Genomic DNA, 346760 nt, shown 5'->3' on the forward strand with positions numbered 1-346760 from the left:
AAGAGGTTCAGCAGGACTCTGCCGCCCACGTTTCTCTTTCTTCATTATTCAATTTTCAAAGAACAGACGCCGCATACGCAGTGTCGTGGCCCGCTTCGCTTTTGGCTCCGGGGCCGTCCGAGTGTCGCTTACGCGGCTCTCTTGAATTTCGCAGAGGGCAGACCTAGAAGCAAACTTCTTCGTCGCCAGCGGCGCACCGCCCTCGTTCGTGAGGCGTATATAGTCGCCACCTCGGCGAACTGTCAACACACCATTCGAAAGTTTTTGAACTTTTTGCGACAGAAATTTCGGGCTCGCTTTGTCGATAGCCGGCTGCCCCAGGGGAACAAAGGACAACACGGGGCCGGCCACGAAGGAGCCCTATTGCCGCCGCATTGCCGTTCGACACCAAGGCCAACAAAGCGGCCATGGCACAGCCGTGCAATGCCCTCTTTTAAGAGCCTCATAAGAGAGAGCGCGATGAGCCTTATAGAGAAGGCACGCCGCCCACTTTGCAGAGCGCTCTATAAGAGAAGTGCGCGGGGGGAATTCGACCGGGGCCTGAGGCTTCGTTGACTTAACCTGCCGTGACAGGCAAATGTCATGGCCACAACAAAAGCGACAAGCCGTTCCGCCCGGGGAAGAAGCAGCCTTTCTGGATGCCAGACACGGAAGATGTCATAGCCGAACTCGGCAATGAGCCGCCGCTTATCGCGGACGGCCGCAGCGGCCCGCCCGATCGGCGTGAGGTTTCTGCGCGCTGGCTGTCGGGCACATTCCTGACCGGCGTGACCTCGAGCGTGCTGATGGGCGTGGCGCTGTTCGCCGCCCTGGACGGGCGCCAGCAACTGGCGACCCCGCCCGAGATCGCCGAACTGATCGGCCTTGCCAGCAATGGCGATTCCGGCGAGGTGGCCAAGACGACCAGGCTGGTGGCGCCGCGACAGATCGCCAAGGCCAAGGACCGCCGCCGCATGGAAGTGTCGATGGTCACCAAGGTCGGCGACCGCGATGTCATCCACACCATGCCTTTCGTGCAGATCAAGATGGCGCTGGCGGCCGGTCATACCACCAGCCGGCCCTACCCGCCTTTCGACCCGATGCAGGTGTTCGGCGATGACGGCGACGACACGCCGGCGCAGCCAGCGACAGCATCGGCCGCGTCCGGTCAGATCTATGGCGCCAAGGTCGAAAGCGAGATGAGCCTGAAGACCGTCGATTTCCCCATCGAGACGGCCTCCTTCGACGAAAAGAACGACCTGTCCGCCGACGAGGTGGAAAAGGTGGTGCGGGAGGCCGGCACCGACCTCAGCGACGGCGCCGTGCAGGTCGCTTCGCTCCATTATGTCGACCCGCAGCGATTCGGCGAAGCCTTTGCCGAGAGCATGGCCGGCTCCTACGACGTCAAGATCGTGCCGGAAAACGTCTCTGTGTCGCCGCGTGCTGTCACTGACGACAAGGCGCCGGCTTTCGCCGAGGAAATCATTCCCTTCACCAAGGACACCGACCTCACCGAGGCCTTTGCCGATTCGGGCTATACGGGCGACGACGCCACCGGCATGGCCGAAGCGATTGCCAAGCTGTTGAACGCGCCGACGCTGAAAGCCGGGACGGTGCTGCGCGTCGGCCTCGAGGTTCACGGCGATGCCGCCAAGGTCGTGCGCACAAGCGTCTATGACAAGACCACGCATATCGTCACCATCGCGCTCGACGATCGCGGCCAATACGTGCCGGCGCAGGAGCCGGATCCGAATCCCGAACTTTTGACCGCATTCGATGACTCGTCGGCACCCGTGGTGGTGCGCGGCAATCTGCCCAATGTCTATGACGGCATCTACCGCACCGCCTATTCCTACGGCATGTCGAAGAAGATGACCCAGCGGCTGATCAAGCTTCTGGCGTCTGGCGTCGACTTCCAGTCGCGACTCAATCCTTCGGATCGCCTCGAAGTGCTGTTCTCGCAGCCCGACGGCGACGACCAGACGTCGGACAGTTCCGAGCTTCTTTATGTCTCGGCGACCTTTGGCGGCCAGACGCGCAACTTCTATCGCTTCCAGATGCAGGATGGCAGCGCCGACTATTTCGACGAGGATGGATCGAGCGCCGAGCAGTTCCTGTTGCGCAACCCACTGCCAAACGGGAGATTCACCTCCGGGTTTGGTGCGCGCAAGCATCCTATCCTCGGCTATGTCCGCATGCACACAGGCACCGATTGGGCCGCCCCGATCGGATCGCCGATCATCGCCGCCGGCAATGGCGTCGTCGAGAAGGCCGGCTGGGCCGGCGGCTATGGCAAGCAGATCATCCTGCGCCATGCCAATGGCTACGAGACATCATACAATCACCAAAGTGCCTTTGCCAAAGGCATCGCGCCGGGCGTTCGGGTTCGTCAGGGCCAGGTCATTGGCTATCTCGGCCAGACCGGCCTCTCCACCGGTCCGCATCTCCACTACGAGCTGATCGTCAACGGCACCAAGGTCGATTCGATGCGTGTTCGGCTACCGGTCGGCAAGGTGCTGAAGGGCGATGACCTCGTCGCCTTCAAGCGTGAGCGCGAGCGCATCGACGACCTGCTGAAGCAGGAAGATGGCAATTCACTGAAGGTCGCAAGCGCCAAGATCGACGGCTGACCCGTCGGCTTTTCAGTCCTGCCTGGATTCGGCGCGCCGCGACCAAGGCAGTGGCGAGCCCGAAATTGTCGTCCACGCGATGACGGCGGAAAGCAGGCAAAGCAGCGCCGTCACCGAAGAGACCGCCGAAAAGGCGGCGTCGCTGGCGGCGAGCCTTGCCGCATCGAGCGCCGGCGCAAGGTCGGTCGGCGCCGGTTCACCGAAGCCTGGCACGCCTGATATCGCACTCCCGTCCAAGGCATTGGCGTAGACCCAGGCGGCAAGCGATCCCATCGCCGCCACCGCGATCAGGCCGCCAATGCGCGAGACGGCATTGTTGATGCCCGATGCTGCCCCCGTATCCTTGTCGTCCACCGCTGTCATGATCGCGGTCGATAGCGGTGACACGACCAGCGCCATGCCGAGCCCCATCAGAGCCATCAACGGAAATGTTCCCGTCCAGAAATTGTGGATGCCGGCATAGGCGAGCAAGGCAAGTCCGGCGAAGGCGAACGCCACGATCAGGCTGCCGCATGCGATCGGGAAACGCGGCCCGATCCGGTCCGACAATTGGCCGACTGGTCCCGAGAGAAGCGCGATCGATGCCGACAGCGGCAGGAAGATGAAGCCGACTTCGGCCGTGCTCAGCCCCCAGCCGGCGATCAGCAGCATCGGCAGATAGAACAGATTGGCCGACAGGGCGAAATAGAGGAAGAAGGTCGCGAGATTGGCGCCAGCGAAAGCACCGATGCGAAACAGGCTAAGGTTGATCATCGGCTCGCGCTGCCGCTTTTCGAACAGGATAAAGACGACAAGCAGCACGACGCCGGCGCCGATGCTCGGCCCGGCCATACGGCCCTCGCCGCTGGAGCTCATCGAGGTCAACCCATAGGCGAGCGCGCCGAAGGCCAGTGTCGCCAGCGCCCCACCGCCGAGATCAAGGCTGCGTTTTTCGGTCGGCGCATCGGCCGGTATTTTGGCAAGCAAGAGATAGATCGAGATCAGGCCGAGCGGCAGGTTGACGGCAAAGATCGCCCGCCAGATGCCGCCGCCGAAAGCCGACAGCACCAGGCCGCCGAGCACCGGGCCGAGTGCCGTCGTCAGTGCCGAGGCCGCCGCCCAGATGCCGATCGCGCGGCCGCGCTCTTTCTTCGGGTAGGCCTTGGCGATGATGGCGAGACTGCCCGGCACCATGATCGCCGCACCAATGCCCTGGACGGCGCGAAACGCGATCAGCACGACAGCATTCGGCGCCAGCGCGCAGGCGAGCGACGCGGCGACGAACAGCACAATGCCGGCGACGAAGGCGCGGCGCAGTCCGAACCGGTCGCCGGCGGCGCCGCCGGCAAGGATCAGCGCCGACAGCGTCAACGCATAGCCATTGGAAATCCACTGCGCCTCGGCAAGACTGGCGCCGAGGTTGACGCGGATCGCCGGCATGGCAATGGCCAGGATCGAACCGTCGATGAAGCCGAGCGCCGAGGCCAGGATCGCCGCGATCAGCACGAATCGCCGTTGCGATTGCGGACAGAACGTCCCGTTGGCAACCGGACTGGTCAGCGGGACGGCGGCGGCTTCGCTTGGTGAATGCATGGCACCCTGCTTAGACCCCAAGCGCGGCGGCAACAACCGGCCAGCAGCTTGCAGTCATTGAAACCAGCCAGTTGGCCAGGATGCGCACACCCCGGATGCAAACGGCGGCAGTCATGCTAAGTTTTCCGGAAAGCGGCAGGCGGGAAGAAATCGATGAAGCGTCCACTTGAAGCATCGGCGGAGGGACGCGGCCGCATTGTCGGCATCACCGACGGCGTGTTTGCAATCGCGCTCACGCTCATCGTGCTCGAGATCAGGGTGCCGGCGCATGAGGCAATCCATTCGGAACACGATCTGCTTGCCGCGATTGCGGGATTGGCGCCGCGTTTCCTGACCTATGCCTTGAGTTTCCTGACCCTGACCATCTTCTGGTTCGGCCAACAGGCGCAACATGGACTCATCGCCAAATCCGACAGGCGGCTTGCGACGCTGAATCTTTGCTTTCTCGCCTTTATCGCCCTGCTGCCGTTCTCGACCGACCTTCTGGCCGACTTCCTCGAATTCAGAACCGCGGTGCTTGTCTACTGGCTCAACCTGCTGATGCTCGGCGTCACTCTATTTGCCAGCTGGCGCTATGCGGAAAAGAACGGCTTTGTCGCGGAGGATGTCGACGCCGAAACCAAGCGCACGGTCTATCTGCGCATCGTCAAAGCGCAGATCCTGTGGGCGATCGGCGCGCTCCTCTGCCTGATCAACCCGTTGCTCAGCGTCGGCTTCATTCTGGTCGTGCAGTTGATCTATGCCGCTGCGCTGCGCGGCTCATTGCTGCGCAACGTCATCGGCTGAAGGTCCGCCAACGAACTCCACGGTGACGCCTGGCGACACCAGCTTGGCTAGCTCGCGAGCGTCCCAATTGGTCAGGCGCACGCAGCCATGACTTTCGGTCTTGCCGATCTTCGACGGTTCCGGCGTGCCATGGATGCCGTAGGTCGGCTTGTCCAAGGCGATCCAGACCGACCCGACAGGTCCGTTGGGGCCTGGCGGAACGGTCAGAATCTTGTCGTTCTGGCCCTGCTTGAAATTGATGTTCGGGTTGTAGGTGTAGTTCGGGTCGAGCGCGATGCGCGACACGGCGTGGATGCCGGTGGGCGACGGCGTGTCGGCCGAGCCGATGGTCGCGGGATAGGCTGCGACCAGCTTGCCGCCCGCATCGTAGGCGTACACTTCTTTCTTGGTCTTGTCGGCGACGATGCGCGCGACCGGCGTCGACACCAGCTTGCCGAAATTGGCGACCTTGATGATCGTGCCGGGGCGGTTGAAGTCGAGGCCCTTGTTGATCGACTTCAGATAGTTCTCATCCATATGGAAGCGCTCCGCCAGCGCCTCGGTGACAGAGGTGTAGCACATGCAGTTGAGCTGCGCCTTCTGGCTGTAGTCTTCCGGGATCGAGGCGACATAGGGGCCGGCCGCGTCTTCAGCCGTGATGGTGTAGTTGGCGAAGGCATCGCCACCGGACTGTGCCAGTGCTGCCTGGATGCCGACCGCATCTGTCGACTTCAGATTGCTGCCGGTGATCTCATTATAGGCAGCAAGCGCCTTGTCGACATTGGAACCGAAGCGACCGTCGATGACACCAGGCGAAGCGCCACCGCGGTCGAGCAGCACTTGCAATGCCGCGACATCCTGGCGGGCTCCGAGCGACAGCGACGGATCGACGGCGGCCTTGCCACTGGTGTCCGGCGGCAGGGCCGCCTGCGTTTCCGGATTGGCCTGCTGCACGTCCGGCTGCGCCGGGTCGATCGCGGCCTCGTTGAGCGGCTGGCGCTTGATGGTGCCCGGCTTTGCCGACTGCGGCGCATCGGGATAATTGTTGTCGTAACTGCCGTCGTCCTGCGGCGCCGGCGGATAGGCCTCGACGGAATTATCACTATTGGGATCGTATTCATCGGCCGGCGGCGGGATGACCCGGCCTTCCTCTTCCAACTGCTTGCGGCGGAACCGCGCCATGTCTTCCGGATCGTCGAGATAGTAACGATCATCGTCGGCGGGAGCCCTGCCCAACTCGCGCAGCCTGGTTTCGCGGCGCAACGCGCGACGGTCAAGCCGTGTCTGGGGCGGCTGGATGGCGATGACCTTGCCGGTATCGGCATCGACGATGACCCGGTTGCCGCGGGCGTCGTAGTAGATGTCTAGATTTCCGTCCTGGGCAACGAGAATGCCGCCATCACTGGCGGCGCGGGCAACCCTCGATGCGTTGTCTTGCGTCGGCGCGGCTAACGCGCCGGAGGACACAAGCCCGGCGGCGAGCGCCGAAAGGGCAAAGATCGTGCGGAACATCGTGGCCAAACTCTCCGGTCCGTAAATTGCCGCCGCCCGGCAATGGTGTCCCTGTAAGGCGAACCCCTTCGCCAACAAACCAGTTACCCACCATATGGTTCCAACATGAACCGGGCATGAAGATGGCGGTTTTCCGGTGTATCGACGAATATTAGCTAGCTTGCGGCGAGCCCCAATTCCTTGCGCACCTGCCTGGTCAGCTTCAGGGCGACAAGGCGATGGCTCTCGCGCAGATAGTCCTTCAACGCACCATCATCCATGCTCTGGCTTGTCCGACGCTGGATCCATGTCATGCCGCGCGAGGCAAGATAGGGCGCGGGCAGCAGTCCCGGCTGCTCCTTCAACACATCATAGGCGATGTCGGAACATTTGAAGGTGACGAAGAGCTGCTGGCCCTGGCCCCAGCCGCCGATCGCAAACATCTTGGCCCCGACCTTCCAGACATGGGCGCCGCCCCACTGGACGACATGGTTTGTCGCGGGCAGCGAGGCGCAGAAGCCGTTGTAGTCGTCCAGCGTCATACGCGCCCCACCATCACTATGAAAACGCCGCGCGTCCAGCCTGGACGCGCGGCGTTGAATCAGGCCGCCGCTTCGGTCACGACGACTGTCGGCTTCGAGCGGAAGTTCAGCCGGTCGGAACCGGACGTGACCTTGACAGTCGAGCCGTCGAGTATCTCGCCGAGCAGGATCTTCTCCGCCAGCGGATCCTGCAGTTCCTTCTGCATCACCCGCTTCAGCGGCCGCGCGCCATAGGCCGGGTCATAGCCCTTGGCCGCCAGCCACTCGATCGATTCGTGATCCAGCGACAGCGTAATCTTGCGATCGACAAGCAGGCTTTCCAGCCGCTTGAGCTGGATCTCGACAATGCGGTCCATGTCCTTGCGGCGCAGCCGGTGGAACAGGATCACTTCATCGACGCGGTTGAGGAACTCCGGCCGGAACGACGCCTTGACCACATTCATCACCTCGTCGCGCACGGCGTCGACATCCTGGTCTTCGCCGAGATTGACCAGATATTCGGCACCGAGATTCGAGGTCATGATGATCAGTGTGTTGCGGAAATCGACCGTGCGGCCCTGCCCGTCGGTGAGCCGGCCGTCATCGAGCACCTGCAGCAGCACGTTGAAGACATCGGGATGTGCCTTCTCGATCTCGTCGAACAACACCACCTGATAGGGCCGGCGCCGCACCGCTTCGGTCAGCGCACCGCCTTCCTCATAGCCGACATAGCCGGGAGGTGCACCAATCAACCGGGAAACCGAGTGCTTCTCCATGAACTCCGACATGTCGATGCGCACCATGGCGCTGTCGTCGTCGAACAGGAAGCTTGCCAGCGCCTTGGTCAGTTCGGTCTTGCCGACGCCCGTCGGTCCGAGGAAGATGAACGAGCCGATCGGCCGGTTCGGATCCTGCAGGCCGGCGCGAGCCCGGCGTACAGCCTTGGAAACGGCCTGCACCGCCTCGCCCTGGCCGACAACACGCTTGCCGATCTCGTCTTCCATGCGCAGCAGCTTGTCGCGCTCGCCCTGCAGCATCTTGTCGACCGGAATGCCGGTCCAGCGCGAGACGATATGGGCAACGTGGTCGGGCGTGACCACTTCCTCGACCATGCCGACCTTGCCGTCCTGGGCCTCGGCCTCCTTCAGCTTCTTTTCCAGTTCCGGGATCTTGCCATAGGCAAGCTCGCCGGCGCGTTGGAATTCACCCTTGCGCTGGGCAATGGCGAGGTCGTTGCGTGCCTCGTCGAGCTGCTTCTTCAAGTCGGCGGCGAGCCCGAGCTTCTGCTTCTCGGCCTGCCACTTGGTAGTGATCTCGGTCGATTCCTCCTCGAGGCCGACAAGTTCCTTTTCCAGGCGGGCGAGCCGGTCCTTCGAGGCCTCGTCCGTCTCGACCTTCAGCGCCTCGCGTTCGATCTTGAGCTGCATGATGCGGCGGTCGATCTCGTCCAGCGCCTCGGGCTTGGAATCGACCTGCATCCTGAGCCGCGAGGCGGCTTCGTCGACCAAGTCGATCGCCTTGTCCGGCAGGAAGCGGTCGGCGATATAGCGGTTGGACAGCGTCGCCGCCGCCACCAGCGCCGAGTCGGAGATACGCACCTTGTGGTGCTGCTCGTACTTCTCCTTCAGGCCGCGCAGGATCGAAACGGTGTCCTCCACCGTCGGCTCGTCGACAAAGACCGGCTGGAAACGGCGGGCAAGTGCCGGATCCTTCTCGACATGTTTTCTGTACTCATCGAGCGTGGTCGCACCGACGCAGTGCAGTTCGCCGCGCGCCAGAGCCGGCTTCAACAGGTTCGACGCATCCATCGCGCCATCCGCCTTGCCGGCGCCGACCAGCGTGTGCATCTCGTCGATGAACAGGATGATCCCGCCGGCGGCGGAGGTCACCTCCGAAAGCACGGCCTTCAGCCGCTCCTCGAATTCGCCGCGATATTTGGCGCCGGCGATCAGCGCGCCCATGTCGAGGGCCATAAGCTGCTTGTCCTTCAGCGATTCCGGCACGTCGCCATTGACGATGCGCAGCGCCAGGCCTTCTGCGATCGCCGTCTTGCCGACGCCCGGTTCACCGATCAGCACCGGATTGTTCTTGGTGCGGCGTGACAGCACCTGGATGGTGCGGCGGATCTCGTCGTCGCGGCCAATCACGGGGTCCAGCTTGCCCGCGCGGGCATCGGCCGTGAGATCGCGCGCGTACTTCTTCAGCGCGTCGTAGCCCTGCTCGGCACTCGCCGAATCGGCGGTGCGGCCCTTGCGGACATCGTTGATGACCTGGTTCAGCGCCTGCGCGGTGACGCCGGCCTTGGCCAGGATGTCGGCGGTTTTTGCCGACTTCTCCATGGTGAGCGCCTGCAGCAGCCGCTCGACGGTGACGAAGCTGTCGCCGGCCTTCTTGGCCAGTTCTTCCGCCGTCGAGAACACCTTGGCCAATGGCTGCGCCAGATAGAGCTGGCCGTTGCCGCCTTCGACTTTCGGCATAGCCTCGAGCGCCGTCTCGACGCCAAGCTTGACGTCGCGGACATTGCCGCCGGCGCGCTCGATCAGCGACGCGGCCAGGCCCTCGTCATCGTCGACGAGGACTTTCAGAATGTGTTCGGGGGTGAATTGCTGGTGATTGCGGGAGAGCGCCATGGTCTGCGCGGACTGGATAAAGCCGCGCACGCGCTCGGAGTACTTCTCGAGGTTCATATCTGTCTCCTTCCATCACCGGCCCGCTTTGCGGCACCGGATCAGATTGCGGTGACGGACCCGCCCATTCGAGCCGGATCCTGTTCAGCCGAGATATGGTGCATGGGCCATGCCGTCTCAAGACGCCTTGATATCGGTCAATGCATAATATTCCACGTCAGCCCAAACGAAAACGGCGGAGATTTCTCCCCGCCGTTCGCCGTCTTGAAGTGCTGTTCGATCAGTTGTCGATATCGACAATCACCGGCTCGGCATTGCCGCTGTCGACGGGGCTGGCTGCCACCTCGCCCGCATCGGCGTTGTCGCTACCGCCATCGGCCTGATCGGCGTTTGTGCGCGGGCGGCGCGGACGGCGCGGGCGACGGGCAGCACCGCTCTCGGCGGCCGCCTCGTTGAGCTCGGCCTGGGCGGCAAGAGCCGCCGGCGAGAAACTCTCGAACAGCGGAGCCGGCTCGGCTGCCGCAACGGTCTCGACCGCTGAAGTGGGCTCTACCTGTGCGTCTGCCTGGACCGGGGCCTCGTTGCGCTGCTGGCCACCTTGATCGGAGGACGAAGCAAAGTCGCGCTGGCCGTTCTGGCCGTAGCCGCCATTGGGGCGACGATCACGATGGCGCCCGCCATTGTTGTCGCGGCCGTTGTTGCGCCCATTGTTGTCGCGCCCACCATTGTCACGATTGTCGCGGCCGCTTTCCCGGTTCAGCGCGACCTCGGCCGGCATGCCTTCGATGACCGGCTGCGGTCCGGCGCCATGATTGGCCACCGGGATCTGGGCATCGGAAACATTGTTGTTGTTGCCGGAATTGTCGAAGTCGTCACGATCCTCGTCGCCGTCATCGTCGAAATCATCGCGATTCTGTTGCGCATTCTGGATCGGCATCTGCGCCTGCGCGGCGGCAATGATGCGATTGTAGTGTTCGGCGTGCTGGAGGTAGTTCTCCGCCATGACCCGATCGCCCGAGCTGTGCGCGTCACGGGCCAGGGTGGCATATTTTTCGGCGATCTGCTGAGCCGATCCGCGGATCTTCACGTCCGGGCCGTTGCTCTCGTAGTTGCGCGTCAGGGGATTCGGTCCCTTGCGGTTGTTATTGTTATTATTGTTGTTGCCACCGCCGCCGCCATTGTTGTTGCGACCGCGCATGCGCCTGTTCTGCTGTTGTGGCCTCATTCGACTCTCTTCATTTTGAAATTTTTGAAAACTCGTCACGAACGGTGGCGCTCATGCAGCCAGCCGTTTGGTTTCTTCACCGGCGTTCGCCCGCATCAATTGCGTTGGCGCCACGTGCCATCCTGTTCCGGTTACATCACTTGCCGGACGATTCCCGCACGAAGCTTGGGCGTCGTTTGCGCAAGAAGGCAGCTATTTCCAAGGAGGACCGAATCGCTAAGAGCACTGCCTGCTTCGTCTCATCCGGTTGCGGCGACCCTAGCCGCATTCCCTGGTATTGCCAAGCGGTTTTTTCGCAGTGCGTCAAGGCTTATCCCCATTGAAAGACAAGAACCCTGTCGTTTCCGCCGAGATCGCGGAAAGCAGCGGCTGATGCATAACCTGCCGCCTTGAATATATCCGTAACCTCGTTGCGTTGCGTGTGGCCGATCTCGACCGCAATCCTGCTTTCGGCTTCAAGAAACCGTGCCGCCTCAGCGGCAATGATCCTGTAGGGGTTCAGCCCATCCACACCGCCATCCAAGGCCAGGCGTGGGTCGAAATCGCGGACCTCGTCCTGCAGATTTCCAATGTCTTGTGAGGGTATATAGGGAGGGTTTGCGGCAATTACATGGTATCGGCCGGAAACTTTTTCGAACCAGTCCGACTGAACTGTCGTGAACCGGCCACCGAACCCTAATTTCCCGGCATTGCGGGCCGCCGTTGCCAGCGCGCCGGCGGAAATGTCGACACCGGTGGCGGTCGCGGCCGGCACCGCGCTCAGCAGCGCCAGCGCGATCGCCCCCGTCCCGGTGCCGAGATCAAGGATGCGGCAGGCACCCTCCCGCGCCGCCATTGCCTTGACGAAAGGCAGCACCGCCTCGACCACCGTCTCGGTATCCGGCCGCGGCTCCAGTGTTTCCGGCGACAGCGACAGCCGCAAACCGTAGAATTCGCGGTAGCCGAGGATGCGATGTACCGGTTCGCCACTGGCTCGGCGCCTCAGGGCGGCGTCGATCGCGGCGATGGCCTTCCTGTCGATCGAGCGTTCGGGTTCGGCAATGGCCTGCGTGCGCGTCGTGCCGGAAAAATGTTCGACGATGAGCCGCGCGTCGAGCGCCGGATCGTCGACCGCGGTCGCCGCAAGCATGGCCCGCGCTTCCCGCAGCAGCAGCCCTAGCGCCTCGGGCAAAGGGTCAGCCATCAAGGCCGATATCGGCCAGCAGCTTCGACTGGTGATCGGCGATCAGCGCGTCGATGACTTCGTCAAGCTCGCCCATCATCACCCGGTCGAGCTTGTAGAGCGTCAGGTTGATGCGATGGTCGGTGACGCGGCCTTGCGGGAAATTGTAGGTGCGGATGCGCTCCGAGCGGTCGCCGGAGCCGACCTGGGATTTGCGCGATTCGGAACGCTCCTCGTCCGCCTTGCTGCGCTCGAGATCATAAAGCCGGGCGCGCAGGATCTGCATGGCCTTCGCCCGGTTCTGGTGTTGCGACTTTTCCGCCTGCACCACCATGATGCCGGTCGGCAAATGGGTGATGCGCACTGCAGAATCGGTGGTGTTGACGTGCTGGCCGCCGGAGCCCGAGGCGCGCATCGTATCGATGCGGATGTCTTCGGCGCGGATCTCGATGTCGACCTCTTCCGCTTCCGGCAGCACGGCGACGGTCGCGGCCGAAGTGTGGATGCGCCCGCTGGCCTCGGTCGCCGGCACGCGCTGCACGCGGTGCACGCCGGATTCGAATTTCAGATGGGCAAAGACCCCTCTGCCGGAAATGGTGGCGATGATTTCCTTGAAACCGCCGGCGTCGCCGTCGCTGGCCGATACGGTCTCGAACCGCCAGCCGCGCTCGGCGGCATAGCGCTCATACATGCGAAACAGGTCGCCGGCGAAAAGAGCGGCTTCATCGCCGCCAGTGCCGGCACGGATTTCGAGGATGGCGTTCTTGTCGTCGGCGGCATCCCTGGGCAACAGAAGGACCTGAATGTCCTTCTGCAGCGCCTCGATGCGCTCCTCCACCCCGGGCAGATCCGCCTCGGCGAGCGCCCGCATCTCGGCGTCGGTGCCCTTGTCGGCGAGCATCGCTTCGAGGTCGGCCTGCTCATGCTCGGCCGAGCGCAATTCCCTGACCTTGGCCACCATGTCCTGCAACTCGGCATATTCCGATGCCATTTTCACATAGGCATCCGGCGCCGGGCCGGCCGACATCTGCGCTTCGAGCATCTCGAAACGCTTGACGACTTGATCCATACGATCGCGGGGCAAATTGACCATGATGAGGGCCCTACAACGGGATCGAACGATCGTCGGCGAAGGCCTGCAGCAGCGCCCGCATCGGCAACCCTTGCGCCGGTGCCATCAGATTGTCGTCGAAGAACGCCGTCAGCTCGTCCAGCGGCAGCTCCGTCAGCATCGCCTTGACCGGACCGATCGAGGCCGGCGACATCGAGATCGAACGGAAGCCGAGACCGATCAGTGCCATGGCGGAAATGGGTTTTCCGGCAAGTTCGCCGCACAGTGTCACCGGCGTGTGGTTGCGAATGCCGGCATCGGCGATCTGCTTGAGCACACGCAGGAATGGCGCCGACAGCGTGTCGAAGCGGTTGGCCAGTTGCGTGTTGCCGCGGTCGACCGCCATGACGAATTGGAACAGATCGTTCGAACCGACCGAGACGAAATCGACCGCTTTCATCAATTCGTCGAGCTGGAACAGCAGCGATGGCACTTCCAGCATCGCGCCCAGCTTGAGGCTGGTCGGCAGATGATGGGCAAAGCGCGACAAATGCCGCACCTCGCGATCGATGATCTCGCGCGCCTGGGCGATCTCGCCAAGCTCGGTCACCATCGGCAGCATCAGCTTGAGCTCGCGCCCCCCGCTGGCCTTCAGCAAGGCGCGGATCTGGGTGCGCAGCAGCCCTGGCCGGTCAAGCGTGAGCCGGATCGCCCGCCAGCCAAGCGCCGGATTTTCTTCCTGGATGGCGCCCTTGAAGTAGGGCAGCACCTTGTCGCCGCCGATATCGATGGTGCGGAAGGTGACCGGCTTGCCGCGCGCCGCCTCGAGCACGTCGCGGTAGAGTTTTTCCTGGGCCTCTGCACGCGGAAAGGTCGAGGCGACCATGAACTGCAATTCGGTGCGGAACAGGCCGATACCGGCCGCCCCCGCCTCGGCCAGTTGCGGCAGGTCGACGGCAAGTCCGGCATTCATCAAGAGATCGACCTGGACGCCGTCCCTGGTCGTCGACGGCTTCTTGCGCAGCTCGCGATAGACCTCTTGCCGGCGCGCGCGGAACCGCACCTTTTCGGCATAGGCGGCTTCGAGATCGGACTGCGGCCGCAGATGGATTACGCCCTCCTCGCCGTCGACGATGATGGCATCGCCGTTTTCCGCCATGGAAACGGCGCCCTTCATCTGGCCGGCGACGGGAATGCCCATGGCCCGCGCGACGATGACGACGTGGCTGGTGGCAGCACCGTCCTCGAGCACCAGCCCGCGCAATTTGTCGCGGGGATAGTCGAGCAGTTCGGCGGCTCCCATCGAACGGGCAACGATGATGGCGTCCTTCGGCAGCGAGTTGGCAACATCCTCCGGCCCGCGGCCCATCAGCTGGCGCAGCAGCCGGTTGGCGAGATCGTCGAAATCGCTCATCCGCTCGCGCAGATAGGGATCTGTCATGTGCAGCATGCGCGCGCGCATGTCGCTCTGCACTTTTTCCACCGCCGCTTCCGCCGTCAGGCCGTTGCGGATCGCCTCTTCCAGGCGCCGCACCCAGCCGCGGTCATTGGCGAACATGCGATAGGCTTCCAGCACCTGACGATGTTCGCCCTCGAAGGCGACGTCGCGGCGCTCCAGCATGTCATCGATGGAGAGCCGCAACGAGCCGAGTGAGGTCTCGAGCCGCCGGACCTCTTCCTCGCTGTCCTCGTTGAACAGATTGGTGACGACGATGCGCGGTTCGTGCAGCACGACATGGCCAAGCCCGACGCCGTCATTGAAGGACAGGCCGGTGAAGCTGACAGGCCGGCGCAGGTCGAGTTCGAGGCCGGGCCGGGTCAGCCGCGCCAGGTCGCCGGTGGCGATCATCTCGGCGATGACCATGGCGGTGGTTTCCAGCGCCTCGACCTCGTCATCGCGGTAATGGCGCATGGTCTTGTTCTGCACGACCAGCACGCCCAGCGTGCGCCCTGCCCGCAGCACCGGCACGCCGAGGAAGGAATTGTAGATCTCTTCCCCGGTCTCCGGCAGATAGGCGAAGGCAGGGTGTTCCTGCGCGTTGGAGAGGTTGAGCGGCCGCGCGCTTGCCGCAATCGTGCCGACCAGGCCTTGCCCGAGCCGCAACTGCGCCAGGTGGACGGCGTTCGGGTTCAGACCCTCGGTGGCGTAGAGTTCGAGCACCGAATCGGCGCGCAGCACGTAGAGTGAGCAGACTTCGGCGACCATGTTGGAGGCGATATCGCGCACGATCCGGTCGAGCCGCTCCTGCGGCTCCAGCGGCTCCTGCATGAGCTCGCGGAGCCGTTTCAGCAAAACGCGCGGGCCACTGGCCTGGTCACGCATCGCGGCTTCTTCTCCAATGGGCATATTGCCCGCCGCAGTTTCCACTGCGACCGGCGCACACGCAACAACTCAAATCGTTCTCGCTACTGCTTATCCAGACCGTAGACGGAATGCAAAGTGCGAACCGCGAGTTCTGTGTACGGACCGTCGATCAGTATCGAAATCTTGATCTCGGAGGTGGTGATGGCGCGAATATTGATCGCCTTGTCGGCCAGCGCCTTGAACGCGGTGGCTGCGACACCGGCATGGCTCCTCATGCCGATGCCGATGACCGAAACCTTCGACATGCCGGCTTCCGACTGCACGACATCGTAGCCGATCTCGGCTTTCAAGCGCTCCAGCACGACAAGTGCCTTGTCGACATCTCCGGAAGGCACCGTGAAGGTCATGTCGGTGAACTTGCCGTCCTCGGAGATGTTCTGGACGATCATGTCGACATTGATGTTGGCCTCGGCCAGCGGCCCGAAGATGCCGGCGGCGACGCCTGGGCGGTCGCCGACGCGGCGCAGCGAAATCTGGGCCTCGTCCTTGGCGTAGGCAATTCCGGTGACGACCTGCTGTTCCACGATCTCTTCCTCGTCGCAAATGAGCGTTCCCGGAGGATTGAGCAAATCCCCCATTCCGGGCGCGTCGGGATCGTCGAAGGACGACCGCACGAAGGTACGCACCCTGTGCACCATGGCAAGCTCGACCGAACGCACCTGCAGAACCTTGGCGCCGAGCGAGGCCATTTCAAGCATTTCCTCGAACGAAATCTTGGCCAGCCGCCGCGCCTTGGGCTCGATTCGCGGATCGGTGGTGTAGACCCCGTCGACGTCGGTGTAGATGTCGCAGCGGTCGGCCTTGACCGCCGCGGCGATGGCGACCGCGCTGGTGTCTGAACCGCCACGGCCAAGCGTGGCGATGCGATTGTCCGGTCCGATGCCCTGGAAGCCGGCGATGACGGCCACCTGGCCCTCGCCGAAGCGCTTGATCAGGAAGGCGCCGTCGATATCGAGGATGCGCGCCGCGCCATGCGCGTTGTCGGTCTTGATCGGGATCTGCCAGCCCTGCCAGGAGCGCGCATGCACGCCCATATTCTGCAAGGTGATGGCGAGCAGACCCGCCGTGACCTGTTCGCCGGAGGCGACGACCGCGTCATATTCGCGTGCGTCGTGCATCGGCGAGGCCTCGCGCGTCCAGCCGACCAGTTCGTTGGTCTTGCCGGCCATCGCCGAGACCACCACGGCCACCTCATGGCCGGCGTCGACCTCGCGTTTGACGTGACGCGCCACATTGCGGATGCGGGCGATGTCGGCGACGGAGGTTCCGCCGAATTTCATCACGATACGCGCCATGGAAGCGAAATGCCTTTGACTGAAGCCGGCCTGGAGCCGAAAACGGAGGAAAGCGCCCGGCTCTCGCCCGCCGCTGAATGCGCGGCCTCCTTAGCCAAATGCTTTCGGTTTCGCAAGGCTGGCGGCGGAATGCCGGCTCAACAAGACGGCATATTGCCTTCCGGGGCCGTGCCGCTTACCAAATGCTGCCCGCGGGGAATTCCTTTTGGTTCGGCATAACAGATGATTGCTCGTCTTCGACGCGCCATGCGACTGCAATCGCTGCCGCTTACCGCCGGCTTCGCCGTGCTGGCGCTGATCGTCGGCACCCGCGCCCTGCTGGTCGAGGGCCAGCGGGCCAATCGTGCTGCTGCACGCGAGACAATCGAATACCAGGAACAGCTTTCCGGACTGCTTTCATTGGCGCAGGACGCCGAGAGCGGCCAGCGCGGCTACCTGCTGACCGGCGAGAAATCCTACCTCGAGCCCTACCAGAAGGCTGTCGATGCGATCCCGGGGCAACTTGCCCACATTGATGCCATGACCGCCTCGAACGATCAGCTTGCCCCGCAGATCAGCCACATCAAGGACGCGCTGGCGCAAAAGCAGGCTGAACTGGCGGAAACGATCGCTCTCTACGACAAGGGCGACGCGACCGGGGCCTTGCAACTGGTCCGCAGTGGCCAGGGCAAGGCCGCCATGGACGAAATCCGCGCCAGCATGGATACGATCAGGCGCATCGGCGCCGCCGACATCGCCGCGCGCGATGAGCACACCGACCAGGTCGAGGCCTGGCTGCGCATCGGTTCGCTGGCGGCCCTCATCGCGATCTTCCTGCTCGGCGCTTACACGATCCGCCAATCCCGCCGCCGCTTCCGCGAGGTCGTCACCGCCCAGGAAGAGCTGATGCGCAAGAACATCGAGCTCGGCAGCGAGATCCAGACACGTGAAAAGGCCGAATCCCAGATACGCCAGATGCAGAAGATGGAAGCCGTCGGCCAACTGACCGGCGGCATCGCCCACGATTTCAACAACATGCTGGCGGTGATAATCAGCGCCATGAACCTTGCCCAGCGCAAGCTGAAGCGCGGCGAGAATGATATCGAGAAATTCATTGAGGCCGCGACGGACGCCGCGACACGCGCGGCCAATCTGACCGGCCGGCTGCTTGCCTTCTCCCGTCAGCAACCGCTGGCGCCGCAGATCGTCGACACCAACCGTCTGGTGACCGGCATGTCCGACCTTCTGCACCGTGCGCTCGGCGAAGGCATCCGCATCGAAACGGTGCTGGCGGGCGGCCTGTGGAAAACCCACGCCGACCCCAGCCAGATCGAGAATGCGATCCTCAACCTGGCGGTCAACGCGCGTGACGCGATGGGCGAAGAGGGCAAGCTGACCATCGAGACCGCCAACAGCCATCTCGACGACAGCTACGCTGCCACCCATGCCGAGGTGATCGCCGGCCAGTATGTGATGATCGCGGTCAGCGATACCGGTGAGGGCATGTCGGCAGATGTGATGGCCAAGGCTTTCGAGCCTTTTTTCACCACCAAACCGGTCAACAAGGGCACGGGACTTGGGCTGAGCCAGGTGTTCGGCTTCGTCAAGCAGTCGGGCGGCCACGTCAAGATCTACTCCGAGCCGGGCGAAGGCACGACGATCAGGATCTATCTGCCCCGGTTTTTCGGAGCTGAGGAGCCGGCAGCGCCCGCCGGGCTTGGCAAGAACCCTGCCAAGGTCACCGAAACCATCCTCGTCGTCGAGGACGATGTCCGCGTGCGGGCCGCCACGACAGACGCCATGCGCGAACTCGGCTACACGGTGATCCACGTTGGCAGTGGCCAGGAGGCCCTTCAGAAGCTGGCGGAGACACCTGGCATCGCCCTGCTTTTCACGGACATCGTCATGCCGGTGATGAACGGCCGCAAGCTTGCCGAGGAAGCGCTCGCACGCCAACCCGGCCTGAAAGTCGTCTTCACCACCGGTTTCACCAGGAATGCGGTCGTCCACAACGGCGTGCTCGACCATGACGTGCACTTCCTGGCCAAGCCGTTCACCATCGAGCAGCTCCAGGCCAAGCTGCGCGACGTGCTGGACGCAAAAGGTTAGCTGGCGCTTCTGACGAGCGCTCCCATGCGCGCCATCGATCCCGCCAGCGTCGACATGCGAGATGCCGAGCTCGTTGTGTCGAGTTAACCCACGCTTTGGTTGGCAGTAGGAAGGTCCCATTGGGGATCGGCCCTGCCCAATCCGGCAACGACACGGTCGCGGCCGTCCGCTTTTGCCTGGTAGAGCGAACGATCCGCGGCGTTGACGATTTCGGCCCATGACGCGCCGAGTTCCGGGAAAGCGGACACGCCGAACGAGGCGGTGATGGTTCCAAGCGTGCGGCCGCGATGCGCCAGATGCAGTTGCTTGATCGCTTTTCGCAGCGCCTCGGCGCGCTCGGCGGCATCGGCGAGCGACGTCCCAGGCATCATCAGGGCGAATTCCTCGCCACCATAGCGCGACACCACGTCACTTTCCCTGGCATGGTCGAGCAGCGTGGCCGCGACCTGCTTGAGGACGAGATCGCCGGCTTCATGGCCGAACGTGTCGTTGAACTGCTTGAAATGATCGACATCGAGCATGATCATCGCCAGGGGCTGTTCGGCACGCTCCATACGCCTCAGTTCGCGACTGCTTGTTTCCTCGAGATAGCGGCGGTTGTAGAGCCCGGTGTTCGGGTCTCGGATCGATTGTTGGCGCAGGGTTTCGCGCAGGCGCAGATTGGCCAGTGCCAGGGCCAGAGTGTCGACGACGCCGCGCAGGATCTGCTGCCGCTCGGTCAGCCAGTCCGGCTTGCCGGCAGCGTCTGGTTCGCACAGATGCACGATGCCAAGCGTCTCCCCCTGCGCCGCCAGAGGCATGCAGACATAACCGCGGCCGCCATTCTCGGTGATGTGGTTGCAGCGCGGCGTCAGCATGCCGGGGCCGGCAACATGTTCCTGGCCGCGTCGCAGCGCCCAGCAATCTTCCGGCGCAAACTGGCCAACGCTCGAACGCACAGTGCCCCAATGCGCCATTTCCTCGACCAGGTTGCGCGAGGCACTGGTCAGATGCACGGTTCCGCTCAATCCGCCGAAGAAATCGGGCATGGCCGAGCCGACGACGGAAAAAGCCTCCTGGAAGGTGACGCAGGCCTGAAGCAGCTCGCCGAGCTTGACCAGGCGGGTCGTTGCCTGGGACGTCTCTTTCAGTTCGCGGTTCAGCGTCGCCAGTTCCTCGGCGCGATCGCTGACCGCGCGCTCGGCGCTGCGCAATTCGCTGATGTCGTTCAACGTCAGCACGATCCCGCCATCGGAGCGATTGAGCGGATTGCAGCTCGCAACCACCGGCAGGTACGATCCGTCCGGCTTTGCCAGCCGCACCTCAGCCTGATGCCCGCGGCCCGTGGTCAGCGCCAGCTCGATCGGCGATGTTGCCTGCGCCAGCCGGTCTCCCGACAGTCCCCTTATGTCGAAGACCGACGACCAATCCTGCCCCTCGATCTTGTCGTTGCGCCGCCCGACGATCTCGGCGGCTGCCGGATTGGCCGAGACGATCTGGCCACCTCCATCGATGACGACAATGCCCTCGGCGACGGTGCGGACAATATCCTCGGTATAGGCCTTTTGCTCGACGAGTTGCCCACGCGAGGATTCGAGTTCGGCTGCCATGCTGTCGAAGCCTCGCGCCAACTGGCCGAATTCGTCATTGGAGGTCAAGCCGATGCGCGCGCCGGCGTCGCCGCGCGCCAGCGATTCGATGCCGCGGTTGAGGCCGGAAAGACCGGCGCCAAAGCCGCGCAGCAACAGGAAAGCCGAGAGCGCGGAAATGAGCACGGCGGCCGCGGTGCACAGACCGACAAGCCGGAGCATGCTGTTGGTGCGCTGTTGGGCGGCGTGGAGCAGCGGCGTGTACTCGAATAGGACCGCGCCAACGGTCTGGCCGGCAACATCATCCTTGATCGGCACCGCAACCAGATTGATCGCTTCTAACAGGTCGGCGCTGCTTTCGACGAAGTCGCGCGGAACGCCGTCCTCGATCGCCCGGCCAACTTCATTGTCCGGATCGTGACCGTAAGATGTGCCGATATTTTTTTCTTCGCCAGGGACATCGGCAAGGATGACCTTGTCGTGATCGACGACAACGAGATCGCGTTTCGAGTCGCTGTGCTGCGATTTCACGAATTCGCGCAGCGCGTCTGCCCTTTCGAATAAGGAATGCGGCGCATCGGAAGCCTTGAAGACAATCGTGTCGGCCAATTGCCGCCCAACGCTTGTCGCCTCGGCCACTGCGGCGGATCTGGTCAGCGACATCTGGGTGATTATGGCAATGCCACCCACCAGGCCGATCAGGGCCGCAGCGCTCAACAAGGTGGCAACAATCTGGGTCTTGATCCGCACCAGGCCATCTCAATCAATGGGAGGGCAATGTATATGCCGAATCCCGGTCGTGCCTCAGGAAACCGCCAACCTCGTAAATTTGATGTTAAAAGGGCTCACCGTCATAGCCCTGGGATATGACGCGCGTTGGCTTCATGAGCACCGCCCCGTGTCAGCAAGCGAAAAAAGCTGCCTTGACATTCCCGCCCCCACGCCCGACTTCCTAGCGCTCTGAGGCAAGTCCAGGAAAAGTGTGAAACGGTTTTCCCGGGAAAAACGCGTAGCGCCTTCCCTAGGGAATTGCGACAAATCAAAGAGCTCTAGGAGACCAACCAATGCCTGAGCCCCGACGATCGACGATCGATGCCGGAGAAGTGGAACGCTTTTCCGCCCTTGCCGCCGAATGGTGGAATCCGAACGGCAAGTTTCGTCCGTTGCATAAATTCAATCCGGTCCGGCTTTCCTATATCCGCGACCAGATAGCGGCGCGCTTCGGCCGGGATCCGCGCGCAGCGCGGCCGTTCGAGGGCCTGCGCATCCTCGATATCGGCTGCGGCGGCGGCCTGTTGTGCGAGCCGATGGCGCGGCTTGGCGCCGAGGTGGTCGGAGCGGATGCCTCCGAAACAAACATCGAAGTGGCGAAACTGCATGCGGCCGAAGGCAATGTCAGCGTCGACTACCGCGCCACGACGGCCGAGGACCTTGCCGACGCCGGTGAGACATTCGACGTCATCCTCAACATGGAAGTGGTCGAGCATGTCGCCGACATCGACCTGTTCGTCGCCAAATGCGGGCAGATGGTCCGGCCCGGCGGCATCATGTTCGTAGCCACCATCAACCGCACGCTGAAGGCGCTGGGTCTGGCCATCATCGGCGCTGAATACGTGCTGCGCTGGCTGCCGCGCGGCACCCACCAGTTCGGCAAGCTGGTGCGCCCGGAAGAACTGGAAAAGGCGCTGGGCGGCGCCGGCCTGACGATCATCGACCGCACCGGCGTCACCTACAATCCGCTTGCCGACCGCTGGGCGCGGTCGAAGGACATGGACGTCAACTACATGGTGCTGGCGGAAAAAGGCTCGGTCTGACCGCGTTCGCCGAATTCGCCCAAGAATGTCTGAGATTCAGGTCAAGCCGAATCGAGCGGCCGGTAGCCGCCGCGCCAGTAGACCAGCGCCTAGCCGGCATCGTGGGTGCGCACCGCCTCGACCGAACCGATGACGATGGAATGCGTGCCGCGATCGATCATTTCGTCGAGGCTGCAGTCGAAGGCGGCCACCGCGTCCGACAGCAGCGCGGCTCCGGTCTTCAGAGTCACCCATTCGGCGCCCTCATAGCGGTCCTTGCCCTTGATGCCGCCAAAGCCGGAGAACCGCTCCGCCACGTGCTGGTGCTGGGGCCCAAGCGAATTGACGCCGAAATGCCGGTAGCGTTCGATGACCGGCCATGTCGATGACGATCGGTTGACGCAAGCGATCACTTTGGGCGGCTCGGCCGACAGCGAGACCACCGAAATGACGACGAGGCCGGAACGGTCGTCGCCGACACCGGCGGTGATGACGCTGACATTGCCGACAATGAGCCGCATGGCGGCGCGGAAGTCGGCGACGCTGACCGGACCTGTCATGGACTGCCTCTTCTTTGCTAAGCCGCCGACTGCATCGCGGCCGGCGCGATGCGGATGCCTCTCTGTTCGAGAATGGGTAGCACGGTGTCGCGGAAATAGGGGAATTCCTCGACATAATCGACAAAGGACAGGGTCGAGCCACGAAAGCCTGCCGCATGCAGGGCGGTGATCCCGTCGGCGACCTGCTCGGGCGTGCCGGTAAGCGGGAAGCCGCCATGGCCCGCCGCCATGCGGTCGCGAATGAGCGCCAGGAGATCATGCGGGAACGACTGCGCATGGGCGAACTGCAACCGCACCAGATTGTCGACCGCTGCCCAGTCGGCGTTGGTGCGGCCGAAATGCTCAAGATAGTCCGTGGCTTCCTTTTCGGCCGGTCGGCAGACGACATGGGCAAAGGTCAGCACGTCGACATTGCTGCCGGCGGCCCTCGCCTGCTCCTTCAGCGCAATGATCTCATCCTTGGAGCGCGCCAGGTCGATTGCCGGCGTGAACAGGAAATCGGCGTTGCGGACCGCGAATTTGCGGCCCTCTTCCGACCCGGCGGCGTTGAGGATCGGCAGTCGCGCGGACGGGCGCGGGTCGCCAAGTACATTCTTGAGCTTGAACCATGTGCCGTCCCAGTCAAAGGCTTCCGTGCGGCCCCACAACGCCTGGACGATATCGAACCATTCCTGGGCGTAGCCATAGCGTGTGACATGGTCATCGGGCAGCGTAAGCCCAAGCGCCTCATATTCCGGCTTGTTCCAGCCGGCGACGATGTTGAGGCCGATGCGGCCACGGCTGATCTGGTCGATGGTGGCCAGTTGCTTGGCGACGACCACGGGATGGTTGGCCGCGGTATGGGTGGTGGCGAAGACCGTGATGTTGCGGGTGAGCGCCAGAAGGCCGGCCGCCCAGGTGATCGTCTCCAGCACATTGCCATGAAAATTCGTCTCGCCACCATAGCCGATCCAGCGCGCGATCGGCAGCATGAAGTCGATGCCGGCCTCGTCGAGCAGATGCGCCAGCCGCACATTGTTGTCCCAGGAGCTGACCCAGCGCTCGGGCACCTTGGTGACGGTCATGCCGCCGGAGCAATTCGACGCGAAGGTGCCGAGAAAGAAAGGCTGCGCATGAGGCGCGGTCTTGTCGAGCATGCTCATGGATGACGTTCTCCTCATTTTTGCTTATAATTTATGATAGAAAGTCTATCATAAATCCATGTAGACGCAATCATCGCGATCAGCGCATGCTGATGGCGGGGGACAGACAGATGAACGATCGGCGCAAATCATTGGAAACACAGGCCGAGTTGCTGGATCGCGGCTGGCATCTGGCGCGCACGCCGCTGGAGATCGACGTCACCGAAGTCGAATACGCGCTGATGCGCTCCTACGAAGCATTCGGCCATTGGCAGGCCGAGTGCCTCGCCACGGTGATCGAGTTTTCCGCCAGCGGGCCAGAGAACGCGCTGCTCCACATCATCCGGATGAACGATCGCCCGAAAAGCGTGCGCGACCTTGCCCAGATGACCAACCGCGACGACATTCCCAACATCCAGTACAGCCTGCGCAAACTGCTCAAGGGCGGTTTGATCACCCGCACCGGCAGCGGCAGGTCCGGTGTCACCTATGAAGTGACGCCGCTCGGGCATCGCGTGACCGAGCGCTATGCCGACATCCGCTCCGTCCTGCTGATCGATGCCGTGACGCGCATTCCCGAAATGGCTGACAAGCTCGAAGATGTCGCGCGCACGCTCGAGCTGATGACCGGCATCTACGAACAGGCAGCGCGCGCCGCCGCCACGCACCGCCGCCGCCATCCGAGGCCGGAGCCCGGTGGCGACGCTGACGACGGCGGTGGAAAACGTTGAAGACGTTTACGCAGGCTGCAGCTTTGCGACAGCCTGGTTTTGCGCGCTGGTGGTGATGAAGACGCCGGCGGTGATGATGACGGCGCCGACCCAGGTCAGCAGCTGATAGTGCTCGCCAAGGAAGATCGTGCCGGCAAACAGCCCGACGGCGGCCGCCACATAGCCGATCTGGCTGAGATAGACCGGGCCGCCGACCGCTTGCAGCCGGAAGAAGAAGGCGAACATCGCCGACGCCGATGCGACCTGCGCGACGACGACCAGCGGCACGCCGGCGAGCGGAACGAAGGCCTTGATGCCAAACAGGGCGAGAATGCCGGCGAGCAGCAGCGTCGCCGACGCCAGATGGCTGCCGACGGCAAGCTCGATCGGGCCGGTGCCTTCCGGCCAGTCGACGGTGCGGTAGATGTTGCCGGCGGCAAGGCTGACCGGGATCAGCAGTCCCATCACCACCCAGAACAGATCGGCCGGCTGGCCGGCCTCGCCGCGCGTCACCGCCACCATGACGGCGCCGACGAAGCCGACGGCGATGCCGATGATGCCCAGCATGTTGGGACGCCGCACACGCAGCAGAATCGAGAATACCAGCGTGATGACAGGCGACAGCGTGAACATGATGCCGGTATAGCCGGCGCCAAGGTGCGGAATGGCCGAGAACATCAAGAGATTGGGGGCGGCATAGGACACGGCGGCCGTGACGAAGAAATAGCGTAGTTTGTGGGGGGTGAGCCGGATACGCTCGCCGCGCACCAGGAGCACGCACAAAAGCACGCCGCCGGCGCCGAGCGAGATGACGAAGGCCCAGATCATGGCCGGCACACCGGCCGCCGTGGCAAGCTTGCCGAAGGGCAGCGTCAGGCCAAGCAGCCCGCCGGTGACGACCAGCAGGCCGAGCGCCGAATCCCAGAGAAGTTTCATGATCGAGCCCTGTGGTGCGCGGCCCCTTGGCCGGCGTTGCATCTTGCGGTAAGATAATGGAAAGATTCTTAGCGCCAAGATATTTAATGGTGAGACAGTGGACAGGGCAGCGCGTGCGATCGAGCAATGGAAGCGTGAGCGGCCGGACCTTGATGTCTCGCCGATGGGCGTGCTCGGGCGGTTGAACGAGGCCTCGTCGCTGATCGCTCGCGACCGCCTCGCTCCGCTGTTTGCCCGTTTCGGACTGCAGGCCGGTGAATTCGACGTGCTGGCGACGTTGCGGCGCTCCGGGTCCCCTTACGCGCTGACGCCGACCGCCCTCTACGAGGCGACCATGGTGACGTCGGGCGCCATGACCAACCGGCTCGACCGGCTAGAAAAGGCCGGACTGATCCTGCGTGGCCCACACCCCAACGACCGGCGTGGCATTGTCGTGCAGCTTACCGAGAAAGGTCTGGCCTTGATCGATGAGGCCCTGACCGCCCACGTGGCCAACGAGCACGAGATTCTCGCGGGCCTGACACCGGCGGAGCGGGAAACGCTCTCTCGTCTGCTTGAGAAATTGATCGGCAGCCTGAGCTGACCGCTCAGTTGCGGTCGTCCGGGAACACCGGGATCGGCATGAAGTCTACGCCGTCGTCGGCCAGGCCCTTGGCCTCTTCCAGCGTCGCCTCGCCATAGATGCCGCGCGCATCGGTTTCGCCGAAATGGATTTTTCGGGCTTCCTCGGCAAACTTGTCGCCGACATAGTCGGCATTCTCGCGCACCTTCTCGGCCATGGCCTTCAGTTGCGCCAGGGCCTGTTTCTGCGCCTCGCCCATGGCAAGGGCTATGGTCTCCTGCTTGCGTGCCGTGGAGACGGCGGGCGCCATCAGCGCCTTCTGCACCTTGTGCGAGCCGCAGCTCGGACAATCGACGAAGCCACGCTTCTTCTGGGTGTCGAAATCGTCATTGCTGCGAAACCAGCCCTCGAACTCGTGCTCGTGCTCGCAAATGAGGGCAAAGCGGATCAAGAGGCAGCACCCCTGAGACGCGGCGCCTCCGCCGAACCGGCATTGACGGCAAAATCCCGCGCATTCTTCAAATTGGGGATCTTCTTGCGCGCCGCAAGCGACTGCGCCGGGTCGATCTCGGCGACGATCACGGCAGGCTCGTCATGCGCGGCTTCCGCCAGAATGCGGCCCCAGGGATCGACGATCAGCGAATGCCCATAGGTCTCGCGGCCGTCCTCATGCAGGCCGCCTTGCGCGGCCGCAATGACATAGGCGCCGTTCTCGATGGCGCGGGCCCGCAGCAGCACATGCCAGTGCGCCTCGCCTGTCTGGCGGGTGAAGGCGGCGGGCACGGTCAAAACATCGGCTCCGGCCAGCGCCTCGGCACGGAACAGTTGCGGGAAACGCAGATCGTAGCAGACCGCGAACCCCAGCCTGGCGCCCGCAACCCCGGTCACGACGGCCTCCGTGCCTGGCTCATAGGCGGCGGATTCGCGCCAGCTCTCGCCATTGTCGAGATCGACGTCGAACATGTGGATCTTGTCATAGGTGGCGAGCACAGCACCGTCCGGACCAAACAGCAGCGCCCTGTTAGCGAGCTTGCCGTCGGCGCGCAGGATGGCGGTCGAGCCAATGTGTAGGAAGACGCCGAGTTCGCGCGCCAATCTGCGCGCGGTCGCGACGACGATGTCCTTGTCTTCGGAGGTGAAGGAGGCTGCCCGCGCTTCCTTGTCGCGGATCAGCGCCCCGGTCATTTCCGGCGTCTGGATATAGGTCGCGCCCTGGGCCGCGGCTTCACGCACCAGCCGTTCGAGATCGACCGCATTGCGCTCGGGGCTTTCGCCTGAACGCATCTGGACCGCCGCAGCCTTGAAAACACCCATCATCATACCCTCAAATCGTCGCGCCGTTGGCGAGCAGTCTGTCCAGCCGGCCTTCGGCCTCCAGCTCGTGGAGATCGTCGCAACCGCCGACATGCGTGTCGCCGATGAAAATCTGCGGAAAGGTCGTGCGCCCGTGCGCCTTGGAAATCATCTCTTGGCGCAGTTCGGGCGAAAACGAAGCGTCGTGCTCGGTATAGGCTACGCCCTTGCGCTCAAGCAGCCGCTTGGCTGCCGTGCAGTAGCCGCACATCATGCGCGTATAGATCGTGACATCGACCATGACGAATTTCCGCTTTCGTTGCCGACTTATATAGTCGCGGACTCGTCCGCCCGGAAGTCCCCCGGCAACACACGCGCAAAGGTCAGTACGTCGACGGCGGCCGCACCTCCCCTTTTCAGCGCCTTGGTGGCCGCGCGCACGGTGGCGCCCGTGGTGTAGACATCGTCGATCAGAAGCACCCTGCGGCCGGCGATCTCGATTTCCGCCTCGGCCGGCACGCGAAAGGCGGCCCGCACATTCTCCTCGCGCTCCTGCCGCTCCAGCCCGACCTGCTGGCGGGTGAGTTTCACACGCCGCATGGCGGAAGGCGCGAAAGACAGGCCGCTGAGCTCGCAAACCGCGCGCGCCAACTCCGCCGACTGGTTGAATCGCCGCCGGAAGAAGCGCCGCCAGTGCAGCGGCACCGGAACCACCACATCGGCCTCGGCGATGAGATCGGCGCCGGCGCGCACCATCCAGCGCGCCATCCAAGGTGCCAGATCGGTGCGATCCTGGTATTTCAGCCCTTGCACCATCTGGCGGGCGACGCCGGAATAGGCGACGGCAGCCCGCGCCCGCTCGAAGGGCGGCGGATCGGCGATTGCCTCCGCCGACAGAAAGCCCTCGCCCATATGGTGGGTGAACGGCGTGCCCATCACTGGGCACCAAGGCCGTTCCAAGAGCCGCAGCTTCGGCCAGCAGGCGCCGCACAGCACGCCGGGCTGCGAGACATGCCGCCGGCAACCGGCGCAGACCGGCGGAAACAGGATGCGCGCCGGCCAGCCGAGAGCCGAGCGGGTGAGGTTCCGGATCCCGATGGACTTGATCTCTGACATCGGATCGGCCACGTGGTTGGTTCTCCGCGCCACCATACCAATTATATCGGGGGCGTCGACAAACAAGGATCCGCCCGTTGCAGCCAATAATGGATACCGATCTCTGGCTGGCGCACAAGCGGCGCGCGCTCACCCATCCGGTCGACGGTGCCGATTTCCTCATGAACCGCGCCGCCGAGGACCTTGCCGACCGGCTGGGCGCCGTCGAGCGCCGCTTCGCCAAGGCCGCGGTGCTGTTTTGCCAGACGCCGGCCGCCGCCGATGTGCTCACCGCGAGCGGCAAGGTGACGGAGATCGTCCGCGTCGAGACGGACGCGGTTTTCCTGAAGGGGGCCGCCGGCCTGGTCGTACCGCTGGAAACCGTGCCCTTCGAGCCGCAAAGCCTCGATCTGGCGGTGTCGCTTCTGTCGCTGCAGGCGATGAACGACATCCCCGGCATGCTGATCCAGATCCGCCGCGCGCTGCGGCCGGACGGACTTTTCCTCGGCGCCTTTGCCGGCGCCGGCACGCTCAGCGAGTTGCGCGAGTGCTTGCTTGCGGCCGAGACCGAGCTTTACGGCGGCGCCAGCCCGCGTGTCATCCCCTTCACCGACGTGCGCGATGCCGGCGCGCTGCTGCAGCGCGCCGGTCTCGCTTTGCCGGTCGCCGATGTCGAGACGGTGACGGTGCGCTATGCCAATCTGTTTGCCCTGATGGCCGATCTGCGCGCCATGGGCGAAACCAGCGCGCTTGCCGATCGCATCCGCCGGCCGGGCACGCGCCGACTGTTTGCCCGTGCCGCGGAACTCTATGCCGAGCGATTTTCCGACCCTGACGGTCGGATCCGGGCAAGTTTCTCGATGGTCTGGATGTCTGGCTGGGCCCCCGATGCGTCGCAGCAGAAACCGCTGAAGCCAGGTTCAGCCAAGGTCTCGCTGAAGACTATACTGGAGGGGTCCGACGAACACTGATGCATGTCGCCCAAAAGTGACCTCGGTTTTGGGAAGACGACATGCATAAAAATAAAGCCAAAGCGCGTCGCATGAATCCGTTTCGACGCGACGCGCTTTGGCGCCCGTAGCTATGGCGGTCAAGGCGAAGCGAAGGCGTTCGAAAGCCTGCTGGTGTTGTCGCTGAACAGCCAGGTGATCGAGTTGAAGACCTGGCCGATGCCGCCGATGATCGTCAACGACAGCACGGCGACGATGAGGGCGTACTCGACGACGGTGGCGCCGGTCTCGTCCGTCAGAAAACGCAGCAGCAATGTTTTCATCACCTCGATCCCCCTTTCCAGGACCTTACCGCCGATCTGTTAAGAAAGGTTAATGGCAAAGCCTTAACAGGCGGTGAAACCGCCCCCTTCTCGAGAATATCTTAACCATGTCAACAGTCGCCGCTGGTCCTGCCGTCGGAGCCGATGATGCAGACTGAATCGGGCTGCGGCTGCAGCACGCTGCGGCGCACGGTGTAGGTGCTGCGGTGGCTGATCGAACCGGTTGCCGTCATGTCGAGACCGCCGGGAAAATCATCGCGCGCCGATTGCGAGCGCGTCTTGCTGTCGAGGAAAGGGGTCGCGATCAGCGCCAGCGCCACCGCAGCCGACCCGAACAGCAGCGTGATGCGCAGGATGCCCATGCCCGCATCGGCGGCACGAAAGCTGCGGTCGGGCCGGATCGAATCCCAATCCCTGTCCAGGCTCATACGATCGCTCCCCAGCGAATTGGCGACGCGGCCGCAAGGACGCGGCCATGCATCAATTTTTCATGATGAGATAAATCTTCCATTAACGCTGGCTGATATGGACCGAGGTCCCGATCCGTCGCCGCCCCTCAGAGCAGGTCGATGAGGAACGGGATCAGCGGCGCGTCGGCCGGCGGCATCGGATACTCGCGCATCTGCTTTGGCCGCACCCATTTCAGCGCCTGCCCTTCCCGGGGTTGGGCGATGCCGCGGAAGCGCCGACAGACAAACAGCGGCATCAACAGGTGGAAGTCATCGTAGGAATGGCTGGCGAAGGTAAGTGGCGCCAGGCACGGTATATCGGTCTCGATGCCGATCTCCTCATGCAATTCGCGGATGATGCATTGTTCCGGCGTCTCGCCCGGCTCGACCTTGCCGCCGGGAAATTCCCACAGGCCTGCGAGTTGCTTGCCCTCGGGCCGCTGCGCCAGGAGCACGCGGCCGTCGGCGTCGACCAGCGCGCAGGCGGCGACCAGGAGCAGGCGCTTGCCGGTATTGGCCGGATCATTCATGCCCAACTTCACTCATGACCAGGCGGTCGGCGATAGTGGTAGCGATAGACTTCCTCGAAGCCGAGTGAGCGATAGAGCGCCAGCGCCGGCACGTTGCCGGCCTCGACCTGCAGCCAGGCTTCCCGCGCGCCGCGCAGCCGCGCCCATTTCAACGCCGACAGGATCAGGTTGCGGCCATGGCCCTTGTTGCGCGCCGCCTTGTCGGTGGCGACCTCGAACAGGCCGGCGAGATCGCCGTCATGCACGCAGATCAGCGTCGCCAGGGCCTCGGTGCCGTCCTCGAGTGCGAACAGCCCGGCCTCCGGCTGGATGGCGCCGATGATCTCCGACAGGCCGGGCCGCAGCGAAACATCCGAGCCGCTGACCTTAAGCGACGCGCCGATGAAGCGGCTGATGTCCTTGAGCGGGATCTGGTCCATGGCGGCATCGAGCTGCGCGTCGGCCAGCGGCAGCCGCATGACCAGCGATTCGTCGAACCGGCTCCAGCCCTCCTTATCGAGATGACTGGCCAGATCGGGACCCGACAGCGGCGACATGCGGAACGTCAGCGGCCGACCATAGGCATCGAAACGGCGGCTAGCCCGGCCGATGCGGTCGGCGATGTGCTGAATGTCGCCGGGATCGAGCGGATTGACCGAATTCAGCCGCTTTGCCGGATGGCCGGCGGTCAGCCGCACCACCCAGGTGCCGTCATAATGGACGGCGGCCGCCGGCCAGGCGCGAAAGCCCGCCGCCTCGTAGCGGCGCACGATTGCGAGCATGCTTGCCGGATGCCTGGAAGCCAAAACCGTCAGCTCCGATAATCGCCATTGATGGCGACATATTCCTTGGTCAGGTCGCAGGTCCACACCGTCGCCTTGCCGCGGCCAATGCCGATATCGGCGCGGATGCGGATATCCTCGCGCTTCATGTAAGCGGATGTCTTTTCTTCCGAATAGGCCGGGTCGCGCTCGCCCTCATGCGCCAGCCGGTTGTCGCCGAACCAGATCGACAGCCGGTCGCGATCGGCCGGCTCGCCGGCCTTGCCGACAGCCATGACGACGCGGCCCCAATTGGCGTCCTCGCCGGCGACCGCCGTCTTGACCAGCGGCGAATTGGCGATCGACAGCGCGATGCGCTTGGCCGAGCGGGCCGATTTGGCGCCGGTGACGGTCACTTCGACCTGCTTGCGGGCACCCTCGCCGTCGCGCACCACCTGCAGCGCCAGCGACTTCAGCACCTTGCCGAGCGCGCGGCGGAACTGGCCAAGGCGGGCATCTTTGGGATCGGTAATTTCGGGAGCACCACGCTTGGCGGCCTTGCCGGTGGCAAAGATCAACAACGTGTCACTGGTCGAGGTGTCGCTGTCGACGGTCACCGCGTTGAAGGTCTTGGCCGTGCCGCGCGACAACAGGTCCTGCAGCACCGAGGCCGCGATCGGCGCGTCGGTGGCGATGAAGGACAGCATCGTCGCCATATCAGGAGCGATCATGCCGGCGCCCTTGGAGATGCCGTTGATGGTGACATCGGCATCGCCGAGCTTGACGGTCGCCGTCGCCACTTTCGGATAGGTGTCCGTGGTCATGATGGCCTTTGCCGCCTCGGTCCACAGGTCCGGCTTGCCATCGCTGACCAGCCCGGCAAGCAGATGGCTGAACTTGGTTGTGTCGAGCGGCTCGCCGATGACGCCGGTCGAGGCCAGGAAAACCTCACTTGGCGTGCAGCCAGCCGCCTTGGCCGCCGCCTCACCGGTCAGCGCGGTGGATTCGCGACCCTTCTTGCCGGTGAAGGCGTTGGCGTTGCCGGAATTGACGACCAGCACCCGCGCCTTGCCGGCGCCAAGGTTCTGCCGACAGAAATCGACAGGCGCCGAGGGGCATTTCGACTTGGTGAACACGCCGGCGACCGTGGTGCCGGCGTCGAAGACCATGGCCAGAAGATCGGTGCGATTCTTGTACTTTATCCCCGCTTCGGCGGTGGCAATGCGCACCCCTTCAATGACAGGCATTTTGGGGTATTTCTTCGGCGCGAGCGGCGAAATCGTCGTGGACATGGGGGCCTCGGGCGGGAAAATCGCAAGGGAAGGCCGGTTTGCCCGATACGGCGCGCGGGCGCAAGGGCGTTTTCGCCGCGCCCGCCGGGGCGGCGAACCACGCCGGATTAAGCCTGCATTTCAAATCTGTTGGCGTCGCCGGGGCCTGTGGCGCTATGATCGCACCCCATGGGCAGGCTTGCGATCCTCGCATGGGCATTTCTGGGACTGTTGCTGCTGAGCGCCGACGCTGAGCCGGCGCGGCGCGTGGCGCTTGTCATCGGCAACGGCAGCTATGCCGAGGCCGGTACGCTGGCCAATCCGGTCAACGACGCCCTCGACATCGCCGACAAGCTGCGCTCCATCGGTTTCGAGGTCATCGAAGGCAACGACCTCGGCAAGCGCGAGCTCGAACGCAGCATCGGCGAATTCTCCGATGCGCTCGAAGGCGCCGGCGTCGGGCTTTTCTACTATGCCGGCCACGGCCTGCAGGTCGACGGGCGCAACTACATTGTGCCGGTCGACGCCAGGCTCGACATGCCGGTGAAACTGCAGCTCGAAGCGGTGCCGATCGACGAAGTCCTCGACATCATGGAACAGCAAACCAAGGTCAGCCTGGTGTTTCTCGACGCCTGCCGTAACAACCCGTTTGCCCGCAGTCTGAGCCGCACCGCCACCACACGCTCGGCCACGGCGTTGGCGGGGCTGGCGCAGTTCGATTCGACGCGCGGCTCGTTCATCGCCTTCTCGACGGCGCCGGGCGCGGTCGCCATGGACGGCACCTGACGCAACTCGCCCTTTGCATCAGCCCTTTTGCGGCACATCGCCGAGCCCGGCCAGAGCATCAACGACATGATGATCGCGGTGCGCCGTGACGTGGTTTCGCAAACCCGTGAGGGCCAGCGCCCCTGGGAACAAGGCTCATTGCTCGAACGCTTCGAATTCGTCCCCGGTGAAGGGCCTGCCCCGGAGCCCAAACCGGCGGCCGAGCCCGCGCCGGCCTCGCAGGTCGCGGCGCTGGAGCGCTCCGTCGGCGACGACAAGGCTTCGATCGAGAAATTCCTGCGCCGGGACTATCTGGCGCCGGACGCCAGGACGATGAGCGAGACGGTCAAGCGGATCTACGGCTCGTCGGCCACTATTTTCGGCACACGCTACGACGCCGACGCCATCGTCAAGGTGAAGACCGACTGGTTCGCGCAATGGGCCTCGTGGTCGCTTGGGCTCGAGCCCGGCAGCCTGGAGATCACGCCGCATGGCGAGGACCGCACTGAGGCCGCCTTTGCCATGCGCTACGACTATGTGCCGAAGGACAAGTCGGCGGCACGCCTAACCGGCAAGGCGCGCGTCACCCTCGGGCTGGTCAAGGTCGTGGAGGGATGGCGCATCGAGTCCGAAACATCGCAAGCGATGCAATGAGCATCGCCTGATCATGCCGCAAGATCATGCGCGATCGCGCGACATGAACTCGGTCGCGAAACAGAGCAGTGCCGCAGCCGGCAGCGCCAGGCCGATCCAGGACACCAGCGGCCAGCCGCCTTGCGCATACGCCCAGCCGCCGACGCCCGAGCCGATCGCGCCGGCGATGAAGAACGTCGCCATGTAAAGCCCGTTCAGGCGGCTGCGGTGCGCGGCGCCAAGTGCGAACAGGTCCCGATAGCCGAGGACAAGATTGGTCTGCACACCGAAGTCGAGCACGACGGCGGCGGCGACCAGCAGTGCCAACGAAAGCGTCGAGCCGCTGCGGGCGATGTGGGTTACGAGAAACGCGACAGCGACGCACAGCATGGCAAAGGCGGTCGCCGGCCGGCTCCAGCCGCGGTCGGCAACTCTTCCGGCGAGCGGCGCGGCGATTGCGCCGGCGACGCCGGCCAACGCGAACAGGCCGATGCCGCGCTGCGTCAAGCCGAAATCGGGCCCGGCCAGCAGCAGCGGCGTTGTCGTCCAGAACAGGCTGAAAGCCGCGAACAGGAACGCCTGGTAGAGAGCCCGCCGCCGCAGCACCGGCGTCGTGCGCGCAATATGCACCATGGACGCCAAAAGCGCGCCGTAGCTCAGACGTGCCGTCGGCACGCGCCTGGGCAGCGCAAACCGCAGCACCACGACCAGCAGGATCATGACAATGCAAGAGGTGAAGTAGACGACATGCCAGGAGGACAGCGCAGTGATGAAGCTGGAAAACGGGCGTGACAGCATTATACCCAGCAACAATCCCACCGAGACATTGCCGACCACGCGGCCACGTTTGGCTTCCGGCGCCAGGTGCGCGGCATAGGGGATAAGGGTCTGCACCGCGACCGAGCCAAGCCCAACAAACAGCATCGCGGCCAGAAAAGCCGCTGGCTGCGTTGAAATCGCCGCACCCAGCAAGGCAAGCGTTGCAACGGCGAGTATGCCGAGCACGAGCCTGCGGTTCTCCATGAGGTCACCAAGCGGCACGATAAACAGTAGGCCCACCCCGTAGCCGATCTGGGCCATCGTGACGATCAAGCCCGCCGCATGTGGCGGCAAGCCAAGTTCAGCGCCGATCGGGCCGATCAGTGGTTGTGCATAATAGATATTGGCAACAATCAGCCCGCAGGCGGCAGCCAGCAAAAAGGTCATCCAACTCGAAATTGTCGTCTCGGCGGGTGCGGAGCCGGATGCGACAATGGTCGTCATGAGGATGTCCATCGGAACGAAACGTTTCGTTGAATAGAACGAACCGTTCCGTTTCGTCAAGCGATGATGTATTGATATCTTGATGTATGAGCATCTCGATGTGTGAGCATCCCTTGGCATCAGCGCATTTTGCGGCCAATGGCTTCATTTGGCTTCCGCACAAACGCCGCGGGGAAAACGAGCGCTTTGCTCGCGGATGGTTTGCATCCGGCCGGTAAAAATGCGGGGCGACGCTAACAGTTGTCAGCAGGTTGTCGTTTCAGCCGAGACGAGAAACCGCTTTGGGAGGAACGGCTCATGGGCGAAATCGTCGATCCGGCACGCAAATCGATTGGCGCCAGGCGCAATCCCGACAGCGCCGAAGCGATTTTGGAGGCTGCCGAAGCGGTGCTGGTCGAGGCTGGCTATGCCGGTTTCTCGATCGAGGCGGTGGCTCGGCGCGCGCGCGCCGGCAAGCCGACCATCTATCGCTGGTGGCCGAGCAAGGCGGCACTGTTGCTTGAAGTCTATCAGCGCCAGAAGCGTGTTGACCTTCCCGATACCGGAAGCCTGGAAGAGGACCTCGTCGGCTTCCTGATCAATCTGTTCACGCACTGGCGCGAGACATCGTCGGGCAGTGTCTTCAAGTCGCTGATCGCCGAGGCGCAGTCGGATGAAACCGCGGCCGCGGCCCTTGCCGGTTATGCCGGAGGGCGCCGCACCCACACCGGCCAGATCATCGAGCGCGCCAAGGCAAGGGGCGAAATCCCCAGGGATATCGACCCGGGTGTTGTCGCCGACCTCGTCGCTTCCTATGCCTGGCGGCATCTCCTGATCAACCGGCTCGACGAACCTGAAGCGACGATACGCAAGATGGTCCGCTATCTCCTGCACGGCGTAGCGGCATCAGGCAGATAACGTCGGCCAACAAAAAAGGGCGCGGCAACCCTTGGCTGCCGCGCCCTTTGAAACCGTCGCTCAGGCTTACTTGCCGGCTTCCATCGTGTCGACGGCCTGCTTCAGCTTGGCGTCGGGAATCTCGACCTTGGCGCCGGCGCGCAGCGACTTGACCAGCGCGAAATACTTGTCGCGGATGACCGCCTGCTTGGCCTGGTCCTTGACGTCGTCGAAGGCCGGCGGCTGCTTGGCGCGCTTGTCCTCGAGCTTGATGACGTGCCAGCCGAACTGCGACTGCACCGGCTGCTCGGTGTATTTGCCGACCTCGAGCGCGAAGGCGGCCTTGTCGAACTCCGGCACCATCTGGCCAGGTCCGAACCAGCCGAGGTCGCCGCCATTGGACTTGCCCGAGGGATCGCTGGTGTGCTCGTTGGCGAGCTTCTGGAAATCGGCGCCGCCGTCGAGCTGCTTAATGATCGCCTCGGCCTCTTCCTTCGTCTTCACGAGGATGTGACGGGCGTGCACCTCGTTGACCGGCGGGGTGTTGGCGATTTCCTGGTCGTAGCGGGCGCGGATCTCCGCGTCGGTGACCTTGTCGACGACACCCTTCTCGACCATCTCGCCATGCAGCGCGCGCTGCTGCAGGAAGGCCATGCGCCGCTGGAAGTCGGGATTCTTGTCGAGGCCGTCGGTAACGGCCTTGGCGGCCATGACGCGGATTTCGATGGCCGCCGAAAGGGCCGCGGCGCGGCGCTGCTCGGGCGGCAGCTGCGCGAATTGCTGCGACAGCTCGCCTTCGGCAAGCACCAGATCGGCTTCAGTCAAGGGCTGGCCGTTGACCGTGGCGACCACGGCGTTCGGGTCGACCGGCGCTGCCGCGGGCGCAGCAGCAGCATCGGCCGGAGCAGCAGGAGCGGTCTCCTGCGCCATGACAGGTGACAGGCAAAGAGCCGACAGGCCGAAGGCCAGACCAAGGCTGGCGAGCGACGCACGGCGAAACAACAAGGACATGAAAATGACTCCGGGGAAGGATTGTAAGGAGGGGTGGCTTCCAGATCAGCCAGATTGTGGCGGAATTTGGCGCGACCGGCAGGGCCAGCGCGGCGTTGACATCAGTTGAGCCCCCTCTTATCTGTCCAACGACTTTGCGTCCAGAACCGTTTTCCGGGCGCTTTTTGTGTTTGCCCGTATTCAGGCGGTGCGTTCACGCGGATTTGATGGGGCCGGCCGGCGCTCATCTTAAAGATTGAGAATTCTATCGAAAGGACCATTGAATGGTCAGTCTCGGCGGTCTCGCCCGTAAGGTTTTCGGTTCCTCCAACGACCGTCGGGTCAAATCGACCCGGCCTCGTGTCGAGGCGATCAACGCCATGGAAAACGAGATGCGGGCGCTTTCAGACGCCGAACTCGCGGGGCGTACGGAAAAATTCCGCCAGGATATCGCCAACGGCGCCAGCCTTGACGACCTGTTGATCCCGGCCTTCGCCACCGCCCGTGAGGCGGCGCGCCGCGTGCTCGGCATGCGCCCCTTCGACGTCCAGCTGATCGGCGGCATGGTGCTGCACAATGGCGGCATCGCCGAGATGCGCACCGGCGAGGGCAAGACGCTGGTCGCGACGCTGCCGGTCTACCTCAACGCGCTGGCCGGCAAGGGCGTCCACGTCGTCACCGTCAACGACTATCTCGCCACGCGCGACTCCGAATGGATGGGCCGCGTCTACAAATTCCTCGGCCTCTCGGTCGGCGTCATCGTCCACGGCCTGTCCGACGAGGAACGCAGCACCGCCTACGCTGCCGACGTCACCTACGCCACCAACAACGAACTCGGCTTCGACTATCTGCGCGACAACATGAAGTATGAGCGCGCCCAGATGGTGCAGCGCGGCCACAATTACGCGATCGTCGACGAAGTCGATTCCATCCTGGTCGACGAGGCGCGCACGCCGCTGATCATCTCCGGTCCGCTCGAGGACCGTTCGGAAATGTACAACACCATCGACACCTTCATCATCCAGCTGCAGCCGCAGGATTATGAGATCGACGAGAAGCAGAAGACCTCGATCTTCACCGAGGAAGGCACCGAGAAGCTGGAGAACCTGCTGCGCGACGCCGACCTGCTGAAGGGCGAGTCGCTCTACGACGTCGAGAACGTCGCCATCGTCCACCACGTCAACAATGCCCTGAAAGCGCACCGGCTGTTCCAGAAGGACAAGGACTATATCGTGCGCAACGGCGAGATCGTCATCATCGACGAGTTCACCGGCCGCATGATGCCCGGCCGCCGCTATTCGGAAGGCCTGCACCAGGCGTTGGAAGCCAAGGAACATGTGGCGATCCAGCCGGAGAACCAGACGCTGGCCTCCGTCACCTTCCAGAATTACTTCCGCCTCTACAAGAAGCTGTCCGGCATGACCGGCACGGCGCTGACCGAGGCCGAGGAGTTCGGCAACATCTACGGCCTCGAAGTCACCGAGATCCCGACCAATTTGCCGGTCATCCGCAAGGACGAGGACGACGAGGTCTACCGGACGGTCGAGGAGAAATACAAGGCGATCGTCAAGGAGATCCGCGAGGCCAGCGCCAAGGGCCAGCCGACGCTGGTCGGCACGACCTCGATCGAGAAGTCCGAGCAGCTGGCGGAGCGCCTGCGCAAGGAAGGTTTCAAGGATTTCGAGGTGCTGAACGCCCGCCATCACGAGCGCGAGGCGGCGATCGTTGCCCAGGCCGGCAAGCCCGGGGCCATCACCATCGCCACCAACATGGCCGGCCGCGGCACCGACATCAAGCTCGGCGGCAATGCCGAGATGCGCATCGAGGACGAACTGGGCGACATGCCTGCCGGTCCCGAGCGTGAGGCGCGTGAGAAGGAAATCCACGCCGACGTCGAGCGCCTGAAGGAAAAGGCGCTAGCCGCCGGCGGTCTCTACGTGCTGGCCACCGAGCGCCATGAATCGCGCCGCATCGACAACCAGCTGCGCGGCCGCTCCGGCCGCCAGGGCGACCCCGGCCGCTCGAAATTCTTCCTTTCGCTGCAGGACGATCTGATGCGCATCTTCGGCTCCGAGCGCATGGACGGCATGCTGCAGAAGCTCGGCCTCAAGGAAGACGAGGCGATCATCCATCCCTGGATCAACAAGGCGCTGGAAAAGGCGCAGAAGAAGGTCGAGGCGCGCAACTTCGACATCCGCAAGAACCTGCTGAAGTATGACGACGTCTCCAACGACCAGCGCAAGGTGGTGTTCGAGCAGCGCATCGAACTGATGGATGGCGAAGGCCTGTCGGAAACCATTGCCGAGATGCGCGAGGGCGTCATCGACGAGATCGTCGCCAAGGCGATTCCCGAGAACGCCTATGCCGAACAGTGGGATGTCGCCGGCCTCAAGGCCGAAGTCGCCGAATTCCTCAATCTCGACCTGCCGATCGAAGACTGGGCCAAGGAAGAGGGCATTGCCGAGGACGACATCCGCGAGCGCATCACCCAGGCCGCCGACGCCGCCGCCAAGGAGCGCTCCGAACGCTTCGGCCCCGAGGTGATGACCTATGTCGAGCGCTCGGTGGTGCTGCAGTCACTCGACCATCTGTGGCGCGAGCACATCGTCAATCTCGATCACCTGCGTTCGGTCGTCGGCTTCCGCGGCTACGCCCAGCGCGATCCGCTGCAGGAATACAAGGGCGAGGCGTTCGAGCTGTTCCAGGCGATGCTGGGCAATCTGCGCCAAGCCGTCACCGCGCAGCTGATGCGCGTCGAACTGGTCCGCCAGGCCGCCGAAGCCCCGCCTCCCGAAGCGCCCGACATGTTTGGCACGCATATTGACGGCTCCACCGGCGAGAATGATTTCGAAGGCGGCGAGACAGCCCTCCTGGTGCGCCAGGAACAAAACGCCATCGTCGCCCCCGAAGACCGCGACCCGAACAACCAGGCAACCTGGGGCAAGGTCGGCCGCAACGAAGCCTGCCCCTGCGGCTCCGGCAAGAAGTACAAGCACTGCCACGGGGCGTTTGCGTAACGACGCGCTCTTCCTTCTCCCCGTTCAACGGGGAGAAGGTGCCCGAAGGGCGGATGAGGGGCGGCGCTGAGTTCCAAGATTCGGCCTATTTCCCTCTAATCTAATCGTATCGCCGTTGGTGTCCGCAACACGGCGGACCTCGAAAAGCGGATTCTTGGCCTCACCCACTTAGGCGGCCTGCCGGCCCTCCGCTATGGCTCCCTGCCCTTCGGGCGTTCAGCCCCTTCAAAAGGTCCCCAGGACCTTTTGATCCGCCTGAAGGCGGACCGGGTCTTCACCGTTCGTCGCTCGAAAAGCCAAGCAGTTGGCTTTTCGTCCGCTGCGCGGACCGCTCCTCACCCAACCGTTTCTTAATGTGTATCCGCTACACCAAAGCCTGAAAAAGAGGCGGAAAACGGAGAGAGATCGGGGTGCGCTTTTCCGCGGCCACGACTGCCGGGCGGTTCTTGCCGCAGCGTTTGGCGCTGCGCGTGGGGCCGTTGCTTGCCCGCATCGACGCCGTGCTGTTCACCGCCGATGAGCGCGGCGAGGCCGGCCGCATGTCGGTCATAGCCTTCTCCATCCGCATCGTCAGCGCCGTCATCGCCTTCATCAGCCAGGTGCTGATGGCGCGTTGGATGGGCTCGTTCGAATACGGCATCTTCGTCCTCGTCTGGGTGACGATGGTCATCGTCGGCAACCTCGCCTGCCTCGGCTTCCACACCTCGGTCATTCGCTTCATCCCCGAATACCGTGAGCGCGGGATGATGGACGAATTGCGCGGCATCGTCGTGGCCAGCCGCCTGTTCGTGCTGATCGCCTCCACCATCATCGCCGGGCTCGGCGCGCTCGGCGTCTGGCTGGCGGCGCCCTGGATCGAGAACTACTACGTGATCCCGTTCATCCTCGGCGTCATCTGCCTGCCGATGATCGCGGTGTCGGATCTGCTGCAAGGCCAGGCCAGGGCGAACAGCTGGGCGCTTTTCGCCCTGTCGCCAACCTACCTGATACGACCGGTGCTGATCCTGCTGTTCATGGCGCTGATGCTCTATGCCGGCTACGCCGCCGATGCCAGGACGGCGATCTTCGCCTCGATCGCCGCCACCTATGTCACCACGCTGGCGCAGCTGATCGGCGTCACGCACCGCATGGAAAGGCAGATCCCGGCCGGGCCGATGAAGGTGCATTTCGCGCAATGGTTCATCGTCTCGCTGCCGATCTTCCTGGTCGAAAGCTTCTTCTTCCTGCTCACCAATGCCGACGTGCTGATGGTCGGCGCCTATATGAACCCCAACGACGTCGCCGTCTATTTCGCCACGGTCAAGACGCTGGCGCTGGTGCATTTCGTCTACTTCGCCGTCAAGGCCGGCGTTGCCCAGCGCTATGCGCAGTTCACCCATGGCGAGCCGGCTAAGCTTGCCGCCTTCGCCCGCGAAACGGTGTCGTGGACCTTCTGGCCGTCGCTGCTGATGGCGCTGCTGGTGCTGGCGCTCGGCGAACCCATGCTGGTGCTGTTCGGCCCCGAATTCACCTCGGGCTATCCGCTTCTGTTCCTGCTCGTCTTCGGCGTCGTGGCGCGCGCTGCCGTCGGCCCTTGCGAAAGCCTGCTCACCATGAGCGGCAACCAGAACATCTGCGCCGCCGTCTATGCCATGACCCTGGCCTTCAACATCGGCCTCAACGTGGTGCTGATCCCGCATTTCGGCCTGTGGGGGGCGGCCATGGCCACCGCCTTTGCCATGATCTTCGAGGCCAGCGCATTGTCCTTCACGGTGTGGCGCAAGCTCGGCATCGTCATGGCGATCTTCGTGCCTGCCAAAGGAGCCGCCTGATGGCCGCCATCCCGTTGCTCGAGGAAACCAGCGGCGGCACCGCCGGCGCCATGGTGTCGGGCCTTGCCGGCCTGGCGCGCGACGCCGACCCGGCCCATATCGAAATCCTCGCCAACAACCGGCCCGAGCGCAAGCTTGCCATCTACCCGGCATCGGCCGGCTTCGACCTGGTCGAGGAGTTGGATTATCTCTGCGCCCGCACGATCGAGCCGAACGTCTTCTTCAATCCGCGTTTCCTGGCGCCGGCCATGCCCCGGCTGGAGGATCGCGAAGTCCGGCTGGCGGTGATCCGCGACGGCGACGAATACCGCAACCGGCTGCGCCTTCTGGTGCCGCTCTCGGTGGAACGGCCCGTGGTGCCGCTCGGCGTTCCGGTGATGCGCACCTGGTCGAGCCCCTTCGGTCCGCTCGGCACGCCGCTGATCGACCGCGACGATCCGATCGGCGTCGTCGAGGACTTCTTCTCGATGCTGTCGCGCCCGCACCTCAAGATGCCGAAAGTCCTCGTGCTGCCCGACATGAGGCTCGACGGCCCGGTGGCGAGCGTACTTGGTACCGTGGCCGAGACGCGCGGGCTGACGCTGGTCACCACCGGCCAGACGGCGCGCCCCGTGCTGGAGAGCGAACTCGACGGCGACGACTATCTGAAGGCTTCGCTGCGTTCGCACCACTACCGCGAGTTCCGTCGCCTGAAGCGGCGCCTTGCCGACCTCGGCAGTCTGGAGCATGTGGTGGCGCGCGGCCCCGAAGAGATCCGCCACGCCATCGAAAGCTTCCTGACGCTGGAGGCGTCGGGCTGGAAGGGCCGCGAGCGCACCGCCATGGCGATCGACCGCTTCCGCGCCGCCTTTGCCCGCGAGGCCGTGCACAGGCTCGCCGAACAGGACATGTGCCGCATCCATTCGCTGACGCTCGACGGCCGCACCATCGCCTGCCTGATCGTCTTCGTCGAGGCCGGCGTCGCCTATACCTGGAAGACGGCCTATGACGAGACACTATCGGCCTATTCGCCCGGTACGCTGCTGATGATCGAGGTCACCAGGCAGCATCTCGACGATCCCAACATCATGATGACCGATTCCTGCGCGGTGCCGGACCATCCGGTGATGAGCAGGCTGTGGACCGAGCGCAAGCCGATCGGCACGCTGGTGATCGGGCTGACGCCGGATGCCGACCGCCTGGCGCGCCAGGCCGCCTCGCAGCTTCACCTCTACCGCGAGACCCGCAACATGGCCCGGCTGCTGCGCAACCGCATGAAGAGCCTGCTGAGACGGCGCTAGACCCATGATCTCTGACTTCCGCGGCTGGAGGCGCCTTGCCGAGCCCCCTGCCCCTTACACAAAGGCTGGAACGATCGCGAGGTTCGCGGGCATCGTCGTCGGCCTTTGGTTTCTGTCAGGCCTTGCTTCAGTGGCGCACACTGCCAGCGCGTCGGTTTTCCTCGAGGACCAGACCTGGACCGAACTGCGCGATCGGATCGCCGCCGGGACGACGACGATCATTGTCCCGATAGGCGGCACTGAACAAAGCGGCCCCGCCATGGCGCTGGGCAAGCACAATGTGCGGGTAAAATTCCTGGCTGAAAAAATAGCCGGACAGCTGGGCAACGCGTTGGTCGCGCCCGTGATCTCCTATGTTCCGGAAGGAACCATCGATCCGCCGACCGCCCATATGAGGTTTCCCGGGACGATCACCATCGGCGACAAGATTTTCGAGCAGCTGCTCGAATCCGCAGCCCGCAGCTTCAAGCTGCACGGCTTCAAGACCATCGTGCTGATCGGCGACCATGGCGGCTATCAGGCCGACGAGCGCCATGTCGCCGATCGCCTGAATGCCGAATGGCGCAAGACCCCGGTCCGGGTCTTTGCGGCGCTCGAATACTATCAGATCACCCAAGGCGCCTATGTCGACAAGCTCCTGTCGGCCGGCGCGACGCGGCCGGAGATCGGAACCCACGCGGGATTGGCCGACACATCGCTCATGCTCGCCATCGACCCGTCCATGGTGCGCAAGGATCGCCTTGCGGCCGCCCCGAAGCTCGATGCCGGCGACGGCGTCTATGGTGGCGATCCGACACGATCGTCAGCCGCGTTTGGCCAACTCGGCGTCGACCTGATCGTCAATGGGACGACCGACGCGATCCGCGAATTCGAAAAACAGCAGCCCAAATGATCAAACCATATCTGCAGTTCACGAGCTTTCCCGCGCTGCTCGTCTTGTTGCTTGCCCTGTCCTCGGCATCGGCTTCGGCCGGCTCGTGTCCGGAGGATTGCAGCGAGCCGGCGCCTTCGCGCTCCCCGATCAATATCTACGACCAGACAAGCTCTGATCATTTGAGCCCGGCGACGGCAGGCGCGCTACCCCGTGTCTATGTTCCGAACCGCTCGTCCAACAGCGTATCGGTCATCGACCCCCTGACCCTCAAGGAAGTCGACAGGTTCCCTGTCGGGCGCAAGCCGCAGCACGTCGTTCCGTCCTGGGATCTGAAGACGCTCTGGGTCGCCAACAACGCCAGCGGCACCAGCAAGGGCAGCGTGACGCCCATCGACCCCAGGACCGCAAAGCCGGGTCACGAAATTCCGGTCGATGACCCCTACAATATGTATTTCATGCCTGACGGAAGCTCGGCCGTCATCGTCGATGAGGCCTACCAGCGGCTCGACTTTCGCGATCCGCAGACCATGGCGCTGAAGTCGACGCTTCCGACGCCGTCTTGCCCCGGCATCAACCACGCCGATTTTTCCGTCGACAGTGCCTACGCCATCTTCACCTGCGAATATGGCGACGGCGGCCTCCTGAAGGTGGACCTGAAAAACCAGAAGGTGCTCGGCCACCTTGCTCTGTCGAAAATGGGCATGCCGCAGGACGTCAGGCTCTCCCGCGACGGCAAGGTCTTCTACGTTGCCGACATGATGAACGGCGGCGTGTTCCTGATCGACGGCGACAGCTTTTCCGAGATCGGTTTCATCGCCACCGGCATTGGCACGCACGGATTTGTCGTCAGCCGTGACGGCACAAAGCTCTACGTTTCCAACCGCGGCTCGCACAAGATGGAGCAAGGCCGTGCAAAGGGGCCGGGCAGCGTGACGGTCATCGATTTCGCCACCCGCTCCGTCGTCGCGCAATGGCCGATACCCGGTGGCGGCAGCCCCGACATGGGCAATGTCAGCGCCGACGGCAAGCAATTGTGGCTGTCCGGCCGCTTCGACAGCGAGGTCTACATGATCGACACGACCTCGGGCGCCGTGACGAAAATCCAGGTCGGCGTCGAGCCCCACGGCCTGACCGTCTGGCCGCAGCCCGGCCGATACTCGCAGGGCCACACCGGCAACATGCGATAGGCATCTCGACCGCGAAGACGCGTGACGCAGCCGCCTGGTGTGCCTGCTTCGTCCAAGGCCAGAAAACTGTTCTCTTCGACGGGCTTTCTGGAGCAATTCCAGGAAAAGTGTGAGCGGTTTTTCGTCAGGAATTGCGTCAAAACAAAGAGTTAGAGCAGTTCGCCGTTTCCATGAAACGGTGAAACGCTGTAACGGCCACGCCTCGCTTGTGTGGCCAAACTGCACCGCCGATTTCCTGCCGGGAACCGTTCGGACGAAGCGGCCCACACGAATGGCACATCGTCACATAACTGTAATGGCGCGCGCCTAGCTAAATCCCGCCACATCCCAACGCGCCGCACCATCCCGACGCGACGCCACATCTCGAGGAAAGACCATGCTTTTGCGCACCATCATCGCCCCATTGGGCGTCTGCTTTTCCATGGCCACATCGGCCTTCGCAGCCGACCTGGTCGAAGCCCCGCCACCGGCAGCGCCGAGCTGGACGATTGCGATCGAAGGAGATCCGGAATTCTACGCCATCGACAATGGCAGCAACACCGCCCGGTCGCTTGCCGACACCTACTTCAAATTCAGCGTCTCGCACAATTTCGACAACAATTTCGTCGGCGGCATCTTTATCCAGCCGACCTTCAAGACCGGCGGCAAGTCGCAGTACTACGCCGAAGCGAGCCTCGGCTACAAAATCAAGATCACGGATGCCTTCACCCTGACCCCCAGCCTCGGGCTCGGCTACACTTGGCACGACACGGGCATCATCAAGGACGACGATGCCAACGCCAATGTTCCCTACTACGCCCTGTACATCGCGGGCGATTGGAAAGTCTCCAAGCAGTGGACCTGGAACGTCTTCAACTTCCGCTACCGCAACGCCTTCAGCACCACGTGGGAAACGCCGAAGCTGGCCACCGGCGTGACCTACAACATCGACTCCACCAACGCGGTCTATGCCAGCGTCGGCTATTCCTGGAAGAAGACCGACACGACGTCAGCTCCCTACAACGATCTCGCCGGCGACAAATGGAACATCGGGATCGGGTACAAGCATTCGCTTTGAGCGGATCGGCCGGGGGCGCAGGCTGGCACTAGGCGTCGGCCTGCGCCCTGAATGCTCTCGGCTGCCTGCTAACGAACTCCGAATGGCTTTGCCACTCGAAGCTCGAAGAGCGAAGGGTGGTGCCCCTAGCCGGGATCGAACCAGCACTCCTTGCGGAACTCGATTTTGAGAGACCGGATATGCCCTATCCTAACTTTATCCGGCGGTATCCAATTGTACGATAACCGATTGTAGACACTAGATTTTTCGGCTCGTCCAATCATCCATACCTAACCGGATATACGCCACGGTTTGATTTCTGGCTGCACCTATTCTGCAGCTGAAATCGACTTTAATGGAGGTTAGGAATGCCCAAAATCAAGCTCACCAAGACGATCGTCGATGCTGCAACGGCCGATCAGGAACCCTACGAACTTCGCGACACCATCACACCGGGGTTCTTGCTGAAGGTCACCCCGACCGGACGCAAGATATTCATGGTGGCCTACGTCGCTGCCAACGGCCAGCGGCGAAAGCCCGCCATCGGCCGCTTTGGCGAAATCACCGTGGAGCAGGCTCGAACGATTGCCCAGAACTGGCTCGCCGACGTCCGCAAGGGCAAGGACCCGAGCGCCGAACGCTCCGCCACGCGAAAAGCACCGACAGTCAAGGAACTCTTCGACCGGTTTATCGACGACTACTCGGAAAGCCGAAACAAGCCCTCGACCGTCAAATCCAACCGGGGGTACGGCAAGCTCTACATCATCCCACACCTCGGCCAGATAAAGGTGCCCGACGTTACGCGGGCCGACATCGCGAACCTCATGAAGAAAATGTCGAGAGCCCCGACGAACGCCAACCGCGTCCTCGCGGCCGTCCGAAAGATGTTCAACATGGCCGAGGTCTGGGGAATGCGGCCCGACGGGTCGAACCCATGCCGACATGTTCCCAAGTTCCCGGAACGGGGAAGGACAAGACTGATCACCGATACGGAACTGAAGCGGCTCTACGCCTACCTCGACAAGGCCGAAGCCGAGGGCCTGGAGCATCCCTTCATCCTCCTCGCAGTCCGGCTCCAATTCGAGTTCGCCGCGCGCATGTCGGAGATCCGGCAGCTCGAATGGGCTTGGGTCGATCTCGACAACCGGCGCATCGAATGGCCCGACAGCAAGACCGGCGTTATGTCCAAGCCGATGAGCGCGGAGGCGGCCCGGCTGTTCGGGACGGCCCCGCGCTTCGAGGCCTCGCCCTTCGTCTGCCCATCAATCTTCGATCCAAACCTCCCGATGTCGAAGCACACCTACTATCACGGCTGGAAGCGCATCCTTGAGCGGGCCGGCCTGCCGCACATCGGCACACACGGAATCCGACACCGCTCGGCGACCGACATCGCCAACTCCGGCGTACCGGTGAAGGTCGGCATGGCGCTCACCGCGCATAAGACCGTCACCATGTTCATGCGCTACGTCCACACCGAGGATGACCCAATAAGGGCGGCCGCCGAGGCCGTGGCGCAGAGGCGTCTGACCCTGATCGGTGGCGCGCCAGCAGTCCCAGCCCCAACGCTCATTCCCGAGCCAATCGTCGCGCCCCCCACCATCGCCCCCGAGCCCGCTGAAGCGCTGACCCAGGCGGCAGATCAGAAGCTGCTTGGTCTTGTCGATGGCAAATACTCCTCACGTACCAAGCTCGGAAATTACAGGCCGTTCCGCCACCGTAGCGGCCAGAACCGGGCAGTGCCTCCCGGAACCAGGCGCGCTGACGGTGAGCAGGAGTCTTCCGATGTCCAATAAGCCGACAAGCTCAAGGAAGGCGACATGTACAAGTGCGCCAAAGGCAAGACCGACGAGGCGACTAACACAAGCGAGGTGGCCGGCGTGCATCGTATTGCCGTGTTGATACCTGCATAGAAGAACTCGGCCGAACTATCGGTCGTCGTGAGTCTGGCCGCGGGAATGCAATCAGGCTGGGCATGTAGCGAAGCTCAATTGGCGAGGGGCCTTTGTGACCGCTTGACCATCGCGATCTGGAAGGCGCTGGACCTATGGAGCGAGCGTCTTGAGGCGGCGCACGTCATCGGCGGCCTCTGCCAACAGCCAGTCGCGGAACGTCGTGATTTTGGGCAGCGTCGACGTCGCCTTGGGGCAGACGATCCAGTAGGTCTTGGACAATCGCAGAGCCATGGCGAATGGTCTTACGAGGCGCCCGTTGATGAGGTCCCAAGCCGCAAGCGTGGTGCGGGCGAGTGCGACACCCTGGCCGTCGATAGCCGCGTCTATGACCATGCTGGCGCGGTTTAAGACCGGTCCGTGGGAGAGTTCGGCACCGACCACGCCAGCGGCCTCGAGCCATTCCGACCAGTCCTTTCGGTCATCAAGATGCAGCAACGGAAATTTCAGCACATCGGACGGCTCGCGCATCCGCTGGTGAAGTTTCGGACTGCAGACCGCGAACAGTTGCTCGGAGCACAGGCGAACAACATCATGCCCCGCCCAGTTGCCATCGCCGTGCCGCACTGCAAGATCGACGTCCTCTCTGGCGAAGTCGACGTGATGCATGGTTGCGGAAATCCTCAGATCAATATCGGGGTGCATCTCGGCAAACCGGCCAAGGCGGTTGACCAACCACTTGGCGGCAAAGTCGGGCGAGGTGCTGACCGTCAGAGCCCCTGCCCGAGATAGATGCTGTATACGTTCCGTGCCGAGAGCGATCCGGTCGAAGGCATCGCGCGCCACCTCCAGATAGGAGAGGCCGGCCCGTGTGATGCTCAGCTTTTGCCATTCGCGATCGAACAGCCTGATGCCCAGTTCGCGTTCAAGAGCCTTCACCTGATGGCTCACCGCACCCTGCGTCACGGACAGTTCTTCCGCCGCCCTGGTGAAGCTCTCATGACGTGCCGCCGCCTCGAAGGCTTTGAGGGCGTTGAGTGATGGCAGTCGGCGGGCCAATCTCGCACCATGTCATGAGAAAAATTGGGGGAAGCACGAGAAGCCATGCTTTGCACCCGCCAGCAGATTCGAGCATTTCAAGGCCACACGTCAACACGGATGCCGCGAAAGGATGAGAAATGTTGAACTACCGGCTGACTGAAGGGCGGAGGCCTTCGTCGTCACTGCCGACACATGTCCGTCACATCATCAACAATGTGACAGGACCGATTGTGATGGTATCGCGCTGGATACAACGCCACTGCCAACGCGAACAATTGGCCGAGCTCGAATCCCATCAGCTTGCAGACCTGGGGCTGAGCCGTACCCAGGTTCGGAACGAATGCGAAAAATGGCCTTGGCAGGCCTAATGCTCGACCGCCCCCGCGACGCGGTCGGATCAGCGAAGCAGGATTTCATGGACTGCCGGTATACGGCGCGCCGGGCTGCGGGTCGCGCGGCCCCGCGCCGACAAACCCCTCGCCGCGCAGCGCAGCAATCTACAGTGAAAAGCGGATCGTTGCGGACTGTGCGTCCTTCCAGGGCTAACCGTAAACGACCCCCGGCTTACTCTGACCCACTTCGATGATGTAGCCGTCTAGATCGCGAATGTAGCACCGAGTCTCGCCGTACTTTTCCATCGGCTCCGTGATGAATTCAGCGCCCCGGGCTTGCCAGCGTTCATAGCAGCCGTGGATGTCGGCAACGCGGATGTTCATGAAGCTGCTGAGTGAATCGGGATTGGGGGGAACACCGAGCGTCACCGACGGTTTGTCAGGTGTGGGGCCGCCCCCTACGTTGACGATGAGCCACGTGTTGGCGATCTGGATGTACCCCGGCGCGCCACTGCTATCGCCCAGGCTCAGGATGCGGCCTCCGAAGACCATCTCGTAGAATCGTGCCGAGCGTTCGATGTCGGCGACTGTCAGAAAATGCGCGACGGTAAAGCCGTTGTGCGGGGGCATTGCATAGATTTCATCCTCAACTCGTACTTGGGTCATCCGCGACTCCTATTGAGACAGTTTTCCAAGTCTTCGCAGGTCGCCATGGCACGAGCTCCCTGTTCCAAGTGACGATCGAGAAAGTCGCGGACCAATGTCGCAATGTCTTCGAGTTTTTCATCGAGCGCAAAATGTCCGGCGTCGAGAATGTGGATCTCGGCGTCCGGCACATCTCGGGCATAGGCATGCGCGCCAGCGACGGTGAAGGACGGATCGTAGCGTCCCCACGCTACCAGCATCGGCGGCCGGTGTGTACGCAGCCAGGCCTGCCAGACCGGATAGGCGGCGACATTGCTTTGATAGTCGTAGAACAGGTCCGACTGGATGCGTCCCTGTCCCGGGCGCGAGAGCATCGCGGCTTCGTCGGTCCAGCTGTCAGGGTTGTATCGTTCCGGCTTGGGGCTGCGACCGACATGGCGCTGCCGCGCGGCTTCAATCGAGGTGAAAGTGGACATCACTTTTTCCTCGTGCGCGGCCCGGTCCAACCAGAAGGCCTTGCGCGCATCCCACAATGGTCCGAGGCCTTCTTCATGCGACACAGCATTCTGGATGATGATCGCTCGCACGCGTTCGGGATGGCGCATCGCCAGCCGCATCCCGATAGGGCCACCGTAGTCCTGCTGGAGAAGGACGTAGCGCTCAAGGCCAAGCGCCTCGACGAATCCCTCGATCACCTCGGCCAGATGGTTGAAGGTGTAAGCGAAACTGTCCGGTGAGGGCGCGTCGCTATGGCCGAAACCAGGATAGTCGGGCGCAATGAGGTGATAGCGGTCAGCGAGCAGCGGCAGCAGCGTATCGTACATGCGCGATGACGACGGGAAGCCATGGAGCAGCAGGATGGTCGGGCCATCGCGCAGGCCCGCTTCGCGGTAGAATAATCCCAACCCATCCACCTCGACGGTGCGATACATCAGGGTCGCCGACGTCGAAGACGAAACCATGTCAGCTGCAACTCCAGTATGCTTTTGGGGGAGACGCGATGGGGCTCAAACGCCCTTTGCAGCCAGCAGCTTGCGGTATTCGCCGACGGGCATGCCGCCCCAACCCCAATTCTCCATCTCCACTTCCTCAAACACCACCCAGGTCCAATCCAGCGGCTTGCCGAGGACGTCGAGCAGCACTTCGCTCACACCCTTGTAGATGGCTGCTTTCTGCTCCGCTGTAACGTGGCCCACACCGGGCTCGGTGCCCTCGCGCGTGAGCTGGACGGTAACAATAGGCATGAAGGGTCTCCCTTGACTGGTGGGTCAGTGGCCAGCGCTCTGGCCGCCGTCGACATGAAGCGTTTCCCCTGTCACGAAAGAGGCATCCTCCAGGTAGAGGACCGCGCCGACGATGTCGGAAATCTCACCAAGGCGGCCCAGCGGATGCAGGCCCGCCAGCGCCTCGTACGTCTCGGGCGCATGCATCGGCGTCCTGATGACGCCCGGCGACACGGCGTTCACCCGAATTCCGCTGCGGGCATATTCGATCGCCAGACTCCGGGTCGCGGCGTCGAGCCCGCCCTTTGTCAGCGAGGCGAGCACCGATGGCACCTTCGAACTGGCCTGCTTAACCAGGCTCGTGGTGATGTTGACAACATGCCCGCCCCGCTGACGTTCCATTGCGGCGATCACTGCCTGGGTGGCGAAGAAGAAACCGGTCAGGTTGGTCGCGACCGCGCGGGCGTAATCCTCTGCCGAGTAATGCGTGAAACTGCTAGCAAGGAAGATGCCGGCGTTGTTTATCAGCGTGTCGACCCGTCCGAAACGCTGGAGTGTTTCGTCGACCACCCTCGGCCCCGTAGCGGGGTTACCGATATCGCCCGCAATCGTGAGCAAGTCCGATCGATCGGAAGGTTTGATGGAGCGAGAGGTGGCAACGACGCGGTAGTTCCGGCCGAGATAGGCCTCAACCAGCGCTGCGCCAATGCCTTGCGACCCGCCGGTGATGACAACCACTTTTTGTTCAGTTTCCATGACAGACCTCGATGATGTTGGGGACCACCGACCCAGCTGCGCCGCGTCTCTTCCCGGACTGAATATGTGGACAATCAAGGCCTGCAACCATTGTCCAATGGTGTCGCGGATACTTTGGTATTGGCGGTTATAACGTGACCTGTCGCCACATTATTGGTAATCGAGCCGCGCCTCCACAGTGCCGACTAATATTTGACGGAGATTGTTGATCGTTCGTCCGCACGGGCTTTGCCCGCAGATACTCAGAGCGCCAATCCACGCGGCGTACCTCCGTCTTAAGTATTGCCGACACCTTGGCGCAATGGAACGTTTCGGCGGGGTCTGCTGTGGTCTTTTCCAGAACATCGCGAACGGCGCTCTCGTGGCGGGGCGGCGTTACCGGAGGGTCTAGCCATGCTAACTGGATGTGCGAATCCATCACCCGCGTCGTGCCAGCCGCTGGCATCGCATCTGTTCGAAGAGATCAGCCACCGGGTGATCAACGAATATAGTGAAGCGATAGCGATCCTGTCGCTGGCCGCTTCGCGGGGAGAAGTGACGGCCGCGCCAGCGTTGAGGCGCGCAGCGGACCGTCTGCATGCGATGGCGGAGGCGCATCGATCCCTTCTCGTACCGATCGCCGAGGAAGACATCGACCTCGGTCATCATGTCGGGAAGTTGTGCTCCAGCCTGTCGCGCGCATACCTCAGCGAGCGGGGCATTCAGTTGACCGTTGCAACGGACGAAATCCCGCTCGACGCCGCGCGGTGCTGGCGCGTCGGTCTGATCGTCTCCGAACTGGTCCGCAACGCGGCACGCCGTGGCCTGAAGGATCGCCAGGGTTCCATCCGTGTCACACTGAACAGGAGTGGCAGCAGCGTCTGGTGCGTTGTCTGTGACGACGGATTCGCGGCCTCTGATCCGCCTGAGGGACATGAGTGGCGGTTGATACGCGCGCTGACGGCGGAACTTGGCGGCTCTGTGCAGTGGAAATTCACCCCGTGTGGATCGGTTGCGGGTGTGCGCTTCCCTCTGATCACGCCTTAGCTTCTGCACCCAAACTGCCAGCAACGCGGTCTCCGCTCCTATCAGAACGTGCGCGGTGTCAATGAGGTTGAGCCAACTTCGGGCAGGAGAGTCGATGCGGATCAATGCCACCCGACCAGCGGTCACCCTACTGCCCTCCGGTGCGACCGGCTTGCACCCTAACCCGAGGGCGTCGCATCACTACCGAATGCGCGATCCTTGCCGGCGGTTCTTCCGGATCCGCCGCCTTGCCGCTTTTTCGCTCAGGCGCGGCAAATCTCGTAGAGAAACCAGCTGCGCCGTTCGCTTTCGTCGATCCATCCTTCGATCAGACTCGTGGTGGCAATGTCCGAATAGCTATCGCACAGCTCATGGACGCGACGCAGTTCGGCCACCAACTGCTTGTTGTCGCCGTGAAGCTCGGCGAGCATGTCCTGCGGATCAACATAGTCGGCATTGTTGTCGAGGATACGCTGGCGTCCCGCGATATCGGAGATCGAACGGATCGTGGTGCCGCCGATCTTGCGCGCGCGCTCGGCGATCACGTCCGTCATCGCGAAGATTTGGTCGCCATGCTCGTCGAGCAAGAGGTGATAGTCCCGGAAATTCGGACCACTCATGTGCCAGTGAAAATTCTTGGTCTTGAGATACAAGGTGAAGACGTCAGCTAGCAGACCGGCGAGGCCGGCAGCGATGTCGCGGGTCGCGTCGGAACCAAGATCTGTCGGAGTGCGCAGGAAGCGATCCGAACCGGCTGTCGTGCTCAACTGTTGCGTCATGATCCCAGGTCCCTCTACGGGCCGCGCACCGGCGTCTATTGGATACGTTGGAATACGAAATGACGTGTTCTGATCCAATCAGACGAAGGTATAGGCGCGCTCGCTGGGACGCGATTGCATCTTAGCCGGGCCTTCACGAGCGCTTGACGCAAGCCGGATTTGACCGCAATCACCGTCAAACCCATGCGCTGTTGATTTACCGCATTGGGATGGCGGCGCTCAACCTGGCACCGACACCAAGGTGCTATGGACCGTGTCGGGCAGTAAGGGCATCGTCTATCCATCGCTGAACCGGCGCCCAAGTGACCGAAGTCTTCGCCGACAGCGTTCGGCCGCCGGGTCGAGGCCGAAGGCGGGCCACCTCCGTGATCAAGCTGGAAAGTTGCCCCACCCGAAATTTACCCGACGTGTCTGTCGTTCTGGGCTAGCGGACTGATTGGGAGCGGCGGCCGTCGGCTCTGTCTATCTGGTTCAGCATCACACATGAACGCAAGGATCTCGGTAAGACTGACCAAATGGACAATCAGGCCACCGTTCAGCCGATCACCGTGGTGGTCGAAGTCAGTAGCGTGCGTGATCAGGTTGCGACGATCAGGCAAGCGCTGACGGGATCACCGGTTCGCAAATGGCTGCTGTGGACGTCGGTCGCCATCATGGCTGTCATCATCGCGACGTCGATCGGCCAGGTCCTGCTCAACAGCTGGAACCAGCCCTTCTACGATGCGCTGGCGCGTCGCGATATGGCGGCCTTCCTGCACCAGCTCCTCGTCTTTGCGATGATCGCCGGCGGGCTGCTGGTGCTCAATATCGGCCAGACCTGGCTCAACCAGATGATCCGGCTGAAGCTGCGCGAGGCGCTGACGCTGGATCTGATCGATCAGTGGATGCGGCCGGCACGCGCCTTCCGGCTGGCCAATGCCGGCGCCATCGGCGTCAATCCCGACCAGCGCATGCAGCAGGATGCCGCGCATCTGTCCGACCTGTCGACCGACCTCGGCGTCGGTCTCCTGCAGTCGCTCATCCTGCTCGTGTCCTTCGTCGGCGTGCTGTGGGAACTGTCCTCGGGCTTCGTGTTCCACATTGGCGGCTGGTCGCTGGCGATATCGGGCTACATGGTGTGGGCTGCGTTCCTCTATGCCGGCATCGCCTCCTGGCTGAGTTGGCTGGTCGGGCGGCCACTCATCAGCCTCAACAGCGACCGCTACACGCGAGAGGCGGAGCTGCGCTCCTCGATGGTGCGCGTCAACGAGAATGTCGATGCCATTGCGCTTTACCATGGCGAGGATGATGCCAAACGGCGGCTCGAACTCGACCTCGGCACCGTGCTGGGCGCGATGCGGCGCATCTACACGGCCCAGATCAATCTATCCTGGGTGACCGATACCTATGACTGGATCACGGTCGTGGCTCCCATTCTGGTCGCGTCGCCGGTTTATTTCTCGGGCGATATCAGCTTTGGCGGGCTGATGATGGCGGTCGGCGCCTTCAACCAGGTCCACTCCTCGTTGCGCTGGTTCATCAACAATATCGGCAGCATCGCCGATTGGCGGGCCACGCTGATGCGCGTCGCCGACTTCCGCATCGCGCTCGATGAAACCGATGTGCTGCACGACACCGAAAGGCGCATCACCTTCGATCAAAACGCCAATGGCAGTCTGACGTTCGAGAGGCTCCAGGTGGCCTCGCCGGAGGACTGCGCAAAACTCTCCGAGCAGCATGTCGAGATTCGCCCCGGCGAGCGGGTGATGATCACCGGCGAGCCTGGCGCCGGCAAGACGCTGTTCTTCCGCGCCATTGCCGGGCTTTGGCCGTGGGGCAGCGGAAAGATCGGCCTGCCGGCTGGAGAAACCCTCATCTTCGTTCCACGCGTGCCTTATTTGCCGGCCGGCACGTTGCGCGAGGTGCTCAACCACGGCAACGGGCATGCGCCCGCTAGCGACGCCGACATTGCGGCGGTGCTGGCCGAGGTTGGCCTTGAACGGCTGTCGTCCTCGCTCGACCGCGTCGGGCGCTGGGACTATGAATTGGGCGATGACGAACAGCGTTTGCTGGGCGTGGCCAGGCTCGCCTTGCGGCAGCCGAAATGGGTGATCATTGACGAAGCGATGGATGCGTTCGATGACTCGTCGCTCAAGCGCGTACTGTCGATGCTAGAGAAACGTTTGCCCGGCGCCGCGATCCTCAACATCGGACGCGGCCTAAACAACAATCAGTTTTTTCCGCGCGCGTTGACGATCGTGAAGGATTCCGGCGCACCGACGCTGAAACCAGCCCGCGTCAGGGCCGGCGCCATCGAGCCGCCGCCGGCTGCCGTCCGCCGCAAGCAATAGACCGATATTCAGTATCGCGCCGGCTGCGTCATAGTCTGCTCGGTTGGTCACCGCCCCTTACGTCCTATGTTGCGCGTTGACCACGCAGTTCGCCCGAGGCAGCGCCTATCCCGGGGGAGGGTCTGTTCGACCAGAAGTTTGCAGCGCGATTGGGGGCGGCACGACCACTGTTTAAACGGGTCGGTAGCCCGTTTGATCACCGAGCGGTCGGCCCTGCCCTGCCAGACCGACACCATGGTCTTGGCGATACGTTCGTCCAATCGCGGGCCAGAAGCCAATGCCTCATCTTCGAGACATCGAGCATGTAAACATCGAAGGAGCTTCCAGTGGACGCCAAGACAACTACCTCGCAGATTCGCCTGACACGCCGGACGCCCACCTATTGGCGAGTCACGTTCGACAATCCCCCGCTCAATGTCATGGGTCCACAGATGGTCCAAGAATTCACACATCTGATCGACGCCATCGAAGCTGACGACGACGTTCGGGTCGTTGTGTTCGACAGCAGCGTCGACGGCTACTTCCTCAACCACTCAGACTTCAAGGCGCGGATCGAGGATATGCTCGCGCTGCCGCCCGGGCGGACGGGCCTGCCGCCCTGGCCGGATTTTCTTGTACGGCTGACGCGCGCGCCGGTCGCCTCGATCGCCCTTATCCGGGGTCGCGCTACGGGCAACGGGAGCGAGATCACCCTGTCCTGCGACATGGCTTTCGCTAGCAAGGAAAAGGCCATCATTTCCCAGTGGGAAGTTGGCGTGGGTATGGTCGCCGGCGGTGGACCGATGGCCCGCCTGCCCCACCTCATCGGCCGCAATCGAGCCATGGAGGTTTTGTTGAGCTCTGAGGACATCCGTGGCGAACAGGCCGAGGCGTATGGCTACGTGAACAAGGCCCTGCCCGACGCAGAGCTCGACGCGTATGTCGACGCGCTCGCGACACGGATCTCCAGGTTCGACAAATGGGCGATCGCGCAGACCAAGCGCTTGGTCAACACCAGCCTTACGCCGGACGTCGAGCTAGGCGCCGGTTGGGAAGCCTGCATAGCTTCGCTGAGCCGGCCCGCCGCCCAGGAGGGGATCAAAGCGCTGACCGCCAAGGGCTTCCAGGCGCCGGGAGATGTCGAGAATCGGCTGGCTTTCCACCTGGGCGAGTTGCCACCGCGATAAACCGCTGTCAATGGCGACGGCGCGCCCCCTCAAAAATAAGGATAACCCCATGGATCTGCTCACCAAAGCGAAGTCGGTTGCCGAACGTGTGGAGGCAGAGGCGACAAAGGCCGACGTGCCTGTCGCAGTATGCATCATCGACGTTCACGGCAATCTGGTGCTCCAACACCGGATGAACGGCGCGCCTGTCTTCGCGCTCGAGATTTCCGAGCGCAAGGCGTATACCTCGGCCCTCGTGCGCCTGCGTACGGCTGACATCCTGCCACTCGTACAGCCGGGGCAATCGCTGTATGCGTTGCCCACGGTCGGCGGCGGGCGTTTTTGCCCCATGGGTGGAGGTATTCCTCTGGTCGATGAAGACGGCAAGGTGTATGCGGGTGTCGGCGTCAGCGGCGGCACCGCAGAAGAGGATGTTGCCATCGTCGAGGCAGCTGTCCGCTAACCACGCTTCGGGCAAATTCGCCAGAGCCTCGGCCAACGGCGACCGGATCATCTTCGAGCCCGACGGAATATCGGTTTTGCGAAAGACAGCAGCCCGAAGCTTTCCACGACGGCGGTATCGCGCTGCTGGTGTGTATGAAGGCGCCCTGTCATCCAACGAAATCCGCGTCGGTGCCGTCTGATGGCCAACGTCACGATCGACGAGGTCCGCAAGGCACATGGTCCGGGTGCTTCATGGCGTCTCGGTCGACATTCAGCGCGGCGAGTTCGTGGTGCTCGTCAGCTCGTCCGGCTGCGGAAAATCGACGCTGCTGCGGATGATCGCTGGGTTTGAAAACATCACCGGCGGGACGATCGGCATCGGTGGGCGGGTCGTCAACGACCTGCCGCCCAAGCAGGCCGACATCTCCATGGTTTTCCAGAACTATGCGCTCTATCAGCATATGACGGTGGCCGAGAACATGACGTTCTCACTGACGCTGGTCGGTGCCCCGAAAGACGAGAAGCAGAAGCGGGTTGCCGAAGCCGCTGAGATACTTGGGCTGGCGCCGCTTCTCTATCGCTATCCGCGCCAGCCTTCAGGCGGCCAGCGCCAGCGCGTGGCCATGGGTCGATCGATCGTGCGCAAACTGCAGGTCTTCCTGTTCGACGAACCGCTCTCCAATCTCGACGCAAAGCTGCGCGTGGCCATGCGCGCCGAAATCAAGACCCTGCACCGCAGGCTGGCCACGGCCATTGTCTACGTGACCCGCGACCAGGTCGAAGCCGTGACCATGGCCGATCGGATTGTGGTTATGAACGGCGGCCGTATCGAACAGAGGTCGGCCGCTCGACCTCAATGACGACCCACAGAGCATGTTCGTTGCCGAATTCATCGGCTCGCCGTCGATGAACCTGCTGAAAGGCCGCTTCGACGGCGCGACCGGCCGGTCTGTCTTCAAGACCAATGACGGCATCGTGCTGCCGCTGCCCGGCAGCGTTTCCAGGTCTTCCGGCACGGAAGCGTTCTACGGGATCAGGCCGGAATATTTCACCATCTCTCCGGCAAGTTCCGGTATCCCGGCCCGGATCGTGGTCGTCGAGCCGCTCGGTCCCGAAACGCAGGTAACCGTGGCCGTAGGCACACGGACTGTAGTGACGATGTTTCACGACCGGATCAGCCTACAGCCTGACTAGACCATGTGGCTGCAGCCACAGGCCGACCGCGTCTGCCTGTTCGACACCGCCGGACGACATTTAGCGTAGAGCCCGTCGATACCGTCAAGAAATTTGGGCCCTGTCCAGCGAACCTCTGTATGCATCCAAGAGGGTGGCTCCACCGCATCGATGTTCGTTACATGCATGCAGCCGGCTACTGCCTCTCTTTCCCGTCTAGGGGAGCCGGCAATAACGAGCCGGTCGTGGCCAGAATGATGGTTCTCGCGGCTAGCCACATGATGAGCAGGTTTGCGGCCGCAAAAATTGGGAGAGCCAAGACGCCAGCCAAGCCCGTGTCGCCTCGGACGGCCAGTTTTTCAATCGTTGTCGCCAATGCCGTGGCGCCGAAGCTAACGCTCCATAGACCGGCGGAAAAACGGCGAACGATCCGTGGAAGCACGCCGCCAAGGACAACTGCCTGCAGGATTGCGTAACCGATGAGACAGTGAACAAAAACGTCTCCGGAGGTGCCCGACGAGTTAACATAGGCTAGCGAGCAAACCGCCGGAGGAGCGAGCTGAACCCCAAGGGTCGGCCGGATCTGGTCTCTGAGCGGCTCACCAAAATAGAGCCGATAGAACAAGACGGAATCGATTGTAAGCCACGAGAAGAGCCCGGCACCCAAAGCCAGTTGGGCCCACTCAGAATGCCCGAATGTCGACAGCCCAATGCTAAGGACGAACGACGCCGCGGCGACAGGCAGGTACAAGGCCGGCGTCGCGTCCGATAGAGCGATTGTCGCTTTCCAGATCATTTGCGAGTGCCAAAGCCCAAATCCAACCGCGAGCACCCCACCGATGCATAGGAGGATGGCGGCCGCTGTCGCGCTGAACGGCAGCACGCTCACCGCGGTTAGCATAATCCCGAGACCCGCGAGACCAGGAAAGCAATTCTGAACGGGATCCGCGAGTTCGGCCCGCACGGCCAATGGTGCTAACCACAACTTCAAAGCGTAAAGGGTCAAAAGAGCTGCCCATATGCACATGGCCAATATCACGACCGCTACAGCAATTTCTTTCGGAGCTGCCCACAGTTGATGCGCGACCTGCCACATGACGGCAAAAGAACTTGTCCCGAGGCCGATGGCAAAGAACGAGGCCGGAAACCGGGCTATTTGAGATCGCTCTGTCGTTAGATGGATCACGGGCTGATGCTCTAATGCCACCATTCCGTCGGGGCGCAGTCCACTCACTTGCGCGACGCCGTCAGACTCGGACCACTCTTTCATAATTGCGCCTCGCGAATCTGCCTCGAAATCGTAGAACCTTCCAGCCAACGTCTAACGGATGTGGCGACTGATCGCACGACCCATGCCCCTCGAGCCCCTAGCGCACCACAGGCAATCGCAACGTCACCGTCGTGCCCGATCCAATTACGCTCTCAACATCGACACACCCTCCCGAGTCTTCGACGAAGCGTTTGACCATTGGCAATCCAACGCCACCCAACCCCTCGCCCTTAGTCGTAAAGAAGAGATCAAATGCACGGACCATGGTCTCGCTGGTCATCCCAATTCCATGGTCCTCAACACGAACGTCCACCTGGTCGGAATTTTCCGATACCAACGCGTGCACTGAAATCAAACCGCCGTCAGGCATTGCATCGCGCGCATTGAACAGAAGGTTGAGGACTGCATTTTGCAACCCAACCCGATCGCACCTTACCAAAGGAAGGTCGGAACCGACGCAAACCTCGAGATGGATGTTCTCATCCCAGGCGCTTCGAATAAGAGACTCGACGTCGGCCAAGCAAATGCCGACGTTCGCATGCGCAACTACACCTTCGATCTCTCTCGCTGTCCCAATGGTCTGCCTGACAAGACAACCGGCTCTTTCCAGAGCGGTTTTGGCGCCAGCTATTACGATTCCCGCTCTCGGTGCCATTGCGATATTCGGGTCTCGGCCCAGGTGATTCAACGCGGACGAGGCGACCTGAATGAGATTCCCGAGATCATGGACGATGCCGGCAGTCGACATCTGCAGGGCTAGACGACCTGGCCTAATGTTCCCCCGGTCGCCAAATGTATTTTCATCTATTTCTGGACCTGACATTCCATTCCTCCGTTTGCTCGGCCGACAGTTCTTGCGTTCCGAAGCGCACGCACCATCGCTATCCTGTCCTGTTCGAGGACAAGCTAATTGGATGCCAGGAGCAATCTCCTCGGTATTTGTTTCAAAGAACTCCGGCGCACAATCCGACGCCGACAGCCGCGCAGATCGCACCAGCAATGCGATTGGCCGGATCTGGCGCGGCGCGTTGCAAAGTGAGTCCCAAACCGATGCCGATTGCATGCAACATGGCAGTTGCGAGCGAAAACCCGGCGACGTATTCCAGCCCATTCACGGTATGGGCGACCTCGGCTCCATGAGCATGTCCATGCAGCAGCGCAAAAAGGCCGATGATCGCCGCGCCGACCCATACGGGCGGATCGACCGCCAACGCCACCACGAGCCCCAGCACGACGACCGAGGCCAGAATGCCGGGCTCGACAAAGGGCAAGGCGATCTGTGTCAGGCCGAGTACGCCGCCGATCAGCATGACTGCAACAAAGGTCAGCGGCCACGCCCAGAACGCGCGGTTACCCTTCACGGCGGCCCACACGCCAACTGCCACCATGGCGGCAATGTGATCGAGGCCGCTTAGCGGGTGAGTGACGCCGGCCGCGAAAGAGACGGCCGAACTGATACCCGGATGCGCCGAGGCCGGCATCACAAAGGCTGCGGTTAGAGCTATGCAGGTCGGGATCAATCGCATCGTAGTCTCCTTTGAAAACAGATAGCGGGCGTTACGTGTCTGCTCGCAGAAAGGAGCAGGTCTGCGTCGATGAGAGGTGGGATGCCATCAGTCGTGGGCGCAATGCGGCGACCCTAGATAGGGGAACTCAGCAAGCAGATCGCTATGCGGCCCCACCCCGTCCCCCGCCAACTTGCCGTTCGTAAGGATGGCCATAAAAGCATCCGCGGCATCGTCCGTCAGTGTCCTGCCATTTTCCGGAAACGACGCAGGCCGTCTCGGGTCATAGGGCATGATATCTGGCAGCAATGTCCTTGCCACCCGCTCGGCTTCATCCGGCAGATATCCACCCGTGTGTTCAAGCGCGTGCGCGAACGTTGCGACAAACCGGGCGTCATCTGCGGGTTGCCCGGCGAGATAAGCCTCTTGCTGCTCACCGGGCAGGAATACGGCCTGCTGAGGACGCGCACCCCGTTCGACCTGCACCCAGCCCTCACTCTGCTTGTGCAGTGTGCGTGCCCACAGGCCAACCGGTTTGGTCCCCAACGCGGAGTTGGGCACTTCCAGAACGATGCTGCAGACGTCTTTGTCAGAAAAGAAATCAGTACCGGTGAAATGCAGATCATTCACGGCACCCAAGGTGTCAAAGAAAAATGCTTCGCTTCGCCAGCCCGCGAAAAAGCGGTAGTCGCCGGCCTCGGTCACCTGCGCACCCCGGCCTGTCGACACTGGAGCCTCCAGAAAGACAACCTCTCCACCGTCGTCTGTCCCAGCGGCCAGTGCACCCTCAACCCGGCGTACCGTGGCGATCTGCATCGCTCCTGGTAACGACGAAACGCGAACACGATACGCAATGTCGGCGACCGCATCACCATTTGTGTCGATCTTGATCTCGTAGAGGCCGTCAGGCGAGAACGGTTCGTTAGTGGTGGGCTCCGGATCGATTACCGTAGAGGACGGATGCACATTCATGATCAGGATCGACTTCTCCACGTCCCCCGGCTTCGGAAAGGCATAAAGATCGGTGAGATCCAGACGCGCATCTGCCCGCGGGAACCCGAAGTTGGGACCTGAATAATGATGCGACATAGTCATATGCTCCTCAGCGGGAAATTGATTGACCCGGTCCAAACCCGGCGTGATGGGCGCTTGCATCGTCCAAAATCAGACGCACCGATGCCGATCAACAGCGTCCAACTAATTAAGTACTGACAGCGGTCAGAGCCGGAATATATTAAACGATGGTATTCCCGATACTTTGGTGTCGATCGCATCGATGCCTCGACGTGCTAGTTTCCACCGGTAAGCGCTGACGCTGAGCAGCCCTCAGTGACGGCTCGCTGAGTGGAACTGGCTGGCAGTGGCTGGCCGAAAGGACGCAGTGATGGCTCGCTTGCTGTCGGTCAATGTGGGCTTGCCGCGTGGCATTCCATGGCAAGGGAAGACCGTCGACACCGCAGTTTGGAAAGCGCCAGTTCAAGGCCCACGTCAGGTTCGCCGGCTCAACGTCGATGGCGACAGGCAGGGAGATGTGGCGGGGCACGGCGGCGAGCAACGGGCGGTTTTGGTCTATCAGATGGATTCCTATCGCTTTTGGCGAAGCGAGCTAGACCGCAACGACTTTACCTACGGACAGTTTGGGGAAAATTTCACGGTCGATGGGCTGCCGGATCATGAGGTCTGTATCGGCGATCGTTACCGGATCGGGAGCGCCCTGTTCGAAGTGACGCAACCGCGCGTCACTTGCTACCGAGTCGGTATTCGCATGAACGAGCCGCAAATGGCGGCGCTGCTGGTTGCGCGTGGGAGGCCCGGCTTCTATCTGCGCGTCCTGGAAGAAGGCCAGGTCGAGGCTGGAGATGAGATAGTCCAGGTTGGGATGGGCCCCGAGCACATGACAGTGTCAGAGGTCAATGCACTGCTATACTTGCCCGGTCACCCTCGCAGCCAGCTTGAGCGGGCGCTGCGAATCCCGGCTCTGAGCCCTGGCTGGCGGGGATCGTTCCAAGCGCTACTCTCGCAGAACGAAAGTGGCGGTGCGACAACCGGAAATGCCGGGCTTGATCCCGCGTCCCGACCGCCTGCTGCGTGGGCGGGATTTCGCCCGCTGCGCGTGGTGCACAAGATCCGCGAGAGCATCAGTGTGATGTCGCTGGTGCTGGAGCCCGTTGATGGATCTCGCCTGACAGCAGCGCTTCCTGGGCAGTTTGTCGTGCTGCGCCTGCGAGTGACGGCCGATGCGCCGGCATTGATGCGCAGTTATTCTTTGTCGAGTGAACCTGGTGAGCGCTACTACCGAATAAGCGTAAAGCGGGAACCGCATGGTGTGGCGAGTGCCTACATTGACGACCGGGTCGAAATGGGCGACGTGCTGGATGTCAGCGCACCACGCGGCAGCTTCACTCTTCGGCCCGACAATGGTCCAATCGTGCTTCTAAGTGCCGGGGTGGGCGCGACTCCCGTGATTGCGATGCTCCACGCATTGGCGGTGAAGGGTTCGACAAGGGAAGTCTGGTGGCTCCACGGAGCTCGGTGTGGCCATGAGCATGCTTTTGCCCAAGAGGTTCGAGACTTGCTCAAAGCCCTGCCCCACAGCCACAGCCATATAAGCTACAGCGCGCCCGATCACGAGGATAGGCAAGGGGTCGATTTCGATGCCGCCGGACACTTGGACATCGAGGTGCTTCGAAAACTGGACGTTCCGCGCAATGCCAATTTCTATCTCTGCGGGCCATCTGCCTTTATGGGCAACCTGAGCGCAGCGCTTGCGGCCTGGGGTGTCGCGGCCGACCAAGTCAATACGGAGCTGTTCGGCCCAGGTCCCTCGAGTACACCGGGCATTGCCACCACTCCAAGCCGGCCGCCGCATCTACCTGCCGAACCCAATGGTAAGGGACCTCTGGTTTCGTTCGCACGGAGTGGCTTGAGCGTCCATTGGGGCTCAGCGTTCCAGAGCCTGCTTGAACTTGCTGAAGCGTGCGACGTCCCGACGCGATGGTCGTGCCGCACTGGTGTCTGTCACACTTGCGAAACCGGGCTTGTGGCTGGAACTGTCGCCTACCAGCCCGATCCCATCGATCCACCCATGACGGGCACCACATTGATCTGCTGCTCCCAGCCGACGGGTGACGTCGTTCTTGATCTCTAAGGTGGTCGGATAGGACTTGTTTGCGGCGCATGTAGCGCTCGATCTCACCGCGCGGCAATTACGTGACCGCACCGACGTCCACCACTGCTTTGGCGAAAGCCTCCGGGGCTTCCTGAGGTAGATTGTGACCTATCCCGCCGGTGATCAAACGATGGGAGTATCTCCCTGAGAACATCTTCGCATAGGCGCTCGCTTCCAAATGAGGAGCACCATTGGCATCACCTTCCAGGGTGATCGTGGGAACGGTGACGACCGGTGCCTGGGCGAGCCGCCTCTCCAAGTCATCATACTGAGGCTCGCCTTCGACCAGGCCGAGACGCCAGCGGTAATTATGGATCACGATCGCCACATGATCAGGATTGTCAAAGGCGGCTGCGCTACGCTCGAAAGTAGCATCGTCGAAATTCCAGCGCGGCGAAGCGAGACGCCAAATCAACTTCGCGAAGTCACGCGTGTATTTCTCATAACCGGCGCGACCACGATCGGTCGCAAAATAGTACTGGTACCACCATTGTAATTCCGCGCTCGGCGGCAGCGGCACTCTGCCTGCCTCCTGATTGCCGATTAGATAGCCGCTCACGGAGACCATCGCCTTGCAGCGCTCCGGCCAAAGCGCAGCGACTATGTTGGCCGTTCGGGCACCCCAGTCGCAGCCAGCGATCGTAGCCTGTTCGATGCTCAGCGCATCCATCAGCGCGACAACGTCCGCAGCGACTACCGACTGTTGGCCGTTTCGCATCGTCTTGTCGGAACGAAACCGAGTTGTACCGTAGCCGCGCAGGTAGGGTACGACGACGCGATACCCCTTCGACGCCAGCAAGGGCGCGACGTCGGCGTATGTGTGGATATCGTAGGGCCAGCCGTGGAGCAGGATGACCGCCGCGCCGCTGGCAGGGCCGGCCTCGGCGTATCCAACACTAAGCGATCCGGCGTCAATCTGCTTCAACGAATGGAACGACCTTTGAGCCGCTTTCGTGACCGGACTCCCACCTGGATTACTCACAGAGGGTCCAGCCAGCGCCGGCTTGCCTGTTCCCAGTTCAAAGGCGGTGATGGCCACCAAGGCGGTGCCGAGTAGGCGGCGGCGATCGTGATCAATCTGTTTTGGCGCGTCCATGTTTAGGCCTCCTCGATCGGGGAAATGATCCCGTTGTTCTTTGCTCCATTCATAGGTAGCGGACCGAAAATCAAATGCGCGGCCGGGTGGGGGGGCGACCCGGCCGCGCTACTGGGCGGAAGCGATGGGGCATCGCCTCTCTCGCCTCAGATGGATTGGCGTAGCGACCTGAACGCTTCTCTGAACTCTGCAGAAAAGATTTGAGGCTGCTCCGACGCTGCGAAATGGCCACCCTCGTCGACCTCATTCCAGTGCATGAGCTTGCCAAAACTCTTCTCGCCCCAACTCCGCGGCGCGCGGCAGATTTCGCCTGGGTATACTGTGACCGCTAGGGGAAGTTTCGGGATGTCGAACGCGTCGAAGGGGCCGCCGCCGGCTTGCGCACCCTTTGGCGACAGCGATATCGCTGGCATCACTTCCTCCTCAATCAACCCGGTTCATTCGCATACGAATTCTAAGATCTACATACGCACCGCATAAATCTATTACACGATGGTGTCGGCAATACCTTCTGGTCAGCGAAAACAAGCTACCGATACTCATGATCCATATCGGTCGCGGATCGCTAGGGCTTCGCGCGGTATTGCAGGCAGACACAGCTGTCCTGCATCCTCGAACGGCTCTGCCGACAGCCGTGATGTTGATGTGGATAGGAGTCGACGCTTTGTACTTTTGAACATCCTTTGCCGCGATCGCTCTGCAAAACCCTGATACCCCCGGGGAGGAGCAACTACACTCTTCTAGAGCGCCCATCGACGTTCGACGGTTGACCCAGCGCATCCTTGGTTCGACGCCAACCGTGGCATCGTCTCTCGCCCCGCCAGGAGCGACCAGGCCGCTGCTCACGTCGGCAGCGGCTTGCCGGTCTGTTCCGCTACCATGTACTCGGCGTACCAATCGGGCCAGTTCTCATCCCGTTGTCCGCCCGTCCGCTTCTCATGCTCGCCATGGGCGTCCGCCGCTCGCCGCAGCGCCGTCGCAAGCTCGCTCGACGAAGCGAACGTTGTGGCGGCCTCTACTCGTCCAGGCAATCGCGCGGTGATTTCCTGTAACAGCCACGCATTGCCATCGGGATCCTTAAACGAGGTGAAAGAGTTGTAGGTTCGCCGCTCTGGATCCCTGCCTTTGATCGCCGGCTGTCCGGGCCCTGTACGGTATGACACTTCGCTCGCGTCGACCCCGTGAGCCACGAGTTTGGCATGCGCTGCTTCGATATCGGAGACGACGAGATAGAGCCCCTGTACCGAACCGGGTATGGCGGACGTGAGGCCGATCCCGAAGTGGATCGAGCTTGGCGAACCCGGAGGCGTGAACTGGACGACCCGAAATGTGTCACCGACGGCAAAGTCGGCGTCGAGCCTCCAACCCAGGTCGCCGTAGAACCGCTTGGCCCGATCGACATCCGAAACAGGAATGACAACGACCTCGAGCTTCATGTCGACTGCCGGCGATTCCTGCCGTTTTTTCGCGGCTTCAGTGCGCACTACATCATCGCTCATATTAAGCTCCCTCGTTTCGGCGGCAACACCTGCCCAAACGCGCATACGAGAGCAGAGCCACGCGGCCCCATCAATTGCCCGATGGTATTGGTGAACGCCGTTCCACTGTCCGCTGTGGCTGGATTGAGCTGCCGCCTCACCATAGCGGACGCCAGCTCCCGTAGAACCGTCTTGGGTCCATATCTTGAGCGTCCCGGGAGGGGCGCCGACGATCCCTACAGCCGCCATCGCCACAAAGAACTCGCGCTCTGCAGGCGATAATGATCTTCTTGGCATAACCTTCATCCTCATTCGCTACCGATGGACAAAAGCTAAGATCTATTTTTGGACAAGGTCGAGCCGCGTACTTGATACAATCTCCTCGGGTACACCCGAACCGTGGGTCGCGTGAAGTACGAAGTCCATGACGCTTTGGTATCGGTCCTCAGGTGGCGTGGGCATTGGTATCGCGCCAAAGACTTCCGTGCACACGGCGGGAAGTAATTGGAGACCTGAGCAAGAACGGTCGATCACACCGAATCTCTTCCGCAGCGTCTGGCAAGCGCACCTCAGATCAGCATTTCTCAATCGACCAATGCCAAAGTATCGACAATACCATCGCACAATAGATCCGCGACGATCCACGGATAGATTGCAACTCGTCCGGTTAAGCTCTGGTCGCCGGAAGTCATCAGTAGATCATCATCGCGGTCGTCGGTTCGGCGATCGGCCCATTGAGGAGAAGGAATTCGTCATGAACATCAGGGCTAAATGTCTCGCTGCAGCATTTGCACTCTCGGCACTCGCGGGAACCGCATCTGGCGGCGCACTCGACGTCATCGACCCGATCAATCAGCAGTCGTCTTTTTATACCAGTTCAATCAAGGGTCCGACCCACACGGATCCGATTATGAGAAGCAGATTTAGGGCAGCCCTTGAAACCCTGCCGATGGGGAAGCGGAAGGCGATGATAAGAGAATGCCAGGACGCGGGGATGACCAAACCTTACGCGGAATTCTGCGCTGATCTGAATGCTCTTGGCCACGGGCACTGAAAGCCGCCCCCAGCCGAACAGTGGTGGGCCTAGCGGTCCGTCACTGTTGTTTGAGGTACTAGCTGAATCGGCTTATCGCCGTCGGGCTGGGCTGACTGCCGGGGCACGAGGTGTACTTTCTCGGGATTCAAATGACGAGGTTGCGGGGTAATTTTGACACCAAAGTATTCGCTATGCCTAAGAATAATAACCAACCTTCGAATTTGTCGAGAAATCATCCCTGCTAAACGTTATTCAAAAATAGGAGATTTGTTATGCTTCTCTTCCGTTCCGGTCTTTCGAGGGCAGCGGCGAACGCCGGTTCCCTTCTGCTCACAGTTGGATTCGGTTTGGCGCCAATCGGGGGCGCCTGCGCCGAGACGTTACCGGGACAGCCTGGCGCCCCTTACCAGGGTATGCCGTCGTTGGCGCCGATAGGTGCGCGCGTCGACCACTACCTTCCGATTCCCAGGGAAGACGTAACCGCGACTATCGACCCGAAGAAGGGATACCGGAATCAAAAGCTGGGCCGTGGCCTCTACATGGTCACCGACAACGGTTACCAGTCGATGTTCCTCGTGTACGAAACAGGTGTCGTTGTGATCGACGCTCCTCCGGGATACTCGGCTCACATACGCCAGGCTATCGCCGAGGTGACGGATCAGCCTATCACACACGTCGTCTACAGCCATGCGCACGTAGATCATATTGGCGGCGCAAACGACCTCGGCGGCCATCCAATTATCATCGCCCAGGAAGAGACCCTGCGGCTGCTCGAACGGGCGAAAGATGCGAGACGCCCTCTCCCGACCGTCACGTTCAAGGACCGCTACACCTTGAAGGTCGGTAGTCAGGTTCTTGAGCTCAGCTATCCCGGCAGCAGCCCCCATGAGCCGGGAAACATCTTCATCTATGCTCCAGAACAGAAGGTCCTGATGGTGGTCGACGTGATCTTTCCCGGTTGGATGCCTTGGCGTCGCTTCGCACTTGCCAAGGACATCCCCGGCTACTTCGACCAGGTGGCGTACATCGACACCTTGCCGTTCGAAACGCTCGTCGGGGGCCATGTCAACCGCGTCGGTACTCATTCCGATGTCCGTACCCAGCTCGAATTCATGAATGACCTGAAGGCAGCTGCCGCTGCTGCCCTGAAGTCAACGCCCCCCGGCGAAGAAATGGAAGCCGAGGACAAGCCCAATCTCTGGGCCGTCTACGACAACTACATCGACCGCGTCGTTGTGAAATGCGTCAATGCCGTCACGCCCAAGTGGCAGTCTCGGCTGGCCGGCTATGACGTGTTCATCTGGGACCAGTGCTACGCGATGGAGCAGAGCCTTCGCATCGACTGAAGACCTGGTAACCCGGGAGATCAGACGGGGTCGTCGTTGTGCGATGGCCCGCCGAGAGGCAGTGCGAGGTGTGGTCCAAGGGATTTGCCAGAGTAGCAGACCAACAGCGCAACTGGTCGGAAATCCCCGGACATGACGAAACCAATTCGCAAGATTGACTAGCCGCGCATGTTGGAGATTGGATCGTTGAGATGCTCCGAGTTGAAGGCTTTGAAGGACCCACGCAACCGGCGTTGAGGAGTGGTGACGAATCGCAACCGGCGGCGTCTCCCGCATTCGGCCATGTGGCCTCGCCTGGATCAACGCGAGCTCCGATAAGCCGGGCCCGGAAGGTCGCTATTCTAGTGGTGGTGACTGTGACGATGTCGCTGTCGGCAGCCTGGGCCTGGCAATGGTATTTTCACGGCCGTTCCGAGGAAACCACCGACAACGCTTATGTTCGCGGTGACATAACGAGCATCGCGCCTAAGCTCTCCGGCTATGTGGTGGAAGTGGCGGTTGGAGACAACGCCGACGTTCGCAAAGGGAGTTTGCTGTTTCGCATCGACGACGGTGACTACCGGGCGAAACTCGACGAAGCCATTGCCACTCTGTCCACGCGACAGGCCGATATCGCAAACATTGAAGCAACACAGAAACTGCAAGATGCCTTGATCGAACAAGCGGTGGCACAGGAGCGCTCGGTCTCAGCGGATTTGCTGTTGGCGAGAGCCAATCTTGACCGCTACACCGCTCTCCGAGAGAGCGGGACGGCCAGCGAACAAAAACTCCAGGATGCGCAGACCGCGTTCGCAAAAGCCGAGGCGGGGGACAACGCCGCGGCGGCCAATACTCTGGCGCAGAGGCTAAAGCTTGGGGTGTTCGACGCCCAACTCGCCGGCGCCCAAGCAACGATGGCTCAGGCGAAAGCGTCTGTCAGCCTGGCCAGGATGGATCTCGCCAACACTCTCATCCGGTCGCCAATCGACGGTGTCATCGGCAACCGGCAAGTTCGCGTCGGGCGGTACGTCACTGCCGGCACTCCGGCGATGGACATCGTTCCGGTACGGGATGTGTGGGTCGTCGCCAATTTCAAGGAGACCCAGCTTGATCGAATGGAGATCGGGCAGCCCGTTCAGGTGATCATCGACGAGTACCCTGATGTTCAGATTGATGGTGTCGTCGACAGCTTCGCCCCGGGTAGCGGGGCTGCCTTCAGCGTGCTGCCACCGGACAATGCGACCGGTAACTTCATCCGCGTCGTCCAGCGCGTTCCGGTCAAGATAAGACTTACAAACAATCCGTTGCCTGGTCGGTTGGTTCCTGGACTTTCAGCCCGCATTGCCGTCCGGGTGGGCAAGGAAACCGATCCCGCGACCACCACTTCGAACCAGGCCGGCGACCTTGCGGAAAATCGGCCCGGTACGGCACAATGAGCCATCAGATCGAACCGCGACCGTTGCTGACGAAGCTCGAGATGCTCGGCGCCGCGTTGGTTTTGACCGGAGTTGTGCTGACCGCCGTCATGGATTCGATCGCCAGCACAGCACTTTCTATTGGGCGTCTGGATATGCTGGGCGACATACATGCCACGACCGACGAATTCGCGACTTTCGACATCGCATTTCTCGCGGCCAAGCTGACCGGCTTTTTGGTCGCGCCGCTGTTTGTTGCAGCGCTAAAGCCTACGGCCTGTTTGCGCGCCGGCACGGTCGCGCTTCTCTTGGCGTCTGCCGCAATGATCTCTTCCGCCGATATTGCCTGGATTGACTTCTGCCGCATCGTTCAGGGTTTTGCCGGCGCGACCGTGCTCGTGGCGGGCCAGACGCTGCTGTTCTTGCGCTTCCCGAGCCGCCAGCAACCGATTGTGCAAGCCCTTTTGGCCCTTGGCTCCGTCATGGCCCCGACGACAGTGACGCCAGCGCTGCAAGGTTGGCTTGTCGACCACCTGTCGTGGGACTGGATATTCCTGAGCAACGTGCCGGTGGGCATTGTCGCCCTGGTCATGCTGGCGGCGGACCGCCGACAAACGTTCCGCGACAAAATCCGCATCCCCTACATCCAGATCGCGCTGGCTGGAATCGCCGCTGCGTCTTTGACCTACGCGTCGCAGCAAGGCAGCAGGTTCAATTGGTTTGACGACGGGCACATCACCCTTCTCACCGCGACCGGCCTGCTGGCGGTCTTCCTCATGCTGCTGTGGGAGTTTCGATTTGCATCGGATCGTCTGATCCTTGCCACGTCGCCTTTGGGTGATCCCGACTTTCGCTTCGCCCTTGTCGTCAGTCTGGTAGCCGGATTCGCCTTGTCCGGCAGCGCCTTTCTCATCCCGGCCTTTGCCTTAAACGTTCTCGCCTTCACGGCTACGGATGCTGGAACACTTCTTCTGCCGAGTGGAGTCATCTTGGGTTGCACACTGCTGGTTGCGGGAGTCGGCGTACAAAAAAGCGGAATCAATCCGCTTGCCCTGGCTCCTGTCGGTGTTGTGTCTTTCGCCTCGGCAATGTGGCTCCTGTCTGGTTCGACAAGCGACAGCGGAGCTTTGGATCTGGAGTTTCCGCTGCTGCTGCGCGGCTTTGGACTGGGTCTCCTGTTCATCAGCCTGACGCTGTTTGCCTTCATGCGGCTTCCTGCCAAGGCCCTGCCATTCGGCATCGGTCTTTTCGATCTTGGCAAGCAGGTTGGTGGTCTGGCCGGCACCGCTCTGCTGCAAACTTATCTCGATCGACAACTTGCCTATGACAGGACAATCCTGGCGTCGCACCTGGGTGTTGGGGATGTTGTCCTCGAACAGCGCCTCGAGGCAGTGGCGGGCCAACTTCGGGCTAGGGGGCTCGACAGTGCTGTTTCTGGTAAAGCCGCGCTATCGGTTCTGCGGCAGGCTGTCGATAGGCAAGCCATCACCCTTTCCTTCAACGAGGCCTTCTTGGCGCTTGTGCTTTTCTTCCTGGTTGCGGCGCCATGCTTGATCCTCGCAAAAAAGGTGCTTGGCCGTCGATTCGCCGTCGCTGCAGGTACTTCGAGGGTCTAGTCAGCCAATGCTGGCTAACGTCTGCAGACAGCCAGCGTATCAACGAGATCGCACCTTTAAGCGGCCTGACTGAATTTTCCCGTTTGTGCTTTCGCGACCTTACCGGGCTGCGCACAATGAGGTGGGAACAAGAGGTCCTAACGGTCCTCTTGCCCAGCTAAGCTCCGGCTCGAGACCTCTCCGCGGACCAACATCACCCAGTCCGCAAAGGAACTCATCACCTTAGCTAAGAAGTCACGGGCCTCGGGAGACTTTAGCCGGTCTTGGTCGTCGAACATAGCCGCAACCTCGGGCAAATACGCCTCTGGCTGCTGCATCACCGGCATATTCAGAAAAACGAGGCTCTGCCGTATGTGGTGGTTCGCGCCGAACCCGCCAACCTTGGAGGGCGAAGCACTGACGACGGCGGCCGGCAAGCCATTCCATACGCTCTTAAATGACGGGCGCGAGCCCACGTCGATTGCGTTCTTCAATCCACCAGGGACCGACCGATTGTATTCGGGCGTAACAATGAGCACCGCATCCGCATGCCGGATCTCGTTGCGAAATCGTGTCCATGCTTCCGGCGGAAAGCCGTCCAGATCCTCGGTGTAGAGGGGCAGGTCGGCGAACTCCACGATGTTGCAGTTGAGGCCCACCGGCGCCAGGTCGATCAGGGCGCGCGCAATCTTCCGAGTATAGGACCCTGTGCGAAGACTTCCGACAAGCACAGCAACGGTGAATCCAGCAGTCCTTTGGTTAAGCTGCTCTTTGGCACCGCCGCTCTTCGCGGGAGCGGCGGGGACCGGCGTCCGCGCAAATCGTTCTAACCAGAGCCCAACGGGCGGAGCATACAGGCCCGCAAAGGCGAACGGCCGGGGTGATCTTTTCGGCCCAGCAACGCTGTCGCTCGCAACACGCGGATTGCGATCCGTCTCCAAGTCGGGCATCTTAATGACCTCCGATTCGCATTCCTAGTGGATTAATTCCGCGCCTACGCAACACAGCGCCGGGTGTCATCGCTGATAACTCGGCTTCAATCCACTCGGGCGGCAGTGTGCCGATTAATCCCGATACTTGGCTGTATATTGCTCCAGGTTCTTCTCGACGGCACCGGGCTGCTGCAGCCCTTCACCTACAAGAACCTTCACACGCGCCTGTGCCGCAGGTCGTTGTACGGAAGTGATAAACGCGTCCCAACCCGGCTGCATTTCCGAGTCTGGCGGCAAACTAGCCTGGTTGATCAGGTTCTTGGTATCGGCAATCGCCTGCCCATCGAACGAAGCAATGCGTGTCGCCAAGGCGTCGACAAAACCGTCCAACTCTGAATCGGGCAGCGCCCGATTGACGTAACCGTAGCGCTCTGCCAATTCGCCATCAAAACCCTCGGCACCGATCAACATCTCCATAGCGCGCCCGCGGCCGACCAGCCGCGGCAGTCGCGCCATAGGCCCTCCTCCCGGGACGAAGCCGGCGCCAACTTCAAACTGCGACACAACCGCCTTCTCCCGACTTGCAAAACGCATGTCCGCCGCGAGCGCGAGCTCGCTGCCTATACCACTCGCCCGCCCACGGATTGAAACGATCGTCGCAGCCTTCAAGCGACTGATGCGCACCATAATGTCAGGCACGGGATGCATGCCCGTCGGCCCCGGCTTCATAGCGGTGGAATCCTCGAGGGGACTCAACAGGTCGTAGTGAGCGATGAAATAGTCTGGCACCGCGCTGTCAAACACTACAACCTTGACCTTCGGATCCGCTTCGATCTGGCCAACAATTTTTGCAAGCTCGCGCACTTCCGACGGGCCAACGATATTGAGCGGCGGATTGTTGAAAGTGACTTCCCAGTAGGCCTCACTCTTGCGTGTCAAGCGGATCTTCGCCGCCTTCGCGCTCGGTGTCTTTGCAACCGGCGTGCTAGCATCACTGGACTGCTTTGAATTCTGTCCGAAGACACTGGTTGAACCGTGAAGCACGGCAATAGTAGAAAGTAGTATCACCGATGTTCTGATTTTAGAAGTTTCCATAGCTGCTTCACCTCACCGATCGCGAGTAGCTACACCGTTTCAAGAGATAAACCTTCAATACCGATACGTAGTTAACAGTACAAAACGTCACCTCGCTCTGAAATTCAGACCGCCACCGCACACTCTTGCCAGGCCTCCTGCCAAGAATTCCACGTTCACTTCAAAACTATGGATATAAGTGCAGCAACATCGTCGCTAAGGCGATAGGACGATGGTGTCGCCAATACCTTGGGATTGATGAGGCTTCTCACCGCGCGCGACGGCGATTGAACGATAGTTCGGGCGCGCAGAGAAGCCTCTAGAGCAATTTCAGGAAAAGTGTGAACGGTTTTCCGTCCGGAATTGCGTCAAAACAAAGAGTTAGAGCAGTTCGCCGTTTCCGTGAAACGGTGAAATGCTCTAGTCAGCGATGCCGAGTCGGGCCGCCATGTTCACAAGCTCGGCGAGCGAGCGGGCCTGCATCTTGCGCATAGCCTGGCCACGATGTGCCTTGACTGTGATTTCGCTGATGCCAAGCTCAAAGCCGACCTGCTTATTCAAGAGACCACGCACGACCAGTGTCATAACCTCTTGCTCGCGTCGGCTGAGCGATGAATAGCGATCCCGAAGGGCGTGCAACTCAGCATCCAGAGCAAGTGCGGTCTTACTTCTTTCGAGTGCCAGCTTGATCGCACCCAAAAGTTCCTCGTCGTTGAATGGTTTGGTTAGAAACTCGACAGCCCCAGCCTTCATCGCTTTAACCGTCATCGGTACGTCGCCGTAGCCGGTTATGAAGATGATCGGCATGTCGGTACGGTCGACAGATATGAGCTTCTGCAGGTCAAGCCCACTCAGATCAGGAAGATTCACGTCGAGGATCAGACAGTTCGCAACCAGCGAAGGTGACCGATCGAGGAATGCCTTTGCTGAGGCGAATGTCTCTGGTCGCCAGCCCACAGAGCAGATGAGTAGTTCCAACGATTCGCGTACCGAAACGTCGTCGTCTACGATGAATACGACAGGTGTTTCGTCGGACATGGATGACGATCTCGCCGCACCGTCTCGTTGAACCGCTAGATAAGAGTACATCGCAAATTATCCTCCTGAGATGGCATTAACAATCCACCAGGTTCAAGGATCACGGAGCGCCGAACTAAGCGCTTCCTGAAGGACCTGATCGCTGAACGGCTTGAACAAACACTCCACTGCACCTTGTTCGATGAGACGCTGCCGGATCGTGCTATCCCTTTGCGCGGTGATATAGATGATCGGAATCCTCTTTCCGCGGCGTGCTAGCTCCACTTGCAACTCGGGTCCTGTCATGACCGGCATGGCAACATCGAGAATGAGGCACTTAGTCTTATCGACGTCGTCAGACGCGAGAAACTCCTTCGCTGAAGAGAATGTGTTCGCGCTAAACCCGAACTCCTGCAGCAAATCTGGTAGGGACTCGCGTACCGATTTATCGTCATCGACCACCGACACGAGTGCATGCGTAAGCTTCATCTAACGCCCACTGATCTTAGAGAATCGCCGACCTGAACACCGGGCTTAGAGTCACATCCTCTGCCGACGACCGGTACTTGGAATACTCGGGTACGGAAAACGTAAACGTAGCCCCCGGGCCGTCATTCGCTGCCGCCCACAGGCGCCCGCAATGGTTATCGATAATGGAGCGGCTGACGGACAATCCTATCCCCATGCCTTCATTCTTGGTTGTGTAGAAAGCCTCGAAGACCCGCTCCGGACCATCGGCGCCGAACCCGGCACCTGCATCTTCTACCGAGAGACGCACAGAATCGTCTCCGTCGGGTTCAGTTCTGATCACCAACCGCTTGGGCCGATCTTCGACGCCGCTCATAGCATCCGCAGCATTTCGCAGCAGATTCAGAATCACTTGCTGAAGTTGGACTCGGTCGCCGGCGACGAGCGGAAGCCCCTCAGGGAATTGGGGGGTTAGAACCACGCGACTTCTCTGAAGGTCACCCGCCGACAATGCTATTACCTCGCGTGCAGCCTCGTTCAAATCTACCGGCTCGATCATAGGGGCTTGCTTGCTGAAGAGCGCACGCAATCGCGCGATCACATCGGCGGCAAGGTTGCCGTCGCGTATCGTGCGATGTGCGGTCTCGCGTGCCCCATCAACATTTGGCGGATCGGCCGCCAACATCCGAAGGCAGGTACTGGCGTTGGTAATAATGCCCGACAGCGGCTGATTGACTTCATGTGCTATCGAGGCGGTCAACGCTGCGAGACTCGTAACCCTGCTGACATGTGCGAGTTCAGACCGAGCCTTGCCAAGGGCTTCCTCCGCTTGCCGGCGCTCTGTGACGTCCTGAACTGCCGTAAGACATTCCATCCGGCCATCCTGATGACGGATGACCCTGCCGAAAGTGCGTAGATACTTGACCCTGTTGTCCGACATCCGTAGCCGGATCTCATAGCCCAGATAGCTCTGACCGCCGCGAACCCGAGCCATTTGCGCAGTTAGTGATGGAATGTCGTCCGCGTGGATTCGCTGACGGATCTGCTCAAGCGTCACAGGGGCATTCGGGTCAAATTCAAAGATACGATAAAGTTCCTCGGAAAATGCGATCTCGTCTGTGTCCACGCGCCACGAGAAGGCACCAGTTGAACTCAGACGTTGAGCTTCCGAGAGCAAAGTTTCGGTCCGCTTAAGCGCTGCTTCGATCAGGGAACGCTCGATAGCGATGCTGGCGATCTGCGTGGCGTGCGCAATGAGATTCTGGTGGTGCGGCGATGGGGTCGCTGGCTTTCGTTGAACGATGCAGAAAGTGGCTAACACCCGCCCTTCCCTGGAACAAACCGGCGTGCTCCAGACCGATCTGTATCCGTGCTGCAGAACATGGGACCGAACAGGCGAGGTATACCAGCGCGGATCGGATTCGATGTCCACCGCTACCACCTGTATCTTTTGAAAAGCCGCTATGCCACATGGCAAAAGCTCGCCACTGACGGGCATCCCCGCAATCGGGTCGCTGTAGGCAGAAGGTAGAGAAGGAGCCACAGCATATTCAAATGTCGAGCTGCTCCAATTGATCAGGTGAACATCACATAAGCAATCAGGCGCGGCCCCTTCAATAAATTCGCACAACGCGCTTAGAACATCGCGAAGCAAACTGCCCGACGCGATCATCTCCAGCAGTTGCTTTTCGCCCGCGAGGAAAGCTTCCGCCTGCTTCCGACCCTCAATATCATGGCTCATGCCGTACCAGCGGATCACTCTACCGGCTTCGTCGTGGAGCGGCACGCGACGGGCGATGTGCCAGCGATACGTACCATCGACCGCTCGCACTCGGTACTCATGTTCGAACGGTTCTCCTGTCGTGACACATGCGCGCCATATGCTCTCTTCAAGTTCGATGTCATCTGGGTGGATTGCGCCCCTCCAACCACCATTCGTCACATCCTCAGCAGCGAGGCCCGTGAACTCGCGCCCCCGCTTGTTGATAGAAATTCGCGAGCCATCCGCGCCATAGGTCGCAACCAGCGCCGGTATGCCGTCGACAGTCCGTTGTAGCTCGCCCTCAGCTTCGACGGCCTTGTCCTCAGCCCGCTTCCGCTCATCGATGTCAGTGTTCGCCCCATACCATTTGACGATGTTGCCCGATTCATCCCGCAACGGGTTAGCGCGGATAAGAAACCACCGATAACTTCCATCAAATCGGCGCAATCTCGCATCGGTCTCCCCGGCTTTACCCGAGGCTATGATTGTCTGCCAAATGGTGATCAGCCCATCCAGGTCGTCAGCATGGACCGCAGCCGTCCAGCCCCAGCCCCTCGCCTGCTCAATGGAGAGCCCGGTGTACTCTAGGTAGGGCTGGCTTAGAAACTCAATAGGCCCGTCTGGCCGAGCTGACCACGCCATCGCAGGAATGGTATCGATGATGAGTTTGAAATTGTGCTGGCTTGTCACGAGGGTTTCTTCGCTTTTGCACAGTGCTTCTTCTGATCTGCGGCGCTCACGCCAAATGTCTCACCGTCGCCGTTGAAGAAAACACAGGCATGACCCACTTAGCCGAGTTAACATCCAGCGAAGGAAGCGAATGCGCCGGTTTTCTTCATGGCCGTTGTCGCCTAACAGAACGGGTCCACGTCCTGGGAGACCATGCCCCCGGACAACACGAACGTCTATTATGCCTTGGTGTTGATTTTGGTGACGGAGATCGAAATGCGCGATGGGAAAAAGCCAACTCAAACGCTTCAAGGCAATGACAGGCAATGTCTGCGACCCGCGATAGCATTCACCATCAAGGGAGCAAACCCTGAACAAGCCGGCGGCCGACGCCGAATGCCTTTGCCTTGGCAAGCGGCGGATTCTGCTAGGGCTCAGCAACCTCGGCCTTAGCCTAGCGACTGATATTCGATGCTGGAGTAACCATTATTCCATGGTATCGGCGACACCATCGCATAATGGATTTTGATACCTCTCCCGGCTTTTTATGGTCCGTCCGGCCAAAATGGTTCTCAACCTCCGGGACACTCAGTGAGGCTTTCAGATGCGCTCCGACATCATTCCAGGATCGATTTTTCCGGATTATGAGCTACCGGATCATGGCGCCGTGCGGCGAAGGCTTTCCGAATTGCAGGGAGAAGACCCCATGGTCCTGGTTCTGGGCAGAGGTGGGTATTGTCCTAGGGACCGACGGCAGGCTGAAGGGCTTGTTCAGCTCTATCACGAAATGGCAGTGGGTTATTGCCGGCTCGTCACCATCACCACGGATAATCTCCTAGAGACAAACGAGTATCGATTGAGCGCTGGCGCTCATTGGCCTTTTCTTTCCGACCCGCGGCGCGTGATCCAGAAGGACCTCGACATCGCCGAGTACACGGATCCCGCGCACAACCCCATGATCCCTCACGTTATCGTCATGGAACCCGGCCTTATCGTTTCCAAGGTCTACAATGGGTATTGGTTTTTCGGGCGACCCACCGTGGAGGAACTGCGGCAGGATATGCGAGCGGTGACCATGAAATGCCGACCGGATTGGGACATCACCAGGCCGGAACTCAAGGCTGCGTGGCAGACGGGTCGTAAGGAGCTTTTCTATCCTTATGGAAAGACGCGCGCTCAAACACTTCGCGAAAAGGAATGAATTCAAGATTGTCGGTGCGCGAGAGAGGGCTGGCAAGGTGACGAGCTTTAGTCGCTGTGCGAGGTTTGGGCCTTAGGGGGTTAAGAGGATTTGATATGGAAGACCGGGAGATACGAGCGGCTCTGGATCGCCACTGGGCCGCCTCCGATGCGAACGATCTCGAGGCGGAACATCAGATTTATCGGGAGGACGCGGTGCTCGACTATCCGCAATCGGGCGAGCGCATTCGCGGACGGCGAAGCATTCAGTCGTCCCGCGCCGCGCAGCCGAACAAGAAACGCTTCACGGTGCGGCGCATCATCGGCACGGGCGACCTCTGGATCACGGAATTTGTCCTGACCTATGACGGGCGGCCGTCCTACACCGTGAGCATCATGGAGTTCCTCGATGGCAAGGTGACCCGCGAGACCCAGTATTTCGGCGATCCGTTCGAGCCGGGGCCTTCGCGTGCGGAATGGGTCAAGCGGATTCCTTGAACCCTGGCCGCCATAAGGATGGTCATCCGCCGCCCACTCGCCCGCCCGGAGCTGCCGAACGATACGGCCGCCCTCGCCGGCTATCTCATTGGCAAGTTGGTGGTTCGCGAGTTGCCGGAAGGCGTCGCCAGCGGTCGCATCGTCGAGACCGAGGCCTATGTCGTCGGCGACGCCGCCGGGCACGGCTATCGCGGGATGACGCCGCGCAACCGCTCGCTGTTCCTCGAGCGTGGGCACGCCTATGTCTATCTAGCCTACGGCATCTCCTACATGCTCAACGTCTCCAGCGAGACGACGGGCACCGGCACCGGCGTCCTGATCAGGGCGCTCGAGCCGCTCGAAAGCATCGAGATCATGCAGGCAAATCGAGGCATCGAGCGCTTGCGCGACCTGGCGCGAGGACCGGGAAGGCTCGCCCAAGCGCTGCGGATTGATCGTTCGCTCGACGGGCTCGATCTTTGCCGGAAAGGCCCTGTGGCTCGGACATGGTGAGGACGACGAGCCCGGCGAAATCGGGCAGAGCACCAGGATCGGCATTTCGCGGGATGCGGACCGACTCCTACGGTTCTATGTCAGGCAGAGTCCATTCGTCAGCGGTCCAGGATCGCAACCGTCAGCGGAGAACAGCGTTGAGCGCATCAAGCAACGCGCTATCCGTGAACGGTTTTAGGAGACATTCGATTGTCCCACTCCGACGCAGACGCCCACAGACCTGTTCATCTCCATGGGCTGTAATGAAAACGATCGGAATCTGCCGACCCTGTTGCGTCAGCTCGCGTTGAAGCTCGATCCCGGACATACCAGGCATTGCGATGTCAAGGACCAGGCATTTGGCTTGATCGATCAGTTTCGAAGCCAGGAATTCTTCTGCCGAGGAGAATGCCTCGGCTTCATGGCCGAACATGCTGATTAGGTCCGGAAGCGACTCGCGAATGGACTCATCATCGTCGATTACAGCGATGTATGCTCGTCGTATCATTATGCATTTCCAGTACTATCCGCGAAACTTTGGCGGGGCATGATCAAAATTGTTGGCCGATACCCCATAATCAGGGAGGAGCGGAGAAAGCAGGCCTTATGGCCTGGGCCGTCGTTACGCTCGGCCCAAACGCGGCCCTGGTGATTCTCGATTATGGTCTTGCTCACAGAAAGACCGATGCCCCAAAATCGGCTGAGGTAGCGCTGAAGGCACTTGTTCTCAGAAAGGAGAACCTCGAGCTTCATGGTCAGCTTACAGTTCGCGGCGAGAGCGCTTTGCGGAGCGCGCTCAAGCAGCATAGGCTGCGCTAGCGTAGCCACCTAACTCCCCTCCAAGCCCGCAGGATTTGATGCCGCACCAATGGACGCTGCCCGCTCCCAATCCGAAAATCCATAGCACCTTGGTATCGGTCTAAGGTTTTTTCCGTGAACTTCGGTCGTTGGGCGGAGACAAGGCCCGGATTTCTGCCGGAGATTTCAAAAATAAAGTGTCCGCGCGTGACAATCATCGACGATCACATCATGAAGGAGAAGAGCCAGCCCGCCTACGGGGGGCGGGCCGGCGCGCAGACCCGCCCTGAGCTGGGGGCGCGGGCAGGTCTGCGCTGGCAGGGGTCAGGCGCTATGCAACGACCTGAACGCGGCCCTGAGCTCGTTGGTGAAAACCTGCGGCTGTTCCCAGGCCGCGAAATGACCGCCTTTCGGGAGCCGGTTGTAGTGGATCAGCTTGGGATAGGCCTTCTCGGTCCAGCTCCGCGGCGCTGTGTAGATCTCGTCCGGGAATGCACTCACGGCGGTGGGGAGCGGCACGCCTTTCGGCGCGAAGAAAGCTAGCTTGCTTTCCCAGTAGAGGCGCGCCGACGAGACCGCAGTGTTGGTGAGCCAGTAGAGCGCAATGTTGTCGACGACGTCTTCCTTGGACAGACCCTCGGATTTTCCGTCGAAGACGCGGGCGATCAGGTCGTAGCTGCGCGCATCGTGGTCGAGCATCCAGGCTGCGAGGCCGATCGGTGAATCCGCCAGCGCGTACAGCGTCTGCGGCCGGTTCGCCATCTCCTGGGCGTAGGCCAGCCCATGCTTCCAAAAGAAGTCGAGCTGATCCCAGGCATAGCGTTCGTCGGCCGACAGACCGGAGGGCGCAGGGCCGCCCGCCGCGAGCGCACTCGAGACCTCATCCGGCAAGGTGGCCGGCATGTTCGTGTGGATGCCGATCAGGCCCGGCGGCGTCTGCAGCGCCATCTGCTCGGTGACGGCATTCCCCCAATCGCCGCCCTGCGCAACATATCGCGTGTAGCCTAGGCGCGTCATCAGGTCGCCCCAGGCTCGCGCGATCCGGATTGGATCCCAGCCGGCCACCGTCGGCTTCCCTGAGAAGCCGTGACCCGGCAGCGAGGGGATGATCACGTCGAAGGCGTCGGTGGCGCTACCCCCGTGGGCCGTCGGATCGGTCAGGGGGCCGATGATCTTCAACTGCTCGATGATCGAGCCGGGCCACCCATGGGTAACGATGATCGGCAGCGCGTTCGCATGCTTCGAACGAATGTGGATGAAGTGGATATCAAGCCCGTCGATCTCGGTAACGAACTGCGGCAAGCCGTTCAAATAGGCTTCGCATTTACGCCAATCGTATTCGGTCTCCCAGTAATGCGCGAGCGCCTGCATCGTCGCGAGCCGAACGCCTTGGGTGGTGTCGTTCACCGTCTCGCGCTCGGGCCAACGCGTGGCTTTGAGACGCTGCTTGAGGTCGACGAGATCCGCGTCCGCAACGTGGATACGGAACGGGCGGATTGCGGCAGATCCGCGACTCGTCGAAATCGCCCCGGCGACGCCCGCCGAGGTAATCATTGCAATAGCCCCTGCGGCGGATGCCGCGAGAACTTCCCGGCGGGTGGACATTGAAGATAATGGTGACATCTGTACCTCCTCATAATTTGCTCAAAGCTGCTCGCGTCGAGACAGCATCAACCCATGAGGCCAGTAAGTGCCGGTCGGCTCTATTGGACGTTGGTATCGCCGATACCTTGGTATGCTCCCGCGTCAAGCGCATCTCACCGCAACGCCGAGGCTCCGCCACGTGACCTCTGGGCTGATGCCTGAGGCGCTTGCGGCAGGACAGCGCCAAGGGCGGGCGCACCCACGCCGTCCTCGTCGGTACAAACGTATCGGCGATACCTGGGTCCAATGGATTTTGCGGGGCAGTGCGGGTCTGATTACGGTGAATCCATACTTCGGCGGTGACGTCGATCTTCCGAAAGGGAATCGCCATGGGCAAACAAATCAGAGCAGCGGCGCGGACTGGGGCCATGAGCGTGGCCACCTTGACGTGGGCGCAGACCTGTAACATCAGGCCGACCGTCGTGCTGGTCCACGGCGCCTTTGCCGAGTCCGCCGGTTGCAACGGGGTCCTGACCCGCGACGACTATCCAGTGGCCGCCAACCCTCCACGCAGCGTAGGCAGCTACGCTGCCTATCGGGCGACCGTCGTCCACTGCGCGGAAGTCTGCGAAGCTGATCAAGGGCGCCAGGGCAACTACCCGGGGTCGCCTCGCGGCATCACAGCCACGCACCAGGATCAGATCAACGCCGACCTGCTCGCCTTCATCTCAAATCACGATCGCGCGTCGTCAGCAATTCCGTGGAGGTGCCAATGACCATCTTTGGAAACCTTTCGCGGACCTTGAATCGCGTGTCAGGCGGCGCGCGAGGCCAAACGTTGTGCGCTCGCATAGCCGAGCGGTCGCCTGAATGCTGGTTCTGTCAGCTCATGTCACGGATTGTAGAGCCGAACCATTGCGCCATCGAGCGGGCGCGCTGGCATAGGCGCGGAACACGCGCCGCAGCGCGGCTACCGTATGGATAGCCACGGCCGCCAACGACAACATATGGAGCTTATGCCGATAATTGGCAGGCTGGGTTTACGGATCAGTCGTGATCGACCCCCGGACGCCCCTGCCTCCGCGGTGACTGAGGCTGTGCGGGTCGCATCTTGCGCAACGCAGAGGGCCGCTGGCTATGGACCGCCCCCCGAATGGCCGCGCTAAAATCCGCAGTGTGTTGGCCGGGGCGAACTGAAGCAGGCGACTCTGACTTTGAGCTTCGCCCGTCTCGCCAAAACGGTTGGAGGCGGGTGATGTCGGGTTTTTTGGCTGGCAACGAAAGGTGTGGCAGGACGTTTGGACACAAAATGAAGCCGAGACACTGAAGGCGCGCTAGCCATGCATGCAGAAGATATTCCCAGACTGGCGCACTGGAAGAGTTCTCCGTCAGTCCAGGCGATTTCAATATTGCATCGCCAAGGGAGAAAAAGATGGCTGAAGATCATACCAAACCGAACGGACCGGATCTGGTCCATGGCATCGCGCTATCCGACCTTCCCGATGGCGGAAAGCTCGTCGGCCATTCTGGCGATGAACAGGTGTTGTTGGTGCGCCGCGGGATCGAGGTCTTCGCCATCGGATCGACATGCACACATTACGGCGGGCCGCTCGTTGACGGTCTTGTGTTTGAGGACACCGTTCGATGCCCGTGGCATCACGCGTGCTTCCATTTGCGTACAGGCGAAGCCTTGCGTGCCCCTGCCTTCAATCCACTCGATTGCTGGTCGGTGGAGCTGCGCGATGATCGGATATTTGTAAGAGAGAAACAAAAACGGACGGCACCGAAGCAGCGCGTTGGAGGCTCCGGCCAGGCTCCCGGGAAGATCGTCATTGTCGGCGGCGGCGCGGCCGGTTTCGCAGCAGCCGAAAAACTGCGGCGCGAACACTATCAAGGCAGCATCGTCATGCTCAGTAACGACGCCGCGCCGCCGGTTGATCGGCCCAATCTTTCCAAGGACTATCTGGCTGGCAAAGCGCCGGAGGATTGGATTCCGCTCCGCGGAGAGGGCTTTTACGCAAAGAACGATATCGACTTGCGTCTCAATGCGAACGTTGCCCTCATCGATGCACGTTCTGGCGAGGTTGTGCTGGAGGACGGGACCCGGACTCCTTACGACAGGCTACTCCTTGCAACCGGAGCCGAGCCGGTTCGCCTGACCATACCCGGCGCCAACCAGCCATACGTTCACACGTTGCGCTCGTTCGCAGATTCCAAGGCGATCATCGAGCGAGCCACGACTGCGCGACGCGCCATCGTACTTGGCGCCAGTTTCATTGGCCTGGAAGTTGCTGCGGCCCTGCGCTCGCGCGATATCGAAGTTCATGTCGTGGCGCCGGATAAACGGCCAATGGAGCGGGTCCTGGGTCCGCAGATGGGCGACTTCATCCGCGCCCTCCATGAGGAGAACGGTGTCGTATTCCATCTCGAGGACACCGCGAGCGGCATCGATGGGAAGAAGCTGAAACTCAGAAGCGGCAATACTCTGGAGGCGGATTTCGTCGTCGCCGGCATCGGCGTGCGACCGCGGATTGGGCTCGCCGAAAAGGCTGGGCTCAACATCGATCGCGGGGTCGCAGTAAATGCCTTTCTGGAGACGAGCACACCTGGGATCTTCGCGGCAGGCGACATTGCGCGGTGGCCAGATCCGCACAGTGGCGAGAACATTCGAGTCGAGCATTGGGTGGTCGCCGAAAGGCAGGGGCGAACCGCCGCACTCAACATGCTCGGTCGTCGCGAGAAATTCGCCGCAGTGCCGTTTTTTTGGAGTCAGCACTACGACATCCCGATCAACTACGTCGGTCATGCCGAGCGATGGGACGAGATCGCGGTTGATGGAGACATTGGCGCAAAAGACTGCCTGCTGCGCTTCAAGCGCGCAGGGCTTACGCTGGCTGTTGCTTCGATCTTCCGCGACATCGAGAGCCTGGAAGCTGAGGTGGAAATGGAGCGGTAAATGACTGCCGGGAAATCGTAGGGGCTTATGCACGACCCACAGCACTTCCCACGTGTTCCAATTTTGAGATGACCACGCACGGCAAAGAGCTGGCGGCTCAAGTTCGGGTTGTGAATCGCGCCGTTCGAGCTGAATCCGCTTAGACACCAAGGTATCGACGACACCTTCGTTCAATAGATTTGGCGTCACTGCGCGGCTCTGATGATCGGGCATTTATTAGAAAGGTTGGGCCATGCGCAGCTTCGTCAATATCGGCGTTATCGTTGGGGCATTTAGTCTGGCCGGCGCCACTGCCGCCCTCGCCAGCGACCCGAAGCCCACCATCGTCTTGGTCCACGGCGCCTTTGCGGAGTCCGCCAGCTGGAGCGGCGTGATCGCGGATCTGACCCGGGACGGGTTCGCAGTGATCGCGGCGGCCAATCCTTTGCGAAGCGTCGGTGGTGACGCGGCCCATGTCGCAAGCGTCGTTGGTTCAGTAAAGGGGCCGGTCGTTCTCGTCGGCCACTCTTACGCTGGGGCGGTGATCTCCGCCATGGCGGACCAGGTATCTAATGTGAAGGCGCTCGTCTATGTTGCTGCCTTCGAGCCCGACCTTGGTGAGAGCAGTCTCGAACTGACTGGCAAATTTCCGGGAAGTACGCTCGGGCCTGCCCTCGCGCCCCCAGTCAATCTGCCAAACGGCGAGCAGGACCTATACATCCAGCAGGACAAATTTCCGGCCCAGTTCGCCGCTGATGTCCCTGAGGCCGACGCGCGGCTGATGGCTGCGGCCCAGCGCCCGGTGAATCAGGCCGCCCTGGCTGACCGAGCGGTTCGGGCGGCCTGGAAAACCATTCCGTCCTGGTCGATTTACGGCGCAGCGGACCGCAACATTCCGCCCGCTGCGATGGCCTTCATGGCTGACCGCGCCCATGCGCGGAAGACCGTGGTCGTTCCAGGGGCTTCCCATTTGGTGATGGTTTCCCATCCCCATGAGGTGGCCGCGCTGATCGAGGATGCGGCGAACGCAAAATGATGACGCGCCGCAAGCGCCCGAACCAGCGAGATCGAAGATTGAGCAACCTACGCTGCAGCATTTCCAACACTGAATAGCGTCGCGTCCGCCTTCTGGTGACAAACCTATTCTGGCGCTCCCGGACCGACGTCGGACCATGCCGCATTGATTGGGGCTGCGCGGTTATTGGAAGCGGCTGGAATGCAAAAGCTGAACGTCGCGCCCGCTCCGTCGTTGACCGTCGCCCATAGACGGCCTCCGTAGTTTTCGATGATCGAACGGCAAATCGACAGGCCAATGCCCATTCCGTTTGCCTTGGTCGTGTAGAAGGGTGCGAACAGTTTTTCGACGGCGTCCGGATCTACGCCTGTGCCTGAGTCCCGAATCGCCAGGTTGACGCTGCCGTCGTGGTCGAGGTCCGTCTTGACCACGAGCATTCTTGGCCGATCCTCGATCTCGGCCATGGCATCGGCTGCGTTCAGCAAGAGGTTCAGGATGACTTGCTGCAGCTGGATACGATCGGCGCTGACGAGAGGGAGGCTGTCCGCGAAATCCGTCTGCAAAAGTACACGGCTGCTTTGCAACTCGCCCGCCGACAGGGCGAGCACTTCCCGCGCGGCGTCATTGACATCGACCAGCTCGGTGGACTGGGGGCTCTTGGAGAACATCGTGCGCAAGCGCTTGATCACCTCAGAGGCGCGATTGGCGTCTCGGATCATCCGCCGCGCCGTTTCGGTGGCGCCGGCCAGATTGGGGGGATCGGCGGTCAGCATCCGCACGCAGGTGCTGGCGTTGGTCAGGATACCAGACAAAGGTTGGCTCACCTCGTGCCCGATAGAGGCGGTCATCGCGTTGAGGGTCGCCACACGTGCCACATGGGCGAGATCGCCCTGCGCGCGGCGCAACGTCTCTTCGGCCCGCACGCGTTCTGTAACGTCACGAACGGCGCCCACAAAGTCGAGGTTGCCGGCATCGACTGCTCGGCCAGAGGTGTGCACATGCTTCACTCTGCCGTCCGGCATCAACAATCGATGTTCACTATCGAAATCCTTCTTTTCCCTGATCGCATTGTCAAGAAGCCGCCGAACACGATCCCCGTCGCCTGGATGAATTCGTTGTAGTGCGAGATCCATGGAGGCTTGGACACCTCGATCGTATTCAAGGATGTTGTAGAGTTCCGCGGACCAGTAAAACTCCCCGCCTGCAACGCTCCAACCGAAGTTGCCGGTGTGACTTATTCCTTGCCCCAGAGCTAGGACAGCTTCGCTGCGTTGCAGATCGGTGTAGAGCGCCGCATTTTCCAGTGAAATCGCGGCTTGTGAAGCCAGGAGCTCCAGAACGGTAACCCGGTCCGTCGTGAAGGCGCCCGGAGTGAGGTTGTTCTCCAAATATAGTGCGCCGACAAGCTTCGCTTGCTTGACGATTGGCAGGCACAAGACCGATCTTGAGTGCTTGAGCCGCACATATTCGTCCTGCGAATACACGTCATCGGACGAGGCATCTTCCAAGAGCACGCGCTCCTGGGTCCGGATCGCGTAACGCAGCACGGCTTGAGGCAGATCGGACGGCGTGATGGCTGCGTGCCGAGGTGCAACCGCGATCTCGTTCACGGTGGTCGTAGCCTCCGCTTCGATCCGCAGCTCAGTATCCCGGCTCAGGATCAACAACCCCCGCTCGGCCCCGGCATGCTCCACCGCGATTCGCATGAGCCGCTCGATCAACTTGGGAAGGGCCATCTCACCAGAAAGCGCCTGAGATGCTTTGACCACGGTCTCGACGTCCAGCTGTGCCGACGTCGTCGCCTCTCTCGTCCCGAGATGTGGAGCGGCGGTAGCCAATGTGGGATAGTACGCCTCCAGCTGCCTCACCTTGCCCAATGCGCCCCAGTGCAAATAGCCGTCGCGGGCTCTTGCAAGATACATTTCGGAGAAGTCCTCAAAGCCGCGGGCGGCGTAGAAGCGCGCGGCTGTTTCATACGCGAGCGCTTCATTGTGGACAAAGCCGTTGGCACGGGCGGAGAGAATAGCCTGTTGGTACAAGCGCTCTGCCTCGAGATCGCGGCCTTCCAGCCGGGCAAGCTCGGCACCGACCAGCGCCGCCCGGTTTTCGAAATTCTCCGGACAATTCTCCGCCCATACCTCGAGCTGTCTCTGATGCGCCGCCAAGGTCTCCAAACTCTCTTTGTCTAGGGCAGCTGCTTTTGCTGAGGCCCCGGTGGACAATGCGGAAGACTGGGACGAGGGATCGGCAGATTTTGCAAGGACGGGATCGCGGAAGGCCGCAAGGGAAAGCGCAGCATAGAAATGATATTCTGCTGTTTCAAACATAGCGGCGGATGTCCAAAGTAATTCACGCGCCCTTGCTGCAGCGATTGATGCTGAGGAATATTCTCCGGCAAAAAAGCGCGCCTGAAGTTTTCGAATCCAGTACCAACATTCGGGTTGCTTCGTTGCCGGATTGGCCGCGAAGCGCTGTTCTAACTCAATCTCGTTCACCTGCTCGTCATCGAAACAGCCAAACTTGTACGTCAGTCCCCGCAAACTTCGGATAACACCGAGCTGCGTCTTCATGATATCGATTATGTGGTCGTATCGCGCGCGCTTGGCGAGCTCTAGGCCTTGCTCAGCTTGGCGCTGGGTCTCTTCAAGTGGATCGCCTGCCGCTAAGAAATTCGTGTTGAGGTTGTCGAAGCTATACACAGTAAAGGCCAGATCGCCGACTTTTGTCGCCGTTTCGAATGCTCGCCAAATAAGAGCTCTACTGACGCGCACATGTTTGGTCCACGTTAATGAAAATTGCGCAAACCAAAGATAGGTCCGAGCGCGAAATCGCTCAAGGCCACGTTTGTCTACCAATTCATAACCGAGGTGACCGAATCGAAATCCTGCTTTGTAGTCGTTGAACTGCGGCCCCGCTATTTTGGCGAAAAAGACGTAAGCGACACATGAGCCGTCGCCGTGGCCGCGCTCCAGACTCAGATTAATCGCGCGGCAGATAACTAGCGAAAGAAGATTCGCATCAGTGAAAAGCGCCGACGGAAAGATCCTCGTGAGCACGTCCAGCGTGGCGAGAGACACGGCGTCGCTCATCAAGGGCAGATCGACGAGTTCCTCTATCGTCCGATCGCCGATTTTCCTCCAGATCTTGTCGTACTCGCGCTTCACCTGGGCTCGTGTCGGATGCGGAGACCAGTTCACTCCCAAGTGACGCAGGTATCCGATACAGATGCTAACGGCATCGTCGCATTGATCGAGGATCGTGTACAAATCAATGCGCAGGCACGCGACAGTCGCCCGCTCCAGAGTATTTGCTGCTCGGGAAGAGAGCATATTCAAGCGGTCGTCGGCAGCTCCTCTCTCACCGATAAGGAAATCGCACTGAGCCCGATAGAACTCAAGGGCAAAGGCGAGTTCATGGCGACTTACCCAAGCGTCGGTTGCCAAAAGTGATGCGCCAGCCGTGAAATACGTGAGTGCTGGAAGAAAGGCCGTCGACGTCATCGCCCGCTTGCCTGCGATCAGATTGAACTCGGCCAGTTGTTCCCGCTCTTCTTCTGAGAAGATCAGTGCTCTGCCGCGGTTGAGGTGATTGACGATGTCGAAGATCATCTCCTCTCGCAGCTTAGACGGCGTGTGCAAGACTAGCAGTCGACCGATCCGAAGGTGCGTCTCAGCCCGTCGTTCCTGCGGAATCAGCGAATAGGCAGCTTCCTGCACCCGGTCGTGAATAAATCTATATGAGTCGTCGCTCCTCTCGATGAAGTCGCGTCTCGCAGCCTCCCAGAGGGCCGTGTGGACGCGGTTCTCCGAGATTGCGAGCACCGTCGAAAGCATCGCGGTGGTAGCGCTAGTCCCAAGACAAGCGAGTTGCTGCAGTGCAGCTTGCGTATCTGTTGACAACTGCCCCAGCTTGCCGACCATCAGTTCGACCACGTTTTCAGTGTATTCCTTGCTGCGAATGCGGTCGGGATCCCAGGACCACCTGCCTACGGTTGGATCGAATGCGACCAAGCCTTCGTCGGCAAGGGCGGATAGGAACTGCATTACGAAGAAGGGATTACCAGCGGTCTTTTCATGAAGGATCCGAGCTAGAGGGACGGCGCGCGTCCGTACGCAACGCAACGCATCCGCGACAAACACTTCAAGATGTTTTCGGCTGAGGGAAGTCAGCCTGATCTCTTCGACTTTTAAGCCCGCGTCTCGAATGGTCTCCAACTTGCGCACGAGCGGATGGGTCGAGTCGATTTCGTTGTCTCGATACGCGCCGATAACCAGCAGGTGGCGCAGCTCGGAGCGGGTCAACAGATCTTCGAGGAGGTCGAGCGACGCCGCATCGACCCATTGCAGGTCATCGAGGAAGAGTATCAGTGGATGTTCTGCCATGGCGAATACGCCGACGAAGCGTCGAAGGGCGATCTGGAATGCCTGCTGGGCCTGCCGCAGAGGAATATCTGGAGCGGGGAGTTGCTCGCCAACAATCAGCTTCAGTTCTGGCATGAGCTCGACTAGAAGCTGGCCCTGTGCCCCTATGGCCTCGCGCAACGCCCTGCGCCAGCCTTCCAGTTCGGCGTCGCTCTTGCTTAGGAGGCTGCGGATCAATCGTTGGAAGGCCTGTGCGACAGTTGCGTACGGAATATCGCGCTTTTCCTGTTCGAATTTGCCCGAGGCAAAAAGGCCGCGAGACGGCACGAGGGCCTTATGCATCTCGTTCACGACCGAGGATTTTCCGATCCCGGAATAACCGCAGATCATCATCAACTCGGGCGTGCCAGCCGTCGCGACACGACTATAGGCGCTCAGCAAGGACGCGATTTCGCGCTCTCTGCCGTAAAGCTTCTCTGGCACCAATAGTCGATCAGGCGTGTCGAGGTTGCCTGGGGAAAACGGGGCGATCCGTCCCTCCGCTTGCCACTGCATCAGGCAGCGTCGGAGATCATGCTCAACGCCAGTCGCGGTCTGGTAGCGCTCGTCGGCTGTCTTGGCGAGCAGCTTTATGACTATGTCGGAGATCGGGCCCGGGATATTCGCTACTCGTTCGCTTGGCGGCGCCGGGGTCCGCGCAATGTGGCAATGAATTAATTCCATGGGGTCGGATGTGGTGAATGGCAACACGCCCGTCAGCATTTGGTAGAAGACCACTCCGAGCGCATAAAGATCACTACGCGAGTCGATCGAACGGTTCATTCGACCGGTCTGCTCGGGCGCCATATACGCGAGCGTCCCCGCGATGACCTCTGGTGGACCTAGTGCTTGACGCTCGCGCGGCAGTCGGGAAGCGTGGCCAAATCCAGTCAGACGCACTCGTCCGCTTGTCCCATCCACCAGAATGTGGGTCGGCTTCAGATCCTTGTGGACGACCCCCCGGTGATGGGCTTGGCTCAGAGCCGCGGCAGTGCTTATAGCCAACTGAAGGAATTGAGGTATGGACATCGGTTCGCCGATTTGCCGGTCGAGCGTTTCGCCACCGGGGTCCTCTAAAATCAGCATTGTTCGATCGCGGTCGCGAACGAGTTCTAGCGGCCGGGCCGCCCACGCACTCTCGAGATGGTCTCTGAGTTCGAATTCATGCGCGAGCTGAGCGACGCTCGCTGGCCGTGGGAGCGCCCCGGTCAAACGTAGCGCAAGCACATTGCGTGGCGGCTCATTGTTGTAAGTCAGTAGTCCTCGATAGAGCGCGCGCTCTCCCTCCTCCCATAGAACTTGGCGAACGCCTTCGCGCGCGCCAAGCGAGATCTGCGGACCCATCCATCACGCTCCACGGTTTTTGCAAATTGGATCTTGCAGGGCCGTTTCACAAAGGAACTGTACTGACTGGCGCCGCTCCGTGCGGTGCCGGTATTCGCGCACGGCCAACCGGAGTTCAGATGAAAAAACGTAGCCCTGTCCAAACGACGGGTCAATTCTGAAACGAGAAACGCGGACCGACATTAACTTCACAATCAGATGACTAACCTCGCGCGTATATTCCCGCATTAAATGGCACGAGGAGGTGTTTCTCGTCCGGGCGGCATACAATCTAAAGTTGCCTTTTAGATCTGGACGCGAGCTGCGATTTCCATCGGAGGCATTCGGTTTGGATGTTGGTTTTGGAACCGATCGCAAAGACACGTCGGCTCTCGCTGGTTCAGGGCAACGTAAGCACCAGCCGCTGTCACGGTGGGTGCATGGCGAGGGAGCTTGAGCGACTTCTGGCGACCAATGTGGCGAAGCCGGCGCGCGAGCGGCTCGCGCTGATCCGGATTTTTGAGCATCGTGATCTTGGATAAGGGTCCCCATTCTGAGATCGTTGACAGCAGCCGAACCATGCCCGTCTCAGTTGCTAAAAAATGGGGTTTGGTCCAACTATTACTGTAGGCGGAAAATGCCCGGGTCCGCAGCGAGGAGCGGAGTTGGTGCTCAAAAACAGGGCAACGGATCCAGCAGAGGGAAAGATGATGATCAAGAAACTCGCGTTTGTAACCATCTTACTCGCGCTCGTTTTCGGCTTCGAAGGTGCCGCCTTCGCCAAGCCGACTTTCATAATGGTCACCCATTCGCCTGCGTCAGATACATATTGGGCGAGCGTTATCAAAGGTCTAGAGCAAGCAGGCACCGACCTGGGCGTGAAGGTGCAATATCGCGGCATCGAAAATAATCTGAACGATCCCAACCAGGAGCGCCGAAATCTCGAAGCCGCGATCGCCGCCAAACCAGACGGTGTTATCGTGTCCGATCCAACGCCCGCAGCGCTAAACGCGACGATCAAGAAGGCGTCGGACGCCGAAATTCCTGTGATTATCGTCAATCAAGGCGGTGATCAGGTTGCCAATGTCGGCGCCCTCGCGTTCGTTGGCGATGACCCTGGCAAGCAGGGCGCGGTAGGCGCTGCCCAATTCAATGCTCTCGGCTCGAAACACGCGCTGATCATCACCGCCCCTATCGGCGCATTGCCCTTCCTTGATGCGCGTACAAACGGGTTCAAGGAGGCATTTACGGGAACGTCAGCGTTGGCGGAGATTCCCCTGACTGATTTCAACAATTCAAACCGGATCAAGACGATTACGGAGTCGCAACTGCAAAAGGACTCCTCGATAGACGCGGTATTCTCCATCGGTGGCTGTTGCATCGCGGCAATGACCCAGGTCCGCGCCGACTTGGGTGACCGCGGCAAAGGGATGCACTGGGGCACGATCGATCTGACAGCAGGCGCCATGCTCTCCCTCAAAGCGCACGAACTTGATTTCGCCCTTGATGCCCAACAATATGCTCAAGGCTACTATCCGGTGGTAATGCTCGCATTGTACATTCGCCAAGCCATCCGACCAGCCGAGCCGGTGCTCGTTACCGGGCCTGTCGTCATCACCCCGAACAACGTCAACAGACTTGAGGTCTCCACTCGCTAGGGCAGTATCCAGAATCGGGGTTGGAGACGCTGCATGTCATTGCATCTCAAAGCGGCCCAAAGGGTAACATGAGTGCCAGGCACATCATTTCCGTGTTTGCGCGCCCGGAATTGACCGCCGTCGCCGGGACGATCATCGTCTTTGTCTTCTTCGCTATTTTCACAGGCGAGGCAGGGTTCCTCACCCTGCCGATGACACGCAATTATCTGGAAGTGGGGGCGGAGATCGGCATTATCGCCGCGCCAGTCACGCTACTAATGGTTGCGGGTGAGTTCGACCTTTCTGTTGGGTCGATGGTGGCGGCGAGCGAGTCGATTCTAGGCTATCTTTTGGTTCACAGCGGTTGGCCACTTCCGGCAGCCCTAGCTGTCGCCCTCGTCGCCGCAATAGTCGTTGGAACGACAAACGGCTTCCTCGTCGTGAAGACCAAATTGCCCTCTTTTATCATAACCCTCGCAATGCTGTTCATTCTGCGCGGCGCTGCGCAAGGCGGGCTACGGATGTTAATCGGCACCAGCACCGTGGATGGCGTACGAGATGTCACGGTCGGGGATCCGTTGGCGGTTTTGTTTGCATCCTCAATCGGCCCCTTCTCGATTTCCCTAGTCTGGTGGATCCTTATAACGATGCTAGCGGCATGGGTTCTGGAAAAGACCGCCTTCGGCAATTGGATCTACGCGACGGGCGGAGACCAGCGGGCCGCTGTGCGGTTGGGGATTCCCGTCAAAAAGGTAAAAATCTTACTTTATATGTCAGTTGCGGTTTCGACGACGTTGGTCGCAGCGCTCGACATCTTTGCCATAAACCAGAGCGATGCCAACGCAGCGGTGGGACGCGAATTCGAGGTGGTCACGGCGGCCGTCATTGGTGGTGCGCTCCTGACCGGCGGCTATGGGTCGCCGATCGGATCCCTCTTCGGGGCGCTTCTCTTCGGCATGGTCGACCAAGGCTTCTTCTTCACTCCGCTGCCCGACGTCTGGTTCATGACATTTCTTGGTCTCATGCTTCTGACAGCGGTGCTTATCAATAACTACACGCGATTGAAGGCGATGAAACCGTAGGGGGCGGCTCATAAACAATGAACCTTACCTAGAGGCCGTCTGCGTCTCCAAATTCTACCAGAATGTATCGGCGTTGGAGGACGTGAGTCTCTCCGTCCGACCTGGCGAGGTGGTCTGCCTGCTCGGTGACAACGGAGCCGGCAAATCCACGCTGATCCAAATCCTGAGTGGCGTGGAGAAGCCCGACAAGGGGATCTTGCGCGTGTCCGGGATCGAGGTGCGTCTAGGTTCGCCCAAGGATGCCCTAGACAGAGGCATCGCAACGGTCTTCCAGGACCTCGCCGTGGTGCCGATCATGCCCGTGTATCGCAATTTCTTTCTCGGGCGAGAGCCAAGGATTGGCTGGGGACCGTTCCGACGATTTGATTCCCGCAGCGCGATCACGACAACCGAGGCCGCGCTGCGTGATCTAGGCGTTAGCTCCGCCGCAGTGCGTAGGCCGATCAACACGCTCTCCGGCGGCCAACGTCAATGCGTCGCGATCGCGCGAGCCGTGCATTTCGGCGCTCGTATTCTCATTCTCGATGAACCTACTTCGGCCCTTGGCGTGAAGCAGGCCGAAATCGTGCTTGGCCATGTAAAGCGGGCGAAAGAGACAGGAATCGGCGTGATCCTGGTCACGCACAACGTCCAGCATGCCTACTCGATCGGAGATACGTTCGTAGTGCTGTTTCTCGGGCGGCAACTCGGAACATTCAAGAGGTCGAGCCTGACCGAAACCCAACTGATGAGGCTGATGGCGGGCGAGATTGATGAAGCGAATGGCGCTATGGAGCGAGGCGCAGGATGACCGCCCCCGGTCTAGTCGCAATTGTCAGGCAAATTGTGTCGAAACCCTTGAGTGCGTTACTGGCCGGCAACGCCCTCCACTTTGAAATCGTTAGAATCGGTCCGTTGGGTATGATCTCCCTCGCCAACGCGGCGATCGCCGGTCGAGCCCCCCTTGGGCCGATGAGAACAGGTAACATGTCGCGTCACTTTACGCCATTGAAGCTCTCCAGCGGGGGTCATCAGCCGGTGAGCGATCGTGAACTCCGCCCCTTCGCGAAGCGGCTCCAATGCGTACTCGGAATCCTCTGACATCAAGATTCTTGTTGTTAGGAGAATGAGCCGTTGTCACAGAGAGAAATTGGCGTGCGAAAATTCGCAAATCAAGCGCGTCGCCGCTGTCAATATAGCGGAGGCAATGTGCGCCGCTTCTTCAAGGGCGCCACGCCGTGTGTTAGGAGCGCCGAGAGGATCAAGACCGTAGAAGCCGATCCCTGGATCGCGGGCCTGCATCTCGCCAAGGTGCAGCGTATCGATTTGCCGGCCAGCAGTTTGCGTGGCCACCCGGAGGCGGCGCGCCATCAATCATGTGGCGCCCGTAACCGACTTTCACGAGCAGCCCCTCCTCGCACATCCGAGAAGGATAGCACCGCAGGATGCCGATGCCGTTGAGATCGCGAGTCCGCACCTCGCCGCCCTTTTGCGCCAAAGCAACGGCGCGGAGGGCTGGCAGCCGCCCACCTGCAAAGCGTAGTGCTGCGCGGTCACGATGACGTTTTCGCATTTGATGCGGCTGTGGCGCGTCTCGGCGTAGTTGCTAGCGAATTCGTAATTTGCCGCTTCGCCGACCCCGGGGAGCCACTTCGAATTGAAACCGCGAACGCCGCAGGGCGCCGGTTTCCTCCCGACGCCCAAGAGCCTGTTGGAGCCTAGTTGTTGATCTGTATTGAACTGGCCGGGGCCGAACATTGGATACGCTAGCGTAAATCATCGTGCGGCAAGCGCATATCGCATGCAATGAGGCACGTGGAGCGCCAGCTCGGCTACGCCGTCGCAAGAACGAAAATAGAAGGGAAGCAGAACTTTCGTGTGCAGATTTTGCACACGGACTTCTATAACTATTTGATTTTATTAAATAGTTTTCCCCATCCATCACGGACATTGCGGAGTATCCTGTGGGGCTGCAGACACGATCCGAACTCTGGTGCGACAGTGAAATGATCGCCATTCTCAAAGTTCGTCCGCCGATAGTTGGTGCGGGTGGTCGGGCTCGAACCGACACTCCTTTCGGAACTGGATTTTGAATCCAGCGCGTCTACCAGTTTCACCACACCCGCAAAGCACTAACTCGTTGACCTCTCAACACTCTCATGCTGCACCTAAGCAGAAGGGGCCAGTTTGAGAATTAAGCGGCCCTCAGCTCCTAACCTATTGAACTCTAATCTTATTGCCCTGCGTGCTGAAGGTAGACGCATCCTGATTTTGAGTCGAGCGCGTCTACCAATTCCGCCATAGGGGCTCAGGCCGGGCGGCCTGGATGGGCGCGGACTATACGGTCGGAGGCCTGTTCGTCAACTGGCCAATTCGCGCGATCAACCGGATGCGACCAATCTTCGCCTTTCGATTTCGTGGCGGTGCTGCCATTGTGCAGCGCGGAAAATCTTTCTAGACAGGCGGCGCATGAAGCGTGGCGCGTCTGAAGGGACCGACGCGCAAGCTTGGGCCCTTGTTTTCATCCCTGCCTTTGCCCTCGGGCATCTGCGCACTTTGGGCGACACGCATTAGGAGAGCCGATGCTTCGCGGACTGTACGACTGGACCCTGTCGCTGGCGGCGCGCAAATCCGCCGAATGGTGGCTGGCCTTCATCGCTTTTGTCGAGAGCTCGGTGTTCTTCATTCCGGCGGACGTACTGTTCCTGCCAATGGCGTTGGCGCGGCCCGAACGCGCCTATCGCTACGCGCTGACCGCCACTGTTGCGTCCGTGCTGGGCGGCATTGCCGGCTGGCTGATCGGCTACTATGCCTACGACACGATAGCCCGGCCGATCCTGGAGCATTTCGGTGGCCTTGCCGCGTTCGAGCAATGGCAGTCGTCCGGCACCGGGCTCATGCTGGTGCTGCTCGTCACGTCCGGCGTTGCGCACCTGCCGCCGATCAAGGTGGTCACTATCCTGGCCGGGGCGCTTCACATCAATCTTGTTGTCTTCATCGTCTCGGCCATCTTGGCGCGAGGCGCGCGTTTCCTGCTGCTGGCCTGGCTGCTGCGCCGCTATGGTGAGTCGATCAAGGAGTTTATCGAGAAGCGCCTGGGATTGATTGTCGGCGCCGGCGCGGCTGCCCTGATTTTGCTCTATATCCTGATCAAATACGCGTTCTGATCCTTGTCGCCCAAAAGTGCCCTGCGGTTTTGGGACAACGACATGGACAAGAAGCCAAGCGGGCGGCGAACACAACGGACGAAAGACCTCATGACAGCGACCATGAATGCTGATACCGGACGCCAGCGGACGCGGACCGCCCTGTTTCTCGCCGTCGCCATGGCCGCGACCGTCGGCTCGGCGCTCTGCTTCCAGTACATTGGCGGCTATATCCCCTGCCACCTCTGCCTGGAGCAGCGCACCCCCTACTATATCGGCGCGCCGCTGATGGTGCTGGCGGTGATTGCATCGATGCTGCGCGCGCCCGCTTGGCTGACGCGCGGCCTGCTGGCTGTCGGCGGCCTGCTGATGCTCTACGGCCTCTATCTCGGCGTCTACCACTCCGGTGTCGAGTGGCAGTGGTGGGCCGGCCCGACCGATTGCACGGCGGGCGCCGGACCGGTCGACACTGGCGGCAAGGGCGTGCTCGACGCGCTCGACAAATTCGTGCCGCCCTCCTGCGACAAGGCCGCGCTGCGCATCCTGGGACTGTCGCTGGCCGGCTGGAACGCCATCGCCAGCCTTGTCCTGGCCGCTGTCGCCTTCCGGGGTGCATTGGCCCGCGACTGAGCTAACCGGTTTCGGCTGCCTTAGACCTGCTCGACGCTAAGGATGTGCATTGCCCCGTGCTCTCCGAGATACGCGGCGAGACAGTCCCAGAATTCGTCGAGCAGCGCTTTTCCGTCGGCGTCAAAGTCATTTCTTGCGACAAGCAGAAGTTTCCCATCGGCATAGGTGCAGCTAGGCTGTCCTTGCCAAATCCGATGGACGCGAAACTCGTCCTCTATGTCGATGGCGGCTTGCGGACCTAGCGCTGGCGCAACGTCAAGGCACTCGATCGTAATCTTATACATGCGTCGGCCAATCGGCTCCAACGTGCGATGCCGACCCTATGGCTCCAGCTCGACATCCCAGTAGAGATAATCCATCCAGCTTTCATGCAGATGGTTCGGCGGGAACAGACGGCCGTTGTTGTGCAGATCATGCACCGTCGGCTGGTACGGCTTCTGCAGCGGAAACATCTTGGCATGTGCCGGCATCATGCCGCCCTTCCTGAGATTGCAGGGCGAACAGGCGGCGACGACATTTTCCCATGTCGTGGCGCCGCCACGATGGCGGGGGATGACGTGGTCGAAGGTCAGGTCGTCAGGCGTGCCGCAATACTGGCACTGGAAGCGGTCGCGCAGGAAGACGTTGAAGCGGGTGAAGGCCGGATGCCTGGACGGCTTCACATAGGCCTTCAGGCTGACCACGCTCGGCAGCTTCATCGAGAAGGTCGGCGAGGACACCGCATGCTCGTATTCGGCGACGATGTTCACCCGGTCGAGGAACACCGCCTTGATGGCGTCCTGCCAGGACCAGAGCGACAAGGGGTAATAGCTGAGCGGACGGTAATCCGCATTCAGCACCAGTGCTGGAAGCCCATCCGGAGATACGGCAACCGTCACGTGTTTACCTCCTTGGTTCTAGACCCGAACGGCGCGGATACTGTAAGCCCGACATGACAGGGATGTGAAGCGGATTGTCGTTCGCCCGAAGTGCCAAAAAAGCATGATTTTTATGCTTTTTTGCGGATTCAGGCCGGGGGTGCTGCGTCCCTGCCCCTGGTTTCGCGATAATAGGACCAGAAAAGCCGCGATGCGACACCTCGCCACGGGCTCCATGATTCGGCCAATGCGATCAGTGTTTTCTCCGGCGGACGCGGGTCGATGCCGAGCGCATGGCCGACCGCGCTCTGCAACGCAACGTCACGCGCGGGAAAAATGTCGGGATGCCCGGCGGCAAACAGAAGGTACACTTCCGCCGTCCACGGACCGATGCCGGACACGGCCGTCATCCTCGTGATCGCCTCCTTAGCCTCAAGCGAACAAAGGTGATTAAGGTCGAGGCCATCGGCCACGGCCCGGGCAATTGCGATCAGGCCGCGCTGCTTGGGCCGCGACAGGCCGGCCTCGCGAAACATGTCTTCGCCGGCGGCCAGGATCGCCTGCGGCGTCAGCGGATCGACGAGCCTGGTCAGCCGACCGAAGATCGCGTCGGCGCTCGCCCGCGAGACCTGCTGCGAGACAATGATCGAGGCCAGGCTCCTGAAGCCGGGCTCGGAGAGCCTGAGCGGCACCTCGCCGGCCATGCCGCGCACCTTTTCCAGGCGTGGGTCGATGATGCAAAGCGCATCCAGCCCGCGCGCGATGTCGTCCAGTGTCGCGATGCGTTGCATTGTATCCTTGTCCACGTATGTGCCGCAAAGTAGCAACCACCAAAACCACAGCACAACCCGATTGCCGATCGAGACATGACGCTCCTGACATTCCGCTTCGCGCCCAGCCCCAACGGCGAATTGCATCTCGGCCATGCCTATTCGGCGCTGCTCAATCAGAAGCTGGCAAGCGCCTCGGGCGGCCGCCTGTTGCTGCGCATCGAGGATATCGACACGACCCGCTGTACACCGCAATTCGAGGCGGGCGTGCTAGCCGATCTGAAATGGCTGGGGCTTGGCTGGGAAGAGCCGGTGCGCCGCCAGTCTGAGCATTTCGCCGAGTATCATGCGGTGCTTGACCGGCTGATTCGCGAGGAGCTGGTCTATCCCGCCTTCATGAGCCGTGGCGACATCAGGGCTTTCATCGCCGACAGCGAAAAGCGCGGACGCGACTGGCCGCGCGATCCCGACGGCGTGCCGCTCTATCCCCCGGCCGACAAGGCGCTGCCGGTGAAAGAACGCAAACGGCGCATCGCCGAAAATGCGCCCTTCGCCTGGCGGCTGGATGTCGATGCCGCTGTTGCGCGCGTCGGCAAGGACCTCGCATGGGCTGAATTCACGGATGAAACGCTATTCACGACGCGCTCGGTCGAAGCTCGACCGCAGGACTGGGGCGACGTGATCGTGGCACGCCGCGACATCCCGACCAGCTACCACCTCGCCGTCGTCATGGACGATGCGCTGCAAGCTATCAGCCATGTCGTGCGCGGACAGGATCTGTTTTCCGCAACCGGCGTGCAGCGCCTGCTGCAGCAACTGCTCGGGCTGCCGCAGCCGGCCTATTTCCACCATCGGCTCATCCTCGGGCCGGACGGGCGAAAACTGTCGAAGAGCCTTGGCGACACCGGCCTTGCCAAGCTGCGCGGCGCTGGTGCGTCACCTGACAACATCAGGCGGATGGTCGGGCTCTGACCCGGGGGAACTCTGGGAACGCGTGACGAATTCGCCACCAATTGAATTCCGGTGATGCATGGATCAACGGTTTCGTTTTGCACGACGGGTTGAACCGGACTAGAGCATCGCCACGATCATTTCTCACCAACGCGGCGATCTCCGGAAAATGCACAGCATCAAGCGGTTCATCCCCGCCACTTTCGTCGTCCTGTGGGCGACCGGCTTCATCGGCGCGCGCTACGCCATGCCATGGGCGGAGCCGTTCACCTTCCTCGCCGCGCGTTTCGTCATCGCCGCCATCCTGCTGGCTGTCCTGATGCCGATTCTGGGGTCGAAACGAGCCACCCGCAAGGAAGCGCTTCACGCTACCGGCGCCGGCATCCTGATGCACGGCGTCTATCTCGGCGCCGTCTTCTGGGCCATCCACCGGGGCATGCCGGCCGGGTTTTCGGCCCTGATCGTCGGCCTGCAGCCGCTGATCACGGCGGTGCTTGCCGGCAAGTTTCTCGGCGAGGCCATCCTGCCGCGCCACTGGCTTGGCCTTGGCATCGGCCTGATCGGCATCGTCATCGTGCTGTGGCCGAAGCTCGGCGCGCTCGGCGGCGGCGTGACCACGGCGACGCTGACCGCCTCGCTGGTCTCGGTGCTCGGCATGAGTGCCGGCACCATCTGGCAGAAGCGCTTTGCGTCCGGCGGCGACCTCGTGGCGGCCACCATGTGGCAATATGTCGGCGGCGCCTCGCTGATGATCCTCGCCGCGCTTGCCTTCGAGACGCACACGGTCGTCATCAACGGCGAACTGATCTTCGCCATGGCCTGGCTGGTGCTGGTGCTGTCGCTCGGCGCCATCTTCCTGCTGATGGTGATGATCCGCGACGGCGAGATGTCGAAAGTCGCCTCGCTGTTCTACCTCGTGCCGGCGGTGACGGCGATCATCGCCTGGGCCCTCTTCAACGAGCAGCTCAATGCGCTGCAGATTGTCGGCATGGCCATCACGACGTTCGGCGTCGGCCTGGCAACGGCGCGGCAGGCCACTCATCCCACCCGGGCACGCGCCTCCAGATAGCGGCTGATCGCGGCGTTGAGCTCGCCGCCAAGGATGAAGATCGCCGACACGATGTAGAGGAACACCACCGCGATCATGATCGAGGCCAGACCGGCATAGGTCGTCACATAGGACGAGAAATGGTCGAGATAGGTGGCAAACATCGTCGAGCCGATAAGCCATGCGGCCAGTGTGAAGACGATGCCCGGCACCAGCGAGACGAAGCGGCGCTTGCCGGCCGGCAGCCAGTAGTGCACCGAAAACAGCCCACCGATGATGACGGCTGAGGCGATGACGTAGCGCCACAGCGTGATCGTGCCGGTATAGGGCTTTATCCACTCGAAATGCGCTTCCGCCAGTCGCGCCAGCAAGGGCGCGAACACCAGCAGCACGCTGATCGCCAGGAAACCGGCCGTCGCGATCAGCACGAAGAACAGGCTCTGCACGCGGCGATAGATGATGCCGCGCGTCTCGGTGACGCGATAGGCGCGGTTGAGCGACGTGCGCAGCGCCTCGATGCCGTTCGAGGCAAAGTAGGCGGCAAGCAGCACGCCATAGGTCAACAGATCGGTGCGCCGGACGGTCAGCACGTTCAGCACCTCATGCGCAATCGGCTTGGCGATCTGCTCCGGCCAGGTGTCGAAGACCAGATGCACGGCCGTGTCGGCAAAGGCCTGGGCGCCGAGGAAGCTGCCCAGTGTCGTGGCGAAGATCAGGAACGGAAACAGCGCCATCAGCGAGGTGATTGCCAGATGGCTGGCCATCGCCCAGCCGTCATCGGTGTTGAAATGACCAAGCGCGTCGTAGAGCACGCGGCGCAGGGCGACAATATTCCGCAGCAAGGACGCGCGCTCCCTTCGATTGTCTCGACGCCGCGAATATGGGAAGTGAATGCGGCAAATGGCAACCCTGAGTCAAACCACGAATTCTCCAGCGACCGAGTCGCGCACCATCATCATCACCGGTGCGTCCTCAGGCATAGGCGCCTATTGTGCGCGAGCGCTGAAGGCCGAGGGCTGGCGAGTATTCGCCACAGCGCGCAAGCCGGAAGACATCGCCGCCCTCGAAACGGACGGCATCGAGGCTTTTTATCTCGACTACAGTGACCCGGACTCGATCGCCGCTCTGGCGGCTTCAGTGCTCGACCGCACCGGCGGCCGGCTCGACGCGCTCTTCAACAACGGCGCCTACGCCCAGGCCGGCGCAGTCGAGGATCTGTCGGTGGCAGCGCTGAAAGCGCAGTTCGAGGTCAATTTCTTCGGTTGGCATGATTTGACCAGCCGTCTCGTGCCGGTGATGCGCCGCCAGGGCCATGGCCGCCTCGTCCATTGCTCATCGATCCTTGGTCTAGTGCCGGTACGCTTTCGCGGCGCCTATTCGGCGTCCAAACATGCACTCGAGGCGCTGATGCTCTGTCAGCGCCAGGAACTGGAAGGCAGCGGCGTCCATGTTTCGCTGATCGAACCGGGGCCGGTGAAATCGAAGATCGCCAGCAACGGCCTGCCCTGGTTCCTGAAAAACATCGACATCGAGAATTCCGTGCACAGCGCCGACTATGCCGCGCAACTGGAGCGGCTGCGCGCCGGCGGCAGCCAGTCGGCGCTGAAACCTGGACCCGAAGTGGTCCATAAGGTTCTGCGTCATGCACTTCTGTCGCGGCGCCCGAGCCCGCACTATGTGGTAACGGTGCCGGCTAAGATCGGCGCTGCCCTCAAACGCATTCTGCCGGCATCGATACTCTACCGCCTGATGGCCAAACGCGCCTGAACGCGAAAACACTGGAAACGCAACAATGGCAACCGTCTTCAACATCCTCGCCATTCTGGTCATGGCCGCCGTGGTGATCGTGCTGATCCGCGGCCTCATCAACATGATGCGTGGCGGTTCCGGCGTCACGTCGAACAAGCTGATGCAGGCACGCGTCATGCTGCAGGCCGTGGCGCTGGTGCTGATTCTGCTCGCGGTGTATTTCACCCGCAAGTGAGGATAGCGACCGTACGGGAGGCGACGTGGTCAAGCTCAACAAGATCTACACCCGCACCGGCGACGATGGCACCACGGGTCTCGGCACCGGTGAGCGGCGGCTGAAATCCGACCTGCGCGTGGACGCCTACGGCACGGTCGACGAGGCTAATGCCTGTATCGGCATCGCCCGCGTCCATACGGTAGCTAGCCATCCGGCGATCGATGCCATGCTTTCCCGTATCCAGAACGATCTCTTCGACCTCGGCGCCGATCTTGCGGTGCCCGACGACGGCAAGCCGCTTGGCTATGAGCCGCTGCGCATCGTTGCCAGGCAGACCGATCGTGTCGAAAAGGACATCGATCTTCTCAACAAGGATCTCCAGCCGCTCAAATCCTTCGTGCTCAACGGCGGCACACCGGCTGCGGCGGCGCTTCATCTCGCCCGCACCGTGGCGCGGCGGGCCGAACGGCTGATGGTGGCGCTGGCTCAAGACCCAAGCGAACACGTCAACCGCGACGGGCTGAAATACATCAACCGCGTCTCGGATTTCCTGTTTGTCGCCGCCCGGGCGGTCAATGACAACGGAAATGCCGACGTGCTATGGGTTCCCGGCAAGAACCGCTGAACGGACCGAAAGCGGGAGGGGGCCAGGGACGATGTTCATCCCGCTTTACGACACCAACAGGCTGCGCCACATCAGGCTGCAATATGTGACGATCGGGCTGATCGTGGTCAACGCGCTCGTCTATTGCGCCACGGCACTCGGCGGTGAGAATTTCACCAATGCTGCCGTACTCGGTCTCGGCTTCATCCCATCCGTCGTTCACAACACGGCCGAGCTCGACCCGCGCTTTATCATCATTCCGGAAAGCCTGAGCTACCTCACCTATTCCTTCCTGCATGCCGATATCTTCCATCTCGGTGGCAACATGCTGTTCCTGTGGGTGTTCGGCGACAATGTCGAGGACGCGCTCGGCCACATCCGTTACCTGATCTTCTATCTGCTCTGCGCCATCGCCGGCGCCGCCTTCCAGGGGCTCGTCGCCTGGGATTCGCAGGTGCCGCTGATCGGCGCCTCCGGTGCCATCGCCGGCGTGGTCGTCGCCTATCTGATCCTCTATCCCAGGGTGAAGGTCTGGGTGCTGGCCTTTGCCCGCATCCCCTTGCGCATTCCGGCCTTCATCCCGCTTATCCTGTGGGTACTGTTCCAGATCGTCATGTTCGCCGCTGGTGGCGAGGACCAGATCTCCTGGGCCTGCCACATCGGCGGCATCATTGCCGGCGCCGTGCTGGTACTTGTCCTGCGCAGCCGTGGCGTGCCGCTTTTTGCCGGCGCGGACGAGGATACCGTGGTTCCCACATCAGACCAGCCGCCGGTTGCGGCTGAACCAGCGGCGCCTGAACCGCCGGCCACCACGACGCGCTGGGGTCGAGGACACCCCTCTGGCTCAAACTGAACCGATTTGAGCCGCTTTCAGCGTATTGACGTCAAGGGTTGCCGCAACTACGGAAACGTCTCCGTCCAAGCCCAAGGCGGGCAAAGACCAGAATTTCCATCCGGCCGGAATTCCGTCTGGCCGGAATTCAGTCAGGAATGTCGGCTTTCGACAACTCAGAAGGGGCGCAGGCTGCTATAGCGCGCCCAACTAGCGTGAAGAGGTGACAGGCAAATGAAGATCCTTGTGCCCGTGAAGCGGGTTGTGGATGCGAACGTCAAGGTTCGCGTGAAGGCTGATGGTTCGGCGGTTGAACTCGCCAACGTCAAGATGGCGATGAACCCGTTCGACGAGATCGCGGTCGAAGAGGCGATCCGGCTCAAGGAAGCCGGCAAGGCCGAAGAGATCATCGTCGTGTCGATCGGCCCGCAGCAGGCGCAGGAGACCTTGCGCACCGCACTCGCCATGGGCGCCGACCGCGCCATCCTGGTCAAGACCGACGAACAGACCGAGCCGCTCGGCGTAGCCAAGGTGCTGAAGGGCGTCGTCGACGCCGAGCAGCCCGGCCTCGTCATCCTCGGCAAGCAGGCGATCGACGACGATTCCAACCAGACCGGCCAGATGCTGGCGGCCCTGCTCGGCTGGGCGCAAGGCACCTTCGCTTCCAAGGTCGTGCTCGACGGCGACAAGGCCAAGGTGACGCGCGAAGTCGACGGCGGCCTGCAGACGGTGGAACTGAAGATGCCGGCGATCATCACCGCCGACCTTCGCCTCAACCAGCCGCGCTATGCCTCTTTGCCCAACATCATGAAGGCCAAGAAGAAGCAGCTCGACGAAAAGACCCCGGCCGACTACGGCGCCGACGTCAAGCCGCGCCTCAAGGTCATCAAGACCGAGGAGCCGAGCGGCCGCAAGGCAGGCGTCAAGGTCAAGAGCGTCGCCGAACTGGTCGACAAGCTCAAGAACGAAGCCGGCGTGCTCTGAGATCGGAAGGAACAGATAAAATGACCATTCTCCTCATCGCAGAACACGACAACGCAACGCTTTCCGACCAGACCGCCAAGGCGCTTTCGGCGGCCCTGCAGATCGGCTCGGACGTGCATGTGCTGGTGGCCGGCAAAGGCGCCAAGGGCGCGGCCGACGCCGCCGCCAAGCTGAAGGGCGTGACCAAGGTGCTGCTCGCCGAAGCCGACGAACTCGCCGAGCGCCTTGCCGAGCCTACGGCCGCACTCGTCGTGTCGCTCGCCGGCGCCTACGACACCATCATCGCGCCGGCGACGTCGTCGGGCAAGAACGTCGCGCCGCGTGTCGCGGCCCTGCTCGATGTCGCGCAGGTGTCCGAGATTATCGAAGTGGTCTCGCCAGATACGTTCAAGCGGCCGATCTATGCCGGCAACGCCATCCAGACCGTGCAGTCGACCGACGCCAAGAAGGTCATCACGGTGCGCACCGCCTCCTTCCAGGCAGCCCCCGAGGGCGGCTCGGCCGCGGTCGAGACCGTCAAGGCGGCGGCCAATCCCGGCCTCTCCACCTTCGTCGAGAACAAGCTGTCGGACACTGACCGTCCGGAACTGACCTCGGCCAAGATCATCATTTCGGGCGGCCGTGCTCTCGGCTCCTCGGAAAAGTTCCAGGAGGTCATCCTGCCGGTCGCCGACAAGCTCGGCGCGGCGGTCGGCGCTTCGCGCGCCGCGGTCGATGCCGGCTATGCGCCGAACGACTGGCAGGTCGGCCAGACCGGCAAGGTCGTCGCTCCCGATCTCTACATCGCGGTCGGCATCTCCGGCGCCATCCAGCACCTCGCCGGCATGAAGGATTCGAAGGTCATCGTCGCCATCAACAAGGACGAGGAGGCCCCGATCTTCCAGGTTGCCGACTATGGCCTCGTCGGTGATCTCTTCGTCATTCTGCCGGAGTTGCAGAAGGCGCTTTGACGCTTTCTGACAAAGCGTATTAAATACCTGGGGTGGGGTAGACGAAGTCTCCCCGCCCTTTTAGTTTGCACTGCACAAAAACCAGGCCACAAAGGCCAAAAGCAATTCCAGCAAAAGTACGCAGCGGTTTTGCGTCCGGAATTGCGGAAAACAAAAGGTGGAGCGCTTTCGCAATTCATGCGGAAGGGCTCAGGACGGGATCGGTGTAATGAGCAAGATCGAGACGATCGGCATCATCGGCGCGGGCCAGATGGGTGGGGGTATCGCCCATGTCTCCGCCCTATCAGGCTACAAGGTGCTGATCTACGACATCTCACCCGACCGCATCGAGAAAGGCATCGCCACCATCAGTGGCAACATGGCCCGTCAGGTGGGCTCCGGCAAGCTCGACGAGAAGCTGCGCAACGACGCGATGGCGCGCATTTCGTCCGCACCGGCGATGGCGGATCTCGCCGGCGCCGATCTGGTGATCGAGGCCGCGACCGAGGACGAGACGGTCAAGCGCAAGATCTACGCGCAGCTTTGTCCGCAGCTCAATCCCGAAGCCATCCTGGCGACCAACACCTCGTCGATCTCGATCACCCGGCTTGCCGCGCAGACCGACCGGCCGGAGCGCTTCATCGGCATACATTTCATGAATCCGGTGCCGCTGATGAAGCTGGTCGAGTTGGTGCGCGGCATCGCCACCGAGGACCAGACCTTCGAGGCGGCCAAGACCTATGTGAAGCGGCTCGACAAGACGATCACGGTCTCGGAGGATTTCCCGGCCTTCATCGTCAACCGCATCCTGCTGCCGATGATCAACGAGGCGATCTACACGCTTTATGAGGGTGTCGGCTCTGTCGATGCCATCGACACCGCCATGCGGCTTGGCGCCAACCATCCGATGGGACCGCTGCAGCTGGCCGACTTCATCGGCCTCGATACTTGCCTGTCGATCATGCAGGTGCTGCATGACGGCCTGTCGGATTCGAAATACCGACCCTGCCCGCTGCTGGTGAAATATGTCGAGGCCGGCTGGCTCGGCCGCAAGACCGGGCGCGGCTTCTACGACTATCGCGGCGAGCACCCTGTCCCGACGCGCTGACGCAATTCCGGGGAGAGTGTGAAGCGGTTTCCCCGGGAAAAGCGCAGAGCGGTTTCCCTTGGGTATTGCGTTAATACAGCTGCTTATGATGCCGCGGCAAGCGGCGCGGGCGGTTCTGACCTGTCGTCGGTGATCCTGTCATCCGGCGCCACGAAAACGCATCCACGGCCGGCGGCCTTGGCCGCATAGCAGGCGGCGTCAGCCCTTGCGATGATCTCATCGACTTCACCGCAATTGGCGCAGATCGCTGCCAGCCCGATGCTGGCACCGATCGCGTGCGGCCGACCGTCCCAGGTGAAGTTGAGGCCGGCTATCGCATCGATGATGGAGCGCGCCGCGATCCTGGCGCCGGCGGTCGAACCCGATTTCAGGATGACCGCGAATTCGTCGCCACCCAGGCGCGCGACAATGTCCTCGGGCCCAAGCACGTCGCGCACGGCCTCGGCGACCCGCTTCAGCAAGGCGTCTCCGGCGGCATGACCGCCGGTGTCGTTGACCAGTTTGAAATGATCGAGGTCGATGAACATGAACTGATGACCGCTCCCGGCCGTCGTGCCGTCCTTGCGCGCCTGATCGACCAGTCCTTCCATGGTGCGGATGAAGCTCGAGCGATTGGCAAGGCCGGTCAGCGCATCATGCGCGGCGGCGTGAGCGAGCTGGCGCTGCAGGGCGCGCGCATCGGTGAAGTCCTGGAAGACGATGACCAATCCGCAGAATTCGCTGCGCTCGTTCATGATCGGCGACACGACCTGACGGATGCTGCAGCGTGTGTCGTCGCGGCGGATCAACACGGCGCGGCTGTTCTGGTCGGACGGCGCCTCCGCGCCAATCGCCGGTCGTGTCACGCCGATCCTGTGACCAGTCTCCTCATCGACCGCCCAATACACATGGCCGAGCGTCTTGCCGAGAGCCGCCTCGCCGGAAATGCCGGTCAGCTTCTCGGCAACCGGGTTCATGAAGGTGACGCGGTTCGCCGCATCGGTACAGATAACGGCATCGCCGATCGACTGCAGCGTCACCCGGAGCCGCTCCTTCTCGTCGGCCAGCATTGCCGCCGACACGGTCAGGCGCTCTTCGACTTCCTTGCGCCGGGTGATGTCGGTCAGGCTGCCGATGGCCCTGATCAGACGCCCGTCCCCGTCGCGCTCGATGGCCTTGCCGCGGTCGAGGATCCAGACCCAATGGCCGTGCTTGTGACGCATCCTGAACTCGGCCTCGAAAAACTCCGTCTGGCCGTCAAGATGGGCGCGGTCCGCTTCGGCGACGGTCTCGCGGTCGTCGGGGTGGATCATGGTCAGCCAGCGGTCCGGATCGCCGTCGAGTTCTCCATCCGCGTAACCCAGCATCTTGACCCAGGTCGAGGAGTAGGTCGTGCCGCCTTTGCGGATGTCGAAATCCCAGACGCCCTGGCCCGCGCCGGCCAGGGCGAAATTCCAGCGTGTTTCGGCCTCAGTGAGGCGCGCTTCGGCCTGCTTGCGCGCGTCGATGTCTTCGATCTGCGAGACAAGATAGAGCGGGCGCCCGTCTTTCTCGTCACGAATGACGGAGCCGGCGAGATGACCCCAGACAGGTGTGCCGTCCTTCTTGAGGTAACGCTTCTCGAGTTGGAAGGCGTTGACCGTACCCGCTTTGATGCCGTCCATGGTTTCCCGCCCGACATGGAGGTCGTCAGGGTGCGTAATCTGGAAAAAGGTCAGCGCCTCGATCTCCTCGCGGCTGTAGCCAAGCATCGAGGCGAAGGCCGGATTGGTTTCGAGAATGCGCCCGTCCAGCCCGACAATGGCGATGCCGATCGCCGAATCCTGCATGGCCCGGCGGAAGCGCTGCTCGCCCTGTGCGATCTGCCGCCGGTCGTTGGAGATACGAACGACAAACAGACCGGTGAGGAAAAGCGCTCCGGCCGCAACGGCAACCGCTGTCTGAAGACAAAGTCTGAGTGCATCGACGCCAAGGTCCAGCCTCGACAGCAGAATCGAGGCCGCGGCTACGGCAAGGCCGGTCACGAGCAACGCCGGCGCAGCCCGTCTGTGGAGCCCGATGAGTCCTGGTAATCTCACGATCCGTGCCACCCCCGTGGGCAATCGCTTTTTCCCGTTAAAACCCTGAAGGATCGATTTTAAGGAAAGGTTGCGTGGGGGGTACTGGCGACAGCGGTAACCGGCAAACAATTGCCGGCATGATTAAGGATCGGTGTGCACGGGGTGTGGTCGCAGGTATCCTGCTACCAGCGCACGAAAAACCGCCCGCCGAGCGCGCCAAGCAAGGCAAGCACCGCAATCGCGATCGTGTACCAGGTGGCGACGAAAAGCGGCGAATCGTCGAAACAATGCGCGGCGTAGAAGGTCGCCGCCAGCCCACCGGCGAGCAACCCCGCGACCGCGCCGGCCAGCACCGGCCGTGTCGGCGCGCCGTAGCGCAGCATCCACAGGAAGATGGCCAGCGGGCCGATGCCGATCAGCGGGATGAAACCCATGCAGATCATCATGTTGGAGCCGACCATGCGCGTGCCCCACAACGCTTCCGGCACCATGAAGAGTTCCAGAATCACGGCCACGGCCACCAGCAACGGCGCGGCAGCCATCCCCGCCATCGCCAGACCTGTCGGGGCGCCTGGCGTCGACAAGGCGCGGATAAGGGCGAAGGCGCTGATGGCCAGCACGATGGTGAAGACGAATTTCGACAGGAAGCGCATCGTATGCGCGGCCACCATGAAGTCGGGGCGCGGGCCGATCGTCAGCAGGAAAACGACCGCCGCGATGACAATGGCCGCACCGGCAGCCAGCCACCAGGCCGAGCGCAATGGCATCGCCTTGCTGCCTGCATCGGCGTCGAGCGCCTTGATGAGATCCTCGGTCCTCATGTCATTCCCGCCCGAATCGCCCCTGCCCAAATCGCTTGGCTATGGCGGCAAGTCCGCGATGCAGCGACACACGCACCGCCGTCTCGCTGATGCCGAACTTCGCTGCCGTCTCGCCGATCGAGCGGCCTTCCACGGATACCGCCGAAACCACGGAACGCTGTGCCGGTGGCAGCCCGTCCAGGGCTCGATTGATGTCGCGCTCACTGACGGTTTCGGTCTCCGGCTCGGCGAAGGTCTCGGCGATATCGTCGACATCGATCTCGATGCGCCGACCGCGCCGCCGGAACGCGTCGATCAGCTTGAAGCGGGCGATCGCATAGATCCACGGCAGCACCGGCGCGTCCTGGCGCCAGGTATGCCGTTTCACATGAATGGCCAGCAAGGTTTCCTGCACGACATCCTCGGGATCGACCCCGCCCTGCACGATCTTGCGCCGGACAAAGCCGCGCACCAGCGCGGCAATCCGGTGAAGAAAGTCGGCATAGGCCTTTTCATCTCCCGCGATCGCGGCCCGCAACAGCCGGGAAAGCTCGGCCTCGTCCTTGCCGCTCACAAGAGTTCACTCCCCCGATTTTCGTGCCTCGGCACTGATTTGTTACGTGGCCGGCGAAATAATGTCCAAGCCAAACTACGGGCAAATCACGAAAGTTTGCGGGTCCTGAAGGCGCAGCCGCATGCCGGGCACCTTAGGCCTTGCGACTGCGTCTGGCGAGAAACCGCCGACCCAGGCCGCCATCACATGGAATTGTCCGCTTTGCGTCGACCTTTGCGCTTCAGCGACCGATTGAAGCAGCCTTCAATGTTGACTATGCCTGTCAGGTATCGATAGGTGCAGCATGCAAAGACCAACGATATCGAGGATGACGCCATGAAATTCACCCTTTCCGCCCTTGCTGGTGCCGCCGCACTTGCAATCAGCCTGGCTGCCGGTCCGGCGAAAGCCGATGATGCCGGCATCATCGTCTACAACGCCCAGCACGAAAGCCTGGCCAAGGAATGGGCCGAAGGGTTCACCAAGGAAACCGGCATCAAGGTCACGCTGCGCAATGGCGGCGACAGCGACTTCTCCAACCAGATCGTCGCCGAAGGGGCCGCCTCGCCCGCCGACGTGTTCTTGACCGAAAACTCGCCGGCCATGGTGCTGGTCGAGAGCGCCGGCCTGTTCGCGCCGGTCGATGCAGACACGCTGGCTCAGGTGCCCCGGGACTATCAGGCAGCCAGCGGCAAATGGGTGGGTGTGGCCGCGCGCAGCACCGTCTTTGCCTACAACACGACCAAACTCAAGGCCGACCAGTTGCCCAAGTCGCTGCTTGATCTTGCCGACCCGAGCTGGAAGGGCCGCTGGGCCGCTTCGCCCTCGGGCGCCGATTTTCAGGCCATCGTCAGCGCGCTGCTGCAGCTCAAGGGTGAGGCCGCCACGGCGGACTGGCTGAAGGCGATGAAGGAGAACTTCACCGCCTACAAGGGCAACAGCACGGTGATGAAGGCGGTCAATGCCGGCGAGATCGAAGGCGGGGTGATCTATCACTATTACTACTTCGGCGATCAGGCCAAGACCGGCGAGAACAGCAAGAATGTCGCGCTGCACTATTTCAAGAACCAGGATCCGGGCGCTTTCGTCTCGGTCTCCGGTGGCGGTGTGCTCGCTTCGAGCAAGCATCCGAAGGAGGCCCAGGCCTTCCTGAAATGGGTGACCGGCAAGGGCGGCCAGGATGTGCTGAAGAACGGAACCTCTTTCGAATACGCGGTCGGCAAGGATGCCGGGTCCAATCCGAAGCTGGTGCCGCTGGTTGATCTGCAGGCGCCGAAGGTCGACGCCACGACGCTGAACTCCAAGAAGGTCACCGACCTGATGACGGCAGCCGGCTTGCTTTAATGGCCGTTCGTCCTGATAAGGACGTCAGACCGTGCTCCCGCGGGACCTTGCCTTCCGCGGGAGCGTTTTATTTTCGAGATGGCCTTCGTCGATGACGACACGCTGCGTTCCTGACCGCCGACCGTGGTCCCTTGATTGCCGGCACTCCGCCGCAACCGTGGGGCGTCCGAGTTGATGCAGCCCACGCTCGATCTCGCGCGCTCGGACCTGCCGATGAAGATGCGTCGAAGGCAGCAGCGGCGGGCCGCACCCTGGCTTGTCACCGCCGCTGTTCTCGTCTCGCTGCTCGCCCTTGTGCCGCTGGCCTTCATCATCTGGATCGCGGTGCAGACAGGCTGGGCGACCGTTTCGGCGCTGGTCTTCCGGCCGCGCGTCGGCGAACTGCTGGTCAACACCACGCTGCTGGTGCTGCTGACCGTGCCGATCGCCATCGTGCTGTCTGTCGCGCTGGCCTGGCTGACCGAGCGCAGCGACCTGCCCGGCGCCAGACTGTGGGCCTGGCTGTGCGTGGCGCCTCTCGCCATTCCCGCTTTCGTCCACTCCTATGCCTGGATCACCATGGTGCCCGGGCTGCACGGCCTGTGGGCCGGCGTGCTGGTGTCGGTGATCGCCTATTTCCCCTTCCTCTATCTGCCCATATCGGCGGCGCTGCGCCGTCTCGATCCGGCGCTGGAGGACGCAGCCGCCGCCCTTGGCCTTGGGCCCTGGCGCGTCTTCTGGCGTGTCGTGGTGCCGCAGCTCAGGCTCGCCATTTGCGGCGGCTCACTGCTGGTCGGACTGCACCTGCTGGCCGAATACGGCCTCTATGTCTTCATCCGCTTCGACACCTTCACCACGGCGATCGTCGACCAGTTCCAGTCGACCTTCAACGGACCGGCCGCCAACATGCTGGCCGGCGTCCTGGTGACCTGCTGCTTCGTGCTTCTGGGCCTCGAAGTGCTGGTGCGCGGCGAGGAGCGTTATGCCCGTGTCGGCTCCGGCGCGGCGCGCTACCAGCAACGAACCAGCCTCGGACGCGCCACCATCCCGAGCCTGCTCTTGCTTGTCGTCACCACACTGCTGGCGCTTGGCGTACCGTTCATCACCATCGGCCGTTGGCTCGTCGCCGGCGGCGCCGATGTCTGGCGTCTCGACGAGATCGGTCTGGCGCTCGGCCAAACGCTGTTCCTGGCGCTTGCCGGCGCCTTGCTCGCCACTGTCGCCGCCATGCCGATGGCCTGGATCTCGATCCGCGCGCCCGGGCCGTTGCAGCGCCTGCTGGAGGGTTGCAACTACATCGTCGGCTCGTTACCGGGGGTCGTCATCGCGCTGGCGCTGGTCACCATCACTGTGCGCATCGCCCTGCCGCTCTATCAGACGCTGTTCACCATCCTGGTCGCCTATGCACTCATGTTCCTGCCGCGTGCCCTGGTCAGCCTGCGCGCCTCGATCGCCCAGGCGCCGGTCGAGCTCGAGCGCGCCGCGTCCAGCCTTGGCCGGCGTCCGCTCAACGCGCTGTGGTCGACGACCATCCGCCTGTCGGCGCCCGGTGCCGCAGCCGGCATGGCGCTGGTGGCGCTCGGCATCATGAACGAACTGACCGCGACCCAGATGCTGGCGCCGAACGGCACCCGCACGCTGGCGATGGCATTCTGGTCTTACAGCGGCGAGATTGATTATGCCTCGGCCGCCCCCTACGCCTTCATCATGGTGGCGATGTCGCTGCCCCTCACCTGGCTGCTCTATGTCCAGTCGAAACGGATGGCCGGACGATGAGTTTTCTCGAAATCAGCGGCCTGCACAAGCACTACGGCCCGGTCGCAGCCCTTGCCGGCGTCGACCTCAGTGTCGCCAGCGGCAGCCGGACCGCAATCGTCGGACCCTCCGGCTGCGGCAAGACGACCTTGCTGAGGCTGATCGCCGGCTTCGAGGCGCCGGACCAGGGCCGCATCGTGCTCGACGGCGAGGTGCTGGCCAATGGCGGCGTCGCTGTCCCGGCACATCGCCGCGGCATCGGCGTGGTGGCGCAGGACGGCGCCCTATTCCCGCATCTGACCATATCGGACAATATCGGCTTCGGCATGGGCCGGGGCGAGGACAAGCGCGCCGAGCGCATCATCGAACTCGCCTATATCGTCGGGCTGGACAAGGCGATCCTCAAGCGCCGCCCGCACGAACTCTCCGGTGGCCAGCAGCAGCGCGTGGCGCTCGCCCGCGCCATGGCGATGAAGCCGCGGCTGATGCTGCTCGACGAGCCGTTCTCGGCCTTGGACACTGGTCTGCGCGCCTCGATGCGCAAGGCGGTGGCCGAACTGCTGGAGGCGGCCGGCATCACCACCATCCTGGTGACGCACGACCAGGCCGAGGCGCTGTCCTTCGCTGCCCAGGTGGCGGTGATGCGCGAAGGCAAGTTCTCGCAGGTCGGCACGCCGCGCGATCTCTACCTCAGGCCGAAGGACAGGATGATCGCCGAATTCCTCGGCGACGCCATCATCCTGCCGGCGAAGATAGCGGGTGGTTTCGCCAACTCGCCGCTCGGCCGCATCGCCGTCGACACCAATGACAGCCGCGATATCGCCCGCATCATGCTGCGGCCGGAGCAGATTGCCCTCAAGAGAACATCGCGCGAAGGCATGTCGGGCACCTCTGACATGTTGTTCGGCGAGGTGACGGAATCGGAATTCGCCGGCTCGACATGCACCATCGCGGTGCGGCTGCTGAACAATGCCGATCCGCCGGACGCCGCCGCGATCGGCAACACGCCGCTGATCCTGCGCAAATCCGGCATGGACGCGCCGGCGGTCGGCGAGATCGTGCGGCTCACCGTGTCGGGGAAGGCGCATGTATTCGCCTGAGCGGCCGACAGCTCGGCGCGCGGTGGCTTGAAAATCAGAGCGCCGGCTCGGGGACGGACGCCTTGAAGACATCGAGGCGGGTTCCCGTCTCCGACGAGAAGAAATGCATGTCCTCCGGCGAGATCTTAAGGCCGACCGTACTGCCGGGCTCTGGGTGGATGGCCTCCGACGTCATCACCGAAAACGGCGCGCCGTCGAGATCGACATAGACGACCCGCCCCGCACCCAGTTCCTCGACCAGGTCGACGGTGGCGTCGAGCGCGCCGGCCGTGCCGGCCGCCACCAGCCGCACGGCTTCCGGCCGGATGCCCATCGCGACCTTCGTGCCGACTGGCAGGCCGGCGCGTGTCATCGCCAGCCGCCGGCTGCCGCCGAGCAGCGACAGCCCGTCGAGCTCGACCGTGCCTTCGAGAATATTCATCGCCGGTGCGCCGACGAAGGTGGCGACGAAGCGGCTGGCCGGGCGGGTGTAGATTTCACCTGGTGTGCCGACCTGCTCGACCTTTCCGCCGTTCATGATCACCAGCCGGTCGGCCAGCGTCATCGCCTCGACCTGGTCGTGGGTGACGAAGACGGAGGTGGCGTTCAGCCGGCGATGCAGCTTGCGGATTTCCGAGCGCATCTGCACGCGCAGCTTGGCGTCGAGATTGGACAGCGGCTCGTCGAACAGGAACACTTTCGGCTCGCGGATCATGGCGCGGCCCATGGCGACGCGCTGCCTCTGGCCGCCCGAAAGCGCCATCGGCTTGCGGTCGAGCAGATGTTCGAGCTCCAGCGTGCGGGCGACCGCCTGGATGCGCTGTGTGCGTTCAGCCGAAGGAACGCCGGCGACCTTGAGCGAATAGCCGATGTTTTGCGCCACGCTCATATGCGGATAGAGCGCGTAGTTCTGGAACACCATGGCGCAGCCGCGCTCGCGTGGTTCCAGCTTGTTGACGATGATGCCGTCGATCGCGATCGTGCCGCCGGAAATGTCTTCCAGCCCGGCGATCATGCGCAGCAGCGTGGACTTGCCGCAGCCGGAAGGCCCGAGAATGACGACGAATTCGCCCGAGGCGAAGTCGAGGTCGACACCGTGCACGACCTGCGTCTTGGCGTAATTCTTCTTGACGCCGCGAATGGTGATGGAGGCCATTTTTTGTCTCCTGTTATTTCTCGGTGGCGATCAGGCCACGCACGATCCAGCGTTGCATGAGCACCACGACAAGCAGCGGCGGCAGCATGACGATCAGCGTGCCGGCCATGGCAATGTGCCATTCCGGAGTGCCGCCGACATTAGGGATCAGCTGTTTGAGCTCGGTCACCGCCATCGCGTGCGACTGGTCGGTGGTGATGAGCAGCGGCCACAGATACTGGTTCCAGGCCCACAGGAACATGATGGTGCCGAGCGCGGCCATGTTGTTGCGCGACAGCGGCAAAAGCACATCGATGAAGAAACGCAGTGGCCCTGCACCGTCCATGCGTGCGGCCTCCGTCAGTTCGTCCGGCACGGTCAGGAAGAACTGACGGTATAGGAACGTCCCGGTCGCGGTAGCGACCAGCGGCAGTATCAGGCCGGGGTAGGAATTGAGCAGCCCGAGGTTGAGCGAGACCTGCACGCCCGACACCTTCTCGATCAGCCAGCTCAAGCCTGTCACGTCGAGGATGGTCTGATAGGGCGACAGCACATTGGCGACGACCGCGTAGGTCGGCACGATGCGCACTTCCAGCGGTAGCATCAAGGTGACGAAGATCAGCCAGAAGATGAACATCCGGCCGGGAAAGCGGAAATAGACGATCGAGAAGGCGGTGAGCGCCGAAATGATCACTTTGCCCGCCACGCCGCCGGCGACGATGAAGCTGTTGAGCAGCTTGGGGCCGAGATCGGCCGTCACCCAAGCCGTCTTGATGTTGACCCAGAAGTCGCTGCCCGGCAGCAGCGACATCGGCACATCGTTGACATCCTTGAGGTTGTGCGACGCCGCGATGGCGACGACCACGAACGGCGCGATGCAGAAGACGAAGCCGACGAACAGGATCAGATGCGTGAAGAAATTGAGGAATGGGGTCCGCTCTACCATGTCATCCTCACCCGTAGTGCACGCGCCGCTCGATGAAGCGGAACTGGAAGATGGTGAGCACGATGATAAGCAGCATCAGGATGATGCTCTGCGCGGCAGCGCCCGAATAATCCAAACCTTTGAAGCCATCGGAATAGATCTTGTAGACCATCAGATTGGTCGCGTTCGCCGGGCCGCCTGATGTCATGATGTCGACGATGCCGAAGGAATCCTGGAAGCTTTCGGTGATGTTGATGACCAAAAGGAAGAAGATCGTCGGCGTGATCAGCGGGAACTGGATGTCCCAGAAACGCCTGATGACGCCCGAACCGTCCATTGCGGCGGCCTCGATCAGTGAGCGGGGTATGGCCTGGAACGCGGCCATGAAGAAGATGAAGTTGTAGCCGACATATTTCCACGAGAAGGCGACGATGATCGACGCCATGGCATCCGCGCCATCGAGACCCGGATCCCAGATCCCCGGCCACATCCGGTTGATGACGGAAAGGAACCCCGCCTCCGGCGCCAGAATGAAGCGGAACGCCAGCGCCAGCGCCGGTGCGGCGATGCCGTAGGGCCAGATCAGCACCACGCGATACAGGCGCGAGCCGGCGAGCTGCCGATCGGTCAAGGCGGCGAGCACGAGCGCGATGAACATCGCAAGCCCGGTGCTGATGCCGGCAAAGACGAGGCTGGCAGTAATCGAGTTCCAGTAGTCGGCGTTGGCCAGGATCGAGCGGAAATTGTCGAGCCCGACCCAGATGTTGCCGCCGCCCCAGGGCTGCTGCAACGTCAGCGACCAATACACCGCCTGGCCGGCCGGCCAGTAGAAGAACGTGAAGATCAGGAGCAGCTGCGGCACCGCGAAAAGGGTGCCGATCGTCCAACTGCTGAAAGTGACGCGTTTTTCCATCGGTCCGCCGATGCCGCTGAGCGGCCAGTCACGTTTGTATTAAATACGCGAAACAACCGCCCGTCGACTCGAAGCACAGGGCTCGACGGGCGGTCTGAAAATCTCCAGCGATCAGGGCAGGGTCTTGCCCGGATAGGTCTGCTGGAAGCGGTCGAGGATGGCGTCGCCATTCTTGACCAGCGTGTCGAGGCCTTCCTGGACGCTGACCTTGTTGGCGAAGATCGCCTGCATCTGCGTGCCGAACTCGGCGCGGATCTGGGTGAAGTTGCCCAGCCGGATGCCGCGGGTGATTTCGGTCGGCTCGGACGCGGTCAGGCTGGCGATGGCGACTTCGCGACCCTTGTAGGGGGCCTTGTCGTAGAAGCCCTGACCTTTCAGGTAATCGAAGCCCGACTTCGTCACCGGAATGTAGCCGGTGTTGGTCGACCAGAACAAGGCGGTCTTGGGATCGTGGATGAAGTTCAAGAAGGCGGCCGCGCCCTTGTATTCGGCATCCGACTTGCCGGAAAGCACCCATAGCGAAGCGCCGCCGACGAGCGAATTCTTGCGCTCGGTGCCGGCATAGACCGGCAGTTCGGCGACATCCCAGTTCATGCCTTCCTTCTGCGTCCTGCCCACCGTGCCGTGGTCGCCGACCGAGGTCAAAATGACCTGGCAGGTGCCCGAGGCGAAGGCCTGGACCATGTCCTGGCCGAGATCCTTGGACTTGATCTTGATCAGACCCGCGTCATACCACTTCTTGAGGTCGGTGACGTACTGGACGAACTTGGTCTTGTTGACTTCGAGGCGCGCATCGAGGCCGTCATAGCCATTGTTCTTGGTCGCGATCGGCTGGTTGTGGAGCGCCGAGAACTGCTCCATCAGCTGCCAGCTTTCGTTGGCCGAGATGTTGATGGCCATCGGGCATTCATAGCCGGCGTCCTTCATCGCCTTGAGGTCGGCGCCGACATCTTCCCAGGTCTTCGGCGCCTCGGTCTTGCCGATCTTGGCGAAGGCGTCCTTGTTCCAGTACATCAGCGGGGTCGAGGAATTGAACGGGAAGGACAGCATCTCGCCCTTCGACGTCGCGTAATAGCGCGCGATGCCGGGGAAATAGTCGGCATAGTCGATCTTGTAGCCGTTTTCTTCCATCAGCTTGTCGGCGGGCTTGTAGGCGCCCGACAGCATCATCGTGGCGGTGCCGACATCATAGACCTGGACGACGGCCGGTTGCTTGCCGGCACGGAAGGCCGCGATGGTGTTCTGCAGCGTGGCGTCGTAATTGCCCTGGCTGGTGCAGACGACTTCATAGTCGGTCTGCGAGGCGTTGAAATTCTTGCACAGCGTGTCGACGACGCGGGCGAGATCGCCCGAAAGGCCGAACCAGAAATCGAATTTTACCGGCTCTGCAAAGGCAGGCATCGCCAGCGCGGTGCTGAGCGCGCCAGCGGCAAGGGCAGCAAAGCCCCGCTTGATCATGGTCATGGTTTTCCCTCTTGAGTGGCTGGTGACAAGGGTCTTGCGCAAGTCCTTGCCGGCTCTCTTAGAGAAGGTATGTGACAGTTCTGTTGTGGGCCTCCGGCCTTTGCACAGCTGCTCGCTCCTCTCCCTCGGCGGCTTGGCCGGCATCAAAACGGCACACCGGCGTCTGAGGTAGCTAGGGCGACTGTCGAGGACGTAAAGACCATGATTATCCGGCTAAAGGGACGATGAAATGTCGTGCGGCAACTTACGGGGGTGCGCCGGGGAAGCACGCTCTGGTTGCAGGGGGCCTTATCGATCCTTCAACAGCCAAGCCTTAATCAGTTGTATTTCGTTTTTATTTCCAATGGGCTTGGGGAAATAAGATGTTGACGGTCTACAATTGTATCGTGAACCAGCACGATCTGAGACTGGTCGTACTCGCCGCGCTGATCTGCGGAATTTCCTGTTTCTCTGCTGTCAGCCTGCTTCATCACATCAGCCGCGCGACCGACCGGAACCGGCTTGCCTGGCTGATGATTGCGGCCACCTCGACCGGCTTCGGCATCTGGGCAACGCATTTCATCGCCATGCTTGCGTTCACGCCGGGCATACCCAGTGCCTACGATCCGTGGCTCTCCGTGCTCTCGCTCGCCGCCTCGGTCACGCTGACGGCGGCCGGCATGTGGATCGCCACCTTGCGCGACGAGTTCGAGTATCATCTCGTCGGCGGCGCCATTCTGGGCGGCGGCATCGCGGCCATGCACTACATCGGCATGGCGGCATTCGAGGTCCAGGGCCGGATCGAATGGAACCTGTTGATGGTTGCCGTTTCCCTGCTGGCCGGCGTGACACTCGGGGCGCTGGCGCTGCGTGTCGTGCTGCGCCGCCCCTCCCTATCAGCCACATCCGTCGGCGCGGTGCTGCTGACGCTGGCGATCTGCACATTGCATTTCATCGGCATGGGTGCCGTCTCGATCTTTCCCGATTCCTCGATCGTCATATCCGAACACACGATCGAGCCGACCTCGCAGGCTTTTGCGGTCGCGGCCGCCACGCTGGTGATCCTGGTGCTGTCGGCATCGGCGCTGTGGATCGATTTGCGCTTCCGTCGCCAGAAGCTCGAGGTCGATCGCATGCACGGCCTGGCCAATGCCGCCGTGGAGGGCCTGATCGTCTGCGACGGCAACCGCATCGTCAGCGCCAATGACAGCATGGGCAAGTTGACCGGCACGCTGGCAGTAGCGCTGAACGGCATGGAACTGGGCGAGCTCTTCGACGAACACACCGTAACCGACGCGGCCAGCCTAGAGGGCGAGCCGTGGGAGGCGGAGTTGAGGAACCGCGATGGGACGCGAATTCCCGTCGAACTGATCGCCCGAAGCATCGACTATTGCGGCAAGCCCCACAACGTCATCGCCGTCCGCGACATCCGTGAACGCAAGAAGGCGGAGCAGGAAATTCTCCGCCTCGCCCATTTCGACCCGCTCACAGGACTTGCCAACCGCCGCTCCTTTTCCAGCCGTCTCGACATGGAAATCGCATCCATGAAACGAACCGCCAATGCCGACAAGGGCGTCAAAGGCCGGCATCTTGCGCTTCTGCTGTTCGACCTCGACCGCTTCAAGGAGGTGAACGACCTCTACGGGCACGGCGCCGGCGATGCGATGCTGCAAAAGGTGGCAAGCTGTGCTGCCGGCGTTCTGCGCCACGGACAGGTGCTTGCGCGCCTCGGCGGCGACGAATTCGCCATCATCGCCCCCAACCTGCCCGACCCGCAGGCGGCGGGCCGCATCGCCGGCTCACTGCTCGCCGCCATGCGCGAGGAAAACCGGGCCGCGGTTGGCGGTGGCCTGGTCTCCGCCAGCATCGGCATCGCGATCTATCCGCTCGATGCCGAAGACCAGACCAGTCTGATCAGCCATGCCGATACGGCACTCTATCGAGCCAAGACCGAAGGCAGGGACACTTTTCGCTATTTCGAGGCGTCGATGGGCGCCGAGGCCCGCGACAAGCGCGTGATGGAACACGAATTGCGCCAGGCCGTCGTGCGTGGCGAATTCTACCTCGTCTACCAGCCGCAGAAGGAGATCAGCAGCGGCAAAATGCTTGGCTTCGAAGCCCTGATCCGCTGGCGTCACCCCGAACGCGGCGACGTTTCCCCTGCAATATTCATCCCTGTGGCCGAAGACAGCGGCGCCATTGGGCAGATCGGCGACTGGGTGCTCGACGCGGCCTGCGCGGAGGCCGCCCGCTGGGAAAATCCGCTGACGATCGCCGTCAACGTCTCCGCGGTCCAGCTTCACAATCCCAATTTCAGCCGCAAGGTGCACGAGACCCTGTTGAGGACAGGTCTTGCCCCGACAAGGCTGGAACTCGAGATCACCGAAACCGCGCTGGTGAAGGACATGCCGCGCGCGCTGGCAAGCCTGCGGCAGGTCAAGGCGCTTGGCGTGCGCGTCGCCATGGACGATTTCGGAACTGGCTATTCCTCGCTTTCCAACCTGCGCGCCTTCCCTTTCGACAAGATCAAGATCGACTCCTCCTTCATCAAGGCGGTCGACACCAACGGCCAGGTCGCCGCGATCGTGCGCGCCGTGCTGGGGCTGGGGCGCGGCCTCGGCCTGCCGGTCCTTGCCGAAGGCGTCGAGACGCTTGGCGAACTGAAGTTCCTGGACGCCGAAGCCTGTGAGATCGGCCAGGGCTATTATCTCGGCAAGCCGGCGCCGATCGAGACGTTTGACGACCTGACCGGCCTCGGCAAGCCCACGCGGGTACGGACCGCCAAACACCAGGACAGCGGCAGCCTCGTATTGCTCAAGCCAAGCGTGCGCTCGGCCTGATCGCTCACGATCCGAGTGCCGTCTCGACCAGCCGCCTGGCGTCGGGGCTCGACCATTCGGCCGGGCCGTTCATGTGGGCGATCAAGCAGCCTTCGCCGTCGATCAGCATGGTGACGGGGAGGCCGAGCGCCAGACCGCGCGCCTTGAGGTCGTTGAACAGCGCCACCGTCGAATCCCGGTAGTAGACGAGCGTCTTGACACCGGTATCCCTGAGGAACTTCTTTGGCTTCACATCGTCACCGGTATCGACATTGACGGCGACAACCTGAAAGGCGGCGCTGCCTTTCTCCTTTTGCAGCGCATCGAGCGCCGGCATTTCGGCGCGGCACGGCGCGCACCATGTCGCCCAGAGGTTGAGCAGCACCGTCTTGCCGGCGTGATCGGCGATCGTCATCGGCTTGCCGTCCGGGCCGTTGAAGGCAAGGCTCCTCATCGATTGCGGCGGGTCGGCGGGCAACAGAGCAGCGACCTCGCCGGTCGCAGCGGCAGCGACCTTCTTGGCGCGGTCGTTCTTGGCGGCGCAGGCGACATCATCCTTGCTGTCGCCGACGGCCACTTGCGCCGGTGCATTGTTGCCAGACCGGCTCTCGCTGACATATACCGCGACCGCGCCGGCCAGCGCTCCCGCCACCAGGGCGGCGAGGATCAGGCGCGGGGCCGGGAAAAATCTGTTTCCGTCTGCCATGTTCTCAAAACTGCTCCGAAGCACGGGTTTTATAGCGATGAGCGACAAGAAGACCAGCAACCAGATGTGGGGCGGACGATTTGCCTCGGGTCCGGCCGCGATCATGGAAGCGATCAACGCGTCGATCTCGTTCGACCGCAAACTCTACGCGCAGGACATCCGCGGCTCGATCGCCCACAGCGAGATGCTGGCGCAAACGGGCATTATTTCGGCGGCCGATCAAGAAAAAATCGCTCACGGCCTGAACACGATCCTGAAAGAGATCGAGGCCGGCAGCTTCGAGTTTTCGACCAAGCTTGAAGACATCCACATGAATGTCGAATCCCGCCTCGCCGAGCTGATCGGCCCGGCTGCCGGCCGCCTGCACACCGCGCGCTCGCGCAACGACCAGGTGGCGGTGGACCTGAGACTCTGGGTCAAGGATGAGAGCTTCCGCGTCGCCGAGGCGTTGAAAGGCCTGATCACGGCGCTGCTGGAGCGGGCCGAGGAGCACGCAGCGACCGTGATGCCGGGCTTTACCCATATGCAGGCGGCGCAGCCGGTGACCTTCGGTCATCACTGTATGGCCTATGTCGAGATGTTTTCGCGCGATCTGTCGCGCGTGCGCGACGCGATCGAAAGGATGGACGAGAGCCCGCTGGGTGCGGCCGCCCTCGCCGGCACCAGCTTCCCGATCGACCGCCACCAGACGGCAAAAGCGCTCGGCTTCCGCGAGCCGATGCGCAATTCGCTCGACGGCGTCTCCGATCGCGATTTCGCGCTGGAATTCCTCGCCATGGCCGCGATCTGCGCCACGCATCTGTCGCGGCTGGCCGAGGAAATCATCATCTGGTCGACGCCGCAATTCGGCTTCATCAGGCTGTCGGACTCGTTTTCCACCGGCTCCTCGATCATGCCGCAGAAGAAGAACCCCGACGCCGCAGAACTGGTGCGTGGCAAGACCGGCCGCGTCAACGGCCATCTGGTCGGCCTGTTGACGGTGATGAAGGGCATGCCTTTGACCTATGGCAAGGACATGCAGGAAGACAAGGAATCGGTCTTCGATGCCGCCGAGACACTCGACCTGATGCTGGCGGCGATGACCGGCATGGTCTCGGACATGACGGTCAACGCCGCTGCGATGAAGAAGGCCGCCGGCTCCGGCCACGCGACGGCGACCGACCTTGCTGACTGGCTGGTGCGCACGCTCGGCCTGCCGTTCCGCGAGGCGCATCATGTCACCGGCCGCGCCGTGGCGCTGGCCGAAGAGAAGAAGGTGAGCCTGGAGAAGCTTTCGCTGGAGGATCTGCAGTCGATCAATCCCGGTATCACATCGGATATTTTCTCGGTGCTGGCGGTACAGAACTCGGTCAAGAGCCGCACCAGTTTCGGCGGCACCGCGCCGTCGGAAGTAAGGAAGCAGATTCGCTATTGGAAAAAGCGACTGGCGAAAGGCTGATGCCCCGATATTGCGACAGCAATATCCCGGATATTGCAGCGGGCAATATCCCGGGGTGCAATACACCGAGAACTCGGCTAAAAGCGGCGGCTGGCAAACATTTCGGACGGATGGATCGATGACCGGAAGCAGGATTTTGGTGACGCTGACGCTGCTGGTGGCGATGGCCGCCGTGACCGCCTGCGGCCGCAAGGCCGGTCTCGACACGCCCTATGAAGCCGCCGAACAGGCGCGCAAGGATGCCGAGAAGGCCAAGCAGCCGCTGCCGCCGGAGCCGGAAAAACCGGTCAAGGACAAGAAGTTCTTCCTCGACCCGCTGATCTAGAGCGTATGAGACCAGGGCTTTCCAGCCCGATCTCTTCGCTCTCCAACTTTCCGGAACAACTCTCGTGAACCATTTCGACTACCGCGACGGCGTGCTCCATGCCGAAGACGTGGCAATCCCCGATATCGCCGCACAGGTCGGCACGCCGTTCTACTGCTACTCCACCGCCACCTTGACCCGGCACTACCGGGTGTTCGCCCAGGCCTTTGCCGGGCTGGACGCGCTGGTCTGCTACGCCATGAAGGCCAATTCCAACCAGGCGGTGCTGCGGACCCTGGCCAAGCTCGGCGCCGGCGCCGACGTGGTCTCGGAAGGCGAATTGCGCCGGGCGCTGGTCGCCGGCGTCCCGCCCGACAAGATTCTGTTCTCGGGCGTCGGCAAGACCGCGCGCGAAATGGACTTTGCGCTCGAAGCCGGCATCCTTTGCTTCAACGTCGAGTCGGAGCCGGAACTCGAGCTGCTGTCGGCCCGTGCCACGGCCCTCGGCAAGGTGGCGCCGATCTCGCTGCGCATCAATCCCGATGTCGACGCCAAGACCCACAAGAAGATCTCCACCGGCAAGGCCGAGAACAAGTTCGGCATTGCCTGGCAGCGGGCGCGGCAGGTCTATGCCAGGGCGGCAACGCTTCCGGGCATCAAGGTCACCGGCATCGACACCCATATCGGCAGCCAGATCACCGAACTGCAGCCCTTCGACGACGCCTTCGCCCTGCTGGTCGATCTGGTCGGCGCACTGCGCGCCGATGGCCATGCCATCGATCATGTCGATCTCGGCGGTGGCCTCGGCATTCCCTATCGCGTCGACAACAACCCGCCGCCTTTGCCCGACGCCTATGCCCAGGTCGTCAGGAAGCATGTCACCAAGCTCGGGCTGAAGGTGATGTTCGAGCCGGGCCGGTTGATCGTAGGCAATGCCGGCATCCTCGTCTCGGAAGTGATTTTCGTGAAAGAAGGCGACGCCAAGAATTTTCTGGTCGTCGACGCTGCCATGAACGATCTGATCCGGCCGACGCTCTACGATGCCTTCCACGACATCAAGCCGGTCGTGCAGCCGCCGGCCGACACGCCGCGCATGATGGTCGACGTGGTCGGCCAGGTCTGCGAGACCGGCGACTATCTCGGCCTCGACCGCGATCTGCCCCGGCTAAAGGCCGGCGATCTCGTCGCTGTTTCCACGGCCGGTGCCTACGGCGCCGTGCAGGCCGGCACCTACAACACCCGCCTGCTGGTGCCTGAGGTGCTGGTCGACGGCGACCGTTTCCACGTCGTGCGCCCGCGCCTGACCTATGACGATCTGATCGGGCTGGATTCGGTGCCCGACTGGCTGGCATAGAAGCCGCTTACAACAGAACTACAGCCGATTCTGGAGGAGCGCCCTTGTGTCGGCGATCCTATCTTCGTCGCGGCGGTAGAACGTCCATTGCTTGATGCGCTTGGGCCGCAGCAAGCCGGCCTGGGTGAGCACGCGCATATGCTCGGAGAGCGTCGCCTGCGTGATGCCGAGTTTCTCGGCGATCAGCAGCGCGCAAACGCCGTCCTCGACCAGATCGCCATCTGCCTGAGCCGGGAAATGCGCGCGCGGATCCTTCAGCCAGTCGAGGATCTGCAGCCTGCGTTCGTTGGCGATCGCCTTGAAGACATCAACCTCTTGCATTTAGCCATTTTGCCAAGTTACTAATTGCTGTCAATCCCAAGGAGATCGCCATGTCGCAGGGCAACACCGTCACACGCGAACGCATTGCCGCGATGGAACCGCGCATCCGCCCCTATATCAGACACACGCCGGTGCTGCGCGTCGACATGGCCGACTTCGACCGGCCGCCGCTGGCGGTCGACCTGAAACTTGAATGCCTGCAGCACTCCGGATCGTTCAAGGCGCGCGGCGCCTTCACCAATCTGCTGGAGCGGCCGGTCCCCAAGGCCGGCGTCGTCGCCGCCTCGGGCGGCAACCATGGCGCCGCTGTCGCCTATGCCGCCATGCGGCTCGGCCACAAGGCGACCATCTTCGTTCCCGAAGTGAGCCCGCAGGCCAAGCTGGACCGTATTCGCTTCTATGGCGCCGACCTCGTCGTCGGCGGTGCCCGCTATGCCGAAGCGCTGGCCGCCAGCGAACGTTTCGCCGAGGAAACCGGCGCCTTGCAGATTCACGCCTTCAACCAGGAGGAGACGCTGGTCGGCCAGGGCACACTGGGGCTCGAGATCGAGAACGATCTGCCTGAGATCGACACACTGCTGGTCGCCGTCGGCGGTGGCGGCCTGATCGGCGGCATTGCCGCCTGGTATGCCGGCCGCATCCGCATCATCGCCATCGAGCCCGAGGGCGCGCCGACGCTTCATCGCGCCTTCGAGGCCGGCCATCCGGTCGACGCGCCGGCGGAAGGCATCGCCGCCGATTCGCTGGCGCCAAAGCGCGTCGGCGAAATGATGTTCCCGATCGCCGAGGCCTTCGTCGAACGCTCCATCCTGGTCAGCGACGACGACATCATCGCCGCCCAGAAGGCGCTGTGGAACCGGGTGCGCATCATTTCCGAGCCGGGCGGTGCCGCCGCCTTCGCCGCGATCCTGTCCGGCCGCTACACGCCGACAGCGGGTGAACGCGTCGCCGTGCTGGTCTGTGGGGCGAATGCCAACCCCGCGACCTTCTGACTGTGACCATGGAACTATGAGCACGGGCTTCACGTTTTTTGAAAGCGCCTCGCCTTTGCCGTGTTTGCTGGTATTCTTCGAGTCGTGAGGATCGGGCTATCCCGCCTGATTCCAGGAAGGGCCGATGACGCAACGACCCACCTCTAGCGATCGCGGTTTCGCCGGGCGCCTTGCGCTCAGCCGGCTGGCGACGCGGGTCTCGATGGTGGTTGAGCGCGGCTGGCCTCTGCTGCTGCCGCTGATCATTGTCGCCAGCCTGTTCCTGAGCATCTCCTGGTTCGGCATTTTCTCCCGGCTTCCGGATGTTGCGCGCATCGGCCTTGTCGCCGCGTTCGGCCTGGCGGGGCTGGCGGCGCTCTATCCGTTGCGTTTCTTCCGCCTGCCTGCTGCCGCCGAGGTCGATCGCCGCATCGAGGCCGCCAACGAACTGCTGCACAGCCCCGTGCTGGTGCAGGCCGACCGGCCGAGCGGTCGGGACAGCAGCTTCTCGCAGGCGCTGTGGCGCGAACACCAGAAGCGCATGGCCGCAAAGCTCGACAGCCTCGGCGCCGACCTGCCGCGCACCCGCGTGCCGGAGCGCGATCCCTGGGGGCTGCGCGCGGTGGCCGCGCTCCTGCTTGTCACCGCCTTTGCCTTCTCCTTCGGGCCGACCGGTGGCAGGATAGCGGACGGTTTTAGCGCCCACGGCGCGCATGATGCCGTGCCGCCACGCATCGATGCGTGGGTGACGCCGCCGGCCTATACCGGCAAGCCGCCGATCTTCCTGACCGCCGACGCCAACCAGGCGACGCCAACGTTCCATGTGCCTGAGGGCAGTGACGTCTCCTTGCGCGTCACCGGAGGCTCGGGCGAGGAAACGCTTGCCTATGCCGACAAGGACGGCAACGCGCATGTCATCGACCCGGCCGGATCTCAGGCCGCCACGACAGCCAAGCCGGCAGCTAGCCCAGCAACGCCCTCGAAGGTGCGCCAGTTCACCGGCAAACTGACCGGCGACGGCACGCTGACGCTGAAATCGGGCGAGGACCAGCTTGGTCGCTGGGCCTTCGCCGTGATCCCGGACAAGCCGCCGCAGATCCGCTTCGTCGGCGAGCCCAAGCGCGCCGCCAACGGCGCCTTCGAGCTCAACTACCAGATCGACGACGATTATGGCGCCGCCACCGCCAAGGCGGTCTTCGCGCTGGCCGACCCGCAGGCGCCGGGCGCGCATCCGCTCTACGGCGCGCCCGAAATGCCGCTGGCGCTACCGCGCCGCGGCGGCAAGTCGAATGCCGCCAAGACCACCAAGGACCTGACCGAGCATGTCTGGGCCGGCAGCAGCATCAAGCTGACCCTGGTTGCCACCGACGACGCCGGCCACTCTGCCTCCAGCGAGACCAAGACGCTCGTCATGCCCGAGCGGCCGTTCGCCAACCCGTTGGCGCGGGCGGTGATCGAACAGCGCCGGCTGCTGGCGCTCGACGCCAATGCCAAGCCGCGCGTCTTCGACCTGATCGACGCCATCACGCTGCGGCCGGAAGACACGTTCGACAACATGTCCCACTACCTCGCCATCATGAGCGCGCGCAGCCGGCTGAAACTGGCCGGGAACGACGATCAGCTGCGCAGCGAGGTCGCCTATCTCTGGGAAATCGCGCTCGGCATCGAGGAGGGCAATCTCTCGGCCGCCGAGAAGCGGCTGCGCCAGGCGCAGCAGGCGCTGCAGGACGCCATCAAGAACGGCGCCAGCGACCAGGAAATCGAAAAGGCGATGAAGGAACTGCGCGAGGCGATGAACCAGTTCCTGCAGGAATTCGCCGAACGCGCCAAGCAGAACCCGAACGCGCCGCAGATGCAGCAGAACGGCCAGGAACTGCGCCAGAGCGACATCGACCGCATGATGGACCAGATCGAGAACCTGGCGAAGTCGGGCGATCGCGACAAGGCCCAGCAATTGCTGTCGCAGCTGCAGGACATGATGAACAACCTCCAGGCCGGCCGTCAGCAGCAGGGCGGTGAGCAGGACAGCCAGATGCGCCAGCAGATGGACAAGCTCGGTGAGATCCTGCGGCGGCAGCAGGAGATGATGAACGACACCTTCCGCATGGACCAGATGCAGCGCGGCAAGAACCCCAACGATCAGTCTGGCGGCGGCCAGGACCAGGACTTGCCGGGCGTTGGCCAGGACCGCGATCCGCTCGCCAGGCCGAAACAGCAGATGACGCCGCAGGAGTTCGCCGACGCGCTGAAGCAGCTGCAGGAAGGCCAGGGCCAGCTGAAGAGCGACTTGGAGCAGCTGAAGAAAGGTCTCGAAGGCATGGGCATGGAGCCCAATGAAGGATTTGGCGAGGCCGGCAAGTCCATGGGCAATGCCGAACAGGCGCTTGGCGAGGGCCAGGGCGACGAGGCGGTCGGCCACCAGGGCCGGGCGCTGGAGGCGCTGCGCAAGGGCGCCAAGGACATGATGAAGCAGATGCAGGCCATGCAGGGCGACCAGGGCGGCAGCCAGGAAGGCGGTCGCCAGCAGAATGCCGACCGTGACCCGCTCGGCCGGCCGCGCGCCAGCCAGGGACCCGATTTCGGCGATTCGGTGAAAGTGCCCGACGAAATCGACGTCCAGCGCGCCCGCCAGATCCTGGAAGCGATCCGCAAGCGGCTCGGCAACGCGCTCAGCCCCGATATCGAGCGCAGCTATCTGGAACGGCTGCTTGAGCTGAAATAGGGATCGCCACCCCCCTCGCTCCGCCCGAACCCCCTCTCGAACGGTTGCAACACCATGCCGAAGCTCGGTACTGTCACGCCCATCCTGCGCAGCTTCGATGTTGCCAAGGCGCATGAATTCTACCTCGGCTTTCTCGGCTTCGAAGTGCAGTTCGAACACCGCTTCGAAGACACAGCGCCGCTTTACACAGGCGTCTCCCGCGACGGCTGCGTCTTGCATCTGAGCGAACATTATGGCGACGGCACACCGGGCTCTCACATCCGGATCGAGACGACCGACATTGCGGGGCTGCACCATGAGTTGACCGCCAGGAAGTACCGCTTTGCCGGGCCGGGGTTGGAGGAGACACCTTGGAAGACGATGGAGGTCACGGTCGACGATCCGTTCGGCAACCGCCTGACCTTCTATGAGGGTGTGAGAGACTGACCCTGCCTGTTGACGAACGCTTCGCGGATCGCCTCCTGCATGCCGTCGATCGCCTCGCCTGACGCATTCGGGTTGCGATGCATCACCACATTGGAGGAATCGATGTCGCCGAACCCATCGGCGGATGTCAGTTCGCGGCAGCCGTCCGGAATGTTGCTGCGCGAGATCGGCGCGATCGCCAGTCCCGAGGTGACGGCAAGCTTCAGGCCGCCGGTGGTGTCGCTGGTATAGGCGACACGATAGGCAAGACCGCGCTGCTCCAGCGATTTGATGGCGAAGTCCTTGCACCAGCTGACCCGGTTGTAGAGCGCGATCGGCACCGGCCGCTCCTCATGCATGTGATGCAGGCTCGATGTCACCCAGACGGTCGGATCGTGCATCAGCACTTCGCCGCCGGCCAGATCCTGCCATTCGAACACCACGCAGAGATCAAGCTCGCCGGCGGCGAGCGCCGCCAGCTGTGCGCCCGAATGCGCGTAGCGCACGGTGACCTCGACCTTGGTGTGACGCTTCGAGAATGCGCCCAGCGCGCGCGACAGGATGGCGTGGCCATATTCCTCCGGAATGCCGATCCGCACTGGTCCGCCAAGCGGCGCTGCCGCCATCGATGCCGCCGTTTCGTCGAGCAGCGAGACGATGCGGCGGGCGTTGACGATCAGTTCGCCGCCGCGCCGGGTCAGTGCCACGCCGCGCGACCCGCGCTCGAACAGGCTGTCGCCGACCAGCTCTTCGAGCTTCTTCATCTGCATTGACACCGCCGACTGGGTGCGGCCGGCCTGCTCGGCCGCCCTTGTGAAATTGCCGGCCTCGGCAATGGCCACGAAGGTGCGCAGCAGATCGCTGTCGAGGGTTGGACGCATGATATCCATCATAAGCAAATTTGATTGCTGGTATCACTCCAATTCGTTTGCAACATGTCAAACGTCGGATGATAGTTGCCTCACCCATTGGATATGCAGCTGCGCAATCAGCCGCGGACCAATAAAGAGTCCTCACTCGTGCCCGCTGCCCGAAACGGTGGCGGGTTCTTTTTACCCCGCAGGCGACAGCTTCGGATCATATGCGCAGGAGCCGGAACGCAGATGCAGAATAGGATGGTGCGCGGCATCCTGAGCTTGTGCCTGGGCGTGCTGGTCTTCTCGCTGCAGGACCCGCTGGTCAAAGCCGTGTCGAGCGGCTACCCGGTGACCGAGGTGATGGCGATCCGCTCGATCGTCGCCTTGCCGATCCTGATCGCTCTCGTCCATGCCGATGTCGGCTTGCGGGCAATCCTGTCTAAGCGGTTCGGCCTGCTGACCATACGCGCCTTCATCCAGTTCACCTCCTACACGGTCTACTATCTGGCGATCGCCGCGCTGCCGCTGGCCGACGCCGTGGCGCTCTATTTCATGGCGCCGCTGTTTATCATGGCGCTGGCCGGTCCGTATCTTGGCGAACGCGTCTCCTGGCGGACGCTGGCGACGGTGCTGATCGGGCTGCTTGGCGTCATCGTGATGGTGCGTCCCGGCGCCGGACTGTTCGACTGGGCGGCGCTGCTGTCGCTGGGGTCTGCGGCGCTCTACGGTTTCTCGCAATTGATGGCCCGCAAGATCGGCGATACCGAATCGTCCACCGTGATGGCCTTCTATCAGAACGGCGCCTATCTCATCGGCGCCGCCGTGGTTGCCAGCACATTCCACCTGGCCGGCATAACCCACGCCATCCACCCCAGCGTCGAATTCCTGGTGCGCCCCTGGATATGGCCGACTCTGCCGGATTTCCTCAAGATGGCTGCCTGCGGTTTCGTCGCCTCCGCCGGCATGATCCTTCTGTCGCAGGGCTACAGGCTGGCGCCGGCCAACCGAGTCGCCACCTTCGAATACACCGGCATTCTGTGGTCGCCGCTCTGGGGTTTCCTGTTCTTCGCCGAGGTGCCGCGGTCAACGACCGTGATCGGCGCGGCACTTATCATCGGCGCCGGTCTGCTGGCGCTCAACACCGAGCGCCGCAAGAACGCGACGCCGGTGCTTGCCGCTGCCGATCCGGTCTGATCAGGCGAAGCAGATCAGCGCCCGTTCGACGCGTGAGCGGATTTCGGCCAGCGTGAAGGGCTTCTGCACGACATCGAGGATGATGCCGTTCAACTCCTCGGCGCGCTCGCGCTGGTCGGCGTAGCCGGTCATCAGCATGATCTTCATCGCCGGGAAAAGCGCCGACGCCGCGATCGCCATCTCGATGCCGTCCATCTCCGGCATGCGGATGTCGGAGACGACGAGATCGTAGCCGCCATGCGCGGCGCGTATCAGCGCCAGGCCTTGGGCGCCGTCGGCGGCGATATCGATTGCGTGGCCGGCGCGTTCAAGCGCGCGGACTGCGAGGGTGCGGACGGACTCATCGTCCTCGACGATCAAAAGCTTTGCCATGGCCGGCAATTTGGCGGGGAAAAGTTGAATTTTTCTGAAAGCCCCCAGCGTGCGACCAGGCTATTTTTCCGGCACTGTTAAGGGCTTTTTCAGAACTTGCGGGTGCGAGGCTCTCGCCTCACGCATCGCCCTTCACAACACCCACGAACGGTAATTCGCGAAAGGCGTGCGCCACGTCCATGCCGTAGCCGACGACGAAATAATCGGGGCAGTCGAAGCCGACATAGTCGGCGACGAGCGCGGTCTGGCGGCGCATGCGCTTGTCGAGCAGCACGGCGATGGAACAGCTTTTCGCACCGCGCGACAGCATCAGGTCGCGGGTGAAGGTCAGCGTCTTGCCGGATTCGAGAATGTCGTCGATCAGAAGCACGTCGCGGCCGGCAACCTCGTTGTCGATGTCGCGCAGCACCCTCACCTCGCCGCTGGTGGTGCCGGCGCCATAGCTGGAAATGAAGATGAACTCGACCTCGGGCGACAGGCGGACATCATGCATGGCGCGGATCAGGTCGGCGGCGAAGATGAACGAGCCCTTCAGCACCGAAATCACCAGCAGATCGTGATAGTCGTGCTCGGCGATCTCCTTTGCCAGCTCGAGATTGCGGCGCGCGATCGCCGACGCCGAAAACAGGACTTCGATGTCCTTGTCGCGTACGATTGGCATTGCTGGTCTTCCCCGATGATCGCCTACTCAGCGAAAGTAACCAAAACAGTCCTCACGCCGTTCTTAGGCACGTCGAGCCGGCTGGCAAAGCCGAATCTTTCGCCCGAAGCCAGCGAATGGCCGGATGTCCCCAACGTATAGCGGGTTGTGCGTCCGTCATTGCCCGTCACCCGGATTTCGAGCGGCGGCAGGGTCGCTGGCCCTGTCCCGTCATTGGCGGCCTCGCCATCGACGAACAGCACCGGATTGGCTCCTGAGGCGTCGACGCGTGAGGTGACGCCTGAAATCGTCAGCGCTGACGCTTGCGCGCTGGACAGGAACGGTGCCTGGCGCACCAGCGCATGCCCGCCGGAAACCCAGAAGGCTGCAAGGGCGGCGCCGATGCCGGCGATCCAGAAGATCGGCCCGCCGCGCGAAGCCGGCGGCCGTTCGGTCGGCGCTTCCGGCTTGCGCAGCATGTCCATGCCCTCGATGGACGGCGTGACGATCGGGCGCGGCAGCGGCGAATCGCTTTCGACTGAAGGGGCCAGCGGCGGCAACACGACATAGTCCGCATCGATGATATCGGCGGCCGGGCCGCGCACGATCCGGTCCGCCACGGCAATTGCCGGTGGATCGGTCATGATTTCGCCGGAAACCGGGCGCGCGGTTCGTTCGTCAGCCATATGGCCCCGTTATTGCGCGTGTTCGCTTTTCGTTTCTTTTGCGTAAACATAAATGGTTAACGCTTCCCCACCGGAGCCGTCGTGACGCGCCGAAACAACGCAGAAATTAACCGCCGGTTAACCATGCCGGCCGATGGTCATTTCGCAGAACAGGCCGGCTCGCCGCCGCCAGGAATTTCAGGTCGTCGAAATTGATTCGCTTCGAAAATGTCGGCCTCCGCTATGGCATGGGTCCGGAAATCCTCCGCGACATCTCCTTGCACATACCGGAGCGCTCGTTCCAGTTCCTGAGCGGGCCTTCGGGCGCCGGCAAGACGACGTTGCTGCGCCTTCTGTTCATGTCGCTGAAACCGACGCGCGGGCTCATCACCATTTTCGGCAAGGACCGCTCGCGCATCTCGCGCACCGAACTGCCGCATCTGCGCCGCCGCATCGGCGTGGTGTTCCAGGATTTTCGCCTGCTCGACCACATGACCACCTATGAGAATGTCGCGCTGCCGCTGCGCGTGCGTGGGCGCGAGGAAGCGAGCTACCGCACCGACGTCACCGAGCTGTTGAAATGGGTGGGGCTGGGCGAGCGCATGCATGTGCTGCCCCCGGTCCTGTCGGGCGGCGAAAAGCAGCGCGCCGCCATCGCCCGTGCATTGATCGAGCAGCCGGAAATCCTGCTGGCCGACGAGCCGACCGGCAATGTCGATCCGCCGCTGGCGCGGCGCCTGCTCAGGCTGTTCATCGAGCTCAATCGTCTCGGTACTGCCGTGGTGATCGCCACCCATGACCTTGGCCTGATGGAACAGGTCGACGCGCGCCGCATGATCCTGGCCGGCGGAAGGCTGGACATCTATGACTGACCTGTCCGCCGAACATCTCGAAGAGCATGAGCAGGAAGCCGAGGTGGCCGAAGCAAAGCCGCGCGCCCAGCGCCGGATGGCGCCGATCGTGCCGGCGCAGAACATCGCCGGCCGCGCCCTGGTGCTGGTCATCGCCATCATGACCTTCCTGTCCTGCCTGACCTTCGGCGCGGTGACGCTGGTGCGCGACACAGCTTCAGTCTGGGAGAACCAGATCTCGCGCGAGGCGACGATCCAGGTGAAGCCGGCCGACGGCCTCGACATGGAGGCAGCCCTTGCCCAGGCCTCGCAGATCGCCGGCGAATTTCCCGGCGTGAAATCGACAAGGATCATCGACCGCGAGGCGACCGCCAGGCTGCTGGAGCCATGGCTCGGCTCCGGTCTCAACATTGACGAACTGCCGGTGCCGCGTCTGATCATCGTCACCATCGACGAGAACAGCCCGCCCGACTTCGCCGCCATGCGCGCTGCCATCACGCCGAAACTGCCAAGCGCGTCGCTCGACGACCACCGCACCTGGGTCGACCGGCTGGTGGCCATGGCCCGCACCACGGTGACCATCGGCATTGCCGTACTGGCGCTGATGCTGTCGGCGACCGTGCTGACCGTGGTGTTCGCGACCCGCGGCGCCATGGCCGGCAACGGCCACATCATCGAGGTGCTGCATTTCGTCGGCGCCGAGGCGGCCTTCATCGCACGCGAATTCCGCCGGCATTTCTTGGTCACCGGCATGAAGGGCGCGGCCGCCGGCGGCGCAGCAGCGGTGCTGGTCTTCATCGTCTTTTCCTGGTGGTCGTCGCGCAACATGGCGACGCCGCAGGCCGATCAGGCAACCGCTTTGTTCGGCAATTTTGCCATCGGTTCGGCGGGCTATCTCGGCGTCGTCCTCATGGTGCTGGTGATCGGCGCGCTGACGGCGGCAACCTCGCATGCCACCGTCGTCGCCTATCTCAGCGACATCGACGTTCGCCAACCAGACGCATGAAAGGGAGCATGCTCTGACGGGGATGGAAGAAGGATGATCACGGATGGAGAATTGCCGTAACGCAAAGTGCGTCTTTTCCCTACCAAAGGCCGCATTTCAGGATTAACCATATGGCCATGGACGTGCGGGACTCGACCGGGACGGCTGGACAGATGCCAGTGGTGGTTGCTCGTTTGCGCGACCACGGCGGGATTAGCCGTTTAAAGACCGCACTGCGGATATCCGGGCTCTCCCTCCTCGTCCTCGCAACCTTGTTTGCCGGCGGCTTCGGCTGGTTCGCCAGCAAGGTCGCCCATCTGACCACGCCCGCCAATCCGGCCAAGGCCGATGCCATCATCGTGCTGACCGGCGGCCAGTCGCGCCTCGACGCCGCCATGGATCTGCTGGCGTCCGGCAAGGGCGAGCGGCTGTTGATCAGCGGTGTGCATCCTTCCGCCAGCCGCCGCCAACTCCAAGTCGCGACCGGCGGCGACAAGAAGCTGTTTTCCTGCTGCGTCGACATCGACCGCGCTGCGCTCGACACGATCGGCAATGCCGAGGAAAGCGCCAAATGGATCGAAAGCCATGCCTATGGCACGGTGATCCTCGTCACCAACAACTACCACATGCCACGCAGCCTGCTGGAAATGGGCCGGCTGCTGCATGGCGCCAAGCTGGAGCCCTATCCAGTGGTCAATTCCAATCTGGACAATGGCGGCTGGCTGACCAAGCCGCGAGCGTTGCGTGTGCTGTTCACCGAATACACCAAATATCTGCTGGCGCTGGCGCGCGGCATCGTGCCGGTGAAACCAACCCCGGACGGCATTGCGCTGGCCGAGACCGCGGCCGGCGGCTGATCCAGAGCAATTCCAGGAAAAGTGTGAGCGGTTTTCCGTCAGGAATTGTGTCAAAACAAAGAGTTAGAGCGGTTCGCCGTTTCCATGAAACGGTGAAACGCTCTAGGTATCAGTCCTTCGCGGCAGCGCCGGAAACTCCCTTGAGACGCGCGACCTCCTGCTCGAGGTGCTGAATGCGTTTGTCCCGTTCACCAAGTGCTGCCGCGACATCAGCCGCCTCGAAGCGCTGCGGAATGTGTTGCGGGCAGTTGGAATCCCACGCCGAAACCGTGAACAGGATGACCTGTTCGGGCCGCGCCTTGTAATCCCCAGGCATCAGCCTCGCCATCAGTTCGGCATCGTTTTCGACGACGCGCGCCGTGCCCCAGATCTTGATGCGCTGGCGCAGCATGTAGTCGATCAAGAACAGGAAAGCGCGCGGATTGTCGGCCAGATTGCCTTGCGTGATGAACTGCCTGTTGCCGGAGAAATCCGCAAAGCCGATCGTCTTTTCGTCGAGCACCTTGAGAAAGCCAGCCGGGCCGCCGCGATGCTGGATGTAGGGCTGGCCGTCGCCATTGGCCGTCGATAGAAAGACGCTGGTCTGCATCTCGATGAAGGCGGCAAGGTCCGGCGTGATCACCGATTGCCAACCGCCGCGTTCCTCGACGCGGGCGTAAGACTGGCGCGAGCCCTTGCGTGCCTGGATCGCCTTGACCGTCGGCGTGAAGGCGACGTCGCTGGTGAATGCATGCGCGTTCATCGAAACCTCCTAGACCAGAGCGGGTTTTAGAGCCCGAGCCCGGACAATGTTGGGTGGTCATCCGGCCGGCGCCCGAGCGGCCAGTGATATTTTCGGTCGACCTCGCCGATCGGCATGTCGTTGATGCTGGCGATGCGCAGGCGCATCAGCCCGTGCTCGTCGAACTCCCAGTTCTCATTGCCGTAGCTGCGGAACCAGGAGCCCGAGTCGTCGTGCCATTCATAGGCGAAGCGCACGGCGATGCGATTGCCGTGAAAGGCCCAGACTTCCTTGATCAGCCGGTAGTCGAGCTCACGGCTCCATTTGCGCGTCAGGAAAGCCTGGATGGCATCGCGGCCTTGCAGGAATTCGGCGCGGTTGCGCCAGCGGCTGTCCGTCGTATAGGCGAGCGCGACCCGTGCCGGATCACGCGAGTTCCAGGCATCCTCGGCCATACGCGCCTTCTGCGCTGCTGTCTCGGCGGTGAAGGGCGGAAGCGGTGGGCGGCTTTCAGACATGGGAACTCCTTTGCTTGGCCATGCTGCAGACAAGGCCACGCCCAGCATATAGAGCCTTCCATTCCTGAAATGCAGATGACATATTTGCAATCAGTCCTTCCATTTTCCGGAAGAAGTGATGGATCGCCTCGAAGCCATGTCGCTCTTTATCGCCGCAGTGGAGGCCGGCAGCCTTTCCGCCGCGGCCCGCCGTTTCGGCATTCCGCTGGCGACCGTCAGCCGCAAGGTTTCCGACCTGGAACGTCATCTCAACACAAGGCTGCTGAACCGTTCGACGCGCCGGCTGACGCCGACCGATGCCGGCGAGGCTTATCTTGCGGCCTGCCGCCGCATCCTCGATGAGGTTGGCGAGGCCGAACGCGCGGCGGCGGGCGAATACAGCGCCCCGACCGGTGAACTGGCCATCACCGCGCCGGTGGTGTTCGGCCGCCTTCATGTGCTGCCGGTTGTGACCGGCTTTCTCTCGGCCTATCCCGACGTGGACATCCGCCTGACCCTGGCGGACCGCATCACCCAGCTGGTCGAAGACCATTTCGACCTCGCGCTGCGCATCGGCCAGTTGCCCGATTCGCGCCTTGTCGCCATGGGCGTCGGTTCGATCCGCCGTGTGGTCTGCGCCAGCCCGGCCTATCTGGCCGAACACGGCATACCCACGACCCCGGAAGACCTGAGCACCCACAATTGCATCACCTTCGAGGGACTGTCCTCCGCCGCCCCATGGGGCTTCACCAAGGGCAAGACGGAAGTCACGGTTCAGGTCCGCTCGCGGCTTCAGGTCAACACCGCCGAGGCGGCGATCGATGCCGCGATTGCCGGCGTCGGGCTAACGAAAGTGCTTTCCTATCAGGTCGATGCCGCGGTGCGGTCGGGCGTGCTGCGCATCCTGCTGCAAGAATTCGAGCCGGAACCGTGGCCGGTAAGCCTGGTGCATGCGGGCCACGGCCTGCTACCGGTCAAGCTGCGTGCCTTCCTCGATTTCGCCGCGCCGCGTCTGAAGGAGCGGCTGGCGCGATTGGGGTAGCGCGCCCGGGCTCCGCACCTCGCGCGAACCGTGCTTCGGCATCGGTCGGAACACGCTTGCGCCATTTCCTTTTTCCCCGCGCTTGGTGTAACCAACGCACACTTCCTCACCGGACCTCCCCCATGCTCTATGTCAGATCGCTGGCGTTCAATTTCGTCTTCTACGTCAATCTGATTGTCCAGATGATCCTCTGGACCCCCTATTATTTCCTGTCCCCTCGTCACCGCGCCTGGTTCGTGCCGAAATTCTGGTCGCGCAGCTGCATGTGGCTCTATGACAAGATCGCCGGCACCAAGAGCGACATCACCGGGCAGGAAAACCTGCCCGAGGGCTCCTTCATCCTGGCGCCCAAGCACCAGTCGTTCTGGGATGCGATCGCTTTCTTCCCGTTCCTTCAGGATCCGCTCTACATCCTCAAGCGCGAGCTGACCTGGATCCCGTTCTTCGGCTGGTACATCATGAAGATGCGCATGATCCCGGTCGATCGCGGCAGCCGCTCCAAGGCCTTGAAGGCGGTGGTCGCGGCGACCAAGGAAGAGATGGCGCGCAACCCACGCCAGTTGATCATCTATCCCGAGGGTACACGCCGGGCGCCGGGCGACGAGCCGGCCTACAAATACGGCATCGTCGAAATCTACGCACAGCTTGGCGTTCCGGTGGTGCCGGTCGCCCATGTCGCCGGCCTCTATTGGCCGCGCCGCAAATTCCTGCGCTATCCCGGCACCATCAAGGCGCGCTTCCTGCCGCCGATTCCACCGGGCCTCGGCAAGGACGAGTTCATGGCGCGGCTGATCGGCGAGACGGAAGCGGCCTGCGACCAGATGCTCGTCGAGGCGTCCCGCGCACCCAACCCGCCGGCCTTGCCGCCGAGCGCGGTGAAGCGGTTGCGGGAGCTCGGCGCGAAGGCCTGAAGTCCCTACGGCCAAGCAGTCAGCCATAGACGGCCAGCACCGTGGTCAGCACCAGCGTTGCGGCGAAGATCAGATTGATGATCCGCGAGGCGACAGGCTTGCGCAGGAAGCGCGCGAACGCCGCACCGGCAAGCAGCCACACGGCGTGGATGACAACGATCATCGCCGCCAGGACCGTCAGCTTCAGCCATAGGCCAGGTTCAGTACTGCCCTGGTTCGACGAGGCGCCGGCAAAGACTGCGGCGATCGCCACATAGGCTTTGGGGTTGGCGACAGCCAGGAGAAAACCGGCCAGCCAGGTCGGGTGCGTAGCCTCGGACGCGCGTGCCGCCAGCGGCGGCGCCGTGGCGATCTTGAAGGCAAGATAGAGGATGTAGGCGGCGGACGCGACAACCAGCAACGGCGCCAGCCTGGGCATCGACCCAAGCACGGCCATGATCCCGGTCGCCACCACCAGCAGCACCGCGATCGTGCCGAGAACGATCCCCAAGGTATAGCGCAGCGAGTGGCTCAGGCCGAAGGCGGCACCAACGGCGGTGACGCTTATCGTTGCCGGGCCTGGACTGCCCATGACCACCGTGGCGGCAAGCACAAATGCGAGCAGCGGTCGCCAAAGCTCCGGCTGCGAAAGAAGCGGCTCAGTCATTCCACCCTCTGTCTTGCCTTGAGCGCAGGACGTTATGGCAAGACAGGAGGGTGGTCTTGGACGTTCGTGCGTAGCACGGTGGCGGGAGGCCTCAGCCGCTCGCCTTGTCGAGTTCGGCCATGTCGTCGGCGGTCAATTTCAGTGACGCCGCCTTGATCAGACTGTCCATCTGGTCCGGCTTGGTGGCGCTGGCGATCGGCGCGGTGACGCCTGGCCGCGCGATAACCCAGGCAAGCGCGACTTCCGCTTGCTTCGCCGAATGCCTCGCCGACACCGCATCGAGTGCGGCCAGGATGCGCATGCCGCGCGCGTTGAGATAGTCCTTGACCCCGCCGCCACGCGGGCTTTGGCCAAGATCGGCCTCGCCGCGGTATTTGCCGCTTAGGAAACCCTTGGCCAGGCTGAAATAGGTGATAACGCCGATATCCTCGGCCACACACAGATCGTGCAGCGGCCCATCGAACGAGGAGCGGTCGTAGAGATTGTATTCAGGCTGCAGCACCTCGTAGCGCGGCAGGCTGCGCAGGCTCGCCACGTCGAGCGCCGCCCGCAGTTGGCCGGCGTCGAGGTTCGAGCAGCCGATATGGCGGACCTTGCCCTTGGCGAGCAGCTTCTCATAGGCGCCAAGCGTTTCCTCATAGGGCGTGGCCGGGTCCGGCCAGTGCGACAGATAGAGGTCGATAACATCGGTCCGCAGCCGCTTCAGCGAGGCCTCGACTGCCTTTTCGATATAGGCGGCGGACAGGTCCTTATGGCCCTGCCCCATATCAGAGCCGACCTTGGTGATCACCACGACCTTGTCGCGGTTGCCACGGTCCTTCATCCAGTTGCCGATGATGGTTTCGGATTCGCCGCCCTTGTGGCCGGGGACCCAGCGCGAATAGGCGTCCGCCGTGTCGACGGCGTTGAGACCAGCCCCGACGAAGCGGTCGAGCAGGTCGAAAGATGTCTTCTCATCGGCAGTCCAGCCGAAGACGTTGCCGCCCAGGACCAGCGGCGCGATGGAAAGCTCGGTGCGACCAAGACGGCGTTTCTGCAAGACGGATCTCCATGAGGATTGGGGCCGGGCGGATGCCGCCCGCTGGCTGGGGTTCGGAGCCTAACCTAGGTCTCGCCGCACCAAGGTCAAAGGCCTGGCAACCTTTTCCGCAGTGCCAGCCTTCACAAAGGCGCTATCCCCCGGACCACTTCCTCCAGCCAATGGTCGCGGATACCAAGCGCTTCCAGATGCTTCAGCGTGCTGAGCACATAATCCTCATTGTTGCCGGATTGGCCGACCGCACCGCGCACCACGACCGCAGCATGCGCGGCGTCCAGCCCGCCGGCATATTGCTCATGCTTGCGGTCGACGATGTAGGCTACGGCTTCGACCATGCCGCCGCCATCGAGGCGAACCTTGAGCATGCGCTCGAGATAGACTGATGTGACGAGCTCGCGCTCACGCAGATAGGCGATGACCTCGTCGCGCAATTCGCCTGGCACACGGAAAGCCAGGCCGACGCAGGAACCGCCATGGTCGAGGCCAAGCACCAGTCCAGGCCGCTGGCGCGTGCCGCGATGCACGAAGGAATAGACACAAAGCGAGCGGCGGTAGCCATGCAGCCGGGCGCGTCGTGTTTCGACATGCGCAAAACCCGGCCGCCAGATCAGCGAACCGTAGCCAAACACCCAAAAATCGCCCATATCGCCGCGCCTGATTGTAAAAGATTGCCGACACCGCATCTGAATCGGTGTTTTTTCCGTCCGTGTCTGTCTACCTATTGTTGTCGGAATCGAAGCTCCGTCCACCAACACCCATGCGTTAATGAGAGCCAAAGCATGACGTCAAGTGACGAACGCCAACCAAAGTCCCGCCGCGGCCTGTTCTGGCTCGTGGCGTTCATCGTTGTGCTGTTTGGCATCTACAGCGGTGGTTGGTTCTACCTGGCCAACAGGGTCAGGGCTGAGGCCGACAAGGCGGTTGCCACGCTCAACAAGAGCGGCATCGAGGCTGGCTGCGCCAACCTCCAGGTCAGCGGCTATCCCTTGAGCTTTACCGTCTCCTGCGACAACCTCGCCTACGAGGACGATGCCAAGAACATCGCCGCGTCGGCCGGCTCCTTCAATGCCGTCGCCCAGATCATCCAACCCCTGTCCCCGGTTGCCAATCTGCGCGGACCGCTCAGGACTTCGGTCCCGGGCATGATGCCGCTATGGATCGACTGGGACAATCTGCAGGCCAACGTCAAATTGTGGTACCCGCTGCCGCAGCGTATAGCGTTGCAGGCCGAGGGTCTGTCCGGCCAGACCGATCCGGCCGATGACACCGATCCGGTTGAACTGTTCAGCGCCGGCAGGGCAGCCGGCCAGTTGCAGCCGAATGGCGGCGATCTCGACTATGTCGGCAGCTTTGGCGATCTCGAGATCGATCCGGATGCGATCGGCGGGCGCGTGCTGCCGGCGCTCGATGCCAGCGGCGATGCTACGCTGAAGAATGGTGTCACGCTGATCGGCACGCAGGTGAAGAGCCTGCGCGGCCAAAGGATAGAGATTCGCAACCTCGATTTGTCATCAGGCACGGCCCGGGTTACCGTTTCCGGGCCGCTGTCGGTCGATGCCGAAGGCCTGGTCGACGCCGATCTGATGATCCGGATCAAAGATCCGAAGGCCGTGGCATCTATCCTTGCCGGTGCCATACCCGAGCAGAAAAATGCGATCGAGCAGGGCTTTGCCGCCCTCGCCTTGCTCGGCAGCGAACCGTCGATGCCGCTGAAAGTGGTCAAGGGCAAGGCCTCGCTCGGCTTCATTCCGCTCGGCAAGATCAAGCCGGTGCAATAGCGCGGCCATGGCAAAACCGGTGAGGCTCCTGAGTGTCGGCGCGCTGACGCTGGACACCATCCTGCGTGTCGAGACGCTGCCGACGCATCAGGGAAAATTCATTGCCTCCGACGGTGTCCAGATCGCCTCGGGCATGGCCACCAGTGCTGCCTGCGCCGCGCATCGCCTGGGTGCCGACGTATCGCTGTGGGCGAGCGCCGGCGACGATCCCATCGGCGATCAGCTGATTGCCGGGGTCGAGGCCGAAGGCGTCGATTGCACCTATGTCCGCCGCGTCAGCGGCGCGCGTTCGGCACTGGCCTCGATCCTGGTCGACGCCCATGGCGAGCGCATCATCGTGCCTTTCTATGACAGCCTGGCCCAGACCAATCCCGAGGCTCTGCCTTTCGCAGACATCGCTGCGTTCGATGCCGTGCTGGTGGACGTGCGCTGGCCGGGTGCCGCGGCCCTTGCTCTCAAGGCGGCGCACGCCGCCGGCCGGCCGGCGATCCTCGATGCCGACACCGCGCCGCTGGCGGTGCTGGAGCAGCTGTTGCCGCTGGCCTCGCACATCATCGCTTCCGAGCCGGCGGTCCGCATCATATGCGGCCAGGCGCTGGATCTAGAGACCGCTTGCACCGACATGGCCTCCCGCACCGACGCCTTCGTCGCGGTCACCGGCGGCGCGACAGGCACCTGGTGGTTCGATCGCGCGGCGCAATCATCCCGACATGTCGCCGCGCCAAAAATCAAAGCGGTCGACACGCTGGCGGCGGGTGATGTCTTCCACGGCGCCTTTGCCGTCGGGCTGGCCGAAGCCATGCCGGTCGAGCAGGCCTTGCGCTTCGCCAGTGCCGCCGCCGCGCTCAAATGCCTGCGCTTCGGCGGCAGGCTGGGCGCACCGAACCGGGCCGAGACGCTGGCGATGGTCTCGGCGACCTGGCCGACACCCTAACAACGCTAAGGGAGTTGAGATTGAGGTCAGGCCGAGTCGAAAATGGCTGATGCCGAGAACCGGAGCGGAGCGTACTTTTTGTACGTGAGCACCGGAAGCGCAGGCGTCAGCCATTTGCAGGCCGGCCTCACCTGAATATCAGCTCCCTTTGGGATGCTCGACCGCCTGACGGCCAAAGTCGGGCGTATCGATATCCTGGCCGGCCTCGATGATCGAGCGGCGAACCGCGCGGGTGCGGGTGAACAGGTCGAACAGCTTGTCGCCGTCGCCCCAGCGGATCGCGCGCTGCAGGAACGCCAGATCTTCCGAGAACCGCGCCAGCATTTCGAGGATGGCGTCCTTGTTGTGCAGGCACACATCCCGCCACATCGTCGGATCCGAGGCGGCCAGACGCGTGAAGTCGCGAAAACCGGAGGCGGAATATTTGATCACTTCCGTCTTGGTCACCGATTCCAGGTCGTCGGCGGTGCCGACGATGTTGTAGGCAATGATGTGCGGCAGATGCGAGACGATGGCCAGCGTCATGTCATGATGCTGCGGGTCCATCGTGTCGATGTTGGCGCCGCAGCGGCGCCAGAATTCCGACAGCTTCTCTAGTGCATCCGGATCGGTGCCCGGCACCGGCGTGAAGATGCACCAGCGATTGTCGAACAGGTCGGCGAAACCGGCATCAGGGCCGGATTTTTCCGTGCCCGCCAGCGGATGGCCGGGAATGAAATGCACGCCGTCAGGCACATGCGGCTGCATCTGCGCGATGACGGAGGCCTTGGTCGAGCCGACATCGGTGAGGATCGCGCCCTTCTTCAACGCCGGCGCGATCTCCTGCGCCACCGCGCCAGACGAGCCGACCGGCACCGAGACGATGACCAGATCGGCATCACGCACCGCTTCCTTCGCATCTGTCGTGTAGCTGTCGCCCAGCCCAAGTTCCTCCGCCCGCGCCAGCGTCGCGGCGCTGCGGGTCGAGATGGCGACATGGTCGGCGAGGCCCTCGCGGCGGATGACGCGGGCCAGCGACGAGCCGATCAGGCCGATGCCGACCAGTGCGATCTTTTCAAACATCGGTGAGGTCATGGCGCTCTAGCTTTTCAGGAATGTCGTGAGCGCGGCGACAACGCCGCGATTGGCCTCTTCGGTACCGACGGTCATGCGCAACGCGTTGGGGAAGCCGTAGCCGGAAACGCGCCGCAATATATAGCCGCGCGCGGTCAGGTAATCGTCAGCCGCCGCCGCCGAATGCTTCTGGTCGTCGGGAAAATGAATGAGCAGAAAATTGCCGACGCTGGGCGTCACCCGCAGCCCGAGCCCGGTCATCTCCTGGCTCAGCCAGGTGAGCCAGGTCTCGTTATGCGCCACGCTGCGCTCGACATGGGCGCGGTCGCGGATCGCCGCGATGCCAGCCTCGATCGCCGTCGCATTGACATTGAAGGGACCGCGCACGCGGTTGATGGCGTCGACGATATGCATCGGGCCATACATCCAGCCGATCCGCGCGCCACCCAGGCCGATCTTGGAGAAGGTTCGGGTCATGACCACGTTCTCGGCGCCGCCGACCAGTTCGATGCCAGCTTCATAATCATTGCGGCGGACATATTCGGCATAGGCCGCGTCGAGCACCAAAAGCACATTGCGGGGCAGGCCGGCATGCAGGCGGCGCACCTCCTGGAACGGCACATAGGTGCCGGTCGGATTGTTGGGATTGGCCAGGAACACGATTTTCGTACGCGGCGTGACGGCGGCCAGCATCACATCGATGTCGGCGCGCTCGTCGGTCTCCTTGACCGCGATCGGCGCAGCACCTGCGGACTGGACGTAGATCTTGTAGACCATGAAGGCATGTTCGGTGAAAATCGCTTCGTCACCGGGCGCGAGATAGGTTTGTGCCAAAAGGCCGAGAATCTCGTCGGAACCGTTGGAACATATGATGTTCTGCGCGTTGAGGCCGTGCACCTCGGCGATCGCCTCGCGCAGCCGTTTGGCGGTGCCGTCGGGATAGATGTCGAGTCTGGCGGCAACCTCGCGCGCGGCTTCGATCGCCTTCGGTGACGGCCCGAGCGGGTTCTCGTTCGACGACAGCTTGTAGACCTTGGCGACACCGGCCGGTGCGGCGCTCTTGCCGGGCACATAGGCGTCGATGTCCATGATGCCCGCGCGCGGGGTTGGACGTGCCTGATCCAATGTCTTGTTCATTTTTTGCAAAATCCGTCGAAAATGCCTCCATCCGGAGGCCGCAGCGGAAATACAAGTCATGGCCCGCAATGTCGAGAGGCGGCAGTGGTGCCAGCAGTTGGCCTGGCAACCGGCCCAGACAGCCGCCATTGACGACAGGGCGGGCGAGTTCTAGAAGGGCAGCGACAGTTCCGTGGTGATTTGGCCGGTCGGCTTGCAGCCACGTTAAACAATTCGCTAAAGGGCCGTTTGCGTGACGTAACCGGCTTTGCGAATGGCAATGCCGGTTTTTTATTGTCCGCGGCCGGCCGGACGGACGCATCGGCGGCGATTTTTCGCCTGATATGATGCAGCAAGTGAGACGAGAATGGCCGCTCTGCGCGCAGGAAAGACCAACAACGAGGCCGACCAGCCGTCGAGCCCGGTGTTGCGCTTCGGGTCCGACAAGCCGCTCAAGCTCGACGCCGGCACGCTTTTGTCGCCGTTCCAGATCGCCTACCAGACCTATGGCACGCTGAACGATGCCCGCTCCAATGCCATCCTCGTCTGCCATGCGCTGACCGGCGATCAGCATGTCGCCAACACCAATCCGGTGACCGGCAAGCCGGGCTGGTGGGAAGTGCTGATCGGCCCCGGCAAGATCATCGACACCAACCGTTTTTTCGTCATCTGCTCCAACGTCATCGGCGGCTGCCTTGGCTCCACCGGCCCGGCCTCGACCAATCCGGCCACCGGCAAACCCTACGGGCTCGACCTGCCGGTCATCACCATTCGCGATATGGTGCGCGCGCAGCAGATGCTGATCGACCATTTCGGCATCGAGAAACTGTTCTGCGTGCTCGGCGGCTCGATGGGCGGCATGCAAGTGCTGGAATGGGCGTCGTGCTATCCCGAGCGCGTCTTCTCGGCACTGCCGATCGCCACCGGCGCCCGCCATTCCTCCCAGAACATCGCCTTCCACGAGGTCGGCCGGCAAGCCGTCATGGCCGACCCGGACTGGCATGGCGGGAAATATTTCGAGCACGGCCAGCGCCCGGAAAAGGGCCTGGCGGTGGCGCGCATGGCCGCCCACATCACCTACCTTTCGGAAGCCGCCCTGCACCGCAAATTCGGCCGCAATTTGCAGGATCGCGACCACCTGACTTTCGGCTTCGATGCCGACTTCCAGATCGAAAGCTATCTGCGCCACCAAGGCATGACCTTCGTCGACCGTTTCGACGCCAACTCCTACCTCTACATGACGCGGTCGATGGACTATTTCGACCTTGCCGCCGACCATGGCGGCCGGCTGGCGGACGCCTTTGCCGGCACCAAGACCCGCTTCTGCCTGGTATCGTTCACATCGGATTGGCTGTTTCCAACCGAGGAGAGCCGTTCCATCGTGCACGCGCTTAACGCCGCCGGCGCATCCGTATCCTTCGTCGAGATCGAGACCGATCGCGGCCACGACGCCTTCCTGCTCGACGAGCCGGAACTGTTTGCCGCCATCAACGGCTTCATCGGCTCGGCGGCCCGGGCGAGAGGGCTCACATCATGAGCGTCAACGGCAGCCAGCGCGTCGACCTCGAGGTCGTTGCCAACCTCATCCCGCCGCAGTCCCGCGTGCTCGACGTCGGTTCGGGCGACGGCTCATTGCTTGAATTGCTGCAGGATACCAAGCAGGTCGACGGCCGCGGGCTTGAGCTGTCGCAGCGCGGCGTCAATGAATGCGTGGCGCGCGGCCTCTCGGTCATCCAGGGCGACGCCGACAAGGATCTCGAATTCTATCCCGACAAGGGTTTTGACTTCGTCGTCCTGTCGCAGACCTTGCAGGCGACCCGCAACCCGAAGCTGGTGCTCGACGAACTGCTCAGGATCGGCGACCGGGCGATCGTGTCCTTCCCCAATTTCGGCCATTGGCGGGTGCGTCTGTCGCTGTTCGTCAAAGGCCGTATGCCGGTGACCCAGGACCTGCCCTATTCCTGGTACGACACGCCCAACATCCATTTCTGCACCATCCGCGACTTCGTCAATCTGTGCGAGGAGCTCGGTGCGACGGTGGAAAAAGCGACCGCGCTCGACGCAGCCGGCCAGAAGATCGGCTTGTCGATGCCCTGGTGGTTCTGGAATTTCTTCGGCCAGCAGGCGGTGTTCTTGCTGAAGCGATAGGGCACGGCACGTCTAGCCAAGCACATCCGTAGCCTTGTGCGGATGCTCGACGCCGTCAACGATGATGACGTCGGAGTCCGAATTATCGGTGCGCAGTGGAAGGATCGCCCGGTAGGCTGGCGAATTGTACCAGCTGTGCACCTGATGCCGGTCGGAAAATTCGATGATGATGAGGTTGCCCGGCCAATCGTTCTCGATCACCTCCACGTCGCCGCCATGGACCAGGAAACGGCCGCCGAAAGGTTCCAGCGTGGCATCGATCTTGTGCAGATACTCGACGATCTGCGGGCCTATTGTGACTTGGCGCATATGGGCAACGGCGTAAGCGGTCATGACGGTACTCCCTTGTCGATCGAGGCCGATTTGCCGGCCTCATGACTGCAGATTGCCAAAGGAAGTGACGGACTTCGATTACGCCTGAGGTAATAGGAGCGATATCGACGCTGCGACCGAATCAGTCCTCGATCGCGCGGAACTGCATCCCTTCCGACCTGCTAACGTGTTGCTATTGGGGCGCGAAATCTCAAATTCGACGTTTCAGGCCGGTCGCATTTCGCATCGTGGGATGACATACGAAGATGTTCTTTGTAGCGTCGCGCCGAACGTAAAGCTTTGGGCGGGGCATGGAACGCAAATCCCAGACCTATTCAATCGTAGTCGAAATGGAAAATGCCAAATCCATCAACGAAGATGAGATTGGCGTTTCATTTCGCGCTTTGGCGCGAGAAATAGAAGGCGCAACGACGCACGGTCCGCGACGAGCCGGAACACGTGCCTGCGTATGTCGGTCATAGCTGAATGGCCAAGGCCCAGGATACGGCACCCCTCATCACGGTCATCACGCCGACGCACAACCGGCGCGAAACGGTGTTGCGCGCCGTTGAAAGCGTGCTTTCCCAGAGCATGCCAAGGCTTGAGCACATCGTCGTCGACGATGGCTCCACCGATGGCACGGAGGCGGCGCTGGCCCGCATCAGCGACCCGCGGCTGATCTATGTCGGTGCGAAATGGCGCGGCGCCAACGCCGCCCGGAATGCCGGAATCGAGCGTGCGCGGGCACCGGTGGTGACATTTCTCGATTCCGACGATGTCTACATGCCGCACCGGCTCGAACGGACCTTGACGTGGTTCGATGACAATCCCGCGCTTCAGGTGCTGCTCAGTTCGTTCGTCTCCTTGAAGAGCGGTCGCACCACCAACTGCATCAACCCCGAGGCATTCGTCAGCCCGGCAATGCTGGAGCGGACGCTTGTGGCGCAAACGATCTTCATCGCCGGCTCGGCGATATCTGCCCGCCGCGAGGCCTTGCTGGCCGTTGGCGGCTATGACAGCGACATCACCCGGATGCAGGATCGGGAATTGCTGCTGCGCCTCGCCCGGCGCTTCGGCGCGCAACTGTCCGGAGATCTCGACTGGACGAAACACAATTCGGAGAATTCGATTTCAGGCCGCCGCGACGGCTATGTCGAAGCCTATGCAAATCTGATGGGCAAGCATCCGCATATTGCTCACGCCTATCCGCACATTCCCCCCTACATGATCTCGCGCCAGCTCATTGCCGATATTCTCAGGGGCCGTTTGCCCGAGGCATTTGCCGGATACATGGCCAACCGGTCTTCCAAGGAGCTTGGTTACTCGCTGCCGCAACTGGTCAACGGTTATGTATGTGGCCGACGTTGGCGTCGCGATCTCTACAATGAGTTTCGCAACAAGTTCGGCGCCCGGCCTGCCTGAACCCTTCGCAAGTTCACCGGTCGAGTTCCGGAAAATAGGGATCCGACAGGAAGCGCCTGTCCCGTTCGCCTTGCAGGCAGTCGATCGGCGCGTCCGCGTCGACGGGGATGACCCTCGCCTTGTCCTGAATGCCGCTCACTTCAAGGATCAGCTTGCGCCGGATGGCGGTGGAAAATTCTGCGGCCGCATAAATCGGCAGCACGAAGGAGCCGGGGCCACCGGTCACGCACTGTGCATAATACTGGTCGAGATGGCTGAAGGTAGTCGATGGGTTGATCAGGATCGGCAGGCCGTTGATGATGATGCCTTTGGCGGTTGCAGCATCACGCGTCGCGGTGACCGGCGGCCCGATATTGTTGGGGCCATCGCCCGATATGTCGATGACGCTGCGCTCGCTGCCAAAATTCGTCCTGTCGAACAGCCCGGCGCCGAAGGCAAGTGCCGTGGAAATCGAGGTGCCGCGGAAACTCCGGAACGGCCGCGCCGCCACCTTGTCGGCAAAGCGGTTGGCACTCTCGGTGCTGTCGATGATCTGCCAGCTGATGACCGCGTCATCGCGCACCGTGCCTGCCCATTCGAAATAGGCGAGCGCGATGCGGCCCGTATTGCCGGACCGGACGGCCTGGATGAAATCGGGATGCCGCAATGCCTCGACATAGCCGGCGCGTTGCAGCGCGAATTCGTTTTCGTCCATCGACAGGGAGATATCGACCGCCAGCACAAGCTTGACGTCGACGGCCGGCACATCCGGCGATGAAGCGACGGGAACTGCCTGGGCGCAGGCAAGGCAGGCAAGCAGGCGCAGCACATCGAGCATGGCCAATGCCGGGGTTGTTTCTCCGGTAAATCTTCCATTGCGATCACGGCGAAATAAGGTTTTGCCCACGCAACCAGAGAAAACAGCCTATTTCTTGCGGCGCGCGACAGCCGGCGGCGGATCGATGGCGCCAGCCCTGACGCGGGCGGGTTTCAGCGCCGGCGCACCGGAATCCTTCACGATCGTCAAACCGCGCGGAAAGAACTGAGTGTTGTGCTGACCGCGCCCGATATTGATGATCGCGGCTCCCTTCAGATGCTTTTCCAGCATCGCCAGTACGCGGCGCAGCGCGGGTCCGTCGAAAGCGTCCATCGCTTCGTCGATGATCACCCATTTCGGCTGCCGCAAGGCGAGCCTTGCCACGCCCAGCAAGCGCTGTTCGTCATCGCCCAACTCATGGTCCCAGCGCCCGATGCGATCGAGCGAGGACGACAGCCGTTCAAGACCAACCTCGGCCAGCACCGCCGCAATGTCGGCATCACTCGCCGGCGCATGCCCGTTCGCGTGATTGAGCACCTCGCGCAACGTGCCGGCCGGCAAATACGGCACACGTGGCACGAAGATGAGGGTTTCGCCCGCCGGCAGGCCGATCTTTCCGCTGCCCCAGGGCCAAAGCCCGGCAATGGAGCGGAAGAACAGCGTCTTGCCGGCGCCCGGCTCGCCGGTGATCATGACGCGTTCGCCGGGGTGGATTTCGACATGCTGGTCGGAGAGTTTCGTGCAACCCTCCGGCGAGGCCACCTGAAGCTTCTCGAACGTCAGGCTGCCATTGCCGTTTTGATCGAAGGTGATGCGCCTTTCCTTGTCGTGCAGCACGTCGGTTTCATCGAGCGCGATGCGGAAATCGGCGACGCGCATCAGCGTGGCGCGCCAGTCGGCGATGCTACCGATGTTGTTGATGAACCAGCGCAACGAAGAGTGCACCTGGTTGAAGGCGCCGACCGCCATCATCAGTCCGCCGAAGCTGATGTCGCCGGAAAAATAAACCGGCGACGCGACCAGAATAGGAGCCACGACCGTGATCCAGCCATAGGTATCGGTCACCCAGGATAGATTGATCTGGGCAGTGAAGATACGCCGCATCGCGCCCAGCACCGTGCCGAGGTCGAGTTCGAGCCGCCGTTTGGCGTCGTCTTCGCCATGGTAGAGCGCTATGGCATCGACATTCTCATTGACCCGCACCATCGAGGAGCGCAGCTCGGCTTCGCGCGTGTAGCGATCGCTGTTGAGCCTGATCAGCGGCCGACCGACCAGCCAGCTCAGCCAGGAGGCGATGCCCGCATAGAGGAACGCGGCCCACACCATGTAGCCCGGTATCGCCAGCGACCAGCCGCCAATATGGAAGACGAAGCCCGAAGACAGTTCCCACAGCACGCCGACGAAGGATAGGAGCAGGATGAGGGACTGTAGGAGCCCGACGCCGAGATCCGTCGACAGGTCGGACAGATGCGCGGCATCCTGCTGCATGCGCTGGTCGGGATTGACGCCGATGGCGCCGGCATTGGCCAGCCGGAAGGCGCGCGCCGGCCGCATCCACTGGTCGATCAGGTCCAGCGTCAGCGCCTGGCGCAGCTTCAGCCGGATCATCTGGTTGAGCCAGGTCTGGCCGATATTGAGCACCAGCAGCCCGCCGGCGATCATCGCAAAGACCAGAAGCTGGTGCCCGAATGCCGCCATGTCGCGGCGCGCAAGCGCATCGTAGAAGGGCTGGTTCCAGCGGTTGAGCAGGACCTGGCCGATCGACGTCGCGATGATGACGGCCATGATGCCGACCGACGTCCACAGCAACCACTTGCGAACCGGCGATCCCACCAGCGCCCGTCTGATCGTCGCCACCTGATCGCGCAGGCTGCTGGCCACTGCGACCGGCTGAACGGTGGCCTGATTGTCCAGTTGATCAGCCATGTCAGAGGTCCTTGCGTTCAGATGCGATGCTGAAACCGGATGAAGAGAGCCGACCGCCGCCGCCCGTCAACCAGTCCGCGAGACAGATAGGTCGAGAAAATGCAGCGCGAGGAAAGTTTCCGCCTTGATCACGAAGGTTTCACCTGGTGGGACGGCGCTGCCGCTTCGGCCCGGCGGCCGAGCCGCGTCGCACCATGCGGCGACAGCACCGGCACGAAGACGCGACGAGACGCGCGCTGGGCGACCGGTACACCCTGATAGAGCCGTTTCTGCGCCTCGACGACGATGACGCCGGAAAAGATCGGCCACAACCGCCGACCGGCGCGCTCCAGCACATTGTGGAAGCGCATCATGAAGCGCCGCCGCGATGGCGGGAAGAACAGCGCATCCGACCAGGAAGCGGGCGTGAAATTCGCCTCGCGCAGCAACTCGGTAAGCTGGCCGCGTGAAAAAGGCCGGCCATTGCCGAACGGCGTATGTTCGAAGCGCGCCCAGACACCGCGCCGGTTCGGCACGACGATGACGACGCGTCCCGCCGGCGACAGCACCCGCCAGATCTCGTTCAGCGTCTCGCGCGGATTTTCGACATGTTCGAGCGAATGGACGAGCAGCATGCGGTCGATGCAGGAATCGACCAGCGGCAGTTCCTCGTCGAAAACCAGAGCCGTTGCCGTCGGCCCCGTCGCCGGCCAGACCACGGCGCCCTGCGTCGCCGGCATGAAAGCAAACACCCGCTCGGCATCGGTGCCGAACCGCTCAAGCCAGGGCAGCGTATAGCCGAGCCCGACCAGCCGTTCATTGGGGACAGTGGCCCATATCGATGACAGCGCCATGGTGATCGAGCGCTCGGCGAACCGGCCGAGCGTTGTCGAATAAAAGGAGCGAAGGTCGACGATGTCGGAATGCATGTCAGGGATGTAGCCGTGATATCGGCGGGTTTCAATAAAAGGCCTTGATCGACCCAATATCGCGGGATGACATCGGCCCATAGGCGCCCTATGTCTGCCGCGACAATGGAGAGATGCGATGGCGGTCGAAATCGAACAGTTCATGTGCCGCAGCGATAATTTCGGCGTGCTGGTGCATGACCCCAAAAGCGGGCAGACCGCGATCATCGACGCGCCCGAGGAAGCGCCGATCCTGGCCGCGATCAAGCGCACCGGCTGGACGCCGACGATGATCCTGACCACGCATCACCATACCGACCATGTCGAAGCCAATCTAGCGCTGAAGGAGCGCTTCAAGCTGCGCATCGTCGGCCCGGAAGCCGAAAAGGCCAAAATCCCCGGCATCGACGAAACCGTCGAAGAGGGCTCCGTGCTGCATCTCGGCGATGAGCGCATCGAGGTGATCGCCACCCCCGGCCATACCGCCGGCCACGTTTCCTACCATCTGCCGGCATCGAAAGTGGCCTTCACCGCCGACACGCTGTTTGCGCTGGGCTGCGGGCGGCTGTTCGAATGCAAGCCGACGGTGATGTATGAATCGCTGAAGAAACTTGCCGCCCTTCCCGCCGCGACGTCTATCTATTGCGGCCACGAATACACACTCGCCAACGCCCGTTTCGCGCTGACCGTCGACCCGACCAATTCGGCTTTGAAGGAGCGCGCTGCCAGGATCGAGGCGCTGCGGGTCGACAACAAGCCGACGCTGCCGACGACCATCGGCGAGGAATTGTCGACCAATCCCTTCCTGCGCTGGCATGACCCGGCGATCCGCAAGCATCTCGGCATGGAAAAGGCTGGCGATGCCGAGGTGTTCGCCGAAATCCGCAAGCGCAAGGACAATTTTTGAGGCCGATGGTATCGTCGAACCCATGACGAGTTCCGCAGAAATCATCGCAACGCTCAGCTTGAAGCCGCATCCGGAAGGCGGCTGGTACGCCGAGACTTTTCGCGACGGCGCCGGTGGCAAGCGCGGCCATTCGACCGCCATCTATTTCCTGCTGGAAAAGCATCAGGTTTCGGCCTGGCATCGGGTCAAGGATGCCGCCGAGGTCTGGCACTTTTATGCCGGCGCGCCGCTGGCACTGTCGATGTGGGAAGAAGAAAGTGCCGTGATCGAGCAGGTGCTGGGCATCGGGCTCGCGGCGGGCGAGCGGCCGCAGATCGTCGTACCGGCGGGCTGGTGGCAATCGGCGCGCAGCCTCGGCGAATGGACGCTGGTCGGCTGCACCGTTGCGCCGGGTTTTGATTTCGCCGCCTTCGAACTGGCCGAGCCGGGCTGGAGCCCTACCCCAGCAGGAAACCCAATGTAATCGCGAGCTGGGCGGCGTAATACAGCCCCCAAACGGCCAAACGCATCCAGGCGCGATGCGGCGAGATGGCCGCCACCAGAAATTTCTCGGTGGCCAGCAACCCGTCCGAGGCCATGAACAGCACCGCGCCGCCGATGACCCAGACACTGTTGGTGGTCAGCGCCGCCATGCCCATCGCCAGGATCGCCACGACATAACAGGCGATCGGGATACGCAGGCTGGGGCCGACGCGACGCCAGAGTGCTGCCAGCATGACGACCACGAACACCGCCAGTGCCAGCGCGATCGCCCCGCGCCAGTATTCGGCGCCAAGCAATGCCATGCCGCCGCCGCTGCGCAGAAACAGCGCGATGTAGACGATGTGGGCGACAAGGAAGCTGGCCAACCCGCCGAGAAACGCCTTTTCGCCGTCGCGCGACAGGAAGGCGTCGCCTACCGCGCTGAGCGCGAGCGGAACGACCAGCAGCAGCGGGCCGCCTTGCAGCGCCGCAAGCACGGCAAGCATCGCCACCGCAAGCGTCTTTGCCGCGGAGCGGGCAAGGCTCTGCGGCATACCCAACGTGAAAGCATAGATCACCGCCGCAACCAGCGAGAAGATCAGCGTCGCATTGGCATTGGCGTCGATGCCACCGGCAAACGGCATCGTCATGCCCCGGCTCCGCTTTCGACGGCTTCGGCTCCGCTCTCAACCGCGGCCGGCTTGCGCAGGAACAGCGATTTTGCCGGCAGGGCCGCACCGCCGGTGATGAGCACGCAGGCGGCAAGGATGCGCAGCGACGGCTCGGCGACGCCGGCCGCGATCAGCACCAGCGTCGACAAAAGCGGCGCCGCGTAGCTTGCCGCACCCAGCACCTGGATGTTGCCGCGCTTGACGCCGATGTCCCAGGCATAGAAGGCCGCGCCCACCGGCATCAGGCCAAGGCCGAGCACGGCCAGCCACTGGCCGGCGCCGTCCGGCAGCACCGTTTGTTCCAGCGCCAGATGGCAGACGAGCGACAGCACGGCGGTCGCCGCACAGAACCAGGTGACGATGCTGGTCGGCACCGACGGGAAGCGCCGCGACAAAAGCGAATAGGACGACCACAGCACGGCGCAGACGGCGGCCATGGCGTAGCCGAAGGCGTAGCGCGCATCGAAGGCCAGTCCACCGCCCTTGGTGACGATCAGCACCGTGCCGGCAAGGCCGAGCAGCGCGCCGACGACATGGTTCCACGCCAGTTTTTCGCCCGGCATCAGCGCCGAGCCGAGCACGATCAGCAACGGCCACAGATAGGCGATCAGGCTCGCCTCAACCGCCGGCGCGTTGCGCAAAGCGGTGAAATAGAAAAAGTGGTAGCCGAACAGGCCGGCAATGCCGATCAGCCAGACCTGCGGCGGTATTTTCTGGCTCTTGTCGGCAGCCGGCATGAACAGCCGCGAGACAAGCCCGACCCCGGTGCCGATCGAGAAGGTGATCGCCGACAACAGGAACGGCGGCACCTTGCCGGACGCATCGGTGAGCAGCGCCAAAAGCGCCCACATGGCGACCACCGAAAACCCGATCAGTGTTGCCCGCGCCATGTCCTCTCCAGTGGCGCGCCCTCTTCTGTCTCCGGTGGCGAGCCTATTGTACCGCTTCGAAACGCCCGGCGCTGATGGTCAAAGTGCCGATCTGCGTTCCCACCGTGGCGTGGATCGGCGCATATACTCCGGTTTGGCCAAGCGGCGCAAACGTCACCATCATGCGGCTTTTGTTCTTGAGATAGTTGAGCGCCTTGCGGCCCTTGCGGTAGCCCGCAACCGGCTCGAAACCCATCCGGCAGGTGACGGTATCACCCTTGTAGCCCGGCACCGAGATCGTGCCTTTCGAATTGTAGGTCAGCGTCAGGTCGGCGCGCATCTCGCCGTCATAGAACTTCACCGTGCGGCCGCAGACCTGGTCGAGGCTGTCGGCATGGATGACGGTGGCGGCCATCGGATCGAGCACCGCAGCCAGGTCGCCGGCGCCGATCGGCACCCAGGCCTTGGGGTCGCGCTTGCCCGGAGCCGGGATGACCTGCGTCGAAGTCACGGCACCATTGTTGAAGCGGACATCGACCACCGAAGCCTTCTTGCCGGAGGTGTAGTCGGCACGAAATGCCTGCGGCACCAGCTTCTTGCCGGAAATCGTGCCCTTGGACGAGATCGTGCCGCGCGTGTCGTCGAACAGCTTGGCAAGGCCGGCAGCGGTCACGCTGCCTTCGATCGCGTAGGCACCGTTCTCATAGTGACTTGAGAACGTCGATCTCGCGATGGAGAGACCGAAAAAAGAGACCGTGTATTCGCCTTTGAAGGACTGCGGCGAGGCAGCGGAAGCGGCGGACGGCAAGGCAATCACCAGTGCGGCGAAAAAGGCGTGAGACGAACGAGGCATGGCGGGGATCGGATCCTTGATTTTCGACCGGAGGCGGGCAACTCCGGTCTGGCATGTCCCTATGAGACCGCTTATAGGATGAAATCCGGCCTTAATATGAAATGCCGGGCGCTTCCGTGGCGAAGCCGGAGCTTGACGCCCCGGCGAAATGCAACTATGGAACGCCAACTTTTTCCATAAGGCCGCCTGACCAGAACCGCGCGCCACCCGGCGTGGGCACAAAGGTTTGGCAGGTCCCGAGAGAATTGAAGGTTAGAATTATGTCCCGCACCTGCGAACTCACTGCCAAGGCAGTCCAGACCGGCAACAATGTGAGCCACGCCAACAACAAGACCAAGCGTCGCTTCCTGCCGAACCTCGTCAATGTGACGCTGATTTCGGAAGCGCTGAACCAGAATGTGCGCCTGCGCATCTCGGCCAACGCGCTGCGTTCAGTCGAACATCGCGGCGGTCTCGACGCTTTCCTGGCCAAGGCCGACGCCAAGGAACTGTCACAGCGCGCGCGCCTGCTGAAGAAGCAGATCGCCAAGAAGCTGGCCGAACAGGTCGCTGCGTAACATCAGATAAAGGCGGGGGACGACCGCCCTGGCCAACCCCTTGTTGGCCTCTGGCCAACTTCTAGTTGGCCTTGGGGCATCGGATAGATCCGCAAGCTTCGACATCTGGTGCTCACCTACAAAGCGAGCACCGCCCGATCGGAATGATGCTCCGCTGGTTCCATTACCCAGGATAAAAAAATGACTTCCTTCTCGCGATATTTGCCCTTCGTGGCCGCCATGGCGCTTGTCGTCGTGGCGTCGAACATTCTCGTGCAGTTTCCGATGCAGGGCCAGATCGGCAGCTTGTCGCTGGCCGACCTGCTGACCTGGGGCGCTTTCACCTATCCCTTCTCGTTCCTGGTCACCGACCTCGCCAACCGCCGCTACGGGCCTGCCGTGGCGCGCCGGATCGTCTTTGTCGGCTTCATGACGGCAGTGGTCTGCTCGATCCTCGTTCCGCCCTTCCTGTTCCGCCATGGCCTGATCGAATTCGAGACCGCCGCCGACCGGCTGGTGCGCATTGCCGCGGCTTCGGGCGCAGCGTTCCTGTCCGCGCAGTTGCTCGACGTCACCGTGTTCAACCGGCTGCGCCGGCAGAGCTGGTGGCGGGCGCCCATCGTCGGCACGCTGGTCGGATCGGTGTTCGACACCATGGTGTTCTTCACCGTCGCTTTCTCGGCCGCTTTCGCTTTTGCCGGCCCGAATGACAGTTTCGCGCTCGAGACCGCGCCGCTGATGGGTGTCTTCCACGTCGACGCCATGCGTTGGGTTTCCTGGGCGTTCGGTGACCTAAGCGTCAAGCTCATCATCGCCGTGGTCGCACTGATCCCCTACCGGCTGCTCGCCGCCCGCTGGAGCCAGCCAGCCGTGGCCGTCTAAACCATGATCCCCTGGGTCCAGCTCGATTCGGCAAAGACCGGGGATGGTGCCCAAGAACTTCGCCTCAAGCGGCGCGGCAGCGAATTCTCGATCATGCTCGGCACCAACGAGCTGATGAACAGCCGCCTCAGCGGCTCCGAGCAAGCGCTGGCGAAACTGTCCTGCCAAAGGATCACTGGCCATCGTCAGCCGAGGATTCTGATCGGCGGTCTTGGCATGGGGTTCACGCTGCGCGCCGCGCTCGCCGAGTTGGGCAAGGATGCCAGCATCGTTGTCGCTGAGCTGGTGCCGGCGGTCGTCGCCTGGGCACGCGGCCCGATGGCCGAAGTGTTTGGCGGTTGCCTCGACGATCCCCGCGTCACCATAGAGGAGACCGATGTCGGGCAACTGATACGGTCTGAACCGGCAGCCTGGGACGCCATCCTGCTCGACGTCGATAATGGCCCCGAAGGCATCGTCCACAAGGGCAATGACGCCCTCTACAGCCTGGCAGGCCTGGTCGCCACCCGCACCGCCCTCAAGCCCGGCGGCGTGCTGGCGGTGTGGTCGCAGGGGCCGGACAGCGGCTTTGTCAGGCGGCTGAAGCAGGCGGGCTTCGCGGTCGAGGAGGTCAACACGCGCGCCAACGGCAAGCGTGGCGCGCGTCATGTCATCTGGATCGCCATTAACAGCTCGCGGTCCTGACTGAAGCCGCCGGTGGTTTCGTTTTAGTTTGACTTCTGGAGCTCCACGCCAAGAGCCTCGAGCAGCCCGCGCGTCCCCTCCTCCCGCCCCTTGGCGGAATCGACGCCATCGAAGAACGCGCCCTGCTCGGTATAAGTCAGCCGCGTGCCATCACCCGATTGTGTCAGCTCAACCGTGGTCAGCGACGCCGACATGGGCTGCGGCCCGATGGCCATCCGGTAGGAAAACACGATGCGCTGGTCCGGAACGATGTCCTGAAACTGGGCGTCGAGCCTGACCTCCGGACCGCCGCCATAGCTGAAGCGCGACACCTCGCCGCCACCGACGCGAAAATCGAAGCTGAATTCGGCGATGGTGAAACCGTCGCCGTCGACCCGCCAGCGCCGCACCGTGGCCTTGTCGGCAAAGGCGTGGAAGACTTTGGCCGGCGATTGCGGATAGGTCCGCTCGATGGTGAATGTGGAATGGATGACGGAGTGCTCGTCCTTCACGGAGGCGATCTGGTTCATTGCTGTTCGTCCTTTTCCTGATTCTTCTTGGGGGATTGGCCTTTTGGGGATGGCCCTCTGGGGGATGGGTCTGACTCGGCCAGGATCTGGCCGAGCCGGTCGAGGTGGCGTTCCGCTGGTATGCGGCGTTCGGCAATCCAGTCCGCGAGCGGGGCGAGCCCGCCCGGTTCGATCCGGCAGGTGCGCACCCGCCCGATCTTTTCGCTGCGGATCAGCCCGCAGGCCTCCAGCGCCTGCAGATGCTGGAGCACGGCGGCAAAGGTCATGCCGAACGGCTCCGCCAGCTGGCTGACGGTGGCCGGTCCGCGGCTCAACCGTTCCAGGATCTGGCGGCGGGTCGGCTCGACAAGAGCGCGAAGGATGCTGTCGATCTCTGAATAGTTAAGCATGGACTTGAGTATTGCTCTGATCGCATGAATAGTCAAGTCTACACTAAAGTGTTTTGATCGGCGTAGATCGAGCAGCCGACCCCCACTCCGGCGCTGCGAAGCAGCGACGGAGTGGGGAAGGCGTTCGTCAAACGCGCCGTCGCCGCAAATTGGGCACGACGCAGCGAGCGCCTAATCTGCGGCAAACGAGCAATGAGGCGGATCTGATGAAAGATTGCCTCCCACTTCTTCGAGCTATGCTTGTCCAGCCGATAGATGGGGTAACACTTTGAACCGGATACATGGGTAACACCTCTCCCTATGTATCCGCCGCAGCGCCAAGCGGATTGGTTGGCACTGCGCAGCAGCGACCGAGTGGAAGGTATCAGACCAAATCGAACCCGCCGTTGGGTTCGCGCTGAAGCGCCGCTCAATCCTGATGCAGGATAAATTCCAGATAGAGGTTGCGCTGCAGGATCGAGTGGTTGTCGTCGGAGACCAGCGACACCATCAGCGCACCGTCGTCACGGGTCCAGACGTCGAGCCCTTCCATATTGTCGATCTGGTAGCCCATGTCGGCGTCCAGCAGCACCGGCCCGTCGGCGACGGCGCCCTTCTCGACACTCTCGCCATAGATGCGCCGCAGCCGCATCTTGAGGCCGCCGGCCATCGAGAAGCTGCGTTCCAGCAGCAAAAGGTCGCCATCCGGCAGGAAGGCGCCATCGGTGATGTCGAACTCGCCATTGCGCTTGACGGTGAAGATGCCCTTGTGCGGCCCTTCGATGATGGCGGCATAGATGTTGCCTGCCTTGTCGAGGCTCTTTTCCGAGACCACGACCAGACCGCCCTCGTGTTGACCACTGGCATTGGCGTGGGTGACGGTCTCGAAGCCGCGGTTCTGGCGCAGCTCCCGCGCCGGCACCAGGAAATCCAGTTGCCGGTATGGCGCCTTCATATCAGTCGGGTCGATCCTGAACTGGGCGACGCGATGGTTGCGCTCGAAACCGACGGTGGCGATGCCATCCTTGACCGCGAGGCCTTCGGCATCGACTTCCCATTTCTCGTCGATCGGCTGGCCGCTCTGGTCGACCATCTGCTGCATGCGGAAGTTCTGGATGCCCACAGGCCGCCTGTCGGCGTCGCGGGCCAGCGTGCCGAAGAACCAGTAGCCGGTGTCGGCCACGCCGATGAAATCGCTGCCCGCCTTCAGAAATCGAAAGGCCGACAGCGCGCCGAAATCGCGTGATGGCGAGGTCATTTCCAACCCGCCGACGAATTCGAGCGGGCCGAACTGCTTGTCAGTGCGGCCAATATGGAATTCGGTGATTGGGCGGGCCGAGACTTCGATGGGTTCGACCGCGGCCGACCCGGCTGCCGCCGAGGCCACGCCGGCGAACAGGGCAATGGCGGCGAAAAGCGTCTGCCGAAACCCGCCCCGCCAAAAAATCATCCGGCGCGCCGCATGCCGCCGCGCCGCGTGTCGCGCGCGCTTTCCTCGGCAAACAGCGAAGCCAGTTGCTCGGTCATGGCGCCGGCCAGTTCCTCGGCATCGACGATGGTGACGGCGCGGCGATAATAGCGCGTGACGTCGTGGCCGATGCCGATGGCCAGCAGTTCCACCGGCGAGCGCGTCTCGATCAGTTCAATGACGGCGCGCAAATGGCGTTCGAGATAATTGCCCGGATTGACCGAAAGCGTCGAATCGTCGACCGGCGCGCCGTCCGAGATCATCATCAGGATCTTGCGCTGTTCCGGCCGGGCGATCAGGCGATTGTGCGCCCACAGCAGCGCCTCGCCGTCGATGTTTTCCTTGAGCAGGCCTTCGCGCATCATCAGGCCGAGATTGCGCCGTGCGCGGCGCCACGGATGGTCGGCGGATTTGTAGATGATGTGGCGCAGATCGTTGAGCCGGCCGGGGTTCGGCGGCTTGCCGTCCTTCAGCCACTTCTCGCGCGCCTGGCCGCCCTTCCACGCCCGCGTGGTGAAGCCGAGGATCTCGACCGAGACGCCACAGCGTTCCAGCGTGCGCGCCAATATGTCGGCGCAGGTGGCGGCAACCGTGATCGGCCGGCCGCGCATCGAGCCCGAATTGTCGAGCACCAGCGTCACCACCGTGTCGCGGAATTTGGTGTCGCGTTCCTGCTTGAAGGACAGCGGCTGCATCGGGTCGATGACGACGCGCACCAGCCGCGCCGGGTCGAGATAGCCCTCTTCCAGGTCAAAATCCCAGGAGCGGTTCTGCTGCGCCATCAGCCGGCGCTGCAGCCGGTTGGCGAGCCGCCCGACGACGCCGGACAGATTGGCCAGCTGCTTGTCGAGGAAGGCGCGCAGCCGGTCGAGCTCTTCTTCTTCGCAAAGCTCTTCGGCGCCAACCGTCTCGTCGAAAGCGGTGGTGTAGATCTTGTAGTCGATTTCCTTCGGCAGATTGGTGAAGGGATTGTCGTTGCGGCGGGCCTCCCCGGGCGTCTCGGCATCGGCATCGTCGTCATCGGACAGATCGTCGGCGGTGGCGTCGGAGGCCTCCGTCTCGGACGACTGCTCATCATCGGCCGAAGCCTCGGCATCCTCGGACTGCGACTGCTCGGAGCCGGAATCCTCTTCGCCGCCCTCCTCGCTCTGCTCCTCGCCTTGCGGCTGGTTGTCGTCATTGTCCTCGGAATCTTCCGTCTCCTGGTCGTCACCGAGTTCCTCGGCCATTTCCATGGAGGCGAGCATCTCGCGCACGACGCGGGCGAAGGCCTGCTGGTCGTCGAGCTTGGCCGAAAGCCCGTCGAGGTCGGCCTTGGCCTTTTCCTCGACCCAGGGCCGCCAGAGTTCGACCAGCCGCTCGCCGCTCCTGGGGACAGGCCGGCCGGTCAGCTTCTCGCGCACCATCAGCGCCAGCGCTTCCTCTATCGGCGCGTCGGCCTTGTCCTTGACGTCGACCAGATTGGCCTTGGCGTATTTGTCCTCCAGCATCGAGCCGATATTGTCGGCGACGCCCTGCATGGCGCGGCTGCCGATCGCCTCGACGCGGGCCTGCTCGACCGCGTCATAGATGGCGCGGGCCGCCTTGCCTTCCGGTGCCAGCTTGGTGTGGATGCGCGCATCGTGGCAGGCGCGCTTCAGCGCCATGGAATCGCCGAGGCCACGGGTGATCGCGATGTCTGTCTTCGACGCCTTCTTCGGCAGTTCGGGCAAGCGCGCGCGGCTGCCGGCGAGCGCCGGCCGGTCCTTCGCGAAGCCGACTTCGAGCTCCTTGTCGCCGGCAATGGCGCGCATGCAGACGGTGACGGCACGCTTGAAGCTGTCGGCTTCAGACCCCGTCTTTGACTTGTTGCGCGTGTTGTCGCCCGGACCCGCCATCGAGGCTCTGCTTAGCCCAGCACCACGTTGGCGGCGCTTTCCGGCAGATCCTCGCCGAAGGCGCGCTGGTAGAACTCGGCCACCACCGAGCGTTCGAGCTCGTCGCACTTGTTGAGGAAGGTCAGCCGGAAGGCCATGCCGATATTGCCGAAGATCTCGGCGTTCTCGGCCCAGGTGATGACGGTACGCGGGCTCATCACGGTCGACAGGTCGCCATTGATGAAGGCCGAGCGCGTCATGTCGGCGACGCGCACCATCTTGTTGACGATGTCCTTGCCCTTGTTGTCGCGATAGTGCTTGGCCTTGGCCAGCACGATGTTCACTTCATTGTCGTGCGGCAGGTAGTTCAGCGTGGTGACGATCGACCAACGGTCCATCTGCGCCTGGTTGATCTGCTGGGTGCCGTGATAGAGGCCGGTCGTGTCGCCGAGGCCGACCGTGTTGGCGGTCGAGAACAGCCGGAACGCCGGATGCGGGCGGATAACCCGGCTCTGGTCGAGCAGCGTCAGCCGGCCCGACGATTCCAGCACGCGCTGGATGACGAACATCACGTCCGGACGGCCGGCGTCATATTCGTCGAAGCAGAGCGCAACATTGTGCTGATAGGCCCAGGGCAGGATGCCGTCGCGGAATTCGGTGATCTGCAAGCCGTCCTTGACGACGATCGCGTCCTTGCCGACGAGATCGATACGGCTGACATGGCTGTCGAGGTTGACGCGCACGCAGGGCCAGTTGAGGCGGGCGGCGACCTGTTCGATATGGGTCGACTTGCCGGTGCCGTGATAGCCCGACACCATGACGCGGCGGTTGTAGGCAAAGCCGGCGAGGATCGCCAAGGTCGTCGCCTTGTCGAACAGATAGTCCGGATCAATGTCAGGCACATGTTCTGATGTTACCGAATAGGCCGGCACCACCATCTTGGACTCGAAGCCGAATTTCTCCTTCACCGACACCGTCGTGTCGGGCAGGTTGGCGATGTCGCGATCGACCTTGTTCATATCTCTCAACGTCTCCACGGGCGAAACGTCCCATTTCGCCGGCAATCGATTTTGTTCGGGGGCGGTCTTAAAGCCTTTTCCACCCTTATGAAAGTTGGAAAACGACACAAACCATAGGGTCGCTCAGCACAGGCCCGCCTGTTTGAGCACGCGATAGGCCTGCAGCACATCGCGGAACCGGTCTTCCGAACCTCTATCGCCACCATTCGCATCCGGATGGTGACGCTTCACCAGTTCCTTATAGCGCGCCTTGATATCCTTGCCAGTCGCCTTTGTATCAAGGCCAAGCGTTTCCAGCGCCTTGGCCTCAAGCGGCTTGGCCTTGCGCTCGCGCGCTTCGCGCGGATCCTTCGGCCCCTTGAACAGGTCGAACGGGTCGCGCATGCGGTTGTAATAGCCGGCGCGGCCGGAGCGCATCTGCGCCATATCAGGCGATGAACGCGTCGAGGCGCCGTTGACGCCCATCTTCCAGGTCGGCCGATGGCCGGTCATGGCTTCCTTCTGGAAGCGCGCGACCTCGGTGTCCGGAACGCCGGAGAAATAGTTGAAGCCCTTGTTGTACTCGCGCACATGGTCGAAGCAGAAGCGGAAATACTCGCCCTCCTTCATCCGCCCAACCGGCGCGCGATGAGTGCCCGCCTCTTTGCAGCCGTCCCACTGGCAAATCGGCGAATGCGACTTCAGCTCCGCGTCCTTGTCGGGGCGGACGCGAATCTTCTCGAAATATTTGGGATACGGCTTCATCTCACCCATTTATGGGGCGTTCGCAGATGCGAAACAAGAATTGACATTTTCGCGATCATCGCCCTAACCGCTGAATCGCGGCTTAAAGCAGGCGAATGGCGAATTTAGTTGCGAAACAGAGGCCCCCTTGTGAAACCGGTTTCCGGTTTTCACGCTGGTACGCCAGCCATATGTGGTGAACGGAGACGGCGATGTCCATACAGACGACCATGGAAGACAAGCTCAACAAGGCATTTTCGCCGGAGCGACTGGTCATCATCAACGAAAGCCATCTCCACGCCGGCCATCACCATCACGGCTCAGACCATCACGGCGCCTATGACGGCACCGGCGAAACGCATTTTCGCATCCGCGTCGTCTCATCCGCCTTTGCCGGCATGAGCCGCATCGACCGCCACCGCGCCGTCAACGAATTGCTGGCCGACGAACTGAAAGCCGGCGTGCATGCACTGGCGATCGAGCCGGCCGCTCCCGGCGAAAAGACCCGCTGGTAGGCTAGACCCGCTCTCGCGTCTGCGGGGCGTTCAGATCACAGCTTCGATCAGGAACGGCCCGCGCCGCGACAGAGCGCTGTCCAGCAGTGCGTCGAAGCGCTCGCATGTGTCGGCGCGCGCCGCCTCCACGCCCATGCCTTTGGCCAGCGACACCCAGTCCAGCGCAGGATGGTCGAGGCCGAGCATGCGCCTGGCATTCTCGCCGATCGCATTGACGCCGACATTCTTCATTTCGCCATGCAGGATCGCATAGGTCCGGTTGGCAAAGACGATCGTCACCACGTCGAGATTTTCCCGCGCCTGCGTCCACAGACCCTGCACGGTGTACATGCCGCTGCCGTCGGCCTCGAGATTGATCACCTTGCGGTCGGGGCAAGCGATCGCCGCGCCGGTTGCCATCGGAATGCCGCCGCCGATCGATCCGCCGGTGCCCATCATGTAATCGTGCGGCGCGGCAAAGGCCGACAAGGCAAAGAAGCGCCTGGCCGAGGTGACCGCTTCGTCGCAGACAATCGCATTGTCCGGCAGCTTGCGCGCCACTGACAGCGCAATGGCGTCGTCCGTCAGTTTGCCGCTCGGCGCAGCCTCGTCCGGGAAAGCGGTCGCGAACACCGTCTGTTGCGACGGCTTGACGCCGAGCTCATCGCGAAGCGCTTCCAGCGCCGCATGCAGGTTCTGACCATGGGCGGCGAGCGTCAGCACCTGGCAGTCGTCGCGGACCAGCCGGCCCGGTTTTCCCGGATAGGCGAAGAAGGCGACCGGCTCCTTGCCGCCAACCAGCACCAGAACGTCGATATCCCTCAGCAATGCCGTCGCCGCATCGATTGGATAGGGAATGCGGGTCGGCGCGACGCGCCCACGCCCGCGTTGCATCCGCGCGATCAAAACCTCACTGAACAGGCGGACATTGCAGGCCGTCGATATCTGGCCGGCGATCTCGAGCGCATCGGCCCGCGCCGCCCGCCCACGAACGATCATGCCGACACGGTCCGGGGCCGCACGGATCGCCGCGGCGGTCTCGCGCACAGCATCGCTGTCGACGGCCGGCGGCGGCGAAAGGACGACCTTGCCCGGTGTGACCGGGTTGGCGCAGCCCCAGGCCGCATCAGCCGGCAGGATCAGCGTCGTGACTCCGGGCGGCGTCAGCGAGGCGCGAAAAGCCGCCTCCGTGGCCGGCTGGACATCGGCTGGCCCCGCGATGCGCCGAACCCAGTTGGACATCGGTGCCGCCAGGCCCTCGATATCACTGGTGAGCGGCGCATCGAGCGGCAGATGGTAGGAGGCATGGTCGCCGACGATGTTGATCATCGGGCTGAACGCACGTCGGGCATTGTGCATATTGGCCAGGCCGTTGGCCAAGCCTGGGCCTGTGTGCAGCAGCGTCGCGGCCGGGCGGTCGGCCATACGCGCATAGCCGTCGGCGGCACCGGTCACCACGCCCTCGAACAGGCCAAGCACGCAACGCATCTGCGGTTTGCGGTCAAGGGCGGCAACGAAATGCATTTCGGACGTGCCGGGATTGGCGAAGCAGACCGTCACATCATTGGCCAGCAACACGTCACACAGGACATCGGCGCCATTCATGCAATTTTCTCCCATTTACGAAGAGCAATTGCACTTATGGACATGCCCACGGCAATATCCCGCCGCTGCTTTTGGCATGATCCAGTGACAGGGATGGACGAGCGGAAGTCGGCAGCGATCAGCCGACCGTCGATTTCAGGAATGTCAGCGCAGCCGCTGTCAGCGCGTCACCGTCTTCGCCGAAATCGCGGTTGATCGACATGTGCGTATAGGCGCTGCCGTCGAACAGGGTGACTTTGGTACCGGTGGCGCGCAGGCGCTCGGCGAAGGCTTTCGAATCCTCGCCACGGCCGGACGCCTTGGAATAAGCGATGAAAGTCGGCGGATGCTTACGACCATCGACATAGCTTGCCGGCGACAGTGCCGTCCATTGCGCGGGATCGGAAAACACCCGGGCATAAGCCCTCACCATGCCGCCATTTTTCTCAAGCCCCGCGAGATCATAGGCCCTGGTATCGTCGAGCAGCAGCCCGGCGACGCCGGGCAATCCGCCGCGCATGCCGGTCAGCGCAATCAGGTGGCAGCCGGCCGAATGGCCCATGCCGACAATGCGCTTGGGGTTGCCGTCAAGCCCGGCGATGTTGGCCCTGACATAGGCATAGGCCTTCTCGACGTCACTGGCCTGAGTGGCGACATCAGCCTCCGGCAGCATGCGGTAATCAATCGAAACGAAGCAGAAGCCATTGGCGAGCAGGAAGGCCGGCTTGGCGCCCACCTGGCTGCGTTTGCCAAACTCCCAGGCCCCGCCATGGACGAAAAACACCACGGGCAGGTTTTTCGCGCCATCGGGCGCATAGATGTCGAGCTTGGCCGGTCCGTAGTCGTAAGTCTTTGGCGCGGCCTCGCGCAGGCGCCGAGCCGACGATGCTCCCAATGGCAGCATCGTCGCCACGGAGGCCAGAATGAGGCTTCGTCGATCGATCATCGTCGTCTCCCGGCCGTGTGGCCCAGAGAGTGCCCGCAGGCGCCACGACCGTCCAGTTAAGGATTGGTAATACCCGGAGGTCCAGCTTGGCGATCGACCATCGATCCGAATGTCACGCGAGCTTTGGAGGCTCATCCGCTGTAGAAAGGCCGGATCGACCGGCCTTCGTCGAACTCGCATCGGGACCGTAACTCTCGCCGCATCAGGCCGCTCCAAATGCACGGCCCCTTTTTCGTTCAGTTCACGAAATCAACACCTGCCCCTTGACGATCTCATCCGGCCATCACCACCTAAGTATTGGGTAAGCATTCCAGCCACATGGGTGGTGTCCAGGTTTCAATGCCTAATGCATGCGCTCTCCTTCATGTGAAGGGAACCACAATGCGTTCTGGCAGTTGAATATATGATGAGCCAGCTGGCAGCCAGAACGGCTCTGAGGGCAAAGCATCATGCGTGAGAATCAGTCCGACGTCTTCGATCTGTTTTCGGAGATTTATGCGAACGCGGCCCAGGAAGAAATCAGCCTCCAGCAATATCTGCTCGCCTGCCGAGAGGACAAATCAATGTATGCCTCGGCCCCTGAACGGATGGTCGAGGCAATCGGCGAACCGAACCTGATCGACACGAGCAAGGACGAACGGCTTGGCCGCATTTTCTCGAACCGCACGGTCAAGGTCTATCCCTCCTTTCCCGACTTCTACGGAATGGAGGAAACGATCGAGCGCATTGCCGGGTATTTCCGCTATGCCTCCCAGGGGCTGGAGGAGCGCAAGCAGATCCTCTACCTCCTCGGCCCTGTCGGCGGTGGCAAATCCTCTCTGGCCGAACGGCTGAAGAAATTGATGGAACAGCGCCCGATCTACACGCTGAAGGTCGGCAATCAGATCAGCCCGGTTTTCGAATCGCCACTTGGCCTTTTCCATCCCGATCGCATGGGCGACCTGTTAGAGGAGAAATACGGCATAGCCCGACGCCGGCTGAACGGGCTCATCTCCCCATGGGCGGCCAAGCGACTCGACGAACTTTCCGGCGACATTTCCAAATTCAGCGTGGTCAAGTTGATGCCTTCGCGGCTGCGCCAGATCGGCATCGCCAAAACAGAACCTGGCGACGAGAACAATCAGGATGTCTCGGCCCTGGTTGGCAAGGTCGACATCAGACAATTGGAAAATTTCAGCCAATCCGATCCGGACGCCTATTCCTACAGCGGCGGACTGAACCGGACCACGCAAGGCCTGCTCGAATTCGTCGAAATGTTCAAGGCACCTATCAAGGTCCTGCATCCGTTGCTGACGGCGACCCAGGAAGGCAGCTACAACGGTACCGAGAATTTCGGCGCCTTTCCCTATCAGGGCATCATCGTGGCCCATTCCAACGAATCGGAATGGCAACAGTTCAAGAACAACAAGAACAACGAGGCCTTTCTCGACCGCATCCTCGTGGTCAAGGTACCGTATTGCCTGCGGACCACCGAAGAAAAGCATATCTATGAGAAACTGTTACGCGAGAGCGAACTGGCCGGCAGCCCCTGCGCACCTGAAGTGCTGGACATTCTCAGCCGATTCACGGTTTCGACCCGCCTTGCCGAGCACGACAATTCGCCACTCTACACCAAGATGCGCGCCTATGACGGCGAAAACCTCAAAGAAGTCGACCCCAAGGCGAAGTCGGTTCAGGAATATCGCGACGCCGCCGGCGTCGCCGAAGGCATGACCGGCGTAAGCACACGCTTCGCCTTCAAGATCCTGTCGCAGACATTCAACTACGACACGAAGGAGGTGGGTGCCGATCCCGTGCATCTGATGTACATCCTGGAAGAGGCGATCAAGCGCGAGCAGTTTCCAAAGGAGACGGAAGCTGCCTATCTCGAGTTCATCAAATCGGAACTGGCAACGCGCTATGCCGAGTTCATCGGCCACGAAATCCAGAAGTCCTATCTGGAGTCATACAGCGAGTATGGCCAGAACCTCTTCGACCGTTACATCGCCTATGCCGATGCCTGGATCGAGGATCAGGACTACAAGGACCCCGATACCGGCCAGATCTTGAACCGAGAGGTTTTGGAAAACGAATTGTCGCAAGTCGAAAAACCGGCCGGCATCGCCAACCCCAAGGACTTCCGCAATGAGGTGGTGAAGTTCACGCTGCGCGCCCGCGCAAGGCATAACGGCCGCAACCCGTCGTGGACGAGTTACGAAAAACTGCGCGAAGTCATCGAGAAGCGCATGTTCGGACAGGTCGAGGATCTCTTACCGGTGATCAGCTTCGGCTCCAAACAGGACAGCGTCACGGAAAAGCGCCACCATGAATTCGTGCAGCGGATGGTCGAGCGTGGCTACACCGAGCGGCAGGTGCGTCGCCTTGTGGACTGGTACATGCGGGTGAACAGGGCGGGTTGAGAGAGCCCGTATGGTTCCATGCCGATCTTCATCGACCGTCGCCTGAACCCGAAGGACAAGAGCCTCGGCAATCGCCAGCGCTTCCTCAGACGTGCGCGCGAGGAGCTGAAGCGGAGCATACGTGATCAGATCCGCACCGGCAGGATCGCCGATGTGGATGCCGAGCACGCTGTGCCGATGCCCGAAAGAGGAACGGACGAGCCGAGCTTCAACAGCGCCAGGAACAGCGGCAGGCGCCAGCACATCCTGCCGGGCAACAGGCATTTCTCTCCTGGAGACTTGATCCCCAGGCCTGATCAGAGCGGCGCGGGGGCGTCGTCCCCGGGGAAAACGGTGTCCGAAGACGACTTTCGCTTCGTGCTGTCGCGCGAGGAGGTGCTCGACCTTTTTTTCGAGGATCTCGAGCTGCCTGACATGGTCAAGCTCAACCTCAAGGAAATCCTTGCCTTCAAGCCGCGCCGGGCTGGCTTCGCCGCTAGCGGTCCACCGACCAACATCAATGTTGGGCGCACGATGCGTAACAGCCATGGCAGGCGTATTGCACTGAAGCGCCCCAAGCAGGAGGAGCTGGACGCGATCGAACAGGAAATCGCCACGCTTGAGTTGGTGCCATCCAGCGTAGCGGCGCGCCAGCGCATTGCAGCATTGGGCGAGGAGCTTGATCGGCTGGAGCGGCGGCGCAGGCGAATTGCCTATGTCGATCCGGTGGACATCCGCTTCAACCGCTTCGATCCCCAGCCCGTGCCGAACGCCAATGCCGTCATGTTCTGCCTGATGGATGTGTCCGGCTCGATGGGCGAGCGCGAAAAGGATCTGGCCAAGCGCTTCTTCGTACTGCTGCACCTGTTCTTGAAACGGCGTTACGACCGCATCGAAATTGTCTTCATCCGCCATACGCACCTGGCTCAGGAGGTCGATGAGGACACATTTTTCTACAATACGCAAAGCGGCGGCACCGTCGTTTCCACCGCATTGGAGGAAATGCACCGCATTATTGACGAACGTTACCCGGCCCGCGAATGGAATATCTACGCCGCCCAGGCCTCGGACGGCGACAATTTCGCGGGCGATTCCGAGCGATGCATAGCGTTGCTCGACGGCAAGCTCATGCGGCTATGCCAGTATTTTGCTTATGTCGAGATCATCGACGAGCGTGAGGCCCATATCTTCCGCGCGACCGAAAACGGGACATCGCTATGGCGGGCCTATAGCGCAATCGACCTGAGATGGCCGAACTTCCAGATGAGCCGCATCGCTACGCCCGCCGATATCTACCCGGTCTTTCGCCAGCTCTTCGGCAGGCAGCCGACTCTCCTGAGGAGAGCGTGAGGGGGTGCCGATGGCCAGACAAGCCAGCAAATCCAACCTGCTTTTTTCCGGGTCCGACTGGGATTTCAAGACATTGTCGCGGGCCTATGACGCGATAGCGGCAATCGCGCTCGAAGAGCTTCATCTCGATACCTATCCCGTGCAGATGGAGATCATCTCCTCTCAGCAGATGCTCGACGCCTACTCGTCGGTCGGCATGCCGCTGATGTACCGTCACTGGTCTTTCGGCAAACATTTCCTGTATCAGGATTTGCTCTACCGCAAAGGCCGGCGAGGGCTTGCCTATGAGTTGGTCATCAATTCCAATCCCTGCATCGTCTATCTGATGGAGGAAAACACCATGGCCTTGCAGGCCTTGGTGACGGCCCATGCTGCGCTCGGGCACAATCATTTCTTCAAGAACAATCAGCTGTTCAAGCAGTGGACGGACGCTGGGGCGATCCTCAGCTACCTGGACTTCGCCAAGGGCTACATTGTCCGTTGCGAAGAGCGGCATGGCCTCGCCGCCGTCGAGGCTGTTCTTGATTCTGCCCACGCGCTGATGGCGCAAGGCGTGTTCCGCTATCACCGGCCGCCGAAGCTGTCGTCGGAGCGGCAGCGCGAAGGGCTTCGCGAGCGTCTCGAATATGAAGAGCGTTCTTACAACGATTTGTGGCGCACGCTGCCGCCTTCGCGGCAAAGGGTCAACGACAAGGGTCAAGATCCGGAGCGGAAGAAATCGCTCAACCTGCCCGAGGAAAACCTGCTTTATTTCCTGGAAAAGAACAGCCCGGTCCTGGAGCCTTGGCAGCGTGAGATCATCAGAATCGTTCGTGTCATAGCACAATATTTTTATCCGCAGCGGCAAACACAGGTGATGAACGAGGGCTGCGCCACTTTCGTGCACTATACGCTGATGAACACGCTGTTCGACCGCGGCCAGATCAGCGAAGGCGCCATGCTCGAAATCCTGCGCAATCATTCCAACGTGGTCTTCCAGCCCGCGTTCGACGATCCGCGTTTTTCCGGCATCAACCCCTACGCTCTCGGCTTCGACATGATGCAGGACATTCAGCGCATCTCGACCAAGCCGACGGCCGAGGACCGGGACTGGTTTCCCGACATCGCCGGCCACGGCAACTGGCGCGAGATCCTGCTCGAAGCCTGGGCGGACCATCGCGACGAGTCCTTTATCCGCCAGTACCTCAGTCCGGCCTTGATCAGGAAATGGCGTTTTTTTGTGCTCGGCGACACTGCCGACCAACCACATTGTCAGGTCGTCTCGATTCACAACGAGCGCGGCTATGACAAGATACGCGCCGCGCTCGCTCACAGCTACGACGTCGGCGCGAACCGACCTGACATCCAGGTGGTGGATGTCGATCTGCTCGGCGACCGGCATTTGCGACTGCAACACAAGGTCAATGATGGCATCCTTCTCGAGGACGCCAGCCGCGACGCCACGCTTCGTCACATCCGCAGGCTTTGGGGTTATGAGGTCAGCTTGGCGGCCGTCGACGTCGAGACGGGCGCGACAATCCACGAACGTTCGACGAGCCAGATCGCGGAATGAGGCTCCGAGGTTGCGAAGGCTTTCATGACGCCTAACGTGCGCTGCGGTTTTGGGCGTCAATGCATAAAAACAACGGCTTGAAGCGGGCCGCCTGAATCCGTTTCAACGCGACGCGTTCAGGCGTCGCCGGCTGGCCTGATCCTCAACCGGGCGATCCGGTTCTTGTCGCGCTTCATGACGATGAAGCGCTTGCCGTGGAAGGTGAAGGCCTGCTTCTCATCGGGGATCGACTGCGCCTCGTGGATGACGAGGCCGGCAATGGTGGTCGCCTCCTCGTCCGGCAGGTTCCAGTCGAGCGCCCGGTTCAGGTCGCGGATCGGCACATTGCCGTCGACGACGACGGAGCCGTCGGCCTCCTGCTTGACGCCCTGTATATCGACATCATGCTCGTCGGCGATCTCGCCGACGATCTCCTCGATGATGTCCTCCAGCGTCACAAGCCCCTCGACCTCGCCATACTCGTCGACGACGACGGCGAAATGCGCCTTGCGGCGCAGGAAGGCGTTGAGCTGTTCCTGCAAGGTCGTGGTGTCAGGCACGAACCAGGGTTTCGAGGCGATCTTCATCACGTCGATCCTGGAAAAGTCGTTGCCGACTTCGTTCAGCGCACGCAGCAGATCCTTGGCGTGCAGCACGCCGACAATGTTGTCGAGCGAGCCCTTCCACAGCGGCATGCGGGTGTGCGGGCTTTGCAGGATCTCGCGCACCACCGCTTCCGGTGCATTATCGGCATTGACCGAGCGCATGTTGGTGCGGTGGACCATGATATCGGAGACTTCGAGTTCTTCGAGGTCGAACAGGCCGCCAATGCGGTCGCGGTCCTCGCGCACCACCTGGCCGTCGCGGCGGAAATCGTCGACGGCGCCGCGCAACTCGTCCTGGCTCGAGCGCTGCGGCTCGATGCGCGACAGCTCGTAGCCGAACATGGCGAAGAGGCGCGTGCGCACGGCAACGACCAGCAGGATGAGGATGGCAAGAACGGCAACGACGGTCCAGCCATTGCCCATCTCAGCCGGCTTTCCCGTTGGCTGGGTGGTTTTCCCTGAGGAACCACAGCACTTCCGAGGCCGGCACGTCCTTGGCGATGAAGGCCTGGCCGATGCCGCGCGTCAGGATGAAGGTCAGCGCGCCGCGCGACACCTTCTTGTCCTGAGTGATGAAGGCAAGCAGCGCCTCGGCATCAGGCAAATCGCCCGGAATATCGGCCATCCGCCAGGGCAGGCCGACGGCACGCAGATGCGTCTCGACACGCGCGGCGTCGTCGGGGCTGGCGAGGTTGAGCCGCGAGGAGAAACGATGCGCCAGCGCCATGCCGATGGCCACCCCCTCGCCATGGACGAGACGGGTTCCATCATACTGCGTGGCGGCTTCGAGCGCGTGGCCGAATGTGTGGCCAAGGTTGAGCAGCGCGCGGTCGCCGGTCTCGAACTCGTCGCGGGCGACGACATCGGCCTTGGCGCGGCAGGCTTCGGCAATGGCCTCTCCCCTCTCCGACCCGCCGGCGAAGACTTTTTCCCAGTTCGCTTCCAGCCAGGCGAAGAATTCCGGCCGGTCGATCAGCCCGTATTTGGCGAGTTCGGCATAGCCGGCGCGGAATTCGCGGATCGGCAGCGTGTCGAGCACTTGCGTGTCGGCCAGCACCAGCTTGGGCTGCAGGAAGACGCCGACGAGGTTCTTGCCGCGCGGGCTGTTGATGCCGGTCTTGCCGCCGACCGAGGAATCGACCTGCGCCAGCAGCGAGGTCGGAACCTGCACGAAATTCATGCCGCGCCGCACGATGCCGGCGGCAAAACCGGTGAGATCGCCGATGACGCCACCGCCCAGCGCGATGACGACATCGCCGCGCTCCAGCCTGGCGGCCAGAACGCCATCGACCACTGCCTCGAGATGGGCAAAGCTCTTGGTCTTCTCGCCCGGCGGCATCGTAATGACGGTGGGCTGGATGCCACCCTTCTCGAGCCCGGCCTTCAGCGTATCGAGATGCGCGGCGGCAACATTCTCATCGGTGACGACAGCGGCGCGCGTACCCGGCAGGCGGCGCGAAATCTCCTCACCGGCGCGCGACAAAACGCCGGAGCCGATCAATATGTCGTAGGCCCGGTCGCCAAGCCCGACTTCGACGGTAACGGGCTGATCCGCGCTCACGATTCGACCTCGCCTGTCGCTGCAATTTCATCGATGCCGAAATGCCGGCACAGTGCGTCCAGCACCTCGGCGGCGATAACCTCCTTGCGGTCGTCGCGGGTCGGCACGGTGACATCTGATGTCGCGTAGACCGGATAGCGCTCGCCCATCAGCCGCTCCAGCACGGCACGGGGATCGGCACTCTTCAACAGCGGCCGGTTCTGCTTCTTGGAAACGCGGTCCATCAGCAGGTCGAGTTCGGCCTTCAGCCACACCGAGACGCCATGCGCGGCAATAGCCTCGCGCGTCTGCGCGTTCATGAAGGCGCCACCGCCGGTCGACAGAACCTGCGGGCCGTTCTCCAGGACGCGCAGGATGACACGCTGCTCCAGGGCTCTGAACTCGGTCTCGCCATAGCGCTCGAACAGTTCCGGCACGGTCATGCGCGAGACGCTCTCGATCTCCTGGTCGCTGTCGATGAAGGGCAGCGAAAGCATGGTCGCCACTTTGCGGCCGATCGCCGTCTTGCCGGCGCCCATCAGGCCGACAAAGACGATGGATCGGCTGCCCAGCCGGCCAAGCAGCGCGGCGTGGGTCTCGCCTGGAGGATTTGCCTGGTGCGCGTTCATCAGCTGTTTCTTGGGCCCTCTTTGCCGGCGTATCGACATGAAAAGCCGGTTTGCGTCAAGCGTGCCGAGCACAGGCAAGCCTATATCGGCCGGGGGATGCCTGCATCAGAAGTTGCTAACAGGCCTCCGCTTCTTCCTTGAATTGGCCGGATTGGCGTCCCATAAGGGCACAGGGTTTGGAAACGCAGAACAAGAAGACGGGCGAAAATTGATGCCGACACTGTTTCGCTTTGTCGTGACCCTCGCGATTCTGGCCGGCATTGCCTATGGTACGATGTTCGCACTGGTGATGTTCGTCGAGCCGAAAAAAGCGGAGATGAGCGTGCGCATCCCGCCGGAAAAGCTGAACCCCAAGAAAAACTGAATCTCGAAGAAAAACTGATCAACAGGAAATGAACAGCGCCGCCCGCATCGAGGCCTTCCTGGAAATGATGAGCGCCGAGCGGGGTGCTGCCGAGAACACGCTGTCCTCGTACCGCCGCGACCTCGAAGACGCTTCGAGCGAGATCGGTGGCGGGCTCGCCGGTGCGGCCGCCGCCGACATCCGCGCCTATCTCGACGACATCGCAGCGCGCGGCTTCGCGCCGACCTCGCAGGCGCGCAAACTGTCGGCGATCCGCCAGTTCTTCAAGTTCCTTTACGCAGAGGGCCTGCGCGCGGACGACCCGACCGGCACGCTGGACAGCCCGAAAAAGGGCCGCCCGCTGCCCAAGACGATGAGCGAGGCCGACACCGGCCGGCTGATCGACCGCGCCGCAGTCGAGGCCGGCGACACCGGGCTCGGCTACAGCGACAGGCTGGCGGCACTGCGCCTGCATGCTCTGGTCGAAGTGCTCTACGCCACCGGCCTGCGCGTTTCCGAGCTGGTCGGCCTGCCGGTGACTGTGGCGCAGCGCGACGACCGTTTCTTCATGGTGCGCGGCAAGGGCGACAAGGAGCGCATGGTGCCGCTGTCGACTAAGGCGCGCACGGCAATGCGCGCATGGCTTGCCGCTCGGGCCGGGGTGCCCACCTTCGCCGACAGCCCATTCCTGTTTCCGGCAGCCTCCGACAGCGGCTATCTCTCGCGCCAGGTCTTTGCCCGCGACCTGAAAGGGCTGGCGGCGCGCGCCGGCATCGCCTCGGCGAAGATATCGCCGCACGTGCTGCGCCATGCTTTCGCCAGCCATCTCCTGCAGAACGGCGCCGATCTCAGGGCCGTGCAGCAGCTGCTTGGCCATGCCGACATATCGACGACACAGATTTATACCCATGTGCTGGAAGAGCGGCTGGTGCGGCTGGTCAACGATCATCATCCGCTTGCCGACTAGGCCTCATATCGCTATGTGAGGACGACATTTCGCCGCCCGGAGCCTTGGTTTCAACGGTTCCGCAGTCCTTGCCTTCCGAAATATCGGTCCGCCCAAGCATGTACAATTACCTCGATTTCGAAAAGCCGGTGCAGGATCTTGAGCTCAAGATCCTCGAGCTCAAGAAGCTTGCCGAGAACGGCGAGGCGGTGGATGTCGCCGATGAGATCACCAGGCTCGAGAAGCGTTCCCACGACGCGCTGCGCGAACTCTACAAGGCGCTGACGCCGTGGCAGAAGGTACAGGTGGCGCGCCATTCCGACAGGCCGCACTGCGTCGACTACATCAAGGGCCTGTTCAGCGATTTCACGCCGCTCGCCGGCGACCGCAATTTCGGCGAGGACCAGGCGATCGTCGGCGGCTTTGCCCGCTTTCGTGGCGAGCCGATTGCGATCATTGGCCAGGAAAAGGGTTCGGACACGACGAGCCGCCTAAAGCACAATTTCGGTTCCGTGCGCCCCGAAGGCTACCGCAAGGCGGTGCGTTTGATGGAGCTTGCCGACCGTTTCAAGATCCCGCTTCTGACCTTGGTCGACACCGCTGGCGCCTATCCCGGCGTCAGTGCGGAGGAACGTGGCCAGGCCGAAGCCATCGCGCGCTCGACCTCAGCCTGCCTTGGCCTGAAAGTGCCGTCGATCTCGGTGGTCATCGGCGAAGGCGGTTCGGGCGGCGCGATCGCCATCGCCACCGCCAACCGCGTCTACATGCTCGAACATGCCATCTATTCGGTGATTTCGCCTGAGGGGGCGGCCTCGATCCTGTGGCGAGACACCACCCGCTTGAAGGATGCGGCGACCAATATGAAGATCACCGCGCAGGACCTTCTGCAATTGAAGATCATCGACGCCATCATTCCCGAGCCGATGGGCGGCGCCCAGCGAGGCCCCGAAACGGTTATTGCCGCGACCGGCGACCTCATTGCCAAGACGATGAAGGAATTTGCCGGCGCCAACACCGACTTCCGCGAGCAGCGCCGCGAGAAATATCTGGCGATGGGCCGCAGCCTCTGACGACCGCTGACAGCGGAACAAGGCCGTCGGAATGTGGCGGCAATAAGCAATTTCGCCACAAAAATGCCGCCGCATTCGGGTCAATGAAAATGCCGCGAGCGATTGGCCGAGGCTTGTGGTAAGGAATTCTCAAGGTTAACGGGCTTACGGTCCGTCAGTGTTCAGCATGCGGGCTCGGCCGTTTCGAAGCCATTGGCCCGAGGGAAAAGACATAGTCGCATCCATGTTTGCCAAGCTCGCCCGCACCGGAGTCCTCGCCGCCTCGATAGCCGTCGCCGGCTGCAATGATTCGTCGATGAAGGACTTTGCCCCGGAAGCCAACAAGCCGCTGCCGGACAAAATCCTGGCCGACATGAAGGCCAAGGGCATGATCCGCACCTCGTCGGTGATGGCGCGCATCTTCAAAGAAGAGGGCAAGCTCGAGATCTGGAAGGCCAAGACCAACGGTCGCTACGACATGGTGGCGAGCTACGACATCTGCAAATGGTCGGGCAAGCTCGGACCGAAATACACCGAAGGCGACCGCCAGGCGCCCGAAGGGTTCTACACGGTGCGCCCGGCGCAGATGAACCCACGCTCGAACTACCATCTGTCCTTCAACATCGGCTTTCCCAACGCCTATGATAAGGCCAACGGCCGCACCGGCCAGAACCTGATGGTGCACGGCGCCTGTTCGTCGTCAGGCTGCTATTCGATGACCGACGCACAGATCGAGCAGATCTATGCCTTCGGCCGCGACGCCTTCCAGGGCGGGCAGACCGAGTTTCAGGTCGAGGCCTTTCCGTTCCGCATGACCGCCGCCAACATGGCGCGCTATCGCAACGACCCGAATTATGAATTCTGGAAGATGCTGAAGGTCGGCTACGACAATTTCGAGATCACCAAGGTGCCGCCAAAGGTGGACGTCTGCGAGAAGCGCTACGTCTTCAACCAGGTCGCCGCCGACGGCCAGACATTCGATCCGACCGGAGCGTGCCCGGCGACCACGCAGCCGGATTCGCTCAAGAGCGCCTACAACGCCTATCAGAGCACCTACGACGCGGCGTACAACGGCGCGCTCAAGGCCAGCGTGCCGCCGCCCAAGCCGACCATTGCCGGCGTCAAGGAAGCCAGCATCGTCTCCGACTGGTCGAAGCGCCGGGCGCGTGGCGAGCGCGTGCCGATCGATCCGCCGTCGCTCAACAACGACGGCACAGTGACCGAGACGGCGCGCATGGGCCGCATCGATTCGCCAGCGGGCCGCAAGATGGCTGCACTCGACGCCGAGAAAGCCGCCAAGCAGAAGGCCGAGGAGCAGAGGCTGGCCGCCATAGAGGCCGCCAAGCAGGCCAAGGAAGCCGCCAAGGCTCAGGCGCTGGCCGAGAAGGAAGCGGCCAAGGCGCAAGCCGTGGCTGCAAAGGAAGCGGCCAAGGCCGCCAAGGAAGCCCCGGTCGCCACCGCCACCATCGCCGCCCCCGCCGAGGCCGCGCCGGAAGCCGAAACGCAAGCTGCAAGCGCCGATGAGAGCCGGGTGACCAAGCTGAAGAACAAGCTGCTCGGCATGTTCGGCGGCTGAGCCCGGTCTTGGCCGCGGATACCGCTATCTATGACCTCAAGGGCCTGAACTGCCCGCTTCCCGTGCTCAAGGCGAAAAAACGCCTGTCGGGGATGCAGCCGGGCAGCCGGCTGTGGCTCGAAACCACCGACCCGCTGGCGGTCATCGATATTCCCGCCTTCTGTTCGGACGCCGGCCACCAGCTGATTGAAACGGCGGCGATGTTAGGTGGTCATCGCTTTCTGGTTGAACGCGGCGAGACTGTCTGAATTTCGATCTGAACAGCTATCTTCCGGCAATCGCCAGCGGATTGTTTTCCAGCGCCGCGCGGTCGGGCGTGTCGATCGACGGCCGGTTGGTGAAGGCGGCGAACAGCCGGCGCACATAGTCTTCCGGCATGTCGAGTGTGATCAGCACCAGCCGTGTGCCGCGTTGGCCGTCAGGCCAGGCCGGCAGCCTTGCCGGCGGATGCAGGATCTTCTGCACGCCGTGGATAACCAGCGGGCGTGACCGATCTTCCTGCAATTCAATAACGCCCTTCATGCGCAGCAGCTTCTCGCCGTGCGTCGAACGCAACAGGTCGAGGAACATTTCTATGGCTGAAAACGGCACCGGACCATCATGGACCAGCGAATAGGAGCGCACGCGCTGATCGTGTCGGTGGCCATGATCGTGATCGTGGTCATGCCCGTGATCATGACCGTCATGGTGATGGTCGTGATCGTGCGCCGCTTCCTCGCCGAGCCAGCGGCGCACGTCGGCGGATTTGGTGGCGGGATTGTAGAGGCCGCAATCGAACAGCGCCGCCACGCCTGTTTTTGAATTGCCAGCATCAAGCAGTTCGGCACCCGGATTGATCTCCCGCAAGCGGCTCCGCAGTGTTTCGAGGTCACCGGCATCGATCACCAGGTCGGCCTTGCTCAGCACGATGCGGTCGGCGACGGCGACCTGCTTGACCGCCTCGACATGCGCATCGAGCGTGGCATTGCCATTGACCGCGTCGACAAGCGTGATGACGCCGTCAAGCCGGAAGGCCTGGACAAGTGCCGGATGCGCCATGATCGACTGCAGCACCGGCGCCGGGTCGGCAAGACCCGTGGTCTCGACGATGACGCGGGCAAGGCGGGCGATGCGGCCGGTCTGCAGCCGGTCGACCAGGTCGGCCAGCGTATCGACCAGTTCGCCACGCACGGTGCAGCACAGGCAGCCGTCCGAAAGCTGGATGATGCCGTCGGAAGACTGCTCGACCAGCAGATGGTCGATCGCCACCTCGCCATACTCATTGATGATCACAGCCGTGTCGACCAGCGCCGGATCCTTCAAGAGTCGGTTGAGCAATGTCGTCTTGCCGGCACCGAGGAAGCCAGTCAGCACCGAGACAGGGATCGGAAAGCCGCTCATCAGCTTAGTTCGCGGCCTTGACCGGCTGATCACCCTGGGCTGCTGAACCCACCACAGCCGGGTCGGCGCCGGTCGGCAGTGGCTTGTCAGGCCGCCAGCTCGGGATCGGCACGTCGGCATATTCCTGGCCGCCCTGGTCGAGCATCGCCTTCGGCGCCGGACCGGTAGCACCGCCGAGGCCGACGGCAACCAGCGTCGGCACATGGTCGAGCTTTTCCTGATAGGGCGACTTCGGCACATCCTTGGGAGCCTCGGCCGGCGGTGCTTCCGACTGCTCCTCCTTCGTCTTCTTCTTGCAGATCTCGTCATGCATGTCGTTGGGCGAGACCGTGTCGCCGTAAGGCGCCAGCGTTGCGATGGTGGCGGTGCCGGCGGCCGGCGTGTCGAAGCCCTGGTCGAGCAATTTTGCCGCAGCCTCGGCGCGGCTGACCGCCGACTTCTCGCCAAGCACGACCGCGACCAGCGTGCGCCCGTTGCGCGTCGCCGAGCCGATCATGTTGAAGCCGGAAGGGCAGACAAAGCCCGTCTTCATGCCATCGGCGCCGGGATAGCGGCCGATCAGGAGATTGTAATTCGGAATGGCCTTCTTGCCGACGGCAAGGCCCTCGATCGAGAACCACGGCGCATATTGCGGAAACTCGCGGCGGATCGCCATCACCAGCACCGAAAGGTCGCGCGCCGTCGTGTACTGGTCGGGCGAGTAGAGGCCGTTCGGGTTGACGAAATGGGTGCCGTTCATGCCGAGCCGGGTCGCCTCGGCATTCATCCTTTCGGCGAAGGCGGCCTGCGAGCCGCCGACATTCTCGCCGACCGCCATGGCGATGTCATTGGCCGATTTGACCAGCATCATCTTCAGCGCATTGTCGAGCCGCATCACCGAGCCGGGTTTGAAACCCATCTTGCTCGGCGGCTCGCCGGCCGAGTGTTTCGTCACCTTGATCGGTGAATCGAGCTGGACTTCGCCGGCAGCGATCGCCCGGAAGGTCACATAGGCGGTCATCAGCTTGCTCAGCGACGCCGGATACCAGCGCTTGAAGGCATCCTGATGCTGCAGGATCTGGCCGTTCTTCAGGTCGAAGACAACCACCGGATTGGCCAGCGCCGACCCGGCCAGGACCGACAGCATGATTGCGCCAGCCGAGAATAGTTTGAGGAAATGCCTGTGCCGCATGATCGAATCCGAAATCGCCTCTTGCCCTGATTGCCCCTGGCTCCGTAAGATTTCGTTACGTGACCGCCAGCATAATGAGTCCGACCCTCAAAAACGGACCGCATTGGTGCGGTGCTATTTACCCTATGTGACGCCAACATGGCAAAGTGCCTGACAATCACAATTCCAAAACCCCGGGCACAATTGTAAAACCCGGGCACAATTACAAAATACCAGGCTGAAGCCGGCTGCTCCAACGACGAAATGGAACCATCATGCCAATCCTGAACCGCGCCGCCGAAATGCAGGACGAAGTCGCCGGCTGGCGCCGGCATCTGCACCAGACACCGGAACTGAACTTCGACGTCTTCAAGACGGCGGCTTTCGTCACCGAAAAGCTGAAAGAGTTCGGTTGCGACGATGTGGTCACCGGCCTCGGCAAGACCGGCGTCGTCGGCATCATCCGCGGCCGCCAGGGCGAAGGCGCCACCATCGGCCTGCGCGCCGACATGGATGCGCTGCCGCTCAACGAAATCACCGGCAAGTCCTACGCCTCGACCGTTCCCGGCAAGATGCACGCCTGCGGCCATGACGGCCACACGGCGATGCTGCTGGGTGCTGCGAAATACCTCGCCGAGACGCGCAATTTCGCCGGTTCCGTGGCGGTGATCTTCCAGCCGGCGGAGGAAGGCGGCGGCGGCGGCAACGAAATGGTCAAGGACGGCATGATGGAGCGCTTCGACATCGCAAAAGTGTTCGGCATGCACAACATGCCGGGCCTGCCTGTCGGCCAGTTCGCCATCCGCCCGGGCCCGATCATGGCAGCGACGGCCGAATTCACCATCACCGTGAAGGGCCGGGGCGGCCATGCCGCGATGCCGCATGGCACGATCGATCCGATCGTCATCACCAGCCAGCTGGTCGGTGCGCTGCAGACGATCGCCTCGCGCAGCACCGATCCGGTCGAGGCCGTGGTGGTGTCGGTGACCAAATTCCATGCCGGCGACGCCTACAACATCATTCCCGAATCGGCCGAGATCGCCGGCACCGTGCGCACCTTGCGCAAGGAGATCGCCAAGAAATCCGAAGAGCGCATCCGCACCATCTGCGACGGCCTGGCGACCGCGTTCGGCGCCAAGATCGAGGTCGACTACCAGGCAAATTACCCCGTCACCTTCAACCATGCCGAAGAGACGGTCTTTGCCAGCGACGTCGCGGCCAATGTCGCCGGCGACGCCCAAGTCCACCGCGGCATCCAGCCGGTGATGGGCGGCGAGGATTTCTCCTACATGCTGGAAGCTCGCCCCGGCGCCTTCATCTTCATCGGCAATGGCGACACTGCCGGCCTTCACAACCCGAACTATGACTTCAACGACGAGGCCATCCCGCACGGCATGAGCTACTGGGTGAAATTGGCGGAAACCGCGCTCGCCGCCTGAGGCCTGCTGCCAAAGAGCCGGCCGATTTGCGTTCGGCCGGCCTCTTGGCGAAACGATCCGAAGCGGCTATGTGTCGGGCTGCGTGGTCCCGTAGCTCAGTAGGATAGAGCGGCAGATTCCTAATCTGTAGGTCACAGGTTCGATTCCTGTCGGGATCGCCATGCATTTTCAATGGCTTAGCGAAGAAGCACCGTACCTTTTTTGCGAAATCAAGTCCGTTGGGGAGGACGAAGACATCACGCCCTCATGCACACCCTTGATAGACGTCGAGCCGTCGAGGTGAGAGAGGTCCCTCGCCCGCATTGGCATTTCGGCATTCGTCTGCTGCATTGGCTGACCGTGATCGCGCTCGCGGCGCAGATCGCCATTGCCTTCGGACCGATGAGAGGGCCGGGGATGACGATGATGAACCGGCTGCCGATTCACATGTCGATCGGCGTGACCATCCTGGCCATCATCGTCCTCAGGCTTTGCTGGCGTAGCTTCACCCGGGCCCCTGTCAGGCCAACCTCACGATTCCTGCGGTTTGCGACGGCTTTCTTCCACATGTTTCTCTACATCACGATCCTCGCCGTCCTGATAACGGGGTGGCTGGGCTACCGGCCAATGCCCTTCATGCCTCCCGCACGCCTTTTCGGAAGCCTGCCTGTACCGTTGGCACCATCCGTCGGCACGCTGTCAGCAAGGGGCTTCGCGTTCGTCCATGCCAAGCTGGTCTGGATACTGCTTGGGCTTGCCGGTGTTCACGCCCTGGCTGCCCTGGCGCATTTCGTGCTGTTGCGCGATGGTGTCATGCAAAGCATGGTCTTCGGCCGTTCGAACACGGCCTCTCGTGAATAGATGATGACCGGCTGATCACGCCGTCGCCCACAACCCTCCCGCAATGATCAGCGCATAGCGTGCGGCCTTGCCTATCGCGACAAGAGCAACGAACACGCCGAGGTTCACGCGTGCGGCACCCGCCGCAAGCGTGAGAGCATCTCCGACAACCGGCAGCCACGCAAACAACAGTGTCCATTTGCCAAAGCGCTGGAACGTTCTGCATGCCTGCTCATAGCGATCGGGAGTGACAGGGAACCAGCGCCTGTTCCGCAGCGTGTCGATGCCATGCCCCAGAATCCAGTTCACCACGGAGCCGAGCGTATTGCCGATCGTGGCAACGGCAAGGAGCAGCGCGGGATCACCACGGCCGGAGACGACAAGGCCGGCAAGCACCGCCTCCGACGAGACCGGCAGGACGGTTGCGGCGAGGAACGCGCTGATGAACAACGCGCCATAGAGCGCCACCACGCCGGACTATGCCTGCACGTCGACAATACCCATCATGCCGAGCTGCTCATGCTCGAGGATGTGGCAGTGATACATCCTCGGCCCCGGCCGGTCCTGCCGCAACAGCAGCCGCACCGTCTCTCCGCGCGCGACATTGACGGTGTCTTTCCAGGCGCGATAGGCCGGCTTTGATATGCTGCCGCCACGTTCGTGCTCGATCACCTGGAACTGCGTCCCATGCACATGGAATGGATGATCCATGTCCGCCTCGTTGACGATCTCCCAGAGTTCGACCTCGCCTGCCTTGGCGATGACGTCGATGCGGTTCATGTCGAATGCCGCGCCATTGATCAGGAACCCCATCTCCATGCCGCTGGCGTTCATGGTCATGGTTTCGGTGAAGACGAAGCGCCGGCTGACGACAGGAGTGCCGAGCTGCGCGATCGGTCGCAGCCTGTCGGGCAGTGGCGGAACCGGGGCCGCCTCAGTCTGCGAGACATTGACCGTCAGCAGCGTCAGCCCGGCATCGGCAGGCCGCCCTGGACCCATCCAGCCGCGGTCATAGTCTAGCGTGGTAAGCGTCGCCACGCCGGGTTTCTCGAAAGAGACGACCAGTTCAAGCCGTTCCGCCGGGCTGAGCAGGATGTCCCCGGCTGCGACTGGGGCCTCCAGCAGACCGCCGTCCGTTCCGATGATCGTCATCGCCGCAGCGCCAAACGAGAGCCGCAAAAAGCGCGCGTTGGTCGCATTGTAGAACCGGAAGCGCCGCTTCGTGCCAAGGGGGACCATCAGTGTCGGATTCTTCTGTCCGTTGACCAGCACATGGTCGCCGACGCGCCCGTTCATCAGGTCCGTCATCGTATTGTCGGGCAAGGTGCCATCGGCGGCAAGGCGCAGGTCGGTGAAGACGAGCACGGTGTCGCCATAGGCGGCCGGGATCGGATCGGCCTTCGGCTTGACGACGAACGCGCCGGCAAGGCCGCGATAGACCTGCTCGGCCGTCTTGCCGTGCGGATGCGGGTGATACCAGTAAGAGCCGGCGCTGCCTTCCGGCAGGTCGAAACTGTAGATGCGATCGGTGCCGGTCGGGACCGGGTCCATCGGATTGCCGTCCTGGTCGGCCGGCACCGGCATGCCGTGCCAGTGGATGGTGCTTGGCTCGTCCGCAATCCGGTTGGCAAAGCTGATCTCGACGCGGTCACCCTCGACCGCCTCGATCAGCGGCCCGGGGCTGGTGCCGTTGTAACCGAGGATCGGCGTGTCCAGTCCTTCCGCAAAACGCACCGTGGCGGATCCGGCTGTCAGCGTTGCCTTGAACAGGCCGGGCGCACTGGCTTCGTTCGCCAGCAGGGGCAATTCACGCAACGCCTCGCCTTCAGGCAAAACGGCCGCGCCTTGCCGCGCCGCGCCCATGTCGTGGCCTGCTTGATCGCCCATATCCATGCCGGGCATGGCGTCCATCTTCATCTGGGCAACGGCACGCTCGCTCACAAGAACCGTCGCAAGACCTGCCGCCAGAAAACCACGCCGATGCATCTGTCGTCTCCTCGATCAGCCGTTGAACTAGAGCAATGGCAGGAAAGGTGTGAACCGGTCTCCGTCCGGAATTGCGTCAAAACAAAGTAATAGAGCCTCGCCGTTGCCGTGAAACGGCGAACAACTCTAGAGGCGATCCTGAGAAGACTGCCGATTCCCGGCTGGGTCAATGCGGCGTTTGGGCCGCATGGCCGGCCCAGCGTCATGGCTGCCGGAAAGCTCGTCGACGATCGAGCAGCGCGGGCGACCATCACACCTCGAAGTGGCTATGTGTTGGGCCGCGTGGTCCCGTAGCTCAGTAGGATAGAGCGGCAGATTCCTAATCTGTAGGTCACAGGTTCGATTCCTGTCGGAATCACCACGCATTTTCAAACGCTTAGCGAATTCGCACTTTACCTTTTGCCTTGAAAGCTGGCCGTCGCAGGTTTCGAGGTGGCAATTCCTTTGCCAAGATGCTCGGCGTGATGATCGGAAGCAATGCCGCCCTCTCGTGGTCTTCCGGAAGGCTCTCGCTGTGAAGAGCCAGCGGTATGGCTATCCAGCTGGGATCAATCAGATGATCTCAGCGCCGGTTTGCGAGGTACCAAGACCCCGTTTGCGAATGAGACTGGAAGCATCGATGCGGCCCGACCCGCCACGGCAGCGAACATGGGGCTGTTTCTCAAATGCCCGGCAATCTGGTTCTGGAGAGCTGCTTTCCTTGACGGGAACGACAAAGGCACCAATGTACGAGAGCGATATTGCATGCAGGGAATTTTGCCTATGACAGCCTCGATCTACGACATTCCATTCAGCCGCGCCGATGGCTCAAACACGAGCCTTGCCGAACATGCCGGCAAGGTCGTGCTGATCGTCAATGTCGCCTCCAAATGCGGCTTCACCAGGCAATATGACGGGCTGGAAGCGCTCTACCGGTCGCATCGCGACCAGGGCCTGGTGGTGCTTGGCTTTCCGGCCAATGATTTCGCCGGCCAGGAACCAGGCACGGACGCGGAGATCCAGGACTTCTGCAGGCTGACCTACGGTGTAGAATTCCCGGTGCTCGCCAAGATCGCGGTGAAAGGTCCCCAGAAACACCCGCTCTATCAGGCCTTGATCGAGGCACAGCCAAAGGCTGTCTTCAAACCGGGTAGCACGCTGCCCAGCCGACAGGGCGGAAGCAGCGCTTCGCGCACGTCAGACGAAGTCAGTTGGAACTTCGAGAAGTTTCTGGTCGATCGGAAGGGGACCGTCGCCGGCCGCTACGGCTCCGACATCGAGCCGCAGGATCAGGTGATCGTCGACGCTATTCGCAAGTTTCTGGCGATCTGACGCCCGAAACCAATACCGGGCATCCGTCGATCCAAGACTGCGCAATAAACACCACCGCGTGCCCCTATCGTCCGAGGAAAACAAGCCATGGATCTGCACCTGAACGGCAAACGCGCACTGGTCACGGGCGGCAGCAAGGGAATCGGCCGCGCAATCGCCCGGCAACTGGCGCTTGAAGGCGTGGATGTCGTCATCGCGGCCCGCAAGGCGGCCGATCTGGACGTCGCTGTACGCGAACTGGCGGCCGAGACTGGGCGCAAGATCGTCGGACTGACCGTCGACACGCAGGACGACGGCTCCGTGCGGGCGCTGGTGGCGGGAACGGTCGCAGCGCTCGGCGGCCTCGACATCCTGGTCAATGCCGCGGCAAAGCCGGGCGGCCAGGCACCGCCGCCAAAGCTGGCCGAGATCACCGACGATCTGTTCTGGGATGACGTGGACGTCAAGGTGATGGGCTATCTTCGCACAGCACGCGAGGCGGCTCCCCATATGGCCGCCGCCGGTTGGGGGCGAATCATCAACATAAGCGGTCTCGCCGCGCGCCAGACAGGCTCGATCATCGGCTCGATCCGCAATGTCGCGGTCGCGGCCCTGACCAAGAACCTGGCCGACGAATTGGGGCCGAAGGGGATCAATGTAACAGTGGTCCATCCCGGTCTCACTCGCACCGAAAAGACCGCTCCCCTTGTCGCAGCCCGCGCCGCGTCGGGCGGTGTGGCGCCTGAGGAAATCGAACGGCGTCTGGCCGCCAATGTCACGATCGGCCGCATCGTCGATATGTCCGAGGTCGCCGACGTTGTTGCTTTCCTGGCCTCACCTCGGAGCGTTGCCATCAACGGCGACGCGATCGCCTGTGGCGGCGGGGCAATGGGTTCTATCCACTATTGACGTTGGTGGCGGCCGAGCAGCGGCGGCGGTCCATCCGGCGCTGCTCGGCCCGTCACACAGGAGACGCCCTACTCGCTCGGCGCCCATTTGAAGTGATCGCCGTCCTTCTCGATGTGGCCGACACCCGGGAACGGGAAGTGCGGTGCGAAGATCATTTCGTGGTCTTTGGCCAGTTTCGCCAGCGTCTTGGCCCTGTTCTGCTCCGCTTCCGGCTTGTCGCCGTCGAAGGCCACGGCCCAGTCCGGCTTGGCGAGCGAAAGGATCGAGCTGTGCACGGTATCGCCGATATCGAACAGCCGGGCCTTCCCGGATTTGATCTGGTAGCCGACATGGCCCGGAGTGTGGCCCTTGAGTGATACGGAGGTGATGCCGGGCGCCACCTGGGTGCCGGCCTTGGAGGGTTTCACATGGTCGGCGATGACCTTGACGATGTCGGCCACGTCCTTGTTGGACTTGGCGAAATTCCACTCTACGTCCGACATGCGTATCGTGGCATTGGGGAAGGCCAATTTGCCGTCCTTGACCAGCCCGCCTATATGGTCGGGGTGAGAATGGGTGATCAGGATCTCATTGACTTCGCCGGCTTTGAGCCCCGCTTTTGCCAGACTGTCCTGCAGCGCGCCGCCGACACCGGTGTCGATCAGGATGACGCTGTTCTTCGATTTCACCAGCAAGGCGTCGACGCTCAGCGTGATGGTATCGGTCGGCGCCCCCGCTGCCTTGAGCACATCGCCGACTTCAGCAGGGCTGTGGTCGATGCCGAAGGTCTTGCCATCGTTGGGTTTGACGAACTGGGCGTCGTGCAGGGCGACAATGTCGAGCTTGCCGAGTTTGAACGACTTGGCATCCGGCTGCTGTGCCGGCATCTGCGCCATTGCCAGCCCTTGATGGAGGACCATCAAGGCCGTCATGGCCAACAGCTTGGTCGTGGAGTCGAACCTTCTCATACAAACTATCCTCTAGCTGCGGAGGCGCGACCGTATCGGAACACCGCTGGTGCGGCAGACAATTCCGGAGCCGGGCTGATCACAAATTCGCTAGGGGATATAGGTCCTGAAGATGTTCCGGCAACGGCAGTCCATTGCCGATATCTGCTTGCTCGGAAGACTCTATCTGCTGGCACAGCGCGTACGCCTTCTCCAGCGCCGCTTCGGCATCCTTGTGCGTTTGCTTCTTCATGATTGCCTCGGCCTTGCCGATGACGCAGTCGAAGTAAGCATCATCGTCATCAGCACGGGTCATGTCTGTCATCACTGCGGTGGCAAGTATGGCTACGGCAATGAGCGTAAGCAGGCGCACTGGCAGCCGGACCTCGGACTGATTTGCATCATGGCCTGCCGTCGTCCCCTCAGAAGTTGCGGGCCGATAGACCAGCCTGACAACCAGCACAAAATAGCCGATCTGCAACAAAATTGCGCTGGCGGCGGCCCATGCAAGGGCGGCCCATAGCGAACCCGTTTTGAGATAGGCCGAGATCGCGGCGGATACCGACGTCGTGGTCATTCCAATGAGGAACTGTGGAAAATACATCTTTGCCAACCACCGAAAGGGCCCGACTTCGCGGTAAGGCGACGGGGCCGTGGATCAAGGCGGCTTCCCAGCCGCGTTGCCACAGGAGCAAATGCCATGCCAGACCTCCTGACCCATTACGGTGCATTGGTCATCCGAAGGCCGATTGCCAGGCAAAAGCAGCCGGAGCCAATGCGGCAAAGAAAAACCCGCCATGGCAAACCATGGCGGGTTTCTTGTTGCTTCGATTGCGATCGAGCTTGGCAGGCTCAGCCAACCCTGACCACAAAATGCTTGGTCACCGGCTCGATGATCTTCCAGGTTCCCTTGAAATCGGCTTCCACCACGAAGGCGTCGCCGGGGCCGACTTCGACCGGCGTGCCGCCGTCAGGAGTGATGATGATGCGGCCGGCGATCATGTGCACGAACTCATAGTCGGTGTAGGTCGCGTGATAGGTGCCGGGCGACGCCCGCCACGTGCCCGAGATGACCTTGCCGTCCGCGGTCGTGTGCTGGACGGCGGTCTGCATGGTCGGGTGGCCCTCGACCACGATCCAGCCAGGCAGGTCGCCGGCTTCGGCGTGTTCGACGGGGCCGAATTTGAGGATCGTCTTGTTCGTCATGCCTGGCTCCTTCTGCTTCATGTATCGCAGAGGGTCGGATAGCCCATGCACATGACGGGAGCAATGCATGCCGCGTGAGAACGAGCGGCGTTCACGCAGCTTGGGAAGTCCTGCTGCCCGGGGGCCGCCCTACGGCTTGTGCTGGGCCGAGACCAGTTCCGCCTTGCGCCGCGCCGTCTCCAGCCCGAGGCCGATGAAGGCGCGGGCGTGCTTGGCGAGCGCCATATTGTCGGTCCACAGATTGCGCCAGATCGCGGTCTTCTTCGACAGGTTCTCGTCGACGATCTCCGACGAGAAGGATTCGAAGCTGAGATCATCGGCATAGCCGATCGCTGTCAGCGCATCGAATATCGCTGCGAAGTCGATATTGCCGGTGCCGAGAAAGCCGCGATGGCTCTCGCCGATATGGACATAGCCGATCTTGCCCGCGGCGTGGCGGATGGCCAGCCCGACATCGGCCTCCTCGATGTTCATGTGGAACGTGTCGAGATGCAGGAAGATGTTGTCCGAACCGGTGTCCTCGATGAAGGCGAGCCCTTGCGCTACGGTGTTGAGCAGATTGCTCTCGAAGCGGTTGACGATTTCGAGATTGAGCGTGACGCCGGCTGCCTTTGCCGTCTCGGCGACCTTGGCCAGCGCTGCGGCGCTGCGATTCCATTGATCGCGCGTCGGCGCCTCGACCTGCAAGCCGTGGCCGGTCGACAGAATGCCGGCGACCTTGCGGCCGCCAAGGTCGCGCGTCAGCGCAATGGTCTGGTTGAGGATTTCGACACCGCGCGCGGCAACCGCCTTGTCGGCGCTCGATATGTCGCCATCAGCGGGCAATCCGATGCTGATCGCCATGCCGAGACCGAGATCGGCGATGCGCTTGGCAAGCCCGCCAATGTCGACATTAGCCGGGTCGAGATAGGAGAATTCGATCAGCTCGAAGCCGGCCTCCCTGGTGTTGGCCAGCGTGCGTTCGAGCTCGCTTTGCGCCGAGCTTGCCGACCAGACGAAAGAATGGATTCCGATGCGCGACATGATCGTCTCCGGTTAACGGCTATGAGGATGAGCGCGGCCGGATGAGCCCGGCCGCGCTTGTTGGAGTGATCAGCGGGCCGCGGTCCAGCCCTTGTAGTCCTTCAGGTTCTCGGCGGTGATCAGCTTGGGATCGAGCAGCACGATCGGCTCCGCCGGCTTCTTGCCGGCGAGCAATTCAGCCGCCATCGTCAGCGACTGGCCAGCCATCACATAGGGGTCCTGCGAGGCCGAGGCCTTGATCATCGACTTGCCGGAAGAGAGCTCCTTTTCGATATCGGGCGCGCCGTCGACCGCGGTGAAGATGAACTCCGAGCGGTTGAGCTGCTTGGCGGCGAGCTGGGCGCCGATCGCTGTCGGATCGTTGATGGCGAACACCGCGTCGATCTTGTCGAAGCGGGTCAGCAGCGACTGGAACACTTTCAGGCCGCCATCACGCGAGCCTTCGGCGTTCTGGTCGTCGGACAGGATCTTGATGTCGGCATGCTGCGCAAGCACGTTCTTGCATCCCTTGACCCGCTCCAGGATCGACGACGATGCCGGGCCGTTGAGGATGACGTAGTCGCCCTTGCCGCCGGTGTGGTCGACCAGATACTGGCAGGCCTCCTCGCCGGCCTTGACGTTGTTGGTCATCACGGTGACGTCGGCGCCTGGCGCCGAGACGTCGAAGGCGGCAACGATGATGCCGGCAGCTTGTGCCTTCTTCACCGCCGGCGCGATCGCCTTGGCGTCGACCGCATTGAGCATGATCACGTCGACGCCTGCGGCGATGAAGGAATCGACCTGCGAAACCTGCTTGTTGAGGTCATAGTCGGCGGACACCGACGTCACCTCGACCTTCGGATTGATCTTCTTGGCCGCGTCCTCGATGCCCTTGATGGTGGCGACGAAGAAGGGGTTGCCGAGCAGGCCGACCGAGATGCCGACCTTGTTGAGGTCCTTGGCCGATGCCGGCGCGATGGCGACGGCCGCGAAAGCGGCGCCGCAGAGCAGTTTGGTGATGGTCTTCATTACGCTTACTTCCTCCGATGCACCGCGCCTCTCACGGTGCGTTACACATGCCGGTCGTTGATGCCGGCGACCAGGTCACTCACGTTCTCGCCCCTGCCTGGAGTCGGTAGCGGTCGAGGGCGACCGCCACGATGATGACCAATCCCTTGATGATGTACTGCCAGATGTCCGAAACACCGGCCAAGATGAGCCCGTTGGACAGCACCGCGATGATCAGGCCGCCGATCAGCGTGCCCCAGATCGAGCCGACGCCGCCGACGAAACTGGTGCCGCCGAGGATGACGGCGGCGATGGCGTCGAGTTCGTAGGACTGGCCGAGCTGCAGGCCGTTGGCGGCGTAGAGCCTCGCCGCCGACATGGCGCCGCCGAGGCCGGCGAGCAGGCCGGACACGCCATAGACGAAGAGCAGCACCAACGGCACCTTGATGCCGGTCAGCCGCGCCGCCTCGGCATTGCCGCCGACGGCATAGATCCAGGTGCCGAGCACGGTGCGCTTGAGCACCAGCCAGGACAGCACCACCACGGTGAGCGCGATGACGACCAGCCAGGGGATGCCGAACAGCGAACCATTGCCGATGAAGTCGAACGGCAGGTCCGAATTGAACACGGTCGTGTCCTGCCCGAGCAGGCGGGCAACGCCGCGCACGGCGGTCAGTGAACCCAGCGTGACGATGAAGGGCGGCAGCCTGATATAGGCGACGAGCAGCCCGTTGATGAGGCCGAAGCCGAGACCGGCCAGAATGGCCGCCGGCACGCCGAGCATGCCCCAGTCCGGCACCAGCGACACCATCACCGCCACCATCGCCGCGGCGGCGAGGATGGAACCGACGGACAGGTCGATGCCGCCGGTCAGGATGACGAAGGTCATGCCGGCGGCAAGCACGATGTTGATCGACGATTGCTGCGTGACGATCAGCAGGTTGGTCTCGGTCAGGAAACGCGGATTGATGAACTGGAAGCCCGCTGCCAGCAGCACCAGCACCGGCAGCATGCCGAGCGCGGCAAAGGCCGTGCGCAGCCGCCGGCTCCTGACCGTCGCCTGATCCACGCTTGTCGTCATTCTGTCGGTCATCCCTTGGCCGCTCCCGTCGCAAGTTCCATGATCGCCTCCTGGCGCAGCGGCTCGCCTTCGGATGCCGTCACCTCGCCTGCGATAGCGCCGTCGCGCATCACCAGCACACGGTCGGCGACGCCGATCACCTCGGGCAATTCGCTGGAAATCATCAGGATGGCGATGCCGCTGTTGGCGAGATTGTCGATCAGCCGGTAGATTTCCGACTTGGCGCCGACATCGACGCCGCGGGTCGGCTCATCGAGGATGACGACCTTCGGCTCGGTCTCCAGCAGCCGGGCGAGCAGCACCTTCTGCTGGTTGCCGCCCGACAGCGAGCCGGCACTGGCCTGCGCCGAGCGGGTGCGGATCGACAGGTACGCGATGGCCTTCGCCGCGCGCCTGTCGGCGGCGCTGAAGTCGCGAAATCCGCCAGCCCGCGCATCCCTGGCCAGCACGCCCATGCTGATGTTGTCGGAAATAGACATGTCGAGGAACAGGCCGAGTTCCTTGCGGTCCTCGGTGAGGTAGGCGATGCCGGCATCGAGCGCCTCGCGCGGCGAACCGATGGTGACAGGCTTGCCGTCGAGTTCCAGCGTGCCTGATGTCCGCCTGTCGGCGCCGAAGATTAGCCGGGCGAGTTCGGTGCGGCCGGAGCCGACGAGACCCGCCAGCGCCAGCACCTCGCCCTTATGCAGGTCGAACGAGCAGTTCTTCAGCAGACGGCCGTCGGACATGCCGCGCACCGAGAGCGCGACGGCGCGCTTTTCGTCCGGCGGGCGATGGTCCTTCTTGTAGAAGGCAGAGAGATCGCGGCCGACCATCATCGACACCAGCCGCGAGGCGTTGAGGTCGGCGCGCTCCAGCGTGCCGACATAGCCGCTGTCGCGCAGCACGCTGACGCGGTCGGCGAGCTGGTAGACCTCTTCCATGCGATGGCTGATGTAGATGATGGCGATGCCTTGCGCCTTCAGCGTCGCGATCACCTCGAACAGCCGGTCGGTCTCGCGCGAGGTCAGCGACGTGGTCGGCTCGTCCATGACGATGATGCGGGCATTGGTCGACAGCGCCCGGGCGATCTCGACCAGCTGGCGCTCGCCGAGCGACAGGCTGGAAACCAGCGCACGCGCCGAGAAGGAGACGCCGAGCCGCGCGATGATGTCGTTCGCGCGCCGGCTGCACTGGTCGCGGTCGACGATGCCGAAGCGCCGCGGCTCGTTGCCGAGGAAGATGTTCTGCGCCACCGTCAGATTGGGCGCCAGCGACAGTTCCTGATAGATCACCGCGATGCCGCTGGCGCGCGCCTTGACCGGATCGCCGGTCGCGGCGAGCACGCCATCGATCAGGATCTCGCCGCCTGTATCCGGACGATAGGCACCCGACAGCACCTTCATCAATGTCGACTTGCCGGCGCCGTTTTCACCCATCAGCGCATGGACTTCACCGGCGTGAACGGACAGCGACACATCCTGCAAGGCACGGACTGCGCCGAACGTCTTGGAGATGTGGCGCATCTCCAGCACCGGCCGGCGCGCCGTCTCGGTCTTGGCCGTCGCGATCATCGCGCGCCTCCCGCCGTCTTGGCGACGCTACCGTGCCCGGCAACGAGATCGCGCCAGCCATCGCGGTAGCCGGCGAGGCCACCGAAGCGCGTCGCATGCACCGGCTCCGGCGCCTCGGCGGCAAAGTCGCGGCCGACGCTTTCGAAAGCGAGTGCTGCCGCCCCCGTGGCGCTTCCTTCAAGCGAAGCGCCCTGCAGAAAGCTCTGGCCGGGGCGCAGTTGCGCCAGCAGCCCGGCCAGCAGGCCGCCCGTATTCAGCCCGCCATCGACGATGACGGTGTTTTGCGAATGGATCAGGTCGAGGCAGAGATCGACCATCAGCGCCACATAAAGCAGCGCCACGGCCGCGCGTTCTCCGGCATCGGGCGTGCGCCCGACCAGCCGGCCGGGACGGTCCGGCATCGGCCCGCCCGGCGCGAAACCCGGCATCGCCATGATGCCGGCATCGATCACTTGTTGGATCGAGCCATGCGGGATCGCGCCTTGCCAGCCGCCGCTAATGGTGGCGAATTCGCGACCGCCCATGAAGCGGATGGTCGGCACCGGGCCGCCATCGACATCGACATTGACCAGCATGTCGCGGTCACGGTCGAGCACGTCCAGCGGGCAGTCGGGATTGAGCACGATGACCCAGGTGCCGGTCGAGACGACGGTCAGCGGGCCAAGCTCCTGCCGGCGATAGGCATAGAGTGCCGCATTCGAATCGTGGACCCCATTGTGGATGGCGATTGGCCGCGCCGCGTCGCCAAGACGCCGCTCGCCGATGACCGCGCCGGCGCGCGCGAAGGCCGGCATTTGGCCGCGCCATCCCTCGGCATCGACCAGCGAGGAAAAGTCACGCTGGCGCGGCGCCCACAAATGCGAATGGCAGCCAAGATAGGACACTTCGCTGACCGGCCGGCCACCGAGGCGCCAGCTCCAGTACTGGGGATAGCCGAGGATCGATGTCGCCGTCGCGAACGCGCCGGGATCGACCGCCTGCAGCCACAGCATGTGACGGCCATAGTTGAAGCCGAGCGGCAGGCGCGGCGAGAAGGTCTCGGCGAAATCTGGAATGCGGCGATCAATTTGGGCAGCGATTTCGGCCGGCGGCTCCTGCTCGTAGTCGAGTATCGGATGCGTCAGCGCCGTGTCGTCCACCAGGGCAAAGGTGCAGCCATGGCCCGACACCATCACCCCGTCCAAGCCATGGTTTTCGACCACGTCGGCGAGGGCACCGAGCGCCCAATCATGGAGTTCGGCCTCGTCGAGCACGCTGAAACCGTTTTGGCGCGTCCATTTCGGCTGGGTGCGGCGCTCGTCGAGGATGAGTCCGTCCTGGCCGAAGACAAACAGCTTCGAATTGGTCTTGCCGAAATCGAGCACCGCCACTTTCACGGGACGGCTCCCGAGGTAGAGGCAATCCGCACCATGACGCCGGCGTCCTCTAGCATGCGCGCGTCGGCATCGGAGAGGCCGTCGTCAGTCACCAGCGTGCCGATGCGCGACAGCGGCAGGGCGACATTGCGGGCGTGGATCGACAGTTTGCGGCTGTCGGCCAGCACCACGATCTGGTCGGCGCAGAGGCTGAGGTCGACAATGGAGCGCACCAGCAGCGGATGCGATTCCAGCAGCCCCTCCTGGTTGAGGCCTTGCGCGCCGAGAAAGAATTTCGAGGCATAGAAGGGCGTCGCCTGGGTCAGGGAATGGATGATGCCGGGCTCGCGATGCAGGTCGCCGCCGGCAACCGTCAGGCTGCAATGGCCATGGTCGCTGAGATAGGCTGCGAGCGGCATCGAATTGGTGTAGAGGCGGATGTTGCGGTCGGCGAGCTTGACGCCGAGATGGAAACACGTCGAGCCGCCATGGACGATGACCGCGTCACCGTCCCGCACCATGGTCGCTGCAAGAGCGGCGATCTGCCGCTTGGCCTCGACCGCAAGGTCGCGATTTTCGTCATAGGGCCGGGCATAGGCAACGCCCGCCTGTGAAGCGCCATCGAGCGCCGAGATGCCGCCATAGACCTTCCGCGCCTCGCCGGCCTCGTCGATCCTGTCGATATCGCGCCGCACCGTCGCCGCCGAAACGCCAAGCCGCTCCTGCAGCTCGCGCACCGAGGCGAACGGGCGGTCCCGCAGCAATTCGACGATCTGACGCTGGCGGCCGAGGTCGCTCAACTTTTTCCTCCCAATGCCATTTTTTCATGGCAATTGGCGCAACTTACTCAACATTAGTCAGATTGCAAGCCAGTTTTGACGATAGTAGATCACTGTTGACGTAGATCACTCATATCTGCGATATCAGCGCCAACAGCGGCCCGGGCGACGGGATTTCGCGCAAGCGTTGAGGGAAAGGCGCCATGGCAACCCAAGCTGATGCGCAGGAACTGGCAGCCTTGCGGGCGCTTTCGGCCAGCATCGGGCTCAACCCGCATATGACGCAGGCTGCGGGCGGCAACACTTCGCTCAAGGCCGGCGACACGCTGTGGATCAAGGCCTCCGGCACCTGGCTGAAGGATGCGCTCAGCGACGACATCATGGTGCCGGTGGCGATGGCGCCGCTGCTCAAGGCCGTCGACGATCGCGATCCGGCCGCCGACACGCCGCAGGCCTTTGCCATCGATGAACTCAATCCGCGCGGCCTGCGTCCGTCGATCGAAACCACGGTGCACGCCTTGATGCCGCAACGCGTGGTGCTGCATGTGCACTGCGTCGACACGATTTCGCTTGCCGTGCAGGCCGATGGCGAGGCCGAGGTTGCCAGGCGGCTCGCCGGCATCGAATGGGCTTACGTACCCTACTTCCGGCCAGGCCTGCCGCTTGCCCGCGGCATTGCCGAGAAGCTGCGGCCTGGTGTCGACGTGCTGATCCTTGGCAATCACGGGCTGGTCGTCGCCGCCGAAACCGTCGCCGAGGCGGACCGCCTGCTCCGCCGCGTCCGCTCGCTGCTGGCGCGCCCGGCGCGCGCGACCGCCGCACCCGATATCGCGGCTCTGACGGCGCTTGCCGCCGACAGCATCTACCGATTGCCGGCGGATGCCGAAGCCCATGCGGTCGCACTCGATCCGGAAAGCCGCCGCATGGCTGAAGCCGGCAGCCTCTATCCGGACCATGTCATCTTCCTCGGCCAGGGCTCGGTGGTGGCGAGACCGGGCGAGGATGCGGCCGGTATCACCACGCGGCTCGGCGGCGCACCCTTGGCTATCCTGTTTGCCGGCAACGGGGTGCTGATGCGCGGCGACGCCAGCGCCGGGGCCGACGCCATGCAGCGCTGCCTCGCCGACGTGACGGCACGCGTCGATGTCGCGGCACGATTGAACTATCTCACCGCCGCCGAGAATGATGAACTGGTCAATTGGGACGCCGAGCAGTATCGCCAGAAGCTGAATGCCATAGGCGGCTAGCAAAGGACTGAAGACATGATGCCCCTTGTCATCGGCATCGACATCGGCACGTCGGGCGCGCGCGCCGTCGCCATGCGCCCGGATTTTTCGATTGCCGGGCAGTCCGCAGTCCGCCTCGACAGATTCGGCCAAAATCCCCGCGACCCGTCGGGATGGTGGCAAGCGGTCCAGGCGGCCCTGGCGGAACTGCTTTCGAGCATCGACCGCGCCGCGGTCCGCGCCATCGCCGTCGACGGCACATCGGGCACGCTGCTGCCGGTCGACGCCACCGGGCGACCCTTGGCCGAGCCGCTGATGTACAACGACAAGGTTGCCGACGCCGACATCCTGGCCGCCATCGCCCGTAAGGCGCCGGAGGCGAGCGCCGCGCACGGCGCCACTTCCGGGCTCGCCAAGGCGCTGCGGTTCCAGCATCTGCCCGACGTCGCGGCGGTGTTGCACCAGGCCGACTGGATCGCCGGAAACCTGTCTGGCCACTTCGCCGTCAGTGACGAGAACAATGCGCTGAAAACAGGCTACGACGTCGAGGCACGCCGCTGGCCGGATTGGATCGCGGCCACCGGCATGCGCATGGACTTGCTGCCTGATGTCGTCGAGCCAGGCGATGTCACCGGCACGCTCACCGCGGCCGCCGCGGAGTTGTTCGGCCTGCCGCGCGATGTGGTCGTGGGCGCCGGCACCACCGATGGCTGCGCCTCGTTCCTGGCGACCGGCGCCACATCAGCCGGCGACGGTGTCACCGCGCTGGGATCATCGCTGACCATCAAGATCCTGTCCGACCGGCCGATCTCGGCGCCGCGCTTCGGCATCTACAGCCATCGCCTCGGCGACGCATGGCTGGCCGGCGGCGCGTCGAACTCCGGCGGCAAGGTGCTGGCTCAGCATTTTCCGCTCGCACGCATCATCGAACTCAGTGCCAAGATCGACCCGACGACCGAGACCGGCCTCGACTATTATCCCCTTAGTACGGCCGGCGAGCGATTCCCCATCGCCGACCCCGCCCTGCCGCCGCGCCTTGCGCCACGGCTGGCGGACGACGCCGACTATCTCAAGGCGATGTTCGAGGGCATGGCCGCGATCGAGGCACTCGGCTACCGCAGGCTCGTCGAACTCGGCGCGCCGGCGCTGACCTCGGTCAGGAGCGTCGGCGGTGGTGCTGCAAATGCTGCCTGGACGGCGATCCGGCGGCGCAAGCTCGGCGTTGATTTCCTGCCCACACTTTCCGACGAGGCAGCCGCCGGCACGGCGCGGCTGGCGCTAAAGGGCGCAAGCAAAGCGGGACTGCTATGAGCGCGAAACCCATCGAACGCCTCGACGGCATCGGACCGCTGGCTGAGCGCTATCAGGTCTTCCTGCTCGACCAGTTCGGCGTTCTGCATGACGGCCAGGCTCCTTATCCCGGCGCGGTGGAGGCGCTGTCGGCGCTGAAGCACGCCGGCAAGACGGTGGTGCTGATCTCCAATTCCGGCAAGCGCGCCAGGCCTAACGAGGATCGCCTGCTGAAGCTCGGCTTCGCCGCCGGCAGCTGGGACCATTTTGTCTCCTCCGGCGAGGTGGCGTGGCGGTCCTTTAGTGACATGGCGGCATCGGGAAAGCTGCGCTCGGGCACAAAATGCCTGCTGATCAGCCGCGACAACGACCGCACCGCGATCGAAGGCCTGCCCTTCGTGCTGACGCAGGCCGGTGAAGACGCCGAACTGGTGCTGATCTCGGCCAGCGAGGGCGATCGCTACGACCGCGACCATTACCGCCAATTGCTGGCCCCGGCGGCGAGGCGGCGGGTGCCGTGTTTCTGCACCAATCCCGACAGGATCATGCTGACGGCGGTCGGACCCCGCTTCGGCGCCGGCGAGATCGCCGATCTCTACGAAAGCCTGGGTGGCAGCGTCACCCGCATCGGCAAACCCTATCCGGCGATCTTCGACGCAGCCCTGGCGTTGGCCGGCGAACCCGAGCGCGGCAGCGTGGTCTGCATCGGCGACAGCGTCGAACATGACATAGCGGGCGGAAACGGCGCCGGCGTCGCCACGGCGCTGGTGCTCGGCGGAATATTGGCGGACACACCGGATCTCGACGCCGTTTTCGACGAGCAGCAGGCCTGGCCCGATTACATCACAGGATCCTTCAGCTCGCGCTGACCGCCTCGAGCATGCGCTTGGCGCTTTCCTCATCGGTTATGAGGATGGTCGGCGCGATCAGGTTCATAGCGCCGAGCAGCGCCTCGGTCTTCTCCGCACCGCCGGAGGTGAGGAGGCGGATCGGCGCCGCGCGCAGACGGTCGACCTCCACCGACATCACATGGCTGTTGACGGGATGGTCGACAAGATCGCCATTGCGGTCGAAGAAATGGAACAGAAGGTCGCCGACCGCGCCACGCGCAAGCAGCGCCTCGCGGTCCGCTTCCCTGAGAAAGCCGCCGCGAGAGAAGGTGGTGGCCGAAGCGATGCCGCCGACGCTCAGCAGAACGGCATCGAGCACGTTGGCCATTTCAAAGACCTCCTGCAGGCCGCAGCGCTCGACCAGCGCGATCTTGGTCTCGACGCTGTCGACGACGGCCGGCGTCGGGATCAGATAGCCGTCGCCCTGGAAGATTTGAGCGAAGCGCCAGGCGAACTCGGCCGGGTTGTAGCGCCGCACGACGCCAACACCGCCCAGCAGCGAAATGACCTTGAAGTCGGTGAGCGATTTGGCGCTGATGAAGGGCAGGCTGGAGAACAGCGTCTGGCCCCAGCCGACACCGACGCGCATACCGGATTTCATTGTGTCGGACAGAAAACTGCCGGTCTTGGCGCTGATTGCCGGTATCGGATCGGCATTGGGGGCAGAAAGCGGCGCCACCAGCGCCTGCTGCAGGCCGAACGTCCGCTCCAGCGCGCGCTCCAACCGCACGATCTCCGACAATTCGCTCTCGATGGTGATCTTCACCTCGTTGCGCGCCCTGGCTTCCGCCAGCATGCGCACGATGGTGACGCGGCCGACGCCGAGCACATCGGCGATCTCGTTCTGCGTCATCTGCTCGACGAAATACATCCAGGCGGCGCGAATCCTGAGGCGGTCCGTCCGGCTTTCACTAGCGACCTGCTCGATCGCTTCGGCTCCTATCCGCCCCTCGTCGGCCCGCCCCTCGCCGGTTTGTCGTCGCCTGGCCAAATCATCCCTCCCCCGCGGCGACGGACAAGCGCGTTGTCGCCGATTCTGCATGCTGGTCTAGTATCGCCTATTGATCTACCAATCGATAGGAACAATGTAGAGTTGGTGGCCGGCCCCTGCTGGCCGCCCTCCACGGCACTTTCGAGGCGATCCGCGATGCTCCGACAAATCTCCGAAGACGTCCGCGTCAACCTGAAAGACCGGTTGCGGGAAGTCCGCGACATCATCCGCCAGAGCCGCCATGACGGCACCGGCGACGCCAGCGTCCTGCGCGAGGCGACCAGCCATTTGCCGCCGTTTCCGGGCAAGGGCATCGAGGGCCTGCTCAGCCATGCCGCCAGCGCCTTCGACGAGGCGCTGTCGATCGCTGAATCCTTTGTCCCGCATGAGCGTCCGATCAAGGTGGACGGCACGACGGTGAAAGGCCTCGGCACCTATTTCCCGGCCGGAAACGAAGAGCGGCAGTTGAGCGCCGAGCGCCTGTTTCGGCGCGACATGTACTATCTGACCAAGGCAGTGCTTGCCGGGCTGAGGATCTACAATGCCCGCATTCATGAAGCTGATTTTGCCGCCGCGCATGCCGCGATGCGCAAACGCCATAGTGATCTGCTGGCCGCCCTGGCCGCGCCCGGTGCTGGGCTGCAGCCGATCGCGGCCACCTGCGCGGCGCTGCTGGTCGAGTTGCTCAACCAGCGTCCGGTCCACTTTGGCGAAGTCGCGCCGGAAACGGCCGCGATTGGTGGCCAGGCGCTCGATATAAGCTGCCTGGCGCCGGTCGTTCTGGCCTGCGGCCTGGCGACAACCGGCCGCGACGGCGCACCGGAACCGGACATGCTGGAGATCGCGATCCTGGCCGCCGATATCCGTCACGACCGCATTGTGCAGGCCTGCGCCAAGGCGAGCCCGGTCGATGAATTGACTCCTGTCTTTGCCACCTTGCTTGCCCACTTGCCATAACGCCCGGTTGCGCAAAACAAAGAGAACGGCTGCGGAAAGCTAATCTCCAGCGACCATGGCCATGATCGTCTTCTTGGCGCGCTGGATCGAGGCCGGGCTCATCGAAAGCTCGGTCAGGCCCATCTCGATGAAGGCCGGGATCAGATCCGGCCGGCCCGCCGCCTCGCCGCACATGCCGACCATGATACCGGCGGCAACGCCGGCTTTTGCCGTCAGCTCGATCGCCATCATGACCGCCGGATTGGTGACGTCGTTGAGCTTGGCCACAGTCGGGTTGAGCCGATCGGCGGCCATGATGTACTGGGTCAGGTCATTGGTGCCGATCGAGAAGAAGGCCACCTCCTTGGCCAGCGCCGGAGCGATCAACACGGCTGCCGGGGTTTCGATCATCACGCCGAGATCGAACGTCGCATGCGGCACGCCGTTGGCCTTCAGCTCGGCGGCGCATTCATCGACCAGTGCGCGGGTGCGCGTGACTTCGGAAATATCGGCCACCATCGGCAGCATCACCTTGATGTTGCCGTGCACGGCGGCCCTCAGCAGCGCCCGGAGCTGGCGCTTGAAGATATCGGGCCGGTCGAGGCACATGCGTATGCCGCGCCAGCCAAGGAAGGGGTTCTCCTCGTCGGGGAACTCGATGCCGGCGATCGGCTTGTCGCCGCCGATATCGAGCGTGCGCACGATCACTGGATAGGGCGCGAAGGCCTTGGCCAGCGCCGCATAGGTCTCGGCCTGCATGTCTTCCGAAGGAAGATGCATATGGCGCATGAACAGCAGCTCCGTGCGGAACAGCCCGACACCCATGGCGCCAGCCTCCTGCGCCGCCTCGATTTCCTCGAGCGAACCGATATTGGCCGCGACTTCGATCACCTTGCCGTCGGCGCGCTTCGGCGTCACCGTCTTGAAGGCGGTCAGGCCGGCACGCTCCTTCGCCGCCGCTTCGACACGGCCGGCGTAGTCGGCGCGCGTCGCTGCGTCCGGGTCGATGATCACATGGCCGGTGTTGCCGTCGAGCGCCACGTCGCGCGCCGTGCGCAAGGCGTTGACCTGGTCGCCAAGGCCCAGCACCGCCGGAATGCCATGCGAGCGGGCGATGATGGCGATATGCGAGGTGGCCCCACCATGGCCGCAAATGACGCCGCCGATGCGTTTCAGCGGCGCGCGAGCCAGATCCCAGGCGCCGATGTCGTCGGCGATGAGGATGGCGCCTTCGGGAATATTTTCGAGGCTGACGTCGTCTTGGCCGAGCAGCACCAGGCAGATCTGCCGCCCGACGGCATGGACGTCGTCGGCGCGTGCATTGAGGTAATGATCGTCGACGGCGCTGAAATCGGCGGCGATGGTGGAAGCGGCGATGATGACGGCCGAAACCGCGTCATTGCCGCCCTCGATCGCCTTTTCGGCCTCGCCGGTCAGGCTGTCGTCAGCGGCGATATCCCTGAGCGCCGCGACGATCCCCCTGTCGCCGGCCGACAGGCTGTCCTGCGCCAAGGCCCGGTCCATGCGCGCCTGGACGGCAACGACGGCGGCACGGAACCTGTCGATCTCGCCGGCGATCTCATCAGCTTGCAGCAGGCGGCCCTGTCCGGCGATGTCAGGCGGGAAATGCGCGAAGGCTGGCCCGATCGCGACGCCCTCGCTTGCCGCGACACCGCGCAAGCGGTTTGCTTCGCCGGGTGCACTCCTTGCGGATTGCGGCGCTGGTGCGGGTGGCGCTTCCTGTCCAACGTCATTCGCCGGGCTCTGCGGCTCGGCCTCGTCATCGAGACCCGCTCTGGGATTTTCGAGATAGCCAATCAGCGCTTCGATCGCCTCGATGGCGTCGGCGCCGTTGGCCCGCACGGTGACTTCCTGGTTTTCCTTGACCGCCAGCAGCATCAGCTTGACCGAGCTCTTGGCGCTGACCGCCTTGCCGTCCTTGACCAGCTCGACATCGGATTCGAAGCCTTTGGCGAGCTTGACGAACCGCGTGGCGGGACGGGCGTGCAAACCTTCATGCACTCTGACGATGGTCGAGCGTTCCATGGCAAATACTCTGCTTTTTTAGGCGCCAAAACCAGACGGGCAGGGCGCGAATGCTTTCAGGCGGCGATGGTGATGACCGCGTCTGTCTTCAGGGCTGCCACGAGCGCTTTCGTATCGACCTGCGATGCGCAGATTTCGCCCGGCCTCTCGGCTTCGGTGGCGCCGTTGAACGAGATGACGACATGGCCCATCTCGAGCACCTTGCTCCACGCGCTGGAGCCAACTGCGGTAATGGTCGCGGAAACATCGCCAAGGGTGATCGACGCGCCCTTTTGAGGCGCGCCGTCGCTGGGACCGTGCTCCGTCTTGTGGAGCACGGAAACCTCGGCAAGCTCCGGCGGCGAGCCATCCGCAAACAGGATGACCACGCCCCCTTCGGCAAGATCCGCCACTTCGGGCCCGATGGCAGTGACCCGTGTTCTCAACAGAACCGTCATATGGCGAACCTCATTTCCTATTTTCTTTAGAACACGATCAGGCTGACGACCCATGCGATCAGCACGGATACGGGCCCCATGATCTGGCGGCTGATGAGCACCGCCGGAACACCGATTTCGATGGTCTTCGGCTTGGCCTCACCGAGCGCCAGGCCGACGGGGACGAAGTCGCAGCCCACCTGTGTGTTGTAGGCAAACAGCGCCGGCAGGGCCATCGCTGGCGAAATCGTGCCGTTGGCGATCTGCGGGCCGATGATGGCGACGCCGATGACCTGCGCGATAACAGCACCTGGCCCGAGGATGGGCGACAGGAACGGCAGGCCGCAAATAGCCGAGATGATCAGCAGGCCGACGATGTTGTTGGCCAGCGGACCCATCGGCTGGGCCAGCACGTCACCGATGCCGGTGTACAAGATCAGACCGATGAGCATGGTCACGAAGGCCATGAACGGCAGCACGTTGCGCACCACCTGGTCGATGGTGCGGCGGCCGGAATTGAAGAAGATGCCGACCACCCGACCCATGACGCGGCCGATCGAGCTGATCAGGCCGATAAGCCCGCCTTCGCTCGGCAGCGGCTGTGGTGCCGCGGCTGCAGTGTTATTGCCTGAACTCATCGATGCTGCTCCCCCCGCAGTGGTGACCGCTTCGGATCCGTCCGCCATTGTGACGTTGGCCGGCTTCACGCCCGAAACATAGATGTCCTCGGTGATGAACTGGGCGAGCGGCCCAGCCTGGCCGACCGGCGTCAGATTGACGGTCGGGATGCGCTTGCGCGGATAGACGCCGCAGCGCGCGGTGCCGCCGCAATCGACGACGACGACCGCCATCTCGCCTTCGACCGGTGGCGCCTTGAACCCGTCGACGGCCGTGGCGCCGGTCATGTCGGCGATAAGTTGGGCCACGGGATGGATGCCTCCGCCGGTGACGGAGACGACCTTGTCGCGCTGCGCGGTCGGCTCGATGACGAGCGGACCGCCCCAACCGGTGTTGCCCCGGGAGATCTTAACGGCTTTGAATGTCTTGTCCATGATGTCCTCCCGCCTTACAGCTCGACGCCCTGGCGGCGTGCCATGATCATGGTGATGCGCTCGGTCAGCATGCCTTTGAGCAGGATGACGACGAGGCCGACAATGGCGTACCAGATCGCCACCTTGACGTGGTAACCAGCGACGACAACGCCCTTCTTCTCAAGCTCGAGCAGAGCCACGAGAATGCCGCCCCAGACGAAATATTCGCCGGGATTGATGTGCGGGAACAGGCCAAGCGGCGGATGCACGTAGGACACAGCCGCGTCATAGAAGGCCGGCTTGTGCTTTTCTTCCAGGAACGATCCGAACGTGTAGGCCATCGGATTGGTGAGGAAGAACACCGCCAGCAGCGGCAGCAGCGTATAGCGGGTCAAGGCAATCCGGCCGGCGCCGCGCGCCAGGCCATGCACGCGCTCTTCGCCGACCAGTTCGGTGACGGCGTAGAAGGCGGTCATCAGCACCACCAGCGTCGGAATGATACCAGTGACGAAGCCGGCGAACACTTCGCCACCCTTCTGGAAGATGCCGATGAAGTATTTGCCGATGGCGGTCAGCCAGCCGAGCTGCTCTTCCTGCTGGACGTCCTTCAGCTTTTCCTTGAACTGGTCGACGGTGATCGGCCCGCTGTCCGCTTGCGCCAGGACAACGAGATGGTCGGAAGCATGCTCGACGGCGAGCTTGCCATGCAAAGCAGCATCCGAGACCATGGCACCTGCGACATGCAGATTGTGCACGGCCATGTCGGCATGCTGCGCCAACAACGAAAATACAGACATTTCTCCTCCTTATGCCGCCCGCCGGTTATCCCAGTCGGTGCGCGGCGTCCTCTAGGCCCTTGCTACGTTTGCTACGTTCAAACCGGATAGACCCGGCCTCTTCCCCGGCTCCGACCGTGTTTTGTCGATCTGTTCGATCGCCCGCTTCACGGCCTCGGCCACACCGGGTTCCCCCTCCCCCATGATCGCAGGGTTGGACCGGAGTCGATCGAGGGGAACACCCTCGAATTCTTCATGTCTTTTGAACTTGGTGAAAACGGACCGGCCGCTCATCACCATCAGGCGGCGCACAATCAGGTCAGGCGTCACCACGACGAGCGCGATGGTGCCCTTGGCCAACCGGCCGCGAAAATTGCCGGCTCCGACGAAGCCGTCCTTGTACTGGTCGGTGACGCCCCGGAAGACATCCGAATAGTGCCGCATCTGCAGCCAGACGCCGAGCGACTGCAGCGCCCACACAATAACCAGCAGAAGCAGTCCCCACTGCCAAATCGCCATTCGGTTCTCCTCCCGAAGCCTCAGTTGAAGCCCACCTTGGACCGGCGCGCGACAACAGCAAAGTGAGAACATTTGTTTCCACGAATGTCAATATGTATGATATTGGCCTCTGCCACGCCATCCACAGGGCCGTCGCCGATTTCGGCGGCGGCTTGGCTGTGCTAGCCTGTCAGCAAACGGGATGCATGCAATGGAACTGCCCTTCAGGGATGAATTGGCCCTTATGCCCGACCTGCGCCACCGGTTGCGGCAGCTGCGCTGGTTCCGCGCCACCTTCCGCGGCAGCGCCAAGGTGGTCTCGGACACGTTCGGCGTGCGTTTCGAGATCGACGAGGCGAAGCTCACCCGGGCTTTTCTCGACTGGGTCGAGATCATGGAAGCGCAAAAGCGCTTTGCTGCGGTCGACCGCGCCGACTTCATCGTCTTTGCCGCCGGTCTCGTGCTGCGCGAGTTGATCAAGCAGGCGCCCGCCAGGGAAATCTCCGGCCTAACCGATCTCATCGAAACCGACCAGAATGCCGGCACGCTGGAAATCATCCGCTTCTGGCCGGAAGGCTTCCTCTACACCAACTACTGCGTCTCGGTGATTTCGGCGATCTACGAGCAGGAATTCGGCACGGCGCCCAGCATCGACAAATGCGCCGACGATCTGCGCACCTGGTGGTCCTATCGCGAGAACGTCACCGAGATGCCGGCCTATGCAGTGGCTTTCCTTGACCGCTTCCTCGGTGCCGAACCTAACTGGATCACACCGGACCGCGCACAATCCCGGCAGGCCATGCAAAGGGCGCTCGGATCCGCCCGCGCAAGCGATGCGCTGCGCCAGCTTTGACTGCTCACCGTTTCATGCCCAAAACGCGCTCAAGACATCGCACTATTGAACATTTGACTTTTTGCCGATAGCGATGTGCGAAATTTGACTTGAGGAGAAGCGCGTGGCGCTACCAAGGCCTATCATCTTCGATTGCGACGGCGTTCTCGTCGACAGCGAACCGCTGGCCGCCAGGGCCTATGAGCGCGTCTATGAAAAGCATGGCATGCCCGGCGTCCATGGCGGCATCATCGCCCAATGCGTCGGCATGAAGCAGTCCGACATCATCGTCAGGATCAGGGAATTGACCGGCCACCAGTTTCCAGCGGCCGCGGACGGCGACATCTGGGCCGAGACCAAGGTTCTGTTCACCGAGGAATTGAAACCGACGCCGGGGATCGCCGCGTTTCTGGAAACGCTTGCCGGCGACCGCTGCGTTGCCTCGTCATCCTCCGTAGAGCGCATCAACCACAGCCTTGCCGTCACCGGGCTGGCGCATTTCTTCGGCGAGGCGATCTACAGTTCCTCGATGGTCAAGAACGGCAAGCCCGCGCCCGACATCTTCCTGTTCGCCGCCGCCAAAATGGGCGCCAATCCGGCCGACTGCATCGTCATCGAGGACTCGCCCTTCGGCATCCAGGGCGCGGTTGCCGCCGGCATGACGGCGATCGGCTATACCGGCGGCGGCCACACCTATGCCGAGCACGCTGCACGGCTGATGGCGGCCGGTGCCGATTTCGTCTGCGCCGACTGGCATGACGTTAGCCGGCAATTGGCCGGGCTCGGCGTGCCGGCCTAGACTGGTAGACTAGAGAGGCCGCGGCCATTCGCTGCGTGGAATCTCACCGCCGACACGGAAGTCGAACGACAAGACCCTCGTCGCATCGGTATCGACCTCGCACCGGAAGCTCAGATGGAACCATGCGGTTGTCGTGCTGAAAGCGGTATCCGAGCCGTCAACAATGTTGCCCGCTTTCAACGGAATAGATGGCACCCATTTGGGAAAATAAGAGGCATCCAGCAACTGCTGCTGCAACGCGTTGGCGCAAAGCATGGCGGCACGCTGACCGCGAGGCACCCCGTCCATCGCGGTCGTGGCCAGTGCATCGCTGGTAGCGCCTTGCGAGAACAGCCTGCGAACACCCGGAAGGCTCGATTGGTTCCGCGATGCAGACTTCGAGACCTTTGACGGGCCGGGCTTCGGCGCATCTGCCGGTTTGGGCTTCGGCGCTTCCGCCGACGTGGGAAGCTCGATCTCGCCCACGTCGCCGGCGGTAGCCGGTGACGTGGGCGCAGGGGCTGTTTGCTCGTCGGCGTCGTGCGCTTCCGCCGACGCCGCGGATTTATCCTCTGCGGGCTTCGGCTCGACCGGCGGCTTCGAAGCGTCATCCTTCGCCGGCGCCGGCGAACTGTCCTGAGCGCTGGCCCCATCCAGGGATTTCCTCGGACCGGTATCCTTGTCGCCGAACTGAAAGACAGGTTTCAGGACCTCGACCGGCGGGAGCTTCTGCGTCTGCTTTTCCGGCGGAGGCGGCTTTTCAACCTTCTGCTCGGGTGGTTTTTCAACCTTCGGCTCCGGTGGCTTAGGAGGCGGCACGGGAGTAGGTTTCGGTTTCGGCTGATCGGGCGAAGGCACGAGCGCGACATTGACTGGCTGTTCCTCCTGCGGCTGTTGGGGAGGAATTGGCAGGCCATATATCAGGAGCGCCGCGACAAGCACGTGCAGGATCAGCGATGCGGGGATGCCCCACACCAGATATCGACGCCGTTCTCCTGTCTCGCCCATCATCCTGACCGATGTGGAATGAAATAGCGGCGGCTTCAAGCATAGGCTTTGGATTTGCGCAATCTAGCCGCTGACAGCTTGTCGATTTGGATCCCCACCCCCAGGGCGGCTCAACGAGCGGCTGCCCACGATCAGGCAGTTCGCCGCCGCCAGGACGGGTGCCAATCCGGCGTACCGGCTAATTTAGCGGATACTTGGTGAATCCGCGGCTGGCCCATTCGCCAGGCGGGATTGATGATCCCACACGGAAGTTGAAGGATAGGACCCTCGTCGCATCGGGGTCGACTTCACACCGGAAGTTTAGATTGTACCAGGTGTTTCTGGTGCTGAAGGCCGCCTGAGCGGGATTGAGAACATTGCCTTTGTCCAGCGTAATGGTTGGCACCCATTTGATCGAATAGTCGGCACTTTGCAGTTCCTGGCTCAGAACGTTGCCGCAAAGGTTGGCCACGCGTTGACCGCGCGGTACGTTATCCATGGAACTTGTGGCTAGCGCATCGCCGGTAGCGCCCTGCGAGAAGAGCTTTCGAACTCCCGGAAGGCCGGAATACATCGGCGATCCTGCAGCAGCAGTGTTCGCAGGACTTGACTTCCCTGCTCTCCCGCTTGGAGCCTTGAAGGCTCGCGCAGGTTTGAAATTCATCGCCTTTGCAGGTTTGGGCTTTGCCTTTTCGGCAGAGGGTGGCGGTGCTGGCCTGTCGCCGGCCTCGGCAGCCACTGGCTTTGGCGCCACGACCGCTTGCTTTTCGGCGGTTTGCGGCGCTGCCTCCTGCTGTTCCGTCTGCTGTTTGTCAGTATCCTCAGTCAGCTGCTTCTCCTCGCTTTGCGCGGGTCTTTCGTCCGGCGCAACTGTGGCCGGCTTCTCGTCGGGCTTGCTGGGCTCTGACTTCTGCTCTGGCGCTGCAGCCGGGGTGGGCTGGGTCGGCGCGGGTGTCGGCACTACGGGCGGCTTCACAGCCTCATCCTTGGCCGGCGAAGGCGCATTGGCTTGAGCGCTGCCGCCGTCGAGAGATTTCTCGGGACCGGTATCCTTCTTGCCGTACTGGAAAACGGGCTTCAGAACGGGAATGTTCACCGGCTTGGGCGGCGGCTCCGGCGGTTTTTCAACCTTCTGTTCCGGCGGCTTTTCGGCTTTGGGCTTTGGTGGCGGCTGGGGAACAGGTTTCGGCTTTGGCTGCTCGGGCGGAGGCACCAGCGCGACATTGACCGGCTCATCCTGCTGCGGCTGTGTGGGGGGCGTGCGTACGCCGTATACTAGGGCCACCACGAAAAGCGCATGCAGGATCAGCGATGCGGGGATGCCCCACAACAGATTCCGACGCCGTTCTCCTGTCTCGCCCTTCATCCCAGCCGATGTGGAATGAAATAGCGGCGGCTTCAAGCATAAGGACAGGATTGGCGCGGTTTAGCCGCTGACACCTTGGTGATCGGGACCACCACGCGCAGGGCCGTGTTCCCGACGCGCAACTCAAAGCCGCCAAGCAGATCCAGCATCATCTCGAGGCTGCTCCCGCAGCCGGGATCAGCCACCCGGACTTTATCCGCAGCCGGGCCTGGGCTCCGCTCTCCAGCACGACCGGGTCTGGCTGCTCGAAATGCAATGTGAGATCGGGACCGGCGGCAGGCGTAAACTCTATGCGTGCGGCGCCCCCCTGGTAGATCACCCGCTTGACGAGACCATCGAAGCCCGGGCCATCCGGTGACACATCGAGATCCGCCGACCGGCAGCAGATCTTCGCACCCGCACGCGGCCTTTCGCCGGGGCGGCAGCTGACCACCAGTTCGGTTCCGAGTACCTTGACCTTGCAATGGCCGCCGTCTTCGCCCGTCAAGACATCGGCCGGCAGCAGAATGCCTTGTGAGATGAACGAGGCGACCATTTCATTTGCCGGCTCATGATAGAGCTCGCTTGGCGTCGCCAGCTGCGCCAAACGGCCGTGATCCATCACCGCGATGCGGTCGGCCAGCGCCATCGCCTCGGCCTGATCATGGGTGATGTAGACGATGGTCGTGCCGGTGCGCTTGTGGAAGGCGGCGAACTCGTCCTCCATCGAAGCTCTCAGATGCACATCCAGATTGGCGAGCGGCTCGTCGAACAGCACCAGCGAGGGTGCCGCCACAAGGCAGCGCGCCAGGGCCACACGCTGACGCTGGCCGCCGGAGAGATTGGCGGGCCTGCGTTCGCCCAGCCCCTGCAGATTGACCAAAGCGAGCGCATCTTCCACCTTCTGGCGCGCAATGGCCTTGTCGAGCTTTGCCACCTTCAGCGAATAGCCGATGTTTTCGGCGACCGTCATGTGCGGCCACAGCGCGTAGTTCTGGAAGACGATGCCGACGCGCCGCTTTTCCGGTGCGACATTGCCGCCGCAGCTCGAAACGACCTCACTGCCGATGCGGACCTCGCCCGAGGTCACTTTCTCGAAGCCGGCGACGAGCCGCAGCAACGTCGTCTTGCCGCAGCCCGAGGGACCGAGCACCGCCAGGAACTCGCCGTCCGCGACGTCGATCGAGACATCCTTGACCGCATCGAAGTCAGCGAAGCTCTTGGTCACATGGTCGAGGCTCAATCGCACCAAGGCAGCACTCCGCTGGGAAGATAAGGGGCAAGCAGATTGGTCACCAGCATCAGCACGAAAGTGACCGCGACGGTGATGACGGACATCGCCGCCGCATAGTTGGAATCGCCGCCCTGCTCGAAGGAGAACATCACCACGCCGATCGTTTCGGACCCTGACGACCACAGCAGTGCCGAGACGGTGAGTTCGCTGAGTGCCGTCATGAAGATTAAAAGGCCGCCGGCGATTGCCGCCGGTGCGACCAGCGGAAAGATGATGGTGCGCATACGCGTGAACAGGCCGGCGCCCGCCACTTGTGCCGCCTCTTCCAGCGCGCGGTCGATCTGGTGATAGCCGCTGATGGTCGGCCGCAGCGCCAGCACCAGGAAGCGGGCAAGGTAGGCGTAGAGGATGATCCAGACCGTGTTGTAGAGCTGGATGCCGGTCAGCGGGATCGGCCGCAGGAAGAGCAGCAGCGAAGCGATCGCCAGCACCACGCCGGGCAAGGCATAGGGCAATTCGACCGCCAGATTGAGCAGCCGCACCCAGCGCTGCTTGCCCCAGGCGATGAGGTAGCCGACCGGCACGGCGACGATGACAGCGAAGAAGGCGGCCCCGATCGACAGCCAGAAACTGTTGAAGAAGGCGCGGTTGGCGGCGTCATGCTCGAACAGCACGAAGCGGTAATTGTCGAGCGTTACGGTGTTGGCGTTGAGTGCGATGCCGTAGCCCGGCACCAGCGAGGTCAGCACCAGCCCGAACAGCGGCAGGAACAGCACCAGCACGATCAGCAGCCATATGCCGGCCTGGACGACCGGTCGCCAGCGGCCAAGCTCGTAGGATTCGGCCGGAAGTGAGGTGGAAGAGATGCGGTAGTCGCGGCGGCGGCTCATGACCTCCTGGGCGAGAATGCCGGCCATGGCGATGACGCCGATCAGCACCGACTGGAACGCGGTCTCGCCGAGCACCGCCGGCCCGCCGCCGGCCAGCTTCTGATAGATGAGCGTCGGCAGCACCAGATAGTTGGCGGGAATACCGAGAAAGGCCGGAATGCCGAAATTGCCGACGCAGGACACGAAAGCGAGTGCCGCAGCGGCCATGATCGACGGCGTCATCAAGGGCAGCACGATGGTGACCAGCACGGTGAACCAGCCGGCGCCACCGGCGCGTGCGGCCTCGACCAGTTCGCGCGGCAGCTTGCGCAGGCCGGCACGCACCAGCAGGAAGACAAGCGGTCCATATTGGACGCCAAGCAGCAGGATGATGCCCGATGTCGAATAGAGCGGATTTTTCGTGCCGAGTGGCGGTGCCGCGCCGAAGAGCTTGAGGAATGGGCTTGCCGGACCGAACAGTTGCAGCCACGCCAGCGCCGTCACTTGCGGCGCGATCATCAGCGGCATGACGTAGCACAGCACCAGGGCGCTACGACCGCGTATGTCGGTCAGCGACACCAGCACCGCCACCAGCGTTCCCGACAGCACCGCAAGCAATGTGCCGCCGATGCCGACGACCAGCGTATGCCATGTCGCGATCCAGGTCGCCGGGCTGCGCAATCCGGCCTCGATGGCCACGGTCGACAAGGTGCCTTCAGGTGCCACGATCTCCTTGATCAGCCGCAGCATGGGCAGCAGGGAAAGCAGCACGATGACGATGGCCACCGCCACCGTCAGGGCCATTTCCTGGCCCCGGCTTTCCCTGATGCGTGTTGACATGATTGCGTTTCCTGGGATCGATGCGGGCGGGATGCCGTCTACACGGCATCCCGCCGCGATTGCCGGCTCAGCCGCCGAACAGTTCGGAGAACTTCGCCTTGTCGGCGTCTGTCTTGGCGACGATCGCCTTGGTGTCGAACGGCATCACCTTGACCTTGACGCCTTCCGGCAACCAGTCGGGGCGGCCAACCGAGGCGCGCGCCGGCAGGTAACCCATGGACAGCGCCAGCTTCTGGCCCTCATCGGACAGAATGAAGTCGACGAACTTCTTGGCGCCGTCGACATTCCTGGCCGTCTTCAGGATGGCGACCGGTTCTGTCACCGCCGGAACGCCTTCGCTCGGGAACACGAACTCGACCGGCGAACCTTTTTTCTTGGCGTTCATCGCCATGAAGTCGACGAGGATGCCATAGGGCTTCTCGCCCGATGCCACCGACTTCAGCACCGCGCCATTGCCGCGCACGCTGACGGTGTTGTTGGTCTTCAGCTTCTGGAAGAAATCCCAGCCATAGTTGGCATCGCCGACGAAGCCCGAAAGCAGATAGGCGGCGGCACCCGAATACAGCGGGCTCGGCATGACCAGCCATCGGCATAGGCGGGCTTCGCAAGATCGGCCCAATGCTGCGGCTTCTCGGCCGCCGCGGTGTTGTAGACGATGCCGGTGGTGATCAGCTTGCTGCCGAAATAAGTCTTGTCGGCGTCATAGGCATCCGCCTCGATGCCGTCGAGCTTGGCCTCGGCATAAGGCAGCAGCCGGTCGTCCTTCTTCAACAGCTCCATCGAGACCGCATCGGCGATCAGCAACACGTCGGGCTGCGGGCTGCCGGCGGCGAACTCGGCCGCCATCTTGGTCAGGATGTCGCTGGTTCCGGAACGATAGATGGTCACGTCGATGCCGGGCTGCGCCTTCTTGAAGGCGTCCACGGTCTTGGCCGCGTCGGCTTCCGGCTGCGATGTGTAGAGCGTCAGTGTTTCGGCGTTTGCCACGCCGGCAAACAAAGTTGCCGCGAGCGCCAGCTGGCTGGCCAGCAGCTTGATGAAGTGCGTCTTCATGAGACCTCCTGTCTTGTCCATGCATGAGCGGTCCGGCGTCATGGCCGGTTCCCGTCTCCCTCCCTGCACGGCGCATATGACTGGTGGATGACAGTGCACCTGCGCGATCAGATCAAGCGACAACCTGGCTCTCACTGCACGACAACAGGGCCCGCGGAATTGGCCTTCCGCGAGCCTCATGACCATTGTGGCCACTGATTTCTTGGCACAACGGGATACCCGGAACGATGCTTTCCCGGCGCTCCCCAAAGGGCGCTTCGGCTGCCCTTAAACCAGCATGCCCATCGGGTTCTCGATCAGCCGCTTGAAGGCGACCAGCAGTTCGGCACCGAGTGCTCCGTCAACGGCCCGGTGATCGGTCGACAAGGTCACCGACATCACGGTCGCGATCTTGATCTCGCCATTCTTGACCACAGCCCGCTCTTCGCCCGCCCCCACCGCCAGGATCGTCGCATGCGGCGGGTTGATGACGGCGGCAAAATCCTTGATGCCGAACATGCCGAGGTTGGACACCGCCGTGGTGCCGCCCTGATACTCTTCCGGCTTCAGCTTGCGGCTGCGCGCGCGGCTCGCCAGATCCTTCATCTCGTTGGAGATGGTGGACAGCGTCTTTTCGTCCGCATGCCGAATGATTGGCGTGATCAGGCCGCCGGGGATCGAGACGGCAACACCGACATCGGCATGCTTGTGCTTGACCATGGCGCTCTCGGTCCAGGACGCATTGGCATCCGGCACCGCCTTCAGCGCCACGGCAAAAGCCTTGATGACCATGTCGTTGACCGACAGCTTGTAGGCTGGCGCCTCACCCCCATTGGACTGCTCGCCGGTCTTCTTGACGGGAGCCGCCGCATTGATCTGCGTGCGCAGCGCCAGCAGGGCGTCGAGTTCGCAGTCGAGCGTCAGGTAGAAATGCGGGATGGTGGTCTTGGCCTCGACGAGACGCCTCGCGATGGTCTTGCGCATGTTGTCATGCGGGACGAGTTCGTAGGAACCGGGTTCGAAGAGGCGCAGAACGTCCCCCTCCCCCTTGAGGGGAGAGTGGCCGGCCGCAGGCCGGTCGGGTGGGGTCGGCTCGATCGGACTCGGTGCCAGGGAGGTGCCTTCTGAGGCGACCCCCTCCGTCCGCTTCGCGAACGCCTCCCCCTCAAGGGAGGAGGAAAGCGCGGCGTCGATATCAGCTTTTACGACGCGGCCGTATGGGCCGGTGCCTGTCAGGGCTGACAGGTTCAGCCCAGCTTCGCGAGCCAGACGACGCGCCAAAGGTGTGGCGCGGGTTTTCCCCTCCCCCTCGAGCGGAGGGTGGCCGGCCAACGGCCGGTCGGGTGGGGTCGGTTCGACCGGGCTCGGCGCCAGGGCGGTGCTGGACTGGGAGGTGCCTCTTGAGGCGACCCCCTCCGTCCGCTTCGCGGACACCTCCCCCTCGAGGGGGGAGGGAAGCGCTTGCTTGCCTCCATAAGCCTCGTCATCGGCATAGATCCAGGCCACGGGCGCACCGACCGGAATATCGACGCCTTCCTTGCCAGTCACGTCCCGCAGCACGCCGCTGGCCGGCGCATCGATCTCCATCGCCGCCTTGTCGGTCTCGATCTCGAACAGCACATCGCCCTTCTTGACCCGGGCGCCTTCTTCGGCGAACCAGCGCGAGATCTGTCCGGTCGCCATGTCCATGTCGACCTTGGGAAGAATGACTTCGGTCGGCATGTCTCAGCGAACCCCTTTCACGAGGTCGCGCGCGGCGGAGATGATGTCGGGAACCTGCGGCACCGTCGCCTTTTCGAGCTCCGGATTGTAGGGGATCGGCGTCTCCGCGCCGCCCAGCCGCATGATTGGGGCGTCGAGATAGTCGAACGCCTCGCTCTCGGCGATCATGGCGCTGACCTCGGCGCCGATGCCCAGTGTCTTGACGGCCTCGTAGACGCACATCAGCCGCGACGTCTTCTTGACGCTGTCGATGACGGTTTGCTTGTCCATCGGCCGGATGGTCCTGAGATCTACGACTTCGATATCGATGCCCTCGGCTTCCAGGGCAGCCGCCGCTTCAAGCGCCTTGTGCACCATGATCGATGTGGCGACGATGGTGAGATCGCGGCCCTCGCGGCGGATATCCGCCTTGCCGATCGGCACGGTGTAATAGCCTTCGGGCACCGGGCCTTTCATCTTGTAGAGCAGCTTGTGCTCGAAGATCATCACCGGATCGGGATCGGCGACCGCCGCCAGAAGCATGCCCTTGGCATCATAGGGCGTCGCCGGCTGGATGACCTTCAGGCCCGGCACATGACCGAGCCAGGCTTCCAGGCTCTGGCTGTGCTGGGCCGCCGCACCGGTGCCGGAGCCAGCAGGAAAGCGCATCACCACGGGCACCGAAACCTCGCCGCCCAGCATGAAGCGCATCTTGGCCGCCTGGTTGACGATCTGCTCCATGGCAAGCGTTGCAAAATCGGAAAACTGGAACTCGAAGATCGGCCGCATGCCGGTGAGGGCCGCACCGACGGCGACGCCCGCCCCTCCCAGTTCCGAAATCGGCGTATCGATGACGCGCTCCGCGCCGAAGCGCTCGACCAGATCGCCAGTCACCTGGAAGGCGCCGCCATAGACGCCGATGTCCTCGCCCATCAGGAAGACGCGTTCGTCCATGTCCATGGCGATCGCCATGGCTTCCTGGATCGCCTGGGCGTAGCTCAGTTCACGCACCATCGCGTCCATCACGACTGCTCCGTATACACGTAATTCCCGGTCTCGCCGACGTCAGGCGACGGGCTCGCCTTGGCGAATTCGATGCCGTCGGCGATCTCCTGCGCCACGGCGCCGCGGATGGCCTCTATGCCCTTGTCGTCGATGAAGCCGAATTCCCGCAGCTCGCTCTCGAACAGCGTGATCGGATCGCGGTTCGACATCCAGTCCTCGATCTCCTCCTTGGTGCGATAGCGGTTGCGATCGCTCTTGGAATGGCCGCGATGGCGGTAGGTCTTGGATTCGATCAGCGTCGGCCCCTCGCCCGCACGGGCACGCTCGACAGCCTTGTAGGACGCCTCGGCGACCTCCGAGAAAATGTTGCCGTTGACGATGACGCCGGGCATCGAATAGGCAGCGGCGCGGTCAGCGATGTTCTTGACCGCCGTCGAGCGGGCCGTCGACGTCGACATGCCGTAGCCATTGTTCTCGCAGACGAAAATGACCGGCAGCTTCCAGACCGCCGCCATGTTGAGCGCCTCGTGGAAGGCGCCTTCATTGTTGGCGCCGTCGCCGAAGAAGGAGACAACGACCTTGCCGGTCTTCATCATCTTGGAAGAGAGCGCCGCACCAACGGCGATCGGAATGCCGCCGCCGACAATACCGTTGGCGCCGAGATTGCCCTTGGCGACATCGGCAATGTGCATCGAACCGCCACGGCCCTTGCAGTAGCCAGTGGTCTTGCCGAAGAACTCGGCGAACATGCGCTTCACCTCGGCGCCCTTGGCGATGCAGTGGCCATGGCCGCGATGCGTCGAGGTGATCTGGTCATCCTCGCCAAGCGGCATGCAGATGCCCATGGCGCTGGCTTCCTGGCCGATCGACAGATGCATGGTGCCGTGGATGAGACCGCGCGTGTAGCTTTCCTCCGCACCCTCTTCGAAGCGGCGGATGAGGTACATCTTGTAGAGCACCTGCTTGAGCTGCTCGGCGCTGTACTGGCGATAGACGAAAGGCAGGTTGGCGCGACTGTCCGCAACGGCTTTGCTGGCTCCGGCCATGATCACGCCTCCACGGTTCCGTAGACGAGCTTGTCCTGGCGGGCGCGCAGTTCGGCGATCTTGGAGCCTGGAGCCGGGGCCGCATTGGCATAGGTGATGAGTTCGCCCTTCTTGATCGGCGCCGTCACCGAGCCGCCCTGCAGCAGGCCGCAGGGAATGGCCTTGGCGGCATGCGCTTCCGGCGCCGTCATGATCCAGGCGCGGTAGCAATATTCGCCGATCGCATCGAGTTTCTCGCCGGGCTGCATGTCCTTCTTGGCCACGGCGGCGACTTCGGCCACCGGCTTTGCCAGCGGCACCATGTCGGCCTTGCCGTAGAGCACGACGCGGGCGCAGGTCAGCGGCACTTCGAGCGAGGTCAGGTGATAGGGGCGGTGGAAGGTGAAGTATGGGCCCTTGCCCATCTTCAGATCTTCCATGCGCTCCGAAATGCGCGGATGCGACATGTCGGCAACGACGAAAACGCCGGGCGCGACGCCCTTGCCGATCGAATAGTCGACGACGCCGACCCTGGACAGCACGCCGCCATCCTTTTCAGGCACCAGTACTTTCGACAGTTCGCCGAGCGTTGCCGCGGGGCCATGCATGCCGGCCTTGTCGGGCACCAGCCCGGTGGCATTGGCGATCGCCGCCATCTCGACCATGGTCTTCGAACCATCGACGAATTCGACCAGCATGCGCACATTCATGTGCCGGCGCTTGGCCTCTTCCTCATAGGCGGGCGGCGTGGCGTCGATGTTGAGCGGATTGTTCTTGCCCTTGCCGGCGGCAACGATCGGATGCCCCATGGCCGAGACGAATTCGATCAGTTCCATGCACGAGGACGGCTCGTCGCCGGCGCCCAGCGAATAGGTGACGCCGAGCCGGTCCGCCTCGCTCTTGAGATAGGCGCCGATGGTGACGTCGGCCTCGACATTCATCATCACGAGATGCTTGCCATGCTCCATGGCGCGCAAGCCGATCTCCGCACCGACGGCGGGAACACCGGTGGCATCGATGACGACGTCGATCAGATCATTGTTGATGACCAGGCTGGCGTCGTTGGTGACCGCCACCTTGCCGGCCTCCATGGCCGCCGTCATCGCCGAAGCGTTCGAGACTTCGCGCGCATGCCCGGTTTCCTGGAAGGCGATATCCACCGCCCTGCTGGCGGTCGGCAGGTTCAGTTCGGAAATGGCACCGATCTCGATGCCGGACATATGGGCGACGCGGGTGACGATGTCGGTTCCCATCTCGCCGGAGCCGATCAAACCGATGCGGATGGGCTTGCCCGACTTGCCGCGTTCTTCGAGATCGCGGGCAAGGCCCGTCAACGAAACATTGGAAGCCATACCGCTCATTCCTCCCACATTGCAGGCTTGTTCATTCGCTTGACCGGTATTGAACATCTGTATTTCTGTCAAGACTAATGTCCAAATCTGTATGCTTTTGCGGCTCTTTCCCCGCAGACGGGAGCGGAGACGAAAAGCGGTAGTGAAAGTCCGATATCGCGCAGCCCGCCGACCGGTTCCGGACGCACAACACCATCACAAAAAGTAAGATGCTTTGACGCCATCACTTCCGGCAAAGTCTGCCAAGGCTTGTTCGCTGGACCATCCGTGCGTAAAAGGCAGGGATAGGCATCGGCAGGGGCTTTCCGATGAATGTCCAACAACGGGTTCGGCCTGTTGCATCGCCGGGCGACGGACCGGCGCATGCGATTGCCAGCATCTTCGCCACGGAATTGCAGATTCCCTCGATCGGTCTCGACGACAATTTCTTCGATCTCGGCGGTGATTCGCAAGGTGATCTACTGGCGGCTGTTGCGCGACGCGATGGGCACGATGGGACTGGGACAGACACGCCTCGGGCGACATCTGCGCAAAAAGGCGTACAAGAGCACGCTCCTGCAGGCAGCGGCAGGCTTCGTACCTTCCTCCTATCCCTGCGACGTCCTCATCCTGGCCAGTTCCGAATGGGGCGCCACCACGGTGAAGGATTACAAGGGCTGGGCGTCCGACAAGGCGAGCGTGAAAACGGTCGTGATGCCGGGCACGCACAGCAAGTTCCGCAAGGCCAACATGGACGCGATTGATGCCGAGATTCTCGCTTTCCTCATGGAAAGACCCGGGGCGACAAAAGTCCAGCACCAGCAATGAGTTTTGGCCGGCGGATACTGGAGGCCTTCGCCGCTCATGGTGACAAGGTCGCGATGGTCAGCGACCGGTCGCAGATCACCTATGCGCAGGCGCTGATCCAGATCCGGCATCTTGCCGTCAATTCAGCGCGTCGGGCATTGGGCCAAGCCATCGCGTCGGCCTCGAAATGGTCGACGACATCGACGTGGTCCTGTCCATCCTCGCCTGCTGGAAAAACAGCGCCACCCCCCGTCGTTATCGACTTTCGAACGCCCAGAAGGTAGCGTGCAAGGCAGCCTCGCGACTTCAGCCTGAAGATGATCAGCGTCCTGATCCTGTTGGCGGCATATGCATCAGCCGGCGATGGAAAAATCGTGGAAATGCACGATCACCCCATCGGCATCGATGAAGATCACCGCATAGGCGGGCGGCTCGTGGCCCAGGCTCCAGCTCTGCGAAAAATCGAGCGCGGTCTGGTGGTTGGTGCTGCGCAGCGTGCTGACCGGTATGCCACGCCAGCTGCCGGCGATCGGCCGATGGACATGTCCGGCGAAGATGTGGCCGACATTGCCATGGCGCGACAGCACCTCATGGAAGGCATCGGCATCGGCGAGCCTTACCTCGTCAAGCACCGGCATATGTATCCGGAACGGCGGATGGTGCATGAACAGCAAGGCCGGGCCGCGCGCTTCCCTGAGCATTTCGTCCAGCCATTCGAGCCGCGCCGCGCACAGCCTGCCCTCGACATGGCCGCTGTCCAGCGTGTCGAGCAGGATCAGGCGGCCCTCGCTGCCGTCGAACACGCTCTGCACGAACCCGCGCTCGGTGACAGCCTCCGGGAACATCTCCAGAAATAACGCCCGGTCATCGTGGTTGCCGAGCATCAACCGGCAGGGCGGAGAAAATTGCGCCAGCCTCTCCCGCAACGCCGCATAGGCTGCGCGCTCGCCATCATTGGTCAGGTCGCCTGATATCACCACCAGCTCGGCATCGGCATGGTTCTTGCCGATGTCGGCAAGGCAGGCCTCCAGTCTTGCCAGCGGATCGGAGCCATAGAGAAGGCCACCCGGCGTCATCAGATGCGGATCGGAGAGCTGGATGATTTTCATGGACCTGACCGAACGCTTGCCTGTTGATGCCCGTCGGCCCCAGCCGGGAACGCCCTGGCTATCCTCTACTGTGCCGTCCAGCCGCCATCCATCGGTAAAGACGTACCGGTGATCTGCCTGGCGGAATCCGAACACAGGAACAGTGTCAGCGCCGCAAGTTCCTCGACGGTGACGAATTCCTTCGTCGGCTGTGCAGCCAGAAGCACGTCATGCTTGACCTGATCTTCGGTCATGCCGCGCGCCTTCATCGTGTCGGGGATCTGCTTTTCGACCAGCGGCGTCCAGACATAGCCCGGCGCGATGGCGTTGACGGTGATGCCGTCCTGCGCGGTTTCCAGCGCCACCGTCTTGGTCAGGCCTGCAATGCCGTGCTTGGCCGAGACATAGGCCGACTTGAACGGCGAGGCGACCAGCGCGTGTGCCGACGCTGTGTTGATGATGCGGCCCCATTTGCGTGCTTTCATGCCGGGCACCACCGCCTTGATGGCATAGAAGGCCGCCAGAAGATTGATGCGGATGATGGCTTCCCACTTGTCGTCGGGAAACTCCTCGATCGGCGCGACGTGCTGGATGCCGGCATTGTTGACCAGGATGTCGAGGCTGCCGAACGCCGCCTCGGCATCATGCACCATGGCGGCCACTGCCGCGCCATCCATCATGTTGGCATCGGAATAGCGGCACTTGACGCCGAAATCCTTCTCGATGCCGGCGCGCTCCTGCTCGATGGCAGCGGCATCGCCAAGGCCGTTGATGGTGACATTGGCGCCCTCGGCGGCAAAGGCGCGGGCGATGGCCAGGCCGATACCGCTGGTCGACCCGGTGACGAGGGCATTCTTCGAAGACAGGGAACCCATGGTGATCTCGCGAGAGGTGGGAGGGAAATGAGAGATACAATTGTGCGTCGCAACATGACAATGACAGAGCCATGTGTCGATGCGATTACAGCCAGACGACAGCCCCAGCATGGCCCTCGACCGCTGCGAAACCATGGTCCTCGGGCTGACACGGCATTGTCATGGTGCCGTGCAACATAATCGGTTGCGCATTCGCGCCGTCATTCCTGAAACGAAATTCACCTGACAAAACCTTGGGGGTGCAGCTTGGAAATCGCCGATGTCGTGAAGCGCGCCTATGCGATGCCGCTGACCAATCCATCTTTCCCGCCTGGGCCTTACCGTTTCTTCGACCGCGAATACATCATCATCACCTACCGCACGACGCGCGAGGCGCTCGAAGCCGTGGTGCCGGCGCCGCTGGAGATCGACGAGCCGCTGGTCAAGTATGAATTCATCCGCATGCCCAACTCGACCGGCTTCGGCGACTACACCGAGACCGGCCAGGTCATCCCGGTGAAGTACAAGGGCCAGCATGGCGGCTACGTCCATTCGATGTATCTCGACGACGATGCGCCGATCGCCGGCGGCCGTGAACTCTGGGGTTTTCCCAAGAAGCTGGCCAATCCAAAGATCGTCCATGAAGGCGAGGTGATCGTCGGTACGCTGCACTATGGCAGCGTCCTGTGCGCCACCGGCACGATGGGCTACAAGCACCGGGAAGCCGATCACGATTCCGTGCTCGCAGCACTCGCCGCTCCCAATTTCCTGATCAAGATCATCCCGCATGTCGACGGCACGCCGCGCATCTGTGAGCTGGTGCGCTACTACCTCACCGACATCACGCTGAAGGAAGCCTGGACGGCGCCCGCGGCACTCGACCTTCGGCCACATGTCATGGCCGACGTGGCAAAGCTGCCGGTTCTCGACATCGTCTCCGCAGTCCACTTCAAGGCTGATCTGACGCTTGGCTTGGGCGAGGTCGTGCACGACTATCTCAGCGATCACAGCCGGCTCGCAGCCAGCACAACCCAGCCGGAGAAAATTCGTGCTTGAGCGCAACCGAAACAAGGAAGCCGCCGCCACGATCGCGGAGATCTCGGCGCAGTATGACCGCATCGCCCTGGTGTTCCAGGGCGGCGGCGCGCTCGGCGCCTATCAGGCCGGCGTCTACCAGGCGCTGGCGGATGCCGGCTGCGAGCCGAGCTGGCTGTCCGGCGTCTCGATCGGCGCCATCAACGCCTCGATCATCGCCGGCAATGAGCCCAGCCGCCGCCTGCAGCGCCTCGAACAGTTCTGGCAGACCATCTCGGGTCGCAAGATCTGGTCCTACACGCCTGAAGGCGACATTTATCGCGATATCCGCAACCGTACGTCCTCATGGATGACGATGACCATGGGCCAGCCCGGCTTCTTCAAGCCGCGCAACCCCAATCCCTGGCTCGAGCCGCAGGGCGCCGAGGGTGCCACCAGCTTCTACGACACCGCTGAGCTGAAGGACACGCTGGAGAGCCTGATCGATTTCGACGTGCTGAACGACGGCAAGAAGCGGCTGAGCGTCGGCGCGGTCAACGTCCGCACCGGCAACTTCGTCTATTTCGACACCGAGAAGGTCCGCATCGGACCCGAGCACATCATGGCCAGCGGCGCGCTGCCGCCGGCCTTCCCGTCGATCCGCATCGAAGGCGAATATTACTGGGATGGCGGCATCGTCTCCAACACGCCGCTGCAATATCTGCTCGACCAGGACGAGGACCGTTCGTCGCTGGTGTTCCAGGTCGACCTGTTCAGCGCCCGTGGAGTGCTGCCGCGCAGCATGCCGGACGTGCTGTCGCGCCACAAGGACATCATGTATTCGAGCCGCACGCGCCAGAACACCGACAATTTCAAACGCATCCATAGCCTGAAGATGCGGCTGCTCGATGCGCTCAAGCGCGTGCCGAAGGAGCGGCTGACGCCGGCGGAAGAAGCGCTGATCGCCGACTATTCGGATGCCGGCATCGTCAACATCGTGCACCTCATCTACCAGCACAAAGGCTATGAGGGGCATGCCAAGGACTACGAGTTCTCCGGCACCTCGATGCGCGAGCATTGGGACACGGGCCTGGAAGACACGCAGCGCACCTTGCGCCATCGCAAATGGCTGACGATGCCGACCAATGTCGATGGCGTTGCCATCCACGATCTGCATCGCGAGGATCCGACCTGAGACTGCGCAGGCCGTTGATTCTCGACGGTTCAGCCTTATTGGCCGAGATTCGTTTGAGCGGCCGTCGCCAACGTTTGAGATTGGCTGACGCCTCCAAACTTCGTCATCCTTGGGCGTAGCGACGCGAAGCGGAGCGAAGACCCAAGGATCCATGCCGCGACCTCAGCCAAAGGGTGCAACGAGCAGAATTCTGCACCGCAGCAACGCTCAGGAGTCCCGGCATGGATCCTCGGGTCTGTGCCGCGTCGCTGCGCTCCTTGCTCCGCCCCAGGATGACGAAGCGTCAGGCGTTTCAGCCAATCTCGTAGGCGTGTTCCGCGTCAATACAAACGCAAATACCGCCTCGAAATCCCCCCTTCAATACAGTGCTCGCTCAAAGAAAAAAGGCAGCGCCGGCGACCGGCGCTGCCTTTTGTTTGGACGCTTATACGCCCGCTCAGAACACCTGGCGGAAGATGATGAACAGCACGAAGGCGAGCGTGATCGAGCACGGCAGGGTCAGCACCCAGGCCAGCAGCAAGTTGCGCACCGTCGCCCATTGCAGGCCCGAGCCGTTGGCGGCCATCGTTCCGGCGACGCCCGACGACAGCACATGGGTTGTCGACACCGGCAGACCGAGCCGGTCGGCCATGCCGATGGTCACCATGGCGACGAGCTCGGCCGCCGCACCCTGGCCATAGGTCAGATGGCTCTTGCCGATCTTCTCACCGACGGTGACGACGATGCGTTTCCAGCCGACCATGGTGCCGAGCCCAAGCGCCAGGGCGACCGCAACCTTCACCCAGATCGGGATGAACTTCGTCGCGTTGTCGACGGCCTTGTGATAGTCGGTCACCGCCTTGAGATCGGTGGCCTCCATTGGCAGCAACTGCTTCTTGTCGATCAGCTTGAGCGCCTCGCCGATCAGGTAGATGTCATTGCGGGCGTTGCTGACCAGATCGGTCGGCACATTGTCGACCGATACATAAGGCTGCAGCGAAGCGGTCGTGTTGTGAATGTAGGTCTGCAGCGCGACGGTCGTCTGGTCGCTCCAGGTCCGGGTGCGCACGGCATCCTTAACGGCCGCCTTGGCGGCCTTGGCATCGGCAATGGTAACACCGGGCTTGACGTATTTGCCCAACGCAGTCTCGACGCTGACCGAAGCCGCCTTGTAGGCTTCGAGATAGTTGATGTCGGGCGTACGGTTCAGCGCATAGGCCGTAGGCACCACACCGATCAGGATCAGCATGATCAGGCCCATGCCCTTCTGGCCGTCATTCGAGCCATGCGCGAAGCTGACGCCGGTGCAAGTGAAGATCAGCAAGGCGCGGATCCACCAGGGCGGTGGGGCATTGCCCTTCGGTGCTTCGTAGAGCGCCGGATTGCGCACCAGCAGCTTCATTGCATAGAGCAGGATGGCCGCGGCGAAGAAGCCGATGATCGGCGACACCAGCAAGGTCACGCCGACATTGGTCGCCTGCGACCAGTCGACGCCGCTGGTGGCGCTGCCGGCAGGCGCCATGAACTGGTTGGCGAGGCCGACGCCGATGATCGAGCCGACCATCGTGTGCGAACTCGAGGCCGGCAGGCCGAGGAACCAGGTACCGAGGTTCCACAGGATCGCGGCGACGAGCAGCGCGAACACCATGGCAAAGCCGGAGGAGGAGCCGACCTGCAGGATCAGCTCGACCGGCAGCAGCGACAGGATGCCGAAGGCGACCGCGCCGCTGGAGGTGAGAACGCCGAGGAAATTGAAGGCGCCGGACCACATGACGGCGAATTCTGCCGGCAGGGAGCGCGTGTAGATGACGGTCGCCACCGCATTGGCGGTGTCATGGAAACCGTTGACGAATTCGAAGCCGAGCGCGATCAGCAAGGCGATGCCGAGCAGGATCCACGGCACGGTCTTGGCCACCGCCAGATCCTGGCTCAACGCGTAGCTGACATAGACCACGCCGACCAGAACCAGCACGCCGAAGGCCGGCAGGAACCACTTGGCGCTGCCCGAACTATCGAGCGGATGATCCGGTCTCGGAATCCCCGCTTCACTGGAAATTATGTCCACCATGTCCCACTCCTATTGCCTTGCAGCAAAGAACTGAGAAAGACGCTATGTCCGGTCGATGAACCCTGTGTGACGCCGACAGCCGGCTTTGATGCATGTCGCTCAGAGGTGACTTCGGGTTTGGATGAACGACACGCCGGCTCGAAGCGACGTGCTTTCAGGTCCTCGACGCCGCTACACCGGACCGGGGCTTGTCTTCAGGATCGCCGAGAACAGCGGATCGAAGGCGCGGCTGATCGGCGCCGCGGCCGCGCCGAGCGCGATCGACCAGGGATCGGTGGTGCCAAGCTGAAGGCGCGGCAGGTTCCGGCCCGGCCGGTCGGCGATAGACGGCAGCAGCGGATGCATCGCCTCGACAAGCCGGCGCGCCAGCGCTTCCGGCGCACCGCTGGTCAAGATGACGGTCTGTGGATCGAAGATCGTTTCGATGAGATGCACGCTCCAGCGCAGATCATGTGCCGCCCCGTCGATCCAGGCCATCATCCCAGGGTTCTCGGTCAGCACCAGGGCGTTCATCTGTTCGTAGATATCGCTGTTCGCCGGGTTGAGGCCGAGATGCTGGTAGAGCGAGGCCAGCGACGCGCGGTGCTCGAGCGGCGTCGAGCCCGGACCGGCCGGCGCCAGCAGCGCCATGCCGATTTCGCCGGCATTGCCATGGCCGCCGCTGTAAAGCTCGCCATTGAGGATCAGTCCGGCGCCGATGCCGTAGCCGACATAGAGGCAGACCGCGTGATCGACGCCGTGCGCGGCACCGACGATGCGCTCCGCCGTCGCGCAGGCGGCGGCGTCGTTCTGCAGGCCGACATTCAGTCCCGTGCCTTTGGCCAGCGTCTCCAGCAGCGGAAATTTCTGCCAGGCCGGCATCATCCATTTGTCGTCGGAATTCTTCAGGCCGAAAGGGCCCGGCATGGCAACGCCGAGACCGACCAGCCGTTTTTCCGACTGGGCCGAAATGCCGGCCAGGTCGCGACGGACACCAGCGATCAGCTTTAGGATGATCTCGACGCCCTTCGACGGCTCATCGAAAGGCAGGTTCGCCTCGGCCCGCGCCAATACGCTGCCCATCAGGTCGACGGCCACCGCGCGCGTCAGATGGCGGTCGATATGCAGGCCTATGGCGAAGGCACCTTCGGGCACCAGCCTGTAGGGGGTCGAAGGTTGCCCCCTGCCCTTGCGCACCGCATCGAGCGCGACCACCAGGCCGTCGCTTTCGAGATCCTCGATGATGTTGGAGACAGCCTGCTTGGTGAGCTGCGTCGCCCGCGCCAGATCAGCCCGCGACAGCGCGCCATTGAGACGCAACGCCTCGATCATGACCCGGCGGTTGTGCGCGCTGGTGCCTTCCTGATTAGTGCCGCTTTTGGCGCGGATCGGGCTGATGTCGTCCACCGGCGTTTCCCCTCTTGACTCCATTAGAATATTGATCGACTAATTAAGTCAAGCGAGTTGACTTAATGCAAACCGAATGACCCAAAAACAAGATGGCCAAAGGCTCCCAGCCTGTCGCCACTGGTCAGCCGGGTAACCATCAGGTCACGCGACATGGATCCGGGAAGACGATGCGAAACATCAGCATCGCCGCCCCATCAACGCCGGAAATGGGAGAAGTAGATGCTTAAGACAATCACCAAAACACTGGTCGGCGCGGTCTTCGCCGGAGGACTGCTCGTCCCCCACGCTTTCGCCGAAACGACGCTCAACGCTCTATTCATGGCGCAGGCTGCCTATAGCGAGGCCGACGTGCGCGCCATGACGGACGCCTTCACCAAGGCCAACCCGGACGTCAAGGTCAATCTCGAATTCGTCCCCTATGAGGGCCTGCACGACAAGACGGTGCTCGCGCAAGGCTCGGGCGGCGGTTATGACGTCGTGCTGTTCGACGTCATCTGGCCTGCTGAATACGCCACCAACAAGGTGCTGGTCGATGTCTCGTCCAAGATCACCGACGATATGAAGAAGGGCGTGCTGCCGGGCGCCTGGACCACGGTCCAGTATGACGGCAAGTACTATGGTATGCCCTGGATCCTCGACACCAAATATCTGTTCTACAACAAGGACATCCTGGAAAAGGCCGGCATCAAGACGCCGCCGAAGACCTGGGAAGAGCTCGGCGCACAGGCCAAGATCATCCAGGACAAGGGCCTGCTGAAGACACCGATCGCCTGGAGCTGGTCGCAGGCCGAAGCCGCGATCTGCGACTACACCACGCTGGTCAGCGCCTATGGCGGCGACTTCCTCAAGGACGGCAAGCCGGACTTCCAGAATGGCGGCGGCCTCTCGGCGCTGAAATACATGGTCGACAGCTACAAGTCCGGCCTCACCAATCCGAATTCCAAGGAATTCCTGGAAGAGGACGTGCGCAAGGTTTTTGAAAACGGCGACGCCGCCTTCGCGCTGAACTGGACCTACATGTACAATATGGCCAACGACCCGAAGGACTCGAAGGTCGTGGGCAAGGTCGGCGTCGTGCCGGCGCCAGGCGTCACGGGCATCAGCGAAGTCTCGGCCGTCAACGGCTCGATGGGCCTCGGCGTCACCGCGGTCTCGAAGCATCCGGACGAAGCCTGGAAATACATCGAATACATGACCTCGCAGGCGACGCAGAACCAGTATGCCAAGCTCTCGCTGCCGATCTGGGCCTCTTCCTATGACGACCCGGCCGTCACCAAGGGCCAGGAAGAACTGATTGCCGCCGCCAAGCTCGGCTTGGCCGCCATGTATCCGCGTCCGACCACGCCAAAGTATCAGGAGTTGTCGACCGCGCTGCAGCAGGCGATCCAGGAATCGCTGCTCGGCCAGTCTTCGCCGGAGGATGCCTTGAACACAGCCGCCAAGAACAGCGGCCTCTGAGGTAGTCTTGTTCTCGATACGGGCGGCCTAGTGCCGCCCGTGTTATGTCTGAAATCGCGATGAATGAGAGAGGCTGCTCCGATGTCGAGCACCTGGATGACAACCCGCGCGTGGCTGCTGATGCTGCCGCTGCTCGTGGTCATGGTCGCCGTCATCGGCTGGCCGCTGGTCGATACGGTCAACCTGTCCTTTACCGACGCCAAGCTGGTCGGCACCGGCGGCAATTACGTCGGCTTCGACAATTATACCAACATGCTGTCGAGCCCGAATTTCTCGCGCACGCTGGTCACCACGACGCTGTTCGCGGTGATTTCGGTTGCCGCCGAAATGGTGATCGGCGTGCTCGCCGCCCTGCTGCTCAACCAGCAGTTCCACGGCCGCGCCGTCCTGCGCGCCTTGATGATCCTGCCCTGGGCATTGCCGACCGTGGTCAACGCCACGCTGTGGCGGCTGATCTACAATCCCGAATATGGCGCGTTGAATGCCGCCTTGACGCAACTCAATCTCATCGACGCCTACCGCTCCTGGCTGGGTGAGCCGGGAACGGCGCTGGCGGCGCTGATCGTCGCCGATTGCTGGAAGAACTTTCCGCTGGTGGCGCTGATTGCGCTCGCCGCCCTGCAGGCGGTGCCGCGCGACATCACCGCCGCTTCGCTCGTCGACGGTGCGGGACCGTTCAACCGTTTCCGCTTCGTCATCCTGCCCTATCTCGCCGGGCCGCTGATGGTGGCGCTGGTGTTGCGCACCATCGAGGCCTTCAAGGTCTTCGACATCATCTGGGTCATGACCCGCGGCGGCCCGGCCAACAGCACGCGCACGCTGTCGATCCTCGTCTATCAGGAAGCCTTCTCCTTCCAGCGCGCCGGCTCCGGCGCATCGCTGGCGCTGATCGTCACCTTGCTCGTCACTGTGCTCGCCGTCGCCTATGCGGCGCTGGTCAGGAAGACCGCAGGGAGCGCCACCTGATGGAACGCAAGAGCCTTGCATTCACCGTCTTCATCTATGCCTGCGCTTTGCTGCTGGCCGCCGTCATCCTGGCGCCCATCGCCTGGCTGTTCATCATGAGCATTTCGCCGGCCGCCGATCTCGCCGCCAAGCCGCTGCGCTGGTGGCCACAGGCGGCCGATTTCTCGCGCTACAAGGTATTGCTGTCGACAGCCGAAAACAGCGCCGGTGCCGCCTTCACTTCATCGTTGCGCAACAGCCTGGAGATCGCCGGCATGGCGACGCTGGCGGCGCTAGCCCTGGCGATCCCCGCCGGCTGGGCGGTGTCGCGCACGCCGGCGATCGGCTGGTCGCTGTCGATGGTCATTGCCACCTACATGCTGCCACCGGTGGCACTCGCCGTGCCGCTCTATATGGGCCTGTCGCATCTCGGCCTGCTCAACAATGTCTTCGGCCTGGCGTTGGTCTATCTCACCATATTGGCGCCCTTCACCACCTGGCTGATGAAGTCCGGCTTCGATTCGATCCCGCGCGAGATCGAGGCGGCGGCGATGATCGACGGCGCCGGCCTGTTCCAGACCTTGCGCATCATCACGCTGCCGCTGGCCGCACCTGTGATGGCGACATCGGCGCTGTTTGCGGTGCTGCTGGCCTGGGACGAATTCTTCTACGCGCTGCTGTTCACCTCCGACCAGCGCGCGAAAACCTTGACCGTCGCCATCGCCGATTTGGCCGGCGGCCGTGTTTCCGACTACGGGCTGATCGCCACCGCCGGCGTGCTGGCCGCCCTGCCGCCGGTGCTGATCGGCCTGGTCATGCAGCGCGCGCTGATTTCGGGCCTCACCAGCGGCGGCGTGAAAGGATGATGATGACTGCAACAAAAATTCGACCGGCGGGACTGCTCGCCATCGACCGCGAAATGGCACGCCAGCACGCGGATGCGCGTGCTTCGTTCGAAAACAACGCTGCCATGGCGGCAAACGTTGCCGCTTCGATCAGGAAGACCGGGCGTCTGCTGCTGCTTGGCATGGGCGGCTCGCATGCGGTCGGACGCGCCGTCGAGCCGCTCTATCGTGCCCTCGGCATCGATGCGCTGGCGCTGCCGCTGTCCGAACAACTCGGTCAGCCGCTGCCGCTCAACGGCAGGACAGTGCTCATCACCTCGCAGTCCGGCGAGAGCGCAGAAGTCGTCAGATGGTTCTCGGAGGCCAACAGCCCCGCTGATATTTTCGGCCTGACGCTCGAAGGCGGCTCGTTTCTGGCGCGCACGGCGTCTTGCCTGGTCGGCGCCGGCGGCACCGAACAGGCCTTCGCCGCCACCCGCAGCCTGACCGTAACCTTCGCCTTGCACCTGGCCATTCTGGCGGCACTCGGCGAAGACCCGAAGGCAGCGCTTGGGGCATTGAACCAGCCACAAGACAACGACATCACACAAGCGCTCTCGGCGCTGGACAAGGTCACGAGCATCGTCACTTCGGGCCGCAGGTTGCAAGGCGTCGCCGAAGCGCTGGCGCTTGGCCTCACCGAACTGTCGCGGCTGCCCTGCTTTTCGCTCGAAGGCGGCCAGCTACGGCATGGGCCGATGGAGATGCTCGGCCAAAAAATCGGCGTCATCCTGTTTCGTGGCAACGACCCGACCGCGGAACTGGTGACCGCCATGGCCACCTCCGTCGTCGAGGCCGGCGCACCGCTCGTCGTCTTCGACGCGTCAGGGCAATCGCCCGTCGCCGGTGCCGTCACGCTATCGTCTAAGCCGGCTTCCGGCATGGCCGCCATCTTCGCCATGCTGCCGGTGGCACAGCGCCTGATGATCGCTTTCGCCGACAGCCGTGTCGACAATGCCGGCACGCCTCTCCGCTCCACCAAGATCACCAGGAGCGAGTGATGCGTCCGCTTGCTGTGATCGGCAACGTCAACGTCGACCTCATTGTCGGCCCGGTCGCGCCGTGGCCGAAGGCGGGCACGGAAACCGTCGTCGACCATGATGAATTGCGCGTTGGTGGACAGGCCGGCAACACCGGGCTTGCCTGGCAGGCGCTGGGCGTCGATTTCGCCATCGCCGCCAATGTCGGCGACGATCAGTTCGGCCACTGGCTGCGCGAGGCGTTTGGCGCCCGCGCCGACAAATGGCCGGTGCGCCCCGAGAGCACGACCCTTTCGGTCGGCATGACCCATCCCGATGGCGAAAGGACGTTTTTCACCACGCGCGGCCACCTGCCCCGCTTCAGCCTTGCCGACGTAATTTCGGTGCTCGACGGCAAGCGGCTCGCCGGTGGCTACGCGCTGCTGTGCGGCTCCTTCCTCACCGATGATCTCACCCGCGACTACGAAGCGTTCTTCGACTGGGCGAATGGGCACGGCATCGCGGTGGCGCTGGACACCGGCTGGCCGATACAAGGCTGGACGCCAGCGAACTGCAAGGCGGCGCGCAAATGGCTCGCGCGCTGCGACCTTGCCCTGTTCAACGAGGTGGAGACAGTGACCCTGGCCGGCCTGCCCGATCCGGTCGAAGCCGCGCGGCAGATCCAGTCCAGCATGAAGGGAGGCGCAACCGCCGTCGTCAAGCGCGGCCCTGAAGGGGCGATCGCCATCGGCCCGGGCGGCGCGATGGTCAGGGCGACCGCGCCCGACGTCAAGGTCATCGACACGATTGGCGCTGGCGACGTCTTCAATGCGGCCTTCCTGGCCGCACTGGCGCAGGACCAGACGCTGACCGTCTCGCTGAATGCCGCGACGCAGGTGGCGTCGCGCGCCATTTCCACTCTGCCCCGCAACTATGGTGGGCCGATGCAGCTCGAGGGATCCATGCATGAGCGCGCTTGAAATCCGCAACGTCCGCAAAAACTACGGCAGCGTTGAAACACTGAAGGGCATCGACATTGCGCTGCAGAGCGGTGAGTTCCTGGTGCTGCTCGGCTCCTCAGGCTGCGGAAAATCGACGCTTCTCAATATCATCGCGGGCTTGGCCGAAGCGACAAGCGGCGATGTGCTGATCGGCGGCCGTTCGATCCTTGGCGTCCACCCCAAGAACCGCGACATCGCCATGGTCTTCCAGTCCTACGCGCTCTATCCGAACCTGACGGTCCGTCGCAACATCGGCTTCGGGCTGGAGATGCGCGGCGTTGCCGCCGATGAACGCGAAAAGGCGGTGAACGAGGCGGCAAGATTGCTGCAGATCGAGCCCTTGCTCGATCGCAAGCCGAGCCAGCTGTCCGGCGGCCAGCGCCAACGCGTCGCCATCGGCAGGGCGTTGGTGCGCAAGCCGCAGGTCTTCCTCTTCGACGAGCCGCTGTCCAATCTCGACGCCAAGCTGCGTCTGGAAATGCGCACTGAGTTGAAGCGCCTGCATCAGATGCTGCAGACCACCGTCGTCTACGTCACCCACGACCAGATCGAGGCGATGACGCTGGCGACGCGCATCGCGGTGATGCGCGACGGCAGGATCGAGCAGCTTGGCACGCCGGAAGAGATCTACAACGAGCCGGCGACGCTATATGTCGCCGGCTTTGTCGGCGCGCCATCGATGAACATGCTGCAGGCGGTGATCGCCGAGGGAAAGCTGGCCATAGCAGAGTCCGATGTGCGGATCCCTCTGCCGGCACGCTACGCGAACGCGGCGCGCGAAGGCGCTCCGGTGGTCGTCGGTATCAGGCCGGAAGCGCTTCGTGTCGCGACCGGCGTCGCGACGGATTTGTCACTGCCCGTGGAAATCGAGGTTGTCGAACTGACCGGCCCCGAACTGGTGACGACGGCCCGGATCGGCACGCAGCGGCTGACCGCCTGCCTGCCGCCAAGATCTCAGGTCGCCAAGGGCGAAAAGCGCGGCCTCACCTTCGATGAAACAGCACTCCGCTTGTTCGACCCCACGACAGGCAAGGCCCTGCCGACAGCGGCACTCGAAAAAACGGCGTCGCGCTAAGATCCTGCGGGGGTATTCAGCATGGACTGGGACCCTTCGGCTACCACTCGATATGTATGCCATCGAATGTCTGGAATGAGCCGCTATCCCTAGGCGTTGCGCTGTCGATGACCGTGCGCAGGCCCCGCGCACTGTCCTCGACCGCCAGCACTGCATGATCGCCGCCCATATCGGTCTTCGCCCAGCCCGGATGCAGTGACAACACCATTATCCCGTCGACGCGCAAATCCCGCGCCAGCTGGGCGCAGACCATGTTGAGCGCTGCCTTCGAGCAGCGGTAGGCATAGTCGTCGTCATAGTCATCGAGCAGCCCTTCCGCCATCGAGCCGGCGCGGCTGCCGATATTGGCGATGGTCCGCATACGCCCCGTCACCAGGTTCGGTCGCAGCGCCCTCGCCAGCAACAGCGGGCCGAGCGTGTTCGTCGCCATGAGCTTCAGGAATTCATCCGGGGCGAAACTGTGCAGGCCGGGGATATCGCTGCGGATGGCGGCGTTGTTGACAAGCACATCCAGCGGCCTGCCGGCGAGACGCACCGCAAGGTCGGAGATGGAAGCCGGATCGGCGACATCGAGCGGCTGGAACTCGGTTCCATCTTCGAAACCTTGGGCTGGACGCGTTCGCCCGCACGCGATCACGTGCCAGCCATGCTGGGCGTATTGCCGTGCCAGCTCGCGGCCTAGCCCGCGCCCGGCGCCCGTTATGAGGACCGTGCGGCCGCCTTGCCCGTCTGCGGCCAAGTCAGGCGCTCTTGGCGACCGGCACGGTCTCCTGCCGGGCAATCATGGCGTAGACCTCGCCGGAATATTTGATGCGGCGCTGCTGTGTGGCGAAATCGACATGGGTGATGCCGAAGGGCGTCGTATAGCCATAAGCCCATTCGAAATTGTCGGTCAGTGTCCAGGCGAAATAGCCGCGCACCGGCACGCCCTCGGCTGCCGCCTTGGCCACCTGCTCGAGATGGTCGACATAATAGGCGGCACGCAAATCATCCCAGACATGCCCGTCCTCGCCAACATTTTCCGGCGTGGTGGCGACGCCGTTCTCGGAAATGTAGATTGCCGGCGGCGCATAGCGATCGTTCACATAGCGCAGGATGTCGTACATGCAGCGCGGCCAGATTTCGTAATCGACAGCGGAATAGATGCCTTGCGGTTGCACCCGTCGATAGCTGAGCGGCGCGAGTTCGTTACCCGCGGCGATCACCGAGCGGCGGTAGATGTTGATGCCCAGATAGTCCACCGGCGCGGCGATGATCTGATTGTCCTGCGCATGGATCGGCGGCAACAGATCGCCGTAGAGCGCCAGCATGTCCTGCGGGTATGCGCCCTTGAAGACGGCATCGAGGAACCAGCGGTTCTGGGCGCCGTCGAAACGCCGTGTCGCCGCCACATCGCCCGGATCGTCGGTGGCGGCTTCCGCCACATTGAGATCGAAGACGATGCCAACCGAAGCGTCGGCCACCTCGGCCCGGATGACTGGAACAGCCAGGCCATGCCCCAGCAAGGCATGATGGCTGGCGGCCACACCGCCTTTCACGCCGTCCCGCAATCCCGGCGCGTCCTCGCCGGTCGCATGTCCTGACCAGCAGAAGGTCCAGGGCTCGTTGAGCGTCGCCCATTTCTTGACGCGATCGCCAAAACCGCGGGCGGCAAGCCCGGCATAGTCGGCAAAGGCGGTGGCGGTGTCGCGGTTGTACCAGCCGCCGCGGTCTTGCAGCGCCTGCGGAAGATCCCAGTGGTAGAGCGTTGCATAGGGCTCGATGCCGGCTTCAAGCAGGTCGTCGATCAGCCGGTCGTAAAAGGCGATGCCCCTGGCGTTGGCTTCGCCCCGACCCTCGGCAAGAAGCCGCGTCCATGCCAGGGAAAAACGGTAGGCGCCAAGGCCCAGGGCCTTGAGCACGGCGATATCCTCCTTCCAGCGATGATAGTGGTCGCAGGCGACATCGCCGCTGGAGCCGTCGACGATCACGCCGGGAACGCGGCAGAACCGGTCCCAGATGCTTTCGCCTTTGCCATCCGCGTCAGGCGCGCCCTCGATCTGATAGGCTGCGGTCGCGGCGCCGAACACGAAGCCTTGCGGAAAGGCCAGCCCGGAGGCGCGGGCGTTGAGGGTCCGGCGTGCGTTATCGATGCTTGATGTCATATTTTCTCTCGATGGTGCTGACGAGGCTTGCCGCGGCCAGCGTCAGGAAAATGTAGAAGATGGCGGCTGAGTTGTAGGGCGCGAACGGCAGGAAACTTGCCGACTGGAATTCCCGCATACGCTGCGTGATGTCGCGGATCGACAGGATCGAGAGCAGCGACGTGTCCTTGAGGATGGCGATCAGTTCGTTGCCGAGCGGCGGGATGATGATGCGGAAGGCCTGCGGCAGCACGACCAGCCGGGCGGTACGCCAGCCATTGAGGCCGAGGCTGTGCGCCGCCTCGATCTGACCCGCGGGAATAGCATTGATGCCGGAGCGGAATATCTCGGCGAGATAGGCCGAATAGGCGAGCGCCATGGCGACAATGCCGCGCACCAGGTTCGGCGGATCGACCACGCCCTGCGTTGCGTCCTTGAGCGCGCCGGCGAGCGGCAGGCCGACATAGAGAACGATAACCAGCATCGGGATGCCACGGATCGTGTCGACGATGAATTCCGACCCGATCGAGAGCGGATGTCTGCGGTGGATATGGCCGCCGAAGGTCAGCAGGCCAAGCACGATCGCCAGCACTGCGAGCGTAATGCCGAACGCCTTGTCGCGATCGTTCAACGCCTCCGTTTGCCACAGCACGGGCAGCCTGCCCGGCGCTGTTGCGGCCGGCACAAGCGCTGCACTGACATCGGGGATCTTGCCGATCGCATCGATCGCTTCCTGTGGGCCACGAAAGGTTCGCAGCGGCACATCGGTATCGGGGCCACCGGGAAATTGCCCGTAGCGGACGGCGCCAAGGATCCCGGATGGCGTGCCGGTCGTGACCGCGACCTTGCCGGCGAGAGACCCCACGAGCACATAGCTGTCGCGTGGCTGAAGCAGGAACCACGCCGCGGCACAGATCATGAGGATGGTTGCCGCGATGCAGATCAGGTCCGCCCGCCAACTGTATTTGAGCTTGAGGAGCCCAACCCAGAGCAGCCCCATCATTGCCGCCAGCAGGTAGGCCGCGACGGCCGCACGGATCGTCGTCGCCACACCCGCCGCGAATGCAATATGTGCGAAAAGCAGGATGAAGACCAACCCGGCGCCGTTCACCGCCGCAAGCGCAAGGCGGGTAAAACGGTACATCACGTTCCCGGTCCCGTTACGGGCGGTGATGAAGAACGCGCCGAGGATCACGACCGTGAGGCTGAGATAGGCACGCAACAGGAGCGTGGCCTGGCCGCTCACAATGATGTCGGCGGCATCCGTCAATCGGCGCGGCGTGACGCCCTGAACCACCAGATCGGAGGTGAACGGATCGACAGCGTTCGCCACCACCGATGCCACAAAGGGATAGACCAGACCGGTTGTCGCCAGCACCATCGCGGCGGCAAGATTGACCCCGGCGGCAACCGCCGCAAGACGAGGCGATCGCGACGAAACGCGCGAGAACACGACCACGGCAAGGCCGGCGAAAAAGGCGACGGCCAACGTCAGGAAGCCAGGCACAAAGACCGACGAGCCGTTCTCCACGCCGAGGATGGCGCGAAGCGAGCGCTGGTAGTTCACCGACGAAGCAAAGAGATAGACGATGAACGGCAATGCCACGACGATGATCAGATTGCTCGGTCGCAGGCGCATCAAAAACTGCATCCGGCCCCGTCCTCCCCTAACGAGTGCTCCGGCGCCAGGCGCCGGAGCATTCAAGCAGCTATTTTGCGCCCCAGTACTTGGCGATCAGCGCATCGAGGCTGCCATCGGCCTTGATCGCCTTCAGTCCTTCATTGAAGGCAGCGACATTCTCGTCACCCTTGCGGAAGACCAGCCCCAACGGATCGGACTGAAGATTCCTGATCGGCACCACCAGTTCGCCCGCGAATTCCTTTTCATATGCGGCGGCATTGGCGCCGTTGATCACAACGCCGTCCACGTCCTTGTTCTTCAGCGCAATGACGGAGGCCGCGAAACTGTCATAAGCGACCACATTGTCCTTGCCGACAATGCCTTCGGCGACCTGTGAATCGGTGGTGTTGGCTTGTGCCGAGAGCTTCTTGCCTTTCGCCTTGAAGTCATCGAGGGACAGGCCCTCGTCTTCCACGCGCATGAGGACAGCCTGGCTGTTGATGATGTAGGGGTCCGAGAAATCCATCGCCTTCTTGCGTTCCTCGGTGATGGAGACGCCGGAGGCGACCAGGTCGAAACTGCCCTGGTCGAGGGCAGCGAAGATGCCGTCCCAGCCGGTGGTGACGAATTCAGCCTTGCAGTTGATCTTGCCGCAGACCGCCTTGATCACGTCGACGTCGAAACCGATGATCTGGCCAGTCGCCGTGTCGACGCTTTCCATTGGCGGCGAGGTGGTGTCGGAACCCACCTTCAGCACCTTGCCGCCGAGGTCGGCGGCGCCGGCAGCGCCGGCCGTCAACAGCGCTAGCGCAAGTCCGATCAGGGTCTTCTTCATGCTCTTCCTCCCATTTGATGATTAGCGGCGGTTTCGTCCGCCGAGATTGTCCGGCTGTCGGCCGATGAGCTCGGGCCTCGAGACCATGGTGAGCTTTGCCGGGTCTTCGCCCGCCATACGCCGCAGCAGAAACTCGCCGAGCTTGCGGCCAAGGAGTTCGATTGGCTGGTAGAATGTCGTGATCGGCGGGGTGAAGTAGGCGCTGACGTTGATGTCGTCATAGGCGATGACGTCGACATCCACCCCGACCCGCCGCTCAAGGCTGCCCAACGCCGACAGGACGCCGAGCGTGGTGGATTCGTTGATGCACACCAAGGCCGTTGGTGGACTGGGCAGGCCAAGAAGCCTGAGCGCGCTGTCACGGCCGAAGCGGGTCGACAGATCGCCGTCAGCCACAAGGTCCATGGATGCTGCAAGCCCTGCCTCGTCAAAGGCACGCGAGAATCCGTCGATCCTGTCCAGGGCATAGGAAAGACGGCGATCTGCGTTGATCAGGGCGATACGTCTATGTCCGCCCGCGATCAGTCGCGCCGTGGCGGTGAACGCCGCCCATTCATTGTCGACATCGACATGGGCATAGGTGAGCGGCTTGCGACAGCGACCGAGCGACACGAATGGAAAATCACTTTCGACCAGCATGTCGATACGAGGATCGTCGGCCTGCACACCGGAAAAGATCAGGCCGTCGGCCGCGCTCTGATCGACGATCCGCCGCGCCGTGTCGAAGGCGTCGCCGAAATCCCGGAAACCGTGCACGGACAGCTGATAGTCGCTGTTTTCCAGCGCCTGGCTTATGCCGCTCAGGATTTGTGTGTATTCAACGCCGTCCCATTCGTAGCCGGCCGCGGACGTTATCGGCATCAGCACCGCCGCCCGATAGGTCTTGCCGGTTCTCAGCGCCATGCCTCGGGTGTTCGCCTGATAACCCAGATGCCGCGCGGCGGCGACGATGGCGTCCCGGGTCTGCTGCGCAACCACGGGCGAACCGTGCAGGGCCTTTGAGACAGTAGCGATCGAAAAACCGGTGTGGGCCGCCAATGTCTTGATCGTCGGCGAAAGCTCTCGGCCTTCAGATTTCTTGTTCTCTGCCATGGATGGTTGCTATCCCTTGGGGTGAGCATCCGTAGCACCGCATAAAAACGTTTTCAAGAATAATAAAAACGTTTTTATAGAAATTCTTCCACGCGAGATTGAAACGGCGGCGGGGCGATGATGCACACATCATCACCCCGCCGGTCAGGAGACAGGGTCGACCAAAGAGCCCGGAGACACCGCCTCCTGCCGGCGCCAACAGGCGTTCGGCTTTCAGGCCTCAGCGCGCCGGTGGCGCGTACATCAGGCCGCCGGCGTTCCACAGCGCGTTGACGCCGCGCGAGATCTTCAACTGGCTGGACTGGCCGAGGTTGCGTTCGAACATCTCGCCGTAATTGCCGACCTTGGCGACGATGTTGTAGGCGAAGGCAGGGTCGAGCCCGAGCTGCTTGCCGTTGTCGCCCTCGACACCGAGGAACCGGCGGATCGTCGGATTTTGCGACTTCAGCGAGGCTTCCGCATTGGCCTGCGTGATGCCCTCCTCTTCCGCCTCGATCAGCGAGAACAGCGTCCAGCGCACGATGTCGAACCACTTGTCGTCGCCCTTGCGGACGGCCGGACCGAGCGGCTCTTTTGAGATGATCTCGGGCAGCACCGTGAAAGCGGCAGGATCGGTCAGCTTCAGGCGCTGGGCGTAGAGCGCTGAGGCGTCCGTGGTGTAGACGTCGCAGCGGCCGCTATCGAACGCCTTGATGATGCTGTCGGCGGAATCGATGACGACCGCCTCGTATTTCATCTGGTGGGCGGTGAAGTAGTCGGCGACGTTCTGTTCGGTGGTCGTGCCTTGTTCGGCGCAGACCGTGGCGCCCGAAAGCTTGAGCGCGCTGTCGACGCCGAGGTTCTTGTGCACCATGAAGCCTTGGCCGTCATAATAGGCGGCGCCGACGAAGTGGATGCCCAGGCCGGTGTCGCGCGACAAGGTCCAGGTCGACTGCCGCGACAGGACGTCGACGGTGCCTGCCTGCAGCGCGGTGAAGCGCTCCTTGGTCGACAGCGCGACGTAGCTCACCTTGTCGGGGTCGCCGAAGACGGCGGCCGAAACCGCGCGGCAGAAGTCGATGTCGAAGCCGCTCCATTTGCCCTGGTCGTTGGGCGCCGAAAAGCCCGCCACGCCCTGGCTGACGCCGCACAGGATCGAGCCTCTCTGCTTGACGATGTCGAATGTATCCGCCCTTGCCGGCACGGCCAACGTGGCCGATGCCAACAAGAGCGCGGTGATCAATGCATGTCTCATGGTTTCCTCCCTTGATGAGGCAAAAGCCTCCCCTGCCGCCGGCGCGTGGAGCGCCGGAAGTTCTTGAAAATCGCTGTTGTTAAGTCTGCTCGCGGACCGCCGAGGCGGTGCGCGGATCTGTCCTAAGCCCCTTCCGCCAGAACCGCCGCCAGCGTCTCGTCGAGTACCCCGACCAGGTGATCGGCATTGGCCCGGCTGAAGATCATCGGCGGGCGCATCTTCAAGACATTGTCATGTGGCCCTTCGGTGCCGATCAGCACGCCGCGTGCCCGAACACCGTCATTGATGCGGCGGGCAAGTACCGTCGCCGGCGCCTTGGTCTTGCGGTCCTCGACCAGTTCGATGCCGAGGAAGAGGCCCTGGCCGCGCACATCGCCGATGATATCGTAGCGGGCCTGCAAGGCCTTGAACCGCACCATGAGATAGTTGCCGATCTCCAGCGCATTGCGCCTGAGCCCGTCGCGTTCGATGACATCGAGCACCGCAAGCCCGGCCGCGCACGACACCGGATTGCCGCCGAATGTGTTGAAATACTCCATGCCGTTGTTGAACGAAGCGGCGATCTCTGGTGTCGTCACCAAGGCCGCCATCGGATGGCCATTGCCGATCGGCTTGCCCATGGTGACGATGTCGGGTGTCACCCCCTGGGTCTCGAACGCCCACCAATGGCTGCCGACACGGCCGAAGCCGACCTGCACCTCGTCGGCCACGCAGATGCCGCCGGCAGCGCGCACCATCGCGTAGACCTCTGCGAGATAGCCGTCCGGCAGGAACACCTGGCCGGCGACGCTGGGGATCGATTCCGCCAGGAACAGGCCGGGCGCACGACCTTGCCTGGTCATCCCGGCGATCTGCTCGGCGACGCTCTCGGCAAAGCGTTTTGCATGTTCACCGACCGGCCATTCGGCCGGTGCGCGGTAGCTGTCGGGAATGGTCGCCTCGAACACATGCGCCGGCCGCCCCTTGCCGCCCTTGCGCTTGTATTTGTAGGGGCTGAGGTCGATCAGTTCCTGCGTCGTGCCGTGATATCCCCAGTCGAGCACGATCGCCTCGCTGCGGCCGGTATGGGTCCGTGCCATGCGCAGCATCAGGCTGTTGGCCTCACTGCCGGAGCAGGCGAAGGATGCCACCGACAGGCCGGCGGGCAGCGTCGCCGTCAGCCGTTCGGCATAGGTGACGATGGTATCGTGCAGATAGCGCGTGTTGGTGTTGAGCTTGGCCGCCTGGCCCGCGATCGCCTCGACCACGTCGGGGTGGGCATGGCCGAGGTGGCAGACATTGTTGAAGCAGTCGAGATAGGCGCGGCCGCGGTCATCGATCAGCCAGGCGCCCTCGCCGCGCACGAACTTGATCGGCTCGGAATAGGAAATGGAGAGATTGGGCAGCAGCGACATCTTGCGCGCCGCCACTATCTCCGGGCGGGAACGGCCGCTTTGGCGGAAGGTTTCCGGCGGAATGCCGGCAAGATCGGCGGCATCGGGAAACAGTTCCTTCCACACGTTCAGATAACGCTCCTCGCCGACCCCAAGAATGTCGCGTGCGGCGAGGCTCGTATCCGTCGATATCTGGAAATGCAGATGCGGCGCCCAGCCGCCATTCTCGGCTGGTGTGCCCATCTCGCCGACAAGCGCACCTGCTTCCAGATGGTCGCCGGCCTTCAGCCGCTGTCCCGCCTCATGCGCCATGTGTCCCCACAGGGTGACGAAAGGCGGGCATCCCTGCGGCGCATGCTCAAGCGCCACCAGGCAACCATAGCCGAGCGGATCCTCCTCGATCTCGACGCTTCTGACCGTGGCGGCCAGCGGCGTGTAGAGCCGTGTACCCGCCGGCATGAAAAGGTCGAGGCCAAGATGGTTGGCGCGACGCGCGCCCTCGACGAAACGCGACTGGAAGATGTCGCTGGTATAGACCGTGCGGGCTTCGCCCCACGGGCCGATGCCGAGCGCAATGCCATGCTCGGCGCAATAGGCATCCCACCATGCCGTCGCCTTCTCGGGCTGCTGGGCCGCCGATGTCACCGTCATCGGATTCTGCGGATCGCCGTAAGGCACCAGCGCCTTGGCAAGCGTCGCCGGATGACGGTCGAGGACCGGTGCGAGCCGCGTGCGGTTTGCCGCGATCCAGCCTGTCACCGCTCGCGCACCGGGAGCGGCCTCGAAGCCGCAGGCCTGGCGCAGGATCGCCGTGGCGAAGCGCCGGTTCATTCTGTCCAGACGACGCAGCAGCCGCCAGGCCGGGGCTTCCGAGATCGACAGATAGGGATTGTCGGCGGTACGGTCCCTGCGCGCGGCAGACAGCGTCACGGAGGTGACGAGACGCATAGCGGTAAGGTCGAAAAGCAGGTCGAGTTCTTCCTCCCGCAGCGGATATTCCGCATGGAAGCCGGCGGCCAACCGTGCGGCGGCGCCGATCGGATCCTCGGCATCGAGGATCGCATAGGCACAGGCGACGGCAACCTCGGCGATGAGCACGCTGTGCAGCGCATCGCCGAAATCGATCAGCCCGGCGACACGCTCGGGCTTTTCCGGATCGACGAGCACATTCCAGTCATTGGCGTCGTTGTGGATGACCTGCGCCCGCAATGCCGGCAGCCGGGGTGCCACCACGGCATCGAAATGATCGAGAAACCGTTCAAGCAGGGCGCGGTCCTGATCGTCGTCGATATGGTGAAGGCGTTGCCGCGCAGCTCCCGCCTGGCGAATGTCCCAGTCGAACGTGCGCAACGCGCCGGGGTGGATGAAGCCCTGCAGGGCGCGGTCCAGCCGGCCGAGCGCGCCACCCAGGCTTTCGAGCAGCGCCGGCGTGGTCTGGCTCTCGGCCAGCGGTAGGCCGGGCAGCCACGACACCAGGCGCACGGCATGATCCTCGCCGCCGGGACCCCTGGCATGCGCGAGCGAAGCGCCTTGTACCGTCTTCCTCAGGCGCGGCACGGCCATATCTGGGCTGTTGCGCTCGAGATGATCGAACAATGCCGTCTGGAATTCACTCTCGACGAGCGGCTCGCTGGCGTTGACGATTTTCAGGATCCACAGCGAATGGTCCGAGGCAGTCAGCTTGAAATTCCGGTCGCGCTCGCTGTCGAGCGGCGTGACGCTGCCGGCAATGCCGAAGTGCCGCGTTGCGATATTGACGGCCTCGTTCTGCGAGACTTGAGGCGCTGGGTATGAGACGTTGGTCATCGGGATTCCGGATCTGCTTTGTCCAAGCTTGGCATGGGCCAAAAAATCGGGCATCCGGCAAAGCGTCGGTTGCGCCGGCACAATGACTGCATTGACCGGCACATTAACGGAACCGCTTGGAGCGTGACGTCATGAAAGAACTGGACGCCAAGGACCGGGACATCCTCGCCATTCTGTCGAAGGAGGCCCGCATCCCGCTGAAGACGCTTGCCGGGCGCATCGGCCTGTCGCGCAGTGCGACGAGCGAGCGGGTGGCTTCGCTGGAAAAGAGCCGCGTCATCAGAGGCTACCGGGCCGATATCGGTCAGATGGACGCCGGGCTGGTCTGCGCGTTCCTGCTGGTCACGCTGATCCGCACGCCGTCAATCGGCATTCTCGACCAGCTGGCGCGCTATCCGGAAGTCCGGCGCGTGTCGTCGGTGAGCGGCCAGCTCGATCTCATCGTCGAGGTCGAGGTGCCGTCGATCGACAGGCTCAACACGGTGCGCGACCTGATTGCCACGCTCGGCGGCGTCGAGGACCTGACAACCGCAATCGTCCTGCGCCGGGATATCGAACGTGCCGTCGGTTGAATGCCCGCAACAGCGGTCATCCTTGATACCGCCTATTTGGCTTGATGCCGCCTACTTGGCGATCTCCAGCAGGGATGCCACCAGCAGCTCGCGCTCGTCCTTCGACAGCACGTCGGAATCGAAAAGGTTCATGCTGCGCAGCCCCTCGATGGCGAGATAACAGACCAGCAGCGACTTCAGATCCGGCGTCTCGCCCTTCAGCCGTTCGAAAAGCTGCCGCTTGAATGTCTTTATCGGCGTCATGAAATCGGGATCCTCGGCGATCGCCGAAAAGATCCAGGAAGCCGAGGGCTGCTTTTCCTCGCAATCATTGGCCGACAGCCTGATATAAACGGCAAGTGGATTTTTACCGTCGTCGTTGCTGCTGGCGGTTTCCAGCGCCTGCTCAAAATCGCGCAGATAGCCCTCGACCAGCCCCTGCATCAATTTGGCCTTGGTCGGGAAATTGTAGAGCAGCCCACCCTTCGACACGCCGGCGCGGTTGGCCACCGCTTCCAGCGACAGGCTGCCGGGCCCGGATTCCCGGGCGACATCAGCCGCCGCAGCGAGGATCTTCTCGCGCGAATTCGGTCGTTGAGCTCTCATGGCGCCTCCCTAAGCAAGCTTAGGCCCAATTGACAAGACCGTCCAGACGGTACAGTAAGATCGCCGCCATTTGAAATCGGGACCCGCAGTCGATATGTGTCCCGATGTCCGTGCTTCGCGCCGGATTTCGACTGAGGGGACTTCCTTGTTCAAGCGCATACTTCGTTTCTTTCTCATCATTGTCGTCCTGGCTGTGCTCGCCATCGTGGTCGGTGGCATTGTCTGGTTCAACTTCTTCCGCGACAGCATGATCAAGCAGTATTTCGCCACCATGAAGCCGCCGGCTGCAACGGTGTCGACAACCATTGCCAAGCCGTCGAGCTGGACGCCGGGCGTCGAGGCGATCGGTACGGTGCGAGCCGTTCGCGGTGTCGACCTGACGGTTGAGACCGCCGGCATCGTCAAGGAAATCCCCTTCCACGCCAACGAGAAAGTGGCGGCCAATGCGGTGCTGCTGCAGCTCGATGACGCTGTCGAGCGCGCCGATCTCGACGCCCAGAAGGCGCAGGCCGCGCTCGATCAGACGTCGCTAACCCGCGCCCTCGAACTGACCAAGCGCGGTGTCGGCTCCGACTCGACACTGGACAGCGCGCGTGCTGCGGCCTCCGCTTCGGCATCCCAGGTCACTAGGCTGCAGGCCGTGCTCGACCAGAAGCAGCTGACGGCGCCCTTCGCCGGCACTGTCGGCATCCCGAAGATCGACCTTGGCCAATATCTGTCGCCCGGCACCTCGGTGGTGACGCTGCAGGATCTCGACACGATGCGGGTCGACTTCTCGGTTCCCGAACAGCAGCTCCCGCTGCTCAAGATCGGTCAGACGGTTCGGCTCGGCCTGAGCGGCTCGGACATGCCATTCGCCGGCGCCATTCGCGGCATCGACCCCAAGATCGACCCGTCCAGCCGGCTGGTGAACATCCGGGCCGAAGTCGCCAATCCCGATGGCAAGCTCACCCCTGGCCAGTTCGTGCAGGTGCGTGTCGAGCTGCCCGAGGAACAGAATGTGCTGTCGCTGCCGCAGACGGCGCTGACCACCAGCCTCTATGGCGACTTTATTTTCGTCGTGCAGCCGGCCAAGCCCGCGGATGCCAAGCCTGCGGATGCCATGAAACCAGCAGTCGATGCGATGAAGCCGGCGGCTGATGCCACGAAGCCTGCCCCCGACGCTGCCAAGCCAGCGGACAAGGCCGCTTCTGATGCCACCAAGCCAGCGGCCGACCCGGCCAAGCCGGCGGCGGAAGGCGACAAGCCCGCGCTGGTGCTGTCGCAGGTCTTCGTCAAGCCCGGCCGCCGCAATCAGGGCATGGTCGAGATCGTCGAAGGGCTGAAGGCGGGCGAGGAGGTCGTCACCGCTGGCCAGAACCGCCTTTTCAACGGCATGTCCGTCAATGTCGACAACACAGTCGACCCGACCAAATCGGCGAACAAGCAGGCCGACCAGCAATGAGCTTTTCCGATCTCTTCATTCGCCGGCCCGTCCTGTCGACGGTCCTTGCCTGCATGATCCTGCTGCTCGGTTTCCAGGGCATCTTCAACCTGTCGATCCGGCAGTATCCGAAGGTGGACGAAACCGCGATCACCATCACGACCGCTTATCCGGGTGCCAGCGCCGACCTGATCCAGGGCTTCATTTCCGCCCCGATCGCGCGCGCCGTCGCTTCGACCGAGAACATCGACTACGTCACCTCGTCGAGCCGTCCGTCCTCCAGCACCGTGACGGTGCAGATGAAGCTCGGCTCCAACCCCGACGTGGCGCTGACCGAAGTGCTGTCCAAGGTCCAGGGCGTGCGCGGCACCTTGCCGGACGCCTCCAAGGACCCTGTGATCGTCAAGGGCACCGGCCAGCAGTTCGCGATGATGTACATCTCGATGCAGAACCCGAACATGACGAAGGAGCAGCTGACGGAGTATATCGAGCGCGTCATCAGGCCCCGCATGTCGACGGTCGAAGGTGTCGCCGACGTCCAGATCTTCGGCGCCCAGCAATATTCGATGCGCGTCTGGATCGACCCGATCCGGCTTGCCGCGCGCGGCGTGACGGCGGCGGAAGTGCTGGCGGCAATCAACAATTCCAACTTCCTGTCGGCGCCCGGCAACACCCAGAACGAATATGTCGTCTCGTCGATCACCGTGCGTTCGACGCTGCAGACACCGGAAGCCTTCGCCGAACTGCCCCTGCGTTCGACCGACGGCAACGTCGTGCGGCTGCGCGACGTTGCCCGCGTCGAACTCGGCGCGGAAAACACCGACACCAGGGTCTCCTTCAACGGCAAGCCTGGCACCTTCCTCGCCATCTTCCCGACCCCGGCGGCCAACCCGCTGACCACCGCGGCAGCGCTCACCAAGCTCGTGCCGCAGATCCAGGAAACGCTGCCGAAAGGCATGACGATCGAGGTCGTCTATGATGCGACCGGACAGATCAGCGCCTCGATCGACGAGGTGTTCAAGACCATCGCCGAGGCGGTTGCCATCGTCGTCGTGGTCATCCTTCTGTTCCTTGGCTCTTTCCGCTCGGTGATGATGCCGATCATCACCATCCCGCTGTCGCTGATCGGCGTCTGCTTCCTGTTGTTTGCGGTGGGCTATTCGATCAATCTTCTGTCGCTGCTGGCCATGGTGCTGGCGATCGGCCTTGTCGTCGACGACGCCATCGTGGTGGTGGAGAATATTCACCGCCACATGGAAGAAGACCACATGTCGCCAATGCAGGCGGCATTCAGCGGCATGCGCGAAATCGCTTCGGCCATCGTCGCCATGACCATGACGCTGGCCGCCGTGTTCGCGCCGCTGGCCTTCACCGGCGGCCTGACCGGTGCGCTGTTCCGCGAATTCGCGGTCACGCTCGCCGGCTCGGTCGTGCTGTCGGGCGTCATCGCCGTCACCATCACCCCGATGATGTCGGCGCGCCTCTTGAAGGCCGGCACGCCCGGCCGTTTCCAGCGCATTGTCGATGGCATTTTCGCGCGGGTCGAGCACGTCTATGAGCGGGCCGTCACTGGCTCGCTCAACTATCGCCCTTTGACGCTGATCATCGTGCTGGCGCTCGTCGGCGTGACCGGCTTCATGTTCACCAAGACATCGAGCGAGCTGGCGCCGGAAGAGGATCAGGGCTTCCTGCTCTCGCTCGTGACCGCGCCGACCTATGCGACATCGGACTATACCGAGACCTATGTGAACCAGATGCTCGGCCTGGTGAGGGATATTCCGGAAACGCGGGCGCAGTTCTCGGCGGTCGCCTTCGGTGGCACGACAAACAGCGCCTTCGTCGGCTTTGCCTTCAAGGATTGGGCTGAGCGCAAGCGCAGTTCTAAGGAGCTGCAGGCCGACATCACGGCCCGCCTCGCCAAGGTGGCGGGTGTCCAGGCCTTCGTCTTCGCACCGCCGACGCTGCCGGGCTCCGGCGGCGGCCTACCGATCGCCCTGGTGGTACGCTCGACCGGCGACTCCGCGGAAGTGTATAAGGCGGCCGAGCAGATCAAGAACAAGGCGCAGGCCTCCGGCCGCTTCATCGTCGTGCAGAACTCGATGTCTTATGATTCGCCGCAGGTGACGGTGACCATCGATCGCGACCGCGCCGCCGCACTCAACCTGCCGATCGCCGATATCGGCCGCACGCTGACGCTGCTGGTCGGCGGCGCCGAAGTGGCGCAGTTCGACCGCGACTCCAACAGCTATGACATCATCCCGCAGGTGCCGCAGCAATTCCGCGACAACCCCGAAAGGCTCGGCGAATATTTCGTTCGCAGCGTGACGGGCGAGATGGTGCCGCTGTCGGCCGTGGTGAAGATTTCGAACAATGCGTCGCCGGCGGCCATCGAACAGTTCAACCAGCTGAATTCGTCGACCATCTCCGCGCTGCCACTGCCCGGTGTTACCACGGGCGACGGTTTGAAGGTCCTCGAGGATATTGCCAGGGAGAGCCTGCCCGACACCTTCTTCATCGATTATTCCGGCCAGTCCCGGCAAGAGAAGGAACAGGGCAACACCATCCTGATCGCTTTCGGAGCGGCCGTCATCGTCATCTACCTCGTGCTGGCGGCGCAGTTTGAAAGCTTCCGCGACCCGCTGATCATCATGATGGCGGTGCCGCTATCGATCTTCGGCGCCATCGTACCGCTCAATCTGGGCCTCGGCACGCTCAACATCTACACGCAGGTCGGCCTGATCACGCTGATCGGCCTGATCACCAAGCACGGCATCCTGCTGGTCGAATTCGCCAACCAGCAGCGCGAGGCGCATGGCATGCGGCGGCGTGACGCCATCATCGCCTCGGCCAAGGTGCGGTTGCGGCCGATCCTGATGACGACGGCGGCCATGGCGCTTGGCGTCGTGCCGCTGATCACGTCGAGCGGCGCGGGTGCGGCGGCCCGCTATTCGATGGGCCTGGTCATCTTCACCGGCATCCTGGTCGGGACCATGTTCACGCTCTTCGTCGTGCCCATGTTCTACACCTTCATCGCCAGCAAGGACCTGCCGCATCACGCGGAAAAGCCGGATCCGAAATTGATGCCGGCACTGCAGGACTGATAGAAACCGAAGAACAAAAAAGAGGCCAGGATTTCCCCGGCCTCTTTTTTTGGCTGCGCTCGATACCGCCGGCTTGAGCGGTGCTCAATACCGCCGGAATGTTCCGGCGGGAGTCCTGAACAGGCGCGGCAGTAAACCGGCCCGTTCCCAGCCTGCTACTTGACGATGACGATGCTGGTGTTGGCCGGCCCGAAGGTTTCGACAAGCTGGTAGAAATCGGCGGCGTTGTCGGGATGCAGCCGCACGCAGCCATGCGAGGCCGGCTGGCCGAGGCGCTTGATGGCATAGGTGGCGTGCACCGCGTAGCCGCCGCTGAAGAACACCGAGTGCGGCATCGGGGCGTTGTCGTACTTCTTCGAATACCACATCTCATGCATGCGCGTCGGCTTGAACGAGCCGGTCGGCGTCACATGCGCCCGGTCGCCGGTGGAAACCTTCCAGGCGAACGTCGGCCGGCCATCGACCGAAACTTCCATGACCTGCTGTGACAGCGAGACCCGCGCCACGATCTTGTTGGCGGCGTGCGCCGCGTTTGCGCCGAACAGAAGTGCTGCACCGGTGAGCGCGGCGGCGGTGATGTTGATGAGCTTGGCGGAAATGGTGGTGTGCATGATGTCCCCTCTCTCTGCCGGTTCGGCCGGCTCCAATTCGATGTGCGGCTTATCGCTGTGGCATGTTTCGAAGAGATTTCGCGAAATGCTCGTTTGTGTTTCGAATCTGTTTCCTCTGGTTAACGGGTAGGCGGTCTTGGCGACTGCGGTCTCACCCGCGAAACGGGGATGGGATGCGGCGCATGGGTATTTCCCGTGAAACGAAAGTTCGAATACCTCTTATATGAAAGAACGGGGCTCGATCTCGAAACCAATCTGCAACAAAACGCTGCTTCGGGCGGCATGATCCGGATACGGGCGGGAAGCAAAGTTGACGCAACGAAAGCAGACGGCAACGACCATGGGAACGAAAACGAACACGCGGTCCTGGCTCTTCAGGATCAGCATCACGGCAGCAGTCATCGGCGGCGTCGGCACGGTTGCCGGCGGCCCCGCGGCAAGGCTGGCGGCGATGAGTTCGAGCGATATCTCTACCCTGCACGTCGCCCTGTTTTCCGCCTCGGTCTGGATTGTTTCCAGCCTGCGCATCGCCCGGCTCAAGGCCCTCTGGCGGGTTGGCCTTCGGTTGCTGGCATTGCGCGGCCCCTCCGGCAACTTGCTGCCGAGAGGACCGAAGGCCCGCGCCGCTGCGGGGGGCTCCGTGGGCGGCGCGGGCACTTCGGGAGTTTCCTGAAGTACCCGCGACACATTCATTTTTGAAGAATTGACACTTCTGGGGAGTTGGAACGATGAAAACGAAATTCGCAGCCTCGGTGCTTTCCGCACTGCTTTATGCGCAGGGCCTGCTCGGCTTTGCCGCCCTTGCCACTGTTCTGCTTAAGAACCGGGCCCACGCGTACGAAATCGCCATGGCCAATGACGTACCATCGGGTCCGTCGCTACTGGTGGTACGCTGAGTTTCGGGAGCGTCGGTGCGTTGGAACATCCGATGCTCAGCCAGCAAGATAGCCCGAGTGTCCAGCCTTCAGTCGGCGAATTGTTGTGGCGGATCGAACCGGTAGCCGGTGCCGCGTATGGTGGTGATGGTTTCGGTGTCGAGCTTGCGGCGCAGCCGCACGATACGCGAATCGATCGAGCGATCGAAGGCGTCGGCGTTCTCGGCCGGTGCGGCGGCGATGATGTCGTCACGCGTCAGCACCTTGCGGGGGCTCGCCAGGAACAGCCTGAGCAGCGCCACCTGACCGGGCGAGAGCTGCTCCTCCGTGCCGGAGCGGTGCATGACGATCGCCGATCTCAAATCGACGGTCGCGTTCTCCAGCACGATCAGTTCCTGGGTGCCCCTGCCGCGCCGCGAAAGCAGGCCGCCGACCCGGGCGGCCAATTCCCTGACATTGAGCGGGCTTTCGACAACGTCGGCCGCACCCAGTTCGAGCGCCAGCACCTTGTCGACGAGATCGGCTGGCCGGCAGATCAGGATGAAATCGGGCCCATCCTCGCCGCCCCCGCCTTGGCCGCCATAACGCCTCAGCAGATCCCGCCCTTCCGCCTGGCTGAGGCTGTCACCGACGACAACGACATCGATGCCCCCGCCCGCCAGCAGCGATTCCGCCTCCCAGGGCTGCCGCGCCTGGCGCACATCATGGCCACGCCGCTCGAGATGGTCGGCAAGTTCGGTCGCCACCACCTCGGCAACGGAAACAAGTGCAATGACGGCTCGTGCGGCCATGTTTTCCAACCGTTCCCTTGCAACCGGATATGAGTGCTGGACATCATGTTTATACCCAATCTACTTTCCACTGAAAGTGGGAGCGAGGGCATCGTGCGGGCAAGAATTATTATCGTCGAGGACGAGCCCGACCTGAGGGACGCGGTTGCCGAATATCTCGGCGCCGCCGGCTATGATGTGGCGTCTGCGGAAACCGCTGCCGCCGCGCGCAGCCTGATCGAAACTCAATCCTTTCATCTGGCCATTCTCGACATCGCCATGCCGGGCGAGGACGGGCTGTCACTCGGCCGCTGGCTGCGCTCGAAAATGCCGATCGGCATCATCTACGCGACCGCCGCCGGCACTGCGCTCGACCGTATCGTCGGGCTAGAACTCGGCGCCGACGACTATATCGTCAAGCCATACGAACTGCGCGAGTTGCTGGCGAGGGTGCGCAGCGTGCTGCGCCGCGTTCCAGAGCCAACGGAGCTGCTCAACAAGAAAGCCAGGACGGACCGCCGTTCCGTCGCCTTCGGCCCGTTCCAGGCCGATCTTGACGGCCGGCTGGTCACCGGCGTCAACGGCGCCGTGATCGACATGGCCAAGAGCGAATTCGATGTGCTGGAGGTTTTCCTGACCCGCGCCAACCGGCTTTTGACGCGCGCCGCGATCTCGGAGGCCATCGGCTTCACCGAGGATCCGGAATCGTCGCGCGCCGTCGACATCCGCATCATGCGCCTGAGAAAGAAGATCGAGGCGGATCCGGCCAACCCGAAATTCCTGCGCACGGTGCGCGGTGAAGGCTATATCTTCTCGCTGCCGACCGGCGACAGCAACTGAGCACCAGGCCCACGGGGTCTCAGGTTCACAGCCGTTGCTCGCCGATCGAATTGGGCCGATCGGATTGGCCCGACCGAATTCGGATGACTTTGGAATAACGGCTGAAAATGACGGGCGAAGCAAGAAGCACGGATACACAGGGTTTCAGGCAGGGCGCGGCGATGGCGGCCGTGCGCGTCGTTCGCCGGTTGCGCGAGGCCGGCGACTGGCAGCGCGAGATGGAAGGCATACTGGAAACGCTGTGCCGCGCCATGGAGTGCCAGCGCGGCATCCTTTTCCGCCTGCGCGAACTGCCCGGCCAGGGCTTTGCCCAATCGGTGTCCGCCTACTGGATCGACCCCGACTTCGGCGGAGAACTGGCCTCGCCGACCGTCATCATGCAGTCGATCGTCAATTCGGATCCACTGCTGGAGCGCGTGGCCGAGGACGAACGGCAGGGCAAGATCTTCGCCGGGCATACGCGCAATCTCGAAGGGTTCCTGAGAACCGATTTCGAAAAGCAGAGCATCAAGTCGTTCCTGTCGGTGTCGGTCTTCGCGCACGGTCATCTGTGGGGCACGCTCGCGGTCAATGATTGCGTCGAGGAGCGCGAGTGGACCGACGAGGAAGAGGCAACGCTGCACATCATCGCGCTCGCCATCGGCGACGCCATCGAACACTCACCCTCCGATGCCCATGCCAGCGAAGTGATCCGCCGCACCATGCTGCAGGCCTCGCTCGACGCCATCATCGTCATCGACGAGGCCGGATCGATCATCGAATTCAATCCTGCCGCCGAAAAGATGTTCGGCTTCCAACGCAGCGACATCCTCGGCAAGGACCTGCTCGACACCGTCGTGCCGGAATACTACCGCAAGGGTTATTCCTCGGGCGCCGACTATATGTCGGGCCGCGGCGCGCCGATGGTCGGCCAGCGGCTCGAGACCGTGACGCAGAATGCCGCCGGCGAGGTCTTCCCCATCGAGCTGACGGCGACCGAGATGCGGGTCGCCGACCGCCGCCTGATCTTCGGCTCGATCCGCGACCTGCGCGACAGGCTGCGCGCCGAGGAAGAGATCAACCGGCAGCGCGAGAAGCTGCATCAGAACGAGAAGATGGCGGCGATGGGCTCCCTGCTCGCCGGCGTCTCGCACGAGCTCAACAACCCGCTGGCGGTGGTGGTGGCGCAATCGACGTTGTTGCACGAATTCGCCTCCGACCCACAGACCAAGGTCCGCGCCGAGAAGGTGCGTGCCGCCGCCGAGCGCTGCGGCCGCATCGTCAAAAGCTTCCTGTCGATGGTCCGCCTTCATCCGGCGGCACAGGCCGAGACCGACCTCAATCAGGTGATCCGCGCCGCACTCGAGGTCACCGCCTATGGCGCGCGCTCGAGCGGCATCATCATCGACACCGATTTCGCGCCGGGTCCGCTGCTGGCCATGGCGGATGCCGACCATGTGACGCAGGTGGCGGCCAATTTCCTCATCAACAGCCAGCACGCTTTGGCCGGTGTTGCCGGCGACCGGCTGATCAAGGTGCGGACGTTCCGCAGCGATCTGGGCAAACCCGGTTTCTCGGTAGAGGACAATGGGCCCGGCATTCCCGAAGCGATCCGCAACCGGATCTTCGAATCCTATTTCACCACCAAGCCTGTTGGTGTGGGCACCGGCATCGGCCTGTCGATCTCGAAATCGATCATCGAACGGCACAATGGCAATGTCTGGTTCGAGGAAGTGCTGCCCAGAGGCGCGCGTTTCGTCGTCCAGTTGCCGGCCATTTCCGCCGGTATCGCCGCCGCCGGTGAAGCCCAGCCACGCTCGAGCGGCCTGCGTCACGCCCTGATCATCGACGACGAGCCTGACGTCGCCGGCTCCTTGTCCGACATTCTCGAACTGATGGGCATCAAGTCGCGGATTGCCCCTGTCTGGGAATCGGGCGCCGCCACCCTGGGCGGCCACATGCCGCCGGACATCGTCTTTTCGGACCTGCGCATGCCCGGCATATCAGGCATGGCCATCTACCGCGAGCTGCTCGTCGAAAGGCCTGACCTGGCACGGCGTTTCGTGCTGGTCACCGGCGATCTGATTGGCGCCAAGGCGGAAATCGAAGCCTTGCCGGCGCCGCAGCGGCCACAGATCCTGGAAAAGCCGTTCAGCACGCTCGATGTGCGCAGCGTGCTTTCAACCATTGCCGAGCAAGCGGCCCTGAACGGATAGAAAAAAGGCTCCCGGCCGATTGCGCGGCGGGAGCCGAAGGGAGCGCTGGAGGGAGCGCTCGGGGAGGTCAGAGCATGATCCCGAAGAGGGAACCGGTTTCGGGATCACGCTTCGACAAAAATCAGAAAACGTTTGGCGTGTTGGTCAGCGGCGCGGCGTTGGCGATCATGCGGATCGCACGGGCCTTGTGTGTCCCGGACTGCTCGGCGATGGCGCGCAGGCAATCGACGCTCTCGGCGCCCCAGGACTGCCCCTTGCAGGCGAAGTCGAGCGTCGGCATCGGCAGACGGGCGGTCTTGATTGTCGTCAGCGCGCCGTCAACGACGTTGGCCGGCGGATTTAGCGATGCGAAGGCCGGGCCAACTGTCGGCGTGAACGCCATGCCGGCGAAGGCGCAAGCAGCCAGCGCCATGAACATGGCCATGGGGTGGTCGCTGGCGCGCTGGCGCAGGGCCAGCTTCGGGCGGCGGTCAGCGCGCTCTGGAGCCTGGAGGCGGAGTTCGCTGCTGATGGTCTCGACTTTCGCATACATTGCCTTCCCCTTCGCTGCGTTTCTTTTTGGTGATGAAACGAACTTAATCGCACTTTGTAACAGCACAAAATTGGTTAAGCTCTGCCAATGTAACCAAATTGAAACAGCGGTTTCGGGCAAAACCGGGCATAACCAGTCATTTCGCGGGGCATCTGGCTGAGGCAAGCGAATCTCAGGTCAAGCCCGTCAGGTCTTCCAGCCAGACGCCTCCCTAACACCAGATCGGCCGGGCCTGGGCGAGCCCTTTTTGCCTCTCGGCGAGGCGTCCAGTTCTTCAAGCCCACGCTTAGTCGAAATCGAGCGGAGACGACATTTCGGAAACCGGGGCTAACACCCGGATTCTCCGCAATTTTCCTGGCTGGCGGCTGCGTCGAATTCAGTCTGGAGCGACGCAAAGACTCTACGCCAAAATCATACGAATTTTTACAAGCCATTGCATTTCAATGAAAAATATGATTTTATTGAATGATTATTCAACAAAAAGAAGAGACGTTTTATGAACCCGCACCTCCGTGACGTGGCGATCCCCAACGATTGGGACCGGCGGGGACTACCGGGCTGGAGTTACCATTCCGATGCCCTTCTCGAGCTCGAGAAGGAGCATGTCTTCCGCAACCATTGGCAGATCGTCGGCCATGTCAGCGACGTGCCCAACGCCGGCGACTACCTGACCATGGACGTGGTCGGCGAACGCGCCCTGATCGTGCGCGGCAAGGATGGCGTCGTGCGTGGCTTCAACAACATGTGCCGCCACCGCGGCAGCCGCGTCGTCGCCGACAGCCAGGGCAATTGCAAGAACGCGCTGGTGTGCCCGTTCCATGGCTGGGTCTACAATCTCGACGGCACGCTGCGTGGCGCCGCGCGCCCGCGCTCCTTCCCTGATCTCGACAAGACCGAGTTCGGCCTGATGCAACTCGATCTCGAAATCTGGATGGGTTTTATTTTCATCCGCTTCCGCAATGGTGGGCCGCAGCCTTCGGTCGCCGAACTGATGAAGCCGATCGAGCCCGAATTCGCGCATTACAATGCCGCCGACATGGTGCCGTCCTGGGGCATTTGGAGCCAGAAGACCCCGGTCAACTGGAAGTCGGTGCGCGATGTCGACAATGAGGGCTATCACGTCGCCATGGCGCATCCTGCGCTGCAAGATCTTTATGGCGCGACCTACTTCGACGAACCCTTCATCAACGGCGTGTCGCGATCCTTCGCCACCTACAACCCGCATGCCGGCCGCCGCTGGAGCGTCAAGAACTATGTCAACATCGCGCCCGAGCCGACACATCTGCCGGACTATCTGAAGAAGGCCTGGGTCTATTACGGCATCTTCCCCAATACGGTGATTTCGGTGATGCCGGAATCAGTGCAGTTCTATCAGGAGTTTCCGCTGTCGACGGGTGAGACCTTGCTGCGCGGCGCCATCTACCGCTACCGCGACGAAAGCCGCGAACAGGCCGCCGCCCGCTATCTCTCCTTCCGCATCGACCGCGACACCATGTCGGAAGATGTGCAGCTGTCCGTGTGGTCGAACGAATCCATGCTGTCCGAAGCCTTCGAGGGCTTTTATCTCTCCGACCTCGAATATGGCGTGCGCACCCACCACGACCATCTGCGCAAGATGCTGCCGGTCTTGGGCCTGGAGACGGCGCCCGAGGAGAAGGACATGTGGAATTTGAACGACGCGCTCAGATCGCGATCGTAGACCGCTGCCTATCACCGTTTGATAACCAAAGGCACGATAGTGTGGGATCGGCCGCCACTGGCCGTTGGACCCGGGCATGTCGAGCATCACACCACTGCGAACCAATCCAACGGCAGGCCTGGCCGTTCAGCTCCTGCAAGGCTTAGACGCCAAGGTGTCCGGTCGTGACCAGTCGGCAACGCCTGGGTTGGTGAGCGACGATCGCGCCAGCAAGGCAGTCTCGACGATCATCCGCATCCTCATGGACGCAAAAGGCAACACCGCCGTCGCGGCCCAGGCGCCTGGCGCGACCGTCAGCGTGTCGACCGGGAGCGGCAACGACGCGGTATCGATAGACGCCAACGAGGCCGATATCGTCGACACCGGCGCTGGCAATGACGTGATCGCCATTCGCACCTCAGGCGGCCTCACGAATTGGGGCGGTGGCGTACTACCATCAGTCAGTCGCATCTACGCCGGCAGTGGCAATGATGCGATCTCGATCGCCGCGCACGGCAGCGCCACCAACGTCGATGGCGGCGACGGCAACGACGCCATTGCAATCACCAGCACACAGGCCGGGCAGGAACCATTCGACCGCGGCATAGACGTCATCAACGGTGGCGCCGGCGATGACAGCATGGCGCTGTCAGCAGCCTCCGACGTGGACCGCGTCTATGGCGATGGCGGCAATGATGCGATCGCCATAAGCGCCGGCCGCTCCGTCTGGCAAGTCGATGGCGGTGACGGCAACGACCAGATCGCTATCGCTGCCGCCGGCGTGAGCCATGTCTATGGCGGCGGTGGCCGAGACACGATCAATGTGGCCGCGCGGGGCGTGAACCAGATCTATGCCGGATCGGGCGATGACACCGTGGCCGTGAGCGCCGATCGCGCCTCCCGCGTGCATGGCGAAGACGGCAACGACCTGCTGCAAATCATGGCCTCCGATGTAAGTGATGTCGATGGCGGCAGCGGCGACGACACGATCATCATCACCGGAGACAAGATCGCCTCCGTCCACGGCGGCGCCGGCGATGACAGGATCGTCCTGAACAACACCGGCGACCGGGCCGCGCATGTTTTTCTGGTCAATGGCGAAGGCCACGACCAGATCGAGACCAACGGAGCACTGGCGATCTCGCGCTTCAACGATGACGGTACGCAGCGTCTGGACATGGCCAATGCAAAGGTCACCCAGAACGATGACGGCACGCTGACCATCGGCTTTTCGGATAGCGCCGACACCATGACCGTCAAGCTGACGGGCGCCATGGCCGGGGCCAAGCTGGCCTTCGATATTCCCCGGGATGGAAGGACGCTCCTTATCCGCGCCGCCGATCAGCCCGTAAAAATGCCGTGGGAATAGTCCGCAGCCAACAGCGCGCGGGTAATTGGCGAAACCATTGATGAGAGCGCCCCTCTCCCCGTCACTATACGGAGAGAGGATGCCGGCAGGCAGGTGAGGGGCAGCACAGTGCCTGCGAGATTATCGCGTTGGACTGGCGACGCATTTGCGGATGCGGCCAATCGCCAATGTTGGCGCCGCCCCTCATCCGCCCTTCGGGCGTTCGTCGTTCGAAAAGCCAAGCAATTGGCTTTTCGTCCGCTGCGCGGGCCTCTCCTCACCTCCCCGTGAAGCGGGGAGAAGGAAGAAGCCTCACCCCCGCCACACGCCTTCTTTTCTGAGATCGTCCATAGTCCGCGAAATGCCCTCGCGCAAAATGCCGACCATGTCGTCGATCTGCTCGCGCGTGATGATCAGCGGCGGCGACATCACGCACATGTTGATCAGCGGCCGCACCAGCAGGCCAAGTTCGTGGCAATGCGCGTCGATGCGTTTACCGACATCCTTGTCGAGCTGCAGCGGGTCCTTGCTTTCGCGGTCCGCCACGCATTCGACGCAGCCCATCAGCCCGACGCCGCGCACCTCGCCGACCAGCGGCAGCTCTTCCAGCGTCTTCAGCTGCGCCTGGAAATACGGCGCGACTTCCTGCGTGTGAGCAAGCACGCTTTCTTCCAGCAGGTCGAGGTTTTTCAGCGCCACGGCACAACCGACGGGGTGGCTGGTGTAGGTCAGACCGTGGCCGAACATCGCGTCGGGATGGTTCGAGCGGCGCAACTCCTGCAACAGCCGTTCCGAGATGATGACGCCGCCGAGCGGGAAATAGCCTGAGGTGATACCCTTGGCGAAGGTGATCATGTCGGGATCGATGCCGAACACGTCGCCCGAGGCAAAGACATGGCCAAGCCGGCCGAAGCCCGTCACCACCTCGTCGGAGACATAGAGGATGTCGTTGTCGCGGCAGATCTCGCGGATGCGCTTGAGATAGCCGTCCGGCGGGATCACGACGCCTCCTGATGCCTGCACCGGCTCGCCGACGAAAGCACCGATCTTGTCGGCGCCGACGCGGGCGACCGTGTCGCGGAACTGGTCAACGAGGAAATCGGTGAAGGCGGCAAGGCTCATGCCGTGCGGACGGCGGAACGGATCGGGCGAGGACAGCTTGATCACCAGCTCGTCGGCGCCGTCCATCCAGTCGCGGTCGCGCGGACGGCCGTTGAGCGAGGCCGACAGATAGGTCGAGCCATGATAGGCGCCGCCGCGCGACAGGATCAGCTTCTTTTCCGGCCGGCCGCGCACATTGTTGTAGAACTGCATGAAGCGCAGCGCCGTCTCGACGGCCGACGAGCCGCCGGTGGTGTAGAAGACATGGCTGAGATCGCCCGGCGCATGGTCGGCGATGCGCATGGCAAGTTCGGCCGACGGCGCGTTCATCGTGTACCAGGGCGTGTTGTAGGACAGCGCCATCGCCTGGTCGTACATCACCCTGGCCAGTTCCTCGCGGCGGTGGCCGACATTGACGCACCACATGCCGGCAGGCCCGTCGATCAGCCGCTTGCCGGTGTTGTCGGTGATGTAGATGCCATCGCCTTCACCGATCAGCGCGCGTGCCTCGGCACCAACCGAACCGGCATAAGGCCAGGGCTGGATGAGATGGCGCTTGCCCAGTTCAATGGCATCGTCGCCGCCGGACGCTGCCATTTCGGTCGCCTTCAGGTCTCTCACCGCAGCCATTGTCGTCTCCACATCTCTTTCGAATTTTCCTGGACCTCAAAAATCGGCGGTAAATGCCGGAAATGTCGGCTTTCTTCACCTAATTTTGAATGTCCGTTCAATCAATATCTCAGAAATAGCGCTTGATTTCAATCCACGGATGCGCGCATGATGAAAGAAAGCCGGCAAGGGGAACGACAGTCGGCGTCAGCACAATGGGATGCCGCATGGCGGAAAAATCCAAGCCCGCAACCGAGATCGCGCCCGGAGCCCTACCCCCCGGAGTCTGGCAATGACGGCGGCGGTGGAAGGGTCGCCCCCGTGGCGCATGACGCGGGCCAGACGAAATGCCCTTCTGCAATCCGAACCCGTCCAGGGCTTTGCCCTGATCAGTCCGACCTTTCTCTACGCGCTCATCCTGCTGGTCCTGCCGATCCTGGTGGTCATCGCCCACTCCTTCTGGACGCAGCACTACCTGACCATCGACCGCACCTTCACGCTGGAAAACTATCGCGTCGCGCTGACCGAGCCGATCTACCGCGATCTGTTGTGGCGCTCGCTCTACATCTCGCTGACGGTCAGCCTGTTCACCGTCATCCTGGCCTACCCGATCGCCTACTTCATTTCCTTCCATGGCGGCCGTCACAAGAGCCTGTGGCTGTTCCTCATCACCATCCCGTTCTGGACCAGCTATCTCCTGCGCGTCATGTCGTGGAAGGTCATCCTCGGCTATAATGGCGTGCTCAATTCCGGCCTGATGGGCCTCGGCATCATCGACGAGCCGTCGACGGCGCTGCTCTACAATTCGACTGCCGTCATCATCACGCTCACCCACGCATGGGCGGCCTTCGCCATCCTGCCGATCTTCGTCTCGCTGGAAAAAGTCGACCGCACCCTGGTCGAAGCAGCCACTGATCTCGGCGATGGTCCCTTGCGCTCGTTCCTGCGTGTGACCTTGCCGCTGTCGGCGCCGGGCGTCATCTCGGCGGCGCTGATCGTCATGATCCCGACCGTCGGCGACTATGTCACGCCGAAGCTGGTCGGCGGCAAGGACGGCGTCATGATCGCCAACGCCATCCAGGCGCAGTTCGGCAAGGCGGCCAACTGGCCGCTGGGTGCCGCGCTTTCCGTCACCACCATGCTGATCGTCACCTTGATGGCCGGCGCCACGGTGCTGATCATCCGCGCACTGCAGAGGCTGGCACGATGAGGGCGCGGCGTTTCTTGTCGGGCGGCTGGCTGTCCGTCTATGCGTTCCTCTATGTCGTCTTCCTCTATCTGCCTGTCATCTTCCTGCCGATCTTCTCGATCAACACGGCGCCAACGCCGAAATTCCCGCTCACCGGCTTCACCCTGCAATGGTATGCGGACCTGCCGCACACGCCGGCCCTGCTCGACGCCGCCTGGAACAGCCTGAAAGTCGGCGTCTCCGCCTCGATTCTCGCCACCGTGCTCGGCATCCTCGCCGCCCGTTCGATCACCCGCTACCGCTACCCCGGTCGCCGCACCATCAACGGCCTCATCATGGCGCCGCTGGTGCTGCCCGAGGTGATCGTCGCCATCTCGATGCTGCTGGTGATGCTGCAGCTCGGCCTCAGCCTGTCGCTGTTCACCGTCGTGCTCGGTCACGTGCTGGTCTGCATCCCCTATTCGATGACGGTGCTGACCTCCGGCTTCGAAGGTTTTGATCGCAGCCTGGAGGAAGCCTCCGCCGATCTCGGCGAAAGCGCCTTCGGCACCTTCCGGCGGGTGACGCTGCCGATGGTGGCGCCGGCGATCATTTCCAGCCTGCTCGTCTGCTTCACCATCTCGCTCGACGAGTTCATCATCGCCTTCTTCCTGACCGGTACCGAAGCGACGCTGCCGATCTACATCTGGGGCCAGTTGCGTTTCGCGTCGAAACTGCCGGGCGTGCTGGCGCTGGGCACGCTGCTTCTGGTTGCCTCTTTCCTGTTGATGACCGTCGCCGAAATCCTGCGTCGCCGCGCGGCCAGACGCACCCAGAACGAGGGAGGCCTCTATGCCTGAACAGCCGCAGATCGAGCGCCCCCAATCCGATCGGGCCCAATCTGATCGGTCGATGATCGAGATCCGCAACGTCACCCGCAGCTATGGATCGTTCAAGGCGCTGGACGACGCGTCCCTAACCATAAGGGAAGGCGAATTCTTCTCGCTGCTCGGCCCGTCCGGCTGCGGCAAGACCACGCTGCTGCGCATGATCGCCGGCTTCGACAACCCGACCAGCGGTTCGATCGCCGTCGGCGGCCAGCCGATGGAAGGCATCCCGGCCAACCGCCGGCCGACCAATATGGTCTTCCAAAGCTATGCGATCTTCCCGCACCTCAATGTCGAGCAGAACGTCGCCTATGGGCTGAAGCGGCTGAAACTGCAGGGCGGCGAGGAAAAACGCCGGGTCGAGGAGGCGCTGGCACAGGTGTCGCTGACCGGACTTGGCAAGCGTCTGGCGACAGAACTTTCCGGCGGCCAGCGCCAGCGTGTGGCGCTCGCCCGCGCGCTGGTGATGCGCCCCAAGGTGCTGCTGCTCGACGAACCGCTGTCGGCGCTCGACAAGAAATTGCGCGAGCAGATGCAGGTCGAACTGCGCCGCCTGCAGCAGGCGGTCGGCATCACCTTCGTGCTCGTCACCCACGACCAGTATGAGGCGCTCGCAATGTCCGACCGCATCGCCGTGATGTTCGGCGGCAGAATAGCGCAGGTGGCCTCGCCCAAGGAAATCTACCAGCGGCCGGTCAACCGCCAGGTCGCCGACTTCCTCGGCGGCATGAACTTCGTCAAGGCTGAGATCGTCGAGGAGAATGGCACCTCGCTGGTCGTCGACACGCTTGGCTTCGGCCGCGTCAAGACCGACAAGCCGAAGGCCTTCGTGCGCAATGGCGCCGCCGCCACGCTCGGTATAAGGCCCGAGCGTCTGCGCGTGCTGTGGGACAATGCGACGGCAAAATTCGAGGTCGCCGGCAAAGTGGTCGAACGCCACTATTTCGGCGAGATCACCCATCTGATCGTCGAAATACCGGGCCTGGAAAAGCCGCTGTCCGTGACAGAGACCAACGATTTCGGCGCCGACGACATTCCGGTCGGCACCCCGATCCGCCTTGCCTACGATCCCGAGGCTCTGGTGGCGATGGGGGACTGAAGCTGCGCCACGATCTTGCGCGCGGCGATGCGTCCGGCAACGATCGCGCCTTCGACATAGCCCGGAAATGACGGCGACAGTTCCGAAGCGGCGAAATGGACTGGTGGTGCACCAGCAAGAATCGTCCGCTCGGCATGCCTGGCCGTCACCTCGACGATGAGGTCGCTGTAGGCGCCACCGCTCCAGCGGTCCTGTATCCAGTCGCGCGAACTGAAATCGATGGCATCGCCGGCATCCGGCCCAAGGGCTTGCTGCAATCGGGCGGTCACTTCCGCACGAAGTGCCGCCTCGCTCAGCGCCCGCCAGCGCAGCGCGAGCGGGCCGCCGATGAAAACGACGAGCGCTGCATGCTCCGCGTCCTTGCTGGCGTCGCAGGCAAACAGTCCCGGCAGGTCGCGCCACATCACCATGCCGCTCAAGTCCCGCTCGCGCCAGAACGGCCGGGAATAGCGCACCAGGACCTTGATCACCGCGCCGCTTTCCCAGACGCCAAGCGCTTGGCCGAGGGAGGGCGACAAGGCGGGCGCGAAGTCGAGCTTCGCCGCCGTCGCCGGCGGCAGGGCGACCAGCACTTGACGCGCTGCGATCGCGCCGTTGGCCGAGACGACACGAACGCCTTGCGGCCCATGCTCGATGCGCAGGACCGGCTCATTCAGCCGCATCTGGTCGCCGGTATCCGCAGAAAGATCCTCGGCCAGCGACTGAATCGTCTCGCGCAGGGAATACTGCAGCTCCGGCACTTCGTTGGTGATGCGCCGATCATTGTCGATCAGGTACCAGAGCGGCACCCTGTCCATCGGCAGGCACCACAGGCCTTCGATCATCGAACGGAAGGCCGTCTTGGCATCGATGGGATCCTGCTGCTGTTCCAGCCAGGCCGCTACGCTCATGCCGTGTATCGACGGGTCGTCCGGCTCGATGCCGTTCATCCGCTCGCGGATCGCCATGGCGCCGTGATAGGTCCACTTGGCGTCCTTGGCCGACATCGACGGATGGGTGATGAAATCACCCTCGACATAGGTTTCGACGAATGTCTTGCCGCGTGCCCTCGCCAGCGCCATCACTTCCGGCATGTCCTCGCACAGGAATTGGCCGCCGCTGTCGATGCGCTCGCCAAGACCATTCCGGATCGCCTCGACCCGCCCGCCGACGCGGTCGCGTGCTTCGAGCAACAGGAAATCGATGCCGGCCTGCTTCAGTTCAAGTGCCGCCGACAGGCCGGTGAAGCCGGCACCGACGATGACGACGTCGGTTCTTTCCAGTTCGCTCGTCAATAGCCGGCCTTGATCTTCTCGAACTCGTCGACCATGCGCTTCTTCAGTTCGGGCGCGACCGGTTGCTGGAACAGCGTCTTGTCGAGGAACTTGTCGATGTCGTCGAAGCCGCGCTCGGCGAGCACCTTGTGGTCGATCGCGGCCATGCCGGCACTGTTGCCATGGCCGTAGCCGAACGTCGTCACCATGTATTTCGAAATATCCGGCGCGTTGACCGCGCTCAGGAAGTCATAGGCCTGGTCGAGCTTACCCGGCGCATCCTTCATCAGCACATAGCCGCACACCCAGGTCGACATGCCCTCCTTGGTGTCGCGGTTCATGGCGACGGGAACACCTTGCCCGTTCATCGCGATCAGTGTCTGGCCCCACCCCCAGGCGAGGTCGACCTCGTTGCCGGAGAACGCCTGGTCGATGTCACTCGAGTCTGTCCAGTAGAGACGGACATTCTTGTGCACCTGGCGCAGGAAATCGGACGCCTCCTTGAACTGCGCGTCGGTCATCTTGGTCCAGTCCTTCAGGCCGATGACCAGGCTCGCCAGCGCGTAGGCATCGTCGACATTGTCGCCGATGGTGACGCGGCCCTTGAACTTCGGATCGGCCAGGATCCGCAGCGATTGCGCCTCTTGAGCCGTCACATTGTCGGTGCGGTAGAGCAATGCGGTGTTGCCCCAGTCGAACGGCATGAACCAGGCCTTGCCGTCGGCCGTGGTGGTGAGGTTCTTCATCGCCATGATGCCGGGATTGAGATCCTTCCAGCCGGCAATCTGGGAGGTGTCGAGCGGCTGCAACAGGCCCGCGTCACGCCATTTCGCCACGCTTTGCGAACAGGGATGCGCAATGTCGGTCTTGAACCCCGCCCGCATCTTCTCGAAGGCTTCGTCCTCGTCGCCGAAGAAAGCGAAGGTCGGCTCGGCGCCGTGTTTGGCGGTGTAGGCGGGATGCAGCAGCGGATCCTCGTAACCGGACCAGTCGAACACCACGAGATCGCCGCCGCCTTCCGCCCAGGCATAGACCGCGCCGGCGCCGATCACGCACGCTGCGGCAAGGGCAAGGCGGCGTAGCACTGATGTCATGGTGAAACTCCCCCATCGCGAAAAAGCTGCTGCGAGGTTAGGAGAAATCATCTGCTTTGGCGAGGCCCGCCCGCCATGTCGGCGGCGGACGGGCAGTCGAGACGGGATCAATAGCCTGCTTTGATCTTCTCGAATTCGGCGATCATCTTCAGCTTGAGGTCGGACGGCAGCGGCGACTGGAACAGCGTCTTGTCGACGAATTTCTGGACGTCGTCATAGCCCTTCTCCTTCAGGATCGCCGGATCGACGCCGGCCATGCCCTTGGCGTTGGCCTGGCCATAGCCCCAGTCCTTGACCAGCACCTTGGCGGTCTCCGGATCGTTGACCGCGTTCAGATAATCATAGGCCTTGTCGACGTTGCCGGGCGCGTCCTTGAACAGCACATAGCCGCAGACCCAGGTCGAGATGCCTTCGTTGGTATCCTTTACGGACTTGATCGGCACGCCTGCCTTGACGGACTGCACCGTCGCGTCGTTCCAGGCCCAGGCGAGGTCGACCTCGCCGCCGCTCAACAGCTGCACGATGTCGGTGGTGTCGGTCCAGTAGGAACGCACATTCTTGTGCACCTGGCGCAGGAAGTCGGACGCCTGTTTGAACTGGTCGTCCGTCATCTTGGTCCAGTCCCTCAGGCCAATGGCCAAGCTCGCCAGCGCATAGGCGTCGTCGACATTGTCGCCGATCGACACCCGGCCCTTGAACTTCGGATCGGCGAAGGCCTTCAGCGACTGCACGTCCTTGGCGTCGATCTTGGAAGAGTTGTAGGTGAGCTGCGTGTTGCCCCAATCCCACGGCATGAACCACGCCTTGCCGTCATCGGTCGTGGCGAGGTTTTTCATCGCCATGATGCCGGGATTGAGATCCTTCCATCCTGATATCTTCGAGGTGTCGAGCGGCTGCAGCAGCCCGGCTTCGCGCCACTTCGTCACGCTCTGCGAGCAGGGATGGCCGAGATCGGCCTTGAAGCCGGAGCGCACCTTCTCGAACGCCTCATCCTCGTCACCGAAGAAGGCGAAGGTCGGTGAATCGCCGTTCTTCTCGACATATTTCGGGTGGAAGCTCGGATCCTCATAACCGGACCAGTCGAACACGATCAGGTCCTTGTCGGCGGCGACGGCGAACGCTGCCGCCGAAGCCGCAAGCGCGCCGCCCAGCGCCAATGTCAATGTCAGGCGTCGGCTAAGTTTGTTCATGCTGTTCCATCCTCTTTTGGTCTTGCCGGTCTTGGCGGCCGGCTGTTGCTAACCGTAATGCTTCGGGAAGGCAGCGGCCAAAAAAGCGTTGGCCGCCTGCAAGGCAGTTTCGCGCGTTGTGTCCTCGGTGCCCATCATCAGCCGCAGCCACAGCCCCTCCAGCATGGCCGACAGCGCCAGCGCCATCACCTGCGGCTCATAGGCATACGAGCCGCTCTGCTTGAGCGTCGTGCAGAGATCGATGAAGACCTGCTGGTAATAATTATCGCGCGAACTGCTCAAAGCCTGGTAGGTCGGCCGCGACTTGGCCTCGCCCCAGAAGGCCAGCCAGGCGGCGAGCTTGCGCTTGTTGCAGATCGAGCGGTCGAAGTCGGCCCACACCAGTTGCTGCAGCTGCCGCGCCGGATCGTCGCCTGCCTTCTGCAAGGCGGCGCGCCAATGCGCCGAATACTCGTCATACATATGCTGCAGCGTCGCGATCAGCAGCTTTTCCTTGCTTTCGAAATGGAAATTGACGATGCCGCGCGAGAGGCCCGCGCCATCGGCGACATCGGCCATCGTCGTCTCGGCGTAACCGCGCTTGGCCAAAGAATCGATCGTCGCCTCGATCAGCTGCAGCTGACGGACCTCCTTCGAAGCCTTGCGGCCGCGCTTTTCGGCATCGCCCTTGAGCGCCGTCTCGGCGGGAATGTCCTTGGCCTCGGAAGTCTTCATGGATGTGACGGTCTCCAGCATTGCCGGCTATCCAACCGGCCTCCAACCGCGCAGATGAGTGGGACGGTGCTCGCCACTGTCAAGCACCTTCTGCATGGCCTCCCAGGTTCGGATGTTCTTGTCGACATAGGCGGCGCCGACCGCCGCGGCGGCTTGTGTGTAGAGCGCCCCCTTGAGCCGCGCGAGCTCCCCGCGCGCCACCTCCCGGTACCAGGGATTGCGATCGCGCACGGTGACATCGGCAAAGCCGGCGCCACGCATCGCTTGTGCATAGCGCGCCGGCGACGCCATGGCGAAGGATAGCCCCTCGGCGGCGACATAGGCCTTCATCTCGGGCGACGGTTCGCCGTCGTGCCCAATCATCCAGTTGGAAGCGGCAAAGACGCCGCCCGGCTTCAGCACGCGGAAGATTTCGGCGAACAAGGCGTCCTTGTCAGGCACATGCAGCAGCGCGTCCTTGGAGAAGACGACATCGAAGGAGCGATCGGTGAAAGGCAATGGCCCGGGTGGCGCCTGGACGAAGCTGGTGCGCTTCGCCAGACCACGCACTGCTGCTCGCCGCCTGGCAGCTTCGATCACCGGCTGTTCGACATCGAAGCCGGTGGCATGAGCGGCGCCATGACGCTCGATCAGATGCAAGGTGATGCCGCCGGAGCCGCAGCCGATATCGAGGATCGTCTTGCCCCCGAGTGAAAGCCCTTCGACCACCCGGTCGACCTCATCAGGCCCGCCCGGCGACAGGTATCCATCGCCCCAGAGCGCCTCGAGGAAGCGAATGGCGGTGTCGTCATATTCCGGCTCGGCATCTGCCGTTTCGATCATCGGCCCTCGGTCCCCAATCGCCGATATTGCGCACTGTCGAATATCGGCAAAGCGTAGCGCATGTCAGGGAAAACGCAACATCATTTGTTGAACATTCATTCAGTATGACTGGACAGAATGGCCGTTACCGTGCCAAATTCCGCGCATTCGGGAACAGATCACGCAAAAATGAACAGCGGATCGCACAGAGCAATTCCAGGAAAAGTGTGAGCGGTTTTCCCGGGAAACCGCGCAGCGCTTTCCCCTGGTAATTGCTTAGAAACAAAGAGATTGGGGCACAATGAAAGCTTGGGACGCGATCATCATCGGCGGCGGACACAACGGCCTGGTCAACGCCTGCTATCTGCAGCGCGCCGGGCTCGACGTGCTGGTGGTCGAGAAGAACGACTGGGTCGGCGGTGCCGCCACCAGCCGCGAGCTGACGCCGGGCTTCCTCTATTCCAACTGCTCCTATGTTTGCTCATTATTCCGCCCGGAGATCATGCGCGATCTCGAACTGCCGCGCTTTGGCCTGCAGGTCATTTCCTATGAAGGCGGCGCGGTGTTCACCCGCGACGGCGACTATCTCGCCAACTACCGCGACCATGATGCGCACCGGCGCGAATTCGCGCGCTTCTCCAGGCGCGACGCCGAAGCCTATGACCGCTACGCCCGCGACGTGACGCGGCAGTGCCGTTTCATTCAGCCGCTGCTGATGCGCACCGCGCCCGACCCGACCAGCCTCAAGCCGCGCGACCTCGGCGAGCTGCTCTATCTCGGCAGGAAATTTGCCGGCCTGTCGGCCGAGGAAATGGCGCTGACACTGCGCTTCTGGACAATGTCGATCTCGGAATTCCTCGACGAATATTTCGAGACCGATGTCATCAAGGCGAACTTCGCTTTGTCCGGTATTATCGGCACAGCACTCGGACCAATGTCGCCCGGCACCGCCTACGTGCTGCTGCACCATTATATGGGCGAGGTCGACGGCTCGGTTGGCGCCTGGGGCTATGCGCGCGGCGGCATGGGCGCGGTGACCAAGGCACTGGCCGCGTCGTTCAAGGCCTCGGGCGGCACCATCCGCACCGGCGCCGAGGTCGACCATGTGCTGGTGAATCGAGGCAAGGCCAAGGGCGTAGTGCTGGCCGGCGGCGAGGAGATTTACGGCAACCTCGTCGTCTCCAATGCCGACGTGAAGCGCACCTTCCTGAAACTGGTCGAGGAAAAGGAACTGCCCGACATTTTCCTGCGCCGGGTGAAGAACTTCAAGATTCGCGGCTCGTCGGGCAAGGTCAACATCGCGCTCGATTCGCTGCCGGAATTCCCGGCACTGCCGAAGGACTCGCCGGTCTATCGCGGCGACATGCATTTCACCGATTCGATGGAGCGCATGGAGCGCGCCTATGACGACTGGAAGGCCGGGCGCTGGTCGGCCGATCCCTTCCTCGACATGGTCATCCCAACGACGCTCGACCCGACGATGGCACCGCCGGGCAAGCACTTCATGAGCTGCTTCGTGCAATACGCGCCGCCCAAGGTGAGCGGCCGCGAATGGACCGATGCCGACCGCGATGGTTTCGCCGAAAGTGTGATTGCGCAGATATCGGAGTACTCACCGGGCTTCCGCGATCTCATTGTCCACATGGAGGTACGTACGCCGCGCGAGATCGAGGCCGAGGTCGGCCTCAGTGAAGGCAACATTTTCCAGGGCGAACTGACGTTCGATCAGCTCCTGTTCAACCGCCCCGTGCCGGGCTACGCGCAGTACCGCTCGCCGGTTGGCGGCCTCTATATGTGCGGCTCCTCCACCCACCCTGGAGGCGGCGTCATGGGCGCGCCGGGCCGCAATGCCGCGGCCGAAATCCTGCGCGATCTTGCCAAATCCACCTCGCATATGAGCCCGGCCCATGACGTCATTTGATGCAATCGTCATTGGCGGCGGCCACAACGGCCTCGTCGCCGCTGCCACGCTGGCTAGGGCCGGCCGCAAGGTACTGGTGCTGGAAGCGGGAGCCGAAGTGGGTGGCGCGGCGCGCACCGAGGAGTTCGCGCCAGGTTTTCGCGCGTCGTCAGTCGCACATCTGCTGAATCGCCTGCATCCCGATGTGGTGAAGACGCTGGAGCTGGAGAAGCACGGGCTGCAATTCGCCCGCGCCGACTTCATGCCGTCAGTTGCACTATCCAGGGACGGTCCGTCGCTTATGCTCCATGGCGCCTACGGTGAAGTGCTGACCGGCGCCAGCTCTTCGGAACAATCGGCTTGGAAGGAACTGCGCGCGCAGTTGCTGCGCTATGCCGGCATCCTGAAGCCGTTCCTCTCTCGCCGGCCGCCCGATCTCGCCGGTATGTCACTGATCGAGACCGCTGCCCTCGGCCAGACCGCACTGGCGCTGAAAAAGCTCGGCAAGGAAGACATGCGCGACTTCCTGCGCGTGCTGCTGATGAACGTCTCCGACCTGCTTGACGAACAGCTTGCCGATATCAGGCTGAAAGGCCTGCTCGCCTTCGACGCGACGCTTGGTAGCCATCTCGGCCCGCGCTCGCCGACCTCGCTGCTCGGCCTCTACTATCGCCTCGCTGGTGAGACCGGCGGAGCGGTTGGCGCGCAAATGCTGCCGCAAGGCGGCATGGGCGCCGTCGTCGCCGCCATTCGCGCTGCGGCGGAGAAGGCCGGTGTCACCATCCGCACATCGGTTGCCGTGGCAAAAATCCTCATCGAGAAAAGCCGCGCCGTCGGCGTCGCGCTCGACACTGGCGAGGAGCTGCGCGCCATGACTGTGGTCTCTGCCATCAACCCGGCAACCACTTTCCTCGACCTTGTCGGACCGCGCGAGATCGACACCGGCTTCGTGCGCAAGGTGAAAAACATCCGCATGAAGGGCGATGCCGCCAAGCTCAACCTCGCACTCGACCGGCCGCCGCAATTCACGGGCGTCGATGCAGCCGGCCACAAGGGCCGGCTGGTCATCGCGCCCTCGCCCGACCACGTCGAGCGCGCCTTCAACCCGTCCAAATATGGCGAGTTCTCGCCCGAGCCGGTGATGGAGATCACCCTGCCCTCGCTCGCCGACCCGTCGCTCCCGCCCGCCGGCGCCTGCGTGCTGTCGGCGGTGGTGCAATACGCGCCCTACGCACTGAAAGAAGGCTGGGGTACCGGCAAGCCGAAATTCCTTAGGGCGGTTATGGCGCAGCTCGAGGCTTACGCGCCCGGCATCGGCAAAAGCGTTGTCCACGCCGAGCTTCTGACACCGGCCGATATCGAGACGCGTTACCGCATGCCGGGTGGCCATTGGCACCATGGCGAATTGCAGGCCGACCAGATGCTGATCTCGCGCCCGGTCTCCGGCTGGTCCGGCTACGACACGCCGCTGGAAGGGCTGTTCCTGGCCGGCGCCGGTTCGCATCCGGGTGGCGGCGTCTCCGGCGCACCAGGGCTCAATGCCGCACGGCGCATCATTGCGATGAAGGGATAGGTCATGGCCCAGGCGACCACGAAGAAGCCCGTTGCAAAAACAGCCGATGCGGCTGTTTCCGCCCGCATCGCCGCGCAATCCCATTTCCGCACGCTGCGCCTCGGCACGCCGTTCCAGCCGCGCATCGATGCGTTGGCCAAGAGCCAGGACTGGTACAATTGGGCCGGCTACCGCGCGCCGCATTCGCTGTGGGACGAGGAGCTCGAATACTTCGCCATCCGCAGCCAGGCGGCTTTGTTCGACATCTCGCCGATGACCAAATACCGGATCGAAGGGCTAGGAGCCGAAGCCTTCCTTGATCGTGTGACCGTGCGCGACGTGACGAAACTCAAACCCGGTCGCGTCCACTACACGGCATGGTGCGATGACGAGGGTTTCGTCCTCGACGATGGCACGCTGTTCCGGCTGTCGCCGACGCGCTTCCGCCTGTGTTCGCAGGAGCGGCATCTGCCCTGGCTGCTCGACAGCGCCATTGGCTTCGATGTCATCGTCGAGGAGGAGACCGAGGCCGTCGCCGGGCTCGCGCTGCAGGGGCCAACCTCCTTCGCCGTGCTGCGCGATGCAGGCTTTGCCGGTGTGGAAAAACTCAAAGTGTTTGACCTTGCCGATTGCCCACATGACGGCGGCACCGTCACCATCTCGCGCACCGGCTTCACCGGCGATCTCGGCTACGAGCTGTTCGTGCCAGCCGACAAGGCGCTGAGCCTGTGGGACCGGTTGATGGCGGCGGGCGAGCTGCGCGGCATCCGCGCCATCGGCTACACCGCGCTGAACCGCGCGCGGCTGGAGGCCGGGCTGATCGTTGCCAATGCCGACTTCACCACCGCCGAGCATGCCATTCGTGCTGATCGCCTGCGTAGGCCGGACGAGATCGGCCTCGGCTTCATGATCGATCCGGAAAAGGGCCATTTCAATGGCCGCCGCGCCATTCTCGAAGCACGTACCAAACGCAAACTGCGCCATGTGCTGGTCGGGCTGGAGATCGAAGGCAACATCCCGGCCGAACACGCCATCGTCTATTACAAGAAAAGCCAGGAAGTCGGGCTGGTCAGCGCCGCCATGTGGTCGCCGATGGCCAAGCGCAACATCGCCATCGCCTCGCTGGCGCGGCCCTACGGTGATACTGTTGTGGAGGACCTCTGGGTGGAGATCTATGCCATGCGCGAGCTGCAGTATCAGAAGCTGATGAAGCGGGCCAAGGTGGTGGCGCGACCCTTCATAAAACTCGACCGCCGCACCGCCAATCCGCCGGCGGATTTCTGACCATGGCCGACGACGCGGAACTGGAGGCCGCCGAACAGTGGGAGTTGGTCAACACACCGCTCGGCGAAAAATGGTCGGGCCGCACGCGCTACGCCGCCGCCATGTTCTTCTACAAGCGCGACGAGATGAGCGCCGAGACGCTCGAAGTCTACCGCATTTGTGCGCGGCTCGATTCGGAAAACCCGCTGCCGATCATCCGCGACCGTGGCGTCGGCAAGGACTGGCTGAAGCGCATGGGCTTCGATCAGTAGCGTCGCCTCAGCCTATCGTACGCTCAAGCATGCTCAGCCAGTTGCGGTAAGCGATCTTCTCGATCAACGCCCGGCCGAAACCACGCGCGGCCAAGGCATCGATCAGCTTCGGCAAGCCGGCAACATCGCCGATGACCGCCGGGATCATGGCGCCGTCGAAATCCGAACCGAGGCCAACACCGTCCTCACCCAGCGCCTGCAACAGGGAATCGACATGGCGCACCATGATGTCGAGGCTGGTGTCGGCATTCATGCGGCCGTCCTCGCGCAGGAAGCCAGTGGCGAAGTTGAGCCCCACCATGCCGCCGGACTCGCGGATGGCGCCGAGCTGCCAGTCGGTGAGGTTGCGCGAATGGGTGCAGAGCGCATGCACGTTGGAATGGGTGGCGACCAATGGTGCATCACTAATCGCAGCCACATCGCGAAAGCCCTTCTCGTTAAGATGCGAAAGATCGATCATGATCTTGAGCTGATTGCAGGCCTTGACCAGCGCCTTGCCGGCATCGGTCAGACCAGGGCCGGTGTCCGGCGAGGATGGAAAGCGGAAAGGCACGCCGTGGCCGAAAGCATTCGGCCGGCTCCAGACAATGCCGAGCGAGCGCAGGCCGGCGGCATACAGCACGTCGAGCATGGTGAGTTCGGGATCGATCGCCTCAACGCCCTCGATGTGGAACACAGCGGCGATCGTTCCTTTGGCCATCGCGTTGTGTATGTCGGCGGCAGTGCGGCAGACAGCCAGTGCTCCGGCCCGTTCCAGTCGAAACAGGATGGAGGCCATCGCGATCGTCGAGTTGAGTGCATCGGCGCGCGGCACTTCCGGCGGCAGCGGCTCGCTGTCGCTCGGCGCCGACGGTACGGCGCTGCGTCTCGCTTTCTCGACCGGCGGCGGGAAGATCGCGAACATGCCGCCGGCAAAGCCGCCGGCTTTCGCACGCGGCAGGTCGATATGACCGCCCGACTTCCCCTCGATGAACAGCTTTTCAACGTCCGTGTCCTTCGACTGATAAAGTCGCAGCAGCGTATCATTGTGGCCGTCGAAGACGGGGACGAGGTCTGTTTCGGTCATAGGGGGATCATTCACTTCGTTTGTCGGCACGGCGATATATCATATCTAGGCAAGATATCCGGTCGCGGCAAATGACAAAGCCAATCGGCAGCGGGGACCACCCCTCTCGTCCCCCTGCTGCCTGTCAATGATGTCCCTGCATTCCCTACCGCTTCAGCACGTCGGCCCATTCCGGATGGCGGCGGAACTGGGCGTTGGCGAAGGGACAGAGCGGGATGATCTTCTTGCCCACTGCCCGCGCGTCCTCGACGGCCCGGGTGACGAGCCGAAGCCCGGCACCCTGGCCGCGAAACGCATCCGGCACTTCCGTGTGGTCGATGATAATCTGGTGTTCGCCGATCTTGGTGAAGGTCATCTCGGCCTCGGCGCCACCGGGACCGCGCAGGACATAGCGACCCTTGGAGCCGTGATCTTCCAGTTCGATTTCAGGCAGTTGGTCGGGCATGTCTACACTCCTTGAGCGGTACCGGCGAAGAGCCGCCGCGCCGCTTCGATTTCGTTCGGCCGCACCTCGTGCCCGCCTTCGTGCCAATCCACTGTGACATCGGCGCCGTCGGCACGCAAATAGGCTTCGAGCCGCGTCGTCAGGTTCGGCGGGCAGATCGGATCGCGCTTGCCGGCGGTCAGCAGGATGTGGCGGCCGGCAAGGCTGCCCTTCACCTGGGGTTCGAACGGGATCAATGGATGCATCAAGACCGTGGCGTCGAACAGCCCAGGCTCGGCGAACACCACCGAGGCCAGGATGTTGGCGCCGTTGGAATAGCCGAGGCCAAGCACCGCCGCCGGCTTTGCAGCCTCCACATGCGCCTTGACGAATTCAGCCATCTTGCTTGTTCCCCGCGCCAGGTCGTCCATGTCGTAGACGCCCTCGCCGGTGCGACGGAAGAAGCGCGCCGCACCGTGTTCGGACACATCGCCGCGCGGCGAGATGATGGTGGCCTGGGGCACGAGATCGCGCCCCAGCGAGACGAGCTGGCTCTCGTCACCGCCCGTACCGTGGAAGACGAAAAGCAAGGGACCGCCCGGCGAACCGGGCAGCATCTTGTTGATATAAGCGTCCTTGCTCATGGCCTTAGCCTTCCAGCTTTTGCAAATGCTGTTCGAGATAGGGCCGCAAGTGCTGATGCTGCGTCGGCAGCTTCAGCGCTTCGCCCAGATGCGCGGTGTCCTCGTCGCGGTCGAACCCCGGCTCGTTGGTGGCGACTTCGAACAGCACGCCGCCCGGCGTGCGGAAATAGATCGCCCAGAAATAGTCGCGGTCGATCACCGGCGTCACCCCATAGCCCGTATCCATCAATGCCTTGCGCACTTCGAGCTGCTTGGCGCGGTTCTCGACGGCGAAGGCGACATGGTGGACCGAGCCGGCGCCGAGATCGGCGAAGGCCGCGGTGGGCAGCGATTCGATGTCGACGACATCGGCACCATTGCCGTTCTTCACTGCAAGCCGCCTGATAGTGCCTGATTTATCGACTTCTTCGTAGCCCATGAACTTCAACAGCTCCTCGGTGGCGCCGCCATCCTTCAGCCTCAGCGAAACCGAGTGGAAGCCGCGGATCGCCTCGTCGGCCGGAACACCGCCTTTCACCCAGGGCGCACGACCATCTGCCTTGTCCTCGACAAGCGCGAAACTGTCGCCGTCGGGGCCGGCAAATCCGAGCCGCTTCTCACCAAAACTCTCATCGCGGGAAACACCGCTCACGCCTTCGTCGGCGAAGCGCTTCTCCCAATAGGCGAGCGTGCCTTCCGGCACGGAATAGACCGTGGTGCCGACCTCGCCGACGCCGTGACGGCCCTTGCCGATGTTGGGAAACGGAAAATAGGTCATCACCGAACCCGGCGTACCAGCCTCGTCGCCATAATAGAGGTGGTAGACATCAGGCGCATCGAAATTGACTGTCTTCTTGACCCGGCGCTGGCCAAGCTTGTGGGTGAAGAACTCATTGTTCTGCCGGGCATCCCTGGCCATCGAGGTGACGTGATGCAGGCCCTTGATCTGGTCGAGCATGTCTTGCTCCTTCCCTTGTGTTCGTGCGGCCCTTGCCGCTGTCCCCGCCAATATGAGGACACCACCACGTGCGGCAAAGGCTGCAAACACAGAATGGACTGTGCTGTAAAAGTGAACAATCAAAAGAGATTTGTTCACCAATCGACTAACGCGGGCGGTCTTGCGCCCTTGCCGGAAATCGGTTCCATGAATGGCATTCGACCATCCAGCGAAAGGTATCGCGCGTGACAGGAAAAGCCAGGCGCCCGAATGTTCTCCTGATCACCTGCGACCAGTGGCGCGGTGATTGCCTGTCGGCCGCCGGCCACCCCGTGGTGAAGACGCCGAACGCCGACGCGCTGGCCGCCGAGGGCGTATTGTTCAAACGCCATTACGGCGGCGCGGCACCATGCTCTCCAGCCCGCGCGTGCCTCTATACCGGCCTCTACCAGATGAACAACCGCGTCTGCCGCAACGGCTCGCCGCTTGACGCCCGCCATGGCAACATCGCGCTGCACGCGCGCAGCATCGGCTACGATCCGACGCTGTTCGGCTACACCGATGTCTCGCTCGATCCGCGTCTGCTCGCGCCCAGCGATCCAAGACTGAAAAGCTATGAAGGCGTGCTGCCCGGATTCACGGTTCGCCAATGGTTGCCCGAGCATCAGAAACAGTGGCTCTCCTGGCTGAAGCAGCAGGGCATCGATGCCAGTGCCGGGTTTCCGGACATCCACCGTCCCGTGGACGAGGACGCTGACGCAGTGACCGAGGCGCCGCCGATCTATTCGAAAGACCAAACGCCGACGGCTTTCCTTGCCGGTGAATTCATCCGCTGGCTCGGCGAGCAGGAGCAGACTACGCCCTGGTTCGCGCATCTGTCCTTCATCAGCCCGCACCCGCCCTTCATCGTGCCGGAACCCTACAACACACTATATGATCCGGCCGATGGCCCGGCTTTTCACCGCGCGGAGAGCTGGCGGGCCGAAGCGCAGAGCCATCCCTATCTCGCTTATGATCTCAGCCGGAAGAAACGCGCGAACTTCCGCCCCGGCGCCGCCGGCAAAGTGCATGACTGGAGCGAGGATGATTTCCGCAGCATCCGGGCGATCTATTACGGCATGATCTCGGAGGTCGACGCACAGCTTGGCCGCATATGGCAGTCGCTGAAGGCTTCGGGCGCCTGGGACGATACAATCATTGTCCTCACCTCGGACCACGCCGAGATGATGGGCGACCATTACATGCTGGGCAAGGGTGGCTGCTTCGACGGCAGCTACCACATCCCGCTGATCATTCGCGATCCGCGACATCGCAAGGCTGCCGGCAGCACGGTCGATCGTTTCACCGAAGCGGTAGACATATTGCCCACGCTGATAGATCTGCTTGGCGAGGCCCCCGAACCGCATCTCGACGGACACTCGCTGAAACCATTCCTGAGCGGCGGAACCCCCGCTATCTGGCGCGACGCAGCGCATTGGGAGTTCGATTTCCGCTCGATCTCAGGCGGTGAAGCCGAGCAGCATTTCGGCATTGCCTCGCGCCAGTGCAACCTCGCAGTCATCCGCACCAAGAAATTCAAATACGTGCATTTTGGCGGCGGCTTGCCACCACTGCTTTTCAACGTCGAGGCAGACCCTGGCGAGCTGACCAACCTCGCCACCAGCCCCGCCCATCTGTCCACCCGTCTGGAATTCGCCGAGCGGCTTCTCGCCTGGCGGGCCGAACATCTCGACCAGTCACTGGCGCTGGCGGAGTTGACGGAAAATGGCGTGGTGGGACATGTCAGTAAGGCAGTAAGGGAATAGGGCAGTAAGGCAGTATGTTTTGGTGCCTGGCATCGACGCCGCACCCTACTGCCCTACTGCCCTACTGCCCTACTGCCCTACTGCCCTCTGCCTACTTCACAATCAACCGCTGCTGATCACGCTTCTCGGCATAACTGCCCTTGTCATAGGCAGGCTGTGCCTCGAGCTGTTCCTTGGTGAAGGTCGTGTAGAGATACTTCTTGCCGTCCTTGTCGGTCATGAACTTCAGATTATCCAGGCCGACCGCCACTTCCTTCTCGCCTATGCCAAGGAAGCCTCCGACATTGACGATCACCGCATCGGCCTTCTTGTCCGGCGCCAGCACGACATCGCCGATCTCACCGACCTTGGCGTCATTGGCGCCGTAGACCGTCGCGCCCTTCAGATCGTCGGCCCTGATCTCGCCGACCGGCATCTCCGTCAGCGTCGATTTGTCGATGGCCGCAGTCTGTGTCTGGTCGGGAGCAGCGGCATCAGGGGCCGTAGCCGCTGGGGCCTCGGCAGTCTTGTCCGCCGGCGCGGCAGCAGGAGCCGTGGTCGCGGCTGGAGCTGTTGCCGCCGGCTCATTGGAAGCCGTCGTTGCCGGCACCGGGTCATAGGCCTTGCGGTTGAAATCCGGCTGCGCCTGCAGCTCTTCCTTGGTGGTCTGCGCCACCAGCCAGCGGTCGCCATTCTTCTCCGCCCACTGTGCCTTGCTGAAATCATAGGTGACGTTCTTGGCGCCGAGCCCAAGGAAGCCACCCACGCCGATGACAAGGGATTCGGCCTTGCCGTCCCTGGTCAGCACGATGTCGTTGACGCTGCCGATGTTCTGCGCGTCATCGCCGGTGCCGTTGTAGACGGTTTCGCCGATGATGTTGGTGGCAAGATTACCATCAGCACGCTTCGCCGGCTCGGCCGGGGCTACGGCAGGCGCCTGTGCGGTATCCGTTGTCGCGGGCGCTGTCGGTGCTGCCGCGTCGGTAGAAGTGGCAGGCGCCGGTGCCGGTCCATAAGGCTTGCTGTCGAATTCCGGATGCGCCGTCAGCTCATCCTTGGTTGTCTGGGCAACCAGCCAGCGGTCGCCGTTCTTCTCGGCCCATTGCAGCTTGTCGTAGTCGAAGGCGACCCTCTTTGCGCCAACGCCAAGGAAGCCGCCGACGCCGATGACAACCGATTTCGCCATGCCGTCCTTGTCGAAGACGACATCACTGACCTTGCCGATGTTCTCGGCATCATCGCCGGTACCATTGTAGACGGATTCGCCGATGATGTTGGTAACGATGCTGCCTTCGGCGCGTGGCACCGGAGCGGCTGCAGCCGGCTCCTGAACGGCAGGAGCGGCGGCCGGAGCCGGGGTCGTTGCGGTCTGCGCAAAGGCGCCCGTCGCGATCAGCGTTGCGAGTGCGGTCGTGGCTAAAAGGGTGCGGATCATGATGGTCTCTCCTGATGCGTGATTTCGTGCAAGCCGCGCCCGCTCAAAGCGTTGCTGAGAAGATCGGCGCGGCATCTCTATGGGTTCACAACGTTGTGACCATGCTGTTGTTCCGACAAAATTGGCGTGGATTTCTCAGCCAAAAAACACGGAGCGGTTGCGCGGCGGTTGAAGAACACGACGGAACCTTTCCCGCATCGCCACGTTTCAGCCTACGGCTGGGTTTTCCCCGGCCTCTTTTGGGCTGGCACAACGGAGCGGGGCATGAAATTTGCGGCGGTGCTGAACCGGGACGGCGGCACCTTGCGCACCACCGACCTCGCCGCTTTTTCCGACAGGATGCGCCAGACGCTGGAAGCGGCAGGCCACTCCCTGAGCATCGACGTGGTTGCCGGCAAGGACGTGGTGGAAGGCCTCGACAGCGCTGCTTCGCGCCGCGCCGTCGATGTCGTGCTGGCCGGAGGCGGTGACGGAACCATTTCAGCAGCAGCCGCCAGGCTGATGGGCAAGAAAAAGGCGCTTGCCATCTTGCCGGCCGGCACCATGAACCTGTTCGCGCGTGGCCTCGGCATTCCGCAGTCGCTCGACGCCGCGCTCCAATCCTTCGCCGACGGCGAGATCATCGCGGTCGACATGGCCACGGCCAACGGCCGGCCGTTCATCCACCAGTTCTCGATCGGCATGCATGCCAAGATGGTGCAGTTGCGCCAAGGGATGGAGTTCGGCTCGCGCCTGGGAAAGATCGGTGCTTCGGCGAAAGCAGCGTGGGCGACGATCAAGAACCCGCCGGCGATGAACGTCACGCTCGGCATCGGCGAGGCCGAGATAACGGCGCGCATCTCAGGCATCGGCGTCACCAACAATCTGTTCGGCGAAGGCCACCTGCCCTATGCGGACAACCCTTCGGGCGGCGTGCTTGGCATCTATGTCACGGTGGCGCAGCAGCGCGCCGAACTGGTGAAATTCCTCTTCAATGTGGCGCGCGGCAAATGGCGCGACAACGAACATGTCGAAATCCATCAATCCGACCGCACCGTCCTGAAGATCCATTCCGGCAGCAGAAAGTTCCGCGCCGTCATGGATGGCGAACTGGTCAGGCTGGAGCGTGAGACGACGATCGAAATTCGGCCCGGCGCGCTGAATGTCCTCGTGCCGGCCAGCATTGCCAAGGCAAAGGCAGCCTGATGCGATCTCGAATGATGACGGCCGAAAATCTAGCCGCCCGGCGCATTTCCTTGCTCCGTCGCCGGCGTCTTGACCGCCTCACCATAGATTTCAGCGATGCCCCAGGCGGCGATAGCCAGAAGCAGCGCAGCGATCAGGATACGAAGGCCGTGCCAGCCCCACCGTCCCTGACGCGCTTTGTCCTCGGGAATGATCTTGGTCATGGTGGGTCCTTGTCTCGTTTTGTCCCAGCCAACCCGCTCGGCAAATCACGGTCGGGTAACGGTTCCTTGTTAGGATGGTTCCGAGGAAGCCGGGCCCATGGGTAAGACGGCGGGAGCCAGGCATTGGGGATTGGGTTGAATAGCAAGGCGGAAATAGGGGCGAGCCTGCCAGCCGAGGTGGCGCTTGCCGTCAATGCCGAAGACCGGCTGGCCGTGCTGCACGGGCTGGAGATGCTGGATACGGCGGCCGACCCGGATTTCGACCGCATCAGCAGCCTTGCCGCAGCCGTCATGCAGGCGCCGATCGCCCTGGTTACGCTGGTCGATCTCGAGCGGCAATGGTTCAAGTCGTGCGTTGGCCTCGACGAAACCGAGACCACCACCGACATCTCCTTCTGTGCCCACGCCATCGCCGCCGGCGACGATCCCATGGTGGTGACGAACGCCACGGCGGACCCGCGCTTCAAAGCCAACCCGCTGGTCACCGGCAAGCATCATGTGCGCTTCTATGCCGGCGCGCCGATGCTGGTTGCGGGCGCCAGGATCGGCACGCTGTGCGTGCTCGACCGCAAACCGCATGCCTTTCCATCACAAGCCAAGCTCGACCAGTTGAAGACGCTGGCCGACCTTGCCGCCAGCCTGTTCACCTTGAAGGATGCGACCCGTAGCGGCGCCATTGCCGAAGCAGCCCTGGCGCGCGAGGAAAAGCGGCGCGCCATCGCGCTCGACGCCGCCTCGCTCGCCAGCTGGGCATGGGACATCCGCACCGACATGATCGAATGCGATGTCCGGCTGTCGGAGCTGTTCGACCTGCCGCGCTCGACCCGGCTGCGGGCGCGCGACATCCTGATGGCCATCGATCCGCGCGACGTCTACCAGACAGAAACCCGTTTTCGCGATGCCTTGTCCGGCAGCGACGATTATTTCGGCGAATACCGGGTGAAAGGCTTTCATCCGCCGCGCTGGGTGGCCACGCGCGGCCGCGTCATCGAGCGCGACGGCGACGGCAAGCCGACACTGATCTTCGGCGTCAACTATGACATCTCCGAACGCAAGCTCGGCGACGAGCGGCAGCGGCTCCTGCTGCGCGAACTCAACCACCGCGTCAAGAACACGCTGGCGACCGTTCAGGCGCTGGCGACGCAGACCGTGCGTCATGCCCGCCAGCCGAGCGAATTCCTCGAAGCCTTCGGCGCCCGGCTTCAGGCGCTGGGTATCGCCCACAATCTCTTGTCCGACCGCGAGTGGCGTGGCATCGGCATCCGTGAGCTCGTCCAGATCGAGATCAGGCCCTTTGACACAGCCGATCAGCCGCGCATCACCATCTCCGGCGCCGACCTGTTGCTGTCGCCCGATCAGGCCGTCGGCCTCGGGCTGATCCTGCACGAACTGGCCAGCAATGCGCTCCAATACGGATCGCTGTCGGTTGCATCGGGCAAGGTCGATCTCGCCTGGAAGACACAAGGCAAGAAGGGCGACCGGCGCCTGGTGTTGACGTGGCGCGAAAGCGGTGGCCCTGAAGTCGCCCCGCCCGAGCGGCACGGCTTCGGCTCGATCCTCATCCGCCGCAGCCTAGCCAAGGTCATTTCAAGCGAAGTGACCCATGAATTCCGGCCGGAAGGGGTCTTCGCCGAAATATCGCTTCCGCTGGAAGATCTGTCGAAGTGACGGAGCCTTGATCCGAGGCCGGGCGCCGGCGTTACTTCCCCTCGCCGGCATCCGGATCGTCGGGCTTCACGTTCTCACGGTAGATGGCATAGGCCGCGAGTGCCACGGCCGGGCCGAGAATGACACCGAGGCCACCTTTTCCCTTGAGCAACGTCGGCAGCACGGCGATTGCTGCCGTGATGCCGAGCGCCTTCATGTCGGCGTTGCGCCGCCTCGCCGCACGGCGGGCACGGGCGCCGGACATCAACCGATGGATCAGAAGGACGAGACCAGCGATCACCAGAAAGCCGACACCGAAACCAAGCGCCGCCGCGAACGATCCATAGCGGGCGGCGGCCCAGATATAGGCTGCCCCGACCAGGAAGCCGAGACCGCAGAATGCCGCGAGCGCGGCAAGCGTATAGACGATGGCCGCCGTGCGCGCACGGCGTATGGCGGCCACGGTTTCACCCGAGGCGAAACCCGAGAGCAGGGATGCCAGCAGACCCATCTCTGGCGGAACTAGCGACGCGCAAGCAGCGCGAAGAGGAAGCCGACGCCAGCGGCGATCGCCAGCGAGGTCACCGGCTTTTCGCGGACATTGGCCAGCAGCTGCGCCTCTATGTCCTTGGCACTGCCGCGGAGGCTGTCAAACGCAGCTTCGCCCTGCGCGCGCAATTGCTCGACGCCCTCGGTGGCCGCGCGCCGCGCGGTGCCATAGCCATGTTCACCTGTCTTGGCCAACTGCTTGGTGAGCTTGTCGATATCGGCCTTCAACTGCCGGATGTCGGCTTCGAGGTCCGAATTCGCCCGCGCTTCGTTGGCGGTCTTCCCTGCGGCGGTGGCCATTGCTTAACTCCTTGTGATTGCTCGATTTCAAACGCGCCGTGCGTCTCAAGGTTCCGGCATCGGGACAAAGTAGAGCAACTCCAGGAAAAGTGTGAAACGGTTTTCCGTCCGGAGTTGCGTCAAAACAAAGAGATAGCGGAAAAGCTGTTCGTGCGCACCCGATCCGCTTTCCCCAGCGGGAAGTGTTGTGTCAGATCAGTGGCCGGCGGCTCTCGCCCAGCCCTTCCCAGCCGGCGTGCTGCTTGAGCGCTTCATTGTCGATGACCTCGCAACCGCCATCGCGCCAGACGATGAGCTTGCGGTCCATCAGCTTGCGGATCGTCTTGTTGGTGTGAACCAGCGACAGGCCAAGCGTATCGGCGATATGTTGTTGCGTGATCGGTATCTGGATGGATTGCTTGCCGTTCAGCCCGACAACCTTTGCACGGCTGGCTATGAAAGCAATCAGATAGGCGGCGCGCTCGATAGCGCTGCGGCGGCCGACACTCAGCAGGTTCTCATCCAGCATGCGTTCTTCACGCGATGCGATCCAGGTGATGTCGTAGCCGAGGCCCGGATGGTTGCGGTAGAGTTCATGCAGATTGTCGCGCTCGAAGACGCAAAGCAGCATCGGCGACAAGGCCTCGACCGAATGCTGCATTTCCCCCATGACGCTGCCTTGCAGGCCGATGAGATCGCCCGGCATGAGATAGTTGAGTATTTGGCGGCGGCCGTCCGGCAACAGCTTGTAGCGGAACGCCCAACCGGACAGCACTGTGTAGAGATGGGCGCTATGGCTCCCTTCCACGAGGACCGTCGCACCTTTGTCGACCGCAAGCTCGCCCTTCTTGAACTTGCTAATGAATGCCAGTTCCTCCTTCTCGAATTCCCGGAAAATCGGCAACGGCCGTAAAGGACAATTCTCGCAAGGATACTGACGGCCGGAAAAAGCACGCCCATTCTGGCTTGGCATTTCGACCCCTCTCGAAAGCCTGCCGTTCAGCAGGTACGTCTAAACGTTTTGCCAGGATCGGAGTTCCGGGGTTGAAGGCATGTCTTTTTTAAATGACAACACACGCAATAGCGATCATGACTCCCGGCGTTTCAAGGAGCCTTCACCTGTGCCCACATTGCTTGACGGATTGCGGATTCTTGTCCTGGAGGACGAATTCCTCATCGCCATGGATGTCGAGCAGCTTTGCCGCGACCATGGTGCACAAGAGGTGGTGATCGCCCGTGACCTCACCGAGATCGACGACCGCAAGGTCGCAACGCAATTCGATGCGGCCATCGTCGATCTGATGCTGGGCGGGACCTCGACGCTCGAATTCGCCGCCGGCTTGCGTGAAACGGGCGTCCCTTTCGTGTTTGCCTCCGGCTATTCCGACGCGGACGAGATCAAGGCATCCTTTCCAGGGGTGAGGCTGGTCACCAAACCCTATTCAGGCGACGATCTCGTCGAAGCGGTGGCGCTGGCCTATGGACGCGGCTCTCCGGGGTGAGATTGATGCAGCAGCGTCCGGATTGCGGCATCCGGGCCGCACATCAGTGCGCCGCCGTCCCCGTGACCTGAGCCGAGATCGCATCGGGACCGTATTCGTCCTCGCCGGAGATCTTCAGGATTTCCTGCAGGCGCGTGCGCGCCCTGCTGACGCGGCTCTTGATTGTTCCGACCGCACAACCGCAGATTTCGGCGGCCTCCTCATAGGAGAATCCCGATGCGCCGATGAGGATGATGGCCTCGCGCTGGTCCTCCGGCAATTGCTCGAGAGCGCCACGAAAATCCTTGAGGTCGAGTTGGCCGTGCTGTGCCGGATGCACGGCAAGCCTGGCCGTCATGATGCCGTCGCTGTCCTGCACCTCGCGGCCGCGTTTGCGCATCTGCGAATAGAATTCATTGCGCAGGATCGTGAAAAGCCATGCCTTGAGGTTGGTGCCGGGCTGGAAGCTCTCATGCTTGTCCCAGGCCTTGACCAGCGTTTCCTGAACGAGGTCGTCGGCCTTGTCGGCATTCTGCGTCAGCGAAACGGCAAAGGCCCGCAAGCTCGGGATTGCCCCAAGCAGATCGGTCTTGAAGCCTTGGGAGACCGCGGCCATGCCTCAGTCCTTCTTCTGTGCGGGTTCGGTCTGTTCCAATTGACTGAGCAATTGGGCAAAGCGATCCGGCACGTCGTCGGAGACCAGCTCGTCGTAATATTGTTTGAGTTTTCGCCCGATTTCGGAGTTGGCCCCGAGCGGGTCGCCCGCTCCGTTCCGGCGCCTGCCCGCGGCGCCAGCCAAAATATCTTTCGTCATATCCTTCATTTCGCCCTTATATTCCCACCATCCAGGCCGCTCATATCCAACTCAACACAAGGCAAGCGGCACCCTCGTCTGGTTGCCCATCCCGACATCAAACGCCGTTCCCGCCTATTCGTTCCATATCGGCGGAACTTTTTCGGAAAACCCGCGTTGTATTAGCGGGACTTGCAATCAGCTTGACCTGCAATCCATGCAATCACGTCATTCTGAGGGAGACGTCTTACCATGAGTTTATCCGCTACCATCGCACCGCATCTGCCGTTCCTGCGCCGCTTCTCGCGCGCCGTCTCGGGATCGCAAGAGAGTGGCGACGCGCTGGTCGCTGCGATGCTTGAGGCCATCATCGCCGACGTCGATATTTTCCCCGAGGCATCGAGCGACCGTATCGCGCTCTATAAGGTTTTCGCCAAACTCTTCACCTCGATCGCTATCCGCGTGCCGCAGGAGCAGGCACAATCGGCGTGGGAGCAGCGCGCCGCCGCTAATCTCAACGCGATTGCGCCCCTGCCCCGCCAGGCATTCCTGCTGGTTGCCGTCGAAGGCTTCAGCGAGGACGAGGCGGCCGAGATACTGGACGTTGGCGACCAGCAATTCTCCGAGCTGCTTGCCCAGGCAAGCAACGAGATTTCCCGTCAGGTGGCGACCGACGTGCTCATCATCGAGGACGAACCGCTGATCGCCATGGACATAGAGGAGATGGTCGAGAGCCTCGGTCATCGTGTCGTTGGAACGGCGCGCACACACGCCGAAGCGGTGACGATGTTCGGCAAGACGCGGCCGAAGATGGTGCTGGCCGACATCCAGCTAGCCGACGGCAGTTCGGGCATCGAGGCGGTCAATGAAATCCTGTCGTCAACCTCGGTGCCGGTGATCTTCATCACTGCCTTCCCCGAGCGCCTGCTGACCGGCGAGCGCCCCGAACCGGCGTTCCTGGTGACCAAGCCGTTCAACCCCGACATGGTCAAGGCGCTGATCAGCCAGGCGCTGTTCTTCGATCGGCAGGCCAAGGCTGCCGCCTGATGCATGTCGCCCAAAAGTGACCTCGGTTTTGGGAGAACGATATCAATAAAAACAAAGACCTAAAGCGCGTCGCATGAATCCGTTTTAACGCGACGCGCTTTAGGATCGCTGCCTTCCGATAGGAACACACGAATCAAAGGCCGTCTGATGCGATGCATCGGGCGGCCTTTTTGCGGCCGAACCCATCACCGAGAATTTCGTGGGGCTCCGCCCGAACCATTTGCAAGCACCGTCTTTTTCGGCAAATGGTGGAACAAACCGCATCCATCCACGTTTTCATCGCACCATTCGGAAGGAGATGAACCATGCTTTACTGGGCGCTCGTATTTCTCGTCGTGGCAATCATAGCCGGCGCGCTTGGTTTCGGCGGCATCGCCGGCACGTCTGCCGGGATAGCGCAGATATTGTTCTTCATCTTTCTCGCTTTCCTGGTCATTTCGCTTCTCGCCGGCCTGTTCAAACGGGCGTGAGGGTGAACGATCGTCGATGAGAACACTGGAAGCCGCACCCCTCAAACGGTTTCCAGCAACCGCCGGGCGGTGTCCCTAAAGGGACGCCGCTCGGCGGACCTTTTTTGGAGGCTGCTCCGGGGATTTCATTTTGGGAACCCATTTGAGAGTGGGCCGTTCAGCCTGAGTTGGGTGGACAGATTTGACCGATGCGTTCCAGGGCTGCAGATAAAGAGGCAAACACACGGAGCGACGAAGTCATCGCGCTGCATCCTGCCGAAAGTGGCATGCAGCTTGGCCGGGCTCTTCTTCATGCGCTGCACAATGCCGGCATTTCCGTCCTCTATCAGGATCGTGAAATGAAGACCGTATGGGCCCGCAACATGCGCGCGCCCTGGGTTTCGGACAGTGCCGACGGCAATGGCATACTGCCTGTGGCACAGGCCGACCGCATCAGCGCCGCCAAGCGCGATGTGGTCGCGACCGGCAATCCGGAGCGCCTTGAGATCAGTGTTCCGGTCGAGAATGGCGTCCGCTGGTTTCAGGTCTGGGTCGATGCCGACCGGGGCGACGCCGGCGACGTGCAAGGTGTCGTCACCACCATGGTCGAGACCACCGAGCAGAAGCGGCGCGAACAGACACTGACAACGCTGCTGCGCGAGGTCAGCCACCGCTCGAAGAATCTCCTGGCGATCATCCAGAGCATCGCGACGCAGACCGGTCGCTATTCCGACGGCATCGGCGACTTCCTGACACGCTTTCGCGGCCGGCTGCAGTCGCTGGCTTCCTCCCAGGATCTGGTAACTTCCTCGAACTGGCGCGGTGCGGCCCTTCATGAACTGGTGATGAGCCAGGTCGGCCGCTATGGGACGAACACATCACACAGCCTTCGCTTCCGGGGCGCCAACCCCTATCTCAATCCCAACGCCGCGCTGCATATCGGCCTGGCGATGCATGAGCTTGCCGTCAACTCGGTCAGCTACGGCGCCTTGTCCCGGCAAGATGGATTCGTCGAAGTGACCGCCAATCTCAACACCGCCGCCACTGGCGAGGTCGCCCTGTCGCTGACATGGGGCGAAACCATAGGAGCCGATGCCGGTCGCAATAAAAAGCGCTTCGGCAGCGTCGCGCTGGAGCGGGTGGTGCCGGCATCCCTGAGCGGAACCGCCAGCCTCGACATCGCGGACGGCCACCTTGAATACCGCCTTGTCTTCCCGCACAGCAATTTCGAGACGCAGTGAGCGGCTAGATCCTTAACCGGCTATTCACCATAAGAGCGGATGCTGTTTTACCCAGATACCGCTGCAATCCGCTGGGTTGCGGCACGGTGTGGGAGGAATGCGTGACAGTCGCCGACATGAACAGACTGGAACAGGCCGCCCGTGTTTCGATGGGCGAATTTCAGGATCCCGAAGCATCCACGGAACCGCTTTTCCCGCCGCATCACACATTGCTGTGGGGGCATCGTGCTGGCGGCGGCCGCGACAATTCTCATCATCGCCCTGTTCCAACTGACCTGACCGAAATCCGCTGCCGGCAATAGTGCGCGGCGTTTAACGCTTGCTGCAGCGGCATTTATTCGCGTGTCACCGGGACGCTCAGGAACTTTTGGCCGATGTGAGCCGTTGTTGCAGCGAGAGGGCATGTCGCCATGGAACACATCGCTGCATTTTTGCTTGTCATCGGTTGCACCAATTCGATGACCGAGTGCCGGGAGTTGCAGGTGCCGGTGAGCATTTTCGAAACCGCCGACGAATGCACCGCCGAGCGCCCCTTTGCCATGGGCGACGTACAGGGACAGGCGCAGCGCATCGTCGCCAAGTGTCTCGCTGTCGATCCCGCGCTGGAGGATGACTACGATCAGATCGTCTGGAATGTGCGCCCCGATGGTAACCTTGACGCCTCACTTGCAATTTCCAGCCTGGTCATGGCATCAAACGCATTGCGCCCAGAAAAAGACTATCTTAGCCAACAATAAATTCGAGCAGCAAAGGCCGTCATTTCGTGCTAAATGGCTGTCGGAGCTTACCAAAGTGTGGACACAAAGTGAGGAGTGACTCAATGCGGAAGATGATTATTGCCATGGTTGCAATGGCTGCTCTCAGCGGCTGCACCTCGACCGAGCAGGACGTCGTCGGCGGCGGCCTGATCGGCGCCGGTATCGGCGGCCTGGTCGGTGGCGGCAAAGGCGCGCTGATCGGTGCGGCTGTCGGTGCAGGTTCCGGTTTGCTGGTGCGCAAGCTGCAGAACGGCTATTGCCAGTATCGTGACCGTCACGGCCGGATCTACACGGCCCGCTGCAACTAATTCGGCGATAACAGTCGATCCGGGGACCGGTCCGCTGGTCTCCGGGTTTTCATGCCTGGAACGCCCTTCCGTCTGACGGTGCGCCGTCATCCCGTGAGCGGAATTTTTATTTCCACCTTCAGACCATCGGCCTGATAATCGCGCTTGATCGTGCCGCGCAGCTCGCGCGTGACATTGAGGTCGATCAGCTTGGTGCCGAACCCCGTCTCGGCCGGCGCCTCGACTTTCTTCTTGCCGGCCTCCCGCCAGTTCAGCGCCAGCGTTCGCTCGCGCCCAAACCCTTCCAGCGACCAGTCCACCTTGAGCGCCCAATCACTTCTAACCGGGTTGGCGAAAGTTCCAGCTTCGCCATATTTCAGCGCATTGGTTGCCAGCTCATGGAAGGTCAGGCCAAGCGCCTGCGTCGTGGTCTCGTCGAGCAGCACCTCCGGCCCTGACAGGAGATCCTCGGGCAACTCCTTACCGAACACCTGACCAAGCTCGATGCGCAGGAGATCGGCGAGATCCGCCTTCTGCCAGCGCGAGCGCGTCAGCATGTCCTGGGAGGCCGCCATCGCCTGCAGCCTGGCAGAAAAGGATGCGGAAAATTCGTTGACGTCTGTGGCCCGCGAAGCCGTCTGGCGCGCGATAGCCAGCACACGCGTGATCGAATTCTTGATGCGATGCTTCATCTCCTGCAGCATCAGATCCTTTTCGAGCAGGCTCTTTTCGGTCGTCTCGTGCAAACGCGAAGCCGCCTCATAGGCCCGTTCCTGGTAGCGCGCCACCAGCGCGATGGCGCCGGCCGCCAGCAGGCCGAACAGCCCCAACATCACTGGAATGGCGCGCGACGACGGCTGCGAGAAGGCGCTGGTCGGCCTGAACAGCACCGTCCACGGGCGGCCGGCCACCGTGATCTTTCGGGTGACCAGCAACCGCTCGCCAAAGGATGAAGCCGGCGGCGTCTCCGACCGGAACAACAGGTCGTCGCTGTTCACCGCGCCGTCATAGATCTCGGTGTTGACCGGCAGCAGCGGCGCCCGGCTGAGTGCGATCTGGAACAGGTCGCGGGCCCGGAAAGCCGCGTAGAGAAAGCCCGCGGTCGAGGATCGCGATGCGTTGATGACCTCCGGCGCGGTCTCGACATTGAGCCGCACGAAGATCAGGAAGCCGGTGAAGGTCTGTGTCGCACCCGTGCCTTGGCCCAGTTGCACCAGCCCGCTCGCGTGCTGCTGGTCATCGGCCATTGCCTTCTCGATCGCCGCGCGCCGCACCGGTTCGCTGAACATGTCGTAGCCGATGGCAGCCTGGTTGGACGGGTCCAGCGGCTCGAACAGCATGATGGGCGCGCGCCAAGGCTGCGTCGTGTCCGGATAGACCGGATGGCTGGCGCCGAAATCGTGGAGGATGTCGCGTTCGACCGCCGCTTCGTCACCCCTCTTGACGAGCCCGAGGAAGCCGATGCCGCGCAGGCCGGCGAAATTGTTGTCGACATCCAGCGCGTTGAAGAACGCCTTGAACTCGCTCTGGGAGATGTCGCCATTGCGGGCGTCGAACAGCGCCTGTGTCGAGCGCAGCAGCGACAAATGCAGATCGATCCGGCTCTCGATCCGGTTGAGGGCGTCGTCGGCAGCCGCTTCGAACTTGATGCGGGAAGCTTCCTGCGTCGCGAAATAGGCAAACCCCGCCATGGTCATGCTGATCAGCGCAACGGCGATGAACGCGACAATCGGAAAGAGTTTCTTCAACGGATGATGCGGTCCATGGGGCAATACCGGACCTTTATGGGCAAGTCGCCGAGCCAACACAATGGCAAGGCCAAGCCATCACGATCACTGGCATATCACGTGAGCGGCAACCGGCCATGCCCGATCAGCCAATACCGGACCGCCGGCAGGCCTCAGGCCGCGATCTTCAGCGCGCCCGGCCCGGGAATGGCGCCCGGAGGACATTTACCCAGGATGATCATGCCGAGCACCTCGTCCTGCGTCACATCGGTGGTGCGCGCGGTGCCGACGACCTGGCCGTTCTTCATGACGCAGACCCGGTCGGCCAGTTCGAACACATCGTGGATGTCGTGGCTGATCAGGAAGATGCCGATACCATCGGATTTGAGCTGCTTGACCAGTTCGCCGACCTGCGCCGTTTCCTGCGGGCCAAGGGCTGCCGTCGGCTCATCCATGATCAGGATGCGGGCGTTGAACAGGATCGCGCGCGCAATCGCCACCGATTGCCGCTGGCCGCCAGACAGCTTGATCACCGGCTCCTTGAAGCGCTGGAAGCGCGGATTGAGCCGGCCCATCACCTTGCGTGCCTCGGCCTCCATCGCAACGTCGTCGAGCGTGCCCCAGGCGGTCATCAGTTCGCGGCCGAGGAACAGATTGGCGGCAGCGTCGACATTGTCGGCCAAAGCCAGCGTCTGGTAGATCGTCTCGATGCCGTATTTCTTGGCATCGCGCGGATTGGCGATCGAAGCCTCCTCGCCATTGACGAAGATCTGGCCGGCGTCGCGCTTGTAGGCGCCGGATAGGATCTTGATCAGCGTCGATTTGCCGGCGCCATTATGGCCGAGCAGCGCCACGACCTCGCCGGGGAAGAGATCGATCGAGGCATCGTCGACGGCACGGATGCCGCCAAAAGCGATGGAAATGTTGCGCATGTCGATCAGCGGCGTGCCAGAGGGCGCAATTGTGGGGGCAGTTGCCAGAGCGATTTTGTCAGCCATGATCATTCTCCCTCAGACCCGCTTGCGATAGACGGTGTCGAGCCACACCGCGATGACCAGCACGGCGCCGACGACGATGCTCTGCAGCGGCGAGTCGATGCCGAGCAGCACCATGCCCGACTGCAATGACTGCATCAAAAGCGCGCCCAGCATGGCGCCCATCACCGTGCCGGCGCCGCCAGCGAGCGACGTGCCGCCGATGACAGCGGCGGCGATGACCAGAAGCTCGTCCAGCGTGCCCAGCGCATTGGTCGACGCGTTGAGTCGGGCCGACGAGATCGCCGCGCTGATCGCGGCCAGCACGCCCATGATCATGAACACCTTCATGGTCACCCAGCGCGTGTTGATGCCGGCAAGTTCGGCCGCCTCCGGATTGCCGCCAATGGCGAAGACATAGCGGCCGAAACGCGTGCGCTTGGTGATGAAGGTCATGATAATGCCCACTGCCACCGCCATCAGCACCGGTATGGCAATGCCATGCGCGATGAACAGTCCGCCTTCGGGAACGGTAATGCCGTTCTGCTGGGCGTACTGGCGCACGATGCCGATCGGCCATGGATAGGAATTGGCGATCCAGACGGCGCCAAGGATAGCGGCGCAAGCAACCACGCCAAGCAAGGTCTCGGCCCAGACGGGGCGCAGCGGAAAGTTGAAGCGCTTGCGCTGCGACCTGCCGTTGAGCAGCATGAAGGCGACCGCCACGCAGGCGACGATACCGACGATCCAGCTGGCGGTGGCGCCGATCGAGCCGCGTGGTCCGCCGCCCATCAGCTGGAAGGTTGTGTCGAGCGGCGCGACCGTGCGCCCGCTGGTGATCAGCCATGCCATGCCGCGCCAGACCAGCAGGCCGCCAAGCGTCACGATGAAGGCCGGAACCTCCATATAGGCGATGATGAAGCCCTGGAATGCGCCGATCAGGAGACCAAGCACCACACCGGCCGCCAGCGCGATGATCCAGAGCCAGGGATTTCCAAGCTGGAAACCGATGACGCGAATGAGGAATTCGGCTTGCGCCACACCCATGATCATGCCGATCACGCCTTCGACGGATCCGACCGAGAGGTCGATGTTGCGCATGACGATAACCAGCACCATGCCGGTCGCCATGATCGCGACCGACGAGGTCTGCACCGACAGATTCCATAGATTGCGCGGCGTCAGGAAAAGTCCACCCGACAGGATGTGGATGCCGACCCAGATGACCAGCAGCGCACCGACCATGCCGAGCATGCGCGTATCGAGTTCGGTAGCCTTGAGGAACCGTCCAACGGCGCTGAGTTCGGATGCACGCGCCTTGTCCGCCGCAGTGCTGCCGACCGGTTGATTAGAGGTCGTGTCGGTCATGCTATCCTCCCACCGGTTTACCGTCTGGCGCGGATGCCGGAACATGGATGCTATTTGCTTTCCGCAGTCATTGGGGCGGGAAGCCCCTTGAGAAACGCCGCGGCTTTTGGGCCGCGGCGTCGATATAGAACAGCATTGCGCCGTTTAGTTGCAGGCCGCGACGCTGCCGGCGGCAACGCCTGCGCAGACTTCGTCCTTCTTGATCCAGCCGGCGTCGATGACGACGTTGAGATTGTCCTTGGTGATGGCGACCGGGGTCAGGAACAGCGACTTGACGGTGTTGCCGCCAGGCGTCGTGAAGTCCTTGACGCCGGCGATGTCGGTCATCTTCTTGCCGTCGGCCAGTTGCGAGGCGATCTCGGCGGCGTTCTTGCCGAGTTCGCGCGCGTCCTTCCATACCGACACGGTCTGGGTGCCGAGAGCGATGCGGTTCAGCGCGGCATGGTCGCCGTCCTGGCCCGACACCGGCACTGTGCCGGCGAGACCCTGTGCCGTCAGCGCCGCGACGACGCCACCGGCGGTGCCGTCATTGGCGGCGACGACGGCGTCGACCTTGTTGTCGTTGGCGGTCAGGAACTGTTCCATGTTCTTCTGGGCGTTGGCGGGCAGCCAGCCGTCCGTATAGGCCTCGCCGACATTCTTGATCTTGCCGCTGTCGATGGCCGCCTTGAGCACTTCCATCGAGCCCGAGAACAGGAAGTCGGCATTCGGATCGGCGCCCGAGCCCTTAATGAAGACGTAGTTGCCTTCCGGCTTGGCCTTGAACACCGCAGCCGCCTGCAAGCGGCCAACTTCCTTGTTGTCGAAGGTCAGGTAGAAGACGTCCTTGTTCTCGATCAGGCGGTCATAGCCGACGACCGGAATGCCTTCGTCCAGCGCCTTCTGCACGGCCGGGCCGATGGCCGAGGCATCCTGCGCCAGGATGATCAGCGAATTGGCGCCCTGCGAGATCAGGCTCTCGACATCGGTAAGCTGCTTGCCGGGATTGGACTGCGCATCGGCGGAGATGTACTTGTCGCCGGCGGCCTCGATCGCCTTCTTCATGGCGGCTTCGTCGGTCTTCCAGCGCTCTTCCTGGAAGTTGGACCAAGAAACGCCGATGACCTTGTCCTTCGCCTGCGCGACCGACACAAGCGTCAGCGACATGGCGACACCCGCCAGGATGGCGGCTGTGAATCTCTTCATGATATTCCTCCCTGCGCCGCGTATGGCGCGACCAAACTGGCCCTAAGGCCGGCACAAAGGCTCTATTTTTTCGAGCCTCGAAAAAACACTGATCGAACACCGGAACGCTGTCAACAACGATTCTGATGGATTTTGATGTCCTTGTGAATTTTTTTCGAGCCTCGGAATAAATAAATGACAGGACGGGCCGCTTCTGCCAGTATTTGACCGTGTCGTCGGCAGCGTTCGAGGGGCCGGAGGAACCGCGGCGACCGGGAGGATGTGGGAAAACATGTCGGTCGGAATCCGCCACGACGATCTGCGCCGGCGCAACCGCGCCATGGTGATTGCGGCCGTGCGCCGGGCCGGTCGGCCCTCGCGCACCGAGATTGCCGCGACCACCGGCCTCAGCCACTCGACCATATCGGCGATCTCTTCCGACCTGATCGGCGAAGGCATCCTGGCCGAAGGCAAGCCGAGCGAGGCCGGCGCGCTCAAGCGCGGCCGGCCGCAGGTCGGCCTCGGCCTCAATCCGGAGGCCGCGGCTGTCATGACCGTGGTGCTGTCGCTGAATTTCCTCTCCGTCGCCGTCATCGACTATGCCGGCCAGGTCGTATCGGAGGAACAGCGCCGGCTGGACACGCTGACCATGTCGCGCGAGGCGCTGATCGGCGAATGCGTCGCCATCGTGCGGCGGCGCCTCGATGATCCCGATATCGACGTGCGCAGCGTCGCCCGCATCGCGCTGGCGATCCAGGGCATCACCGACACCGAGGCCCGGGCGATGCTCTGGTCTCCGATCACGCCGCAGACCAACATCGCCTTCGCCGACATACTCGAGGCCGAGTTCGGTATCCCCGCCACCATGGAAAACGACTGCAACATGATGGCGGTGGCGCTGCGCTGGCGCGATCCCGAGCGCTACCGCGACGACTTCATCGCCATCCTTCTGTCGCACGGCATCGGCATGGGCCTGGTGCTGAAGGGCGAGCTGTTCACGGGCACCCATTCCTCGGGCGGCGAGTTCGGTCACATGATCCATCGGCCCGGCGGCGCGCTTTGCCGTTGCGGACGCCGCGGCTGCGTCGAGGCCTATGCCGGCAACTATGCCATCTGGCGCAACGCCAGGCAGCTCAGTGAGGACACCGAGCCAGTGGCCGATGTCAGCGACGCGCAGATGCGGGCGCTGGCCGCGACGGCACGCGAACGCGACGGGCCTGAGCGCGAAGCCTACCGCAAGGCCGGCGAGGCACTGGGTTATGGGCTCGGCAGCCTGTTCGCGCTGATCGATCCCGCGCCCGTCGCCATGGTCGGCGTCAGTGCCGCCGCCTTCGACCTGATCGAGCCGGCACTGCGCGAAGCGATCGCGCAGACCGCCGGCGGTCAGCACTCGAAATCGATTTCCTTCGACACCGAGCCGAACGAACTGCCTCTGATCCGCGAAGGCTGCGCCATGCGCGCGCTGACCTTCGTCGACCAGGAGATTTTCGCACCGGGCGTGCAGGCGAGAGCTGGCACCGGAAAGAACGTTGCCTGAATCAGGTCCCGCTCAATCTTCCCTGATCGCGTAGCCCGCCCCGCGAATGGTGCGGATGACGTCCGGCATACGGCCATTGTTGACCGCCTTCCGCAACCGGCCGACGTGCACGTCCACCGTGCGCTCGTCGATGTAGATCGTCTCGCCCCAGACATTGTCGAGCAACTGGCTGCGCGAGAACACGCGGCCGGGATGACGCATCATGAATTCGAGCAGGCGGAACTCGGTCGGCCCGAGCCGGATCTCGCTCTTCTTGCGATAGACCCGGTGCGATTCACGGTCGAGCACGATGTCGCCGACCTTGAGCACACTGGACAGAACTTCCGGCTTGGCGCGGCGCAGCAGCGCCTTGACGCGAGCCATGAATTCCGGCGTCGAGAACGGCTTGACCAGATAGTCGTCGGCACCGGTCGAGAGCCCACGTACGCGGTCGCTTTCTTCGCCCCGCGCGGTCAGCATGATGATCGGCAGCCGCTCGGTCTCGGGCCGCATCCGCAGGCGGCGACAGAGTTCGATGCCGGACACCGCCGGCACCATCCAGTCGAGCACCAGAAGGTCGGGCACGTTCTCCTGCAGGCGGATCTCAGCCTCGTCGCCGCGCGGCACCACCTCCACCTGGTAGCCTTCGGATTCAAGATTGTAACGGAGCAGCACCCCCAGCGGCTCCTCATCCTCCACCACCATAATGCGTGGCGCGATCATCGATTGGTCACCTCTTGCGTCAGGCCGCTGGCGCCGACATCGCCGTTTCATCCTGCTTGGGACGATTGGCGGGCAACTGCGTGCCGGTCAGGACATAGTAGGCGTTTTCGGCGATGTTGGTCACGTGGTCGCCGATGCGTTCGAGATTCTTGGCGCAGAACAACAGATGCGTGCACGCCGTGATGTTGCGCGGATCCTCCATCATGTAGGTCAGCAGTTCGCGAAAGACGGAGGTGTATTTGACGTCGATGCGTTCGTCGTCGGCGCGCAGCTTCGCCAGGGCAGCGGCATCGCGCGCCGCATACTCCTCGATCACGCCCTGCACCTGGATCAGCACCAGCTGTGCCATGGCGTCGATGGAATGCGACAGGTCGCGCGGCGTGGCGCTGAGACCGACGGTGCCGACACGCTTGGCTATGTTCTTGGCAAGGTCGCCAATGCGCTCGAGGTCGCCGGCCATGCGGATCGAGCCGACGACATGGCGCAGATCGTCGGCCATCGGCTGGCGCTTGGCGATCAGCGTGATGGCGCGGTCGTCGAGTTCGCGCTGGCGCGCATCCATGATGGCATCGTCGGAGACCACACGCTGTGCCAGCGCGTTGTCGGAATTCAGCAGCGCCTTGGTGGCGCCGCCGACCATCGAGCCGGCGAGGTCGCCCATATCGCTGATCAGCCTGCTGATCTGTCCGAGATCCTCGTCGAAGGCTGCGACTGTGTGTTCGGCCATGATCCTGGTCCTCGTATGCGTGCGATCAGCCGAAGCGGCCGGTGATGTAGTCTTGCGTGCGCTTCTCGCGAGGCGACGTAAAGATCTTCTCGGTTTTGTCGAACTCGACCAGTTCGCCCAGATACATGAAGGCGGTCTGCTTCGAGACGCGCGCCGCCTGCTGCATGTTGTGGGTGACGATGACGATCGTGTAGTCGGCCTGCAACTCGTCGATCAGTTCCTCGATCTTGGCGGTCGACAGCGGGTCAAGCGCCGAGGCCGGCTCGTCGAGCAGGATGACTTCCGGCTTCACCGCCACCGTGCGGGCGATGCACAGCCGCTGCTGCTGGCCGCCTGACAGGCTGAGGCCGCTGGCATTGAGCTTGTCCTTGACCTCGTTCCACAGGGCTGCGCGCTTCAGCGCCTGCTCGACGCGGCCGTCCATCTCGGCCCTGCTGATCTTCTCATAGAGCCTGACGCCGAAGGCGATGTTCTCATAGATCGACATCGGGAACGGCGTCGGCTTCTGGAACACCATGCCGATCTTGGTGCGCAGCAGGTTGAGATCCTGCGAACGGTCGAGAACGTTCTGACCGTCGAGCAGCACCTGGCCCTCGGCGGTCTGCTTGGGATAGAGCTCGTAGATGCGGTTGAAGACGCGCAGCAGCGTCGACTTTCCGCAGCCCGACGGCCCGATGAAGGCGGTGACGCTGCGCTCGGGCAGCGACAGCGTGATATCCTTCAGCGCCTTCGACTGGCCGTAGTAGAAGTTGAGGTTCTTGACCTCGATCTTTACCTTGGCGGCCGCCTCGGCGGCGATCGTCATGTCTGGAGACAACATCTGGCTCATTTGTCCTCTCTGCGTCCGGTCAGGCTGCGCGCAACGATGCTTAGAGCGAGAACCGTCAATGTGATGATGAGTGCGCCAGTCCAGGCCAGCTGCTGCCATTCCTCGTAAGGGCTGAGAGCGAACTGGAAGATGGTCACAGGCAGGCTGGCCATCGGCGCGTTGAGATTGCTCGACCAGAACTGGTTGTTCAGCGCCGTGAAAAGAAGCGGTGCCGTCTCGCCGGAGATGCGGGCGATGGCCAGCAATATGCCGGTGACAATGCCGGACATCGCGGCGCGGTAGGCAACCGACTTGATGACCACCCAGCGCGGCGCACCGATCGCGGTGCCGGCTTCGCGCAACGCGTTGGGCACCAGGTTCAGCATGTCTTCGGTGGTGCGCACGACGACCGGGATGACCAGGATGGCAAGCGCGACGGCGCCGGCGATCGCCGAGAAATGCCCCATCGGCCGCACCATCAGCTCATAGACGAACAGGCCGATGATGATCGACGGCGCCGACAGAAGGATGTCGTTGATGAAGCGCACCACGGTGGTGAGCTTCGAGAAGCGGCCGTATTCAGCCATGTAGGTGCCGGCCAGCACACCGATCGGCGTGCCGACGATGATGCCGATGATGGTCATCACGATGCTGCCATAGATGGCGTTGAGCAGACCGCCGGCATCGCCGGGCGGCGGCGTCATTTCCGTGAAGACCGCAAGATTGACACCGGAAAGGCCCTTGTAGAGCAGTGCGCCGAGGATCAGCGCCAGCCAGGCAAGGCCGATGCCGGCGGCGGCGACGCACAGCGTCATCATCACGCCATTCTTGCGCTTGCGGCTCTGGTGAAGCGACGTGGCTGTCGACATCGGTCAGGCTCCCGTGCGGGCGTCGATGCGCATCAGCATGTAGCGTGCGATGGCAAGGATCAGGAAAGTGATGACGAACAGGATCAGGCCGAGCGCCACCAGCGAAGAGGTGTAGAGATCGCCGACCGCTTCGGTGAATTCGTTGGCGATGGTCGCCGAAATCGTCGTTGCCGGCGCGAACAGCGAGGTCGAGATGCGGTGCGCGTTGCCGATGACGAAGGTCACCGCCATGGTTTCGCCGAGCGCGCGGCCGAGGCCGAGCATGACGCCGCCCATGATACCGATGCGGGTGTAGGGTATGACGACGCGGCGGGTCACTTCCCATGTGGTGCAGCCAATGCCGTAGGCCGATTCCTTAAGCACCGGAGGCACCGTGTCGAAGACGTCCTTGGTGATCGAGGTGATGAACGGCAGCACCATGATGGCCAGGATCATCGACGACGTCAGCAGGCCGATGCCATAGGGCGGGCCGGCAAACAGGCTGTTGAGGCCGGGAATGCCATGGAACACGCTGATGATGAAGGGCTGCACGGTCGTCTGCAGGAACGGTGCCAGCACGAACAGGCCCCAGATGCCGTAGATGATCGAAGGGATGCCGGCCAGCAGTTCCACCGCCATGCCGATCGGGCGCCGCAGCGGGCGCGGGCAAAGCTCGGTAAGGAAGATGGCGATGCCGATACCAAGCGGCACGGCGATCAGGATGGCAATGGCCGAGGTGATGATGGTGCCGTAGATCGGCGCCAGGGCACCGAATTTCTCCGTCACCGGGTTCCAGCTTTCGCTGGTCAGGAAGGAAAAGCCGAAGGTCGAGAGGGCTTGCCAGGAGCCGGCAAACAGCGAGACGGCAACGCCGCCGAGCAGGACCAGCACCAGGATCGCGGCAGCGCGGGTCATTCCATGGAAGATCGAGTCGGTCAGCGCGAAGCGTCGGACGGTGGCATCGCGCGAACTTCTAACGGCTGGCAAGGCTTCCTGGACAGCGCTCATGTCAAGCTCGGCTCTTTTGAATTGAAAGAAAAGGAGCGCCGCGGGCGCGGCGCTCCTTCAAGGAATGTTACTCGCCTGCGTAGACGGGCTTGCCGTCGGCCTGGATGTCGGCCTTCCAGGAAGCCTTGATCAGATCGACGACGCTGTCGGGGATCGAGACATAGTCGAGTGCCTTGGCGGTTTCCTTGCCGTCCTTGTAGGCCCAGGCAAAGAACTTCAGGGCTTCGCCGGTGGCGGCGGCATCATCCGGAGCCTTGTGGATCAGGACCCAGGTGGAAGCCGCGATCGGCCAGGTGGCGTCGCCGGGCTCGTTGGTGATGATGACGTTGAAGTTCTTGGCGGTCTTGAAGTCGGCATTCGAAGCCGCGGCGCCGAAGGATTCGAGCGACGGCTCGACGACCTTGCCGGCGGCGTTCAGCATCTTGGTGTAGGACAGGTTGTTCTGCTTGGCATAGGCGTATTCGACGTAGCCGATGCCGCCATCCGTCTGCTTGACGGTGTTGGCAACGCCTTCGCTGCCCTTGGCGCCGACGCCCGTCGGCCATTCGACGGCGGTGTCCGAACCGACCTTGTCCTTCCAGTCGGGCGAGAGCTTCACCAGATAGTTGGTGAAGTTGAAGGTGGTGCCCGAGCCGTCCGAACGATGCACGACGGCGATCGCGGTCGACGGCAGGGTGAGGGTGGGGTTCAGCGCCTTGATCGCGGCGTCATCCCAGGTGGTGATGGCGCCGAGATAGATCTGGGCAATCGTCTTGCCATCGAGAACCAGTTCGCCCGGCTTGACGCCGGTCAGGTTGACGATCGGCACGATGCCGCCCATCACCATCGGGAACTGCACGAGGCCGTTCTTTTCCAGATCGGCATCGGACATCGGCTTGTCGGTGGCGCCGAAGGTCACGGTCTTGGCGATGACCTGCTTGATGCCGCCACCGGAACCGATCGACTGGTAGTTGAGGCCGATGCCGGTGTCTTTCTTGTAGGTGTCGGCCCACTTGGCGAACACCGGATAGATGAAGGTCGAGCCGGCGCCGGAAAGGTCAGCTGCCATTGCTGCGGAAAGGGTGAAGGTAGACGCTGTAGCCATTGCGATAGCAACGGCCGTCGAGCGGATGAAATGTCTCATGTGGCCTGCTCCTGTTCGGAAGATGGTCTCTCGGCGCCATTCCTAATCAGCGCCCGCTGAGGCCAATAGCCTTCGATTATAACAGTCGCATGACAGTTTCGTGTCAGCCCGGTAACGCGTCGCCGGCGCCTCGCAAGACGACAGCGACCGGTACCAGGATCATGGCTCGGGTTTACCCTCTGAATCAGTGAGTTGAGTGGGTTTGGAACGTGCAGCCACCGTCGGATTCGACGAGGCTGACTGTGGTAAAGAAAATCCGGGCGGGAGTGCGTTGCTCAAGACCAGAGCGTGTCATGGCCGGGCCATCGCCAAAAACAGGTCCGTTGGGGTAGGTTGACGCTGTTCCATACTGGCGGTCGCTGCTCCCGCCCGTAACTGCAAGGGCGGAATTCGATTTTGCTATTGTCCCGGTTGGGCGCGGCCTTTGATATGGTGCGATCGCACCATAGGCATTGCACGCAGGAATAGCAGCAAATCAGCGATTGATTCCCTCGGCTTGCCGCTCCGGGCCCCTGAAACCGGGCGACGGATGCTATCCCGCGTTGCGCCGGACCTGGCTGCCGGCGCCTATCCAGCGCTCGACTTTCTCCAGCAGGGCCCTGGGGCTGATCGGCTTGGGCAGATAGTCGTCCATGCCCGCCTCCAGGCAGCGCTCGCGGTCGCCCTTGAGCGCATGCGCGGTGACGCCGACAATCGGCACATGCGTGCCGGTTTCCTGCTCCAGCCGGCGGATCGCGGCGGTCGCCTCGAGCCCGCTCATCTCCGGCATCGAGACATCCATCAGGATCATGCACGGATTGAGCTTGCCGAAAGCGTCGAGCGCCTTGCGGCCATTGCCGACGATCTCGAAGCCGTAGCCGGTCTCGCCGAGGATCTGGGTGAAGACCATCTGGTTCACCTCATTGTCCTCGGCCACGAGAATATCCAGCCTGTGTCCGCCATCGCCGGTGGCGGGGAGCCTGGGACGAACCGGCGGCGGCTGCAATTGCGCGCGTTGTTCGGACGGCGCCTGCGGTGGCCGCTGGGGGGCATCAAGCCTCTCGGTTGAGAGTTGCTGAACCGGCCCATCCGTGGTGTGGCGATGGCGCTGGATGGTCGCCACCAGCGTTTCCAGAAGCACGGAGGAGCGCGCCGGCTTGATCAGCTGGGCATCGATGCCGAGATCACGGTAGCTGGTGTTGGCGAGCGACTGGTCGACCGAGGTCAGCATGATGATCGGCGTGTCGGCGAGACCCTCGGTGTTGCGCACGATGCGCGCCATTTCGGCGCCGCTCATCTCGGGCATCTGGTAGTCGAGCACGACGCAATCCACGGCCACGCCATAGGCAGCGGCGGCGATCAGCACCTTCAGGCCCTCGTCGCCACTTTCGGCCGCGCAGGAATCGAACGTCCACGAGGTCATCTGCTCGGTCAGGATGGCCCGGTTGACGGCATTGTCGTCGACGATCAGCACGCGTGCGCCCGTCACGTCCACCGGCATGATGCGCTGCCCGTCCTGCTGACCGGCCCTGGGCAGCGTCACGGTGAACCAGAAGGTCGAGCCTTTGCCCTCGGCGCTCTCGACGCCGATGCTGCCACCCATCAGCTCGACCAGTCGAGAGGTGATGGCAAGGCCAAGCCCGGTGCCCTCGTGCCGCCGTGTCGAGGAGGTGTCGACCTGGCTGAATTTTTCGAACACCAGTTTCAGTTTTTCCTCGGGGATGCCGATCCCGGTATCGGTGACCGAGATCGTCAACCTGGTCCCGGTCGGGACCTTCTCTCCGGTCACGTCGACCAGCACATGGCCCTCATCGGTGAATTTCACCGCGTTGCCGACGAGGTTGGTGACGATCTGCCTGATGCGGCCGACATCGCCGATGAACAGGCTTTCGAGCCTCGGCTCGATGCGCACGATGAGCTCGAGGTCCTTTTCCTTGGCGCGCGTCGACACCAGCGTCGCCACGTCCTCGATCGCCTCGGCAAGATTGAAGGGCGCCGGATCGAGCACCATCTGGCCTGCATCGATCTTGGAGAAATCCAAGATGTCATTGATGATGGTCAAGAGCGCGTTGCCCGACTTGACGATGATGTCGGTGAACGTCTTCTGCTTCGGATCGAGATTGGATTTGGCCAGAAGTTCCGCCATGCCCAGCACGCCGTTCATCGGCGTGCGGATCTCATGGCTCATATTGGCGAGGAATTCCGACTTGGCGCGGTCGGCGAGCACGGCGCGCTGGCGCGCCTCGCTGAGTTCGGCCTCGCGCATTTTCAGTTCCGTGATGTCGGTGGTCGATCCGATCAGGTAGAGCGAACCGTCCGACGCGATCATCGCGCCCTTGCGCGCGAACTGATGCCTGACGCTGCCGTCGGCAAGCCGCACCGTCTCCTCGATCTCCTGCGTGTCGCCGGTGCGCAGCACAGCCAGATCGCCGGCCACGAAAGCCTCGCCGTCCTCCCCGAAAATCTCGATGTCCGTCTTGCCGATTGCATCTTCCCTGCTGAGACCGGTCAGGTCGCACCAGCCCTTATTGACATAGAACTGCCTGAGATCGGAGCGCTTGGCGTAGATCGACACCGGTACGTTGTCGATCAGGCTGCGGAACACCTCGTTCTCGCGCATGCTCTCTTCCAGCGCCCGCTCGCGCGCCTTGACCTCGGTGATGTCGGTGCTGGAGCCGACCAGGTGCATCGATCCGTCGATGGCCACCAGGCGGCTCTTGCGCGTCATCAACTGCCGCACCGTGCCGTCGCGATGGGTGACGGGCTCTTCGACCTCGAGGCCCTTGCCGGTTACGACGACCTCGGTGTCGTCATGGTTGTAGCTTTCCGCGTCTTGCGTGCCGAACAGCTCGCGGTCGGTGCGGCCGATGACGTCTTCCTTGGCGAGGCCTGTAATCGCGCACCAGGCCTTGTTGACGAATTCGATGCTCAGGTCCTGCGCCTTGATAAAGGCGGCCACCGGCAACTCGTCCATGACGTGCCGGAACAGATCGATCTGGCGCATCGAATCGCGCAGCGCCGCCTCGCGGCTCTTGATGTCGGTGATGTCGACGCGCACGCCGATGAACGTGCCGTCATCGGTGCGCATGTCGTAGACCTGGTACCAGCGCCCATCGGCATTGAGGCGCTCGTAGGACGAATTTGGCAGATGGTAGCGCGCCAGCACGCCGGAGGCCCAGCGTTCGGTATCGACGTCGTAAAGCTTGTCGAGCTCGGGATCGCCACACGAGCGGAAATAGCCGACCGCATGGCCGAACTCCAGCGCCTCGCGGAAGGTACAGCCGGACTGCCAGACAGGCTTCAGCGCCGGCAGCGAGTCCTGCAGCTTGCGGTTGGCGAAGACGAACTTGTCGTCGCGGTCGTAGATGATGACGCCGGCCGGCAGCGATTCCAGCACGCTGGCGAGATGCTTGCGCGCATCCTGTGCCTCGGTCTCCCGGCCCTTCATGTCGGTGACGTCGACATAGGAAATGAGCCGCTTGCCGCCGGCCAGCGGCGCCAGCGATGCGACAAGCGTGCGCCCGTCATTGTGTGGCAATTGCCTGGAGCCGGCGACGCCGGCCCTGATTTCGGCTTCGCGCTCGGCGGTATGACGTTGCCAGGCAATTTCATCGGCGCCGTAAGGGTCAATGCCCCGGCTGGCTTCCATCAGCTCGCGAAAGGCCGAGCCGATCCCGGCGCGGCCTGGATCGATCCTCCAGAAATCATAGAAGGCGCGATTGATGACTTCGGCGCGCATATCGGCATCGAGGACGAGAACGCCGATTGGCATCTGATCGACCATGGTGCGCAGATTGACGAAGGTCTCGGCGATCTTGGCGTTGGCGCTTTCGATCTCGGCATCGCGACGCTTGAGTTCGGTGACCTCATAGTAGGTCAACAGCCGCTTGCCCCCCGACAGCGATGTCACCGAGAACATCATCGTCCTGCCGCTTGCATGGACAAATTCGCGTGGCGCGACGGAGCCGGCGCGAATCTCCTCGATACGGGTGGCGAGGTAGCGCTGCCACTGCTGGTCCTCGATGTCGCCATAGATGCCATTGCGGCGGTTGAGGTCCATCAACTGGCTGAACGGAGCGCCGACGGTCACGGCACCATCCGCAATCCCGGACAGATCGCGATAGGCCTTGTTGACGATCAGCGTGTCGAGCTTGGCGTCGAGAAGCACGACGCCCATGTGCATGGCGTCCATTGTCCGTTCGAGATCGGCAAGATGCCGGTCGGGTTCACTGCCCGGCAACGGGTTCTGCTCCACGGTCTCGAAGGCGCTGGCCAGCGCGGTGACGTTGCGGCCTATGCCGCGATAGCCGACGAATTTTCCGTCGCTGTCAAACCGTGGGAAGCCCGACGTCAACACCCAGCGGCAGTCGGCGCCGCCGCCTTTCAGTTCGTAGACGAAATCGCGGAAAGGCCGGCGCGCCTGCAGATCCTCCAGATGCGCTGCCGCGCTGTGGTTGCCCTTCAGGACCTGATTGAGGAAATCGAAGCGGAACCGGCCGAGCACATCGGCCGGATCGATACCGGTGGCTGCCTGGTAGGTGGGGGAAAGCCAGGAGAATCGCAGTTCGGCGTCGGTCTCCCAGATCCAGTCCGAGCCCAGCTCGACCAGTTGGCGAAGCGCGTCGGGCGAATCCATGTCCGCGCGTGGCGGCGCGTCACCGCGGTGCACCGCCTTGCCGGGCCCACGCTTGCCGCGCGCGCCGATTGCTTCGTCCGCTTCCGCCATCCCGTCCCCACCCCGAAAATCAAGGCCGAACCCTCCCTCCGCGGTTCGTCGGCGGAATGTGCCCGAGAAGCATTAACGATCCGCTAACCTTAACGGCGCAACCAGTCCGTTCCTCCTGCGTTATTCAGTCCGGTTGTCGGGTGCACCAAGGCCGCGTTATAAGCCTGTGCAGGGGTGTTGCTTATGATTGGACGGATAGGGCCTTTCTTGCTGGGCGTGGTGCTGCTTTTCGGCAGTGGCTGTTCGCGCAGCTATGACGGCACGGTCATCATTCCGCGACCGCTCGACGCCAGGCGCTTCTGGGACCGGCCGCCGCCCAATGTCGACTACACGCCGCAGGCCGACAACGGTGCCTTTCCGGTGCCGCCACAGCCGCCACCCGAACGATTTTCCGAGCGCAGGGTTTCTAAACCTGGAATGCAGAGACGGCATCAGACGAGATTTTCACCGCCGCCTCCCCCGCCCTCGGACCCGGAAAAGCAGTTGGCGTGCAAGAACGTAAGCGCGCCGGGACAGCGGGTCCGCATGGTCTGCGAATAGGCGCAATTCAGGGTAAGCCTCGGAGCCCAACAGCGGAGGGGGCCTATAGCGATGCCGCACCCTTCTTCGGTTCCTTCGCGCCAAGCTTGTCGAGTGCAAGGCGAACCTGGCGCAAATCGTCCTGCCAGCCGTCCTCATCGCCCATGGAACTCTCCGACGCGGCCCGCTGCAGGCCGCGCGCCTCGGATTCGATCTCACGCAGTTCGGCGATCTTCTCGTCATTGGTCAGGGAGCCGTTTTCGACGATCTCCAGAACCCGCATTTCCCTGAACGTGGCCATGGCGTTTCTCCTGGCTGATGTCGATCACAACGCCGTGAGCGCCCCTCTGTTCCAGACGGGTCCTATAGCCCGCCGCAACCTGTTATCTGACGGATGCGCAGAGAGAGGGCGGTCATTCAGCCGGGAAGAAGGCCGGGCCAACCACGCGCACCGGCCGCTTGCTGGCCTCGATCGACTGCTCCTGAGCGGCACCCGTGGCTTCTGTCCCGGATTGCGGGATTGCCGCAACGCTGCCGACGTCCGGCTTTCGCTGCGGCAGGGCAATGATGGCATTGCTCATGTTTGCTGGCGTCACCGTCCTTGCCCTCAGTTCGGCGACCCGCTGGTAGTAGCGCTTGACGTCGCAGGCCTTGAAACTGGCATCGTCCCGGTAGCGGAAAGCCGACGGCAGTTCGGTGTAGGGTTTGCGCGTATCAAGCGCGACCATCTTTTCGGTTTCCAGACTGGCATCGCTCAGCGTGTAGAGATCGACGGCCGGATCATCACAGATGTAACGGCACTGATCGGCCATATCCTTGACATCGTCGCTGCCGGCGAATTGCGACTTCGGCGCGGGGAAGAAGTATCCATCCGACAGGCGCACGCAAAACAGCATCGAATTGCCGGCATAAATTGCTCCGCCCGCCGTGGACTGGGCCTTCGGCGCCGGGCGCTGCTCCTTTGCTCCGGACGTGCAGCCGAGCGCCGCGAACCGTGCCTGCAGGCCCGAAATGTCCCGGCCGGAATTGGACGCGGCCGCCATTTGGCGCTGCACCTCCGTGCGGTTTCTGGCAAGGTCGGCGCAAGCGTTGAAGAAGCCGCCCGCGGCGCTTTGCGCCGTGCACCTGCGCTGCCTCTCCAGGCCCTGGATCGCGGCAAGTTGGCGGCGCAGCTGCGCCAGTTCGGGACTCACGCCCCCGCCGCGGCCGCCGGAAAGCAACTGACTTCTGATTGCGCTGCAACTATCCGCATAGGAAGACGTCGTGCCGAGCACAAAGACGGCCGCCATCACCAGTACGATCATCATGAGAAGCCAGAAACGGATCATCGCGACGGCATAGTCCTTGTTGCTGACGGACTGGAACCACGTTCTTTAGGCTTGGATGATCTTCGATTAAATGAGCTATATCTAATATTTCAAGATTTAAGCCATAACCAGACTTTCATTTAGTGTAATAGAATGGCTCCTGTAAATTCGATATTACATTTTTATTTCAAGATTGAGACGAACCGCAAAAAACAATGCGGCCAGGCCGGCGGCTGTCGAAATTACCGGGCCATGGTTCGGGCGTACGATCAATCTGGCCTTACCGGCGCCTGAGCCTGAAACCTTTGCCTGACTGCGGCGTTGATGGGCAGAGGAGAACGCAGATGTCGATCCACTTCACGGTATCGGAACTGACAAGGAACCTTTTCCATTCTCTCGGGTTGGATCATGAGCGCGCGCCACGACCGCTCAACCCCGAGCAAAACCTGTTGCTGGAGTGCTATCTGGCCGGGCAAATCCCGGAATCGGCCTGGAGCGACTATGTCTTCGAGACACCGGACTTGGCACGGCATGCCGAGGTTCGGCGCCTGAGCCATTGAGCGATTGGTCGTGAAAAGCAGCTTGGCGGAGGCGTAAAACCTTGCCGGAGATACGCTTTAGTCCCGCGATTTATCGATGAAAGGTCGGCGCGAGCCGCTATTGCTTCGGGGAAGCCAGTTGCAGCGTGAAGACGTTGCCGCCAATGCCCTTCGCCAAAGCCGGTGAAAGCGTGAGGGGTGTGCAATTCTTGACGGCCGCGATGGCCGCCTCGATGAACGCCTTCCGCGCCTTGTCGTCGCCAGTCACCTTGGCGGCGGTCGGCCGCGGCGGACCGATCAGCGAGCCGTCGCGCTTGAAGCTGAAACTCAGGGTTACGGCCGAATTCCCGGCATCCGCCGGCGGCGTCCAGCACGACTGGATCGCTGCCCCCACATCATCCATTGTGTTGAGCACTGCTGCCTGTGACGGGAGAAGCGTTCCAGCCAGCATGCCACCGGCTATCATCAGCATTGCCGCCACGCATTTCATCGCAAGCCCTCATCTTACTCTGGGTCGGCATTCCAAGCCGAATCCGCTGACAGGGATGTTAGAGCCAACATCGGCGATGACAATATCCTGGCGCAAAAAGTTGATGCTCCGGCGCCGCCTGATCACCGTCCCGCGATGTCCCGGCATGAGGCGCGCAAAAAGCAAAAAGGCCGGCACGGAGCCGACCTTTCCTTCCGCCGATAGTGCGCCAGTACATCCGTGGTCGCGCGGCGAATTCCCAACAGTAGACAGGGCTTAGGTTAACGAATCCTTAAGCCGGAGCCTTCGCCTGCGACCTCACATAGGCGATGTAGCCACGCACGTCGCCGGCCGGCTCGGCATAGGCCTTGCCGAGCTTCTTCTCGATAGCCGCCATATAGTCCTTCGCCCATTTGGGCAGCGGATAGTCGATGACCGCCAGGAACTCGAGCGTCGCCGCCAGCCGGATGTCGGCGATCGACGGGTGCTTGCCGCCGATGAACGGTTTGCCGTCCCTGAAGAAGCTGTGAAAAACCTCCAGCGGCTCGGCGATCGCGGCCATGGCGGCCTTCTGTGCTTCCGACTTCTTGTCGGGATGAGCATCGCTGTGGCCGACCTCGCCGGCATAGTGCGGGAAGCCGAGCGCCGGATAGGTGGCGCGCGCCACATAGGGGTAGAGCGTGCCGATCAGGTAAAACATGGCGCTGTCGACCATGGCCCGCTTGGCCGGCGCCTTCGGATAGAATTTCTCCAGCCCGTGCTTGTTGGAGAGATACTGCATGATGGCGCAGCTTTCCCAAAGCACGCCTCTGGGCAACCCCTTGTCCTCGATCATCGGCGTCAGATGCGCCGGATTGCGCGCCATGTATTCCGGCGAGCGCGTGTGGCCCCAGGCGTCGGTCTCGGCGGCGTCGAACCCGGCCGCGCGGGCAAACACCCGCACCGTCATGTTGTTGACGCTCGGTTTCAGCATGCTGAGTTTCAGCGTCGGCTTTTTCGCCGATTTCGCCTTGGCCTTCGGTGCGGACGTCTTGGCCGCCGGCTTTGCCGCCGCTTTGGCGGCAGCCTTTGGTGCCGGTTTGGCCGCAGCCTTGCTTGCCGGTTTGGCGGCTGCCTTGGCCGCCGGCTTCTTCGCACTCTTGGTCACTGTCTTTGCCATTGTTGTCCTCCCTCTGTTTTGTTGGCCGTCAGTATGGATTCTTCGGCGCCCGGTCGTCCGACAGGGTCGCGCGGGAGCCCTCGACAAGCGCTTGGATCGCGTCGGCAAGGTGCGCCTCGGCAATGTTGTAATCGCCCCGCGCGACGCGCAGCCTGTGCGCCTGCATCAGCACGTCGGCATGGGTGAAACCCGCCGGCGGCTCGAAGCGATAGGAAGCAAGCTCGATCAGCAGGCCGAGTGGATCCTCGAAATAGATCGAATCCATGAAGCCGCGATCCTTGACGCCGCTGTGCTTGATGCCGCGCTCGTCGAACCGGGCGACTGCCTGCAGGAAGGTGACGCGCGACACCGCAAACGCGATGTGGTGGACGCAGCCCGGATCGGTCGGCGTGCGCCGCTTCGGCGGCGTGCGGCTCTCATCGGTGAAGACGGTGATCAGCCGGCCGTCGCCTGGATCGAAATAGAGATGGCTTTCGCTGGCCTTGTCGAGGTTGGGCTGCTCGAAGATGAACGGCATGCCGAGCACGCCCTCCCAGAAATCGATCGAGGTCTGGCGCCCGGCGCCGACCAGCGTGATGTGGTGGACGCCCTGCGCTTGCAGTTTCTGCATTGGCCTTCTCCCCGTGGCCTCGATTGCCCGTCAGGATCTGCCTGGCACCCGGCATTCTACGCGCCGCTTGAGCCGTGCCACGAAATCCATGATGTGATGCTAATGCAATCGGCCCCGCCGCGCCAGAAGCAGCAAGCCCTATCGTTGCACCGCGGTGAAACCGCTTTTGGCCGTAAAAGCCTGCAGGACCTATTCAGGAGATGGCGGACACGGTGGCAATGGGAAAGCCGCCCTCGCCGCATCCTTGCCGAAGCCACGCCTACGCGACGGCCTTGAACTCAGCTTCCGCCAGCATCCCCACGCCGCCACATTCGGCGCACGAGATGGTCTTCCCCGGGCAACTGGTCTGATGCGTCCCTTGCGGGCAGCAATACCCTTTCGACGCCGACCATCTCGAGCAATCGAAAACCTTGCCGCCGCCTTGGCAGCGCGAGCAAATCATCTTCCTTGACGCCATTCCAACTCTACCCAAACCCAAAATCCGCTATCCGCAGATGTTACCCCGCCTCGTAAGTAACAGGGATTGTTGCGCTTTCAAGCGTCGCGACCTGACTTAAATTGGGGATATTCGGGCATGCGGAGCCCCCCCGGGGCTTCGCGGGCGTCGCCAGTCAATCTACAGACGGGCCTTGTCTGAATGCCGCTAATGCTAGTCGAGAAATCTGATCTTCGTGAAGGACATCATCTCTCCCATCACGTTGCCGCTGTCATCGATCTGCTGCCCTTGCCCGACTATAACGGTCACGCGTTTTCCCTTGTAACGGGACGGCATCGCGGTTTGCTCGTTCCAGTTTTCGCACTCGGGCGCGGCACACAGGCCGACTTGCTTCACCTTCTTGCGGTCGACAATGGTCAGATAGCAATTGTCGCCACATTCGAAACCTCGAATGGTGCCGGTGATCTTTCTGTCCTTGGAGAAGGACGGACCGCACTGGGCAATCAGGGACGCGGAAATGAGGAGCGGCAAAGCCAATTGTTTCATGCAGCCAACTTGCTGCAACATGCCGTACTGCGCAAGCATCACATCTGGCAGAAAGTCCTTGGTACGCCCAAGGGGAATCGAACCCCTGTTCCCGCCGTGAGAGGGCGGTGTCCTGACCGCTAGACGATGGGCGCGCTCAAGAACCGGCGATATAGGCTGACGGCTGGGAAAAAGCAACTGGGCTTCGGCCAGCTTTGCCACATCGGGAAAAAGCCGGCTGCAGGCCTAGCGTTTCGGCTCGATCAGATCCCAGAGATTGCCGTGGAGATCGGCGAAAACCGCCACCGTTCCATAGGGCTCGAAACGAGGGGCCTCACGGAATTCGACGCCCTTGTCCAGCATCGCCGCATGGTCGCGCGTAAAGTCGTCGGTTTCGAGGAACAGGAAGACCCGGCCGCCGGTCTGGTTGCCGATGCTTTGCATTTGCGCCTCGTCGGACGCTTCGGCCAGCAGCAATCTGGCGCCCTGCCCCTTGGCCGGCGCCACCGTGACCCAGCGCTTGCCGCCGCCGAGATCGACGTCCTCGAGGAGCAGGAAACCCAGCCGCCCGACATACCACGCGATCGCCTCGTCATAGTCGCGGACAACCAGTGCCACGGTCGCGACACGACGATGTTCGGCAAAGCCGGTCATTTCTGCGACACGCTTGTTCGTTGCACTGTTGCGGCAGCCTATTTGTTGCGAATTGCGAACTGGCCGATCAGGCGGCGCTCGGCGATATCATAGATGAATATCGCGCGGCCGCCGTCGGCAAGCTCGGCGTCGATCGAGATGCGATTGCCGGACAGCGACTGGCTGACCACTTTGGCGCCGACCGGCAGTACGATATCGCCGCTCAACGGTTCGCCGGCGGGCACCTGGATATCGCCAGCCAGTGGCGGGGTCACCGATGGCGCCTTGCGGGCTTTGTAGACAATCGCCGCGATCACCACCATAAGGGCCAGCAGCAGCAGGCCGAGATTGATGGCCATGAAGCGGACGAGCTTGCCACGCATCTTTTCGACCTCGGGGTCGAGCGGCTTTTCCTGATCTTCGTCGGCATCGGGCCGGGCCATGGCAAATATTCCGGAACGGTTTTTCGATGAGCGCTCATAGCGAAGAGGACCCTGAATTGATAGAGGCGGCCCCAACTGTGCTTGTGGCGGGCCCGGATGCGGCCGGACAGCGCCTCGACCAATGGCTGGCGGCGAGCCTCGGCCCCGACATGTCGCGCAGCCGCGTGCAGATGCTGATCCGGCAAGGCGCGGTTTCCATCAACGGCAAGCCGGTCGACGAAACCAAGCGCAAGATGACCGCAGGCGAGAGCGTGTCGGTCGCCATGCCGGAACCGGAACCGGCCACGCCGCAGGGCGAGAACATCGCGCTCGATGTGCTCTATGAAGACGACGCACTGATCGTCATCAACAAGCCGGCAGGGCTTGTCGTGCATCCCGGCGCCGGCAACTGGACCGGCACGCTCGTCAACGCGCTGATCCATCACTGCGGCGACAGCCTGTCCGGCATTGGCGGGGTGCGCAGGCCGGGCATCGTGCACCGCTTGGACAAGGAGACCAGCGGCGTCATGGTAGTGGCCAAGACCGACCGCGCCCATAAGGCGCTATCGGAAGCCTTCGCCGATCATGGCCGCAGCGGCGATCTGGAACGCGCCTATCTGGCGCTGGTCTGGGGCATACCGCAGCGGCCGACCGGGACGGTCGATGCGCCGCTCGGCCGCGCCGCTGACCGGGTGCGCCGTGCCGTGGTGCCGGAAGGCCGCGACGACGCCCGCCATGCCATCACCCACTTTGCCGTCCAGGAGCGCTTCGGCGAGAACCAGCAGGAGTTCGCCACCGCAAGCCTGGTCGAATGCCGGCTGGAAACCGGCCGCACCCACCAGATCCGCGTCCACATGGCCCATATCGGCCATCCGGTCATCGGCGACCCCGACTACGGCCAGGCCTTCCGCACCAAGGCCAACCGGTTGCCGGAACCCCTCAAAGGTCAGGTCAAGGCATTTTCCCGGCAAGCTTTGCATGCCTGGCTCCTTGCATTTCGTCACCCGGATACCCATTTACCTCTGAGGTTCGAGGCGCCGATCCCGGGGGACGTGGAGGAACTCGTCGGCGGCTTTCGCAAACTCTGAATCTGTCACCGCCAGCCCGAAACCAGCCATCAAAAAACCTGACTGGCATTGTTCACTTCAGCGTGACACACTGTTTCGTGTTGAACAAATGCCTGTCTTTTCTGGTTTTGTTCCTGTATAAGATCTGATGTCGCGAGCGAGCCTTTTGGTGCTCGCGTCACATGCCCGCCGCGTTTCGGGGGCATCACTCCAATAGAGAGGGGGCGCTATCATGGCCCAGTCACTACCCAGTATTGTTTCCGGCGAAGGCGGCCTCAGCCGCTACCTGGAAGAAATCCGCCGCTTTCCGATGCTTCAGCCGCAGGAAGAGTACATGCTCGCCAAGCGTTATGCCGAGCATGAAGACACCAGCGCTGCGCACAAGCTCGTCACCAGCCATTTGCGGCTCGTCGCCAAGATCGCCATGGGCTATCGCGGCTACGGCCTGCCGATCGGCGAAGTGATCTCGGAAGGCAATGTCGGCCTCATGCAGGCCGTCAAGAAATTCGAACCCGAGCGCGGCTTCCGCCTCGCGACCTACGCCATGTGGTGGATCAAGGCCTCGATCCAGGAGTACATCCTGCGCTCGTGGAGCCTGGTCAAGATGGGCACGACCGCCAACCAGAAGCGCCTGTTCTTCAATCTGCGCAAGGTGAAGGGCAAGATCCAGGCTCTGGACGACGGCGATTTGAAGCCCGATCAGATCACCGAGATCGCCACCAGGCTGAACGTGTCCGAGGCCGAAGTGGTGTCGATGAACCGCCGCCTGTCCGGCGACGCCTCGCTCAACGCCCCTATCCGGGCGAGCGAGGGCGAGTCCGGCGAATGGCAGGACTGGCTGGTCGACGACCACGAGAGCCAGGAAGACATGCTGATCGAGCAGGACGAGCTGGAAAACCGGCGCGGCATGCTGTCGGGCGCTCTTGCCGTGCTCAACGAGCGCGAGCGGCGCATTTTCGAGGCCCGTCGCCTCGCCGAGGAGCCGCTGACGCTGGAAGAGCTGTCGGCCGAGTTCGACATCAGCCGCGAGCGCGTGCGCCAGATCGAGGTGCGCGCCTTCGAAAAGGTGCAGGATGCCGTCAAGGCTGCCGCCAAGCGCCAGACCCAGGCGCTACGCACCATCGAGGCACAGCCGGCGGCGTAAAGCCGGCTTCGGCCAGGAAATACCAAGGCGGCGTCAGGAAACTGACGCCGCCTTTTTCGTACACCCCGGCCAGGCTGCAATTGCCTCAAAGCCCATCCAGCGGAAATTTTAGATAGCGCCGGCCATTGGCTTCCGGTTCCGGCAGCCGTCCACCGTTCATGTTGACTTGCAGCGCATGCAGGATCAGCCGCGGCATAGGCAACGTCTTATCGCGCGCTTCGCGCAGCGCCACGAACTCAGCCTCGCTGTGCGCGGCAACGAGATGGATGTTGCTGGCCTTCTGCGCGGCGACCGTGCTTTCCCACAAGGCCTCCCGGCCACCGGCCTGATAGTCATGGCCGACAAACACGCGTGTCTCATCGGGCAACGCCAGTATGTCCTGGATCGAGCGCCACAGCCGCGCGGCACTGCCACCGGGAAAATCCGCGCGCGCCGTGCCGCTGTCCGGCATGAACAGCGTGTCATGCACGAAGGCGGCGTCGCCAACCACATAGCTGATCGAGGCCAGCGTATGCCCGGGTGAGAACAGCACCTTGACCGGAAGGCTGCCGATCGCAAACGTCTCGCCTTCCGTGAACAGTCGGTCCCACTGCGAGCCGTCGGCGGGAAAATCCGGCCAGTTGTAGATCACCTTCCACAGCTTCTGGACATCGACGATCCTGTCGCCGATCGCTATCAGCGCCCCGGTCTTCTGTTTCAAATAGTGCGCGGCCGAGAAATGGTCGGCATGCGGGTGGGTGTCGAGGATCCACTCGAGCTCCAGCCCGCTTTCTCCAATGAAATCGAGCAGCGCATCAGCGCTCTTCGTAGCCGTCGCGCCGGATCTCTCATCGAAGTCGAGGATCGGATCGATAATGGCGCACCGCTTCGTCGCCGGATCGGTGACGACATACTGGATGGCCCCGGTCGGCTTGTCGTAAAACCCCCTGACCATTGGCCTGGCCAAAGTTACGTCCACGTCCGGCTCCCTCACCCTCGCCGGCAGGAACGATTTTCTCCACCAGCACCCCATTGCGAGCATGGTCATCCACCCCGGCGAGCCAGTCAAGCATGACTTGGCCCGCAGAGACGGAAAAGGCAAAACCGTTCCGACGCCGGCTTCAGGCGGACGGCTGCTTGGTCTTCCTCAGATAGGGCAAGATGGTCTCGAAGGCGCCAAACCGCTTGATTGCATCCTCGTTGGAAACGGCGGCGGTGATGATGACGTCCTCGCCCTGCTTCCAGTTGGCCGGCGTCGCCACCTGATGCTTGGCGGTGAGCTGCATGGAATCGACCGCGCGCAGGATCTCGTCGAAGTTGCGGCCCGTGGTCATCGGATAGGTCAGCACCAGCTTGATCTTCTTCTCCGGCCCGATGACATAGACCGAGCGCACGGTGGCGTTGTCGGCGGGCGTGCGGCCCTCCGAGGTCTCGCCGGCGCCGGCGGGCAGCATGTCGTAGAGCTTGGCGACCTTGAGGTCCTTGTCGCCGATCAGCGGATAGTGCACCGTTTGGCCGGTCGCCGTCTTGATGTCGGCCTGCCATTTGTCGTGGCTCGCAACCGGATCGACAGAGATGCCGATGATCTTGACGTTGCGCTTCTTGAACTCACCTTCCAGCCCGGCCATGGTGCCAAGCTCGGTCGTACAGACCGGTGTGAAATTCTTCGGGTGGCTGAAGAGGATCGCCCAGCCGTCACCGATCCAGTCGTGAAAGCTGATCGTCCCTTGCGTGGTCTCGGCGGTGAAATCCGGCGCGATGTCGTTGATGCGAAGGCTCATGGTTCCTACCCCTGTCAATGCCGCCCGTTGGCGGGCTCCCACCTTTTACCACTCCATCGGCCACGTTCAAAACGGTGAGGTCGCCCGGCAGCGGTGCAGGCCGCGAAAAAATTTCGCCTTTTCTTGGGGAATGTGGAAATTTCGCTGTCGGCGCCGGTAATGTCTAGGATTTCACGGCCAGCGACGTCGCCAGATCTTCCATGCGCTGCGCCAGCGCGCCAAGCGCGTTGGTCAGCACGCTGTCGCTCTTGTCGGCCTTGGTCAGCGCCTCGTCGCGCGTCTTGCGCAAGGTCAGCACTTCGCTCTCCATTCCCTTGACGCGCTTCTGCAGTTCCGAGAGTTCGTCCATCACCATGATGCCGGCCATGACGGTCAGCCGCTGGTCACCGATCTCGCCGAAGGAATCTTTCAGATGCGAGACATAGCGGTCGAAGCGCTCGGCAAGGTCGATCAGATGTTCTTCCTGGCCTTCGTCGCAGGCCATCCGATACTGTTTGCCGTCGATTGAAACCGTGACCTGTGCCATGGGCCAGCTCCTATCTGTCCAACACGGCGCGGATGGTTTCCATGGCGGTCACCAGCCGTCGCGAGACTTCCTTGTTGGCGTCCTCCAGCCGTTCGGCGCGCGCTTCGGAATTGTCGAGTTCCTGCGCCAGTCGCGAGCGGTCGGCATTCATCCGCTGCACTTCGGCCTCGGCTTCCGAGTAATCGCGCTCATGCTCCAGCTTGGCCGCGACGGCGTTTTCCAGCCCCTCGATGGCCTTGCCCAGCCTGGCGATGACTTCCTTGAGTGTGGTTTCCCCGGTCATGGCCTTCGTCCTGTGCCCTGCCCATCACCGAATCGTTCGCGTTCAGAACGCGTTATCCCGGAAACATTAGGCACCGGGTGAAGGCAACGTCAACAAAGCTCTCGCGACTGTCCCCCGCTAACGCTAATGTAGGCTCGCCGCCGGCATCACAAGACCGGCAAATGTGCACCCGATTTGTTGACTAAAAGCCCGCGCCTGCTATGTGTCGCGCACCCTTTTCAAGGGCTCTCCCAAGCCCCAAACCCCCATTTCTGGAGGAACCATGACGTCGCGTGAACAACATGACCGGATGGCAAATGCGATCCGCTTTCTCTCCATGGATGCCGTCGAGAAGGCCCAGTCCGGCCATCCCGGCCTGCCCATGGGTTGCGCCGACATCGCCACGGTGCTGTTCACCCGCTTCCTGAAATATGATCCCAAGGCCCCGCACTGGCCCGATCGCGACCGCTTCATCCTGTCGGCCGGTCACGGCTCGATGCTCCTCTATTCGCTGCTGCATCTGACCGGCTACGAGGACATGACCCTCGACCAGATCAAGCACTTCCGCCAGTTGGGCTCGAAGACCGCAGGCCATCCCGAATACGGCCACGCCACCGGCATCGAGACGACGACCGGCCCGCTCGGCCAGGGTCTTGCCAATTCGGTCGGCTTCGCGCTCGGCGAGCGCATCATGAACGCCGCCTTCGGCAACGACCTCGTCAACCACTACACCTATGTGCTGGCCGGCGACGGCTGCCTGATGGAAGGCGTGTCCCAGGAAGCCATCGCGCTTGCCGGGCATCTCAAGCTCAACAAGCTGATCGTCTTCTGGGACAACAACAACATCTCGATCGACGGTCCGGTTTCGCTCGCCGACAACACCGACCAGGTCGCCCGCTTCCAGGCTTCCGGCTGGAACGCCAGCCACATCGACGGCACCGATCCGGAAGCCATCGCCTATGCCATCGAAGCCGCCCGCCACTCCGACAAGCCGACGATGATCGCCTGCAAGACCACCATCGGCTTCGGTGCTCCGACCAAGGCCGGCACCAACAAGGCGCACGGCTCGCCGCTCGGCCCCGATGAGATCGCTGGTGCGCGCAAGTTCTTCAACTGGGAGTCGCCGCCCTTCGAGATTCCGGCCGACATCCTCGACGCCTGGCGCACCGCCGGCAAGGCCGGCGCCAAGCCGCGCGCCGACTGGGAAGGCCGACTCGCCAAGGCCGAGCCGAAGCTGAAGGCCGAATTCGAGCGCCGCCTCGCCGGCAAGCTGCCGTCCAATTTCGACGCCGTCATCGCCGACTACAAGAAGAAGCTCTCGGCCGACAAGCCGAAGGTCGCGACCCGCAAATCGTCGGAAATGGCGCTGGAGGTCATCAACGGCGCCGTGCCGGAGACCATCGGCGGCTCCGCCGACCTAACCGGCTCCAACAACACCAAGACCAGCCAGACCAAGAACATCACGCCGGACGACTATGGCCAGCGCTATGTCCACTACGGCATCCGCGAGCATGGCATGGCGGCCGCCATCAACGGCCTGACGCTGCATGGCGGCCTCATCGCCTATGGCGGCACCTTCATGTGCTTCTCCGACTATGCCCGCCCGTCGATGCGGCTTTCCTCGCTGATGGGCATCCGCTCGATCTTCGTCATGACCCATGATTCAATCGGTCTGGGTGAAGACGGCCCGACCCACCAGCCGGTCGAGCATCTGGCGGCCCTGCGCGCCATCCCCAACCACAACGTCTTCCGTCCGGCCGACGCGGTGGAAACCGCCGAATGCTGGCAGATCGCGCTCGAATCCGAGAAGACGCCGTCGACGCTCGCGCTGACCCGCCAGAACCTGCCGACGGTGCGCACCGAGCACTCGGCCAAGAATCTGAGCAGCCAGGGCGCCTACGAACTGGCCGCGGCCAGCGGCGAGGCGGCGGTGACGATCTTCGCCACCGGCTCCGAGATCGAGATCGCGCTCGGTGCCCGCGACCTCTTGGAAAAGCACGGCCATCCGACCCGCGTCGTCTCGGTGCCTTGCTTCGAACTGTTCGACAAGCAGAGCGACGATTATCGCAAGAAGACGATCGGCAACGCGCCGATCAAGATGGCCATCGAGGCCGGCATCCGCCAGGGCTGGGATCATCTCATCGGCTCGGACGGCATCTTCATCGGCATGACCGGCTTCGGCGCCTCGGGCACGATCGAACAGCTCTACCCGCATTTCGGCATCACCGCCGAAGCCGCGGCCAAGGCAGCGGAAGCACGCCTGCACGCCAAGTAAGGCATGCACGAAACAAAAATGCACCGGCGGAATCGCGCAAAGCGATTTCGCCGGGCTGGCCCAACCTAATCGATTTAAATCTATGTCGCTGCGGCTGGATTCTTTGCCCGTCCGCCGCTATGAAGCTGCGGACCCATCGTCAGCCTTTCAGCTCCCAGGGAGAGAAAAATGACCGTCAGAGTTGCCATCAACGGATTCGGCCGTATCGGCCGCAACATCCTGCGCGCCATCCATGAATCCGGCCGCAAGGACATCGACGTCGTCGCCGTCAACGATCTCGGCCCGGTCGAGACCAATGCCCATCTGCTGCGCTACGACAGCGTGCATGGCCGCTTTCCTCACGAGGTGAGCGTCGATGGCGACCAGATCACCGTCGGCAAGGAAAAGTTCAAGGTCACCGCGATCAAGGACCCGACGCAGCTGCCGTGGAAGGAACTCGGCGTCGACATCGCGCTCGAATGCACCGGCATCTTCACCGCTCGCGACAAGGCCGCCGCGCACCTGACCGCCGGTGCCAAGCGCGTGCTGGTCTCGGCACCGGCCGACGGTGCCGACCTGACCGTCGTCTACGGCATCAACCATGACAAGCTGACCAAGGACCACATCGTCATCTCGAACGCGTCCTGCACCACCAACTGCCTGGCGCCGCTGGCCGCCGTGCTGCACGAGACGGTCGGCATCGAAAAAGGCATGATGACGACGATCCACTCCTACACCGGCGACCAGCCGACGCTGGACACCATGCACAAGGATCTCTACCGCGCCCGCGCCGCGGCCCTTTCGCAGATCCCGACCTCGACCGGCGCCGCCAAGGCGATCGGCCTAGTGCTCCCCGACCTCAAGGGCAAGCTCGACGGCATCTCGATCCGCGTGCCAACCCCGAACGTCTCGGTCGTCGACTTCAAGTTCATCGCCAAGCGCGCGACCACGGTCCAGGAAATCAACGAAGCGGTCATCGCCGCCTCCAACGGCAGACTGAAGGGCATCCTCGGCGTCACCCATCACCCGAACGTCTCGATCGATTTCAACCACGATCCGCGTTCGTCGATCATGGCACTCGACCAGACCAAGGTCATGGACGGCAACTTCGTTTCGGTGCTGTCTTGGTACGACAATGAATGGGGCTTCTCCAACCGTATGAGCGACACCGCGGTCGCCTTCGGCAAGACCATCGCCTGATCGAAGACTCTACCTTCTCGAGACTTGAAACGCCCGGCTTCGTCCGGGCGTTTTTCATTTGCCGGAGCAGCAACGCTGGACCGTCCGAAATCGCCGGCATAGTGCAAAAAACCACCCTAGCGCCTTGCACTGGCCATGCCTTCGCCCCACTCTCCCGTAAATCGATAGAAAGAGGAATTCGAGGGGCAAATCACGGATGGAGCATGCGATCTATCTCGTCACGCTGGTCGGCACGGCGCTCGTTGTCGCCGCCGCGTTTTCGAGCCTGATCGCTTTCCGCTTCGGCGCCCCTCTCCTGCTTCTGTTTCTCTGCATTGGCCTCGCCACCGGAACCGACGGCCTCGGCATCGAATTCGACAATGCCCGCATCGCCTATTTTGCCGGCTCACTGGCGCTGGCCGTCATCCTGTTCGATTCCGGTTTCGGCACGCCGCTCAACGCGCTGCGGCAAGCGGCGGGGCCGGCCCTGTCGCTGGCAACCTTCGGCGTCCTTATCACCACCGGCCTGTTCGGCGCCGCCGCTCACTACCTGCTCGACCTGACCTGGCTGGAATCCTTCCTGCTCGGCGCCGCCGTCGCTTCGACCGACGCGGCCGCGGTGTTCTTCCTGCTGCGTGCCGGCGAAATCAATCTGCGCGAGCGCGTGCGCTCGACGCTCGAGGTGGAATCCGGCACCAACGACCCGATCGCCATCTTCCTGACCATCACGCTGGTCGAGATCATCGCCGCCCACGCCAACCCCGAAACCAATGTCCTGGTCACCAACCTGATCCTCGGCTTCCTCGTCAATATGGGCGTCGGCGCCATTGTCGGCGTGCTCGGCGGCCTCGCCATCGTGCGTCTTGTCGACCGGCTCAATCTCGACCATGGCCTGCTGCCGATTTTCGTGCTGACCCTGTCGCTGATGGTCTTTGCCGCCGCCGGCGCCATTGGCGGCTCGGGCTTCCTGGCGGTCTATATCGCCGGTCTCATTGCCGGCAATTCCGACATCCGCGCCGTCACCATCCTCAAGCGCTTCCAGGACGGCATGTCGTGGCTGGCGCAGATCATCATGTTCCTGATCCTTGGCCTGTTCGCGACACCCTCGCAGTTTCCGGCCATCATGGTGCCGGCGATAGCGCTTGGCCTGTTCCTGATGTTTGTCGCGCGGCCGATCGCGGTCTGGCTCTGCCTGATCCCGTTCCGCCTGCCGCGCCCCGAAGTCGCCTTCGTCTCCTGGGTCGGCCTGCGCGGCGCCGTCTCGATCCTGCTCGCCATCACCCCGCTGCTCGGCGGGCTGGAGAACGGCCGTGTCATCTTCAATACCGCCTTCATCATCGTCCTGGTGTCGCTGGTCATCCAGGGCTGGACCGTCGGCCCACTGGCGCGTCGCCTCGGCCTGATCGTGCCGGCGCGGCTGGGGCCGCTGGACAAGGTCGAGCTTGAACTGCCCGGCTCCGCCCACCACGAGCTTCTCGCCTATCGCGTGGCGCACGGCAGCCCGGTGGCGCGCGGCGAGCGCATCCCGCGCTGGGCACGACCATCGCTGGTGCTGCGCGACGGCCGCTCGATGCGCTTCCAGGACATGGGTCGGCTGGCCGCCGGCGATCAGGTCTACATCTTCGTGCCGGACCGCTATCCGCGCCTGCTCGACAAGCTGTTCGCCAGCCGCGCGGTGGTCGACCCGGAAGATGCTGATTTCTTCGGCGCCTTCGCCGTCGACCCGGCACGCTCCGCCGCCGAACTAGAGGCGGCTTACGCACCGGGCCTGACCGAGGCGGAGCAGAAGCAGACCGTCGGCGCTCTGGTCACGGCGCGGCTTGGCGGCCATGCCGAATATGCCGATCGCGTTCTGATCGGCCAGATCGAGCTGATCGTCAGGGATGTCGACGACAAGGGCAGGATCATGGGCCTCGGCCTCTCCTTCGAGCCGACCGCGCCGGTGGCGCGGGTGCCGGTGTTCCTCAGCGCCGGCGAGATGGGCGACCGCCTCAGTGCCTTCATCCGCAACTGGCGCAAGCCGACCGAGACGCAGGTAGAAGCGGCTCGGGCGGATGCTCCCCCTGAACCGCCGGTTGAAAAGGCAACGACCGGGAGTTGACAAAGGCGATCGTTTGCCTCGACCCATCCGCACGGCACGATCTTCACGCACTATGTCCCCGCCCGCTGCAAAATTTCGCACCGCGCCGCAGCCAATGCCTTGCATCGTCGTTGGCGCGGGGTATGGTCCCGGCGATTTTTCGCGAAAGGAACCCGCATGGCCGCCTTCAAGACACTGGACGATATCGGCAACATCAGCGGCAAGCGTGTGCTGGTGCGCGTCGACCTCAACGTTCCCGTCGCCGACGGCAAGGTCACCGACGCCACCCGCATCGAGCGCATCGCGCCCACCATCGCCGAATTGTCCGGCAAGGGCGCCAAGGTCATCCTGCTCGCCCATTTCGGCCGGCCCAAGGATGGCCCCTCGCCCGAATTCTCGCTCGAGCCGATCGCCAAGGCGACAGCGCAGGTGCTCGGCCGTCCCGTCGGCTTTGCCGCCGATTGCGTCGGCGACACGGCGGGAAGTGCTGTCGCCGCCATGGACAAGGGCGACGTGCTGCTCTTGGAAAACACCCGCTTCTACAAGGCCGAGGAGAAGAACGACCCGGCCTTCACCGAACGGCTCGCCGCCAATGGCGACATCTTCGTCAACGATGCCTTTTCGGCCGCCCACCGTGCCCATTCCTCGACCGAAGGGCTGGCGCGTCTGTTGCCGTCCTTTGCCGGCCGCACCATGCAGGCCGAGCTCGAAGCGCTGGAGAAGGGCCTGGGCAACCCGGTCCGTCCGGTCGTCGCCATCGTCGGCGGCGCCAAGGTCTCGACCAAGATCGACCTGTTGATGAACCTGGTGAAGAAGGTCGACGCACTGGTCATCGGCGGCGGCATGGCCAACACTTTTCTGGCCGCGCGCGGCACCGATGTCGGCAAGTCGCTGTGCGAACATGATTTGGCCGCCACCGCCAAGCAAATCATGATCGAGGCGGCCGAGGCCGGCTGCGCCATCATCCTGCCGGTCGACGGCGTCGTCGCCAAGGAGTTCAAGGCCGGCGCTGCCTGCGAGACGGTCGCCATCTCCGACGTGCCGGCCGACGGCATGATCCTCGATGTCGGCGCCAAGACCGTGACGACGATCGGCGAATGGATCGACCGCGCCGCGACGCTGGTCTGGAACGGCCCGCTCGGCGCCTTCGAGATCGAGCCGTTCGATCACGCCACGGTGGCCGCGGCAAAACACGCCGCCGCGCGCACCAAGGCCGGCAAGCTGGTTTCCGTTGCCGGTGGCGGCGATACGGTGGCGGCTCTCAACCACGCCGGTGTCGCCGACGACTTCACCTATGTCTCGACCGCCGGCGGCGCCTTCCTGGAATGGATGGAAGGCAAGCCGCTGCCCGGCGTCGACGTGCTGAAGAAGTAGGCCCCGGCGGGATCGACGACGCGGCGGACAGCGCCCGAAACTTTCAATCGATTCGAGCTTTCCGATGCCATTCCTTTGGCGGTAGACTTCCGTTAAGCGCGGAACGAACCCCTCCAGGAGAAGCATGATGAGCGAACGTCTCGAAGACATTGCCGCCGCGATCGTGGCCAACGGCAAGGGCCTGCTGGCCGCCGACGAAAGTTCCGGCACCATCAAGAAGCGCTTCGACGTCATCGGCGTCGAATCGACCGCCGACAGTCGCCGCGACTATCGCGAGATGATGTTCCGCGCCAAGGACGCGATGACCAAGTATATTTCCGGCGTCATCCTCTATGACGAGACCATCCGCCAGAAGGCCGCCGACGGCACGCCGCTGGTCGACATCATCAAGGCATCAGGCGCCATCCCCGGCATCAAGGTCGATGCCGGCGCCAAGCCTCTGGCCGGCTTTCCCGGCGACACCATCACCGAGGGCCTCGACGGCCTGCGCGAACGGCTTGCCGACTATTACAAACTTGGCGCCCGCTTCGCCAAATGGCGCGCGGTGATCGACATCGACACGACCAAGGGCGTGCCCTCGGTCAATTCGATCAACTCGAACACCCATGCGCTCGCCCGCTATGCCGCGCTTTGCCAGGAAGCCGGCATCGTGCCGATCGTCGAGCCGGAAGTGCTGATGGACGGCGCCCACGACATCGACACCTGCTACGAGGTTTCCAAGGCGACGCTGATCAAGCTTTATGATGAACTCCATGCGGCCGGCGTCGTGCTCGAAGGCACGATTCTGAAGCCCAACATGGTCCTGTCGGGCAAGAAGTCGGACACCGTGGACAGCCCCGAAAAGGTCGCCGAGATGACCATAAAGCTGTTCCGCGAGACGGTGCCGGCGGCGGTGCCGGGCATCGCCTTCCTCTCCGGCGGCCAGGAGGACGAGGAGGCGACCGCCAACCTCAACGCCATCAACGCCATCGGCCCTCACCCATGGAAGCTGACCTTCTCCTATGGCCGCGCGCTGCAGGCCGCCCCGCAAAAGGCTTGGAGCGGCAAGGCGTCGAACATTGCCGCCGGTCAGGCCGCCTTCACCCATCGCGCCCACATGAATTATCTGGCCGCGCTCGGAAAATGGAAAGCGAGCCTCGAACAGGCCGCCTGAACACAATTCTTTCGTCTTCTACGAACCCGGGCCAGTGCGCCCGGGTTTTTGTTGCCCGCGGATTTGGGCGGAGACCTCCTCATTCCTATTTCCTCTGGGCGTTGCCGGCGGCGATGTCGGTTTGCGCCCATCCCGAACGTCCTTGGGATGAGAGACAGGGAGAGGTTCATGCATCGCAACAAGGTTGTTTCACGCGAAGACTGGTTCCAGGCGCACAAGGCGCATCTGGCGCGCGAGAAGGAACTGACGCGGCTACGCGAACGCATCGCGGCCGAACGGCGTGAACTGCCCTGGCTGAAGATCAGGAAGGACTATGTTTTCGAGACCGAACAAGGGCCGAAGAGACTGGCCGACCTGTTTGGTGCCCACAGCCAGTTGATCGTCTACCACTTCGTGTTCGCGCCGGGCTCCAATCATCACTGCGAAAGCTGTGCCTTCGTCGCCGACCATATGGACGGCGCCAACCAGCATCTCAGGCATCATGACGTATCGCTTGTCGCCGTGTCACGGGCGCCGCTCGCCGAATTGCTGCCCTACAAGCAGCGCATGGGTTGGAAATTCGACTGGGTGTCTTCTTATGCCTCGGACTTCAATTTCGATATGCAGGTGTCCTTCACCGACAAGCAGCTTGCATCTGGCGAAGCGGTCTACAATTTCGAAACGCCGGTGCTGACGTCGAAAGACCTGCCCGGCACCACTGTCTTCCACAAGAGCGAAACCAGTGACATCTTCCTGACCTTCATGTCACGCGCCCGCGGCAGCGAGCAATTCATCGGCGCCTATCAGTATCTCGACATTGCACCGAAAGGCCGTGACGAACCCGGTCCTTACGGGACCTTCATGGACTGGGTGCGGCTGCACGACGAATATGGAAACAGGTCGCAATGAGACGGCGCTTGCCCTCGGGGCACCGGCCGGCTGTGCAACGATCCGTTCACCTCGGCCCAAACATGCGCTAAGCCTGCCGCAGATCATTCCACGGTACTGCCATGCGCTTCCCCGCCCTGCTCACCTGGCTCGCCTTTCCCGTCTATGTCTGGCAAGGGCTCGGCGTGCGCCGCCGCACCACGCGCATGCTGCCGGCGCAGGGGCCGGTCATGCACGAGATATCAGGCGAGGCGCCTGATATCTCGCTGCTGGTGCTGGGCGATTCCTCCGCCGCCTCGGTCGGCATCGGCAATTCGGAGAACGGGCTTGCCGCGCAACTCGCCGTGCTGATCTCGCAGCGTACCAGCCGCGCCGTGCGCTGGCGCGCCGCCGGCTTCAATTCGGCGACGTCGGGCCAGATCCGCGACCATGTCCTGCCCAATCTGTCGGCCGATCCATGGACGCATATCGTGCTGGCCATCGGCACCAACGACACCAAGAATTTTCATTCCGTGCCGCGCTTCAAGAAGGAGTTCGGCGGCCTGCTCTACGCGCTGCGTGCCAAATGGCCAGAAGCGCGGGTGGTGTGGTCACCGGTGCTGGAGTTCACCCGCGCGCCTGCCATGCCGCCGCTGCTCGGCAAGATCCTCGAAATCCGCGCCACCGCAATGAACCGGATGGGTGAACGGCTGTGCCTGGAGCGCGGCGCGGTGCCGGCGCCGCGCCTGCCCATCACCAACCCGGAGGCCGGCTTTGCCTCCGACGGGTTTCACGCCTCGGAGGCCGGTTACCGGGCCTGGGCGGAACATCTCGTCGGCCAGGTGCTTGCCGGCTGACCTTGCGCAGCAGCACTGTTTGAGGCGGGCTATGTCAGATGCCCGAGCACGGCCGCAAGCGAGATCGCCGCCATCGCCAGCAGCGCCAGCTTCCAGAAATCGCCGCGGCGCTTCAGCCCGGGCCAGCCGATCGGTTTGATCAGCTGGATGACCATGAAGCCGACGATGACAAGGGCGAGGAGTTTCGTCATGCCGCCTTTGACCAGCAACGCGGCCGGCTGTCAAAGCGTGTCGTTTAGTCTCTGAGAAAGAACGGGCGCCGCGTTCCTGAATCGGAGCGTGGCGCCCGCTGGAGGGCGTTCTACTTCAGCGGCTTGAGGCCGGCTTCGATCGAGGCGCGCTTTGCTTCGAGGAACGGCGGCAGGGCAAGGCTTTCGCCCAGCGTCTCCAGCGGCTCGTCGGCGGTGAACCCCGGCCCGTCGGTGGCGATCTCGAACAGGATGCCGTTCGGCTCGCGGAAATAGAGCGAGCGGAAGTAATAGCGCTCGACCTCGCCGCTCGACGGCAGCCGGAATTCGACCAGGCGGGCGGTCCACAGATGCAACGTCTCCTGGTCCGGCGCCCTGAAGGCGACATGATGAACCGCACCGGCGCCTTGCCTTGCGGGCGCCAGCCCGGGCTGCACGGCGACATGAAGCTCGGCTGCCGGCCCACCCGCACCCATTTCGAAGACATGGACCTGGCCCTCGCCATCCGGTGAAGCGTAGTCGCGGACCTTGCGCATGTTCATCACCCGGGTCAGCACCGCCTCGGTGTTGGTGATGTCGGGAACACTGATGACGATCGGCCCGAGCCCCCGGATCTGGTGCTCGGCCGGCACCGGGCTCTGCGTCCAGGGATGGCTGCCGCCCTTGCCGCCATCGCTGACCAGCCGCAGGCGCTGGCCTTCGGGGTCTTCGAAGTCAAGCGACAGGTAGCCGCCAACGTCGGCAATCTCACTCGTTGCGATGTTCTCGCCGTTCAGGTGCTGTTTCCACCAGGCAAGGCTTTCCGGGCTGCCGACCCTGAGGCTGGTCCGCGCGATGCTGTTTGTGCCGCGCCGCTCGCGGCCAACCGGCCAGTCGAAGAAGGTAAGGTCGGTGCCTGGCGTCGCTTCGCCGTCGGCATAGAAGAGGTGGTAGGCCGATGTGTCGTCCTGGTTCACCGTCTTCTTGACCAGCCGCAAGCCCAGAACCTTCGTGTAGAAGTGAAGATTACCGGGCGCATTGGCGGTGATGGCGGTCAGATGGTGGATTCCTGTCAGTTGCAGGCTCATGGTCGTCTCCCTGTTTTTGGGGAAAGAATTTTCTCCTTTCATATCAGAACTGCGAGCACCTCACTAAAGGCCGCCCACCCTGACAGTCCGTCGTCATGCGGTGAACAATTTTGTCTTCACCGTCATCCGTCTGGTGAACAATCGGCGCCCCGAAGACTTGCTGCGGCAAGGCACGATGGCGGCGGAAAACAATGCTCTCCCTGGGCAGACGCATCGAACGAAACTATCGTCGAGTGCCTGACACCCTCCTGACAGACTGCTGTCAGGAGGGGTGTGCGATAGTGTCTCCATCAAGAGAGAGAGGAGACTGGTCATGAACGGTTACACCATTCTGCGCGGCATGCAGCACTATGTCGGCAAGGTTCGCACCATGCGCAACGAAATCCGCACGCAACGCTTCATGAACTCACTTCCCGCGGACATCCGCAAGGATATCGGCTGGCCCGACATGTATTCGGAACGTCGCTCCCGCGGCAATTGAGGCGAATTTTTCGACGTCGATATTGGACATGGACGCGCCAATGCCCAGATATGGGTACGGCGCGCCGAGGGATGGAGCGAGCTTATGCCCGATCAGAAGACAATCGGCTTCCTTTTCATCGAAGGTTTTGCCGACTGGGAATACGGCTTGCTGGCGGCCTCGGCGGTTGAATGGTTCGGCGCCCGCGCCGTCTCCTTGACACCCCAGGGCAAGCCGGTGACCGGGATCAGCGGTTTTCGACTGACACCCGATCGTTCGGCCGATGTTGATGAGAATGCCGATCTCGATGCAGTCGCCGTCATCGGCTCCGATCAGTGGGCGGGCAAGGCGCCGCCGGATGTCGCCGAACTGCTCAACGCCGTTGCAACACGCGGTGGCGTCGTCGGCGGTATCTGCGCCGGCACGCTGGCGCTGGCCCGGGCCGGCATGTTCGAAGAAGCCAGCCATACCAGCAATGGCCGTGACTGGATCAACGGCCATGAAGCCGGCTATGCCGGCGACAGCAACTATCAGGACGTGCCGCATGCCGTCGCCGACGGCAAGATCGTGTCCGCGCCGGGCTCGGCGCCTGGCACCTTTGCCCTTGCCTTTTTGAAGACGCTCTATCCCGAAAGAGGCAGCGATCTCGCGCAGATGCGGACCCTGTTTGCCAAGGAATATGCTGAAGCCTCCTGACAGTATGCTGTCAGGAGGGGCGTGCAATGGTGCGAGATCGAGATACCGCATGTCGATGGTCGAAAGGACGATCGATGAAGAGTTGGAACGACAGGCTGAACACACCGGGCATCAATGGCGTCAAGCCAACGCCGCACACGATGGGAGATGTCATCGAGGGTCAGCCGATGCTGGTGCCGACGGCTCGCCAGGTCGACGATTTCATCCGCTCAATTCCGCAAGGCGTCGAGATGGATATCCGTGCGTTGCGCACTGCCCTTGCCATCGAACACGGCGCCGAAGTGACATGTCCGGTCACTATCGGCTATCATCTGCGCACGGTTGCCGAAGCCGCCAAGGAAGACCTTGAGCGCGGCATGACGCTGAGCGACGTCGCGCCCTTCTGGCGCGTGCTCGATGCGAAGACGCCGACAACGAAGAAACTGTCCTTTGGCGCGGAGTTCGTTGCCGCCCAGCGCAAGCGCGAAGGACTGAAACCGTAATGCATGTCATCTGGAAGTGGGCCCAGTTCCGGGACCACGGCATGCATAAAGAAAAAACTGGGGAAGCAAACGATGCGCCGCGCCGACAGGCTCTTTCAGATCGTGCAGCATCTGCGGGGTGGCCGTCTGGTCACCGCCCAGAAGCTCGGTACGTGGCTCGAGGTTTCCGAGCGGACGATCTATCGCGACATAGCCGACCTGCAGTCGACCGGAGTGCCGATCGACGGCGAGGCCGGCGTCGGTTACATGATGAGGGAGGGCTTCGACCTTCCGCCGCTGATGTTCACGCGTGACGAGATCGTGGCGCTGGTTGCCGGCGCCCGCATGGTGCGCGCCTTTGGCGGCGCCGCCATGGCACGCGCCGCCGACGAGGCGCTGGTCAAGATCGGCGCCGTGCTGCCCGATGCCGAAAAGGACCGCATCGCCCGCACCGAGATCCACACGCCGATGTGGGTGGTCAGCGACGCCGCCCGCGAGGCGATCGACCTGATCGAGCGTGCGGTTGAAAAGCGCCAGGTGCTGACCATCGATTACTCAGACGAGGCCGGCCGCGGCACCGCGCGCGACATCAGGCCGCTCGGCCTGTGGTTCTGGGGCAAGGTGTGGACGCTGGTCGCCTGGTGCGAGATGCGCGACGACTTCCGCGCCTTCCGCATCGACCGCATCGCCTCGGTGGTGATCGCCGGCCGCATCTTCAAACCGGAGCGCGGCAAGCAGCTTGCCGATTTCTACCGGGCGGTGGAACGCAGCGAGGATTACGGCATGGCGCCGGACCGCGTGGCGCGAAGCTGAGCCGATCAGACCGCACAAAAAAGCCCGCTCGAAGCGGGCTTTTTCTTGAGTTCGCGACAATCTTACTCGTCGTCGTCCGTGTCCGTGTTCTTCGACTTCAAGGCCGAGAGCTTGGCGAACACCGCGTTGGCGTCGAGCTCGGCATCCTCGTCCTTCGGCTTTTCCGGAGCCGGCACCAGCCGCTCGGTCAGGGCCGCCGGCAGCAGCGTGTCGCCGACCGGCTGCGCCTGTTCGCGGCCGCGCGAGGCGCGGTTGACTTCCATGTCGAGGTCGATCTGCGAAGCGAGGCCCAGCGTCACCGGATCCATCGGCTGCAGATTGGCCGAATTCCAGTGCTTGCGTTCGCGGATCTGCTCGATCGTCGACTTGGTGGTGCCAACGAGACGCGAAATCTGCGCGTCCTTGAGTTCGGGATGGTTGCGCACCAGCCACAGGATGGCATTCGGCCGGTCCTGACGCTTCGACAGCGGCGTGTAGCGGGGACCCTTGCGCTTGGATTCAGGCACCCGCACCTTGGGGTCGGAAAGCTTCAGGCGCTGGTTCGGGTCTTTCTCGGCGCGCGCGATCTCGTCGCGGGTCAGCTGGCCGGTCATGATCGGGTCCATGCCCTTGATGCCTTGCGCCGATTCGCCGTCGGCGATCGCCTTGACCTCAAGCGGATGCAGCCCGCAGAACTGTGCGATCTGCTCGAAGGACAGCGCGGTGTTGTCGACCAGCCAGACGGCGGTCGCCTTGGGCATCAGCAGCGTATTGGCCATTCTAGAAATCCTTCTCGTTCGCCCGCGTTCCCGCGCGGGCGGTGGTTTAGAGCCACCAAAATGGGAAATTCGCGGCCTGTATAACCGTTCCCTGCCTGTTTCGCAACGTTTTTGGAAAGGCCCGGCGGCCCGATACTTTCACAACCGGCAAGCGCACTCGAATGCCCTGACGGTCGGCGACGTCAGCCAAAGGGGCCGGCGCTTTTGAGCAGGGCCACGAGCTGGCTTTGCTGGCGTGTCCCGGTCTTGGCGAATATTCGCTCCAGATAGGTCCGGGCGGTTTTCTCGGTGATGTTGGAACTGACTGCCGCGGCCTTGAGCGCATGGCCTTGTGACAGTGCCGTGGCCAGGCGCGCTTCGGCCGGCGTCAGATCGAACAATCCGGCAACCAGCGTTGGCGAAGGCACGAGCGAACTGGCGCTGAGCACCGTCGCAGCCACCAGAATGTCCGCGCCCGAAAAGATCTCATGCGCCGAACGGCGCAAGGGCAGCATGTGCAGAACCATCGGCGGCCGGCCGTCGACGCCTTGCACCGGTATGGAGCGAACCGTCGGCTCCAATTCGTTGCGTGCGGCGACGACGGCCTGCTGGAACAGCCGATTGGCTTCGGCGTCGGCAATGGCCATGCCGCCAAAGGCGGTGGGCAGGAACAGGGAGGACAGGCCGTCGAACAACGCGTTGGCGACCATCACCCGCCCTTTCAGCGACAGGACGGCCGCCGGCAGGCCCATCGCCGTCATGGCGGCAACCGTTCCCTCGGCGCGTTCGAGGCCGAGCCGCCCTGCGATCAGGCCGGCGCGCGCCATGGCTGGCCGGAAACTGTCGAGCACATCCAGGCTCTTTTGATCATAGTCGCCTTCACCGAGCCGTCGCTGGAAGACGAAAATCGCCAGCTCGCCGCTTGGCATCGGTATCGCGGTGCAGGCATGCGCGCCGATGCCCATGGCGCGAAGCCGTTTGCGCACCGGATCATTCTCGATCTCTTCCGGTGTCAGGAACGCCTCGACATCGACGAAGCTCGCCGGCTGCAGCGCGCACATGCGCGAAACCGCTGTCGAAAACTGCAGCGTATCGCTCGCCAGCAACTCGCTTTGCAGATCCCGCAGGAATTCGATCGCCCTGCCGCGCGCGGGCTGGTCGTCACCGAACAGAAACACAGCTCCGCCCACGGAACCGGACACGGAATCGATGTCCTCCAGCACATCAGGCCAGAGATCCGGCACGAAGGCCGCCTCATAGATCCTGTTCGTCAGATCATCGAACATCGACACGAAGCCTTTCCGGGGCAGCATGTTTGCCGGAGCCAAACAATCAGCGCTTCAGGCCGGCTGGTCTTCCCCCACGTCAACATGCCACGGCAGGCACCGCGGTCAATCTTGGATAAGCAAAATGCCACAGAACGGTTCCGTGCGGCGGCGCCGTTGATGAGCTTCCCCGTTGCCGGTCTTGCGCAACGCGGAGGAGACGCGCGCTCCCGGAATTGACAGGGCAGTTGCCTGGATCCGCAAAAGACAAAACCCGCTGGACAAGGTCCAGCGGGCTCGGAACCGGAAACGGGGAACGTCTGCGACGGCTCTACTTCTCAACATGCCCGGCCGTGCGGCCGGGTCGTGCTTGAAATCAGATCGCCTGGCGGGCGATCCGTTCGATGTCGCCGCGGTTGATGCCGAGATCGTTGAGCTGACGGGCGTTGAGCTTGTTCAGTTCGCGCACGGTCTCGTTATACATGCGCCAGTTACGGAAAGCGCGGATCGGGTTCATGGTAGTCCTCCTGATGGGGTGTTCGTTTCGATGCTGCACAGATAGTGATCATCGATCAGGACTTGAACGGCCGATTTTGCATAGCAATGATGCAAATGCTGCATTGCACCATTAAGCCTCTGTTCATCTTGTAGGCAGTGGCGAAGGGCGCCGGGCCAGGACGTGTCGAGATTCCGGTCAGGCCGAGTCGAAAATGATGGGTTCCGAGAACCGGAGCGCAGCGTACTTAAGTACGTGAGCTCAGTTCTACTGCGACGCAGTAGAACGGGGAAGCGCAGGCAGCCGTCATTTGCAGGCCGGCCTCACCGGAATATCGGCACGTCCTAGCCGACGTCGAGCACGATCTTGCCTATATGCTCGCCCTCCTCCATCCGCTCATGCGCGCGCCAGGCATCCGAGAGCGGGTAAATCATGTCCACGACAGGTGCCACCTTGCGCGTGCCGAGCAGCGGCCAGACTTGCGCCTCCAGCGCCGATGCGATCGCCGCCTTGAACTCGACGGTGCGCGGCCGCAGCGTCGAACCCGTATGGGTCAACCGTTTGACCATGATCTTGGAAAAATCGGCACTGGCGACCGCGCCGGCCTGCACGGCGATCTGGACAATGCGGCCCTCGACGGCCGCCGCCTCGTAGTTTCGCAGGACATAGTCGCCGCCGACCATGTCGAGGATGACATTGGCGCCCTTGCCATCCGTCGCCTCCTTGACCGCGGTGACGAAATCCTCCTCGCGATAGTTGATCGCCCGGTCGGCACCGAGCTTCAGGCAGGCGTCGCATTTCTCCTTGCTGCCGGCGGTGGTGATCACATAGGCGCCGAAGACGGAAGCCAGTTGAATCGCCGTCGTGCCGATGCCGGACGAGCCGCCATGCACCAGCAGCGTCTCGCCCTTCTTCAGGCCGCCGCGTTCGAACACATTGTGCCAGACGGTGAAATAGTTTTCCGGCACCGCCGCGGCCTCCGTGTGCGTGAAGCCGGCCGGCAGCGGCAGCACGCTGCCGCTATGAACCTTGACATACTCGGCATAGCCGCCGCCCGGGGTCAGCGCGCAGACCCGGTCGCCAATGCGCCAGCGCGATATCTCGTCACCAAGGGCAGCCACTTCTCCCGATACTTCGAGGCCCGGCAGGTCCGATGCGCCGGGCGGCGGCGGATAGGCGCCCTTGCGCTGCTGCACGTCGGGCCGGTTGACGCCGGCGGCGTGCACCTTGATCAGGATCTCGCCGGGGCCGGGCTGCGGCACGTCGCGCGTTTCCGGTTTCAGCACCCGTGGGCCACCCGGCTCCGAGATCGCGATCGCCGTCATCGTTGCCGGAATTTTCTGTCCGCTCGCCATGAAGTTTTCCGTCTTTCCTCGCCGCATTCTTACCGGCTGTTTGCATCGACGCCCCTGCCCTATGTATGCTCATTGCCAAATCAGGCAAATGGCCAATCTGGTGTGGCGGAGGAGGAGCAACGATGGCGATCTTCGACGACGAACCCAAGAAGAAAGCGCGTCCGCACGAGATCGGGCAGGATTTGTCGCTGCTCTCCGTGGGCGAGCTGTCCGAGCGCATCGGCATCCTGCGCGACGAAATCACCCGGCTTGAGGCAGAGCTCAAGGCCAAGGACAACACCAAATCAGCCGCCGAGGCGCTGTTCCGCCGCGGATAGGCAGACGGACGTAACGGCCCGCCGCTGAAAAGCCGGAATGCGACTGTCTTCAGACCTTGAGTCCCTCCCAGAGTCCAGCCGGATCAAAAAATGCTCGCATCTTACAGACCGATCCTCTCCCTGCTTCGCGGCACGGCCTTCCTGCTGGCGGCATCGGGGCTGCACGGACTGCTGTTGCCGCTGCGCGGCCAGCTCGAGGGCTTCTCCACCGCGTCGCTCGGCCTGATGGGTACGGCCTGGGCCGGCGGCTTCGTCACCGGCTGCTTCTTCGCGCCGCGCCTCGTGCGCCGCGCCGGGCATGTGCGCGCCTTCGGCGCCTTTGCCGCGTCGGGCGCCATCGTGGCACTGCTCACCGGCTTGATCATCGACGAATATGTCTGGATCCTGTTGCGCGCCTTCACCGGCTTCACCATGGCCGGCGCCTTCATGGTCATCGAAAGCTGGCTGAACGAAAAGGCCACCAACGAGAATCGCGGCACCGTCTTCGGCCTCTATATGATGGTCACCTACGCCTCGATCATGGGCGGACAGATGATCGTCGCCGGCGGCGACGTCAAATCAGCCTCGCTGTTCATGATCACCGGCATCCTGTTTTGCCTGTCGCTGATCCCGACCGCGGTTTCTTCGGCATCACTCCCCAAGCCGCTGCAGGACGTCAAGCTCGACGTCAAGGGGCTCTACGCCAACTCGCCGGTGTCGGCGGTCGCTTGCCTGTTGGTCGGCATCGCCAACGGCGCCTGGGGAACGCTTGGCGCGGTCTACGGCGCCCGCATCGGCATTTCCACCGCCGAGATCGCCTTGATGATGAGCCTTGTGGTCGTCGCCGGTGCCGCCATGCAGCTGCCGGCCGGGCGTCTCTCCGACAAGACCGACCGGCGTTTCGTGCTGGCCGGTGCCGCCTTCGGCGGAGCGTTGGTAGCCCTCTTGATCTTCCTGTTCGAACCGCGCTCAGCTATCTTCGTCATCGTCTTGACCGCCGCCTACGGCGGTTTCGCCTACACGCTCTATTCGATCGCCGTGGCGCATGCCAACGACCACGCGCGGTCGGAGGATTTCGTCAAGGTGTCGGGCGGCTTGCTGTTGCTTTACGGCTTCGGCACCATGATCGGCCCTTTGCTGGCGGCCGCGCTGATGGGCTGGATGCGTCCGGAGGGCCTGTTCCTGGCGACCGCCTTCGCGCATCTGTCGCTGGCCGGCTACACGCTGCTGCGCATCAGCCGCCGCGCTCCGGTGCCTATCGGAGATCGCGATGCGTTCAAGACGCAACCGGCCGACCGCTCCGTCACCCCGGAAGCATTGCGGCTCGACCCAAGAAGAAAAGCAGAAGCAGACAGTTGAGATTTGAAAAACTTTGCCTCACAAATGAGGCATGATGTTTTCCGACGCCTTCTTGGCGATCGCCGACCCCAATCGGCGCCACCTTCTGGAAGAACTTCGACGCGGTCCGAAGACCGTCAACGAATTGGCGGCCGGGCTGCCAGTCTCACGCCCGGCCGTATCACAGCATCTGAAAGTGTTGCTCGACGCCGGGTTGGTCAACGCCAAGGCTGAAGGCACGCGGCGCGTCTATACGGTAAGCAATGCCGGCTTCCTGAAACTCAACATCTGGCTCGATCAATTCTGGGAAGCCTGATCGTGTCTGGTCGCTACCTCATCGATTTATTTCAAATATTTGTGTTCAGAAAGGCGCCGAGCAGATCGAGCAGCACTCCGGTTCCATGCTCGCGCGTCGACGATGTGTCATGGCCATCGAGGAAGGCGCCCTGCTCGGTCAGCACCAGCCGTGTGCCCTTGCCCTCGGCAAAAAGTTCGATGGTGGCCAACGACACCGAGATGCGGGTTTCGCCGAACAGCATGTCATAGCTATAGACGATACGCTGGTCCGGTACGATGTCCTGATAAATGGCGGTATAGACGTGGATCGGACCATCCTTCGGCCCACCGGCATTGATCTCCTTGCCGCCGACGCGAAAGTCCATTTCAAAATGGCCTGGCATTGGATTGTCGGGATCGGTGAACCAGCGCCGCTTGGCGTCTGCATTGCTGAGCGCGAAGAAGACCTTCGATGGCGCCGCCGGATAGAGACGCTCGATGACAAAGGTGGAATGGGCGACGGATAGTTCGGTCATGATGGACTCCTTCAGTTTTCGTCTTTGGTTTCCGTCAGAAAATCGCCAAGCCGATCCAGCCGGCGCGTCCCAGACGAGGCGCCGCTCGTTGATCCAGTGTTCGGCCGCCCTCAGCGCTTTCGGCTCGATCTGGCAGGTGCGCACGCGGCCCAGTTTTTCCGAGCGCACCAGGCCACTCGCCTCCAGCACGTTGAGATGCTGGACGACGGCCGACAGCGACATCGCCAGCGGCTCGGCCAGCTGGCTGACCGAGGCGGGACCGCGCGACAGCCGGTCGACCATCTGCCGCCGCGCCGGATCGGCAAGCGCCTGGAACATCAGGTCGAGCTGGGCGGGATCGTGCAGCATCAGGGTCAGCCGTTATTGTAGGGGAAGAACTTGAAGTAGGGCTGCGCCTCCTCGATCACCCTGCTGAAGGCGGGGCGCTGCAGCAGCCGGTCGTGATAGCGCCTCACGGCAGGATATTTGTCACCGAACGGCTCGACCTTGTTGGCGTAGAAGAGCGCCGGGGATGCCGCGCAATCAGCCATGGTGAAGGCGTCGCCCATCGCCCAGATCTTCGACTGCATCTCCTGTTCGATGATGGCGTAGGAATTGCGCAGCTGGCCGCGCGCCTGTTCGACGCCGAACGGGTCGGTCTTGTCGAGCGGCCGCAGCCGGTCGCCGACGATCTTCTGCATCGGCTCCTGCACATAGAAATCATAGAAGCGATCGGCTTGGCGGACCGCCAGCGCGAGGTCGACATCGGCGGGAACGAGTCCGACCGGCCCCGGATAGTGGGCGCTGAGATATTCCACGACAATGGTCGATTCCAGCACCGTGCGGTCGCGCGCATCGTCGCGCAGCGCCGGCATCTTGCCGGTCGGCGATATCTTGAGGAAGGCCGCGCGCGATTGCTCGTCGCCGAGATCGACAATGACCGGGTTGAAGGCCGTGCCGTTCTCGTAGAGCGCGATCAGCGGCTTCCAGCAGAAGGAGGCCAGCGGATGGAAATGCAGCGTCAGGGACATTCTTTGCTCGTCTGTTTCTGGTTCATCGATGGGCGGGGGGCTGTCCGCCCGCCCGACAAACACTGAAGCATTTACTTAACTATTGCGATGAGGCCTTTCCGTCAAGACCGACCCGTGAAATCTCAATTGGACCTGATATGCGCGATGATGGCGGCTTCAAGCGCAGGCCAGTCTTGCGGGTGCAGTTCATGGCCGCCGCCCTCGACGCGAAGGAGTTTCGCGCCGGCGACCGTCTTGGCCAGCAGCTCGCCGTGTTCGACCGGAAAGATCGGATCCGATGTGCCATGGATGACCAGCAATGGCGCTTTCATCTCGTGCAAGCGGCCCTTCCATGCGTCACCGCCCTTGAGCGAGAAATGATTGGTTGCGCTCAGGAACCCGCCGGAGCGGTCGTAATCCTGTTCGATGAAGGCTCTCATCCCGGCCTCGTCGAACGGATGCGCGGTGCTGGCGATCGCCCTGGCATCCCTGACCATGAAATCGATGACCTGGCGGCGGTCCGCCCAATCGACATCACCACCGTCGGCCGAATGCTTGATATAGGCATCGGTCGTCTGCGGCAGTTGCGAGGTGTCCATCCCCACCGGTGAACTGCTGATCACGGTCAGCGACGCGACGCGGGAGGGATGCTTAAGCGCCACGAGTTGCGCGATCATACCGCCCATCGACATGCCGGCGACATGCGCCTTGCCGATGCCGTGGCTGTCGAGCACACCAATCGCATCGTCCGCCATGTCGTCGAATGTGTAGGGCGGCTTGCCCGGCGGATATTTGGTCGAGCGACCGGTGTCGCGATTGTCGTAGCGGATCACGTACAGGCCGGCATCGGCAAGTTCCCGGCAAAATGCCTTCGGCCACCACAGCATCGAGGCCATCGCGCCCATGATCAGCAGCAGCGGGGGATTTTCAGGGTCGCCGAAAGCTTCGGATATGATCACGGGACGGTCGATCGACGTCATTGCTTGGCCTCCTCATCTGATTGCATTTTGCAATCGGTTGCACCATAATAAAACTGATACGATAATGCAACCGGTTTTGTGTGGAGAGAATCGAATGAGCCTCGATCGCCGGTCCGGCTGTCCGATCAACCTGTCGTTGGAAGTGTTCGGCGACCGATGGAGCCTGATCATCCTGCGCGACATGATTTTCGGCGGCAGGCGCCATTTTCGCGAGCTGCTCAACGGATCGATGGAGGGCATTGCTTCCAACATCCTCGCCGACCGGCTGAAACGGCTGATGGAATTGGGCATGCTGACCAGGGCCGACGATCCCAGTCACAAGCAGAAGGCGATCTACAGCCTGACCGAGATGGCCATCACGCTGGTGCCGATTCTGGCCCATCTCGGCGCCTGGGGCCGGGTCTGGCTGCCGACCAGCGAGGAACTCTCGATCCGCGCCGAGCTTTTGGAAAAGGGCGGGCCGCCACTGTGGGAGAAATTCATGGACGAGTTGCGCCATGAGCATCTGGGTACGCCGCTCGATACAGCGTCCGGCCCGTCCGTCCGCGCGACCCTGCAGGCTGCCTATGAAGCCGTGGTCGCCAGCAAGGCCCTCAGCGCCAGCCCGGCTGCCTGACCAACTATTTTCCCCGTTGAGAGGCCGGCTCTGCTACAACAAGCGGAAACCACAATTCACGGGATTGGATAAGGTCTTGGTTGAGAACTCTCGGGATGCTGCCCGCGCGCGCGCAGATCTGCGCTTCAAGAAGCAGGAAGAAGCGGCGACCGTCCGCCAGAAGGCAATGGCGGAATATGCCGCCGAGAGCGACGCCCGCAAGGCCAAGACCGACAAGCTGCGGGCGCTCCGCCTCGCCAAGGAAGCCGACGACCTTGCCAACGCGCCGGCAGTGCCAGCCAAGAAGCCTGCCCGCGCAAAAAAGAAATAACGCGCCGCTCTCCGGTAACCCGAGTTGCTCGCCTATCGCCGTTCGACGGCGCCATCCAGACAGCCGCACTTCATCCCACCGCTGCACAAGAAGCAATTTCAACCGAAACCGGGATTGCTTCGGCCGGCCGGCCGCCGATGATTGCCTCTTTCAACAGGAGATTGCCATGACCGCACTGCCGCTCGAAAAAGCCAGGCAAATCATCGATGCCGCCTTCGCCAAGGGCGCCGATCTCAAGCTCAAGCCGCTGGGCGTCTCGGTGCTCGACGCCGGCGGCCACCTGGTCGCCTTCCAGCGCCAGGACGGCGCCTCGTTCCTGCGCCCGCAAATGTCGGCTGGCAAGGCCTATGGCGCGTTGGCCATCGGCATGGGCTCGCGCAAGGTCGAGGCCTTCGCCAAGGAGCGCCCGCATCTGGTCGCCGGCATTTCCGACGTGTCGGGCGGACGCGTGCTGCCGGTGGTCGGCGGCGTGCTGATCCGCGACAAGGCCGGCACCGTGATCGGCGCCGTCGGCATATCAGGCGACACGTCGGATAATGACGAGGCAGCGGCCATCGCCGGCATCGAGGCCGCCGGCTTCAGCGCCGATCCGGGCTGAGGCGTCAGCCTAATTCAGGTTGATGTCCCGGCTCGCCGACCGCATCGACACCGCGAACCCGGCCAGCACATCGAACAGCGCGATGATCATCAGCGTGAAGAAGATGGAATGCGCCGCGCCCTTGACCAGCAGGAACTCGACCAGGAAAGCGACGAAGACCAGCGTCGACAGGAGATGGTCCATGATCGAGGCGCTGGTCGTGCGCGCCGACTTCACCATTTCGAGGAACAGGAAGATCAGCCCGATCAATATCATCAGGTCGCCGAGCGTCATTGAGAACACCCCGCCCGACATCATGCGGAACGAGAAGATCTCGCTCGCCCACGGATCATCACCGCCGCCGAAAATTCCGAGCAGGCCGAGATTGTAGAGAATGAAAGGCACGATCAAAAGCGGGACGGCACCGAACATCTGGCGTCTCCATATGGGGGCACCTTCTGTAGAATGCGCCACAGCCACGCCGTCAAGATTTTTCGTAAAAAGCCGCCAACACGGTCGAAGACCGAATGCAACAACCATGTCAGCCGGTTTGCCCGGCTGAAATAGCGCCGGCTCGGCATTTGGCCCGGCGTGGTCGATCTCTGACTGCCAAACAGAGGCCGCAGGCATCAATGGCAGAGGCTTGGAGAGACGGTGATGACTGGCCGAGTTTCGGCAGCGAACCATCGGTCCGCCAAACGCAAAAAGACCGGCCAGAGGCCGGTCTCAGACTGCTGACAAACCCCTGGCATTTGCCGGGGGTTTTTGATTCACTGGGCCATGTTGAAGCGACCCGCCCCTGAACAGACCGCGCTCGAGATGGTAACGCTGGATCAGTTGGTTCCGGCTGATCACCTGTTGCGCAAGATCGACCGTTTGATCGATTTCTCCTTCATCCACGATCTGACCGCGCCGCTGTATTGCCCCGACAATGGCCGCCCGCCGCTCGACCCGACCTTGATGTTCAAGGCTCT

Annotated in this window: 327 protein-coding genes, 4 tRNA genes, 5 pseudogenes and 1 riboswitch; of the genes and pseudogenes, 151 read left to right on the forward strand and 185 right to left on the reverse strand. The window is 62.7% G+C overall.

The window, feature by feature from the left end:
• Positions 1-638: 638 nt before the first annotated feature.
• A complete protein-coding gene (locus tag AC1D05_RS10295) occupies positions 639-2609 on the forward strand; it encodes a M23 family metallopeptidase (protein ID WP_477440593.1) in 1971 nt (656 codons plus the stop codon).
• A gap of 12 nt (positions 2610-2621) precedes the next feature.
• Here AC1D05_RS10295 and AC1D05_RS10300 read toward each other — a convergent pair whose 3' ends face one another.
• Positions 2622-4181 (reverse strand): MFS transporter, encoded by a 1560-nt coding sequence (locus AC1D05_RS10300; RefSeq protein ID WP_477440595.1) that lies wholly within the window; start codon positions 4179-4181, stop codon positions 2622-2624.
• Positions 4182-4334: 153 nt separating this feature from the next.
• Here AC1D05_RS10300 and AC1D05_RS10305 point away from each other — a divergent pair, with 153 nt between their 5' ends.
• Positions 4335-4967 (forward strand): TMEM175 family protein, encoded by a 633-nt coding sequence (locus AC1D05_RS10305; RefSeq protein ID WP_477440597.1) that lies wholly within the window; start codon positions 4335-4337, stop codon positions 4965-4967.
• On the opposite strand, the gene AC1D05_RS10310 is transcribed toward AC1D05_RS10305, so the two are convergent.
• The 8 genes from AC1D05_RS10310 to AC1D05_RS10345 all read right to left on the reverse strand — a co-directional run bounded on the left by AC1D05_RS10310 (position 4941) and on the right by AC1D05_RS10345 (position 16683).
• Entirely contained in the window at positions 4941-6458 is a 1518-nt protein-coding gene (locus AC1D05_RS10310; protein WP_477440599.1) for a L,D-transpeptidase family protein, read from the reverse strand. The two genes, AC1D05_RS10305 and AC1D05_RS10310, sit on opposite strands and share 27 nt — an antisense overlap.
• 155 nt (positions 6459-6613) lie before the next feature.
• Positions 6614-6979, reverse strand: a complete 366-nt coding sequence (locus AC1D05_RS10315) for an MmcQ/YjbR family DNA-binding protein (protein ID WP_477440601.1) — start codon at positions 6977-6979, stop codon at positions 6614-6616.
• Between the two features lie 59 nt (positions 6980-7038).
• Positions 7039-9645, reverse strand: a complete 2607-nt coding sequence (clpB, locus tag AC1D05_RS10320; protein ID WP_477440603.1) for an ATP-dependent chaperone ClpB — start codon at positions 9643-9645, stop codon at positions 7039-7041.
• A gap of 220 nt (positions 9646-9865) precedes the next feature.
• On the reverse strand, positions 9866-10810 hold the full coding sequence (locus AC1D05_RS10325) for a DUF4167 domain-containing protein (protein WP_477440605.1): 945 nt from the start codon (positions 10808-10810) through the stop codon (positions 9866-9868).
• 310 nt (positions 10811-11120) lie between these two features.
• A complete protein-coding gene (gene prmC, locus AC1D05_RS10330) occupies positions 11121-11993 on the reverse strand; it encodes a peptide chain release factor N(5)-glutamine methyltransferase (RefSeq protein ID WP_477440607.1) in 873 nt (290 codons plus the stop codon).
• Positions 11986-13065, reverse strand: a complete 1080-nt coding sequence (gene prfA / locus AC1D05_RS10335) for a peptide chain release factor 1 (RefSeq protein WP_477440609.1) — start codon at positions 13063-13065, stop codon at positions 11986-11988. The genes prmC and prfA overlap by 8 nt, the downstream gene beginning before the upstream one ends.
• 10 nt (positions 13066-13075) lie before the next feature.
• Positions 13076-15346, reverse strand: a complete 2271-nt coding sequence (gene ptsP / locus AC1D05_RS10340) for a phosphoenolpyruvate--protein phosphotransferase (RefSeq protein ID WP_475456979.1) — start codon at positions 15344-15346, stop codon at positions 13076-13078.
• Between the two features lie 83 nt (positions 15347-15429).
• Positions 15430-16683 carry an aspartate kinase gene (locus tag AC1D05_RS10345; RefSeq protein WP_027041672.1) on the reverse strand — a complete coding sequence of 418 codons (1254 nt, stop codon included), beginning with the start codon at positions 16681-16683 and terminating at the stop codon, positions 15430-15432.
• A 246-nt stretch (positions 16684-16929) separates the two neighbouring features.
• Between AC1D05_RS10345 and AC1D05_RS10350 the strand changes: the two genes are divergently transcribed.
• Positions 16930-18771, forward strand: a complete 1842-nt coding sequence (locus AC1D05_RS10350; RefSeq protein WP_477440611.1) for a CHASE3 domain-containing protein — start codon at positions 16930-16932, stop codon at positions 18769-18771.
• Between the two features lie 83 nt (positions 18772-18854).
• Here AC1D05_RS10350 and AC1D05_RS10355 read toward each other — a convergent pair whose 3' ends face one another.
• The gene (locus AC1D05_RS10355; protein ID WP_477440613.1) at positions 18855-21089 is read right to left on the reverse strand and encodes a diguanylate cyclase; all 2235 of its coding nucleotides are present in this window, start codon (positions 21087-21089) and stop codon (positions 18855-18857) included.
• Between the two features lie 314 nt (positions 21090-21403).
• On the opposite strand from AC1D05_RS10355, the gene ubiG reads away from it, so the two are divergent.
• A complete protein-coding gene (ubiG, locus tag AC1D05_RS10360) occupies positions 21404-22153 on the forward strand; it encodes a bifunctional 2-polyprenyl-6-hydroxyphenol methylase/3-demethylubiquinol 3-O-methyltransferase UbiG (protein ID WP_027031212.1) in 750 nt (249 codons plus the stop codon).
• Between the two features lie 89 nt (positions 22154-22242).
• Here ubiG and AC1D05_RS10365 read toward each other — a convergent pair whose 3' ends face one another.
• Complete coding sequence (locus AC1D05_RS10365) at positions 22243-22692, reverse strand: flavin reductase family protein (RefSeq protein ID WP_477440615.1); 450 nt, start codon at positions 22690-22692, stop codon at positions 22243-22245.
• Positions 22693-22709: 17 nt separating this feature from the next.
• Positions 22710-23834 (reverse strand): LLM class flavin-dependent oxidoreductase, encoded by a 1125-nt coding sequence (locus AC1D05_RS10370; protein WP_477440617.1) that lies wholly within the window; start codon positions 23832-23834, stop codon positions 22710-22712.
• Positions 23835-23944: 110 nt separating this feature from the next.
• On the opposite strand from AC1D05_RS10370, the gene AC1D05_RS10375 reads away from it, so the two are divergent.
• The gene (locus tag AC1D05_RS10375; RefSeq protein ID WP_477440619.1) at positions 23945-24544 is read left to right on the forward strand and encodes a winged helix DNA-binding protein; all 600 of its coding nucleotides are present in this window, start codon (positions 23945-23947) and stop codon (positions 24542-24544) included.
• 6 nt (positions 24545-24550) lie between these two features.
• Here AC1D05_RS10375 and AC1D05_RS10380 read toward each other — a convergent pair whose 3' ends face one another.
• Positions 24551-25459 (reverse strand): DMT family transporter, encoded by a 909-nt coding sequence (locus tag AC1D05_RS10380; RefSeq protein WP_477440621.1) that lies wholly within the window; start codon positions 25457-25459, stop codon positions 24551-24553.
• Between the two features lie 97 nt (positions 25460-25556).
• Here AC1D05_RS10380 and AC1D05_RS10385 point away from each other — a divergent pair, with 97 nt between their 5' ends.
• Positions 25557-26042, forward strand: a complete 486-nt coding sequence (locus AC1D05_RS10385) for a MarR family winged helix-turn-helix transcriptional regulator (RefSeq protein WP_477440623.1) — start codon at positions 25557-25559, stop codon at positions 26040-26042.
• Between the two features lie 4 nt (positions 26043-26046).
• Here AC1D05_RS10385 and AC1D05_RS10390 read toward each other — a convergent pair whose 3' ends face one another.
• The 4 genes from AC1D05_RS10390 to AC1D05_RS10405 are packed head-to-tail and all read right to left on the reverse strand — an operon-like array spanning position 26047 to position 28442.
• Positions 26047-26472 carry a DUF1178 family protein gene (locus AC1D05_RS10390; RefSeq protein WP_477440625.1) on the reverse strand — a complete coding sequence of 142 codons (426 nt, stop codon included), beginning with the start codon at positions 26470-26472 and terminating at the stop codon, positions 26047-26049.
• Positions 26469-27335 carry a carbon-nitrogen hydrolase family protein gene (locus tag AC1D05_RS10395; protein WP_477440918.1) on the reverse strand — a complete coding sequence of 289 codons (867 nt, stop codon included), beginning with the start codon at positions 27333-27335 and terminating at the stop codon, positions 26469-26471. The genes AC1D05_RS10390 and AC1D05_RS10395 overlap by 4 nt, the downstream gene beginning before the upstream one ends.
• 10 nt (positions 27336-27345) lie before the next feature.
• A complete protein-coding gene (gene grxC, locus AC1D05_RS10400) occupies positions 27346-27615 on the reverse strand; it encodes a glutaredoxin 3 (protein WP_258589182.1) in 270 nt (89 codons plus the stop codon).
• Positions 27616-27641: 26 nt separating this feature from the next.
• The gene (locus tag AC1D05_RS10405) at positions 27642-28442 is read right to left on the reverse strand and encodes a ComF family protein (protein WP_477440627.1); all 801 of its coding nucleotides are present in this window, start codon (positions 28440-28442) and stop codon (positions 27642-27644) included.
• A gap of 65 nt (positions 28443-28507) precedes the next feature.
• On the opposite strand from AC1D05_RS10405, the gene AC1D05_RS10410 reads away from it, so the two are divergent.
• Complete coding sequence (locus tag AC1D05_RS10410) at positions 28508-29380, forward strand: methyltransferase domain-containing protein (protein WP_477440629.1); 873 nt, start codon at positions 28508-28510, stop codon at positions 29378-29380.
• A gap of 119 nt (positions 29381-29499) precedes the next feature.
• Here AC1D05_RS10410 and AC1D05_RS10415 read toward each other — a convergent pair whose 3' ends face one another.
• From AC1D05_RS10415 to argJ, 5 genes are all read right to left on the reverse strand, one after another.
• On the reverse strand, positions 29500-29682 hold the full coding sequence (locus AC1D05_RS10415; protein WP_477440631.1) for a Flp family type IVb pilin: 183 nt from the start codon (positions 29680-29682) through the stop codon (positions 29500-29502).
• 110 nt (positions 29683-29792) lie between these two features.
• The gene (locus AC1D05_RS10420) at positions 29793-30110 is read right to left on the reverse strand and encodes a hypothetical protein (protein WP_477440633.1); all 318 of its coding nucleotides are present in this window, start codon (positions 30108-30110) and stop codon (positions 29793-29795) included.
• 128 nt (positions 30111-30238) lie between these two features.
• Positions 30239-30661 carry an 8-oxo-dGTP diphosphatase MutT gene (gene mutT, locus AC1D05_RS10425; protein WP_477440635.1) on the reverse strand — a complete coding sequence of 141 codons (423 nt, stop codon included), beginning with the start codon at positions 30659-30661 and terminating at the stop codon, positions 30239-30241.
• Positions 30662-30669: 8 nt separating this feature from the next.
• A complete protein-coding gene (locus tag AC1D05_RS10430; protein WP_477440637.1) occupies positions 30670-31422 on the reverse strand; it encodes a GNAT family N-acetyltransferase in 753 nt (250 codons plus the stop codon).
• A 29-nt stretch (positions 31423-31451) separates the two neighbouring features.
• Positions 31452-32693 carry a bifunctional glutamate N-acetyltransferase/amino-acid acetyltransferase ArgJ gene (argJ, locus tag AC1D05_RS10435; RefSeq protein ID WP_477440639.1) on the reverse strand — a complete coding sequence of 414 codons (1242 nt, stop codon included), beginning with the start codon at positions 32691-32693 and terminating at the stop codon, positions 31452-31454.
• 168 nt (positions 32694-32861) lie between these two features.
• On the opposite strand from argJ, the pseudogene AC1D05_RS10440 reads away from it, so the two are divergent.
• Positions 32862-34091: pseudogene (locus AC1D05_RS10440) on the forward strand (caspase family protein).
• Positions 34092-34115: 24 nt separating this feature from the next.
• Here the strand turns inward: AC1D05_RS10440 and AC1D05_RS10445 are convergent.
• On the reverse strand, positions 34116-35333 hold the full coding sequence (locus tag AC1D05_RS10445) for an MFS transporter (RefSeq protein WP_477440641.1): 1218 nt from the start codon (positions 35331-35333) through the stop codon (positions 34116-34118).
• A 297-nt stretch (positions 35334-35630) separates the two neighbouring features.
• Between AC1D05_RS10445 and AC1D05_RS10450 the strand changes: the two genes are divergently transcribed.
• A complete protein-coding gene (locus AC1D05_RS10450) occupies positions 35631-36230 on the forward strand; it encodes a TetR/AcrR family transcriptional regulator (RefSeq protein ID WP_477440643.1) in 600 nt (199 codons plus the stop codon).
• A gap of 66 nt (positions 36231-36296) precedes the next feature.
• Here AC1D05_RS10450 and AC1D05_RS10455 read toward each other — a convergent pair whose 3' ends face one another.
• Positions 36297-37220, reverse strand: a complete 924-nt coding sequence (locus AC1D05_RS10455; protein ID WP_477440645.1) for a peptidylprolyl isomerase — start codon at positions 37218-37220, stop codon at positions 36297-36299.
• A 263-nt stretch (positions 37221-37483) separates the two neighbouring features.
• Here AC1D05_RS10455 and secA point away from each other — a divergent pair, with 263 nt between their 5' ends.
• From secA to AC1D05_RS10490, 7 genes are all read left to right on the forward strand, one after another.
• Positions 37484-40216, forward strand: coding sequence for a preprotein translocase subunit SecA (gene secA, locus AC1D05_RS10460; protein WP_477440647.1), 2733 nt, complete (start codon positions 37484-37486; stop codon positions 40214-40216).
• A 410-nt stretch (positions 40217-40626) separates the two neighbouring features.
• A complete protein-coding gene (locus tag AC1D05_RS10465) occupies positions 40627-42027 on the forward strand; it encodes an oligosaccharide flippase family protein (RefSeq protein ID WP_477440649.1) in 1401 nt (466 codons plus the stop codon).
• Entirely contained in the window at positions 42027-43307 is a 1281-nt protein-coding gene (locus tag AC1D05_RS10470; RefSeq protein ID WP_477440651.1) for a GNAT family N-acetyltransferase, read from the forward strand. Before AC1D05_RS10465 ends, AC1D05_RS10470 begins: the two co-directional genes overlap by 1 nt.
• Positions 43308-43311: 4 nt before the next feature.
• Positions 43312-44199, forward strand: coding sequence for a creatininase family protein (locus AC1D05_RS10475; protein WP_477440653.1), 888 nt, complete (start codon positions 43312-43314; stop codon positions 44197-44199).
• A complete protein-coding gene (locus AC1D05_RS10480; protein WP_477440655.1) occupies positions 44196-45368 on the forward strand; it encodes a YncE family protein in 1173 nt (390 codons plus the stop codon). The genes AC1D05_RS10475 and AC1D05_RS10480 overlap by 4 nt, the downstream gene beginning before the upstream one ends.
• 376 nt (positions 45369-45744) lie before the next feature.
• The gene (locus tag AC1D05_RS10485) at positions 45745-46425 is read left to right on the forward strand and encodes a hypothetical protein (protein ID WP_477440657.1); all 681 of its coding nucleotides are present in this window, start codon (positions 45745-45747) and stop codon (positions 46423-46425) included.
• A gap of 347 nt (positions 46426-46772) precedes the next feature.
• Positions 46773-48197 (forward strand): tyrosine-type recombinase/integrase, encoded by a 1425-nt coding sequence (locus AC1D05_RS10490; protein WP_477440659.1) that lies wholly within the window; start codon positions 46773-46775, stop codon positions 48195-48197.
• A 249-nt stretch (positions 48198-48446) separates the two neighbouring features.
• Here the strand turns inward: AC1D05_RS10490 and AC1D05_RS10495 are convergent, their stop codons facing one another.
• The gene (locus AC1D05_RS10495) at positions 48447-49352 is read right to left on the reverse strand and encodes a transcriptional regulator GcvA (protein ID WP_477440661.1); all 906 of its coding nucleotides are present in this window, start codon (positions 49350-49352) and stop codon (positions 48447-48449) included.
• Positions 49353-49567: 215 nt separating this feature from the next.
• Between AC1D05_RS10495 and AC1D05_RS10500 the strand changes: the two genes are divergently transcribed.
• Positions 49568-49702, forward strand: coding sequence for a DUF1127 domain-containing protein (locus tag AC1D05_RS10500; RefSeq protein ID WP_477440919.1), 135 nt, complete (start codon positions 49568-49570; stop codon positions 49700-49702).
• A gap of 174 nt (positions 49703-49876) precedes the next feature.
• Here AC1D05_RS10500 and AC1D05_RS10505 read toward each other — a convergent pair whose 3' ends face one another.
• From AC1D05_RS10505 to AC1D05_RS10520, 4 genes are all read right to left on the reverse strand, one after another.
• On the reverse strand, positions 49877-50332 hold the full coding sequence (locus tag AC1D05_RS10505; RefSeq protein WP_477440663.1) for a VOC family protein: 456 nt from the start codon (positions 50330-50332) through the stop codon (positions 49877-49879).
• Positions 50329-51243: an alpha/beta fold hydrolase gene (locus tag AC1D05_RS10510; protein WP_477440665.1), complete on the reverse strand. Its 915-nt coding sequence runs from the start codon at positions 51241-51243 to the stop codon at positions 50329-50331. The genes AC1D05_RS10505 and AC1D05_RS10510 overlap by 4 nt, the downstream gene beginning before the upstream one ends.
• 75 nt (positions 51244-51318) lie before the next feature.
• Positions 51319-51555 carry a tautomerase family protein gene (locus AC1D05_RS10515; RefSeq protein WP_477440667.1) on the reverse strand — a complete coding sequence of 79 codons (237 nt, stop codon included), beginning with the start codon at positions 51553-51555 and terminating at the stop codon, positions 51319-51321.
• 24 nt (positions 51556-51579) lie between these two features.
• Complete coding sequence (locus tag AC1D05_RS10520) at positions 51580-52290, reverse strand: SDR family NAD(P)-dependent oxidoreductase (protein WP_477440669.1); 711 nt, start codon at positions 52288-52290, stop codon at positions 51580-51582.
• Positions 52291-52683: 393 nt separating this feature from the next.
• Between AC1D05_RS10520 and AC1D05_RS10525 the strand changes: the two genes are divergently transcribed.
• Positions 52684-53316 (forward strand): sensor histidine kinase, encoded by a 633-nt coding sequence (locus AC1D05_RS10525; RefSeq protein ID WP_477440671.1) that lies wholly within the window; start codon positions 52684-52686, stop codon positions 53314-53316.
• A gap of 242 nt (positions 53317-53558) precedes the next feature.
• Here the strand turns inward: AC1D05_RS10525 and AC1D05_RS10530 are convergent, their stop codons facing one another.
• Complete coding sequence (locus AC1D05_RS10530) at positions 53559-54074, reverse strand: Dps family protein (protein ID WP_477440673.1); 516 nt, start codon at positions 54072-54074, stop codon at positions 53559-53561.
• A 515-nt stretch (positions 54075-54589) separates the two neighbouring features.
• Here AC1D05_RS10530 and AC1D05_RS10535 point away from each other — a divergent pair.
• From AC1D05_RS10535 to AC1D05_RS10550, 4 genes and pseudogenes are all read left to right on the forward strand, one after another.
• Positions 54590-56404, forward strand: a complete 1815-nt coding sequence (locus tag AC1D05_RS10535) for an ABC transporter ATP-binding protein/permease (protein ID WP_477440675.1) — start codon at positions 54590-54592, stop codon at positions 56402-56404.
• A gap of 326 nt (positions 56405-56730) precedes the next feature.
• Positions 56731-57570: an enoyl-CoA hydratase/isomerase family protein gene (locus AC1D05_RS10540; RefSeq protein ID WP_477440677.1), complete on the forward strand. Its 840-nt coding sequence runs from the start codon at positions 56731-56733 to the stop codon at positions 57568-57570.
• Positions 57571-57619: 49 nt separating this feature from the next.
• The gene (locus AC1D05_RS10545) at positions 57620-58012 is read left to right on the forward strand and encodes a GlcG/HbpS family heme-binding protein (protein WP_111547891.1); all 393 of its coding nucleotides are present in this window, start codon (positions 57620-57622) and stop codon (positions 58010-58012) included.
• Between the two features lie 180 nt (positions 58013-58192).
• Positions 58193-59187 (forward strand): annotated as a pseudogene (locus tag AC1D05_RS10550) (ABC transporter ATP-binding protein).
• 175 nt (positions 59188-59362) lie between these two features.
• Here AC1D05_RS10550 and AC1D05_RS10555 read toward each other — a convergent pair.
• The 4 genes from AC1D05_RS10555 to AC1D05_RS10570 all read right to left on the reverse strand — a co-directional run bounded on the left by AC1D05_RS10555 (position 59363) and on the right by AC1D05_RS10570 (position 63096).
• Positions 59363-60436 (reverse strand): SLAC1 family transporter, encoded by a 1074-nt coding sequence (locus AC1D05_RS10555; RefSeq protein ID WP_477440679.1) that lies wholly within the window; start codon positions 60434-60436, stop codon positions 59363-59365.
• Between the two features lie 97 nt (positions 60437-60533).
• On the reverse strand, positions 60534-61259 hold the full coding sequence (locus tag AC1D05_RS10560) for a sensor histidine kinase (RefSeq protein WP_477440681.1): 726 nt from the start codon (positions 61257-61259) through the stop codon (positions 60534-60536).
• A gap of 121 nt (positions 61260-61380) precedes the next feature.
• Positions 61381-61962, reverse strand: coding sequence for a HupE/UreJ family protein (locus AC1D05_RS10565; protein ID WP_477440683.1), 582 nt, complete (start codon positions 61960-61962; stop codon positions 61381-61383).
• Between the two features lie 87 nt (positions 61963-62049).
• Entirely contained in the window at positions 62050-63096 is a 1047-nt protein-coding gene (locus tag AC1D05_RS10570; protein ID WP_477440685.1) for a DUF4331 family protein, read from the reverse strand.
• Between the two features lie 229 nt (positions 63097-63325).
• Between AC1D05_RS10570 and AC1D05_RS10575 the strand changes: the two genes are divergently transcribed.
• Entirely contained in the window at positions 63326-65089 is a 1764-nt protein-coding gene (locus AC1D05_RS10575; protein ID WP_477440687.1) for an MOSC domain-containing protein, read from the forward strand.
• Positions 65090-65147: 58 nt separating this feature from the next.
• On the opposite strand, the gene AC1D05_RS10580 is transcribed toward AC1D05_RS10575, so the two are convergent.
• From AC1D05_RS10580 to AC1D05_RS10590, 3 genes are all read right to left on the reverse strand, one after another.
• The gene (locus AC1D05_RS10580; protein WP_477440689.1) at positions 65148-66206 is read right to left on the reverse strand and encodes an alpha/beta fold hydrolase; all 1059 of its coding nucleotides are present in this window, start codon (positions 66204-66206) and stop codon (positions 65148-65150) included.
• A gap of 146 nt (positions 66207-66352) precedes the next feature.
• On the reverse strand, positions 66353-66619 hold the full coding sequence (locus AC1D05_RS10585) for a hypothetical protein (protein ID WP_477440691.1): 267 nt from the start codon (positions 66617-66619) through the stop codon (positions 66353-66355).
• A 429-nt stretch (positions 66620-67048) separates the two neighbouring features.
• Positions 67049-67705: a VOC family protein gene (locus AC1D05_RS10590; protein ID WP_477440693.1), complete on the reverse strand. Its 657-nt coding sequence runs from the start codon at positions 67703-67705 to the stop codon at positions 67049-67051.
• A 733-nt stretch (positions 67706-68438) separates the two neighbouring features.
• Between AC1D05_RS10590 and AC1D05_RS10595 the strand changes: the two genes are divergently transcribed.
• The 4 genes from AC1D05_RS10595 to AC1D05_RS10610 all read left to right on the forward strand — a co-directional run bounded on the left by AC1D05_RS10595 (position 68439) and on the right by AC1D05_RS10610 (position 73076).
• Entirely contained in the window at positions 68439-68738 is a 300-nt protein-coding gene (locus AC1D05_RS10595; RefSeq protein ID WP_477440695.1) for a hypothetical protein, read from the forward strand.
• Between the two features lie 254 nt (positions 68739-68992).
• A complete protein-coding gene (locus AC1D05_RS10600; protein WP_477440697.1) occupies positions 68993-70066 on the forward strand; it encodes an MBL fold metallo-hydrolase in 1074 nt (357 codons plus the stop codon).
• A gap of 362 nt (positions 70067-70428) precedes the next feature.
• Complete coding sequence (locus AC1D05_RS10605) at positions 70429-71481, forward strand: HlyD family secretion protein (RefSeq protein WP_477440699.1); 1053 nt, start codon at positions 70429-70431, stop codon at positions 71479-71481.
• A complete protein-coding gene (locus AC1D05_RS10610; RefSeq protein ID WP_477440701.1) occupies positions 71478-73076 on the forward strand; it encodes an MFS transporter in 1599 nt (532 codons plus the stop codon). Before AC1D05_RS10605 ends, AC1D05_RS10610 begins: the two co-directional genes overlap by 4 nt.
• A 137-nt stretch (positions 73077-73213) precedes the next feature.
• Here the strand turns inward: AC1D05_RS10610 and AC1D05_RS10615 are convergent, their stop codons facing one another.
• From AC1D05_RS10615 to AC1D05_RS10635, 5 genes are all read right to left on the reverse strand, one after another.
• Positions 73214-74005 (reverse strand): NADPH-dependent FMN reductase, encoded by a 792-nt coding sequence (locus tag AC1D05_RS10615; RefSeq protein WP_477440702.1) that lies wholly within the window; start codon positions 74003-74005, stop codon positions 73214-73216.
• Positions 74006-74119: 114 nt separating this feature from the next.
• Positions 74120-75082 (reverse strand): enoyl-CoA hydratase/isomerase family protein, encoded by a 963-nt coding sequence (locus tag AC1D05_RS10620; RefSeq protein WP_477440703.1) that lies wholly within the window; start codon positions 75080-75082, stop codon positions 74120-74122.
• 399 nt (positions 75083-75481) lie between these two features.
• On the reverse strand, positions 75482-76099 hold the full coding sequence (locus tag AC1D05_RS10625; protein WP_477440704.1) for a response regulator transcription factor: 618 nt from the start codon (positions 76097-76099) through the stop codon (positions 75482-75484).
• 93 nt (positions 76100-76192) lie between these two features.
• Complete coding sequence (locus AC1D05_RS10630) at positions 76193-76567, reverse strand: response regulator (RefSeq protein ID WP_477440705.1); 375 nt, start codon at positions 76565-76567, stop codon at positions 76193-76195.
• A gap of 16 nt (positions 76568-76583) precedes the next feature.
• Entirely contained in the window at positions 76584-78998 is a 2415-nt protein-coding gene (locus AC1D05_RS10635) for a PAS domain-containing protein (protein WP_477440706.1), read from the reverse strand.
• Between the two features lie 583 nt (positions 78999-79581).
• On the opposite strand from AC1D05_RS10635, the gene AC1D05_RS10640 reads away from it, so the two are divergent.
• The 3 genes from AC1D05_RS10640 to AC1D05_RS10650 all read left to right on the forward strand — a co-directional run bounded on the left by AC1D05_RS10640 (position 79582) and on the right by AC1D05_RS10650 (position 81146).
• Entirely contained in the window at positions 79582-80178 is a 597-nt protein-coding gene (locus AC1D05_RS10640) for a redoxin domain-containing protein (protein ID WP_477344846.1), read from the forward strand.
• Between the two features lie 95 nt (positions 80179-80273).
• Positions 80274-80654: a nuclear transport factor 2 family protein gene (locus AC1D05_RS10645; RefSeq protein ID WP_477440707.1), complete on the forward strand. Its 381-nt coding sequence runs from the start codon at positions 80274-80276 to the stop codon at positions 80652-80654.
• Positions 80655-80672: 18 nt separating this feature from the next.
• Positions 80673-81146 carry a DNA-3-methyladenine glycosylase gene (locus AC1D05_RS10650; RefSeq protein WP_477440708.1) on the forward strand — a complete coding sequence of 158 codons (474 nt, stop codon included), beginning with the start codon at positions 80673-80675 and terminating at the stop codon, positions 81144-81146.
• Between the two features lie 121 nt (positions 81147-81267).
• Here the strand turns inward: AC1D05_RS10650 and AC1D05_RS10655 are convergent, their stop codons facing one another.
• Together AC1D05_RS10655 and AC1D05_RS10660 are read right to left on the reverse strand one after the other, a co-directional pair.
• Positions 81268-81633, reverse strand: coding sequence for a response regulator transcription factor (locus tag AC1D05_RS10655; RefSeq protein WP_477440709.1), 366 nt, complete (start codon positions 81631-81633; stop codon positions 81268-81270).
• 614 nt (positions 81634-82247) lie between these two features.
• The gene (locus AC1D05_RS10660; RefSeq protein WP_477440710.1) at positions 82248-83546 is read right to left on the reverse strand and encodes an epoxide hydrolase family protein; all 1299 of its coding nucleotides are present in this window, start codon (positions 83544-83546) and stop codon (positions 82248-82250) included.
• Between the two features lie 431 nt (positions 83547-83977).
• On the opposite strand from AC1D05_RS10660, the pseudogene AC1D05_RS10665 reads away from it, so the two are divergent.
• From AC1D05_RS10665 to AC1D05_RS10675, 3 genes and pseudogenes are all read left to right on the forward strand, one after another.
• Positions 83978-84118 (forward strand): annotated as a pseudogene (locus AC1D05_RS10665) (alpha/beta hydrolase); the annotation flags it as partial.
• Positions 84119-84939: 821 nt separating this feature from the next.
• On the forward strand, positions 84940-86463 hold the full coding sequence (locus tag AC1D05_RS10670; protein ID WP_477440711.1) for an FAD-dependent oxidoreductase: 1524 nt from the start codon (positions 84940-84942) through the stop codon (positions 86461-86463).
• Positions 86464-86695: 232 nt separating this feature from the next.
• The gene (locus AC1D05_RS10675) at positions 86696-87478 is read left to right on the forward strand and encodes an alpha/beta fold hydrolase (RefSeq protein ID WP_477440712.1); all 783 of its coding nucleotides are present in this window, start codon (positions 86696-86698) and stop codon (positions 87476-87478) included.
• Positions 87479-87582: 104 nt separating this feature from the next.
• On the opposite strand, the gene AC1D05_RS10680 is transcribed toward AC1D05_RS10675, so the two are convergent.
• Entirely contained in the window at positions 87583-93201 is a 5619-nt protein-coding gene (locus tag AC1D05_RS10680) for a trifunctional serine/threonine-protein kinase/ATP-binding protein/sensor histidine kinase (protein WP_477440713.1), read from the reverse strand.
• 686 nt (positions 93202-93887) lie between these two features.
• On the opposite strand from AC1D05_RS10680, the gene AC1D05_RS10685 reads away from it, so the two are divergent.
• The 3 genes from AC1D05_RS10685 to AC1D05_RS10695 are packed head-to-tail and all read left to right on the forward strand — an operon-like array spanning position 93888 to position 96689.
• On the forward strand, positions 93888-94838 hold the full coding sequence (locus AC1D05_RS10685) for a substrate-binding domain-containing protein (RefSeq protein WP_477440714.1): 951 nt from the start codon (positions 93888-93890) through the stop codon (positions 94836-94838).
• A gap of 20 nt (positions 94839-94858) precedes the next feature.
• Positions 94859-95899, forward strand: coding sequence for an ABC transporter permease (locus AC1D05_RS10690; protein ID WP_477440715.1), 1041 nt, complete (start codon positions 94859-94861; stop codon positions 95897-95899).
• Positions 95900-95909: 10 nt separating this feature from the next.
• Positions 95910-96689 (forward strand): ATP-binding cassette domain-containing protein, encoded by a 780-nt coding sequence (locus AC1D05_RS10695; RefSeq protein ID WP_477440920.1) that lies wholly within the window; start codon positions 95910-95912, stop codon positions 96687-96689.
• Between the two features lie 326 nt (positions 96690-97015).
• On the opposite strand, the gene AC1D05_RS10700 is transcribed toward AC1D05_RS10695, so the two are convergent.
• Both AC1D05_RS10700 and AC1D05_RS10705 read right to left on the reverse strand, forming a co-directional pair.
• Positions 97016-97249 (reverse strand): hypothetical protein, encoded by a 234-nt coding sequence (locus AC1D05_RS10700; RefSeq protein ID WP_477440716.1) that lies wholly within the window; start codon positions 97247-97249, stop codon positions 97016-97018.
• A 670-nt stretch (positions 97250-97919) separates the two neighbouring features.
• Positions 97920-98004 (reverse strand) — tRNA-Leu (locus AC1D05_RS10705).
• 456 nt (positions 98005-98460) lie between these two features.
• Here AC1D05_RS10705 and AC1D05_RS10710 point away from each other — a divergent pair.
• Positions 98461-99045: a YqaA family protein gene (locus tag AC1D05_RS10710; RefSeq protein WP_477440717.1), complete on the forward strand. Its 585-nt coding sequence runs from the start codon at positions 98461-98463 to the stop codon at positions 99043-99045.
• A 90-nt stretch (positions 99046-99135) separates the two neighbouring features.
• The gene (locus AC1D05_RS10715; protein WP_477440718.1) at positions 99136-99654 is read left to right on the forward strand and encodes a disulfide bond formation protein B; all 519 of its coding nucleotides are present in this window, start codon (positions 99136-99138) and stop codon (positions 99652-99654) included.
• Positions 99655-99674: 20 nt separating this feature from the next.
• Here the strand turns inward: AC1D05_RS10715 and AC1D05_RS10720 are convergent, their stop codons facing one another.
• From AC1D05_RS10720 to AC1D05_RS10730, 3 genes are all read right to left on the reverse strand, one after another.
• Positions 99675-99938 carry a hypothetical protein gene (locus tag AC1D05_RS10720; RefSeq protein WP_477440719.1) on the reverse strand — a complete coding sequence of 88 codons (264 nt, stop codon included), beginning with the start codon at positions 99936-99938 and terminating at the stop codon, positions 99675-99677.
• A 36-nt stretch (positions 99939-99974) separates the two neighbouring features.
• On the reverse strand, positions 99975-100532 hold the full coding sequence (locus AC1D05_RS10725) for an HNH endonuclease (protein WP_027041701.1): 558 nt from the start codon (positions 100530-100532) through the stop codon (positions 99975-99977).
• Positions 100533-100660: 128 nt separating this feature from the next.
• A complete protein-coding gene (locus AC1D05_RS10730) occupies positions 100661-101302 on the reverse strand; it encodes a DNA-3-methyladenine glycosylase family protein (RefSeq protein ID WP_477440720.1) in 642 nt (213 codons plus the stop codon).
• 75 nt (positions 101303-101377) lie between these two features.
• On the opposite strand from AC1D05_RS10730, the gene gluQRS reads away from it, so the two are divergent.
• On the forward strand, positions 101378-102253 hold the full coding sequence (gluQRS, locus tag AC1D05_RS10735; RefSeq protein WP_477440721.1) for a tRNA glutamyl-Q(34) synthetase GluQRS: 876 nt from the start codon (positions 101378-101380) through the stop codon (positions 102251-102253).
• 148 nt (positions 102254-102401) lie between these two features.
• Complete coding sequence (locus tag AC1D05_RS10740; RefSeq protein WP_477440722.1) at positions 102402-103301, forward strand: DMT family transporter; 900 nt, start codon at positions 102402-102404, stop codon at positions 103299-103301.
• Here AC1D05_RS10740 and AC1D05_RS10745 read toward each other — a convergent pair.
• Positions 103271-104122, reverse strand: a complete 852-nt coding sequence (locus AC1D05_RS10745) for a YihY/virulence factor BrkB family protein (protein WP_477440723.1) — start codon at positions 104120-104122, stop codon at positions 103271-103273. The genes AC1D05_RS10740 and AC1D05_RS10745 overlap by 31 nt on opposite strands.
• A gap of 58 nt (positions 104123-104180) precedes the next feature.
• Between AC1D05_RS10745 and AC1D05_RS10750 the strand changes: the two genes are divergently transcribed.
• The 7 genes from AC1D05_RS10750 to AC1D05_RS10780 all read left to right on the forward strand — a co-directional run bounded on the left by AC1D05_RS10750 (position 104181) and on the right by AC1D05_RS10780 (position 109703).
• Entirely contained in the window at positions 104181-105047 is an 867-nt protein-coding gene (locus tag AC1D05_RS10750; protein ID WP_477440724.1) for an SDR family oxidoreductase, read from the forward strand.
• 25 nt (positions 105048-105072) lie between these two features.
• Entirely contained in the window at positions 105073-105264 is a 192-nt protein-coding gene (locus AC1D05_RS10755; RefSeq protein ID WP_027031242.1) for a twin transmembrane helix small protein, read from the forward strand.
• Positions 105265-105289: 25 nt separating this feature from the next.
• Entirely contained in the window at positions 105290-105871 is a 582-nt protein-coding gene (locus tag AC1D05_RS10760) for a cob(I)yrinic acid a,c-diamide adenosyltransferase (protein ID WP_477440725.1), read from the forward strand.
• Positions 105872-105902: 31 nt separating this feature from the next.
• A complete protein-coding gene (locus tag AC1D05_RS10765; RefSeq protein WP_477440726.1) occupies positions 105903-106703 on the forward strand; it encodes a rhomboid family intramembrane serine protease in 801 nt (266 codons plus the stop codon).
• 213 nt (positions 106704-106916) lie between these two features.
• Positions 106917-107666, forward strand: a complete 750-nt coding sequence (locus AC1D05_RS10770) for an electron transfer flavoprotein subunit beta/FixA family protein (protein ID WP_183459547.1) — start codon at positions 106917-106919, stop codon at positions 107664-107666.
• 20 nt (positions 107667-107686) lie between these two features.
• Positions 107687-108616 carry an electron transfer flavoprotein subunit alpha/FixB family protein gene (locus AC1D05_RS10775; RefSeq protein ID WP_477440727.1) on the forward strand — a complete coding sequence of 310 codons (930 nt, stop codon included), beginning with the start codon at positions 107687-107689 and terminating at the stop codon, positions 108614-108616.
• A 208-nt stretch (positions 108617-108824) separates the two neighbouring features.
• Positions 108825-109703, forward strand: coding sequence for a 3-hydroxybutyryl-CoA dehydrogenase (locus AC1D05_RS10780; protein WP_477440728.1), 879 nt, complete (start codon positions 108825-108827; stop codon positions 109701-109703).
• A gap of 83 nt (positions 109704-109786) precedes the next feature.
• Here AC1D05_RS10780 and AC1D05_RS10785 read toward each other — a convergent pair whose 3' ends face one another.
• From AC1D05_RS10785 to AC1D05_RS10795, 3 genes are all read right to left on the reverse strand, one after another.
• Positions 109787-111706, reverse strand: a complete 1920-nt coding sequence (locus tag AC1D05_RS10785; RefSeq protein ID WP_477440729.1) for a PAS domain S-box protein — start codon at positions 111704-111706, stop codon at positions 109787-109789.
• Between the two features lie 218 nt (positions 111707-111924).
• Positions 111925-112563 carry an NrsF family protein gene (locus tag AC1D05_RS10790; protein ID WP_477440730.1) on the reverse strand — a complete coding sequence of 213 codons (639 nt, stop codon included), beginning with the start codon at positions 112561-112563 and terminating at the stop codon, positions 111925-111927.
• 1 nt (position 112564) lies between these two features.
• Positions 112565-113116, reverse strand: coding sequence for a sigma-70 family RNA polymerase sigma factor (locus AC1D05_RS10795; protein ID WP_019861390.1), 552 nt, complete (start codon positions 113114-113116; stop codon positions 112565-112567).
• A gap of 315 nt (positions 113117-113431) precedes the next feature.
• On the opposite strand from AC1D05_RS10795, the gene AC1D05_RS10800 reads away from it, so the two are divergent.
• The 3 genes from AC1D05_RS10800 (at position 113432) to AC1D05_RS10810 (ending at position 117273) form a co-directional block, all read left to right on the forward strand.
• Positions 113432-114439 (forward strand): iron ABC transporter substrate-binding protein, encoded by a 1008-nt coding sequence (locus AC1D05_RS10800; protein ID WP_477440921.1) that lies wholly within the window; start codon positions 113432-113434, stop codon positions 114437-114439.
• 174 nt (positions 114440-114613) lie between these two features.
• A complete protein-coding gene (locus AC1D05_RS10805) occupies positions 114614-116194 on the forward strand; it encodes an ABC transporter permease (protein WP_477440731.1) in 1581 nt (526 codons plus the stop codon).
• A complete protein-coding gene (locus AC1D05_RS10810; protein WP_477440732.1) occupies positions 116191-117273 on the forward strand; it encodes an ABC transporter ATP-binding protein in 1083 nt (360 codons plus the stop codon). Before AC1D05_RS10805 ends, AC1D05_RS10810 begins: the two co-directional genes overlap by 4 nt.
• A gap of 34 nt (positions 117274-117307) precedes the next feature.
• Here AC1D05_RS10810 and AC1D05_RS10815 read toward each other — a convergent pair whose 3' ends face one another.
• The 4 genes from AC1D05_RS10815 to AC1D05_RS10830 all read right to left on the reverse strand — a co-directional run bounded on the left by AC1D05_RS10815 (position 117308) and on the right by AC1D05_RS10830 (position 121689).
• Positions 117308-118408 (reverse strand): sn-glycerol-3-phosphate import ATP-binding protein UgpC, encoded by a 1101-nt coding sequence (locus AC1D05_RS10815; RefSeq protein WP_477440733.1) that lies wholly within the window; start codon positions 118406-118408, stop codon positions 117308-117310.
• Between the two features lie 13 nt (positions 118409-118421).
• Positions 118422-119333 carry an ABC transporter permease subunit gene (locus AC1D05_RS10820; RefSeq protein WP_477440734.1) on the reverse strand — a complete coding sequence of 304 codons (912 nt, stop codon included), beginning with the start codon at positions 119331-119333 and terminating at the stop codon, positions 118422-118424.
• Positions 119334-119340: 7 nt separating this feature from the next.
• Complete coding sequence (locus AC1D05_RS10825) at positions 119341-120225, reverse strand: carbohydrate ABC transporter permease (protein WP_477440735.1); 885 nt, start codon at positions 120223-120225, stop codon at positions 119341-119343.
• A 111-nt stretch (positions 120226-120336) separates the two neighbouring features.
• Positions 120337-121689, reverse strand: a complete 1353-nt coding sequence (locus AC1D05_RS10830) for an extracellular solute-binding protein (protein ID WP_477440736.1) — start codon at positions 121687-121689, stop codon at positions 120337-120339.
• A gap of 362 nt (positions 121690-122051) precedes the next feature.
• On the opposite strand from AC1D05_RS10830, the gene AC1D05_RS10835 reads away from it, so the two are divergent.
• Positions 122052-124508, forward strand: coding sequence for an EAL domain-containing protein (locus tag AC1D05_RS10835; RefSeq protein WP_477440737.1), 2457 nt, complete (start codon positions 122052-122054; stop codon positions 124506-124508).
• Positions 124509-124512: 4 nt separating this feature from the next.
• On the opposite strand, the gene tlpA is transcribed toward AC1D05_RS10835, so the two are convergent.
• A complete protein-coding gene (tlpA, locus tag AC1D05_RS10840) occupies positions 124513-125193 on the reverse strand; it encodes a thiol:disulfide interchange protein TlpA (protein ID WP_477440738.1) in 681 nt (226 codons plus the stop codon).
• A gap of 37 nt (positions 125194-125230) precedes the next feature.
• On the opposite strand from tlpA, the gene argH reads away from it, so the two are divergent.
• The 3 genes from argH to lysA all read left to right on the forward strand — a co-directional run bounded on the left by argH (position 125231) and on the right by lysA (position 128289).
• The gene (gene argH / locus AC1D05_RS10845; protein WP_477440739.1) at positions 125231-126631 is read left to right on the forward strand and encodes an argininosuccinate lyase; all 1401 of its coding nucleotides are present in this window, start codon (positions 125231-125233) and stop codon (positions 126629-126631) included.
• Between the two features lie 118 nt (positions 126632-126749).
• Entirely contained in the window at positions 126750-126956 is a 207-nt protein-coding gene (locus tag AC1D05_RS10850; RefSeq protein WP_477440740.1) for a hypothetical protein, read from the forward strand.
• A 64-nt stretch (positions 126957-127020) separates the two neighbouring features.
• The gene (lysA, locus tag AC1D05_RS10855; RefSeq protein WP_477440741.1) at positions 127021-128289 is read left to right on the forward strand and encodes a diaminopimelate decarboxylase; all 1269 of its coding nucleotides are present in this window, start codon (positions 127021-127023) and stop codon (positions 128287-128289) included.
• An 18-nt stretch (positions 128290-128307) separates the two neighbouring features.
• Here the strand turns inward: lysA and AC1D05_RS10860 are convergent, their stop codons facing one another.
• Positions 128308-128610, reverse strand: a complete 303-nt coding sequence (locus AC1D05_RS10860) for an ArsR/SmtB family transcription factor (RefSeq protein ID WP_096450709.1) — start codon at positions 128608-128610, stop codon at positions 128308-128310.
• Positions 128611-128660: 50 nt separating this feature from the next.
• Between AC1D05_RS10860 and AC1D05_RS10865 the strand changes: the two genes are divergently transcribed.
• From AC1D05_RS10865 to AC1D05_RS10875, 3 genes are all read left to right on the forward strand, one after another.
• Positions 128661-129602 carry a threonine/serine dehydratase gene (locus AC1D05_RS10865; protein WP_477440742.1) on the forward strand — a complete coding sequence of 314 codons (942 nt, stop codon included), beginning with the start codon at positions 128661-128663 and terminating at the stop codon, positions 129600-129602.
• Positions 129603-129726: 124 nt separating this feature from the next.
• On the forward strand, positions 129727-132303 hold the full coding sequence (locus AC1D05_RS10870) for a TIGR02302 family protein (RefSeq protein WP_477440743.1): 2577 nt from the start codon (positions 129727-129729) through the stop codon (positions 132301-132303).
• 54 nt (positions 132304-132357) lie between these two features.
• Positions 132358-132729, forward strand: coding sequence for a glyoxalase superfamily protein (locus AC1D05_RS10875; protein WP_477440744.1), 372 nt, complete (start codon positions 132358-132360; stop codon positions 132727-132729).
• Here the strand turns inward: AC1D05_RS10875 and AC1D05_RS10880 are convergent.
• On the reverse strand, positions 132708-133589 hold the full coding sequence (locus AC1D05_RS10880) for a LysR family transcriptional regulator (protein WP_477440745.1): 882 nt from the start codon (positions 133587-133589) through the stop codon (positions 132708-132710). The two genes, AC1D05_RS10875 and AC1D05_RS10880, sit on opposite strands and share 22 nt — an antisense overlap.
• 222 nt (positions 133590-133811) lie before the next feature.
• Between AC1D05_RS10880 and AC1D05_RS10885 the strand changes: the two genes are divergently transcribed.
• Entirely contained in the window at positions 133812-134759 is a 948-nt protein-coding gene (locus AC1D05_RS10885) for a DMT family transporter (protein ID WP_477440746.1), read from the forward strand.
• On the opposite strand, the gene AC1D05_RS10890 is transcribed toward AC1D05_RS10885, so the two are convergent.
• The 3 genes from AC1D05_RS10890 to AC1D05_RS10900 form a co-directional block, all read right to left on the reverse strand.
• Complete coding sequence (locus AC1D05_RS10890) at positions 134760-135131, reverse strand: response regulator (RefSeq protein WP_477440747.1); 372 nt, start codon at positions 135129-135131, stop codon at positions 134760-134762. It abuts the gene before it with no gap.
• Positions 135132-135249: 118 nt separating this feature from the next.
• The gene (gene hpt, locus AC1D05_RS10895; protein WP_477440748.1) at positions 135250-135792 is read right to left on the reverse strand and encodes a hypoxanthine phosphoribosyltransferase; all 543 of its coding nucleotides are present in this window, start codon (positions 135790-135792) and stop codon (positions 135250-135252) included.
• A gap of 23 nt (positions 135793-135815) precedes the next feature.
• Complete coding sequence (locus AC1D05_RS10900) at positions 135816-136457, reverse strand: hypothetical protein (RefSeq protein ID WP_477440749.1); 642 nt, start codon at positions 136455-136457, stop codon at positions 135816-135818.
• Between the two features lie 191 nt (positions 136458-136648).
• On the opposite strand from AC1D05_RS10900, the gene ftsE reads away from it, so the two are divergent.
• From ftsE to AC1D05_RS10915, 3 genes are all read left to right on the forward strand, one after another.
• Positions 136649-137308, forward strand: a complete 660-nt coding sequence (ftsE, locus tag AC1D05_RS10905; protein ID WP_010911739.1) for a cell division ATP-binding protein FtsE — start codon at positions 136649-136651, stop codon at positions 137306-137308.
• On the forward strand, positions 137301-138293 hold the full coding sequence (locus tag AC1D05_RS10910; RefSeq protein ID WP_477440750.1) for a cell division protein FtsX: 993 nt from the start codon (positions 137301-137303) through the stop codon (positions 138291-138293). Before ftsE ends, AC1D05_RS10910 begins: the two co-directional genes overlap by 8 nt.
• A 110-nt stretch (positions 138294-138403) precedes the next feature.
• Positions 138404-139129 (forward strand): YdcF family protein, encoded by a 726-nt coding sequence (locus AC1D05_RS10915; protein ID WP_477440751.1) that lies wholly within the window; start codon positions 138404-138406, stop codon positions 139127-139129.
• A gap of 109 nt (positions 139130-139238) precedes the next feature.
• On the opposite strand, the gene AC1D05_RS10920 is transcribed toward AC1D05_RS10915, so the two are convergent.
• Positions 139239-139871, reverse strand: coding sequence for a pyridoxamine 5'-phosphate oxidase family protein (locus AC1D05_RS10920; RefSeq protein WP_477440752.1), 633 nt, complete (start codon positions 139869-139871; stop codon positions 139239-139241).
• Between the two features lie 26 nt (positions 139872-139897).
• Entirely contained in the window at positions 139898-140368 is a 471-nt protein-coding gene (locus AC1D05_RS10925) for a nuclear transport factor 2 family protein (RefSeq protein WP_477440753.1), read from the reverse strand.
• A gap of 118 nt (positions 140369-140486) precedes the next feature.
• Between AC1D05_RS10925 and AC1D05_RS10930 the strand changes: the two genes are divergently transcribed.
• Entirely contained in the window at positions 140487-141389 is a 903-nt protein-coding gene (locus tag AC1D05_RS10930; protein ID WP_477440754.1) for a LysR family transcriptional regulator, read from the forward strand.
• Between the two features lie 122 nt (positions 141390-141511).
• Positions 141512-142300 (forward strand): lysophospholipid acyltransferase family protein, encoded by a 789-nt coding sequence (locus AC1D05_RS10935; RefSeq protein WP_477440755.1) that lies wholly within the window; start codon positions 141512-141514, stop codon positions 142298-142300.
• A gap of 19 nt (positions 142301-142319) precedes the next feature.
• Here AC1D05_RS10935 and AC1D05_RS10940 read toward each other — a convergent pair whose 3' ends face one another.
• The 3 genes from AC1D05_RS10940 to AC1D05_RS10950 all read right to left on the reverse strand — a co-directional run bounded on the left by AC1D05_RS10940 (position 142320) and on the right by AC1D05_RS10950 (position 144629).
• Positions 142320-142946, reverse strand: coding sequence for a LysE family translocator (locus AC1D05_RS10940; protein WP_477440756.1), 627 nt, complete (start codon positions 142944-142946; stop codon positions 142320-142322).
• A gap of 91 nt (positions 142947-143037) precedes the next feature.
• The gene (locus tag AC1D05_RS10945; protein WP_477440757.1) at positions 143038-143985 is read right to left on the reverse strand and encodes an aldo/keto reductase; all 948 of its coding nucleotides are present in this window, start codon (positions 143983-143985) and stop codon (positions 143038-143040) included.
• A 122-nt stretch (positions 143986-144107) separates the two neighbouring features.
• Complete coding sequence (locus AC1D05_RS10950) at positions 144108-144629, reverse strand: gamma-glutamylcyclotransferase (protein WP_477440758.1); 522 nt, start codon at positions 144627-144629, stop codon at positions 144108-144110.
• Positions 144630-144764: 135 nt separating this feature from the next.
• Between AC1D05_RS10950 and AC1D05_RS10955 the strand changes: the two genes are divergently transcribed.
• Positions 144765-145763: a DUF2125 domain-containing protein gene (locus tag AC1D05_RS10955; protein WP_477440759.1), complete on the forward strand. Its 999-nt coding sequence runs from the start codon at positions 144765-144767 to the stop codon at positions 145761-145763.
• 7 nt (positions 145764-145770) lie between these two features.
• On the forward strand, positions 145771-146697 hold the full coding sequence (locus AC1D05_RS10960; RefSeq protein WP_477440760.1) for a sugar kinase: 927 nt from the start codon (positions 145771-145773) through the stop codon (positions 146695-146697).
• 138 nt (positions 146698-146835) lie between these two features.
• Here the strand turns inward: AC1D05_RS10960 and AC1D05_RS10965 are convergent, their stop codons facing one another.
• Positions 146836-147771, reverse strand: coding sequence for a prephenate/arogenate dehydrogenase family protein (locus AC1D05_RS10965; protein WP_477440761.1), 936 nt, complete (start codon positions 147769-147771; stop codon positions 146836-146838).
• Positions 147772-147777: 6 nt separating this feature from the next.
• Positions 147778-148887, reverse strand: coding sequence for a histidinol-phosphate transaminase (gene hisC, locus AC1D05_RS10970; protein ID WP_477440762.1), 1110 nt, complete (start codon positions 148885-148887; stop codon positions 147778-147780).
• 162 nt (positions 148888-149049) lie between these two features.
• Positions 149050-149127, forward strand: a riboswitch (SAM riboswitch).
• A gap of 106 nt (positions 149128-149233) precedes the next feature.
• Here hisC and metX point away from each other — a divergent pair.
• Together metX and metW are read left to right on the forward strand one after the other, a co-directional pair.
• The gene (metX, locus tag AC1D05_RS10975) at positions 149234-150403 is read left to right on the forward strand and encodes a homoserine O-acetyltransferase MetX (RefSeq protein WP_477440763.1); all 1170 of its coding nucleotides are present in this window, start codon (positions 149234-149236) and stop codon (positions 150401-150403) included.
• Positions 150400-151014, forward strand: a complete 615-nt coding sequence (metW, locus tag AC1D05_RS10980; protein ID WP_475456822.1) for a methionine biosynthesis protein MetW — start codon at positions 150400-150402, stop codon at positions 151012-151014. The genes metX and metW overlap by 4 nt, the downstream gene beginning before the upstream one ends.
• 12 nt (positions 151015-151026) lie before the next feature.
• On the opposite strand, the gene AC1D05_RS10985 is transcribed toward metW, so the two are convergent.
• Positions 151027-151347, reverse strand: a complete 321-nt coding sequence (locus AC1D05_RS10985) for a DUF1330 domain-containing protein (protein WP_477440764.1) — start codon at positions 151345-151347, stop codon at positions 151027-151029.
• A 465-nt stretch (positions 151348-151812) separates the two neighbouring features.
• Between AC1D05_RS10985 and AC1D05_RS10990 the strand changes: the two genes are divergently transcribed.
• Positions 151813-152748 carry a glycosyltransferase family 2 protein gene (locus AC1D05_RS10990; protein WP_477440765.1) on the forward strand — a complete coding sequence of 312 codons (936 nt, stop codon included), beginning with the start codon at positions 151813-151815 and terminating at the stop codon, positions 152746-152748.
• Positions 152749-152761: 13 nt separating this feature from the next.
• Here the strand turns inward: AC1D05_RS10990 and AC1D05_RS10995 are convergent, their stop codons facing one another.
• The 3 genes from AC1D05_RS10995 to AC1D05_RS11005 all read right to left on the reverse strand — a co-directional run bounded on the left by AC1D05_RS10995 (position 152762) and on the right by AC1D05_RS11005 (position 156378).
• Complete coding sequence (locus tag AC1D05_RS10995; RefSeq protein ID WP_477440766.1) at positions 152762-153565, reverse strand: DUF1194 domain-containing protein; 804 nt, start codon at positions 153563-153565, stop codon at positions 152762-152764.
• Between the two features lie 87 nt (positions 153566-153652).
• Positions 153653-155470 (reverse strand): ABC transporter ATP-binding protein/permease, encoded by a 1818-nt coding sequence (locus tag AC1D05_RS11000; protein ID WP_477440767.1) that lies wholly within the window; start codon positions 155468-155470, stop codon positions 153653-153655.
• Positions 155471-155598: 128 nt separating this feature from the next.
• On the reverse strand, positions 155599-156378 hold the full coding sequence (locus AC1D05_RS11005) for a class I SAM-dependent methyltransferase (protein WP_477440768.1): 780 nt from the start codon (positions 156376-156378) through the stop codon (positions 155599-155601).
• A gap of 118 nt (positions 156379-156496) precedes the next feature.
• On the opposite strand from AC1D05_RS11005, the gene gloB reads away from it, so the two are divergent.
• Together gloB and AC1D05_RS11015 are read left to right on the forward strand one after the other, a co-directional pair.
• Positions 156497-157264, forward strand: coding sequence for a hydroxyacylglutathione hydrolase (gene gloB, locus AC1D05_RS11010; protein ID WP_477440769.1), 768 nt, complete (start codon positions 156497-156499; stop codon positions 157262-157264).
• Positions 157265-157286: 22 nt separating this feature from the next.
• Positions 157287-157727: a cupin domain-containing protein gene (locus AC1D05_RS11015; RefSeq protein WP_477440770.1), complete on the forward strand. Its 441-nt coding sequence runs from the start codon at positions 157287-157289 to the stop codon at positions 157725-157727.
• Here AC1D05_RS11015 and AC1D05_RS11020 read toward each other — a convergent pair.
• The 3 genes from AC1D05_RS11020 to AC1D05_RS11030 are packed head-to-tail and all read right to left on the reverse strand — an operon-like array spanning position 157702 to position 160119.
• A complete protein-coding gene (locus tag AC1D05_RS11020) occupies positions 157702-158376 on the reverse strand; it encodes a lysoplasmalogenase family protein (protein WP_477440771.1) in 675 nt (224 codons plus the stop codon). The genes AC1D05_RS11015 and AC1D05_RS11020 overlap by 26 nt on opposite strands.
• Positions 158373-159287, reverse strand: coding sequence for an aromatic amino acid exporter YddG (gene yddG, locus AC1D05_RS11025; protein WP_477440772.1), 915 nt, complete (start codon positions 159285-159287; stop codon positions 158373-158375). The genes AC1D05_RS11020 and yddG overlap by 4 nt, the downstream gene beginning before the upstream one ends.
• 43 nt (positions 159288-159330) lie before the next feature.
• Complete coding sequence (locus AC1D05_RS11030) at positions 159331-160119, reverse strand: DUF3108 domain-containing protein (protein ID WP_477440773.1); 789 nt, start codon at positions 160117-160119, stop codon at positions 159331-159333.
• A gap of 260 nt (positions 160120-160379) precedes the next feature.
• On the opposite strand from AC1D05_RS11030, the gene rpmB reads away from it, so the two are divergent.
• The 3 genes from rpmB to AC1D05_RS11045 all read left to right on the forward strand — a co-directional run bounded on the left by rpmB (position 160380) and on the right by AC1D05_RS11045 (position 162221).
• Positions 160380-160676, forward strand: a complete 297-nt coding sequence (gene rpmB / locus AC1D05_RS11035; protein ID WP_475456800.1) for a 50S ribosomal protein L28 — start codon at positions 160380-160382, stop codon at positions 160674-160676.
• Positions 160677-160856: 180 nt separating this feature from the next.
• Complete coding sequence (locus AC1D05_RS11040; protein ID WP_477440774.1) at positions 160857-161537, forward strand: queuosine precursor transporter; 681 nt, start codon at positions 160857-160859, stop codon at positions 161535-161537.
• A gap of 3 nt (positions 161538-161540) precedes the next feature.
• Positions 161541-162221: a spermidine synthase gene (locus AC1D05_RS11045; RefSeq protein WP_477440775.1), complete on the forward strand. Its 681-nt coding sequence runs from the start codon at positions 161541-161543 to the stop codon at positions 162219-162221.
• A gap of 23 nt (positions 162222-162244) precedes the next feature.
• On the opposite strand, the gene AC1D05_RS11050 is transcribed toward AC1D05_RS11045, so the two are convergent.
• From AC1D05_RS11050 to AC1D05_RS11075, 6 genes are all read right to left on the reverse strand, one after another.
• Complete coding sequence (locus AC1D05_RS11050; protein WP_477440776.1) at positions 162245-162730, reverse strand: SRPBCC family protein; 486 nt, start codon at positions 162728-162730, stop codon at positions 162245-162247.
• Positions 162727-163119 carry an ArsR/SmtB family transcription factor gene (locus AC1D05_RS11055; protein WP_477440922.1) on the reverse strand — a complete coding sequence of 131 codons (393 nt, stop codon included), beginning with the start codon at positions 163117-163119 and terminating at the stop codon, positions 162727-162729. Before AC1D05_RS11055 ends, AC1D05_RS11050 begins: the two co-directional genes overlap by 4 nt.
• Positions 163120-163528: 409 nt before the next feature.
• Positions 163529-164548, reverse strand: a complete 1020-nt coding sequence (locus AC1D05_RS11060) for an esterase-like activity of phytase family protein (RefSeq protein ID WP_477440777.1) — start codon at positions 164546-164548, stop codon at positions 163529-163531.
• Positions 164545-166443 (reverse strand): cobaltochelatase subunit CobT, encoded by a 1899-nt coding sequence (cobT, locus tag AC1D05_RS11065; RefSeq protein WP_477440778.1) that lies wholly within the window; start codon positions 166441-166443, stop codon positions 164545-164547. Before cobT ends, AC1D05_RS11060 begins: the two co-directional genes overlap by 4 nt.
• Before the next feature lie 11 nt (positions 166444-166454).
• Positions 166455-167441, reverse strand: a complete 987-nt coding sequence (gene cobS, locus AC1D05_RS11070; RefSeq protein WP_477440779.1) for a cobaltochelatase subunit CobS — start codon at positions 167439-167441, stop codon at positions 166455-166457.
• A 123-nt stretch (positions 167442-167564) separates the two neighbouring features.
• Complete coding sequence (locus AC1D05_RS11075; protein ID WP_115140634.1) at positions 167565-168194, reverse strand: J domain-containing protein; 630 nt, start codon at positions 168192-168194, stop codon at positions 167565-167567.
• Positions 168195-168376: 182 nt separating this feature from the next.
• Here AC1D05_RS11075 and AC1D05_RS11080 point away from each other — a divergent pair, with 182 nt between their 5' ends.
• On the forward strand, positions 168377-168679 hold the full coding sequence (locus tag AC1D05_RS11080; RefSeq protein WP_477440780.1) for a BolA family protein: 303 nt from the start codon (positions 168377-168379) through the stop codon (positions 168677-168679).
• A 30-nt stretch (positions 168680-168709) separates the two neighbouring features.
• Here AC1D05_RS11080 and AC1D05_RS11085 read toward each other — a convergent pair whose 3' ends face one another.
• Positions 168710-170263, reverse strand: coding sequence for an acetolactate synthase large subunit (locus tag AC1D05_RS11085; protein WP_477440781.1), 1554 nt, complete (start codon positions 170261-170263; stop codon positions 168710-168712).
• Positions 170264-170381: 118 nt separating this feature from the next.
• Complete coding sequence (locus tag AC1D05_RS11090; protein ID WP_477440782.1) at positions 170382-171188, reverse strand: alpha/beta hydrolase; 807 nt, start codon at positions 171186-171188, stop codon at positions 170382-170384.
• A 449-nt stretch (positions 171189-171637) separates the two neighbouring features.
• On the opposite strand from AC1D05_RS11090, the gene AC1D05_RS11095 reads away from it, so the two are divergent.
• The 3 genes from AC1D05_RS11095 to AC1D05_RS11105 are packed head-to-tail and all read left to right on the forward strand — an operon-like array spanning position 171638 to position 176468.
• Positions 171638-173587, forward strand: a complete 1950-nt coding sequence (locus tag AC1D05_RS11095) for a PrkA family serine protein kinase (protein WP_477440783.1) — start codon at positions 171638-171640, stop codon at positions 173585-173587.
• Positions 173588-173605: 18 nt separating this feature from the next.
• Complete coding sequence (locus AC1D05_RS11100; protein ID WP_477440784.1) at positions 173606-174916, forward strand: YeaH/YhbH family protein; 1311 nt, start codon at positions 173606-173608, stop codon at positions 174914-174916.
• A gap of 10 nt (positions 174917-174926) precedes the next feature.
• Complete coding sequence (locus AC1D05_RS11105) at positions 174927-176468, forward strand: SpoVR family protein (protein ID WP_477440785.1); 1542 nt, start codon at positions 174927-174929, stop codon at positions 176466-176468.
• A 116-nt stretch (positions 176469-176584) separates the two neighbouring features.
• On the opposite strand, the gene AC1D05_RS11110 is transcribed toward AC1D05_RS11105, so the two are convergent.
• Genes AC1D05_RS11110 through AC1D05_RS11120 form a run of 3 tightly spaced genes read right to left on the reverse strand, consistent with a single transcriptional unit; the run spans position 176585 to position 179221 of the window.
• A complete protein-coding gene (locus tag AC1D05_RS11110) occupies positions 176585-177475 on the reverse strand; it encodes an HlyC/CorC family transporter (RefSeq protein WP_477440786.1) in 891 nt (296 codons plus the stop codon).
• A gap of 1 nt (position 177476) precedes the next feature.
• Positions 177477-178613 (reverse strand): 3-dehydroquinate synthase, encoded by a 1137-nt coding sequence (aroB, locus tag AC1D05_RS11115; protein ID WP_477440787.1) that lies wholly within the window; start codon positions 178611-178613, stop codon positions 177477-177479.
• The gene (locus AC1D05_RS11120; protein WP_477223311.1) at positions 178610-179221 is read right to left on the reverse strand and encodes a shikimate kinase; all 612 of its coding nucleotides are present in this window, start codon (positions 179219-179221) and stop codon (positions 178610-178612) included. Before AC1D05_RS11120 ends, aroB begins: the two co-directional genes overlap by 4 nt.
• Positions 179222-179432: 211 nt before the next feature.
• Here AC1D05_RS11120 and AC1D05_RS11125 point away from each other — a divergent pair, with 211 nt between their 5' ends.
• The 5 genes from AC1D05_RS11125 (at position 179433) to AC1D05_RS11145 (ending at position 183383) form a co-directional block, all read left to right on the forward strand.
• Entirely contained in the window at positions 179433-179585 is a 153-nt protein-coding gene (locus tag AC1D05_RS11125; RefSeq protein ID WP_015315495.1) for a hypothetical protein, read from the forward strand.
• Positions 179586-179613: 28 nt separating this feature from the next.
• Positions 179614-180531 (forward strand): site-specific tyrosine recombinase XerD, encoded by a 918-nt coding sequence (locus AC1D05_RS11130; protein WP_477440788.1) that lies wholly within the window; start codon positions 179614-179616, stop codon positions 180529-180531.
• 98 nt (positions 180532-180629) lie between these two features.
• Positions 180630-181580: an acetyl-CoA carboxylase carboxyltransferase subunit alpha gene (locus AC1D05_RS11135; protein ID WP_477440789.1), complete on the forward strand. Its 951-nt coding sequence runs from the start codon at positions 180630-180632 to the stop codon at positions 181578-181580.
• Positions 181581-181803: 223 nt separating this feature from the next.
• Positions 181804-183135 carry a L,D-transpeptidase family protein gene (locus AC1D05_RS11140; RefSeq protein WP_477440790.1) on the forward strand — a complete coding sequence of 444 codons (1332 nt, stop codon included), beginning with the start codon at positions 181804-181806 and terminating at the stop codon, positions 183133-183135.
• Between the two features lie 8 nt (positions 183136-183143).
• Positions 183144-183383 carry a sulfurtransferase TusA family protein gene (locus tag AC1D05_RS11145; protein ID WP_477440791.1) on the forward strand — a complete coding sequence of 80 codons (240 nt, stop codon included), beginning with the start codon at positions 183144-183146 and terminating at the stop codon, positions 183381-183383.
• Between the two features lie 16 nt (positions 183384-183399).
• Here AC1D05_RS11145 and AC1D05_RS11150 read toward each other — a convergent pair whose 3' ends face one another.
• Together AC1D05_RS11150 and AC1D05_RS11155 are read right to left on the reverse strand one after the other, a co-directional pair.
• Complete coding sequence (locus AC1D05_RS11150) at positions 183400-184515, reverse strand: CobW family GTP-binding protein (RefSeq protein WP_477440792.1); 1116 nt, start codon at positions 184513-184515, stop codon at positions 183400-183402.
• Between the two features lie 4 nt (positions 184516-184519).
• Entirely contained in the window at positions 184520-185686 is a 1167-nt protein-coding gene (locus AC1D05_RS11155; protein ID WP_477440793.1) for a D-alanyl-D-alanine carboxypeptidase family protein, read from the reverse strand.
• A 254-nt stretch (positions 185687-185940) separates the two neighbouring features.
• Here AC1D05_RS11155 and AC1D05_RS11160 point away from each other — a divergent pair, with 254 nt between their 5' ends.
• The 3 genes from AC1D05_RS11160 to AC1D05_RS11170 all read left to right on the forward strand — a co-directional run bounded on the left by AC1D05_RS11160 (position 185941) and on the right by AC1D05_RS11170 (position 187944).
• On the forward strand, positions 185941-187104 hold the full coding sequence (locus tag AC1D05_RS11160) for a M20 aminoacylase family protein (protein ID WP_477440794.1): 1164 nt from the start codon (positions 185941-185943) through the stop codon (positions 187102-187104).
• 84 nt (positions 187105-187188) lie between these two features.
• A tRNA-Arg gene (locus tag AC1D05_RS11165) sits at positions 187189-187265 on the forward strand.
• A gap of 85 nt (positions 187266-187350) precedes the next feature.
• Positions 187351-187944 (forward strand): cytochrome b, encoded by a 594-nt coding sequence (locus AC1D05_RS11170; protein ID WP_477440795.1) that lies wholly within the window; start codon positions 187351-187353, stop codon positions 187942-187944.
• Between the two features lie 15 nt (positions 187945-187959).
• Here the strand turns inward: AC1D05_RS11170 and AC1D05_RS11175 are convergent, their stop codons facing one another.
• Together AC1D05_RS11175 and AC1D05_RS11180 are read right to left on the reverse strand one after the other, a co-directional pair.
• Positions 187960-188394 (reverse strand): YqaA family protein, encoded by a 435-nt coding sequence (locus tag AC1D05_RS11175; RefSeq protein WP_477440796.1) that lies wholly within the window; start codon positions 188392-188394, stop codon positions 187960-187962.
• A gap of 6 nt (positions 188395-188400) precedes the next feature.
• Complete coding sequence (locus AC1D05_RS11180; RefSeq protein ID WP_477440797.1) at positions 188401-189909, reverse strand: multicopper oxidase family protein; 1509 nt, start codon at positions 189907-189909, stop codon at positions 188401-188403.
• Positions 189910-190193: 284 nt separating this feature from the next.
• Here AC1D05_RS11180 and AC1D05_RS11185 point away from each other — a divergent pair.
• The 3 genes from AC1D05_RS11185 to AC1D05_RS11195 all read left to right on the forward strand — a co-directional run bounded on the left by AC1D05_RS11185 (position 190194) and on the right by AC1D05_RS11195 (position 192108).
• A tRNA-Arg gene (locus tag AC1D05_RS11185) sits at positions 190194-190270 on the forward strand.
• Positions 190271-190671: 401 nt separating this feature from the next.
• Complete coding sequence (locus tag AC1D05_RS11190) at positions 190672-191220, forward strand: glutathione peroxidase (RefSeq protein WP_477440798.1); 549 nt, start codon at positions 190672-190674, stop codon at positions 191218-191220.
• Positions 191221-191307: 87 nt separating this feature from the next.
• The gene (locus AC1D05_RS11195; RefSeq protein ID WP_477440799.1) at positions 191308-192108 is read left to right on the forward strand and encodes an SDR family NAD(P)-dependent oxidoreductase; all 801 of its coding nucleotides are present in this window, start codon (positions 191308-191310) and stop codon (positions 192106-192108) included.
• A 68-nt stretch (positions 192109-192176) separates the two neighbouring features.
• Here the strand turns inward: AC1D05_RS11195 and AC1D05_RS11200 are convergent, their stop codons facing one another.
• From AC1D05_RS11200 to AC1D05_RS11240, 9 genes are all read right to left on the reverse strand, one after another.
• Positions 192177-193055: an MBL fold metallo-hydrolase gene (locus tag AC1D05_RS11200; protein WP_477440800.1), complete on the reverse strand. Its 879-nt coding sequence runs from the start codon at positions 193053-193055 to the stop codon at positions 192177-192179.
• A 79-nt stretch (positions 193056-193134) separates the two neighbouring features.
• The gene (locus AC1D05_RS11205) at positions 193135-193638 is read right to left on the reverse strand and encodes a hypothetical protein (RefSeq protein ID WP_477440801.1); all 504 of its coding nucleotides are present in this window, start codon (positions 193636-193638) and stop codon (positions 193135-193137) included.
• Positions 193639-193886: 248 nt separating this feature from the next.
• Positions 193887-194240 carry a cupin domain-containing protein gene (locus tag AC1D05_RS11210; protein ID WP_027041788.1) on the reverse strand — a complete coding sequence of 118 codons (354 nt, stop codon included), beginning with the start codon at positions 194238-194240 and terminating at the stop codon, positions 193887-193889.
• A gap of 129 nt (positions 194241-194369) precedes the next feature.
• Positions 194370-195263, reverse strand: coding sequence for a sugar phosphate isomerase/epimerase family protein (locus AC1D05_RS11215; RefSeq protein ID WP_477440802.1), 894 nt, complete (start codon positions 195261-195263; stop codon positions 194370-194372).
• A gap of 69 nt (positions 195264-195332) precedes the next feature.
• Entirely contained in the window at positions 195333-196271 is a 939-nt protein-coding gene (locus AC1D05_RS11220; RefSeq protein ID WP_477440803.1) for an ABC transporter substrate-binding protein, read from the reverse strand.
• A gap of 79 nt (positions 196272-196350) precedes the next feature.
• Positions 196351-197343, reverse strand: coding sequence for an ABC transporter permease subunit (locus AC1D05_RS11225; RefSeq protein ID WP_477440804.1), 993 nt, complete (start codon positions 197341-197343; stop codon positions 196351-196353).
• The gene (locus AC1D05_RS11230) at positions 197340-198884 is read right to left on the reverse strand and encodes a sugar ABC transporter ATP-binding protein (RefSeq protein ID WP_477440805.1); all 1545 of its coding nucleotides are present in this window, start codon (positions 198882-198884) and stop codon (positions 197340-197342) included. The genes AC1D05_RS11225 and AC1D05_RS11230 overlap by 4 nt, the downstream gene beginning before the upstream one ends.
• Positions 198881-200260, reverse strand: coding sequence for an FGGY-family carbohydrate kinase (locus tag AC1D05_RS11235; protein ID WP_477440806.1), 1380 nt, complete (start codon positions 200258-200260; stop codon positions 198881-198883). The genes AC1D05_RS11230 and AC1D05_RS11235 overlap by 4 nt, the downstream gene beginning before the upstream one ends.
• Positions 200257-201039, reverse strand: coding sequence for a DeoR/GlpR family DNA-binding transcription regulator (locus AC1D05_RS11240; RefSeq protein WP_477440807.1), 783 nt, complete (start codon positions 201037-201039; stop codon positions 200257-200259). Before AC1D05_RS11240 ends, AC1D05_RS11235 begins: the two co-directional genes overlap by 4 nt.
• Positions 201040-201221: 182 nt before the next feature.
• Between AC1D05_RS11240 and AC1D05_RS11245 the strand changes: the two genes are divergently transcribed.
• The 3 genes from AC1D05_RS11245 to AC1D05_RS11255 are packed head-to-tail and all read left to right on the forward strand — an operon-like array spanning position 201222 to position 204403.
• On the forward strand, positions 201222-202265 hold the full coding sequence (locus tag AC1D05_RS11245) for a class II aldolase/adducin family protein (protein ID WP_477440808.1): 1044 nt from the start codon (positions 201222-201224) through the stop codon (positions 202263-202265).
• A 15-nt stretch (positions 202266-202280) separates the two neighbouring features.
• Positions 202281-203555 carry an FGGY-family carbohydrate kinase gene (locus tag AC1D05_RS11250; RefSeq protein ID WP_477440809.1) on the forward strand — a complete coding sequence of 425 codons (1275 nt, stop codon included), beginning with the start codon at positions 202281-202283 and terminating at the stop codon, positions 203553-203555.
• On the forward strand, positions 203552-204403 hold the full coding sequence (locus tag AC1D05_RS11255; protein ID WP_477440810.1) for a TIGR01459 family HAD-type hydrolase: 852 nt from the start codon (positions 203552-203554) through the stop codon (positions 204401-204403). Before AC1D05_RS11250 ends, AC1D05_RS11255 begins: the two co-directional genes overlap by 4 nt.
• Here the strand turns inward: AC1D05_RS11255 and AC1D05_RS11260 are convergent.
• On the reverse strand, positions 204390-205415 hold the full coding sequence (locus tag AC1D05_RS11260; RefSeq protein WP_477440811.1) for a sugar-binding transcriptional regulator: 1026 nt from the start codon (positions 205413-205415) through the stop codon (positions 204390-204392). The genes AC1D05_RS11255 and AC1D05_RS11260 overlap by 14 nt on opposite strands.
• A gap of 156 nt (positions 205416-205571) precedes the next feature.
• On the opposite strand from AC1D05_RS11260, the gene AC1D05_RS11265 reads away from it, so the two are divergent.
• Positions 205572-206372, forward strand: a complete 801-nt coding sequence (locus tag AC1D05_RS11265) for a hypothetical protein (protein ID WP_477440812.1) — start codon at positions 205572-205574, stop codon at positions 206370-206372.
• Between the two features lie 39 nt (positions 206373-206411).
• On the opposite strand, the gene ptsP (AC1D05_RS11270) is transcribed toward AC1D05_RS11265, so the two are convergent.
• From ptsP (AC1D05_RS11270) to AC1D05_RS11290, 5 genes are read right to left on the reverse strand one after another with little or no spacing between them, the layout of a single operon-like run.
• Entirely contained in the window at positions 206412-208397 is a 1986-nt protein-coding gene (ptsP, locus tag AC1D05_RS11270) for a phosphoenolpyruvate--protein phosphotransferase (protein ID WP_477440813.1), read from the reverse strand.
• A gap of 56 nt (positions 208398-208453) precedes the next feature.
• Complete coding sequence (locus tag AC1D05_RS11275; RefSeq protein WP_477440814.1) at positions 208454-208834, reverse strand: PTS glucitol/sorbitol transporter subunit IIA; 381 nt, start codon at positions 208832-208834, stop codon at positions 208454-208456.
• Between the two features lie 26 nt (positions 208835-208860).
• Complete coding sequence (gene srlE / locus AC1D05_RS11280) at positions 208861-209865, reverse strand: PTS glucitol/sorbitol transporter subunit IIB (protein WP_477440815.1); 1005 nt, start codon at positions 209863-209865, stop codon at positions 208861-208863.
• Between the two features lie 14 nt (positions 209866-209879).
• The gene (gene srlA / locus AC1D05_RS11285; RefSeq protein ID WP_115140658.1) at positions 209880-210641 is read right to left on the reverse strand and encodes a PTS glucitol/sorbitol transporter subunit IIC; all 762 of its coding nucleotides are present in this window, start codon (positions 210639-210641) and stop codon (positions 209880-209882) included.
• A 51-nt stretch (positions 210642-210692) separates the two neighbouring features.
• On the reverse strand, positions 210693-211139 hold the full coding sequence (locus AC1D05_RS11290; protein ID WP_477440816.1) for a transcriptional regulator GutM: 447 nt from the start codon (positions 211137-211139) through the stop codon (positions 210693-210695).
• 190 nt (positions 211140-211329) lie between these two features.
• Between AC1D05_RS11290 and AC1D05_RS11295 the strand changes: the two genes are divergently transcribed.
• Entirely contained in the window at positions 211330-211971 is a 642-nt protein-coding gene (locus tag AC1D05_RS11295; protein WP_477440817.1) for a hypothetical protein, read from the forward strand.
• A gap of 103 nt (positions 211972-212074) precedes the next feature.
• Complete coding sequence (locus AC1D05_RS11300) at positions 212075-212749, forward strand: HAD family hydrolase (protein WP_477440818.1); 675 nt, start codon at positions 212075-212077, stop codon at positions 212747-212749.
• Positions 212750-212758: 9 nt separating this feature from the next.
• Here the strand turns inward: AC1D05_RS11300 and AC1D05_RS11305 are convergent, their stop codons facing one another.
• The 9 genes and pseudogenes from AC1D05_RS11305 to AC1D05_RS11345 form a co-directional block, all read right to left on the reverse strand.
• Positions 212759-213739, reverse strand: coding sequence for a DUF930 domain-containing protein (locus AC1D05_RS11305; protein ID WP_477440923.1), 981 nt, complete (start codon positions 213737-213739; stop codon positions 212759-212761).
• 175 nt (positions 213740-213914) lie between these two features.
• Positions 213915-215081, reverse strand: a complete 1167-nt coding sequence (locus AC1D05_RS11310; protein WP_477440819.1) for a DUF930 domain-containing protein — start codon at positions 215079-215081, stop codon at positions 213915-213917.
• 148 nt (positions 215082-215229) lie between these two features.
• Positions 215230-216312, reverse strand: a complete 1083-nt coding sequence (locus AC1D05_RS11315) for an ABC transporter ATP-binding protein (RefSeq protein ID WP_477440820.1) — start codon at positions 216310-216312, stop codon at positions 215230-215232.
• Positions 216300-218003 carry an ABC transporter permease gene (locus AC1D05_RS11320; RefSeq protein WP_477440821.1) on the reverse strand — a complete coding sequence of 568 codons (1704 nt, stop codon included), beginning with the start codon at positions 218001-218003 and terminating at the stop codon, positions 216300-216302. The genes AC1D05_RS11315 and AC1D05_RS11320 overlap by 13 nt, the downstream gene beginning before the upstream one ends.
• Positions 218004-218070: 67 nt before the next feature.
• Positions 218071-219056, reverse strand: a pseudogene (locus AC1D05_RS11325) (ABC transporter substrate-binding protein).
• 267 nt (positions 219057-219323) lie between these two features.
• On the reverse strand, positions 219324-220757 hold the full coding sequence (locus AC1D05_RS11330) for a pyruvate dehydrogenase complex dihydrolipoamide acetyltransferase (RefSeq protein ID WP_477440822.1): 1434 nt from the start codon (positions 220755-220757) through the stop codon (positions 219324-219326).
• A 3-nt stretch (positions 220758-220760) separates the two neighbouring features.
• Positions 220761-221759, reverse strand: a complete 999-nt coding sequence (locus AC1D05_RS11335) for an alpha-ketoacid dehydrogenase subunit beta (RefSeq protein ID WP_477440823.1) — start codon at positions 221757-221759, stop codon at positions 220761-220763.
• Positions 221759-222787, reverse strand: coding sequence for a thiamine pyrophosphate-dependent dehydrogenase E1 component subunit alpha (locus tag AC1D05_RS11340; RefSeq protein WP_477440824.1), 1029 nt, complete (start codon positions 222785-222787; stop codon positions 221759-221761). Before AC1D05_RS11340 ends, AC1D05_RS11335 begins: the two co-directional genes overlap by 1 nt.
• A 2-nt stretch (positions 222788-222789) precedes the next feature.
• Positions 222790-224118, reverse strand: coding sequence for an NAD(P)H-dependent oxidoreductase (locus AC1D05_RS11345; protein WP_477440825.1), 1329 nt, complete (start codon positions 224116-224118; stop codon positions 222790-222792).
• Positions 224119-224426: 308 nt separating this feature from the next.
• Between AC1D05_RS11345 and AC1D05_RS11350 the strand changes: the two genes are divergently transcribed.
• Entirely contained in the window at positions 224427-224861 is a 435-nt protein-coding gene (locus AC1D05_RS11350; RefSeq protein WP_477440826.1) for an acyl carrier protein, read from the forward strand.
• A 396-nt stretch (positions 224862-225257) separates the two neighbouring features.
• Here AC1D05_RS11350 and AC1D05_RS11355 read toward each other — a convergent pair whose 3' ends face one another.
• Both AC1D05_RS11355 and AC1D05_RS11360 read right to left on the reverse strand, forming a co-directional pair.
• A complete protein-coding gene (locus tag AC1D05_RS11355; protein ID WP_477440827.1) occupies positions 225258-226013 on the reverse strand; it encodes a phosphodiesterase in 756 nt (251 codons plus the stop codon).
• A gap of 65 nt (positions 226014-226078) precedes the next feature.
• Positions 226079-226867, reverse strand: a complete 789-nt coding sequence (locus tag AC1D05_RS11360; protein WP_477440828.1) for a 3-hydroxybutyrate dehydrogenase — start codon at positions 226865-226867, stop codon at positions 226079-226081.
• A gap of 246 nt (positions 226868-227113) precedes the next feature.
• Between AC1D05_RS11360 and AC1D05_RS11365 the strand changes: the two genes are divergently transcribed.
• Both AC1D05_RS11365 and AC1D05_RS11370 read left to right on the forward strand, forming a co-directional pair.
• Complete coding sequence (locus tag AC1D05_RS11365) at positions 227114-227902, forward strand: acetoacetate decarboxylase (RefSeq protein ID WP_477440829.1); 789 nt, start codon at positions 227114-227116, stop codon at positions 227900-227902.
• Positions 227895-229055, forward strand: coding sequence for a patatin-like phospholipase family protein (locus AC1D05_RS11370; protein ID WP_477440830.1), 1161 nt, complete (start codon positions 227895-227897; stop codon positions 229053-229055). Before AC1D05_RS11365 ends, AC1D05_RS11370 begins: the two co-directional genes overlap by 8 nt.
• A gap of 436 nt (positions 229056-229491) precedes the next feature.
• Here the strand turns inward: AC1D05_RS11370 and AC1D05_RS11375 are convergent, their stop codons facing one another.
• Both AC1D05_RS11375 and AC1D05_RS11380 read right to left on the reverse strand, forming a co-directional pair.
• Positions 229492-231102, reverse strand: coding sequence for an inorganic phosphate transporter (locus tag AC1D05_RS11375; protein ID WP_477440831.1), 1611 nt, complete (start codon positions 231100-231102; stop codon positions 229492-229494).
• Positions 231103-231273: 171 nt separating this feature from the next.
• The gene (locus tag AC1D05_RS11380) at positions 231274-232488 is read right to left on the reverse strand and encodes an ROK family protein (protein WP_477440832.1); all 1215 of its coding nucleotides are present in this window, start codon (positions 232486-232488) and stop codon (positions 231274-231276) included.
• A 222-nt stretch (positions 232489-232710) separates the two neighbouring features.
• Here AC1D05_RS11380 and AC1D05_RS11385 point away from each other — a divergent pair, with 222 nt between their 5' ends.
• The 6 genes from AC1D05_RS11385 to AC1D05_RS11410 all read left to right on the forward strand — a co-directional run bounded on the left by AC1D05_RS11385 (position 232711) and on the right by AC1D05_RS11410 (position 238813).
• Positions 232711-233949, forward strand: a complete 1239-nt coding sequence (locus AC1D05_RS11385; protein ID WP_477440833.1) for an extracellular solute-binding protein — start codon at positions 232711-232713, stop codon at positions 233947-233949.
• Positions 233950-234030: 81 nt separating this feature from the next.
• On the forward strand, positions 234031-234915 hold the full coding sequence (locus AC1D05_RS11390) for a carbohydrate ABC transporter permease (RefSeq protein ID WP_477440834.1): 885 nt from the start codon (positions 234031-234033) through the stop codon (positions 234913-234915).
• Complete coding sequence (locus AC1D05_RS11395; protein ID WP_477440835.1) at positions 234915-235760, forward strand: carbohydrate ABC transporter permease; 846 nt, start codon at positions 234915-234917, stop codon at positions 235758-235760. Before AC1D05_RS11390 ends, AC1D05_RS11395 begins: the two co-directional genes overlap by 1 nt.
• A complete protein-coding gene (locus AC1D05_RS11400) occupies positions 235757-236779 on the forward strand; it encodes an SIS domain-containing protein (RefSeq protein ID WP_477440836.1) in 1023 nt (340 codons plus the stop codon). Before AC1D05_RS11395 ends, AC1D05_RS11400 begins: the two co-directional genes overlap by 4 nt.
• Positions 236779-237717 carry a PfkB family carbohydrate kinase gene (locus AC1D05_RS11405; RefSeq protein WP_477440837.1) on the forward strand — a complete coding sequence of 313 codons (939 nt, stop codon included), beginning with the start codon at positions 236779-236781 and terminating at the stop codon, positions 237715-237717. The genes AC1D05_RS11400 and AC1D05_RS11405 overlap by 1 nt, the downstream gene beginning before the upstream one ends.
• Positions 237704-238813, forward strand: a complete 1110-nt coding sequence (locus AC1D05_RS11410) for an ABC transporter ATP-binding protein (RefSeq protein WP_477440838.1) — start codon at positions 237704-237706, stop codon at positions 238811-238813. Before AC1D05_RS11405 ends, AC1D05_RS11410 begins: the two co-directional genes overlap by 14 nt.
• Before the next feature lie 40 nt (positions 238814-238853).
• Here the strand turns inward: AC1D05_RS11410 and AC1D05_RS11415 are convergent, their stop codons facing one another.
• From AC1D05_RS11415 to AC1D05_RS11445, 7 genes are all read right to left on the reverse strand, one after another.
• Positions 238854-239552, reverse strand: a complete 699-nt coding sequence (locus AC1D05_RS11415) for an SDR family oxidoreductase (RefSeq protein ID WP_477440839.1) — start codon at positions 239550-239552, stop codon at positions 238854-238856.
• 1 nt (position 239553) lies between these two features.
• On the reverse strand, positions 239554-240957 hold the full coding sequence (locus tag AC1D05_RS11420) for a GH1 family beta-glucosidase (RefSeq protein ID WP_477440840.1): 1404 nt from the start codon (positions 240955-240957) through the stop codon (positions 239554-239556).
• Positions 240938-242587 carry an amino acid ABC transporter permease gene (locus AC1D05_RS11425; protein WP_477440841.1) on the reverse strand — a complete coding sequence of 550 codons (1650 nt, stop codon included), beginning with the start codon at positions 242585-242587 and terminating at the stop codon, positions 240938-240940. The genes AC1D05_RS11420 and AC1D05_RS11425 overlap by 20 nt, the downstream gene beginning before the upstream one ends.
• Positions 242588-242645: 58 nt before the next feature.
• Entirely contained in the window at positions 242646-243392 is a 747-nt protein-coding gene (locus tag AC1D05_RS11430; protein WP_477440842.1) for a transporter substrate-binding domain-containing protein, read from the reverse strand.
• 21 nt (positions 243393-243413) lie between these two features.
• Complete coding sequence (locus tag AC1D05_RS11435) at positions 243414-244484, reverse strand: LacI family DNA-binding transcriptional regulator (protein ID WP_477440843.1); 1071 nt, start codon at positions 244482-244484, stop codon at positions 243414-243416.
• A 220-nt stretch (positions 244485-244704) separates the two neighbouring features.
• Positions 244705-245718 (reverse strand): amino acid ABC transporter substrate-binding protein, encoded by a 1014-nt coding sequence (locus tag AC1D05_RS11440; RefSeq protein WP_477440844.1) that lies wholly within the window; start codon positions 245716-245718, stop codon positions 244705-244707.
• A 122-nt stretch (positions 245719-245840) separates the two neighbouring features.
• Positions 245841-248897: an aminotransferase class III-fold pyridoxal phosphate-dependent enzyme gene (locus tag AC1D05_RS11445; RefSeq protein WP_477440845.1), complete on the reverse strand. Its 3057-nt coding sequence runs from the start codon at positions 248895-248897 to the stop codon at positions 245841-245843.
• A gap of 131 nt (positions 248898-249028) precedes the next feature.
• On the opposite strand from AC1D05_RS11445, the gene AC1D05_RS11450 reads away from it, so the two are divergent.
• The gene (locus tag AC1D05_RS11450) at positions 249029-249469 is read left to right on the forward strand and encodes an Lrp/AsnC family transcriptional regulator (RefSeq protein WP_477440846.1); all 441 of its coding nucleotides are present in this window, start codon (positions 249029-249031) and stop codon (positions 249467-249469) included.
• A gap of 51 nt (positions 249470-249520) precedes the next feature.
• Here the strand turns inward: AC1D05_RS11450 and AC1D05_RS11455 are convergent, their stop codons facing one another.
• Positions 249521-250054, reverse strand: coding sequence for a TetR/AcrR family transcriptional regulator (locus tag AC1D05_RS11455; RefSeq protein WP_477440847.1), 534 nt, complete (start codon positions 250052-250054; stop codon positions 249521-249523).
• Positions 250055-250199: 145 nt separating this feature from the next.
• Between AC1D05_RS11455 and AC1D05_RS11460 the strand changes: the two genes are divergently transcribed.
• Both AC1D05_RS11460 and AC1D05_RS11465 read left to right on the forward strand, forming a co-directional pair.
• Positions 250200-251498 carry an efflux RND transporter periplasmic adaptor subunit gene (locus tag AC1D05_RS11460; RefSeq protein WP_477440848.1) on the forward strand — a complete coding sequence of 433 codons (1299 nt, stop codon included), beginning with the start codon at positions 250200-250202 and terminating at the stop codon, positions 251496-251498.
• Entirely contained in the window at positions 251495-254578 is a 3084-nt protein-coding gene (locus AC1D05_RS11465; RefSeq protein ID WP_477440849.1) for an efflux RND transporter permease subunit, read from the forward strand. The genes AC1D05_RS11460 and AC1D05_RS11465 overlap by 4 nt, the downstream gene beginning before the upstream one ends.
• Positions 254579-254733: 155 nt before the next feature.
• Here the strand turns inward: AC1D05_RS11465 and AC1D05_RS11470 are convergent, their stop codons facing one another.
• Positions 254734-255189: a L,D-transpeptidase gene (locus AC1D05_RS11470; protein ID WP_096450896.1), complete on the reverse strand. Its 456-nt coding sequence runs from the start codon at positions 255187-255189 to the stop codon at positions 254734-254736.
• A 219-nt stretch (positions 255190-255408) separates the two neighbouring features.
• Positions 255409-255717, reverse strand: coding sequence for a hypothetical protein (locus AC1D05_RS11475; protein WP_477440850.1), 309 nt, complete (start codon positions 255715-255717; stop codon positions 255409-255411).
• 200 nt (positions 255718-255917) lie between these two features.
• On the opposite strand from AC1D05_RS11475, the gene AC1D05_RS11480 reads away from it, so the two are divergent.
• A complete protein-coding gene (locus AC1D05_RS11480) occupies positions 255918-256085 on the forward strand; it encodes a hypothetical protein (RefSeq protein ID WP_477440851.1) in 168 nt (55 codons plus the stop codon).
• 68 nt (positions 256086-256153) lie between these two features.
• Here the strand turns inward: AC1D05_RS11480 and AC1D05_RS11485 are convergent, their stop codons facing one another.
• Positions 256154-256855 (reverse strand): winged helix-turn-helix domain-containing protein, encoded by a 702-nt coding sequence (locus tag AC1D05_RS11485; RefSeq protein WP_477440852.1) that lies wholly within the window; start codon positions 256853-256855, stop codon positions 256154-256156.
• A 45-nt stretch (positions 256856-256900) separates the two neighbouring features.
• Between AC1D05_RS11485 and AC1D05_RS11490 the strand changes: the two genes are divergently transcribed.
• Positions 256901-257674 carry a response regulator gene (locus tag AC1D05_RS11490; protein WP_477440853.1) on the forward strand — a complete coding sequence of 258 codons (774 nt, stop codon included), beginning with the start codon at positions 256901-256903 and terminating at the stop codon, positions 257672-257674.
• A gap of 107 nt (positions 257675-257781) precedes the next feature.
• Positions 257782-259869, forward strand: coding sequence for a PAS domain S-box protein (locus tag AC1D05_RS11495; protein ID WP_477440854.1), 2088 nt, complete (start codon positions 257782-257784; stop codon positions 259867-259869).
• Positions 259870-259990: 121 nt separating this feature from the next.
• On the opposite strand, the gene AC1D05_RS11500 is transcribed toward AC1D05_RS11495, so the two are convergent.
• Positions 259991-260401: a hypothetical protein gene (locus AC1D05_RS11500; RefSeq protein ID WP_477440924.1), complete on the reverse strand. Its 411-nt coding sequence runs from the start codon at positions 260399-260401 to the stop codon at positions 259991-259993.
• A 496-nt stretch (positions 260402-260897) separates the two neighbouring features.
• Here AC1D05_RS11500 and AC1D05_RS11505 point away from each other — a divergent pair, with 496 nt between their 5' ends.
• Together AC1D05_RS11505 and AC1D05_RS11510 are read left to right on the forward strand one after the other, a co-directional pair.
• Positions 260898-262100, forward strand: coding sequence for an aromatic ring-hydroxylating oxygenase subunit alpha (locus AC1D05_RS11505; RefSeq protein ID WP_477440855.1), 1203 nt, complete (start codon positions 260898-260900; stop codon positions 262098-262100).
• Positions 262101-262176: 76 nt separating this feature from the next.
• Positions 262177-263448: a calcium-binding protein gene (locus AC1D05_RS11510; RefSeq protein WP_477440856.1), complete on the forward strand. Its 1272-nt coding sequence runs from the start codon at positions 262177-262179 to the stop codon at positions 263446-263448.
• 291 nt (positions 263449-263739) lie between these two features.
• Here AC1D05_RS11510 and AC1D05_RS11515 read toward each other — a convergent pair whose 3' ends face one another.
• Positions 263740-265158 (reverse strand): aminotransferase, encoded by a 1419-nt coding sequence (locus AC1D05_RS11515; protein WP_477440857.1) that lies wholly within the window; start codon positions 265156-265158, stop codon positions 263740-263742.
• Positions 265159-265429: 271 nt separating this feature from the next.
• On the opposite strand from AC1D05_RS11515, the gene AC1D05_RS11520 reads away from it, so the two are divergent.
• Genes AC1D05_RS11520 through AC1D05_RS11530 form a run of 3 tightly spaced genes read left to right on the forward strand, consistent with a single transcriptional unit; the run spans position 265430 to position 268291 of the window.
• Positions 265430-266347, forward strand: coding sequence for an ABC transporter permease (locus AC1D05_RS11520; protein ID WP_477223235.1), 918 nt, complete (start codon positions 265430-265432; stop codon positions 266345-266347).
• Positions 266344-267165, forward strand: coding sequence for an ABC transporter permease (locus tag AC1D05_RS11525; RefSeq protein WP_027031413.1), 822 nt, complete (start codon positions 266344-266346; stop codon positions 267163-267165). Before AC1D05_RS11520 ends, AC1D05_RS11525 begins: the two co-directional genes overlap by 4 nt.
• Positions 267166-267217: 52 nt before the next feature.
• The gene (locus AC1D05_RS11530) at positions 267218-268291 is read left to right on the forward strand and encodes an ABC transporter ATP-binding protein (RefSeq protein WP_477440925.1); all 1074 of its coding nucleotides are present in this window, start codon (positions 267218-267220) and stop codon (positions 268289-268291) included.
• Here AC1D05_RS11530 and AC1D05_RS11535 read toward each other — a convergent pair.
• The 5 genes from AC1D05_RS11535 to AC1D05_RS11555 form a co-directional block, all read right to left on the reverse strand.
• Positions 268255-269565, reverse strand: a complete 1311-nt coding sequence (locus AC1D05_RS11535; protein ID WP_477440858.1) for a flavin monoamine oxidase family protein — start codon at positions 269563-269565, stop codon at positions 268255-268257. The two genes, AC1D05_RS11530 and AC1D05_RS11535, sit on opposite strands and share 37 nt — an antisense overlap.
• The gene (locus AC1D05_RS11540; RefSeq protein WP_477440859.1) at positions 269562-270638 is read right to left on the reverse strand and encodes an extracellular solute-binding protein; all 1077 of its coding nucleotides are present in this window, start codon (positions 270636-270638) and stop codon (positions 269562-269564) included. Before AC1D05_RS11540 ends, AC1D05_RS11535 begins: the two co-directional genes overlap by 4 nt.
• 107 nt (positions 270639-270745) lie before the next feature.
• A complete protein-coding gene (locus AC1D05_RS11545) occupies positions 270746-271828 on the reverse strand; it encodes an ABC transporter substrate-binding protein (RefSeq protein ID WP_477440860.1) in 1083 nt (360 codons plus the stop codon).
• A 48-nt stretch (positions 271829-271876) separates the two neighbouring features.
• The gene (betI, locus tag AC1D05_RS11550; RefSeq protein WP_477440861.1) at positions 271877-272563 is read right to left on the reverse strand and encodes a transcriptional regulator BetI; all 687 of its coding nucleotides are present in this window, start codon (positions 272561-272563) and stop codon (positions 271877-271879) included.
• 6 nt (positions 272564-272569) lie between these two features.
• Entirely contained in the window at positions 272570-273364 is a 795-nt protein-coding gene (locus AC1D05_RS11555) for a class I SAM-dependent methyltransferase (RefSeq protein WP_477440862.1), read from the reverse strand.
• 280 nt (positions 273365-273644) lie between these two features.
• Here AC1D05_RS11555 and AC1D05_RS11560 point away from each other — a divergent pair, with 280 nt between their 5' ends.
• The 4 genes from AC1D05_RS11560 to AC1D05_RS11575 are packed head-to-tail and all read left to right on the forward strand — an operon-like array spanning position 273645 to position 278330.
• A complete protein-coding gene (locus AC1D05_RS11560) occupies positions 273645-275264 on the forward strand; it encodes a phytoene desaturase family protein (protein ID WP_477440863.1) in 1620 nt (539 codons plus the stop codon).
• A complete protein-coding gene (locus AC1D05_RS11565; protein ID WP_477440864.1) occupies positions 275251-276816 on the forward strand; it encodes a phytoene desaturase family protein in 1566 nt (521 codons plus the stop codon). Before AC1D05_RS11560 ends, AC1D05_RS11565 begins: the two co-directional genes overlap by 14 nt.
• A 3-nt stretch (positions 276817-276819) precedes the next feature.
• Positions 276820-278079: an aminomethyl transferase family protein gene (locus AC1D05_RS11570; protein ID WP_477440865.1), complete on the forward strand. Its 1260-nt coding sequence runs from the start codon at positions 276820-276822 to the stop codon at positions 278077-278079.
• Between the two features lie 2 nt (positions 278080-278081).
• Positions 278082-278330: a hypothetical protein gene (locus AC1D05_RS11575; RefSeq protein ID WP_477440866.1), complete on the forward strand. Its 249-nt coding sequence runs from the start codon at positions 278082-278084 to the stop codon at positions 278328-278330.
• A gap of 7 nt (positions 278331-278337) precedes the next feature.
• Here the strand turns inward: AC1D05_RS11575 and AC1D05_RS11580 are convergent, their stop codons facing one another.
• The 4 genes from AC1D05_RS11580 to AC1D05_RS11595 all read right to left on the reverse strand — a co-directional run bounded on the left by AC1D05_RS11580 (position 278338) and on the right by AC1D05_RS11595 (position 281401).
• The gene (locus AC1D05_RS11580) at positions 278338-279396 is read right to left on the reverse strand and encodes a dipeptidase (protein WP_477440867.1); all 1059 of its coding nucleotides are present in this window, start codon (positions 279394-279396) and stop codon (positions 278338-278340) included.
• Between the two features lie 145 nt (positions 279397-279541).
• Positions 279542-279841: a GNAT family N-acetyltransferase gene (locus tag AC1D05_RS11585; protein ID WP_477440868.1), complete on the reverse strand. Its 300-nt coding sequence runs from the start codon at positions 279839-279841 to the stop codon at positions 279542-279544.
• A 2-nt stretch (positions 279842-279843) separates the two neighbouring features.
• Positions 279844-280464 carry an alpha/beta hydrolase gene (locus tag AC1D05_RS11590; protein ID WP_477440869.1) on the reverse strand — a complete coding sequence of 207 codons (621 nt, stop codon included), beginning with the start codon at positions 280462-280464 and terminating at the stop codon, positions 279844-279846.
• Between the two features lie 4 nt (positions 280465-280468).
• On the reverse strand, positions 280469-281401 hold the full coding sequence (locus AC1D05_RS11595; RefSeq protein WP_477440870.1) for a VOC family protein: 933 nt from the start codon (positions 281399-281401) through the stop codon (positions 280469-280471).
• Positions 281402-281625: 224 nt separating this feature from the next.
• Here AC1D05_RS11595 and AC1D05_RS11600 point away from each other — a divergent pair, with 224 nt between their 5' ends.
• On the forward strand, positions 281626-283185 hold the full coding sequence (locus AC1D05_RS11600; RefSeq protein ID WP_477440871.1) for an alkaline phosphatase family protein: 1560 nt from the start codon (positions 281626-281628) through the stop codon (positions 283183-283185).
• Between the two features lie 91 nt (positions 283186-283276).
• Here the strand turns inward: AC1D05_RS11600 and AC1D05_RS11605 are convergent, their stop codons facing one another.
• Positions 283277-284599 (reverse strand): PRC-barrel domain-containing protein, encoded by a 1323-nt coding sequence (locus tag AC1D05_RS11605; protein WP_477440872.1) that lies wholly within the window; start codon positions 284597-284599, stop codon positions 283277-283279.
• 264 nt (positions 284600-284863) lie between these two features.
• Between AC1D05_RS11605 and AC1D05_RS11610 the strand changes: the two genes are divergently transcribed.
• Positions 284864-285784 carry a diacylglycerol/lipid kinase family protein gene (locus AC1D05_RS11610; RefSeq protein ID WP_477440873.1) on the forward strand — a complete coding sequence of 307 codons (921 nt, stop codon included), beginning with the start codon at positions 284864-284866 and terminating at the stop codon, positions 285782-285784.
• Between the two features lie 29 nt (positions 285785-285813).
• Here AC1D05_RS11610 and AC1D05_RS11615 read toward each other — a convergent pair whose 3' ends face one another.
• Positions 285814-285987 (reverse strand): hypothetical protein, encoded by a 174-nt coding sequence (locus AC1D05_RS11615; RefSeq protein ID WP_477440874.1) that lies wholly within the window; start codon positions 285985-285987, stop codon positions 285814-285816.
• Between the two features lie 135 nt (positions 285988-286122).
• Between AC1D05_RS11615 and AC1D05_RS11620 the strand changes: the two genes are divergently transcribed.
• Entirely contained in the window at positions 286123-287655 is a 1533-nt protein-coding gene (locus AC1D05_RS11620) for a sensor histidine kinase (RefSeq protein WP_477440875.1), read from the forward strand.
• 31 nt (positions 287656-287686) lie between these two features.
• Here AC1D05_RS11620 and AC1D05_RS11625 read toward each other — a convergent pair whose 3' ends face one another.
• From AC1D05_RS11625 to AC1D05_RS11635, 3 genes are all read right to left on the reverse strand, one after another.
• Positions 287687-288145, reverse strand: coding sequence for a hypothetical protein (locus AC1D05_RS11625; protein WP_475456534.1), 459 nt, complete (start codon positions 288143-288145; stop codon positions 287687-287689).
• An 11-nt stretch (positions 288146-288156) separates the two neighbouring features.
• Positions 288157-288483 (reverse strand): ElaB/YgaM/YqjD family protein, encoded by a 327-nt coding sequence (locus AC1D05_RS11630; RefSeq protein ID WP_069090305.1) that lies wholly within the window; start codon positions 288481-288483, stop codon positions 288157-288159.
• A gap of 190 nt (positions 288484-288673) precedes the next feature.
• Positions 288674-289435 carry a Crp/Fnr family transcriptional regulator gene (locus tag AC1D05_RS11635; RefSeq protein ID WP_477440876.1) on the reverse strand — a complete coding sequence of 254 codons (762 nt, stop codon included), beginning with the start codon at positions 289433-289435 and terminating at the stop codon, positions 288674-288676.
• A gap of 79 nt (positions 289436-289514) precedes the next feature.
• Here AC1D05_RS11635 and AC1D05_RS11640 point away from each other — a divergent pair, with 79 nt between their 5' ends.
• A complete protein-coding gene (locus tag AC1D05_RS11640) occupies positions 289515-289964 on the forward strand; it encodes a response regulator (protein WP_477440877.1) in 450 nt (149 codons plus the stop codon).
• Between the two features lie 43 nt (positions 289965-290007).
• Here the strand turns inward: AC1D05_RS11640 and AC1D05_RS11645 are convergent, their stop codons facing one another.
• Complete coding sequence (locus AC1D05_RS11645; RefSeq protein WP_010911883.1) at positions 290008-290559, reverse strand: RNA polymerase sigma factor; 552 nt, start codon at positions 290557-290559, stop codon at positions 290008-290010.
• A gap of 3 nt (positions 290560-290562) precedes the next feature.
• The gene (locus AC1D05_RS11650; RefSeq protein ID WP_027041867.1) at positions 290563-290766 is read right to left on the reverse strand and encodes a NepR family anti-sigma factor; all 204 of its coding nucleotides are present in this window, start codon (positions 290764-290766) and stop codon (positions 290563-290565) included.
• A gap of 222 nt (positions 290767-290988) precedes the next feature.
• On the opposite strand from AC1D05_RS11650, the gene AC1D05_RS11655 reads away from it, so the two are divergent.
• The 6 genes from AC1D05_RS11655 to AC1D05_RS11680 all read left to right on the forward strand — a co-directional run bounded on the left by AC1D05_RS11655 (position 290989) and on the right by AC1D05_RS11680 (position 294539).
• The gene (locus AC1D05_RS11655) at positions 290989-291783 is read left to right on the forward strand and encodes a response regulator (protein ID WP_172223167.1); all 795 of its coding nucleotides are present in this window, start codon (positions 290989-290991) and stop codon (positions 291781-291783) included.
• A 305-nt stretch (positions 291784-292088) separates the two neighbouring features.
• Positions 292089-292253 carry a DUF1328 domain-containing protein gene (locus tag AC1D05_RS11660; RefSeq protein ID WP_027031438.1) on the forward strand — a complete coding sequence of 55 codons (165 nt, stop codon included), beginning with the start codon at positions 292089-292091 and terminating at the stop codon, positions 292251-292253.
• A 188-nt stretch (positions 292254-292441) separates the two neighbouring features.
• On the forward strand, positions 292442-293473 hold the full coding sequence (locus tag AC1D05_RS11665) for a sensor histidine kinase (RefSeq protein WP_477440878.1): 1032 nt from the start codon (positions 292442-292444) through the stop codon (positions 293471-293473).
• Positions 293474-293574: 101 nt separating this feature from the next.
• Complete coding sequence (locus AC1D05_RS11670; protein WP_477440879.1) at positions 293575-293775, forward strand: hypothetical protein; 201 nt, start codon at positions 293575-293577, stop codon at positions 293773-293775.
• Between the two features lie 108 nt (positions 293776-293883).
• The gene (locus tag AC1D05_RS11675; RefSeq protein WP_477440880.1) at positions 293884-294210 is read left to right on the forward strand and encodes a hypothetical protein; all 327 of its coding nucleotides are present in this window, start codon (positions 293884-293886) and stop codon (positions 294208-294210) included.
• A gap of 83 nt (positions 294211-294293) precedes the next feature.
• The gene (locus AC1D05_RS11680; RefSeq protein WP_477440881.1) at positions 294294-294539 is read left to right on the forward strand and encodes a YMGG-like glycine zipper-containing protein; all 246 of its coding nucleotides are present in this window, start codon (positions 294294-294296) and stop codon (positions 294537-294539) included.
• Between the two features lie 86 nt (positions 294540-294625).
• Here AC1D05_RS11680 and AC1D05_RS11685 read toward each other — a convergent pair whose 3' ends face one another.
• The 4 genes from AC1D05_RS11685 to xylF all read right to left on the reverse strand — a co-directional run bounded on the left by AC1D05_RS11685 (position 294626) and on the right by xylF (position 299772).
• Positions 294626-296266: a CHASE domain-containing protein gene (locus AC1D05_RS11685; protein ID WP_477440882.1), complete on the reverse strand. Its 1641-nt coding sequence runs from the start codon at positions 296264-296266 to the stop codon at positions 294626-294628.
• Positions 296267-296418: 152 nt separating this feature from the next.
• Entirely contained in the window at positions 296419-297243 is an 825-nt protein-coding gene (locus AC1D05_RS11690) for an ATP-binding cassette domain-containing protein (protein WP_477440883.1), read from the reverse strand.
• 12 nt (positions 297244-297255) lie between these two features.
• Positions 297256-298587: a sugar ABC transporter permease gene (locus AC1D05_RS11695; protein ID WP_477440884.1), complete on the reverse strand. Its 1332-nt coding sequence runs from the start codon at positions 298585-298587 to the stop codon at positions 297256-297258.
• A gap of 144 nt (positions 298588-298731) precedes the next feature.
• Positions 298732-299772: a D-xylose ABC transporter substrate-binding protein gene (xylF, locus tag AC1D05_RS11700; RefSeq protein ID WP_477223203.1), complete on the reverse strand. Its 1041-nt coding sequence runs from the start codon at positions 299770-299772 to the stop codon at positions 298732-298734.
• Between the two features lie 271 nt (positions 299773-300043).
• Here xylF and AC1D05_RS11705 point away from each other — a divergent pair, with 271 nt between their 5' ends.
• Entirely contained in the window at positions 300044-301288 is a 1245-nt protein-coding gene (locus AC1D05_RS11705; RefSeq protein WP_477440885.1) for an ROK family protein, read from the forward strand.
• A gap of 12 nt (positions 301289-301300) precedes the next feature.
• On the opposite strand, the gene phoB is transcribed toward AC1D05_RS11705, so the two are convergent.
• The 7 genes from phoB to AC1D05_RS11740 form a co-directional block, all read right to left on the reverse strand.
• Positions 301301-301990, reverse strand: coding sequence for a phosphate regulon transcriptional regulator PhoB (phoB, locus tag AC1D05_RS11710; protein WP_032917568.1), 690 nt, complete (start codon positions 301988-301990; stop codon positions 301301-301303).
• Between the two features lie 19 nt (positions 301991-302009).
• Positions 302010-302717 carry a phosphate signaling complex protein PhoU gene (gene phoU / locus AC1D05_RS11715; protein WP_010911897.1) on the reverse strand — a complete coding sequence of 236 codons (708 nt, stop codon included), beginning with the start codon at positions 302715-302717 and terminating at the stop codon, positions 302010-302012.
• 25 nt (positions 302718-302742) lie between these two features.
• Positions 302743-303546 (reverse strand): phosphate ABC transporter ATP-binding protein PstB, encoded by an 804-nt coding sequence (pstB, locus tag AC1D05_RS11720; RefSeq protein ID WP_477440886.1) that lies wholly within the window; start codon positions 303544-303546, stop codon positions 302743-302745.
• Complete coding sequence (gene pstA / locus AC1D05_RS11725; protein ID WP_475456509.1) at positions 303543-304394, reverse strand: phosphate ABC transporter permease PstA; 852 nt, start codon at positions 304392-304394, stop codon at positions 303543-303545. Before pstA ends, pstB begins: the two co-directional genes overlap by 4 nt.
• Positions 304395-304397: 3 nt before the next feature.
• Entirely contained in the window at positions 304398-305381 is a 984-nt protein-coding gene (gene pstC / locus AC1D05_RS11730) for a phosphate ABC transporter permease subunit PstC (RefSeq protein WP_477440887.1), read from the reverse strand.
• A 67-nt stretch (positions 305382-305448) separates the two neighbouring features.
• The gene (gene pstS / locus AC1D05_RS11735; RefSeq protein ID WP_477440888.1) at positions 305449-306504 is read right to left on the reverse strand and encodes a phosphate ABC transporter substrate-binding protein PstS; all 1056 of its coding nucleotides are present in this window, start codon (positions 306502-306504) and stop codon (positions 305449-305451) included.
• 532 nt (positions 306505-307036) lie between these two features.
• Positions 307037-311209 (reverse strand): PAS domain-containing protein, encoded by a 4173-nt coding sequence (locus AC1D05_RS11740; protein WP_477440889.1) that lies wholly within the window; start codon positions 311207-311209, stop codon positions 307037-307039.
• 183 nt (positions 311210-311392) lie between these two features.
• On the opposite strand from AC1D05_RS11740, the gene AC1D05_RS11745 reads away from it, so the two are divergent.
• A complete protein-coding gene (locus AC1D05_RS11745) occupies positions 311393-311749 on the forward strand; it encodes a hypothetical protein (protein WP_477440890.1) in 357 nt (118 codons plus the stop codon).
• Between the two features lie 43 nt (positions 311750-311792).
• On the opposite strand, the gene AC1D05_RS11750 is transcribed toward AC1D05_RS11745, so the two are convergent.
• Together AC1D05_RS11750 and AC1D05_RS11755 are read right to left on the reverse strand one after the other, a co-directional pair.
• Entirely contained in the window at positions 311793-312029 is a 237-nt protein-coding gene (locus AC1D05_RS11750; RefSeq protein WP_172223128.1) for a hypothetical protein, read from the reverse strand.
• Between the two features lie 112 nt (positions 312030-312141).
• Positions 312142-313056: a DUF2865 domain-containing protein gene (locus AC1D05_RS11755; protein ID WP_477440891.1), complete on the reverse strand. Its 915-nt coding sequence runs from the start codon at positions 313054-313056 to the stop codon at positions 312142-312144.
• 323 nt (positions 313057-313379) lie between these two features.
• Here AC1D05_RS11755 and AC1D05_RS11760 point away from each other — a divergent pair, with 323 nt between their 5' ends.
• Positions 313380-313595, forward strand: a complete 216-nt coding sequence (locus AC1D05_RS11760; RefSeq protein WP_140772725.1) for a hypothetical protein — start codon at positions 313380-313382, stop codon at positions 313593-313595.
• Positions 313596-313692: 97 nt separating this feature from the next.
• Here the strand turns inward: AC1D05_RS11760 and AC1D05_RS11765 are convergent, their stop codons facing one another.
• The 7 genes from AC1D05_RS11765 to AC1D05_RS11795 form a co-directional block, all read right to left on the reverse strand.
• Positions 313693-314064 (reverse strand): hypothetical protein, encoded by a 372-nt coding sequence (locus tag AC1D05_RS11765; RefSeq protein ID WP_477440892.1) that lies wholly within the window; start codon positions 314062-314064, stop codon positions 313693-313695.
• A 271-nt stretch (positions 314065-314335) separates the two neighbouring features.
• Positions 314336-315202, reverse strand: a complete 867-nt coding sequence (locus AC1D05_RS11770) for a glutathione S-transferase family protein (protein WP_477440893.1) — start codon at positions 315200-315202, stop codon at positions 314336-314338.
• A gap of 28 nt (positions 315203-315230) precedes the next feature.
• Complete coding sequence (locus AC1D05_RS11775; RefSeq protein ID WP_477440894.1) at positions 315231-315812, reverse strand: VOC family protein; 582 nt, start codon at positions 315810-315812, stop codon at positions 315231-315233.
• Between the two features lie 649 nt (positions 315813-316461).
• Positions 316462-316833: a hypothetical protein gene (locus AC1D05_RS11780; protein ID WP_477440926.1), complete on the reverse strand. Its 372-nt coding sequence runs from the start codon at positions 316831-316833 to the stop codon at positions 316462-316464.
• A 20-nt stretch (positions 316834-316853) separates the two neighbouring features.
• Positions 316854-316928 (reverse strand) — tRNA-Glu (locus tag AC1D05_RS11785).
• A 91-nt stretch (positions 316929-317019) separates the two neighbouring features.
• On the reverse strand, positions 317020-317427 hold the full coding sequence (locus AC1D05_RS11790) for a VOC family protein (RefSeq protein ID WP_477440895.1): 408 nt from the start codon (positions 317425-317427) through the stop codon (positions 317020-317022).
• A 38-nt stretch (positions 317428-317465) separates the two neighbouring features.
• A complete protein-coding gene (locus AC1D05_RS11795; RefSeq protein ID WP_477440896.1) occupies positions 317466-317849 on the reverse strand; it encodes a fimbrial protein in 384 nt (127 codons plus the stop codon).
• A gap of 26 nt (positions 317850-317875) precedes the next feature.
• Here AC1D05_RS11795 and AC1D05_RS11800 point away from each other — a divergent pair, with 26 nt between their 5' ends.
• The gene (locus AC1D05_RS11800) at positions 317876-318916 is read left to right on the forward strand and encodes an RluA family pseudouridine synthase (RefSeq protein WP_477440897.1); all 1041 of its coding nucleotides are present in this window, start codon (positions 317876-317878) and stop codon (positions 318914-318916) included.
• Between the two features lie 211 nt (positions 318917-319127).
• Entirely contained in the window at positions 319128-320039 is a 912-nt protein-coding gene (gene rpoH / locus AC1D05_RS11805; protein WP_027041896.1) for an RNA polymerase sigma factor RpoH, read from the forward strand.
• 85 nt (positions 320040-320124) lie between these two features.
• Here the strand turns inward: rpoH and AC1D05_RS11810 are convergent, their stop codons facing one another.
• The 4 genes from AC1D05_RS11810 to AC1D05_RS11825 form a co-directional block, all read right to left on the reverse strand.
• On the reverse strand, positions 320125-320997 hold the full coding sequence (locus tag AC1D05_RS11810; protein ID WP_477440898.1) for an MBL fold metallo-hydrolase: 873 nt from the start codon (positions 320995-320997) through the stop codon (positions 320125-320127).
• 142 nt (positions 320998-321139) lie between these two features.
• Positions 321140-321799, reverse strand: a complete 660-nt coding sequence (locus tag AC1D05_RS11815) for a peroxiredoxin (protein ID WP_477440899.1) — start codon at positions 321797-321799, stop codon at positions 321140-321142.
• Between the two features lie 163 nt (positions 321800-321962).
• On the reverse strand, positions 321963-322325 hold the full coding sequence (locus AC1D05_RS11820) for a cell division protein ZapA (RefSeq protein ID WP_010911917.1): 363 nt from the start codon (positions 322323-322325) through the stop codon (positions 321963-321965).
• Between the two features lie 10 nt (positions 322326-322335).
• Positions 322336-322608: a DUF4164 domain-containing protein gene (locus tag AC1D05_RS11825; protein ID WP_006200774.1), complete on the reverse strand. Its 273-nt coding sequence runs from the start codon at positions 322606-322608 to the stop codon at positions 322336-322338.
• A gap of 262 nt (positions 322609-322870) precedes the next feature.
• Between AC1D05_RS11825 and tkt the strand changes: the two genes are divergently transcribed.
• From tkt to AC1D05_RS11860, 7 genes are all read left to right on the forward strand, one after another.
• Positions 322871-324862 carry a transketolase gene (gene tkt / locus AC1D05_RS11830; protein WP_477440900.1) on the forward strand — a complete coding sequence of 664 codons (1992 nt, stop codon included), beginning with the start codon at positions 322871-322873 and terminating at the stop codon, positions 324860-324862.
• Positions 324863-325030: 168 nt separating this feature from the next.
• On the forward strand, positions 325031-326041 hold the full coding sequence (gene gap, locus AC1D05_RS11835) for a type I glyceraldehyde-3-phosphate dehydrogenase (RefSeq protein WP_477440901.1): 1011 nt from the start codon (positions 325031-325033) through the stop codon (positions 326039-326041).
• Positions 326042-326237: 196 nt separating this feature from the next.
• Positions 326238-328121: a potassium/proton antiporter gene (locus AC1D05_RS11840; protein WP_477440902.1), complete on the forward strand. Its 1884-nt coding sequence runs from the start codon at positions 326238-326240 to the stop codon at positions 328119-328121.
• A gap of 156 nt (positions 328122-328277) precedes the next feature.
• The gene (locus AC1D05_RS11845; RefSeq protein ID WP_477440903.1) at positions 328278-329474 is read left to right on the forward strand and encodes a phosphoglycerate kinase; all 1197 of its coding nucleotides are present in this window, start codon (positions 328278-328280) and stop codon (positions 329472-329474) included.
• A 127-nt stretch (positions 329475-329601) separates the two neighbouring features.
• Entirely contained in the window at positions 329602-330627 is a 1026-nt protein-coding gene (locus AC1D05_RS11850; RefSeq protein WP_477440927.1) for a class I fructose-bisphosphate aldolase, read from the forward strand.
• Between the two features lie 168 nt (positions 330628-330795).
• Positions 330796-331515, forward strand: a complete 720-nt coding sequence (locus tag AC1D05_RS11855) for a DUF899 domain-containing protein (RefSeq protein WP_477440904.1) — start codon at positions 330796-330798, stop codon at positions 331513-331515.
• Between the two features lie 101 nt (positions 331516-331616).
• Positions 331617-332330, forward strand: coding sequence for an SGNH/GDSL hydrolase family protein (locus tag AC1D05_RS11860; protein WP_477440905.1), 714 nt, complete (start codon positions 331617-331619; stop codon positions 332328-332330).
• A gap of 29 nt (positions 332331-332359) precedes the next feature.
• Here the strand turns inward: AC1D05_RS11860 and AC1D05_RS11865 are convergent, their stop codons facing one another.
• Together AC1D05_RS11865 and AC1D05_RS11870 are read right to left on the reverse strand one after the other, a co-directional pair.
• A complete protein-coding gene (locus AC1D05_RS11865) occupies positions 332360-332521 on the reverse strand; it encodes a hypothetical protein (RefSeq protein WP_080512074.1) in 162 nt (53 codons plus the stop codon).
• A gap of 110 nt (positions 332522-332631) precedes the next feature.
• On the reverse strand, positions 332632-333585 hold the full coding sequence (locus tag AC1D05_RS11870; RefSeq protein WP_477440906.1) for a ring-cleaving dioxygenase: 954 nt from the start codon (positions 333583-333585) through the stop codon (positions 332632-332634).
• Positions 333586-333898: 313 nt separating this feature from the next.
• Between AC1D05_RS11870 and AC1D05_RS11875 the strand changes: the two genes are divergently transcribed.
• From AC1D05_RS11875 to AC1D05_RS11890, 4 genes are all read left to right on the forward strand, one after another.
• Positions 333899-334066: a hypothetical protein gene (locus AC1D05_RS11875; protein WP_081850348.1), complete on the forward strand. Its 168-nt coding sequence runs from the start codon at positions 333899-333901 to the stop codon at positions 334064-334066.
• Between the two features lie 84 nt (positions 334067-334150).
• The gene (locus AC1D05_RS11880; RefSeq protein ID WP_477440907.1) at positions 334151-334741 is read left to right on the forward strand and encodes a DJ-1/PfpI family protein; all 591 of its coding nucleotides are present in this window, start codon (positions 334151-334153) and stop codon (positions 334739-334741) included.
• A gap of 74 nt (positions 334742-334815) precedes the next feature.
• Positions 334816-335223, forward strand: a complete 408-nt coding sequence (locus tag AC1D05_RS11885; protein WP_477440908.1) for a hypothetical protein — start codon at positions 334816-334818, stop codon at positions 335221-335223.
• Positions 335224-335295: 72 nt separating this feature from the next.
• Positions 335296-336015 carry a helix-turn-helix transcriptional regulator gene (locus AC1D05_RS11890; RefSeq protein WP_027041910.1) on the forward strand — a complete coding sequence of 240 codons (720 nt, stop codon included), beginning with the start codon at positions 335296-335298 and terminating at the stop codon, positions 336013-336015.
• Between the two features lie 62 nt (positions 336016-336077).
• Here the strand turns inward: AC1D05_RS11890 and AC1D05_RS11895 are convergent, their stop codons facing one another.
• The 4 genes from AC1D05_RS11895 to AC1D05_RS11910 form a co-directional block, all read right to left on the reverse strand.
• Positions 336078-336773 (reverse strand): DUF1013 domain-containing protein, encoded by a 696-nt coding sequence (locus AC1D05_RS11895; RefSeq protein ID WP_258588939.1) that lies wholly within the window; start codon positions 336771-336773, stop codon positions 336078-336080.
• Positions 336774-336955: 182 nt separating this feature from the next.
• Positions 336956-338038 carry a helix-turn-helix transcriptional regulator gene (locus AC1D05_RS11900; RefSeq protein ID WP_477440928.1) on the reverse strand — a complete coding sequence of 361 codons (1083 nt, stop codon included), beginning with the start codon at positions 338036-338038 and terminating at the stop codon, positions 336956-336958.
• 355 nt (positions 338039-338393) lie between these two features.
• The gene (locus AC1D05_RS11905; RefSeq protein WP_081850349.1) at positions 338394-338534 is read right to left on the reverse strand and encodes a DUF1127 domain-containing protein; all 141 of its coding nucleotides are present in this window, start codon (positions 338532-338534) and stop codon (positions 338394-338396) included.
• Between the two features lie 323 nt (positions 338535-338857).
• Complete coding sequence (locus AC1D05_RS11910; protein ID WP_477440909.1) at positions 338858-339868, reverse strand: NAD(P)H-quinone oxidoreductase; 1011 nt, start codon at positions 339866-339868, stop codon at positions 338858-338860.
• 122 nt (positions 339869-339990) lie between these two features.
• On the opposite strand from AC1D05_RS11910, the gene AC1D05_RS11915 reads away from it, so the two are divergent.
• From AC1D05_RS11915 to AC1D05_RS11925, 3 genes are all read left to right on the forward strand, one after another.
• The gene (locus AC1D05_RS11915) at positions 339991-340185 is read left to right on the forward strand and encodes a DUF1192 domain-containing protein (protein ID WP_027059123.1); all 195 of its coding nucleotides are present in this window, start codon (positions 339991-339993) and stop codon (positions 340183-340185) included.
• 90 nt (positions 340186-340275) lie between these two features.
• Positions 340276-341523: an MFS transporter gene (locus AC1D05_RS11920; protein ID WP_477440910.1), complete on the forward strand. Its 1248-nt coding sequence runs from the start codon at positions 340276-340278 to the stop codon at positions 341521-341523.
• 31 nt (positions 341524-341554) lie between these two features.
• Complete coding sequence (locus AC1D05_RS11925) at positions 341555-341818, forward strand: ArsR/SmtB family transcription factor (RefSeq protein WP_477440911.1); 264 nt, start codon at positions 341555-341557, stop codon at positions 341816-341818.
• Positions 341819-341849: 31 nt separating this feature from the next.
• Here AC1D05_RS11925 and AC1D05_RS11930 read toward each other — a convergent pair whose 3' ends face one another.
• The 4 genes and pseudogenes from AC1D05_RS11930 to AC1D05_RS11945 all read right to left on the reverse strand — a co-directional run bounded on the left by AC1D05_RS11930 (position 341850) and on the right by AC1D05_RS11945 (position 344283).
• Complete coding sequence (locus AC1D05_RS11930; protein ID WP_477440912.1) at positions 341850-342314, reverse strand: SRPBCC family protein; 465 nt, start codon at positions 342312-342314, stop codon at positions 341850-341852.
• A gap of 11 nt (positions 342315-342325) precedes the next feature.
• Positions 342326-342662, reverse strand: a pseudogene (locus tag AC1D05_RS11935) (ArsR/SmtB family transcription factor).
• Between the two features lie 5 nt (positions 342663-342667).
• Positions 342668-343324: a glutathione S-transferase family protein gene (locus AC1D05_RS11940; RefSeq protein WP_477440913.1), complete on the reverse strand. Its 657-nt coding sequence runs from the start codon at positions 343322-343324 to the stop codon at positions 342668-342670.
• A gap of 122 nt (positions 343325-343446) precedes the next feature.
• Positions 343447-344283: an alpha/beta fold hydrolase gene (locus AC1D05_RS11945; protein ID WP_477440914.1), complete on the reverse strand. Its 837-nt coding sequence runs from the start codon at positions 344281-344283 to the stop codon at positions 343447-343449.
• A 94-nt stretch (positions 344284-344377) separates the two neighbouring features.
• On the opposite strand from AC1D05_RS11945, the gene AC1D05_RS11950 reads away from it, so the two are divergent.
• The 3 genes from AC1D05_RS11950 to AC1D05_RS11960 all read left to right on the forward strand — a co-directional run bounded on the left by AC1D05_RS11950 (position 344378) and on the right by AC1D05_RS11960 (position 345807).
• Positions 344378-344899: a winged helix-turn-helix transcriptional regulator gene (locus AC1D05_RS11950; protein WP_477440915.1), complete on the forward strand. Its 522-nt coding sequence runs from the start codon at positions 344378-344380 to the stop codon at positions 344897-344899.
• Between the two features lie 76 nt (positions 344900-344975).
• On the forward strand, positions 344976-345209 hold the full coding sequence (locus AC1D05_RS11955; RefSeq protein ID WP_477440916.1) for a hypothetical protein: 234 nt from the start codon (positions 344976-344978) through the stop codon (positions 345207-345209).
• A gap of 166 nt (positions 345210-345375) precedes the next feature.
• Complete coding sequence (locus AC1D05_RS11960; protein WP_477440917.1) at positions 345376-345807, forward strand: GlcG/HbpS family heme-binding protein; 432 nt, start codon at positions 345376-345378, stop codon at positions 345805-345807.
• Between the two features lie 9 nt (positions 345808-345816).
• On the opposite strand, the gene AC1D05_RS11965 is transcribed toward AC1D05_RS11960, so the two are convergent.
• Complete coding sequence (locus AC1D05_RS11965) at positions 345817-346218, reverse strand: hypothetical protein (RefSeq protein WP_095787997.1); 402 nt, start codon at positions 346216-346218, stop codon at positions 345817-345819.
• A gap of 348 nt (positions 346219-346566) precedes the next feature.
• Here AC1D05_RS11965 and AC1D05_RS11970 point away from each other — a divergent pair.
• A partial coding sequence (locus AC1D05_RS11970) for a transposase (protein ID WP_477438159.1) occupies positions 346567-346760 on the forward strand: 194 nt, incomplete at its 3' end.

Source organism: Mesorhizobium sp. P2_E9 (assembly GCF_056403815.1).

Excerpts from the sequence above, each read along its gene's own strand:
- AC1D05_RS10295 (WP_477440593.1), top strand. The coding sequence starts at position 639 with ATGCCAGACACGGAAGATGTCATAGCCGAACTCGGCAATGAGCCGCCG.
- AC1D05_RS10300 (WP_477440595.1), bottom strand. The coding sequence starts at position 4,181 with ATGCATTCACCAAGCGAAGCCGCCGCCGTCCCGCTGACCAGTCCGGTT.
- AC1D05_RS10305 (WP_477440597.1), top strand. The coding sequence starts at position 4,335 with ATGAAGCGTCCACTTGAAGCATCGGCGGAGGGACGCGGCCGCATTGTC.
- AC1D05_RS10310 (WP_477440599.1), bottom strand. The coding sequence starts at position 6,458 with ATGTTCCGCACGATCTTTGCCCTTTCGGCGCTCGCCGCCGGGCTTGTG.
- AC1D05_RS10315 (WP_477440601.1), bottom strand. The coding sequence starts at position 6,979 with ATGACGCTGGACGACTACAACGGCTTCTGCGCCTCGCTGCCCGCGACA.
- clpB (WP_477440603.1), bottom strand. The coding sequence starts at position 9,645 with ATGAACCTCGAGAAGTACTCCGAGCGCGTGCGCGGCTTTATCCAGTCC.
- AC1D05_RS10325 (WP_477440605.1), bottom strand. The coding sequence starts at position 10,810 with ATGAGGCCACAACAGCAGAACAGGCGCATGCGCGGTCGCAACAACAAT.
- prmC (WP_477440607.1), bottom strand. The coding sequence starts at position 11,993 with ATGGCTGACCCTTTGCCCGAGGCGCTAGGGCTGCTGCTGCGGGAAGCG.
- prfA (WP_477440609.1), bottom strand. The coding sequence starts at position 13,065 with ATGGTCAATTTGCCCCGCGATCGTATGGATCAAGTCGTCAAGCGTTTC.
- ptsP (WP_475456979.1), bottom strand. The coding sequence starts at position 15,346 with ATGCGTGACCAGGCCAGTGGCCCGCGCGTTTTGCTGAAACGGCTCCGC.
- AC1D05_RS10345 (WP_027041672.1), bottom strand. The coding sequence starts at position 16,683 with ATGGCGCGTATCGTGATGAAATTCGGCGGAACCTCCGTCGCCGACATC.
- AC1D05_RS10350 (WP_477440611.1), top strand. The coding sequence starts at position 16,930 with ATGCGACTGCAATCGCTGCCGCTTACCGCCGGCTTCGCCGTGCTGGCG.
- ubiG (WP_027031212.1), top strand. The coding sequence starts at position 21,404 with ATGCCTGAGCCCCGACGATCGACGATCGATGCCGGAGAAGTGGAACGC.
- AC1D05_RS10365 (WP_477440615.1), bottom strand. The coding sequence starts at position 22,692 with ATGACAGGTCCGGTCAGCGTCGCCGACTTCCGCGCCGCCATGCGGCTC.
- AC1D05_RS10370 (WP_477440617.1), bottom strand. The coding sequence starts at position 23,834 with ATGAGCATGCTCGACAAGACCGCGCCTCATGCGCAGCCTTTCTTTCTC.
- AC1D05_RS10375 (WP_477440619.1), top strand. The coding sequence starts at position 23,945 with ATGAACGATCGGCGCAAATCATTGGAAACACAGGCCGAGTTGCTGGAT.
- AC1D05_RS10380 (WP_477440621.1), bottom strand. The coding sequence starts at position 25,459 with ATGAAACTTCTCTGGGATTCGGCGCTCGGCCTGCTGGTCGTCACCGGC.
- AC1D05_RS10395 (WP_477440918.1), bottom strand. The coding sequence starts at position 27,335 with ATGGGTGTTTTCAAGGCTGCGGCGGTCCAGATGCGTTCAGGCGAAAGC.
- grxC (WP_258589182.1), bottom strand. The coding sequence starts at position 27,615 with ATGGTCGATGTCACGATCTATACGCGCATGATGTGCGGCTACTGCACG.
- AC1D05_RS10415 (WP_477440631.1), bottom strand. The coding sequence starts at position 29,682 with ATGAAAACATTGCTGCTGCGTTTTCTGACGGACGAGACCGGCGCCACC.
- AC1D05_RS10420 (WP_477440633.1), bottom strand. The coding sequence starts at position 30,110 with ATGAGCCTGGACAGGGATTGGGATTCGATCCGGCCCGACCGCAGCTTT.
- mutT (WP_477440635.1), bottom strand. The coding sequence starts at position 30,661 with ATGAATGATCCGGCCAATACCGGCAAGCGCCTGCTCCTGGTCGCCGCC.
- AC1D05_RS10430 (WP_477440637.1), bottom strand. The coding sequence starts at position 31,422 with ATGCTCGCAATCGTGCGCCGCTACGAGGCGGCGGGCTTTCGCGCCTGG.
- argJ (WP_477440639.1), bottom strand. The coding sequence starts at position 32,693 with ATGTCCACGACGATTTCGCCGCTCGCGCCGAAGAAATACCCCAAAATG.
- AC1D05_RS10445 (WP_477440641.1), bottom strand. The coding sequence starts at position 35,333 with ATGACGACCATTGTCGCATCCGGCTCCGCACCCGCCGAGACGACAATT.
- AC1D05_RS10450 (WP_477440643.1), top strand. The coding sequence starts at position 35,631 with ATGGGCGAAATCGTCGATCCGGCACGCAAATCGATTGGCGCCAGGCGC.
- AC1D05_RS10455 (WP_477440645.1), bottom strand. The coding sequence starts at position 37,220 with ATGTCCTTGTTGTTTCGCCGTGCGTCGCTCGCCAGCCTTGGTCTGGCC.
- secA (WP_477440647.1), top strand. The coding sequence starts at position 37,484 with ATGGTCAGTCTCGGCGGTCTCGCCCGTAAGGTTTTCGGTTCCTCCAAC.
- AC1D05_RS10470 (WP_477440651.1), top strand. The coding sequence starts at position 42,027 with ATGGCCGCCATCCCGTTGCTCGAGGAAACCAGCGGCGGCACCGCCGGC.
- AC1D05_RS10475 (WP_477440653.1), top strand. The coding sequence starts at position 43,312 with ATGATCTCTGACTTCCGCGGCTGGAGGCGCCTTGCCGAGCCCCCTGCC.
- AC1D05_RS10480 (WP_477440655.1), top strand. The coding sequence starts at position 44,196 with ATGATCAAACCATATCTGCAGTTCACGAGCTTTCCCGCGCTGCTCGTC.
- AC1D05_RS10485 (WP_477440657.1), top strand. The coding sequence starts at position 45,745 with ATGCTTTTGCGCACCATCATCGCCCCATTGGGCGTCTGCTTTTCCATG.
- AC1D05_RS10490 (WP_477440659.1), top strand. The coding sequence starts at position 46,773 with ATGCCCAAAATCAAGCTCACCAAGACGATCGTCGATGCTGCAACGGCC.
- AC1D05_RS10500 (WP_477440919.1), top strand. The coding sequence starts at position 49,568 with ATGGTATCGCGCTGGATACAACGCCACTGCCAACGCGAACAATTGGCC.
- AC1D05_RS10505 (WP_477440663.1), bottom strand. The coding sequence starts at position 50,332 with ATGACCCAAGTACGAGTTGAGGATGAAATCTATGCAATGCCCCCGCAC.
- AC1D05_RS10510 (WP_477440665.1), bottom strand. The coding sequence starts at position 51,243 with ATGTATCGCACCGTCGAGGTGGATGGGTTGGGATTATTCTACCGCGAA.
- AC1D05_RS10515 (WP_477440667.1), bottom strand. The coding sequence starts at position 51,555 with ATGCCTATTGTTACCGTCCAGCTCACGCGCGAGGGCACCGAGCCCGGT.
- AC1D05_RS10520 (WP_477440669.1), bottom strand. The coding sequence starts at position 52,290 with ATGGAAACTGAACAAAAAGTGGTTGTCATCACCGGCGGGTCGCAAGGC.
- AC1D05_RS10525 (WP_477440671.1), top strand. The coding sequence starts at position 52,684 with ATGCTAACTGGATGTGCGAATCCATCACCCGCGTCGTGCCAGCCGCTG.
- AC1D05_RS10530 (WP_477440673.1), bottom strand. The coding sequence starts at position 54,074 with ATGACGCAACAGTTGAGCACGACAGCCGGTTCGGATCGCTTCCTGCGC.
- AC1D05_RS10535 (WP_477440675.1), top strand. The coding sequence starts at position 54,590 with ATGGACAATCAGGCCACCGTTCAGCCGATCACCGTGGTGGTCGAAGTC.
- AC1D05_RS10545 (WP_111547891.1), top strand. The coding sequence starts at position 57,620 with ATGGATCTGCTCACCAAAGCGAAGTCGGTTGCCGAACGTGTGGAGGCA.
- AC1D05_RS10555 (WP_477440679.1), bottom strand. The coding sequence starts at position 60,436 with ATGAAAGAGTGGTCCGAGTCTGACGGCGTCGCGCAAGTGAGTGGACTG.
- AC1D05_RS10560 (WP_477440681.1), bottom strand. The coding sequence starts at position 61,259 with ATGTCAGGTCCAGAAATAGATGAAAATACATTTGGCGACCGGGGGAAC.
- AC1D05_RS10565 (WP_477440683.1), bottom strand. The coding sequence starts at position 61,962 with ATGCGATTGATCCCGACCTGCATAGCTCTAACCGCAGCCTTTGTGATG.
- AC1D05_RS10570 (WP_477440685.1), bottom strand. The coding sequence starts at position 63,096 with ATGCAAGCGCCCATCACGCCGGGTTTGGACCGGGTCAATCAATTTCCC.
- AC1D05_RS10575 (WP_477440687.1), top strand. The coding sequence starts at position 63,326 with ATGGCTCGCTTGCTGTCGGTCAATGTGGGCTTGCCGCGTGGCATTCCA.
- AC1D05_RS10580 (WP_477440689.1), bottom strand. The coding sequence starts at position 66,206 with ATGGACGCGCCAAAACAGATTGATCACGATCGCCGCCGCCTACTCGGC.
- AC1D05_RS10585 (WP_477440691.1), bottom strand. The coding sequence starts at position 66,619 with ATGCCAGCGATATCGCTGTCGCCAAAGGGTGCGCAAGCCGGCGGCGGC.
- AC1D05_RS10590 (WP_477440693.1), bottom strand. The coding sequence starts at position 67,705 with ATGAGCGATGATGTAGTGCGCACTGAAGCCGCGAAAAAACGGCAGGAA.
- AC1D05_RS10595 (WP_477440695.1), top strand. The coding sequence starts at position 68,439 with ATGAACATCAGGGCTAAATGTCTCGCTGCAGCATTTGCACTCTCGGCA.
- AC1D05_RS10600 (WP_477440697.1), top strand. The coding sequence starts at position 68,993 with ATGCTTCTCTTCCGTTCCGGTCTTTCGAGGGCAGCGGCGAACGCCGGT.
- AC1D05_RS10605 (WP_477440699.1), top strand. The coding sequence starts at position 70,429 with ATGTCGCTGTCGGCAGCCTGGGCCTGGCAATGGTATTTTCACGGCCGT.
- AC1D05_RS10610 (WP_477440701.1), top strand. The coding sequence starts at position 71,478 with ATGAGCCATCAGATCGAACCGCGACCGTTGCTGACGAAGCTCGAGATG.
- AC1D05_RS10615 (WP_477440702.1), bottom strand. The coding sequence starts at position 74,005 with ATGCCCGACTTGGAGACGGATCGCAATCCGCGTGTTGCGAGCGACAGC.
- AC1D05_RS10620 (WP_477440703.1), bottom strand. The coding sequence starts at position 75,082 with ATGGAAACTTCTAAAATCAGAACATCGGTGATACTACTTTCTACTATT.
- AC1D05_RS10625 (WP_477440704.1), bottom strand. The coding sequence starts at position 76,099 with ATGTCCGACGAAACACCTGTCGTATTCATCGTAGACGACGACGTTTCG.
- AC1D05_RS10630 (WP_477440705.1), bottom strand. The coding sequence starts at position 76,567 with ATGAAGCTTACGCATGCACTCGTGTCGGTGGTCGATGACGATAAATCG.
- AC1D05_RS10640 (WP_477344846.1), top strand. The coding sequence starts at position 79,582 with ATGCGCTCCGACATCATTCCAGGATCGATTTTTCCGGATTATGAGCTA.
- AC1D05_RS10645 (WP_477440707.1), top strand. The coding sequence starts at position 80,274 with ATGGAAGACCGGGAGATACGAGCGGCTCTGGATCGCCACTGGGCCGCC.
- AC1D05_RS10650 (WP_477440708.1), top strand. The coding sequence starts at position 80,673 with ATGGTCATCCGCCGCCCACTCGCCCGCCCGGAGCTGCCGAACGATACG.
- AC1D05_RS10655 (WP_477440709.1), bottom strand. The coding sequence starts at position 81,633 with ATGATACGACGAGCATACATCGCTGTAATCGACGATGATGAGTCCATT.
- AC1D05_RS10660 (WP_477440710.1), bottom strand. The coding sequence starts at position 83,546 with ATGTCACCATTATCTTCAATGTCCACCCGCCGGGAAGTTCTCGCGGCA.
- AC1D05_RS10670 (WP_477440711.1), top strand. The coding sequence starts at position 84,940 with ATGGCTGAAGATCATACCAAACCGAACGGACCGGATCTGGTCCATGGC.
- AC1D05_RS10675 (WP_477440712.1), top strand. The coding sequence starts at position 86,696 with ATGCGCAGCTTCGTCAATATCGGCGTTATCGTTGGGGCATTTAGTCTG.
- AC1D05_RS10680 (WP_477440713.1), bottom strand. The coding sequence starts at position 93,201 with ATGGGTCCGCAGATCTCGCTTGGCGCGCGCGAAGGCGTTCGCCAAGTT.
- AC1D05_RS10685 (WP_477440714.1), top strand. The coding sequence starts at position 93,888 with ATGATGATCAAGAAACTCGCGTTTGTAACCATCTTACTCGCGCTCGTT.
- AC1D05_RS10700 (WP_477440716.1), bottom strand. The coding sequence starts at position 97,249 with ATGGCGCGCCGCCTCCGGGTGGCCACGCAAACTGCTGGCCGGCAAATC.
- AC1D05_RS10710 (WP_477440717.1), top strand. The coding sequence starts at position 98,461 with ATGCTTCGCGGACTGTACGACTGGACCCTGTCGCTGGCGGCGCGCAAA.
- AC1D05_RS10715 (WP_477440718.1), top strand. The coding sequence starts at position 99,136 with ATGACAGCGACCATGAATGCTGATACCGGACGCCAGCGGACGCGGACC.
- AC1D05_RS10720 (WP_477440719.1), bottom strand. The coding sequence starts at position 99,938 with ATGTATAAGATTACGATCGAGTGCCTTGACGTTGCGCCAGCGCTAGGT.
- AC1D05_RS10730 (WP_477440720.1), bottom strand. The coding sequence starts at position 101,302 with ATGCAACGCATCGCGACACTGGACGACATCGCGCGCGGGCTGGATGCG.
- gluQRS (WP_477440721.1), top strand. The coding sequence starts at position 101,378 with ATGACGCTCCTGACATTCCGCTTCGCGCCCAGCCCCAACGGCGAATTG.
- AC1D05_RS10740 (WP_477440722.1), top strand. The coding sequence starts at position 102,402 with ATGCACAGCATCAAGCGGTTCATCCCCGCCACTTTCGTCGTCCTGTGG.
- AC1D05_RS10750 (WP_477440724.1), top strand. The coding sequence starts at position 104,181 with ATGGCAACCCTGAGTCAAACCACGAATTCTCCAGCGACCGAGTCGCGC.
- AC1D05_RS10755 (WP_027031242.1), top strand. The coding sequence starts at position 105,073 with ATGGCAACCGTCTTCAACATCCTCGCCATTCTGGTCATGGCCGCCGTG.
- AC1D05_RS10765 (WP_477440726.1), top strand. The coding sequence starts at position 105,903 with ATGTTCATCCCGCTTTACGACACCAACAGGCTGCGCCACATCAGGCTG.
- AC1D05_RS10770 (WP_183459547.1), top strand. The coding sequence starts at position 106,917 with ATGAAGATCCTTGTGCCCGTGAAGCGGGTTGTGGATGCGAACGTCAAG.
- AC1D05_RS10775 (WP_477440727.1), top strand. The coding sequence starts at position 107,687 with ATGACCATTCTCCTCATCGCAGAACACGACAACGCAACGCTTTCCGAC.
- AC1D05_RS10780 (WP_477440728.1), top strand. The coding sequence starts at position 108,825 with ATGAGCAAGATCGAGACGATCGGCATCATCGGCGCGGGCCAGATGGGT.
- AC1D05_RS10790 (WP_477440730.1), bottom strand. The coding sequence starts at position 112,563 with ATGAGGACCGAGGATCTCATCAAGGCGCTCGACGCCGATGCAGGCAGC.
- AC1D05_RS10800 (WP_477440921.1), top strand. The coding sequence starts at position 113,432 with ATGAAATTCACCCTTTCCGCCCTTGCTGGTGCCGCCGCACTTGCAATC.
- AC1D05_RS10805 (WP_477440731.1), top strand. The coding sequence starts at position 114,614 with ATGCAGCCCACGCTCGATCTCGCGCGCTCGGACCTGCCGATGAAGATG.
- AC1D05_RS10810 (WP_477440732.1), top strand. The coding sequence starts at position 116,191 with ATGAGTTTTCTCGAAATCAGCGGCCTGCACAAGCACTACGGCCCGGTC.
- AC1D05_RS10815 (WP_477440733.1), bottom strand. The coding sequence starts at position 118,408 with ATGGCCTCCATCACCATTCGCGGCGTCAAGAAGAATTACGCCAAGACG.
- AC1D05_RS10820 (WP_477440734.1), bottom strand. The coding sequence starts at position 119,333 with ATGGTAGAGCGGACCCCATTCCTCAATTTCTTCACGCATCTGATCCTG.
- AC1D05_RS10825 (WP_477440735.1), bottom strand. The coding sequence starts at position 120,225 with ATGGAAAAACGCGTCACTTTCAGCAGTTGGACGATCGGCACCCTTTTC.
- AC1D05_RS10830 (WP_477440736.1), bottom strand. The coding sequence starts at position 121,689 with ATGACCATGATCAAGCGGGGCTTTGCTGCCCTTGCCGCTGGCGCGCTC.
- AC1D05_RS10835 (WP_477440737.1), top strand. The coding sequence starts at position 122,052 with ATGTTGACGGTCTACAATTGTATCGTGAACCAGCACGATCTGAGACTG.
- tlpA (WP_477440738.1), bottom strand. The coding sequence starts at position 125,193 with ATGGCAGACGGAAACAGATTTTTCCCGGCCCCGCGCCTGATCCTCGCC.
- argH (WP_477440739.1), top strand. The coding sequence starts at position 125,231 with ATGAGCGACAAGAAGACCAGCAACCAGATGTGGGGCGGACGATTTGCC.
- AC1D05_RS10850 (WP_477440740.1), top strand. The coding sequence starts at position 126,750 with ATGACCGGAAGCAGGATTTTGGTGACGCTGACGCTGCTGGTGGCGATG.
- AC1D05_RS10860 (WP_096450709.1), bottom strand. The coding sequence starts at position 128,610 with ATGCAAGAGGTTGATGTCTTCAAGGCGATCGCCAACGAACGCAGGCTG.
- AC1D05_RS10865 (WP_477440742.1), top strand. The coding sequence starts at position 128,661 with ATGTCGCAGGGCAACACCGTCACACGCGAACGCATTGCCGCGATGGAA.
- AC1D05_RS10870 (WP_477440743.1), top strand. The coding sequence starts at position 129,727 with ATGACGCAACGACCCACCTCTAGCGATCGCGGTTTCGCCGGGCGCCTT.
- AC1D05_RS10875 (WP_477440744.1), top strand. The coding sequence starts at position 132,358 with ATGCCGAAGCTCGGTACTGTCACGCCCATCCTGCGCAGCTTCGATGTT.
- AC1D05_RS10880 (WP_477440745.1), bottom strand. The coding sequence starts at position 133,589 with ATGCGTCCAACCCTCGACAGCGATCTGCTGCGCACCTTCGTGGCCATT.
- AC1D05_RS10885 (WP_477440746.1), top strand. The coding sequence starts at position 133,812 with ATGCAGAATAGGATGGTGCGCGGCATCCTGAGCTTGTGCCTGGGCGTG.
- AC1D05_RS10890 (WP_477440747.1), bottom strand. The coding sequence starts at position 135,131 with ATGGCAAAGCTTTTGATCGTCGAGGACGATGAGTCCGTCCGCACCCTC.
- hpt (WP_477440748.1), bottom strand. The coding sequence starts at position 135,792 with ATGCCAATCGTACGCGACAAGGACATCGAAGTCCTGTTTTCGGCGTCG.
- AC1D05_RS10900 (WP_477440749.1), bottom strand. The coding sequence starts at position 136,457 with ATGGCTGACGAACGAACCGCGCGCCCGGTTTCCGGCGAAATCATGACC.
- AC1D05_RS10910 (WP_477440750.1), top strand. The coding sequence starts at position 137,301 with ATGACTGACCTGTCCGCCGAACATCTCGAAGAGCATGAGCAGGAAGCC.
- AC1D05_RS10915 (WP_477440751.1), top strand. The coding sequence starts at position 138,404 with ATGGCCATGGACGTGCGGGACTCGACCGGGACGGCTGGACAGATGCCA.
- AC1D05_RS10920 (WP_477440752.1), bottom strand. The coding sequence starts at position 139,871 with ATGAACGCGCATGCATTCACCAGCGACGTCGCCTTCACGCCGACGGTC.
- AC1D05_RS10925 (WP_477440753.1), bottom strand. The coding sequence starts at position 140,368 with ATGTCTGAAAGCCGCCCACCGCTTCCGCCCTTCACCGCCGAGACAGCA.
- AC1D05_RS10930 (WP_477440754.1), top strand. The coding sequence starts at position 140,487 with ATGGATCGCCTCGAAGCCATGTCGCTCTTTATCGCCGCAGTGGAGGCC.
- AC1D05_RS10935 (WP_477440755.1), top strand. The coding sequence starts at position 141,512 with ATGCTCTATGTCAGATCGCTGGCGTTCAATTTCGTCTTCTACGTCAAT.
- AC1D05_RS10940 (WP_477440756.1), bottom strand. The coding sequence starts at position 142,946 with ATGACTGAGCCGCTTCTTTCGCAGCCGGAGCTTTGGCGACCGCTGCTC.
- AC1D05_RS10950 (WP_477440758.1), bottom strand. The coding sequence starts at position 144,629 with ATGGGCGATTTTTGGGTGTTTGGCTACGGTTCGCTGATCTGGCGGCCG.
- AC1D05_RS10955 (WP_477440759.1), top strand. The coding sequence starts at position 144,765 with ATGACGTCAAGTGACGAACGCCAACCAAAGTCCCGCCGCGGCCTGTTC.
- AC1D05_RS10960 (WP_477440760.1), top strand. The coding sequence starts at position 145,771 with ATGGCAAAACCGGTGAGGCTCCTGAGTGTCGGCGCGCTGACGCTGGAC.
- AC1D05_RS10965 (WP_477440761.1), bottom strand. The coding sequence starts at position 147,771 with ATGACCTCACCGATGTTTGAAAAGATCGCACTGGTCGGCATCGGCCTG.
- hisC (WP_477440762.1), bottom strand. The coding sequence starts at position 148,887 with ATGAACAAGACATTGGATCAGGCACGTCCAACCCCGCGCGCGGGCATC.
- metX (WP_477440763.1), top strand. The coding sequence starts at position 149,234 with ATGGCCGCTCTGCGCGCAGGAAAGACCAACAACGAGGCCGACCAGCCG.
- metW (WP_475456822.1), top strand. The coding sequence starts at position 150,400 with ATGAGCGTCAACGGCAGCCAGCGCGTCGACCTCGAGGTCGTTGCCAAC.
- AC1D05_RS10985 (WP_477440764.1), bottom strand. The coding sequence starts at position 151,347 with ATGACCGCTTACGCCGTTGCCCATATGCGCCAAGTCACAATAGGCCCG.
- AC1D05_RS10990 (WP_477440765.1), top strand. The coding sequence starts at position 151,813 with ATGGCCAAGGCCCAGGATACGGCACCCCTCATCACGGTCATCACGCCG.
- AC1D05_RS10995 (WP_477440766.1), bottom strand. The coding sequence starts at position 153,565 with ATGCTCGATGTGCTGCGCCTGCTTGCCTGCCTTGCCTGCGCCCAGGCA.
- AC1D05_RS11000 (WP_477440767.1), bottom strand. The coding sequence starts at position 155,470 with ATGGCTGATCAACTGGACAATCAGGCCACCGTTCAGCCGGTCGCAGTG.
- AC1D05_RS11005 (WP_477440768.1), bottom strand. The coding sequence starts at position 156,378 with ATGCATTCCGACATCGTCGACCTTCGCTCCTTTTATTCGACAACGCTC.
- gloB (WP_477440769.1), top strand. The coding sequence starts at position 156,497 with ATGGCGGTCGAAATCGAACAGTTCATGTGCCGCAGCGATAATTTCGGC.
- AC1D05_RS11015 (WP_477440770.1), top strand. The coding sequence starts at position 157,287 with ATGACGAGTTCCGCAGAAATCATCGCAACGCTCAGCTTGAAGCCGCAT.
- AC1D05_RS11020 (WP_477440771.1), bottom strand. The coding sequence starts at position 158,376 with ATGACGATGCCGTTTGCCGGTGGCATCGACGCCAATGCCAATGCGACG.
- yddG (WP_477440772.1), bottom strand. The coding sequence starts at position 159,287 with ATGGCGCGGGCAACACTGATCGGGTTTTCGGTGGTCGCCATGTGGGCG.
- AC1D05_RS11030 (WP_477440773.1), bottom strand. The coding sequence starts at position 160,119 with ATGCCTCGTTCGTCTCACGCCTTTTTCGCCGCACTGGTGATTGCCTTG.
- rpmB (WP_475456800.1), top strand. The coding sequence starts at position 160,380 with ATGTCCCGCACCTGCGAACTCACTGCCAAGGCAGTCCAGACCGGCAAC.
- AC1D05_RS11040 (WP_477440774.1), top strand. The coding sequence starts at position 160,857 with ATGACTTCCTTCTCGCGATATTTGCCCTTCGTGGCCGCCATGGCGCTT.
- AC1D05_RS11045 (WP_477440775.1), top strand. The coding sequence starts at position 161,541 with ATGATCCCCTGGGTCCAGCTCGATTCGGCAAAGACCGGGGATGGTGCC.
- AC1D05_RS11050 (WP_477440776.1), bottom strand. The coding sequence starts at position 162,730 with ATGAACCAGATCGCCTCCGTGAAGGACGAGCACTCCGTCATCCATTCC.
- AC1D05_RS11055 (WP_477440922.1), bottom strand. The coding sequence starts at position 163,119 with ATGCTTAACTATTCAGAGATCGACAGCATCCTTCGCGCTCTTGTCGAG.
- AC1D05_RS11060 (WP_477440777.1), bottom strand. The coding sequence starts at position 164,548 with ATGATTTTTTGGCGGGGCGGGTTTCGGCAGACGCTTTTCGCCGCCATT.
- cobT (WP_477440778.1), bottom strand. The coding sequence starts at position 166,443 with ATGGCGGGTCCGGGCGACAACACGCGCAACAAGTCAAAGACGGGGTCT.
- cobS (WP_477440779.1), bottom strand. The coding sequence starts at position 167,441 with ATGAACAAGGTCGATCGCGACATCGCCAACCTGCCCGACACGACGGTG.
- AC1D05_RS11075 (WP_115140634.1), bottom strand. The coding sequence starts at position 168,194 with ATGGGTGAGATGAAGCCGTATCCCAAATATTTCGAGAAGATTCGCGTC.
- AC1D05_RS11080 (WP_477440780.1), top strand. The coding sequence starts at position 168,377 with ATGTCCATACAGACGACCATGGAAGACAAGCTCAACAAGGCATTTTCG.
- AC1D05_RS11085 (WP_477440781.1), bottom strand. The coding sequence starts at position 170,263 with ATGAATGGCGCCGATGTCCTGTGTGACGTGTTGCTGGCCAATGATGTG.
- AC1D05_RS11090 (WP_477440782.1), bottom strand. The coding sequence starts at position 171,188 with ATGATCGATCGACGAAGCCTCATTCTGGCCTCCGTGGCGACGATGCTG.
- AC1D05_RS11095 (WP_477440783.1), top strand. The coding sequence starts at position 171,638 with ATGCGTGAGAATCAGTCCGACGTCTTCGATCTGTTTTCGGAGATTTAT.
- AC1D05_RS11100 (WP_477440784.1), top strand. The coding sequence starts at position 173,606 with ATGCCGATCTTCATCGACCGTCGCCTGAACCCGAAGGACAAGAGCCTC.
- AC1D05_RS11105 (WP_477440785.1), top strand. The coding sequence starts at position 174,927 with ATGGCCAGACAAGCCAGCAAATCCAACCTGCTTTTTTCCGGGTCCGAC.
- AC1D05_RS11110 (WP_477440786.1), bottom strand. The coding sequence starts at position 177,475 with ATGGGCAATGGCTGGACCGTCGTTGCCGTTCTTGCCATCCTCATCCTG.
- AC1D05_RS11120 (WP_477223311.1), bottom strand. The coding sequence starts at position 179,221 with ATGAACGCGCACCAGGCAAATCCTCCAGGCGAGACCCACGCCGCGCTG.
- AC1D05_RS11125 (WP_015315495.1), top strand. The coding sequence starts at position 179,433 with ATGCCGACACTGTTTCGCTTTGTCGTGACCCTCGCGATTCTGGCCGGC.
- AC1D05_RS11130 (WP_477440788.1), top strand. The coding sequence starts at position 179,614 with ATGAACAGCGCCGCCCGCATCGAGGCCTTCCTGGAAATGATGAGCGCC.
- AC1D05_RS11135 (WP_477440789.1), top strand. The coding sequence starts at position 180,630 with ATGTACAATTACCTCGATTTCGAAAAGCCGGTGCAGGATCTTGAGCTC.
- AC1D05_RS11140 (WP_477440790.1), top strand. The coding sequence starts at position 181,804 with ATGTTTGCCAAGCTCGCCCGCACCGGAGTCCTCGCCGCCTCGATAGCC.
- AC1D05_RS11150 (WP_477440792.1), bottom strand. The coding sequence starts at position 184,515 with ATGAGCGGCTTTCCGATCCCTGTCTCGGTGCTGACTGGCTTCCTCGGT.
- AC1D05_RS11155 (WP_477440793.1), bottom strand. The coding sequence starts at position 185,686 with ATGCGGCACAGGCATTTCCTCAAACTATTCTCGGCTGGCGCAATCATG.
- AC1D05_RS11160 (WP_477440794.1), top strand. The coding sequence starts at position 185,941 with ATGCCAATCCTGAACCGCGCCGCCGAAATGCAGGACGAAGTCGCCGGC.
- AC1D05_RS11170 (WP_477440795.1), top strand. The coding sequence starts at position 187,351 with ATGCACACCCTTGATAGACGTCGAGCCGTCGAGGTGAGAGAGGTCCCT.
- AC1D05_RS11180 (WP_477440797.1), bottom strand. The coding sequence starts at position 189,909 with ATGCATCGGCGTGGTTTTCTGGCGGCAGGTCTTGCGACGGTTCTTGTG.
- AC1D05_RS11190 (WP_477440798.1), top strand. The coding sequence starts at position 190,672 with ATGACAGCCTCGATCTACGACATTCCATTCAGCCGCGCCGATGGCTCA.
- AC1D05_RS11195 (WP_477440799.1), top strand. The coding sequence starts at position 191,308 with ATGGATCTGCACCTGAACGGCAAACGCGCACTGGTCACGGGCGGCAGC.
- AC1D05_RS11200 (WP_477440800.1), bottom strand. The coding sequence starts at position 193,055 with ATGAGAAGGTTCGACTCCACGACCAAGCTGTTGGCCATGACGGCCTTG.
- AC1D05_RS11205 (WP_477440801.1), bottom strand. The coding sequence starts at position 193,638 with ATGTATTTTCCACAGTTCCTCATTGGAATGACCACGACGTCGGTATCC.
- AC1D05_RS11210 (WP_027041788.1), bottom strand. The coding sequence starts at position 194,240 with ATGACGAACAAGACGATCCTCAAATTCGGCCCCGTCGAACACGCCGAA.
- AC1D05_RS11215 (WP_477440802.1), bottom strand. The coding sequence starts at position 195,263 with ATGTCGCGCATCGGAATCCATTCTTTCGTCTGGTCGGCAAGCTCGGCG.
- AC1D05_RS11220 (WP_477440803.1), bottom strand. The coding sequence starts at position 196,271 with ATGAAGACCATCACCAAACTGCTCTGCGGCGCCGCTTTCGCGGCCGTC.
- AC1D05_RS11225 (WP_477440804.1), bottom strand. The coding sequence starts at position 197,343 with ATGACCGACAGAATGACGACAAGCGTGGATCAGGCGACGGTCAGGAGC.
- AC1D05_RS11230 (WP_477440805.1), bottom strand. The coding sequence starts at position 198,884 with ATGATCGCGACGGCCAAGACCGAGACGGCGCGCCGGCCGGTGCTGGAG.
- AC1D05_RS11245 (WP_477440808.1), top strand. The coding sequence starts at position 201,222 with ATGGCAACCCAAGCTGATGCGCAGGAACTGGCAGCCTTGCGGGCGCTT.
- AC1D05_RS11250 (WP_477440809.1), top strand. The coding sequence starts at position 202,281 with ATGATGCCCCTTGTCATCGGCATCGACATCGGCACGTCGGGCGCGCGC.
- AC1D05_RS11255 (WP_477440810.1), top strand. The coding sequence starts at position 203,552 with ATGAGCGCGAAACCCATCGAACGCCTCGACGGCATCGGACCGCTGGCT.
- AC1D05_RS11265 (WP_477440812.1), top strand. The coding sequence starts at position 205,572 with ATGCTCCGACAAATCTCCGAAGACGTCCGCGTCAACCTGAAAGACCGG.
- ptsP (WP_477440813.1), bottom strand. The coding sequence starts at position 208,397 with ATGGAACGCTCGACCATCGTCAGAGTGCATGAAGGTTTGCACGCCCGT.
- AC1D05_RS11275 (WP_477440814.1), bottom strand. The coding sequence starts at position 208,834 with ATGACGGTTCTGTTGAGAACACGGGTCACTGCCATCGGGCCCGAAGTG.
- srlE (WP_477440815.1), bottom strand. The coding sequence starts at position 209,865 with ATGGACAAGACATTCAAAGCCGTTAAGATCTCCCGGGGCAACACCGGT.
- srlA (WP_115140658.1), bottom strand. The coding sequence starts at position 210,641 with ATGTCTGTATTTTCGTTGTTGGCGCAGCATGCCGACATGGCCGTGCAC.
- AC1D05_RS11290 (WP_477440816.1), bottom strand. The coding sequence starts at position 211,139 with ATGGCGATTTGGCAGTGGGGACTGCTTCTGCTGGTTATTGTGTGGGCG.
- AC1D05_RS11295 (WP_477440817.1), top strand. The coding sequence starts at position 211,330 with ATGGAACTGCCCTTCAGGGATGAATTGGCCCTTATGCCCGACCTGCGC.
- AC1D05_RS11305 (WP_477440923.1), bottom strand. The coding sequence starts at position 213,739 with ATGATGGGCGAGACAGGAGAACGGCGTCGATATCTGGTGTGGGGCATC.
- AC1D05_RS11310 (WP_477440819.1), bottom strand. The coding sequence starts at position 215,081 with ATGAAGGGCGAGACAGGAGAACGGCGTCGGAATCTGTTGTGGGGCATC.
- AC1D05_RS11320 (WP_477440821.1), bottom strand. The coding sequence starts at position 218,003 with ATGTCAACACGCATCAGGGAAAGCCGGGGCCAGGAAATGGCCCTGACG.
- AC1D05_RS11330 (WP_477440822.1), bottom strand. The coding sequence starts at position 220,757 with ATGCCGACCGAAGTCATTCTTCCCAAGGTCGACATGGACATGGCGACC.
- AC1D05_RS11335 (WP_477440823.1), bottom strand. The coding sequence starts at position 221,759 with ATGGACGCGATGGTGCGTGAACTGAGCTACGCCCAGGCGATCCAGGAA.
- AC1D05_RS11340 (WP_477440824.1), bottom strand. The coding sequence starts at position 222,787 with ATGGCCGGAGCCAGCAAAGCCGTTGCGGACAGTCGCGCCAACCTGCCT.
- AC1D05_RS11345 (WP_477440825.1), bottom strand. The coding sequence starts at position 224,118 with ATGGCTTCCAATGTTTCGTTGACGGGCCTTGCCCGCGATCTCGAAGAA.
- AC1D05_RS11350 (WP_477440826.1), top strand. The coding sequence starts at position 224,427 with ATGAATGTCCAACAACGGGTTCGGCCTGTTGCATCGCCGGGCGACGGA.
- AC1D05_RS11355 (WP_477440827.1), bottom strand. The coding sequence starts at position 226,013 with ATGAAAATCATCCAGCTCTCCGATCCGCATCTGATGACGCCGGGTGGC.
- AC1D05_RS11360 (WP_477440828.1), bottom strand. The coding sequence starts at position 226,867 with ATGGGTTCCCTGTCTTCGAAGAATGCCCTCGTCACCGGGTCGACCAGC.
- AC1D05_RS11375 (WP_477440831.1), bottom strand. The coding sequence starts at position 231,102 with ATGGTGGACATAATTTCCAGTGAAGCGGGGATTCCGAGACCGGATCAT.
- AC1D05_RS11385 (WP_477440833.1), top strand. The coding sequence starts at position 232,711 with ATGCTTAAGACAATCACCAAAACACTGGTCGGCGCGGTCTTCGCCGGA.
- AC1D05_RS11390 (WP_477440834.1), top strand. The coding sequence starts at position 234,031 with ATGTCGAGCACCTGGATGACAACCCGCGCGTGGCTGCTGATGCTGCCG.
- AC1D05_RS11395 (WP_477440835.1), top strand. The coding sequence starts at position 234,915 with ATGGAACGCAAGAGCCTTGCATTCACCGTCTTCATCTATGCCTGCGCT.
- AC1D05_RS11400 (WP_477440836.1), top strand. The coding sequence starts at position 235,757 with ATGATGATGACTGCAACAAAAATTCGACCGGCGGGACTGCTCGCCATC.
- AC1D05_RS11405 (WP_477440837.1), top strand. The coding sequence starts at position 236,779 with ATGCGTCCGCTTGCTGTGATCGGCAACGTCAACGTCGACCTCATTGTC.
- AC1D05_RS11410 (WP_477440838.1), top strand. The coding sequence starts at position 237,704 with ATGAGCGCGCTTGAAATCCGCAACGTCCGCAAAAACTACGGCAGCGTT.
- AC1D05_RS11420 (WP_477440840.1), bottom strand. The coding sequence starts at position 240,957 with ATGACATCAAGCATCGATAACGCACGCCGGACCCTCAACGCCCGCGCC.
- AC1D05_RS11425 (WP_477440841.1), bottom strand. The coding sequence starts at position 242,587 with ATGCAGTTTTTGATGCGCCTGCGACCGAGCAATCTGATCATCGTCGTG.
- AC1D05_RS11430 (WP_477440842.1), bottom strand. The coding sequence starts at position 243,392 with ATGAAGAAGACCCTGATCGGACTTGCGCTAGCGCTGTTGACGGCCGGC.
- AC1D05_RS11435 (WP_477440843.1), bottom strand. The coding sequence starts at position 244,484 with ATGGCAGAGAACAAGAAATCTGAAGGCCGAGAGCTTTCGCCGACGATC.
- AC1D05_RS11440 (WP_477440844.1), bottom strand. The coding sequence starts at position 245,718 with ATGAGACATGCATTGATCACCGCGCTCTTGTTGGCATCGGCCACGTTG.
- AC1D05_RS11445 (WP_477440845.1), bottom strand. The coding sequence starts at position 248,897 with ATGACCAACGTCTCATACCCAGCGCCTCAAGTCTCGCAGAACGAGGCC.
- AC1D05_RS11450 (WP_477440846.1), top strand. The coding sequence starts at position 249,029 with ATGAAAGAACTGGACGCCAAGGACCGGGACATCCTCGCCATTCTGTCG.
- AC1D05_RS11455 (WP_477440847.1), bottom strand. The coding sequence starts at position 250,054 with ATGAGAGCTCAACGACCGAATTCGCGCGAGAAGATCCTCGCTGCGGCG.
- AC1D05_RS11465 (WP_477440849.1), top strand. The coding sequence starts at position 251,495 with ATGAGCTTTTCCGATCTCTTCATTCGCCGGCCCGTCCTGTCGACGGTC.
- AC1D05_RS11470 (WP_096450896.1), bottom strand. The coding sequence starts at position 255,189 with ATGCACACCACCATTTCCGCCAAGCTCATCAACATCACCGCCGCCGCG.
- AC1D05_RS11475 (WP_477440850.1), bottom strand. The coding sequence starts at position 255,717 with ATGCGCAGGCTGGAAACAATCCAGACCGAGGCGGAAAACAGGGCGACG.
- AC1D05_RS11480 (WP_477440851.1), top strand. The coding sequence starts at position 255,918 with ATGAAAACGAAATTCGCAGCCTCGGTGCTTTCCGCACTGCTTTATGCG.
- AC1D05_RS11485 (WP_477440852.1), bottom strand. The coding sequence starts at position 256,855 with ATGGCCGCACGAGCCGTCATTGCACTTGTTTCCGTTGCCGAGGTGGTG.
- AC1D05_RS11490 (WP_477440853.1), top strand. The coding sequence starts at position 256,901 with ATGTTTATACCCAATCTACTTTCCACTGAAAGTGGGAGCGAGGGCATC.
- AC1D05_RS11495 (WP_477440854.1), top strand. The coding sequence starts at position 257,782 with ATGACGGGCGAAGCAAGAAGCACGGATACACAGGGTTTCAGGCAGGGC.
- AC1D05_RS11500 (WP_477440924.1), bottom strand. The coding sequence starts at position 260,401 with ATGTATGCGAAAGTCGAGACCATCAGCAGCGAACTCCGCCTCCAGGCT.
- AC1D05_RS11505 (WP_477440855.1), top strand. The coding sequence starts at position 260,898 with ATGAACCCGCACCTCCGTGACGTGGCGATCCCCAACGATTGGGACCGG.
- AC1D05_RS11510 (WP_477440856.1), top strand. The coding sequence starts at position 262,177 with ATGTCGAGCATCACACCACTGCGAACCAATCCAACGGCAGGCCTGGCC.
- AC1D05_RS11515 (WP_477440857.1), bottom strand. The coding sequence starts at position 265,158 with ATGGCTGCGGTGAGAGACCTGAAGGCGACCGAAATGGCAGCGTCCGGC.
- AC1D05_RS11520 (WP_477223235.1), top strand. The coding sequence starts at position 265,430 with ATGACGGCGGCGGTGGAAGGGTCGCCCCCGTGGCGCATGACGCGGGCC.
- AC1D05_RS11525 (WP_027031413.1), top strand. The coding sequence starts at position 266,344 with ATGAGGGCGCGGCGTTTCTTGTCGGGCGGCTGGCTGTCCGTCTATGCG.
- AC1D05_RS11530 (WP_477440925.1), top strand. The coding sequence starts at position 267,218 with ATGATCGAGATCCGCAACGTCACCCGCAGCTATGGATCGTTCAAGGCG.
- AC1D05_RS11540 (WP_477440859.1), bottom strand. The coding sequence starts at position 270,638 with ATGACATCAGTGCTACGCCGCCTTGCCCTTGCCGCAGCGTGCGTGATC.
- AC1D05_RS11545 (WP_477440860.1), bottom strand. The coding sequence starts at position 271,828 with ATGAACAAACTTAGCCGACGCCTGACATTGACATTGGCGCTGGGCGGC.
- betI (WP_477440861.1), bottom strand. The coding sequence starts at position 272,563 with ATGCTGGAGACCGTCACATCCATGAAGACTTCCGAGGCCAAGGACATT.
- AC1D05_RS11555 (WP_477440862.1), bottom strand. The coding sequence starts at position 273,364 with ATGATCGAAACGGCAGATGCCGAGCCGGAATATGACGACACCGCCATT.
- AC1D05_RS11560 (WP_477440863.1), top strand. The coding sequence starts at position 273,645 with ATGAAAGCTTGGGACGCGATCATCATCGGCGGCGGACACAACGGCCTG.
- AC1D05_RS11565 (WP_477440864.1), top strand. The coding sequence starts at position 275,251 with ATGACGTCATTTGATGCAATCGTCATTGGCGGCGGCCACAACGGCCTC.
- AC1D05_RS11570 (WP_477440865.1), top strand. The coding sequence starts at position 276,820 with ATGGCCCAGGCGACCACGAAGAAGCCCGTTGCAAAAACAGCCGATGCG.
- AC1D05_RS11575 (WP_477440866.1), top strand. The coding sequence starts at position 278,082 with ATGGCCGACGACGCGGAACTGGAGGCCGCCGAACAGTGGGAGTTGGTC.
- AC1D05_RS11580 (WP_477440867.1), bottom strand. The coding sequence starts at position 279,396 with ATGACCGAAACAGACCTCGTCCCCGTCTTCGACGGCCACAATGATACG.
- AC1D05_RS11585 (WP_477440868.1), bottom strand. The coding sequence starts at position 279,841 with ATGCCCGACCAACTGCCTGAAATCGAACTGGAAGATCACGGCTCCAAG.
- AC1D05_RS11590 (WP_477440869.1), bottom strand. The coding sequence starts at position 280,464 with ATGAGCAAGGACGCTTATATCAACAAGATGCTGCCCGGTTCGCCGGGC.
- AC1D05_RS11595 (WP_477440870.1), bottom strand. The coding sequence starts at position 281,401 with ATGCTCGACCAGATCAAGGGCCTGCATCACGTCACCTCGATGGCCAGG.
- AC1D05_RS11605 (WP_477440872.1), bottom strand. The coding sequence starts at position 284,599 with ATGATCCGCACCCTTTTAGCCACGACCGCACTCGCAACGCTGATCGCG.
- AC1D05_RS11610 (WP_477440873.1), top strand. The coding sequence starts at position 284,864 with ATGAAATTTGCGGCGGTGCTGAACCGGGACGGCGGCACCTTGCGCACC.
- AC1D05_RS11615 (WP_477440874.1), bottom strand. The coding sequence starts at position 285,987 with ATGACCAAGATCATTCCCGAGGACAAAGCGCGTCAGGGACGGTGGGGC.
- AC1D05_RS11625 (WP_475456534.1), bottom strand. The coding sequence starts at position 288,145 with ATGGGTCTGCTGGCATCCCTGCTCTCGGGTTTCGCCTCGGGTGAAACC.
- AC1D05_RS11630 (WP_069090305.1), bottom strand. The coding sequence starts at position 288,483 with ATGGCCACCGCCGCAGGGAAGACCGCCAACGAAGCGCGGGCGAATTCG.
- AC1D05_RS11635 (WP_477440876.1), bottom strand. The coding sequence starts at position 289,435 with ATGCCAAGCCAGAATGGGCGTGCTTTTTCCGGCCGTCAGTATCCTTGC.
- AC1D05_RS11640 (WP_477440877.1), top strand. The coding sequence starts at position 289,515 with ATGTCTTTTTTAAATGACAACACACGCAATAGCGATCATGACTCCCGG.
- AC1D05_RS11645 (WP_010911883.1), bottom strand. The coding sequence starts at position 290,559 with ATGGCCGCGGTCTCCCAAGGCTTCAAGACCGATCTGCTTGGGGCAATC.
- AC1D05_RS11650 (WP_027041867.1), bottom strand. The coding sequence starts at position 290,766 with ATGAAGGATATGACGAAAGATATTTTGGCTGGCGCCGCGGGCAGGCGC.
- AC1D05_RS11655 (WP_172223167.1), top strand. The coding sequence starts at position 290,989 with ATGAGTTTATCCGCTACCATCGCACCGCATCTGCCGTTCCTGCGCCGC.
- AC1D05_RS11660 (WP_027031438.1), top strand. The coding sequence starts at position 292,089 with ATGCTTTACTGGGCGCTCGTATTTCTCGTCGTGGCAATCATAGCCGGC.
- AC1D05_RS11665 (WP_477440878.1), top strand. The coding sequence starts at position 292,442 with ATGCGTTCCAGGGCTGCAGATAAAGAGGCAAACACACGGAGCGACGAA.
- AC1D05_RS11675 (WP_477440880.1), top strand. The coding sequence starts at position 293,884 with ATGGAACACATCGCTGCATTTTTGCTTGTCATCGGTTGCACCAATTCG.
- AC1D05_RS11680 (WP_477440881.1), top strand. The coding sequence starts at position 294,294 with ATGCGGAAGATGATTATTGCCATGGTTGCAATGGCTGCTCTCAGCGGC.
- AC1D05_RS11690 (WP_477440883.1), bottom strand. The coding sequence starts at position 297,243 with ATGGCTGACAAAATCGCTCTGGCAACTGCCCCCACAATTGCGCCCTCT.
- AC1D05_RS11695 (WP_477440884.1), bottom strand. The coding sequence starts at position 298,587 with ATGACCGACACGACCTCTAATCAACCGGTCGGCAGCACTGCGGCGGAC.
- xylF (WP_477223203.1), bottom strand. The coding sequence starts at position 299,772 with ATGAAGAGATTCACAGCCGCCATCCTGGCGGGTGTCGCCATGTCGCTG.
- AC1D05_RS11705 (WP_477440885.1), top strand. The coding sequence starts at position 300,044 with ATGTCGGTCGGAATCCGCCACGACGATCTGCGCCGGCGCAACCGCGCC.
- phoB (WP_032917568.1), bottom strand. The coding sequence starts at position 301,990 with ATGATCGCGCCACGCATTATGGTGGTGGAGGATGAGGAGCCGCTGGGG.
- phoU (WP_010911897.1), bottom strand. The coding sequence starts at position 302,717 with ATGGCCGAACACACAGTCGCAGCCTTCGACGAGGATCTCGGACAGATC.
- pstB (WP_477440886.1), bottom strand. The coding sequence starts at position 303,546 with ATGAGCCAGATGTTGTCTCCAGACATGACGATCGCCGCCGAGGCGGCC.
- pstA (WP_475456509.1), bottom strand. The coding sequence starts at position 304,394 with ATGTCGACAGCCACGTCGCTTCACCAGAGCCGCAAGCGCAAGAATGGC.
- pstC (WP_477440887.1), bottom strand. The coding sequence starts at position 305,381 with ATGAGCGCTGTCCAGGAAGCCTTGCCAGCCGTTAGAAGTTCGCGCGAT.
- pstS (WP_477440888.1), bottom strand. The coding sequence starts at position 306,504 with ATGAGACATTTCATCCGCTCGACGGCCGTTGCTATCGCAATGGCTACA.
- AC1D05_RS11740 (WP_477440889.1), bottom strand. The coding sequence starts at position 311,209 with ATGGCGGAAGCGGACGAAGCAATCGGCGCGCGCGGCAAGCGTGGGCCC.
- AC1D05_RS11745 (WP_477440890.1), top strand. The coding sequence starts at position 311,393 with ATGATTGGACGGATAGGGCCTTTCTTGCTGGGCGTGGTGCTGCTTTTC.
- AC1D05_RS11750 (WP_172223128.1), bottom strand. The coding sequence starts at position 312,029 with ATGGCCACGTTCAGGGAAATGCGGGTTCTGGAGATCGTCGAAAACGGC.
- AC1D05_RS11755 (WP_477440891.1), bottom strand. The coding sequence starts at position 313,056 with ATGATCCGTTTCTGGCTTCTCATGATGATCGTACTGGTGATGGCGGCC.
- AC1D05_RS11760 (WP_140772725.1), top strand. The coding sequence starts at position 313,380 with ATGTCGATCCACTTCACGGTATCGGAACTGACAAGGAACCTTTTCCAT.
- AC1D05_RS11765 (WP_477440892.1), bottom strand. The coding sequence starts at position 314,064 with ATGAAATGCGTGGCGGCAATGCTGATGATAGCCGGTGGCATGCTGGCT.
- AC1D05_RS11770 (WP_477440893.1), bottom strand. The coding sequence starts at position 315,202 with ATGGCAAAGACAGTGACCAAGAGTGCGAAGAAGCCGGCGGCCAAGGCA.
- AC1D05_RS11775 (WP_477440894.1), bottom strand. The coding sequence starts at position 315,812 with ATGCAGAAACTGCAAGCGCAGGGCGTCCACCACATCACGCTGGTCGGC.
- AC1D05_RS11780 (WP_477440926.1), bottom strand. The coding sequence starts at position 316,833 with ATGCTTGCGCAGTACGGCATGTTGCAGCAAGTTGGCTGCATGAAACAA.
- AC1D05_RS11790 (WP_477440895.1), bottom strand. The coding sequence starts at position 317,427 with ATGACCGGCTTTGCCGAACATCGTCGTGTCGCGACCGTGGCACTGGTT.
- AC1D05_RS11795 (WP_477440896.1), bottom strand. The coding sequence starts at position 317,849 with ATGGCCCGGCCCGATGCCGACGAAGATCAGGAAAAGCCGCTCGACCCC.
- AC1D05_RS11800 (WP_477440897.1), top strand. The coding sequence starts at position 317,876 with ATGAGCGCTCATAGCGAAGAGGACCCTGAATTGATAGAGGCGGCCCCA.
- rpoH (WP_027041896.1), top strand. The coding sequence starts at position 319,128 with ATGGCCCAGTCACTACCCAGTATTGTTTCCGGCGAAGGCGGCCTCAGC.
- AC1D05_RS11815 (WP_477440899.1), bottom strand. The coding sequence starts at position 321,799 with ATGAGCCTTCGCATCAACGACATCGCGCCGGATTTCACCGCCGAGACC.
- AC1D05_RS11820 (WP_010911917.1), bottom strand. The coding sequence starts at position 322,325 with ATGGCACAGGTCACGGTTTCAATCGACGGCAAACAGTATCGGATGGCC.
- AC1D05_RS11825 (WP_006200774.1), bottom strand. The coding sequence starts at position 322,608 with ATGACCGGGGAAACCACACTCAAGGAAGTCATCGCCAGGCTGGGCAAG.
- tkt (WP_477440900.1), top strand. The coding sequence starts at position 322,871 with ATGACGTCGCGTGAACAACATGACCGGATGGCAAATGCGATCCGCTTT.
- gap (WP_477440901.1), top strand. The coding sequence starts at position 325,031 with ATGACCGTCAGAGTTGCCATCAACGGATTCGGCCGTATCGGCCGCAAC.
- AC1D05_RS11840 (WP_477440902.1), top strand. The coding sequence starts at position 326,238 with ATGGAGCATGCGATCTATCTCGTCACGCTGGTCGGCACGGCGCTCGTT.
- AC1D05_RS11845 (WP_477440903.1), top strand. The coding sequence starts at position 328,278 with ATGGCCGCCTTCAAGACACTGGACGATATCGGCAACATCAGCGGCAAG.
- AC1D05_RS11850 (WP_477440927.1), top strand. The coding sequence starts at position 329,602 with ATGAGCGAACGTCTCGAAGACATTGCCGCCGCGATCGTGGCCAACGGC.
- AC1D05_RS11855 (WP_477440904.1), top strand. The coding sequence starts at position 330,796 with ATGCATCGCAACAAGGTTGTTTCACGCGAAGACTGGTTCCAGGCGCAC.
- AC1D05_RS11860 (WP_477440905.1), top strand. The coding sequence starts at position 331,617 with ATGCGCTTCCCCGCCCTGCTCACCTGGCTCGCCTTTCCCGTCTATGTC.
- AC1D05_RS11865 (WP_080512074.1), bottom strand. The coding sequence starts at position 332,521 with ATGACGAAACTCCTCGCCCTTGTCATCGTCGGCTTCATGGTCATCCAG.
- AC1D05_RS11870 (WP_477440906.1), bottom strand. The coding sequence starts at position 333,585 with ATGAGCCTGCAACTGACAGGAATCCACCATCTGACCGCCATCACCGCC.
- AC1D05_RS11875 (WP_081850348.1), top strand. The coding sequence starts at position 333,899 with ATGAACGGTTACACCATTCTGCGCGGCATGCAGCACTATGTCGGCAAG.
- AC1D05_RS11880 (WP_477440907.1), top strand. The coding sequence starts at position 334,151 with ATGCCCGATCAGAAGACAATCGGCTTCCTTTTCATCGAAGGTTTTGCC.
- AC1D05_RS11885 (WP_477440908.1), top strand. The coding sequence starts at position 334,816 with ATGAAGAGTTGGAACGACAGGCTGAACACACCGGGCATCAATGGCGTC.
- AC1D05_RS11890 (WP_027041910.1), top strand. The coding sequence starts at position 335,296 with ATGCGCCGCGCCGACAGGCTCTTTCAGATCGTGCAGCATCTGCGGGGT.
- AC1D05_RS11895 (WP_258588939.1), bottom strand. The coding sequence starts at position 336,773 with ATGGCCAATACGCTGCTGATGCCCAAGGCGACCGCCGTCTGGCTGGTC.
- AC1D05_RS11900 (WP_477440928.1), bottom strand. The coding sequence starts at position 338,038 with ATGTTCGATGATCTGACGAACAGGATCTATGAGGCGGCCTTCGTGCCG.
- AC1D05_RS11905 (WP_081850349.1), bottom strand. The coding sequence starts at position 338,534 with ATGAACCCGATCCGCGCTTTCCGTAACTGGCGCATGTATAACGAGACC.
- AC1D05_RS11910 (WP_477440909.1), bottom strand. The coding sequence starts at position 339,868 with ATGGCGAGCGGACAGAAAATTCCGGCAACGATGACGGCGATCGCGATC.
- AC1D05_RS11915 (WP_027059123.1), top strand. The coding sequence starts at position 339,991 with ATGGCGATCTTCGACGACGAACCCAAGAAGAAAGCGCGTCCGCACGAG.
- AC1D05_RS11920 (WP_477440910.1), top strand. The coding sequence starts at position 340,276 with ATGCTCGCATCTTACAGACCGATCCTCTCCCTGCTTCGCGGCACGGCC.
- AC1D05_RS11925 (WP_477440911.1), top strand. The coding sequence starts at position 341,555 with ATGATGTTTTCCGACGCCTTCTTGGCGATCGCCGACCCCAATCGGCGC.
- AC1D05_RS11930 (WP_477440912.1), bottom strand. The coding sequence starts at position 342,314 with ATGACCGAACTATCCGTCGCCCATTCCACCTTTGTCATCGAGCGTCTC.
- AC1D05_RS11940 (WP_477440913.1), bottom strand. The coding sequence starts at position 343,324 with ATGTCCCTGACGCTGCATTTCCATCCGCTGGCCTCCTTCTGCTGGAAG.
- AC1D05_RS11945 (WP_477440914.1), bottom strand. The coding sequence starts at position 344,283 with ATGACGTCGATCGACCGTCCCGTGATCATATCCGAAGCTTTCGGCGAC.
- AC1D05_RS11950 (WP_477440915.1), top strand. The coding sequence starts at position 344,378 with ATGAGCCTCGATCGCCGGTCCGGCTGTCCGATCAACCTGTCGTTGGAA.
- AC1D05_RS11960 (WP_477440917.1), top strand. The coding sequence starts at position 345,376 with ATGACCGCACTGCCGCTCGAAAAAGCCAGGCAAATCATCGATGCCGCC.
- AC1D05_RS11965 (WP_095787997.1), bottom strand. The coding sequence starts at position 346,218 with ATGTTCGGTGCCGTCCCGCTTTTGATCGTGCCTTTCATTCTCTACAAT.